Here is a 436,790-nt window from a genome sequence, read left to right on the forward strand (position 1 = left end):
GCATTCTACCGTCTCCGGCGGGCCTGTCAATCGCTTTCTCTTTCTACCCGACAAGAAAAAACCCAACAAAACCAACTGCTTGCACCTCTCTTCACCGCTACCAACGTATGCCCGTCGGCAGCAGCGGATGCGTACTTTACGGATTTCGAGGGTGTCACGCAAGAGCCCAAGAAAGAAAAATATAGACCAGCTATCACCATCCTGCCACACCCTTTACCACCTCTTCCCACCACACCTTGCGCAATAGCAACGCAAAAACCCTGTAGCCGATTCGGCACAAGGCATGAGACAGCGAAGAAAGGCAATGGCTCCCCGAGCAGGACTCGAACCTGCGACCCAATGATTAACAGTCATTTGCTCTACCAACTGAGCTATCGGGGAATGACGTGCGATGTGCGTATTACGAGGCTGACAGCGGCGGGATGGCTCCCCGAGCAGGACTCGAACCTGCGACCCAATGATTAACAGTCATTTGCTCTACCAACTGAGCTATCGGGGAATCGCTTGGCTGTCGTATTCCGGAGGGTTCAGGGCCGTGTGGCTCCCCGAGCAGGACTCGAACCTGCGACCCAATGATTAACAGTCATTTGCTCTACCAACTGAGCTATCGGGGAACATCCCGGAACACGCGACGTAGTATACGGATCAGATCGTTAAGGTCAAGCACCGGGGCCGTTTTCGGCTCTCGGACACATAACGCACGACGCCCGATACCAAGGGCATCGGGCGTCGTCGAAGTGTCTTGGTGGCTACGCCCTGATTCGAACAGGGGACCCCATCATTATGAGTGATGTGCTCTAACCAGCTGAGCTACGTAGCCACACTATTGCCCGCCTGCTACCAGGCGGGCAACGGGGGCGAATTATGCCTATGCCAGAGGCGCCTGGCAAGCCCCCAACGCGATGTTCACTCCTGGATGTCGAGCGCTGCGCGCACCGCCGCCAGGCCTTCTTCGCCGTCACGGGTCTCGACGCCGGCCAGCCACTCTTCGAGCACCGCAGGGTTGGCCTGCAGATGGGCGCGAGCCGCGTCTCGCGGATCCTCGCCGTCATCCATGATCGCCGCCATCAGCTGGTTTTCCATCTCCAGGGTGAAGGCAAGATTGTCCAGCAGCGTACCGACGTTGCCACACTCCTCGGCGTAGCCGCCTCGTGTATTGGTATAGACAGTCGCACCGCCCAGATCAGGACCGAAGTAGTCGTCGGCACCCGACAGATAAGCCATGTCGAAGTTGGTGTTCATCGGATGTGGCTCCCAGCCAAGAAACACCATCCACTCTTCATTACCAACCTTGGAGCGCAGCTCTGCCAGCATGCCCGCTTCACTGGAGTCGCGCAGCCGCCAATCGCCGAGACCGAATGCATCGTCGTCGATCATGTCCTGGATCAGCTCGTTGCCGTCGTTGCCGGCCTCGATGCCGTAGATGACGCTCTCGAACTGCTCGGCGTGGGCGTCGAGATCGGCCACCGAGGTCACGCCTGCGTCATGGACGTACTGCGGCACAGCCAGGGTGTACTTGGCGCCTTCGAGGTTGGCACTCAAGCGATCGACGTCCCCATCCTCGATGTAAGGGTCGCTGATCGAGGCCATCGACGGCATCCAATTACCCAGGAAGACATCGAAGTCACCGTTGCGCATACCGCTGTAGGCGATCGGTACCGATACGGTGTCGACCCGCGTCTCGTAGCCGAGCCCCTCGAGCAGCTCGCGTGTCACGGCGGTAGTTGCGGTGATATCGGTCCAGCCGACCTCGGCGAAACGCACCATGCTGCACGATTCGGGCTCATTGGCCTGGACCCCTCCAGCTGCCAGCACCCCCACTGCTAGCAGTGATCCCCCAAACAGCAGACGAGTTTGATTCGACATGAGGTTCTCCTTGCGTAGATGTGTCGCTTAACGAAGCGTGTGGCTTCTTTCGTTATGCCTTCTTTCAATATGCAAAGTGCTCGCCTATCTTTTATTGATTGAACGTTCAATAAAAAAGAGGCATACTTCCTACCATAATGGGTTGGCAGCGCTATGGCCAGCCCAGGAGGTCCGGCAGCGGGCCAGCCATTCACATCAAAACATAGCCAAAGGAGGCGACCGGTGCCCAAGGTAGGTATGGAACCCATCCGCCGCCGCCAGCTGATTCGCGCCACCATGGAAGCGATCGACGAGGCTGGCCTGGCCGATGCTACGGTGATCCGCATCGCGCGTCGTGCCGGTGTCTCGGCAGGCATCATCAGCCACTATTTCGGCGGCAAGGATGGCTTGCTCGAGGCCACCATGCGCCAGATCCTCAACGACCTGGGCGAAGCGGTTGCCGTGCGCCGTGCATCGCTGCCCGACGCCGACCCGCGTGCACACATCCGCGCGATCATCGACGGCAACTTCGACCGTAGCCAGGTCAGCCAGTCGGTGATGAAGACCTGGCTGGCATTCTGGGCCAGCAGCATGCATCGCCGCCCCTTGCAGCGCCTGCAGTACGTCAACGACCGGCGCCTCTACTCCAATCTTTGCCACCAGTTTCGACACTGCATGCCCAAGGCCGACGCACGCCGCGCCGCCGCCGGCCTTGCAGCGATGATCGATGGTTTGTGGCTGCGCGGCGCGCTGGCCCCTGAAGGCCTGGACGTCGACCGCGCACGCTCACTCGCCTACGACTACCTCGACGAACAGCTGGGGCGTAACGCCCCACAGTGACGGGAGACACTCGATGACTCAACTGACCACACAGCAACTCTATATAGATGGCCGCCACGTCGATGCCACGTCCGGCGAGACCTTCGAGGTCGTCAATCCCTTCGACGGCAGCGTTATCGCTCAGGTCCAGCAGGCCAGCGAGGCCGACGTCGACCGCGCCGTGGCCGCTGCCCGCAAAGGCCAGAAAACCTGGGCCTCGATGTCCGGCATGCAGCGCGGGCGCATCCTGCAGCGCGCCGTATCGCTGCTCAGAGAGCGTAACGACGAGCTCGCCGAACTCGAGACCCGCAATACCGGCAAGCCGATCAGCGAGACCGCTGCCGTGGATATCGTCACCGGCGCCGACGCCCTGGAATACTACGCCGGCCTTGCCGCCGCCATCGAGGGCAGCCAGATCCCGCTGCGCGACGACTCCTTCGTCTACACCCGTCGCGAGCCGCTGGGGGTAATCGGCTCCATCGGCGCCTGGAACTACCCGATCCAGATCGCCTGCTGGAAATCCGCCCCGGCACTGGCCGCCGGCAACGCCGTGGTCTTCAAGCCCAGCGAAGTCACCCCCTTGACCACCATGAAGCTGGCCGAGATCTTCACCGAGGCGGGGCTGCCCGACGGGGTATTCAACGTCGTCCACGGCGACGGCCGGGTTGGCCAGCTGCTCACCGGCCATGCCGGTATCGACAAGATCTCCTTCACCGGCGAAGTGGGTACCGGCAAGAAGGTGATGTCGGCCGCCGCCGGCTCGACCCTAAAGGACGTGACCATGGAACTCGGCGGCAAGTCGCCGCTGATCGTATTCGACGACGCCGACCTCGACCGTGCCGCGGATGCCGCCATGATGGCCAACTTCTACTCCAGCGGACAGATCTGCACCAACGGCACCCGAGTGTTCGTTCAGCGCAGCGTCAAGGAAGCCTTCGAAGCCAGGATCGAGGCGCGCGTGGCGCGCATCAAGGCCGGTGACCCGCTCGACCCGGCGGTCAACTTCGGTCCGCTGGTGAGCTTCGAGCATCAGGAAAAAGTGCTCTCCTACATCGCCCTCGGCAAGCAGGAAGGTGCCACCCTGCTGGCCGGCGGCGACGACTGGAACCAGGGCGACCGCGCCGGCATCGACTGGAAAAGCGGCGCCTGGGCCGCGCCAACGGTGTTCACCGACTGCAGCGACGAGATGCGCATCGTGCGTGAGGAGATCTTCGGCCCGGTGATGTCGATCCTCGCTTTCGACAGCGACGAGGAAGTGATCCGCCGCGCCAACGACACCCACTACGGCCTGGCCGCCGGTATCTTCACCGAGCGACTCAACCGCGCCCACCAGACCATCCACCAGCTGGAAGCCGGCATCTGCTGGATCAACACCTGGGGCGAGTCACCCTCGGAGATGCCGGTGGGCGGCTACAAGCAGTCCGGCGTGGGGCGCGAGAACGGCGTCGAGACCCTGGCGCACTACACCCAGACCAAATCGATCCAGATCGAGATGGGGCCGTTCGAGTCCGTTTTCTGAATCAAGGACTTAGCCTCCATGCGCCGTGAGTCGTATTGTGACCACCAAGACAAGCGGCGCCGGGGACAGGTCGTAGAGGGGGTTCTGCGCCATGGATGGCGCAGGTAGCGCCCAGGGAGGGGTTTACAGCGCCCCCTCGTAGACCTGTTCCCGGATCAGCCGCGGGCTAGGCCCCCCCAACGACACAAGCCACCTCCGTTTCCGTTTAGGGAGATCGCCATGCCCCAGCATCGCGAATTCGACTACATCATCATCGGCGCCGGCTCGGCGGGCAATGTCCTGGCCACGCGCCTCACCGAAGATCCCGACGTCAGGGTGCTGCTGCTCGAGGCCGGCGGCCCCGACTACCGCTTCGACTTCCGCACCCAGATGCCCGCGGCGCTGGCCTTCCCGCTGCAGGGCAAGCGCTACAACTGGGCCTTCGAGACCGATCCCGAGCCGCATATGAACGGCCGGCGCATGGAGTGCGGCCGCGGCAAGGGGCTCGGCGGCTCCTCGCTGATCAACGGCATGTGCTACATCCGCGGCAATGCCCTGGACTATGACAACTGGGCCAAGCAGCCCGGCCTCGAGGACTGGACCTACGCCGACTGCCTGCCCTACTTCAAGAAGTCGGAAACCCGCGATATCGGCCCCAACGATTATCACGGCGGCGACGGCCCGGTCAGCGTGACCACGCCCAAGGCGGGCAACAACCCGCTCTATCACGCCTTTATCGAGGCGGGGCAAGAGGCGGGCTACCCCAAGACCGAGGACGTCAACGGCTACCAGCAGGAGGGCTTCGGTCCCATGGACCGCTTCGTCACCCCCAGCGGGCGTCGGGCGTCCACCGCGCGCGGCTATCTGGACACCGCCAAGCAGCGTAGCAACCTGACCATCGTCACCCACGCGACCACCGACCGCATCCTGTTCGAGGACAAGCGTGCAGTGGGCGTGAGCTACCTGCACAAGAAGCAGCCGGTCGAAGCCCTCGCCCGCCGCGAAGTGCTGTTGTGCGGTGGTGCCATCGCCTCGCCGCAGATCCTGCAGCGCTCCGGCATCGGCAACCCCGAGCACCTCGCCGAGCTGGGCATTCCGCTGGTCCACGACCTCAAGGGCGTCGGCGAGAACCTGCAGGATCACCTGGAGATGTACATCCAGTACGAGTGCAAGCAGCCGATTTCGCTGTACCCGGCACTGAAGTGGTACAACCAGCCCAAGATCGGCGCCGAGTGGCTGCTGTTCGGCAAGGGAATTGGCGCCAGCAACCAATTCGAGGCGGCCGGCTTCATCCGCAGCCGCGACGGCGAGGAGTGGCCCAACCTGCAGTACCACTTCCTGCCGATTGCCATCAGCTACAACGGCAAGAGTGCGGTCCAGGCCCACGGTTTCCAGGCCCACGTTGGCTCGATGCGCTCCGAGAGCCGCGGCCGCATCCGCCTGACCTCCCGCGACCCGCGCCAGGCGCCGAGCATCCTGTTCAACTACATGAGCAAGGAGAAGGACTGGCAGGAGTTTCGTGACGCCATCCGCCTGACCCGCGAGATCATCCAGCAGCCGGCCATGGACGAATATCGCGGCCGCGAGATCTCGCCAGGGCCGGAAGTGCAGAGCGACGCCGAGCTGGACGCCTTCGTCAAGGCCCACGCCGAGACCGCCTACCACCCCTGCGGCAGCTGCCGCATGGGCGATGACGAGCTGGCGGTGACGGATGGCCAGGGCCGGGTCCACGGCGTGCATGGCCTGCGCGTGGTCGATGCCTCGCTGTTCCCGGTCATTCCCACCGGCAACCTCAATGCGCCGACCATCATGCTCGCCGAGAAGATCGCCGACCGCATCCGCGACCGCGAGCCGCTGGCCCAGAGCGACGCGCCCTACTATATCGCCGGCGATACGCCAGCCCGCGGCGCCCCTGCGCGCAGCTGATTTCTCCCCTCCCCCACCCGAGTGAACAAAACGCCCTGCTGAGACTCTCAGCGGGGTCGTTTGCGTGGTAAGCAAGACTGGCCAGGGCGCGACCAATGCACTAGTCTACAAGCATTCAAACGCTTGTTAGAATTTAGTCATCTCATTGATGACTGGCACTGGAGGAGATCCCGCATGTTGCAACTGCTGTTGATCATCGTGGCCGTGGTTGGCCTGCTGGTGGTGATGCGCCGCGAAGCCGGCGCGCTGCCAGCACTCGCGGTGCTTGCCGCCACCGGCATCGTTGGCATCCTGTTCGGCTCGCCTCTGCTCGGCGCGCTGCTGCTGATCGGCGCCGTGGCGGTGGCCGTATGCGGCCTCCCGGCGCTGCGCCGCCAGTGGCTGACGCCACGCATCTTCGCCACCTTCAAGAAGGTCGCCCCCAAGGTCTCCGACACCGAGCGCACCGCCCTGGAAGCCGGCAGCGTGGGCTGGGACGGCGAGCTGTTCAGCGGCAAGCCGAACTGGGAGGCACTGATGGCCTACGGTGACGACGGTCTTACCGATGAGGAGCGCGCCTTCGTCGATCATCAGTGCAGCGTTGCCTCGGGCATGACCAACGCCTGGGAGATCACCCGCGAGCGTGCCGACCTGCCCCCCGAACTGTGGGCGTACCTGAAGAAGGAAGGCTTCTTCGGCATGATCATTCCCAAGCAGTACGGCGGCCTGGGCTTCTCCGCCAAGGCGCAGTCGGCGGTACTGCAGAAGCTCGCCGTCAACGAGACGCTGATGGTCACCGTCGGCGTGCCCAACTCGCTGGGCCCGGGCGAGCTGCTGCTCAAGTACGGCACTCAGCAGCAGAAGGATCACTACCTGCCGCGCCTGGCCGACGGCCGCGAGATCCCCTGCTTCGGCCTCACCGGCCCGCGCGCCGGCTCCGACGCCACCTCGATCCCCGACACCGGCGTGGTCTGCAAGCAGATGGTCGACGGTGAGGAAGTGCTCGGCCTGCGCCTCAACTTCGAGAAGCGCTGGATCACCCTGGCGCCGATCGCCACCGTGGTCGGCCTGGCCTTCCGCATGTTCGACCCCGACGGCCTGCTCGGCGGCGAGAACGACCTGGGCATCACCTGTGCGCTGATTCCCCGCGACACCGACGGCATGGAGATCGGGCGTCGCCACCACCCCATCGGCAGCCCGTTCATGAACGGCCCGATCGTGGGCAAGGACGTGTTCGTACCGCTGGATACCATTATCGGCGGCCCGGAAATGGCCGGCCAGGGCTGGCGCATGCTGGTCGAGTGCCTGTCGGTGGGTCGCTGTATCACCCTGCCCTCCGGCGCTACCGGCACCTCGCGCTACGCGCTGGGCTGGAGCGGCGGCTTTGCCCGCATCCGTCGTCAGTTCAACCTGCCGGTGGCCGAGATGGAAGGCGTTCAGGAGCCGCTGGCGCGGATCGCTGCGCTCTCCTACATCTCCCAGGCCGCGGTGATGGAAACCGCCAACATGATCGACAAGGGCGATAAGCCCGCGGTGCCGTCGGCGATCCTCAAGAGCCAGCTGACCGAGTTCCAGCGCGATCTGCTCAGCCACGCCATGGACATCCACGGCGGCAAGGCCGTGACCCTGGGGCCGCGCAACTATATCGGCATCGGCTATAGCGCCAACCCGGTGGCCATCACCGTGGAAGGCGCCAACATCATGACCCGCAACCTGATGATCTTCGGCCAAGGGGCAATCCGCTGCCACCCCTACGTGCTCGAGGAACTGGCGGCCAAGGACGCCGATGATCTCAAGGCCTTCGACAAGGCCTTCTTCGGCCACGCCGGGCTGATCTTCGGTAACACCGCCCGCGCCTTCACCCAGGGCCTGGGGCTGGGCAAGGCCAGCACGCCCTTCGACGAGGTCGCCGCCCCCTACGCCCAGGAAGTGGCGCGCCTTTCCGCCGCCTTCGGGCTGTGCGCCGATGCCGCCATGGCCAGCCTCGGCTCGGCGCTGAAATCCCGCGAGATGGTCTCGGCGCGCCTCGGCGACGTGCTCTCCAACCTCTACCTGACCTCCATGGTGCTCAAGCAGTGGCGCGCCTCGGACAAGGTCGAGAGCGAGGCCGCGCTGATGCACTACAGCTGCACCCTGCTGCTGCATCGCGCCGAGCAGGCGCTGATCGAACTGTTCGACAACCTGCCCAACAGGGGCCTGGGCAAGCTGCTGTCGTGGCTGGTCATGCCGCTGGGTCGCCGCTGGACAACGCCCCACGATGACCTGACCCGCGAGATCGCTCAGAAAGTGTCGCGCCACAGCGCGCTGCGCAGCAAGCTGCTCGGCAATACCTGGGACCAGCAGGAAGAGGGCCAGCAGGACAACCCGCTGGCACGCTACAACGCCCTGCTGGTCGACTACGACCGCGCCGAGGCGCTGTATCGCACCGTCAACAAGGCCTACGCCAAGGGCGAGCTGCCGGTGGAAGCCCTGCATCCGGAGCAGCGCTTCGCGGCAGCACGCGAAGCCGAGTTGATCAGCGAGGAGGATGCCCGCTTCATGGCCGAGTACGAAACGGAAGTCCTGGCCATGCTAACCGTCGACGACTTCGCCTTCGACGCCTTCGCCCAGCAGCAGGAGAAAGTGGTCTGGCATAACGCCGCCTGATCCCTTGCTAACGCAGCGCGACACCCCGGCTTCTTGCCGGGGTGTCGCGTTTCAGACCAGCCAGGTCGCTCAGCCTTGGCACTCACCCCGTCCTATCCGTTATCATATTGATTCCGTTGCACTGTGCATGGCAGGTCCAACAGGGCCAGCCCACAACACCGCGGCAAACAGCGGAAGACATAACAATCGCCTGCTTACAGGATCGCTGCGGTGATCCACTCACATGCCGCACGCAGCCATTTCGCTACGCTGCCAGGCACCATTCGCAACCGTCAGAGTGACGCACTCCCCCGCCCGCCATGCGGTTCGGTCGGTGTTCGAACGTCTCGACGCTGCCGCGTCAGGCCCGCGCCACGAACTGGGGGACGACAACAGGCAATCCAATGAATGAAGAACGCAACGTCAAGATTCGCGTACGCAACCTAAGCAAGGTGTTCGGTTCGCAGCCGAAGAAAGCCCTGGAACTACGTGACCAGGGACTGAAGCGCCCGGAGATTCTCGAAAAGACGGGCCAGACGCTTGGCCTGTCCAATATCGACTTCGATGTCCATGAGGGGGAACTGCTGGTCATCATGGGTCTCTCGGGCTCCGGGAAATCGACCCTGATACGCTGCCTGAATCGCCTGATCGAGCCCACCGAAGGCGAGATCGTGATCGATGGCGAAGACATTCCTACCCTGGGCGAGAAAGCGCTACTCGAGTGCCGGCGCCGCCACTTCTCCATGGTGTTCCAGAACTTCGCCCTGTTTCCCCATCGCACCGTGCAGAAGAATGCCGAGTTCGGCCTCGAGATTCGCGGCATCGACCCTGCCGAGCGCCGCGAGATCGCCCGTACCGCGCTCAAGCAGGTCGGCCTGGATGGCTGGGAAGACGCCTACCCCAGCCAGCTCTCCGGCGGCATGCAGCAGCGCGTCGGCCTGGCCCGGGCACTGGCCAACGACGCCAGCGTACTGCTGATGGACGAGGCCTTCTCGGCCCTCGACCCGCTGATCCGCGGCGACATGCAGCAGGAGCTGCTGCAGCTCCAGAGCCGCATGAAGAAGACCACGGTGTTCATCACCCACGACCTGGATGAAGCGCTGACCATCGGCGACCGCATCGTGCTGCTCAAGGATGGTGAGATCGTACAGATCGGCACCCCCGAGGAGATCCTCACCAAGCCCGCCGACGACTATGTGCGGCGCTTCATCGAAGGCGTCGACAAGGCGCGCATCCTCACCGCCGAGAGCGCCATGCGCCGGGTTCGCTCCACGGTGCGCGACAGCGACGGCCCACGCACCGCGCTGCGCAAGATGCGCGAGCACGGCCTCGACTCCATCTACATCATCGACCGCGACCAACAGCTGATTGGCCTGATCGAGGCCGAGGCGGCAAGCCAGGCATTGGAACAGGGCAAGGAGCGCGTCACCGATGTCATGACCCAGGATTTCCGCCGGGTCACGCTCGAGGAGCCGATGCACCATCTGTTTGCCATGTTCAGTGAGCACAGCTTCCCGATCGCGGTCGTCGACGACCAGCAGCGCCTGCTCGGCGTGGTGGTAAAAGGCGCCGTACTCGACCAGTTGGCCCAGGCCGCCGAGCCCACGCAAATCGCTGAGCCCTCTACGACCACCACGGCAGGAGATGCATGATGGCTATCGAAATTCCCCGTATTCCCCTGGGTGGCTGGATCGAAGGTGCGCTGACCTGGCTGACCAGTGAGTACTCGATGGTCACCCGGGCCATTTCCCGTGCCACCCAGACCGGTATCAATGGCCTCAACGATGCGCTGATGTGGCTGCCGCCCTGGGCGCTGCTGCTGATCATCGTGGCAATCTGCTGGAAGGTGGCCAACGCCCGGCTCGCCATCGGCGGCGCCGCCGGCCTGGCGCTGATCTGGAACCTCGGCCTGTGGAACCCGATGATCGAGACGCTGACCCTGGTGGTGATCGCCACCCTGGTGGCAGTGATCATCGCCATTCCGGTAGGCATCACCGCAGCGCTCTCCGAGCGGCTCTATCGCACCATCATGCCGGTGCTCGACTTCATGCAGACCATGCCGGCCTTCGTCTACCTGATCCCGGCGATCCCGTTCTTCGGTATCGGCTCGGTCTCGGCGATCTTCGCCACGGTGATCTTCTCCATGCCACCGGCGATCCGCTTCACCACCCTAGGCATACGCCAGGTGCCCAAGGAGCTGATCGAAGCCGCCGACGCCTACGGCGCCACCCGCGGCCAGAAGCTGGTCAAGGTGCAGCTGCCGCTGTCGCTGCCGACGGTAATGGCAGGCATCAACCAGACCATCATGCTGGCGCTGTCGATGGTGGTCATCGCCGCCATGATCGGCGCCGACGGCCTGGGCAGCGAAGTGTGGCGCGCCATCCAGCGGCTGCGCCCCGGCGACGGCTTCGAAGCGGGCATCGCGGTGGTCATTCTGGCCATGCTGCTCGACCGCCTGACCCAGGCGCTGAGCAAGGAACGCAAGTCGTAAGACCAGGGTGGCCCCTTGAATCCATTCACCCGGACCACCATGGTGTAGTAGTGAACTACTCAGAGGGGAAGAATATGAAGAAGCAAGCGCTGAATCGCCATATCCGCACCACCAGCCTGGCGCTGGCCGCGGGCGTCGGCCTCACCGCCGCTGGCGCTGCCCAGGCCCAGGACACGGTCAACCTGGCCTACGTCGAATGGGCATCGGAAGTCGCTTCCACCAACGTAGTGCGCGCCGTGCTCGAACAGGCCGGCTATGAGGTCGACATGACCTCACTGTCTGCCGCCGCCATGTGGCAGGCACTCTCCACCGGCGATGCCGACGCCATCGTCGCGGCCTGGCTGCCCACCACCCACGCCGAATATCTCGAGCGGGTCGGCGATAACGTCGAAGACCTGGGCGTCAACCTGGACGGCACCAAGCTCGGCCTGGTGGTCCCCGAGTACACCGACGTCGACTCCATCGAGGACCTCAACGACAACGCCGATCTGTTCGACGGCGAGATCATCGGCATCGATCCCGGCGCCGGCCTGATGGGCCTGACCGAGGATGTGGTCGACGAGTATGGCCTCGACCTGCGCCTGCGCAGCGGCAGCGATGCCACCATGGTTGCCGCGCTGAGCAGCGCCATCAACAACGAGGAAGACATCGTCGTCACCAGCTGGACGCCGCACTGGATGTTCGCTCGCTGGGATCTCAAGTACCTCGACGATCCGCAGGAGATCTACGGCGGCGCCGAGCAGATCCACACCGTGGTACGCCAGGGCCTCGGCGATGACATGCCGGAAGTGTATGCCATCCTCGATGCCTTCGAGTGGACGCCCGAGCAGATGGGCGAAGTCATGCTGATGAACCAGGAAGACGGCGCCGACCCCTACGAGAGCGCTCAGCAGTGGGTCGCCGACAATCAGGACCTTGTCGAGGAGTGGCTCTCCGCCGCGGAATAAGGCAGCCACGTAGCGCTGCGACGCCGTTCGCAGCGTCGCAATAAAGGGGGGATGGCCAGGCGGCCATCCCCTTTTTCATGCCTTTACAGCGGCCATACCAGCATGATCATCGGAATCGACACCACCAGCACCACAAGCGACAGCGGCAGGCCGAGCTTCCAATAGTCGCTGAAGCGGTAGCCCCCCGGCCCCATGACCAGCGTATTCGACTGGTGGCCGATGGGTGTCAGGAAGGCGCAGGAAGCGCTTACCGCCACCACCATCAGGAACGGGTCGAGCGACAGGCCGAAGCCGCTCGCCAGGCTGGCGGCAATCGGCGCCATCAAAAGCGCCGCGGCGGCATTGTTGATCACGTTGGAGAGCAGCGTCGAGATCACGAACAGCGCCACCAGGGTCGCCACCGGCGGCCAGCCGCTGCCCAGCGCCAGCATCGCCTCGGCGATCAGCGCCGCGCCGCCGCTGGTATCCAGCGCCTCGCCCACGGGCAGCATTGCCGCCAGCAGCACGATCACCGGCCCGTCGATGGCCTGATAGCCGTCGCGCAGCGGCAATACCCCGACCAGCAGCGACACCAGCGCCGCCGTGGAGAGCGCCACCGCCGCCGGCAGCAGGTCGGTGAGCATGGCGATGATCGCCAGCAGGAAGATACCCAGCGACAGCAGCAGCATGCGCGGCTGGCCGATGGTCAGATTGCGATTGGCCAGCGGCAGGCAGCCCAGCGTCGCCAGGCTTTCGGACAGCCCGCCCTCGTCACCCTGCAGCAGCAGCACGTCACCGGGTTTGAAGCGGATCTCGCGCAGGCGCTGCTTGAGCCGCGCACCGTCGCGGGCCACCGCCACCAGATGCAGGCCGTGCTGGTTCTGCAGGCGCAGCTGCACCACGGTGCGGTTGACCATCATCGAGTCGTTGCGCACCACCGCCTCGACCAGCTGCAGGCCTTCGGTATCGACCCCGTTGCGCTTCTTCTTGCCCTGCTTGTCCTTCTTATCCCGGGTCTCCTCCTCTCGCCCCGCCTCCTTGACGGTATCGGCATCCTCCTCTTCGTCCTCGGCCTCCGCCCCCAGCGACAGTCCCGCCTTGTCCTCGAGCAGCTTCATCTCCTCGGGGCCGCCCTCCACCAGCAGGATATCGCCTTCGCGCAGGCTGCCGTGGAAGGCGTGGCCGGCGCGCCGCTTGTCATCACGCACCACCGCCAGCACCGGAATGGTCTCCTCCAGCGCCTCGTGCATCTCGCGCAGGGTCCAGCCGATGGCCTTGGACTCCTCCCCCACCTTGAGCTCGACCAGGTAGTTGTCGGTGTCGAACAGCTCCTCGGCGGATGACTGCCCCTCGCGGCGCGGGGTCAATCGCCAGCCCACCAGCACGATGAAGGCAAGCCCCACCGCCGCGACCACTACGCCGACGGGGAAAAAGGAGAACATGCCGAAGTTATCGCCGGTCTGGGCGCCGCGGTAGCTGGCAATGATGATATTGGGCGGGGTACCGATCAGCGTCATCAGGCCGCCCAGCAGCGAGCCGAAGGCCAGCGGCATCAGCAGTAGCGAGGGCGAGCTGTTGTGCTCGCGGGCCATGCGCATCGCCACCGGCAGCAGCAGTGCCAGCGCCCCGACGTTGTTCATTACCGCCGAGAGCACCGTGACGGTGCCGGTCAACACCAGCAGCTGCAGCACCAGCCGCTCGCCCACCTTGAGCGCCTGCTCGGCAATCACATCGACCAGCCCCGAGCGTTCGAAGCCCTTGCTCAGCACCAGCACAGCGGCCACGGTAATCACCGCCGGATGGCCGAAGCCCATGAACGCGTCGTCGGCCTCCACCAGCCCCAGCATCACCGACGCCAGCAGCGCAGTGAGTGCTACCAGGTCGTAGCGGAAACGCCCCCAGACGAAGGCCGCCAGGGTGAGTCCCAGAACGATGAACACCAGCGTACTGTCGGCCACGGCTTTCTCACCTCCCTGTTGAGTAGCACCGTCACCAGCACAACAGGACATTCCTGGTAACACCAGCATTTTTTGGGAGTGTTACCAAAAAGCCCTGCCGAAGCAGGGCCTTGACGCCATCCAGTGGATACCGATCGCGCGAGACTACCTGGCCATCTTCTCCAGCATGCGATTGACCGCGTCTAGATGCTCCGGCTCGTTATGGCAGATCCCCTGGAAGGTCGCGCACAGGTCGAGAAAGTCCTTGAGCTCCATGCGACTGCCCTGCTTCATCAGGCGCTTGGTGAGTCGCGTCGCCTTGGGCGGCTGGGCGGCAAACTGCGCCGCCAGCTCGCCTACCCGGCTCATCAGCGCATCGTGCTCGACCACCTCGAGCACGATGCCGTACTCACGGGCCTCCTCGGCGCCCACCACCCGCCCCGAGAGGGTCAGCTCGAAGGCGCGCTGATAGCCGATCAGGCGCTGCAGAAACCAGGCGCCGCCGTCGCCGGGGATGATCCCCAGGTTGAGGAAGGTCTCGCCGAACTTGGCCCTGTCAGAAGCGATGCGAACATCGGCCATATTGGCCAGGTCGAAGCCTGCGCCGATGGCCGGGCCGTTGACCGCGGCGATGATCGGCACCTCGACGCCCTGCAGCGCCAGCGGGATACGCTGGATACCGCGCCGGTAGCGCTCGGCGACCTCGGCCACGTCGCCGGCGAAGTCGCCGCCGCGCTGGGCCATGTCCTTGACGTTGCCGCCGGCGCTGAACGCCGAGCCGGCGCCGGTGATCACCAGCACCGAGACCTCGTCGCAGCGGTTGACCCACTCGGCCACGGCGACGATATCGTCTACCAGCCCGGTGCCGGTCAGGGCGTTGCGCACGTCGTGACGATCCAGGGTCAGGGTCGCCACGCGCGCCTCCAGGGTCAGCCTGGCGTCAGTCAGCGAAGGCAGCGGCACAGTGGTCATGACGAGGTCTCCTGGGTCGGGGAATCGAGGATGATGCGCGCATCGACCAGCGCATAGCCATCGGCGTTGGCAATCACCGGATTGAGGTCCAGCTCGGCGATCTCTGGATACGCCGAGACGATGCTCGAGACGCTCAGCAGCAGCGCCACCAGCGCCTCGCGGTCCACTGCCTGCTCGCCGCGCACGCCATCGAGAATCTTGCGCGCCTTGATCTGGTCGACCATCGAGCGCGCATCGAAGGGTGACAGCGGAATCGCCCGGAAGGCTACGTCCTCCAGCACTTCGACGAAGATACCACCAAGGCCGAACATCAGCACCGGACCGAAGATCGGGTCGCGGCTCACGCCGACGATCACCTCGACGCCCTTGGGCGCCATCGGTGCCACCAGCACCCCCTCGATCTCGGCGCCGGGATCGTAGGCGCGACACGACGCCAGGATCGCCTCCCGCGCCGCACTGAGTGCCGCTTCGCCAACCAGGTTGAGGCGCACCCCGCCGGCATCGGACTTGTGCAGAATGTCCTTGGAGACCACCTTCATCGCCAGCGGCACTCCGCCTAGCTCGGCGGCCACTGCGGCCAGTTGCTCGGGCCCCGTGACCAGCCGCTCCTCGAGCACCGGCACACCGTGGGCGCGCAGCAGCGCCTTGGCCTCGGGCTCGAGCAGGTCGCGGCCGGCAGACAGCGCAGCATTGATGGCTGTGGCGCTGTCGGGGTCGCGGGGCACCGCCGGCGGCAGACGATGGGCGCGGCTGGCATTCAGATAGTGGCCGCGCTCGCCGAGGGCCGCCAGCAGCCGCACGGCATGCTCGATGGAGGCATAGATCGGCAGCCCCGCCTCGTGCAGGCGGCGCAGCGCCGGCGGCTTGACCGGGGTATAGAGGCTGTAGATCACCAGCGGCTTGGTGATCGCCTTGGCCAGATCGACCATCGCCTCGGCGCCGCGCATCTCATCGCCCAGCAGCGACTCGGCGAAGCGGATGCTGTAGCCGCCGAACATGCCGACCAGAAACACGCTGTCGACGTTATCGTCGGCGGCAACGATCTCCATGCAGGTCGCCAGCAGCGAGGGATTGGCGTCGGTGGAGCCGGCCACGTCCACCGGATTGACGGTAGACGCCTGGGGGAACAGGATCGCGCGCAGCCGGTCACGGGTCGCCTTGCTGAGCTCGGCGAGCTCCAGGCCCGCCTCGGCCAGCCGGTCGGAGGCGATAGTGGCCTGGCCGCCGCCGTCGGAGATTACCGCCACGCGCTTGCCGCTGGCCTTCTGCAGCAGCCCAAGCCCCTCGGCCACCGGCAGGATCTCGTCGGAGTACTGCACCACGCTGACCCCGGCCTGCTTGAGCAGGTCCACGGTCATGGCGTAGCTGCCGGCCAGCGCACCGGTGTGCGAGCTGGCGGCCTTCTGGCCCTGCTCCGTGGAGCCCGACTTGTAGACCACCACCGGCTTCATGGCGGTAACCTCGCGGGCCACGTCGAGGAACTTGCGGCCGTCGCGGAAGCCTTCGACGTAGAGCGTCGCCACCCGGGTATGTTCATCCTCGCCCAGGTAGCGCAGGTAGTCGTTGAAGCCGATGTCGCTCTGGTTGCCAGGGCCAACGTAGGTCGAGAAACCCACCTGGCCGTTGTGCTGGGCCTCCAGCGCCAGCGACAGCAGCATGTTGCCCGACTGCGAGATGATGCCCACGTCGCCGGGGCGCACATTGTCCAGCGCCAGCAGGTTGATGCGATGGTGGAGATTGAAGATCCCCGAGGTGTTGGGGCCGATGATGCGCACGCCGTGGGCGCGCGCCTTGTCCATCATCGCCTGTTCCAGGGCCGCCCCTTCGCCGCCGATCTCGGCGAAGCCGCTGGCCAGTATCACCGCCCCCCTGATGCCGCGCCGGCCGCACTCGGCGATCAGCTCGGGCACGCTGGCCGCCGGCGTGCAGATCAGCGCCAGTTCGGGGCTGCCGGGGATCGCCGTCACCGACGGCCAGGCCTTGACCCCGAGGATCATGTCGGCCTTGGGATTGACCGGATAGATGTCACCGCGGTAGCCATCCTTGATCAGGCCGACCATGGCCTTGTAGCCACGCTTGGTGGGATCGGACGAGGCGCCGATCACGGCGATGCCGGTGGGCGCCAGAATATCGTGCAGCGGGCTGCGGCTGGGCAGGTGTCCTTCGATGGGATTCATGTTCACTGCCCCTTGAAGCGCGGCGTACGCTTCTCGGCAAAGGCATCGACGCCCTCCTGCCAGTCATCGGTGGTGGAACAGGTGAAGACCGCATCCAGCTCCTGCTGCAGCTGACTTTCCAGCCCGGTTTCGCTGGCCTGGTTGACCAGCCGCTTGAGCATCGCCATGGATACCGGCGCCTGCTTGGCCAGGGTCTGGGCCAGCCGCTCGGCCTCCTGGAGCAGCGACGCGGCCGGCCAGTGGTCGCTGGCCAGGCCAATGCGGGTGGCCTGCTCGCCGTCGATTCGCTTGCCGGTATAGAGCAGCTCGCGCGCCATGCCCAGGCCCACCAGCTGTGGCAGCAGCTTGGAAACGCCGCCGCCCACGCAGGTACCGATGCTGGTCTCGGGGAAGCCCAGCTGCGCTTCATCTGCCATCAGGATGAAATCGCAGGCCACCGCCATTTCGGCGCCGGCGCCCAGCGCATAGCCGTTGACCGCAGCGATCACCGGCTTGTCGAGGCGCAGGATCGCCTCGCATACGTCATTGCCCAACTGCAGGTACTGGCGACGCTGATAGAGGGTGCGCGACGCGCCACCGTGCTCCTTCATGTCCGCGCCGACGCAGAACGCCCGCCCCTCGCCGGTCAGGATCACCGCCCGCACCTTGGGGTCGCGCTCCGCCTCGGCCAGGGCCAGCAGCAGTTCACGGTAGAGCGTTTCGACGACGGCATTGAGACGCTGGGGGCGATTGAAACGAATGATCGTGATCGTATCGCGGGGCTCGACGATCAACGTCTCGTAGGTGGGGCGACGCATCGGTTCTCCTCGGCGGGTGCCTGACTCCATGATGGACGGGACATAAGTGCCGCAATGCCATTCATCGTGACACATATGTATTGACGGCAATGCTAAAGTCGCACGCCGAGGCATGTCAACACACTCGTGTTATGATATTTATCACTTTGATGCATTTGTGACACTCATCGGCACGCCAATGCGCTACAATGCCGCGCCAAACACCGACCCGGACTGCCATACAACACGAGGTCAGGATGACGCAGGACAACGCCACCGCTCCCCTCGACAGCGTCAATCAGGCGCTTGCAGAGAGCTATGCCGAACTTAGCCCGCAGCTAAAGCTGGCCGCACGCTACGTGCTCGACCATCCGATGGAGATCGCCTTTCAGTCGATCCGCAAGTCCGCGGCGGCCGCTGGGGTGACCTCCTCGACGCTGATGCGGCTGGCCAAGCGGCTCGGTTTCGACAGCTACGAGCAGTTCCGCGAGATCTTCCAGTCGGCGGTTCAGGCCGGCCCCATCGAACTGAGCGGACGCGCCTCGAGCCTCAAGGCGCTGGCCGGGAGCGACGACCAGGTATTCGTCGACGTTGGCGACACCGCCTTCGACAATATCGGCCGGCTGTTCACCGCCGACATGCAGCCCAAGGTTCGCGCTGCCGCGGAGCGCCTGCTGGCCGCCGGCAAGGTAGCCGTGGTGGGATTTCGCGACGCCTTTGCCTGCGCCTATCACTTCGCCTACGTGGGGCGTATCGCCATGCCCAACGTGCAGCTGATTCGCGGCCAGGAAGGTGGCCTGCTCACCGAGCTCGCCACCTTTGGCGAGGGCGACGTGGTGGTGGCCTTCGGCTTCGACCCCTACTGCGCCGAGACCGTGAGAGCCCTGGAGGTGACCCGCGCCAACGGCGTCGAGGCGATCGTGGTGACCGACACCCTGCGTTCGCCGCTGGTGCCGGGGGCCGCGCTGACCTTCAATATCGCCACCGCCACGCCGCACTTCTTTCCATCGATTCTGTCGGCGATCACCCTGATCGAAGCCATTCTCGCCGAGTGCGTCGCCTACGGGCCGGAAGCGCTGGTCGACAACGTCTCGCGCTTCGAGTCGCGGATGCGCGAGCTCGGCGCCTATATCGACCTGGAGTAACAACGACGGCGCCCGCCTGAACAGGCGGGCGCCGTGGGTGCCTGTGAGCGGGAGTCTCAGGGCAGCAGGATGGTCGAGCCGGTGGTCTGGCGGCTGGCCAGCGCCTGCTGGGCCTTGCCGGCCTCTTCCAGGGCGAAGCGCTGGGCGATGTCGATCTTGATCTTGCCGCTCTCGAGCATACCGAACAGATCGTTGCACATCGCCTCGAAGCGCTCGCGGGTATCGGCGTAGCCGTTGAGGCTGGGGCGGGTCACGAACAGCGAGCCCTTCTGGTTGAGGATGCCGATATTGACCCCCTCCACGGCGCCCGAGGCGTTGCCGAAGCTGACCATCAGCGCGCGCGGCTTGAGGCAGTCCAGCGAGGTCTCCCAGGTGTCCTTGCCCACCGAGTCGTAGACCACGTCACACATCTCGCCATTGGTCAGCTCCTTGACCCGCTCGACGACATCCTCCTTGGTATAGTCGATGGTTGCCCAGGCGCCATTCTGCTTGGCCAGCTCGGCCTTCTCCGGCGAGCTGACGGTGCCGATCAGCTTGACGCCCAGCGCGCGGGCCCACTGGCAGGCGATCGAGCCGACGCCGCCGGCCGCGGCGTGCCACAGGATGGTTTCGCCGCCCTTGAGCTCGTAGGTCTGGCGCATCAGGTACTGCACGGTCAGCCCCTTGAGCATGCTGGCCGCAGCGGTATCGCAGTCGATGCCGTCGGGCAGCACGGCGACCTTGGCGGCCGGCAGGGTATGCAGCTCGGCGTAGGCACCCAGCGGCCCCTGGGCGTAGCCGACGCGGTCGCCGACCTTGAGGTGGGTGACGCCCTCGCCGACTGACTCGACCACGCCGGCCCCCTCGGTGCCGAGGCCAGAGGGCATCGACGGCGCCGGATAGAGCCCGGTGCGGAAGTAGATATCGATAAAGTTGAGGCCCACCGCCTGATTGCGGACCTGGACCTCGCCGGCGCCGGGCGCCTTGGGCTCGACGTCGACTAGCTCGAGGACCTCGGGGCCACCGGTCTTGGCAAACTGAATACGCTTGGCCATGGATGCTTCCTTAGATTGCTAACGGGATGTCACGCTATCCAAACGCTGTTTCGTGCCCCGGTCAAGTCAGCGCGGCGGGGAAGGCCTCGAGCCCTTCAACGAAGTTGCGCTTTTCCGCCTCGAAGGCCTTGGCATCGTGCTTGAAACGCCGCAGCACCTGCTGCTCATCGATCTTGATCGTCGCTGCCAGCGCCGCCAGTTGGGTGGCCGGATGCCCTGCCGCCAGGCCAATGCGGGCGCCCTGCTCGCCGCCAAACCAGCGGCTGATACCGCACGACTGGTAGAAGGCTTCCTGCTCGGCATCGATAGCATCGACCCGCAGCGGTGCCTTGAGCGCCAGCTCGGCGACCAGGCGCCGCTTGGGCTCGTCGTCGTCGCCGAGACGGCACGCCAGGCGCAGCGTCATGCCCTCGCCGGCCTCGTCGAGCACCAGCAGCGCCAGCGCCTGGGGCGCGCCCTTGGCATCGACCAGCGCCAGTAGCCGCGCCGCCTCCTCGGCGAACAGTACCCGCCGGGTGCCGGCAAACACCACCAGCGGGGTCAACCCCGCCGACTGGCCATAGTACTCGGCGCACAGCCGCGCCAGACAGGCGTCGCGCTGGGCGACATCGGTGACATGCAAGACCTTCATTCGACCACCTCGATTCCACGTACGGCGTGCTTGCCGGCGCGCCCAAAACCGCGCAGCCTAGCATATCCTGGGGATGGGTGCCCGAGGCCAGGGCCGTACCGCTCGAACTGATCCGTCGACCGGCCTACAAGGCGGCGCTGTAAACCCATCCCTGGGCGCTACCTTGCGCCATCCATGGCGCAAACCGCCTTTTCGGCCGGTCCCCGGCGTTCTTCGCTTGGCTGCAACGGCAATCGTCCTCGGGCCAGACAGGTAAGTAATGTGGTTGTCATCATGCTGAGATAATCTCGGCCAAACACTCAGGAGGGCCTAGCGAATGTCATACGCCACTACCGCCGATGGGCTTCCCCGCACCATTGCTCACCGTGGGCTATCGGCGCACCTGCCGGAGAACACCCTGAGCGCGGTGCGCGCGGCCAAGCAGATCGGCTGCGACTGGGTGGAGATCGACGTGCAACTGCTCGGCGACGGCACCCCGGTGATCTGGCACGACAACGGCGTGCGACGCTGTTCCAACAGCCGCGGCAAGCTGGCCAAGCTCGACCTCGAACGCGCCAAGGCGCTGGATGTGGGCAGCTGGTTCAGCCGCCATTTTGCCGAAGAGCGCATGGCCACCCTCGACGAGATGCTGGCCCTGCTCAACGAGCTGGAGATGGGCGTCAACCTCGAGCTCAAGGTCAACCGCGGCCGCGACCCGCTGAGACTGGTAGAAGCGGTCATGCCCAAGGCTCTCGCCGCGCTGCCCGCCGAGCGACTGATCGTCTCCTCGTTCAACCGCACGGCGCTGGACGCCGCCCGTGACGCCCAGCCCGACCCCAAGCGGCTGCGAATTGGTCTGCTCTACGAGAAAGCACCGCGGGAGTGGCAACGCGACGCCAAGACGCTTAACGCCTTCAGCCTGCACGTTGATTGGCGCAAGCTGAAAGAAAAGCGCGCCCGTGAGATCAAGGATGCCGGCTACGCGCTGTTCTGCTACACGCCCAACGATCCCGTCGCCTTCGCCCCGCAGTGGGACTGGGGCGTCGACGGCGTAATCAGCGATGATCCGGCGCTGTTCAAGCACCACCTCCCCGAATCCGCCTCCCTAGCCGAGCGCCTGACCGAGACTTGACCCAGATCAAGGCCGGGGCAGCTAGCGTTCAAGGCCCCCGGCTGCCCTGCCGATAGTGCGAATAACCCCGTCGCGCACTTTCGGCAAGGAACCCTGCATGAATCCATCAACCATTATCGGCATCTTCGCCAGCATCCTGCTGCTGGCCAGTGTGTTGCTGTTCACCGCCGAGTCGCCGGCCAGCTTTATCAATCTGCCGGGGCTCGCCATCGTCCTCACCGGCACCCTCGCCGCCACCTTCATCAGCTACCCGCTGCGCGAAGTGGTCCGTGTCACACGCCTGGTCGGCATCGTCTTTCGCCGCGAGAACACCTACGCCCGCGACGACATCAAGGAGCTGGTAGACATGTCGCGGCTGTGGTTCCAAGGCAATGTCCAGGCCGTGGAGGAAGCACTGGAGACCACCCGCAACCCCTTCCTGCGTACCGGTATCCAGTTGGTAATCGCCAACACCAAGGAGCAGGAGATCATCGACCTGCTGCGCTGGCGCATCGCCCGGCTCAAGGCCCGCGAGCACGCTGAGGCGCAGATCTTTCGCACCATGGCCACCTATGCCCCGGCCTTCGGCATGATCGGCACCCTGGTCGGTCTGGTGAACATGCTGGAGGTGATGGAAGCCGGCGACGTCGGCGTGATCGGCCCGCGCATGGCGGTGGCACTGCTCACCACCTTCTACGGCATCCTGCTCGCCAACCTGGTGTTCAAGCCCATTGCCGTGAAGCTCGAGCGGCGCACCGAGGAGCGGCTGATCGCCATGAACATGGTGCTCGAGGGCATCTCACTGATCACCAAGCGGCGCCTGCCGTCGTTCATCGAGGAGACTCTCAACTCCTTTGTGGCCAATTTCCACGACGAGATCAACGACCCCAAAGTACCGCGGCGCGATGACGACGAGGCCGGCCAGCATGTCTAACGCGCACCACAGCCATCAGGACCTGCTGCCCGGCGGCGGAGAAGATGAAGGCGAGAGCTGGCTGATCAGCTACCTCGACGTGTTGACGCTGCTGATCACCCTGTTCGTGTTGCTGCTGTCGCTGGCCGGCAATGGGCTCGGTGAGCGCGGCCAGCAGTTCGCCGGCGAGTCGCCCACCCTCAGCGAATCGGCGATTGCCGCGGCGGCACACGCCGCCGGCTCGCGCAGTGCTGGCCTACAGCCGCGCCATAGCGGCCTGCTTCCCCAGCTCGAAGGGCTGATGCCGGAGGGCGTCTCGGTCACCCGCGGCAACGAAGGGGTGACCCTGCGCATCGACGACAACCTGCTGTTCGCCAGCGGCCAGGCCGACCTCACCGGCGACGGCCGCCAGGTGCTGGAAAGCCTGCTCGGCACGCTACTGGCCTTCGATGGGCGCATCTCGGTGGAGGGGCATACCGACGACGTACCGATCGCCACGCCGCGCTTCCCCTCCAACTGGGAGCTTTCCGGCGCCCGCGCCATCGCCGTGGTGCGCTACCTGCAGGAGCAGGACATCCCCGAGTCGCAGCTGCGCGCCATCGGCTACGCCGATACCCAGCCACTGGAGAGCAACGAGACCGCCGAGGGCCGTGCCGCCAATCGCCGGGTCGAGTTGGTGCTCCACGAGGGGCCGCGGCGTTGAGTCACGCTAGCAGGGCGTCGATATCCAGGTGCTGCTCAAGGGTATCGGCCAGGCGATCGAGTTCACGCTGGCGATGGGCGGCGTAGTCCACCGCCCCGCCATCGTGCAGCCCGCAGCGCGCCAGCAGCGCCTGGCACGCCTGGGGCTGGTCGAACAGCCCGTGCAGGTAGCTGCCCATGATCTGGCCATCGTCGCTGACGGCACCCTCGGGGCGGCCGTCAAGCTCGCATAGCGGGCGCGCCAGGGCCGGCCCTTCGCTGACACCGTTATGGATCTCGTAGCCGCCTATCGGCACGCCGTCGGGCAGCAGGCGCCCACTCACATTGCGCAGCTGCTTGCCGGCGACCATGCGCGTCTCGAACTCGAGCAGCCCGAGCCCCAGCGTCGAGCCGGCCGGCCCCTCCAGGCCATCCGGGTCGTGTATCGCCCGGCCCAGCATCTGCAAGCCGCCGCAGATGCCCAGCAGCTTGCCGCCATAGCGCAGATGGCGCCGGATCGCCGCCTCCCAGCCCTGGGCGCGCAGCCAGGCGAGATCGCTGCGGGTGCTCTTGCTGCCCGGCAGGATGATCAGGTCGGCGGCGGGGATCGCTTGCCCAGGCCCGACAAAGCTGAGCTCGACCTGCGGATGGAGGCGCAGCGGGTCGAAGTCGTTGTGATTGCTGATCCGCGGCAGCGCCGGCACCACCACGCGAAGCGCCGCGGCATCCGACGCCACACCGTGCAGCCCCACGCTGTCCTCGGCGTCGAGCAACAGCCCCTGCAGGTAGGGCAGCGTGCCAAACACCGGCTTGGCGGTTCGCTCGGTGAGCCAGTCGAGGCCCGGCTGCAGCAGCGCCATATCGCCGCGGAAGCGGTTGACGATGAAGCCGCGGGTACGTGAGCGTTCGCTCGCGCTGAGCAGCTCCAGGGTGCCGACCAGCTGGGCGAAGACTCCGCCGCGGTCGATATCGCCGACCAGCACCACCGGGCAATCCACCATCTCGGCGAAGCCCATGTTGGCGATATCGTTGGCGCGCAGGTTGATCTCCGCCGGGCTGCCGGCGCCCTCGGCAATGATCACGTCATACCGAGAAGAGAGCGCCTGCCAGGCCGCCAGCACGCTCTCCCGCGCAGTGCGCTTGTAGGCGTGATAGTCCAGCGCATCCATATGGCCGTGCACCCGTCCGCGCAGGATCACCTGGGCGCCGCGGTCGCTCTCGGGCTTGAGCAGCACCGGGTTCATGTCGCTGTGCGGCTCGACGCCTGCTGCCAGCGCCTGCAGCGCCGTGGAGCGGCCGATCTCGCCACCGTCCACCGTTACCGCGCTGTTGAGCGCCATGTTCTGCGGCTTGAACGGCGCCACCGACACCCCGCGCCGCGCCAGGGCCCGGCATAGCCCCGCCACGACAGTGCTCTTGCCGGCATCCGAGGTAGTGCCCTGGATCATCAGGGTGGGCATGGCTGCACGCTCCATTACCGTTTGTCGCGCCAAAAAAGTGGCACTATAGTATCACTCACCACCCATAGACGGTGAGCCGCATGAAAGTCGAACTGGTTACCAACCTGAAGCGCCAGGCCACCAACATCCTTGCCGAGCTGCATAGCTCCAAGGAGCCGGTGCTGATCACGGAGCATGGCAAGCCCTCCGCGTACCTTGTCGATGTGGAAGACTACGAGCTCATGCAGCGCCGCCTGGCGTTGCTGGATGGGCTCTCCCGCGGCGAGCGGGCCGCGCTCGAGGGGCGCACCTACGGCCAGGACGAGGCCAAGGAGAAGATGCGCAAATGGCTGAGGTGATCTGGGCAGAACCCGCCCTCACCGACCTGGACGCCATCGCCGAATACATCGCCCTCGACAATCCTGCCGCCGCCGGCCGTCTCGTCGAGGCCGTGTTCGACGCCACCGAGCGCTTGCACGCCTTTCCGCAGTCAGGCCGAACGCCACCGGAACTTCCCGGGAGCATCTATCGGGAAGTCATCGGGCCCCCCTGCCGTATCTTCTACCGCGCAAGCGAGGAAGGGGTACTCATTCTTCACGTCATGCGCGAGGAGCAGCAGCTTCGAACCTATCTGCTGGACGCCAGCCGCTCACGCTAGGCCGATTGGCTAGCGTTCTATGTCCTTGTGCCCCTCGCACAGCGCCTCTTGTAGCGCGTCATCCGCCAGCGGCTGCCCCCAGCCGTTGCCGTGCACCAGCTCCGCCAGGGGCAGGCGCTGCCGCCATCCGGAGCGAGCCAGCTCGGGCTGCTCCAGGAACTCGCTGACATAGCCCAGGCACAGGTAAGCCAGGGGGTAGACCTGCTCGGGTAGGCCCAGCACCTCGGCCAATTCGTGCTGATCGAGGATACTCACCCAGCCCACCCCGATGCCCTCGGCCCGCGCCGCCAGCCACAGGTTCTGCACCGCCAGGCAGGTGCTGAACAGGTCGGTCTCGACGATACTGTTGCGGCCCAGCACGTGCTCCCCGCCCCGGGTACGGTCGCAGGTAATGCAGAGGTTGAGCGGGCTATCCAGAATCCCCTCCAGCTTGAGGCGTCGATAGAGCTCGCCGCGCTCATTGGCGTAGTGCTCGGCGGCCTTGGCATTCTCGCGCTGGAACAGCCGATGCACCCGCTCGCGCACCGCCAGGCTGTCGATAACCAGGAAGTCCCAGGGCTGCATGAAGCCCACCGACGGCGCATGATGGGCAGCGTCCAGCAGCCGCGCCAGCACCTCCGGGGGAATCGGCTCCGGCAGGAACTGGGCACGCACGTCCCGACGCTCGTGGATGGCGCGATAGAGCCCCTCCCGCTGCGCCTCCGGGAAAGCGTGATCTGAGATCACAGTTCGATGCCCTTCTGCGCCTTGATACCCTGCTCCTTGAAGGCGTGCTTGACCACGCGCATCTCGGTCACGGTATCGGCCAGCTCGATCAGCGCCTCCGGGGCATGGCGGCCGGTGACCACCACATGCTGCATGGCGGGCCGCGCCTGCAGGTCGTCCAGTACCCGGTCGAGGTCCAGGTAGCCGTGGCGCAGGGCGATATTGAGCTCGTCGAGCAGCACCAGATCGACCGCGGGATCCCTGAGCATGCCGCGGGCCACCTCCCAGGCCGCCTCGGCGGCTTGCACGTCCTTGTCGCGGTCCTGGGTATCCCAGGTGTAGCCCTCGCCCATCACGTGGTAATCGACGCTTGGCTGCTGGCGAAAGAAGGCCTCCTCGCCGGTCTGGAACTTGCCCTTGATGAACTGCACCACCCCCGCCTTCATGCCATGGCCCAGGGCGCGTGCCAACATGCCGAAGCCGGAGCTGCTCTTGCCCTTGCCGGGGCCGGTTAGCACCAGCAGCACACCCTGCTCCTTGTCGGCGCGGGCGATGCGCTCGTTCATGATCTTCTGCTTGTGGGCCATGCGCTCGGCATGGCGCTGGGGGTCGACCGTTTTCATTCCACTCTCCGTCATTACATCCGCCGTAATAGATAGACATCCATGATCCAGCCGTGGCGCTCGCGCAGGGCGGCACGCTGCTCGATGATCGACGCGGCCACATCCTCCAGCCAGCCGTCGATCAGGCGCTGCTTGTCCATACCCAGGTAGGCGCCCCACCAGATATACAGGCCCTCCGGCGGCAGCGACGCGAACGCCCCGCCGCTGTCGAGCATCACCGCCACGCTTGCCGCATCATCAGGCCAACCGCGCTCGCGCAGGCGCCGCCCGGTGGTGATCTGCACCGGTTCGGCCAGCGCATTGAGGGGGATACGGTGCTCGGCGGTGAGAACCTGTAGGCTGGTGATACCGGGCTCCACGCGTATCTCGAGCGCCTGGCCCGCGTCGCGTAACCGACCGGCAATACGCAGGCTGCTGTCGTAGAGCGACGGATCGCCCCAGATCAGCATGCCGACCCGCCCGCCCTCGGGCAGGTGCGTCGCCATCAGCGCTGCCCACACCCCGGCAATCGCTTCATGCCAGTCGTCCACCGCGCCCAGGTAGTCGGCGCGGCCGTCCCGCTGCGGTAGATCGAACTCCACGACCCGGGTGCGTGACGACGCCTCAAGCAGATCGCGACACAGTAGCCGGCGCAGATCCACCAGGTCCGACTTGCCATCGCCCTTGCGCGGCAGCAGGATCAGCTCCGCGTCATTCAGCGCCCGCACCGCGGCCAGGGTGACATGCTCGGGGTTGCCGGTGCCGATGCCGATCAGCGAGAGCTGGATCATGCCTCGCCTCTCTCGTCAGCGAAGCCGGCGAAGGGCGAGTCCGCCGACTGGGGCCGAAAGCGCCGGTCGTAGCCCACTGAGTAGAGGCTACTCTCCTCGAAGTCCTCACTGCCCAGCACCGGGCCCACCAGGATCAGCGCCGTGCGCTGCAGGCTGCCATCGACCTGGGCGGCCAGGCTCGCAAGGCTCCCGCGGATCACCCGCTCATCGGGCCAGCTGGCGCGCCAGACGATGGCCGCCGGGCAATCCGCGCCGTAAAACGGCACCAGGTCTTCTACCACCTGATCGAGGTGATGGATGGAGAGATGAATCGCCAGGGTGGCCCCGCTCCTGGCGAAGTTGGCCAGGGTCTCGCCGTCCGGCATAGCGCTGGCGCGCCCCGGCGTGCGGGTCAGCACCACGGACTGCGCCACCCCCGGCAGCGTCAGCTCCTGGCCCAGGCTAGCGGCGGCCGCGGCGAAGGACGGCACACCCGGCGTAATGGCATAGGGAATGGCGAGCTGGCGCAGGCGGCGCAGCTGCTCGCCCATGGCGGACCATACCGACAGATCCCCGGAGTGCAGCCGCGCCACATCCAGGCCCGCGGCATGGGCGCTGCGCATCTCGGCGACGATCTCATCCAGGGAGAGCGGCGCGGTATTGACGATCCGCGCGCCTGGCGGGCAGTGCTCGAGCAGCTGCTCAGGCACCAGCGACCCCGCGTAGAGGCATACGGGAGAAGACGCGATAAGATCCCGGCCGCGCAGCGTCAGCAGGTCCGGGGCACCGGGGCCGGCGCCAATAAAGTGTATGGTCATGCTGAGTATCCTATCAGGGCACCTCTATAAAGCGTCGGGCGACCGCTACGGTGGCCATTCGGTCCGTCGAAATCAACCGCGGCCCAAGCAATGCCGCACCCGGCCCCGCCGCCAGCAGGGCCACCGCCTCCGCAACGCTGCCCGTGCCCCGGGCCTCCAGGCTCTGTTGGGAGTGAGTCAGGGTAACAGCGGTTGGCAGGGCGGCATCTTCCACGGCGATTACCGCCATGCCCCGCGCGCGTCCCAACGCCTGAACCAGCGGCAACATCGACTGCGCCGCGGCCAGCCGATCAACGGCGCCACACTCTGCCTCGATCCGTTCCAGCGCATCAAACAACGACGCCAGCTGTGCCCCGCGGCGAAAGCCGAAACCGGCCACTGTCATCGAATCGCCCACTGCGGTTCTTTCATCCCCAAAAGCCCCTACGAAATTCATAGCGGATCGATTGCAGGAGCGAAAAATATCATAGATCCCAGATAGGGGCTCGACACGCGGGGAGCAGCGGGATTTCCTGCAGCCTGAACGCCAACAGCACGCGCGGCTGCGGAATGAAGGCGAAGCAGCAATGTAGTAGACGTCGCCGTGACTGTTCTTGTTAGGCACTGGACTCATAACTACCATTCAAGCGAGCTCTGCTCTTTAAGGCTATTGGGAGTGTGAAAACGATCTACATATGGGCCAGACCTGATGTGATTCATCAAGCGCCAAAACCATTGTTTAGCAATCTCCTGAGTTATCCCATCTGGATAATCGAACCGATAGGACAGCCCATCATTTCCGGGTTTGTACGAAACTACGAACAAGGGCTCCAAGTATCTCTGAACCCCCCAGCGTACCTCGTTTAACAATTCCGCCATCCAGGTTGCATAATAGATGAAATAATTTTGTTCCAGGTGCTCCTGAAAATCTTCTAACGCAAGAGGAATCAACTCAACAGGAACGTCGTAGCCGTGATCAGAGAGAATCCTATGAATACCTTTGGAAACACCAGTTAATCTTGAAATATTATGCTTTGAACTGTTTCCGGAAATTTTTAAAAGCTCAATTCTTGGCACTTCTATTTCTGCATTCACATCCAGTGTGGGCAACCAAAGTTTCACAGGGGCCTTTTGATTTAACCAATATCTCAATTCTTTAACCGCACCTTCGAGTTTGCAACCGCTGCCATCAACACCAAGGTACTTATTGGTGCAAACCGTATCGAGAATATCAACACAAGATCCTGAAACGCCGGTTAATCGACTGTCTCCAGCTTCTTTGGCGAAATCAAGGAATCGAATAATGAACAACGACCGATGAACAATATCCTTGAAATAAACAAGCGCTTCGCCAGCGGAGCTCGAGCTTTTTCTGACGTCAAGCAAGGCATGATTAACTATCTCGTTAACCGCCTCTGTGCAGATGCATAAGCCTATGGCTTCTCGCTCGGTACTGGTCAGATTCATACTCAATTCCGTTGCCTAACGCCTCAAACACCGGCTTGGTGAAGTTGGCGACTTTTTTGCACAAGCGAATAAGGTGACAGCTTTACCAAGTCCGCATGCTTGACCTGTTAGGCGATACACCGCCCCCCCTAAATCAGACAACACTTTTTATACTTTTTCTGGCTACCGCAGGGGCATGGATCATTCCGACCTATTTTCTTTCCATTTCTCCTTATTGTGGAAAAGACCACTCGCCCACCATTCTTAAAACTCTGAGGTTTTGGAAGATATTTAGTTGCTTGATCCATTTCATCGGATTGCACCCAATCAAATTTCAACTCAAGCCCGAATTTGATTTTTCTGCTTACTGGATCTAGGCAAAGCCCAAACCAAGTATCGGCTTTTAGAGCGTATTTTCTTTTTTCGCAGTGATTCTTTAACCTAGGGCCAGCAACATTTGCCTTGTCACCATTAAAGTGGATGGTTAGTCCGGTTTTACCTTGATCTACACCCAAGGTTAAATCATGATGCTTTCCATCCGCTTTATGTAATTCACATAACTGATTAATCCCATCATTAATTTTTTCTATTGTCTCTCCACTCAATGAAAGGAGCATAAAACCAAGATCAATGGTCGCAGGATCGTCTAGGCGATCAATTTCAGCTATTAGTTGGCCATAAGTGGTATCTTTATATTTTGTCAATATGCCTTCTGGGGTTTCAATTCCCGGGGCACCATTTCTCCTAGTGAGCATGGCCAAATCTAGATCGGCACAAATATCATCTCCTAACTGGATCATAGAAATATCACTATCAATCCATAGATTCTGCTTTAAATGATAGGAAAGAATAGTTAACTCATGATTAGATAAAATCCTTTCCGCGTATTCGACCCTTCGGTTTACATAGCTCAGAAAGTGTAATGGAGACTGTAGCATCTCAGTCATAACATCCAGAAGAAACACATCCATAATAAATGGATTCTTGATCACTTTCGTCGCTTGGTATGTTAAAAACTGTCGCGCTTGAAAGCTTAGAGCAGGATAGTGATCTGAGACTACGCAAAATGGATATATACTTTCAAAGTTTCTATATATCTTTAACTCATTTCCAAAACAATCCACCAGCCGATAGCTTTCATCATTTAAATATTCGGCACATTGGTATGCTTGGTTATACGCATCTTGCACTGCTTTTTTAAAATCTTCTTGGAGACTATTGTCGTTTCCTTTTCTTGCGGCAATGGTTAACTTTTTTGACTTTGCCTGTAGAACAATTGCTCTATTAGCAAAAACAACAAGCACATCTATTTCTCCAACTCTCGTTTGCTTATCTTTATAAATATTAATATTGGTAAAAACTCTATCTTCACCAAATACAATCTTAAGCCGTTCCTCTGAAAACCTTTCGGTAAATAGACCTCTATTTTCCCTAGCTTTTACTTTGTAGGTATCGTCCGCATTGAACCAAAAAAAAGGCGTTTCGTATAGAGCCTCTAGCAATCCATAATTTTGAAACAAAATGAATTCACTTTCCCCTACCCGTATAATTGGGTAAGCATTCATAGGGTTAAAATCATCTAGGGCAGAGAACTGATTTCTGTCAATTTCTGGCGGACAAACAAACGAGCCAAGAAATGATTTAGTGGTCTCTATATCTACGCCTGATTTTTCTGATAATTCTTTGTCGGAAAAAACGAACGCGGGAAGCATTGTCCATTCTTCCGAAGATAGCGCCTTTAGTTGAGTAGGCATCAGATCACTAACTTTATCGTTTTGTAAAAGAAGCAAAGATGACACTATCTTTTCTGCATCTTCAATTGAATATCCTTTATTCCTCTGAAACCAATCGCTATCGTTTTTATACTTTATTAAAGCGAGATCTCGATATTGAAAGCTATAGGCGGCTTCTCCTCCATAGAAAATAGATTCTCTTAATGCCTTTCCTGTCCTGAAAGGGTTAAAAATCGGGTCTCCAAGTTTTCTTTTATCAAATATCTCTTCTAGAGGAGGCATCATAGTCTTATGCAAACTTTCTAATATAGATTCAGTCTTATCAATATATTCCTGAATGCATTTCGGCCCTGGGTGAGTTATATCAAGTTGTTCCTTACACGCCAAACCTATTAATGTAGAAATTTCAGTACGAACAAGCCTTTCAAATGAGAATTGCTGAATTACATCATCAACAACCATTTCACCATCTTTATACCGAATAGTGTTATCTCTAAAACAAAAGTAAGCTATGGCATGTAAGTATCCTGGAGATTTACATATCGCCTCAAGCTCATCAAACAATTCCTGCTCATTTTGTATGACGTCATTCATTGATATACACCGATTTTTAGCAGTCGCCTAACGCCCGCCTCACGCGCCGGTTTGGAGCCGCGAAGCGGCGGAAAATCGGTCGCCGTATAGCCGATTGTTAGGTGATTTTTTCAGGCACACCTTCAGGGTATGCCTTGCCTATCACCTCAAAGGCGCTTTCGCCTTCCGTGTGTACCCGAACCAACTTAGCAGTGCCGAGACAATTCGTGATTGCAAGATCGCAACCAGTCGGAACCGCGGGGGCTCCGAGCTTCTTGGCCCATGCCTCCAACACTGTGCTAGAAGCACTGAATGCGTTGAGGCCGTCAGAAAGTGCGGCCTCAATCTCGAGAATTCGTGACATTCCGAGATGTCTCAGCTTCGTAGCCAGCCCCTTATCGGAAAGCCAAAAATATGCAGACTCGCCGCCCCAGCTTCCAAGGAGAGGTGATACGCCTGTGTCGCAATAAGGCAGTGGCACGGTGACGGTCCACAACCTCCCTGACCTTATAACTTCTTGCGATTGAAAGGGGCTCTCTTGAAAGACTTTGTCGGCTTCTTCCTGTCTCAGAAGATCCATAGCAACAAGGTCATTGAGTCGTTTCTTTAAAAACTCGAATGACGAAGGAACTAGTCCTTGGCGCATGGCCGCCACTTCATGGTCCAACAACCTGGAGTAGTGCCAAGCTCGTATTCGAGACCCGGCCAATATCGGTGTCAGCTCATATTCTTGGAACGCCAAGAAATCTGCAGAAAACTTGTTCGGCTTTAAGCTCTGATACGGTGAGCTATTCAAGTGCTCATCCATCAATCTGTGGGCTTCAGAGTGATAGTCGAAAATTAGCTGTGATCCCGCTGAGAGCGTGCGCTCTAGCTCAGCGCTAAAAGTATCTGGGTTCCAGAGGTCTATCACGTTGCTTCTTATCCTTACCACCTAACAGCTGTATTAGATAGCGCGCTCGATATTTCACTTGAACGCACTCGCGCGTTTAACAATATTATACTGCGCGTTAGACTCTCTCATTCTATTGAAGTTTTTAGACATTAAGTATAATTCGTCAACATAACACCAGTCAACGCGCCTGCTACATAATACCGATAAGCGTGCCGGCTGTATTTCTCTGAGACGACTCTGACTGCGATCACTACCCAACCCCATCGCGACTAAAGTCGCTCCTACATGGGCTTGGGTGGTCCCACTGAAAGAGAGGCATTGAGCGGCAAGGGCAAGATGCCATCGGCTGGTATGCTGATTAGCGGCAGTGTTTGGCATATTCCCTACCCTCGCTGCGGCGGCTTGTATATTTGCACTGCCTTACACTGTAGTCGCTTATTCGCGACATCGCCTCTAAAAATGAAAAATATGAAGTCGCGGGATGAGAGTGGCGATGCTACGGCCAGAGATGCCGGTAGCGCTGCCACCACTGCAGTGCCAGCCGGCGATTGGCGGAGTTGGTCTCTTCACTCAGAACCGTGCCGAGGCGCAGGTAGTCACCGCCTGTCTCGGCCTGCAAGGCGGGGTCCTGGGAGGCCAGCATCATGGCGTAGAGCGCCAGCATCAGCTCGTAGTCGTCGTCACTATCGAGCCGTTCGACCAGCGCCGGGATGGCGGGCTTGCCTATTTCGCCGAGCGCTTCGGCAGCGGTGTACCAGGGCCGGGGATTGTCGGCATCGCCGTAGGTCTCTACGTAATCGCGATCCGGCAGTCTTGCGATGTAGTAGGCCACTGCCGCGGCCTGCTCGGTGGGCGGTTCAGCCCCATTCGATACAGGTCGCGGCTCGGTGGTGGAGCAGCCTGCCACCAGCCACGCCATCATCACAATGCAGATGCCCTTCGTTACGGGCGACATAGGCGGTACTCGGTCATTATCCACTCGATAGCGGCATCTAGGGTCTCGAATATGCCTGCGGCATGGGTGAAGTCATAACAATAGTGTCCGCACAAAACCATGATACGCCAGCCCTGAGCGATAGGTGTCTTACATGGATGTTGGGAATACTATCGCGCTATTAGCGTGTAACCCGCCACTGCACGATGGGGTAGCTGGCTTTCCAGCCTCGCCGGCTGCCGAGGGGCACGGCGGCGGCCAGCTCGAGGCGCAGCAGCTCGCCACCGGCCTGCTGCTGCCATTGGGCCAGCAGCGCTTCGGACTCCAGGGTTACCGCATTGGCCACCAGGCGAGCGCCGGCAGGCAGGCGCTGCCACAGCGCCTCCAGCAGGGGTTGCGATAGCCCACCGCCGATAAACACCGCATCGGGAGGCTGGCCACTCAGCGCCGGGTCATGGAGTACGTCGGGGGCGCTGCCTTCTACGACCTCGAGCCAGTCGACGCCGAGGTTGCCGGCATTGCGACGCGCCCGGGCCGCACGCCCGGCATCACGCTCGACGGCCACGGCGCGGTTGTCGGGGTGGGCCAGCAGCCACTCGATGGCCACCGAGCCCGAGCCGGTGCCGATATCCCACAGCCGCTCCCCCGCGCTAGGAGCCAGGGCCGCCAGGGTGATGGCGCGCACCGCTTGCTTGGTAATCTGGCCATCGTGTTCGAACAGCGCATCCGGCAGGCCCGGCGTTAGCGGCAGTGCCGGCCCGTCTCCGGCCACCTCCAATCCTACAGCGACCGGGTGAGCGATATCGCCTGGCATGGCATCGCCAGCTTGCACGCTGCGAATCCGCTCGCGGTCTCCGCCCAGCGCTTCGAGCAGATGCAAGCGGGACTCGGCGTAGCCAAAGCGCCCCAGCAGGCCCGCCAGTTCGGCCACTGCCCCTCCGTCGCGCAGCAGCACCAGCAGGCGCCGGCCGCGCTGCAGGTAGGGCCGGATCCGCGTCAGCGGTTGGGCATGCAGGCCCAGGCAGGTGCACTCCTGCAGCGGCCATCCCAGCCGCGACGCCGCCAGGCTGAAGGTGGAGGGCGCCGGCAGTGCCCGCCATTCATGGCGGTCGAGCCGGCGCGCCAGGATAGCGCCCGCGCCGAACCAGAAGGGGTCGCCGGAGACCAGCATCACCACCCGCCGGCCGCGCTCGGCCAGCAGCGCCGGGATGCCGTCGGCGAAGGGCACCGGCCACTCACGCACCTCGGCGGCCAGCGGCGGCAGCAAGCGCAGGTGGCGCCGCGCACCGAATACCAGTTCGGCGGCCTCCAGCGCCTGGCGGCTTGCCGCGGTTAGCCCTTCTGTGCCACCTTCCCCCCAGCCAAGTAGCGTCAGCCAGGGAGCGTGTTCCTCAGCCATCATCTGAGCCCTGCTAAAGGAGATGAGCTGTTCCGGCGACAAGCCCCGAAGTGTCGGACCATCACGAGGGCGCTGTAAACCCATCCCTGGGCGCTACCTACGCCATCCATGGCGTAGAACCCTCACTGCGGCTTGTCCCCGGCGCTCATCTTACCAACTGATTGAATGGGAACGGAGTTCAAGAAGCCCCAATGAACGTCCTGATTTTGGGCGGCACCACGGAAGCCAGTGCCCTGGCGGCTGCCCTGGCCGAGCGCGGGATCCCTGCCCTGTTCAGCTATGCCGGCCGGGTGGCGATCCCCAAGGCGCAGCCGCTGCCGACCCGGGTTGGCGGCTTCGGTGGCGTGGAGGGCCTGACGGCCTTTGTGGCAGATAACCGCATCACTCATCTGGTTGACGCCACCCATCCCTTCGCCGAGCAGATGAGCCGCAACGCCATCGCCGCGGCGCAGCGCAGCGGCATCCCTTGCCTCGCCCTGACTCGCCCGCCCTGGCAACCCCAGGCCGGCGACCGCTGGCAGCGGGTCACCGGCGTCGAGGCGGCGGTGGAGGCGCTGTCCGGCCCAGCCGAGCGTATCCTGCTGGCCATCGGCCGCCAGCAGCTCGCCGCCTTCGCCGCCCAGCCCCAGCACCACTATCTGCTGCGGCTGGTCGATGCTCCAGCGGTTCCGCCCCCCCTGCCCCGTCACCGGGTGATTCTTGAGCGTGGCCCCTTCACCCTGGACGGCGACCTGGCACTGCTGCGGGAACATGGCATCGAGCGGGTGGTGTGCAAGAACGCCGGCGGCGCCGGTGCCATCGCCAAGCTCACCGCGGCCCGCCAACTGGGGCTGCCGGTGGTGATGATCGAGCGGCCGGCGCTTCCCCAGCGTCAGGAAGTCCATACCGTCGAGAAGGTACTCGCCTGGCTCGCTTAGAGGACGTTTACAAATTACTGCGCTCGGCCATGCATCGTTGAAATCAGCCTTAAAATGCTCATTTAACACCCGTAAACTCCGCTTTTTCGGCTAATTTCGCCTTGCCTGACCGTCGCTCGTGACATTTGTAAACGCCCTCTTATGAACCCGTCCCTGACACCGAGCGCGGCGTATAGATCCAGGGCGCGCCCTCGGCGGTACGCTCGATCAGCCGCGTCTGGCTGGAGCCGACTATTACCAGGGTGCGCATATCGGCCATCGCCGGCTGGGCCTGGCCAAGGGTGGTTACGCTTAGCGACTCCTGCGGGGTGGAGACGGCCCGGGCGAACATGATCAGGCGCGCTGGGCCGCAGGCCTCGCGCAACACCTCGAGCGCACGCTCGAAGCCCTCCGGTCGCGCCTTGGAGCGGGGGTTGTAGAAGGCCATGGCGAAGTCGGCCTCGGCGGCCAGCCGCAGGCGCCGTTCGATCAGCGCCCAGGGCTTGAGGTTGTCGGAGAGGTTGATACAGCAGAAGTCATGCCCCAGCGGCGCCCCCAGCCGCGCACTGGCGGCCAGCATGGCGGAGATGCCCGGCAGCACCTGGATATCCAGCTCGCGCCAAGCCGGCTCACCCGCTTCCAGCGCTTCGAACAGCGCCGCGGCCATGGCGAACACCCCGGGATCGCCGGATGAGACCACCACCACCCGATGCCCGTCGGCGGCCAACTGCAGCGCCTGCTCGGCGCGGCGTATCTCTTCGCGGTTGTCCGAGCCGTGGCGCGTGAGCCCCAGCCGCGGCGGCACCCGCTCCACATAGGGCAGGTAGCCCACCGCATCGGTGGCCTCACTCAGCGCGGCAGAGACCTCGGGGGTGATCAGTGCCTCAGCCCCCGGCCCCAGGCCGACCACCTTTAGCCAACCGGCGTTGCGCTTGGCTGTCATGGCCGCCTCCCGTTGCCGTGGATCACCACGATCGAAAAATAGGGCACGCTCTCGTCGACCTCACGGAAGGGGCGTATGCGCTGCTGTGGCATAGCGGCGTACTCGATCAACCAGGCTTCGTCTTCGCGGCCGCTGCTGGCCAGCGCCCGGCGCAGCTTGTCCAGGTGGCGGCCGATCTTCATCACCACCAGGGCGTCGGTCTCGGCGATGCGCTCGCTCAGCGTCGCCTCCGGCAGGGTGCCCATCAGCACGGTGAGAATGTCGTCGCCCCAGGTCACCGGTTGCCCGGTGGCGGTCCAGGCGGCAGACATGCCGGTGATGCCGGGCACCACCGCCACCGGCACCCGCCCCTGCAGGCGGGTATAGAGGTGCATGAAGGAGCCGTAGAAGAACGGGTCGCCTTCGCACAGCACCACCACATCGCGGCCCGCCTCGGCGATCTCGCACAGCTGCGCGACGCTGCGCTCATAGAAGGCCGCGAGCAGTGCGTTGTAGCGGGGGTCGTCGAAGGGGATCTCGGTGGTGACCGGGTACTCCATGGGCAGCTCGATGGCATCGGACGCGAGCATGCCGTCGACGATGCGCCGGGCATGTCCGGTGCGGCCCTTCTTGCGGAAATAGGCGACGTGTGAGGCGCCGCGGATCAGCCGATCCGCGCGCACGCTCATCAGGTCCTGGCTGCCGGGCCCGAGGCCAACGCCGTGAATGGTGCCCGGTATGCTGCGCTCGTGGGTCATTCGCTGCGATCCGCCATGGCATTGAGGGCGGCCACCGTCACCGCGCTGCCGCCGAGTCGCCCGCGCACGATGCAGCAGGGCACCTCGCCACTCTCCCACAGCGCCTGCTTGGATTCCGCGGCGCCCACGAAGCCCACCGGGCAGCCGATGATCGCCGCCGGCCGCGGGCAGGCGGGGTCTTCCAGCATGTTGAGCAGATGGAACAGCGCGGTGGGTGCGTTGCCGATCGCCACCACCGCGCCCTCCAGGTGCGGTCGCCACAGCTCCAGCGCCGCCGCCGAGCGGGTGTTGCCCAGCTCGCGGGCAAGGTCGTGGACCCGCTCGTCGTGCAGGGTGCAGATCACCGGGTTGTCTGCCGGCAGGCGCTTGCGGGTAATGCCCTCGGAAACCATGCGTGCGTCGCACAGTACCGGCGCGCCGCCCTCCAGCGCCGCCCGGGCGCGGTTCACCGCATCGCCGCGAAAGTGAATATATGCGGCGAGCTCCACCAGCCCGGCGGCATGGATCATGCGCACGGCCACCGGCTCCTCTTCCGGCGCGAAGCGCGCCAACTCGGCCTCGCGCCGGATGATGGAAAAGGACTCCCGGTAGATAGCCGGGCCATCCGTTTCATAGACGTAAGGCATCGCTATTCTTCTCTAAGTGTTCGATAACATCGGCTTCAGTGAGGCCGCTGGCAATCGGCGCCGCGTCGGCGCGACCGCCTTTGATCAGATCATAGCGCCCGTTGCGCCCGGTCAGGCACAGGTCGGTCGGTTGCTGGCAGGCGCAGCCCTTGGCGCAGCCGGAGACATGCACGCTGCCCGCCACCCGGCCGCTGAGGCGCTCGGCCAGTGCCAGGGTCTCGACGCTGGCCTGTTCGCAGTGCGGGGCGCCCGGGCACGCCTGCATGGCCAGGCGCGGATCGCGCTCATCGTCCAGCAGGCCGGCGATTGGCGCGCCGCATACGCCCTCGCCCTCCACCAGCAGGCGCCGCCAGGGCGTGACCCTTACCGCGCTGACCGAATCTTGTTCAACGACGGCCCGCAGCGCCGCGGCGGACACCCGCCCGAACGGCAGGCCAACCACCCGGCCGCGTCGATGCTCGCCCAGGGCCAGCCGCGCACCAGGCTCGGCGGGTGCGGCCACTGGCGGCGCCCAAGCTGGCAGCGGCGCCCGGTGCCGGCGCATCCGCCCGGCCTCTCGCCCACCGCTCTCGACGAACCAGTGGGCCAGCCGAATCAGCGCTCCGACAGCGGCGGCGGGCGAATCCACCGGGGTGCCCAATGCCCGCCCGTCGGCACGGAGGAGCAAGTCCCCTTCCGCCGAACGCTCGATGCGCAAGTCGGCGGATACGTCGCCCAGCACCGGCGCATCCCCGGCATCGATGGCGATGCCCAGCTTGTCCGGCAGGGCCGGCAGCTCATCGATACGGGTCTCCAGCAGGCAGGCCGCCACGTGGCTGGCGTCGCCCGCCTGCCAGTCGGGGGCCAGCAGCCGTTGCGGGCGGCGCTCCCTCTCGCGGTCCGGGTCGGCCAGCCCCTGCTCGACGAGGGCCTCCATCAGCCCTGGCCAGGTGGCGTCCGATACGCCCCGCAGCTGCAGGTTGGCGCGGCTGGTGAGTTCGATCAGGCCGCTGCCGAAGGTCTCGGCCGCGGCGCACAGCGCCAGCAACTGGCCCCGGGTGAGCCGCCCCAGCCGCGGGCGCACTCGAACCAGCAGGCCATCTCCGGTGGCCATGGGTTTCCAGGCGCCGGGGCACCAGCCCCTGATGCGCGGCTTATCCGCCTTATCCATCATCAGGGCGCGAGCTCCCGGGTTTCGTCAAACTCGAGCAGCAAGTCCTGCAGGGCCGTTCCCTGTTCGCCGGGTTCCCGCCACAGGCCGCGCTGCACGGCTTCCAGCAGCCGCTCGGCCATCTCCTCCAGCGCCGCCGGGTTGTGCTGGCGCAGGAACGCCTGGTTGGCGTCATCCAGCACCAGCGCTTCGCTCACCTGGGCATACTGGTAGTCGGCCACCAGGTCGGTGGTGGCGTCATAGGCGAACAGGTAGTCCACCGTCGCCGCCATCTCCGAGGCGCCCTTGTAGCCGTGCTCGCGCATCGCGTCTATCCACTTGGGATTGAGCACCCGCGAGCGAATCACCCGCGCTAGCTCCTCCTCGAGGGTGCGCATCCGCGGCTGCGCCGGGTTGGCATGATCGGCGTGGTAGATGGTTGGCGCCTGCCCGGCCAGCGAGCGGCTGGCGTTGGCCATGCCGCCCTGGAATTCGTAGTAGCCGTTGGAGTCGAGGATATCGTGCTCGCGGTTGTCCTGGTTATGCATCACCGCGTCCAGGCCTTCGAGCTGGCGCTCGAAGGCTCCCCGGGCAGCGGTGCCGGACGCCGGGAACTGGCCGTAGGCGTAGGCGCCGGCCGCCAGGTAGGCCTCGGCCAGGTCGTCGGCGCTCTCCCAGGCGCGGCTGTCGATCATGCGGTTCAGGCCGGCGCCGTACTCGCCGGGCTTGCTGCCGAAGATCCGGTAGCCGGCTTCCCGGGCGGCAGCATCCGCGGCGAGCCCCTCGCCTTCGAGCTCCCGCTGGCGGGCCTGCACCGAGGTACGAATGGTATTGGCATCGCCGGGCTCGGCGTATTCGGCCACCGCCTGCACCGCGCGGTCGAACAGGCGGATGACATTGGGGAAGGCGTCGCGGAAGAAGCCGGAGACGCGCAGGGTGACGTCGACCCGCGGTCGCCCCAATAGCATGGCGGGAATCACCTCGATATCGATCACCCGCTGCGAGCCCAGCGACCAGCGCGGCCGCACGCCCATCAAGGCGAAGGCCTGGGCGATGTCGTCGCCACCGGTACGCATGGTGGCGGTGCCCCAGATCGACAGCCCCAGCCGCCGCGGGTAGTCGCCGTGATCCTGCAGGTAGCGCTCGATGAACGCCTGGGCCGACGCCTCGCCCAGCGTCCAGGCCGCGGGGGACGGAATCGCCCGGTTGTCGACGCTGAAGAAGTTGCGCCCGGTGGGCAGCACATCCAGGCGACCGCGGCTGGGCGCGCCGCTCGGCCCGGGGGGCACGAAGCGACCCTCGAGGCCGTCGAGCAGCGACTGGATCTCCATCTCGGCGCCCTGCTGCATGTCGCGCCACAGTCGCTCGCGGGCAAACTGGCACTGCTCGGCGGTGGCCGGGTAGTCCCGGGCCAGGGTGGCCAGGCAGCCCTCCTCCAGGATATGTGACTCCACCAGCCGCTGGGCGAGCAGCTCGAGGCGCTCGCGGGTATCGGCGGTGGTACGCCAGGGGGAAGCATCCCGCTCGGCCAGTGCCTGGGGCCGCGGTCCGTGCCACGGCGCGACCTCGGCCATCAGCGGATCGAAGTCACCGTGCGCACCGCACAGCCCGAGATCGTCCGCCAGGTTGTGCAGCAAGCCGCGCTGATCCGGCTTTTTCCCCCTCGGCAGCCGCAGGATGGCGACCAGGGTCGCGGCCAGCTTGTCCCGAGGCGGCAGGCTGCCCAGCACGTGCAGGCCGTGGCGAATCTGCGCCTCCTTGATATCGCACAGGAAGGTGTCGAGCTCATTGAGCAGGCGCTCGTCATCGCTGCCCTGCGCGGCGTCGCTGCCCTTGCCGCTCTGCGCCAGCTCGCGGTCGATGCCGGTGTCGCGCAGGTGGCCAAGGATCCGTTCGCGCAGCAGTGACTCGCGCCGCGGGTCCATGCCCAGGGCCTGATAGTACTCGTCGGTGAGCGCTTCCAACTCGGCCATGGCGCCGTAGAGCTCGGCGCGGGCCAGCGGCGGCATCAGGTGATCGATGATCACCGCCTGGCTACGCCGCTTGGCCTGGGCCCCTTCGCCGGGGTCGTTGACGATGAAGGGATAGAAGTGCGGCAGCGGCCCCAGGGCGATCTCCGGCCAGCACTCGGCGGAGAGCGCGGTGCTCTTGCCCGGCAGCCACTCGAGATTGCCGTGCTTGCCGACATGGATCACGGCATCCACCCGGTAGTGCTCGCGCAGCCAGAAATAAAACGCCAGGTAGCTGTGGGGCGGCACCAGGGCGGTGTCGTGGTAGCTCTGGGTGAGGTCGTCGACCTGCCCCGCTTCGACCAGGGCGCGCTCCGGCTGAATGCCGACGAAGGTCTCGCCCAGGCGGATCCCGGCGATCATCAGCCGGCCCTGGCGGCACTTGGGGTCCTGTTCGGGCGCCCCCCAGCGCGTCCACACCGCTTGCTGAAGCGGCGTAGGCAGGGTCCGAAACCAGGCCAGGTAGTCGTCGACGGCGATGCTCTGCCAGCAGCCACGCTGCGTCAGCCCCCGTCGCTCGTTGGTCACGCTCTGCTGCAGCTGGCGGATCAGCGCGTCGCCATCCTCCGGCAGCTGATCCACCGGGTAGCCCGCCGCGGCCAGCGCGCGCAGGATCGCCAGCGTCGAGGCCGGCGTATCCAGGCCGACGCCGTTGCCGATGCGACCGTCGCGATTGGGGTAGTTGGCCAGCACCAGCGCCAGGCGCTTGTCGGCGTTGGCGGTCAGGCGCAGATCGCAGTAGCGCCGCGCCAGCTCCGCGACGAAGGCGGCGCGCTCGGGATGCAGGGCGTGGCGGATCACCGCCAGTTGGCAGCGCTCGCTGTAGTGAGCCTCGCTCTTGAAGCCCACCGCCCGGGACATGATGCGCCCATCCATCTCCGGCAGTACCACCTGCATCGCCACGTCGCGGCTGGGCAGGCCGCCGGGCATCGCCTGCCAGTCCTCGGCGGTGCAGCTGGCCAGGATCGCCTGCAGGATCACCGGCCGCCCGACGAACAGCCCTTCGCATCGCCCGTGGGAGACCTCGTCGCCCAGGTGCTCCTGCTCATCCGGGTTGCGGTTGACCGAGAAACTGGTGGTATTGATCACCAACATGGCCCCGGTCTGCTCGATCAGGTGATTGACGAAGGCCACGCAGGTTTCGTCCTTGAGCGACGCTACCGCCACCGCCAGCGGCTCCAGCCCCTGGTCGCGCAGCGCCTCGATCATGCCGTCCAGCACCGCGGTGTTGGCGCCCTGCAGGTGGCTGCGGTAAAACAGCAGCAGGCAGACCGGGCGCTCGGGCCGACGATACGTCAACCACTCCCCAAGCGTGGCCTCCTGCCGTCCGGCGCTGCCTGGGTCGTAGAGCAGCGCCGCGGGCAGCGCCTTGGGCGCCTGCCAGGCCAGGTCCAGCCCCAGGCATTCGCTGCCGACGCAGCGCAGTAGCTGCTCGGCATTGTCCACGCCGCCCTCGCGCAGGTAGCGCCACACCCGGTGGGCCAGGGCAACGGGGACGCTCGAGGCCTCCAGCAGGTCGTCGTCCGGGGCATCGCAGCCCGGCACCAGGATCAGCTGGCGCCGCTGGTCGGCGGCGGCCCAGGCCAGCAGGCGATCGAAGCCGTAGCGCCAGTAGGCGCTGCCGCCCAGCAGCGAGACGATCACCAGGCGCGCCTGGTCCAGCACGCGGTCCTCGTAGAGGTCGTAGGCGGCGGGCTTGACCAGGTTCATCCAGTTGGCCAGCCGCAGCGTGGGATAGCCGCCGGCTGCGCTCGCGTCCAGCCGCTCGACCGCCTGGGCCAGCGCCGACAGGCTGCTGTCGGCGGCGGACAGGATGACGATCTCGGCGGGGCTCTGCTGCAGGTCGACGATGCCCTCATCGTCGACGAAGCCCCCCGGCTTGGCGGCGAACAGGTGCATCAGCGCGCCGTGGCAATCTCGGCGTCTGCCAGGGCGGCATGCAGGGCCGCGCTATCCAGCCCCTTGCCGATGATGACCAGCTGGGTTTGGCGCGCTTCGTCGGCTCGCCACAGGCGGTCGAAGTAGCCCTCCTGACGCTCCCCCACGGCCTGGATCACCCGCCGCATGGGCTTGCCCGGCAGCGCCGCGAAGCCCTTGGCGCGGTAGATCTCATGGCGCTGCAGCAGCGCCTGGAGCCGCGCGGTCAGGGCCTCGCCATCCACCTCACCGAGGCGGATTACGCAGGAGTCGAAGTTGTCGTGGGCGTGGTCGTGGTGCGCCCCCTCGGCATGATGGCGATCGTGGTGGTTGTCGATGGCGTCGATATGCGACTCGCTGGCCGCCCCTATACCCATCAGGGCCTCCAGCTGGGCCTTGTCGCCGGCCAGGCTCTGGTCGATGAAGAGCGTCTTGACCGACGCCGGGACCCGCGCCCGCACCAGCGCCTCCACCCGCTCGCGATCGCCTGGCGCGAGCAGATCGGTCTTGGTGACCAGCACCAGGTCGGCGGCGCTCAGCTGGTCGTCGAGCAGTTCGCGCAGGCTGGGGTCGTGGTCGAGGGAGTCGTCGGCGCGGCGCTGGGCCTCCACCTTGTCGATGTCGCTGGCGTAGCGGCCGGCGGCCACCGCCGGGCCGTCGACCACGGTGATGATGGCATCCACGGTGCAGTGCTGACGCACCTCCGGCCAGTTGAATGCCTGGACCAGCGGCTTGGGCAGCGCCAGGCCGCTGGTCTCGATGAGGATATGGTCGATATCGTCGCGGCGGGCCACCAGCTGTTTCATCACCGGCAGGAACTCCTCCTCCACGGTGCAGCAGATGCAGCCGTTGGCCAGCTCATAGATGCCGTCTTCGACCTCCACCGGGGAGTCGTCGCCGTCGTCACAGTCGAGGGCACAGCCGCGCAGCAGGCTGGAGTCGATGTCCTGCTCGCCGAACTCGTTGATGATCACGGCGATGCGCTTGCCGGTCACCTGGCGCAGCATGCCGGCCAGCAGCGTGGTCTTGCCGCTGCCCAGAAAGCCGGTCACCACCGTGGCGGGGATCTTGTTCAGGTTCATCCGTGGGTGTCCTCCAGGGAACGGGTATGAGTCGCGTTGCAAGGCGTGCCGGCCGGCGCAAACAGCCGGGCCACCGCGGCGGGATTGTCGGGGAAGAATAGATGCAGATAGGTCGCCGTCAGGCCGCCCTGGCGGTAGATCGCCTCGCCCGGGGCGGGATGGCGCTGACGCCGCCCGTGGGCGATCGGCGCCGGGGTATCGGTGGCCAGCGAGCGGTGATGGGCGTGGGCGCGCACCGCCCCCTCCGGCAGCTCGGCGGTCTGCATGCCCTGGCAGCCGCGCCGCCCGCGCATGGCGCCGTGGCCGGGCAGCAGGCCAAGCATGGCGTGGGTCTGCTCGTCGCCATCGGTGAGGGTCTCGAGGCAGTAGAGCAGGCCGCCACACTCGGCGAGGATCGGTTTGCCGCTGGCGAAGAAGGCCTGTATATCGTCACGCAGCGGGGCATTCGCCGCCAGCCGCGCGGCGTGAAGCTCCGGGTAGCCGCCGGGCAGCCACAGCGCATCGCAGCACGGCAGCTGGGTATCGCTCAGCGGCGAGAAGAAGCGCAGCGTCGCCCCCATTTCCGCCAGCAGGTCGAGGTTGGCCTGGTAGATAAAGCTGAAGGCAGCGTCCTGGGCCACGCCGATGGTCTGCCCCTGGAGTGCGGCCGGTATCGCCGCGGCGGTACCCGGCACCGCGGCGAAGCTGACCGGCGGCAGTGACAGCAGCGCCTCCGCCAGCCCCTCGGCGTCGAGCGCGGCGGCGCCGGCCTCGAAGCGGGCCTCGAGCTCGTCGCGGATCTCCGCCGCCTGGACCAGCCCCAGATGGCGTTCCGGCAGCGCCAGGGCGGGATCCCGCGCCACTGCGGCCAGCAGGGGAATCTCGGCAGGCAACGCTCCCTCGATCAACTCCCGGTGGCGCGCCGAGGCGCAGGCGTTGGCGATCAGGCCGGCGATGCGGATGTCGTCGCGGAAACCCGCCAGGCCGGCCACCAGCGCCGCCGCGGTCTGGGCCATCCCCTTGACGTCCATGACCACGACCAGCGGCAGATCGAACAGCGCCGCCAGGTCGGCACTCGAGGGTTCGCCATCGAACAGGCCCATGGCGCCCTCCACCAGGATCAGGTCGGCCTGCTGGGCGGCCTCGAACAGGCGCTGGCGGCAGTAGGCCTCGCCGGCCATCCACAGATCGAGCTGCTCCACCGGCTGGCCCGAGGCCTGGGCCAGGATCTGCGGGTCCAGGTAATCGGGACCGGTCTTGAACACCCGCACCACCTTGCCCCGCTTGCGCAGTAGCCGGGCCAGCGCCGCGGTCACCGTGGTCTTGCCCTGCCCGGAGGACGGGGCGGCGATAAACAGCGCGGGACAGGCGGCATGCGCCGCCGTAGTGGGCGCACTCATCGGCGTGGGCCTCCGGCCGCTGGCAAGGTCAGGTAGCGGGCGCCCAGCTGGCGGGCGATCTGCGCGCCCCGGCCGCGCTTGACCGCCGCCTGTTCGGCATCCACCACCAGGCACTCCCCAAGCGACGGCAGGCCGGCCAGGGGCTGGCGAGTACGGCCGTCGGTGATCAGATAGGTGCACACCTGCAGGCCCGCCTGCTGCTGCCGCCACTGGCGGATCAGCCGCGCCGCGCGCAGGAGCGCTTGGCGTATCGGCGTGCCGCCGCCACCGCCCACCGCATCGAGCCGTGCGAGTAGCGCCTTGGGAGCACGGCGACGCGGCAGGATCGGGGTGACGCCGTCGCTGCCAAAGCCCAGCACCGCCAGCTGCTCGCGGGCGGCATAGGCCTGGCGGGCGACCCGCTCGACCACGCCCTTGGCGCGACCCAGCCGCTGCTCGCCGAGAGTCGAGGCGGAGGTATCGAGCAGCACCAGATGCAGCACCGGCTGCCCGCTGCGCGCCTTGGCGTAGCACAGTTGCCGCCAGGGCCAGTGGCCGCGGTTGGCGGCCAGGGTGGCAAACCAGTCCGGGCGTGGCGCGTCGCGGTGCCCGCGACGCTGGCCCGGCTGCTGCCCGCGGCGCCTGGCCGAGGCGGCGTGGGACCTCGAAGCCAGCCTGGGCGCCTGGGCGTCGGCCGCCGGCAGCGTCATGGCCGGCACGCTGACGCTGGGCTGGGCAACTGGCGGCATGGCGCCCCACTGCCCCTGAGCCTGCGGGGGCTGACCGTCACCGGATGCCTGACCCGCAGCGCTGCCCGAGCCAGCGGCGGGTGGCGGCGCGCCTGCCGCCGCCGGTGGCGTCTCCGCCTCCTGGGTGCGGCGATGGGCCAGCACCCAGGGCGCGACGTTATCCAGATCCTGCTGCGCCACGCGAGTCGCGCCGCGCCAGGCGGCGTGGGCCTGGGCCGCACGATGCCAGGTCACATCGGCCCGCAGCCCCTCGACGCCGGCCTGCTGGCAGCCCTGGGCGATATGCTCGTAGACCCACTCCTCGCTGACGATCTCCCGCAGCGCCGACTGGGCGCGCCGGATACGCTGGGTCAGCGCGGCCTGAGCCTCGGCGTGGTGTGACAGATAGCCTTGGGGGTCGCGATCGAAGGCCTCGCGCTGCTGCACGATGGCGACCCGCTCCTGCACGCTCAGCGCCGCCTGCTGCTCGAGGCACAGGCCGAAGCGGTCGAGCAGCTGCGGGCGCAGCTCGCCCTCGTCGGGGTTCATGGTGCCGATCAGGCTGAAACGGGCGGGATGGGCGTGGCTGATGCCGTCGCGCTCGACGACATTGGTGCCGCTGGCAGACACGTCGAGCAGCAGGTCGACCAGCGGATCCGGCAGCAGGTTGACCTCGTCGACGTAGAGCACGCCGCCGTGCGCCTTGGCCAGCAGCCCCGGCTGAAAGGTCGCCTCGCGCTCGGTGAGTACCCGCTGCAGGTCCAGGCTGCCGGTCAGGCGCTCCTCGCTGGCACCCAGCGGCAGGGTAACGAACGGCGGCCGCTGCCCCTCGGCGTTGCCGGGCAGCAGCGCCGCCAGCGCCCGCGCCAGGGTCGACTTGGCGCTGCCCCGTGGGCCGCTGATCAGCACGCCCCCGATACGCGGATCGATGGCGTTGAGCAGCAAGGCGGTCTTGAGGGCCTGCTGGCCGACAACCGCGACGAAGGGAAAGTCACTCACAGCGGTGCTCGCCTAGCGCTCGCCAGGGAGGTTGGCCGCGCACCGGTCGAACCACCGCATACGCCGACGGATGACCCGCCGGCGATCAGGAAAGAGATCACACACGCTATCCCCGGTGCCCACCGCACCGTCACTGGATGAATGAAATAACAGGCCGGTCTCCGGGCTCGAGGAGGACGCGATTCACTGCATCACGACGTTGCCTGCACCTTCCCGGCCTTGGAGGCCAGTGGTCATCGCAGGCGACTCACTCATTACCGTTGCGGGGGCAGCGATGGGATTGGCCGGATGGCCTCACCATACTTCCCGATTATCCCCCATAGGGGGCACCTATCTTCAGTCGTGCCATCCTAAAGCAATTGCTGCAGCAGGCGCAATTTGGCCGCTCGAAGTCCCCTGCCGTGACGCCACGCACCGACTTTTCGTACAAAACCTGCCAGCGGCTGGCTAGATATCCCTTCATTTAAAGTTATGATATAACATATCATTTTAACCCAGCCCTGGCGGCGGCCAATCGAGGCTTCCAAATGGAAAATGCAGTGCTATGATCGCCGACCACCAAGGTCAGATTGGCCACCGCCCCCTGCCATTCGGAAATAACATGATGAAATACTCGCGCCCATTACTGGCATTTCTTGCGCTTTTCCCTACGTCATTTGCCGTGGCCAATAGCACGGAATACCCACTCGAGATAACCAACTGCGGTATGGAAATCCGTTTCGAATCGGCTCCTGATAGCACGGTAACGGCGGGACAATCGGCCACAGAAACGCTCTATGCACTGGGGCTATCCGACCGCGTTTCGGGCACATCAGTGTGGTTCAATCCAGTACTACCCGAGTTCAGCGAGGTCGATGCCAATATCGAGCGTCTCGCCGAAAACGACCCGAGCTTCGAGTCGGTGGTCAACAAGCGCCCCGAGCTGGTTGCCGCACAGTATGAGTGGCACGTTGGCCCCACCGGCAGCGTGGCGAGTCGCGACCAGTTCCATGAGCTGGGCATCGCCACCTACATCATGCCGGCCGACTGCGACACCAAGGACAACACTACCGGCGGTGACGGCACCCGTATCGACGCCTTTTCTCCCGAGCATGTCTACAAGGGCATCACCGAGCTGGCCGCCATCTTCGATGTGCAGGAGGCCGGGGAAGCGCTAGTGGCGGACCTGGCAGCCCGCGAAGCCAGCGCCATTGCCCAGGCCGAAGCCCTCGAGCTACCGCAGGACCTGTCGGCGGTGTTCTGGTTCTCTTCACCCGATCAGTCGGCCGACCCTTATGTCGCCGGCCGGCTCGGCGCACCGGGCTATATGATGGACGCATTGGGTATCGATAACGTGATCCAATCCGACGAAGAGTGGCCTAACGTTGGCTGGGAATCCATCGCCCGTGCCGATCCCGACATCATCGTCGTGGCGCATATGGACCGCCGCCGTTTTCCTGCCGACGACATCGAGAACAAGCTGGCGTTTCTGCACAATGATCCCGTTGCTCGCGAAATGTCGGCGGTGAGAGAGGGGCGCATCATCGAGATGGATGCCCACGCCATGAGTGCCACCCTACGCACGATATTCGGTCTCGAAGCGCTCTCCGAATCCCTGTCGACGCTCTCCTTCGCACCATGAGTCTCACCCTGGCATCAAACCCGCCTTTGCGCCTTCACTGGCACTGGGCATGGCTGACGCCGTTGGTCCTATTCATGGCAGTAATGGCGGGCACTTCCATCGGCGAAACCTCGATCCCGATGGATACCATTTTCAAGGTGCTGGCCAACCAGCTGTGGGGGGCGGGCTATGCCGTCGACCGGATCGATGCCGGGATCATCTGGAACTACCGCCTCAGCCGCGCGATTCTCGCCGGCTGCTGCGGCGCCGGACTGGCGCTGGCCGGGGTCGTGCTGCAGGCACTGCTGCGCAATCCACTCGCCGACCCCTTCCTGATGGGCATCTCCGCCGGCGCCTCCACCGGTGCCGTGGCGGTGACCATCGCCGGGCTCGGTGCCGGCGCGGTGACACTCTCGCTGGGCGCCTTCGCCGGGGCGGGGCTGGCCTTCGCCCTGGTGGTGCTGCTGGCGCATGCCGCCGGCAGCGGTACCGGCGGCGGCCGCGGTACCCAGGCCGCAGGCGCCATCATTCTGGCGGGGATCGCCGGCTCGCAGCTGTTCAATGCCCTGACCGCCTTTATCATCGCCAGGTCGGCGAGCGCCGAGCAGGCGCGGGGCATCATGTTCTGGCTGATGGGCAACCTCTCCGGGGTACGTTGGGACGATGTCAGGCTGGGGCTGCCTGCGGCCTTCGCCGGTTTGCTGGTCTGTCTTTGGCATCGCCGAGCGCTGGATGCCTTCACCTTCGGTGCCGACAGCGCCGCCTCGCTGGGGATTCCTGTACGCCGGGTACGCGGCATGCTGATTGCCAGCATGGCCCTGGTGACCGCAGTGATGGTCTCTATGGTCGGCGCCATCGGTTTCGTGGGGCTGGTGATTCCCCACGCCATGCGCTTTATCGTCGGTAGCCGCCACACCCGGCTGGTGCCCGCCTCGGCGCTGGCGGGTGCGGTGTTCCTGATCGGCGCGGACATCATCTCGAGGATCATCGTACCAGGGCAGGTGCTGCCGATCGGGGTGGTCACCGCGCTGGTCGGGGCACCGGCCTTCGCGGTAATTCTCATCCGGGGGAGCAGGGTACGATGAGGCTCTCGGCAGATCATATCGACTGGACAGTGCATGGCCATCGGCTGCTCGACGGCGTCAGCCTGGCGGTGGAACCCGGCGAGACCTTCGGCCTGATCGGCCCCAACGGCTCGGGCAAGACGACCCTGCTTAGGGTGCTGGCCGGGCTGCGCAAGCCGAAGCGCGGGCGCGTGCTGATCGACGACCAACCGATGTACGCCATGCCCCAGCGCGATATCGCGCGCACCATCGCCTTCGTCGAGCAGCAGGCCGAGACCCTCGATCGCATCGTGGTACGCGAGGCAGTAGCGCTCGGGCGCACGCCCTTCCTCACGGCGCTGCAGCCGTGGTCCGAGCATGACGACGCCATCGTCTCCCGGGCGCTGCATGACGTCGGCATGGCCCATCTGGCGGAGCGACTCTGGCATACGCTCTCAGGCGGTGAGCGCCAACGAGTGCATATCGCCCGCGCCCTGGCCCAGCAGCCCAGGATCCTACTGCTCGACGAGCCCACCAACCACCTCGACATTCGTCACCAGCTGTCGATCCTGCAGCTGGTCGAGCGGCTACCGGTCACGGTGGTGATCGCCCTGCACGACCTCAACCAGGCCATGGCCTGTGATCGCATCGGGGTGATGGAGGCCGGCCGCCTGGTGGATATCGGCCCGCCCGAGCGGGTCCTCACCGTCGACCGGCTGCGCCGCACCTTCGGCGTGCAGGCGGATTTTCTCGACGACCCCGGGGACCAGGGCCGAATCCTGCGTTTTCGCCACGCCCTGTGAGATCGCGAGCCAGGCACTTACTTCGGGTTCTTCGCCGTTTAGCGTGAAGCCACGACATGAACCGTAGCGGGATTCCCGGAGGCTCTAAACCTCGAGAGGATGGAGCCATGAGCGCATCGCAACGATACTCCCCCGAGGCGCGGCAGCAAAGCATGTGGATGGTCTTCGATTACGAAGCAGACTGTCGCTGCGGACCATATCAGCACCTGGAAAGCATGGAGTTCGCCACCCTGGAATGGATTGACTGGTTTAATCACCGGCGCTTGCTGGACCCGATCGACAACGTACCACCAGCGGAGCGAGGCGTACTGTATTATCAGGAACAGAGTCAAGCGTAGAAGGCAACCTGGCTCAAGCTAACAGATCTCCGAGAAAGCTGGGGCGGTTCAGCCACCAGGGTTCGACGGCCTCAGAGCAACAGGTTCGTCGAGCGACTGCACCGCACGCCGCTGAACGAGCACTTCCGCATCCAAGGGCGCACCAAGTAGTACGAGGCCTTGGAAGAGATGCAGCAGGACCTAGACGACCTAAACACGAAATGGCCGCATCAGGGGCGCAACATGAAGGGGAGGACGCCCAATGCCGTCTTCAAGAAAGGTCTCCCCAAAGCGACGAAGAGGGGGCCCGGGAAAACAGCAAACTATAGGGAGCCCACGGGGGAATGTGTCAGGCGAATACCATCACTGTACAGTCAGGTGAATCCTGTGTCTGCACACATGACGAATGCATTGTGATAAAAAACCTTTCCGAGCTATACCCCCCCTTGCTTACCCAGCAATGCTTTTATCGATGAAACAATATACCCAACATTATCATCATTCACCCCTGATAAATTTATCCGCCCAGAATCCAGCATATATATACAAAACTCCTCCCTTAGCACGTCTACATCTTCTCTGCCAACAGGAATCAATGAAAACAATCCCACACCATTACTAACATTCCTAAAAGCATCGTCACACCCTTGCTTACAAGCCTCTTTAATTAGCATACCCCTTGCAAACTTAACCCTGAGCGACATGCGACTTAATTCTTCCACCCACACCCTATTTAGTTCAGGAGACGACAGTATCTCACTAACAATCAATGCACCATGTATAGCTGGACTGGAAATACTTACTCTAGCCAACCTAGATAAATGAAGCTTGGCCTTTACACAGCTATCGCGGTTCTTACCTAGAACCACAAGAGCTCCAACCCTATCTCGATAAAGTCCAAAATTCTTGGAGCAAGAATACGCAACAAACATCTCATCCAGATGATCTGAGAACAGCTCTACGCAGTAAATGTCATCGCACAACCCATTTGCCAGACCATGATAGGCCATATCAATCACTGGAAACAGCCCTCTTTCCTTTACAACTTCCAGAACGGCATGCCATTGACATTTTGAAAGATCATAACCAGTAGGGTTATGCCCACAACCGTGCAAAATAATCACATCACCTTCTGGGATTTTTCTAATACTTTCCAGCATAATTGGAAAGTTTAAACCACCTCCACCACTTTGATAGGGATAGCAAGAAACCTTCATCCCTAAATGTAGAAAAATATCTATATGATTCCCCCATGTCGGGTCGCTAACCCAGACTCCCTTATCAGGGTCTATTTGTTTAAGAAACTCTGCCGCAAGCCTAACCGCTCCTGTTCCACCTATAGTTTGAATCGATAAAACCCTTCCATTTTCAATCAAACTACTCCTTTCCCTGAAAAGAAGCCAGGAAATAACATCACAAAACCCATCAAGACCACTTGAACCTTTATAGATTTTGTCCATAGCACTATCAACAACAAAACTTTCTGCTATCCTCACAGACTCCATTACAGGAGTATCCCCATATTTATCTTTATAAAGACCAATCCCCAGGTCAACCTTCCTAGGGTTAGTATCATTCATAAAGTGTTCGCTAAGTGTCAAGATTGGGTCAGGATGAGTCATCTCAAGGCTTTCAAACATAAAACACCTCCCAAAAGAACTAAAACAAAAGCCGTGTCTCGCACAACCGATCCACGGCTTAAGGAGAAGTTAACCACTCTGTTCCCTTATACAGCTCTTCTGGCCAGCTTACTTGCCTCCTCTAATATTATATCTTCTTGGCTAGCAACCAACTTTCTAGAAGCAAGCCTTTCACACAGCTCAAAGATATCAACACCGAAGTCAGACGAGACTTTCTGGACATATGTCCCGTAGCCAGTAAACAGCCCATGCATCCCTGTCATAATGTTTATTGCCTTTATATCAGGAACACTGCTTATTATGCTATTTTCAGCGTACAAGGATAGATTAACAAGGTCCTTGAACTTGACATTCATTTTGTACCCATATCTTTCAAACACAGCGACTACAGCCTCCAACTGCGTGTTTCCTGAACCCGCCCCAAAGCCTTTTATTGTGGCATCAACTATCTCTGCACCAGACTCTACTGCCGCAATTGAGTTTGCTACAGCAAGGCCAAGGTTATTATGAGCATGATAGGCAATAGTAATTCCTAGATTTTCATGCAAAACTGAGACTTTTTCACTGACAATATCAGGGGTCGAGTACCCAGCACTGTCCATGAGGACAATGCCATCCGCCCCTGCGGCTTTCATTCCTGAGGCTTCTTTTAGGAGTTTTTCGGCATCAGCCATGTGAGACATTATGAGAACGCCATACACCATCTTATCTTTCGCTTTAAGATACTGTATCGGCCTATAAGTTATATTACTTTCCGTGCAGTGGCTAGCAATTCGAAAAACATCCACACCAATTTCAATGGCCATATCCAAGTCAGAGTGCTTACCCACACCCGGAACAAAGTGGACACCCAGCTTGGATCTCGTACAATTTTCTCTAGCAACGGATAACATGGTTTCATCATCTACTTTGGCAACACCAAATGCACTGGATGACGCTCCAAGTCCATATCCGTGACCAACTTCGACGATATCTAACCCAGCTCGATCAGCCCCTTTACAGTAATTAGCTATCTGCTCGACACTAAGCTGGTGCTTAATCGCGTGATTACCATCTCTCAGAGAGCAATCACTAATAGATATGTGCTTATTTTTCATGCCAACCTCTCCTCAATGGCCACTGCTCTTGAACCAGCGCCACTCACCTTTGATTTAAACTTTGCAACGGCTATTGCAGCAGAGTTGATGATATCTAGATTCCCTGAGTACTCAGGAAGATAATCGCCACTGCCATACACCTGAACTGCTAAGGTTACACTACCGGAGTCAACTAATGGCTCGAGCACCAGATTATATCCTGGAACATACTCCTTAACTTTTTTCACCACACTGTTGACATTGCTTCTCAGCCTTTCAATATCAACCTTTTCACAGCGAGCATATAGAGTAGTTTGCATGCACACTTGAGGAACTGCTGGATTTATATTCAATATGGCTTTCGACGCCTCCGCATCGGTAAAACTTCTAAGTGCAAATTCTGTGGTTTCAACATACTCATTAAGATTTTCCCTAGTTGCAATCCCTGCACTGTCAGATGAAATGCTAGAGATCACCTCGACATACAAGACCTTTTCACAGGAATTCTTTAATGCGTATGCCAGTGGCAAGCTTGCTTGCCCACCACAAGTTATCAGATTTATATTCCTTGAATCTTTTAATGATTCCATATTTATAACGGGAACGCAGAGTTCCCCGAGCTTTGCTGGAGTAAGGTCAACAACAAACTTATTATGTTTACAGAAAACCCTATCATGCTCTGCGTGCGAACTTGCCGATGTCGCATCGAAAACGATATCAATTTTGTCGATATTATCTTCAAGGTAGGCAATTCCTTCGCTTGATGTCGCGACTCCCCTCAGCATTGCCTCTTTCATGCCTGGACTATCGCTTCTTCGCCCTACGACAAAGCGTAGATCCAACTCTTTAGAATTAATTGTTTTGTACATCAAATCAATCCCGATACTTCCGGTACCAATTATAGCCACTCTATTTGACATACCCTCACCCTATTAAGGAAGCTGTGGAAGAAAAACCATCTGCTGCTGGCAGATCAAGCATGCACCTTTTACATTAACCCCGCGTTTCACTATTGCTTCAGCAACGTTGTCAGCTCAACTTGAATGCCACCACCTCACCGCCGGGCCCTTTCATCAAGGTCGACTGTGTCGACCCTCCACCCTAACACGAAGGGCCGAAAGACTTTCCAACCACATGATTTTTCAACAAAAAATACGATAACAGATATTCTCACAGAACCACTCTGGCACATCATACCCATGAAAAACAAAACCCATTATTAGTGAAAAGAGCACTTCATAAACGTAAGATTAATGAAACAAAATCTTATTCATAACGACATGCCACCGTAATCTATTGCGTGCAAAATCTACGCCTCAAGATAGTAAAACCCTAAACCTTTATCATTGAGGCCAGCATGCTTAGCCCATATCGAAAGACAGCAACAACCAGCCTGATTGGACTCTTAGCTGCACTATCGCTTCAGGCTAACGCCGAACTCTCAGAACGTTATACTGATGCCGATGGAGACATGATTGCCGACATCCCACCCGATGAGAGCCAGTGGGTAGACCCTGACACACTGGTCTTCGCCTATACTCCTGTCGAAGATCCTGCTGTTTACGCTAATGTCTGGTCCGACTTTCTCGATCACCTGAGCCAGGTGACTGGTAAAGATATCCAGTTCTTCCCTGTCCAATCCAATGCCGCCCAGCAGGAGGCGCTACGCGCTGGCCGACTGCACGTGGCCGGATTCAACACTGGCGGTGTGCCTCTAGCGGTTAACTGCGGAGGGTTCCGCCCCTTTGCCATGATGGCAGGCGAGGACGGTAGCTTCGGCTACGAGATGGAGATCATCACCTACCCGGGAAGCGGCATCACCTCTGTAGAAGACCTAACCGGGAGAGAGCTCGCGTTTACTTCTCAGACATCGAATTCTGGATTTAGGGCTCCATCGGCAATCATCAAGTCTGAGTTCGGGATGGAAGCTGGCGTTGACTTCGACACTCCCTTCGCTGGCACTCATGAGAACTCGATCCTGGGGGTCATACATCAGGATTACGACGCCGCAGCAATCGCCAATTCCGTTATCACACGAATGAAAGCAAGGGGGGTGATTAGCGAGGATGATTACGAAGTCATTTATACCTCTGCCACTTTCCCCACAACTCCCTACGGCACCACTCACAACTTGCATCCTGAACTACAGGAAAAAGTCAAGGAAGCCTTCTTCAGCTACGACTGGGAAGGTACGCAGTTGCAAGCGGAATTTTCCAACAATGGAGAAAGCCAGTTTATTCCTATCGATTACGCCGATCGCTGGGAGATTATCCGCACCATCGCCGAGGCCAATGGCGTGACCTACGACTGCGATTAATCCGCGATCTAATTGTCAAGCCATTGATCCTGCACGGGCCAGGAGGACCTTCGCTCTCCAGGCCCGTGCGCATGCAAGGGAGACCCGACATGCTGACCCTGTCCCAGGTCACCAAGCGCTACCCCACCGGGGACCGCGCCCTGACCGATATCGACCTGACCCTGCCGCGGGGCCAGGTGATGGCACTGATCGGCCCCTCCGGGGCCGGCAAGAGCACCCTGATCCGCTGTGTCAATCGCCTGGTGGAACCCACCAACGGTAGCATTCGCCTGGAGGAGACCGAACTGACCCGCCTCTCGGGCAAGGCCCTGCGCCGGGCGCGCCGCACCATGGGCATGATCTTCCAGGAATACGCCCTGGTGGATCGCCTGACGGTAATGGAGAACGTGCTCTCCGGGCGGCTCGGCTACGTGGGCTTCTGGCGCAGCTTCCTGCGCCGCTACCCCGCCGACGATGTCGCCGAGGCTTTCCGGCTGCTGGGGCGTGTTGGCCTACCCCAGGCCATGGACAAGCGCGCCGATGCCCTTTCAGGCGGCCAGCGCCAGCGGGTCGGCATCGCCCGGGCGCTGATCCAGCGTCCGCGGCTGCTGCTGGTGGACGAGCCCACGGCAAGCCTCGATCCCAAGACCTCGCGGCAGATCATGCGCCTGATCCGCGAGCTGTGCGCGGAGCGTGACCTGGCCGCCATCATCAATATCCACGACGTGGCGCTGGCCCAGCAGTTCGCCGACCGCATCGTTGGCCTGCGCGCCGGCGAGATTGTCTTCGATGGCAAGCCCAGCGAGCTCGACGCCGAAACCCTCACCACCATCTACGGCGAGGAAGAGTGGGATACCCAGGCCCAGGGCGAAGAGACCCCGAGCACACCGGCTGCCGCAGCGGCGCCCTCTCCTCAGCTGACCATGGCTACCGGAGGCGCCTTATGAGCCGCCAGGCCCTGGCCCAGGCGGGCCGCTGGCGGCGCCGGCCGCTGATCGAGAATCCCAGGCTACGCTGGGGGCTGGTGGTGGGCCTGGCCGTCTACCTGGTGGTGGCCCTGGCCTCGGTGGAGGTCAACTGGGCACGAGTCGCCGAGGGCGCCAGCCGCGGGCTGAACTTCCTGGCCGCCTTCGCCCAGCCGGACTTCGTCTCGCGGCGCGTCGATATTCTCGACGGCATCCTCGAGAGCCTGACCATGACCTTCACCTCCACAGTGATCGGCGTGGCCCTGGCCATTCCGGTGGGACTCGGCGCGGCGCGCAACATCGCCCCCTGGCCCATCTACTACCTGTGCCGGGGCATCATCACGGTATCGCGCACCTTCCAGGAGGTCATCATCGCCATTCTCTTCGTGGTGATGTTCGGTTTCGGCCCCCTGGCCGGCATGATTACCCTGGCTTTCGCCACCATCGGCTTCATGGCCAAGCTGCTCGCCGAGGACATTGAGGACCTGGACTGGCGCCAGGTGGAGGCGGTGCGCGCCACCGGGGCAAGCTGGTGGCAGACCATGAACCACGCCGTGCAGCCCCAGGTGATGCCGCGGCTGATCGGCCTCTCCATGTACCGCCTGGACATCAACTTCCGCGAGTCGGCGGTGATCGGCATTGTCGGGGCGGGCGGCATCGGCGCTACCCTGAACACCGCCATCAGCCGCTACGAGTACGACACCGCGGCGGCAATCCTACTGATCATCATCGCCATCGTGTTGCTGTGCGAGTACTCCTCAAGCCATATCCGCCGCTGGACCCAGTGATGCAAAGGCAGCGCGCAGATCGCTCGCTCATTGCCTTTGCTTGAAAAGGAAAGCTCCATGCCCGTTTTTACGACTCCGCAGGGCACGCCCATCTGGCACCTGCGCACCACCCGCGCCCAGTGGCTGGGCTATCTGGCCTGGCTGGCCGGCGCCTGCCTCTTCCTGCTCTGCTGGAAGGTGATCTCCGACAACACCATGTGGGTGTTCGTGGAGGACGCCGGCCGCCAGGGCAGTGATCTCATCAGCCGCATGCTGCCACCCCAGTGGGAGGTGGCCCACCGGCTCTGGAAGCCCATGTGGGACACCCTCAACATCGCCACCCTGGGCACCCTGCTGGGCATCGCCATGGCCTTCCCGGTTGCCTTCCTGGCAGCCCGCAATACCACCCCCCATCCGCTGGTACGCAGCGTCGCCCTGGTGGTTATCGTCTCGTCGCGCTCCATCAACTCGCTGATCTGGGCGATGCTGCTGGTTACCATTCTAGGGCCCGGAGTACTAGCCGGCATCATCGCCATCGCCCTGCGCTCCATCGGCTTCGTCGGCAAGCTGCTCTATGAAGCCATCGAGGAGATCCACCCCACGCCGGTGGAAGCGATCAGCGCCACCGGTGCCGGCCGCCTGCAGGTGATGAGCTACGGCGTGCTGCCCCAGGTGATGCCCGCCTTCGCCGGTATCAGCGTCTACCGCTGGGACATCAACATCCGCGAGTCCACGGTGCTGGGGCTGGTCGGCGCCGGCGGTATTGGGCTGCAGCTTAACGCCGCCATCAACAGCCTCGCCTGGAACCAGGTCAGCGTGATCTTCGTGATGATCTTTGCCACCGTGCTGGTATCGGAGTGGATTTCAGCCCAGGTACGCCACGCCATCATATGATGAATAGTTTAGAAAGATTGGCTTCATGATTGGTAAGGCAGGAAGGGTACAGGCACTGGCTCTCTTGCTTCTACCGCGTGGTCCAAAGCGCCGCGGTTATTCTATGAATCTAGGGAATCCCGTTGGAAAAGTACTGCCGAGTAAAGCTTAGCGCCGTGGCAGCGGCCGAGCTGGGTGTCCAGGCCAGCAGCATCGCCAGGCTCGAGCATGTGGAAGTACATCGATTGGCGTCGCCAGTTACCTTACTTGCGACTCTCCCTCCCCCAGGTGTCATAGACATGCAACACCGTACCCTCAGGGTGGATTTTACGCGAAGCAAGTAGTACGCCACCCTCTTAGGAGCCCTAACATGACCAAATCGACCACTACTATCCTGATCGACACCCTGCAGCAGGCAGCCCGGGCGGCCGGTAAACTCCTCTACGAGGGTTACCAAGCCGTTGGAGCCATCGACTTCGAGTGCAAGGGCGCCTCGGATTTCGTGACCCACTATGACCAAGCAGCTGAACACGCCATCATTGAAACTATCCGACTTGCCCACCCCGAGGTGGGCTTTCTCGGCGAGGAAACCGGCGCCATCCCGGCCGGCGACAGCGACCTCACAGTAATCATCGACCCGCTCGACGGCACCAACAACTTCCTGCACCGTGTGCCTCACTTCTCGGTCTCTATTGCAGTGCGCCAGGGTGAGGCCCTCACCCACGGTGTGGTCTATCAGCCGCTCCTGGACGAGATGCTCTGGGCCATCCGTGGCCAAGGGGCTTATCAGGGATCGCAGCGGATGCCCGTTTTACCAGCACGTCCTCTCACTGAGATGCTGGTCGGCACCTGCCTGCCTTATCACAACAAGGGCGACTGCGCGACGAGCCAGCGACAACTCTCCGCGCTGATGCCCCGCGTGGCCGGGATTCGCAGCCCAGGCTCTGCCGCACTCGAGATTGCATATACTGGCCTTGGCCGGTTTGACGCTTTTTGGTCTCAGGGCGCGCGACTGGATCTATGGGACATTGCAGCAGGAATCGTCATTGCACGAGAGGCAGGATGCAAGGTCACCGACCTTTCTTGCAACCCAAATCCCGCTGAGTGGAACAGCTTGCTAGTAGCTAATCCAGAGCAGTATGATAAGCTTTTAAGCGTACTGGTCAAGTAAAAGGGAGGGGTGTCAAGGCGTATCATCAAAAAATCCTGTGCTTTTCGGATATAGACAGATGGCAGGATTAGTGTAGATGGTCGACAGGCTCCTGATTCTATCAGGCAAGCCGTCCTTCGAAGAGATATGTCGATCTAAGCGAAATCCCGACTGTCCACTGGTATATTGGTTTTCACCTGACTACAATTATCCCATCGATGATTCCAGCCGCGTGAAAGCCACTTTGGCTATACAAAGCCGCAATGGAATTATCTCGCTGACTTTATGGACAACATGGCCCTGACCTCACATAATCACCATATATAAAGAGCAATGCTGGGAGAGATTCTCACCAAAGTGATGGAAAACTTTCTACAACCTTCCCATATCAAGTGAAATGGGTAACAAGCCAAGCTTCCATAGTTCCGTCATCGCAACAATCTCCAAACTGAATGCATACGAATAACTGGTATTAACAACACTGACCCGAAACTGTAACAGAAACTCTGATACAATCGCACCCTTCTAATTGACCGATTGAAAGAAGTAATGATTTTTTATAACACGGGTGGAAACAATGAGTCTCGGCGTTTGGCTTACTTTTCTAATGGCTTCGTTTTTGGTGAGTGTATCTCCCGGTGCAGGAGCTATAAATACGATGAACAGCGGAATTAACAATGGTGTTAGATCCGCCTTCCCAACCATCTTGGGCTTACAACTTGGGTATGGCATCCAGATTCTAGCAGTTGCTATTGGGATTGGGACAGTCTTAGCATCTTCCACCACAACATTCTCATTTATTAAGTGGATGGGAGTTGCGTATCTAATTTGGCTAGGCGTTCAGAAGTGGAGATCACCTGGCTCCTTGGAAAACAGCAATAGTGAGGAGAATACAAAGAACAAGCAGTTCTGGCAATCTGCTTTCGTCAACCTAACCAACCCTAAAGCCACGGTATTTCTGGTCGCTCTTTTCCCCCAGTTCCTATCCAACAGCAGTACGTCATCTTATATGCCTCAGCTACTTCTCATGGGCGGAACACTCCTCGCTGTAGATATAATCGTCATGTTCTGCTATGCAGCATTGGCTAGCCAGCTAAAGCGATTTGTCAACTCCACATCAAGAATGAAACTTATGAATCGCGCATTTGGTTCATTTTTTATAATCGCTGCCATTATGCTTGCAGCTTATAAAAAGACTTGACTTCATGAGATCAGCACAAAAAGGAGGGTGCGCAGCTTTTCTTGCTGCCAAGATTCAAACTATTAAGCCTGGGGAAAAGTATTATGAGCTCTCCCCATCAGCCATCCAAGAACTCTTCAATGCTAGAATAAGTTGCAAAAGCCCTCCTTCCGTGCGGAAGGAGGGCTAGGTTTTGTACGAAAAGTCGGCGAGCGATGGCCAGACAAGGTAAAAATTGGCGAAAAGACGGAGTTTACGCGGTGTAAATGAGTACTTTGAGCCGATTTTTAACGCCGTATGGGCGAGCGCAGACAATTTTCGTACAGAGCCTAAGGTCATGCAACAAGCTGCCTGACCAAAGCCATCTCGACGGGATCACCATCCGTGTTGAGGGTATCTCGATGTGATCTCTCGCCCTCCACGCTAGGTTGAAAAGGCTTGTCGGGGTGCACCCAAGCGCTGGCTTGCCAAGATCGTCGGTCTGAGGGGTGCTCAGCCGATGGATTCCTTATCAGTGCTTGGTGGATGGGATGAAGCCATGCCTCCCACTGTTTGTACCCGAGCAGGGCCAGATGCGCGGCTCGTCCCTTCCCCCGACAAGCCTTCTAACTATTGCCCGCTCTGGGTCTCCTTCAACCCACCTTATTCACGAGGGCACCGACTCGCGCGTGTTGTCGAGGGCGTCACGCAGCAGCAGAGCGCCGCTGTCGCTGGTGGTACGGTCGGACAGAGCCGTTGCAGGAGGGTGTCCAGATGGATGGGCTTTCACCCATAGTGGATGGCTCTCTTGGATCAGGTTATTGGCGTAACACACTGTTTTTTCAAGAGAATGCCATCCGCTATCTTCGTTTTCAGGCTGGCCTCATGAATAAGCCGGGTTCAAACCTACAAGCTTGGCTGTGCCAACGGGCCGCCGCGCCCCACCATGGAATTCACGCTAACCTTTCAGGGGCACGAAGACCGGGGCGCCGTCGACCCAGGCGGTGGCGAGGCGCTGGCCATAGAGCCGTTCCAGGGCCGCGGGCTCCAGCATGGTGTCCGCCGGGCCCCAGCAGGCCTCGCCGTCCGGGTAGAGCAGCAGCAGGTGATCGCACCAGCGGGCGGCCAGGTTGAGGTCATGCAGGCACATCATCACCGCCCTGCCCTGCCGGGCCTCGTCGGCGAGCAGCGCCATCACTGCGGTTTGGTGGTGGAGATCGAGATGGTTGGTCGGCTCGTCGGCGAGCCAGATCTGCGGCGCCTGGGTCAGCACCGTGGCAATCGACAGGCGCTGGCGTTCGCCCCCCGAGAGCGTGCTGACCAGCCGCTCGGCGAGGTGCCCGACGTCGAGGCGTTCGAGCGCCGCCTCGGCCAGGCGCAGGTCCTCGCCGCCCTCCATCTGCCACGCCGAAAGCCACGGATGGCGACCGATCAGCGCGGTCTCACGCACCGTGGCCGGAAAGCCATCGTGGCGGTCCTGGAACACCAGGCCCAGGGTGCGTGCCACCTGGCGGCGCCCCAGCGCCGCCAGCGGGCGACCGTCGATCAGCACCTGGCCTGCCCGCGGCCCGCGCAGCCCGGCCAGGGTATGCAGCAGGGTGGTCTTGCCGGCGCCGTTGGGGCCGAGCACGCCCCACACCTGCCCCGGCTCGACGCTAAGCGTCAGCGCCCGGCCGTCGCGGCGGCCCGGCACGTCGATCACCAGCTCGTGAATCTCGAGGCGGTTCATCAGCGGCTCCGGTAGAGCAGGTAGAGGAAGGTGGGCACGCCGAGCAGCGCGGTGATCACGCCGACCGGCAGCTGCTCCGGGGCGATCATGGTGCGCGCGAAGGTATCAGCCAGCACCAGCAGGGTACCGCCGGCCAAGGCACAGGCCGGCAGAATCAAACGCTGGTCGTTGCCGAGCACCAGGCGCAGCATATGCGGCACTACCAGGCCGACGAAGCCGATGCTGCCGGCGGTGGTCACCGCCATGGCGGTGAGGGCGCTGGCGACAAGGTAGATCGTCCACTCCAGCGGGCGCACGTTGACGCCCAGCGCCGCCGCCTGCAGCGGGCCGCGGGCCATCACGTTGAGGCTGCGCCCCAGGGGCATCAGCAGCAGGCAGATGCCCAGCAGCAGCGTCAGCGGCGGCCAGGGGGAGCGCGAGTAGGAGAGATCGCCCATCAGCCAGTAGAGCATGCCGGGCAGACGATCCGCCGGGCTCAGCGCCAGCATCAGGGTGATCACCGCGCCCCACCCTGCGGCGACCACCACCCCGGTAAGCAGCAGGCGGGACGGCGTCCAGCTGCCGGTGCCGTGGGCCAGGCCGAACACCAGCAGCGTGGAGAGAAAGGCACCGGCAAACGCCGAGCCGCTGATCACCGCCCCGCCCAGCCCCGCCAGCATCGCCGCCAGTGCCCCCACCGCGGCACCGCCTGAGAGCCCCAGCACATAGGGGTCGGCCAGCGGGTTGCGCAGCAGCACCTGCATCAGGGCGCCGGCCACGGCAAGCAGCCCGCCCACCGCGAAGGCCGACAGCGCACGTGGCAGGCGCAGCTCGAGGACCAGCGTGCGCGACAGGGCGTCGCCCTCGCCGCGCAGTACTGCCCATAGCGCCTCCGGCGCCACGCTGGCACTGCCCACGGCAAGCGACATGCCCAGCGCAACAGCCCCGGCCAGCGCCAGCACTGCCAGCGGTAGCCACATGCCGCGGCTCGCCAGCATTGGCCGCGCACCCGGCTCAGCGGCGGCCACGCGCCACCTCGAGCTTTTCGCACAGGATACGACTGCCCTCGAGCAGGCGCGGCGTGGGGCGCTGAATCAGCGACGGCGGCACGAAGAACAGGTTGTCACGCGCCACCGAGGTAAGGCCGGGATACTGCTGCCAGTGGGTCAGCCAGTGGCGGTTCTCCTCGCCCATGCCGCCAGCGATGATCGCCTCCGGGTCGGCGGCCAGCACGGCTTCATCGTCGATGCGCGGCACCAGCCGCGAGAGCTCGCCGAACACATTGACGCCTCCGCACAGCTGGACCACTTCGCCGATCAGGTGCTCATCGTTGACGCTCATCAGCGGCTCATCCCAGACCTGATAAAAGGTCGCTACCGGCTCGGCGTCGGCGTACTCGGCGGCTAGCGCATGCATGCCGGTGCGAAACGCCGCGGCCACCTCATCGCCCTCGGCCTGGCTGCCTGCCAAACGCGCTAGGCGCTCGATGGTCGTGGCCACGCTTTCGATGCTGCGCGGCTCGATATAGAACACCGGCAGCCCGAGCTGCTCGATGGTCTCGAGCTGCTCGGGGGGATTGCCGGTGATCCAACCGATCACCAGGTCCGGCTCGAGGGAGACCAGGGTCTCCAGATCGACTCGGGTGTGGCTGCCCACCGAGGTCGCTTGCCGGGCCTCCGGGGGGTAGTCGCTATAGGCTACCACGGCGACCACCCGGTCGCCGGCGCCGGCGGCCCAGATCAGCTCGGTGGCACCGGGCGAGAGCGCGGCAATGCGGCTGGCAGGCGCCTCCAGGCACACCTCGCGGTCGCGGTCGTCGACCACGCAGACGGGCTCTGCGTGGGCGCTCCCCCACCATGGAAGGAGCCCCAACGCCAGTCCGGCCAACCGGCCGGGTATCGGTCTAGCGGCCAAAGTGCACACTGACGAACGCCGCACGTCCGGCGCTGAGGTAGTCATCGCCGTCGAAGAAGCGTGTCGTGACGTAGTCCTTATCAAGCGCATTCTCCACGGTCAGACGTGCCGACCACAGCGGGGCGAATTGCCAGCCGGCGCGCAGATTGACCAGTCCGTAGCCGCCAAGCCGTTCTTCATTCTCGGCATCGTTGTAGCGATGGTTCTGCACGATCCACGAGCCGCCCAGCGACCAGTCGCCCAGTTCGCGGTCGGCGTCGAGGCGCAGGCTCTGCGAGGCGCGCCGCTGGATGCGCTTACCGGTAGCGCGATTTTCGGGATCGCTATAGGTCAGCGCCGCCGCCAGCGTCCAGTCGTCGAGCTCGGCCCCGGCGGAAAGCTCGATGCCACGGATACGCGTGGTGGGAATATTCGTGGTCAGCTCGCCGCGCTGGCCGGCGATCAGGTTGTCGATATCGGTCTGATACAGCGCCGAGTCCCAGAACCAACGCGCATACTGACCGCGAACCCCGAGCTCGACCGTCTCGGATGTCTCTGCCTCCAGGTCGGGATTGCCGAAGCCCGGGAAGTAGAGGTCATTGAAACTCGGAGCCTTGAAGGCCGTGCCATAGCTTGCCCGCAGCGTATGCCGGTCATCGAGGTCGTAACCCAGCGCCAGACCGCCAGTGACTTCTTCGCCGTAGGCCTGGTTATCGTCGTAGCGTAGGCTGGCCTGTACCGCAAAGGGCGCGAAGTCCAGCAGCCCCTGGGCAAACACCGCAACGTTATCGCGGCTATCGACGGCATAGTCGTTGCTGCCCGACACCGCGTCTTCGCTGTACTCGGCCCCGGTGATCAGCTCATGCATGCCGAGATCGAGGGTATTCTGCCAGCGCAGCGTCTGAGTACGGGTATCGATGATGGAGTCGCCGAAATCGTCGAGGGAATCCAGCTCGTCACGCGCCTCGCTGAGTGTCAGCCGACTGGTCCACTGCGCGGTGATCGGCAACTCGGCGTAGACCCCGGCAACCTGCTGGACGAAATCGCTCTCGCCGCCGTCGAACTCGTTGCTGCCGCGGGCGCGCAGCGCCAGCACGCCGACCTCGCTACCGTCGCCGAAGGTATGCGACATCCGCGCCAGCGCCGTCGTATTGTCGTAGCCCTTGTCGTCACCGCCGCGGCGCACCGGCGTGCCATCGGTCGAGAAGTGGCTGCCGGCGAAGCTGTAACGGGTGCCGCCCTCACTGCCGGAGAAGCCGGCACTGTAGCGCTGGGTATTGAAGGAACCGCCGCCGGCAGAAATACGCGGGTGCGGACCGCCCGCCTCGGCGTCGTGGGTAAACAGCTGCACCACCCCGCCCACCGCGTCGGCACCGTACAGGCTGCCACGCGGGCCGCGCACGATCTCGGCACGCTGGAACATGCGCGGGTCGAGATAGTGCCAAGCCGCTCCCCCCGCGGTGGCCGAGCGCAAGCGAATGCCGTCGATCAGCAGCACGTTCTGATCGTTACCGGTGCCGCGCAGGTAGACACTGCTGTTCTTGCCGAAACTACCGTTGGTGGTGACATCGACGCCGGGCTGGCCACGCAGCAGATCGGTCACGCTGGTAGGGTCCTGGCGGCGCAGGGTGGCTTCGTCGAGCACGCTGACCGACGAGAGCGTTTCGTCGGCGGTGCGCGGCGCCAGGGCAGCGGTCACCACCACCGGGTTGAGCTGCTGAGCGTTGCTTGGGTCGTCGGCCGGTGATGCTGGCGAACTCTGGGCCTGGACGGCCAGCGGCAGCGCGGCCAGGGCGAAAGCCGCCAGGCCACGAGATGGGAGTGGAGCGTTCATGGAGAGTCCCTTGCTCGCCGTGCTCACCCGCACGGCGTCATGTTTATTGGCTTGCACGGTGCTCTCGGGCCGGTCTCCGGGCTGACGAGCGAAAGCCGCCATGGGCCTTCTCGAGCGTCGCCTTCCCATGCCCAAGCGGGCACAGTGGCATATCGACGGTCGTTGACTCGATCACCGTTGCGGGGGCAGCGTCGGAGTGGCGAAAAACGAGGGGTAGGACTCGCGCACCGACTTCCCGTTTACCTGGCGGCGAGCTCGCCGCCAGCACCTGAGAGTGGCGGTAAGCTAGCAATGCGCCTGGTAAAGGTCAATTCGTGACAGGTAGGCCAACGGTGAGTGAGGTCACCTTGTGAAGGGACGCCGGGGACAGGCCGAAGAGGAGGTTTGCGCCATGGGTGAGGAGGATTCCTCCGAACGGGCTGGCCATGGATGGCCAGCACCGGCCCTGCAAGCGAAGCAGGATGCGAGAGCGCAGCAGGGCGCAAGGTAGCGCCCAGGGATGGGTTCACAGCGCCTCCTCGTGGGCCTGTCGCCGGATCAGTCCCGAGCGGCACAACTACCTAACTGTGCTCCTGGTGTATCTAACCTCCGATAGAGCCCATGGCGCACATACCAGACCCGCTCGCAGCGCGCCGCGGCGTCCTGAGCCAGCCAGCCGTTGAGATCGCGCAGGCGGCGCCGCTCGGCGCCCATCGGCACGATGCCGCGGCCCATCTCCTCGACGATCAGTACCACCTGGGCGGCGCTCTCGGCCTCGGCGGCGCGCAGGGCGTCGAGACGCTCGATCAGCGCCAGGCGCAGGGCGTCGTCGTCATCTGCCCCACGCTCGACCGCCGCCTCGATCCAGGCCGCCCAGCCGCTCACCACCAGCGTTTCGCCGGGCGCAGGCAGGATCGCCTGGCGCACTGCATCTTCCTGCGCCTGCCAACGAGCATGGGGATACCAGCGCTGGACTAACCCGCGCTTGCCGGCGCAGGCACCGCCGACGACCAGCTGCATTGCCACTCTCCTTGCGACTTGTCGAAGCCGAAGCAGCGTCCTTCGGCCTGGGACACGCTGCCGTCCCAGAAGTCGATGGCCTCGAAGCGACGCCGCAGCTCGCGAATCACCCCGCCGTGGGTCACCACCAGCACCCGCTGCCAGGCGTGCGCCTCGGCGGAAGCGAGCAGCTCGGCAAACCAGGCATCGAGCCGCGCCCGCAGCGCCGCGGCCGACTCACCCTCAGGCGGGGCCTGTTCGCCCTGGCTGTCGATCCAGGCGCGATACTGCGGCAGGTCCTTAAGGTCGTCGTAGCACTTGCCCTCGTAGGCGCCGAAGTCCATCTCGCGCAGGCGCGGCTCGACGTGGAGCGCCGTATCGCCCTCGCGCCCTTCCAGGACATGCGCCAAGGTCTGCCGGCAACGGCCCAGGTCGCTGGAGTAGACGGCATCGAAAGGCCGCTCGCTCTGATAGGCGCGCAGGTAATCGCGCAGGCGGTCCAGCGCCGGCACGGCATCGGGCAGCAGCAGCGGTATATCGCGCTGGCCCTGGTAGCGCTGCTCGACATTCCAGGCCGTCAGCCCATGACGGACGATAGTGACCACCAGACCACCAGCAACAGCCATAACTCTCCTCCCTCGATGGCGGCACCGACGATATCGCCGTTGATGCCCTTGAAGGCACGTATGATCAACGCGCCATATGACAACAGAAAGACCAGCAGCGCCCCGAGCGACAGCAGCCAACCCGGCGCCAGCCACCACAGCAGCACCAGCGGCAGCAGTGCCAGCAGCAGGTCACGATGGCCGAGGTGCTGCTGCCAGGACCAGGCCAACCCCTCCTCGCGCGCCACGGGCGCCAGCACCAGCAGTGCCACGGCCCCCAGGCGCCCCAGCCCCAGCACCGCCACCAGCCACACCAGGCCAATGCCGGCCTCGAGCCAGGCCCACAGCAGCGCCCCCTTCCAGGCCAGCTGGAACAGCAGCGCGATGATCGCGAAACTGCCAACGTGGGGATCCTTCATGATCACCCAGCGCTGCTCCATCGGGCGGTTGCTGCCCAGGGCATCGGCCACGTCCATCAGCCCGTCCAGGTGCAGGCCACCCGATAGCGCTACCCACAGGCTCAGCAGCAGCAGCGCCAGCAGCGGCGTCGGCAAACTGCCGAACAGCTGCCCGGCCAGCGCCAGCAAGCCTCCCAGCAGCATGCCGACCAGCGGATAGCAGCGCACCGCCCAGCGGCTGGTCGCCGGGGTCCAGGGGCAGTTGAGCGGGATCGGCACGCGGGTGAGGAACTGCAGCGCCAGCAGCAGCCCATAGCCGGCGTTGCTCATGGCAGGCTCCCCTTCCATACCTGGGGCAAGCCGGCGACCACCTGCACCACGCAGTCGGCCTCCGCCGCCACCCGGCGGTGTGCGGCCTGCAGCAGGGCCAGATAGCGCCAACTGGCGTCATCCTCGGGTGGCATGCCCTCGTTGATATCGTTGGAGACGACCACCAGCGCAATGTCAGCGGCGCGGGCTCTGGCCAGGGCCCGCTCGAGCTGGGCCAGTGCCGCCGACGCCTCGAGGTCAAGCTCGAACAGCACCCGACTGGCCCACAGCGTCAGGCAGTCGAGCAGCAGTACGCTTGCCGGCTCGACCTCGGCCAGGGCAAGGTCCAGGGTCGCGGCCTCCAGGGTTCGCCAGGCATCGCCACGCTCGACGCGGTGCCGGGCGATACGCGCCGCCATCTCGGCGTCCCCGGGCGTGGCGGTGGCCAGGTAGTAGCGTGCACCGCCGCGCTGGCGCTGATACTCACGCACCAGGGACTCGGCGAAGGCGCTCTTGCCGGAGCGGGCGCCGCCGCTGACGAAGGCGATCATGAGCAACCCCAGGCAGCCAATGCCTCGAGCAGACGCCGATTGGTGTCGCGCTCGCTCAGCGCCACCCGCAGCCAGCCGCCGTCGAGGCCATGAAAGTTATGGGTGTGCCGGGCCAGCAGGCCATGGGAGAGCAGGTGGAGAAACAGCGGATCGGCGCTGCCAGGGCCGCGCGGATCGCGCAGCAGCAGGAAATTGGCCTGGGTCGGCGGCGTCTCGAAACCGAGCCGCGCCACCCCGCCCTGCAGATAGCCACGCTCGGCGTCGAGCCAGGCCCGCGTGTGCCGTAGATACTCATGGTCTGCCAGTAGCGGCGCTACCAGCTCGGCGGCCAGGGCATTGACGCTCCACGGCAGTTGGCAGGCGGCGGCGCGGGAGATCTGCTCGGCACTCCCCAGCAGCGCGCCCAGACGCAATCCCGGCAGGGTGAAGAACTTGGTGAGCGAACGCAGCAGCAGCAGGTTGGGATAGTCAGCGAGCAGCGGCGTCAGGCGCTGGTCATCGTCGCTGAAATCGACGAACGCCTCGTCCACCACCAGGGTCGTGGCGTGGCGCTGCCCCAGGGCGGCCAGGGCTTCGATCTCGGCCCGCGGCACTATGGTGCCGGTGGGGTTATTGGGCCGGCACAGCCACATCACGTCGGCCTCGGCCATGGCCGCACCGGCGGCTTGAAGGTCGAGACAGAAGTCCGGCCCCGGCAGCCCCAGTCGTTCGATGCCGACGCCATAGTGGCGGCAGGCCCGGGCATACTCACCGAAGGTCGGTTCGACGATCACGGCCCGCTTGCCGGCATGCAGCGCGGCGGCGAGGAAGATCGCCTCGGCGCCGCCGTTGGTGAGCAGCACCTGCTCGGGCACCAGCCCCTCGGCGTCGGCGATCGCACGCCGGGCCGTGGGATAGTCGGGATCGGGGTAGCGTGCCAGGGCCGGCAAGGTGTCGCGCAGCCGGCTCTCCAGCCAGGCCGGCGGCCCCAGCGGATTGAGATTGGCGCTGAGGTCGGTCAGCGGCCGCTCGCCGGGCCAGCCGTGGCGCTGGGCCAGCGCGGCAAAGGCGCTCGGCTGGCCGCCGTGGCTAGGCCAGCCCTGGAGAGCGTCGTCATCGGTCACGGCCATATGCCTCCCAGCAGTAACAGCAGCGCTACCATGGGTAGCAGGAACATTATCCAGCCGCCATGCATCAGTCGCACGGCGGCGCCGATATCCGCCGCACACAGCGGCCGGTGAGGAGTGCCCAGGGTTGCGCGATGCGATACCTCGCCGGCGTAATAATTCACACCGCCCAGCTGCACGCCGAGCAGGTTGGCCACCATCGCCTCCGGCCAGCCGGCGTTGGGACTGGGGTGGTGTGGCGCCTGGCGACGGGTGGCTGCCAGCGCCCCGCGCCGTTGCCACTCACCGGGCAGCCACCAGGACGAGAGCCAGATCGCCAGCGCCGTCAGCCGTGCCGCCGGCCAGTTGGCCAGGTCGTCGAGCCGCGCCGAGGCCCAGCCGAAGTCGCGATAGCGGGCGCTGCGGTGTCCCACCATGGAGTCGAGGGTATTGACCGCCTTGTAGGCCAGTGCCAGGGGCGCACCGCCGATCAGCGCCCAGAACAGCGGCGCGGTGATGCCATCCACCGTGTTCTCGGCCACCGTTTCCACCGCGCCGCGGGCAATCTCGCTCTCATCCAGCGTCTGGGTGTCGCGGCCGACGATCATGCCCAGTGCCCGGCGCGCTGCCGGCAGGTCGCCCTCGGCAAGCGGTGCTGCCACCGCCCGCCCGGCATCGGCCAGGCCCTTGATCGCCAGGCAGCTCCACAGCAACCATAGCTCGGCGGCCCAGCCAAGCCAGGGATGCAGCCACCCCAGCAGGGTGAGCAGCACCCAACCGGCGGCATAGGCGCCCCCCACCACCAGCGCGGTCATCAACGCCCCAAGGCGGCGGCGCGATGCGCCCGGGCCATGGTTCCAGCGCGCCTCCAGCCAGGCGATGGCACGCCCGATGCCCACCACCGGGTGCGGCAGGCGCCGCGGGTCCCCCGCGAGCAGGTCGAGGATGATCGCCGCCAGCAGCAGGCCCAGGCCGGCGAGAGTCAAAGCACCGGCGAGTGCGCCGGGCAGCAGCCATTGCGACATGCGCGAGCCTCTTACGCTGGGCCGGCGCTGATGCCGGCGGTCTCGAAGGTAGCCATCTCGCTTAGCATGCGACAGGCCGCCTCGAGCAGCGGAAACGCAAGCGCCGCGCCGCTGCCCTCGCCGAGGCGCAGCTCGAGGTCGAGCAGCGGGCTCGCCTCCAGGGCCGCCAGCGCCGCGGCGTGGCCCGCTTCATGCGAGCGATGGGCAAAAATCAGGTAGTCACGTAGCCCCGGGGCCAGGCGGCAGGCCACCAGTGCCGCCACGGTGGCGATAAAGCCATCCACCAGCAGCGGTACTCGCCGCGCCGCCCCCTCCAAAAAGGCCCCGGCCATGGCGGCGATCTCCAGGCCACCGAGGCTTGCCAGCACACCGAGGGGGTCGTCGGCATCCGGCGCCCGCGCAGCGATGGCCGCCTCGATGATGGCTCGCTTGCGCGCCAGGCCGGCGTCATCGATGCCGGTGCCACGCCCCACCAGTTCGGCGACCGGGCGCCCGGTTAGCACCGCCAGCAGCGCGCTGCTGGCGGTGGTGTTGGCGATGCCCATCTCGCCGACGATCAGGCAACGGCAGCCGGCTTCCACGGCGCGTGCGGCGGCGCGCTGCCCCACGCCGATGGCCTGCATCGCCTCGCCGCGGGTCATGGCATCCTCGACGGCGAAGTTGGCGGTGCCGGCACGAACCTTCTCGTCGACCACGCCCGCCCCCGACACGACGCTGGCAACCCCGACATCGACCACCTCGAGCCGCGCGCCGATCTGCCGCGCAAAGACGTTGATCGCCGCCCCGCCGGCGACGAAGTTGGCGACCATCTGTGCCGTAACGGACTGGGGAAAGGCCGAGACGCCCTCGGCGGCCACGCCATGATCGGCGGCGAACACCAGCACCCCGGGCGGGCTGACCCGCGGGAAAGATTCCCCGCGGATGCCGGCCAGCTGCACCGCCAGCGGCTCCAGCCGCCCCAGGCTGCCCGGCGGCTTGGTCAGGGTATCGAGGTGTGCCGCCGCCTGCGCGGCGCAGGCGGCATCGACATCGGGAAGGGAAGAAAAGGCGTCGCTCACGTGCCACTCCTGGCCGCAGGTCCTGGTAAGGCGCCAATGGTAGCAGAGTCGTCGCGGCAGTTACCTTGCAGGGTCGCGCCACACCCCTATACTGTATATCCATACACACATCATGCGAGGTGCCACCGATGCCCGCCTCACAGTCAGCCGCCTTTCGGGCCCCGCTCAAGGGCCGCGGCGCCACCTATGATCCTCACAATCGCTTCGCCCCCACCCACAGCGACGCGGTGGACGACGGCTGGTGGCAGGACGAGGCGCCGGCAACGCTGGCCACCGAGGTGCGCGAGGAGCATCCCAAGACGGCGCTGTCGTGGAATCGCTCGCCGGACCTCGGCTTCGACCGCTCGATCAACCCCTACCGCGGCTGCGAGCACGGCTGCGTCTACTGCTATGCGCGGCCCAGCCACGCCTACTGGGACCTGTCGCCGGGGCTCGACTTCGAGACCAAGCTGATCGCCAAGAGCGGCCTGGTGGAGCGCCTCGAGGAGGAGCTTTGCAAGCCGGGCTATGTGTGCCGACCGATCAACCTCTCCGGCAATACCGACTGCTACCAGCCCATCGAGGCCGAGTGGCAGACCACTCGCCGGGTGCTGGAACTGCTGCTGGCCTGCCGCCATCCGGTGACTCTGGTGACCAAGAGCGCGCTGATCCTGCGCGACAGCGAGCTGCTGGCCGAGATGGCCGAGCAGCGTCTGGTGCGGGTCTTCGTCAGCCTCACCAGCCTGGATGCCAACCTCAAGCGCAGCCTGGAGCCGCGCACCGCCTCGCCCCAGGCGCGGCTGCGGGTGATTCGCGAACTCAACACCGTGGGCGTGCCGGTGGGGGCACTGCTCTCGCCGATGATTCCCGGCCTCAACGACCATGAGTTAGAATCACTGCTCGAGGCCGCCAGCCGCGCCGGTGCGCGCACCGCCGGCTGGATGCTGCTGCGCCTGCCCCACGAGGTGGCGCCACTGTTCGAAGCTTGGCTCGAGGCCCACTACCCCGAGCGCGCGGCCAAGGTGATGAGCCTGATTCGCCAGTGCCGCGGCGGCAAGGACTACGACGGCCGCTTTGGGCATCGCTTCCGCGGCGAAGGCGTCTTCGCCGACCTGCTGGCCCAGCGCTTCCAGCACGCCAGGCGCCGCCTGGGCATGGCCGAGCGCATGGAAGAGGGGCTGGACTGCAGCGCCTTTCGCCCGCCACATGCCCAGGGTGAGCTGTTCCCTTGATGGGGCACCATCGCCACTCGCTAGGTGGCTCACCATATCCGAGTACCTCGGCATCGGGCTGGGCTACACCTGACAGCGGTGACCCAGCCATCAACACCTGACCGACGACGTCACTCTGACCGCTTGGCTACTGCGCGCCCGACACATTAATCTCATTGGGTCCACGAACTTGAACGATGCCGGGGCGAAGAGGAAGATGTCCCTTTCAAGGCCATTCAATCCAGTCGGTAGCTGTCGGACGAGACGGCACGACGATCACTTAGCGCGCCTGTGATGAAGAAGAAAGATTCCGCCTCTCCCAGAGCTGAACCCAAGAAGAAGAGGACGCGACTGGCGCCAGAGGTGCGCCGCCAGCAAATCCTTGATGCCGCGCTGGTTGAGTTCAATGCGTTGGGCTTCACCGCCGCCAGCATCTCCAAGATCGCCCGTAGGGCGGGCATCTCCAAGGCGAACATCTACGTTCATTTCGCCAACAAGGACGATATGTTCGAGACGCTCCTTGAGAACCTGATGCGACGCTCCCAGGGCAACTGGAGTCGAATGCAAGACGTGCAGACCGCAGAGGAGTTCGTCGATCGCCTCATCGACTCCGCTTACGATGGCCTGACCGACGACACGATCGCCATTGCCCGGCTTCTCATCACCGAAGGCCACCGAGTGCCACACTTGCTCGCCAAATGGAGTACCGCAAACATGCAGGCGCGCATCGATCGCCAGGCGCTCGTCGATCGGCTTGTCGCAGAAGGAAAGATACAGCCCAGCCCGTTGACCGAGCATTTCAGCTTAGCGATGGCGCCCGTCGTCTATTCAGCCGTTACGCAGATGGTCCTGGACAAGGAGAAGGCGGCAGGAGAAGTGCAGGCCGTAAAAGACGCGCATCGCAAGCTGCTGTCGATGCTTTTACGGCCCGCCTAGACCGCGAGCCGACTGGTGATTCGCGTCCCGGCAAGAGGGGATGGCTCTACTGGCCGATCGTTCAGTAGTAAGATATCATGCCTAATGATCGATCGTTCATTAAGGCTTTTCTGGTTCTCATCAATGCAGGTTCGATGGGACTTGGACGCTACCATGTCCGGTCGGGAGGCGATTTCCTGTGTTCTTCCTCGGATGATGGGACCCCATGACACCACACACCTCTCCGCTCCTGCGCAAGCGTATTCCCACTGCTCTGGCGATCCTTGCCGCCGGCACCTTATCGATGGCCTCTGCGTCGGCACAAACCACCGATGCCGCACCGGACCAGGGCACGGCCAGTGCCGAAAGCAGCGACTCACAGTGGGCCATCGGTCTGGCCGGTGGCATCAACTATCAGGTCTATCGTGATTTCGACGACAGCGTGCGCGGGCTGCCATTGATCACCTATGAGAACCAGTGGATCCACGTGTTCGGACCCGGTATGGATGTGAAGCTTCCATCACTGGGGCCGGTCTCGTTCCGGCTGCGCGGGCGATACATCGGTGAGGGCTACGAATCGGACGACTCACCGTATCTCGAGGGTATGAGCGACCGCGACAGCAGTGTTTGGGTGGGAGGCGTGGCCACTTGGCGTACCGACATCGTCAACTTGTCAGCCGAAGTCCTTGCTGACGTGATGGATAACAGCAAGGGAACACGCACCAAGCTACAGATCGACCGTCGTTTTGCAACGGGAGCCTTCGGCTTTACGCCGAGGCTGGCCGCCGAATGGGTGGACAGCAAATACGTGGATTACTACTACGGGGTGGCACCGGGAGAAGTGCGAACCTGGCGCACCGCCTACGAGGGAGACTCCACGGTCAACGCCGAGGCCGGCCTGCGCATCGACTGGCGGCCGGCGCCCAAGCACGCCGTGTTTCTCGATATGGGTGCTACACGCATGGGCAGCACGATCACGGATAGCCCTCTGGTCGACGAGGACACCCAATACGGCTTCGGCGTCGGTTACTTCTACCGGTTCTAGTCGCGATACTCCTTGGGTAACATAGTGCCGAGCCAGACACGGAAGCCGAGCCATGCCCCCTGCACTGAGCAAGACCAAATCCAGTTTCTATCGTCGTCTCTATGTCGCCCACCTGATCGAACGGGGTATCGCCAGCGTACCGGCCTTGATCGAGGCCACCGGCATGCCACGGCGCACTGCGCAAGACACCATTGCCTCGCTGAGCGAGTTGGATATCCTCTGCGAGTTCGAAAGAGACGACGGTGAACGCCACAATATCGGCCGCTATCGCATCCGCGACTGGGGTGCCATCGATCCACGCTGGGTGGCCAACCACTCCATGCACCTCAAGCGCGCGCTGGGCTACCCCTGATATCTGCTGCTGACACCTGATGATGACCGCGATGACGTTCTCTGGCTGGCTTTGGCTGATCATCCTGCTGGTCGTGCTGACCGGCTGCAGCAGCCGCGCCGCCCTGCAGGCGCCCGGACCAGGCGCCGAGCCACCGCGCCTGGAGGGCAGCCAGGTGACCGCCGAAGACGGCTACCGCCTGCCACTCTGGCACTGGGCCCCGCCAGATGACCCTGCTGAGGCCATCGTCCTCGCGGTTCACGGCTTCAACGACCACGGCGGCAGCTTCGACGTGCTCGCAGAAGCACTGACCGAGCAGAATATCGCGGTGTACGCCTTCGATCAGCGCGGCTTTGGCGTCACCCGCCAGCGCCGGCTATGGCCCGGCCACCAGCGGCTGGTCGACGACATCGACCTGCTCGCCCGGCTGCTGCGTGAGCGCCATCCAGAGACTCCGCTGTACCTGGTCGGCAAAAGCATGGGCGGCGCGCTGGTGCTGCTGACCATGAGCGGCGACGACCCACCGCCGGTGGACGGCAGCGTGCTGATTGCCCCGGCGGTGTGGGGCCAGGTGGCGATGCCCTGGTACCAGCGCGCGGGGCTGTGGCTGGGCGTGCGGCTGATTCCCGACCTGGCCTTTTCGGCACGCGCCGCCGAGCGGCTAGGCATCGAGCCCACCGACGACCCGGAGATCATCGCCAAGCTGGCCAAGGATCCCCGCATCCTGCGCCGCGCGCGGGTCGATACGCTCTACGGCCTGACCCGCACCATGGATCTGGCGCTGGAGGCAGCCGACCGGGTGTCGGGCCCCGCCCTGCTGCTCTACGGTGACAACGACCAGGTGATACCCCCCGAGGCGATGTGCGCCCTGCTCGAACGGCTGCCGACCGCCGTCACGGCGGACTGGCGCCTGGCGCTCTACCCGGACGGCTACCATATGCTGACCCGCTATACCCAGCGCCAGCGTACCGAGGCCGATATCGCCGCCTGGCTCAAGGCATCCTCGGCACCGCTGCCCTCCGGGGCAGAGGTATCCCCGCAGCAGGCCCGGCAGTCACTGTGCTGACCACGCCGCTGTGCAGCAGCATTGATCATACAGTACCGATTCAGTACTATTTAGCGACTAACAATGCGTCGAGCACGCAACCTCGAACGATCCGAGCAGGCGACTCAGCACACCATGACTGCCGACCAACGCGCCACCCGAGGTATTACGCTACTGGCCATCTGGGTCGATGGCCTAGTGGGTATCGTCAAGGTCATCGTTGGTGTGATAGTGGGTTCCACGGCGCTGATCGCCGACGGCATTCACTCCTTTTCCGACCTGGTTACCGACGGTTTCGTGCTGGCCGCTACCCACTACGGCCAGCAGGGGCCGGATCACGATCACCCCTACGGCCACGGCCGCATCGAAACCCTGGCCACGCTGTTCCTGGGCAGCATGCTGATCTTCGTTGCCGGCGCCATCGCCTGGTCGAGCTTCGAGCGGTTATTGTCGAGTGCGGCGATTCCACCACCCGGCTACTGGGCCATCGGTGTAGCGCTGCTCGCGTTGCTGGCCAAGGAAGCCCTCTACCAGGCCACCATGCGCGTAGCACGCCGTACCGGCTCGCGACTGCTCGAGGCCAACGCCTGGCACTCGCGGTCCGACGTGTTCTCCACCGGCGTGGTGATCGTGGCGATGCTCGGCACCCAGTGGGGCTACGGCTGGCTGGACACCCTCGCCGCGGTGATCGTCGGACTGCTGGTCGGCAAGGTCGGCTGGAACCTGCTGTGGGAAGCCGGCCGCGAACTGGTCGACACCGCCCTGCCGGTCAGCACTCAGGAGGCCATGCGCGACGTGGCGCTGAGCGTACCCGGCGTCACCGGCATTCACGACCTGCGCACCCGGCTTTCCGCCGGGCGCACCATGCTCGACCTGCACGTGGTGGTGTCGCCGCGGATCAGTGTCTCCGAAGGTCACGAGATCGGCAATGAGGTCAGCCGGCGGCTGCGCCGATCCTTCCCGGCGCTGACCGACCTCACCTTCCACATCGATCCGGAAGACGACGCCGGTGAGGGCGACCCGAGCCGCTTCCCCGGCCTGCCGCTGCGCCCCAACGTGGAAGCAACCCTGGCCGAGCGCTGGCAGCCGCTCGAGGTATGGCCCGAGATACGCGATATCGAACTGCACTACCTGGAGGGCACCGTCACCGTGGTGGTGTGTCTCGATGAGCAGGCGCCCTTCTCTAGCCCGGAAGTCATCCAGCAGCTCGATGCACGAGCGCAGGATATCGACTGGTTTGCCCGGGTCGAGGTCAAGCGCCTGGCCAGCGCCTAGGCTTGTCAGGCTTTCGATAGTCGGCCAGCACGCTGCCACACGCCTCCACCTCCTGTTCATGCTGTGGGTCGATCCACGGCTCGGCCAGGGCCTCGGCATACCACTGCTGCATGGAGGACAGCGCCAGCAGCCGCTCGACATAGGCCGCGGAGGCCTCGCCCAGCGGCAGCCCGAAGCTCTGCACCCGAAAGGCGACCGGGGCAAAGAAGGCGTCCACGGCGCTGAATGCGGTGCCAGCCAGGAAGGGCCCACCGAAGCGCGTCAGGCCCTGCTGCCATAGCTCATCCAAACGCGCCAGACTGCCGAGCAGGGCATCATCGAGGTGCGCCATGCGTACCCGCACGCCACAGCTCATCGGGCACTGACTGCGCAGCGCCGCGAAGCCAGCATGCATTTCGGCGCTGGCACAGCGCGCCCAGGCCCGCGCCGCGGTATCGGCCGGCCATACGCCTGGGTGACGCTCGGCAAGATATTCGACGATAGCCAACGACTCCCATACCACATGCTGCCCATCTACCAGGCAGGGCACCAGGCCGGTCGGCGAGAAGTCACGAAAACGCGTCCAGCTGGAGTCGGGCTCGAAGGGACTCAACTGCTCTTCGAAGGCAATACCCAGCTCGCGCATCAGCACCCAGGGGCGCAACGACCAGGAGGAGTAGTGCTTGTTGGCGATATGCAGGCGGTACATGGCAGTCCTTGCGAAGGGTAGAGGGGCCTTCAATATAGCCGCCAGGGCAAGCGTCGGGCCAGCTCATCGCTGGGCGCCGGGCCCGCCGCCGGCAGCAGCGTCTCGGGCAGCAGCATCAGCCATTCCTGCTCGCTGAACAATCGCTGCCGGCAGTGCCGGCAACGGCTGCAGGCGCAGCCATCATCAAGCGTCTCGTTCTCCAACGCCTCGAGCCCGCCGCTGACCTGCACCGCCTCGGCATCCAGCACCAGCCAGCCCTGCCCTTGTTCATCGCGGCCCTGCGCCAGTGGCTCCGCGGTGACGATCAGCGTCACCGCACCGCACTCGCAGTCGCCTTGGTAGTAGGGGCCATTACTCATCTTGCCTCCTTATTCGATTGCACTGGCAGTGTAGCGCCCTGCCCGGCACAGCGGTCATCTCCGTGTCGCCCAGCGTTCACCGTTCGGTCATCAATCGGTCATTCGGGATAGCTAATGTGACGGCCAGCGTGGCGCACCGGACGGATGAATACTGCTACCACGCACCGACATCATCCAAGGAGCCTGTCATGTCGCACTTTCCTCTCAAGGCACTGGCCATCGGCGCTGCTGCCGCCAGTCTTTCCTTGCCGGCTCAAGCCGCCACCGAAGTACGCTGGTGGCACGCCATGGGCGGTGAACTCGGCGAAATTCTCGAGGGCATCACCGACGACTTCAATGCCTCCCAGGACGACTATCGCGTACGGCCCAGCTATCGCGGCAACTATACCGAGACCATGACCGGGGCAATCGCCGCCTTCCGGGCTAATGAGCAACCACATATCGTTCAAGTGTTCGAGGTCGGCACCGGCACCATGATGGCCGCCGAAGGCGCCACTTACCCTATCTATCAGTTGATGGAAGATCACGGTCGCGCTTTCGACCGCGAGGCCTTCCTGCCCGCCGTGGTCGGCTATTACACCGACACCGACGGCAACATGCTGTCGTTTCCGTTCAACTCCTCGACGCCGATCATGTACTACAACCGCGACGTCTTCGAAGCCGCCGGACTCGACCCCGACACTCCACCGCAAACCTGGGAGGAGATCGCAGAATTCTCCGCTCAGATTCGTGAAGCCGATGCCGCGCGCTGTGGCTTCACCACCTCCTGGCCGAGTTGGGTGATGCTGGAAAACCTCTCGGCCATGCACGACTCACCACTGGGCACATTGGAGAATGGCTTCGCTGGTTTCGAGACCGAGCTCACGTTCAACAATGCGCTGGTGGCGCGTCACTGGGACAACCTCAAGGCCTGGGAAGACGAGGGCATCTTCCGCTGGGGCGGTCCGGGTCCCGGCGATGACGCTGCTCCGATGTTCTACGCTGGCGACTGCGCCATCTTCTTCGGCTCCTCCGCGGCACGCGCCGGGGTAATGGCCAACACCGACTTCGCCGTCGGCTACGGTATGCTGCCGTACTACTCAGACGTGGAAGGCGCTCCGCAGAACTCGATCATTGGCGGCGCCACTCTATGGACCCTGCGCGGCCACAGTGACGAAGAGTACGAAGCGGTAGCAGCCTTCTTCGAGTACCTCTCCAGCGCCGAGGTCCAGGCCGACTGGCACCAGCGCACCGGCTACCTGCCGATCACCCAGGCCGCCTGGGACCTGAGCGAGGAGCAGGGTTTCTACGCCGAGAACCCCGGTACCGATATCTCCATCGAACAGATGACCCTCAACGAGCCCACCGAGAACTCCAAGGGGTTGCGCTTCGGCAACTTCGTGCAGATCCGCGACATCATCTCCGAGGAGATGGAAGCGGTGATGTCGGGCAGCAAGGACGGCGAGCAGGCCGCCGATGAGGCGGTGCGTCGCGGCAACGCCCTGCTGCGTGATTTCGAAGCCGCCAACCAGTAAGCCTCTCATCAGTAAGCCTGCCGGGCACTGCCGCAGGCGGCAGTGCCCATCGCATTCACTGCGAGGACTCGATGCAGACCAAACGCATGACCTTTCCCGGGCGCTGGCTCCCCTACGCCCTGCTGGCCCCCCAGGTCGTCATCACGCTGATCTTCTTCATTTGGCCGGCGAGTCAGGCACTCTACCAGTCGCTGCTGCGCGAAGATGCTTTTGGCCTGCGCACGACCTTCGTGGGTCTTGAGAACTTCGTCCGACTGTTCGGCGATCCGCTGTATCTCAACTCGATGAAGGTCACGCTGATCTTTTCGCTCGGCACTACGCTGCTGTCGATGTCGCTGGCACTATTGCTGGCAGTCACCGTCAACCGCATGATCCGCTCGCGCAGCAGCTACACCACCCTGCTGGTGTGGCCCTACGCCATCGCCCCTGCAATCGCCGGGGTACTGTGGTGGTTTATTTTCAACCCATCGATCGGCATCGTGCCCTACCTGCTCGACATGCTCGGCTACCGCTGGAACCACCGCACCTCGGGTGGCGATGCCATGCTGCTGGTGATCATTGCTGCCGCCTGGAAGCAGATCTCCTACAACGTCCTGTTCTTCCTCGCTGGCCTGCAATCGATCCCCCAGTCGCTGATCGAAGCTGCTGCCATCGATGGCGCAAGTCCATTGAAACGCTTCTGGACCATTGTCTTTCCGCTGCTGTCGCCCACTACCTTCTTCTTGCTGGTAGTCAATGTGGTCTATGCCATGTTCGATACCTTCGGGGTGATCCATGCCACCACCAGTGGCGGACCGTCGCAAGCCACCAATATTCTCGTCTACAAGGTCTATGCCGATGGCTTCGTCGGCCTCAACCTCGGCTCGTCGGCAGCCCAGTCGGTGATCCTGATGGCAATCGTCATTGCACTGACGGTCGTGCAATTTCGTTTCATCGAACGACGTGTCAACTACTAGCACTCTGGTCAGGATATTCCCATGGTAGAGAACCGCCCCTGGTCGAACCTGTTCGCCCATCTCATCCTGATCGCCGGCGTGGCGCTGGTGCTTTTCCCCGTCTACGTCGCGATCATCGCCTCTACGCAGGGCCCCGGCCAGTTCCTGCGCGGCACCCTGCCACTGCTGCCTGGCGGGCATGCCATCGATAACTACCGTGCCATGCTCGATACCGGCCTGTCGCGAGCCGGAGCCCCACCCGTTGGGCTGATGCTGTGGAACAGCTTCATCATGGCCATGGCCATCACCATCGGCAAGCTGGCGATCTCGCTGCTCTCGGCGTTTGCCATCGTCTATTTCCGCTTTCCTTTTCGGGTGTTCTTCTTCTGGCTGATCTTCATCACCCTGATGCTGCCCGTCGAGGTACGCATCATTCCGACCTTCCAGGTCGTCGCCAATCTCGGCATGCTCAACAGCTTCGCCGGGCTGTCGATCCCGCTGATCGCCTCGGCGACAGCCACCTTTCTATTTCGCCAGTTCTTCATGACCGTCCCCGAAGAACTGTTGGAAGCCGCCCGGGTCGACGGTGCCGGACCGCTCAAGTTCTTCAAGGACATTCTGCTGCCGCTATCGATCACCAACATCGCCGCACTGTTCGTGATCATGTTCATCTACGGTTGGAATCAGTACCTGTGGCCGCTGCTGATCACCACCGATCCCGACTATTACACCGTGGTCATGGGCATTCAGCGCATGACAACCGCTGCCGACGGTGACCCGCTGTGGCACCTGGTGATGGCGGCAGTGGTTATGGCCGCCTTACCGCCGGTGCTGGTGATCCTGTTCATGCAACGACTGTTCGTAAAAGGCCTGACCGAAACGGAGAAATAAGATGGCAAGCATCACCCTGGAAGGCCTGAAGAAGAGCTATGACGGCAAGATTCAGGCGGTCAAGGGCATCGATCTGGAGGTCGCCGATGGCGAGTTCATCGTGCTGGTCGGGCCTTCAGGCTGCGGCAAGTCGACCCTGCTACGCATGGTGGCCGGCCTGGAAACTATCAGCCAAGGCGAACTGCGCATCGGCGAGCGACGAGTCAACGACCTGGAGCCCGCCGAGCGCGATATCGCCATGGTCTTCCAGAACTACGCGCTCTACCCACATATGACGGTGTTCGACAACCTCGCCTATGGCCTCAAGAATCGCGGCTTCAAGCGCCATGACATCGAGCGTCGCGTTGCCGATACGGCGCGGATGCTGGAAATCGAGACGTTCCTTACGCGCAAGCCGCGCCAGCTATCGGGAGGGCAGCGCCAACGAGTGGCCATGGGACGCGCACTGGTGCGCGAGCCGGCCGCTTTCCTGCTCGATGAACCGCTCTCCAACCTCGACGCCAAACTGCGCGTGCAGATGCGCGTGGAAATAAAGCAGCTCCAGCGCCGACTCAAGACCACCAGCCTGTATGTCACCCATGACCAGCTCGAGGCCATGACCCTTGGTGACAGGCTGGTGGTGCTCAACCAGGGGCAAATCGAGCAAGTAGGCACGCCCATGGAGATCTATACCAGACCGGCGACGATGTTCGTTGCCACCTTTATCGGCTCACCGGCCATGAACATGCTTCCCGTCGACTATCTCAAGGAGCGCGGTACCAACGGCGTGCTCGACAACCTTCCTCAAGGCACCGACATCGTTGGCGTGCGTCCCGACGATATGCGCATGCAGGCACCGGCGCAGCCGCACTTGGTCGTGGAGTCGACGCTCGAGTTGCTCGAGGCCGCCGGCGCCGAGAGCCATCTCTATGTACGTCTGGCCGGCAGCGAACAACCCACCGTCATCCGAACCTCTGGGCAACCACCTGTGGCGGAGGGCGAGACGCTTCGTTTCCACGTCATCCGCGACGCACTGCATCCCTTCAATCGTGACACAGGCCAGCGCACAGATTGTTAACACTACATTGTCACCACGACGTCACTGTTAGCGTTCAGGATGGCGCATATCAGCCGCCGTGCCGAGTCCTCGTCCATGAAGATACTGATGCTCTCCGACGTCTACTTCCCGCGCATCAACGGCGTCTCTACGTCTATCGCCAGCTTTCGCGATGCGCTGGAGCGACTCGGCCATTCGGTCACCTTGATCTGCCCTGACTACCCTGTAGGGCAGTTGGATGAACCGAACGTGCTGCGCGTCGTCTCCCGCGGCGTGGCGAACTCTCCCGAGGATCGCATGATGCACTACCGTAAGGTGCTGGCCTTGACGCCACGCCTCGCCGCGGAGGACTTCGACCTGGTGCATATTCACACCCCTTTCGTCGCGCACTATGCCGGCACGGCACTGGCGCGACGGCTGGGTTGCCCTGCCCTGGCGACCTATCACACCCTGTTCGAGGCGTATCTGCCCCTCTACGTACGCGGTATACCCAGCGGCTGGCTGCGCTTTATCGCCCGGCGCCTCTCGGTGCGCCAGTGCCGCCGGCTCGCGGCTCTGGTGGCACCCTCCCATGCCATGCGCGAGACGCTGGAAGGCTATGGCGTCAAGACGCCCATGGCGGTGATCCCCACCGGCCTGGCGCTGGAGCGCTTCCGCCACCCCGCCGAGGAAGAGGATTTTCGCGCCCGCTACGGACTGCCGGAGAACACCCGCCTGCTGCTGTTCGTCGGGCGCCTCGCCTTCGAGAAGAACATCGCGTTCCTGATCGACCTGCTACCACGGATACTCGCCGAGCACCCCGATACGCGCCTGATCATCACCGGCGAGGGGCCGGCCCGGGCCGAACTGGCTCGCCGGGCACGGCAGATCGGCATGGCCTACGCGGTGCGCTTCCTCGGCTACCTGGATCGCCATGGTCAGTTGCAAGCCGCCTATCGCGCCGCCGATCTGTTCGTCTTCGCCTCGCGCACCGAAACCCAAGGACTGGTAGTACTGGAAGCCCTGGCGCTGGGCACCCCGGTGGTATCCACCGCCATCATGGGTACAGGCGACGTGCTGGTGGATGGCGAGGGCTGCCTGATCGCCGAGGAGGATCTCGACGACTTCGCCGCCAAGGTAAATCGGCTGCTGGCAGACGAGGCACTGCGCAGTGAGCTGGCACGCCGTGCCGTAGATTATTCAGGAGGCTGGCACGAGGACACCAAGGGCGCCGAACTGGCCGCACTCTATGCGCAGCTGTGTGCCAAGCAGGCTCCTCAGCCGAATGCCGTTGAGGCAATGCCTAACGAATCGGCAGGAGCACCACCTTCAACGGCACCGGTAGCGCCGCTGACATCTCGAGTGGAAGGCTGAAGCAAATTATGGTGACTCTTAGGCAAGCACGCAGCGCCGATTACCGTCAGCTCTTTGAACTCTACGAGGAACTCAACCCCTTGGATCCCGCTCCTGACACAAGGGAGTGGCTCATCTTTGAGAAGATTCTCAACAATGACGATCTCATACTATTCGTCGCCGAGTCGACTAACCAACTACTGGCGACTTGCTATCTCAATATCATTCCTAACCTTACCCGAGGCGGCTACCCCTACGCACTAATCGAGAATGTCGTAACGCGTGCCTCACATCGTCATCAAGGCATCGGCAAACAGCTTTTGCTATATGCGCAGGCACATGCCTGGTCTCGCGATTGTTACAAAATCATGCTGTTGACAGGCTCGGAAGATGAATCGACCCATGCATTCTATCTTGCCTGCGGATTTTCTGGGGACATGAAGCATGGATACATAATCCGCCGCTAATGAAATACGGAGCTCATATGATCGACAAGCTTGAAACGCTAAGCGACACCCTGCAGCGCGCTGCCAGAGCGGCCGGCGATATCCTGCGTGAAGGCTACCACGCTGCCGGCACCATCGAGTTTGACCGCAAGGGGGCCTCGGACTTCGTCAGCCATTACGACCGGGCGGCGGAACAGGCGATCATCGACACGATACGCCTGGCTCATCCTGAAGTGGGTTTCCTTGGCGAAGAGAGCGGCATCACCCCCGCTGGCGACAGCGACCTCCGCGTGGTCATCGACCCTCTGGACGGTACCAACAATTTTCTTCACAAGGTGCCCCACTTTTCCGTCTCCATCGCCCTAGAGCGCGGTGAAGAGCTGCTGATGGGGGTGGTCTACCAGCCCCTGCTCGATGAAATGCTCTGGGCCGTTCACGGTCGGGGCGCATTCCTGGGTGATCAGCGCTTGCGCCTCCCCCCAGCCAGACCGCTCAACGAAATGCTGGTCGGTACCTGCCTGCCCTACCACGGCAAAGGGGAGTGCCAACTCAGTTGCCGCCAGCTAGCCCATATCATGCCGCAAGTGTCCGGGATCCGCAGTCCCGGCTCGGCTGCGCTAGAAGTCGCCTATGTAGCACTCGGACGTTTCGATGCCTTCTGGTCACAGGGCGCCAAACTGGAGTGGTGGGATATTGCCGCCGGCATCATCATCGCCCGCGAAGCGGGCTGTAAGGTCACCGACCTGAGTGGCAACTCGACGCCACGCGAGTGGCACAGCTTGCTGGTAGCCCACCCTGACCGGCATGGGCCTTTGGCTGAGTGTCTGACGCACTGAGCGCGGCGACTGGCATGCTGCCCCACTTCGGCAGATTACCAGTACACCGCACCCAGGCCCAAGATCGCAACTACCGCGACCAGTAGCCACCGCCTATTCACCGCTGTCCTCGGCCGCCAGGTCGACGATACGCCCTTGCGGCGCATGGCTTACCTCGTCGAGCTCGAGCAGATGGTCGCGCAGCATCTCCCAATCGGTGGTGCCGACGATGGTGCCGCGGCCGTCGTCATAGGCCGCTCCCAGCACGTGATGGCTGTCGCCACCGGCAGCGGTGAAATGGTTGGTGGCGATGGTATAGCGCTGGTCCGGCGCAATCGCATCCAGCGAGCCGTCGACCTCGACCTCCAGGGTCACGACCCGCTCGCCCGGCGCTTCGCGGCTGTCGTATACCAGCTGCGTGCCGTCGGAGACATGCAGGAAGCCACCATTCTCGCCTGGCGCATCGGCCAGGGCGATCTCGAAGGTTTCGATCAGCTCGGCGCCGCTTAGCTCGACCAGCGTCAGGCGGTTGCCGAAGGGCTGCACGGCGATGAGGTCGCCAACGGTAACCTCGCCTGCCGGCAGCGGCTGGCGAATGCCGCCGCCGTTCTGCAGCGCCATCAGCGTGTCGGTTTCCACCCGCCGGGCGGCGGCCAGCTGGCCATCGGCGATCAGGTTGCCCAGCGCCGTCTCGTTGGCGCGCACGCTCTGCTCATCGCCATCGCCGTGGCGCGGGTTGGCCAGGGTCTCCGCCAGCGCCACGCCTACCGTCTCGTCGCGCAGGGACTCGATGGCCGCCGTGTAGGGCGCCAGCATCTCCGCGGCTTGGGGGTCGGGGTCGCTGTTCTCCACCGCCAGCAGCTCGCCGCTGACATCCACCACCATGCCGTCGCCGTCGAAGATCACCTCCATCACGCCGAGATATTCACCGTACTCGCCGGCCTGACCGATGACCGTTGGTGCCATGGTCTCGCCGCGCTGGTTCTCGGTGACCAGGGTCGGCGGGTCGAGCCGGGTATGGCTATGCCCGCCGATGATGATATCGATACCTTCGACCTGCTGGGCCAGCAGCAGGTCATTGCCGACGCTGGGATCACTGTCATAGCCGAGGTGGGTCAAGGCGATGATCTTGTCGATGCCTTCGGCTTCGAAGCGCTCGACCATCGCCTCGGCGGCCTCACGGTAGTCGCTGAAGCTCACGTCACCGGGGCTCGAGATATTCGGCGTGTCTTGGGTATTGAGGCCGAAGATGCCGATGCGCTCACCTTGATGCTCGACCACGATGCCGTCATGGATCGTGCCGCCCTCGGGTGCCTCGGCCAGCGACTCGCCGAGCAGCGCCTCAAACTCGGGTGACGCGGAAAAGTCCATGTTGGCGGCGACGATCGGGAACTCGGCGGCCTCGAAGAAGGCCGCCAGCGCCAGATGCCCCTCCTCCGGGTCGCCAAGATCGAACTCATGGTTACCGGGCACGAAGGCGTCGTAGCCCATCAGGTTCATGAACTCGACGGCGTCCTGGCCGTGGAACTCGGTGAAGTAGAGCGTACCGGAGAAGATGTCGCCGGCATCGAGCAGCAGACCGTCGCCGTGGCGCTCGCGCGCCTTGGCGAGCGTGCTGACCAGCTGCGGATAGGCGTCGGTGCGGCCGTGCAGATCATTGGTATGGAACAGCGTGAGGGTATAGCGCTCATCGGCGGGATCGGCACTCACCAGCCCCGCAACAAGCAGGCCCGCAAGGCCGACCACCAGACACCCTTGTCCATTTCGCATCGTGACGACTCCTTTCGTTGATGAGGCAGGTTCCCCAGGCATGATGAGCTGTCTCCCATCCCTGCCTATATTAGCACTCACCCTCTGGGAGAGCCGACATCTCACTGTCATGTGGTGCTCTTAGGCTAAGCGGACAAGGTGAAGCTCAACGCGACCGCAGGAAGTGGATATGGCAAACAGCAAGCGCCCCCCTCTCAGCGACGAAGAGACCGAAAGTCTGGTGCAACTGGCCAACGGCAACGCCCTGTCCAGGCAGCGCCGCCGTGACCGCGAGGCCGCCCGGCGGCGCCAGCAGCGCCGTCTCGGACGCGACGAATAGCACGCCTCAGTCGAACAGTACGCTGTCCCGCTCGCTGTCAGCGGCGCTGACCACGAACCCCTGACGCACGCCGACGGCAACCTCGCTACCCTCCTCTAGCTCCTGGGCGCTATCGGTACGCACACGCACCAGGCAATCGCCGACCCGCACGTGATACTCCCAGGCGTCGCCGAGGTAGGCGCGGATCTTGATCGTGCCGCGGGCAAGTCCCGGTTGGGCAGCATCGTGCGATGCCGTCAGCTGCACGTGCTCGGGCCGCACGGCGAGGCTCGCGGGCCCCCGCTCGGGGGTATCGAGGTTGACCTCAAGCGTGGCAGTGGCCTCCCCCGCATCGCCCCAGCGAATCGCTACCGTATCACCTTCGCGGTTCAACACGTCGCAGGGCAGGTAGGAGACGGTGCCGATGAAGTCGAGCACGAAGCGGGTCGCCGGCCGGGTATAGACCTCGGTGGGCGTACCGATCTGATGCAGCACCCCGGCCGACATCACGCCAATACGGTCGGACATCGCCAGCGCTTCGTCCTGGTCGTGGGTCACGTAGAGAATCGGCAGGCCGGTATCGCGCTGGACCTGCTTGAGCTCGGCGCGCATCGACTCGCGCAGCTTGGCGTCGAGGTTGGAGAGCGGTTCGTCTAGCAGCAGCAGGCTAGGCTCGATGGCCAGCGCCCGTCCCAGCGCCACGCGCTGCTGCTGGCCGCCGGAGAGCTGGCTCGGCATGCGGGCACCAAGCTCGCCCATGCCGAGCATATCCAGCACCCGCTGGACGCGAGCCTTTATCGCGTCGCGCGGCAGACCGCGGACCTTGAGCGGGTAGCCAATATTTTCGTAAATGTTCATGTGCGGCCACACCGCATAGCTCTGGAAGACCATGCCGATGGGCCGCTTGTTGGGCGGCAGGTCGCGCCGTGTGGCTGCATCGAACACGGTACGGCCGGCCATCTGGATGGCGCCCTGCTGGGCACTCTCGAGCCCCGCCACGCTGCGCAGGGTGGTGGTCTTGCCGCAGCCGCTGGGCCCGATCAGCGAGAAGAACTCGTTGGCGTCGATGGACAGCGAGACGTTGTCCACCGCGGTGACCTGACCGTAGCGCTTGGTCAGGCCGTCGAGGGTCAGAATGGCAGTCATGCGTCAGGTTTCCCCGCGCGTCGCTCGCGGCGCCGCGCTTCGAGTTTGGTAAGCCACTGGGTAAATAGGTAGAGCAGCAGAATCACCGGCAGGGTCAGCACCGCCAGCGCCGCGGCGCGCCCGGTGAAGCCGGAATCCTGCATCAGGAAGATCCATACGCCGATGGTCTCCGCGCCGGTGGTCCAGATCAGCACCGAGACAGTCAGTTCGTTGAATGCCGAGATAAAGATCAGCACCCACCCGGCCAGCATCCCCGGGCGCAGCAGCGGCAGGGTGATGTCACGAATGGTGCGCAACCGGCTGGCGCCGGAGGTCCAGGCCGCCTCTTCCAGCGAATCGTGGATCTGCTGCAGGGTGCTGCGCGTGCTCTGCAGGCCGAAGGCCATGTAGCGCATGATGTAGCCCGCCAGCAGGATCCACAGCGTGCCGTAGAGCGTGGGGCCGAAGGCCGGGTTGCTCCAGGCCAGGATCATCGACACGCCGATCACCGAGCCCGGCAGCGCAAAGGGCACCGTGGCGATGCCGTCGAGCAGGCCGGCGCCGCGCTGGCGCGCCTTGACGTTGAGGTAGGCGATCATCGCCGAGACGATGACGATGATGGTCGCCGCCGCCGGCGCCAGGATCAGGCTGTTGACGATGCCGCGCCGCGCGCCGCTCTGATTGAGCACCGCAATGTAGTGGCGCAGGGTGAAGTTCTCGGCGCTGAGGTCGGCGCCCCAGAAGCGCAGCAGCGAGGTGAGCACCAGCGCGAACACCGGCATCAGCACGATTACCACCAGCGTCAGATAGAGCACCATTAGCACCCAGGGACGCGCCCGCCCCAGGCGAATGACGTTGGGCGTCACCGATTTGCCGGAGATCACTGCATACTGACCGCGACTCCCCTCCAGGCGCCGGAAGGCCACCAGGCAGACGATGGCGACCAGCACCAGCAGCACCGACATGGCCGTGGCCAGCGGCATGTTGGGAATGGTCAGCGCCTCGTAGATGCGCGTGGTCAGCACGTAGAACTGGGCGCGCATGCCCAGCACTGCGGGAATGCCGAAATTGTCGATGGACGACACGAAGGCCAGCAGCGCCCCGCCGAGGATCGCCGGGCGCACCAGCGGCAGGGTGATGTCCTTCATGATGCGCAGCGGCCCCACCCCCGAGGTGCGCGCCGCCTCCTCCAGGCTGCTGTCCATGCGCGCCAGCGCCCCGGCCACGGTGATGAACACGAACGGGTAGTTGGTCACCGCCAGAACAAAGATGATGCCGCCCGGCGAATAGATGTTCCACGGCGGCGGTGCGCCGAACAGCTCGCGCCACCACTGCGTAAACAGCCCCACCGGGCCGGCCAGCTGCACCCAGCCGATCGCCGAGAACAGCGGCGGAATCGCGAACGGCAGTACCAGCAGCACGCTGAGCAGCGCCTTGTGGGGCACATCGGTACGCTGCACCACGAAGGCCGCCAGGGTGCCGATCACCACCGCAAGGCCGGTGGCCGCGACCGAGACCCACAGCGTGTTCCACAGCGCCATGTAGTTGGAGGGGCGCAAAAACACCGCCGAGTAGTTAGCCAGTGACCACTCGCCGTCGACCATCAGGCTGCGCCAGAACACCTGGTAAAGGGGATAGACGATGGTGATGCCGACGAACAACACCAGCAGCATCAGCATCACCCGGCGATAGTCCAACCACCAGCGCAGCAGCGCCAGCGACTCGCTCACCTCATGCGGCGGGGTAACACGTTGCGACATGCACGAACACCATGACGCGGCGCCCGCTGAGGCGCCGCGCTGCGTGGAGGGGTGAAAGCGTCAATCAATACAGCTCGGAGAAGCGCTCGCGTAGCTCATCACCGTTCTCGGCCATCCAGTCGTAGTCGATCTCCAGCGCGACGATCTGGTCGGCAGTGGGCAGCCCCTCGGGCGGGTCGACGTCGGTGCGCACCGGCATGAAGAACTTGTCGACCAGTACCTGCTGGCCCTCCTCGGAAAGAATGAAGTCGAGGAAGGCGCGTGCTGCGACATCGTTTTCCGACTCGGCGGTCACCGCCAGCGGGCTGGGCAGCGCCAGCACGCCATCTTCGGGGAAGCTGAAGGCCACCGGCGCGCCCTCGGCGGCCTGACCGGCCATGATGTAGTCGATACCCTTGATCACCGCGAATTCGCCGCTGACCACGCCGCGGGTGACGTCACCGGTGCCGCGCACCACCTGCATGCCGGCCTCGCGGGCACGCTCGTACCACTCGAAGCCGAGCTCATCGTTCTGGGTGAAGGCGCCCAGCATATTGAAGTTGGTCCCGCTGTGCAGCGGGCTAGCCGAGGCCGCCTGGGGCCCCCACTCGAGGAACTCTTCCCAGGTGCGCGGCACCTCGTCTTCGCTGACCATATTGGTGTTGTAGCCGATGCCCATATGGTGGACGCGGCCGGCGAAGAACATATCGTCCTCGTCGCGCAGGTCCTCGGGGATGGCATGCTTGTGCTCGCTGTCGTGGGCAGCCAGCCAGCCCTGCTCCTTGAGATTGAGGAACAGCGCCGGGTTGGCGGCCCAGATCACGTCGGCGCGCAGCCGGCCGGCCTCGATCTCGGAGAAGATCCGCTGCTCGAGCTCCACGCTGCCGGAGTAGAGCAGGTCAATCTCGATCTCCGGGTGGCGCTCCTCGAAGGCCTCGATGATCGGTTCGACCACATCCAGCTGCATCGATGAGTAGAAGGTCACGGTGCCGGACGGCTCGGCCCAGGCGGTAGATGTGATGCCAGCGGCCAGTGCCGTGACAGCGGCAAGCGAGGTCAAGGTCTTCATGGAGGCGCTCCCGTATGCTTACGTATGTTGTTGTTTTACCCTAGAGGCCATAAATGACGGCTAGGTGACGAAGCAATGACGTTGTTGCCACAGCAGCATAGTCACACTTTTTGTAAGCCACCATGTTCCGCCTTGAACTCAACTTGCCCCCAGGTTACGCAGCATGAAATTCGCCACTCTCGGCCCCGCCGGCAACAACCACGAACTGGTGCTCGAGCGCTACCTCAAGCGCCGCGCCATTCAGGACGCAGCAATAGAGCTGCATGAAGACTTCGATAGCGCCTTTGCGGCGCTGTTGGATGGTGGGGTCGACTTTCTGCTGCAGTGCACCGCCCACCCCAGCCACGCCGAGTGGGTAGGCCGCAGCATGCATCGCGCCTTCCCGGTGGACAGCTTTATCGCACCGAGCAAGCCGCTGGCGATCCTCGCCCGTAGCGACGTAGCGCGCCCCCGGCAACTCGGCCTGCAGCCGGCCACCCGCTACTACGCCGACCTCTCCGACTACGCCGAGCTGGTCGAGGAGCCGACCACCGTCAGCGTCGCCGAGGGGCTGCTGGCGGGGCGCCTCGAGGCGGGCATCTGCGCCCTCGAATACCTCGAGCGCCACCCCGAACGGCTGCGCCTGGTGACCGATCTTGGCCCGGCGCTGGATACCTGGGTGGTGTTTGGCCGCCGGCCACTGGACGGCGACCTGATCCACTGCGCCCCGGTGCCGGCTAGATAGCGAAGATCACCACCGCCCCGGCCACGATCAGTGCCAGCCGCAGCCACCACGCCTTGCGCGCGATCACTCCGAACGAGATGCCGGTGAGGCCCACGGCAATCTTCAGCGCATCGACCAGCGCGCCGACGGGGTTGCTGTCGAGACGGATGATGTCGGGATTGCTGATCATCGCCAGCGGGATGATATACAGCCCGATGCCCAGCGCCATGGCCTTGAGCGCCACCTTGAGCCAGTTTTCGCCGACCATGCCCGCGGCGATGAACACCCCGCCGCACACCGGCGGCGTAATCGTCGAGAGCAGCGCGAACCAGAACACGAACAGGTGCGCCAGCAGCGGCTCCAGGCCCAGCGACGTCAAGGCCGGACCGGCCACCGAGACGCAGATCACATAGGCCGCGGTGGTCGGTACCTCCATGCCCAGGATCAAGCAGGCCAGCGCGGTGAGCAGCAGCGCCGGCCACAGCATGTCATTGGAGAGCGACAGGATCCCCGAGGTGATCTTGACCCCCAGCCCGGTCAGCGACAGCACGCCGATCACCAGCGAGGCGCAGATGATGATCGCGCCGATCACCGCCACCTGGCGCCCGGCAGTCACCGCCGCGTCGGCCAGGCGGGTCAAGAAACCGCGCAGCGAGAAGCTCAGCGTGACGTCAAAGAATAGCAGTGCCATGCCGGCGAAGATCGCGATGCTCGCCGCATACTGCGGGGTATAGCCGCCCAGGAAGATGCGCTCCAGCAGCAGCACGAACGGCACTGCGAAGAACAGCGAGGTGATCAGCACCTCCTTGGGGCTGGGCCGCTCGCTTTCCGCCACCGGCTTGAGGTCGTGGCGGGTGGCGTAGGCGTTGATACCCACCCACACCGTGACGAAGTAGAGAATCGCCGGCAGCAGCGCCGCGGCCATGATCTGGGTGTAGGGGGTGCCGGTCAGCTCGACCATCACAAAGGCGCCGGCGCCCATCAGCGGCGGCATGATCTGCCCGCCCGACGAGGCTACCGCCTCCACCGAGCCGGCCAGCGCCCGCGGGTAGCCCAGCCGCACCATGGAGGGAATGGTGATCGCCCCGGTGGAGGCCACGTTGGCCGAGGCCGAGCCGGAGATCGAGCCCATCAGCGCCGAGGAGATCACCGAGACCTTGGCCGCGCCGCCGGTCAGGCGGCCGGCGAAGGCACTGGCCAGATTCATGAAGCCCTGGCCCGCCTCACCGGCGTTGAGCACCGCGCCGAAGATCACGAAGATCGCCACCACCCCGACGCTGACCCCGGTCAGCGAGCCCCACAGCCCGCTCTCGGCGATGGTCAGGGTGCCCACGTAGCTGGCCATGGGCATGCCCGGGTGGCCGAACACCCCGGGCAGGTACTGCCCAAGGGCACCGTAGGCCAGTGCGGCGAGCGCCACCAGCGGCAGCGGCCAGCCGATGGCGCGCCGCGCCGCCTCCAGGGCCAGGAAGATCAGGAACACCCCGATGAGCATCTGCAGCTGGGTGTCGATAAAGCCGTACTGGTTGGCCAAGGCCCGTTCGTTGAGCGCGATATAGGCGCAGGCAGCAATACCCAAGCCGGTCAGCAACCAGCCGCTGATGCGCTGCCAGGGGGTGCTGGCCATGAAGATCAGCACCCAGGGCAGCGCCAGCGCCATATGCAGCGGCCGGCTGACCAGCGCCGGGGTCAGCCCGTAGAAGATCAGGCCGAGATGGAATACCACCGTGGCCGCGCCCAGCGCCACCCAGGCGGGATGCAGGGGTCGCCCGTCATCGGCATCAGAAGTGAGTAGTAGCGACATCAGGAGAGTTCTGTCAGAAAGTAGCGGCCGCCGCGGCCACCCCGGGGGGTAGCTGCGGCGCATGGATGGGAGGAATCAGCGTCAGAGATTTATTCGCGCAGTGAGTCGGGGACCTCGATATCGGCCTCGTCATAGTAGCGCAGCGCCCCCGGGTGCAGGGTACCGGCGATATTGCCCACCATGTCCGGCTCGATGCTGCCCCACCAGCCCGACTCTTCTTCCATCGCCTCGCGACGCTCCCAGAAGGTCTTGGTCAGTTGGTAGGCGGTCTCGTCATCCATGTTGCTGGTGGTGTAGGCGATTACCGGCAGCGAGGTGGTTTCGACGTCTGCATCGACGCCGGAGTAGGTGCCGGCGGGAATGGTCTGACGGGTCGAACCGGTCTGCTCGATCTCCTCATCACTCATCGACACCAGGCTGATCGACATACTCGCCGCGGTCTCGATCACGTTGGGCGTGGGGAAGGAGCTGGCGGTAACGAAGGCATCCACCTGGCCGTTCTGCAGCGCATCCGGCCCGCTGCCGATGGCAGCATCAGCCACCTCGACCCTGTCCAGCAGATCGAACATCTCCAGGTAACGCTCCGCCTCACGGGCGCCGAAGGTGCCCCGGCCGATCAAAATATGCTTGCCTTCCAGGTCCTGCATGGAGATCACGCCCTCATCGCCAGCGGCCACGAAGTGCATGGTGATGGCGGGGATCGGAAACAACCCGCGGATCTCCTGGAAGCGCGGGCTCTGGCGCTCGGCAAAGGGCCCCTCACCGGCCAATGCCTGCTCTACCAGCCCCGGCGGCGTAGTGAACACATAGTTGCCCTGGCGCGCCATCACCTCCATGACGTTCTGTACCGAGCCCTGGCTCTCTTCCAGGGTCAGCACGATCTCATCGTCGGTGCCGCGACGGATCGCCTCGGACAGCTCGACGCCCATCTGGTAGTAGGCAGTACCGGCCGAGGCCGACTTGTAGGTGACGCGGGTCTCGGCCTGGGCCTGGAAAGCCAGGGTGGTCATGGCGACCGCCGCGGCGGAGGCCAGCAGCGTGGGTGAGAAGTGGCGCATCGAAATCTCCCTAGGGGCGCGTCCAGCGGCAGCGCCCTCAATTCATTGATTATCGACGGTGCGCGGCGGCACCGCTTCGTTATTAGGCAACTACGTAATAGACCATCTCAGTTGCCGCGAGACAACTGCCACCACGCTACCAGGGCAGCGGCTCACCGTTGCTGTGCCAGAAACCGCCGCTGGTGGCGAGTGTCAGCGCCTCGATACGTGCGGCAATGCCAGCCGCCGCCTCATCCGGCGAGATCAGGCCGCCGAAGTTGACCATGCGCGTCTGCACATAACCGGGATGAAGCTGAGCCACGGCGATACCGCGGGGGGCGAGATCCACTGCCAGCGACTTGCCGAAGGCGTTGAGCGCCGCCTTCGAGGCACGGTAACCGTAGCGACCGCCGGAATCATTGTCGGCGATGGAGCCCATGCGACTGGTGATATTGGCCACCTTGCTGCCCTCCCCCAGGCACGTCAGCAGCGCCTCGGTGACACGCAGCGGCGCATAGGCGTTGACCTCCATCTGCTCGCGGATCGAGTCGAAGTCGATCTTGCCGAGCTGCTCGTCGCGCAGCAGGCCAGCGTTGTTGATCAGTAGGTCGAGCCGTGTGCCATGAAGCGCCTCTGCCAAGCCCGCCACATCGGCATCATTGGTTACATCGATACCTTCGATGACCCGTTCGGCGACGTCGGCGAGCTCAGCCGACGCCGACCGGCACACCCCGATCACCTGCCAGCCCTCGCGATGATAGTGCTGAGCCAGCGCCAGACCGACGCCGCGATTGGCGCCGGTGATCAATACCGTGGACGTCATCTCGCCTCCTGACATGGTTAGGGTTCAAACCAAGCCGGGAGGCAAGCGGATGAGGAAGCAAGGGGCTGCTACCCCTCCCACCGCATCTTCTCGCGCCTTGCGACTTCCGCCTGAGTTGGTGGGTCCATGCTGAAGTCGCCTGTTGCCACCTGACCCTCGCGCACATACTTCGCGATCACAATCCCGTTGGGCGATACGCGATGAGCCGCGAGCCGGTAAGCCGCGGCACTCGCAGCGTCGTCAAACAGCCGCTTGCCGTGGCCAAGCACCAGCGGAAAGGTGAAGGTATTGATCTCATCGACGAGGTCGCTGGCAAGCAGCGTCTTGACCAACCCAGAGCTGCCTTGCGTGAGTAGCGCTGGCCCCTCCTCCTGCTTCAGCCTGGCGACATCGGACGCCGCATCGCTCAAGGCCACCGAGCCCTCCCAGTTCAACGTCAGGCCCTTGCGAGTCGCCACGTACTTGTTGATCGAGTTGAAGGTTCTGGCGATAGCATCATCGGGTCCCTGCTCGACGTACGGCCAGTGCGCGGCGAAGATCTCATAGGTCTTGCGTCCCAGAAGCAGGTCGAACGGCTGGCTGAAGAGCTTATCGATCTCCTCGCCGAATACCTCGTCCGCCAGCGGTACGATCCAGCCACCGTAGCGGAATCCGCCGGTCGGGTCCTCCTGGGGCCCACCGGGGGCTTGCATCACGCCGTCGAGCGACAGCATGGCACCAACGATCACCTTGCGCATAAGTTCATCCCTCTGAGTTGCTGTTAGCAATCAGTACTCGAACGAGAGCTCACCGAATCGACAGCCTTGGGCGCTTCGGGTGAAGGCAGTTCAGCAGCCCCGCCTGAATGGCGGCGATCGATGAAGAGGGTGTTGCCTGAGCGACGTTTTGCCTGGGCCTTGAGCTCCGAGAGCTCGGCGGACAGTTGCGGCGGCGCCACCACTTCTCCTGCCGCCACTGGTCGGGCGGCCAGCGACAGGCTGACGAGTGGATGAAAGACCGTCTGCCCCTGGCGATTCTCACCTAACAAGCCGCCGGCGGCACGATGCTCAGGACGATAGAACTCGGGCACCAGGGCTGCAAAATCGGTTAGGATCCTCTCGCACGTTGCGCGCCAATCGTCGCCACTCAGCAGCAGCATGAAATCGTCGCCGCCGACATGGCCGAGAAAGTCATCGGCGCCGCTCAGGCGTGACAGTAGTAGTCGCGACAGCGCCAGGATCATGCGATCCCCCTCAGCGTAACCATAGCCATCATTGTAGGCCTTGAAGTTGTCCAGATCGGCAAACACCGCCACCAGCGAACGCCCCTGTCGCAGCCGCACGGTCAGGGTCTCCTGGATCAGGATATTCCCCGGAAGTCCGGTAAGCGGATTGGCGTTACGCGCCTGACGCACCTGGATGGAGGTGATCTCTCTGAGCAGGTCGACGATATTACCCATGCCCAGATAACAACCCTCTACATCGACGAACACGAAGTCCTCCTGCTGCAGGCCACGAGCATCGGTGATGCGCTGGCTCAGCGCTTCCAGTGGCGTTCCCTCGGGGACGCAGAGCAGCTGGCGGTCGGCAATCTTGGCGACGCAACTACGCGCATGCAGCGCATGGCTATAGGGGTTGGTGAACAGCGTCAGGAACTCGTGGCGGCGCACCACTGCTACCGGCATGCCTGCCTCCACCACCGGCACGCAGCGCAGCGTCGGTTGTGCCCGGAAGCGCTCGGCGAGTGCCAAGACCGGTAACTCCGGCGATACCGGCGCTACCGCTTTGATGATGGCACTGGCACTGCGACGTGGCGTTTGCAGTGACAAGCCGTGGCTAGGCAGTAGATGGGATACTTGGCGTGGCGGTTCGGCGCTGGGCCTAGCAAAATAGTACCCTTGCAGCAGTGCCAGGCTGCGGTCCAGCTCCCATAGGCAGCGATGCTCCTCAGCGGTTTCGATACCCTCGACGATCAATTGACAGCCAAGGTTGCGGGCCACATCCAACAGTGAGCGCAGGAACTCGCGTTTGTCCTGGGAGGTGTCGATACCGCTGACGAAATGGCGATCCAGCTTGACCATGTCGGGGCGCAGCTCGGCCCAGTGACGCAAGCTGGAGTGCCCCGCTCCCAAATCATCCAGGGCAACCAGAAACCCCATTTCCCGATAGTGGGCCATGGCGTGGCGCATCGCCTGGTAGTCGACGATAGGCAGGTGCTCAGTAAGCTCGATTACCACCCGCTCCGGCGACAACCCGGCCCGTTCGAGAATGGCCAGTGTCAGCCCCTCGCGAAAATCACGGTCCAGCAGCGTCGTAGGCATGACGTTCAGGAACAGCTTGCCCTCGAGCCCCAGTGCCACGAAACGCTGTATGGCCAGGCGTCGGCAGAGCAGATCCAGCTCCACCAGGCTGCCGGCCTGCATGGCGGTCTCGAAGAGCCGTTTAGGGGAGTGCAGCGGAGAGTGCTGAGGGCCACGAATCAGTGCCTCATAGCCATGAATGATGCGTTGCTCCATGTCTACGATCGGTTGGAAATAAGGCGTCAGCTGTTCATCAGCGATGATTATTTCCAGTAGATGGTGCTCGCTCAGTGTCATGACCACACTCGTCATCAATGAAAGCTTCAGAGAGTGCGGCAGATCAATGGCAATCGCATGACAGAGGCGTGGAAAGCCGGGATCACGCCATTACACCTCGCCCGCTCACTCACCCACTTCTTGACCACGCCACCACTCGGCATACGAGCTGTTGCGCGGGTGCTTGCCGGTCTCGTCCGTGGCGCCGTCGTCCCACCACACCGGGCCACGCTCGCCGAGGGCGATCTTCGCCGCATCCACCGCCTGGCGAGCTTCGCGCAGGGCATCGTCGTCCTCGGCCTGCTTGGCGTGCTTGACCGCACGGCGGGCCTGCATCAGCGCCTTGACCCGCGCCCGCCGGGTGGCATCGTCGAGGCGCGGATCGGTCTTGCGCCACAGCTTTTCCTTGGCAACGAAGTAGCGGCCATCCGGCGTCTCGGGGTAGTCGGCGCGGCGCTTGCTCATAGCGTTGCCAATACCTCGGCGGTGGTGCGCACCGTGCAGAACTCACCGTGCAGGCTCGCCAGGTTGACGTCGTGCATCTGCTCGGCGCTGTAGTGGGTGCCATCCGGTCCGGTGCGCTCGAAGGTGGCAGTGGCATCGCCAACCAGCGTCACGGAAAAGCCCAGGTTGCCGGCCATGCGAGTGGAGGTGGAGACGCAGTGGTCGGTGGTAAGGCCAACGATCACCAGTTCATCGAGGCCACGTTCGCGCAGATAGGCCTCGAGGGTGGTGCCGATAAAGGCACTGTTGACCGATTTGCAGAACTCCGGCTCGCCGTCGCGGGGCTGGGCCTCGGGCTTGTAGGCATTGCCGGGGGCCTCAGCGCGCAGTGGCGAGCCCGCCTCCAGCGAGCAGTGGCGCACGTGCATTACGGGGCGCTCGGCATTGCGCCACGCCCCCAGCAGCGCGGCGATATTAGCCTCCGCCTCGGGATTGTTGCGTGCGCCGTAAGCGGCATCGTCGAGACCCTGCTGTACATCGATAACCAGTAGTGCGGGCGCTTGCATTGATACCTCCTTGGCAATGTTGTGGTCGCCGCTTGCCTGACAAACCGCGCGTTACCCGGCACCATGATAGGCCACTCATCGCGCTGGAGGTGCCTTTAATGCATGTCGACGATGCCATTCTATCGCGACGCTCGGTACGTCGTTTCCTGCCCACACCGGTACCAAGGGAAACACTGCAGCATTTGCTGCGCGTGGCCAGCCAGGCCCCCAGCGGTAGCAATACCCAGCCGTGGCAGGTGCATGTGGTCAGTGGCACGCCGCTGGCGGCACTGAGTCGCGCGCTACAGGGCGCCTTCGACAACGAGCCGGAGCAGCATCAGGCCGAGTACGTTTACTACCCGCGCGAGTGGTTCGAGCCCTATATCGGTCGGCGCCGGCGCTGTGGCTATGGCCTCTATGCAACGCTCGGCATCCAGCGCGAGGAGCGCGACAAGCGCCAGGCCCAGGCGCGGCGCAACTACGCCTTCTTCGATGCCCCAGTGGCGATGATCCTGACCCTCGACCGGCGCCTGGATACCGGTAGCTTCATGGACTGCGGCATGTTCCTGCAGAGCCTGATGCTGGCCGCTCGTGGCCAGGGCCTGCACAGCTGCGCCCAGGCCGCCATCGCGCCCTACCACCGGGTGATTCGCGAGCAGCTTAGCCTCGATGACAGCGAACTGGTGCTGTGTGCGCTGGCCCTTGGCCATGCCGATCCCGCGGCGCCGGAAAACAGCTTCGTGCCCGAGCGTGATGCGCCCGAGGGCTTTGCACGCTTCTACGGCGACTGACCGCGTAGCTTAGCGAGTCACGATCACGGCAGCCGCAATCGTCACCGCGAACAGGATAACGCCGGCCAGGTTGCCAGCGTAGCGCACGTATTGGTGTAGCATCTTGGCTCTCCTTCATACGATGGCGAAACGGTCGGAGATGATCCGGGTAACCGGCACCCCGAGTTCGATCAGGGCACCCTCGGCGGCATTCATCATCGGTTCCGGCCCGCAGATAAAGTACTCGCGCTGGTCGTCGTCCTCGGGCAGACAGCGCTCCAGCAGTGCCTTGTCGATATAGCCGGTCTCACCCTGCCAGCCTTCGGGTGGGTCGCTGAGCACATGGATTACCTTGAGCGGCAGCTCGGCCTCGAGTTCGGCGAGCTCATCGCGATACGTCACTTCGTCCCAGCTGGGGTTGGCGTAGATCAGCCATAGCGGCAGGCTCACGCCCTGGTCGCGGAAGGTGCGCAGGATGCTCATGATCGGCGTGACGCCGATGCCGCCGGCCATCAGCACTGCCCCGGAGGCGCTACGCACATCGGGGATGAAGGCGCCGTAGGGTCCTTCGATAAAGGCACGGGTACCTGGCGTTATCTCCGGCAGGGTGGCGGTAAAGTCACCGAGGTTCTTGGCGGTGAAGGCGATCCGCCCCGGCCGACAGGCGCTCGTCACCAGCGAGAAGGGATGCTGCTGCAGCGAGAACGGCGAATCGCCGAGGGTGATCCAGAAGAACTGCCCGGCGTTGAAGTCGAGGCGATGCTCGCCCACCGCCTCCAGGGTCAGGGTGGTGGCATCGCCTAGCGCCGGCTGATTGTCGACCACCTGCCAGGGCTGCTTGCGCAGGCGCCAGGGCCGGAGCAGCCGGCTATCGGCCAGCAAGTAAACCGGCACCAATAGCGCGGCGATGAGCAGCCCAGCGGTAAGCCAGCCGGCGGTGTAGTGGCTGGCCATCAGCGCATGGCCGAGCCCGCCAACCACCACGAACAGCGCCAGGCCACCATGCAGCAGCCGCCACCACTCGTAGGAGAGCCCCAGTTGCACCCGCCACAGCGAGCTGACGATCAGCACCACGCTGGCCCCCAGCAGGCCGATCAGCGCCAGTGCGCGCAGGGTGTCCTCGCGGGGGTCGAGAAACTCGAGATAGCTGGGGTCGGCGACGAATATCAGCAGCGGGTGCAACACCACCAGCCACAGTGCCAGGAGCCCGGTCTGGCGGTGAAACTGCAGGATGTTGTCGAAGCCGATACTCTCGGCAAACCAGCGATGGCGCCCGGAAATGACGACCTGCATGCCGAACACACCTAACGCCAATAGGCCGAACATCACACCAATGGCGCCGAGCAGACCGCGGGGTTCTTCGGGGACGGAGAGCAGCGCGATGCCGAGCGGCAGCAGCGACAATAGCAGATACAGGCTGCCCCATAGCAGCCCACGGCGAGTGATGGGTCTCATCGGTCCTCCTTGGCTCGCATCCATGCTTGCCAAGCCAGTGTGGCCGAAGCACAGGTTATATCCAAGTCGAGCCAGCGCCTGCTAGGCTGTTGCCTCGCCACTTGCTCACTGCCATTAAGGAGGATGTCATGAGCCAAGACGCACCCCAGCAGGATCACACCCATCTGTTCGACGATGCCCGCTCGCGCCTTGAGGAGGTGTTCGAGGCGCTGGAGATTGCGCGGGACGCCCGCGAGCGCCTGATGCAGCCGGCGCTGTCGCTGCAGATCAGCGTACCGGTACGCATGGACGATGGCAGCCTCAAGGTGTTTCCCGGCTGGCGGGTGCAGTACGACACCAGCCTTGGCCCGGCCAAGGGCGGCATTCGCTTTCACCCTGCAGTCGACCAGCTCGAGGTCACCACCCTGAGTTTCTGGATGGCGGTGAAGTGCGCAGTGGTCAACCTGCCCTTCGGCGGCGGCAAGGGCGGCGTACAGGTCGACCCCAAGCAGCTCTCGCGGCTCGAGCTAGAGCGCCTGGCGCGCGGGTATATTCGCGGCATTGCCGACGTGATGGGTCCCAACCGCGATATTCCGGCGCCGGACGTCAACACCAACGCCACGGTCATGGGCTGGATGTCGGATGAGTATGATCACCTGGTGCGCGGTCAGACCCCGGCGGCCATCACCGGCAAGCCGCTGACCCTGGGGGGCTCCTTCGGCCGGGTGGCGGCCACCGGCCGCGGCGCGCTCAAGGTGCTGGACATCTGGGCCAAGCGTGAGGGGCGCAAGCCGCAGGACACCACGGTAGCGATACAGGGCTTTGGCAATGCCGCCTACCATTTTGCCAGCCTGGCCCACGCCCAGGGCTACAAGATCGTCGCGGTGTCGGACTCCGGCGGCGCCATCTACTCCGAGGAGGGGTTGGAGCCCGATCCGATCAAGGAGGAGAAGACCCGCCATCAGCAGCTCAAGGGCATGGTCTACTGCGACGACTCTGTGTGCCACGCCAAGGGGGTCGAATCGATCGACCAGGACGAACTGCTGGCACTCGACGTCGACGTGCTGGCCCTGGCGGCACTGGAGAACCAGATCCACGAGGACAATGTCGACGATATACGCGCCGGGCTGATACTCGAGATCGCCAATGGCCCAGTGACCTCAGCCGCAGACGAGGCCCTCGAGATCCGCGGCATCCCGGTACTGCCTGACGTGCTGGCCAACACCGGCGGGGTGATCGTCAGCTACTACGAGTGGGTACAGAACCGTAGCGGCGACCGCTGGACGGAGGAGACCATCAACCAGCGCCTGGATGCGGTGCTTGAACGTGAAGCGGCCACGGTGCTCGACCGCGCCGAAGCGGAGGAGATCTCCTACCGCAAGGCGGCCTATCGGCAGGGCATCGAGCGAATCGCCGAGGCGATCCGCGAACGCGGCAACAACCAGGACGGTGAGTAATGGCGCCGCGGGGGCCTAGTGGCTCCCGCGGCGCAGCGGTCTAGTCGCGGTCGACGCTGCTGGCGCTGTCGCTGCCCTGGCGGATGTAGACCTCGAGTTCGCGGCCGCTCTCATCGTCGCCCTCGATTTCGATCATGCCCTGCTTGTCGATCTGGATCTCCTCGAACTCGACCATGCCTTCGCTGGCGGCGATGTCGAAGACGCTACGCACATCCTCTTCGCTCATGCCCCAGGCACCGTTGACACGCCGCTCGCGCTCCTCCTGCAAGGTCTCGCCATCGCTAAGCGAAAAGCGCACGTCGACATACCACTCGTCGTCGATCCAGCCTTCGATCTCGACGCTATCGCCGCCCTTGGCCTCGATCTCTTCAAAGTGAGTAATACCGTAGTCGTCCGCCGCGGCGAGGATCTCGTCGAGGCGATCCATCGCCAGCCGGTCGGCGTGAGCGACACCCGCCGCCATCAGCAGTGCGGTGACCGGGACGCCTACTAGCGCTTTCAATGGGCTCATGACATTTCCTCCTTGGATTAGACGCAATATCGCGGACTGCAAATCCGTTTTAGCACGCCAATACTTGCCGTAAGCTGACAAGCGCGTTCATCTTGCATTCATCTGCAGACTGGCACCCTTGATGCCATGATCATCCACCGACTCTCGCTTGCCGGCCAGCGCATGGTTTGCGCAGCGCTCCTCGCCCTGGCGCTGGGGGGAGCGCCGTCGACCCCAGCCGACACCCACCAGCCGCTGCACGGCGAGGTTCGCCGCGGCGAGCTGGTACCACTGGAGCAAATTCTCGACTGGCTCGAGGCGCACTATCTGGGCGAGGTACTGGAGGTCGAGCTGGAGCGCGACGATGGTGCGGTGCTCTATGAGATCAAGATGATCGGCCCCCAGGGGCAGATCGTGGAATTCGAGTTCGATGCCCACAGCGGCCAACTGATGGCCATGGAAGGGGTAAACATCAACGCCATGCAGCGAGAGGGGCAATGAAGCTACTGCTGGTAGAGGACGACCAGGCGCTGGCCAGTGCGCTGAGCCAGGCACTGCGCGAGGCCGAGTGGGTGGTGGAGCACGCCGCCAGCGGCAAGGAAGCCGACTTCCTGCTGCGTACCGAGGCCTATGATGCGGTGATTCTCGACCTGGGGCTGCCCGATGGCGACGGTACCCGCTGGCTCAGTGAATGGCGCGAGGCCGCTATTGACCTGCCTGTGCTGATCCTCACTGCCCGCGAGCGCTGGGCCGACAAGGCCGCCGGTTTCTCGGCCGGTGCCGACGACTACGTCACCAAGCCATTCGAGACAGCCGAAGTGCTGTTTCGCCTGCGCGCCCTGGTTCGCCGCAGCCATGGCCATGCCCACCCGGTGTTGAAGGTCGGCGAGCTGGCCTACGACACCCACACCCATCATGTGACCCTGGCCGGGCGGCCGATCTCCCTTACCGCCCAGGAGTGTCGCCTGCTGGGCTACCTGATGCACGCCGCGCCGCGGGTGGTCAGCCGCAGCGAGCTCGCCGAGCACGTCTACGACCGCGACCATGAGCCGGACTCCAACGTCATCGATGTGCAGGTCAGCCGGCTACGCCGCAAGCTCGGCGCAACCCGTATCGTCACACTGCGCGGCCAGGGCTATCGACTGGTCGACGAGGCGGCGCCTTGAGACCGCTGGCACGAGCGTCGATCGCCACCCGGTTGCTGCTCGCCTCGCTGTTGCTGATCCTGATCGCGCTGCCCGTCGCGGGGATGGGGCTTGCCTACCATTTTCGCCACAGCGTCACCGAGGCCTTCGACGAGCGTCTCGACGCGCTGCTCAAGGTGGTGCTGGCCAGCGTCGAATACGATCCCATCGAACGCACACTGAAGTTCGACAGCTCCCTCGGCGATCCGCGCTTCGAGCAGGTGTTTTCCGGCTGGTATTGGCAGATCAGCGATGACCACAGCCAGGTGATCACCTCGCGTTCACTGTGGGACCAGCGGCTGCCGGTAACCAACCAGCGTCAGACCAGCGTGCGCGATGAGAGCGGTCCTCGCGACAGCCGCCTACGGATCATCGAGCGTGATATCCGCCTAGCCGGACTCGACGCGCCGCTACACGTCAGCGTGGCACTGGAGCGTAGCGAGCTGGATGCCGAAATTCGCCGCTTCCAGCAACTGCTGACAGTGGCACTGCTGGGCTTGGGCATGCTGCTGCTGTTGGCATTGGCAGCACAGATCCGCTGGGGGCTGGCACCGCTACGGCGCATGCGCAGCAACCTGCAGCAGGTCGAAGCAGGCCGCGCCGAGCGTCTCGATACGGCACTTCCCGCTGAGCTATCCCAGTTGGCCGGCGCCATGAACGGTGTGCTCGACCGCGACCGACGGTTGATCGAGCGCAGTCGCCATACCGCCGGTAACCTTGCCCATGCGCTGAAGACCCCGCTCAGCGTGATGCGGCTCAAGGTAGCAGGACTGCCCGAGGCGACCAGCGCACCGCTATTGGTCGAGTTGAGTCGCATCGACGCCGCCGTGCGTCATCACCTGGCGCGGGCCTCTGCCGCCGGTGACAGCGGCTGGCTGGGCACGGTCAATGTCGCCCACACCCTGGCGCCGCTGCTCGAGGGGCTGACCCGCCTGGCCGAACGCCGCGGCCTGCTGCTCGAAAGTGACATCCCTGCCTCGTTGGCACTGCCGATGGAGGCCCAGGACCTTCAAGAGCTGGTCGGCAACCTGCTCGATAACGCCCTGCGCTGGGCCGAACGGCGCGTCGTCCTGCGTATCGAAAGGCACGCCGACCAGTCTCGCCTGCAGGTGACCGACGATGGCCCCGGGATGAGTGCCGAACAGCGCAGCGAAGCGCTGACGCGCGGTAGTCGGCTCGACGAACAGCGCTCCGGCTCAGGGCTGGGCCTGTCCATCGTCGCCGACCTGGTGGCGCTGTATGGCGGCCAACTGACCCTGGAGCAGGCCCCTCCCCATGGACTCAGGGTCTCGGTAACGCTGCCCGCAGGGCCACATGGCGTGGGGGGGCCACAATGAATATGGCCATACTCCCCGACGTCCTGGCAGGGCCCCTGCTACGACGCCTAGCCCCCCAGCGCCTGCTGCTGTGGCTGGTGGGCACTCGCCCGCTCTCGTTGGAACTGGTGCTGGAGTCAAACGAAATGCACCCCGCCCAGCGACATGCGCTCGATAACAGTTGCCGAGTCCTACCCGTTGGCCGCAGCTGCTATCTGCACCTGATCGACCTGTCACTCGCCACGCCCCTGCCAACAGGGGTGCGTATCGACTACGACCTGCGCGTTGCTAGTCGAACAGGTCACTGGCAAGCCCTGCCCGAGTGGGCACCTCATCTGCGCCATGAGGACGCGACACTACCTGGCTTCGTGATTGCCGAGCGGCCCCATAGCGTGATGCACGGCTCCTGCCGCAAGCCGCATCACCCTGGGCGCGATGGGCTGGCATGTGCCGATGCCTGGCTGGCCAAGCACTACTCGGCCCCAGATGCCTGGCCTGCCTGGCTGCTGATGACAGGCGACCAGGTCTACGCAGATGATGTAGCGGGTCCGATGCTCGCCGCGATTCATGCCTTGATCGACCGACTCGGCCTGTTCGACGAGATCCTGGAGGGCGCCACGGTCGATGACAGCCAAGCGCTGTATGCCGCCCGCGACGGTTACTACCATCGTGAGGCACTACTGCCGGACGTGACCAGTAATGCAGCGTTGCGCGAGCGCTTTTTCGGGGGTGTGAAAAAGCCCGTCTTCACGTCTGCCAACGCTCATAACCACCTGATCGGTTTCGCCGAAGTGATGGCAATGTATCTGTTGGTGTGGTCGCCGGTGCCCTGGAAACTAATCGCACCGAGGCGCCCATCATTGGATGACGACGACCGTGATCACTTTCAGCGTGAACGGGCCATTATCGATGATTTCGCTGCCGACCTTCCCGCCGCGGCACGCCTGATGGCGCATCTACCAACGCTGATGATATTCGATGACCATGATATTACCGACGACTGGAACCTCACCGCCGACTGGGAGACCTGCGCCTACGGGCATCCCTTTTCGCGGCGCATCATCGGCAACGCGCTGATCGCTTACCTGCTGTGCCAGGCTTGGGGCAATGATCCCGATCGTGTGGCAATTCCCGTTGAGGCGGTGGGCCGCTGGCTCGATCAGGCCAGTGGGACCGGCTGGCTGGCGCCGTCTGAGCAGGATTCGATCATCGACCAGTTGCTGGCCTTCGAGGGCTGGGAGTTCCACGTCGAGGGGACGCCACGCCTCGTGGTCCTGGATACGCGCACACGGCGTTGGCGTAGCGAGCGAAGCCCCTTGCGACCGTCCGGGCTGATGGACTGGGAAGCACTGACCGAGTTCCAGCAGCAGCTGCTCGATGCGCCTTGTGCGATCATCGTATCCCCCGCTCCCATATTCGGCGTAAAGCTGATCGAGAGCGTGCAACGGCTTTTTACGCTGGTAGGCAAGCCACTCATGGTCGATGCCGAAAACTGGATGGCACATCCTGGTGCCGCCAACGTATTGCTCAACATCTTCCGGCACTCGCGTACGCCGGGCAACTATGTGGTGCTCTCGGGGGATGTTCACTACTCCTTCACCTATGATGTCGTGGTGCGCCATCGCGATGCCGGCCCACACCTATGGCAGATCACCTCCAGCGGTATCAAGAATGCCTTCCCGGCGACTCTGCTCGACTGGTTCGATCGCCTCAACCGTTGGTTGTTCGCGCCCTGGTCGCCACTAAACTGGTTCACCAAGCGCCGCCCGCTGACCATCTATCCCCGCACTCCCGACCGTGCCAGCGCTGGTGAACGACTCTGGAACGGCAGCGGTATCGGCCTGGTGCGACTCGACGATACGGGCCGCCCAATAGAGATTCGCCAGCTCGACGCGCGCGGTTTCGAGGTATTGTTCCCAGCCCCCGAGGCGCTATCCGCTCACTCGAAGACGATGCGCGGTAGATAGAAGCTCACCACCCAATTGGGCGCATCGACGATCTCGCTGATACGCAGGTCGCCACACACCGAGCACAGCATGTAGGCCTGCTCGGCGGGCAGGTTGCGCGTCTTGACCAGCCACTCGATGGCGCCCTCCAGCGCCTGGCGCGCACCGCTCATCAAGTCGGGGCCGATCCCGGTGAAGACCTCGTAGCCGGCGCCATCGAGATGTCGCGTCACCGGCCCGGGGGTCGAGAAGCGCGGCATGGCCAGCGGCGTATCCTTGATCAGCTCGAGGGTGACGCTGACGTCCATGGCGCTCTCGATGGCGGTGCCGCAAACCTCGCCGTCGCCCTGGGCGGCGTGGGTATCGCCGATCGAGAACAGCGCGCCCTCCACTTCCACCGGCAGATAGAGCACGCTGCCGGCACCCAGGTCGCGGATATCCAGGTTACCGCCGACCCGCCGCGGCGGCACGATGGAGTGGTTGCCAGGGTCAGCCGGGGCCAGCCCGATGGTGCCGGCAAACGGCTTGAGCGGTATCCGCGCATGCTGGCCGAAGACCGCCGGGCTAAGGGCATGGCGGTCGTAGTCCCATAGCGTCAGCGCCGGCTCGGGGAACTGGTCGGCGAGCAAACCGAAGCCGGGAATATTGGCGGTCCAGCCAAAGCCCGACGGCGTAAAGTCGTTGAGGGTGATCTTGAGCACGTCACCTGGCGCTGCGCCGTCGACGTGGATCGGCCCGGTCACCGGGTTGATGCGCTCGAAGGGCATGCTGGTCACCGCCTCGACCCCGGCGTCGCGGGTGAAGTGACCGCCCGCGGCATCGTGGCAGACCACATTCAGGGTAGTGCCCGGCGCCACCCGCTCTACCGCGGCGATGCTGTTGTCCCAGCCGTGGTGGCAGTGGTGGCCGTGAATGGTCTTGATCGGTAGCGCCTGGCTCATGCGGGCTCCTCCACTCTCATCAGGGTACGGGCAATCCGCAGCAGTCGCTGGTCCTGCCAGCGGTCGGCCACCAGCTGTACGCCCACCGGCATACCCGCCGTGCCGTGGCTGAGCGGCAGGTTGAGACACGGCACGCCTAGCAGCGTCCAGGCGCGGCAATAGAGCGGATCGCCGGTGACCTCGATGCCTTCTGGCGCCACCCCGGCGGCGCTGGCGGCGAGGATCACGTCGACCTGCTCATCGAACACGCGGCTCAGCGCCTGCTGCATAGCGTTGGTGGCACGCCTCGCCTCGAGGTAGCGGGCGTGGCTGATGGTCCTGCCCTCCTCAAGCAACTCGACCAGCTTGGGGCCCATCTGCTCGGCGAAGCGCGCGTACTCGCTGGCCAGGGTCTGGGCGGCCTCGTAGGCCATCACCACTTTCTGGTGCTCGATCAGCGCCTCATAGCGCGCATCGAGCTCCAGCGGCACCAGTTCAGCGCCAGCCCGCTCGAGCAATCCCTGGGCATGGCTCAGCGCCTGCTCGACATCGTCATCCGGCGCGACATCGCCCGGCAGGCTGCGCACGCCGACCCGCACCCCGGCGAGACTCTCCAGCGGTGTGATCCACGGCGCACGGGTCAGTGCCGAGTAGGTGGTGCAGATATCCTCGATATGCCGTGCGAACCAGCCCAAGGTATCCAGCGACGGCGCAAAGGACTTGACCCCCGCGGCGCTCACGCTGTCGAAGGTCGGCTTGAACCCGAACACCCCGCAGAAGCTGGCCGGGCGGATCATGCTGCCGGCGGTCTGGGTACCGAAGGCCAGCGGCACCATGCCATCCGCCACCGCCGCCGCCGAGCCGCTCGACGACCCGCCCGGGGTGCGAGTGAGATCGCGGGGGTTGTGGGTCTTGCCGGGCGTGAAGTAGGCGAACTCGGTGGAGACCGTCTTGCCCATGATCAGCGCGCCCTGCTCCTTGAGCAGCGTGACCAGGGCGGCATCGATCAGCGATGAGCGGGCCTCCAGATAACCGCGGGTGCCCCAACGAGTGGGAAAATCGACGGTGTCGATCAGATCCTTGAGCCCCACGGGCACCCCGTAGAGCGGCTGCTCGGCCAACCGCTCATCCAGCGCCGGCGGCCTGTCGGCCAGGGCCTCCCAGGCCTGCACCTCGGATTCGCGCTGGTCGATGCGCAAGGTGCAGGCATGCCACCAGTCGAGTGGCTTGGCGCGGCCCTCGGCCAGAGCGACCTGGTAGTCGTCGATAGTCATGTCTTTATTCACGAGGCGTCTCTCCTTGGGTGCAAGGGCCGGATAGCCCGCTCAGAGGATCAGGGTCAGGCCGACCAACAGCATCAACAGCGCAAACAGACGCTTCAGAAGCCGCGGCGGCAAGTGATGCGCGAGCCGTACGCCGAGCCTGGCACAAGGCACGCTGAATAGCGCAATACCGGCGAACGCCGGCCAGTAGAGATACCCTGTCGCGTATGTCGGCAGGCTAGCCTGGCCTTGGCCGGTGAGCATGAAGGTCGCCGCCCCCACCGCGGCAATCGGCAGGCCACAGGCCGCCGAGGTGCCGATGGCACGCGCCAGGCTGGCGCCGTTGCGTGCCAGCCAGGGAACGCTGAGCACCCCGCCGCCAACGCCGAACAGCGCCGAAAAGGTACCGATCAGGGTACTCACGGTGAACATCACCGGTAGGCCCGCAGCCCGTCGGCCAGCCTTGGGTGGTCCCGATAACAGCATGCGCAGTGCCAGCAGCAGCATGAATACGCCGAAGTAGCGCTCCAGCAGTTCGGCGCGCAGCTGGTCGGCAATCAGGCCTCCCAGTACCGCTCCGAGTACCAGGCCGGGCAGCATGCGCTTGAGCAGGTCGACCAACACTGCGCCCTTTCGCCAGTGCCCAAGCGCCGAGGAGGCACCGGTCACGGTGATGATCGCTAGCGAGGTACCGATGGCCAGATGAATCACTACAGAGGGGTCGACGCCCTGCTGATTGAGAGCGACGATCAGCGCCGGCACGATCACCACACCCCCACCAATACCGAACAACCCGGCGATCATGCCGGCGAAGGCGCCCACCAGGCAGAAGAACAGCAGCGCTGTCAGCATCCAGGCTCGCTCCAGAACAGTGATGGGTGTGCCTAATAGAATTCCATTCGAGGATACACGGTATTTCCCTCTGAGATGACGTGCGGGCCTGGCTGGCGTAGGCTTTGACCTCCTTCGTCCATCACCAGGAGCCACCATGAGCGACCGCCAGGCGCGCCATCAGACGTCGATGCAAAAACTCAAGAACCACGTCGATGACAAGGTGGCCCAGGCCACCGAGCAGCGCGGCCAGCTGCTGGTGTTCACCGGTAACGGCAAGGGCAAGACCACCGCTGCCTGGGGCACGGTGACCCGCGCGCTGGGCTATGGCTACAAGGTCGGCGTGGTGCAGTTCATCAAGGGGCTATGGGAGTGCGGCGAACGCCAGCGGCTGGAGGAGGATGCCAACCTCGAGGTGGCGATCATGGCCACCGGCTTCACCTGGGAGACCCAGAACCGCGAGCTGGATACCCAGGCATGCCAGGTGGTGTGGCGGGATGCGGAGCGCATGCTGGCCGACCCACAGGTGTATCTGGTGGTACTCGACGAGATCACCTATATGCTCAAGTTCGGCTACCTCGATATCGCCAGCGTTCGCGCGGCGCTGGAGAATCGCCCGCGGGAGCAGACGGTGATCGTCACCGGACGCAATGCGCATCGCGAGCTGCTAGCGATGGCCGATACCATCACCGAAATGCAGGAGACCCGGCACGCCTTCAATAGTGGGCTGCAGGCGCGCCGCGGCATCGACTACTGATCAATCGCGGAAGTTATCGTACTGCAGCGCCAGATCGGGTCCCTGCTCGCCCTTGAGCAGGGCGATGACCTGCTGAAGGTCATCGCGCTTCTTGCCGGTCACGCGCACCTTGTCGCCCTGGATCTGGGTCTGGACCTTGAGCTTGCTGTCCTTGATCTGTTTGATGATCGCCTTGCTGTCGGCCTGTTCGAGCCCCTGCTTGAGCTTGACGTCCTGGCGAGCCTTGACGCCGGACAGTACCGGGTCCTGCTCCTCCATGCAGCGCGCATCAATGCCACGGGCGATCAGCTTGTTGCGCAGCACGTCGAGCATCTGCTTGAGCTGGAAGTCGACATCGGCCTGCAGCGAGACCACTTCGCCGTTGAGCTCGAAGCTGGCGTCCACGCCCTTGAAGTCGAAGCGCGTCTGGATCTCGCGGTTGGCCTGGTCGACGGCGTTGCTGGCTTCGTGCTTGTCGAACTCGGAGACGATATCGAAAGAGGGCATTGGCGTGGGCTCCTTGGAAAACTGGCGACGATTCTATGCCAGGCCCGCGAGCATTGCACCCGCTGCCCAGTGCCTAGCGCAGATAGCCACACGGCTCGAGACGGATCGGCCGGCTCTACTCTACCCCGCCTCGCGTGCCTCGCTCTCGAGGCGCTTCTGCATCTGCCAGGCGGCGCAGCCGTCGACGTAGTAGTCGTCGAGCCAGCGCACCAGCTGAAAGCCGGCGCGGCGGTAGAGCCCTAGGGCGACGCGGTTGTCGGCGCGTACTTCCAAGGTTATGGCCGCCAGTTCGCGGTGGCGCGCCTCGGCCACCAGCGCATCGAGCAGGCGCCGCCCCAGGCCGCCGCCGCGGGCCTCGGGGCGTACGCAGAACGAATAGAGCCGCGCCTGGCGGCTGTTGCGCCGCAGCAGCAGGGTGCCGTAGCCGAGCAGCGCGCCGGTGTCGGCTACCGCCAGCAGGGTCACCGCGTTGGCGCCCTTGAGCAGGTGGGCCAGCTGACGTCGGCTGAAGCGGTCGCCGTCGAAGCAGTCGTGCTCCAGCTGGCAGAGGGCGTCGAGATCGGAGGGGTGCGCCGGGCGCAGTTGCGTGGTCATGGTCGCGTATCGTGGCGTTTGCGCGGATTGTCGCTGTACTGCCAACGCATGTCAGCGTCTGGCAAGATGAAATTATTTCACCATGATGCGCTATTGTTCCTGCGCCACCTTGGTCGCATGCTAGCGCCGAATCTCCCCTGCCCCGGAGCCCATGACATGTGTCCGCTGCGAATCGTCGTCGACCAGCCCGCCGACTGGCGCCCCTACTACCCCAGCGACGACCTGATCAGCGCTGCGGACTTTCTTGCCGATGAGCGGCTGTCGCCACAGCACGACGCCGCGACGCATGTCATCAACCTGTGCGCCGGGCTCGACTACCTCGACACCGGCTACTATGTGTCGCTGCTCGCCCAGGCCCGTGGCCAGCGCGTGCTGCCCAGCGTCGAGACCCTCAACCAGCTGTCGCGCAAGGCGCTGATCGACCTGCAGTTGGAGAGCCTCGCCCCGCTGCTCGGCGACCTGTCACGGCGTGGCGCCCTGAGCGGCGATGAACTGACCCTGCGGGTGATGTTCGGCGAGTGCCAGGAGGCAGCGCTGGCCAAGCTGGCCCGCCGACTGTTCGAGCGACTGCCCTGCCCGCTGCTCGAGGCGCGCTTCAGCCATCGCGGTGACGGCTGGCGGCTGAGCCGGCTCAAGCCGCTGCCGCTGACCTCGCTGGCCCCGGACGAGCAGGATCTGTTCGCCAGTGCACTCAACCGCCACTCGCGCAAGGTATGGCGCACGCCCAAGGCGCGGCGCCGCTATCGCTTCGACCTGGCGATCCTGGTCGACCCCCAGGAGGCGCTGCCGCCGAGCAACAAGAGCGCGCTGAAGCAGTTCATCCGCGCCGGTCGCCGGCTGGGTATCGATGTATCGCTGATCACCCGCCGCGATGCCGGTCGCCTGGCCGAGTTCGATGCGCTGTTCATACGCGAGACTACTGCGCTCGACCATCACACCTACCGCATGGCGCGCCGCGCCGAGCATGAGGGACTGGTGGTGATCGACGACCCGCGTTCGATCCTGCGCTGCACCAACAAGGTCTACCTGCATGCGCTGCTGCGCGCCAAGCACATCGCCTGCCCCGACGGCCTGCTGCTGCATCGCGACGACCTCACCGCGCTGCCCGGCAAGGTTGCCGACCTGACCTACCCCATGGTGCTCAAGGTGCCCGATGGCGCCTTCTCCCGCGGCATCGTCAAGATCGAGTCCCACGCACAGCTGGTCGAGGAGGCGCGCCGGCTGTTCGACAGCTCGGCGCTGCTGCTGCTGCAGGAGTGGCTGCCCACCGAGTACGACTGGCGCATCGGCGTGCTCGACGGCCAGGTGCTGTTTGCCAGCCGCTACTACATGGCGCGCGGCCACTGGCAGATCTACCAGCACGCCAACGGCAAGGTGAAGAGCGGCGGCTTCAGTACCCACCCACCCCACGAGGTGCCGCCGGCGGTGCTCAAGTCCGCCCTCAAGGCCACCCGGCTGATCGGCGATGGCCTGTACGGCGTCGACCTCAAGCAGATCGGCGAGCGGGTGGTGGTGATCGAGATCAACGACAACCCCAACGTCGACGCCGGCATCGAGGATGCGGTGATGGGCGCCCGACTCTACGAGCGCATCATGGCGGTGTTTCTGGAACGGATGGAGGCACGCCGCCGCTTGCAGCGCTGAGCCGCTCTACGTCAGGCCACGCGGACCTCGTAGCCGGTGAACTTGCGCAGGTTGATCACGCCCGTATCGAGCAGCAGGTACTGGCCCTTGAGGCCCAGCAGGGTACCGGCGACCTCGGGCTGCTTGTCGAAGTTGTGCGAGACGATCTTTTGCGGATGCTCGAGCACCGGATAGTCGAAGTGCAGCGCTGCGGCATCCAGCGGGCGCAGGCTATCGGCGCCGAAACGCTCGCGCAGGCCGGCCAGGCCGCTGTCGAGGCTGGCCATCAGGCGGTCGCGCTCGGCGATCAGGTCAAGCGGCTCGACCTCGCCCTTGAGCATCGCCCGCCAGTTGGTGCGGTCGGCGACCTGCTCCTTGAACAGCATCTCGACGAACCCCGACTGCTGGCGGGTGTCGACCTCCATGATCGGCAGCGCCTGGATCGCCCCCTGGTCGAGCCAGCGGGTCGGCATCTGGGTGGCGCGGGTAATGCCCACCTTGAGCCCCGAGGAGTTGGCCAGGTAGACCACATGCGGCTGGAAGCAGTGGCGTTCGGCCCACTCCGGCTCGCGGCAGGTGCCGGCATCGAAGTGGCAGGTCTCGGGCTTGACGATACAGGTATCGCACTGCGCCAGCTTCTTGAAGCACGGGTAGCAGTAGCCCTGGGCAAAACTCTTCTTGGTAGCCCGCCCGCAGTGGGTGCAGGCGATGGCACCGGTGTGCCGCAGCGCCAGCGACTGGCCGAGACGCGCATTGAGGTCGAGGCGCGCCTCGCCGGCGCGCAGCGTGTACTGGGCCGGCGCATCGCCACTGCCCGGGACGATCGCCATCTTGGTCAGACAGCCCTGCACGGCGGTGTCGATCAGTTCACCCACTTGATGCTGTCCTCGCCGTCGCTGCTGCAGCTGGTGCGTTCCAGGTAGCCAACGCGCTCCTCGGCGGGCACCTTGTGCTCGGCTTCGTACTTGATCACCGCCTCCAGGCACAGCTCGACCTGCTCGGCACTGAGCACCCGCCCATCGGGCCACTTGCGCAGCGCCACCGCCTGCTTGAGGCTTGCATAGATCGCCGGCGACATCTGCTCCACCATGCGATCGAAGGTCATCTCACTCATTGCTCTCTCCTGTTCGCGTCACGCGGCTCAGCGGCGCCGCGCACGCTCGCTATAGTACCAGCCCAGCACCAGACCCACCGCCAGTCCGCCGACGTGGGCCTCGTTGGCCACATTGCCGAAACCGACCATGCCGGCAAAGCCGGTCATGGTGAAGACCATCCAGCCGAGCATGAACACCACCAGCATCTGCGGCACGAAGAAACCGCTGTGTGGTGCACGCCGCGACATCAGCCAGACGTAGCCGAGCAGCGCATAGTCGACCCCCGACATGCCGCCGAACAGCACCGTGCCGGTAGCGTACTGGGCCAGGTTGGCGCCGATGCCGCTGACCAGCACCAGCATCAGTATCTGCCGTGAGCCCTGCAGCGCCTCGATCTGGCGGCCGAAATACCACAGCCACAGCATGTTGAAGATCAGGTGCATCCAGCCGAAGTGCAGAAACGCCGGCGACAGCAGCCGCCATACCTGCCCCGACGCCAGCGCTTCGCCCAGCGGCATCGCCACCAGGCTGCCGTTGGATACCCCCAGCGGTACGATCGCCAGCATCGCAATGACCATATCGCCGAACAGCGCCATCAGCCCGAACACCGCGAGGCTCAAGGCGACGCAGCCGGCGGTGATCGGCGCCAGGTAAAACGGGGTGACCAGCGAGGCGGTCCCGCCGCCGCTGGCGGCGCGGCGTTTGCCCTCGGGCATGAGCGCCTCGCCGTTGCGCCAGCGCTCGAGCAGTTGCATCAACGCCTCGCGCTGTTCGAGGTCGGCCAGCCACAGGGTGTAGCCGTGCTCGTTCTCGGTGAAGCGGTGGCCGATGCGATGCGCCCACAGCGCCTCGCGCAGCGGGCGGGTGTCGGTATCGCGGGGCAGTTCAAGCACCTTGTACATGGCGTCTTCCTTTCTCGACGGCGCCTATCGGCCAATCTCTGGCGCACATGATACCCGACGCACAGAAAAAATCCGGCGGAGGGGGCCGCCGGATCTAAAGCAAGGGATCATTCAAGGGAACACTTACTCTGATAGGCCCAGCGGCCATGAGTTCAGCCGCCGGCATAAAAAATTGTGTAACGATTTGTTTCATCCTAGTCGAAGTCGATTTCCCAAGGCTGCGGCCGTGCCTGCTCTTCACGGGGCACGCTGACCCACACGAAATGATTGGCATCCAGGCGCTGCTCGCCGCTCCAGCGATAGGCCACCAGTCGGCCGTATTTCACCGCGCTGTAGTCGAGGCAGGCGATGTTGGGTGCCGGCAGCGCCGGGATGCCCTCGCACCAGTAGTGACCGATGAACAGCGGCGGCTGCTCCGGGCCGTAGTAGCTGAGGCGCTGGCGCTCGGCGTCGCTCAGCGGGCGCAGTTCGAGATCGTCAGGCAGGTTGTCGGGCTGGAAGACCACGTCACCATAGAACTGCGGATCGCGCGCCCAGAAATGGGTGCGAAAGGTCTTGCGGGTAAAGCCGTCGCCGGAGTGAATCTCGGTGCCTTCGGGAAGCGGCAGGTGGCTGCCGCGGGTCAGCCTGTCGAGGGCACGAAAGGCCAGGGTGTCGGGATCCACCGAGGCCTCGAGCATGGCCCGGTCGAGGCGCGCGTCGGGACATTCGCGGCGCAGCGCGTCAATCAGCGCCTGATCCCAGCAGGCGTGCACCACGCGCAGCTCGCCGAGGTCGAGGAACAGCGGAATCTGCATGAACCAGGCCAGCACGTCGTCCCACTCGCCGGGGTGGTCGCGGTACTGCTCGAGGGTATTCATGATGATGCGATTGTGGCGTGGCGTATGCGGGCGCAGCCAACCGTGGTCGCCGAGGCGATGACAGTAGGCCAGGGCGTTGTACTCGTGATTGCCCATGACGATCTGCGCCTCGCCCTCCTCCACCATGCGCCGCGCGATATTGACCGCGAGGCGAATCCGCGGCCCGCGATCGATCAGGTCGCCGAGGAAGATGACCTTGCGCCGTGGATGGCGATAGACGCCACCACGCTGGTGGTAGCCGAGCTTCTCGAGCAGCGCGGCCAGGGTCGCCCCGCAGCCGTGCACGTCGCCGATCAGATCATAGCCTTCGATAGTGGACGCCAGGGTCACCTCAATCTCCCAACCGGCTGCTCCAGCCGAGCTTGCTGCGACATACTTCGTAGTAGTTGTAGCCGTGGGGATGCAGCAGCGTCAGGCGCTGCGGCTTGCGCCGCACGTGGAGAATGTCGTCCGGCTTGGAGACCACCTTGGTCTGGCCGTCGCAGCTGACGTGGGGATAGGCCTCGTTGGTCTCACCGATATGGATGCGGATCTCGGACGCCGCGTCGACCACGATCGGCCGGCTCGACAGGGTATGCGGGAACATCGGCACCAGGGTAATGGCGTCGAGCTTGGGATGCATGATCGGCCCGCCGCCGGACAGCGCATAGGCGGTGGAGCCGGTTGGGGTGGCGATAATCAGGCCGTCGCTGCGCTGGCTATAGACGAAGTGGCCGTCGATGAACAGCTCGAACTCGATCATCCGTACCGCCTTGCCGGGGTGCATGACCACGTCGTTGAGGGCATCGGCGGCGCCCACCAGCACCTCGCCACGATACACCTCGGCGTCGAGCAGGAAGCGCTCTTCGACCTCGTAGTGGCCAGCCAGCACTTCGCCGACGCGCTCCTCCAGCTCGTTGGGCGAAATATCGGTCAAGAACCCTAGCCGTCCACGATTGACGCCGAGCACCGGGGTACCGCTGCGGCACATCGCCCGGCCTGCGCCGAGCAGGCTGCCATCGCCACCCACCACGATCGCCAGGTCGCAGATCTCGCCGAGGGTCTCGCGGCTCGCCTCGCGGTGGCCGTGGTCGAGCAGCACCGTGGCAGTTCGATCCTCGATCACCAGCGCATAGCCGTGGCCGTCGAGAAAGCGGATCAGCCGCTTGAGGGTGTCCACCACCTTGGCGCTGCCCAGCCGGCCAATCAGGCCGATGGTCTTGAAAGTCGTCATGTTATCGCCCTTGTGCCGAGGCCGATCATTATGCGGCGTGCCCTCGGCCCGGGCAAACGCCCCCGTTGCTGCGAGTATGCTTCAGGCCTGGCGATAGGCGTGCAGCGCCTTGCGGCGCTTGACCCACCACTCGTTGATCAGCAACGCAGCGAGGATGATGCCGCCGCCCAGCGCCAGCCGAAGCAGGTCGGCATCGCGGTTCCAGATCACCAGATTGACCAGCAGACCAGCGGGGATCAGGGCGTTGTTCATGATCGCCAGCGCCCCGGCATCGACCAGCGTCGCGCCCTTGTTCCACAGGAAGTACCCCACTCCCGAGGCCGCCAGGCCCAGCCACAGCAGCACGCCCCACTGCAGCCCCGTGGTGGGCAGCATGCTGCGGTTGCCGAGCAGCAGATAGGCCACCGCCGCCAGGCACAGCGCACCCAGGTAGAACCAGCCGAACACGCCCAGCTGCGGCAACTCCGCGGGCAGTCGCGCGGCCAGATGGCGGTAGGCGACCTGGCCGAAGGCGAAGCACAGGTTGGCGCCCTGCACGACCAGGAAACCCTGCCAGAAGCCGCTGTCGATGCCGTCATAGCGAATCACCGCCGCGCCGAGCACGGCAAGCAGCGCGGTGAGCAGGTAGAATGGCGAGAAGCGGCGCGCCATGGCATCGTCGAGCAGGGTCACGTAGAGCGGCGTGAAGATGGTGAACAGCAGCACCTCGGGCACCGACAGCAGCAGGAAGGACTGGTAGAAGAACACGTACATCAGCCCCAGCTGTATCGCCCCGATGCCCATCAGCGCCAGCTTGTGGCGATGTGCCAGCAGCCGCGGCTTGAGAAACGGCACGAACAGCAGCGCCGCCAGGGCGATCCGGGTCAATACCGCGAAATAGCTGTCGACCTGGCCCGACAGGTAGACGCCGATCAGTGAGAACGAGAAGGCCCACAGCGCCGTGATGCCGATCAGATAACTCATTAGTGAACCCTTGAGAATTGGAAAGTTGACGGACATTATACGCGTCACTCAGCGACTGGCCAGCATCGCACGGGTCAGCTTCACTTCCTGTTCCGGCGAGCGCTCGCAGTGCGCCTGGAGCGGCAGCGGCCAGGGTAGCGTGAGGATCGCCCGCGACCCCGACGGCCTACGCTTCCACGAACAGGGCCGCTTCAGGCTCGACCGCGGCGACGCCGAGGTAGCCTTTCGCAACGTCTATCGCTGGGCGCTGCACGACGAGCATATCGGTCTCTATCACGAGCGCCGCGGCAAGGCGCATGCGGTATGGCTGTTCGATCTGGTGACCAGCGCCGAGGAGGGCGTCCTGGTCGCCCGCGATGCCCACCTGTGCGGCGACGATCGGTACAGCGCGCGGCTGACCCTGCGCGACGATGGCGTCGACCTCGACTGGCGGATCAGTGGCCCACGCAAGGACGAACGGCTCTACTACCGCTACCGCCAGGCATAAAAAAGCCCCGCCGGCGCTGAGCCGTGCGGGGCAATGGAGGCTAGTTGCCGATCAACGGGTACCGGCGGCCATCCACTCTTCCATCATCTGGTCGTAGGGGATCGTGGTGCCCTGCGGCATCTCGTCGTCGAGCTTGGGCTTGGGTGCACCATCCTGCTCGAACCAGTACTCCGCATCCTGCTCGTCATTGAGCACCGGCGCATAGGTCTCGAAGACGTTGGCCCGTGCCAGGCGCGCCATGATGTCGTCCATCGCCCCTGCCAGGTTGTCGAGACCTTCCTGGGGTGTGACTTCACCGCTCATCACCGGCGCCAGGTTCTGCCACCACAGCGGGGCCATGCGCGGATAGTCGGGCACGTTGGTGCCAGTCGGCGTCCAGTTGGACTCGTTGGGGCTGCGATAGAACTCCACCAGGCCGCCCAGCTTGGGCGCCAGCTCGGTCATCTGATCGGAGAAGATGTCCGACTCGCGGATCGGCGTCAGGCCGTGCATCAGCTTCTCAAGCGACACCGACTTGGAGACGGTGAACTGGCCGAACAGCCAGGCCGCCGTGCGGCGGTCCTCCGGGGTGGAGTCGAAGAAGGTCCAGGAGCCCACGTCCTGATAGCCGACCTTCATGCCCTCTTCCCAGTACGGCCCCACCGGAGACGGTGCCATGCGCCACTTGGGATTGCCCTCGTCGTCGGTGACCGGCACGCTGGGGTCGGTCATGTCGGCGGTGAAGGCGGTATACCAGAAGATCTGCTGGGCGATCTGGCCCTGGGCTGGCACCGGGCCGGCTTCACCGAAGGTCATGCCCTGGGCCTCTTCCGGGGCGTAGGCGTTGAGCCAGTCCACGGCTTTCTGCATGGCGAACACCGAGGCCGGCGCATTGGTGCCGCCGCCGCGGGTCACGCTGGCGCCCACCGGACGGCTCTCTTCGTCGACGCGAATGCCCCAGTCATCCACCGGGTTACCAAACGGCACCCCGGGACTGCCCATGCCGGCCATGGAGAGCCAGGAGTCGTGGAAACGCCAGCCCAGCGACGGGTCACGGCGACCGTAGTCCATGTGACCGTAGACGCGCTGGCCGTCAATTTCACCAACGTGCTCGGTGAAGAACTCGGCGATCTCCTCGTAGGCGGTCCAGTTGGTGGGCACGCCCAGGTCGTAGCCGTAGATGTCGCGGAACTGCTCCTGCAGGTCTTCGCGCTCGAACCAGTCATAGCGGAACCAGTAGAGGTTGGCGAACTGCTGGGCCGGCAGCTGGTAGATACTGCCGTCCGGACCGGTGGTGTACTGGATGCCAATGAAGTCGTCGAGATCCAGCGTTGGCGAGGTAAAGTCCGCCCACTCGTTCTCCATGGCCTCGGAAAGGTTGATGGTGGTGCCGTAACGGATATGCGTGCCGATGGCGTCGGAGTCGTTGATGAAGCCGTCGTAGATGCTGTTGCCCGACTGCATCTGGTTCTGCATGGTATCGACCAGATCACCCTCGTTGATGATGTTGTGGGTGACCTCGATACCGGTCAGCTCTGTGAAGGCCTCGGCCAGCACATCACGCTCGTACTCGTGCGTCGCAAGCCCCTCGGCGACGGTGCTGATCGACATGCCGCGGAACGGCTCCGCCGCCTCGGCAAACCACAGCAGCTCCTCGATCTGCTCCTCGCGGGACAGCGTCGAATTCTGGAAGTGTTCATCCACCAGCCTTTCGGCGATGGCCCTGGCATCGTGGTTGTCAGCGTGGAGCGCCGCCGAGGCGAGCATCAGGCTGCTGGCGAGCACCGTCAGTTTCATCCTGGTATGTTTCATGATGACCTCGTTATTGCTTATTGTTGTCTTCCTTGACGCGAAATCCATCCGTGTACTTCGTCTCACCCCCAGCGCATCAGTATCAGTAGCCAAACCACTGACACGGCCAGGGCGAACCAGATCGTGATGTCGGTAAAGCCCACCACGATCAGATGAATGTAGGCCGCGCTGAGCAGCCCGATGAACAAGCGATCACCGCGGGTGGTGGCAATCGGCAGAAAGCCCTTGCGCTCCACCGTGGGTGAGATCACCTCCCAGGCGGTCATGCCGGCGAGAATCGCGGCAATCGTCGAGAAGAACACCGCCGTGGGTAGGGTCCAGACCATCCAAGCCATCTGCGTATCCCCTCAGGTACGGCCCAGGGCAAAGCCCTTGGCGATATGATTGCGAACGAAATAGACCACCACGATACCGGGCAGAATGGTCAGCACCCCTGCCGCAGCCAGCGTGCCCCAGTCGATCCCCGAAGCGGTCGAGGTGCGGGTCATGATCATGCCTATCGGCTGGGCATTGGTGGCTGTCAGCGTCCTGGCCAACAGCAGCTCCACCCACGAGAACATGAACAGGAAGAACAGCGTCACGCCGATCCCCGAGCGGATCATCGGAATGAAGATCTTGACGAAGAAGCGCGGGAAGCTGTAGCCGTCGATATAGGCGGTCTCATCCACTTCCTTGGGCACGCTGCTCATGAACCCCTCGAGAATCCAGATCGCCAGCGGGATGTTGAACAGGCAGTGCGCCAGGGCCACGGCAATATGGGTATCGAAGAGTCCCACCGAGTAGTAGAGCTGGAAGTAGGGCAGCAGAAACACCGCCGGCGGCGCCATCAGGTTGGTCAACAGCCAGAAGAACAGGTGCTTGTCGCCGATGAAGCGAAAGCGACTGAAGGCGTAGGCCGCCGGCAAGGCCACCGAGATACTGATCAGCATGTTCATCAGCACGTAGCCGATGGAGTTGACGTAGCCCATGTACCAGGAGGAATCGGTGAAGATGCCCGTATAGTTGGCCGTGGTAAAGTTCTGCGGCCACAGCGAGAAGGAGCCAAGAATCTCGCTGTTGGTCTGGAAGGACATGTTCAGCAGCCAGTAGATCGGCAGCAGGATGAATATCAGGTAGAGCCCCAGCAGGGTCCGCGGGCGCAGCCGTGAGCGACCGCGCTTGCTCGCCTCGGCACGCTGGAATGTTTCACTTTCCGTCCCTTGCGAGGCGCTCGCCTGCTCGACGTGGGTGTCGATTCGCTGGTTCATATCAGACGCCTCCCCGTTCGGCCTTGTCTTTCTGCATGTTCATGATCGCGGTATAGAACACCCAGCAGACCAGCAGGATGATCAGGAAATAGATCAGCGAGAATGCCGCCGATGGCCCCAGGTCCTGCTGGCCGATGGCCATGGTGGTCAGCGACTGGCTGAGGAAGGTGGTACTGCTCCCCGGCCCGCCGCCGGTCAACACGAAGGGCTCGGCGTAGATCATGAAGGAGTGCATGAAGCGCAACAGCACGCCGATGACCAGCACGTTGGTCAGCTTGGGCAACTGGATATAGCGGAACACCGCCCACTTGGAGGCCCGATCGATGCGCGCCGCCTGATAGTAGGCCTCGGGGATCGAGCGCAGGCCGCTGTAGCAGAGCAGCGCAATCAGCGGCGTCCAGTGCCAGACGTCCATCAGGATGATCGTCGCCCAGGCATCCACCGGATCGCGGGTAATGTTGTAGCCGTAGCCCAGGCCGCGCAGCCCGGCCCCCATCAGGCCGATATCACCGCGGGTGAAGATCTGCCAGATGCTGCCGACCACGTTCCATGGAATCAGCAGCGGCAGGGTGATGAGGATCAGCACCGCCGAAGCCTGCCAGCCGCGCTTGGGCATCAACAGTGCAATCCCGATGCCCAGCGGCACCTGGATCGCCAGCACGGTGAACGAGAAGGCGAACTGACGCAGCAGCGCCGCCTGAAGGCCGGCGTTATTCAGAGTACGCTCGAACCACTCGACCCCCGTAAAGAAGCGGGTGTTGGCGTCGAACACGTCCTGCACCGAGTAGTTGACCACCGTCATCAGCGGAATGATCGCCGAGAACGCCACCAGCACCAGCATCGGCAGCACCAGCAGCCAGGCTCTATTGTTATATACCTTATTAACCATGCTCCATCTCCACTCGGTATTCGTCGGCGTAGAGCCCCAGCCAGCGCTCGGGGAAACGCAGATAGGCGACCTCGTGCGGCACCGGCTGATCTTCGTTCAAGCGCACCTTGAACAGCTCGTCTCCCAGGTAGCAGGACATGATGCGGTAGGTGCCCAGGTCCTGGACGTCCTTGACGCTGACCGCGAGCGCCTGGTCATCGGGCGCATCGGCCACCTCGATGAATTCGGGGCGAATCCCCAGCTTGAGGTTGTCGGTGCCACAGTCCCGCGCGCGGTCGACAAGATGCTGGCTCACCGGGATCGCGAGGTCGCCGTACATTAGCGAACCCGAGGTGGCGCTAACGGGAATGAAGTTCATGCCGGGGCTACCAATGAAGTAGCCGACGAAGGTGTGCGCGGGCGCTTCGAACAGCTCGGTAGGCGTACCGAACTGCACCACCTGCCCTTCGTACATCACCGCGATCTTGTCTGCGAAGGTCGAGGCCTCGAGCTGATCGTGGGTGACGTAGATCATGGTGATATTGAACTGCTCGTGGATCTCCTTGAGCTTGCGGCGCAGTTTCCACTTGAGCTGTGGATCGATCACCGTCAGCGGCTCATCGAACAGGATCGCCGAGACGTCGTCGCGCACCAGGCCGCGTCCCATGGAGACCTTCTGCTTCTCATCGGCGGTAAGGTTCTTGGCCTTGCGGGTGAGCTGCGCCGACAGGTCGAGGATATCGGCGATCTCCCTGACCCGCGGCTCGACCTTGCTTTCCGGGGTACCGATATTGCGTAGCGGAAACGCCAGGTTGTCGAATACAGTCATGGTGTCGTAGACCACCGGGAACTGGAACACCTGGGCGATGTTGCGCTCCTCTGGAGGGAGGTCGTTGACGATCTGCTTGTCAAAGACCACCTCACCCTCGGACGGCGTGAGCAGTCCAGAGATGATGTTGAGCAGCGTCGACTTGCCACAGCCAGACGGCCCCAGCAGCGCATAGGCGCCTCCCTGGTGCCAGGTATGGCTCATCTCGCGGATGGCATAGTCCTCGGGGCCGCTCGGGCTCGCCGAGTAGCTGTGGGCCAGCGACTTGAGAATGATCTCGGCCATGTCAGTGCCCTCCCCGGTGGCTTGGCACATGCACGATGGCGCCATGCTGGTCGAAGGCGTACATCTTGTGAGTAGGCAGGTAAATCTTGATGCGCTGGTCGGTGTCGAAGCGATGCACACCGCCCAGGTGCAGTACCAGAGAGAAGATATCGTTGCGCACGTGCAGGAAGGTTTCCGACCCGCTGATCTCAGCCAGCTCGACGCTCACCTCGACTTCCAGGTCGCTCGGGTGGTGGCGCGACAGGCTGATATGCGAGGCGCGCACGCCGAAGTGGTAGCTACCCGGGTCCAGCCGCGAGAACACCTCATCGGCGGAGAAATAGAGCGTCTCGTCGAAGGACACCTCACTACCGGAGACCAGCCCGGGCACCACGTTGATGGGCGGCTCGGAAAACATCTCGGCGGTGAGAATATCGCGCGGACGGTGGTAGACGTCCTCGGTACGCCCATACTGCAGCAGCCGCCCCTCATGCAGTACCGCGGTGTGGCCACCGAGCGCCAGCGCTTCGTTGGGTTCGGTGGTGGCATAGACGGCGATACAGTTCTTGGCCTTGAACAGTTCGCGCAGCTCGTCGCGAAACTCTTCACGCAGCTTGTAATCGAGGTTGACCAGCGGCTCGTCGAACAGGATCAGGTCGGCATCCTTGACCAGGGCCCGCCCCATCGCCGTGCGCTGCTGCTGCCCCCCGGAGAGCTCGAGCGGATAGCGGTCGAGGAGATGCTCGATGTGCAGCATCTCGGCGGTCTCGTGCACCCGGCGGCGGATCTCCTGCTTGTCGACCCGCGCCAGCTGCAGCGGCGAGGCGATATTGTCGAAGACATTGAGGGTGGGGTAGTTGATGAACTGCTGGTAGACCATCGATACATTGCGCTTACGCACCGGCACCCCGGTGACATCGCGACCATGCATCTTTACCTTGCCCCGGGTTGGCGCTTCGAGCCCCGCCATCAAGCGCATCAACGTAGTCTTGCCGGCCAAGGTGCGTCCCAGCAGTACGTTGAACGAACCGGGCGCCAGCTCCAGGCTGACGCCCTCGATGTGGGTGCTGGCGCCGACTACATGATCGATATTTTCTAATATCAAAGACATGCCGAACTCATCATGTTTGTTGTATGGGTGACGACGTCACTCGTGTTCTCGAACCCTAGTGCACTTTCGTTCGAACATACAATCATGAAATTCCGAACACCCTGCGAAGCGCCGCCCCTGCGCCGATCTTTACTCACAACCCTCTGTTATTATTGATTATTTTATCGCATTATACTTTTGACTAAGCCGCTATCGCTTGTGGCGATCGCTTCCATAGTGCCTTGCGGCGGCCTCAAAACCCATTTAACGCCTTGATAAGTATTATTTTTTTCCGAAACCACAAGCTCTGAAGAATACCTGTCAATCTCGCCAGAAATGCAAATTTTTACTTCAATATCAATGTTTTGACACCCTAACATGGATGATTCACGACCGCGCTTGATGTTCGTAAGAATTTATTCTATGTTCGTTTTCAAACACACAACTCCTGATCTGTCACCATGTGGCAACCCAGCGACGACACAGGTGGAATAGCGCCATGCCCTCACCTTCAGCGACACCGTGTATGGACCTCTTCGTGATTGGCGGGGGGATCAATGGCACCGGCATTGCCAACGATGCCGCAGGACGCGGCCTCTCGGTCGGCCTGTGCGAACAGGCCGACCTGGCCAGCGCCACCTCATCGGCAAGCAGTAAGTTGATACATGGTGGGCTGCGCTATCTGGAACACCGCGAGTTTCGTCTGGTCCGAGAGGCGCTCAAGGAGCGTGAAGTGCTGTTGCGAAAAGCGCCTCACATCGTCTGGCCGCTACGCTTCATCCTCCCTCACCAACCGCACCTGCGGCCGGCCTGGATGATCCGCGCTGGGCTATTCCTGTATGACCACCTCGGCAAGCGCGACAGCCTGCCCGGCTCGCGGCGGGTACGCTTCGATGCCGAGAGCCCGCTGCACCCCGACATCGTGCAGGGCTTCGAATATTCCGACTGCTGGGTCGATGATGCGCGCCTGGTGGTGCTCAACGCACTCCAGGCGCAGCACAACGGCGCCGAGATCATGGTGCGCACGCGCTGTATCGATGCGCGGGAGGAGCAGGGGCGCTGGGTCATCAGCCTGGAGAACACCCTGACCGGCGAGCGCCTGACACGCCACGCCAAGGTGCTGGTCAACGCCGCGGGGCCCTGGGTCGAGAGCTTCATTCGCCACAGCGCTCATCGCCAGTCACGCTACGGCATTCGCATGATCCAGGGCAGCCATCTGGTGGTACCGCGCCTCAACCATGATGACCGCGCCTATATCCTGCAGAACAAGGATGGTCGCATCGTCTTCGTGCTGCCCTACCACCAGGACTTCAGCCTGATCGGCACCACCGACCGGCGCTATGAGGGCGATCCATCGCGGGTATCGGTCAGCGACGAGGAGACCGACTATATCCTCGAGGTGGTCAACGCCCACTTCAAGCAGCAGTTGAGCCGCGACGATGTGCTGAGCAGCTTCTCTGGGGTAAGGCCGCTATGCGACGACGAGTCCACCGACCCTTCGGCGATGACCCGCGACTACACCCTCGATCTGGACAGTCACGGCGCGCCGATGTTGTCGATCTTCGGCGGCAAGATCACCACCTACCGCAAGCTATCCGAGGCGGCACTGCGTGAGGTCGAAGAGCTATTGCCGCAGATGGGCAGCAGCTGGACGGCCGATGCACTGCTGCCGGGTGGCGATATACGCTCGCAGAGCGAGTTCAGCGCACGTTTGATGCGTGACTACCCGTTCCTCGGCGAGGCCAGGGCAAGGCGCTTTGCCTCGAGCTACGGCAGCCTGTGCCTGGGCTTCCTGGCCGAGTGCACTCGCGAGGAGGATCTTGGCGAGCACTTTGGCGCCGGCCTCAGCCAGCGCGAGGTGGATTACTTGATAGGCCATGAATGGGCGCACTGCGTGGACGACATTCTATGGCGGCGCACCAAGCTCGGCTTGTTGATCGGCGCCGAGCAGCGACACAGCCTCGAGGCCTATCTTGCCTCCCGACTGATGGTGAACTCGGCCTGAGGCACTCTCAGTCGTCTTGCGGAGCGGGCCTGGGCTGCAATAGCGGCGAGCGCTGACGCTCCTCCGCCTCTTCTTTTTTCACGAAGTGAAGATGCGCCTGGGGATTGATCTTCTGCCCCAACTCATCGGCGCCGTCCGCCAGCGTATCGTGATAGCGCTCCCAATCCTCCCAGTCGTGCGGTGTACCGCTTTTCGGGCGATGCTGGCCAGCCTCGCGCGCCCTTGACCAGGCCAGTTCCTCCAGGGTGTTGGGCTTGTCGTCGTCCTTGTCGAGTATCACGCCCTTCTTGGCCAGGTACTGACGTGCATCCATGGTACTTCCCCTGCAACTATATAGGTGGGGGCAGCCCCATGATGGGCCTGCCGCTAGTTCTTCGAGTCGCAAGCCCCGGCCCGGGTTCCTCCCGAAAGCGTTGGTAAGGCGTGTTAATACCCGCCACCCTGCACCCTGGCGGACTCGGCTATGCTGTTAGCGCGAGACACGCTTGCCCTTGAGGCAGCTCGTACCGGCACAAGGAGGATCGCTCATGCCCAACAAGGCCCCTACTACCGTTCGCGAGATCATGTCACGTGACTGCTATCGGGTCAGCGCCACCACCTCGGTGAACACCCTGGTCGAAGGCTTGGCCCTGCACCGCTTGCCCGGGGTGCCGGTGGTCGATCAGCGCGATCATCTGATCGGCTTCATTTCCGAGCAGGACGTGCTCGGCAAGGTACTCGAGAGTGCCTACCTCAACGACGAGCCGCCGCTGGTCAACGAGCTGATGCGCCACGAGGTGCTCTCGGTGACGCCCAACAAGAGCATCACGGACCTCGCCCAGGAGATGCTCGGCACCAAGCCCAAGGTGTTTCCGGTGGTCGAGCAGGAGCGGCTGGTAGGCATCGTCACTCGCCGCGACGTGCTGATGGCCATCCTGCGCATGCGCAGAAAGCACTGACACGCCATCGCTGACGCCAGACGCCGCCACCAGGCGGTGTCTGCACTGGCTTGGGTCGTATCACACGCAAAGAAAAGCCGCCACGCGCGAACGTGGCGGCAAGATCGAAAGTAAGCATAAGCACGAGGTTCGCGACTGCTATCAACGAATTGTGCTCATACTACTGCGACCACCGCCCAGCGAAATGATTCACCCCGAAGAGAATTTTTTTGCAACCCGCCCCACGCCTTGCATGGCTAAGCACTTGGATTTACTATCCAAAGCGCCCTGCGGGTGTAGCTCAATGGTAGAGCAGAAGCTTCCCAAGCTTAAGACGAGGGTTCGATTCCCTTCACCCGCTCCAGGCAATTCCTTCCCCAAGCTCCCCATATCCCCCTGCGGTTCAGCGCCTGCTTCACAGTGTGAAGGCCCTCTGGCCAAGGTCTCTGACGTCACATCACACGGCTGTAATCGTCATCCAGCTACGTTTATTGCTTATGCTGGTTGATGGTCGCCGTTACCCGCGAAGTGGCAGCCATAAAATCGCACTATCGGACTGGTGTAAAAAAACAAATCCTACCTATCGAGGGGTTTGTTATACCTTGATATGCAGCGGCATCGAGAGCGTATGCCGGCGCCCCAGGCTACGACTTTGGTAGATGCGATAGTGACATGGGGCCAGGATTCAGGCGTACGCTGTGTGTACTCGGTGTCGAAAACTGACATCGCCAGCACGGGCATTTGCCCTGCTTTAGCACCGAATAGTGCCATCAACGCAGTACCATCAAAAACGATGTGGAGAGTGATATGGGCGGAAACGACAGCAACACCGCGGGCAAGTGCCCGGTCATGCACGGTGGCAACACCAGTGCCACTACCGGCACCACCAATACGGATTGGTGGCCGGAAGCCCTGAATCTGGACATCCTCCATCAACACGACAGCAAGTCCGACCCGATGGGTGAGGATTTCGATTACCGGGAAGAGGTCAAGAAGCTCGACCATGAGGCACTCGAGGCCGACATGCGCGCGCTGATGACCGACAGCCAGGATTGGTGGCCAGCCGACTGGGGGCACTATGGCGGCCTGATGATCCGCATGGCGTGGCACGCAGCGGGCACCTATCGTCTCGCCGATGGCCGTGGCGGCGGTGGCACCGGCAACCAGCGCTTCGCACCGCTGAACTCCTGGCCCGATAACGGCAACCTGGACAAGGCGCGTCGCTTGCTGTGGCCGATCAAGAAGAAGTATGGCAACAAGATCAGCTGGGCCGACCTTTTCATCCTGGCCGGCAACGTTGCCTATGAAACCATGGGCCTGAAGACCTTCGGTTTCTCCTATGGTCGTGCGGACATCTGGCACCCCGAGAAGGATATCTACTGGGGCGCCGAGAAGGAGTGGCTGGAGCCGTCCGATAGCCGCTACGAGGACGTCGAAAATCCCAGCACCATGGAGAACCCGCTGGCCGCGGTACAGATGGGTCTGATCTACGTGAATCCGGAAGGCGTCAACGGCCAGTCCGACCCTCTGAAAACTGCCGAGCAGGTGCGCGAGACCTTCGCCCGCATGGCGATGAACGACGAAGAGACCGCCGCCCTGACCGCCGGTGGCCACACCGTCGGCAAGACCCACGGCAACGGCGATGCCGAGGCGCTCGGGCCGGAGCCCGAAGCAGCCGACGTCGAGTCGCAGGGTTTTGGTTGGATGAACCCCAACCTGCAGGGCAAGGCCGCCAATGCGGTGACGTCCGGCCTGGAAGGTGCCTGGACCACCAATCCCACCCAATTCGACATGGGATACTTCGAGCTGCTGTTTGGCTACGAGTGGGAGCTGAAAAAGAGCCCCGCCGGTGCCAGCCAGTGGGAGCCCGTCGACATCAAGGAAGAGCACAAGCCGGTCGATGCCAGCGACCCGTCCGTGCGCCGCAATCCGATGATGACCGATGCCGACATGGCAATGAAGATGGACCCGAAATACCGGGCGATCTGCGAGAAGTTCATGGCAGACCCCGAGTACTTCAAGGACTGCTTCGCGCGCGCCTGGTTCAAGCTGACCCACCGCGATATGGGCCCCAAGTCACGCTACATCGGCCCGGAAGTGCCGGACGAAGATCTGATCTGGCAGGACCCGGTACCCCAGGGTGAGACCAACTACATCGAAGAGGTGGTCAAGGAGAAGATCGCCGCGAGTGGTTTGAGCCTCAACGAGCTTGTCTGCACCGCCTGGGACAGCGCACGCACCTACCGCAGCTCCGACATGCGCGGCGGTGCCAACGGCGCGCGTATCCGCCTGGCCCCGCAGAAGGACTGGGAAGGCAACGAGCCGGATCGTCTGGCCAAGGTGCTGAAGGTCTATGAGCAGATCTCAGCCGAGACCGGTGCCAGCATCGCCGACGTGATCGTACTGGGCGGCAACCTGGGCGTCGAACAGGCGGCAAAAGCCGCCGGCTACGAGGTTCGCGTACCGTTCCACAAGGGCCGCGGTGACGCCACCGACGAGATGACCGACGCCGAGTCCTTCGAGCCGCTGGAGCCGCTGGCCGATGGCTTCCGTAACTGGCAGAAGAAGGAGTACGTGGTCAAGCCGGAAGAGATGTTGCTGGACCGTGCCCAGCTGATGGGGCTGACCGCGCCTGAAATGACCGTCCTGCTGGGTGGCATGCGGGTGCTCGGCACCAACTACGGCGGCACTCAGCACGGTGTCTTCACACACCGCGTTGGCCAGCTGACCAACGACTTCTTCGTCAACCTGACCGACATGGGCAACCGCTGGGAGCCCAAGGGCAAGAACGCCTACGACATCGTGGATCGCAAGAGCGGCAGCACCAAGTTCACCGCGACCCGCGTCGATCTGGTGTTCGGCTCCAACTCCATCCTGCGCGCCTATGCCGAGCTGTACGCCCAGGACGACAACGACGAGAAGTTCGTCAAGGACTTCGTCGCCGCCTGGACCAAGGTGATGAACGCCGATCGCTTCGATCTGGCCTGATAGTCACGGCAAGTCCCTCGAACGCCCCCACATGGGGGCGTTCGTGTTTCTGCACGCTATTTCCCCGTCACACGCTGCCCTACAGCAGCGTGCCACGAGCATGTAAGATGTTGGGCAGGCAACACTAAGGAGCCGCCCATGGCCCTCTATCTGCTCGTCCTCGGCGTTTGCATCCTGATCTTCGGCAGCATGATCGGCATCCTGCTGATGTCGCGCACGCCGCGCTATCGCACCGAGCCCGAGCACCTGCTGGAGATATTCGACAAGACCCTCGACGGCAAGGCCAGCGAGACGGAGTGGAACGTCGTGGTCGGCTATCCGGTGCGCCATGACGACTATCTCGAGAGTGTCCGCCGCCGTGCCCAGCGATTGATGGACGAGCATGGACGGCCATGGCAGGCCGCCCGGGGCCAACCGCTGCTGTCCAAGGATGGCTGCGAGGAACTTGCCGCACTGCGTGAGCACCTGGCCTCACACACCGCGCTACGCGACAAGCAGCACTTCGACGCCTGATTGCCTGAAAATCCCCTTCGCGCGGGGTACAATGGGCGACGTGTGACGCGCAGTCCCCCACCCGGAGGTGACGCCATGCCCAGTGCCATCCGCTTGATGCCGCTAGACAACACCATCAGGCACCACGCCCACGACTACCACCAGATGGTGATTGGTCTATCGGGCCATGCCGAATTCGAGATCGAGGGCATGGGCGGCTCGATTGCCGCGCTTTCTGGCTGCATCGTCCCAGCCAACCATGTTCACTATTACGAAGGCGTCGGCCACAACCAGCAGCTGATTCTCGACCTGCCGCTGGATGCACCGTCGCTGAGTGGACCACATCGCGAACTGATGCGACTGTTCGACGTGCCGCGTTTCTTTGCCCTCGACGAGCCGCTGCGCCAATACCTGGCCTTTCTCACCCAGGAGCTCTCCCAGCCCTATCAGCGCCAGCAGCCTCAGGGCAGCCCCCAGGGCGACCTGCTGGCCGCCACCCTGCTGGGTTGTCTGCATGCCCGCCTACACCCTGAACTGCCGGGCCAGAAGCAGCCCCAGCGCATCGACATTCAACTCATCGACCGCTTCATCCAGCACCACCTCAGCGAGCGTCTCAGCGTTGCCGACATGGCCGCCGAAGCCTGCCTCAGCGAGGCGCACTTCAGTGCCTGCTTTCGCGAGCAGACCGGGCTGACCCCCTACCAGTATCTGCTTCGCCAGCGCCTGGGAGCGGCTCGCCAGCTGCTCACCTCGACCCGACTGCCTCTCTCGCATATCGCCGAGCGTACCGGCTTCGCCAATCAGAGCGCACTCTCCCATGCCTTCCGCCGCGCCTTCGGCCACCCCCCCAGCCAGCTGCGCCAGCGCGGCGCCGCCGAAGTCATCCACCGCGACACCCATACGACCAAGGTCTAAGCTCTTACACGCCTGTCGTCAGCTTCCCCGTTTTTGACAAATCCTGCCGGGAAATTGGCAAGACGCTGACCGCTGGCCCGCCCTACATTGACGACATACCGTTCACGTCGGGGTACACCCCTGGTCGAGACAGGCGGCCACGCCCGCCGGTACTCGTCGGTGCCAGGCCCTGCCCGACCACTAACCGCAGGGAGTTCGTCATGCTCAACGCCAACAATATGCTGGATGCCACGACCTGGCAGCAGGATCTCGAGGCGCTGTTCACGCGCATCAGTGACCACTATATCGTCGACGAAAATGCCTTCGTCGACGAGCTGGTCAAGCGCCTCAGCGCCGACAAGGACGACTTCCGCCGCATCGCCGAGAAGACCGCCGAGCTGGTCCGCGAAGTGCGCGAGATGGATACCGCCGTGGACTCCATCGACGAGCTGCTCCAGCAGTACAGCCTCGACACCCACGAAGGGCTGATGCTGATGTGCCTGGCCGAGGCGATGCTGCGCATTCCCGACAAGGCCACCGCCGATGCACTGATCGAAGACAAGCTGGGTCCCGCCGACTGGAAGTCACACCTCGGCCAGAGCGAGTCGTGGTTCGTCAATGCCTCGACCTGGGGCCTGCTGATGACCGGCCGGGTAATCAATCTCGACCATCCCCGCGACGGCCAGCCGGCCAACTTCATCAACAAGCTGGTCAATCGCATGGGCGAACCGGTGATCCGCAGCGCCATGTACCAGGCGATGAAGATCATGGGCAAGCAGTTCGTCCTGGGGCGTGATATCGACGAGGCACTCAAGCGCTCCAAGCCGCTGTTCGACAAGGGCTACACCTACTCTTACGATATGCTCGGCGAGGCCGCGCGCACGCGTCGCGATGCCGCCAAGTACTTCGACGATTACGCCCGCGCCATCAAGCAGGTCGGTAAAACCAGCAAGGCGCTGCCGAGCAAGACGCCGGCGCCATCAATCTCGATCAAGCTCTCGGCGCTGCATCCGCGCTACGAGTTCGGACGTCGCCAGCAGGTGCTCGAGGAGCTGGTCGGTAGCGTCCGCGAGCTCGCCGCCATGGCTCGCGAGCGCGACGTGGCGATCACCATCGACGCCGAGGAGGTCGACCGCCTGGAGCTGTCGCTGGAGGTGTTCCGCGCCGTGTTCGAGAGCGACACCTGCCGCGGCTGGGGGCACTTTGGGCTGGTGGTCCAAGCCTACTCCAAGCGCGCCCTGCCGACCCTGCACTACCTCAACCGTCTGGCCGACCGCCAGGGCGACGAGATCCCCATTCGCCTGGTCAAGGGCGCCTACTGGGATAGCGAGATCAAGGAGTCCCAGCAGCTCGGCGTCGATGGCTATCCGGTCTTCACCCGCAAGGCGTCCACCGACGTCGCCTACCTGGTATGCGCGCAGTTCCTGCTCTCCGACCATACCCGAGGGCGCATCTTCCCGCAGTTTGCCACCCACAATGCCCACACCATCAGCGCCATCCTCGAGCAGGCCAACGACGTCAATCGTGCCTTCGAATTCCAGCGCCTGCACGGCATGGGCGAGGCGCTCTACGACGCCGCCCTGAGCCGCGCCCCCAAGGGCACCTACTGCCGCATCTATGCCCCGGTGGGCGCCCACAAGGACCTGCTGCCCTACCTGGTGCGTCGGCTACTGGAGAACGGCGCCAACTCATCGTTCGTCCACCAGCTGGTCGACCCCAAGGTGCCGGTGGCGTCGCTGTGCGTGCACCCGGTGGAGACCCTCGAGCAGTACTCGAGCTACGCCAACCCCAGGATCGTGCTGCCACGGGATATCTTCGGCACCGGTCGCAAGAATTCGCAGGGAGTGAACTTGAACATCCGCAGTCAGTATCAGCCGCTCATGGACCAGATGGCCGGCTTCATGGACAAACGGCATGACGTCAAACCGCTGCTGGCGGTCGAGGTCGCCGACGACCCGGCCAACACCCATGCCGTCTACTCGCCCTACGACCGCCGCCAGACGGTCGGCAGCGTACAGTGGACCAGCGCCGAGCAGGCCCGCCAGGCCGTCGACGCCGCCTGGGCCGCCTTCCCGCGCTGGGACGCCACCCCGGTGGCCGAGCGCGCCGCGATCATTCGCCGCCTCGGCGATCTGATGGAAACTCATATGGCCGAGCTGATGACGCTGTGCTCGCGGGAGGGCGGCAAGCTGCTCACCGACGGCGTCGACGAGATCAAGGAGGCAGTGGATTTCTGTCGCTACTATGCGATGCGTGCCGAGCAGCTGTTTGCCGAGCCCACCGCCCTGCCCGGCCCCACCGGCGAGTCCAATCACCTGCAACTGGGCGGCAAGGGCGTGTTCGCCGCCATCAGCCCGTGGAACTTCCCGGTAGCAATCTTCTGCGGCCAGGTAGTGGCCGCCGCAGTGGCCGGCAACACCGTGCTGGCCAAGCCCGCCGAGCAGACCTCGATCGTCGCCCACCGCGTCATCGAGCTGCTGCACGAGGCCGGCATGCCCCGCGACGTGGTGCAGCTGCTACCCGGCGACGGCCCCACCGTGGGCAGCGTGCTGTCCAGCGATCCGCGCATCACCGGCGTGGTGTTCACCGGCGGCACCGACACCGCCCAGATCATCAACCGCGCCCTGGCAGCCCGCGAGGGCGCCCCGCTGCCCACCCTGATCGCCGAGACCGGCGGCATGAACGCCATGATCGTCGACTCTACCGCACTGCCCGAGCAGGTGGTCGCCGACGTGATCCAGTCGGCCTTCCAGAGCGCCGGCCAGCGCTGCAGCGCACTGCGCGTGCTTTACCTGCAGGACGACGTGGCCGACCGCGTGCTGGAGATCCTCGATGGCGCCATGGCCGAGCTACGCGTCGGCGACCCCCGCGACCTGGGCACCGACGTCGGCCCGGTGATCGACGAGGACGCGCGCCACGGGCTGAATGCGCATATCGAGCGTCTCAAGGGCGAGAAGCGCCTGCTCGCCGAGACGCCGCTGGAGCCCGCGCGCACCGCCGAAGGCACCTTCGTGGCCCCCATGGCATTCCAGATCGACGGCATCGAGGCGCTGGAGCGCGAGCAGTTCGGACCGATCCTGCACGTGGTGCGCTACAAGGCCAGCGAGCTGGACCGCGTTATCGCGTCGATCAACGGTCGCGGCTATGGCCTGACCTTCGGCGTACATAGCCGCAACGAATCCTTCGCCAACGCCATCGCGGAGAAAATTCGGGTTGGCAATGTGTACATCAACCGCAATATCATCGGCGCAGTGGTCGGCGTACAGCCGTTTGGCGGACAAGGCCTCTCCGGCACCGGCCCCAAGGCGGGTGGGCCTAACTACCTGCTGCGTTTCGCCACCGAGAAGACCGTCACGGTGAACACCGCCGCCCTGGGCGGCAATGCGTCACTGCTGGCACTCGGCGACGAGTAGTGCATCACAGCGTCCCCGGGTCACTCGGCCCGGGGACGCACATGCGTATATATCACCCCACAACATCAACAGGATACGCTCATGACTCCCGGTATCTTCTTTGGCCTGATCGGCCTCCCCGGCCTGCTGATTGCGGCCTCGATCGCCTGCTACGTAATCCAGGGCAAGCGCGACCAGCAGCGCAAGGCGTGACCCCCCTACCTCCAGCCAAATAACAACGCATGTAATGCAAGGATACTGACATGACGGCGGAACCCGTTACCCTAATCGTATTTGGCGCCTATCTGGTGTTCCTGGTCATCATCGGCCTGGCCAGCTCCAAGAAAAGCGCCGGCGGCCTCGAGGACTTCTTCCTCGCCGGACGCAATCTCAACAAGTGGACCGTGGCCTTGAGTGCTGTCAGCTCAGGGCGCAGCGGCTGGCTGATTCTCGGCGTCACCGGCATGGCCTTCATGTCCGGTTTCCAGGCCATCTGGGCGATCGCTGGCTATATCACAGCCGAAATCGTGATGTTCTTCTTCGTCGCCCGGCGCTTTCGCGAATACAGCCAAGCCACCGGCAGCCTGACCATCCCCGACCTGCTCGAGTCACGCTTCCCCGGCGGCAGCAAGGCGCTGCGCGTGGTCAGTTCCCTGATCGTGGTGTTCTTCATGATCGCCTACGTCGGCAGCCAGGTGGTGGCCGGTGGCACCGCCTTCTCCAGCACCATGGGGCTGTCGCAGAGCGGCGGCATGTGGCTGACGGCCGTCATACTGCTGTTCTACGTGATGATTGGCGGCTTCCACGCGGTCAGCAAGACCGATGTGCTGCAAGCCGGCTTCATGTTCGCCTCGCTGGTTATCCTGCCGATCATCGCGATCATCAATCTTGGTGGCTTCGGGCCGATCCTCGAGGCGATGCAGGCCCAGGGCGCCGGCTTCGTCGATCCCTTCGCCTTCTCCGCCGGGGCAATTCTCGGCCTGCTCGGCATCGGCTTCGGTAGCCCCGGCAACCCGCATATCCTGGTGCGCTACATGTCGCTGAAGAACGTCAGCGAGATGCGCCAGGCGGCACTGATCTCGTCACTCTGGAACGTGATCATGGGCTGGGGCGCGGTGATGATCGGCATCATCGGCCGCGTCTATTTTCCGGAAATCGACATGCTGCCCGACGGCAATCATGAGGCGGTGTTCACCAGCCTCGGCCAGGAGCTGCTCAGTCCGCTGCTGATGGGCGTTCTGCTGGTGGCGATCCTGGCGGCCATCATGTCCTCCGCCGACAGTCAGCTGCTGGTTGGCGCCAGCGCCTTGATTCGCGATATCTACGACAAGCTGCTGCATCGCGGTGAAGAGATCTCGCAGGCGCGCCTGGTGGCCTACAGCCGTCTGGCCACGGCCACGATCATGCTGCTCGCCGTATTGCTGGCATTCTCCGCCGAAACCTTCGTGTTCTGGCTGGTGCTGTTCGCCTGGGGCGGTCTTGGCGCCTGCTTTGGCCCGGTACTGCTGCTGACCCTGTACTGGAAGAAGCTGACCCGCCAGGGCAGCCTGTGGGGCATGCTCGCCGGCCTCATTGCGGTACTGATGGGCTCCCAGCAGCCGGCCTGGACCTACGCCTTCCTGCCGGATATCAACAATCTTTTCGCCACCATTCTGTTCGGTATCACCAATGCCGCGGTGCCCGGCTTCCTGATCTCGGCGCTTGTCGCGGTGGTGGTCAGTCAGCTGACCTACCGTGAAACAAGTGCTCAGGCCAGCACCGAGCGCTGAACCGCCAACGACGCCGCCGCGAGCGGCGTCGAGCAGCGAAATGACCCCGTATCAGGAGCGAGAGAGTTATGCACAAGACGATTGCTTTCATCGGCGCCGGCAACATGGCCAGCGCGATCTTCGGCGGCATGATCGACGGCGGCTACCCGGCCGATGCGATCATCGCCACTTCTCCCGATGACACCATGCTGGCGCCGCTGCGCGAGCGCTACGGCATCCGCACCCAGACCGACAACGCCACCGCGGTAAGCGACGCCGACGTGGTGGTGCTGGCGGTCAAGCCGCAGATCATGCGCCAGGTCTGCGAGCCGCTGCGTGACGCGGTCCAGGATCGCAAGCCGCTGATCGTGTCGGTCGCCGCCGGCCTCGAGGCCGCCACCCTGGAGGGCTGGCTGGGCGGCGAGCTGGCCGTGATCCGCTGCATGCCCAACACCCCGTCGCTGGTGGGTGCCGGCGCCTCGGGACTGTATGCCAACCCGCGGGTCAACGCCGAGCAGCGCGACCTGGCCGCCGAGCTGCTGAGCGCCGTTGGCCTGGTCGAGTGGGTCGACGACGAGCCCCTGCTGAATGCGGTCACCGCGGTATCGGGCAGCGGCCCGGCCTACTTCTTCCTGTTCTTCGAGGCCATGGAAGAGGCCGGCGTCAACCTCGGCCTGCCCCGCGAGACAGCCCGCCGCCTGGCGCTGCAGACCGGCTTTGGCGCGGCCAGCATGGCGCTCAAGAGCGAGCATGACCCCGCCCAGTTGAAACGCAACGTTATGTCGCCCCAGGGCGCCACGGAACGCGCCATCCAGCACTTCGAGGACGCCGAGCTGCGCCAGATCGTCGAGGGTGCCATGCAGGCCTGCGCCGCACGCGCCCAGGAGATGGCCAAGGATTTCGGTAAGTAAGCATTCACGGCGCGCCTCTGCGCGCCATTTCGCCCCAAGAGGACAACCCAGTGGTACAAAACAACATCACCATCGGTCTGACGTTCGGCGTCTATCTGCTGGTCATGCTCGGCATCGGCATCGTCGCCTATCGGCGCACCACCAACCTCTCCGACTACATTCTCGGCGGCCGCTCGCTGGGCCCCTGGACCTCGGCGATCTCCGCCGGCGCCTCGGACATGTCCGGCTGGCTGCTGCTGGGCCTGCCCGGCGCGGCCTACGTCAGCGGCATCTCGGCCAGCTGGATCGCCATCGGCCTGCTGATCGGCACCTGGCTCAACTGGCTGATCGTCGCGCGTCGCCTGCGTATCTATAGCTTCCGCGCCAGCGACTCGCTGACGCTACCCGACTTCTTCGCCAACCGTTTCAACGACAACACCCAGCTGCTACGGGTAATCTCGGCGATCTTCATCCTGGTGTTCTTCCTGTTCTACACCAGCTCCGGACTGGTCGCCGGTGGGCGGCTGTTCGAGACGGTGTTCGGCTTCGACTACACCATTGCCGTCACCGTCGGCACCCTGGCGATCATCTTCTATACCTTCTTCGGCGGCTTCCTGGCAGTGTCGTGGACCGACCTTATCCAGGGCCTGATGATGGCAGCGGCCCTGGCCATCGTGCCGATCATCGCCTTCAGCGACCTGGGCGGTGCCAGCGGTGCCGGCGCGGCGCTGGCTGCCGAGAGCGAGCACATGCTGGCGTGGTTCCGCGATGCCTCCACCGGCGAGGCGCTGACCGCCATGAGCATCATCAGCTCGCTGGCCTGGGGCCTGGGCTACTTCGGCCAGCCGCACATCCTGGCGCGCTTCGCCGCCATCCGCAGCGAAGACGACATCCCCACCGCGCGGCGCATCGCCGTCAGCTGGTCAGCGCTGTGCCTGGTAGCCGCCGTGGCCGTCGGCCTGCTCGGGGTCGGTTTCGTGTCGCGCGAGCTCGGCGACGGCGAGACGGTATTCATGGTCATGGTCAACCTGATCTTCCATCCGGTGATTGCCGGCATCCTGCTCGCCGCCATCCTGGCCGCGGTGATGTCCACCGCCGACTCCCAACTGCTGGTCTCCTCCTCGGCGCTCACCGACGACTTCTACAAGGCGCTGTTCCGCAAGGATGCCTCACAGTCGGAGCTGGTATGGGTCGGCCGCTTCGCGGTGATCGGCATCGCCGTCCTGGCCTATCTGCTGGCACTCAATCCCGACGCCACCGTGCTCGACCTGGTCTCCTACGCCTGGGCCGGCTTCGGTGCCGCCTTCGGCCCGGCACTGATCATGTCGCTGTTCTGGCGGCGCATGAACCAGTGGGGCGCGCTGGCCGGGATCATCGTCGGTGGCATCACCGTGGTGGTCTGGGCAGAGCTCTCCGGCGGCCTGTTCGACCTCTACGAGATCGTCCCCGGCGTGGTTTTCGCCTATCTCGCCATCGTCGCCGTCAGCCTGGCAACCGACGAGCCAGCTTCCAGCGTGACCGCCGAGTTCGACGCCATCGACCGCGGCTAATCGTCACACCCTGAACGCAAGGAGCCGCCGATGGGCGGCTCCTTGCGCTGTGGCTCGTGGCCGCCGGCGCGCAATTCAGCCACTGCCCCACAGCCCCCTCGCCACGACCACCAGCGAGAAGGCGCCCAGCAGCCACCAGCATAGCGGCGGCCCCAACAGCAGTCGCAGCAGACCCCGTTCGGGTACCAGTCCAGCGCCTAGGCTGAAGCCTGACCCCAGCGCCCAGATGCCCAGTACGATCAGCGGCAGCCGCCAGCCCATCGCCAGTGCGCTCAGCAGCTCCGGGCTCCACAGCAGCCACAGCGCCAGCAGCGTCGAAATACCCATCGCCACCAGCGGCGCCTGGGGCAGTCCGGCGAGACGTGTCGCGAAACTCGGCATGCATTTCTCCCAGCGATCCATTCCGCTTCAGTAAAGATGATAATTGCCGTCATGGCGAGGTCTCCAAGCGACGGAGCCGTGGCGATTGCGCAGCGCAGCCAAAGATAAACAAAAGTGATACATGAATTGTTTTGCGTATAACTTGGCCTCCGCTATACTCTGACTACGACCTCAGCAATACCTTGGTTTTATCGGCCCTATTGCGCTGATTGCAATTTTCAACCAGACTTAGGAAACAGCGTTTCTTATACTAGGTTGTCAAACACGGTTTGGAACGCCATTGCCATCCGGCAAGGCATTGATGTGACGAAGCAAGGCTTCAAGGAGAACACCCATGAAAACTACCAAACTGATTACCGCCGCCGCCATCGCTGGTTGCAGCCTGTTTGCCGCCCAGTCCGCCCTGGCCTACAGCGCCGGTGACTTCTTCGTGCGCGGTGGCGTGGCCAAGACCGACACCCGCTCCGACAACGGTAACGTTGGCGATGCCGACCTGGGCATCAGCAGCGCAGAGCGCGGCTTCTCCTACGGCCTCGGCTACCTGTTCCACGACAATATCGGCGTCGAGCTCTCCGGTACTGAAAAGTTCGAGCACGATCTGACGGTTGACGGCGCCGCAGCTGGCACCGTGGATCGCATGCCGATCAACCTGATGGTCAACTATTACCCGCTGGGCGGCCTCGACTCGCGCGTGCAGCCCTACGTTGGCGCTGGCCTCAACTACACTCGCTTCTCCGGTGAGTCACTTGAAGGTCTCGACGTGCGTCGCTCTTATGGCGCCATTGGCCAGGTGGGTATCGATCTGGCGGTCACCGACAACGTGATGCTCAACGGCTTCGCCAACTATGCCGATGTCGATAGTGATATCCGCATCGACGGCACCGAAGTGGGCACCGCCAAGGTCGATCCGCTGACCATCGGCGGTGGCGTGACCTTCCGCTTCTGATCGGTTGATGCGGCGGCATTGGTCGCCACATCGAAAACCAGACGCCGGGGCCATGGCCCCGGCGTTTTCGTATGCATGACTGTTTTGGCGTGCAGGGCTAGAGAGGCGCTCGCGCAAGCGTGCGCCAACCGGGCAGCATCAGCCTGCGGTGGTGGCATGCAGCCCCAGCACCGCCAGGGTCGCGGCATCCAATCCCTCCACCGCTTCCACCTCGCGCAGGCGAGCGTGATAGTCGGCGCTCAGGAAGGCCTCGCCGGCCAGCAGATGGGTGAGGTACTCCCGGGCCGGCTTGAGCGAACCGCGAGTCCGCTCGGGAACCGCGATATACACCCAGGCCTCGATCACGCCATGGTGGGTAATGATCTCGCGGCGCTGGCGCTGGTAATCGTGGGGCACGCCCTCGAAGGGGTCCATCAGCTCGATCTGCTGCGGCGTCATCAGCTCGAACAGCGCGCCTTCGACCCGCGCCCCGGGCTGGCTGGCGACGTTGGCGTGGGCGATCCCCGGGATTCGCGAGGCCTTGTCGAAACGCAGCGCGTGGTCGGCCAGTGTGCCCGGCAGCGCGCGCCGGGTAGCGCCGATGCGCGCCTCGACGCGTGCCGGGTTCATGTTGCTGCCGTAGGCAAAGTAGTACGCCATGCTCAGTTCTCCGTGACCACGAGATCGACGCGCTCTATCGCCTTGACCACCAGCAGCAGGTGGTGCGCCGGCACGCCCACCTGGCGTAGATAGACCTCGGCGGCCGGCGCCACGCTGCAGCTGGACGGCAGCGGTGCCTGGGCCTCGACCAGCGCATCAAGCCTGGCGACGAAGACATAGCGCAGCCACTGCGGCAGTTCCATACTGTCGACGCAGAACGGCTGTTGGCTGGCCAGCGCCTTGGCCGAGGGCTGCTCGACCCGCCACAGGTCGGCCGCCTTGAGGGTGGCTTCCAGTTCGCGCAGGGCCTGGTCGAGTCGTTGGTGCGGATTCATGATTTCTCCCTTGGACATGTCGCCATTATCCCGTGCCGATCCAGGCCTGGCCACCCCACTGCTGTGAGGGAATTCACAGATTCACTGCAAGAGCCTGTGGATAACCCTTTGACAACTGTCGTATGCCCACCCCTCATGGGCACTCGCGCAAACTGATCAATTTATGACCAGCGAGCCTGATGGCGTGCTTCGACCAAGCGTTGATGCTGCTGACAAGCAGCCCGGCCTCGCGGTACAGTGCGCGGCTCGACCCAGGGAAAGTGCCATGCAGCCGATTGCGACACTAAGCGACTTCTTCGACCGCAGTGGGGCCGAGGTGCGGCTCTATCATATGGGCCGTCGCGTTGCCCCCTGCCCGCCCGCCACCCTCGCCGAGTTCGAGCAGGGCACTCAGCCGTGGCCGGCGCACTGGCAGGGCGAGGCGCGCCTGGCCTGCGTGTTTCGCCTACGCCCCGAACAGGAGCCGATGATCTGGTTCCTGGCCCTGCCGCTGGACGAACAGGCCCGGCTCAGCGCCGCGCCGCGTGACGCTTTCATCCAGCGCCTGCTGGAGACCCTGGGGCGCAGCGCCGAGCACCTCGAGTCGCCGTCCCAAGCCAGCCACATCGACAATCTGATGAAGGACAACCCGTTGGCCTTCACACCGACGCTGCCGCTGCAGGCCATGCTCCACGCGCGCGCCAGTGCCGACCTCGACGCCCCCGCCAGCCAGCACCACGAACTCGCCGAGGAGTACCTCACCGGCGAACACCAGCACGAATGGCAGGCGCTGGGACTACAGGGCCTGGCCGACGTCGCGGTGCGCCACGACGCCGCCCAGGCTGAGCGCATCGCCGCCCGCTTCGACGCACTACCCGATCAAGTGCTGCAACCGCTGTGCTACTGCCTCGAGCACCTGCCGCTGGCGCCATGCCTGGCGGCGGCGCTACGCCGGCGCGGTGAGCGTGCCGCCGGCGAGGGCGACCTCGAGACCCTGTGCGCCTGCGTGCGTGGAGTGGGTGCCAGCGACTCGGTGGCCGCGGCCTGGTACAGCGAGCTGCTCGACGACCCGGCCGCCTGCGGCCCCGATCTACTCGCCGCCATGGCCGCACGCGGCTGGGAGCACCTCGAGGACGACGAGCGCCTGCCGCGCTTCCTGACCCGCCTGGCCGAGCATCCCCAGGCCGAGTTCAGCGCCCTGGCCCGCGACCTGGCGTTGATTCCCCGGCTGCGGCTGCCGGTGCTGATGACCCTGCGCCAGGCCGCCCCGGGCTCGGCCATCGGCCAGCGCCTGAGCGGCCTGACACCCACGCGTTGAGCGAGGTACACCCCATGAAGTCGCTGCCCTACCACGCCCAGGCGGTCATCGGTCGCCGTGAAATGGTTACCCTTCCCGAGCTCGGCCTGAGCCTGTGCGCCAAGGCCGATACCGGCGCGCGCACCTCGTCGCTGCACGCCGAGGATATCGAATCCTTCGAGGAGCACGGCCATGTCTGGGTGAGCTTCGTCACTCGTGCCGGCGGGCCAGGCAGCCCGGCTCATCCGTTCAAGCTGCACCTCCATGACCGCCGCCGAGTCACCAGCTCCAACGGCCACGCCGAGTGGCGCTACGTGATCCGCACGCGCCTCGAACTCGGCAGCTTGCATTTCGACACCGAACTGACCCTGGCCGACCGCAGCAACCTGCGCCACCCGATGCTGCTAGGCCGGCGCACCATGCGTCGATTGCTGATTGCGCCCGGGGAAGCCTTCCTGCACGGTGAGCCCTGAGACGCGGCTAGCATGCCGCCTATACCGATGACATTCGCTAAGGGATTGATCCATGCACATTGCCCTGCTGTCGCGTAACCGCAACCTCTATTCAACGCGTCGGCTGATCGAAGCCGCCGAGACGCGCGGCCACGGCGTACGCGTGGTCGACACCCTGCGCTGCTACATGAACATTGCATCCCACCGCCCCTCGATCCACTACAAGGGCGCGGAGATCGAGCATTTCGATGCGGTGGTCCCACGCATCGGCGCCTCGGTGACCTTCTACGGCTGTGCGGTATTGCGTCAGTTCGAGATGATGGGCACCTATGTGCTCAACGACTCGGTGTCCATCACCCGCTCCCGCGACAAGCTGCGCTCGCTGCAGCTGCTATCACGCAAGGGGCTGGGCTTGCCGATCACCGGCTTCGCTCACTCCCCGGATGACATCCCCGACCTGATCACCATGGTCAAGGGCGCCCCCTTGGTGATCAAGCTGCTCGAGGGTACCCAGGGCATCGGCGTGGTGCTGGCCGAGACCAATCAGGCCGCGGAGAGCGTGATCCAGGCGTTCATGGGCATGAAGGCCAACATCATGGTTCAGGAGTACATCAAGGAGGCCAAGGGCGCCGATATCCGCTGCTTCGTGATCGGCGACAAGGTGGTGGCGTCGATGAAGCGCCAGGCCGCAGAGGGTGAGTTTCGCTCCAACCTCCATCGTGGCGGCAGCGCCAGCGTGATTCGCATCACCCCGGAGGAGCGCTCCACGGCGATTCGTGCCGCCAAGGCCATGGGCCTGCGCGTGGCCGGCGTCGACCTGCTGCGCTCGAACCATGGCCCGGTGATCATGGAGGTCAACTCCTCCCCCGGCCTGCAGGGTATCGAGACCGCGACCGGCAAGGACATCGCCGGGCTGATCATCGAGCATATCGAGAAGCACGCCGCCCCCTCACACAAGGCGCCACCCAAGCCCAAGGGCTGACCACAGGCAAGCTAAGCCCCGAATAACGGATAAAAGTGTGCAAACGCGAAAATTATTCGCAACGGGGCTAGCAAAACACTGTTTCCACCCGCACAATTTGGGTCACCGGAGGAGGTGACCGCTCATGTTTCTTGACAATCGCCAGGTGGCGATGGATAGCCTGCTGGAAGCGCTGGCCGACAGTCTCGATTATTTTCAGGACAATCTCGAACGCCTGCGCCCTTCCCTGCGCGAAACGCTCAAGCCTCACTATGACGAGCGCGATGCGGCCATGCATGAGCTGCAGACGCTGGCCAAGAAGCATCTGCGCCTGTTGCCACGCGACGCCGACGTCGAGCGCGACGACTACCTGTGGCTGTGGAGTCGCCTCAAGAGCTTCGTCGGCAACGACAGCCAGGTACTGATCGGCGAGCTGCTGGAGCAGGAGCGCGTGCTGATGCAGGCGCTGGCCACGGTCCATACCCACCCCCTGCCGGATGCCATCGAGCCGGTCATCGAGCGCTGCTGGAAGAACTGCCGGGCACTGATCCGCGAGCTCTATCGCATCCAGAAGCAGCGCCGCTAAGCCCGAGGCGCGATCTCCAGCGGCTCCAATGGTCCCAGGAAATAGGGCCGCCGCTCCCACAGATAGAGATCGCCCAGGGTCGCCACCCGCGCCACCCACTCGCGCATCTGTAGCCGCCACACACCGGCCACCGGCTGTGCCGGCGCCGCACAGCCGGTGGCCTCGAGCCCCAGCGCATCGGCGATGAACAGTGCCCGCGGCAGGTGCCACGACTGAGTGACCAATAGCGCCCGCTCGACGCCGAACACATCGCGCGCCCGGGACAGGGTATCGAAGGTACTGAAGCCGGCGTAGTCGAGGGTCATGTCGACGTCGCGCACCTGGCGGGCGCGCAGGTCGCGCCACATGGTCACCGGCTCATTGTAGAACCGCGTGCGGTTGTCGCCGGAGAGCAGTAGATGCTGGACTCGACGCATGCGCATCAGCCGCGAGGCGGCGCTCATGCGCGCCTCGAAGTGAGGGTTGCGGCCGCCGGCGCGGGTCCAGTGGGAAGTACCGAAGACGATCGCCACCGGCTGCGCGCTGCAGATCGGCAGGTCGTGCTCGATGCGCGCCTGGGTCTTGGCCAGCACCCAGGCATTGGCGGCCACGAACAGCAGCACCGCCACCAGCAGCGCGGCGCCAAGCACCATCAGCACGGCCCTGAAAGGCTTCCACAGCGACATCATTATCGGCATCGAGCTCCCCGGTTGGCGGCAACCGCGCCCCATTGACGCGGCAAGCCGCGGCCGGGCGCCGGCTCAGAACATGCCCAGTTCCAGCTTGGCCTCGTCGCTCATCATCTCACGACTCCAGGGCGGATCGAAGACGATCTCGGTATGCACCTGGCTGATCTGCGGCGCACCGAGGATCTTGTTGCGCGCGTCGGCGGCAATCACGTCGCCCATGCCGCAGCCGGGTGCGGTCAGCGTCATGCGAATGGTGACGATGCGCTCACCGCTCAGCAAGCGCTCGATACGACAGCCGTAAACCAGCCCCAGCTCGACGATATCCACCGGAATCTCCGGGTCGAAGCAGGTACGCAGCTGATCCCACACGAACTGCTCGATCTCCTCGTCGCTGGCATCTTCTTGCAGCGTCGGACGCGGCAGCGCCTCCAGGCCCAGGGCGTCGAGATTGGCGCCCTCGACCAGGTAGAGGCGACCTTCGAAGGCGACGCTGACGCTGCTGCCCTTGGCCTGCATCACCGAGACGATGCTGTCCTCGGGCAGGGTAATAGTCTTGCCGAAGGGGATCGAGATCACCGCCACGTCGCGCTGCAGCGGCAGGCTCTGGCCCTTCTGGAGGCTGGCAATCTGCTCGATATCGCTCATTCGACTCCTTATCTCACCATGCCAATGACCCGCTCCAGGGCGGCGGCGAAGATCTCGACTTCCTCGAGGGTGTTATAGGCCGCAAAGGAGGCACGGCAGGTGGCATCGACACCGAACTGCGCCAGCAGCGGCTGGGCACAGTGGTGCCCGGTGCGAATCGCCACGCCGAGCTGGTCGATCAGCAGGCCGATATCCTGGGCATGCGCGCCGTCGACCACGAACGACAGCACGCTGGCCTTGCGCGGCGCGGTGCCGAGGATACGCAGGCCGTCGATACGCAGCACCCGCTGGGTGGCGACCTCCAGCAGTTGCGCTTCCCAGGCACCGATGGCCTCGACGCCAACGCCCTCGAGCCAGCGCAGCGCCTCGCCGAGGGCGATGACCTCGGCAATCGCCGGAGTGCCGGCCTCGAACTTGTGGGGAATCGCGGCGAAGGTGGTAGGCGCCTCGAACGACACCGTCTGGATCATCTCGCCGCCACCCTGCCACGGAGGCATGGCCTCGAGCAGCGCCGCCTTGCCGTACAGCACGCCGACCCCGGTGGGCCCGTAGACCTTGTGCCCCGAGAAGGCGTAGAAATCGGCATCGATATCGCGCACGTCCACCACCTGATGCGGCGCCGCCTGGGCGCCATCGATCAGGATCAGCGCGCCGTGGGCGTGGGCGATGCTCGCCATCTCCTTCACCGGGTTGACGGTACCGAAGGCGTTGGAGACGTGGTTAACCGCCACCAGCCGGGTGCGCTCACTGAACAGCCCGCGGTAGGCGTCGAGGTCGAGCACCCCGCGAGTGTCCACCGGAATCACCTTGACCACGATGCCCAGCTGGCTGGCCAGCAGCTGCCAGGGAACGATGTTGGAGTGGTGCTCGAGGCGCGACACCAGCACTTCGTCGCCGGGGCGAAGATTGTCGCGCCCCCAGGCGTTGGCGACCAGGTTGATCGCCTCGGTGGTGCCGCGGGTAAAGATGATCTCGCGGCTGTCGCCGGCATTGAGGAAGCCGCGCACCGTTTCACGAGTACCCTCGAAGGCCGCCGTGGCTTCATCGGCCAGGGTATGCAGCCCGCGATGGATATTGGCGTTGTAGCCCGCGTAGTAGTTGCTGAACGCTTCGATCACCCGCCGCGGCGTCTGGCTGGTGGCGGCGTTATCGAGGTAGACCAGCGGCTTGCCGTGCACCTCGCGGGCCAGGATCGGAAACTCCTCGCGCAGCGCGGCGACATCCAGCGCTGGCGTATCGAGTCGGGTGGCAAGTTCGGTCATGTCACTCTCCTGAGGGGCGCGCCGCTCATTGCTCATCCAGCGCCGCAGCGGCCTCGACCAGTCCGGCCAGGTTGAAGCGCTCGGGCAGCTTGCCGGCCACCGCCAGCTCGACGCGTTCGGCGATGGCGTCGAGTTTGACCTGATCGAGCACCTCGCCGGCGAAGGCCAGGGTCAGCAGGCCGCGCGCGGTCTGCTGGTCGATGCCGCGGGTGCGCAGGGCAAAGATCGCCTCTTCATCGAGTTGGCCGGTGGTGGTGCCGTGGGAGCACTTGACGTCATCGGCGTAGATCTCGAGCTCCGGCTTGGCGTCGATCTCGGCGCGATCCGAGAGCAGCAGGTTGGCGTTGCTCTGGAAGCCTTCGATCTTCTGGCTGTCGCGCTTGACCACCACACGGCCGTTGAACACGCCGCGGGCACGGTCGTCGAGAATGCCCTTGTAGTTCTCGTTGGAGAAGGTCAGCGGCGCATTGTGGTTGGCGACGGTGTGGTTATCGATGTGCTGGCGGCCCTGGCCGTAGAACAGCCCGTAGAAGTTGGCCACCGCGCCCTGACCGTTGAGGTCGCTGATCAGGTCGTTGCGCACCAGGCCGCCGCCCAGGTTCAGGTTATACGAGGTGTAGCGGCTGTCGCGGGCCTGTTCGGCGTGGATGCTGGCCACGTGCAGGTCGCCCAGCGGCGCTTCCTGCAGCTTGTAGTGATCGAGAATCGCCCCGCGCTCGAGGATCAGCTCGGCGACCAGGTTGGTGAAATTGGCCGCGTCCTCCTCGCCGATATGATGTTCGATCAGCGTCGCCTGGCTGCGCGCGCCGGCCTCGACCAGCAGCCGCGGATGGCACATTACCGGCTGGGCGCCGCTTCTGGAGAGAAACTGCACCACCAGCGGCTTGTCGACCACGCAACCCGGCGCCAGACGCAGCACCGCGCCCTCCTCCATGAAGGCGGTATTGAGTGCCGAGAACGGCGAGAACTCGACGCCGGTCAAGCGACCCAGCGGCCCGCCCACGGCCTCGTGATTGTCGGCCAGGGCCTGCGACAGCGGCACCAGCTGCACGCCCTGGGGCAAGCCTTCTAGCTGCGACAGCGCCGGGGCATAAACGCCGTCGACGAAGGTCAGCCGGTAGGCGTCGATGGGCAGCGTCAGGGTAGCAGCGACGGTCTGCGAGAAATCGGCGTCCTCGGCCAGCGCGAACTCACCGTTGGCGATAGCGCGTACATCGGTGTACTTCCAGGCTTCATCGCGGCGGGTCGGGAAACCCAGCGCCTCGAAGCGTGCCGCACCGGCCTGGCGGCGTGCGGCAATCCAGGACGGCTCGGGGCCGTGCCGGTCGCGCTTGGCGCTGCGCCGGGCGAGGCTGTCGAGAAAGGTCTGTTCGCTCATGCCGCCGTCTCCTCGACCACCCAGTCGTAGCCGCGCGATTCGAGCTGCTTGGCGAGCTCGGCATCACCGCTCTTGGCGATGCGTCCGTCGACCAGCACGTGGACCCGGTCCGGCACGATATAGTCGAGCAGGCGCTGGTAGTGGGTCACAAGCAGGATGCCGCGATCTTCGGCACGCAGACTATTGACGCCGTCGGCGACGACCTTCATGGCATCGATATCGAGCCCCGAGTCGATCTCGTCGAGCATCGCCAGCTTGGGCTGCAGCACCAGCATCTGCAGGATCTCGTTGCGCTTCTTCTCACCGCCGGAGAAGCCCTCATTGACCGCGCGCTGCAGGAAGCTGGCGTCCATCTTCATTTCGCCGAGCTTGTCCTTGACCAGCTTCATGAACTCCGGTGCCGGCACTTCTTCCTGGCCACGCGCAGCACGCTGGGCATTGAGGGCAGCCTTGAGCAGGTAGATGTTCTTGACCCCAGGGATCTCCACCGGGTACTGGAAGCCGAGCAGCAGGCCGGCTTGGGCACGCTCCTCGATCTCCATCTCGAGCACGTCCTGGCCCTGGAAGGTGATCGAGCCCTGGGTGACTTCGTAGCCGTCCTTGCCGGCGATCACCGCCGACAGCGTCGACTTGCCAGCCCCGTTGGGGCCCATGATAGCGTGGACTTCACCGGCCTTGATGGTCAGGCTGAGGCCCTTGAGGATGGTCTGGCCTTCCACCGTAACGTGCAGATCCTTGACTTCGAGCATTGCGATTACCTTTTTCGATTCTGACGAGCCGCCGCGGCGACCCGCAACATTAACAGTATTTCTAGACGCCCTAGGCGCGTCATGAGCGATGGTCAATCAAGGCGGAGGCCCGACGAGTGCAGCGGAGTTGACTGCTGCTCAATGAGCATGCCGAGGAGGGCCTCCAACACAGAGTGACCGAGCGCAATAGCGCCTAGCCTACGGCGCCTTCCAGGGTCACGCTCAACAGCGCCTCGGCCTCGACGGCGAACTCCATCGGCAGCTCCTGGAAGACGTCCTTGCAGAAGCCGTTGACGATCATGCTCACCGCGTCCTCCTCAGAGATGCCGCGGCTCTGGCAGTAGAACAGCTGGTCCTCACCGATCTTGGAGGTGGTCGCCTCGTGCTCGATGGTGGCGGTGCTGTTACCAATCTCCTGGTAGGGGAAGGTATGCGCGCCGCACTGGTCGCCGATCAGCAGCGAGTCGCACTGGGTGAAGTTGCGCGCTCCCTTGGCCCTAGGGCCGATCTTGACCAGCCCGCGGTAGGACTGGTTGCTGCGCCCGGCGGAGATGCCCTTGGAGACGATGTAGGAGCGGGTACCCTCGCCGATATGGATCATCTTGGTGCCGGTATCGGCCTGCTGGCGGCCGTTGGTCACCGCCACCGAGTAGAACTCGCCGATGCTGTCCTTGCCGCGCAGCACGCAGGAGGGATACTTCCAGGTGATCGCCGAGCCGGTCTCGACCTGGGTCCAGCTGATCCGCGAGCGGGCACCGCGGCAGTCGCCGCGCTTGGTGACGAAGTTGTAGATGCCGCCCTTGCCGTCCTCGTCGCCGGGATACCAGTTCTGCACCGTGGAGTACTTGATGTAGGCGTCGTCCAGCGCCACCAGCTCGACCACCGCGGCGTGCAGCTGGTTCTCGTCACGCTGCGGCGCGGTGCAGCCCTCCAGGTACGAGACCTGGGCGCGGCTCTCGCAGATGATCAGGGTGCGCTCGAACTGGCCGGTATTGGCGGCGTTGATGCGGAAGTAGGTGGAGAGCTCCATCGGGCAGGTCACGCCTTCCGGCACGAACACGAAGGAGCCGTCGGTGAACACCGCCGAGTTGAGCGCGGCGAAGTAGTTGTCGGCCACCGGCACCACCGTGCCCAGGTACTGCTTGATCAGCTCCGGGTAGTCGCGGATCGCCTCGGAGATCGAGCAGAAGATCACGCCCGCCTCGCCCAGCTTCTCCTTGAAGGTGGTGGTCACCGACACCGAGTCGAACACCGCATCCACCGCCACGCCGGCCAGCGCCGCGCGCTCGTGGAGCGGGATGCCCAGCTTCTCGTAGGTCTCGAGCAGCTTGGGGTCGACCTCATCGAGGCTCTGGGGGCGATCCTCGTCGCGCTTGGGGGCGCTGAAGTAGGAGATCGCCTGATAGTCGATGGGCGGATAGTCGAGATGCGCCCAGGAGGGCGGTGTCATCTTCAGCCACTGGCGGTAGGCGTCGAGACGCCAGTCGAGCATCCACTGCGGCTCGCCCTTCTTGTTGGAGATGAACGCAATGGTGCTCTCATCCAGGCCGGGCGGTATGGTGTCGCTCTCGATATCGGTCACGAAACCTTCTTTGTAGTCGCGACGAACGAGCTGTTCCATTTCCTCGGTTGCCATGTTCAATCCCCTCCCGGGCGTTACCGTCGAGCGCCGGGCTCGACATGTGCGTAATTGGGTTTAGCGGCTGGCACCGGCGGCCAGCGTGACGGTCTGGATCGGCAGCTGCACCGGCAGCTTGATCGGCGTGGTCTGGGCCAGGTGCGCCAGGGTCACGCTGTCGAGCAGGGTGCGCACGGCCAATGAAACGCGCTGCCAGTTGTCGGCCACCCCGCAGGTGGCGACCAGGTCGCAGTCACCGTCGGCATGGCTACATTCGGTCATCGCCACCGGACCTTCGATGGCCGCGATGATATCGCTGGCGGAGATCTCGCTCGCTTCCCTCGCCAGCCGGTAACCGCCCTGGGCGCCGCGCTGCGAAACCAGCAGTCCAGCGCGCACCAGCGACTTGAGCGTCTTGCTCACCGTGGGGTGCGGCAGGTGAACGGCATCGGCCAACTCTGCAGCCGCATGCGGCTGCTGCGGGTGACGCGCAATATGCGCCATCACCACGGCGGCATAGTCGGTCATGCGTGAGAGCTTGAGCATGCGGCACATCCTCGCGGGTCGTGGCCAGGTAGCGGCTCGTATTGGGGACCATTTTAGTCCTGTATAACCCCGATGTGAAGCGTGCACGGCATTTCTCGCTCTTCTGACGCAACATGCCGGCATGATCGCCACAGATGGCATCAATAATGACAATTATTCCCATTATCTATTGCTATCGTATCAGCCTCCCACGAGCCATCGCGACACTCGGGTGTCCCTACGTAGAGACAGCGCCAATCGGCTGTTTTAGGCGTTATTTTCCTACCCCAACCGGCTTGGCGTTGCCAGGCAACGACAGTCAGCGCCTGATCTGGCCAATGTAAGTACGCGCCAATGGCAACAGGAATTCCAATAAATTACTGTTATAAAAGAGATAAAAAAACACCTGGCACGATTTACGCAGGACCCTAGGGGTTTCGCACAGATCTCGGCAGTCTCGAACTCCCCATGGATGAGAGGGAGTGCGGCCGCCCAGATGGTTGTATCACTACGTCTTCCGCTCACAGCACGCACGCCATGGAAGCGTCACCAGCAAGGAGCGTCACTCATGCGGATCACCATTTTTGGCTCAGGTTACGTGGGCCTGGTCACCGGGGCCTGCCTGGCCGACGTTGGCCACGACGTCATCTGCGTCGATATCGACAGCGACAAGGTCGCCGCCCTCAATGACGGCCAGGTGCCGATTCACGAGCCGGGCCTGGAAATCATCATTCGTCATAATCTGGATGCCGGCCGACTGCGCTTCACCACCGACGCGGCCCGCGCAGTGGAGTTCGGCCTGCTGCAGTTCATCGCCGTGGGCACGCCCCCCGACGAAGACGGCAGCGCCGACCTGCAGTACGTGCTGCAGGTGGCCCGCACCATCGCCACCCATATGCGCGAATACAAGGTCATCGTCGACAAGTCGACGGTACCGGTGGGCACCGCCGAGAAGGTCAGCGCCTGCGTCGCCGAGACCCTTGCCGAGCGCGGTGCGACGCTGGCCTTCGATGTCTGCTCGAATCCGGAGTTTCTCAAGGAAGGCGCGGCCATCGAGGACTTCTCGCGCGGTGCGCGGATCGTCGTCGGCACCGACAGCGACCGCGTGCGCCAGGCCATGCGCGAATGCTACGCCCCCTACAGCCGGCTCCACGACAAGCTGATCTTCATGGACGTACGCAGCGCCGAGCTGACCAAGTACGCCGCCAATGCGATGCTCGCCACCAAGATCAGCTTCATCAACGAGATCGCCAACCTGGCCGAGAAGCTGGGGGCCGACATCGAGCATGTACGTCATGGCATCGGCAGCGATCCGCGCATCGGCCACCACTTCATCTATCCCGGCTGCGGCTACGGCGGTTCGTGTTTTCCCAAGGACGTCCAGGCGCTGGCGCGCACCGCCCATCAGGTCGGCCACCCGCCGCAACTCCTCGAGGCGGTGGAGTCGATCAACCTGCGCCAGAAGGATCAGCTGTTCGCCAAGCTGGAAGGCGCCTTTAACGGCGACCTGGCGGGCAAGACCATTGCCCTGTGGGGGCTGTCCTTCAAGCCCAATACCGACGACATGCGCGAAGCCCCGAGCCGCGCGCTGATGGAGTCGCTATGGGCCGCCGGCGCCCGGGTCCAGGCGTTCGATCCGGAGGCCCAGGACGAGTGCCGACGCATCTACGGCGAGCGTGCCGACCTGTCGCTGTGTAAGCGCCGCGACGAGGCATTGGAGGGTGCCGACGCGCTGGTCATCTGCACCGAGTGGAAGGCCTTCCGCAGCGTCGACTTCGCCATGCTCAAGCAGGCGCTGGCCAGCCCCATCGTCATCGATGGCCGCAACCTGTTCGAACCGGCCAGCGTCAAGCAGGCCGGCCTCGATTACTACGCCATCGGGCGCGGCGACTCACTGCAGGCCGTCCTAGCCTAGGAGTCGGTATGCAACCCTCTACCCCGCAACCCTCCTTCGCCAGCTGGGCGACGGAGGTCACCGTGCTGCTGTTCGGGCTGGCACTGCTGGTGGTGCTGATCAGCGAGCTGCCCCGCGACATCTTCTCGCCGGAGTCGCAGAGCTTCTTCTTCGTGATCGGTGCCATCGGCATGTGGCGCTACTCGTGGTGGTTCGTCCAGGCCGCGCGTTCGGTGTGGTACAACCGCCAGGTCTTTCCCCAGCTGCGCGCCGAGGCCGACGCCCTGGGCGACGCCGCCAAGCCCAGCGAGCTGTACGTGCTGTGCACCTCCTACCGCATCGAGCCGGAGGTCAACTTCGCGGTCTACGACGCGCTGATCGGCGAGGCCCGCGACTATGGCGTGCCGACGCTGGTCTTCGCGGCGATCTCCGACCGCAGCGATGTCGACGTGATCGAGCATGTGCTCGACGAGCACGGCTGGCCGGCCAATATCGAGGTGCGCTACATGTTCCAGAAGGGCGATGGCAAGCGCTCGGCGATGGCCGAGGTGCTGCGTGCCATCTCGCGCTGCTCGCCGGCGCCGGACGCCCTGCTGGTGTCGATGGACGGCGATATCCGCCTCGAGCCCGGCACCCTGTCACGCTCGCTGTCGTTCTTCGCCCTGCAGGACGACCTCGGCGCCTTGACCACCAACAACAACGCCATCGTCACCGGCGACGACGCCACCAAGGAGTGGTACGACCTGCGCTACGCCCAGCGCCATCTGGTGATGAGCTCGATGTCGCTATCCCAGCGCCTGCTGGTACTGACCGGCCGCTACAGTGCCTTTCGCGCCGAGCTGGCGACCCAGCCCAGCTTCATCGAGCTGGTCGAGAACGACCACGTCGAGCACTGGCGCTTCGGTAACTTCAAGTTCCTCTCCGGCGACGACAAGTCGACCTGGTACTGGCTGCTGCAGCGTGGCTGGAAGATGCGCTATCTGCCCGACGTCTACGTCTCGGGGTTCGAGGAACTGCCCGATCGCCGACGCTTCTTCGCCTCGACCCTCGACCTGATGCGTCGCTGGTACGGCAATATGCTGCGCACCAGCGACCGAGCCATCGCCCTGGGACCACGCCCGATGGGACTGTTTACCTGGTGGAGCCTGGTCGACCAGCGCTTGTCGATGTGGACCACCTTGGTGGGTCCCACGGTAGCCATCCTGGTCACCGCCTTCGTGCGTCCGTCGTTCATCTTCGCCTATCTGCTGTGGATCCTGTTCACGCGCAGCATCGCAGCGCTGATCCTGGCCTGGCAGCGCGGCCGCTTCAGCCTGCTGTGGGTGCCGCTGCTCTACTACAACCAGATCGGCGGGGCACTGCTCAAGACCTACGTCAGCTTCCGCTTCAATCGTCAGAAATGGTCACGCCAGGGCATCTCTGCCGGCGAGCCGACGAACCAGCGCGCGGTGCGCCGCCAGCGCCGCATGGGCCACTTCATGCACGGCGTCTACCTGGCCAGCCTGCTGTTCGTACTGGTGCTGGCCACCGGTGTGCTAGCCCCGCCGGATAGCGTGTCGCTGAACATCTTCCACGACAGCGGTGGCCTCAACGGCCGCTGATGTCTGCCCCGACTCGCGTTTGCAAGGAGCCTGTCACATGGACCCACGATATCCCGGTCGCCATGATCGAAGTGAACCCACCCTCGGCGCTCGACGTCGCTACCTGGACGACGGCCCGACCAGGCGCAATGGCTACCATGCCGCCGAGCATCACGCTCCGCCCCAGGAGACGCACGACTACCGCGAGGCGCCGCGCGCCGCGGACAGGCTGCGCCACGAGCGCCGCGACGAGCGCCAGCACGTGCGCATCTCGCCGCCGTTTCGCGTCGAGCTGGCCGACGGCCGGCGCCTCAACGGGCTGGACCTGTCGCTGGGCGGTTTCGCCGCCCATGCCGACACTGCCCTGGCCATCGACAGCCTGGTCGACGCCAGTCTGCTGGTCGAGGCCGGCGGCGCCGAGCTGATCATTCCGCTGCAGGCGCGCTGCCTGCGCTGCCACCCGTTCGAGGCTCACGGCGAGCATAAGCTGGCGTTCCAGATCACCGCCATCGACCCGCCCCACCTCGAGCTGCTGCGCCAGGTGGTGCGCGCCTACCTCAGCGGCCGGCATGCCAGCATCGAGCGGCTGGTCAGCGAGGAGGATCCACAAACGCCGCGCAAGCGCCAGCAGACCAGCGGCCCGACCCCGCCGGGGCGAACGCCCAAGCCGTGGGGACGCTACGCGCTGCTGTTTGCCGCCGCCGGGGTGCTGGTGGTGGCCGCGGCCGCCACCGCCTACCGCAACTTCATGCTCATCGAACCGAGCTTCGCGGCGGTCACCGCGCCGCGTATCGACATCCGCGCCCCCGGGGCGGGGATCCTCCGCGAGCACCAGTGGGAGGCCGGCGACCGCGTCGAGCGCGACGAGTACCTGACCGGGGTCAACAACAGCGACCTCGAGTCCGACCTGATCCTGGCCCAGGCCTCGCATCGCTACAACTCACAGCTGATCGACAATCTCCAGGCCAGCCTCGACGACCCCAATGCCCAGCAGGTCAGCCTGGTCAACTCGACCCAGCCGGCCAGCGGCGACACCGTCAACTACGAGACCGCCTCGCCGGAGATCGCCCAGGCCCGGGTCGAGCAGTTCGAGACCACCCGCGACTACGAGAGCTCGCGGATCAGCGCCCTGCAGTCGCGCATGTCGATGAACGAGATCACCAGCCCCTGCGACTGCCTAGTGGCCTGGGCGCTTTCCAGCGCCGACGGCACCTACATCAACGAGAGCGAGCGCATCATGACGCTGATTCGCACCGGCGAGGACGACGTGATGGTCGAGGCGCTGGTGCACATGAGCGATATCGCGCGCATCGAACCCGAGCAGGTCGCCTATGTCGCCCTGCCCCACGCCTCGGAGCCGATTCGCGCCCAGGTGCGCAGCGTGGCGCTGGACGTCGAGCGCCAGCCACGCGCCGGCTTCCCGGACTGGGTGCGCCAGCAGCAGAACGTGGCCAGCGTGCTGCTGGTGCCCGAGACCGACCTGCCGGCGGATGCCGTGGGCCAGCCGGTCGACGTGCGCTTCGCCGAGCAGCCGGTGCTGGCCGCCGGGGCCGAATGGGTCTGGCAGGGCGGCCGCGCCATGGCGCAGTTCGTCGAGCGCCTCTATCAGGCGGCCCAGGGCGGCGCCGACGATGCCCCCGAGCAAGCCCAGGAGAGCTGATGATGCCACTGCTTACGATTCATCCGATCCCCGCCGGCGCGGCGCTGACCGCGAGCGCGCTGCTCGCGGCGCTGCCACTGGCCGCCGACGACAGCGACGCCGCCCTGACCACCCCGGAGCCACAGGGCTGCTCGGCGCGCTACAGCGAGGTCGTCCATCACCGTCCGGCAAGCGATGCGGCGACCCCCAAGCAGGCGGTGCGTCGCGGCTTCGACACCCAGCGCGACTGGGGCACCGAGCACAACGTCGAAGTGCTGGCCGCACACGACGGCGGCCTCGACCAGCCGGTGCTGCGCGTGCACTACCCGGCCGGCACCTCCTCCCCCGGCGACGACGGCAACGGCCGCGGCCGGGGCGGCGCCGGCTTCTATACCCAAGACGCTGCCCTGGCCGGCGCCGACCGCGTCTGCCTGCGCTATCAGGTACGCTTCGCCGAGGATTTCGACTTCGTGCGCGGCGGCAAGCTGCCGGGACTCTACGGCGGCGAGGGGCCCAGCGGTGGCGAAGCCGCCGACGGCGACAACGGCTTCTCGATGCGCTTCATGTGGCGCGAACAGGGCCAGGGCGAGCTCTATGAGTACGTCGTCAACCAGGACGAGGACCACGGCGCCTCGGTGGGCCGCGGCCTGTGGCACTTCCCCACCGGCCACTGGATCAGCGTCGAGCAGGAGGTGGTGCTCAATCACCCCGACCGCGACGATGGCGTCGCCCGGGTATGGATCGACGGCGAGCCAGTGCTCGAACAGCATGGCATCGTCTATCGCACCAGCCAGGACGTCGACATCGAGGGGGTGATGTTCTCCACCTTCTTCGGCGGCCACGGCGAAGGCTGGCGCACGCCACGCGACCAGCATGCCGACTTCGGTGACTTCCGGCTCTACACCCCAGGATCATGATGCCCATGCCGTCGACACACGCCCTATCAACCTCCTGCCGGCGCCCGGCCCTGCTTGGGCCGGTTGCCGCGCTGCTGCTCGGCATCGCTTCCAGCGCCAGCGCCTTGACCACCGCCGAGCGCGAGGCGCTGGATCTATCCGACTACACCGTCACCGACCCTGACGCCGGCTACTTCGACGTCGAGGCGCGCATGGCGCTGCTCGATGGCACCTCCAACGCGCTGCTGCTGCAGGAGCTCGACGAACTCGCCACCGGTACCAGCTGCCGGCAGTTGCTGAGCATTCCGCCGATCACCACCCGGCTGCGGGTCCCGGGCTACTACCCCAACCCCGAGGAGTGGCAACTCGCCTCGGAGCCACTGTTCCAGTTCGAGGACAGCGTCTCGCTACTGGCCGGCAGCTTCGTCGCCACTGGCGACGACTACTACGCCGACTGTCTGGTGCGCTTCCTCGAGCGCTGGGCGGTCAACGATGCGCTGCTGGACTTCCACTACGAATCGATGGAACCCCAGGCGTGGTTCGCCACCGAGTCGATGATCTTCGCCGCGGCCATGGCCTACTCGGTGGTGCGCCCTTACATCAACGGCCGCGGGCAGGAGCAGGCCGATGTCGAGGAGTGGCTCAAGCGGCTCAGCGAGCGGCATATCAGCATCCCCGGCGAGGAGGGCAACAGCTGCTGTAACAACCACTTCTACCGCCGTGCGCTCTACGCGGCGATGGTCGGTGTGCTGCTGGAGGACGACGCGCTGTTCCAGATCGGCGTCAGCGCCGTCTACTCGGCGCTCCACGACCTCACCGAGGAGGGCGCGCTGCCGCTGGAAGTGGCCCGCGGTCGCCGCGCCACCCACTACCAGAACTACGCCCTGCTCTACCTGATTCCAATCATGGAGATCGTCGCCCGCCAGGGCTATGACATCCATGACCTCGAGATCGACGGCCGCAGTATCCACGACGCCGTGGACTTCGCCATGCAGGCCATCGCCGACCCGGCCAACCTCGGCGAGGACGTGCCCCTCGAGCAGTACGGCGGTTTTCTTCAGGATCCACAGTACTTCGCCTGGATGGAGCTCTACCAGACACGCTTCGATGACCCGCGCATCGCCGACTTCCTGCCCCGCCTGCGTCCCATCTACAACCGTAGTGCCGGCGGCTATATGACCCTCTACGTGATGCCGCCCGAGACGCAGCAGCAGGTCATCCTCGACGACGACGCACCAACCACCCAAGGCTTCGATGGCCTCGCGGCAAACTGAGCGTCGCGCACTCCCACGGGAAGAAAAGCACCATGCAACGACCACACCACCTACGCCCCCTCGTCACTTCCTGGCGCCAACTGCCCGCCTGTGCCGGGCTGGCCCTACTGGTCGGATGCGCCAGCTCCGGCGGCACACCGCCGGGGGAGAACCACGCCACCGCCCTGCCCGCACAGTACAGCCACTGGTTCGAAGGTAACGTCGAGGCCGACATGAGCGGCGACGACTGGAGCCGCGTCAACTACGCCCAGCAGCTCATCGAAGAGGGCGACTATACCCGCGCCCAGGATCAGCTGCGCCAGATGATCAACCTCGGCTTTCCGCCGGCGTCCTACCACATGGGGCGGATGTACGAGAACGGCCTCGGCGTCGAACGCGACCCCGCCGAGGCAGCACGCCACTACGCCGAGGCACTGGCGCTGCCGTCCTCCTCCCGCGGCCACGCCTCGCTCAACCTGGCCAAGCTCTATCTCGAGGGCGACGGAGTGGCGCGCAACGACGCCCTGGCCTACTACCTGCTGTGGCAGGCCATCGACGAAGAGGTCGAGCGCGATGCCGAGATCACCCTGGCGGAACTGATGGTCGAGGGCGGTGACGGCGTCCAGGCCGACCCGCGCCTGGCACACCGCCTCTATCGGCGCGCCGCCGAGCGCGGCGACTCACGCGCCCAACTGGCCCTGGCCGAGGCCTATCGCGCCGACGGTTGGCTGGTCGACGACCCCGAGCGCTCCCGGCAATACGCCGAGCAGGCCGCCGCCGGGCTGCAGGCCGAGGCCGAAGCCGGCGACACCGGCGCCATGCAGCGCCTGGCACGCCTCTACGGCGACGACGGCCTGCTCGATGGTGATTCGCAGCAGCGCCTCGACTGGCTGCTGGCGGCGGCGGAGTCCGGCGAACCCGGCGCCCAGACCCAGGCCGCACGCCTGCTGCTGGAAAGCGGCGATGAGGCCCAGGCCATCAGTCTGCTGGAGACCGCCGCCGGCCACGGTGACATCGACGCCATGGCGCTGCTTGGCGACCATCTGCTGCAGCGCTCTGCCCACGACGGCCAGGGCATCGCCTGGCTCGAGCGCGCCGCTGAGCGGGGCTCGGCCGACGCCGCGGTCAGCCTGGCCCGCGCCTACCTCGACGGCAACGGCATCGCCGGTGACCCGCAGCAGGCCATCGCTCTGCTCGAGCAGGCCGCCGAGCAGGACGACGGCTTCGCCCTGGCGCTGCTCGGCGAGCTCTACCTCAGCGACGAGCACCTGCCCTCGCAGCCGCTGCAGGCCGTCGACTACCTGCAGCGCGGCCACGAACTCGGCCACCCCTACGCCACCATGCAGCTCGGCGAGGTCTATCTCGAGGGCCGCGGCATGGCCGGCAACCCGCGTCAGGCCGAGACCTTGCTACGCGAGGCGGCACGCCAGGGCCAGGCCAGCGCCAAGCGCCTGCTCGGCGAGGCCTACCTGGAGGGCGAGACCCTCGACTATCACCCATCGCGCGGCGAGCGCCTGCTGCGCGAGGCAATCGAGGCCGGCGACACCACCGCCATGACGGTGCTCGGCGAAGCCTACCTGCAAGGCATTGAAGGCGAGCTGCAGCCCGAGTGGGGCATCGACCTGCTCGAGGACGCCGCCCGCCAGAGTGACGACTACGCCATGCTGGTGATGGGCCGCGCCTATCGTCACGGTGACGGCGTCGAGCGCGACCTGCAGCGCTCCGCCTACTGGTTACGCCAGGCCGAGGATGCCGGCCACGAGTCGGCCGGCGATGCGCTGATGTACACCCAGCGCGATCTCGGCGCGGCGGGAAATATCGAAGCGCTGGTCAGCGCCGCCGAAGATGGCCACCCCGGCGCCATGGCCGATCTGGGTCGCGCCTATCTCGAGGGCCAGGGGGTCGCCGCCAACGCCGACCAGGCCCGCGCCTGGCTGCAACGCGCCGACCGCGCCGGTCATCCCGGTGCCGCGGCGAGCCTCGGCCGCCTGCAGCTCGAGGCCGGCGACGAAGCCGCCGCCCGCGACTACCTGGAACGTGCCGTGGCCGGTGGCCATGGCGGTGCCCAGGCCGACCTCGGCGAGCTGCTGATCGACTCGGGCGACGATCCCGAGCGCGGCATGCAGCTGCTTACGCAAGCGGCCCACGCCGGCCATAGCGGCGCGCGCCTGCACCTTGGCCAGGCCTACCTGCACGGCGACGAGGGCCTGCCCCAGGACACCCAGCGCGGCCTCGACTACCTGCAGGAGGCGGTGGACAACGGCCACCCCGGCGCCCAGGCGGTGCTGGGCCGCGAGTACCTGCGCGGTGAGGTGCTGGAGTACGACGCCACGCGCGGCAGCGACCTGCTGTTGGCCGCCGCAGAGCAGGGCCATGCTAGCGCACGCCTGGCGCTGGCCGAGGCCTACCTGGCGGCCAACGGCCTGGAGAGCGCCAACAACGAGCAGGCGCTGATCTGGCTGGAGGGCGTGATCGAGGGCGACAGCCAGCTGGCCTCACAGACCCTGCGCCAGCTGCTCACCGAAGATAGCGCCCGCGACGCCATCGGCAGCCGCGATCTCTCGGCGGCACTGGAGTAACCAGGCCCCCAATAACAACAACGAGCCGCCCCTTGGGGCGGCTCGTTGCATTTCAGGCGACCCGCAGGCCGCGGCCATCAGCCGTCGAAGGGATTGCGCAGCACGATGGTCTCGTTGCGGTCCGGCCCGGTGGAGATGATATCGATGCTGGTGCCTACCTGCTCTTCGAGGAAGCTGATATAGGCACGGGCGTTGGCCGGCAGCTCCTCGACCCGCTTGACGCCCAGGGTCGATTCGCTCCAGCCCGGCAGGTCATGATACAGCGGCTCGATGGCTTCATAGCCTTCGGAATCCACCGGGGTATCGAGCACGTCACCGTCCTTGCTGCGATAGCCGATGCAGACACGGATGTTCTCCAGCCCGTCGAGCACATCGAGCTTGGTCAGGCAGATGCCCGACACCGAGTTGATCTGCACCGCGTGGCGCAGCGCCACGGCGTCGAACCAGCCACAGCGACGTGCGCGACCAGTGGTGGCGCCGAACTCATGGCCGCGCTCGGCCAGGTGGCGGCCGTGGGCATCGAACAGCTCGGTGGGGAACGGCCCCGAGCCGACCCGCGTAGTGTAGGCCTTGGTGATGCCCAGCACGTAATCGAGATATAGCGGCCCCACGCCGGAACCGGTGGCGGTGCCACCGGCGGTGGTGTTGGAGCTGGTGACGAACGGATAGGTGCCGTGGTCGATGTCGAGCAGCGAGCCCTGGGCACCCTCGAACAGGATGTTCTCGCCGGCCTTGCGCAGGTCGTGGACCAGACCCACGGTATCGCAGACCATCGGACGCAGCTCCTCGGCCATCTCCATGGCCTCGTCGAGCACCTGCTGGAAGTCCACCGCCGGCTCGCCGTGGTACTGGGTCAGCACGAAGTTGTGGTAGTCGAGCACCTCGCCGAGCTTGGAGGCGAACCGCTCACGGTGCAGCATGTCGCCCAGGCGCAGGCCGCGACGCGCCACCTTGTCTTCATAGGCAGGGCCGATGCCGCGTCCGGTGGTACCGATCTTGGCCACGCCGCGGGCCTTCTCACGCGCCTGGTCGAGGCGCACGTGGTAGGAGAGGATCAGCGGGCAGGCCGGCGACAGCCTCAGGCGCTTGCGTACCGGTACGCCCTTGGCCTCGAGCTCGCGGATCTCCTTGATCAGCGCCTCCGGCGACAGCACCACGCCATTGCCGATCACGCAGGTCTTGTCGTCGCGCAGCACGCCGGAGGGGATCAGGTGCAGGACGGTCTTCTCGCCGTCGATGACCAGCGTATGGCCGGCGTTGTGCCCGCCCTGGAAGCGCACCACGGCGCTCGCCGATTCGGTCAGCAGGTCGACGACCTTGCCCTTGCCTTCGTCACCCCACTGGGTGCCCAGTACGACTACATTCTTGCCCATTGCTTTGGTCTCTTGATCGAAGAATCCGCGCGATGCCGCCCCGGCCATCAGCCCAGGGGGGACACCTGCCAGTCGTCGCCGCTGCGGGTCAGCTGACGGTTGCAGCGATGCACCTCGGGGCCGGTGCGCTGCCCCGGCAGTGCCACCACCACCCGCTCGCCGGCGTCGCGCAGCGCAGCGATGGTCGCCGCCTGCTGCTCGGCGTCGTCGGCCGCTACCCAGATGCCATCACACGCCGGCGGCTGCAGCGCCAGCGAGGCCAGCAGCTTGAGGTCCATGGAGAACCCGGTGGCCGGCCGCGCACGCCCGAAGGCGCGCCCGGTATCATCGTAGCGTCCGCCCTTGGCCAGCGCCTGGCCGTAGCCCGGCACGTAGGCGGCAAACATCATGCCGGTGTGGTACTGATAGCCGCGCAGCTCGGCGAGGTCGAAGTATAGCTCGACCTCGGGATACTCGGCGCGTACCCCGGCGTTCAGCGCCAGCAGCTGATCGAGGGCCGCATTGACCGCGGCCGGCGCCTCGGCGAAGGCGCCGCGCGCCGCCTCGAGCACCTCGTCACCGCCGTGCAGCTCGGCCAGGGCCAGGAACATCTCGGCCAGGGTCGGATCGCTGACGTACTCCGCCACTCGTGCGGCGAGATCCCCCGGCGACTTGAGATCCAGCGCTTCATACAGCGCCCGCTCCTGGGTCGCATCGAGTTCGGCGGCCTGCACCAGACTACGGTAGATGCCGATATGCCCGAGTGCCAGGTGGATTTCACCGGCGCCGGCCACGGACAGGCTCGACAGCGCCAGGCGCAGGATTTCGAGATCGGCCTCCAGACCGGCATGGCCGAACAGCTCGACGCCGACCTGCACCGGGCTGCGACCGCCCTGATGCTGGTCGGCCTTGGCGCGCAGCACGTTGGTGCAGTAGCACAGCCGCACCGGCCCCTGGCGACGCAGCGAGTGGGCGTCCATGCGCGCCACCTGGGGGGTGACGTCGGCGCTGACGCCCATCATCCGCCCGGTCAGCTGGTCGGTGAGCTTGAAGGTCTGCAGGTCGAGATCGGTGCCGGTACCGGTCAGCAGCGAATCGAGAAACTCCACCGGCGGCGGCATCACCTGGTCGTACCCCCAGCGGTAATAGAGGTCGAGCAGCGCACGGCGCAGCTCTTCCATGCGCGCCGCCTGGGGCGGCAGCACCTCGTCCATGCCGTCGGGAAGCAGCCAGCGGTCAGCGATGGTCATGTGTCCTGTCCTGCCAGAAATGCACAAAAAAACCGGGCCACGCCCGGTTCGAGGATTCTACCACGTTTGGCCCCGGGGTGAACCCCGGGGCCGTGCCGCTTACTCCTCGTCGACGCCCATCGGATTGGGGCTGTTGAGGTAGCGGAAGAAGTCGCTGGTCGGTTCCAGCACCAGCATGTTGCCTTCACCCTCGAAGCTCTCGCGGTAGGCGTTGAGGCTGCGATAGAAGGTGAAGAACTCCATATCCTGCTCGTAGGCCTGGGAGAAGATCGCCGCGGCCTCGGCGTCACCCTCACCGCGCAGCGTCTCGGCGCGCTCGGTGGCCTGGGCCAGCAGTACCTGGCGGCGGCGGTCGGCGTTGGCGCGAATCCGCTCGGCCTCCTCCTGACCCTGGGCACGCCATTCGCGGGCCTCGCGCTCACGCTCGGAGCGCATGCGGTCGAAGACCGCGGCCGAGACGTCTTCGGGCAGGTCGATACGCTTGATGCGGATATCACGGATCGATACCCCCAGCTCTTCGCGCATCAGCGAGTCGAGGTCCTCGGCGGGACCGATCATCAGGTCATCGCGGCGCTCGGCGATGATCTCCTGCAGATCGAGACGACCGAACTCGTTACGCAGGCTCTCGTCGACCCGCGGCTGAATCAGGCGTACCGCCTGCATCTCGTCGCCGGACGTCGCCTCGTAGTAGCGGGTCGGATTGACCACCTGCCACTTGACGTAGGAGTCGACGATCACCGCCTTCTGCTCGAGGGTCAGGTAGCGGCTGGTATCGGTATCCAGCGTCAACACCCGGGTATCGAACTTGCGGATCGTTTGGGTGATGGGGATCTTGACGTGCAGACCCGGCTGGATGTTCTCTTCGATGACCTCACCGAAGCGCAGCTTGACCGCGCGCTCGGTCTCGTCGACCACGTAGAGGCTGTTGCTGGCCAGCCAGGCGGCGGCCGCCAGGCCACCCACGATGAGCAATGACTTGTTGTTGATCATTGGCGGCCCTCCCGACGGATACCACTGTTGCCGCTACCGCTGCCGCTCTGCTGCTGGCGGAGACGCTCGATGACCTGCGGGTCGACGTTATCGCCGCTCGACTCGCCGGAACGTTGGCCGCCCTGGCCACTGCCGCCTGAGCGCAGCTGGTCGAGCGGCAGGTACATCAGCGGACTGCTGTCGCTGACATCGATCAGCACCTTGTTGGTCTGGCCGAACACTTCGCTGATGGCATCCAGGTAGAGACGCTCACGCATGATCTGCGGCGAGGTCTGGTATTCGCCAAGCAGCGAGTTGAAGCGGTTGGCCTGACCCTGGGCCTCGGCCACCACCGACTCGCGATACCCCTGGCCCTGCTCGATCAGGCGCTGGGCCTGGCCCTGGGCGGCCGGGATGATGGCGTTGGCGTAGGCCATGCCTTCGTTGATCGTACGCTGACGATCCTCGCGGGCGCGGATCACGTCATCGAAGGCGTCGATGACCGGCTGCGGGGCCGAGGTCGACTCGATGTTGATGGTCTGCAGACTGATGCCGGTGCCGTAGCTGTCGAGATAGGACTGCAGACGACTGGACACCGAGCTACCGAGGATCTCACGACCCGAGGTCAGGATATCGATCATGTCGGTACCACCGACCACGTGACGCAGCGCCGAGTCCAGGGCGTTCTCGATGGACAGTTCCGGGCTGCGCACGTTGAGTACGAAGTCGCGCGGGCTGGCGACCTGGTACTGCGCCGATATCTCGACCTCGACGATGTTCTCGTCGCGGGTCAGCATCGACTGGGTCTGGGTCAGCGAGCGCACGCGGGTCACGTTGACCATGCGCACGTCGTCGATCAGCGGCGGGTTCCAGTGCAGGCCCGGCGTGACCACTTCCTGGTACTCGCCGAAGCGCAGCACCACGCCACGCTCGGACTGGTCGACCAGGTAGAACCCCGAGGCGGCCCAGATCGCCAGCGCCACCACTATCAGCAGGCCCGGCAGGGCGAAGGTGTTGCGCGGCTTGCCGCCACCCTTCTTGCCCCCACCGTCGCCGCCGCGCTTGCCGCGGCCACCGCCGAGCATGCCGTTGAGTTTATCCTGAAATTTCTTCAGCGCTTCATCGAGGTCGGGCGGCCCCTGATTATTGCCGCCACCGCCACCACCCCCGCCGCTGCCACCGCCGCCACCGCGTCGGCCACCGCCGCTCCAAGGGTCGTGCTGGTTGCCACCACCAGGCTCATTCCAAGCCATACGTCTTCTCCACTATGCGTTAATCACTCATGCGGCACCGGACACCACACCCGTCCGATACGGCAACAGCCTTGGTTGCGCGATCGTTTGCGTCGCCAATGCGACGCCTTGGCCCGTCGAAACAGCAGCCGTCAGGCCTCCCAGACCGGACGACTGCGCTCTTCGACGGGCAGGTAATCGTCGGCGCGCTCACCCAGCCGCGCCATCAGCTGCAGGAAGTCGCGGCGCGGCAGGCGCACCTCGAGCTGGCTACAGCCACCCTCGTCGAACTGCTCGTCGCGCACCGCCCCGAGCTCATGCAGCCCGGCACGCAGCTTGCCCTGCGCTGGCGTCAGCGTCAGGGCAATGTCGATCACGTCGTCGGCCAGGCACTCGGAGAGCGCCTCGGCCAGCAGTTCGAGCCCCAGGCCCTGCTGCGCCGACAGCCACACCGCCTCGGGACGGCCCTCGCCGTTGCGCTCGATGCGCGGCGCGCTGTCGAGCAGATCGATCTTGTTCATCACCAGCAGGCAGGGTACCTCATCGGCACCGATCTCCTGCAACACCCGCTGCACCTGCTCGACGTTGAGGTCGCGGTCAGGATCGGCGGCGTCGATCACGTGAACCAGCAGGCTGGCCTCGGCGGCCTCCTGCAGGGTGGCACGAAACGCCTCCACCAGCTTGTGCGGCAGGTGGCGGATGAAGCCTACCGTATCGGCCAGCACCACCGGCCCGACATCGGCGACCTCGAGGCGACGCAGGGTCGGATCGAGGGTCGCGAAGAGCTGATCCGCGGCGTACACCGAGGCCTCGGTCACGGCGTTGAACAGCGTCGATTTGCCGGCATTGGTATAGCCCACCAGCGACACGCTGGGAATCTCGGCACGTGCCCGGGCGCGGCGGTTCTGCTCGCGCTGGCTGCGCACCTTGTCGAGACGCTTGTGGATCGACTTGATGCGCCCGCGCAGCAGGCGGCGGTCGGTCTCGAGCTGGGTCTCCCCCGGGCCGCGCAGGCCGATACCGCCCTTCTGACGCTCGAGGTGGGTCCAACCGCGCACCAGGCGCGTCGACATGTATTCGAGCTGGGCCAGCTCGACCTGCAGCTTGCCCTCATGGGTCCGCGCCCGCTGGGCGAAGATATCCAGAATCAGGCCGGTGCGATCAAGCACGCGGCATTTTAGCGCCCGCTCCAGGTTGCGCTCCTGTGAGGGGCTCAGCGAGTGGTTAAAGATCACCAGCTCGGCTTGGTGAATCGGCATCAGCGCCTTGAGCTCGTCGAGCTTGCCGCTGCCGATAAAGGTTCGAGAATCGGGCCGATGCCGGCTACCCGTCAGCAGGGTAGCCGGTTCGGCGCCGGCGGAGCGCACCAGTTCCAGAAACTCGCCGGAATCTTCGCGCTCCTGTTCGTCCTGGAAATCAATATGGACGAGTATCGCCGTTTCACCGGCGTCGGGACGTTCAAAAAACAATCACTACCTCGCGATCAACTCTCTTGTGCCGCCGCAGGATCCTGGGCCGGCAGTCGCACGTTACGCGACGGGACGACCGTCGAGATAGCGTGCTTGTAAACCATCTGGCTAACGGTATTGCGTAGCAGGATCACGAACTGATCGAAGGACTCGATCTGGCCCTGCAGCTTGATGCCATTGACCAGGAAAATCGATACCGGAATGCGCTCCTTGCGCAGAATGTTCAGGTACGGGTCTTGGAGGGACTGCCCTTTGGACATTTTGCTCTCCCTAACTGTCTCTTTGAGTGATGTCGTTTTTCTATGACACCGGCGGTGACACGGCCGGCGCATGCTTCATCAACGGCGCCAAGCTGGCAGCCAATCGAAACACGTATCTTACGCTAACTGCTTAGGCGGCGCACGAGTTTCAGGACACGATCCAGACAATCCGGGGCCAGGCTATCGACCCACTCGAGCCCCTCCCAACTGCGCATCCAGGTCAGCTGGCGCTTGGCCAGCTGGCGCGTGGCGACCACGCCCTTGTGACGCAGCCAGTCATCGTCATGCCCCGCCTCCAGCGCCTCCCAGGCCTGCCGATAGCCGACGCTCTTGATCGACGGCAACCCCGGATGCAGGTCGCCGCGCTGCCGCAGCGTAGCCACCTCATCGACAAAACCGTCGGCCAACATGGCGTCGAAACGTACCTCGATCCGTTGATGCAGCACATCGCGCTCGGACGGTGCCAGTCCTATCGACAGCGTACGCCAGGGGAAGGTTTCCGTGGGCTGCGACTGCCAGTGCTCGGTGAGGGTGCGCCCGCTGAGCCGGAAGACTTCCAGCGCACGCATCAGTCGCTGGGGATCGTTGCGATGAATGCGCCGTGCCGCGGCCGGGTCGACCCTGGCCAGCTCGTCATGCAGGGTGCCGAGCCCTTGTTCATCGGCCTGCCGCCCCAGTTCGGCGCGCACCTTTGGATCTGCTGCCGGCAGCTCGGCGCCCCCGGCCAGCAGCCGCTTGTAGTACATCATGGTGCCGCCGACCAGCAGCGGGATACCGCCGACTGCGCTGATTTGTCGCATCTCGCGCAGGGCATCGTCGCGAAACTCCGCCGCCGAATAGGGCTCGGCGGGGTCGCGGATATCGATCAGGCGATGCGGGGCCCGGGCCAGCTCCTCGGCGGAGGGCTTGGCGGTGCCGATATCCATGCCGCGATAGACCATCGCCGAGTCGACGCTGATCAGCTCGCAGCCGAGGCGCTCGTGGAGCGCGATGGCGAGATCGGTCTTGCCGGCGGCGGTGGGGCCCACCAGGAGGATGGCGGGGGGGCGCATATCGGGCATGGGCGTGTTGGGTGCTCTCTTACAGCTCACTTGCAGCTTGGCGTGTAGAGAAGCTGATCCGGCGACAGGTCTTCGAGGAGGCGCTGTAAACCCATCCCTGGGCGCTACCTGCGCCATCCATGGCGCAGAACCTCCTCTTCGCCCTGCCCCCGGCGCTTCTCGCTACGCCGGTAAATGAATGACGAAGATAGGTGACTACTGACCGCGCAGGAACAGCTTGTCGAGATCGTGCATGCTCATCTCGGTCCAGGTCGGGCGGCCGTGGTTGCACTGGCCGCTGCGCTCGGTGCGTTCCATGTCGCGCAGCAGGGCGTTCATCTCGGCCACGCTGAGCTTGCGGTTGGCGCGCACGCTGCCGTGGCAGGCCATGGTCGAGAGCAGCTCGTTGATGCGCGCCTCGAGGCGGTCCGAACGACCGTAGCGCTCCAGGTCGGCGAGCATGTCGCGCACCAGCGGCTCGACGTCGGCATCTCCCAGCAGCGCCGGCACCTGCCGCACCAGCAGCGTCTCCGGCCCCGCCACATCGAGCTCGACGCCGAGCCGGGTGAAGGCCTCGCGCTCGGCTTCGGCGGTGGCCACCTCGGCGGGACTGGCGGCCAGCGATACCGGCACCAGCAGCGGCTGGGCGTCGAGCGCCCCGCCGTGGACCTGGGTCTTCATGCGCTCGTAGACGATGCGCTCGTGGGCGGCATGCATGTCGACCATCACCAGGCCGCGCTGCGACTGGGAGAGGATATAGACGCCGTGCAGCTGGGCGATGGCGTAGCCCAGCGGCGGCGCCTGGGTCGGGTCGTCCTCATCGAGCGGTGCGGCGGGCGCTGCGCTAGGCCCTACGCCAGGCGCGACGTGGCGCTCGGCCAGGGCGACCCCGGCGGCATTCCCGCCCGGCGGCGCCGGCTGCGGGGTCAGCAGGCTCTCCTCGTGCTCGGGATGCAGCGCTCGGTAGCCGGCCATGAACTGGCGCACGCGGTCGGCACCGGGCCGCGGCTCGGCAACGCCCTGGCGCAGCGCCATCGGCTGTTGCTGCCAGGCCGTCCCACCGTGTTCGGTTGCCGCCTGCGGCTGGGGTTCGTCGGCGCGCTCGGCGCTGTCGTTGGGCCGCGCCTCGCCCAACGCGCGGTGCAGGCTGGAGAACAGGAAGTCATGGACCAGGCGGCCGTCGCGGAAGCGCACCTCGTGCTTGGTGGGGTGCACGTTGACGTCGACCACACTAGGGTCGAGCTCGAGATACAGCACGAACACCGGGTGGCGGCCGTGGAACAGCACATCGCGGTAGGCCTGACGAATGGCGTGGGCCACCAGCCGGTCGCGCACCACCCGGCCGTTGACGAAGAAGTACTGCTGGTCGGCCTGGGCGCGGGCGTGGGTGGGTAACCCGACCCAGCCCCACAGCCGCAGCCCGCCGCTCTCGAGGTCGAGGTGCAGGGCATTGTCGATGAACTTGCTGCCGAGCAGCGCGGCGATGCGGCGCTCGCGGGCCGCGGCGTCGCTCACCGGGCGCAGCTGGTGCACGGTCTTGTGGTTGTGGCGCAGGGTCCAGCCGATGTCGTAGCGCGACAGCGCCAGGCGCCGGAAAGCCTCCTCGACATGGCCAAATTCGGTCTTCTCGGTGCGCAGGAACTTGCGCCGCGCCGGGGTATTGAAGAACAGGTCGCGGACGCCGACGCTGGTGCCGCGAGGGTGCGGAGCCGGGGTCACCCGCGGCTGCATCTCGCGGCCCTCGGCGACCACGCGCCAGCCGGACTGCGGGTCCTGTTCCGCGTTGGAGGTCAGCTCCAGCCGCGACACCGAGCTGATCGAGGCCAGGGCCTCACCGCGAAAGCCGAGGCTGGCCACTCCCTCGAGATCCTCGAGGCTGTCGATCTTGCTGGTGGCGTGGCGCGACAGCGCCAGCGGCAGGTCGTCCTCGGCGATGCCGCTGCCGTCATCGCGCACGCGGATCAGCTTGGTACCCCCACTCTCGAGCTCGACCTCGATGCGCCGACTGCCGGCGTCGATGGCGTTCTCGATCAGCTCCTTGACTACCGAGGCGGGACGCTCGACCACTTCTCCGGCGGCGATCTGGTTGGCCAGGCGCGGATTGAGTATCTGGATGCGGCGCGGCTGTGTCATATCACCTCGCAAGCGGCTCAGGAACGCGGGATCTGCAGCACCTGCCCGACCCGGATCACATCGCCGTTGATGTTATTGGCCTGCTTGAGCTGGCTTAGCGACACCTGGTGGCGCGAGGCGATCTCCGACAGGGTATCGCCGGGCTGGATACGGTACTCGTTGCTGCCGCCACCGCGGCCCTGGTCGCGCTGCCAGGCCAGCAGGCTGGCCGGCGGCGGGTTGCGCTGGAAGTGCTCCTCGAGCCCGCCCATGATCGCCTCGGCGAGCTTGCGCTGGTGACCCGGGTCGTTGAGGCGTCGCTCTTCGTCGGGGTTGGAGATAAACCCGGTCTCGATCAGCAGCGAGGGGATGTCAGGCGACGTCAGCACACGGAAGCCGGCCTGCTCGACCCGCGACTTGTGCAGGCGGTTGACCCGACCCAGCTGGTCGAGCACCTGGCCGCCGATGGAGAGCGAGTCGTTGAGCGTGGCCGTCATGGTCAAGTCGAGCAGCACGCCGCGCAGCACCTCGTCCTTGTCGCGCAGCGACAGGTTGCCGTCGACGCCGCCGATCAGGTCGGCGCGGTTCTCGCTCTCGGCCAGCCACTGGGCGGTCTCGGAGGTGGCGCCGCGCTGCGACAAGGCATACACCGAGCTGCCCTGGGGCCGTGCGCTGGTAAAGGCGTCAGCGTGGATCGAGACGAAGAAGTCGGCCTTCTGCTCGCGGGCGATCTGGGTGCGCTGGCGCAGGCCGACATAGTAGTCGCCGTCGCGGATCATCACCGCGCGGAAGCCTTCGCGGCCATCCACCAGCGACTGCAGCCGCCGACTGATGTCCATCACCACATCCTTCTCACGGGTTCCGCCGGGGCCGATGGCGCCGGGGTCTTCGCCGCCGTGCCCGGGGTCGATGGCGATGATGATGTCGCGCCGCGGATGCGGCTGCGCCTGCTGCAGCGCGGTGGCAGCATCGGCGGCCACCTCCGGTGATCCGCTACCACTATCGACGCTGGCCCTGCCGGCGGCGATCTCCTGCTCGCGGATCATCGCCTCGATGGGGTCGATGGGGTTCTCCACCGCGCTCTCGCCGGGATACTCCAGGTCTACCACCAGGCGGTGGCCGTACTGGTCGTTGGGTGGCAGCGTGAAGTGACGCGGCTCGACGCGGCGCTCCAGATCGAGGACCACCCGCAGGCCGCTGCCGTCGCGCACTCCGGTGCGCAGCGAGCTGATCGCGCTGCCGTCGAGATCGAGGCGCGAGGTATCCGCCTGCATGCGGCTATTGTCGAGATCGATCACCAACCGGTCGGGGTTATCGAGGATGAACACCGAGGCGTCGGCGGGATCGGACAGGTCAAACACCAGGCGCGAGTGGTCAGGCGCCGCCCATAGCCGGACATTGTCGATGTCGGCGGCCTGGCTGGGCGGCGCCAGCAGCAGCCCGAGGCACATGGCGAACAGTAGCGTCAGCGCCGCCCCCAGTCCTCCCGGACGGAAGGAAGAAGTAGCGGCCGGATTGTTCCCTGGCCACGGGGTCGTTCGGGTGTCACGGGGACTCATCGACGGGTCTCGGCTCCGATCCAGGAAAACGCTGTTCACTTTCATTCAGGCTGACTATCCGCCAGCCCAGCGCGAGTTTCAAGGCGCGCCAGCACCGCCTCGCCATAGGCGCTGCGCGCACTCAGCGTCACCCCGCGTCCGGCATCAAGCACCTCGAGCTCGAGCGCCAGGTCCGGCGCGGGCAGCCAGCCGGCACCGCGACTCGGCCACTCCACCAGGCTCAGGGTGTCGCCATCCAGCAGGTCGCGAGCGCCGATGAACTCGAGCTCCTCCGGGTCGCCGAGGCGATAGAGGTCGAAATGATTGACCTCGACCTCGCCCAGCCGGTAGGGCTCGACCAGGGTATAGGTCGGGCTCTTGACCGCGCCCTGATGGCCATAGGCGCGCAGGATACCGCGGGTAAGGGTGGTCTTGCCGGCCCCCAGTTCCCCTTCGAGATGCACCTGGCCGCGCCCCGCCAGCGCGCTTCCCAGCGCCGCACCAAAGGCGACCTGGGCGTCTTCATCGGGCAGTATCACGTACATCGCTCGTCCGCGGGTTAGCCAATCGTCGCGCATAGGATGCCAGATCGCCGGCCAGCAGACCACGCTCGCCGGCGTCCGCGGCGGCCAGATCGGCGGCGCGGGCGTGCAGCACTACCCCGCTACGGGCAATCTCACCCAGCACGCCGCCGCCGCCGCGGCCGAACTGCGCCACCAAGGCGCCGAGAATCCCGCTCAGCGCATCGCCCATGCCGCCGCTGGCCATGCCGGGGTTGCCGAACGGGCACACCGCCAGGGTCACCTCATCGCCAACCAGGGTGCCGGCGCCCTTGAGCACCCAGTGGCCACCGTAGCGGCGCGCCAGGGCGGCCACTGCGCCAGGCCGGTCGTGCTGTACCTCGCGACTCGAACAGCCGAGCAGCCGCGCCGCCTCGCCGGGATGCGGCGTGAGTATCCAGTCACCCCGCCGGGGTAGCGATGCCATCCCGGCCAGCAGATTGAGGGCATCGGCGTCGACCACCAGCGGCTTGCCCGCCGCAAGTGCCGACTGCCACATGCCCTGCCCCCAGGCGCCCTGGCCAAGCCCCGGACCCACCACTATCGCATCGGCGCCGTCGAGCAGCGATACAAGGTCGGCGGGGCCGCGCAGGCCGTGAACCATCACTTCCGGGCAGCGGACGAGGCTCGCCGTGACATGCTCCGGTGCGGTGGCCAGGCTGACCCGGCCGGCCCCCAGCCGCGCCGCCGCCTCGCTGGCCAGCAGCGCCGCACCGCCGAACCCCGGCGCCCCGCCGAGCACCAGCAGGTGGCCGTGGTCGCCCTTGTGGCTGTCGCGGCGCCTTGGCGCCAGCAGCGGATCCGGTGCGTCATCCAGCAGCCAGGCCGCCGCGGCAAGATCGCCGTGCTGCGCTGCGTCCACCCCCAGCGTCAGCAGGCGATGCTCGCCGACGTGGGCCACGGCCGCGCCGGTATGCAGGCCCAGCTTGTCGGCGATGAAGGTGGTGGTCAGGGTTGCCTCCACCGCACAGCCGAGCACCGCGCCGCTGTCGGCCGAGAGCCCCGAGGGGATGTCAACGGCCAGCACCGGCAGCTCGCTGGCGTTGATGGCCGCGATGGCCGCGGCGAATGGCTCACGCACCTCACCGCTCAGCCCCGTGCCCAGCAACGCATCCACCACTACCTCGCCCATGATGCTCATATCGGCAGACCAGGCCTGCGGCTTAAGGCCAACGCGGCGGGCCATGGCCACGGCGCGACCAGCATCACCCTCGAGGCTATCGGGATCGCGCAGGGCGATCAGCTGCACGTCGAAACCGTCGCACACTGCCAGCGCCGCCAGCACGTAGCCGTCACCGGCGTTATTGCCGGCGCCGCACAGCACGCTCAGCCGGCGCGCCTGCGGCCAGCGCTGGCGCAGGGCGTCGAAGGCGGCGCTGGCGGCCTGCTGCATCAGGCTGAAGCCGTCGATACCCGCAGCGATGGTGCGGCGGTCGAGTTCGCGCACCTGCTCGGCGCGGTACAGGGGGCGCAGCTGGGGCATAGGGACTCCTCAATGACGTGTTGTTGAGACTAGTATAAGGTGGTGCGCCCTTGGGCCCATCCACTCAGCCTTCATCGTCTTTCCATCATGTCCGAGACATCTATCGCGCTCACCGCCAGCGAGCTGCATGCGCTGGCCGCTGAGATCAAGACCTGGGGCCGTGAGCTGGGCTTTCAGCAGGTCGGCATCACCGATACCGATCTGGAACACCACGAACGCTATCTCGAGCGCTGGCTGGCAGAAGGCCACCACGGCGAGATGGGCTTCATGGCCAAGCACGGCACCAAGCGCACCCGCCCCGCCGAGCTGGTGCCCGGCACCCTGCGGGTGATCAGCGTGCGCATGGACTATCTGCCGCCGGAGGTGGAGACCACCAAGACGCTGGGACAACCGCAGGTCGCCTATGTCTCGCGCTACGCGCTGGGCCGCGACTACCACAAGCTGATCCGCAAGCGCCTGGCGCAGCTCGCCCAGCAGATCGAGCAGTGCGTCGGCGCCTTCGGCTACCGCGCCTTCGTCGACTCGGCGCCGGTGATGGAGCGTGCCCTGGCGCAGAAGGCGGGGCTCGGCTGGTTCGGCAAGAACTCGATGCTGCTCAACCCCCAGGCCGGCTCGCTGTTCTTCCTCGGCGAACTCTATACCGACCTGCCGCTGCCGGTGGACGAACCCTTCACCAGCGAACACTGCGGCAAGTGCGACGCCTGCCAGGTGGCCTGCCCCACCGGCGCCATCGTCGATGACAAGGTGGTCGACTCGCGGCGCTGCATCTCCTACCTGACCATCGAGCTGCACGGCGCGATCCCCGAGCAGTATCGCCGCGCCATGGGCAACCGGGTCTACGGCTGCGACGACTGCCAGCTGGTGTGCCCCTTCACGCGCTTTACGCGACTCAGCCCCGAGGCCGACTTCGCGCCGCGCCACGACCTAGACCGCGCCTCGCTGGTGCGACTGTTCGGCTGGAGCGAAGAGGAGTTCCTGAGCAGGACCGAGGGCAGCGCGATCCACCGCATCGGCTACCCGCGCTGGCTACGCAACCTGGCGGTGGGTCTGGGCAACGCCCCGCCCAGCGAGACGGTGCGCGCCGCGCTGCGCGCGCGGCTCGCCTATCCCTCCGACCTGGTCCGCGAGCACGTGCGCTGGGCGCTGGCCGAGCAGCGCGACAAGCAGGCCGCGCTGATCGCCAGCAGCTGAGAGGGTGCCTACAAAAGGGCTGTGCTCACTGCGGTAGCTTGATAAAGGTCTCGCGGTAGTGGGCCAGCTCGGCAATCGACTCCTTGATATCGTCCATCGCCAGGTGCACGTTGCGCTTCTCGAAGCCCTTGGTCGCCTGCGGATGCCAGCGCTTGGCCAGCTCCTTGAGGGTCGAGACGTCGAGGTTGCGGTAGTGGAAGAAGGCCAGCAGCTCGGGCATCTCGCGCTCCAGGAAGCGTCGATCCTGATGCACGCTGTTGCCACACATCGGCGAACTGCCGGGCTTGACGTAGCGGTGCAGGAACTCGAGCGTCTGGCGCTGGGCCTCGTCGGTGCCGATTCGGCTCTCCTGGACCCGCTTGACCAGCCCCGACTCGCCGTGGGTCTTCTGGTTCCAGGCGTCCATGCCCTCCAGCAGGCTGGCGTTCTGGTGCACCGCGATCACCGGGCCTTCGGCGATGACCTCGAGCCGGTTATCGGTGATCAGCGTCGCCACTTCGATGATACGTTCACGGGCCGGGTCGAGCCCGGTCATCTCCAGGTCGATCCACACCAACAGGTCGTCGCGGGGGGCCTGGCCTTGATCATCCGCCATCAGGGGTCTCTCCTTGAGGTACAATGCTCCCATTGTACCCGTCACAAGGCCGTCATGAGCAAACGTAAGCTGACCCGCCAGCAGCGCTGGCGCATCGAGAAGATCCAGGCCGAACGCGCCAAGCGCGCCGAGCGCGTCGACGCCCGCGATGGCGAACGCCTCGAGGCCGGCGAATTCGGCCCCGAGCGCCCCGGCCGGGTAACCGCTCACTTCGGCCGCAGCCTCGACGTCGAGGCCGTCGATGACAGCGGCGAGCGTCACCGCCATCGCTGTCACATGCGCGCCAACATGGATGGGCTGGTCACCGGTGACCGGGTGGTGTGGCGCCAGGCCAACGACGACAGCGGCGTGGTGGTAGCCCGCGGCGAGCGCGACAGCGTCCTGGAGCGACCCGACGCCCGCGGCCAGCTCAAGCCGGTAGCCGCCAATCTCGACCAGATCCTGATCGTGTTCGCCGCCGAACCCGAACCCCATGCCAACCTGATCGACCGCTACCTGGTCGCCGCCGAGGCCACCGGCATCGCCCCGGCGCTGGTGCTCAACAAGGTCGACCTGCTGCCGGAGCGCGGCGGCGAGCTGCGCGATCTGCTCGACCGCTATGAAGCGCTGGGCTACCCGGTGGTACTGGCCAGCGTCAAGCAGCAGGACGGCCTGGATGCCCTGCACCAGCGCCTGACCGGACGCACCTCGGTGTTCGTCGGCCAGAGCGGGGTCGGCAAGTCGTCGCTTATCGACCGCTTGCTACCCGACCACGCACTGCGCATCGGGGCACTCTCCGAGGACTCGCGCAAGGGCACCCATACCACCACCACGGCGATGCTCTACCACCTGCCCGCCGGCGGCGAGCTGATCGACTCGCCGGGCATCCGTGAGTTCGGCCTCACCCACCTCGACGCCGAGCAGGTCACCGCCGGCTTTATCGAGTTTCACGACTATCTCGGCCGCTGCCGCTTTCGCGACTGCCGCCACCGCGAGGAGCCGGGCTGCGCCCTGCTGGCCGCCGTGGAGCGCGGCGACATCCATCCACAGCGCTTCGCCAGCTACCGACGCATCCTCGCCTCGCTGGAGTCAGGCGGCGAGTGAGGCCGCTCGCCGCATCCGTGCGGAGTGTGCCATCATCGCCTCAACGCCATTGCAGACCGCAAGGAGTCACCGATGAGCTCTGAAGCCAATCTACTGCCGTTGATCGTCGAGCCGGACCAGCTGGCCGAGCATCTCGGCGCCTCCGAACTGCTGATCATCGACGTGCCGCTCAAGGCCGAAAGCTACGCCGAGGGCCATGTACCCGGCGCGCTGTTCCTCGACCACCGCCGGCTGGTGCGCGGCAGCGGCGAGGTGCCCAACGACGTGCCCGACGTCGAGGCGCTGTCGGCGCTGTTTTCGTCCCTGGGGCTGACCCGCGACACCCATGTGGTGGCCTACGATGACGAGGGCGGCGGCTGGGCCGGGCGGCTGCTGTGGACCCTGGAGCTGATTGGCCATAGCCGTTACTCCTACCTCAACGGCGGCATCCACGCCTGGCGCCAGGAGGGGCTCGACGTCTCGCAGCAGGCCACCGACCCGACGCCCAGCGACTACCAGGCAGAGATACTCAACCCCGAGGTCAATATCGACGTCGAGGGGATCAAGGAGCGCATCGGTGATCGCCAGTTCGCGGTGTGGGACGCCCGCTCCCCCGAGGAGTACGCCGGCGAGAAGGGCCAGAACAAGCACCTCGGCCATATTCCCGGCGCGGTGAACATGGAGTGGACTCGCGCCATGGACGCCGAGCGCGCCCTGCGCATCCGCGACTACGCCGAGCTGATCACCGAGCTCGAGGCACTCGGCCTGACGCCGGAGAAGGAGGTGATCACCCACTGCCAGGGCCACCACCGCAGTGGCCTGACCTGGCTGGTGGGCAAGGCGCTGGGCTTCGAGAAGATCCGCGCCTATGCCGGCTCCTGGAAGGAGTGGGGCAACCGCGACGATACGCCGATAGAGAAGTAAGCTGGAAGCGGCGCGCTGCCAGCGCCAGGCTCGCGGGCACTTAGCCCGCCCTAGCGATCATCTATTCAAAGACCCTGAAGAGACTTAACGTACGTGTCACCATCCAAGCTATTCGCCCTGATTCAGTACCCGCTGCCCCACCACCTTATCTCGCGGCTGGTTGGCCTGCTCGCCGAGACACGGATCGGCTGGCTCAAGAACCTGCTGATCAAGGCCTTTATCCGTCGCTTCAAGGTCGACATGAGCCAGGCCGCCGAGCATGACCCCACCGCCTACGCCTGCTTCAACGCCTTTTTTACCCGCGCCCTCAAGGCCGACGCCCGCCCGCTCGGTGAAGGGCTGCTGTGCCCCGCCGACGGTACCCTGTCGCAGTTCGGCGTGACCCGCCACGGCACCCTGGTGCAGGCCAAGGGCCAGGCCTACTCGGTCACCAGCCTGCTGGGTGGCGACATGCAGCGCGCCGAGCCCTTCCGTCAGGGCAGCTTCGCCACCGTCTACCTCTCCCCCCGCGACTACCACCGCGTGCACATGCCGCTGACCGGCACCCTGCGCGAGATGGTCTACGTGCCGGGGCGGATCTTTTCCGTCAACCAGGCCACCGCCGACCACGTGCCGGCGCTGTTTGCCCGCAACGAGCGGCTGGTATGCATCTTCGATACCGAGCACGGCCCCATGGCCATGGTGCTGGTGGGGGCGATGATCGTCGCCGGCATCGAGACGGTGTGGGCCGGTCAGGTCACGCCGCTGGGCAACGAGGTGCAGTCGATCCGCTTCGACACCCCCATCACCCTGGAGCGCGGCGCCGAGATGGGCCGCTTCAAGCTCGGCTCCACGGTGGTGATGTGCTTCTCGGAGGAGATGCCCTTCGATGAGGACGCCCTCGCGTTTGGCGATACGGTGCGCATGGGGCAGTCGCTGGGCGAGTTCCACAACCCATAGCGAAGGGCGCCGGGGATAGGTCGAAACGGGGGTCTTAAGTAGCGCCCAGGGAAGGGTTCACAGCGCCCCCGTGTAGGCCTGTCGACGGATCAGCCCTGAGCGGTGAAAACTGTCTTCCCCCCGGCACCCGAGGCGGCCTAGCAACGCGGCGTGGCGAAAGCCATCACCTCCGCCACACTCTGCTTGCCAAGCACCAGCTGCAGCAGCCGGTCGAGGCCCAGCGCCACGCCACATGACGGCGGCATGCCGGCCGCCAGCGCCGCCAGCAGCCGCTCGTCGACATCGACCTCGGGCCGGCCCAACGCGCGGCGTTGGGCATTATCGGCGTTAAAGCGGACGCGCTGCTCAGCGGCGTCGATGAGCTCGTCGTAGCCGTTGGCGAGCTCCAGCCCGGCCAGGTAGATCTCGAAGCGTGCTGCCACCCACTCACCGTCCTGCGGATCGCGATGCCGCCGCGCCAGCGCCGCCTGGCTTGCCGGGTAGTCGACCACCACGTCGACGCCATCGACGCCCAGGCTCGGCTCGATCACCAGGCTCATCAGCAGGTCGAGGCAGTCGTCGCGGGGGCTGCCGGCCATATCCAACCCGCCATGCTTGGAGGCGAGCCGCTGCAGTTCATCCAGCGCCACGCTAAACGGGTCGATCTCGAGTGCCTCGCGAAACAGCTCACGATAGCGGCGCTGGCGCAGCGGTCCGGGGTCCTGCGGCAGCAAGTGGCGGATCAGGGCATCGCACTCGCGGATCAGCTCGCCCAGAGAGAAGCCCGGGCGGTACCACTCGAGCATGGTGAACTCGATATTGTGGCGCCGCCCCACCTCGCCGTCGCGGAAGCTGCGCGCCAATTGGAAGATCGGCCCTGAGCCTGCGGCAAGCAACCGCTTCATGTGGAATTCCGGCGAAGTCTGCAGCCACAGCGTCTCGCGGCCGTCCGGAGTGGTCGCCTGGGTCGACAGCGAGGCCAGGTGCACGTCGCTGCTGCCGCCGTGGCCGAGTACCGGGGTCTCCACCTCGAGCACCTCGCGCTCGGCGAAGAACGCCCGCAGCGCGGCGATCAGCCGTGCCCGCTCGCGCAACGTGGCGATCTCTGCCGTGGGCTGCCAGTCGGTCGCCATGACGAACTCCTCAAGAAACGGCGAAGGCCACGCCGAGAAACAGCATGGCCTTCGTGTGGGGGCTATACCGCGGCTAGTCGGCGACAGAGCTACGCGGACACGCTGTGAACCCATCCCTGGGCGCTCACTTTTTCATCCCTGAAAAAGAGTTCCGCTACGCCCTGTCCCCTGCGCCGCTCGACCTTCCGATCCAGTATCTTTTTCGCCCTCTCCGAGCGATGGAAGCCACACCCGAGACCGCCTGTCCCGGGCGCCGCTCTCAGCCGTTATGCCCTGGAGACATACTCGCCGCTGCGCGTATCGATCTTCAGCACTTCGCCCTGGTTGATAAACAGCGGCACGCGCACCACCGCACCCGACGACAGCGTGGCCGGCTTGGAGCCGCCCTGGGCGGTGTCGCCCTTGAGGCCAGGATCAGTCTCGACGACCTCCAGCTCGATAAAGTTGGGCGGATTGACGTTGATGGCGTTGTCGTTCCACAGCGTCACAGTGTAGGGCACCTGCTCCTTGAGCCACTTCTCGGTGTCGCCCAGGGCACGCTTCTCCACCGCGTACTGCTCGAAGGAGCCGTCAGTCTTCATGAAGTGCCATAGCTCGCCGTCGTTGTAGAGATACTCCATCTCCAGCTCGAGGACGTCGGCACCTTCCAGCGATTCGCCGGACTTGAAGGTGCGCTCCCAGACCCGGCCGGTCATCAGGTTGCGTAGCTTGACGCGGCTGAAGGCCTGGCCCTTGCCCGGCTTGACGAATTCGTTCTCCACAATCGAGCAGGGGTCGCCATCGAGCATGACCTTCAGGCCGCCCTTGAATTCGCTGGTAGAATAGTTCGCCATAATGCCTCGCTGATGATGCTGGCGCCGTAACCCGGTGGCCCGGGTCACGCGCAGAGAATGTCGACGACGGGCCTCGCCCACCGCCTTGCCATGTTGAGTGTGCCGCATGATAACCCGAAGCCCCGCCAAAGTGCAGACCGCAACCCCGCTGCTGGCCACCGACGGCAGCTGGCAGCGCCAGCTCTCCCAGGCCATCCGCGACCCAGAGGCGCTATGCCAGCGACTGGGGCTCGACCCCGCCTGGCTGCCCGGCGCCGCGACCGGACATGCGCTGTTCGAGGTGTGCGTGCCCGAGGCGTATCTGGCCCGCATCGTCCCCGGCGATCCCCACGATCCGCTGCTGCGCCAGGTGCTGCCGCTGGACGCCGAAGCCGAGACCCCTGCGGGGTTCGTCAACGACCCGCTGGCCGAGGCGGCGCATACCCCGCGTCGCGGGCTGATCCACAAGTACGCCGGCCGGGTGCTGCTGATCGCCAGCCCGACCTGCGCCATCAACTGCCGCTACTGCTTCCGGCGTCACTTCCCCTACGACGCCAACGCGCCGTCGCGGGCGCAGTGGCAGGAGAGCCTCGACTACCTGCGCAACGACAGCAGCATTCACGAGGCGATCCTCTCCGGCGGCGACCCGCTGGCCGCCAGCGACCGCCAGCTTGCCTGGCTGGTCGGCGAACTCGAGGCGATCCCCCATCTCAGGCGGCTGCGCATCCACACCCGCCTGCCGGTGGTGATCCCCGAGCGCATCGATGCGGCCCTGCTCGACTGGCTGGCCGCCTCGCGGCTGCAGAAGGTGGTGGTGCTGCATATCAACCACGCCAACGAGATCGACGACGCGGTGGTGGCAGCCTGCGAGCGGCTGACGCGCGCCGGCGTCACCCTGCTCAATCAGAGCGTGCTGCTGCGTGGCGTCAACGACAGCGTCGATGCCCTGGCCGCGCTCTCCGAGCGGCTGTTCGAAGCCGGTGTGCTGCCCTACTACCTCCACGTGCTCGACCCGGTGGCGGGGGCTGCGCACTTCGACGTGTCCGATGCAGAGGCCCGTACGCTGGTCGCAGAGCTGCGCAAGGCGCTGCCGGGCTTTCTGATGCCGCGCCTGGTACGCGAGATACCCGGCGAGGCGAGCAAGACGCCGCTGTAGCTAATTCGCATGTCATTCAGCTCAGCCCGCGGCGCGTTCGGATAACGCCGAGTGCATGGCGCTGAACCCCGCGCGCAGGAGCGGCATCACAAGCCATAGCAGCGGCGCAAGAAGCCAACGATACGCCCAGCGCGCGATGACCAAGAGGGGCAAGAGCACAGCAAACCAGATCAGGAACTGCCCCAGCCAGGCCGGCCAGCCGAGCCAGCGTGCGAGATTGGCACCCAGCGCACTGACCAAGCTGGGGTGGCGAACGACCACATAGGCGGTGCCGGCCACCGCGGCCACCTTGGCCATGCGCGGCAGGGCCGCGAAGCGTCCGCCGGTGGCGACCATGCCTTGGCGTATCCCGTGCCTGGCACCCTGAGCCTCAATGCTGCCCACCCTCGCGCCACGCGCCGTGCGGCCGGCCTTCAGCAGCTTGACGGTACTGGCCATGACCAGCAAATCGACACCGGCCCAGCCCAGATCGCTTGCGGCTATTGCCTCGCCGCGCCGCCACTGGCTCTCCAGATCGCGCAGTCCACGGGTGAAGAAGTCTCCCACGCCCGCCACCATGCGTTCGCCCTGTAGCCACTCCACGCTACCCTCGTCGCTGACCACGAACTGGTTGAGCAGCCCGTGGCCGTGAGACGCCAGCAGCGCAACGCCCATCTGGCCACGCCGGTAGGGGGTTAATTCTGCCATCGCCGGCACCGCCTCATCGCTCCACCAGCCGCTGGCTTGCTGATAGCGCTCACCGATCCAGTGCCTTGCTCGCAGGGTGGCGATGTCATGATCGCGGAAGTAACTCACCGGCAGTACCGCATCCGAGCCGTAGCGCACCAGCAGATCCTGAAACTGCGGAGACAGCCCGTAATCGAGCAGCGTGCTGCGCGCGATATCGCCGTGGCGCATGATCGCCAAGGAAGCGCTCATCCACAGCGCCTGGTCCGAGGCGAAGCTGAGAAAGAGCGCGTTGATCTCCGGTGACTCTTCGCGCAGCGTCGGGGCGAGAGCGGGAAGCGTCTTGTCGACTTCCAAGCGAACCAACCTGGCCTCGAATGGCTCGTGAGAGGCCGCCGCGGATAGTATTCCAGCGACCAGCACGGCGACCAACGCCATTACCCGCCAAGGCCGCATGACCTCCCCTCCCCGCTTCACGAACTTGCTTATGCCAGGCTAGCGGCCGTCACGTTGGCCGCCGGCGCCTGGGTCGAGCGGTGGCGATTGACGGCGCTGATCACCGCCTTCATCGAGGCGCTGGTGATGCTTTCGTCGATGCCGACGCCAAACACCGCATCCTCGCCGAGACGCACCTCGACATAGGCCACCGCCTCGGCATCCGAGCCCTGGCCGCGGGAGTGCTCGTGGTAGTCGATGATCTCGGCATCCACGCCGTGGGCGGCCAGGGCCTTGATAAAGGCCGCCAGCGGCCCGTTGCCGGCACCGGCGATGGTGTGGCGCTGGCCGTCCTGGTCAATGGCGGCTTCCAGCGTCACCTTCGGGCTGTCCGCCTCGGAGGAGAGCCGATGGTTGATCAGCGCCAGCGGCGAGGTCTGCTCGAGGTACTCGTCGGAGAAGGCTTGGAAGATCATCTGCGAGGTGATCTCCTTGCCGGTGCGTTCGGCGACGTCCTGTACCACGTGGCTGAACTCGATGGAGAGCCGGCGCGGCAGCTCGATGCCGTGCTCCTCCTCGAGCAGGTAGGAGACCCCGCCCTTGCCCGACTGGCTGTTGACGCGGATAACCGCCTCGTAGCTGCGGCCCACGTCGAGCGGGTCGATGGGCAGGTAAGGCACGTCCCACACCGCCTCGGGGTGGTTGCGGCGCTCGGACATGCCCTTCTTGATGGCGTCCTGGTGGGAGCCGGAAAAGGCGGTGAATACCAGGTCGCCGACGTAGGGGTGGCGCGGGTGGACCGGCAGCTGGTTGCAGTACTCCACCTCGCGCATGATCGGCGTGATGTTGGAGAAATCGAGACCCGGGTGAACACCCTGGGTATACAGGTTCATGGCCAGGGTCACGATATCCACGTTGCCGGTGCGCTCGCCGTTGCCGAACAGCGTACCCTCGACGCGGTCGGCGCCGGCCATCACCGCCAGCTCGGCGGCGGCGACGCCGGTGCCGCGGTCGTTGTGCGGGTGGACGCTGACGATCAGCCGGTCGCGGTGATTGACGTTGCGGCAGAACCACTCGATCTGGTCGGCGTAGTTATTGGGTGTGGCAACCTCCACCGTGGCCGGCAGATTGACGATCATCGGCTTCTCGGCGGTAGCGCCATAGGTCGCCATCACCGCCTCGACGATCTCCACGGCGAAGTCCATCTCGGTGGAGGTGAACAGCTCCGGCGAGTACTGGAAGGTCCAGTGGGTCTCGGGGCGCGCCGCCATCAGGTCACGAATCTGGGCGGTGGCATCGGTGGCGATCTTGATGCACTCGGGCTTGTCGACGTTGAACACCACGCGGCGGAACATCGGGTCGGTGGCATTGTAGACGTGGACGATGGCGTTCTTGGCGCCCTGCAGCGCCTCGAAGGTGCGCTCGATGAGATGCGGCCGGGCCTGGGTCAGCACCTGGATGGTCACATCGTCGGGCACCAGGTCCTGCTCGATCAGCTCACGCACATAGTCGAAGTCGATCTGCGATGCCGACGGAAACCCGACCTCGATCTGCTTGAAGCCCAGCTCCACCAGCATCGAGAAGAAGCGCCGCTTGCGCTCCATGTCCATGGGGTCGATCAGCGCCTGGTTGCCGTCGCGCATGTCGACGCTGCACCAGATCGGCGGCGACTCGATGCGCTGGCTGGGCCACTGCCGGTCGGGCAGGTCGACGGCAACGAAGGGGCGGTACTTGACGGACGGGTCGGTGAGCATCATGGCGTGATCTCCAGGGCATGGGGGCGAGGCATCGAGAAACGAAAACGCCCCGAGCGCAGCGGGCGCGTCGGGGCGTAGACAGCAGGATCGCTGCAGCACTGGGTGGCGGCAGCGACATGACGACGAATGGCACGGCATTCGACGTATGCGGTAACGGTGGCTGCATCAGCAGTAAAGCGGTAGTGAGACATTTCAACCCTCGGCGTAGCGTGACTAGAAGATGCGATGCGCAGCATCGCCCGGCGCGATCAGCGGCCGGCTAGTAGTCGTAGGGCTAGGCGTAGGCGAAGAAATGTCGTGTTCATGCGCATAGCAAATCAGTCTGCTGCCGAGGTGTCAAGCCTGATCGCCACTGGCAGGCGATTTATCCCCGGTTCAGGGCTGATGGTCACGCCATAGACGCAGCAGTGCCTCGGGCATTAGCTGCTCATCGAGTGCCATGGCCCATTGGCACCGCCCTTCGGCATCTTCGATGGCGAGATGAAAACGGCGTTGATCGACGCCACCGCTGGGCACCGGCGTTGCTGCGCAGCGCGCGGCCTCCGCCAGCAGTTGCCACAGCCGCTCGCGCTGGGCCTCGCCGAGCCGATCGCAGCATACCAAGCGCGGCTGAGCCAACCCGGGAAAGTGTGCAATGCCTCCTTCGCGACGCAGGCTGAGGCGGCTGGAGATATCCAGTGGCGGTGGTTGGCACTCGGTACCGGCACTCATCGGGTATCGCCTCGCTATGTCTTCGCTACGCCACCGCCACACCGACATCCCGCCAGGCATCACGGGTCGCCGCCCACTCGCGACTGCCCTGGCCGTAGCGCCGCTCGGCGTTATCCAATGTCAACTCAGCGAAGGCCATGAAGTCACTCTCACGCCCGAGACGCTCATCCAGCAAGGTGGCATACCACAGCGGACCAGCGACATCCCAGGCATGGCCGCCCAGCGCCATGGCCAGGCGATGGAAGGCGCGATTGGGAATCCCGGAGTTGATATGCACGCCGCCGTTGTCATCCTCGGTCTCGACGTAATCACGCATATGCCCTGGCTGAGGGTCACGCCCCAGCAGCGGGTCATCATAGGCACTGCCGGGCTCGGCCATGGAGCGCAGGGCGCGCCCCGCCACGCGCTCGGTGAACAACCCAGCACCGATCAGCCAGTCGGCTTCCTCGGCACGCTGCCCCAACCGGTACTGCTTGACCAGGCTACCGAACACATCCGACAGCGACTCGTTGAGTGCGCCGGCCTGGTGGGCGTAGACCAGATTCGCCTCATGCTGGATCACGCCATGGGTCAGCTCGTGGGCGATGATGTCCAAGGCGATGGTGAAGCGATTGAACAGCTCACCGTCGCCATCACCAAAGACCATCTGGGTGCCGTCCCAGAAGGCGTTCTCGTAGTCGCGACCGAAATGTACCGTGGCCTGTAGCGCCATCCCTCGATCGTCGATGGAGTGGCGCTGGTGCTTCTCCCAGAAATAACGATAGGTCGCTCCGAGGCCGTGATAGGCCTCATCGATGGCCGCATCGCCACTGTCGGCTTCGTCACCCTCGCGCCTCACCAGCCGCCCCGGCAGCGCTTGCCGCTGCCCGGCCGAGTATATGTAGCGCACCGACTGGCCGCGCGCCGAACGCTCCTGCGGCAAGTGCGCCGCGCCCTCACGCGCCCGGAACTGCCTGTCGGCAAGCAACGTATGCCGGGCGCACTCGCGCAATCGCTGGCTACCACCGGAAGCAATGCGCTCAAGCAGATAGGGCGGCACGAATGGCCGCGAAACTTGCAGGCTGTCGGTCATACCTCACGTCCCAGTCGGTATATGACGGTGGCACATCGCTGAGTCAACCAGCGATGTCACATACCCATGAGGCTCGCATCCTCGACGAAGGTTCCGTCATCGATCCCGCTCCTGCAGCAGGGCTTCCATGCGCGTGAGTTGGTCACGCAGCTCGCGCACATCGCTGCGCAGGCCGTGGAGCTCGGCGGCCTCGCCCTCACCGCTCTCGAGCTCCATCAGGGTATTCTCCTTCTGCATCACGTCGAGCACGATGCCGATCATCATGTTGAGGAAGATGAAGGCGTTGAGGAAGATGAACGACAGGAAGTAGATCCAGCTATAGCCGTAGTGCTCCATGGTCGGATAGAGCACTGCCGTGGCCCAGCTCTCGAAGGTCGCCACCTGGAACAGCGTCAGCATCGCCAGCGAGATATTGCCCCACAGGCTCTCGTCGACGTCGTGGAACAGGAAACTGCCGATGGCGGCGTAGATGTAGAAGATGATGAACATCAACAGCGCCACATAGCCCATCCGCGGGATCGACTTGAACAGCGCCGAGACCAGCATGCGCAGCTCGGGGATCATCGACACCAGACGCAGCACGCGGAAGATCCGCAGTAGACGTGCCAGCAGCACCATCTCCGAATCCTCCAGCGGGATCATGCTGGCGGTGACGATCAGGAAGTCGAAGATGTTCCAGCCTTTCTTGAAGAAGTCGCGCAGGCGCTTCTCGGCGGCCATGCGGATCAGTATCTCGACCAGGAAAAAGGCGGTCACCGCCATGTCGAAGACACGCATCACCTGCTCGAAGCGGCTGGTTTCCTCGTAGGTCTTGGCCCCCACCAGCAGCGCCGAGATGATGATGATGGCGATGACGCAGGTCTCGAAAATCTTGTTGCTGCGCAGGCGCTCGAAGCGCGCCTGCCAGGTATCGAAGGGTTGATTCATGGGGTCACACCGGGGTCGCTCACTGACGCCGAAACGGCGCGCCATGGTAGCACATTCGCCGTTTCGCCACGCCAGCGAGCAGTCGCCCGGTCAGCCTCGGGTCACCTGGCTGGCCGGGCGTGCCACCACCAGCGCCTCGGGTTTGCCGAGCCTCGCCAACTGGGCGTCGCGCAGCACCTCACCGAGTTCGCTGCCGGGCTGCACCGGGCGCGGCGTGAGCTGCACCTGGCGCAGCGCGCCATGCCGGTCGAGACGCTGCACCCAGCCAAGTTCGCCGCTGGCAAAGCGCGCCAGGCTGCCCACCGGAGTGATTCCAAAACGGCGGATGTAGCGCTGCACCCACTCGCGGTCGAAGGCGCCAGGCTGGCCCAGCAAGTGGCGATAGATCTCGCTCGGGCTGCGCGCCGGGCGATCCGCCCTCGGCCGCCCCATGGCGTCGACCACATCAACCACTGCCGCCATGCGCGACAGCGACTCGAGCTGCTCGCCCCGGCGCCCGGCGGGATAGCCGCTGCCGTCGAGACGCTCATTGATGCCACTCACCACGGCGCTGCGAATTGCCGGCGACAGCCAGCGACAAGCGTCGAGACGCGACTCGAGCAGCGCGACGTGCTGGTGCATCTCGCTGCGCTGGGCATCGTCCAGGGCGGTCGCACGGCGCAATACGTGACGTAGGGGTGACGGCAGCAGTGCCTTGCCCAGGTCGTGGAGCATGGCGCTGGCCACCAGCGCCTTGCATACATCCCGAGGCAGCCCCTGGGCCACGGCCAGGTCGCCCAGCCTCACCGCCACGCCGATACCGTGCTGAATCAGCAGCGGATCGTCGACCAGGCACACACTGGCAAACAGAAGCGCCTCGCGATCCTCCTCGAGCAGGCCCAGCAACATATCGCTATGTCTAGAGAGCAGCCCGGCATCGACCTGCTGGCCCTCCATCAGCTGCAGCAGTTGGCCATCCAGATAAGCGGCGACCTTGGCCAGCCGCCGCGCCATGGGGGTGGCGTAGTCGGCGCCGTGGTTGCGGGCAGGCACGGACGCCGGCGTATTCTCATCAGCGGCGAACAGCGCCGAGGGCGACAGGTCACGATTGCCCTCCAACCCATTGCGCGCCCCTTCCCGCTCGATCTCACGCACGAAGTACCATAGCCGACGCTCGGTCTCGGCGTTAACATCGGCAAACTCGCAGCCCAGCCGTACCTGCTGCTCGCCGTCGGTTCGAATGTGTCGCACGAAAGCGCTGGTGGTAAGCTGCTGCCGGTTGGGAAAACGCAGCGTCAGTGCCTCGACGTGCTGCCCGGACCGCAGCCGCACCGCGGCGCTCATCGGGACTTCGAGCAGGCAGCCCCCCAGCGACAGGTTGCTCAGCTGTCCTGTCAGCTCCACATGGTCCTGACCATCGTCGAAGCCCAGCGTGGCGGCGACCGACATGCCCGGCCCCAGCTCGGCGCGAAATACCTCGCGGCGGTGCATGACCCACAGCTGCTCGGGGTAGTCGCAGCGGAACTGCAGCCGCCCGGGAGTCTCTACCCAGCCCTGAAACACCAGCGGCGGCGTGGTCAGCATCGCCCCACGGGCCTGCCCCATCAGCCGAAGCGGTTTGACACCGCCGATCTCATTGGCGATCTCGCGCACTGCGGTGATATCGATCAGCAGCGAGCCACCCTCTTCCACCGCCATCAGCAGCGCCGGAATGGGTTCCCCGGGCGGATCGCCAATGGCCAGCGAGGCACCGCCGGGCTCACTGAGGCCATCCAATAAAGCATTGATTTCACCAGTATTATCAACCACTACGTGGCTGTCGCTAGGCTCCATGCGGGCCCTCGTCTGTCATCCTGCGGATATCGCCAACGCTGCGGCGCCGACCCGATACAGGGGTATCGGCCGGCGCCGCAGTTACTTTAGGGTTACATGCGGTAACGGCTGTCAGCCCACCATGATCGGGCCATTGAGGATGGTCAGCAGATCCTGGGCGTGGTGGGCAGCATCGTGGCCCAGAGTGGTCAGATAGCCACCGTCCTCCTGGGTCACCAGCCCCTTCTCGTAGAGCCGCCGGGTGGCGGCGATGGCCTCGGCTTCTGCACTCGAGTGCACCTTGATGCCCTCTTGGGTGGTGGCCAGGTTGAACAGGCGTAGAATCTTCAGCTCTTCGAGCAGCTCGGCTGTGTAGGTCATGGCGGCCTCATATTGTGTTTGTCCTGCAGACGTGCGCTGGGCGTTAAACACCTAGGAGTGTCCGTCTTCCAGGTCGATCTGTCGATAGCCGATCAGGTAGAGCACCGCATCCAGCCCCAGGGTCGAGATCGACTGGCGCGCCTGGCGGCGCACCAGCGGCTTGGCGCGAAAGGCGATCCCAAGCCCGGCGGCAGCCAGCATCTTGAGATCGTTGGCCCCGTCACCGACGGCAATGGTCTGCTCCATGGCCAGCCCCTCGCGGGCAGCGATCTCGCGCAGCAGCTCGACCTTGCGATCGGCATCCAGGATCGGCTCGCGCACCTCGCCGGTGACCTTGCCGTCCTCGATCACCAGCTGGTTGGCATGTACCTCATCGAAGCCCAGGCGCTGCTGCAGATAGTCGGCAAAGTAGGTAAAGCCGCCGGAGAGGATCGCGGTGCGGTAGCCGAGGCGCTTGAGCTGGGCCATCAGGCGCTCGACGCCGTCCATCAGCGGCAGTTCGGCGGCGATCTCGGCCAGCACCGACTCGTCGAGCCCCTTGAGCTTGGCCATGCGCTGGCGAAAGCTCTGCTGGAAGTCGAGCTCACCACGCATGGCCCGCTCGGTGACCTCGGCAACCTCGTCGCCGACGCCGTGGCGACGGGCGAGTTCGTCGATCACCTCGGTCTGGATCAGCGTCGAGTCCATGTCGAAACACACCAGGCGACGGTGGCGGCGCCAGATAGAGTCCTCCTGTATGGCGATATCGACGCCGTGCATGGCGCCCAGCGCCAGCGCCTTTTCGCGCAGCGCGTCGAGGTCGACCTCTTCGCCGCGCAGCCAGCACTCCACGCAGGCGCCCTGGATGCTGTCACGCTCGCGGGGCACGCCGCCGTCCAGCGGCTCGCGCCCGGAGAGGCGGTGGATCAGCTCGACGGCCAAGCCGTGTTCCGCCGTCAGCGCGCCCACCTCGGCGAGAATCCCCGCCGGCAGGTGTGGCGCCAGCAGCGTCAGGATCAGCCGTGGCTGGCTGGCCTCGCTGCTCCAGCGCTGATAGTCCTCGGCCGATACCTGGATGGCCTGGACATCGAGACCCAGAGCCGCACCGCTCTCGGCCAGCAGCGCCTCGAGATCCTCGTCGCGCTCGATGCCGACCAGCGCCTCCAGCGACAGAATCCCGAAGGTCACGCTCTGGTTGATGTCGAGCAGTCGTGCGCCCCCCTTGGCCAGCGCCTTGCCGAGGCCGGCCAATTGGCCGGGACGCGCCGCGCCGGTGGCACGAATCAAGAGTCGTCGCGTCATGCCGACACCTCCAGTGCATCGACCTTCTGGAAGCCGCGCGGCAGCTTGCTGCCGCGCCGACCACGTTCACCACGATAGTAGGCCAGGTCGTCGAGCTTGAGGGTCAGCTTGCGCTTGCCGGCATGAATCACCAGCGCATCGCCTGCGCCGAGCACCACCAGGTCGCGCACGAACTCCTCGCGTCGCGCAGCGCGCGAGCCGGGAATATCGATCATCTTGTTGCCCTTGCCCTTGGCCATCTGCGGCAGGCTGTCGAGGTCGAACACCAGCAGCCGACCTTCGTTGGACACCGCTGCCACCAGGCAGCCCTCGGTGGCCGGCAGCAGCTGCGGCGGCAGCACGTTGCAGCCCTTGGGCAGGCTGAGCACCGCCTTGCCGGCCTTGTTCTTGCCGGTGAGGTCCTCCAGGCAGGCAATGAACCCGTAGCCGCCGTCGGAGGCCAGCAGGTAGCGCGTGTCGGGCGGCGCCAGCATCAGCCCTGCCATATGCGCCCCGGCCACCACGTTGACCCGGCCGGTGACCGGCTCACCCTGGCTGCGGGCGCTGGGCAGGTTGTGGGCGGCCAGGGTGTAGGCGCGGCCGGTGTCGTCAAGCAGCACCAGCGGCTGATTGGTCTTGCCGCGGGCGGCCAAGGCGAAGCGATCGCCGGACTTGTAGGAGAGTCCCTCGGGATCGATCTCATGCCCCTTGGCACTGCGGATCCAGCCCTTCTCGGAGAGCACCACGGTGATCGGGTCGGCGCCCAGCAGCTCGACTTCGGAGAGCGCCTTGGCGTCCTCGCGCTCGACCAGCGGCGCGCGCCGCGCATCGCCGTGCTCGCGCCCCGCCTCGCGGATCTCCTCCTCGATCAGGTCGGTCAGGGCGGCATCGTTGCCGAGCAGTTCCTGAAGACGCTCGCGCTCGGCCAACAGCTCGTCCTGCTCGCCGCGGATCTTGAACTCTTCGAGCTTGGCCAGGTGGCGCAGCCGCAGCTCGAGGATCGCTTCGGCCTGGCGATCGCTGAGCCCGAAGGCTTCCATCAGCGCCGGCTTGGGTGCGTCCTCCTCGCGAATGATGCGGATCACCTCGTCGATATTGAGGTAGGCGACGAGCAGGCCCTCGAGGAGGTGCAGGCGATCCTCTACCTTACCCAGGCGGTGCTCGAGGCGGCGACGCACCGTGCTACGCCGGAAGCGCAGCCACTCGCCAAGCAGCGCGGGCAGCGCCAGCACCCGCGGCCGGCCATCGAGGCCGATCACGTTCATGTTGACGCGAATGTTCTTCTCGAGGTCGGTGGTGGCAAACAGGTGCGCCATCAGCGATTCGATGTCGACCCGGTTGGAGCGCGGTTCGATCACCAGCCGGGTCGGCTCCTCGTGGGTCGATTCATCGCGCAGATCGGCTACCATCGGCAGCTTCTTGGCCTGCATCTGCGCGGCGATCTGCTCCAGCACCTTGGAACCGCTGACCTGGTAGGGCAGCGCGGTGATCACGATGCTGCTCTCTTCCATCGCGTAGCGGGCGCGCAGCTTGACCGAGCCGCGGCCGCTCTCGTAGAGCTTGGCCAGGTCGTCGCGGGGGGTGATGATCTCCGCCGCCGAGGGGAAGTCCGGCGCCGGCAGGTACTGCATCAGCTCGGCGGTGGAGGCCTCGGGGTGGCGCAGCAGATGGCAGGTGGCCTCGACCACCTCACTGACGTTGTGCGGCGGTATATCGGTGGCCATGCCTACCGCGATGCCGGTCCCGCCGTTGAGCAGCACATGGGGCAGGCGCGCGGGGAGCACCACCGGCTCGTTCATGGTGCCGTCGAAGTTGGGCGTCCAGTCGACGGTGCCCTGGCCGAGCTCGGCGAGCAGCACCTCGGCGAACTTCGACAGCCGCGCCTCGGTGTAGCGCATGGCGGCAAACGACTTGGGATCGTCGGGACTCCCCCAGTTGCCCTGGCCGTCGACCAGCGGATAGCGATAGCTGAACGACTGGGCCATCAGCACCATCGCTTCGTAGCAGGCGCTGTCGCCGTGGGGGTGGAACTTGCCGAGCACGTCGCCGACGGTACGCGCCGACTTCTTGTACTTGGCACTGGCGTTGAGCGAAAGCTCGCGCATGGCGTAGATGATGCGCCGCTGCACGGGTTTCATGCCGTCGCCGATATGCGGCAAGGCACGGTCGAGAATCACGTACATCGAGTAGTCGAGGTAGGCTTTCTCGGTGTATTCGCGCAGTGAGAGACGTTCGACGTCGCCCTCCGCCACGTGGATATCCATGGTCATTCGATAAGCCCCTGGTCAGGGTTCAAGAATCATCTTCTGCTCGACCCGCGGCTTACCGGCGACAGCTCGTCGAAGAGGCGCTGTAAACCCATCCCTGGGCGCTCCCTGCGCCATCCATGGCGCAGAACCTCCTCTTTGAGCTGTCCCCGGTGCCGCTAGCCTCGGTATCTTCCAGCTTACGGCCCCAGCAAGATCGGGGCAGATTACCCTTTGAGCTGTCCCCGGCGCCGCTAAGCTTGGCGCTTGTAGCTCGGCGCTACACCTCGATATCGGCCAGGTTGCCGTAATCTTCCAGCCAGTTCTTGCGGTCGCCGGCGCGCTTCTTGGCCAGCAGCATGTCCATCATCTCCATGGTGCCGTCGCCGACCTCGCGGGTGAGCTGCACCAGGCGCCGGGTATCGCGGGCCATGGTGGTTTCGCGCAGCTGCAATGGACTCATCTCGCCCAGGCCCTTGAAGCGCTGCACGTTGGGCGTGCCGCGCTTGCCCTCGAGACGCTTGAGGGTAGCGGTCTTCTCGCTCTCGTCGAGGGCGTAGAAGACCTCCTTGCCGAGATCGATGCGGTACAGCGGCGGCATGGCGACGAACACATGGCCGGCATCCACCAGCGCCGGGAAATGGCGCACGAACAGCGCACACAGCAGCGTGGCGATGTGCAGCCCGTCGGAGTCGGCGTCGGCGAGGATGCAGATCTTGTGATAGCGCAGCTTGGAAAGATCCTCGCTGACCGGATCGATGCCGATGGCCACGGCGATGTCGTGGACTTCCTGGGAGCCGTAGATGTCGTGGGACTCGACTTCCCAGGTATTGAGGATCTTGCCGCGCAGCGGCAGGATCGCCTGGGTCTCGCGGTCTCGGGCCTGCTTGGCGCTGCCGCCGGCGGAGTCGCCCTCGACCAGAAACAGCTCACTGGCCACCGGGTCCTGGCCGGAGCAGTCGGCCAGCTTGCCGGGCAGCGCCGGGCCCGAGGTGACCTTCTTGCGCGCCACCTTCTTGGCGCTCTTCTGGCGGCGCTGGGCGGCACTGATCACCAGTTCAGCCAGCGCTTCGGCCTGGTCGACGTGATGGTTGAGCCACAGCGAGAAGGCGTCCTTGACCACCCCGGCGACGAATGCCGCCACGGTGCGCGACGACAGCCGCTCCTTGGTCTGGCCGGCGAACTGCGGGTCGAGCATCTTGACCGAGAGCACGTAGGAGACCCGCTCCCAGAGGTCGTCGGCGGTCAGCTTGACACCGCGCGGCAGCAGGCTGCGGTAGTCGCAGAACTCGCGCAGCGCCTCGAGCAGCCCCGAGCGCAGGCCGTTGACGTGGGTGCCGCCGAGCGGCGTGGGAATCAGGTTGACGTAGCTCTCGGTGAGCGGCTCGCCGCCCTCGGGCAGCCACTGTATGGCCCAATCGACGCCCTGTTCGTCATCGCTGTAGTGACCCACGAAGGGCGAGCTCGGCAGCACCTCATAGCCATCGGTGGCCTGGGCCAGGTAGTCACGCAGGCCATCCTCGTACTGCCATTCGCTCTCGCTGCCGTCGGCTTCGACCAAGGTAACCTTGAGCCCCGGGCAGAGCACCGCCTTGGCGCGCAGCAAGTGCTGCAAGCGCGGCAGTGACAGCTTGGGGCTATCGAAATAGCTCACATCGGGCCAGAAGCGCACCAGGGTGCCGGTAAGGCGCTTGGCACAGCTGCCGACCACCTCGAGTTCGGCGACCTTGTCGCCATGCTCGAAGGCCATGAAGTAACGGTTGCCGTCGCGCATCACCTCGACCTCGAGGCGTGTCGACAGCGCATTGACCACCGACACCCCTACCCCGTGCAGCCCCCCGGAGAAGCGGTAGCTGGACGCTGAGAACTTGCCGCCGGAGTGCAGTTTGGTGAGGATCAGTTCGATGCCGGTGACGCCGTACTCCGGGTGCACGTCGATGGGCATGCCACGGCCGTCGTCGCTGACCTCGATACCGCCATCGTCGAGCAGCCGCACGCGGATCTCGCGGGCGTGCTCGGCGAGCGCCTCGTCGACGCTGTTGTCGATGACTTCCTGGGCCAGGTGGTTGGGCCGGCTGGTATCGGTATACATGCCGGGGCGCTTGCGCACCGGTTCGAGGCCAGAGAGTACCTCGATCGAACTTGCACTGTATTGCGTCATGCGTCGTCCAGGCTATGGGTGAAAGTCGTCGTCCAGGCGTGGTCGCGCCGTGGCCTCGGGCGCCAGGCGGTGGCCGCCGTGGGCAAACAGCGCCGGCAAAAATTCGCCCAGGGCGCTGAAGCCGTGATCGCCCCCCGGCTGCAGGATCATCGCCGCGCCTCGGTAGGCGGCGGCCGCATCGCGTGGGTCCAGGGTCTCGTCGGCCGTGCCCAGCAGCACCAGGTAGCGGCGCGGGTCGAGCCGTGCCGGGGTCAGCTCGGCCAGCTGGTCGCGATGCGCGCCCTCGATGGTAAAGCGCTCGCCGGTATACTCATTGACGAAGGCCTCGCCCAGCCAGCCCTCGACCAGGCCAGCCGGGCGCACCGCGGGGTTGATCACCACCGCACGCAGCTCATGCCGCTCGGCCAGGCAGCTGGCCAGGAAACCGCCCATCGAACTGCCCACCAGCAGCGGTTGCGGGCCAAGCGTCGCGAGCAGCGACTCGGCCAGCGCCAAGGCCTGGCTGGGGCGATGCGGCAACTGCGGCGTGGCACACGGCAGCGGCCCGGCGTCGAGCGCATCACAGCCACTCGCCACCAGTTTCGCCTTGGGCGAGCCGCTGCCGCTATTGAAGCCGTGCAGGTAGAGTACGCCTGTCGCCGCCGGTATGGCAGCGGCAGTCGTCAGCATAGCGCAACTCCTGTACAAATCAACAGCATCATGGCCCCGCCTTGCGCTCCGCCGCCCACAGCGCCTCGATCAGCCCGCGGCTGGAGTCATCCATGCGCTCGAGGCCCGCATGACTCGACAGGATCTGCTCGGTCTCGCCGGCAATCTGCTTGCCGAGTTCCACGCCCCACTGGTCGAAGGGATTGATACCCCAGATCGTCGCCTGGACGAAGACCTTGTGCTCGTAGAGGGCGATCAGCGCCCCCAGCGTCGCCGGCGACAGCCGCTCCAGCAGCAGGGTGGTCGACGGCTGGTTGCCGCGGTAGCGCTTGTGGCTGGGTCGCGGGCCGTCCTCGTCGATGGCGTCGTCGCCCAGCATCAGCAGCCGCGACTGGGCGAAGCAGTTGGCCAGGGTCAGGCGGTGCTGGGCCTTGAGGTGGGCACGGGTGGCGTCGTCCTCGACCCGATCGTAGCGGCGCATCGGTGCGATGAAGTCGCACTCCACCGGCTGGGTACCCTGGTGCAGCAGCTGGTAGAAGGCGTGCTGGGCGTTGGGCCCCAGCTGGCCCCACAGCACCGGGCAGGTGGAATAGGGCGTGACCTGGCCGTCGTTGGTCACCGACTTGCCATTGGACTCCATCTCCAGCTGCTCGAGATAGGCGGCGAAGTACTCCAGGCGGCCGTCGTAGGGCAGGATCGAGTGGGCGCGGATATCCAGGAAGTTGACGTTCCAGATGCCTGCCAGCCCCAGCAGCACCGGCAGGTTGTCCTCCAGCGGCGCCTCGCGGAAATGCCGATCCATGGCGTGGGCGCCATCCAGCAGTGCGCGGAAGTTGTCCATGCCCACCACCAGCGCGATGGGCAGGCCGATCGCCCCCCACAGCGAGTAGCGTCCCCCGACCCACTCCCAGAACTCCAGCTGGTTGGCCGCGGCGATGCCCCATTCGCTCATCTTGTCGGGGCTCGCCGAGACGCCGATGAAGTGCTGGCGCATCACCAGCGCGCGGTCGATCTCGGCCGCCGCGCCGTTGCCGGCATCACTGCGGCTGCATACCAGCCGGGCGTAGAGCCAGTCGCGGGCGGTGCGTGCGTTGGACAGCGTATCGATGGTGGTGAACGACTTGGACGACAGCACGAACAGCGTGGTCTCGGGGTTGAGCCGCGACAGATAGTCGGCCAACTGGGAGCCATCCATGGTCGAGGCGAAGTGCACCTGCACCTCGTGCACGCCCTCGGGGCGGTAGTCGGCCAGCGCGTGGGTGACCATCAGCGGCCCCAGATCCGAGCCCCCCACGCCGAGATTGACCACGTCGCTGATCGCCTTGCCGGTGGCGCCGCGCCACTGGCCGGCATGCAGCTTGTCGACCATGCGCTGCATCTGCTCCAGGGTGGCGTGCACCGCCGGCACCAGGTCTTCGCCCTCGACCTCGAGGCGCGCACTCTCCGGCAGGCGCAGCGCGGTGTGCAGCGCCGGGCGATCCTCGGAGCGGTTGACGCGCTCGCCGTCGAGCAGCCGGGTAATCGCTTGGGGCACCTCGGCCTCGCGGGCCAGTGCCAGCAGCAGCGCAAAGGTCTCGTCGCTCCAGCGCTGCTTGGAAAGATCCAGCATCAGCCCCGCGGCCTCGCGACTGAAGCGCGCAAAGCGCCCTTGAGTGGCAAACAGCTCGCGCAGATGTACGTCTCGCATCTGGCCGGCGTGGCGCTCCAGCGCCTGCCAGGCGCCGCTCTGATCGATGCGATCTTCCTGATTCATCCTCTCTCTCCCTGATCGGTGCCGCGCACGGCGCCGTGGATTCGTGCAGCCTGGCGTCGCGGCGCGTAAAATGCTCGAACCTTGGTCCGGACCTGCAGCAACGCCATGAGTGATGCATCTTACCGTGACGCCATCTTTTCGACACCCCTGGATCGGCTGGCGCGCTTCTCCTTCGATGAACGGGTGGTGGCCTGTTTTCCCGACATGATCCGCCGCTCGGTGCCGGGCTACGGCCAGATCCTCGGCATGCTGGGCGTGATCGCCGAGCGCCACCTGCGCCACGGCGCCCACGTCTACGACCTGGGCTGCTCGCTGGGCGCAGTGGGTCTGGCCCTGGCCGGCCGCCTACCCCCCGAGGCCTTCAGCCTGACCGGCGTCGACCTGTCGCCGGCCATGGTGGCCCGTGCCCGGGAGACGCTTGCCAGCGAGTCTCCCGAGCACTGCATCGAGGTCGTCGAGGGCGATATCCGCCACCTCGACTACCGGCCGTCGGGCATGGTGGTGCTCAACTTCACCCTGCAGTTCCTGCCCCCCACCGACCGCGATGCGGTGATCGCCGCGCTCTACGCGGCCCTCGAGCCCGGTGGTGTGCTGGTGCTATCCGAGAAGATCGTCGCCGAGGACGAGCAGGACAACGCCTGGCTGGTGGAGCGCTATCACGATTTCAAGCGTGCCAACGGCTACAGCGACCTGGAGATCAGCCAGAAGCGCAACGCCCTGGAGAACGTGCTGGTCCCCGACACCCTCGACGCTCACCAGGCACGCCTGGCCCGCGCCGGCTTCGCACGCAGCCAGGTGTGGTTCCAGTACCTCAACTTCGCCTCGCTGATCGCCTTCAAGCCGTGAGGAGCTGGCCATGAGAGGGATGTCATGAGTGCCTGGATCGGGCTGGCGGCTATCGCGCTGACGCTCTATGTGGCCACGGCCTGGTGGCACTCGCGCAAGCCGCTGCCCCCCGGCCTCGGCGTCGAGGCGCCATGGCGTGAACCGATCGCCCCACAGCTGCTGCTCGACGAGACTTTTGTCGACGCCAACGGCCAGCGCCACTGCCGCCAGCAGATCTTCGACGAGATGTTTCGCCTGATCGGCCAGGCCGAAAAGCTGGTGGTGCTGGATATATTCCAGTTCAACGACCCCGCCGACGACCGCCATGACTGCCATCGGCAGGTATCGGTGGCGCTGCGCGATGCCCTGCTGGCACGCAAACGGGCGTGTCCCGAGGTCGAGATGGTGGTCATCACCGACCCCATCAACGCCGTCTACGGCGGACGCGAGCTGAGCCATCACCGCCAGCTCGAAGCGGCCGGCATCCGCGTGGCGACGACCGATCTGACCATCGGCCGCGACCCCAACCCGAGTTGGACCGCGCTGTGGCGCCTAGGCCTGCGCTGGCTCGGCAACTCGTCCCGCGGCGGCTGGCTGCCCAACCCCTTGGGTCCCGGCAAGGTCGGCCTGCGCAGCTACCTGACGCTGCTCAACCTCAACGCCAACCACCGCAAGACGCTGGTGGTCGACGAAGGGGAGCGCTGGACCGCCATGGTCAGCTCCGCCAACGCCGACGACGGCAGCAGCGACTACCGTGACGTGGCGCTGCGCGTCTCCGGCGACGTGGCCCTCGACCTGCTCGCCTCAGAGCGCGAGATCGCCGCCCGCAGCGGCGTCACCATCGGCCACGCCCAGCCGAGGGTCAGCGACACCAACGCTAGTCGCCATACCCCGCGCCTGCGGCTGCTCAGCGAGGGCGCCATCAAGCGCACCCTGCTGGCGATCATCGATGATGCCCACGCCGGCGAGCGGCTCGATATCGAGGTGCTCTACCTCTCCCACCGCGGCGTGATTGCTGCGCTGGCCAGGGCCGTGGCGCGGGGCGTTGAGGTGCGGGTGCTGCTCGACCCCAACCACCACGCCTTCGGCGTCTCGGGCAGCGGCATGCCCAACCGCCAGGCGGCCAGCGATCTGGTGGCCGCCGGCATCCAGCTGCGCTGGAGCGATACCCACGGCGAGCAGGCGCATAGCAAGGTGCTGCTGCGCCACGCCAGCGAGCGCCCGGCGCGACTGCTGCTGGGCTCGGCCAACTACACCCGGCGCAGCCTCGACGACCTCAACTTCGAGGCCGATCTCGAGCTGGTCGCCAATGCCGACGATCCGATCATCGCAGCGGCCCGCGAGGCCTTCGAACGTCACTGGCACAACACCGCCGCCGAACACTTCAGTACCAACCCCGAGGCGTACCTTGATGCCTCGCGACGCCGCTACTGGCAGTATCGGCTGATGGAAGCCAGCGGCTGGTGCACCTTCTAGTCACGTGCAAGACAGCGAGAACCCCATGCCCCACCCCCACCGAGAGCTCTATCACGCCTTCGTCGACCAGGGCCTGGATACCTGGCTGGCGCGCCTGCCCGAGCAGCTGGCAAGCGGCCTCGACCGCCAGCGCTACGGCGACCTGCCGGCCTGGGACAAAGCCGTCGCCAAGCTGCCGGCGCTGCCCGAGACGCGCGAGGTGACGCTGGATGCCGATACCGTCAGCGTCGAGCTCGCCCTCAGCGACAGCCAGCGTCGCCAGTGCGAGAACCTGCTGCGCAAGCTGATGCCGTGGCGCAAGGGCCCCTATCGGCTGGCCGGCATTCATATCGATACCGAGTGGCGCTCGGACTGGAAGTGGCAGCGCCTCGTCCCGCACCTTGCCGACCTGCGCAGCCGACGCGTGCTCGACGTCGGCGGCGGCAGCGGCTATCACGCCTGGCGCATGGCCGGCGCCGGGGCAGCCTTCGTGCTGGTGATCGACCCCTCGCCGCGCTTCTTCTACCAGTTCCAGGCGGTGCGTCACTTCGTTGGCGACGCCGACGGTGGGCGCACCCACTTCCTGCCGGTCGGCATCGAGGAGGTACCCGAACGCCTGGCGTTCTTCGATACGGTGTTTTCGATGGGGGTGCTCTACCATCGCCCCGCCCCGCTGGAGCACTTGCAGCAGCTGAAGGATGCCCTGCGCCCCGGTGGCGAGCTGGTGCTGGAGACCCTGGTGGTGGAGGGCGACGCCACCACCGTACTGCTGCCCGGGGAGCGCTATGCGGCGATGCCCAACGTCTACTTCCTGCCCTCCTCCGCGGCACTCTGCCAGTGGCTCGAGCGCTGCGGCTTCAGTAACGTGCGCGTCGTCGACGAAGCGGTCACCAGCAGCGACGAGCAGCGCAGCACCGACTGGATGACCTTCCAATCGCTGGCCGACTTCCTCGACCCCGACGACCCCACCCGCACCCGCGAGGGCTACCCGGCGCCGCGCCGCGCGGTGGTGATCGCCAACCGGCCGCAGTAGAGAACAGCATCGCTCGAGGCTGATCCGCCGGCGCCCCTCGCTCAACGCAAGTACGGGAGCAAAGTGGGAGAGGGAAGGCTAGCGCCTAAGGATCACCAGCCATCTACCCAGATTGAGGATGCTGGCCAGTGAAGCCGCCACATAGGTGAAGGCGCAGGCGGTCAGCACGTGGCGGGCGGCAGGCATGTCGTAGGGTGGGATATACTGCTTGAGCAGCGGCAGCGCGCGCTGGAAGCTGGCGTCGAACTCCACCGGCAGCGTGATCAGATGCACCAGCGCCGCGGTACCGAAACTGATCAGCGCCGCCAGTACCACGATCAGCATGCCGCCGGGCAGTCGGGTGAGGATGAACAGGAAGGGCGCGGCCATCATCAGTACCGCGCCGAGCTTCTCGGCCTGCTGGGCAACCCCCACCAGCCGCGTGCGCGCCAGCAGCGGCGTGTAGCCGCGGGCGTGCTGGATGGCATGCCCCACCTCATGGGCAGCCACCGTCACCGCGGTCAGCGAGCGCCCCTCATAGTGTTCCGGCGACAGCCGCACCCGCCGCGCGGCAGGGTCGTAGTGATCGCCATACTCGGTGACCTCCACTTCCACCCCCTCGATGCCCAGCCGCTCGAGCAGATGCCTGGCCAGCTCACCGCCGCTGCCGGGATAATCGCTGCGCTGCCGAGCGTGGCGATTCAGCACCCATTTGGCCCAGTAGTTGGGCAGGATGAACACAGCCGCCACCAGTACCAGTGCAATGATCAGCATACCGCTATTACTCCTCTACCCTCGATCGACCGCTCGAGGCTCGCCGGCCCCAGGCTTGACGCGCGCCACAAAACAAACAATAATTATTCGCGTTTAAAAGCCAGCCACATACCGGGCCATGCTCATGACCTCACCGCCACCACACTCGCCAACCTCGGACGCCGATCCCAGGCGCAGCGCTATGCGCCAGGGTCGCATAGCCAGCGAGCAGTTGCTCGACCCACGCGGCGTGCTGATCATCGAGCATCGCGGCCGCGAGTACCAGCTGCGCGAGACGCGCAACGGCAAACTGATTCTGACCTCGTAATTCGACCATACAACCGATACCGCCAGCCAGGTAGCCACTCGCCACCCAGCCAGCCGCCTCTCCTGATACACGCAAGGGAATCTCAGGAACATGAAGCGAACACTGAGCTGCAGCGGCGCCCTGGCGCTACTCTGTTTGTCACCAATGGCCAGCAGCGTTGCCAACGACACTGGCCAGGACGAGCTGGCCCCGCTAGTGGTCACCGGCACCCGCACACCCAGCGACACCTTTCGTGCCCCGCTGATCATCGACACCCTCGATCGCCACGACCCGACGCTGTCGACCGCCGTGCGCCTCGAGGATGCACTGGGCAGCCAACCCGGGCTGAGCATCGCCGGACAGGGGCGACGCAACGGTCAAACCATTAGCATGCGCGGCTTCGATCGCAACGGCGTGCTGGTGCGCCTCGACGGCATACGCCAGGACATCGATACCGGCCACCTGGGTAATGTCTTCGTAGACCCGGGGCTGCTGCGCGAGGTTCAGATCGCCCGCGGCGCCCTCTCCAGCCTGTATGGCAGCAATGCCATGGGTGGCGTCATCAGCCTCGACACGGTAGACGCCGACGACCTGCTGCGTGCGGGGGAAACCCGCGGCGGGCGGCTGTCGCTGCGCGGCGCTACGGCAAGCGACGAGCTGGGCGCCAGCCTGAGCCTGTTCGGCAAGGCCGATACGGCCAACGGCGCGGTCGACGGCCTGCTGGCACTGGGGCGCAGCGAATCCGGCGACATTCGCCGGGCCGGCGGCCACACCGCGCCGGATGATGCCAACCTCAATAGCCTGCTGGCCAAGGGCGGCTGGCAGCTGGCTGACGACCATCGGCTGTTCGCCCAGTGGCAGAACTACCGCGAGGATGCGCGTCAGCCCGGCAATCCCCAGTCCCTCGAGCCCAACGACGGCAGTCTGCGCGACCGCACGACGACCAGCGACAACCTGCAGCTCGGCCATCGCTGGAGCCCGGCGGCGGCGACCCAGCTCGACAGCCGCCTTAGCCTGAGCCGACAGAACATCGACGAGCCTGACGCCGAGCGCACCCAGCAACGCCTGGACGTGCAGAGCGACGGCTACCACCGCCTCGATCACGGCTGGCTGAGCCAGACCCTGGCCTTTGGCGCCGAGGCCACCACCGCCACCCAGCGCCCGGGCAAGCAGGCCAGCGGCTTCCCGCGGGCCGATATCGATACCGCGGCACTCTATGTCGACGACAGCCTGGCAGTGGGCCGCTATCTCGACGACGGCGGTGCCGGACGCTTCGAGCTGGGCCTCGGCGCCCGCTACGACCACTATCGTGCCGAAGATGCCGAAGGGCGCGACAGCGATGAGGGCCGCCTTTCGCCGCGCCTGCGCCTCAGCTGGTCGCCCAGCGACGCCCTGATGTTCTACAGCGGCTACGCCGAGGCCTTCCGCGCACCGACGCTCTCCGAGCTCTACGCCGACCAGCGTCACTTCGCGGGCTTCTGCGCCGGGCCCTTCTTCTGCGCCCCCGACAACTACTGGGTACCCAACCCCGACCTCGGCCCCGAGACCAGCAGGACCTGGGAGAGCGGGCTCGCCTGGCGCGTCGGCGACTGGGGGCTGCGCGCCAGCTACTTCGACACCCGAGCCGATGACTTCATCGATACCGAGGTCGACATCATGGCCGGCACCACCCGCGCCACCAACGTCAACCGCGCCCACCTGTGGGGGTTCGATGCGCGCCTGCAGTACCGCCCCGACGACCTGCCCTTCCACGCCTTCGTCGCCCTCGCCGAGGTCAGCGGCCACGACCGCGACAGCGGTGAGGCGCTGGGCACGCTCACGCCGCTGGAGGCGCTGACCGGCGTCGACTACCAGCTCGCCGATGGCGACCTGACGCTGGGCTGGCGCGGCCGCTTCGCCCGCGCCTACGACAAGGGCGACGAGCCGCAGCCCGGCTACGGCCTCCACGACCTGCAGTTGGCCTGGCAGTTCACGCCCGCCGTGTCGACCTCGCTCAGCCTGCGCAACGTCGCCGACAAGACCTGGTACCGCCCCGACGGCAACCTCGGCGACGGGCGCAGCCTGCTCGCCAACCTGAGCCTGCAATGGTGAACCACAGGAGATGCCCATGAACACGCAACAGCATGCCATTCTCGAGGCCTTCGATGCCGCCCGCGCCGCTTCGCCACGGCTACCGGCGATCAGCATCGCCGAGCGCCTGGCAATCAGCGAGGGCGAGCTGCAGGCTGCCCGGATAGGGCGCGATGTCACCACCATTACCCTGGCACCGGCGGACCTCGCCGCCGAGTTCTGCCGGCTCGGTCTGGTCAAGGCACTGACCCGCTCTAGCGCCGCGGTGCTCGAGCAGCAGGGCTACTATCCACCGCTCACCAGCGCCGGCCTGCTGCTGGCCCCGGGCGGGCTCGATATGCGCCTGCACCTGCAGCGCTGGCACTGGGCCTGCCTGGTTCGCGACAGCCTGACCGATGCCAATGGCAGCACGTCGCTGCGCCACAGCCTGCAGGTCTTCGACGGCCACGGCCGGGCACTGCACAAGGCCTTTTCGCTGAAAACCACGCCGCCTGCTGCCTGGCAGCGGCTGGCGGCAAGCGGTAACGACAGCGAGCCGGTATTCACCCGCCTGGCGCTGCCGGTACCGCGGCCCCTGCCGCAGGCCCCAGGGCTCGAGGAGGACTGGTCGCGCATGCGCGATGTCCACCAGTTCTTCGCCCTGCTGCGCCGCCACGGCCTGCAGCGCCACGAAGCCAATACCCTGATGGAGGGACGCTTCACCCGACGCCTGGCCCCCGACAGCGTAGCGCGGGTACTGGAAGGTGCCGCCGAGAGCGCCCTGCCAGTGATGCTGTTCGTCGCCAATCCCGGCGGCGTGCAGATCCGCAGCGGCAGCATTCCTCAGCCCCAACGCCGAGGCAGCTGGCTCAACCTGTTCGGCGACGACTTCACCCTCCACCTCGATGATGCCCGCATCGCGCAGGTATGGCAGGTGCACAAACCCAACCGCGATGGCGGTGTCACCAGCCTTGAAGCCTTCTCCAGCGACGGCGAGCTACTGCTGCAGCTCTACGCCGAGCGCAGCGAAGGCAATGCCGAACGACCGGCATGGCGCACGTTGCTGGCCCGCCAGGCCGATCTGGAGGTGGCCGCATGAGGGCCCTCCTGCTGGTGCTGCTGATCGGCTGGTCGCTGGGCACCCAGGCCCAGAGCCCGCGCACGGTAGTGATCGGTGGCGACGTTGCCGAGATCATCGCTGCCCTGGACGCCGAGGAGAGCCTGGTAGGACGCGACGACACCAGCCAGTACCCGCCGCATCTGAGCGCACTGCCATCGGTGGGCTACCTGCGTCAGCTCGCCGCCGAGGGAGTATTGTCGCTGCGCCCCGAGCGGCTGGTGGTGAGCGCCCAGGCTCGGCCGCGCGAGACGCTTCGCCAGCTCGAGGCCAGCGGCGTCGAGGTGATCACCATCAGCGCCGAGCAGCGCCTCGAGGAGATACCGCAAAAGGTGACCCGCATCGGCGATAGCCTGGGCCGCGAGGCCGCCGCCGAGGCGCTCAATCGGTCGCTCGCCGCGCAGCTTGCCGAGGTGGCAGAGCTGCCGCGTCTCGACCAGGGGCCGGCGATGTTCCTGCTTAGCCACACCGGCACCTCGCCAATGGCCGCCGGGCACGGTACCGCCGCCAATACCGCCCTGGGCGCCGCCGGCGTCGACAACGCCTTCGCCGCGATGCCGGGCTACAAGGTGGTCAGCGCCGAGGGCCTGATCGCCGAGGCGCCCAGCAGTGTGGTCGTCACCCGCACCGGGCTCGACGCCCTGGGCGGCAGCGAGGCACTCTGGCGCCTGCCCGGCCTGGCCATGACACCGGCCGGCACCTCACGCCGGCTGGTGGTGTGCGACGACCAGGCGCTACTCGGCTTCGGGCCGCGTACGCCGGAGGCCATCCTGGCCCTGCATCGCGCGCTCGCCTCCCAGCACTCCACCGATGACGACGCGCTGTGCCGAGCCCACGTCTCATGAATCACAGCCTGCGTCTCCCCCTCCCACGCCGCACGGGACGGCCAGCGACAGCCAGGCGCACCCTCGGCCTGCTGGGTCTGGCCGTCGCTATCGCCCTACTGGCGAGTGCCATGAGCGGGCAGATCGGCCTCTCGCCGCGGGTGCTGCTGGGTACCTGGCCGACACCGCTGGAGTGGCAGATCTGGTGGCAGCTGCGACTGCCCCGGCTGCTGCTCGCCGCACTGGTCGGCGCCATGCTGGCGGGCAGCGGCGCGGCGATGCAGGGGATGTTCCGCAACCCGCTGGCCGATCCTACGCTGCTGGGCCTGGCCAGCGGTGCCGGCCTCGCCGTGGCGATCTGGATCGTGCTGTTCGACGCCGCCGGCCCCTGGGGACTCTACGGCCAGTTCGTCGCCGGCTTTCTCGGTGCGCTCGGCGTCTGCGTGCTGGTATTCGCGCTGGGCGAGCGCCAGCGCGGCGACAATATGCTGTTTACCCTGCTACTGGCCGGATTGGCCATCAACACCCTGGCCGGTGCGCTGGGCGGGGTGCTGGCCTTCGTCGCCAGCGACGAGCAGCTGCGCCAGCTCAGCCTGTGGGGCATGGGTAGCCTATCCCACGCGCTGTGGAGCGCGGCGCTGGGCGCGCTACTGGGGATCCCCCCGGCGCTGCTGTGGCTGCTGCGCAGCGCACGAGACCTCGACCTGCTGCAGCTCGGCGAGCTCACCGCCCACGCCGCCGGCCTCGATGCGCCGCGCCTCAAGCGCCGCGTGGTGCTGGCCACCGCCCTCGGCGTCGGGCTATGCGTGGCGCTGGCCGGCATCATCGGCTTCCTGGGCCTGCTGGTGCCGCACTGCCTGCGGCTGTGGCTGGGTCCCGCGCATCGCCTGCTGCTGCCAGCATCGATGCTGGGCGGTGCGCTGCTGCTGATCGTCGCCGATGCCCTGGCCCGCAGCCTGGCCAGCCCCGCCGAGATTCCGGTCGGCTTGCTGACCAGCCTGCTCGGCGGCCCCTACTTTCTGTGGTTACTACTCAAGCGCCCCTGAGGTACCAGCATGCTCGAACTTCGTCGCGCCGGTTTTACCTCCGTGCCTCGACTGACGCCTTTCAGCGACCGCCTGGCAGCCGGTGAGCTGCTGGCCATTGTCGGCCCCAACGGCGCCGGCAAGAGCACCCTGCTGAGCCTGCTTTCCGGATTTCGTCGTGCCGAGCGCGGCTGCGTGCGTCTCGACGGCCAGCCACTCGCCGACTGGTCGCCCGCCAGGTTGGCGCGACGCCGCGCGCTGGTGGCACAGGGCATCTCGCTGGGCTTCGACTGGCCGTTGCAGGATCTGGTCGCACTCGGCAGCGATGCCGACTCAGGCGCCGTACAGCGCGCCCTGGCAGCCCTCGACCTGCTGCCACTCGCCGAGCGCGGCGTGCTGTCACTCTCCGGCGGCGAGCGCCAGCGGGCGATGATCGCCCGCGCGCTCTGCCAGCTGGGAGGCCTCGAGCCGACGGCACAAGACGGTGGCGTGCTACTGCTCGACGAACCCACCAGCGCCCTCGACATAGGCCAGCAGCAGCGCCTGATGCGGCTGCTAAGAGGCCTCGCCGAGACCCGCCATATGGCGATCTGCTGTGTGCTTCACGATCTCAACCTGGCCGCACGTTTCGCCCACCGCGTCTGGCTGCTGCAGCATGGCGAGCGCATTGCCAGCGGCACGCCCGGCGAGGTACTGCGCGCGCGGCGGCTCGAGGCGGTATTCGATGCCCAGCTCGACCAGCTCCACAGCGCGCATTTCACCACTCCGGTCCTGGCGCTGCGGCTATAGCGCGGCGTCGCGGGAGGCTTCACGCACGGCCACCAGATCGGTCTGGGAGATCAGGCCATGCTGGTGGGCGTGGGCGGCGATGGTGGCACTGTCGGCGGCCAGCACCAGCTGGCAGTCGCTGTCGGCGATCTCGTCACGCAGCCGCTGGATGGCCCGCTCGCGGTCGGGTTTGCGGTCGACGCGGCGAATATAGATCGCCGTCACCCGGCCGGGGTGCTCCTTGACGATGCGCGTATAGACCTCGGGGTCGTGCTGGCCACTGTCGCCGATCAGTACGCAGGGCATGTCCTCCATCAGCGTCAGCATGCGGGTGATCATGTCGTGCTTGTGGTCCTCGGCACGACGCGGCCAGGGCCGCCGCCAGCTGATGCCCCACTCACGCAGGAACAGGATCGGCCCCACCGGAATGCGATTGAGCTGAAAGAACGCCTCGAGCATCTCGTAGATGCACCAGGGGCCGCGCGACACGTAGAGGATGGGCCGCTTGGCCTCGCCGCTAGCACCGTGGTGAAGTGCCTGGTAGAGGCTGGCAACGCCGGGGAAGGCGGTGCGCCGCTCGGCCTGCTGAACGAATAGCCGATGCAGCATGCGCAGCTTGTCGGCGACCCCGGTATACATCACGGTGTCGTCGATATCGCTGATCACCAGCAGGTCGGTATCCGGCGGCGGGATATAGACCCCGGTACGGCAGTGGACCTGCTCGCCGGCGTGACTGACGCTGAGGTCGGCCACATGCCACGACAACCCCTCGGGCAGCGGCGTCTTGAGGGAGAGGCGGACATCGAAGTAACCATCGCGGTCGGTGGTCACCGTCTGTTGATTGGCGCCCAGGCAGATCTCCACCTCGGCACCTGCCATGCCGCGGCGCTCGATGCGGCGGACGATATCGGCCAGATCACGCAGCATGCCGTGGTGGGGAATCATCCGGCTCAGCGCCGACTGGCGAAACACCCGCCCCATCAGGTAGGCCTCGCGCTGCGAGCCGTAGCCACGATAGGGGTTCACTACCACCCCGCCACGGCCGCGGTCGCGTTTCATCGGCTTGGCGAGGAGATGCAGCAGGCGGCGCACGAAGTGCGGCCGTGGCGGTGGTGACTGGCTCAGGAGACCTCCTTATCCCAGTAGGCAGGAGACCGCCAGGCAGCCCAGCTGCCCGGCGGAGAAGAGTCACCAGTGTGCGGCAACCAGTGCCGAGGTCAAGCGCCGATCAGCGGCCCAGCAGGTCGCGCACGTCCTTGGCTTCCCAGTGCGGGAAATGCTTGCGGATCAGCGCATTCAGCTCTACCTCGAAGGCCGGCCAGTCGACTTGGCCTGCTCCTTGCGCCCCGGCTTCAACGGCACCGCGGATCATTCCCGCCCCCACGGTGACGTTGTTCAGGCGGTCGATGACGATAAAGCTGCCGGTACCTGGGCTGTTACGGTAGTCGTCCACCGGTACCGCACTGGTCAGCTCCAACTGGCAGCGTGCGATGGCGTTGAGCTCGAGCCGCTCGGCGGCGCGGTGCTCGAGGGTGTTGACGTCGATCTGGTAGTCGATGGAGCTCACCGAGCCTGACAGGTCGCGGGTGGCGAGCTTGAGGTCGTAGAGCTTGCCTGGCGCAAGGGCGTCTTCGTGCATCCACACGATATCCGCCTCGAAGGCGTTGGAGCGCGGCACCTCGGCGTCCTCGGCAACGATCCAGTCGCCGCGAGAGATGTCGATTTCGTCTGCCAGGGTCACGGTGATCGCCTGGCCGGGATAGGCCGCCTCGAGATCGCCATCGAAGGTGACGATACGCTCGACCGCGCTGACCTTGCCCGAGGGCAGCGCCTTGACCCGCTGCCCGGGGCGCAGGATGCCGGCGGCCAGGGTGCCGCAGTAGCCGCGGAAGTCGAGGTTGGGGCGATTGACGTACTGCACCGGGAAGCGCAGGTCGCTGAGGTTCTGGTCGTGGGTGATCTCGACGCTCTCCAGCAGCTCGAGCATGGCCGGCCCCGCGTTGCCACTGGCATCGCGGTACCAGGGCATGCGCTCGCTGCGGTTGACGACATTGTCGCCCTCCAGCGCCGACATCGGCACGAAGCGAATGTCCGGCGCCTTCAGATTGGTGGCGAAGGCGCGATAGTCGGCGACGATCTCGTTGAAGCGCGCCTCGGAGAACTCGACCAGATCCATTTTGTTGACCGCGATCACCAGGTGCTGGATGCCCAGCAGGTCGGCGATGAAGCTGTGCCGGCGGGTCTGGGTCTGCACGCCGTAGCGGGCGTCGATCAGGATCACCGCCAGGCTCGCCGTGGAGGCGCCGGTGGCCATGTTGCGGGTGTACTGCTCGTGGCCCGGGGTGTCGGCGATGATGAACTTGCGCTTGTCGGTGGAGAAGAAGCGATAGGCGACATCGATGGTGATGCCCTGCTCGCGCTCCGACTGCAAGCCGTCGACCAGCAGCGCCAGATCGACGGCGTCGCCGGTGGTGCCGCTGATCTTGGAGGCCTGGGTGATCGCCGCCAGCTGGTCTTCGTAGATCATCTTGGAGTCGTGCAGCAGCCGCCCGATCAGGGTCGACTTGCCGTCGTCGACGCTGCCGCAGGTGATGAAGCGCAGCAGGTCCTTGTTCTCGTGTTCCTTGAGGTAGGACTCGATATCGTCGGCGATCAAGGGCGAAGAATGAGACATAATCAATCCTGAAGAAATGGATATAGGGAAGGTGACTCGAGCGGACTATCGCGGTTGAAACCGCTCCCACAACACCGGGTTATTTGCCCTGTAGGAGCGACTTCAGTCGCGATCAGCGGTGCCTACTAGAAATATCCCTCGCGCTTCTTCTTCTCCATGGAGCCGGCCTGGTCGTGGTCGATGGCCCGGCCGCTGCGCTCGCTGGTCTTGGTCAGCAGCATCTCCTGGATGATCTCGGGCAGGGTCGCGGCGTGCGACTCCACCGCGCCGGTGAGCGGGTAGCAGCCCAGGGTGCGAAAACGCACCCACTTCTCCTCGGGGACTTCACCGGGCGCCAGCGGCAGGCGCTCGTCGTCGACCATGATCTGCATGCCGTCGCGCTCGACGATCGGCCGCGGCGCGGCGTAGTAGAGCGGCACGATGGGGATCTGCTCGAGGTAGATGTACTGCCAGATGTCCAGCTCGGTCCAGTTGGAGAGCGGGAAGACGCGGATCGATTCGCCCTTGTTGACCTTGGCGTTGTAGATGCTCCACAGCTCGGGGCGCTGGTTCTTGGGATCCCAGCGGTGGTACTTGTCGCGAAACGAGTAGACCCGCTCCTTGGCGCGGCTGGCCTCTTCGTCGCGGCGCGCGCCGCCGAAGGCGGCATCGAAGCCGTGCTCGGTGAGCGCCTGCTTGAGCGCCTGGGTCTTCATCACGTCGGTGTACTTGGCGCTGCCGTGGTCGAAGGGGTTGATGTTGGCCGCGCGCCCCTCCTCGTTGGTATGCACGATCAGCTCCATGCCCGCCTCCGCCGCCATGCGGTTACGAAAGGCGATCATCTCCTTGAACTTCCAGGTGGTGTCGATATGCATCAAGGGAAACGGCGGCGTGCCCGGGTAGAAGGCCTTGCGCGCCAGGTGCAGCATCACCGAGGAGTCCTTGCCGATGGAGTACATCATCACCGGGTTGCGGAACTCGGCGGCCACCTCACGGATGATGTGGATCGATTCCGCCTCGAGCTGCTTGAGGTGGGTCTGGCGTTCAGGGGAGAGCATCGACTGGCAACCTCTTGGACCGGGGCGCCGCGCAATGGCGACACCGAAAAAACAGCGTGCCGCCGAGGCGGCAGGATGCGGCTAGGGTACCGAGGGGCCGATCATAACGTCAAAGAATCAAGAAATATCTTTTTATCGCCAAATGGAATAACGCATAGAGGAATATAAGCTCAGAGTGTCACCCGCTCCACCCAGGTCGACAGGTCGTCATGGTCGAGCTCGACGACACGATAGCCGGGCCGAGAGGCCTGATCGATGCTGAACGTCTCGGCACCGGGCAGGAACTGATCGGCCGTCGCCGGCGCACCGTAGACCGCCACCTCTCCGGCGTTCTCCGGCAGCTCATGACGCCCGGCAAAGGCCTGATGGATATGCCCGCAGAGGATCGCGCGAAGATGGGCGTGGGGCGTCACCGTCGTCCAGAAGGCGTCACGGTCATGCAGGCCGATGGCGTCCATCCAATCGGCCCCCACCGCCAGCGGCGGATGGTGCATCGCAATCAGGGTCGGCCGAGAATCCGCGGCCAGTTGCTCGTCCAACCACCGGCAGCGAGCCTCGCCCATCTCGCCATGGGGCTCCCCCACTACCTGGGTATTCAGCAGCAGCAGCCGCCAGTCGCCGAGATCGACCTGGTCGTGGAGCGCCCGGGCATCGGCCATGTCCGCCAGGTGGTCATGGTTGCCGGGCAGCCAGTACCACGGGCAGTCGAGTTCGGCGAACACCTCCAGCGCGTGGCGATAGGACGCCGGCGTGCCGTCCTGGCTGACATCGCCGCTGACCAATACGACATCGGGCCGCCGGCGCCGCGCGTGCTCTACCACCGCCTGCAGTTGGCGTAGCGGGAAGCCGGCACGGGAGGGCGCCAGCGGGTCGGCGAGGAGATGGCAATCGGTGATCTGGATCAGCCGCATCCGCAGCATTCCTTACTCTTGTAGTGGGTGGCTCAGCGGGCGATAGGCAGGTCGAGGGAGTGTCCGTGGGCCAGGCCATGCTCCAGCCATTCGCCGAGGAAGCGGTTGAGCTGCAGCTTCTCGTCGGGCTGATGCATGCGCGCATTGGGGTAGCGATAGCGGCCGCGGAAGTGGCGCTGGCGCTGAAAGTCGGTCACTTCGGCCATGCGCACGTCGTGATAGAGGTGTACCTGCATGCGCGGCGGATCGATGAAGGCATCCAGTACCCCGCTCTGGGAGACGCGCAGGATAGTCGTATAGGGCGCACATTCGAGCACCTCGAGCCACAGCGAACCGAACCGCGTATCGCGTCCGCGCAGGGCGATCTCGCGCACCTCGCCGGCGTCGAGTTCGCCCAGCAGCCGTGTCAGGCGCAGGTAGTTGGCTGTGCACTCCCCTTGCAGGGTCTTGAGATCGGTGACGTAGGCGGCTCTGGCCACAGGCTTACCTCCTTGCACGCAGTGAGGCCCGCTCGCGCGACAACCAGTGGAAGGCAATCAGGCACATGGCATTGTCGAGTCGGCCGGCCTCGAGGAGTTCCCAGGCCTTGAGAAACGGCAGCACGTGAACCTGGATATCCTCATGCTCCTCGTCCAGGCCGTGCACGCCGCCCACCCCGCGGCTGTCGACCAGTCCGCAGTATAGCGTGACCCGCTCGCTGCAGGCGCCGGGGCTGGGGTAGTAGGAGTGCAGCTCGATCAGCTCGTCGATCTCGCAGCCGGCCTCCTCGATGGCCTCGCGCCGCGCCACTTCGGCAGGGTCCTCGCCGGTCTCGATCAGGCCTGCTACCGGCTCCAGCTTCCAGGGGCTCAGCGGATCATCCAGCGCGCCGGCACGAATCTGCTCGACCAGTACCACCGTATCGCGGCCAGGGTCGTAGAGCAGCACCCCCACCGCGTCGCGACGCACGTGAACCTCGCGAACGACCGCGTCGCTCCAACCGCCCTGAAACAGGCGATGGCGCAGGGTGCGCCGCTCCAGGCGGAAGAAGCCCTGGAACAGGCACTCGTCTTGCTGGCGCTCGACGTCCGCGGCAGCGAAGCGCGGCGTGGTGACGCTTACGCGATCGGCGGCGCCATCGTGAGGCGCTGTGGGCGAATCTGACATCGTGCCTCCGGCTCGAGTGAATGAGCCATTATCACGACCTCGCCCCCCGCTGCCAACCGCCCGTGGCGCTGGCGCTTGTCAAGTCAGCCGCGACAGCAGCGTCCTGGCCTCGACTCTGAGCGCCTCGTCGGAGGCCTCGCGGTCGGGCCGCGCCTCGCCCTCGACGGCACGCTGGGCGTGTTCGCGGGCCTCGTCGAGGCGCCCCTCCTCGTGCAGGAAAGCGGCATAGTAGAAGTTCACATCGATACCGTCGGGGCGAATCTCCAGCGCACGCTGGAACATCTGCTCGGCGGTATTGCTGTTGCCGAAGCCCAGCGGCCGCCCCGGCGCGCGGTCGTAGAGCGCGCCCAGGGTCACGTAGGCCGAGCCGTTACCGCCCTGGGGGTCGAGCTCTACCGCCCGCTCCAGCGCATCGCGAGCGCTGCGCGCGCTGCCCAGCGCGCCGAGCCCGCTGCGCTCGCGGGCGTAGGAGGCCAGGATGATGCCCTGCCACACCAGCACCTCGGCCTGGTTGGCGTGACGCCCGGCCAGCGCCTCGGCCTGGTCGGCGAGGCGCGACAGCGCGTCGCGGCGCTCGCCGCCACGCAGCTCGGTGGTGACACTCTCCCACTCGCTCTTGAGCGACTCGACCTCGCTCTGATAGGCCAGCAGCGGCCCGCTCGACAGGGCCATCAAGCCCGCCAGCGCGGCAGCGGCCCACCACGGGGAACGACGAATCATGGCGAATACTCCTTGCACGTTGTTATTGAACTGGGTCACCCAAGCAATGTAACGAACGTTTGAATTAACGCCTAGGCAGACTTCCGTCGCATATCCGCCTCTAGAGCTTACTGAACAGGACTACAGGGAGATCGCAGTTTCCCCCTAAGCGAAGGACGCCGGGGATAGGCCGAAGAAGAGGTTTGCGCCATGGATGGCGCAAGGTAGCGCCCAGGGACGGGTTTACAGCGCCTCTTCGCAGGCCTGTCGACGGATCAGTCCGAGCGGTGCTGCTATCCGCGATAGCCCTGGACAGACCTACCGTTTGCTTGGCCGCTTGGGTCGGCTTGCGTATGGTAGCGACAAGCCGCAGGAGGAGAGCCGATGAAAGGCCGCAACATGACCCGCTGGCGCGATCCCGCCAAGGATCCGCGCCAGGAACCCAAGAGCAACCTGATCACCGCCGAAGGCTTCGCCCGGCTGAAGGGCATCCATGAGCACCTGTCGCGGGTCAAGCGGCCGCAGCTCTCGACCAAGGTCGGCGAGGCGGCGGCACTCGGCGACCGCAGCGAGAACGCCGACTACACCTACAACAAGAAGGAGCTCAACCGCGTCATTGCGCGCATCCGCTACCTCGGCAAGCGCCTCGATGAACTGCAGGTAGTCGATCGGCTGCCCGCCGATACCGGCCGGGTCTACTTCGGCGCCTTCGTTACCCTCGAAGACGAAGAGGGCGAGGAGCTCGGCATCCGCATCGTCGGCCACGACGAAACCGACACCGGCAAGCACTGGATCAGCGTCGATGCCCCGCTGGCCAAGGCACTGCTCGGCAAGGCGCTGGACGACGAGGTCACGGTAGCCGCGCCGGGCGGCGAGACGACCTATATCATCACCGACATCGGCTACCGCGACCCGAGCGCCGAGTCGCGATAGTGCCGCAGGCGTGGCGTCAGGGCTTGGCCATCAGGTCGCCGCGCCAGGCCCGCCAGAAGGTCACGCCCTGGAGCACCGCGAACAGCGCCTCGAACAGCGCCGGCAGCCATAGAAGACCGGTGGCGAACAGGAAGAACAGCGCGAAAAGGCCACGAAACAGGATCGACAGCAGCGCCACCAGTCGATTGTGCAGCGGTGCCAGGGCGGCCGGCAGGTAGAGCAGTCCAACCACGATCATGGCCAGGCCGGCGTAGCGCACCCAGGTCAGCGGGTACGGCAGGTCGGCGCCCATCACGCCCAGCAGGCTGACCGGCCAGAGCCACAGCCACAGGCCCAGCAGCACATTGAGGGCGATCCCCACCTGCATCACCCGCCGATAGGTCGCGAACACATCGTTTGAGGTCTGCATATCAGTGCTCCCGGGCCGGTTGTCTAAAAGGTCAGTAGGTAGTCGAGCAGATCCGAGCGCTCCTGCGCCGTCAGCTCGGTGCCGTAAGCATGCCCCTGGCGGCCGTTGCCGGGCTGGCTGGTGTCGAAGCAGAAGCCTTCCGGCAGGGGCTCGCCGGGCGTGCAGTCCGGCGCTACGAAACCGCCCTTCTCCTCATCCAGCATGTCCAGCCCGCGCACGAAGGCCTGCGGACGTTCTGCCGGCGGCAGCAGCAGGTCGTGCAGGGTCGGCACGGCGCCGTTGTGCAGGTAGGGCGCGCGCAGCCAGAGTCCGTCGAGGGGCAAGTTGGCGTAGCCGTCGGTCTTACGGAAGTGCCGGAAGCGGTAGCGCTCGTCGTCCTCGAACAGGGTCAGCTGATAGCGCTGCAGGGTCTCGGTGTAGCTGTCGAGCCGGGCCGGATCGACGCCGAGCAGATCGTTGGGCAGCACTTGGCCGAGGCGCTCGCCCTCGAAAACGTAGCGCTCGCCCTGCTGGTAGCCGTGGCAGTCGGCGCAGTGGCGCATGTAGAGCGGCTTGCCGGCGGCCACCGCGTCGGGATCGGGCCGATAGGGGCTGGGCGGCGGCTCGAGGTCCAGCAGCCAGTCGGCGACCCGCTCGATGCCGGCGTGGTCGACGCTCTCCTCGGTCACCCCGGCGCCGATGGCGGCGCTCAGGTTGCGCTCCTGCAGCGAGGCGTTATTGCCATCCCAGTGCAGATCCATGCCCTGCCGGGGGCGCTGGTGGAAGATCGCCGGGAAGTCGCTGGTGCCAATCCGCTCCGACGCATCCAACTCTGCCACGTCCATGCCGAACTGCAGCAGCTTGTAGGGGTTGAAGGTATCCACGCGCCCCGGTCCCCAGGGCGGCTGCTCTGCCAGCAGTGGCGCGAGCGTGGCGCGGTTCTCGAGCAGCCCCTCGCGTACCCGGGGCAGGACCGCATAGCGCCATACCTGCCGCTCGATCATGCCCAGCCGCTGGCCCTGGTCGTCCATGGCCGCCAGCACGCTGTCCGGCGCCAGCCGCGGGTCATCGGCGATCTCCAGCAAAAAGCCGATGAAGCCGTAAAGGTCCAGGTTGTTGGACGGCATGCCGGCGATCTGACGCGGTGCGGCATCCGACGACTCGCGAACCGTCCCCACGTGGCACAGCGCACAGTTGAACCAGGCGACATCCACCCCGCGCACCTCGCGGGTCCCGAGGCCGATGGGCAGGTCCCCACGGCGCGCCTCGTCGCCCGGCGCATAGAGGAAGCCAAACGCCTCATAGTGCTGGTCGTCGAAGGCGTCCGGGAACAGGTCCGGCAGCACCCGCCATAGTCGCACCGGCAGGCCGCTGACCTCGCTGCCGATGGAGCCATGCATGAAGTGGGTCTCCGGGTCGGCGTAGTGACGCACCGACTCGCCGCTGTAGCGCCACAGGGTCGGCACGCCGATCGCCAGGGCCAGCAGGCCGGCCAACACCACGGCCAGGGCGAGCAGGCTCAGCGGCAGACGCCGCCAGCACCGGCGGCGGGCTTCCTGTTGCACGGCGGTGACGGGTGGCTCCTGTGATCTCATGGCAGCCTCACGGATTCTGCGCTGGCGGCACCGGGGGCAGGCGCAGCTCGGGCCGGGTGTCGTAGATGCTCATCAGGGTCGCGATCATGCGCTCATGGTCGCCGTCGAAGCGCGACAGCTCATAGCAGCCCAGCGGGTTCTTGGGCGCATTGAGCAAACACTTGTTGCAGAAGGTACAGGGACGTGTCGGCGCGTCCTGCCCGGCCTGCCACTGCTTGGGCAGGTCGGGATTGGCGATCAGCGCGCGGGCGCTGGAGACCGCATCGCAGGCCCCGCTGGCGATGGCCTCGCGCACCAGGGAGGCGCGCTGATAGCCGCCGGTGCTGATCACCGGAACGCCCACCGCCTGGCGAACCGCGCGGGCCTCATCGAGGCTCACCCCCTCTACGGCGTGGCCGCGCTGGTGACGCGACCACAGCCAGCGAAATATCCAACGCAACGACGAATAGCGAAACAGCAGGTAGTTGCGGAAGGTGTTGGTGCCGGCGGAGAGCATGGCGTCGTAGGTGCTGGCGATGGTGTCGAAGGCGAAGTCCCCCGGCGGGTTCAGGGGGTGAGGAAAGAGGCTCCCGACCGACACGTGCAGTGCATCGGCCCCCGCCGTCTCGACCCAGCGACACACCTGCAGGCTCTCCGCCAGGGTATTGCCCTTGCGCTCCCAGGGCAGGATGTCGTTGTGGTCCACGGCACTGATCTTGACCTGCAGGTGGAAGTCCGGCCCCACCCGCTGGCGAATGGCGCGGATCACCTCCAGCAGAAAGCGTGCCCGGTTGGCCAGCGAGCCGCCGTAGCGGTCACGCCGGTCATTGATGGCGGAACTCAGGAACTGGGTGAACAGGTAGCCGTTGGCGGCGTGCAGCTCCACCCCGTCGAGCCCGGCCTCCCGGGCCCGCCAGGCCCCGTCGGCGAAGGCCTGGACGGTGCGCTCGATCTCATGCTCGCTCATGGCCCGGCACAGGAAGCCGTGCAGGGGCTCCTGGTGGTCGGTGGAGCTGAGCGACCGGCGATGCTGATTGTGAACCCCGGGGAGATCCATCTGCCGGCCGGAGTGGCTGAGCTGCAGGATGTACTTGCAGTCGAAGCGGTGCACCGCCTCGCCGAGGCGCTGCCATAGCGGGATGAAGTCGTCGCGATGGATGGTGGCATAGCCGGCGATGATGCGCCCCTCCATCTGCACCGGCACGAAGGAGGAGATGATCGCGCCGACGCCGCCCCGGGCAAACTGGCACTCCCAGTTGATGCGGGTCTGGGTCAAGCTGCCGTCCTCGTTGTCGAAGCGCCCGGAAATGTTCGAGCGGAACAGGCGGTTCTTGACCTGCAGGTTGCGCCACGCCAGCGGCGAGAAAATCACATCCTCGCTCATCGCCCACCCTCCCCTGAGCGGATTGCCACGGCCCGCGCCCAGGTATCGGCCAGCAGCGCCAGGATGAAACGTCGGGCCGGGCAGCGCGCCCAGCTATCGCCCATAAAGGCCAGCCCCGGGTCGCCGCTGCTGCGAACGCCCTCGGCGAGTCGCAGCAGTACCAGATCGCCGGGCACCAGGCGACGCGGGGAACACGGCGTCGACAGCGGCACCAGCACCTGGCGCAGCAGCGTCTCGGGCACGCTGAGACAGCGCCCCAGCACCGCCGCCTGGGGCAGCGACGCGGCGCCCGGGGTGCCAACCAGGGCGCGCATCGCCTCCAGCGCCCCCACCAGGTTATGCACCGCCACGCTGGTGGCATGCAGGGTCATGGCATCCCCCTGGGCTCGCTCGTGCAGCAGTTGGCGGTCGCGACGCAGTTGGCCACTAAGGCGCTGGCGCATCGCCGCGAGCGCATTGACGCGCGGATAGTCGTTGAGCCGACGGGCCGCGGCAAAGGTCGCCTCGTCGGCCCGGTAATCGTCCTGGAATCGCCGCCCCAGCAGCCCCTGGGCGGCGGGCCCCAGCGCCTCGATGTCGGCCTGGCCGGCGACCCCCTCCAGCAGGGTCTTGAAGGACGTATCCTGGCGCCAGCTCGCTGCCTCGGCGCCCTCGTCCAGGCGCCGCCCCAGCTCGGCGTGGTGCGACTCGCGCCCCTCGGCCTCACGGCCCAGCAGGGCCGGCAGCGGCTCACCATCGAAGACGAAAGCGCCGCGCAGGCGCGCCAAGCGCAGTCGATTGATTACGCCGCCGCTGGGAGCCAGAGAGCGGTCGAGGCGTGAGTCGCCGTCGAGCAGGCGAATCTCACCGGGGTCGGTGACCTCCAGAACGTTGATCAGCCCGGGGATGTGCAGGCGCCTGGCCATGCTGCCTCCCTGTCCGCTATCCGAGATCTATCTGCGCTAGCCGCGGTTCCAAGGGAAGAATGCATTACGCACGCCCTCCAGCCGCGGCGCCAGTTCGGGGAAGTGGCGTGCGATGACCGACGCCATATGGTTATTGTCGATCCACTCCATCCCCGCCCGGGTGTAGACCTCGGGGGTGTAGTCGTCGGTGAAGAAGCGGTCGCTTTTGAGGCGTCGCGAGGCCATCAGGATAAAGATCCGGAAGGCGGTATCGCTGAAGGCGAAGCCGGGCGGCGGGGTCTCGGCCAGGCAGCCGATCAGCAGGTCGACCTCCTCGATGTCGCCGTAGACCGCCTCCAGCTCGCGCTGCCACTCGGGGTTGTCGGTCAGCTCGGCGAAGCTCGCGGGGGCCGGCATGTCGATCAAGCGGCGGAAGCGGCAGTAGCGCGGCACCCCGCGCTCGCGGTCGCGCAGCACATCCACCGTGGCCAGGTCGATCATGCGGTGATGGGGCGCCTGCTTCTCGTGCTGCTGCAGGTGGCTCGGGAAATTGTGCAGCACCAGGGCGCCGGGGTGGCTGGTGCCCAGCGAGTAGAGCGCATCGCTCAGCGAGACTTCCGCATACAGCGCCTGGGTCAGTGAGCCGGCCACCTCGGTCAGGCCGCACTCCTTGATCAGGCTGTCGTCGTCCAGATGGCGGAAGCTGAAGTCGTCGGGAATCAGCGGATGCATGCGGTAGACGGCACTGAACTCTTCGGTAATGGCGTAGGGTGCGGCATGGTGATCCACCGGCGAGCCGACGATGCCGCTGAACAGTTCGCTGTCGCTGACACGCCCGCGGCTGCGGTAGAAGTGCTCGTCGAGCACGCCCCACCAGTTGGATCGCATGCCCAGGCGCAGCTCCGGGGTGTCGAGCAGCGCCGGGGTCCACTCCACGGTATGAATCTTGGCGATCAGCGCCGCATTCACCAGCCGGGCCTTCTGGAATAGCCACTCGCCGTCGCGATCGGGATGCTCGATGCGCAGCCGGTCGACGATGGCGTTATGCTCCATGGCGAACAGGGTGTGCATCAGCGACAGCCCTACCCACCAGTTGCCGTTGGTACCAGCCAGCTCGATGCCGTGCTCATCCAGCGGCAGGTGGCCATCGGGCTTGAGGTAGAGCTTGCCGTTGGGCAGCAGTTCGCCGCTGTCGGGGTCGGTGCGCACCAGGCGCTGGCGGCGCAGGCTGCTGCCGTAGATCTGCGAGGCATCCCACCACTGGGTCTCGGTATTCAGGAAGGTGTCGGGATGCCCCTCATCGGCGGCGGAGCGGGTGGTGTCGCGGCGGCTGCGCAGCACCGTCATGCTCTCCCAGGGCCAGTCATCGTCCTCGTCCAGGGGCACCTGGTAGCGCTCGGCCTCGGTGTCGTTGCTGCCGTGGCTGAACCAGTCGTGGACCATGAACTGCAGCCAGGCCGGCACCAGGACGTTGAGGGTGGTCGCCGGCACGAAGGGGTCGCGGGTCATCAGGCGCCGGCTGACCACGCGAGGACTGGGTGTCATCAGCCTCTCGCCGGTCTCGCCGAAGGTCTCGGCGGGCGGCACGTTGCGCCCGAAGCGGGTATACGCCTTGCCCATGGCGGGCGCCGCCAGATCGTTGTAGCTGCCGTCGGCGGTGCGGAATTGATGGACGTCGATCTCTTCCCGCTCGGGATCCTGCGGGCGCTCGCGCTCGGTGGAGTAGAGATTATGCCAGCGCAGGTTGCGGCGCAGGGCGACGAGATTGAGAACGGCGACGGGAAAAGGAAATCGATACCACTGGCGGCGGCGATTGAGGCGCCGGAACACCCGGCCGAGCAGACCACTACCCCCTTGATCGAACATGGACCCCCTCCCTGAACGATGCCGTCACCGCTAACCCAGACTCCTTGAAGATCAGAAGTTTTAATCTTTCAGGTTGAGCGTGACCCTATTGAACTTGACTACTAACCTCTAGCACAGGGTTTGATTTCCCACCAGCAAGGCACCGGGGACGCATCAGGCTCTTTTTTGCGCAGGGGGGCTTCGAGTGATGGGCAGCTACGCAGCGGGATTTCGCGCCATGGTACTGCTGGGGGTAGTGGCCAACCTCCTCTTTGCCCTGCCTGCGGTCTTCGCCCCCAACGCGGTCATCAGCCTGGTCGGGGGCGACCCGGTTGCCGAACCGGTGTGGCCCGCCTTCGCTGCCTGGCTGCTTATCCTGCTCAGCCTGTTCTACCTGCCGGCGGCATTCGATCCTTGTCACTACCGCTCCATCGCCATCCTGGCCGTTCTGGCGCGTTTCGCCGGGGTGGTGTTCTTCACCTTGCTGTATCCGCAATTTCCCCTCTTCGCCCTGATGGACCTGTTCTTCGGCGTGACCCAGGGCGCCCTGCTGTTGCTACTTCGCCGCGCCGAAAAAACGACATAACAAAGGAAGCGCTGAACACATCGCCGAGCGAGATGAAGCGGCTAGGTTCGTTCCCGACGAACCAACGCACTCCCCACATCCCTGTGGGTCGCAAAGCGCCCGGAGCACAGAGCCGAGCGAAGCGACAAACAGCCGTAGGCTGGCCCCGAAGGGGCGAGAAGCCGAAGGCTGCGAGTCAACCGGAGCCTATGGGGTATAGGTGAGGATCCGCCGGTCCGACGCTTCGGCACCGCGCAACGCAGCGATTCGCTCGCGTAGGCATTTGTGCAGTGTTTCCCAAACTCGAGGAGAGACAGCCATGGCATCCACACACCCAGGGAGTTCCAAATCTTCGCGGCGCTGGTGGGTATGGCTGCTCCTGCTGCTGATTGCCGGCGGAGCGATTGCCGTCGTTGGCTGGTACCAGCTGTTCCGCGAGGAGCCGCAGCGCTTCGATAGCGTCGAGGCTTATTATCTCTACGGCTCCATCGGCGCCGAGCAGGAAGAGGGCATTCCCTACTGGATCTGGCGCGTGCTGCCGGAGGTCTTCCCCCAGCACCTGCCTGGTGAAGAGGGCTATGCCAGTCTGGGCATGCTCTGGGAGGAGGGCGAGGCGACGCCGGCCGGCTTCTCCAAGAAGACCATCGGCTTCCCGCGCATCGCCATCAACTGTGCGGCCTGCCACACCGCCAGCTACCGCATCGCTGACGACGCCGAACGCCAGATCGTTCCCACTGGCCCCCACCAGACCTTCGATCCCCAGGCCTACCTGACCTTCCTGGGGAATGCCGCCAATGACCCGGACTTCACCGCCGCCACCCTGCTCTCGGCTATCGAGGAGGAAACCGACCTCTCCTTGCTCGACCGCCTGCTCTACCGCTTCCTGATCATTCCGCGAACCCGTGACGGGCTCCAGGAGCAGGCCGCCCGCTTCACCTGGACCGACGAGCGCCCGCGCTGGGGGCCGGGGCGCATCGACCCCTTCAATCCGGTCAAGTTTCACCCCGACCTGCTGGCACTCGACCCCGCCGAGGACGACACCATCGGCAACTCCGACATCATGCCGCTGTGGGCGATGGACGAGCAGGCGGGCTTCGCCCTGCACTGGGACGGCCTAAACGACTCCTTGACCGAGGTGGTACTGAGCGGCGCCATCGGCGACGGTGCCCGCCCCGACTCGCTGCCCGTGGATGACCTCGCCGACCTGGAAGCGTACCTGCTGACCAAGCGTCCGCCACCCTACCCCTTCCTCGACGATCTCGACGCCGAGCTGGCCGCCGAGGGCGAAGCGGTGTTCCAGCAGACCTGCGCCGGCTGCCACGGCCTGGAGGGCGCGCGCATCGGCACGGTGATCCCCCAACCGGAGGTCGGCACCGATCCCCACCGCCTGGCGATGTGGACCGCCGAGGCCGCCGAGCGCTACAACACCTACGCCGAGGAGTACCCCTGGGACTTCAACGCCTTCGTCAAGACAGACGGCTATGTGGCCAAGCCGCTCACCGGTATCTGGCTGCGCGCGCCCTACCTGCACAACGGCTCGGTGCCTACCCTGGAAGACCTGCTGCAGCCCGCCGAACAGCGTCCCGAGCGCTTCTACCGCGGCTACGACGTCTACCATCCCGAGCGCCTGGGTTTCATCCACGACGGCGAGGCCGCCGAGCGCCACGGCTTCCTGTATGACACCGCAGAACCAGGCAACAGCAACCAGGGGCACGACGGTGACGCCTTCGGCACCCAGCTCGACGACGATGACAAGGCGGCATTAATCGAGTATCTCAAGACGCTATAGGAGTGATGCCATGGCAGAGTACCTGAAGGTCGTCTTCCCCCTGCGCCGCGAGGTCTGGATCGACGGCGAGCCCGCCGCCTGGACCCAGTCGGTGTGCCAGGTCGATGCCGGCTGGTACACGCTGACGCTGGCCCCGCCGCAGGACTTCGCGCCCGAGTGCCAGCGAGTGGAGATCGTCGATACCCTGCCCTCGGCGCCGCTGATCGTCGAATTCACCCTCAAGGCGTCGGGTCGGTGAGCCCTCTCGACGGGCGCTTGATCGGCCTGCTGGTGTCGCTGACGCTGCTGGTGCTGGCCGGCTGCGCCTCCTTCCCCGAGGCCCAGCCACTGGAGCGTGTCGATACCGGCAGCGGCTACCGCTACGCCAACCTCGAGGGCGCGGAAAACAGCGAGGAGCTGTTCGTGATCCTCAGCTTCTCCGGCGGCGGCACGCGGGCCGCTGCCCTCGCCTACGGCGTGCTGGAGAAGCTGCGCGACAGCTGGGTCGAGATGGACGGGGAGTCGCGCAACCTGCTGGATGAGGTGGACGTCATCTCGTCGGTATCCGGTGGCAGCTTCACCGCGGCCTACTACGGGCTGCAACGTGACGCCATCTTCGAGGAGGGTGGCAGGTTCCAGCGCCAGTTTCTCTATCGCGACGTCGAGTCGGACCTCAAGCGCCGGCTGCTCAGCCCCTTCAACTGGGCGCGGCTGGCCTCGCCGACCTATGGTCGCATCGAACTCGCCGAGGAGGTCTACCAGCAGCTGCTGTTCGACCAGGCCAGCTTCGCCGACCTGGCGGAACAGGGCCGCAAGCCGTTCCTGCTGATCAACGCCACCGACATGGACAAGGGGTCCCAGTTCACCTTCATACAGTCGCAGCTGGACCCGATGTGCATCGATCTCGACAGCATCCCGCTGTCGCGTGCCGTGGCGGCCTCCTCCAACTTTCCCATCGCCTTCACGCCGCTGACCCTCAACAGCTACCCCGGACGCTGCGGCTACCAGGAGCCGCCCTGGGTGGCCAATGCCCTGGAGGGCCTGAATACCAACCCGCGCCGCTACTACCGTGCCCGCCACTGGCAGCGCTACCAGGAGCCCGAGCGCGACTACGTGCACCTGCTCGACGGCGGTGTCTCGGATAATATCGGCCTGCGCCCGGCCCTTGATGCCCTGCGCGCCCCTACCCTGCAGGAGGTGGAGTGGAGCGTGCTGAACAAGATGAACCGGGAAATCGTCGACAAGCTGGTGGTGATCGTGGTCGATGCCAAGTCGGAAGACCTCGCCGCAGACTTTGACACCTCGCCCCGTTCTCCCGGCCCCAAGCAGGTGATCAACACCATCTCCACCACGCCACTGGCCAACTACTCCTTCGATACGGTCGAGCTGCTCAGGGAGGCCATGCGCGACCGCGAGGACGCCCAGCGCCTCTCGATGGATGCCGGCACCGGGATGCACCAGATCGATCTCTACTACATTTATGTGGGCTTTGATCAGTTGCAGGACGCCACCCAGCGGGAGCGCTTCCAGCGCATCCCCACCCGCTTCCGCCTTCCCAATGAGGAAGTGGATGCGCTGCGTAAAATCGGCGCCGAGCTGCTGGAGCAGTCGCCCTGCTTCCAGCAGCTGGTAGGCCAGCGCGAGGTCTCGCGCGGACGCCTATGCAGCCATTGAGGCCCTCAACGGCGCGAGCTCCGCTCAGTCCTGCGGCGCGCTCAAGCGGAACACGTTGTCAGCCTGAGAGCGGTGCACGCAGATATCTATCAACAGGGTGCGATGCGGCTGGAACAGCGCCCTCAGCTGATCGACGTTCAGGCACAGGTCCTCGATATCCTCGTCGGCCAGGGTGCGAAATCCCACCGGCATGTAACGGGCATTTTGCTCGTCCTCATCCAGCATCGGCTCGGCGGTAATCGACATGCCAAGCCGAGTGTCGGCGCGCTCGACGGCATCACACAATCGCGTCGTGTCGATATACAGGCTACGCAGCGAGGCGTCGGCCTGGTAACAATGCACCTTGCGAATCGCTGACTCGTGAATGGTGCGTGCCAATCCGCCGCCGTCTGGACGGCGGGGGTCGTAGAACTCGATCAGGTAGTCTTCGACGGGCACATCGAACTGGTCGCGCACCCGCACCACGGTGTTCTGGAAGCCCGGTTTGCCGCGTCTCTCACCCGGCTGGCGGGTCAGCTTCTGATTAGCCGTATCGCACTCGTCACAGAAATCATCGAAGGCGTCATCGTCGATGGTCAGGGCGCGCTCGATCAGCGTCAAGGTCTCCCTCTGGCCACGGCTCATCCGGCTTTCGGCAGCGTCGAGCTTGATCGCCGAGTGGTCCAGTCCATCGAGGATGCGAAAGGCACAGCGTCCGCTCGACGGCTGGTAATCGACCACCTCGGGCACGGTAACCCGCCCGGTGTCGCGCTCCTTCTCGCGGAAGGCGATTTGCATATAGCCGCAGGTGAGGTTGGCAGTGGCGAGCCGAACGGTGCCGTCGCCACCCTCCTCGTTGGCCAGCGAGCGGATACCGCTGTAGCCGGTGTTACCGCACAGCACGCTGCACAGCACCCGCCCGGGGGCATACATGCTCTCGCCCGCGGCGAAACGATCGCGCATGGCCAACTCCCAACTGAAAGGGCTAGCCAGTTCCAGGCCGCGCAGGATATTGGCTCCGGTCTCCAATACTGCCTGCCCCGCCTGTCGGCTAAAGAAACCGTTGGTGATACGCCCCAGCATCGAGCGGCCCACGTGGGCCAGCGGCGAACCGAAGTTGGCCGGCGCGAGCATCACCAGATGCTTGACCGGCGCGGCATCGGGGGCGAAGTGACGCACCAGCCAGTCGCGAATCACCAGGCCGCCCGTGGAGTGTACGATGAGGTCGACGCTAGCGGCGTCGCGCGGCAGCCCCTGCAGCGTCCAGGCGCGATCCAGTGCCGCCTGCAGGTCATCGAAGCGCAAGGCGTCATCCTTTGAGAGGTAATCGCCGATGGAGATGCGCTGGACGCGCTCGGCACCCAGCCGCTTGCGCAAGTGCCCAACCAGACTTTCGAAGGAACTGCCTGCATCGTTCCAGCCATGCAGCATTACCAGGGGACGATTGCTCATATCACGGCCTCACGCTTGTTTTGTCGTTGTATCTCCCGGCAAGCAACATCACCGCCCGCACAGCGACGCGCTCTCCATGTCAGAGTAGCCGCCAATCCGTGCTTGAGCCCGGCATGCCAATCGCGTCCGGCGCTTTATCGAGGTGACGCCTCGAGATGCGCCAGTGACTACTCACCGCGTGGGTCGCCGGGTAGGTAGTGGCCGGTCACCAAACGGTAGGCGTCCGAGGTGCGATCGCCGGGGATGCCGTCGGCCTTGAGGAAGATGCCCGGGAAGCTGGTCAGCCAGCGCTGCAGGCGCTGGGCCTTCTCGGTCTCTACATCACGACGGCTGCGGCGCATGCGATGGCGCGACACCAGGGGGCGCTGACTGCCGTTATCGCCGGCGGGCTTGGCGGCCACCTGCGCATAGAACGTCGCCGCCGGCTGGTCGGCCAGGTCGGTCTCGCCGCGCTCGACCAGTCGCCGCAGCACCACCGCCGCACCGCACTGGCGCGACACGGCGCTGTCGGACCAGCGGCCATCGGCCACATAGCGGCCGCTGGTGTAGTGCGTCGAGAAGCTCCACAGGTAGGGCGAAAGCACATGCGGGTGGTACATCCGGTAGCCCCAGCCGTTATAGCGCTCCAGCTGGTAGAGGGTGCCGGCCAGGCTCCAGTCGGTATCGCCGTCCAGGCGCTTCAGCGCCATGGCATCGGCGGCGCTTACCTCCCAGTCGAAAGGCGGGTTACCGCGTTTCGGCCGGCCCGCGGGCACCTGGACGGTGCGCGCGCTGAGCGGATCGCCGTTGTGCAGATGGCAGCGGAAGCTGCTGCCAGATTCCATGCTGTGCACCAGCGCCACGAAGTGCCAGGGCACGCCGCGGCGCTCGGTCACCGCCCGGTAGCGGTCGCGATGGGCGAGCAGCCGCTCGACGCTCTGATCCACCGCAGCCTGGCGCTTGGCAAGGATCTCACAGCTCTCGAATAGCCGCTCGTACTCGCGGCGCAGGGAGTCGGTCAGTCGGATCGACATGGGAGCCTCCTGGGTTTCCTGATCAGCGTAGACCAGGAACACCAGCCGGGCTCCGACGTCCCTCGCTGAGCGTTTTCTAGCCCTTGCTGGCCCGATAAACCCGGAAGCGTCGATCATCGGCGAGGATCTCGAAACCGCCGAAGGCCCGCTCGAGGAGCGCCGGATAGGGCAGGAAGGCGTTGGCCACCAGCGTCAGGCTGCCGCCCGCCGTGAGGCGCGCCGGGGCCTCGCCGATCAGTCGCGCCGCCGGTCCGTAATCGATGTCACGCTCCTGGTGAAACGGCGGGTTGCTGACGATTGCATCGAAACAGACCTCTGCCGGCAGCGCCGCGTAGACGTCGCTGCCGATGACCTCACCGATCTGCTGGTTGGCGGCCAGGGTGCGCCGCGCGGCCTCCACAGCGAAGGCGCTGATATCCACCGCGCGCACCGCGGCGCCTCGGCTTGCCAGCCAGGCGCTGAGGATGCCGTCGCCACAGCCCACGTCGAGCACCCGCTGCCCGGCCCAATCCGGCTGCCGTTCGAGGACCTCGAGCAGCAGCCGGGTGCCGTCGTCGAGCTTGCCGTGGCCAAACACCCCGGGGTGGCTGACCAGGGTGAGCCCCGCCGCCTCGAAGCGCTGCCAGGCGAGCTCGGGGTCCAGCGAGACGGCCCCCAGGCGGGTCTCGAACAGGGTACAGCGCCGCGCGCTGTCGCGCTTGCGGCAGCCCAGGCCCAGCGCCGCCAGCACCTTGAGGGCACGCTTCACGCCGCCATTGTTCTCGCCCACCACCTGCAGCGGCGTGCCCGCCGGCAGCTGCTGGCACAGCGCCAGCAGCCACCACTCGCCCAGCGCGTGGCTCTTGGGCCAGAACAGCACTGCGCCCGGCGGCTCACCCCAGGCGTCGAAAGGGCCGCAGGCCGGTCGCCCCTGTGCTCGCCAGGCGGCCAGCACGCCGTGGTCGGCGGAGAGCAGCCGGCCGCTGCCGCTCTCCAGCCAGGCGTCACGCGGCGGTGCCACCCACAGCCAGTCGCGGTAGTCGTGATCCTGGCGTGCCAGCAGCTGGCAGACGGGGGTCTCGGCGGTCATGCAGTGGGCTCCTCGGGCTTGCGCAGGGTGTAGAGCAGATAGCGCCCCAGCCGCCAGTAGGCGTCATCACGGCAGTGGCGCAGCTCCAGGGCGGTGAGCTTGGCCAGCGTCTCGGGGTCGGGGTCGCGCTGGCGCAGATAGTCGTGGAAGACGCGAATTCCGGCGGTGCCTTCGACGTCGAGGCCGCACTCCCCCGCCCACTCGACCACCTCAGCGTGGGCGATGGGCGAGATCGGCGTCAGCCGCTGGCGCTGGCCGGTGCCGGCCAGGCGGTCGGCCAGCGCCTTGTCGAGATTGCCCTTGACGATATTCGACAGCCGCAGCGCGTCGCGGTTGAACACCATCAGGCTCAGTTGGCCGCCCGGCGCCAGCAGCCCACTCAATGTATGCAGCGCGCGCCGCGGGTCGCCCAGCCACTCGAGCACTGCGTGGCAGACGATCAACGGCCAGGGCCCCGGGGCCTGCTCGGGCAGCGCCTGCAGCGGCAGCGCCAAGAACTGCGGGGCCGGGGCGAGCGCTTCCCTGCCCAGCGCCCGGCGCGCCTCATCGAGCATCTCGACGGCGGGCTCGCTGAGCGTCACGGCATGGCCGCGGCGCGCAAACCAGGCGCCCATCTGGCCGAGGCCTGCGCCGACGTCGAGTACCGGCTGTCGATGCAGGTCGAGCAGCTCGGGCAGCAGGTGGTCGAGCAGCGTCAGGCGCAGCTCGCCGCGCGGGTGGCCGTAGAGGCTGGACGCGAACTTCTCGGCCAGGCCGTCGAAGTGACGGTCGCCGTGGGCGGAGAGCGGCGCAGGCGAGGCGCCGGTGGATCGAGGGGCCATCAGCAGTCCGGGCCGGGAAGTGGAAAGGCCATTCTAGCCGGCCGTCGGGGTTTGTTCATCCGCGCCCGGCGGCCAGGGCCGCGGTAGCCGTTCGCCCCAGCCCGCCTCGGCTTCGAGCTGGGCGGCCAGCTGCAGCAGGCGACGGTCGTCGCCCATCGCGCCAAGCACCTGCACGCCGATTGGCAAGCCTCCGGGGGTGACGTGTAGCGGCAACGACATCGCCGGCTGGCCGGTGAGGTTGGCCAGTTGGGTATAGGGCGTGTGGCGCAGGGCGTCGCGGGCCAGGCGCTTGAGCATGCCGAGCTCGAGCGCCAGCCGCGGCAACCCCGGCAGTGCCAGCAGCGACATCAGTCGCTCGCGGGCCGGGGTGGGATAGAGCTCGCCGAGGCGCGGCGCCGCACCCGCGGCCACCGGCATCAGCAGCATGTCGAAGCGCTGGTGAAAGGCCCCCATATCCCGAGCCACGCGGTTCCAGTGGCGCTTGCCGAGCACATAGTCGCGGGCCTTGAGCTGACGCCCCAGGCGGCCCACGGCGCGGGTCGCCGGCTCGATGTCGAGCCGGCTGACCGCCACGCCGGTCTCGGCGGCGATCCAGGCCAGGTCTGCCGCCAGGTGGCCGAGGTAGAGGGTCAGGTAGCTGTCGGCCAGCGCCTCGCCGTCCACCGGCGGATCGCACCACTCGACGTGATGCCCCAGCGCCTCGAGGCGCCGGGCGGCATCCTCGACGGCCAGCCTGGCCTGGGGATCGAGCTCAGTGCCCAGCGAGCGGCCCAGCGGCTCACCCAGCGACACGGCGATACGCAGGCGCCCCGGCGTTCGCAGGGTGGCGTCGAGAAAGCCGTCTTCATGGCCGAGCGGCAGCGGCGCGCCGCTGTCCATGCCGTTGATATGATCGAGCAGCGCGGCGCTGTCGCGCACGCTGCGGGTCACGGCGTGCTCGACCACCGCGCCCTCCCACACCTCGGCGTACATCGGCCCCAGCGGCACCCGCCCGCGCGACGGCTTGAAGCCGAACAGTCCGCAGTAGCTGGCCGGAATGCGGATCGAACCGCCGCCGTCGCCGGCCATGGCCAGCGGCACCACGCCGGCGGCCACCGCGGCGGCGGCCCCGCCGCTGGAGCCGCCCGGCGAGCGGCCGGGGTCCCAGGGGTTGCGCGGATGGGCGAAGGCCCTGGGCTCGGTGATGCCCATCAGGCCCAGCTCCGGGGTCGCGGTCTGGCCGAGAATGGTGAACCCCGCCTGGCGCAGCCGACCGACCAGGGTCGAGTCCTCGGTGGCGCGCCAATCGCGCAGCGCGGCGCTGCCGCAGGCCATGGGCTCGCCCTCGATGGCCATCAACAGATCCTTGGTGAGCAGCGGCACCCCGGCAAAGGGCGCCTCGACGGGGACTCGGGCGAGCTCTTCACGGGCCTTGTCGAAGCGCGTACGCACCACCGCAGCGAGACTGGGGTTGGCATCCTCTATCAGCGTGCAGGCGGCCGCCATCACCTCTTCACGGCTCACTTCGCCGCGGCGAATCAGCGCGCTCAGGCCGATGGCGTCGTGGCGTTGGTAGTCATCCTGCTGCATGGGCTCCCCCAGCTCTGTCGTAGTACTTCAGAATGGCATGAATCCTGTCCCGCTAGGCAATTCCTTCATCCGTCGACCGCAATGTTCTATCATGCCCGCCCTGGAAACATCATAATTACATTAGACACCACTATAATTACCTACGCTTGGATTAGGACACACCATTGGGCCATCCTGCCGCCTTGCCCGACTCGCTTGCCATCCTGCTCGATATCCCCGGGCTTGCCATCTCCATCGCCGACGGCGAGCAGAGCGAGTGCCCGCTGCTGTTCGTCAATCGCGAATTCGAGCGCCTGACCGGCTATCGCTCCGCGGAGGTCGTCGGCCGCTCGTGTCGCATGTTGCAAAGTCACAGCACCGACCCGGCGGCGGTTGACGCGATCCGCCGTGCGCTGGACGCGAACCAGCCGGTGACGGTAACCCTGGAGAACCGCCACCGGGACGGCACGCCGTTCTGGAACGAGCTCAGCCTGGCGCCGCTGTTCAGCCAGGCTGGGCACCGCTACCTGGTCGGCATCCAGCGCGACGTTACCCAGCGCGAGCACGCCCATCAGCGCATGAAGCTCGCCGATGCGGTATTTCGCAACACCCACGACGGCATCCTGGTGACCGATGCCAACAAGCGCATCATCGATACCAACCCCGCGTTCAGCGAGCTCACCGGCTACCGCCAGGACGAAGTGCTCGGCAAGAAGCCCAACCTGCTGTCGTCGGGCAAGCATGACTCAGGCTTTTATCAGAGCATGTTCGCCGCCGTGGCAGAGCGCGGCTACTGGACCGGCGATATCTGGAACACGCGCAAGGATGGCAGCCAGCTGATCGAGAACACCACGATTTCGGCGATCCGCAACGACAGCGGCGAGATCGTCAACTACATCGGGGTATTTCGCGACATCACCCAGCGGCGGCTGAATCAGGCTCGCCTCGAACGCATGGCCAGCTACGACCCGCTCACCGGCCTGTTCAACCGCGAGCACTTCAATACCCTGCTCGAGCGTCAGCTGGCCAGTCTGGAGTTTACCCAGAGCGGCCTCGCGGTGCTGTTTCTCGACCTCGACGATTTCAAGCCGATCAACGACAGCTTCGGTCACGCCAGCGGCGATGAGCTGCTCATCGAGATCAGCCGACGGCTCAAGCGGCTGATGCGCGCCAACGACCTCACCGCGCGTTTCGGCGGCGACGAGTTCGTGGTCGCGCTGTCGGGGCTCGGCACCCAGGCCAAGGCCGGCAAGGTTGCCGACAAGGTGCTTGCCGACCTCACCCAGCCGTTCGCTCTCGACAACGGCCAGCGGGTCGAGATCTCGGCCTCGATCGGCATCGCTTTCACCAGCGACCACCAGGTCAGCTGCAGCGCCCTGCTCGACGCCGCCGATGCTGCCATGTACGGCGCCAAGCAGCTGGGTAAGAACCGCATCGCCTTTGCCGACAGCGTCGGCGGCGCAGACGCCACCCAGGATGCCTTTTCACGGGTCAAGGTGGCCTTCGAAGACGCCGAGATCGCGCTCCACTTCCAGCCAATCCTCGACCTGCGGACCCATGAAATCGTTGGCTTCGAGGCCCTGGCACGCTGGCAGCATCCCATCAAGGGCGTGCTCGGCCCGGAGCACTTCATCGATGTGATCACCCAGTCGTCGCTGAGCCTGCCGTTCGGTCGCTGGCTGGTCGATCAGGCCGGCCGCGTGGCACGCCGCTTCCGCGATGCCGGTCACCGGGTGATGATCGCCATCAACCTGTCTCAGGACCAGATCGAGACCGGCGCTTTCATCGAGGCACTGTCGGCGACCCGCGCCAAGTACGCCCTCGACGAGCCGTTTCTGGTCGCCGAGGTGCTCGAAGCCACCCAGTTCCACGACCTGGAACTGGCCGCAAGCCTGCTGCAGGAGGCACGCGAGCTGGGCGCCAAGATCGCCCTCGACGACTTCGGCACCGGTATCTCGTCGATCACCTACGCCAGCCAGCTACCGCTGACCACCATCAAGATCGACCGCAGGGCAACCCGCCATGTGGAGGTACGCCACGACCGCCAGCAGTTCATCAGCGGCATCATACACATGGGCCACGCCATGCAGCGCAGCGTGCTGGCCGAGGGCATCGAGACGCAGACCCAGCTCGACACCCTTAGCGCCATGGGCTGCGACCTTGGCCAGGGCTTTCGTATCGGCAGACCGGTGGACGAGACGACCATGTTCCGGCGCTATCTCACCTATGACACCCCGCCCGAGTTTCCGCTGAAACGCTAAGGCTAATGGGTTTATCTTGTACCATCAGAGGCTTATAATGCCGTCCTCGCGCCCCCTTAGCTCAGCTGGATAGAGCGTCCCCCTCCTAAGGGGAAGGTCTCAGGTTCGAATCCTGAAGGGGGCGCCAGCCTGAACTGCCCGATGGCCTTGTGCAGTCGCTGAGCCGATTGCTGCTGCTGCTCTCCCAGCGCTTGGCAGCGCGCCAGCGCCGAGTTGCTCGCCGCCAAGGCACGCTGAATGGCATGAATGCTGCTGTCCAGCTCGTCTATTCCTTCGCGCTGCTGCTGAATACCGACATCCAGCTCGCCCATACGCGACACGACAGTCTGGAAAGACGCCACTACCCCGTTAATTACCTCGCTGGCGGAATTGGCTGCGCTACGCCCCTGGGCGACGCTGCTCTGCGCCGCCTCGACTCGCGCACGAATCTCGCTGGCCGTGGCATCGGTGCGTTGGGAGAGTTTGCGCACCTCGCTTGCCACCACGGCGAAGCCACGCCCCTCCTGGCCGGCGCGGGCGGCCTCTACCGAGGCATTCAGCGCCAGCAGATTGGTCTGGAAGGTGATGTCGTCGATATCCGCCAGCAGCGCGGCAATCCCCCTGGCCGCGCTGTCGATCTCGGCAATTGCCGACTCCAGCACGCCGATCTGCTCACGCCCGTCGACGACAGACGCAGAGGTCTCCCCGGCCAACTGGCGTGTGGCCTGGACCTCGGCGGCTCCCTGGCGTGTAGACGCCGAAAGCTCGGCGGCACTGGCAGCAATCCGCTCGACCTGCACCTCGTTGGCACGGGCCTGATCCTGCAACGCGGCCTGGGCATCGAACAGTGACTCACTCAAGGCTTCGACGCTGGCGCTGGTGTGCTGGGCCTCGCCGAGGGTGGCGACAAAGCGCGCCTGCATGCCCGCCACCGCATGGATCGCCGGACGACGCTGTTGCTCCGGCGAGAAGGTCTCATCGAGATGCCCCTGCTGGGCACGCTGGGCAAAACTGGCAATCAGCACCCCATCCTCCAGCATCTGACGCAGCACGTGGGCGAGATAGCCCAGCACTACCGCCTGCGCCACTACCGCACCGCCGTGCATGGTCAGGTAGCCCAGCAACTCGCCCGGTGCGTGCTGATGGCTGCCGGCCACTCCCTGATACAGCACGGCGATGCCGTGCTGCTGTAGATAGGTCAGCCCGGCATGATGCACAGCAATGATGCCCGCCCCGGCGACGATTACCCGCCAGTCGCTGTACAAGATCAGTACCGAGAGCATGATGAAGATGCTGAAGTGGGCCTCGACGAGACCGCCACTCTGTTCGATCAGCAGCGCAGACAGCCCCATGAACATCGCCGCCGTGCCAATCCCGCTGGTCAGGGTACCGGGCCGCAACCGGTGCAGCAGCGCCACCGGCAGCATGCAGACCACGGCAAAGGACACCGCCAGCGCCAGGCTGCCGGTCAGCATCCCAACCACAGCGCACAGCAGCCAGTGTGCCAGCGCTGGCACCCACATCAAGCGATCGACCCCACTGCGGTGATTACCGAGAGTGCTCGGCCCAGCACCGGCATGATGACGAGACATTGGCGATTCCCCTTTCAAGGCGCCAGCTTCGTCGGCGGCGCAGCGCATTATTTATTCAAGAATCATACAATCACATGATTAAAGTATAACTCTTGTTTTCAGCAATAGGGATATCGGCCCGCCAAAGGGTAACTTTAGGTATCAGTATGAAATATAAGGATACGTTAATGGTCAGTCTGATCGCTCGACAGCGTCGACGATTCGATTTCGACCAGCGGCCTTGGCGCGGTAGCTTGCCGCATCGGCTCGCGCCAGCACTGTCTCGATGTCCTCGTCACTCTCGAGCAGCCCCGTCAGGCCCATGCTCATCGTCACGTGGTAGGTGCTGTCTTCGTGCTCGACGTAGATCTCGCTGATCGCCTGGCGCAGCTTCTCGGCCAGCCGCTGCGCCTGGTTGAGGCTACAGCTGGGCAGCAGCACGGCGAACTCGTCGCCCCCCTGGCGCGCCACGTGATCGCTGTTACGCACTTCCCAGGCCAGTACCTGGGCGATGCGCCGCAGCATCTCGTCACCCAGGGCGTGGCCACCGCGGTCGTTGATCGGCTTGAAATGGTCGAGATCGAACATCAGCAGCGCCGAGGGCGTGCCGGCCTTCTTCCATTCGACCAGCGCCTCCTCGAGCCGGCGCTCGAAGCCGCGCCGGTTGAGCAGCCCGGTCAGCGGATCGTGCTCGGCTTCCCAGCGCTGCAGCGCCTCACGCTGGCGGCTGTCGGTAATGTCCTTGACGGTACCCACATAGCCCAGCGGCCTGCCGTCATCTGTCACCCGACTGACATTCAGCTCGAGCCATAGCAACTGGCCATTGGCGGCGTGGTAGCGCATCTGGCGCGAAAACGGCCGGCCGGTCTCCAGGGTATGCCGCCACAGGTCGCGCACATCGTTGATCTCGTCGACGTGCAGATGCTCGAATATCTCCCAGTCGCGGTAGTCCCCCAGATCGTAGCCGGTGAGGTTGTGCAGGGCTGGATTGAGGTAAACGATTTGACCGCGCAGGTTGCAGATGAACAGTCCGGTGGGCGACGAATCGAGCACTGCGTCGAGAAACGCCTGGCGGTCCTGTAGCAGCGACTTGGCCTGTTCGCGCTGCTGCTCGAGACTATTGAACGTATCGGCCACCTGCTGCAGCTCGCGCATCCCGGTACGCGGATCGACGCGTTTGGCCGCGCCGCGCGCCACCCTGGCGATATGGCGCTCGAGGCGGTGCAGCGGGCGCAGCAGCAGCTTCAAGCCCAGCCACAGCAGCGGCAGCATCAGCAGCACGGTGATCAACCCCACCCACTGCTGCTGACGCAGAAACGCCTTCACTGGCACCATCATCTGATTTCGCGGCAGGTAGACCCCGACCACCCAGTTGGCCGACCACACCTGGCGATAGGCCTGCAGCGCCGGCGTACCGTCGACCAGCCTCCCCTCGGACGCCCCCTCCCAGCCGGACAGCGCCAGGTCGAGTTCGGGGTGGGTCTCGGCCCCCGGCACCGGCCGCATGACCAACTCATGATTGGGGTGAGAGAGCACCAGCCCCGACGCCGTGGCCAGGCCCGCAAAGCCCGCATTGCCAATCCGGATCCGCCGCAGCCCGGCGAAAAAGCTGCCGTCCTCGACGCTGACCACACCGCCGAGCATGCCCCTGAACTCGCCCTCCGCGAGAATCGGCACGGCGACCATCACCAGCGGCGCATCGCTGGCGGCACCGGTAAAGGGTTCGGATACGTAGGGTCGTCGTACATGACGCATATAGCGAAAGTACTCGCGATCGCTGACGTCCAGGCCGCGGCGACCAACCAGTTCGGGGATATCGGCCAGCACCTCGCCGTCGGCGGAAATCACCACCAGCGCATCGAACAGCGCCATCAGCCCGACGTTTTCGTCGAGCAGCGCGGCGGTCTGCCCTGGTGATTGGACGGGGTCCTGCGGCACTCGCCCGGCGAGGCGCTGCAGGGCGTCGATGCGCACCGCCACCGCCTCCTCGATATGCCGGGCGATCAGTTCGGCTTCGTATTCCAGGTGGGCACGATTAGCCTGGCCGGCGAGTTGATCGCCGGAGCGCGACGCTACCAGGATGATCGCTGCGACCAGCACCAGCCAGCCAAGGCTGATGCCAATGACCAGGCGAGCATGCAGTGAGTGGGGCACCAAGGCGTGCAGCACTCGTGAAATGTTTAGTGACATCGAACTATTTTATCACGCAGCCTGGCGATCTCGGCACTCCAGCCTAAGCAGCTAACCCCCGAATATGTGCACTTATCCTAGCCTATAAGAGAAAATACATCAAAAATCGACTTCTAATAGAAAAAAATAATTTAAGGCGAAAGAACCGCTCCCCCTCCCTGCTCGGCGGCCGTGCGTCCCTGGAGTTTTTATCATGCGCTAACTCAGGATATTGACGATGGAAGGCTTAGCTACAATAGTTAACATTGACTACTAAAGTGGGCGGATCTCCGCATGCGGGACAACATGACCAGCGGCAGCCAGGAAGGCGTCACCACCCAGTGTGTGCAACTGCTTGCCAGTGAAGGTAGAACCTTCATCAATACATCAGGCACCGCTAGTTTAGCAAGCGCGGGATTCAAGCATAGCCGTGCCGGGCTGGTGGTCACCGATGCCCAGCACAGGGTTCTGCTCACCAACCCGGCGTTCGAGACCATCACTGGCTACCGCTGCGAACAGGTGCTGGGCTCGGACATTCACACTCTGCTGGCCGACCAGAGTCTCGATTACTTTCGAGCACTCGATCAACTCGGTCATACCGGATACTGGCATGGCGAGGTCTACTGTCGACGCCAGGATGGCGAGATTCATCCCGAGTTGCTGTCGGTCAACGCCATACGTGACGCGGATGGGCAGATCAAGGGCTATGTCCGCAGCTTCATCGAGATTTCAGACCTCAAGAGCAATGAAAGCCAGCTGCAGCTAATGGCCCACCACGATCCCCTGACCGGGCTCGCCAATCGCTCGCTGTTCGATGACCACCTGCAGCGCGCCCTCAATCATGCCGAACGCACCGGCGCCTCTTTCGCCATACTGTTTATCGACCTGGATCGCTTCAAGCCCGTCAACGATTCGCTCGGGCATGCCGCTGGCGATGAGATGCTCAACAAGATTGCCATCCGCCTCAGCCAAGCGCTGCGTAGTGAAGATGTCCTGGCTCGCTTTGGTGGAGACGAATTTCTCGTCCTGCTCGAGTACGGCTCGAGCCGTGAGACCGCCCAGGCCGTGGCACTGCGTATTCAGGAAGCCCTCGAGGCTCCAGTGAAGGTCTCGGGAAAGTACATCCCCATGTCGGCCAGTATCGGCATCGCGCTATACCCGGAAGATGGCCAGAACGCCAGAGAGCTGCTCAGCAGCGCCGATAGCGCCATGTATGCCGCCAAACACGCTGGCGGTAGCTCGCATAGCTTCGTCGACCCGGCCATCAGCTACCTGCTGCAAGAGCAACTGACCATCGAGATGGCGCTCAGCGAGGCCGTCAGGGAGCCCGAAAGTGCGTTCCGCATTGTCTACCAGCCGCAGTGCAACCTGGCCACAGGCCAGGTGGTTGGCCTGGAAGCCCTGCTACGCTGGAATGACGGTCGCTATTTCAACCACAAGCCCAGGGAGTGCATCGCTCTGGCGCGCAAGCTGGGACTGGCGATCCGCCTCGACAGGTGGGTCATCGGCGAAGTCGCCAAGCAGCGCCAAGCCTGGCAAACCGCGGGAAGCGGGCTTGGCAACCTGCCGATTTCGGTGAACATCGTTGACGACCACCTGCATCCCGGCAGGTCCAACAGGCTCCCCCTCGACCAGTACCTGCGGCAGATCGTCGACGACGCTTCCTGGCTGACGCTGGAAATCGCCTGCGACAGCCTGGTCAGCCAGCCTGAAAGTACCCAGCATCTCTTTCGCCGCCTGCAGCGACTTGGGGTCAACCTGGCCCTCGACGAACTGGGCGATGGCCATATCAATTTCGCTTACCTGTCGCGGCTGCCGATTCGACAGGCCAAAGTGAACGGCGTGCTGATCAACAATCTCGCCAATGATCCGCGCAGCCAGAAGCTACTGGGCGGCATTCATCGCCTGCTGGAGACGCTCGACATTCAGTGCATCGCCGTCGGCGTCGAGAATCAGCAGAGCATGGACGCCATGCGCCAGGAGGGACCCTACCTGGCCCAGGGCAATCATCTCGCCGTGCCCATGTTTGCCGAGCACCTCTGTGACTGGTACCGCAGCTACCACGCCTGACCGGCGGTAGAATGACTTACATTGCACCGGCCTTCTGGGCATTAGCCAGCTCACGGCGCCGCTTGAGCTCATAGGCCACCGCCAGCACCACCGTGATCAGAATCAGGATGAGCCCCAGCGCATTGACCGCCGGGGTCAACCCGGTGCGCACCTGAGAGGCGATATATACCGTCAGGGTGGTGTCATAGCCGGCCACGAACAGCGTGGTGTTGTAGTTCTCGAACGACTGCAGGAAGGCGATCACCGCCGCGGACAGTATCGCCGGCTTGAGGTAGGGCAGCAGGATGCGCCGAAACATCTGCCACTGGGTGGCCCCCAGATCCAGTGCGGCGCGCTCCATGGTGCGGTCGAAGCGCTGCAGCCGCGCCATCACCATCAGCATCACATAGGCGGCAATGAAGGTAGTCTGCCCCAGCACAGTGAGAAATATCCCGCCGCTGACCCCGAACTGACGCCAGAAGATCAGCGTCGAAATACCGATGATCACCCCCGGGGTCAGCAGCGGCGAGAGTATCAGCGCATAGATGAACGGCTTGGCGCGACTTGACACCGTGTTCAGGAACAGCGCACTGGAGATGCCGATCGGCACTGCCAACACCAGCACTCCCGCCGCCACCATCAGGCTATTGGAGAGTGCATGCCACATGCCGCCATCGCGCCACAGCTCGCCGAACCAGCGCAGCGTGGTGCCGCCCCAGGGCGTCACGGTGGGAAAGCGGCTGTCGTTGAAGGTCGCCAGCGACATGATGATCAGCGGCAGGAACAGATAGGCGAAGAACACCACGATATAGAACTTGAGGCCAAAGGCCAGCAATCGCTGGGAGGTCATTTGGCGATGTCCCCCAGGCCTACCTTGAAAAGTTTCATGACCAGCGACATGAAGCCGATGCACAGCACCAGCAGCAGGAAGGCGTAGGCCGCGCCCTGGTTCCAGTTGCCGCCCTCGAAGAACCAGTTGTAGATGATCTGGGTAAACCAACGGCTGCCCGGCGAGCCGAGCAGCGCCGGCACCGCATAGCTGCCCGCGGCGAGCATGAACACCATGATGCAGCCGGTAGCGATGCCCGGCTTGGCGTGGGGGATCACGATGCGCCGATGGGTACGCAGGGTGCCGGCGCCGAGGTCGCGAGCCGCCCGCACCTGATTGCCGTCGAGGCTCTCGATGGCGTTGTAGAGCGGGAATACCATGAATAGGATATAGGCGTAGACCATGCCCACCATGACCCCGGCATCGCCGCTGAGAAAGCGGATCGGGCGATCGATCAGGCCCAGTGCCAACAGCACCTCGTTGAGCGGCCCGCGAAACGCCAGCAGGATAAACCACGAATAGGTGCGCAGGATCTCGTTGATCCAGAACGGCACGATCAACAGCAGGATGCACAGCGCTGCCTGGCGCGGCGTGGCCACCTTGGCCAGATACCAGGCCAGCGGATAGCTCACCGCCAGAGTCAACAGCGTGACCAGCACGCTCGACCAGATCGTCTTGAGGAAGATCGCGCGGTGGATATCGTTGTTGAACAGCGTCACGTAGTTGGCCACGGTCAGGCGGTCGTCCGGACCGCCGAGCTGGGCCGGCAGCAGGTTGGGCCGCAGCGAGTACTCAATCATCTGCAACTGCGGCAGGGTGACCATGATGATCAGCCACATTCCCAGCAGGGTGACGATGGCCATTGCCACCGGCGAGCCGAAGCGCGCGCTAAGCTGCCGGAACATTGGCCGCCTCCTTGACCTCGCCGGTCTCCTCGTCGACCACCGGGCTGCCGTCGTTGGGCAGCACCACCGCTTCCGCCGGGTCAAAACCCAGCCTGACGCGCTCGCCACGGGTGAGACGACTGGCCGCGCCGCGCGCCTGCTCGCCGCTGAGCTGGACTCTCAAGCGCTCGGCGCTGGCTACGAGCCGCGTCTCGAGCATCAGCCAGGCGCCCTCGAAGTGAACCGCTTCGACCTCGGCCTCCAGTGCAGGGCCGCTGCTCCCCTCCCCCAGCAGCCGCAGTTGCTCTGGCCGCACGAAGAGTGCCGCACTATCACCCACCCTCAAGCCGTCACTGGCGCCCGGTACAGCCCTGCCCTGCAGGCGCCCTAGCAGGCCGCCATCCAGGGTCAAGCGCTCACCGTCGCGCTCGGCCACGCTGACCTCGAAGCGATTGTTCTCACCGACGAAGGCCGCCACGAAACCGGTCTGGGGTTCACGGTAGAGCGTCATCGGATCGGCGACCTGTTGGATACGTCCCGCCGACATCACCGCCACACGATCGGACATGGTCAGCGCCTCGCCCTGGTCGTGGGTAATATAGATAAAGGTGATGCCGGTCTTGCGCTGGATCGCCTTGAGCTCGGCGCGCATATGCTGGCGCAGCTTGAGGTCCAACGCCGAGAGCGGCTCGTCGAGCAGCAATACCCGCGGTTCCACCGCCAGGGCACGGGCAATGGCGATACGCTGCTTCTGGCCGCCGGAGAGCTCGGCGACCTGCTTGTCACCACTACCTTCCAGGGCTACCAGGCTAAGCAAACGTTCTGACACCTCGCGTCTCGCACGCCGGTTGACGCCACGCACCTCGAGACCAAACTCGATGTTCTCGTACACGCTCATCAGTGGGAACAGTGCCAGGTTCTGGAAGATCATCGCCGTGGGCCGGCGGTTGACGGGAACTCCCGCCATCGGCTCGCCGCCGATCAGGATCTGCCCTTCGCTGGGAGTGAGAAAGCCGCTGACCATGTTAAGCAGCGTGGTCTTGCCGCAGCCCGAGGGGCCGAGAAAGCTGAAGAACTCACCGGAGTGAATCTCCAGCGAAGAGCGTTCGATGGCGGTGAAGTCGCCGAAGCGCATCACTACCTGGTCGAGCGAAACGGAACCGTCCATTGGGACCTCAACAAAACAGGTAAAAGCATATGCTGGTGCCCCATCCAACAACAGCATCGCGACTGAAGTCGCTCCTACATTTGCCTTGGCGCCATACCCAGTGTAGGAGCGAATTCATTCTCGATTGCAGCGCGCAGCGCTGCCGGGCCAACCCCATCGCGGCTAAAGCCGCTCCCACTTTTGCCAGGGGCGCCATACCCAGTGTGGGAGCGAACTCATTCGCGATTGCAGCGCGTAGCGCTGCCGGGCTGATCCCCCCTACCCCATCGAGACTGAAGTCTCTCCCACACTTGCCTTAGCGCCATATCCAATCATGCAGAAAGATAACGATCCTGGTACTCGTTGCGCAGGGTCACGTACCACGGCTCCTGGATCGGCCACCACCACAGGTTCTCGAGGTCGGCGTCAGTATAGGAGTCGCGGAAGAACTGGCGGGTCTCCTCCGGCAGCAGATCAGCAGCGCCCACCGAGGTGGAGTTGTAGCCGGTGGCCTCGACGAACATGGCGCCGGCCTCCGGGGTGTAGTACCAGTTGATCAGCTCGTAGACGGCGTCTGGATTCTGGGCGTTCTTGGGAATCACGAAGCCCTCCATCCACGCCAGCGCGCCTTCACGAGGAGCGGCGTAGGCGATGTCCTCGCCCTCCTGCTTGAGGCGGAAGGCGGTGCTGTCCCAGGTCTGGCCGATGATGGCACCGTTGGTACGAAACGCCGCCTGGGCCTCGTTCTCGGTGTCCCAGAACTGCACCAGCAGGTTCTTGTGCTTGACCGCCTCCTCGAGAATCACATCGAAGTTGGCGCGCATCGCCTCCTCGCTGCGGTAGGACTCCAGCATCGGGAACGGCAGCCGGCCCTCACGCTCCAGCCACAGGCCGATACCCACCAGCGCCGAGTGGCCGCGTACCGTCACGCCCTGGCCGTTGTCCGGATTCCACAGGTCGGCATAGCTCAGGGTCTCGCGGTCGATATCGACGAAGCGGCGGTGATAGGCGATCGCCTCGGTGCCCCAATCGCTGGGCGCGAAGTAGCGACGCCCATCGACCACGCCACCCACCTCGGAGCCCTCGATGGCGCTTTGCAGGGCGCCGTCCCAGTTGATGCGCGACTCGTCCAGCGGCTGGATCAGGTCGTAGTCGAGGTAGCCCGGCACCCGATCCACGGTGGGCATGATCACGTCGAAGCCAGAGCCGTCAGTGGCACGCAGCGAGTTCATCAGCTCGTCGTTGGTGCCGTAGGGGGTAAAGGTGGCGCGGATGCCGGTCTTGTCGGTGAAATCGGCGAGCATCTCGTCGCTGAAGTAGCCGGCCCAGGCATAGATGCGCAGCGGCTCACCCTGAGCCAGCGCCTTGTTGATATAGAAGGATGGCGCAGCGGCCACCGCCCCGGCCGCAGCCGTTCCCTGCAGAAAACGACGACGCGAGATCGACATGGAGATTCTCCTGAACACAGTGGTTATTACGCGTGGTCCAACGACCGCCTACTCTCGGCGCCTTTTCACACAGCGCTTGTTGTGATTGTCTGCTCGACTCGATGACCGGGAGATGACAATTGAATGACGGTTCAACGAGCTGGGTTCAGCATAGCAGCGGCAAGCAGAAAGGCGAGAAGCGCGGAGGGTGAGGTTTCAACGCTATATGCGCGATAGAAGGAGTGCGGTGGGCCGAGTGCAGTGAGCAATCGCCAGGCACTAAAAAGCCGGCCCACAAGGGGCCGGCTTCTGGCGAGCCGCTAGGCGACTCAAGTGGGAAAGCTAGACTTAGAAGTCGTAGCGAACGCCCACGGTGTACTGCAGATCGTCGTTCAGATCGCTGATGGCATCGTCACGATCGAAATCGGCATCGAAGACTTCGGCGAAGACGTACATCGGCTGGCTGAAGCGATAGTTGGCGCCCAGCATCCACTGATTGGAAGAGCTGATGCTACCGGTCGCCTCGGTGTCGTCCCAGCTAACGCGGGCGTACTGGCCGTAGATCTCGCCCATGCCGTAGTCGAAGGTAGCACCGACGCTGACGATGTCACGGCCCAGATACTGGAACTGAGCATCACCAGTGGTTTCTTCCAGGCGCGAATCGTTGGAGCTGCTGGTCTCGTAACCCAGGCGACCACTAAAGGCCGGAGTGAACTGGTAAGAGGCAACAACACCCCACAGGGCCTCGTCGGAGTGACGACCAGCATTGGCTAGCTCATCGCCCACACCATCGCCACTTGCATGACCCGGGCCATCGACACGGTTGTAATCACGGTTCTGGTCGTAACCAGCAGCGATATACAGGTCCTGCCAAGTATAGCTTACCGCTGCCTGAGAGCTGGTGGTAGAGCTGTTGTCGCCAGCACCCTGCTCCTGATCATTACCAGAGTAGTGCTTGACCTGCAGGTGAGCCTGGAAGCCTTCCAGCACCGGGGTAGAGTAGGCCAGGGAGTTACCGTGGGAGCTGTTATCTACGCTGCCAAAAGTGGTCCAACCATCATTTTCCGGCACGTCGAACACGGAGCCAACGGCATTGTAGTAGATGCTGTTGAAGTTACCGACCCAGACGCGACCGAACTGCTGGCTCTGCACGCCAACAAAGCTCTGACGAGTATCAGTCAGGCCGCCGCTACGAGCTGCGCCGTTGAAACGGAACTCCATGTTGGCAAACACGGACATGTCGGAGTTCACTTCGTTACGGGCACGGAAACCCAGGCGAGAACCATTGTTCTCAATGCGAGAGCCTGATTCCTTAACTTCAGTACCTTCTTCACCGCCTGTAACAGCTTGGATAACGATACGACCATAGACGTCAACTTCAGTGCCGTCCTGGCTGTAAACGGTAGCTGCCTGAGCAGCAGCGGAGACGCCCAGGGCGCCGGCGATAGCAGTCGCTAACAGTGTCTTTTTCATCGCGATATGTCCTTAACTAGCTTACTGTTTCGATCGTTTCTGCATATGCAGTCGGCTTTCCCGGTGCGCCTGGCCAATCTGCCGAGGCATAATGGCCGAGACCGCCACCTGAGCGAAGCCTTGTTATATTCCAATGCTCGCAGGTCAAACCTTATACCGGGATTTCCGGGAACGCAACAAGAAAAAACACTGTTTCCAATCTCGATGCACGGAATCCATGGAACTTTTACCCTGCGTCAGCGTCACGCCACCACCTTGAAGCCCATGACGCCGGGCTGCCCAGCGAATCCTGGCCTTTCCGTCGAGCTCATCGCCATACCGACGGCGCTTGCTGATGGAGAATCCAGACACGCCTACAAAGTGCTTTACAGCGCCTGCGGCAACCAGCGCTGGCTATCTTCGCCGGGTCGCGGGCGACATGCAAGCCCCGCCTGCGGCGAGGCATCAACGCCTTGTCATGGGTCAAGCTGGTAGGCGCTGCAGATTCAGCGCTGCTCGTGCTTGGCCAGCAGCTGGCCGAGTTTCTGCTCGAGGCGGGTTTCCTTCTCGCGCTGGGCCTGGCGCTCGGCCTTCTGCGCCTTGCGGGTACGGTTCTGGGCGCGCAGCTCGTCGAGCTGGCGGCGGGCGTAACGCGCTTCGCCGTCGCTCACATCGCCAGCATTGGCGCCGTCGAGGTCGACCCGCTCGGCGCCGGTGCGCACCGCCTTTAAGTAGCGCGGCAAATGCACATAGCAGGCCAGCGCCCGGCGTACCAGCTTGTCGGGCCAGGGTTCGCGGGCTACCAGGTCTTCGTGAATACCGACCTTGAGCGGCCGGGTGTGGCCCTTGAAGAAGGTCTGCGGGTAGCGCTGGTACCACTCATCGAGCAATGCCTGAGGGGACGGCGCCTCGCCGATAGGCAGGCGGCTCTGGGGCTCGTCCTGGCGCTCTGCCACTGGCGTGGTCTCGGTGACAGGGGCGACGGGCTCAGGCGCCGTCGCGGCCTTCGGCTGCGGCGAGCGGGGGGTGGCCTGCGGCTGCGACTGTTGCGCCGGGGCCGGCGTGGCGGGATCGTGATGCCTGGCAGCAAACCGTGGGCGCCGCGACATCAGCGCGGCCAGGCCCTGGCTGCGCGGGCTGGCAGCGGGCTCGCGAGCCGCGACTTCCTGCTGCAGGCGCTGATTGTCGGCCTCGAGTTCGGCCAGCCGCCGCTCGAGCTCGGCAATGGTGGTGTGTGCCTCGCGCAGTGCAGCCAGGCCATACTCGGCGCGCTGCTCCAGGGCGCTGAGCAGTGCCGTGGTGTGATCGTCGTTCAAGGCGTCGCCCTCCATGCGCATCTCACGTGATCATAGCCTCAAGTGTGTGCCAGCTTTGGCATTCTGACAATGCGGCGAGCCAGGATGGCATTACACCGGCCAAGCCAATGCCTTGATACCGCTTTTGCCTGATACGCCGAGGCCTATACCCGCTCGGGGCTGATCCGTCGACAGGACTACGAGGAGGCGCTGTAAACCCATCCCTGGGCGCTATCTTGCGCCATCCATGGCGCAAACCTCCTCTTCGCCCTGTCCCCGGCGCCCCTCGCTAAAGCCGAAGGCACACGCCGCCGACGGATCAGTCCTGGACGGGGCTGGCATCCCGACGCCGATACTCGACGAAGGCATAGGCCGGCTGGCCTTCGCGCGGCGTGCCGGGCACACGCTGGCACTCCTGCCACTCGCCCGGGTCGAACTCGGGGAAGCGCGCATCGCCCTCCACCTCGAGGTCGACCTCGGTGAGATAGAGGCGCGCGGCGTAGGGCATGGCCTGGGCGTAGATCTGCCCGCCGCCCATCACCATGATCTCCTCCACGCCGTCGATGATCGCCTGCTGGTCGGCGAGGTCCAGGGCGCTCTCCAGGTCGTGGCAAACCCGCACCCCCGGATGCTCAAAGTCGCCGTCACGGGTTACCACGATATTGAGCCGCCCCGGCAGCGGCTTGCCGATGGAGGCGAAGGTCTTGCGCCCCATTACCAGCGGCTTGCCCTGGGTCATGGCCTTGAAGAACTTGAGGTCCTCCGGCAGGTACCAGGGCAGCCGGTTGTCGACGCCGATCACACGGTTGCGTGACATGGCGGCAATCATCGCCACCGGCACCATGGTCTCGAAACGCTGCTCTTTCATAATGCCACCTCGCTCATACCGCCACCTCGGCCTTGATATGCGGATGCGGGTCGTAGCCCTCGATGGCAATGTCCTCGAAGCGAAAGGTGAACAGATCCCGCACTTCAGGATTGAGCACCAGCCGCGGCGCCGAACGCGGGGTACGAGTGAGCTGCAGCTCGGCCTGCTCGAGGTGATTCGAATAGAGGTGGGCATCGCCCAGGGTATGCACGAACTCCCCCGGCTCGAGGCCGCAGACCTGCGCCACCATGCAGGTCAATAGCGCGTAGCTGGCGATATTGAACGGCACGCCGAGGAAAATATCGGCGCTGCGCTGGTAGAGCTGGCAGGAGAGCCGGCCTCCGGCGACGTAGAACTGGAACAGCGCGTGGCACGGCGGCAGCGCCATCTCATCGACCAGCGCCGGGTTCCAGGCCGAGACGATCAGCCGCCGCGAGTCCGGATTACGCTGGATCTGCTCGACCACCTGGCGGATCTGATCGACGTGGCCGCCATCCGGCCGCGGCCAGCTACGCCACTGGTAGCCGTAGACAGGCCCCAGGTCGCCGTTGGCATCGGCCCACTCGTCCCAGATGCGGACACCGTTCTCCTTGAGATAGCGGATGTTGGTGTCGCCGGACAGGAACCACAGCAGCTCGTGGATGATCGAGCGCAGGTGCAGCTTCTTGGTGGTGACCAGCGGAAAGCCGCGCGCCAGGTCGAAGCGCATCTGGTGGCCGAACACGCTGCGTGTGCCGACCCCGGTGCGATCGTGCTTGGTCACACCCTGGGCCAGCACCTGGCGCATCAGGTCGAGATAGGGTTGTTCGAGGGCAGGGGCAGTTGGCGCCGGCCGCTCGGAAACTGGGTGTTGAGGAGCTTGTGTCACGCGCTTGCCATCTTGGAAAGTGGGCCGGGCCACCCTCATCGTCAGGGCACCCGGCGTTGAAAGTGCTGACCGCTCGGCTCAGCCCGGCAGCCGCTGGTCGACCGGCTGGCGCCGCGACCAGGCGATCAGCGCCGCGCCGGCCAGTATCATCGGCAGGGTCAACAGCATGCCCATGGTCACCCAGCCGAAGGCGATAAAGCCGATATGCGCATCCGGCAGGCGCACGAACTCCACCGCGAAACGGAACACGCCATACAACAACAGGAACAGCCCGGAGATCAAGCCACGCTGGCGCGGGCGGGCCGATACGATCCACAGCACCACGAACAGCACCAGGCCCTCGAGAATCGCCTCATAAAGGGCCGACGGATGGCGCGACTCAGGCCCGAGGCCGGGAAACGGCATGCCCCAGGGTAGCTCGGTGACACGCCCCGGCAGTTCGCGGTTGATGAAGTTGCCAAGCCGCCCTGCCCCAAGACCGATCGGCACCAGCGGTGCGATGAAATCAGTCAGGGTGAAGAACGCCAGCTGCTTCTTGCGGGCGAAATAGAGTGCCGCCAGCAGCACGCCGATCAAGCCACCGTGGAAGCTCATGCCGCCGTCCCATACCTGGAACAGCCATAGCGGGTTGTCGATCAGCCGGCCCATGCCGTAGAACAGCGCATAGCCCAGGCGGCCACCTGCCACTACGCCGATGGCACAGTAGAACAGCAGGTCGCCGATGTCATCGCGGGTCAGCCCGAGTCGCGCAGCGCGTCGACACCCCAGCCACCAGGCGGCAACGAAGCCGATCACATACATCAGGCCATACCAGTGAATGCTCAGCGGTCCCAGCGAGATGGCGACTGGATCGATATCGGGATAATTCATCTAATTCCTGCTCGATAAGTTGGGCTGTATACGAAAATCGCTATCGCTCGCCGACTTTGCGTACATAGCCTGGGCGGTCAAGCATGTTTCGCCAACCAGCGACGCGCCATGTCGACCAAGGCTTGGGGACGATACGGCTTGGCGAGATAATCGTCCATGCCGGCGGCGAAGAAGCGCTGGCGGTCGCTGTCGCTGGCATTGGCGGTCAGCGCCACCAGGACGCTGCGATGCTGGCGCTCTGCCTCGCGCCAGCGACGACTTGTCTCGACCCCGTCCAGGCCGTGCATGTAGATATCCATGAACACCAGATCATAGCGAGACTGCTCGCGCAGGCGCAGTGCCTCTTCGCCGTCACGGGCACTGTCCACACACATGCCCTCGGCCTCCAGCACCTGCCGGGCCAGCATGGTATTGACCGGGCCGTCGTCGACGATCAGCACCCGCGGCGCCTGAGATGAGAGCGCCTCGTCGCGGCGGGCGGTCGGCGTCTCGCGCGGAACCGCGGTGCGCATCGCCCCCGCTGCGCCCAGGGCTTGCGGCTCCTCCACCAGGTTGGTGACCAGGGTTTCCAGATCGGCGAGCTGCTCCAGCAACCGCGGCGTCGGCTGCCCGGGCGCTTGCAGCGTATGCATCAGCTCGCCCAGCTCCTTCTGCAGCACTTGCAGGTAGCGGCTCTTGAGGCGCGACTCCTCGCGTGCGCGATCCCGCGACAGCGTCAGCTGCGCGAGCTGCTGTTGCTGGTCGACAATGTCCTCGAGCAGCCCCATGCGGTGGCCATGCCCATCATCCAGCGACATCAGGCGAAAGGTACGATACCCGCCCTGGCTGTCGTTGATGCGGACTACTTCGGCAATCTGGCTACCGAGTTCGGCACTGTTGTCGGCACGAATCAGATAGCCAAGCTCGAGACCGCGCAGCTCGGTAAGGCTACGCCCTACCAATTGTTCGAAACTACCGTTGGCTTCGACCAGTTGGCCATCCCGGGCAATGAAGGTCGGCACCGGCAGGCGATTCAGCATGGTGGCAAAACGCGGCCGCTCAGCGACACGCTCCATCAGGGTTTCGAGGGCATCGAGGAGTCGCTCCAGGCGATGCACCGGTCCATCAGCCGCATCCGCGAGGGGCAACACCCGCTCGGACTTGAGCCAAGAGGGTAAGTCGCCGTGAATGATGCCTAGTAGCCGCTCGAGACGCTCGTAGGGCACGCCCAGAGCACTCTCCCACTGCTGTAGGCGCTGGCGCAGCATCAGCAGAAACGTCGCCACGCTGAGGCTGGTGCCTACCGCCAGTGCCAGCAGCAGCCAGCTCAGGTTGTGCCAACCAGCACTGCTCTGGGCGTCCATTTGCCAGATCAATAACCAGGCCAGCAAACACAGCAGCATCACGCCGAACTGCGCCGCCAGCAGCGGCCACAACAGCGGCCAAATGACCCGCTGCCAGAGGCTATCGGTGACTTTATCGACTCGCATTCTCATCCCTGTGAATCGTCGAAGGAAGTTGAGTTTACGAAAATGCGCAGCGCCTGTCATGATGTGCTACTTCGCGCTTTGTAACACCTTGTCGGCGCGGTATGGTGATGCAATGTGCCTGATCGCTTTCGCCTTTTGCCCCGACGACCCAGTGCCGTTGCGACTCATTGCCAATCGTGATGAACGTTACGCCCGGCCTACCGCGCCGCTGGCTCGCTGGGGCGACACCCCCGCAATTCTCGGCGGGCGCGACCTGGTGGCCGGCGGCAGCTGGCTGGCCCTGCACCAGGGTGGCCGCATGGCTGCGGTCACCAATGTTCGCGACCCGCGTATTAGTGTTGCCGACAACACCCCCAGTCGTGGCGAGCTGGTGCGCCAGGCACTACTCAGCGATGACTTGTCGGGCTGGCTCGCACGGCTCGCCGAAGGCGACGCCTGGCAGTATGGAGGGTTCAATCTGCTGGCCGGCGATGCGCAACAGCTGTGGCATCTGCATCGCGGCTATGGTCGGTTGATGCTGCAGTCGCTCTCGCCAGGGCATTACGGGCTCTCCAATGCCGATCTCGAGACGCCCTGGCCCAAGCTGCAGTTGGCCAAGGCGGGGCTTACCGCCAGCCTCAACGGCGGCCGCTGGCCCGCAGACGCCCTCGCCGCCATGGCCGAGCACCACCCCATCAGTGACCCGGCACGCTTGCCGGACACTGGCGTCGGAGAGGCGCTGGAGCGATTCCTGTCGCCGCCCTTCATCATCGGCGAGGCGTATGGCACCCGAGCTACCAGCTGGTTGAGCTGGCACGCCGACGGGCATATCGACATCACCGAGCGGCGCTTCGGTCCCGGCGGCACGCCCGCCGGCGAAACCAGCGAATGTCTGCTCCTCGACATCTGACGCTAGGCGCTCAGCCTAATCGCGTGGCGGTAGCAGATGCGCCAACTGCCACTCGCCAAGCCGCATGGCGAGGTGCGCACGCACCTTGGCCGGCGACTCAAGAGCCAGCGTTTCGCTGACCAGCGACTGTGCTGCAGCCAGCGGCACGCGACGGATCGCCGCCCGCACTCGTGGTAGGCTCGGGGCGTTCATCGACAGCGCATCGAAGCCCATGCCCATCAGCAACAGCGCGCCGGCCGGATCGCCGGCCAGCTCACCGCACAGCGACACCGGCACCCGCAGCGCGGCCGACTCCTTGGCGAGGCGATCCAGCGCCGCAAGCACCGCCGGGTGACAGGCGTCGTACAGCTCGGCGACACGTGGATTGTTGCGATCCACGGCCAGCAGGTACTGGGTCAGGTCGTTGCTACCCACCGAGAAGAAATCGACCCGCCCTGCCAGCGCTGCGAGCTGATAAAGCGTGGCTGGTACTTCAAGCATCACCCCAACCTTGGGCCGCGGCACGCTGACGCCCTCCTCGGCGATCTCCTGCAGGGCGCGGTCTAGCAGACGCAACGCATCGTCGACCTCGTCGACGTTGGTGACCATCGGCAGCAGCACCTGCAGATTGTCGAGCCCCTCGGACGCCTTGAGCATGGCGCGCAGCTGCACCATCAGCACCTCGGGATGGTCGAGAGTCACGCGGATGCCGCGCCAGCCGAGGAAGGGGTTGGCTTCGTCGATGGGAAAGTACGGCAGGTCCTTGTCGCCGCCGATATCCAGGGTGCGCATTACCACCGGCAGCGGCGCGAAGCTCTCGAGCTGGTCGCGGTAGAGGCGAATCTGCTCCTGTTCGCCGGGGAAACGCTCGGTGATCATGAACGGCACTTCGGTGCGGTACAGCCCCACCCCGCTGATACGCGGCTTGAGTGACGCCACCGCGTCCACCGCCAGGCCGGTATTGACCATCAGCGGCATGCTGTAGCCGTCGGGGGTCTCACTGGGCAGGTCCTGCTCGTGCTCGAGCACCGCCGTCAGTGCGTCTTCCTCGGCGATCAGCGCGCGGTAGTGGCTCTCCAGCTCGGCGCCGGGGCGCACGAACAGGCGGCCGCGGTGGCCATCGAGCACCACCTTGGCGCCATTGAGGCGCGGCAGCGGCAGATCGACCATGCCCAGCACCGTGGGAATGCCCATGGCCCGGGCCAGGATCGCCACGTGGGAGGTGCTCGAGCCGCGCACCGAGACCAGCCCGGCGAGCTTGTCGCGGGGCACTTCGCCAAGCGTTGCCACGCTGATCTCGTCGCCGACCAGCACGGTGCGCTCGGCGAATGTATCAGGCGTCTGCGGCGACTCCTCCTGCAGATGCGCCAGCACCCGCCGCCCCAGGTCGCGGATATCCGCCGCGCGTTCGCGCAGGTAGTTGTCGTCGACCCGCTCGAGATACTGCACATGACGGCGCACCACATCGGCCAGGGCGCCGGGGGCCCACTGGCCCTCGCGGATGCGTTTCACGACCTCCTGGCCCAGCGCCGCCTCGCTGAGCATCTCCTGGTAGACCTCGAACAGCGCCAGCTCCTGGGCGCTGATGCGGCTGGCCAGGCGCTCGCCGGCCGCACGGATCTCGTCCCGCACCCGGTATATGGCGTCCTTGAGGCGCTTGATCTCGTAGTCGACGTCGGTGGGAATCAGGTCGGGCACGTTGTCGAGATCAGCCGGCGGCGAGATCACCAGCGCCTCGCCGATGACCATGCCCGGCGAGGCCGCAACCCCGGTAAACATCGCCTGGCCGTCGCCACGGCTGGCACGCGTCAGCCCGCCGGTAGCCAACGCATGGGCCAGCACGCCGGCCAGCTGCGCGGCCATGGTCACCAGGAAGGCTTCATCACCCTCGTCGAAGCGCCGCTTGTCCTGCTGCTGCACCACCAGCACGCCGAGCATGCGCCGCTGGTGGATGATCGGCACGCCGAGGAAGCTCGAGTAGCGCTCCTCGCCGGTCTCTTCGAAATAGCGGAACAGCGGGTGGCTGGGCGCATCCTCTAGGTTGAGCGGCTCTTCGCGCTGGCCGACCAGGCCCACCAGGCCCTCGCCGAGGCGCAGCGACACCTGGCCCACGGCGCGGCTGTGCAGGCCGATGGTATCGTTGAGCACCAGCCGCTGCTGGTCGGTGTCGAACAGGTAGAAGGAGCAGACATCGGTGCGCATCGCCTTGCGAATGCGGCGCACCATGGTCGACAGCGCAGCTTCCAGCGTGCGGGCGCTGTTGACCTCCTGGACAATGCGGCGAAGGACATCGAGCATAAGCGTTCTTCTTATGGGGCCCCGCGGGGCCTGAATGTCGTGCCGCTGGCGGGGTCAGTCTTCACCCAGCGCCAACCGCTGCGCGCGAGGAGCCAGCTCGCGCAGCGCGCGGCGATAGACCTCCCGCTTGAAGGGCACCACCTGGCCCAGTGGATACCAGTAGCTGACCCAGCGCCAGCCGTCGAATTCCGGTTTGGCGGTAGTATCCACGCAGATCTGACTATCCTGACAGCGAATCTGCAATAGAAACCACTTCTGTTTCTGGCCGATGCATACCGGCCGCGAATGCGTTCTTATCATGCGTCGTGGCAGACGATAGCGCAGCCACCCCCGGGTGCAGGCCAGCACGTCGACATCGGCAGCGGTCAAGCCGATCTCTTCTTCCAGCTCGCGATACAGCGCCTGCTGCGGTGTCTCTTCAGCCTTGATGCCTCCCTGGGGAAACTGCCACGCATTCTGTCCAACCCGACGCGCCCAAAGCAGCTGGCCCTCGCGGTTGGCAATGATGATGCCAACGTTGGGGCGGAAGCCGTCAGCGTCGATCACGGACGTCACCTTATGAATCCACTATTGACGCCATTCTTCCACAAAGCCGGAAACCCCATCAATACGCTTGCCGCGCTCGGCGTTGTTGCCGGGCCGCCAACTCTGCAATAATCGGCGGCTGTTTTGTCCCTCACCCTAGGAGCGCGCCTTGAGTCTGGCCATCTTCGATCTCGACAATACCTTGCTTGGCATCGACAGCGATCACGCCTGGGGCGAATTCCTGCTCGAGCAGGGCGCCGTGGATCCGGTGAGCTACCGCGAGGCCAACGAGCGCTTCATGCGCGACTATGATGCCGGCACCCTGGATATCCATGCCTTTCTCGAGGTCGCCCTGAAACCGCTGGCCGACAACACCCCGGAGCAGCTCGCCGCCTGGCATCAGCAGTTCATGGCCAGCAAGATAGAGCCGAACATTCTGAGCAAGGGCGAGGAACTGCTGGCGCGTCACCGCACTCGCGGCGACACCTTGCTGATCATTACCGCCACCAACCGCTTCATTACCGGGCCGATCGCCGAACGCCTCGGCGTCGACCACCTGATCGCCGTGGAGCCGGAAATCGTCGACGGCCGCTACACCGGACGTGTCTCGGGCACCCCCAGCTACCGCGAGGGCAAGGTCGAGCGCCTCGAGGCATGGCTCGCCCACACCGACCTGACGCTGGACGGTGCCTGGTTCTACAGCGATTCGCACAATGACCTGGCGCTGCTGGAGCAGGTCGACCACCCGGTGGCAGTGGACCCCGATGATATCCTGCGCGAGGTTGCCCAGGCACGAAACTGGCGGATCATGAGCCTGCGCTGAATAGAGCCGTACGCCACCGCCGAGACTACGACTAACGTATGATATTGCGCCGCACCATTTGCTTGGTGCGGCGCATTTCGTTGTAAGCCAATGATTTATCGGCCCATTTCGACCCAGCCCTGACCAAAGAGATACCTTATGGCCAATCGACTGAGCATAAAGTCGAGCTTTGGCATGGATTTAATTTGTCGACAAAGCGTCTATAATGCAGCCATCTGAATGACGTCGAGCCAGCGGTGATCGATCATCGCCGCCGGCCAGGGCCTTCGGTCACCACCGCCGAGGGATTCGTTCCGCACCAGGCAAGCGAGAGCCCCCATGTCCACACCGACCTATGATGTCCTGATCGTGGGAGGCGGCGTATCCGGCACCGCCCTTCTGTATGAACTGGCTCGCTACACCGACCTCAAGGCCATCGGCCTGGTCGAGAAGTACGATCACGTGGCGATCGTCAATTCACACGGCCGCAACAACAGCCAGACGATCCACTGTGGCGACATCGAGACCAACTACACCCTCGACAAGGCCAAGGTGACCAAGCGCACCGCGGGCATGGTGGTCAACTTCGCGACCAAGCTGGCGCCTGAGGTACGCGACAAGATCGTCTACAAGTATCCCAAGATGGTGCTCGGCGTCGGCGAGCACGAGTGCGACTTCCTGCGCAACCGCTTCACCAAGTTCAAGGAGCTGTTCCCGCAGATGCGCCTGCTGGAGCGTGACGATATCGCCGAGCTGGAGCCCAAGCTGGTCGAGGGGCGCCCCTCCGAACAGCCGATCGTGGCCATGGGTTCCACCGACGAGTACACCGCGGTGAACTACACCACCCTCTCCGAGGCGTTCGTCGAGGAAGGCCGCAAGAACGCCGATGCCAAGGGCATGGCCTACGACGTCCACCTCTCCACCGCAGTCGAGGACATCCAGCAGGACGGCGAGCTGTTCAAGGTCAAGACACCCAACAAGGGCACCCTCAAGGCGCGCTACGTGGTGGTCAGCGCCGGCGGCCACTCGCTGCTGTTCGCCCACAAGATGGGCTACGGCCTGGATAAGTCGTGCCTGCCCATGGCCGGCTCCTTCTACTTCACGCCCAAGGTGCTCAACGGCAAGGTCTACACCGTGCAGAACGAGAACCTGCCGTTCGCCGCGGTGCACGGCGACCCGGACGTGCTGGTCGAGGACAAGACCCGCTTCGGCCCCACTGCGCTGATGCTGCCGCTGCTGGAGCGCTATAACGGCAAGACCTTCTTCGAGTTCGTCAAGGTGCTGCGCCTCGACCGCAACGTGATCAAGGCGCTGTGGGACCTGATGAAGGTGCGCGACATCCGCCGCTACATCTTCAAGAACTTCCTGTTCGAGGTGCCGGTGCTGCGCGAGCGGCTGTTCCTCAAGGACGTGCAGAAGATCGTGCCCAGCCTCACCGTCAAGGAGGTCAGCTTTGCCAAGGGCTTCGGCGGGGTGCGCCCGCAGCTGATCGACAAGGAGCAGAAGAAGCTGGTGATGGGCGAGGCCAAGATCAACCCGGGCACCGGCATCGTGTTCAACATGACCCCGTCGCCGGGCGGCACCAGCTGCCTGGGCAACGCCGAGAAGGACATGTATCTGGCCCAGGAATTCCTCGGCTTCAACGTCGACAAGGAAGCCTTCGAGCGCGACCTGCTGAGCGGCGAGATCCCGCTCACCGACCTCGAACGCCCGGCAGCCAGCTCGCTGATGTAAGCCTGCCCCGCCCTGCGTCCCGTAATGCGTGCCCCGGCCTTCGGTCGGGGCACGTCGTTTGTTACGGCCAATTTGCGCTATGCTAGGCTGCGCTTGATTAGCGCTGCCTCTTTTCCCCGACTCACCAAGGAAGGCCCATGGTCGTGCGCCGCCCCTCTAACTCGTTCCTGCTGGCTCTGGCCTGCGGCCTGGCGCTGCTGGCATGGATGCTGTTTGGTGACCTGCAGCGCTTCAGCGCCGAGGCGCCGGATGCCGAACCGACCCGCGATGCAGCGCCGTACCGCGTCGAGGTGCAACGCAGTGAGGCGCAACCCTTTGCCCCACAGCTGACCACCCAGGGCCAGCTCGGCGCCTGGCGCGACATAGAGCTGCGAGCACGCCGCGAGGGCCAGGTCGAGGCGCTGCCGGTGGCTCAGGGCGAACGGGTCGAGGCCGGCCAGACGCTGCTCGAGCTCGACCCGGAGGACCTGCCCGCCCAGTTGGCCCGCGCCGAGGCCGACCTGGAACTGGCCCGCGCCGAGCTCGACGGCGCCGACCGGCTGCGCCAGCGCGACCTGGTGTCGCGCACCGAGCAGCTGCGCCTGGCCGGCGCCGTGGCCGGCGCCGTGGCCGAGGTCGAGCAGCTGCGCCAGATGCTCGAGCATACCCGCCCCACCGCGCCCTTCGCCGGCACCCTCGACCAGCTCGATATCGACCCCGGTGCGATGCTGCAGGTGGGTGAGGTCTACGCCCGCCTGGTCGACGATAGCCGACTCCGCGCCACCGCCCATATCGCCCAGCGCGACGCCCTCGACCTCGCGCCGGGCCTGCCGGTCAGCGTGCGCCTGCTCGACGGCAGCAGCCTCGATGGCGAACTCAGCCATGTGGCCAGCCGCGCCGACCAAGGCACCCGCAGCTTTGCCGTGGAAGCGCGCCTCGACAATCCGCAGCGCCGCCGCCTGGCTGGGGCCAGCGCCAGCCTGAGCATCACCCGCGCCGAGCGCCCCGCCCACCGCCTGTCCCCGGCGCTGCTGGTGCTCGACGCCGATGGCCAGCTGGGCGTCTACGCGGTGGACGACGACGACCGCGTGGTGATCCACCCGGTGCAGCTGCTGTCCGCGGACAGCCGCCAGGCCTGGGTCACCGGCCTTCCCGACAGCGTCACCCTGATCACCCTGGGTGGCGGCTTCGTCAGTGCCGGCGAGCGGGTCGAGCCGGTACCCGCCGAGGACGACGCCCTGCTCAGCGGCGACGATCTGCCGGAGGCGCCCGGCAGCGGCGGCGCGGTGCTCTGATATGCGAACTCTGATCGAGGCGGCCCTGCAGCGGTCGCGCACCACCCTGTTGTTGCTGGCGTTTCTACTGCTGGCCGGCAGTGCGGCCTACCAGGTGATTCCCAAGGAAGCCAACCCCGACGTCGCGATACCGATAATCTACGTCTCGCTGAGCCTCGAGGGTGTCAGCCCCGAGGACGGCGAGCGGCTGCTGGTGCGGCCCATGGAGCAGGAGCTGCGCTCGATCGTCGGGGTACGCAAGATGACCTCGCAGTCCAGCGAGGGCCACGCTTCGGTGACGCTTGAGTTCGACGCCGGCTTCGATGCCAACCAGGCCCTGGCCGACGTCCGTGAACGGGTCGATATCGCGCGCAGCTCGCTGCCCGACGAAGCCGACGAGCCGCGGGTGATGGAAGTCAACGTGGCGCTGTTCCCGGTGCTTTCGATCGGCCTCTCCGGCGCGCTGGAAGAGCCCCGGCGGCTGGCGGTGGCGCGTCAGCTCAAGCAGGAGATCGAGGGCATTCCCGAGGTCCTCGAAGTGGAAATCGGCGGCGAGCGCGAGGACCTGCTGGAGATCGTCGTCGACCCCCTGGTGCTCGACAGCTACGGCGTCGACTTCGACAGCCTGTTCAACATGGTCTCGCGCAACAACCGCCTGGTGGCCGCCGGCAGCCTGGATACCGGCGCCGGGCGCATGGCACTAAAGGTACCCGGGGTGATCGAGAGCCTCGAGGACGTGATGGGCATGCCGGTCAAGGTCGAGCAGGATCAGGTGGTCACCTTCGGCGACGTGGCGCACATCCGCCCCACCTTCAAGGACCCGGAGGGCTTCGCGCGCATCAACGACCAGCCGGCGCTGGTGCTGGAGATATCCAAGCGCGCCGGAGCCAACATCATGGCCACCGTGGGCTCGGTGCGCCAGCTGTTCGAGGAGGCCGGGCCGCTGCTGCCCGATGGTCTCGAGATCACCACCATCATGGATGAGTCAGAGACCGTCGGCGACATGCTCTCGGAACTGCTCAACAACGTGCTCACCGCGGTGGTACTGGTACTGATCGTGATCCTCGCGGTGATGGGACTGCGCGCCGCGTTGATGGTGGGGCTGACCATCCCCGGCGCCTTCCTCACCGGCATCCTGCTGATCTGGGCGGTGGGCTACACCCTCAATATCGTGGTGCTGTTCGCACTGATTCTGGTCGCCGGCATGCTGGTCGACGGCGCCATCGTGGTCAGTGAGCTTGCCGACCGCAACCTCAGCGCCGGCCAGTCGCCCTCGCAAGCCTGGGCCGGGGCGGCCTCGCGCATGGCCTGGCCGGTGATCGCCTCCACTGCCACCACCCTGGCGGTGTTCCTGCCGCTGCTGTTCTGGCCCGGGGTAGTCGGCGAATTCATGAAATACCTGCCGGCCACGGTAATCCTTTGCCTGCTGGCGTCGCTGGCCATGGCGCTGATCTTCCTGCCGACGCTGGGCAGCGTGGTCAGTCGCGGCCAGGCCCGCCCCGCCGACAGCAGCGAGCCGCGCATCAGCCGCGGCGGGCGTGCCTATCGGCGCACGCTGGGCTGGCTGCTGGCACGCCCCGGCATGACCCTGCTTGCCGCCCTGGGCATCATGGCGCTGGTGTATACCGGCTATGCGCGCTTCAACCACGGCGTCGAGTTCTTCCCCAGCGTCGAGCCCGACAGCGCCCAGGTGCTGGTACGCGCCCGCGGCGACCTCTCGGCGCTGGAAAGGGACGCCGTGGTGCGCCGCGTGGAGCGTCGCCTGGATGGCATGAGCGAAGTCCAGGCGCTCTACGCGCGCTCCTTCGCGGTACCCAACGAGCAGATGGGGCCCGACGTGATCGGCCAGCTCAGCTTTCAGTTTATCGACTGGCAGCAGCGACGTCCGGCCAGCCAGATACTCGCCGAGATGCGCGAGCGCACCGCGGATCTCCCCGGGGTAATTTTCGAGTTCCGCGAGCAGGAGCAGGGGCCCGCCGGTGGCAAGCCGATCGTGCTCGAGATCAGCGCCCAGGAGCCGGCCCTGACCGACCAGGCGGTTGATCAACTGCGCGCCGCCATGAACGACCTGGGCGGTTTCCGCGATATCGAAGACAACCGCAGCCTGCCCGGCGTGGAGTGGCGCATCGAGGTCGACCGCGAGGCAGCGGCGCGCTTCGGCGCCGATGTGGCCGCAGTGGGCAGCGCCGTGCAGCTGGTCACTACCGGCCTGCAGGTGGCCAGCTACCGCCCCGCCGAGGTCACCGACGAGGTGGACATCCGCGTGCGCCTGCCCGAAGCGCACCGCTCGCTGGGCCAGCTGCAGGCGATGACCATCAATACCGAGCGCGGCCAGGTGCCGATGAGCCACTTCGTCGAGCTGACGCCGGCGCCCAAGGTCGGCAGCCTGCAGCGCATCGACGGCCGCCGCGCCATCACCCTGGAAGCCGACGTGGAGCCCGGCGAGCAGCCCGCCGAGCGCCTGCAGGCCCTGGCCGACGCCATGCAGGCCCTGCCCGACGGCGTGATGGTCAATATCGCCGGCGAGCAAGAGGACCAGCAGGAGACCGCGCAGTTCCTGGTCAGCGCCTTCGGAGTCGCAATATTCCTGATGGCCTTGATCCTGGTGACCCAGTTCAACAGCCTCTACCAGGCGGCGCTGGTACTCTCGGCCATCGTCTTCTCCACCGCCGGGGTGCTGATCGGCCTGCTGGTCAACGGCCAGCCGTTCGGCATCGTCATGGTGGGGATGGGCATCATCGCCCTGGCGGGGATCGTGGTGAACAACAACATCGTGCTTATCGACACCTACAACCAGCTGCGCCGCGACGGCCTGAGCAGCCCAGAGGCAGCCCTGGAGGCCGGCGGCCTGCGCCTGCGGCCGGTGCTGCTGACGGCGATCACCACGGTGCTGGGACTGATGCCAATGGTGCTCGGCATCAACGTCAACCTGTTCGCACCGAGCCTCGGCATCGGCGCGCCCTCGACCCAGTGGTGGACGCAGCTATCCAGCGCCATCGCCGGTGGGCTGACATTCGCCACCGGCCTGACGCTGCTGCTGACGCCGTGCATGCTGGTGTTGGGAGGCAAGTTATCATCGCGGCGGTAGTAAGCACTGTATAAAGGCCTGCGCGAGCGAATCACTGCGTTGCGCGGTGCTCGGAATCCTCACATATACCCCATATGCTCCGGTTCCTGTGCTCCGTGCGCCTTGCGCTTCATCTCGCTCGGCAATTTTTACAGCGCTTACTAATATTTTACCGTTATATTAAGAGAAACTTAGGAGGTGGCGCGCAGGCTGGCTTGGGCGCCGGGCGGCGGCGAATGAGCCGCATGCAGGCGGCCGATGAGCTGGTCTTCGAGGGCGAAGCGCTCGGTCAACCCCTTGGCGAGACGATCAAGCCAGGCCGGCAACAGCCCCAGATTGTGCTGGCACTTTACCGGCGAGGCATAGTCGGCATCGAAGGAGAGCACCAGCTCGGTGGACATGTCGAGGCGCTCGAGCAGACGCTCGGCGATCATCAACGCCTCGTCGTCGTTGAAGGCCGTGGCCTCCTCGCGCAGCTGCGGGTAGATCTCGAAGTGACCGGCGCTGATGTAGTCCATCAGCAGTTCGCTGAAGGTGTCGACCTGAGCCTTGGTCACCGCCTCGAGTTCGACGTCGCAGGCTTCCTGCAGTTCGACGAAGCTAACCAGCAGTTCGCGGCGCTGGTCGAGCCAGCGGTCGATCAGACGGTGAACGCCACCCCAGCGTTCCAGGGCCGTCTTGCAATCTTCGAGCATGGGCGCCTCCCTTGCACATCCTGAGCCGCCAACAGGGCGGACTGACAGACTCGCGCGACTGGCGAGTCGTGTCAATCCTCCATCGGGTGGGATTTGCCTCAGCCGCGATCGACGCGGAACGACAGCGTGAACGACATGTTCTCGTTGGGGCAGAGCCGTGAGCTGCAGGCCTGGGGCTGGCGCATCTCCAGGTAGTAGGTACCGGCGTCGAGGCGCTCGGCGATGCGGAAGTTGAAGCGCTCGCCGCTGTCGCGATCCTCGGCGACCAGCTGGCCGTCGGCGTCCAGCAGGCGGCCGTTATAGCCACCCGGCAGGCTGCGCATGACCGGTGTAGTGGCGCTCAGGATGACGCTGGTGGGACGGTCCAGGGTAAAACGAAACATCCGAGCGCCAGAGGCCAGCTGGCCGTAGTAGGTCTGGCCAGGACGCAGCTCGGTGGCACGCTCCTGCTGCATGGCGGTGGTCGAACAGCCGGCCACCAGCAGCATCACGAACAGCATCAGGGGAAGAGTCAGAAGGCGCATACCAGGTTCCTTTTATCTGGGTTACCGAACGAGTGCATCTGGGTTACCGGAAAATGCATCAGGGTTGCCGAAAAACGCTCACCCGCGGGTGAGGTGTCGAAACGGTAGCATATTTCAGCTACCGCGCACCGCCCGAATCCCGCGTACCAGCATCGCCAGCGGCGCGACGGCCAGGATCACGAAACCGATCAGCGTCCAGCCGGGTAGCGAGATGCCGAGGAACAGGAAGTCGATCTCGGCGCACTCGCCGGAGCCGGACAGCACCCTGGCCAGCACATCACGCCACGGCAGGATGTCCATCATGTAGTCGAGCCCCGGGCCGCAGCTCGGCACCTGGTCCGCCGGCAGCGACTGCAGCCACAGGTGGCGCCAGGCCACGCCGATGCCGCCTAGTACCGCCACCAGCCCCAGTCCGCCATACACGATCATGCCGGCGCCGCGCGGGTTGTGCAGGGCTGCCACCAGCAGCACCGCCGCCGCTGCCAGCACCGCGACGCGCTGGAAGATGCACAGCGGGCAGGGCTCGAGCCCAACGCCGTGCTCGAGCAGCAGGGCCACGGCCATCATAAGGCCGCAGAAAACGAGCCCGGCAAGGCTCCATTGGCGCGCCGACAGCGTCTTGAAAGTTGAGGTCACGCGAGTTCCTCGAATGGTGTCCATGTGGCTCATTGAGAGGCTGGCAATCAGACGGCACGCGCCGCCCGGGGTTCACGTGCACGGGTGAAATAGCCGTTGAGGAAGGCGCTGAAGCTTTCGCTATCGGCGGCCTCGAGCTCGCCCTGCTGGCGATGCGACGTCTCGATCAGCTCATCGAGCAGCGCCCGGTGGGCGGCGTCCATCGGCTCGTCGCGGAACTGTTCGGCCTGCTCCCGGGCCAGCGCCAGCATCGCCTCGGCGAAGCTTTCCTGAGTCTCCTGGAGCCTGGCCATGACGCGCCCAGAGGGAGTCAGCGAGGGGTCATCGAGCAGCGCTGCCAGCCCGCGTACCGCAGCGCCGTGGGGGCTGCCCTCCTCACGCATGTCGAGCAGTTCGGCCACCGCCTCGAGCTCGGCGAATATCTCGGCCCCGCGGCCGGCCACCGAGCGCAGTTCGCCGTCGATGCTCAAGCGCATCGCCGGGTCGCGACCGCGCTCCACTACCAGCCGGCGGTTGTCGTCGAGATGGTCGCACTCGTCGTCGGGGATCCACGGGCTGTCCGCCAGCAGGCACCACATCAGAAAGGTGTCCAGGAAATACATCTGGGCGGCGTCCACGCCCAGCGGCAGAAACGGATTGAGATCCAGGCAGCGCACCTCGATGTACTCCACCCCGCGCGCCTCCAGCGCCTGGCTGGGCGTCTCGTCGTGGCGTGCCACGCGCTTGGGGCGAATGTCGCTGTAGTACTCGTTCTCGATCTGCAGGATATTGGCGTTGAGCTGCTGCCACTCGTTGCCCTGCCTCACGCCCAGCGACTGGTACGGCGCCCAGGGCGTGGAGATCGCATGGCGCAGGGTGCCGACATAGTTCGACAGCGAGTTGAAACAGATCTTGAGCTGTTCCTGGACCTTGTTCTGGTAGCCGAGCCCGGACATGCGCAGGGTAGTGGCATAGGGCGCCAGCAGGGTGTCGCGGCCGTGGGCTTCGAGCCACTCGGGCGCAGGCTTGTCGTCGAGGAAGCTGCGGTCGATGGCCGGCGACGAGCCGAACAGGTACATCAGCAGCCAGCTGTTGCGGCGGAAGTGGCGAATCAGCCCGAAATAGCGGCTAGAACGGTAGTCGGCGTCCGACGAGGCGGCGGCATCCGGCGCCTGGGGGTCCAGCTCGCGCAGCAGCGGCCACAGATTGTCGGGCAGCGACACATTGTAGTGAACCCCGGCGATGGCCTGCATGATCCGCCCGTAGCGCACGTCGAGCCCCTTGCGGTAGACGTGCTTCATGGTGCCGATATTGGAGCTGCCGTAGTCGGCGATCGGCACGCTGTCATTGCCGTCAAGCCGAGCCGGCATGCTGGCCGGCCAGATCAGCTCATTACCCAGGTAGTGGTAGCTGAAGCGGTGCAGGTCGCCGAGAAAGCCCAGCGCGTCGTCGGGCCTGCAGTACACCGGCGTGATGTACTCGAGCAGCGCCTCGGAGTAGTCGGTGGTGATATGCGGGTGGGTAAGTTTCGAGCCCAGCGCATGGGGGTGCGGGGTCTGGACGATGCGGCCGGTGGTATCGACGCGCAGCCCCTCTTTCTCGATGCCGCGGCGCAGGCGACCGATCTGGCCCTCGCGGGCCGGCGCCTTGAGCCGGGCGATAACGGAAGCGAGTTGCTCGGACAAGGTAAACACCCCATGGCATGGAAGGATGGGGCCCGGCCCCTCTTCGCTGATGAAACGGGACGAGCGTCGGGAAATCCACGACGCTCGCACAAGTGACACATTATGGTGCCTGGTCGAGACCTTTCAAGGCGCCAGGCGTGAAAGATGTTTTGCCGCCAGGCACTACTTGTCCTTACGCCGCGCCTGCAGCAGCGCGGCACCCAGCGCACCGACCTGGCCGCCGGCCTGGCCCTTGCCCTGCCCCGACGGGTTTGAATCGCGCTTGCGTGCGGGCTTGTCGGCACGTGCCTGACGCGCGCCACCACGGCTCTGCTGCTCCTCGGGCCGGTCGTCGAGGCGCATCGAGAGGCCAATCCGCGCGCGCTCCAGGTCGACGCTCATCACCTTGACCTTGACGATGTCCCCGGCCTTGACCACCGAGCGCGGGTCGTCGACGAACTTGTTCGACAGCGCCGAGATATGCACCAGGCCATCCTGATGCACGCCGACATCGACGAAGGCGCCGAAGTGGGTGACGTTGGTCACCGTGCCCTCGAGCAGCATGCCGACCTCGAGGTCCTTGAGCGTCTCGACCCCCTCGCGGAACTCGGCGGCCTTGAACTCGGGACGCGGGTCGCGGCCCGGCTTGTCGAGCTCCTTGAGGATATCGCTGACGGTGGGCACGCCGAAGCGCTCATCGGCGAAGTCCGCCGGCTTGAGCGACTTGAGCGTGGCGCTGTCGCCGATCAGGCCGGCCAGCGGCCGCCCGCTGCGCTCGGCAATGCGCTCGACCAGCGGGTAGGCCTCGGGGTGCACGGCGCTGGCATCCAGCGGGTTGTCGCCGTTCATGATGCGCAGGAAACCGGCGCACTGCTCGAAGGTCTTGGGGCCCAGCCGGCTGACCTCGAGCAGCGCGCGGCGGCTGCTGAAGGCACCCTCGGCGTTACGCCGCGCGACGATGTTCTCGGCCAGCCCCAGGTTGAGCCCCGAGACCCGCGACAGCAGCGCCACGGAGGCCATGTTGAGGTCGACGCCCACGGCGTTGACGCAGTCCTCGATCACCGCCTCCAGGCTTCGCGACAGCTGCACCTGGGAGACATCGTGCTGATACTGGCCGACGCCGATCGACTTGGGCTCGATCTTGACCAGCTCGCCGAGCGGGTCCTGCAGGCGCCGGGCAATAGAGACCGCGCCGCGGATGGTGACGTCGAGATCGGGGAACTCGCGGGCGGCGTACTCCGAGGCCGAATAGACCGAGGCCCCGGCCTCGCTGACCATGACCTTGGCCAGCTGGCGCGGCGCCAGGCGCTTGATCAGCTCGCCGGCCAGCTTGTCGGTCTCGCGGCTGGCGGTACCGTTGCCCACCGCGATCAGCGCCACGCCGTGGCGCTCGACCAGCTTGCCGAGCACCGCCAGCGACTCGTCCCAGCGCTTCTGCGGCGCGTGGGGGTAGATGGTGGCGTGCTCGAGGAACTGGCCGGTGGCGTCCACCACCGCCACCTTGCAGCCGGTGCGCAGGCCGGGGTCGATGGCCAGGGTCGCCTTGGGCCCGGCCGGCGCCGCCAGCAGCAGGTCCTTGAGGTTGGCGGCGAAGACTCCGATCGCCTCCTGCTCGGCGCGCTCGCGCAGGCGCCCCATCAGCTCGGTCTCGAGGTGGGTATAGAGCTTGACCCGCCAGGTCCAGCGCACCACCTCGGCCAGCCACTTGTCGGCGGCCCGCCCGCGGTCGCTGATGCCCACGTGCTGGGCGATGGCCACCTGGGCCGGATGCAGCGGCGCTTCATCCTCGCCGGGCAGCTTGATGGCCAGGCTCAGCACACCTTCGTTGCGGCCGCGGAACATCGCCAGGGCTCGGTGCGAGGGGGTCTTGGCCAGCGCTTCGTCGTGCTCGAAGTAGTCGGAGAACTTGGCGCCCTGCTGCTCGTGTCCGGCGATCACCCGCGCACTCAGCTGGCCCTCGGCCCATAGCCGCTCACGCAGCTTGCCGACCAGCTCGGCCTCTTCGGCGAAGCGCTCCATGAGAATCTGCTTGGCGCCGTCCAGCGCCGCCTTGGCGTCTTCGACCGCCGGCGTCTCGCCCTCGGCGGGACGCAGGTAGCGGCTGGCCTCGGCGTCTGGATCCAGGGTCGGGTCGGCGAGCAGCGCGTCGGCCAGCGGCTCGAGGCCAGCCTCGCGGGCTATCTGCGCCTTGGTGCGGCGCTTCTTCTTGTAGGGAAGATAGAGATCCTCGAGGCGCTGCTTGGTCTCGGCTGCCTGGATCTGGCGCTTCAGGTCGGCGTCGAGTTTGCCCTGCTCGTCAATGGCGGCGAGCACCGCGGCGCGGCGCTCCTCGAGCTCGCGCAGGTAAACCAGGCGCTCGTCAAGCTGACGCAGCTGGGTGTCGTCGAGGCCACCGGTGACCTCCTTGCGGTAGCGCGAGATGAAGGGCACGGTAGCCCCGCCGTCGAGCAGTTCTACCGTGGCCGAAACCTGCTGGGGGCGGACACCGAGTTCGTCGGCGAGGCGGGCAATGATAGCGGCGTATGCGTCCATGACATCCTTGATGTAGCAACGGCAAAAGATCGCGCCAAGGTACCATAAACGCCCCGCACTCGCCGCAGACAAGGTCAGCGCCGCCAGCCAATGTCGTCCCAATAGTGGCGACGGCTCTCGCGGTTTGCCTCGTGACGCGTCAGGCCAATATCCCGCAGCAGTGCATCGCTGAGCTCATGCAGCTGATTGCGCTCACGACGAAGCTGGGCGAGCCGGTCCATGCGGCGCGCCCAGTGCCACAGCCGTACGATAAACCGCAGCCGCTGACGCGCTGTGTGCTGGGCCGGATGATGGGCGCAGGCATTGCCTTGGGGAACCGAAGGGGAGATCGAGTCCATGGTCATGGCAACTTCCTCCTGAGGGGTGTGGAGGAAGTGTCGAGGAGCGGCTAAAATCAATCCAACGAATACTTCTTATGCATGGCATCAAATGAATTGATGCACGGGCGATAAGAGAGCGACGCGTCACCGATGAGGAAGCCATATGCTCCAGACCATCGATCACGAACTACTGCGCACCTTTGTCGCCATCGTCGACCACGGCGGCTTCACTCGCGCCGCACAGGCGGTGAACCGAACACAGTCGGCCGTGAGCATGCAGATCAAGCGACTAGAGGAGGACGTGATCCAGCGCCAGCTGTTCGAACGGCAAGGCCGTCAGATGCTGCTGACCAGCGAGGGGGCGACACTGCTCGGCTATGCGCGACGCATCCTCGACCTGCATGGCGAGGCACTCACCATGCTCCGTCAGCCGGATATGGTCGGCAAGGTGAGGCTCGGCGTCCCTGACGACTACGTGATGCGCTTTTTGCCAGGCATCCTGAAGTCTTTCTCCCACACCTGGCCACTAGTGGATGTTGAGGTACAGTGCGCGCCCTCCTCCGAGCTGATCAACCGCCACAAGGGCCAGCTCGACCTGAGTATCGTGACCCGTGAAGTGGGACACGAGATCGGCGAGATCCTGCTGCAGGATCAAACGGTATGGGTAGTGGCAGAGTCGCATGCGACACACCGCCACTCCCCCCTGCCGCTGGCGCTGTTCGAAGAGCCCTGCTTCTGTCGGCGCCACGCCTGCAACGCCCTGACCCGGGCCGGCCTGTCGTATCGCGTCGCCTACAGCAGCCCTAGCTTGGCCACACTTCAAGCAGTCGTCGGGGCAGGCCTTGCCGTCTCGGCGTGGATGAAGAGCCTGGTCACGCCGGGCATGCGCATCCTCGACGAGGCAGACGGCTTTCCTCCCCTGCCCGACGCCTCCATCGTGCTGCTGCGAGCACCAGACACTCACTCTCCCGTAGTGGAGGGCCTAGCGCAGCACATTGTCGAAGGCTTCAGGCTCTAGGCTGACTCGACTCGGATACTCCACACTGGCATCGCGCAGCATGACAACCTGCCGCCATCAATCTTCAGCGGCCAGCGCGGTTGCGCTCCAGGGCGTTGCGATACACCGCCAGCAAGCGATAGAAGCCGTGCACGAACTTGCCGTAGGGCATGGTGATGAACAGCGCCATGACGACCCCCAGATGCACCACCAGCATCACCCCCATGGCCGAGGTTTCACGCAGCAGCATGAGCGCCAAGCCGGTGAAACCGGTCAGCCACAGCAGCGCAATAAAGGCCACGTCCATGCCCATCTGGCGCACGTCGGCAGTGTCCGGGTCGCGCACCAGCTTGAGGTACAGCAGCCCCGCCGGGCCGATCAGCAGGCCGATGCCACCCAGGGTGCCAAACAGCTTGGGTAGGCTGATGAAGTCGTAGGGCGCCTGCCAGCCGAACACGTAGTGATAGATGGTGCCGGTGACGGTGGCAGCGAAACTGAGCATGAAGCCGTAGAAGGTGAAGTGGTGGAAACGCCGCCGCCAGTGAGAGTGGTAAGCGTCGGGATAGGTGCAGCCGACCTCGCCCTGGCCGTGCAGGTGCTTGAGCGAGAAGGTCTCCTTGAGCGCCTGTCGCCAGCTTTCGCCGTCGCGCAGCCCGGCCACGCCCTCGCCGCTCTCGCGCCAGAACCGCACCATCCCCATCACCAGCGCCAGCAGCACGAAGAGCGACACCGAGCCGAAGGTCACCACCATCACGTTATGTGGCATTAGCGCGTAGAAGTCGCCGCCATGCTGGGTAGTCACCAGCGCCGATAGCCCGCCGTTGAGGCCGATGGATATCAGCAGTAGCAGCGTCACCCCCACCGCCAGCGCCAGTGCGGCGAGCAAGCCGTTACGGTCGAACAGCTTCGCCAGAGGACCCGGCCAGGCGTAGTCGCGGTAAGACTCAGCGCGTAGCTTGGCCATCGACTGCGGTACGTTGACGGCGAACTCGTGGGGCGGTGCGTACTGACACGCGTAGTAGCACTCGCCGCAGTTATGGCAAAGATTGGCCAGGTACTTGAGATCCTCGGGGGTGAAGGCGCGACGCCGCTCCATGGCTGGGAACACCGGGCAGAACCCCTCGCAATACCGGCAGGCATTGCAGATCGTCATGTTGTTACGGGTTTCCTCGATCAGTGCCTCAATCTTTTGCATAGCTGCCTGCCTCTGTGCCTGCGATGCGGCCGAACACGGTGCCGATGGTCATGCCGAAGCCGGCGACGTAGCCCTGGCCGAGAATGTTGCCGGCCATGATCTCGCCGGCCAGGAAGACGTTGTCGGCCAGCTCACCGCTGTCCATGTACATGCGCGCCTTGTCGTCGACCTCGGCGCCCAGGTAAGTGAAGGTGATGCCGGTGCGCAGCGGGTAGCCATAGAACGGCGGTTCATCGATGCGCTGGGCCCAGTGGGTTTTCTCCGGGGTAACGCCCCGGGTATGACAGTCGTCGAGCACGCTGTGGTCGAAGTTGCCGGGCTGCACCGCGGCATTGAAGTCGTCGACGGTCTTACGCACGGCGTCGACAGGCAGCTCTAGCTTGGCGGCAAGCTCTTCGAGGGTGTCGGCCTGCTCGGGGGGAAACACCGAGGGCATGAAGCGCCCCTGGGCCTTGGCATCGGTGATCGAGTAGCCCACCTGCCCTGGCTGCTTGGCGATAAGACGCCCCCAGATGGCGTAGCGCTTGGGCCAGAAATCCTCACCCTCGTCGTAGAAGCGCTCGCCATCGCGGTTGACCACGATGCCCAGCGATACACAGTCGACGCGGGTGACGATGCCGCCATCGTACTTGGGCGCGCGGGCATCGATGGCCACCGCATGGCCCTGGGTCGGATCGCCGATGATCTTGGCGCCGTTGTCGATCAGCGCGCGCAGCATCTTGCCCTGGTTGAAGCGCGTCCCGCGGATCAGGAAGTTACGTGACACCTCCCCCCAGGCCTCCTCCAGCCACGCCTGGTTGGACTCGAAGCCCCCCGAGGCAATCACCACCGCCCTGGCGCTGACCTTGCGCGGCGAGCCATTGTAGGTCACCAGCGCATGATCGAAGCGCTTGCCGTCGAATACCAGCCGCTCGGCTTCGGCCTCATAGAGGATCGTCACCCCCAGGCGCTCGGCGGCCTGGAAGTAGGTATTGACGAGCGCCTTGCCGCCGCCCAGGAAGAAGGCGTTGGTGCGCCCCAGGTGCAGGGTGCCGCCCAGCGATGGCTGGAAGCGTACGCCGTAGCCCTTCATCCAGTCTGCGCAGGTTTCCGAGGCGCGAATCACGTGACGCGCCAGGCCCTCGTTAGTGATGCCACCGGTGACTCGCCACACATCGTCGAAAAACTCATCCTCGAGATAGGCGTCGCTCAGCACGTCGGTTGGCTCGCGGTGCATGCAGCGCAGGTTGCGGGTGTGAATGCTGTTACCGCCACGCCACTTGCGCGGCGCGCTCTCCAGCAACAGCACGCTGGCGCCCTGTTCGCGAGCCGACAGCGCGGCGCACAGCGCGGCATTACCGCCGCCGATTACCAGCACGTCGTGGCCGGTCAGGTCGGCTTCGCTGAGTCGCTCTCCGGTCGATGACAACATCGCACTTCCCTCGCCCAAATAAATACAAATGTATCCACTAGTGTTCAAAATGACAAGGCGTGTTCCCTGACATACCATGTTCCACCATCACCACCACCGTCATTCGAGGCCCGCATCCATGGCAGAGCGCAAGCCACGCAAGAGCGCCACTCCGGCGGCCAACCAGCGCGGCGAACCGCGCAGTGAACAGGCCTACCGCTTCATCATCGACGCCATCAAGGAGGGCAGCCTGCCGCCCGGCACGCGAATTCGCGAGGTCGAGCTCGCCGAGCGCACCGGCCTCAGCCGCACCCCGGTCCGCGAGGCGCTCAATCGCCTGCAGCTCGAGGGGCTGGTGGCCAACGACCCGGCACGTGGCACCATCATCACCGAGCTCGACCACGGCATGATCAGCGAGCTTTATGCCATGCGCGAAGTGCTGGAAGGCACCGCCGCAGGGCTGGCTGCGCAGCACGCCTCGGAGGTGGAGATCGCTTTTTTGCGCGAAATCAGCGAACGCGATGCGCGCCTTAGCGAGACCCGCGACCTGGTCAAGAACAACAAGCTGTTCCATAGCACCCTGTATCGCTGCGGCCACAACCGCTACCTGCTCAAGATGCTGCACTCGCTGCAGGAATCGATGATGCTGCTAGGTCGCAGCACCCTGGCCAAGCCGGGCCGCGCCGAGACCGCGCGCAGCGAGCACCGGGCGATCATCGATGCTCTCGAGGCCCGCGACCCGGAGGCCGCCGAGCGCCACGCCCGCAGTCATATCCGCGAAGCCTACAAGGTGCGACTCGAGGCCTTCTTCGAGAGCTACGACGACTAGCCGTCAGATCAGGTGCGGATCGCAAAGGGATCGCGGGCCTCGCTCGACAGATCGATCATCAGGTTCTTGATCTCGAGGTACTCGTCCAGCGCGTGCAGGCCGCGCTCGCGGCCGATACCGCTGGCCTTGACCCCGCCGAATGGCGCCTGGGCGGCACTGGTACGGTAGGTATTGACCCACACCCCGCCTACCTCGAGGCATCTGGCCACGCGGTGCGCCCGTGACAGGTTCTGGGTCCACAGCCCGGCGACCAGGCCGTAGGCGGTGCCGTTGGCTATGGCGATGGCCTGCTCCTCGGTGTCGAACGGGATGATCGCCAGCACCGGGCCGAATACCTCTTCCTGGGCCAGCTCGGCGTCCGATGCCACCTCGGTGAACACCGTGGGCTCAATAAAGTAACCACGCATATAGCTCTCGCCCTGCGGTACCCCTCCACCAACCGCCAAGGTTGCGCCCTGCTCGCGCGCCCGCTGGATAAAGGCCTGCACCCGCTGATGCTGGGCTTGGGTCGCGACTGGCCCCATCTCGGTGGATTCGTCTCGGGGGTCGCCGACGCGAATCGCCCGAGCCCGCGCGCATACCTGAGCCACCACCTGGTCGTAGATCTCGCGCTGCACCAGCAGCCGCGAGCCGGCTATGCAGGTCTGGCCGGCAGCGGCGAAGATCCCCGCCACTGCACCGGTCACCGCCTGATCGAGGTCGGCATCGGCGAACACGATATTGGCCGACTTGCCGCCCAGCTCCAGGGTCACCGGCGTCAGATGCTCGGCGGCTACCCGCGAGATCGCCTTGCCGGTGGCGGTGCCTCCGGTAAAGCTGATCAGGTCGATACCCGGATGACCGGTGAGCGCCGCACCGACGCTGCCGTCGCCGGTGACCACGTTGATCACCCCCGCTGGGAAACCGGCCCTTTCGCACAGTTCGGCGAAGGCCAGGGTAGTCACGCTGGCCATCTCTGAAGGCTTGATCACTACCGTGCAGCCCGCCGCCAGTGCTGGTGCCAGCTTGTTGGCGAGTATCGCCATCGGCGAATTCCAGGAGGTGATCAGAGCGGCAACGCCGCGCGGCTCTCGAGTGGTGAAGTCGACCAACTCGGGGCGGTCCAGCGGGATGCTCTCGCCGTGAAGCTTGTCGGCCCAGCCAGCAAAGTAGCGGTAGTTGCGCGCTGCGAAGCGCATCTGCACGCGGGTCTCGCGGATCACCTTGCCATTGTCGGTGGTCTCGAGCTGGGCCATGCGCTCGGCATCGGCTTCGAGCAGCTCGGCCAGGCGCTGCATCAGCGTGGCCCTGGTCAGGCCGTTGGTGTATTTCCAGCCGCCGTCGAAGGCTTCCCGCGCCGCTTTCACCGCGGCATCGACATCCTCGGCGGTGGCCTGTGGCAGCTGCGCCCAGGGTTGCTGGTCGACCGGATTGATGGCCGGGAAGGTGGCGCCGTTGGCGGCATCCCGCCAGGCGCCGCCGATATACAGTTGGTAGGTGGTTGGCACGGAAGATTCTCCAGGTAAACGGGTGATCAGAGGGAGGATGCTCTCAGCGGAACGGGTCGAAGAAGTAGCCCACCGGCCAGCGCATGTTGAAGGCCTCGCTCAGGCCGAATAGCGCCGCCATCAATAGCGCCACGCCAATCAGCGTGGCCAGCCAGCTCATCTTGCCGACCAGGCGGCAGAAGGCGACGGTGAAGATTGCCGCCGAGGCCATCAGCCCAATCAGGTAGATGCCCAGGTAGAGGGCGGCGAGCCAGGCCAGATAGGGTGCCGTACGTCGAAACTTGGCCCCCCACAGCGGCTCGTAGCCGGTATCGCCAATGTGTTCACCGCCAGCGGGTGACGCCTCCTTGGCGCGATAGGCCCGTGCGCGGCGTACTGTCAGTACCCCCTCGACACTGAGCAGCACCAGCATCGCGATCGCCACCACCTGGGGCATCAGTCGTGCGTTGAACGGATAGCCGGCGGCCATGTGCAGGGCCACGACCATCACCCCGGCCAGCACCGCGATGAGCAGCAGTTCTTCACGTAGTCGCCGTGTCATTAGCTCTCTCCCAAGCCCTTGCGTTTGGCACGTACCCCGGCCACTACCACGCCCACGGCCAGCACACCGATGATGATGACGATAGGGTCGCTGAGCCACGACCAGCCGTAACGCGAAGCCGAGATGGTCAAGTAGCGCTCGATGCTCGGTGCCAGTACGAAGCCGATCAGTACCGGCGCCCGCGGCCAGTCATAGGTCTTGAGCAGCCAGCCGAACATGCCAATGACGATGAAGGCGATCAGATCGCCCCACTGATTGGTGTTCTGATAAGCGCCCACCATCATCACGATTATCAGGAAGGGCGCGAACTTGGCAGCCGGGATGGTGCTCAAGCGAGCGATAGGCCGCGACAGCAAGAAGCAGGCGAAGGCGCCCACGACATTGGCCAGCGCCAAGGTCCAGACGATGGTCAGGGTGATCGATAGATCCGAGGTGAGCATCGACGGACCGGGCTGGATGCCCAACAGGATCAGGCCACCGAGCAGCACCGCGGTGGTACCGCTGCCGGGAATGCCGAACAGCATGGTGGGGATCAACGAGCCCCCCTCCTTGGCGTTGTTGGAGCTCTCGGGAGCGATCACTCCGCGCACGTCGCCCTTGCCGAAGCCACGCTTGTCCTTGGCGCTCTGCACTGCCTGGCCGTAGGAGAGCCAGTCGACCACCGAACCGCCAAGCCCGGGAATAGCACCCACCGCCACCCCAAGGGCCGCCGAGCGCAGCACCAGCCAGCGATTGCGAAAGGTATCGCGCACCCCATCCTTCCAGCCGCTGGAGACCTCCTTGACCTTGGAGACAGCGCGGTTGTCGGCCAGCAGATCGATGATCTCCGGCACCGCGAACAGGCCCATGGCCAGTATCGCCAGCGGTATGCCGTCCATCAGATAGATACTGTCGCCGACGAAGCGGAAGGTCACCGTCGAGGGTGCCGAGCCGAGCATGGCGATCATGATGCCGATCAGGGTGGCGAGGATGCCGCGGAAAGGATACTTGCCGGCCAACAGGCCGACCACGCATAGCCCCAGTACGGTGAGCATGAACAGATGCGGCGACTGGAAAGCTAGTACCAGCGGCCGGGCTACGGGCAGGATGGCGAACAGCACCAATGCACCGATCAGGCCGCCGACCAGCGAGGCGCTGAAGGCCGCGCTCAGGGCACGGCCGGCCTTACCCTGTTGGGCCATCGGATAGCCATCGAGAATGGTCGCCTGGGAACCCGCCGAGCCGGGCACCCCGATCAGAATACTGGGGAAGGTATCGGCAGTGGCAATCACCGCCGCCATACCGATCAGCATCGCCGTGGCGGCATGCGGGTCCATGCCGTAAACGAATGGCAACAACAGAGACATGCCCACGACGCCCCCCAAACCGGGGAGAATACCCACCACCAACCCGACGCTGATGCCCAATAGCATGAACACCAGACGGGAGGGATCGAGGACCAGCGCCAGGGCATCAAACGCGGCGGCTAACACGGCGTCGAGCTCCTATCTGCGAGTAAGGGGCTGGGCGCTGTCGCCTAACGCCGCGGCAGCGCCTGAAAAGAGGCCCGGGGAGGGCCAGGCCCTCCCCGGATGCCGACGTCCGCGCCTTAGAGGTCGGCGTCGTAGCGCTCCTTGAAGGTGTCGCGCAGGTAATCGAGCGCCTCGTCAGAGATATCCAGGGTGGCACTCATGGCAGTGTAGGCATCGTCGCCCACCAGCCACTCGTAGGGGCCGTTGGCCTCTTCGGAGTCGGCCAAGAAGTCTTCGTCCTGGCGCGCCTGTTCGAAGGCGTAGTGCAGGTCGTTGATCGAGTCCTCCGGGGCATCGGCCTTGGCCCATACCATCTTGATACTGCCCGCCGAGAGCACCGCACGGTAGGCGTCCCAGGCGACACCAGACGGCGCTTCGCCGTGACGCTCTTCGTAGACCTCTGCCACGGTGGGCATATCGGGGAAGGCCGGGTCACGCACCAGCTCACCGTCAGTATCGATGATACCCAGGCTGAACAGCGGCACCGCGGTACCCTCCTCGACCAGCGGCTGGACATTGGAGGTATAGGCACTGGTGGTCTGGAAGTCGAGGTTGGTCTCGCCCTGCTCCAACGCCAGGCGGGTCGGCCCGCGGCTCTCGTAGCCGAAGATGGCATCGTGGGGCAGGTCGAGCAGTGCGAAGGCAGCAAGTGCCATGGAGCCGATCGCCTGTGGCGAAACCTCGCCGTAGATCAACTCGTCGACGTCCCATAGCTCGAGGGGCTCCTCGATGCCCAGGTCGGCACTGGCATAGATCACGCCGCCCTGTGCCATGGCCACGATCGGCTCATAGTCGCGGAAATCATAGCGCACGGCACTGGAGCCATACATGAAGGGGAATACCTGGCCGGCGCTCTGCAGCATCACGGTCATACCGTCGCTTGCCGTACGCAGTTCGAACTCGTTGGTGCCCTGCACGCCGCCCGCGCCCGGACGGTTAACCACCTGTACGCCGACGTCGTCGCCGAGGAAAGGGCCAATGGTAGCAGCAATATAGCGAGCCCAAGTGTCTGCGCCGCCGCCGGGCGCCCAGGGGGTAAGGATCTCGAGGGTCTCGCCCTCGTAGAAGCCGGTCAACTCGGCGTGGCTATTGGCCACCACTCCGGCACTCAGACCAGCGGCGACCGCAAGCGTCAATGCGCGGCGGGTAAAACGTGAGGCGTGATATCTGGCGTTATTCATATTATTAACTCCCGGTGTGTGTTTCCCGACTAGGCAGATCGAGTCCACACCCATGGGGTTAGGCTAGGCTCGACTCCGCCACTTGCTGTTATTGTGTACCTGAGTATGCAATTGAGCTCATCGATATGCAATAGTCAGAAAAAGCGAGGTATGCTGACGACTGACCTCTGCCACGCTGTATTAAAGCGTAGACACTTGCATACGGTGACGTCGACGTCTGTTTGCGTCGGGCTCACCGGTGACCACGCCCACTCACAGGAGCACACCGAATGGATATGGCACTCACTAACAAGGTGGCGCTGGTGACCGGCGCCAGCCAGGGCATCGGCTTCGAGACGGCGCTACTGCTCGCCAAGGAGGGCGCCAAGGTGGCGCTGGTGGCACGCCGCGAGGCTCCCCTGCAGGAGGCCGTCGAGCGAATCGCTGCCCTTACCGGCCAGCGCCCGCTGGCCATCGTTGCCGATATTGCTAGCGCCGACGGCCCTGCCGGAGCAGTAGCACGCACCGTCGAGGCCTTCGGCGGCCTGGACATCCTGGTAAATAATGCTGGCAGCAGCGCTTCTGGCCCCTTCCTGGAATCTGATGACGACCTGTGGCAAGCCGATATCGAGTTAAAGCTGATGGGTGCGATACGCGGAATTCGTGCCGCTCTGCCGCACCTCACGGCCTCATCGACGGCGGCGATCATCAACGTCACCACGGTGTCGGGCAAGGCGCCGCCGGCCAACACCCTGCCCACCTCGGCGACCCGCGCAGCCGGTATCGCCCTAACCAAATCGCTAGCCAACGAACTCGGCGCGCAGGGCATTCGCGTCAATACCGTGTGCTTGGGCAGGGTGCGCTCGGCCCAGATCGAGCGCCGCTGGCAACACGAGGCGCCGGAGCTCAGCTGGGAGGACTACTCGGCGCGCCAAGGCCAGGCCATTCCGCTGGGCCGGCTAGGTGACGCCAGTGACGTTGCCAACGCCATCGTATTCCTGGCCTCACCCCGCGCCGGCTATGTCACCGGCGCCAGCCTCAATGTCGACGGTGGTCGCGGCGCCACCGTCTGATCTTCGCAATTCACTGTGAGCCAACAACCAACGCCCAATAACAACTGTATAGGAGCTTTGCCATGCCAAGTGTTGCCCAGACCCTGATCGACGGCCTGTGCCGCGAAGGCGTTACTCATGTGTTCGGTATACCCGGCACCCAGAACCTGGCGCTACTCGACGTGATCCGCGAGACCCCTGAGATACGTTTCATCCTCACTCGTCACGAGCAGGGGGCAGCCTTCATGGCCTACGGCTACGCCCGCGCCGGCCAGCGCCCGGCAGTGGTTACCGCCACCGAAGGGCCGGGCGTCACCAACATGGCCACGCCGTTCGGCGCCGCCTATCGCGGCAACGTGCCACTGATCGGCATCAACGGCCTGCAGGAGGAGTGGCTGCGCGAGAAGGACGCCAGCCAGGAGATGGACCAGATCACCTTCTTCAAGCCGATCACCAAGTGGGCCTACTCCATCACCGGACCAACCAAAGCCCAGGAAGCGCTACGCAAGGCGTTTCGCACGGCACTTGCCGAACCACCGGGACCGGTTCACCTGGAAGCCTCTACTGCCATCTACCGCGCCGAGGTCGAGGCCGAGACGCAGTCGCCGCAGCAGTACCGCGCCAGCGTGCTGCCTGAAGTTGCCGGGCAGTGCCTCGACCAGGCCGCAGCGCTGCTCGCCAAGGCCGAACGTCCGGTGATCCTGGCCGGCAGCGGCGTGCTTCGCGAGCGCGCCAGCGGCGCACTGATCGCCTTCGCCGAGCGCCACAACATTCCGGTCGCGCCGCTACAGTTCAGCCCCGACGCCTTCCCGACATCGCATCCCTTGGCGCTCGGCCCGCTGGGCCGTAACGGCTGGAACAGTGCTAACCGGGTGGTCAAGCAGGCCGATGTGGTTGTCGCAGTGGGCGCGCGCATGGACCTTTTCTCGACCACCTTCAAGCACGGTCTGATCGGCCCGGACGCCACCCTGATCCACCAGGCTGCAAGCGTAGACCCCATCGGCACGGTATTTCCGGTGGACGTTGCCGCAGTGGGCAGTACGCCGAGTTTTCTGGAAGGTCTGTCCGGCCGTCTCGACGGCCAGCACTGGGAGTGGGTCGATGTGGCCGCCGAGGTCGCACGTTGGGAAGAGGAGCGACAGGCGTTGATCGACCCTCATGCCGAGCCGATCCAGCCGCCGTTCGTCGCCGACATGCTCAGGCGCACCCTGCCCAAAGGCGGTATCATGGTGGTCGATGCCGGTAACGCCGGCAAGCACGTGCGCCAGCACTTCGTCAGCTACGCCCCGGACACCTACATGTTTATCGACAACTGGGCGGCGGTGGGTGCCGGCTTCCCCACCGCACTGGGTGCTGCGCTGGCCCGTCCCGATGTACCGGTGCTGGCGGTGCAGGGCGACATGGGCTTCATGTGCAATATCGGCGAACTTGAAACCGCGGTGCGCGAGAAGATCAAGCTGGTCGCCGTGGTGATCAACGACCAGGGGCTCGGCAACGAGCGAGCCTTCCAGGACGCCCACTACGCTGGCCGGCATTTCGCCGTCGACTACCAGAATCCCGACTTCGGCGTCCTGGCCCGCGCCTTCGGTGCTCACGGCGAGCAGGTCACCCGCCCCGGCGACCTGGAAGCCGCCATGCAGCGCGCCTTCGCCGCCGACGGCCCGGCGGTGGTTGACGTGATGATCGACAAGCAGCACCTGGCACCGGTGCTGTTCAAGGCCTGAGCCCCCGAGACAAGGAGCATCATGGACGATAGTGCGACCCGCACGACACCCGACCGCAGCGCGATACGCAACCTGGTGATGGTCTGCATCGGCCTGACCAGCGTATTCGTGTCCCAGACCATGCTGCTGCTGGCGGTGCCGCTGCGGGCACTGGAGCTGGGCGCCAGTCCGTCGCTGGTGGGGGTGATCCTCTCGGCGCCCTACCTGCTGCCGCTGGTATTGGCGATTCCGCTGGGCGGCATCGTTACCCGGGTCGGGCCGCAGAAGGTGTTCTTCATCGGCGCCATCGGCATGATGATCGGCCCCTGGCTGAGCCTGGCCGCCCCCACCTTCAGCGGGCTGGTGGCCACCCAGATCACCATCGGCCTGGCCCACGTGGTGATGGTGATCGCCGCCCAGTCGGTGGTCGCGGGCCTGGGCCGCGGGCGTGCCCTGGAACGCTACTTCGGCTGGTACACCATGTGCCTCTCGGGTGGCCAGTTGATCGGCCCGCTGCTCGCTGGCTACATGATCGACAGCCTTTCGATGGCCTGGGTGTTCGCCACCATCGGTGCCATCCCGGCGATCAGCCTGGTGAGCTCCTGCTTCTTCGTCGGCAACGCCCGGCGCGGCCACGCCACGCCGCGCTCACTGCTCGGCTACCGTGCCCAGGCCTCGCTGCTGCGCGACAATATCGGCGTGCAGATGTCGATCGCGGTGACCGTGGCGGTACTCTTCGCGCTCGGCGCACATGCCGCCTTCCTGCCGGTCTACCTCGAGGAGCTGACCTTCTCGGCGACACTGATCGGAGTGCTGGTCAGCATGCGGGCGCTGGCGGCGATGGTGATTCGCCCCGTCATGCCGCAGGTGATCCAGGCACTGGGAGGACGCGCCAGGACCATGATCGCCTCACTGGCGGCGGTGGCCATGGGGCTGATGTGGACCGGCATGACCGGCAGCGTGGCGGCACTGGCGCTGCTGGCGATCCTGGTCGGTCTGGGCTCGGGGATCTCCCAGCCGCTGTCGATGGTGATTCTCGCCGAGCACGTTCACCCCGAGCAGCGCTCCAGCGCGCTGGGCATGCGCCTGATGGGCAATCGCGGCGCCCAGGTGCTGGCACCGCTGGTGCTCGGGGTGATCGCCGAACTGGTCGGCTTCACCCTGACCTTCCTGCTGGCCGGGGCCGCCCTGCTGGCGGTACTGGTCATCGTGGTACGCCTGCGCCCGGCCTTCGAGCGCGCCGAAGCGGACAATGCCCGGCGTTGGTCCTGAGCGATTGTCCAGGGTCTGATCAGGCCGCTACGAAGCGCAGCGCCAGGCCGTTGTTGCACCAGCGCAGGCCGGTGGGATCGGGGCCGTCGTCGAACACATGGCCCTGGTGGCCCTTGCAGCGCGCGCAGTGGTACTCGGTACGCGGGAAGAACAGGAAGTAGTCGACCTGGGTCAGTAGATGCCCCTCGACGTGCTCGAAGAAGCTCGGCCAGCCGGTTTTGGAGTCGTACTTCATGTCGCTGGTGAAGAGCAGCAGATCGCAGCCCGCGCAGCGGTACTCGCCGTCGCCCCACTGCTTGTCCAGCGGGCTCGAGAAGGCCCGCTCGGTACCGTGATCACGCAGTATCTCGTACTGCTCGGGGGTCAGCCGCTCGCGCCACTCGTCGTCGCTGAGCTCCAGGGGTTCAAGCCCGGGCGCCGGCTCGAGATCGAGCTTGGGCCGCCCCAGTGCCACACCGGGCAGCAGCCCGGCCAGTCCGCCCACCCCCAGCAGACCCATGAACTGACGTCGTTTCATACGCTCCTCCCGTTTGGCCCACAAGCGTTGCCAGGCCAATGCCTAACGCAACGAGGGGAAGCGCTTGGCGCTTCCCCTCGTTCAGACCCTCGGCGTCGCGAGGGGTTCAGCTGCCGTCAGTCGAGACGCGGCCCGGCGGCGACGATGGCCGCATCGACGCCGGCGAACTTCTTGAAATTGTCGACGAACTTGGCCACCAGGTCCTGCATCTGGCGCTGGTAGGCAGCCTGGTCGGCCCAGGTCTGGCGCGGGTCGAGCAGGCTCGAGTCGACGCCGGGCACCGCTAACGGCACGGCGAGGTTGAGGCCGTCGATACTGCGGGTCTCGGCCTCGCGCAGCACGCCTGACTGGATCGCACTGATGATGGCACGGGTGGTGGGGATCGAGAAACGCGTGCCGCCCTGGCCGTAGGCGCCGCCGGTCCAGCCGGTATTGACCAGGTAGACCTGCGAATCATAGGACTCGACGCGCTTGATCAGCAGATCGGCGTACTCGCGGGCCGGCCGCGGGAAGAACGGCGCGCCGAAGCAGGTCGAGAAGGTTGCCTCCAGGCCTGCCGATGAGCCCATCTCGGTGGACCCCACCTTGGCGGTATAGCCCGACAGGAAGTGGTAGGCCGCCGCTTCCTTGGAGAGCACCGAGACCGGCGGCAGCACGCCGGACATGTCGCAGGTCAGGAAGATGATCGCATTGGGCTCGCCGGCACGATTCTCGGCGACGCGCTTGGCGACATGCTCCAGCGGGTAGGCGGCCCGCGAGTTCTGGGTCAAGCTGTCGTCGGCGTAGTTGGGCTCGCGGCGGTCGTCGAGCACCACGTTCTCGAGCACCGCGCCAAACTTGATGGCCTGCCAGATCACCGGCTCGTTCTTCTCCGAGAGATCGATGCACTTGGCGTAGCAGCCGCCCTCCATGTTGAACACCGTGCCCTCGCCCCAGCCGTGCTCGTCGTCGCCGATCAGGTAGCGGCCCGGGTCGGCAGACAGCGTGGTCTTGCCGGTGCCGGAGAGGCCGAAGAACAGCGTGGTCTCGCCATCTTCACCGACGTTGGCCGAACAGTGCATGGGCAGCACGTCGGAGTCCGGCAGCAGGAAGTTCTGCACCGAGAACATCGCCTTCTTCATTTCACCGGCGTAGCGCATGCCGGCGATCAGCACCCGGCGGCCGGCGAAGTCGATGATCACCGTGGACTCGGAGTGGGTGCCGTCACGGGCCGGATCGCAGACGAAGTCGGCGGCATTGAGAATCGTCCACTCGTCCTTGCGGGCCGGATTGTAGGCCGCTGGCCGCACGAACATGGTGCGCCCGAACAGGTTGTGCCAGGCGGTCTCGGTGACGGTGCGAATCGGCAGGTAGTGCTGGGGGTCGGCACCGACGTGCAGCTCGGAGACGAAGTGATCGCGCTCGGCGAGATAGGCATCGACGCGCAGCCACAGCGCGTCGAACGCCTCGGCGTTGAACGGCCGGTTGACACTGCCCCACTCGATCTGGGCGCGGGTGGAGGGCTCGTCGACGATGAAGCGATCGGCGGTGGAGCGCCCGGTGCGCTTGCCGGTGTTCACCACCAGGGCGCCGTTGGCGGCAAGCCGCCCTTCTCCGCGCTTGACCGCTCGCTCGATCAGCTCAGCGTGGCTGAGGTTGGTGAAGCAGGTCGGCGCGGCGGAGGCCTGGGGCGCAGCGGCGGGTGCGGCTTGGGTCGTGGTCATGTTGGTGTCCTGGGCCTTGCGGCCGATTCTCTCTCGTTAGCCGGGCGTCTGACGACGCACTAGTGCCTGATGACCCGCCGGTGAACGAGTGGGCTCGTCTCTGATGGTTGGCGGGCGATCGCGTCAAAGGGGCGGCCATTATGGCAAAAACAATTCTTGTAGCAAACGGCGCATTTCGCGGCATTTCTTGTAGTTTTACTACTACATGAGCGCGAGTTGGTGACGCTTAATGCAGCGTGGGCGGCGGCGCATCCGGCGACTCGATCAGCGCCTCGATCTCGGCGGCGCCAAAGTGGTAGCGGGTATTGCAGAAGTGGCACTGGGTGTCGATGGCCTGCTGCTCCTCGAGGATCTGGCGCAGCTCCCCGGCCCCCAGGCTGTAGAGCGCCTGGGCGATGCGCTCCCGCGAGCAGTTGCAGCCGAAGCGCAGCGGCTTGGGCGGAAACACACGCGCCTGCTCCTCATGGTAGAGGCGGAACAGCAGGGTCTCGGCGTCGAGCTCGAGCAGCTCGCTGTGCTGCAGGGTCGCGGCGAGGTGCACGCTGCGCTCCCAGGCATCCGGGTCGTGGTTGCTGGCGTCGTCGGGCAGCTGCTGGAGCAGCAGGCCGGCGGCCCGCGCCCCGTCGGCGGCCAGCCATAGCCGGGTCGGCAGCTGCTCCGACTGGCTGAAGTAGGCCTCGAGACAGCCGCCCAGGCTGTCGGCGGAGAGTTCGACGATACCCTGGTAGCGCTTGCCTTCGCGGGGGTCGAGGGTGATCACGATGCGCCCGGCGCCCAGCAGCTCCTTGAACGCGGCGTCGTCGGCAGGCAGCGGCTGGCCCTCGCCGAGGCGCGCAATGGCGCGCATTTCACCACCGGGGTTGGACTCGGCCATCAGCAGTTCGAGGGGGCCATCGCCGCGCACCTCGATGCTCAGGGTACCGTCGAGCTTGACGGTCTCGGTGAGCAACGCCACCGCGGCCAGCAGCTCGCCGAGCTGGCGGCTAACCGCCAGCGGATAGGCGTGGCGGTCGAGCACTTCGCGGTAGGCATGCTCGAGCTGCACGACCTCGCCACGCACATTGGTGCCATCGAAGAGAAAACGCTGAATCTGGTCGGTCATGGGTCTCTCGGGTAACGGGTAGAACGGTCAGTCATCGCCCTGACGGCGCTGAAAACGGGTGATCTCGCGGCGCTGCTTCTTGTCGGGGCGTTTGAGGGGATGCTGCATGGCCTGGTTGGTGAGCCGTCGCGCTTCGGCTTCGCGCTCGCGGCGCGCCACGCTGTCGGCGGTTTCGCGATACAGCTCGCGGGCCTCGGGGGCGCCGCGGCGCTGGCCGGAGAGCGCCACCACCTCGACCTCGAGGATGTCCCAGCCCTGGGGCACCCGCACCAGGGCGCCGGTCTCGACGTTCTTGCTGGTCTTGGCGCGGGCGCCGTTGTAGTGCACCTTGCCGCCCTCGATGGCCTTCTTGGCCAGCTGGCGGGTCTTGAAGAAACGCGCGGCCCACAGCCACTTGTCGAGTCGGACGTTATCCATGGCGCTCTCCATCCTTCAATGCGGCGGCCGCTCATCGGGCAGTATGGTGGCAAAGCGATCCAGGGCGATGAACTCCTCGAGGGCCTTCTCTGGCCGGCTGCTGTCGGGCTGCTTGATGCCCAGCAGGTGGCGAATGCCGTACTCGCGGGCGCTCTCCAGCACGTGGGGGTTGTCGTCGATGAACAGCGTGCGGGTGGGGTCGAAGGGCTCGACCTCCTGCAGCTCGAACCAGAACTCCTGGGCCTCCTTGGCCACCCCCAGGTCAGCCGAGGAGACGATTGCATCGAGGTACGTCTCGAGCCCGGTCAGCGGCAGCTTGAGCTCAAGGCTGGCACGGTCGGCGTTGGTCGCCAGCACCACCCGCGGATGGGAGCGCTTGAGCCACTTAAGAAAGTCCAGAGCGTCGCTGCGCAGCCCGATCAGGTGCTGCACCTCGCGCTTGAGGGCGACGATATCGACGTTCAGCTCGTCGCTCCAGTAGCTCAGGCTGTACCAGTTGAGGGTGCCCTGCTCGCCGATGATGCGCGCCTTGAGCGCATCCTGGGCAGCGGCGTCGAGGCGATGCAGCTCGGCATAGCGCCGCGGCAGGTGCTCGAGCCAGAAGTGGCTGTCGAAGTGCAAATCCAGCAGCGTACCGTCCATGTCCAGCAGCACGGTGTCGATGGCCCGCCAGTCGATCATGCTCAGGGCTCCGCAGTGGTGAATCGAGAGTGGTATTGTACGCGAACCGATGGGCCGAGACACGGCCCGCCACGCGGCCTGCCAGGAGTCACCATGCCAGCACCCTATCTGCAAAAGCCCCAGATCCTGTCGCGCCAGGAGGTCGCACGCAGCCGGCTGTTCAACGTCGAGCAGCTGGAGCTCAGATTCTCCAACGGTGAAGAGCGCATCTTCGAGCGGCTGATGGGCAGCGACCACGGCGCGGTGATGATCGTGGCCATGCCCGACCCGGAGCATGTGCTGCTGATTCGTGAATACGCCGCAGGCTTCGAGGACTATGTGCTGACCCTGCCCAAGGGGCTGGTCGACCCCGGCGAGGACATCGTCGGCGCCGCCAACCGCGAGCTGATGGAGGAGTGCGGCTTCGGCGCCAACAGCATTGAGCCGCTGGCCGAGCTGTCGCTGGCGCCCAACTACATGCGCCACCGCATGCAGGTGATGCTGGCCACCGACCTCTACCCCAAGCGCCTGCCCGGCGACGAGCCAGAGCCGCTGATCGTCGAGACCCACGCCATCGACGAGCTGCCGGCGCTGCTGGCACGCGACGACTTCCATGAAGCGCGCGCCATCGCCGCGCTATACATCGCCCGCGACCTGCTGCGCGAGCGACGCGAGGGGCTGGACCTGTGGTAGCCCCTCAGAGGCTGACCCAGCGGCCCTGGCGATGGCTGTCGAGCCCCGCCTCGAGCAGGCGCATGGAGCGCAGCGCATCCTCGACGCCGACCGGCATCTCGCCGCTGCCGCTCAAGGCCGCGACCACGCCGCGGTAGTAGGCCAGGTAGTCGCCGGGCAGCGTCGCATGAGACGCTTCGCGGACTTGCCCCTCGCTGCCTTCGGCGAGGCTGAGAGTGCCGTCACGAGGATCCACGCCCCATGCCGGTGCCGGCGTCTCGCCGGCCTTGAGCCGCGCTTCCTGGGGATCGAGGCCGTACTTGACGTAGCTGCCCTGGGTACCGTGGACGCGAAAGCGCGGCGTCTCGGCGGCGACCAGGGCGCTGGCGGCCAGGCTGACCCGACAGCCCGGGTAGTCGAGCAGGCACAGGAAGTCGTCCTCGACGCTGGCCTCGTCGCGCTGCCTGGCCAGGTTGAGCTGGATAGCCCGGGGCATGCCGAACAGCTCGCAGGCCTGGTCGAGCAGGTGTGGGCCCAGGTCGTACCAGATACCACCGCCGGGGCGCGGCTTCTCGCGCCAGCGGTCGCGCACCGCCGGGCGAAAGCGGTCGAAGCGCGACTCGAGGCTCACCACCCGGCCCAGCTCACCGCTGGCCAGCAGCGCCTTGAGGGTCATGAAATCGCTGTCCCAGCGGCGATTGTGGAATACCGACAGGCGCCGCCCGGCGTCGTCGGCCAGGCTCTTGAGCTGCTTGGCTTCGGCCAGGGTCACCGTGAACGGCTTGTCGAGCACCACGTGCTTGCCCGCCGCCAGGGCCGCCTTGGCCAGCGTGAAGTGGGTCTCGTTGGGGGTCGGAATCACCACCAGATCGACGTCGTCGCGGGCAAACAGCGCCTGGGGCGTGGCCGCCACGGCCACCTCGGGCAGCGCCGCGGCGACCTTGGCGGCATCGCTGGACGACACCGCCGTCAACTGCAGGCCGGGGGTAGCGAGAATCAGCGGCACATGGAAGGTCTGGCTGGCGAAACCGAAGCCGACCACGGCGACGTTGACATCGTGCGGCATGGGCACTCCTTGTCGGTGGCTTATGACGATATGGCGTGATGCATATCAAGAAACGGTCAAAGAAAGGTCATCTCGACCTTGGTATAGGGGTCCATACTCAGGGGGCTGTTTGCAACCCCGTCACCCACCCAAGGAGGCAAACGCATGTGCTGTTCAGAAGAGAGTCTAGCGCTACTGGAGACATGGTATGCGTTGGAATGCCAGCTGCAAGCGCTGGCCGAGCCACCGGTTAGGCTGAACGAAGCGGCGTGATGCGCCACTGCCGACAATTCGAGCCCCGCTTCCAGGCGGGGCTCGCTGTTTCCGCTTAGATAACCCCGGCTCTCCGGGCGATCTTCGTTGCCCCAGAGCGAAGGACGCCGGGGACAGGCCGAAGAGGAGGTTTGCGCCATGGGTGAGGAGCACTGCTCCAAACGGGCTGGCCATGGATGGCCAGCACCGGTCCTGCAAGCGAAGCAGGATGCGAGAGCGAAGCAGGGCGCAAGGTAGCGCCCAGGGACGGGTTTACAGCGCCTCCTCGCAGGCCTGTCGACGGATCAGTTCGAGCGGTGCTGGCTGATCTGCGATAGCCCTGCCGCTAACTCAATCCAACTTGGAAAGATCGCGCACCGCGCCCTTGTCCGCCGAGGTTGCCAGCAGCGCATACGCCTTGAGCGCCGCCGAGACCTTTCGGTCGCGCTGAATGCGCGGCTTCCAGGCGTCCTTGCCGCGGGCCTCCTCGGCCTCGCGGCGGGCCGCCAGCTCAGTATCGCTGAGCTTGACGTTGATCGCCCGCTTGGGGATATCGATATGGATGATATCGCCGCTCTCGATCAGGCCGATGGCGCCACCCGCGGCAGCTTCCGGCGAGACGTGGCCGATCGACAGGCCCGAGCTGCCGCCGGAGAAGCGGCCATCGGTCATCAGCGCACACACCTTGCCGAGCCCCTTGGACTTGAGGTACGAGGTCGGATAGAGCATCTCCTGCATGCCGGGGCCGCCGCGCGGCCCCTCGTAGCGCACCACCACCACCTCGCCGGGCTTCACCAGCCCGCCCAGCACGTGCTCCACCGCCTGGTCCTGGGACTCGACCACGTGGGCCGGGCCCTCGAACACCAGGATCGAGTCGTCGACGCCGGCGGTCTTTACCACGCAGCCGTCCACGGCGATATTGCCGAACAGCACCGCCAGGCCGCCTTCGTGGGAGAAGGCGTGCTCGAGATCGCGGATACAGCCGCTGACGCGGTCGCCGTCGAGGCTCGGCCAGCGCGCGGCCTGGGAGAAGGCGGTCTGGGTCGGCACACCACCGGGGCCGGCCTTGAAGAACTCCACCACCGCGGCGCTGGGGTTGCGCATGATGTCCCACTCGTCCAGCGCCGCCTTGAGCGTGTCGCCATACACGGTGGGCACGCGGGTATCCAGCACCCCGGCGCGATCCAGCTCGCCGAGGATCGCCATGATCCCGCCGGCGCGGTGGCAGTCCTCGATATGGTACTGCTGGGTGTTGGGCGCCAGCTTGCAGAGCTGCGGCACCTCCCGCGACAGGCGGTCGATGTCGGCCATGGTGAAGTCGACCTCGGCCTCCTGGGCGGCGGCCAGCAGGTGCAGGATGGTGTTGGTCGAGCCGCCCATGGCGATGTCCAGGGTCATGGCGTTCTTGAACGCCGCCTTGGAGGCGATGGCACGCGGCAGCAGGTGCGCCTCGTCACCCTCGTAGACGCGCTTGGCGAGTTCGACGATGCGGCTGCCCGCCTCCTCGAACAGCCGGCGACGGTCGGCATGGGTGGCCAGTACGGTGCCGTTGCCGGGCAGCGCCAGGCCCAGCGCCTCCATCAGGCAGTTCATCGAGTTGGCGGTGAACATGCCCGAGCAGCTGCCGCAGGTGGGGCAGGCGCTGCGCTCGATCTCGTCGATCTCCTCGTCGCTGTACTTGTCGTCGGCGGCGTAGATCATGGCGTCGATCAGGTCGATGCCGTGGTCGAGCAGCTTGGTCTTGCCGGCCTCCATGGGGCCGCCGGAGACGAAGATCACCGGAATGTTGAGACGCATCGCGGCGTTGAGCATCCCCGGAGTGATCTTGTCGCAGTTGGAGATGCACACCAGCGCATCGGCGCAGTGGGCGTTGACCATGTACTCGACGCTGTCGGCGATCAGGTCGCGGCTGGGCAGCGAATAGAGCATGCCGTCGTGGCCCATGGCGATGCCGTCGTCCACGGCGATGGTGTTGAACTCCTTGGCCACCCCACCGGCCTTCTCGATCTCGCGAGCCACCAGCTGGCCCATGTCCTTGAGGTGCACGTGGCCGGGTACGAACTGGGTAAAGGAGTTGGCCACGGCGATGATCGGCTTGTGGAAGTCATCATCCTTCATGCCGGTGGCGCGCCACAGGGCGCGGGCGCCGGCCATGTTGCGGCCGGCGGTGGTGGTACGCGAACGATACTCGGGCATGCTGTCCTCTAGCGTCGATGCCGCCTGCGGCCGCCCTCACTGTGCGGGCGACCGGCGGTCTTGATAGGAAGTCGTGCGGCAATTTTGTCATGCGCGCCGAGGGCGCGCCACTGCCGCTTAAACTCCCTAGCAGCCACGGCTATGATCTGAAACATCGGCGAGCGAAGGTCAGACAAGCCCGAGCCAGATCACATGTCGCGCCCCCTTCCCCGGCCTATGCGCCCGCACCTGATGCTCGCTGACGCTGAAGCCGACCCGCTTGAGGCGCTCGCTGAAACCGGCGTCGCGCCCCGCCGACCACACCGCCAGCACACCGTCCTGGCGCAGCGCGCGCTGGGCGCTCTCCAGGCCGCGCGGCGAGTAGACGAGGTCGTTGTCCTTGCGGGTCATGCCCTCGGGGCCGTTGTCGATATCCAGCATGATAGCGTCGAAGCCGCCGGGGGAGTCGCGCATCAGGGCCGCAACATCGCCGACGTGGACCCGGGTGCGCGGATCGTCCAGCGGCCGCCCCGCCGCCTGGCCAAGCGGGCCACGGTTCCAGTCGACCACCTCGGGCACCAGCTCGGCGACCACCACCTCGGCGTCACTGCCCAGCGTGGCCAGTGCCGCGGCGAGGGTAAAGCCCATGCCCAGGCCACCGACCAACACACGTGCGCCCGGTCGGGTGGCGACGTCTGCACAGGCCAGCTCGGCCAGCGCATCCTCGGAGCCGTGCAGGCGGCTGTTCATCAGGTCGCCGGGCTGGCCAACAATGCGAATCGAGAACTCGTCGTTACGCTGCAGCAGCCTGAGTTCCGTGCCCTGGCCGGGAATGGCGGCCCGGCCGATTTCTGCGAATTTTGCCATGTGATCTCGTCATGTCGTGGGGTGGGCACGGGGCCCCGGTCAGCCAAAGACTACCTTGGCCACGTCGCGATAGTGCTTGGCGAAGTGAACGGTCACTCCGGCCTTGAGGTAGTCGGGCAGCTCGTCGAAGTCGCGGCGGTTGGCGTCGGGCAGGATCACCTCGAAGATATCGCTGCGCCGGGCGGCAATGATCTTCTCGCGGATGCCGCCCACCGGCAGCACCTGGCCGGTCAGGGTCAGCTCACCGGTCATCGCCAGCGAGCGAGCGATGGCCTCGTGGCGCGCCAGCGACAGCAGCGCCGTGGTCATGCTGATCCCCGCCGAGGGGCCGTCCTTGGGCGTGGCGCCCTCCGGCACATGCAGGTGGATGAAGGCATCGTTGAAGAAGTCGCCGTCGGCGCCGTACTCGCCGAGGTGGCCCTGCACGTAGCTGTAGGCGATATTGGCCGACTCCTTCATCACGTCGCCGAGCTGGCCGGTGAGCTTGAAGCCGCGGTCCAGGGCGTGCACCTTGCCGGCTTCGATGGGCAGCGTGGCGCCGCCCATGGAGGTCCAGGCCAGCCCGGTGACCACCCCCTCGCCTTCGAGCACCTTCTCCTTGCGGAACAGCGGCGCGCCGAGGAACTCCTCGAGGTTGTTCACCGATACCTTGACCGACTGCTGGCCGTTCTCGAGCAGCTTGACCGCCGCCTTGCGCACGATGCGGTGCAGCTGCTTCTCGAGCTGGCGCACCCCCGCCTCGCGGGCATAGCCCTCGATCACCTGCTTGAGCGCCGCCTCGGTGAGGTTGATGCGCTTCTTGGCGATCTTGTCGCGCTTGAGCAGCTTGGGCCACAGGTGGTGTTTGGCGATGGCCAACTTCTCTTCGGCGATATAGCCGGACAGGCGAATCTGCTCCATGCGGTCGAGCAGCGCCGGCGGGATCGAGTCCAGCGTATTGGCGGTGCACACGAACAGTACCTTGGAGAGGTCCATGCGCACGTCGAGGTAGTGGTCGAGGAAGTCGACGTTCTGCTCCGGATCGAGCACCTCGAGCAGCGCCGAGGCGGGGTCGCCCTGGAACGACTGGCCCATCTTGTCGATCTCGTCGAGCATGATCACCGGGTTCTCGACCTCGACCTCCTTGATCGCCTGCACCAGCTTGCCGGGCATGGCACCGACGTAGGTGCGGCGATGGCCCTTGATCTCGGCCTCGTCGCGCATGCCGCCCACCGAGAAGCGGTAGAACTCGCGGCCCAGCGCCTCGGCGATGGAGCGGCCCACCGAGGTCTTGCCGACCCCGGGCGGGCCGACCAGCAGCAGGATCGAGCCGCCCACGTCGCCCTTGAAGGTGCCCTCGGCGAGGAACTCGACGATGCGCTCCTTGACGTCGGCCAGGCCATCGTGGTCGTGGTCGAGCACCTGCCGGGCGTGGCCCAGGTCGAGCTGGTCCTGGCTGGTGATGCCCCACGGCAGCGAGGTCAGCCAGTCGAGGTAGTTGCGGGTGGTGCCATACTCCGGCGAGCCGGTCTCGAGCACCGAGAGCTTGTCGAGCTCGTCGTCGATACGCGACTGCACCCGCTCTGGCACGTGCAGTTCGACCAGCCGCTTGCGGAAGGTGTCGACGTCGTTCTCGCGGTCGTCCTTGGAGATGCCCAGCTCGCGCTGGATCACCTTGAGCTGCTCGCGCAGGAAGAACTCGCGCTGGCGCTCCTGCATCTGGGCGTTGACCTGCTCACTGATCTCGCTCTGCAGCTGGGCGACCTCGATCTCCTTGTGCAGCAGCGGCAGTACCTTCTGCATGCGCGCCATCACCGGCAGCGTCTCGAGGATCTCCTGCAGCTCGTGCCCCTTGGCCGAGGTGATGGCCGCGGCGAAGTCCGACAGCGGCCCCGGCTCGTGGGGGCTGAAGCGGTTGAGGTAGTGCTTGAGCTCCTCGCCATACAGCGGGTTGATCGGCAGCAGGTCCTTGATGCCGTTGATCAGTGCCATGGCGTAGGCTCGCGCCTCATCCTCCTCGGCGTCGATCGGCTCCTTAGGGTAGCTGACCTCGACCAGGTACGGAGGTGTCTTCGACAGCCAGCGCTGGATCTTGAAGCGGCGCATGCCCTGGGCGATGAACTGAATCTGGTCATCTTCGCCCTGCACCTTGTGCATACGCACCGCGGTGCCGATCTCGGGAAAGTGCTCATGCCCCAGTTCATCGACGCCGGCATCACCGACGAAGGCAAGCCCCACGGAGTGGTGCGGGGTATTGCCGACGCGCTTGATGGTCTCCTCCCAGCGCGGGCGGTGAATCACCAGCGGCTGCACCTGGGCGGGAAAGAACGGCCGGTTGTGGATCGGCAGCAGATAGAGTCGCTCGGGCAGGGTATCGCGGGCCGGCACTACGGCCCCGTGGTGCTGTGGCTCGCCATCGCCAGACTCGTGGTCATCGTGGGAGGCGGCATCGAAGATTACGTCATGCAGATCGTCGCGTTCGCTCATCATGCATCCTGTTGGCAGCAGTGGGCATTTGCCCCGTTGCCAACAGGAATGCGGGCGCGATGGCCAAACTTCAAGCGTGATCGCTGCTTACGCTGCTGCCTCCGGTGCTACCAGAGCGGCGGCAGTGGCTCGCCGTTGAGCGTCAGCTCGCCAGCCTCGATGCGGATATCGAGGTCCTGAGTATCCAGCGGCAGCCCTAGCTGAAGTGCCACGAAACGCGGCAGATCACGCCATACGAAGTGGCCATCGAGCCGTGCCAGCCAGGGATTGTCGGCAGCAGCCACCTCGAGATCGGCCAGCGAAAGCGTATCGATCTGCTCACCGTCGAAGACCAACTCCCCCTCGACGAGCGCCTCGATGCCAAACATTGGACTCTCGACGCGCAGCGGCTCGAGAGTCAGCCGCGGCGAATCGATCAGAGTGGCCAGTATCTGGGGTTCCAGCGCCATGGCCAGCGCCTCGGCCTCGCGGTCGGTGAGCGGGTCCTGGCTATCTCGGGCAGCCAGCGCGATGCGCAGTTCGCGGCTCAGTTCGCGCACTGCCTCGGCGTTGAGGCGCGACACACCCAGCGCCAGCTCGCCGGACAGCGCCGGCTGCTCGGCCATGCTCATCTCACCGAGAGACAAACGGCCAGCCAACGTCAGCTCCTCCTCGCCGAGACGCACCTCACCGCGGTAACCCAGCGCCTGCAGGGCGATCTCGGGGCCGTTGGCCTGGGTCAGGCGCAGGTAAGCAAGCTGCAGCTCATCGCGCTGCAGGAACTCGGCCTCGCCATAGCGGTAGCGGCTGTCTAGCTGCAGCGGGCCGACCTCGAGCCGCTCGCCGTCGACGCTTAGCTGCCAAGGTGCCACGCTGCCGGACAGCGCCAGGTCACCATGCTCACCGCTGAGACGCAGCGCCAGCCCTTCGAAGTCGAACTCGCCCTGCTCGTCCGATACCTGGAAAGGCGCCATGTCGAGACGACCCTCGAAGGTCTGCGACAGGGTCTGGTATTCGCCGTGCCAGCGTGGTGGGCTGGCCGGCAGGCGCTCGCCGAACAGGGTGTCGTCGCCGTCGTCGAGCTGTAGCTGGAGCTCACCCTCGATGCGCGTAGTCAGCAGGCCGTGATGGGCGACATAGGGCAGCGATAGCTGCCAGTCGTCGAGTAGCGCGGTGAGCTGGATCTCGCCTTGCGACACGAACCAGCCGCGCTCGAGCTGGTCGCGCTGCACATGCAGGTCGCCGCGTGCCTCGAGATCCTCCAAGGTGCGTGACAGCTCACGTTCGAAGATAGCACTCGAATAGGCCTGGGCGGCCAGATAGCCAGCTCCCAGCACTACCACGGTGGCAACCAGTAGGCGTCCCTTGCGCATCATCGTCCTCGATATTGGTGTGCACCGAAACGGCGCCGCCGCAAGCCACGCCAGGCATCATCGCCTAGTGCAGCCACAGCCATAGATGGATGGTACTCCAAGCATAGATGCCGGCCAGTACGTCATCGATCATGATACCAAAACCGCCTGCCACGCGGCGGTCGGCCCAGCGAATCGGCCACGGTTTGAAGACGTCGAAGACGCGAAACACGATAAAGCCCCATAGCGCCGCCTCCCAGGAGAACGGCACCGCCGCCATGGTGATCCAGTAGCCGACGAACTCGTCCCAGACGATGCCTGAGTGGTCGTGAACGCCAAGGTCTCGAGAGGTCACCTCGCACAGCCACACACCGATGATGAAGGTGGCGAGGATAATCAGCATGTACCAGGAGAGTGGCAGCTCCGACATTAGCCAGTAGAAGGGAATCGCCGCCAGGGTACCGAAGGTACCTGGTGCCCAGGGCACGGTGCCGCTACCGAGGCCAAAGGCCAGGAAATGGGTGGGGCGTCGCCAGACGCTGGCCGGGGCACGGTTCATGGTTTACCTCCCGGGAAGTGCTGCCAGCCATCGACCGCAGCAACACCGCGCACCCCGGGCGTGGCGCTGCAGCTACCAACCGCCGTCAACGTCAGGCCCAGCGCGGCAAGCCGAGTACGAGCCACATCCCATGCCGACGAAGGCAGGCTGACCAGCAGCTCGTAGTCGTCGCCGCCGGCCAGTGCTGCCTGCCTGGCCCCCTCCTCGCCCAATGCCGCGACCAGGCCATCGGCAAGCGGCAGCGCCGCGGCATCCAGATCGGCACCGACCCCGGAGGCCTCGCACAGGTGGCCAAGATCGGGCAACAGGCCATCGGAAAGATCGATAGCCGCACTGGCCAGGCCACGCAGCGCCTGGCCGGCAGCAAGCCGAGGCTGAGGCAGTAGATAGCTTGCCAGCAGGGGCTGCGCCAGGTCGCGTTCGCCTGCCTGCCAGGCCTTGAGCCCGGCGCACGCCCCGCCGAGGGTGCCGGTTACCGCCAGCACCTCGTCGGGGCATGCCGCATGCCGGGTAAGCGCCGCCCCAACCGGCACCTCACCGTGCACGGTCACGCTGATCGCCAGCTGGCCACGGGTCACGTCACCGCCCACTAGCGCAACACCGCTCTGCTCGCATAGCGCATGAAAGCCGGAGGCAAACTCGCCGAGCCAACCATCGTCTACTGCGGGCAGCGTCAACGCCATCAGACACCAGCGCGGCGCGGCACCCATCGCGGCGAGATCGCTCAGCGCCACTGCCAGAGCACGATGACCGATGGCCGCTGGAGGGGCATCGGCGGGAAAATGCACCTCGGCCACTGAGGTATCGACGCTGACCACCAACTGGCAGCCGGCACGCGGTGTCAGCAGCGCACAATCATCGCCCACGCCAAGCGCCACGCCGTGGGACTCGCCCCACGGCGAGCGCGCGAAATGACGGGCGATGAGCTCGAATTCGCTAAGCATCTGGATGGGTGACTCAGCGACGCGCGCTGACCTCGGCATAGCGCAGGCGAGCGGCGAGCTTGTCGAGAATGCCGTTGACGTATTTGTGGCCGTCGGTGGCGCCGAACGACTTGGCCAGTTCGACGCCTTCGTTGATTACCGCGCGGTAGGGCACCTCCAGGCGCCGCGAGAGTTCATAGGTCCCCAGGCGCAGGATGGCGAGTTCGATTGGGTCGAGATCCTCCAGGCGGCGATCGAGCAGCGGCGAGATGGCAGCATCGAGGTCATCATGAAAGCGCACCACGTTGTGAAGCAGTTCATGGAACAGCGCCAGATCGGCGATCTCCATGACCTTGGCCCAGTTCTCGTGGTCCTCGAGATCGTCGTCGGCGAGCTGGCTACGAAACTCGGCCTCCACGGCGGTAATCGACTTGCCAGTCATCTGCCACTGGTAGAGCCCCTGCACGGCCAGCTCGCGAGCCGCATGGCGGGCCTGCTGCGCCGCAGAGGGAGCACGACGCGACTCCTTCATGCATCACCTCCGAAGTGCTTGAGCAGCGAGACCATCTCCATCGCCGCCATAGCCGCTTCGGCGCCCTTGTTGCCGGCCTTGGTGCCGGCACGCTCGATGGCCTGCTCAATGGAATTGACGGTCAACACACCGTTGGCCACCGGAGTATCGAACTCCAGTTGCAGGTTGCCAAGCGCGGTGTTGCAGCCACCGGCCACGTACTCGAAATGCGGTGTGCCGCCGCGAATCACCGCGCCCAGCGCGATGACCGCATCCGGCTTGACCACCTTGAGCGCGCGCTTGACCGCTAGCGGCAGCTCCCAGGCACCCGGCACATGGACAATATCGATATTCTCAGCGTCCACACCGTGGCGCACCAGGCTGTCGACGGCGCCCTCGACCAAGCTGTCCACCACATGGTGGTTGAAGCGTCCGACCACGATCACATAGCGGCCATCGACGTCGGTGAAATTGCCTTCGACTTGGGAGATCGGTTGCATGCTCTGATTCCTGCTATAAACGGTACTGCTGAAATTGAAACCCGCCGGGCCCTAGGGGTCCAGCCTCTCGACCACTTCCAGATCGAAACCCGACAGCGCTGAGAACTTCCACGGCGAGCTGAGCAGACGCATCTTGCCGACGCCGAGATGGCGCAGGATCTGCGAGCCGGTGCCGATGGTCAGGTAGTTACCGGCGCCGTCGGACTCGCTGCCGCGGGGCTGGCGACGACGCTCGAGAAACACCTCGAGATAGTCGAGGAAATCCTGGCGCGGCCGGCCATCATTGAGCAGCACGAAGACACCAGCCTCGGCGCGGGCGATTTCCGCGATGGCACCGCTGGCGCTCCAACTGGGGGTATCGCCCTTCTGCAGGCACAGCAGGTCGCGCATCACGTCGGCCAGGTGCACGCGCACCGTGGTCGGCACTTCCGGCGACGGCCGCCCCTTGACCAGCGCCAAGTGGTGGACACCCTGGATCCCGTCTCGGAACACGTGCAGATCGAACTCACCGAAACTGGTCTCGACTTGGGTCGACTCGACGTGGTCGATGGTCTGCTCGTTGTGGATGCGGTAGTGGATCAGGTCGGCGATGGTACCGATCTTGAGGCCATGCTCGGCGGCGAAGCGCTCGAGCTCGGGGCGCCGCGCCATGCTGCCATCGTCGTTCATGACTTCGCAGATCACGCCACTCGGGTCGAACCCCGCCATGGCCGCCAGGTCGCAGGCCGCCTCGGTGTGCCCGGCACGACGCAGTACGCCACCCGGTTCGGCCATCAGCGGGAAGATGTGCCCCGGCTGGACGATATCCTCGGCCTTGGCATCACGGGCCACCGCGGCCTGCACGGTACGTGCGCGGTCGGCGGCGGAAATGCCGGTGGAGACACCCTCGGCGGCCTCGATGGAGAGCGTGAACTTAGTGCCGAACCCGGAGCCGTTATCGCTAACCATCAGCGGCAGCTTGAGGCGCTGGCAGCGCTCGCGGGTCATCGGCAGGCAGATCAGGCCGCGCGCGTGGCGAGCCATGAAGTTGATGTGCTCGGCCTCGACTTTCTCGGCGGCCATGATCACATCGCCCTCGTTCTCGCGATCCTCATCGTCCATCAGGATCACCATCTTGCCCTGACGAATGTCGTCGATCAGCTCGGCGATCGAGGCCATGCCAGTCGCCTGGTCGGCGCTGGAATCCTGTGAAGCCTTAGCCATGCAAACTCCAAATCGCTATGCCCATGGGCGCCGCACGGCGGCGGCGGGTGAACGCTCGGACAGCAACGCCCATTTGAATCGGCGCTCAGGGTACCTTGGCGCGGCGTCGGGCGCCAGTAGAGAGCACCCTTGGCGCGGCGTCGGGCGCCAGTAGAGAGCAGCGCCCAAGGCCTCTGAGCGAGGACGCCGGGGGCAGGCCGCAGAGAGGGTTTGCGCCATGGATGGCGCAAGGTAGCGCCCAGGGAGGGGTTCACAGCGCCCTCTCGGAGGCCTGCCGCCGGGTCAGTTCCGAGCGGTGTTGCGTTAGGCCCGGCGCTGCGGGCGCGCGATGATCCGCCAGTCGCGGCCCACCGCGCGGATATCGAGGATATCCAGGGCCCGCTGCTGGGCCATGGTCTCGAGCCCCGGCAGACTGAACAGCGGGCGCGCCTCGCCGCCCAGCAGGGTCGGCGCCATGAATAGCTGAATCTCGTCGACCAGCTCGGCGTCGAGCATCGCCCCGGCCAGGGTCGCGCCGGTCTCCACCAGCACCTCGTTGGCCTGCTCCTCGCTGGCCAGATGCCGCAGCAGCGCCTCCAGATCGACGCGCCCGTGGATATCCGAGGCCAGCACCCGCACCTCGGCCCCCGCCGCCTCGAGACGCGCGCGGCGCTCGGCGTCATGGCTGCAGGTGGCGACCAAGGTGCGGCCCGGCTCGCGCAGGCAGGCCGCCGCCTGGGGCAGCCGCAGCCGCGAGTCGACGATGACCCGCAGCGGCTGGCGCGAGGCGATCGCCTCGGCGTCGTCGAGGTCGAGCTGCGAGGCGCGCACGGTGAGGCGCGAGTTATCGAAGATGATCGACTCGACGCCGCTGATCACCGCGCTGGAGCGCGCACGCAGTCGCTGCACCTCGGTGCGCGCCCGCGGCCCGGTGATCCACTGCGATTCGCCGGAGCGCATCGCCGTGCGCCCGTCGAGGCTGGTGGCCATCTTCAAGCGCACAAAGGGACGCTGCCGGGTCATGCGCAGAATAAAGCCGGGGTTGAGCGCCTGCGCCTGCTCCTCCATTAGCCCGCACGCCACCTCGATACCTGCCTCGCGCATGATCGCCAGGCCGCGCCCGGCGACCTGGGGGTTGGGATCCTGCATCGCCACCACCACGCGCTTGACGCCGGCCTCGACCAACGCCTCGGCGCAGGGGCCGGTGCGGCCGTGGTGGGAGCAGGGCTCCAGGGTGACGTAGGCGGTGGCCCCGCGGGCGGCGTCGCCGGCGGCGCGCAGCGCGTGCACCTCGGCATGCGGCTCACCGGCGCGGGCGTGAAAGCCCTCGCCGACGATGCGCCGCTGCTTGACCAGCACACAGCCAACGCGGGGATTGGGATCGGTGGTATAGAGGCCGCGCCGCGCCAGGGTCAGGGCGCGGGCCATCCAGGTTTCGGCAGTCGCTTTGGGCATGCGTCGTCCGTGTGCAATCAACTATCGTCGTTGGGCGAGAACGAGGGTTCCTGGGCCAGGCGGTCGATCTCGGCGCGAAACTCATCGAGGTCTTGAAAGCGGCGATACACCGATGCAAAGCGAATGTAGGCTACCTGGTCGAGACGCTTGAGCGCCTGCATCACCTCTTCACCGACATCCAGTGCCGCCACCTCGCGCTCGCCGCGGGCGCGCAGCCGCTGACGAATACGCTCCACCGCGGCCTCGATCGACTCGGCGCTGACCGGACGCTTCTCCAGCGCGCGCAGCATGCCGGCACGCAGCTTGCGCTCGTCGAAGGTCTCACGGGAGCCGTCGGCCTTGACCACCCGCGGCATTACCAACTCGGCGGTTTCGTAAGTCGTGAAACGCTCGCCGCACGCGGCGCACTGGCGGCGACGGCGCACCTGGTCGCCTTCGGCGACCAGCCGCGAGTCGGTCACCTTGGTGTCGTGCGTACCGCAGAAGGGACAATGCATGGGGTCAGTTCCGGCGTCGGTGTTGTTTTCAAACAGTTGCCGTAGTGTAAGCGCTTGGCACGCCTTCTGCATTAAGCTGAAGAGAGAAGCCTATCAAGGAGAGATGCCATGAGCTCGCCGACGCCCCCCACTGCGCTCGCCCCCCTCGATGCCGCGGCCTTCACGGCGCTGGCCAGCGCCCGGCTCGGCGAGGTCTACGGACCGCGCGCCGGCGAGGTGCTGCGCCGGCTGACCACCCTGCTGGCGCACCATCGTGAGGCATTGCGCGAGCGCCCCGGCGCCGGACGCCCACTGTGGAGCGAGCGCGACCAGTGGCTGATCAGCTACGGCGACACCCTGATCGACGGCGACCGCCCACCGCTGGAAGTGCTCGACGACTTTCTCGAACAGCGTCTCGGCGATACCTTCAGCGGCGTGCACGTGCTGCCGTTCTTTCCGTGGAGCAGCGACGACGGCTTTTCGGTGATCCACTATCGCGAGGTCAACCCGACGCTGGGCGACTGGTCGCACATTCAACGCCTGGCCGGTCACCGCGACCTGATGGTCGATCTGGTAATCAACCACGTCTCCCGCGAATCGCTGTGGTTCGTCGACTACCTGGCCGGCAGCCAGCCGGGACGCGACTATTTTATCGAGATGGACCCGGACACCGATCTCTCCCAGGTGGTGCGCCCGCGCAATTCGCCATTGCTGGTACCGGTGGCCACGCGCCGCGGTACCCGCCACCTGTGGGCGACCTTCTCCGAGGATCAGATCGATCTCAACTTCGCCAATCCCGATGTGCTGCTGGAGTTCATCGGCATCCTGCTGTTCTACGTCGAACAAGGCGCGCGGATCATCCGCCTCGACGCCATCGCCTTCCTGTGGAAGGAGGTCGGCACGCCGTGCATCCACCTGCCGCAGACCCACGCCATCGTGCGCCTGCTGCGCGGCATTCTCGACCATGTGGCCCCCGGCACCCTGCTGGTCACCGAAACCAACGTGCCGCACCGCGAGAACCTTAGCTACTTTGGGCTCGAGCGCCTCGAGGAGGGTGGGCTGGAACGCGGCGAGACGCCAGACGAAGCGCACCTGGTCTATCAGTTCACCCTGCCGCCGCTGCTGGTCCACACCCTGACCAGCGGCGACGCCAGCACCCTGGCCAGCTGGCTGCGTGGACTGCCCTCGCTGCCCGCCGGCTGCAGCTATCTCAACTTCACCGCTAGCCACGACGGCATCGGCGTACGCGCCCTGGAAGGCCTGCTGCCCGGGCATGAGGTGGAGGCGCTGCTGGAGCTGATGCACCGCTTCGGCGGTTTCGTCAGCATGAAGGCCAACGCCGACGGCGAGGACTCGCCCTACGAAATCAACATCACCTACTTCGAGGCACTCAAGGGCACCCGCCGCGGCCCTGATCCCTGGCAAATCGAGCGCTTCCTGTGCAGTCAGCACCTGATGCTGGCACTGCAGGGCATTCCCGCGCTCTACCTGCACTCCCTGACGGCCACCCTCAACGACCACGAAGGCATCGAGCGCAGCGGCAGGCTGCGCTCGATCAATCGCCGCCAGTGGGAGATGGAAGTGCTCGACGAGCTGCTCGACAGTCGCAATACGCCGACCCGCGAGGTGTTCCTGGCGCTCAAGCGGCGCCTCGACATTCGCCGCGGCGAGCCCTGCTTTCACCCCGACGCCGACCAGCAGGTGCTCGACACCCCCGCCAACCTGCTGGCCATCCAGCGCGGGCCGCTGGCCGACGGCCGACGCCTGCTGGCAATCTACAACGTCACCGACAAGCGCCAGCCGCTGGCGCTGCCGGCGCTTGCCGAGCATGACTGGCACGACCTGCTCGAGGACTGCGCCTGCGCCACGCCACCCAGCGAGCTTGGGCCCTATCGCAGCTTGTGGCTGGTCAGTCGCTGAGCCCCAGCCGGGCGGCGTTGGCGGTGACCGACAGCGAGCTTGCCGCCATCGCCAGCACCGCCACCAGCGGCGGGATCGCCATCCATACCACCAGCCCCAGCGCCACCAGGTTGTAGCCCGCCGAAAGCGCCAGGTTCTGGCGCATGATGCGCCGGGCCCGGCGAGCGATCTGCCAGGCGTCCACCACCCCGGCCACGCCCGGCTCAAGCAGCTGCACCGCAGCCCCATCGCGGGCCGGCTGGCTGGCGCCCAGCGGCGCGATGCCGACGTCCGCCGTGGCCAGGGCCAGTACGTCATTGACGCCGTCGCCGACGAACAGCGACGGCCGCGGCAGGCGCGCCACCAGCCGCGCCTTGGCCTCCGGCGACTGACCGGCGAAGCACTCACGTCCGGCGAATCCGGCCGCCTCGCCGACCGCCGCCACCTCGGCGGCGCGGTCGCCGCTGACCAGCGCCAGCGTCATGCCGGCACGCCGCAGCTCGGCCAGCGGCGCCAGCGCGCCGGGGTCAGGGCAGTCCTGCAGGGTCAGCTCGCCGAGCCATTCGCCGTCGCGGGCCACCGCCACCCGACTGCCGGCGCGCGACTCGTCGTCGCTATCGGCTGGGCGCGCGATGCCCAGCTCGGCGGCCAGCCACGCCGGGGCGCCGACCATGAGCTCGGCGCCCTCGGCCAGCCGTACATGCCGCCCGCCGCCGGCCACCTCGTCGCTCTCGCTGGGTGCCTCGCCCATCGCCAGGCCGCGCCGGTCGGCGGCGCGGCGCAGCGCCATCCCCAGCGGATGCTCGCTGCCCCACTCGGCCTGGGCGGCCAGCACCAGCAGCGTGTCCTCGGAGACCCCCGGCGCCGGACGGCACTCACTGAGTTCGGCCTCGCCGCGGGTCAGGGTGCCGGTCTTGTCGAAGGCAGCACTGCGCACCTGGCCCAGCGACTCGAAGGCGGCCAGGTCGCGGAACACCACCCCACGGCCCAGCGCCTGGCTGCCGGCGGCTAGATTGGCCAGCGGAATCGCCAGCCCCACCGCGCAGGGGCAGGCCACCACCAGCACCGAGAGCGCCCGCACCACGGCCTCTTCTACTGCCACGCCGCCCAGCAGCAGCGCCATCAGCGTCGCCAGTGCCAGCACCACCGCCAGCGGGCTCAGCCAGGCGGCGAAGCGGTCGGCCAGGCGCTGCAGCTCGCCCTTGCGCGCATGCAGCTCGAGCATCTGGCGATGCAGCCGGTCCAGGTAGCCCTCGCCGGCGCGGGCGGTGACCACCAGGGTGATCGCCTCGCCCAGATTGCGGCTGCCGGCCTGCAGCGCCGCGCCGCGCTGGCGGCTGACCGGGCGCGCCTCGCCGTTGAGCGGCGACAGGTCGAGCCAGGCACGCGCGCTCTCCAGTGCACCGTCCAGCGGCACCAGCGCGCCGGCCGCGACGCGCAGCCGCGCGCCGGGGACGACGTCGGCCAGCGCGCTCAGCCGCGGCCTGCCGGCGTCGAGCACCTCGACCTCATCCACCTGCGGATAGAGCCGCGACAGCGCCCGCAGGCCGCGATAGCGGCACAGCGTCTCCACCAGCCGCCCCACCAGCAGCAGCAGGATCAGCATCACCGCGGTATCGAAATAGACCTCCGCCGAGCCGCGCCACAGCAGCCACAGCGAGACCAGCACGGCGCCCAGCACCCCCAGGCTGATCAGCGCATCCATGCCCGGGCGGCCGGCGCGCAGGGTGCGCCAGCCGGCGCGATAGAAGGGCCAGCCGGCGTAGCCCACCACCGGCACAGCGAAGGCCCCCGAGACCAGCGCCAGCACGAACTCCAGGCGCGGCCCGGGCAGTGCCCCGGCGTAGATCAGCAGCGAGGCGAGCATGGTCCACATGCCGAAGCTGGCGCCCACCGCCAGGCGCAGGGTCAGGCGCCGGCTCTCGGCCTCGAGGCGGCTCTCGGCGTCCTGGGCCGCCTCGAGGGGCACCAGCCGATAGCCCAGGCGGCGCACCCGCGGCGCCAGCACCTCGAGGGCAATCGCCTCGGGGTCGCCGCTGAGGTGTACCGTGGCGGTGGCGTAGTTGACGCTGGCGCGCTGCACGCCGGCACGGCGCGCCAGCACGCTCTCCACCGCCTGGGCACAGCTGGTGCACCACATCCCGTGCAGCGAGTAGAGCGCGGTGGTGGCACTGGGTGTCGAATGGATGGAATCGGGCATGACCGTCCTTGGCAGCGGGTCGGAGACGATGCGTCAGCTTACCGCGCCTGAGGCGCTGGGCAGAATGTCCCGGGCGTGGCAGTCTGAGCGCACTGCCCCACGAGGATATCCCATGTCCCTGCACCGTTACCGCCTGCCTGCCGCCCTGCTTGTCGCCGGCCTGCTGCCCAGCGCCGCGCTGGCCAACGACTGGCCGGCGCCCATCGCCGCTCTGCAAGCGCAGGGCATGACCATCCATGGCGAGTTCGAGGCGCTGGGCGGCATGACCGGCTACGCCGGGAGCTATCAGGGCCACGAGCTGGCCGCCTACCTGCTGCCCGACGGCGAGCATGTGATCGTCGGCACCCTGCAGGACGCCGACGGCAACGACCTGAGCCGGCCGATGCTCGACGAGGTGATTCGCGGCGAGGAGGACAGCGAAAGCCTGGCGATGCTCGAACAGAGCGCCTGGATCGCCGAGGGCAACGGAGAGCGCATCGTCTATGTGTTCACCGACCCCTACTGCCCCTACTGCCAGCGGCTGTTCCACGAGGCGCGCCCCTGGGTCGAGGCCGGCGAGGTGCAGCTGCGCCACGTGATGGTCGGGCTGATGGATCGCGACAGCCCGCGCACGGCCATTTCCATGCTGGCCGCCGACGACCCAAGCGCGGCGCTGCTCGCTCATCTCCGCGGCGAAGAGACTCCGCGCCTGGAGAGCCTGCCCCGCGACCTGGAGGAGGCGCTGTTCGACAATCACCAGCTGATGGAGAGCTTCGGCCTGATGGCCACCCCGAGCATGGTCTACCAGGGCGAACGCGGCCTGCAGATGGCCCACGGCCTGCCGGAAGAGGACGAACTGGCGGCGATTTTTGGCGCGCCGCGTCCCTGACGACCTACCGGCCCTAGCTTTGCCTTGTTAGTCACCATGCAGGGTGCTGGCATGCTCTTAATCCTCACATAATCCCCTCCCGCTAGTCTGACCGCCTCTTCACCGACACTCGATGAGAGGCCATGATGACCCAGCCTTATTTCGCGGCCCTTGGTGGTAACAAGACCGCACGATGCCTGCGCCAGCTGCTGACAATGATCCTGCTGCTGGTCTCTCCCTTGTCCATGGCTCAATCCTTCTTTGCCGAGGAGAGTGGCTTCCTGGCACCGGATCAGGCCTTTACGCTATCGCTCTCCCGTGAAGGGGATAGCCTGATGGCGCACTGGGAGATCGCCGATGAGCACTACCTGTATCGGCATACCTTCGAGGCCGACATCGACGGACGCTCATACGCACTCTCTCCACCACGCGGTACATTGATCGAGGACGAGTTCTTTGGTGAATCCGAGGTATTCCACGACGCCGTGGAACTGACGCTTCCGGTCGCAGATGCCGACCATGTCACCTTGACCTGGCAAGGCTGCGCTGAAGCTGGCTTGTGCTACCCGCCGCAGCAGAAACGTATCGAACTCGCCACATTAGCGCCATCAGATGCCTCTCCAGGGGATACGCCCCTCGCGTCCTCCTCCCCTCAAGCCCCTCAGGCAGAGGATCAGCAACTCGCCTCTCGACTCGCCAACGCGCCTCCACTGTGGGTACTGGGCGCCTTCTTCGCCATGGGGCTGCTGCTGACCTTCACACCATGCGTACTACCGATGATCCCGATCCTCTCCAGCTTGATCATCGGCGATCAACGCACCGCCAAGCCCACTGCCTGGCGCGGACTGGGACTGTCGCTGGCTTTCGTGATTCCCATGGCGATGACATACGCCTCTCTCGGTGTAGCCGCCGCCTTGGCGGGCGCCAACCTGCAGATGCTGTTTCAGGCACCGCTCTTCATCGGCATCTTCGCGGCTGTCTTCGTGCTCCTGGCCATGGCCATGATGGGTGTCTTCGAATTGACGATTCCCCAAGGAGTGACTCAGCGCCTGGACGCAGCCTTATCACGGGTACGCGGCGGCCGTATTACGGGTGCCGCGGCCATGGGCGTGCTATCGGCGATTCTGGTCGGCCCTTGCATGACCGCGCCACTTGCCGGGGCACTGCTCTACATCGCCGAGACCGGCGATGCCTGGCACGGTGGACTCGCACTGCTGGCACTCGGTCTCGGCATGGGGGTGCCGCTGATCGCAGTGGGCACGCTGGGTCCCCGCCTACTACCCCGACCCGGTGCCTGGATGCTGCGTGTCCGCGTGGTATTCGGATTCGTGCTGTTGGGCATGGCCATCTGGTTCTCTACACGTATTCTGCCAGGACCACTCGGCCTGGCGCTCTGGGGAGCGCTGCTGGTCGGCATGGCGATCGCCAGCCTGCAGGTCGCCAGGGAACTGAAGGGCAAGCGTCTGGCAACCCCCTTTCTTCAGAGCCTGGCCTTCACGCTGGCGGCATGGGGGCTGATGGGGTTGGTAGGTGCAGGGCTGGGCGGTAGCGACATATCCCGCCCGTTGGCCCAACTGACGCCCTCGCCGACATCGGCAGGCAGCGGCGCCGCCCCAGCCGACACGCTGACGTTCGATACGCTAGCCAACCAGGCAGCCCTCGACGATCGACTACACGAGGCATCAAGCGAGGGCATGTGGACCATGCTCGAGTTCACTGCCGACTGGTGCATCACCTGCCAGATCATCGAGCGCGAGGTGTTCGGTGATAGCGAGGTGCAACGAGCGTTGAGCGACGTTGCGCGCTTGCAGGTGGATGTCACCGACTACACCGCCGACGACCGCGAGATCATGTCCGCGCTGGGCATCATCGGGCCACCCTCCATCCTGTTCTTCGGTCCGGACGGTGACGAGAGACGCCACGCTCGCATCATCGGCGACATCGATGCCGATGGCTTTCTGCGGCGTCTCACAGAAGCGGGTCACACCACTCCTACCAGCCAAGAGATGTACTGAATCATGCTGAATCATAGTATCGCCATTGGCCCACTGGGCTTCAGTATCGGTCAGCTCCTGTTGATGCTCAGCTTCGCCATCGCCCTGGCCGTCGGGGCCTGGGCGGGACGAGGGAGCCGTACAGGCGTCAGCGATACCCTCTTTACGCTGCTGCTGATCGCGTTACTCGGTGCCAGGCTGGTGTTCGTAGCTCGCTACTGGAGTAGCTACGACAGCCTCGCCGGCGTGCTGGACATTCGCGACCGCGGATTCGATCCGTTCGGCGCGCTTGGGGCAGGCGCCCTCTACATAGCCTGGCGCCTGTGGCAGGCACCCGCCCAGCGCCGGGCGCTGGCCGCCGCCCTATTCGGCGGTGCGCTGTCATGGAGCCTGCTTGCCGGTCCGTTGACGCTGATGGACGCCACCTCGCGTCCGTTACCGAGTGTCGAGCTGGTCACCCTGGAGGGCAGTAGCACCTCGTTGCCGGCACTGGCCAACGCCGAGGGACACCCGCTGGTGGTTAACCTGTGGGCCAGCTGGTGCCCTCCCTGTCGCAGGGAGATGCCGGTGTTCGAAGAGGCCCAACACGCTCACGACGACATCACCTTCGTCTTCGTCAACCAGGGTGAGTCCTTGGCACAGGTGCAGCAGTTCCTGGAAGAGGAGGCCCTACAACTCGACAACGTTCTGCTCGATGCTGCGCTCGACCTGGGAGAAGTCACTGGCGCCGTGGCGATGCCCACCACGCTGTACTATGACGCTGCGGGACAATTGGTGGATACCCACTTCGGAGAGCTATCGCGCGCCACCCTGCAGCGTGGACTGCAACGCCTGCGCTAATTCACACCACACGGAGACCGTCTACCATGCGACACCCCCTTGTACTGACCAGTACCCTGCTTGCTTGGTCACTGGCAACCCCGGCCCTGGCCGATGACCACTGGCCTGCACCGGTTCAGGCACTTGCCGAGCAGGGCTTGATGATCCATACCGAATTCGATGCTCCCGGCGGGCTGAGGGGCTTTGCGTCGAGCTATCCCACCGGCGAGGCCACCATCTACCTCATGCCGGACGGGGAGCACGCCATCGTCGGCACCCTGGTGGATGAACAGGGCAGCGACCTGTCCAGTCCGGCACTCGACAGGTACGTGCGTGCCGAGCAGTATGCCGAGGTGTGGCAAGACCTGGAGGCGAGCCACTGGATCGCCGACGGTGACCCGGAAGCAACGCGAATCGTCTATACCTTCACCGATCCCAACTGCCCCTTCTGCCGGCAGCTATGGCAAGCCACCCGACCGTGGGTCGATGCGGGGGAGGTTCAGTTGCGCCACGTGATGGTCGGTATCCTGCGCAGCGACAGCCCTGCCCAGGCCGCCGTACTCCTGGGCAGTGACGACCCGACGGCGGCCCTCGACGAGCATCAACGACAACAAACCGACCTCGCCATCGAAGCGCAACCGCGTGCCATCGAGGAGCAGGTCTATACCAATAATCAGCTTTTCGAAAGCCTGGGGTTCATGGCCACTCCCACCACACTCTTCCAGGCGGGTGACAGAATCGAGCGGATCGAGGGCATGCCCGACGCCGAACGGCTCGAGCAAGCAATGGGTGGGCCGGCGCCCTGATCGCTTGGCATCGAGTAACTTACCTAGCATGGCAAGGCAGGCTGACGTGCGCCTCGAACCCACTGTCGAGGGTCTGGAAGACGAGCCGTCCATCGACGTGGTCGAGGATGGCCTGAACGATCGCCAGCCCGAGGCCGACGCCCGATGAGTCGGCGCGATGCCAGAAACGCTGGGTCACCTTCTCAAGCGACTCGGCGGCGATGCCGTGGCCCTGATCGACAATCCGCACCGCGACCCGCTCGATGCCATCGCCGCCGGACGGTTCGGTTGCCGCCGAGAGGCTCACCTCGGCCTCTTCAGGCCCATGGACGAGCGCATTGTCGAGCAGGTTACGCACGACCAGGCTCAACATTTCACACGACAGTGCGACCGTCACCGCGGGGATCTCACCGGACACTCGCACACGCTGGTGACCGGCGCGCACTCGTGCCTCATCGACACAATGCACAAGCACCTCGCTCAAGCAGCAAGCGCCGCTCGATGCCCCCTCATCGCTGGTGTCGATGCGGGCCAGCGCCAGTAACTGTTCGAGGGTGCCCTCCAGTCGAGTGACGCCCTCGGTTGCCTGCAGCAGCGCGTGTCGAGATGCGCGCTCATCCACCCGCATTGCCACCTGCAGGTGGGTCTTGATGGCGGTCAGCGGGGTACGTAATTCATGGGCGGCATCCGCTGAGAACTGCTGCTCTCGGGAAATACTCCGGCGCATTCTCGACAACAGCCCATTCAGCGTCCGCGCCAAGGGGCCAAGCTCCTGTGGCAGTGCCCGACTGGTAACCGGCGATAAATCGTCGCGATCCCTTAGTTCGAGCTCCCGACACCAATGGTCGAGGGGTCTCAGCGAGCGCCAAACGCCCAGTGCAACCGCCACCAGGCTCCCCAAAAGCGCTATCACAAAAGGCACGACGGCCACCATGGCGATGTTACCGAGCAGCTGCCGACGCTCGTTAACCCGTTCGGCGGTAGTGATACGCACACCGTCATGGACGAGCGTATAGACTCGCCACGACACCTCACCTTCTTGCCGATAGGCGTACCCCGGCTCGGCATCATCGAGCACCCCGTCGAGCCCGGAATGTGTGCTGGCGAGCCGCTCTCCTTGGGCAGAGGAGACCCGGCATGCCATCCCTTCGAAAGGGACGCTCATCGATAGCTGTCTGTCGCTCGATAGGGAGGATGCATCAGGCAAGCGCACCACGAGATCTGCCACCATGCGTGCCGACTGCGCAAGGCGCCGGTCGAGCGTGCGTTCCACCTCTTCACGCAGATCCCACATCAACCAAGCCGCCGCCGCGCCCCAGGTCAGCAGCAGGGTGAGCCCCAACGTCCACGACAATCTGGCCCGCAGACTCATGTCTGCTGCCTACGTATCGACACCATGTCGTGCAGCGTTTGCGCGGTTCCCAGGCGATACCCTACGCCGCGTACGGTCTCGATCACCTCAGCCCCCAGCTTGCGTCGCAGATGGTGAAGATGGACGTTCAACGCATTGCTCTCCACGCTGTCATTGAAGCCATAGAGGCTGTCGTGCAGGCGCGCCGCACTCAGCACCTGGCCTGGCGCCTGCAAGAACGTTTCGAGCAGCGCCGTCTCGCGACGCGACAGTGACACATGGTGCCCTGCCATGGTCAAGCCTCGCGTACGCGGATCGAAGCGCAGGGGACCATGCACGATATCGGGGCTCGCACGACCCGCTGCACGTCTCAGCAAGGCATGCAAGCGTGCAATCAACTCATCCAGGTCGAATGGCTTGACCAGGTAATCATCGGCCCCTATAGATAGCCCTTCGATGCGATGCTCGATGGCATCTAGTGCGGTCAGCATCAGCACCGGCACCCCAATCTCCCGCGCACGCCAGCGGCGCAACAGGTCGATCCCGTCGCCATCCGCCAGACGGCGATCGAGCACCACGACATCACTTTGCAATACGCTCAGTGCGTGATCAGCAGCCGATAGCGACCCAACCACTTCCACCGACCAGCCAGCATGCTCTAGCCCTGCGCGAATGCCCGAGGCCACCAAGGCATCGTCCTCAACGATCAGCACATGCATCGCAACCACACCCATCGACGAACTCGGTCATGCGACCTTCCGGGCCAGGTACCAGCCAACTACCATCGCTATCAGCATCGCCGCCAAGGGTAGCGACAAGCCAGCGATGGAGGCCACCGCCGGCCCCGGGCAGTAGCCAGAGAGCCCCCAACCGATGCCGAACAGCGCCGCGCCGCCCAGCAGCCGGGCATCCAGGTCACGTCGGGTGGGCAACTGAAAGCTGGCCTCAAACAGCGGCTTGCCCCGCGCCCACGCCAGCCGATAGCCGATGAAGGTGGTCGCCACCGCGCCACCCAGCACGAACATCAGGGTCGGATCCCAGGCCCCGGCCAGGTCGAGAAAGCCCAGCACCCGCGCCGGATCGGTCATCCCGGAAATCGCCAGGCCGAGCCCGAACAGCAGCCCGGCAACGTAGCCCGCCAGGGCCTTGCTATCGAGTGCCTTCATGCCCCACCTCCGATCACATGACGAACCACATAGACGGTGACGATCGCCGCCGCCAGGAAGGTCAGGGTCGCCACCAGCGAGCGCGGCGAGAGCCGCGCCAGGCCGCAGACCCCGTGGCCGCTGGTGCAGCCACTGCCCAACCCGGTACCTACGCCGACCAGCAGACCGGCCAGCAGCATCAGCGCCACGCCGCCGGCGGGCGCACCGATCACCGCCCCCGTCGCGTCGACGGCGTCTCCGGAGACGTTACCGAGCCCGCCGCCCAGCGCCATCACTAGCAGCGGCCCACTGATCAGGCCGAGCAGGAAGGTCAGCCGCCAGGCACTGTCACCCTTGGGCCGCACCCAGAGCAGGCTCGACAGGATACCGCTGATGCCGGCGATACGGCCCATGGCGGCCATCAACCACACCGCCGAGAGGCCGATCAGCACGCCTCCCACCAGCCCCTGTAGACTTGCCATCAGATCCATTCGTCTCTCCTGTCGTGTCTTGTGTATTAGCGCTCGGTGAGCGGTGACGCCTCGTTGGCCGCCGGCTGACGCGTTACCGAGACGGCGTCTCCGTGCAGCGCCCGCCAGGCATCGAAGGTGCTGAGAAATACCTCGCCACTCAGCTCGCGGCAGAAGGCGGTGTGCTTGAGGCGGTCCATCACCGGCCCCTTGACCTCGGACAGGTGCAGAGTCACGCCGGCATCCTGCAACCGGGCATTGATCGCTTCGAGACTCTCCAGCGCCGAGGCATCGATCCCGTTGACCGCCTGACAGGCCAGCACCAGGTGCTCGAGTTCGGGTCGCCGCACGGCGAGCGCCATCACGGTGTCTTCCAGATAGCGGGCGTTGGCGAAGTAGAGGCTCTCGTCGACGCGCAGAATGGCCAGACGCGCGTCGGTCTCGACCCGATGGCGCTGCACGTTGCGAAAGTGCTCGGTGCCCGGCATGCGCCCCACCACGGCGCTATGCGGGCGGCTGCTGCGGTAGAGATGCAGCACCAGCGACAGCCCCACCCCGGCCAGAATGCCGCTCTCGACACCGTGGCCGAGGGTCACGGCGATGGTTGCCAGCATCGCCGTGGCATCGCTTCTCGAGTAGTCCCAGGTGCGCTTGATGGCCGCTACATCGACCAGCGTCAACACCGCCACGATAATCGTGGCCGCCAGGGTGGCGATGGGCAGGTAGGCGATCAGCGGGGTCAGCAGCAGTGCCGCCAGGCCAATGCCCAGCGCTGTGAAGGCGCCGGCCGCCGGGGTCTCGGCGCCGGCGTCGAAGTTGACCACCGAGCGGGCGAAGCCACCGGTGACCGGCATCCCACCCGTGAAGGATGCGGCGATATTGGAGGTACCCAACCCGATCAGCTCTTGGTCGGGGTCGATGCGCTGGCGGCGCTTGGCGGCCAGGGTCTGGCCCACCGACACCGACTCGACGAAGCCGACCACGCTGATCAACAGCGCGGCCACCATCAGTTGGCCCCATAGGTCGCTGTCGAAGCCCGGCAGCGTCAGTGGCGGCAAGCCCACCGGCACAGCGCCGACCACGGCGACCCCGCGTTGATCGAGGCCTAGCCCCCAGGTGGCCAACGTGGTCAGCGCCACGGCAAGCAGCGGTGCCGCCTTGGTCAGCATGTCGGCCGGTCGCGGCGCCATGCCGAGCGCCACCAGGGTCGGCCTGAGCCAGCGCCGCGCCGCGCACAGAAACACCAACACCGCGGCGCCAATCAGCAGGGTCGGAGGGTGCACTGAGCCAAGCTGACCGACCAGTCCAGCCAGTGCTTCCAGCAGATGCTGGCCGCCAGCGTCCACGCCGAGCAGGTGCTGCAGCTGTCCCGCGGCGATGATCAGCCCGGTGGCGGTGATAAAGCCGGAAATCACCGGATGGCTGAGGAAGTTGGCCAGAAAGCCCAGCCGCGCCAGCCCCATCAGGGTAAGGATCAGCCCCGACATAAGCGCCAGCACCAGCGCCGCAGCGAGGTATTCCGGCGAGCCCTGGGGAGCGACCTGGCTCACCGCTGCCGCGGTCATCAGAGAGACCACTGCCACCGGTCCCACCGCCAAGGTGCGGCTGGTGCCGAACAGCGCATAGACCAGCAGCGGCGCGATGCTGGCGTAGAGCCCAACCTGCGGCGGCAGCCCTGCCAGCATGGCGTAGGCCAGCGACTGCGGGATCAACATGATGGTGACGATCACCGCCGCCAGCAGGTCGCTGGCCAGAGTCACACGACCATAACCCGGCAACCACTGCAGGATCGGCAGGAAGCGTTTAGGGTTCACGGGCAAGGCCTCAGAAGGTATTGATCGGCACCTTGAGATAGACCTGGCCGTTACCCTCGGCCGGCGGCATCTCCCCGGCGCGCATATTGACCTGCACCGAGGGGATGATCAGCTTGGGCATGCCGAGGGTCGCGTCGCGCTCGGTGCGCATCTTGACGAACGCCTCTTCGCTGATGCCCTCATGTACATGGACGTTATGCGCCCGCTGCTCGGCGACGCTGGTCTGATGCTGGTACTCGTCTCGATCCGGCGCCTTGTAGTCGTGGCACAGAAACAGCCGGGTCTCCTCCGGCAGCGCCAGCACCTTGTGGATGGAGCGATACAGAGTGCCCGCGTCGCCCCCTGGGAAGTCACAGCGGGCGGTGCCGTAGTCGGGCATGAACAGGGTATCGCCAACGAAGGCGGCATCGCCAATCACATAGGTCAGGCAGGCCGGGGTGTGGCCCGGCGTGTGCAGGACCCGCCCTTCCAGCTCGCCAATGCGGAAAGTGTCGCCCTCCTCGAACAGGCGGTCGAACTGACTACCATCGCGGGCAAACTCGGTGCCGGCATTGAACGCCTTGCCGAACACCTCCTGCACCACGGTGATTCTGGCGCCAATGCCGGTCTTGCCGCCCAGCTGCTCATGCAGGTAGGGAGCCGCGGAGAGATGATCGGCATGCACGTGGGTCTCGAGGATCCACTCTACCGTGAGGTCGTTGTCACGAACGAAGGCAATGATTTCGTCAGCAGAGCGCACGTCGGTGCGGCCGGCGGCATAGTCAAAGTCGAGCACCGAGTCGAGGATGGCACAGGCACGGCTCGCGGGATCCTGGACCACATAGCTGAAGGTGTTGGTCGGCTCGTCGAAGAAGTGAGTCACGAGTGGCGTAGGTGCGTTCATCTTGGACATGGTGAGCGACCTCCATCGAAGTCGTGCTGGTGGATATAGCACTACTATAGAACACTGCTTGTTATAATGTTAGACCATATTTGAATATGCAGGCCTTGTTTCATGCCGGCCAACAGCCAGGCGCCCGTGACCTGGGGAGCACGGGCGCCATCGATCTGGGTGTCAGCAGCTCAGAAACTGAAGACCGGAATGCTCGGGTCGCGCATCATCTCGGCCATGGCGCCCGGGGTGGCCACCCCGACCCCGTCGCGCAGGTCATCCTCGCCGTACTCGCTGTTGGGCAGATAAATGGCGCAGACATCCACCTCGGCCCCCTCGTCCATCATCATCTGCATCAGGCCCTCGGGCTTCACGCCACGCGGCCCCAGCTCGGTCGCGCTCTGGTAGCCGTCGATGGCCAGCTCGCCTGCGGCATCGCATAGCAGGATGTGTGGGGTGGTGCCCTGCTCGCGCATGGCGTTGGCGAGGATCATCGCCATGCCCTGGGTCTGCAGGGAGTCGCTGGTCAGGATCACCAAGGCACGTTCCGCATAGGCGCCATCGCCGCTGGCATGCTCATCGGCCATGGCCAGCGGTGACAAGCAGAGCGCGGTCGCGGCAAGGACCGAGGCCATACATGCTGTTCCACTCATTTTCATAACATTTTCCTCTAACCTAATAATTTTAAGTAGAGCTGTCAGCCTAGCGTAGAGGAAGCGTCAAGACATGAGGTAAAACGCCGCAGCTTGATCTGGGTCAAGCGATTGGGCCAGGCAGCCGAACCTATAGGGTGATGCGCTCACCGTAGCGAGGTATCTCTGCCTGAATGCCGCTCTCGGCCAGCGCCGCCTGCAGCCGCTGCTGTGCTCCGGGCTCGCCGTGTACCAGATAGACGCGGGGGGTATTGCGAAAGGCGCCGATCCAGCCGATCAATTCGCGCTGTCCAGCGTGAGCGGAAAAGCCGCCCAGGGTATGAATCCGTGCCTTGACCATCAGCGCTTCGCCCAGCACCTTGACGCGCTCGGCACCGTCGACCAGGGCACGCCCCAGAGTGCCGGCGGCCTGAAAGCCGACGATCACTACCCGGGTACCGGGCTTGGCCAGGTTGTAGCGAAAGTGGTGGAGAATTCGTCCTCCGGTGCACATCCCGGCCCCGGCAATGATAATTGCCCCGCCGTGGATGCGATTGATGGCCATCGACTCCTCCACCGTACGGGTCAGTCGCAGTCCCGGCAGGTACTGGCTGGGATCGCCCTGGGCAGCAACGTTGAGCACCTTGAGGTCGTCGCGGTTGAGCGCTGCCTTCTTGCGCGCATAAAGCTCGGTGACGCGAATCGCCATGGGGCTGTCGAGGAAGATGCGCTGCTGCTTGAGACGCCCCTGATGGTAGAGCACGCTGAGATGGTAGAGCACTTCCTGGGTGCGCCCCACCGCAAAGGCCGGAATCAGCACGTTGCCGCCAGCGGCATGGGCCTGCTCGAGCACCTCGGCGAACTCCTCCAGGGTCTCCTCCAGCGGACGGTGATCGCGGTCACCGTAGGTGCTCTCCATCAGCACCACGTCGGCATCGCGCGGCTTCTCGGCAGGATGCATCAGCACCGAGTCCGGGTTGCCCAGATCGCCGGAGAACACCAAACGCCGCTGGCGCCCGCCGGCGGGTACGCCGAGTTCGACGATCGCCGAGCCGAGGATATGCCCCGCATCGCGAAACACCAGGCTGGCGTCACCGCCCAGTGACACCACCTGCCCATAGCCGTGGGGCACGCAACGTGCCAGAGTGCGCTCGACATCGTCGAGCTCGTAGAGCGGCTCGAGCAGCGGTTTGCCGGCCTTGCGCCGCCACTTGTTGTCCCACTCGATATCCTTGGCCATCACGAAGGCAGCATCGCGCAGCATGATGTCGAGCAGCTCGGCGGTATCGCGGGTGCAGTGAATGGGCCCGGCGAAACCTTCGCGCACCAGCTTGGGTAGCAGCCCGGCGTGGTCGAGATGGCCGTGGGATAGCACTACCCCATCGAGTTGGCCGGCCAACTGCCCAAACGGCTCGGCGTTGGCGCGATCGGCATCCGGCCCGCCTTGATGCAAACCGCACTCCAACAGCCAGCGGTGCTCGCGCCCGCCGTCGTGGTACTCGAGCAGATAGCGCGAGCCGGTAACCTCACCGACCGCCCCCAGGAACGTCAGACTGGCCATGTCGACTCCCGCCGTGAAGGGTGATACCTCCAGCATAAGCGAGATAAGGCGGCCCGGCGTTGATCCAGCGCAGCCGTTGAGCTGAGGCTATACCTTGCCCTGGTTGTCGAGCTCCACCGCCGCATGCATCCGCTCAAGCAGGTCCGGGATCGCCGCTTGGACGCGGTTCCAGCTGGGGATGAAGGGCTTGTCGCGGGGGTTGTCGAGGAACGCCGCACCGGCCTCCATGATATTGCTGGCGAACAGCTCCACCGCCTGCTCCTCGCTGTGCCGGTCGAGCTTCAGGCCGTTCATCATGGCATCGTTGTCGTAGGCCTCGATCAGGTCGAGGGCGATGCGATAGTAGGTGGCCTTGATGGTGCGGAAACTCTCGGCGTTGATCTGCACGCCGAGGGTGGCGAGCTTGCGATATAGCGCCTTGGCGATATCCAGGCTCATGCGATTGAGGCCCCCGGAAGGATCCTCCTGCGAGACCGGTTGATGCTTATGGTCGTAGATATCGGCGATATCCACCTGGCACAGCCGCTTGGTGGAGTAGTTGCGATGCACTTCGGAGAGCACGCCGATCTCCAGTCCCCAGTCGCTGGGAATACGGATACCGTCGAGCACATCGGCGCGCATCGAGAACTCGCCGGAGAGCGGATAGCGGTAGCTGTCCAGGTAGTCGAGATAGGGCAGCGGGCCATAGATCTTCTTCAGCGCACGGATCAAGGGCGTGACCATCAGCCTGGCCACGCGACCGTTGAGCTTGCCGTCGGCAATACGCGAGTAGTAGCCCTTGCAGAACTCGTAGTTGAACTGGGGATGGGCCACCGGATAGATCAACCTGGCCAGCAGGCTGCGATCGTAGGTGACGATGTCGCAGTCGTGCAGCGCCACCGCCTCGGCACGCCGCGAGGCCTGGATATAGCCGGAGCAGAACCATACGTTACGCCCCTTGCCCGGCTCCTGGGGCGAGATGTTCTCGGCGGCCAACTCCTCGTCGAGCGCCTTGAGCCGCGGACCGTCATTCCACAGAATGCGGTGGTGCTGCGGGAGCCGCGAGAAGAATTCACGGGCGTGCAAGAACTGCTCGCGGTCGGCGCGATCCAGGCCAATCACGATCTCGGAGAGATACGGCACCTTGGCCAGCTCGTCGACGATATGCGACAGCGCCGGCCCCTCCAGTTCGGAGTAGAGCGACGGCAGGATAAGTCCCATCGGCCGACGCATCGAGAAACGCACCAGGTCGGCCTCCAGCGCCTCCACCGGCCGCTGAGTCAGGTTATGAAAGTTGGTAATGATACCGTTCTGATAGAAATCGCTCATCGCTCGCGCTCCTTGCCATTGGCGCCGTCACCGACGGCCTCGGGAATCTCGTCGCTCCACCAGTGTTCGAGTCCTTCCATCCAGCCACTGGGACCATAGCCCGTGGCGCAGTAGAGCATCGGGTTGCTGACCTCGACGCGCTGGCCATGGTGGCCGGGGATCAGCACCGCGCGATCCACCGCGTCGAGCATGGGGATGTCATTGGGCCCGTCGCCCAGCCCCAAGGTAAGGGGCCGGCTACCGCGTAGCGACGTGAAACGCTCGATCAACCAGTCCACCGAGGCGCCCTTGTGCACTTCCCCCATCACGTGCCAGAAGCGTCCGCCGCGGGTCAGGCGCAGGCCATCGTCGGCCAGCGCCTGACGAAAGCGTTCCAGGGCCGCGTCATCGTCCTGCCAGATCAGTGGCTCGCTACCCTCACGTACCCGGGCCTGGCGAGCCGCCGGCTCCGACAAACCGGTATGGGCCATGATGTCCTCGAGGCGCATCGCGCCCATGCCCTGAAAACGCACGCCAAGCCGCTCACGAATCACCTCGAGGCGGGTGCGAATAAAGCCGATATCCAGCCCCGGCGTCTTGATCACCAACCCATGGGGATCGGTCGGGTCGCGATCCAGCCGCGCGTGCTGCCAGGCGGGCGGCAGGCCAATCACCGCGCCGTTCTCGGCGATGAATGGGCTCTTGGCCAAGCCCAGCTCGAGGCGCAGCGAAAGCAGCTCGGCGCGGGTCTTGCTGGTCACCGGGATTACCGCAATTCGTGCGGCGGCGAGGCGCGCCAGCCATGGCTTGGCCGGCGACCAATCATAGCTGTCGTGATCGAGCAGTGAGCCGTCGAGATCGGTGAAGACCAGGCGTGGCGGGGACACTGGAGCGTGATTCATACGGCACCTGCTGACGTGCAAGGAAGTGCGCGTTTTTGCGCATTACTGGTGACACTAGCACGTGGCGTGCCAGTTCGCTGCGAACGCCTGCGGACGCTCGCTCGGCGTGTCTCCGTCACGCTCCGAAAGCACTCACAGCCACTGCCATGCACCATTTCAGATCATGCAAAAACCCTATTTTGGTGCAGCCGGGAGTCGCGCTGACGTTCAGGCAGGCGCTTCTCCAAGCGTTGAAAACTTGCCCCGACGACGGTCGCCATGGGTAGCATGTCGGGCTTGGGTCAGGCGTGCCACTGCCAGATCTGCTGCCAGAGGACGTTGCTACCATGGCCACAGGGCTTTTTTTCTTTGCCAATCTGATGTTCTGCCTCGCCTACCTGGTGCGCGACATGGCCTACCTGCGCGCCATCACTATCCTCGCTGCACTGAGTACGCTGCCCTACTTCTACTTTCTCGACACCCCGCTCTACTCGGCGATCGGCTGGCAAATCGCCTTTATCGCCATCAACGCTTTCAACCTCACCGTACTACTGCTGGCACGGCGGCCGGTGGTACTCGATGACCACCAACGCTGGCTGCACCACCACACCTTTCGCATGCTCACGCCGCGAGAAATGCTCAAGGTGCTGCGCCCGACCCAGCGGCAGCACTGCCCGCCGGATGCGACTCTGATCGAGCAGGACCAACCGCTTGACCGGCTGATCCTGCTTCTCGACGGTGAGGCAGAGGTACACGCCGACGGGCAGCACCGCGCCACGCTGCGTCCGGGTGACTTCGCCGGCGAGATGAGTTTCGTCACCGGCAAGCCCGCCAGCGCTACGGTGGTGACCAAAGGCGCTGTCGATTACTTGAGCTGGCGACGCCGCGACCTCGAGGCACTTTACCAGCGCGACCCGCGCCTCAAGGATGCCATGCAGGGGGTGATCGGCGCCGATATGGCCAGAAAGCTGACTCGCTGAGCCGCCACTCTGTCTGCATGCTCCATTGCGCCGAACGCCCTCCGAGTCACGCCAACCCAGTGCCCAAAACAAGAAGCGCCCCGCCAAGGCGGAGCGCTTCTTGATGCTGTCGGCAATGAAGGCTAGCGATCAGTCGCGATACACCGGCAGGCGCGCGCAGACCGCTGCGACCTTGGCCTTGACCTCGGCCTCGATAGCGTCGGTGCTCTCGGCCTTGGCCATCACGTCGAGGATGTCGCAGATCCAGCCGGCGAGGTCGCTGCACTCGGCTTCGCCAAAGCCGCGGGTGGTCACCGCCGGGGTGCCGATGCGCAGCCCGGAGGTTACGAAGGGGCTCTGCGGGTCACCGGGCACGGCATTCTTGTTGACGGTGATATGCGCGCGGCCCAGGGCGGCGTCGGCGTCCTTGCCGGTCAGGCCCTGCTTGACCAGCGACAGCAGAAAGAGGTGATCCTCGGTACCGCCGGAGACCACGTCGAAGCCGCGCTCGATGAACACGCCGGCCATCGCCTGGGCATTCTTGACCACCTGCTGCTGATAGGCCTTGAAGCCAGGCTCCATGGCTTCCTTGAAGCAGATCGCCTTGGCGGCGATGACATGCTCGAGCGGGCCGCCCTGGCCACCCGGGAAGACCGCCGACTGCAGCTTCTTCTCGATCTCGGCGTCACCCTCGCTGGAGAGGATCAGGCCGCCGCGCGGGCCGCGCAGGGTCTTGTGGGTGGTGGTGGTGACCACGTGGGCGTGGGGCAGCGGCGTGGGGTAGACACCCGCAGCGACCAGGCCGGCGACGTGGGCCATGTCGACCAGCAGGTAGGCGCCCACCTCGTCGGCGATCTCGCGGAACTTCGCCCAGTCGATGATCTGCGAGTAGGCAGAGAAGCCGGCGATGATCATCTTCGGCTTGTGCTCGCGGGCAAGCGCAGCCACTTCGTCATAGTCGATCAGGCCGTCTTCGCCGAGGCCGTACTGCACGGCATCGTAGTGCTTGCCGGAGAAGTTGGGCTTGGCACCATGGGTCAGGTGGCCACCGGCGTCGAGGCTCATGCCGAGGATGGTATCGCCGGGCTTGACCAGCGCCTGGAAGACCGCGCCGTTGGCCTGGGAACCGGAGTGCGGCTGGACGTTGGCGTAGCTGGCCCCGAACAGCTGCTTGGCATAGTCGATGGCCAGCTGCTCGACGATGTCGACATACTCGCAGCCGCCGTAGTAGCGCTTGCCGGGGTAGCCTTCCGCATACTTGTTGGTCAGCTGGCTACCCTGGGCTTCCATCACCCGGGGGCTTGCATAGTTCTCGGAGGCGATCAGCTCGATGTGCGCTTCCTGGCGTGCGACTTCCTTGTTCATCGCATCCAGCAGGGCATCATCGAAACCGGCAATGGTCATATCACGGCTGAACATCGTCGTGGGTCCTCAATCGGGGGCGAACGATAGGCAAAATCGAAAGGCGCCATGATACCCCAGCCCATCCCCCCTTTCACATGAAAGGGGGTCATGGCTGCCCGAGTATTTCTCACCTTCGCTTTAGCCAGGCTAAACCCGCGCAAGCGGTCATGCTTCTCCGAGCAGCCCCAGGCTCTGCATCGGCGTCTGGCGGCGTACGCTGCGCGACAGCGCATGACCGATCACGCCAATCAGCAGCGCACCGCCCAGCGGCAGGGTCAGCCACAGGCCCCAGTGGATCCTGGGGGCGAGGTCGAACCAGGCGAGGTAGATGCCCGCCGCGGCGAGCTCGGCAAGCAGCGCGCCCATCAGGCCGCTGGCAAAGCCGAGAATCGCGAACTCGGCCCCCTGGACCCGCGAGATCAGGCGGTCGCCGGCGCCGAACACCCTCAGCAAGCCGCTTTCGTGAGCCCGCGTCGGGCGGCTGGCGGTGAGGGCGGCATACAGCACGCTGATGCCGGCCAGCAGCACGAAGCCGAGCACGAACTCCACCGCGCGGGTCACCTGGGTCAGCAGCTCACGCACCTGACCGAGGATCGCCTCGACGTTGAGCAGCGAGACGCCGGGGAACTCGCGCACCAGGGCGCGGCTGATGTCGTCACGCTCGCGGTCGAGGTGGAAGGCAGTGATATAGCTGTGGCCGTAGCGCTCCAGCACCTCGGGCGGGAAGATCACGAAGAAGTTGGGGCGGAAGCTGTCCCAGTCGAGATTGCGCAGGCTGGTGAGTTCGCCGACGATCTCGTCGCTGCCGATGGTGAAGGTCATGGTGTCGCCGAGGGAGAGGCCGAGCCGTTCGGCCAGGCCGTCCTCCACCGAGATCGGCACCCGGCCGTCGGCAAGCTCGGGACCGGCGTCGAACCACTGGCCGGCGACCAGACGATTGGCGTCGGGCAGCGTCTCGCGCCAGGTGAGGTTGAGCTCGCGGCGCAGCGAGCCGTCGCCGCGGGCATCGGCAGGCACCGCATCGCGCGGGGTCTGGCCGTTGATCGCGGAGATCCGCCCGCGCACCATCGGGTAGAGGGTGGTGCGTTCGTCCACGGCATCGTCGAGGGTGTCGATGAAGGCGTCGCGTTCACCGGGCTGGATATTGATGGCGAAGTAGTTGGGCGTATCCTCCGGCAGTTGATCCTGCCAGGTAGTCAACAGGTCGCCGCGCACCAGGGCGATCATCGCCATGGCGGCGAAGGTCACCGAGAACGCCAGCAGTTGGCCAAGGCTGGCGCCGCGCCGCCGCGCCAGCTGCTGGGCACCGAGACGCAGCGCCTGGCGCTTGCTGCCGCCCTGGGGCAGCCAGGCGGCGAGACGCACCACCCCACCCAGCAGCAGTGCCCCGAGGCCCCACAGCACCACCAGCATGACCAGGCCACCGGCCAGCAGGCCGAAGGCGAGCTGCGGGTCACCGGAGTAGAGCCACAGCAGGCCGCCGAACACCAGGCTCGCCACCGCCACCACCAGCCACGCCGAGGCCGGCAGTGGATCGAGCTCACGCCGCAGCACCTTGAGCGCGCTGACGCGCTTGAGGCGCAGCAGCGTGGGGCCGGCAAAACCGGCCAGCACGGCCAGCGCCGTGAGCACGCCGAGCAGCAGCGGCAGCGGCCCCGGGGGCGGTAGCTCGATGGGCAGGAAGGCGGTCAGCAACCACAGCAACCCGGCCTGGCCGACCAGCCCCAGCAAGGCACCGACCACCGATGCCGCCAGCGCCAACCACAGCAGCTGCAGAGCGAACAGCCGGGTCAACTGCCGTTGGGTAGCACCGAAGCAGCGCAGCAGCGCTGCGGTATCGAGATGGCGGTCGACGTAGCGGCGCGTGGCCATGGCCACCGCCACCCCCGCCAGCAGCACCGCGGCCAGGCCGGCCAGGCTCAGGTACTGCTCGGCGCGGGCCAGGGCGTTGCCGAGCTGGGGACGGTCACTGCGTACGTCGCGCACCTCGACGCCGTCGCGACGCAGCTCGGCAAGCGTGGCCTCGACCCTGGTCAGCGCCTCCGGCGGGCCGGCGGCAAGAATCTCGAACTCCACACGCGAGCCGGGTTGCACGAGGTTGGTGGCCTCGAGGTCGGCAAGATTCATCATCAGGCGCGGATTGAAGTTACCGAAGCCCCCCGACTGATCGGCTTCGCGTTCGATCACCCCGGCCACGCTCAGCTGCGTCTCGCCGACCTGCACCTGGTCGCCGATCTGCACTTCCAGCAGCTGCATCAGACGCGGCCCCAGCCAGGCCTCGCCTGCCGCCGGCCCCTGGGCCAGCTGTTCGATGCCGTCACCGAGATCGACGTGGGATACCCCGTAGTGCGGATAGACGTCGTCGACCACCTTGAGACTGGCGGGCTGGAAGCGGTCGGCATGACTGATCATCGACACCAGATCGACCTGATCGCTCAGTGTGAAACCGGCCTCGACCAGTTCCTGACGCAGGCCGTCGTCGAAGGGGCGGCCCTGTTCGAGCACCAGGTCGCCGCCGAGCAGCTGGCCGGCCTGGCGCTCGAGGCCACGCTCGAGGCGGTCGAGAAAGAAGCCGATCATGGTCGAGGCAGCCACCGCCAGCGCCAGCGCCACGAACAGCGCGCGCACGTCGGCGGCACGCAGGTCGCGCCGCATGCCGCGCAGCGACCAGCGCAGGGTACCCAGGCCGCGAGCCTGGCGAGACGTCGATCGTGATGTGTCGGCAATACTGCTCATGCCTCGACCTCATCCAGCACCAGCGGCTCGAGCCGCCCGTCGTCGAGGCGCAGGCAGCGGTCGCAGCGCCGTGCCAGGGCGTGATCGTGGGTGACCAGCACCAGGGTGGTGCCGGCCTCGCGGTTGAGGGTAAACAACAGGTCGATGATGCGCTTGCCGGTGGCCGGATCGAGATTGCCGGTGGGCTCGTCGGCAAACACCAGCTGCGGGTCGGTGACGAAGGCGCGCGCCACGGCCACGCGCTGCTGCTCGCCGCCAGAGAGCTGCTTGGGCAGATGGCTCAGGCGTTCACCGAGCCCGACCCGGGTCAGCCAGTCGCGACCACGCCGCTCACTGTCCGCGAGCGGCGATAGCTCCAGCGGCAGCAGCACGTTCTCCAGCGCCGTCAGGGTCGGCAGCAGCTGGAAGTTCTGAAACACGAACCCCACGCGGCCGGCGCGCAACTGAGCGCGACCGTCCTCGTCGAGGCTCGACAGCGCGTCGCCGAACAGCGTCAGCTCGCCGCTGGTGGGTTCGTCGAGCCCGGCCAGCAGCCCCAGCAGGGTCGATTTGCCGGCCCCGCTGGCGCCGAGGATCGCCAGGGTCTCGCCGGGGAACACATCGAGGGCCAGATCGCTCAAAATGGTCAGCGGCTTATCGCCGCTGGTGACCTGCTTGCCCAAGCCTCGGGCGTGTAGAATCGCGGAAGCATCCGTCTTCAAGGAGTCTGACATGACAAGCGGTTTCCCTGTGCTGGGGTTTGCTGGTATTCAAGGGCGACGCATGGCGCACATGCTCGCCGCCGGTGTGCTGAGCATTGCCGCCATCATCGCATGGCCGGCGGCCCATGCCGACACGCCGCCGACGCTGCTGGTACTGGGCGATAGTCTCAGCGCGGCGTATGGCATCGAGCAGGAGGAGAGTTGGGTGTACCTGCTCAATGAACGGCTCGACGGCGAGGTACGCGTCGTCAACGCCAGCATCAGCGGCGAGACCACCGCCGGCGGCGCCGAGCGCCTGCCCGACCTGTTGGGACAGCACGAACCGCAGTTGGTGCTGCTGGAACTGGGCGGCAATGACGGCCTGCGCGGGCTGCCCCCCCAGCAGATGCAGCAGAACCTGGCCGGCATGATCGAGGCCAGCCAGTCTGCCGATGCCGACGTGCTGTTACTCGGGATCGATATTCCGCCCAACTACGGCCAGGCCTACCGCGACGCCTTCACCGGTGTTTACCGCAGTCTCGCCGAGGAGTTCGACGTCCCCCTGGTGCCCTTCCTGCTAGAAGGCGTGGCGCTGGAAGAGGGCCTGATGCAGTCCGACGGCATCCACCCCACTGCCAGTGCCCAACCGGTGATCCTCGACAACGTTTGGCCGGAGTTGGAAGACTGGCTGGAGCAGTGGCAGGAGACCCCTCAGTAAGCAAGTGGCAACCGGTCTTTTGGTGGACTATATTTGGACCAACCGTCACTGATCAGGATGTCGTCAATGCGCACCGAGACCATTAGCTATCTAAAACAGAATGCGGCCACCCTCGATGTTCAGGAGCCGCTGGTGATAACTCAAAAAGGCAAGCCCACCTACGTTGTCGAATCTTTTGCAGCTCACGAGCGGCGCGAGCAGGCCATTGCCTTGCTCAAGCTGCTGAGCCTGGGCGAGAAGAGCCGCGCGGAGGGCAAGACCATGAGCGCCGAGGAGTTTATGGCGCGGCTAGAGAAAGATGAAAGAGCCGAGCTGGGTGGGGCGCTGTGACCCCACCCCTGCCTGTTACCCTTGAAGACACTGCCCTGCACTCGCTACGTAGTTGTCGTCATCTCTTGATCGATCATCTGGAGTGGCCCCCGGTAGAGGCACACACTTATTCAAGGCGGCTCGTCGGTACTGCGCTGGAACGCCTCTCTGAACGCCCTGGAGCATACCCGGTTTGCCGTCTGGCTCTGGAGCTCGGCATCAGCCACTATCGCGAGCTACTGATCGACGGCTATCGCATCATCTATCGCCACTGGCCCGAGCAGCAGCAGGTATCCATTTATTTGTTCGCCCATCAGCGCCAGGACTTCAAGCAGTTGCTGTTCGAGTATCAGCTGCTCTCCTGAACGTCGCCCCTGATCCTTTCGAGCCCGCCACAAATCAACCAGCACCAGTTAGAAGAGAAGCCCTCCCGGGAGTGGAATCCGAATCAACTGAACGAATAGAAAATACATGATTACTGCCGCCATGATAGGCAGCAGGATGGTGGTTTTCCAATGGCGCAGCGGCGCCTGAGTAAGCAGTGAGGAACCCGCCATCAGCGCCAAGGCGAGGGTAACCGTGAACCCCAAGCGGCCGGCCAGGAGGAACAGCAGCACACCGCCCGACACCATCACCACGGCCGTCATCAGCACGCTGACAATTTCCTCCTGCCTGGCGTCATATTTGCCAATGCAGGTATTGGCCGACACCAGGCCCCCCGCCATCATGATCGCAATATAAGCGACCTGTGGAAACGCCTGGGGCCCCATTGTCTGACCGGTTCGCCAGTTGCCGTAGGCGATATCCAACAGGCCAGCGGCGGCAATAGCTATCATCACCAGCCCCACATAGAAGTCCTGGTAGCGCAGCGGATTACGCAACATTGATGACATCATACCCTTCCCGGCTTACGCCTTGTTTCGCAGCAGCAACGTGAACAGCAAGATCAACCCCAGCGCAGTGACATAGAAGCCGATAGCGATCGGGCTCGAAAACAGATAAGACCACTCACCACCAATCAACAGTGACTGCCGCAGCGCCCGTTCGGCCCCCGGCCCGACGATGAACCCCAGGATTAGCGGCGCCAATGGGAAGCCATAAAGACGCAGCACCACCCCGAGCAGCCCGGCTCCCAGCAGCACCCACACGTCGACGAAAGAGTTGCCAGCCGCATAGGTGCCAAAGATCGCCAGACAGAAGACGATGGGTAGCAGGATGCGCGGCTGAACCATCGACATCTTGGAGTAGTATGGCAGCAGCACTTTGCCCATCAACAAGTTGACCATATTGGCATAGACAAGAATGATGAACAGGGCATAGATGACATCCGAATGATCACGCACCATGTTCGGCCCCGGCGTCATTCCCATTAGAATGAACGCGGCGCCGAACAGAGCTGCCGTGGCACTCCCCGGTATGCCGAAGGCGAATAGCGGGATAAGGGTTGAGCCTGAGGTAGCGCTGTTACCCGCTTCGGCACTAGCGACACCCTCCATGGACCCCTTACCGAATTCATCGCCACTGCGCGAGAAGCGCTGGGCCAGACCATAGCTGATGAACGCTGCCAACGAAGACCCTGCACCAGGCAATGCCCCAATCAAGGTACCGGTACCAGTGCCAATGGCGGTCGCCTTCCAGAGCTTGAGGAAGTCACGGAATGGCAGCTTGTCGGCGGCGGCATCGTAGTCGCTAAACATATTCGACTTCTCTTTAGCGTCCTCGACGATGGCGCGCGACTTGGCGGCCCACGCCTTGGAAACCTGCACGATCAACTCCGAGACCGCAAAGATGCCAACCAGTACCGGGATAAGACTGAGGCCACCCGCCAACTCAGGGATTCCAAAGGTCATGCGCAGTGAGCCACCGATAGGGTCACGACCGATCATGGAGAGCAGAATACCCAGTGCGCAGGCTGCCACTCCCTTGGCAAGCTGCCCTCGGGTCAGCGCAGAAATCAACAATAGGGAGAATGCATAAAGGGCAAAGAACTCCACGGGCCCAAATTTCAATGCAACGGCGGCTAAAGGCAACGCAATAAAGATCAGGATCAGGTCACTGGAGGTATCACCAGCGACTGACGAATACAATGCGGTATGCAGCGCACGATTGGGCTTGCCTTTAAGTTTCGCCTGATAACCGTCGATAGTGGTGGCAGCAGCTCCCGGGGTGCCGGGCACACCAAAGGTTATGCCAGAGATCGATCCCCCGAACATACCGCCCTTGTAGATCCCGACGAGCAACCCCAGCGCAGAGGCAGGTTCGAGGTAGAACACGGTAGGAAGTAACAGTGCGATAGCCATGTCACCGCTAAGGCCAGGTATGGCGCCCAGGGTGATACCCAGCAGGATTCCCAGCGCCACGAACAGCAGTACCGAGGGGTCCAGCGCCAATGACAAGGCATCCGTAAGCGCTTCAAGCATGCAAGACTCCGGCAAGTATTATTGAGAGAGATCATGTAGATGCACAAGGAGCGGCAGCTACTCACTGCCGCTCCTTGTCAATTTACTGGCATGCTTAATCGATCTCGCCAATCTCACGCAGAATACTGCCCACCATCTCTACCGTGTTGTGGTAGAGCTCGGCAGAATCTTCCATGCCACGCGGATCGATCCCCGCGTTTGTGCGATCACTCATCGATTCGGCAGTCGGCGTCGCCAGCGCTTCCATAAAGCAATCTTGTAGAAACTCCTTGGTCTCTTGCGGCACATCATTCTTGGCGAAAATCATTAGCCAAGCTGGCAGAGAGACGTCGTAACCTGCCTCCTTGAACGTCGGCACATCGGGCAAGACATCGGCGCGTTCGTCGGCAAAAGTACCCAGTGCCTTCAGCGTGCCATTTTCGACTTCCGCTGCAATGCTGGCAGGCAGCGTCATGCCCAAGTCGACATGCTCACCCATGACCATGCTACGGGTCTCACCACCGCCCGAGGTAGGAATATGGCGATTCTCGAGTCCCGTCTCCATCTCGAAGAGGATCAGCGGCAAATGGACGATACCAAGAGGTGCCGCATGAGCGAAGGTCACGGAATTCGGCTCCGCCTCAAGCTTATCGACCCAGTCCTCGATACTGTCAATTTCGTGATCCGCATGGGTATACACGGTGGGTAGCCATTCGGTGAACAGCATAACCGGATCCCAGTCATCATGAGACCACTCCACATCGTCGACGAAGCCAGAGGTCACAATGGGGCCATAGTCTGTCACCAGCAGAGTGTGACCATCCGATTCGGCATTCATGACGTGGTTGACCGCTTCGAGCCCCGCGGCCCCGCTCATGCTGACGACGTCGATTCGTGGACCGCAGAATTCTGGTGCAGTGGCCGTGAGCACACGGGCCGTCATATCGGAACCGCCGCCCGGGCCAAAGGGGATAACCAAACGAATGGGTCCATCACCCAGCGGTGAGTCGCCGTTCGTATCACTACCCATCGTAGGCCCTGCGGCAACACCCAGTACGGTGGTGGCCAATGCTGCAACCAACGTCTTTCGATGCATCTTCATTACATGTCTCCTTGTTTTTATTCCCACGCAAGCTGCGTGTCAGCCTGCGTGATCACCGTGCCATCAGATGTATTTATATAATATACAATCTACGAAAACGAAGCTAACCGAAACCCTGACGGCGTGCAAGCCTCTGTTTATGAATCTATCGCCTCCGCCTTACGTGCGTTGATCGAGTGAGGATGTGTCGCGCCAGCCCAAGGCCTCAGGTAAACCGTGACAACCGATAGGGCGACAGCGGCGGCAATCCGGGCGCCACCCCGTCCTGGTCGGACGACGCAAACTGACCGATCAGTCGTGCGGTTACGGCCGCCTGGGTCAACCCGAGATGATGATGCCCGAAGGCTAACCAAACCCGCCCCTCAGGGCCTGCCCGGTCGATGATTGGTAGCGAATCGGGTAGCGAAGGACGAAACCCCATCCAGGGAGTCGCTTCCGCCTCGTCGAGGGGCTCCGAGAACAGGCCATCGGCCAGTGCCCGAAGCCGCCAGGCACGCTCCATGAACGCTGGACGTTTAAGGCCGGCAAATTCCACGGTGCCAGCCAGTCGCAGCCCCCCTGCCAACGGGGTCATGATGAAGCGCCGCTCCAGCGAAGTGACTGCCATCGGCAGCCGGTCACCCTCACGAGGAAGCATCAAGTGATAGCCACGCTCGGTATCCAGTGGCACCCGTACGCCAGTCATCGAGGCCACCAAAGAAGCCGAGTGGGCACCGGCAGCGATGAGCACCCTTGGCACATCGAGCACGCCGCTGCTCGTCTGTAGACGAACCCCACCGTCACTTGCCTGCCCAGCCATCACCTCGGCGCGAGTGAAACGCACCCCTAGCGCCTCGGCGGCTTCCGCTAAATCCTTGACCACTTGATGAGGGTCGATCACGTGCCCTGTCTCGGGGAAAAACAGGCCGCCGCAGATGCGTTCGCTCAGCGAAGGTGCCAGCTGTCGCACACGCTCACCGTCGAGACTTTCACAGGCCACGCCTTGGCCAGTGAATCGCGCCATTGCCTGGGCAAGCTCACCGGCAGTCGCGTCGCTCTCGTGTACCAGCAGCGATCCCTCATGCTTTAGAAGCCAAGGCTTATCAATGCTCGTCAACAACCGCTTCCAGGCGGCGAGGCTCGCTTCGTTAAGCGCCCGAATACCCGCCACACTGGCCTGGTAGGGAGAAGCGCGCAGATTCCATAGCACCCTCATCAGCCAGGGGATGGACCTAGGCAAATAGCGCCAGTCCAGCCTTAGTGGCCCGGTAGGGTCCATCAGCATCCCCGGGATACGCATCAGCAGTGAGGTATCGGCGATGGGAAAGACCTGTTCCGTTGCCATATGGCCCGCATTGCCAAAGGAGGCCCCCATACCGGGCACATCGCGATCCACCACCCGAACCCGATACCCCTGACGGGCTAACTCGAGGGCACAAGCCGTGCCGATGACACCCGCGCCAACGACCGCGATGTCAGCATCGTCGACACCACTCCCCGATTGGGTGCGCGTCTGGATAGAAGTCGTCGCGTTGGGGTACGCCTGGGTCATGGTGGTTACTCGGTTGAAGTGTCGCCGGAGGATTGTATAAATTATATAATTAATCCTGGCAAGCACCTACGACCAACGTCTACATAGCTCGACACAGCGCATACTTTTCTGACTAAGGCTTCACAACGCGGCCCGTAGATTGTATAAAATATAAAACATGGGGCACACGCTCATGGATCGCGGGCCCTTCCCAGGCAATGAAGGAAAACGAAGAGGAGCAGCACATGAAACGCGTGCGTGCCATCGACTCTCATACGGGCGGCGAGCCAACGCGACTCATTATGGAAGGCTTCCCCGCCCTCGCTGGAACCACACTTCAGGAGAAACGGGATACGCTGCGCAACTCGCACGATGAGTGGCGGCAAGCCTGCATGTTGGAGCCGCGCGGTCATGACGTGCTCGTCGGCGCGCTCTACTGCGAGCCGGAGTCGGCGAACGCCACCTGTGGCGTGATCTTCTTCAATAACACCGGTTATTTGGGGATGTGCGGTCACGGCCTCATCGGCTTGGTGGTATCCCTCTACCATCTCGACCTGATAGAGCCTGGCACTCACACGATTGACACCCCCGTGGGGCCTGTCGAAGCGACGCTGCACGACGATGGTGCTGTCACCGTGCGCAACGTAGTGGCCTATCGGTATCGCCAACGGGTACCCGTTGAGGTGCCCGGATATGGCCTGGTCCACGGCGATATCGCCTGGGGCGGCAACTGGTTCTTCCTTGTCGAAGAGCACGACCACTCATTGAAACTGGAAAACGTCGAGGCGCTGACGGCCTTCACCTGGTCAATACGCCAGGCACTAGAAGCGCAGTCGATCAGCGGCGAAGACGGTGCGCTTATCGACCATATCGAGTTATTTGCCGAGGACACTGTGGCGGATAGCCGCAACTTCGTGCTGTGTCCCGGCAAGGCGTATGACCGGTCTCCCTGCGGTACGGGCACCAGCGCCAAGCTGGCCTGCTTGGCTGCTGATGGCAAGCTGGCACCCGACACCCCCTGGGTGCAGGCCAGTATTACCGGCAGCCTTTTCGAGGCGTACTACCAGCGGGAGGGGAATCGCATTCGCCCCTATATCAAGGGGCGAGCCTACCTGAGTGCCGACACCACGCTATTCATCGATAAGCAGGACCCCTTTGCCTGGGGTATTACACCGTCATGACTGCCGCGGTTTGACCCGCCTGCCGTGACTCCAGCATATCGCTACTGAGCAGCTGGCGGCTTTCACCTGGGCACCGACCAGCAGTAGAGACTGACTTGTACAACGACAAAGGAAACATGATGAGCACGAGTATTTTTACCGGCTGCATTCCCGCCCTGATGACTCCCTGCACCGAAGATCGCAAGCCCGACTTCGATGCACTCGTCGCCAAAGGCCGCGTGCTAATCGATACCGGCATGAGCGGTGTGGTGTACTGCGGCTCGATGGGTGACTGGCCGCTTTTAACCGAGGCCGAGCGCCAGGAAGGGGTGGCACGACTGGTCGAAGCGGGCATCCCCACGATCGTCGGTACCGGCGCCGTCAACTCCAGGGAGGCCGTATCTCACGCAACTCATGCTGCCAAGGTAGGCGCGCAGGGTTTGATGGTGATCCCACGCGTCCTGTCACGGGGCACCTCCGCTGCCGCCCAACGAGCTCACTTCTCCGCCATCTTGGGTGCAGCCTCTGAGCTCCCGGCAGTAATCTACAATAGCCCGTACTACGGTTTCGCTACCCGCGCCGACCTGTTCTTCGCGCTACGTCAGGAGCACCCGAACCTGATCGGTTTCAAGGAATTCGGTGGTGCCGACGACCTGCGCTACGCCGCAGAAAACATTACCTCCAGAGACGATGACATCACGCTGATGGTGGGTGTCGACACTACGGTGTTCCATGGCTTCGTCAACTGCGGCGCGACGGGCGCGATCACCGGTATTGGCAACGCGCTTCCTCGCGAAGTCTTGCACCTGGTGTCATTGAGCAAGAAAGCTGCACAAGGTGATGCTAAAGCACGCCTTCTGGCGCAGGAACTCGATGCCGCACTAGGCGTGTTGTCATCCTTCGATGAAGGCCCGGACCTGGTGCTCTATTACAAGCATCTCATGGTGCTTAACGGCGACCATGAGTACGCGCTTCACTTCAATGAAACCGATGCCTTGAGTGATGCCCAGCGCAACTATATCGAAGCGCAGTACGCGCTGTTCCGCAAGTGGTATGCGCAGTGGTCTTCCTCTCTCCAGGCCGCGTGAGGGATCTGCCGTGACGGGCGGCTATCGCAGCGAGGCCCTGGTGCAGCCTTAAAGACCGGGCCTCGAGAAGTAGCGCGTCGACTCGCGGCGCAGCATGATAATGAATGTTTGCCGCAGCTTGTATACAATGTGCAATAACATTCTTCGAGCGGATCAAGGCCATGCCAGCGTATAAGACACGAGCACAGTTCGTTGCAAACGACCTCCGCGGGCGCATTCTGGGAGGTGAGTTTCCAGGAGGGTCACAGCTACGCCAGGACGCCTTGGCTAAGGACTACGACGTCAGCAGGATCCCGGTGCGAGAAGCCCTGCTGACCCTGGAGTCGGAAGGGCTAGTAGAATTTCATGCGCATCGCGGGGCATTCACGACAGAGCTCTCGATCGCCAAGATTCGCGAGCTTTTCGAGCTGCGGGTGCTACTCGAGACATACATATTGAAACGCGCCATCCCCAACCTCACTGAAGAGCAGCTCGATGACGCCGAGGGCATATTGCGTAAGTACGATGCGGCACTCGACTCAAGAGGGCAGATCGATAATTGGAGCGAATACAACTTCGCATTTCATCAAACGCTATACGCTCCCGCCAACTTGCCGGAGACAATGGCGATCATCAGCCAGCTCAACACCAAGTCGGACCGCTATATACGCATGCAACTCCTCTATACCCAGGAGATCGAGAAGGCCGAGCGAGAACACCACACCTTGCTGGCCCTGTCCCGCGAAGGGCGAATAGAGCAAGCGTGCCAGCTGCTCGAGACCCATATCCTGGAGGCCTGCGAAGGGATCGTTTCAATACTCGAAGGGCGCGCCCAGGCCCAGCAACAGACCTTACCCGATACTCGCTGACGAATTTTCGAACAACATGAGCGCAAAAGAGTGCACGGAGTAGTGGCACCCAGTAGCGCTGCGGGAGGCAAGATGAACTCTGATCAGCAAGCTCTCCTGCTGGGGCTAGGGGCAGTGCTGCTGTGGTCGACGGTGGCAACGGCCTTCAAAGTCGCCTTAGGCTATCTCACACCGCTAGAGCTGGTATGGATTGCTGCTTGCGTCTCCTGGCTACTGATGACCGGACTGCTATGGCGGCAAGGTACGCTGCGCAAAGCGGCGACCACTCGATGGCGAACGGCCCTGTGGGCCGGCCTGATGAATCCTGTGGCTTACTACTTGATCCTGCTCATTGCCTATGACCGACTTGCCGGCCAGGAAGCCATGGCCCTGAACTACACCTGGGCGCTGACCATGGCCCTATTGGCCGTACCAATTCTTGGCCACCGCCTGACGCGTTACGATGCATTGGCTGGACTGATCGCCTACAGCGGGGTACTGGTGATTGCAACCCGTGGTGACCTGCTAGGCATGCGTTTCTCGGATGCACTAGGGGTTGGAATGGCGTTACTCTCGACCCTGCTCTGGGCCTTTTACTGGCTAATGAATACGCGCGACAAGCGTCCTGCCCTGTTAGCCCAGTGGCAGAATTTCAGCATTGCAGTACCAGTTCTGACGCTACTCGTATTGCTGCTTTCTGACTGGCGAAACCTCCCTTTTGCGGGGATATCAGCGGGGGTCTACGTGGGCCTTTTTGAAATGGGGCTTGCCTTCCTTCTTTGGCAAAGCGCCATGAACAAAACAACTCGCACGGCGAGAATATCCTGCTTGATTTTCTTGGCACCGCCTATCTCGTTGCTCATCCTTTTCCTGGTTTTGGGAGAAGCACTACTGCCCTCAACGCCAATCGGTCTCGCTCTGATCCTCGCCGGATTAGCGTTTCAGCAGTTTCAGCCCGGCTCGAGTCGAGCCCAGAGAGCATCCTAGGCATAGAGGAAAAGTGTCATGACTATCGGCATCTTGGGTACCGGCCACCTGGCGGAGTCCATCGTCCACGGCCTGCAACGCAGAGGAGACAGTGAGCGGATCGTGTTGTCTCCACGTAATGCCTCTCGCGCCGCCGCGTTGGCCGAGGCATATCCAGCTAACGTAGCGGTCGCATCGTCCAACCAGGCCGTGTTGGACACGGCCGACACGATACTCTTGACGATACGCCCGCAGATAGCCGATTCAGTCCTTTCTGGCCTGAGCTTTCGCCCCAATCACGCGGTTATCTCGATGATGGCGCTGCTGCCGCTGGCCCAGGTGATCTCGTGGGTTTCCCCCGCCACGATGGTTGCCCGCGCGGCCACCTTGCCTTACGTGGCCAAGGCAGCGGGACCGGTGCTGCTCTACCCAGGCCAACTGCAAGCCATCACGCTATTCGAGCAACTGGGGCCACTGGAGATTGCCACCGACGAATCCACACTGGATACGCTGTGGACGCTAACCGCCATGATGGCACCATACTTTGCTTCCATCGACACCATGGCGAACTGGGCCCAGCAACAAGGGGTTGCAGCGGATCAGGCCGGACGCTTCATCTCAGGCATGCTGACAGCACTGGGCAGCCTGTGTGAGGACTACCCCGATGGACACTTCGCGCAGCTCGTCGCCGCTAGCCAAACCCCCGGCGGCATCAATCAGCAGGCGCTGCAGCAACTGCAACGCTCCGGCTGCTGCGAAGCGCTCGAACAAGCCCTCGACGGCGTGCAGCAGCGTATCTCCCGCCACACCGGCAGAGCCCCCACCTGACCCGGCATCAGCGATCGACGTGGCCCAGATCGCGCTCAGGGTCCAGGCGGTCGCGTACCAGCCGCTTCAGCGCCTTGCTGTCGGGAAAGCCGTCGTTGCGCTTGCGCTCCCAGATCGATTCGCCGTCGTAGAAGATCTCGAAATGGCCGCCGTGACTGGGTACCAGGGCCACCTCATCTAGGGCTTCGCCGAAGGTCGAGAGCAGCTCCTGGGCCAGCCAGGCGCTGCGCAGCAGCCATTGGCACTGGGTGCAGTAGTGAATTCGGATGCGTGACATCGCGGCCCACCTGTCGCAACAATGAAAGGCGATGATAACAGCCAAGGAGCACGCATGGCCGCCCCCGAGATCAGTCAGAGCCGCCTCTTCGAGTGGCTGACCGGCGACGACGACAGCCGCATGTGCAAGGACATTCCCGAGGAGGCCTGCGATGAGCAACCGCGCAATTTCTTCCTCCACCTGCTGGCGGCGCTGGGCAACAAGCTGGCCGATGAACTCTCCAGCGCGCGACTGGTACTGCCCTGGCTGATGGGGGTGATCGGCGCGCCCGTGTGGATGGTCGGCCTGCTGGTACCGATCCGCGAATCCGGCTCGCTACTGCCACAGCTGTTCGTGGCCGGCGTCATTCGCCTCCAGCCGCAGCGCAAGTGGGCCTGGGTCTTGGGCGGCGCCCTGCAGGCCGCCTCCGCATTGCTGCTGGCACTGCTGGCGCTGTTCGGCAACGGCGGGCTGGGTGGCACCCTGGTGCTGGCCGTGCTGGTGGCACTGTCGTTGGCCCGGGGGCTATCGTCGATTGCTACCAAGGACGTGCTCGGCAAGACCATCAGCAAGCAGCGGCGCGGCACGCTGATGGGTTGGAGCGGCAGCGTGGCGGGCGCCGTGACTCTCGCCGCCGGGGCGGTGCTGATGCTGTTCGATGAGCGCCCCGGCGAGTTGGCACTGGCCGTGCTGCTGATCATCGCAGCGCTGGGCTGGGCGCTGAATGCGCTGTGTGCGGCGCGCATCGCCGAGTCACCCGGTGCCGTGGAAGGCGGTGAAAACGCCTGGGACAGCATCAAGCTCGGACTGCGGCTGATGCGCGACGATCACACCTTTCGTCACTTCAATGTGGCCCGTGCCCTGCTGCTCGCAAGCGCCCTTGCGCTGCCCTATATCGCCCTGCTCGGCCAGCAGCAGAGCGGTACCGAACTGGGTGGTCTAGGCATACTGATTGTCGTCTCGGGGCTTGCCGGCATGCTGGCAAGCCCGCTATGGGGCAAGCGTGCCGATGTCTCGAGCCGCCGGGTGATGCGCGATGCCGGCCTGGGGACTACGCTGTGCTGCCTGCTGGTCGCGGCCGCCGCCTGGCTACCCGGCGGCTGGAGCGAAACGGTCTGGCCCTATGCGCTGGGCTACGGGCTACTGGTCATGGTCCACGCCGGCGTGCGCCTGGGCCGCAAGACCTACCTGGTCGACATGGCCAACCAGGACCAACGGGCGCTTTACGTGGCGCTGTCGAATACCCTCACCGGTGCCCTGATGCTGCTTGTGGGCGGCGCTATCGGCGCGCTGGCGCAGTGGCTCGGCACTACCGCCCTGCTGGCGATACTGGCCGCCACCGCGCTATGTGCCGCCGTCAGTGCACAGCGATTACCCGAGGTAGAACAGTGAGCCGATTGCTCCGTAAAGTGGCAACACATTGAAATGCCAGCCACGTCTGGCCATTATGTAGCCAGATGATAGTTAACGAATCAGGGTACGACAGGAACGCGCGCGCATGAAAAGACCGCCAATGATCAGCCCAGCCCTGCTGGAACGCATCGTCGATGCCTCGGAAGACGGCATCGTGGTGGCCGAACAGGAGGGTGACGAGAACATCCTGATCTATGTCAATCAGGGCTTCGAGCGCCTGACCGGCTACAGCGCCGACGAGATCCTGTACCGCGACTGCCGTTTTTTGCAGAACGACGACCGCGACCAGCCGGGCCTCGACAACATTCGCCAGGCGCTGGCCGACGGCCGACCATGTCGCGAGGTGCTGCGCAACTACCGCAAGGATGGCACGCTGTTCTGGAACGAGCTGTCGATCACGCCGGTATACGATGACGCCGACCAGTTGACCTACTACATCGGCGTCCAGAAGGACGTCACCGAGCGCGTCGAGGCGCAGCTCGAGGTCGAGCGCTTGCGCGCCGAGCAGGGCCATTGACCGGCCCTGCACCTGGCCCGCGAAAAAAACTCGCCCCGCCCTCTTGTACTCACTCCCCGTCGAGGCTATAAGGCCATCAGGATGCCGCCGCATCCTGATGGCAGCCATGTTCTGCCGTTGACCGCTATCATCGACCACTGCGTCGAGATAGCCCTATCGATCTTTCGAACGGTCATGGGAGGCATCGCATGCGCCGAGATCATCTCACCAACACCCTCAGCGACGACGCAGACGGCTTCGACGCCGTCAACGATGATAGCTACTCACCCGAGCAGGAAACTCGCACCCGCAGCACGTCGCGTGCCGACACCCTGCGCGCGCGCCGCCAAGTTGAGAGTCTGCTCGAGGAGCGCCGTCTGAAGCGTGCCATCGAGGACGACTGGCGACTCGACGACGAAGAGGAGTAGCGCCAAGCGAGGCATCATCATGGGCGGTGCCACTGGGGTAAACTAGCCATTCGCCGCCCCGGCCACTATCATCGTGGCCACTGAAACCCCGCAACTTAGATGGAATCCCATGGCGCAATACGTCTACACCATGAACCGGGTGGGCAAGGTCGTGCCCCCCAAGAAACATATTCTCAAGGACATCTCGCTGTCCTTCTTTCCCGGCGCCAAGATCGGCGTGCTAGGCCTCAACGGCTCGGGCAAGTCGACACTGCTGCGCATCATGGCCGGTGTCGACACCGAAATCGAAGGTGAGGCCCGCCCCATGCCGGGCCTGAACGTCGGCTACCTGCCCCAGGAGCCTGAGCTCGACGACGACAAGAACGTCCGTGAATCCGTCGAAGAGGCGCTGGGCGAGATCAAGGCTGCCCAGGAGAAGCTCGACGCCGTCTACGCCGCCTACGCCGAGCCCGACGCTGACTTCGACGCCCTGGCCAGCGAGCAGGCACGCCTCGAGAACATCATCGAGGCGGCGGATGCCCATAACATCGAGCGCAAGCTCGAAGTCGCCGCTGAGGCGCTGCGCCTGCCGCCCTGGGATGCCAAGGTGGGCAACCTCTCCGGCGGCGAACGCCGCCGCGTAGCGCTGTGTCGCCTGCTGCTGTCGAGCCCCGACATGCTGCTGCTCGACGAGCCCACCAACCACCTCGACGCCGAGTCGGTGGCCTGGCTGGAGCGCTTTCTCCACGACTATTCAGGCACCGTGGTTGCCGTCACCCACGACCGCTACTTCCTCGACAACGTCGCCGGCTGGATTCTCGAACTCGACCGCGGCCAGGGCATTCCCTTCGAGGGCAACTACTCGCAGTGGCTCGAGGCCAAGGAGAGCCGCCTGGAGAAAGAGGCCAAGCAGGAAGCCTCGAAGAACAAGGCCATCAAGCAAGAGCTGGAGTGGGTGCGCAGCAACGCCAAGGGCCGTCAGGCCAAGAGCAAGGCGCGCCTCAACCGCTTCGAGGAGATGCAGTCCGGCGATTTCCAGAAGCGCAACGAGACCAACGAGATCTATATACCACCTGGCCCACGCCTGGGTGACAAGGTCATCGAGTTCCACGGCGTCAGCAAGGCTTTCGATGGCCAGCTGCTTTACGAAGACCTGTCGTTCAGCGTCCCCAAGGGCGCCATCGTCGGCATCGTCGGCGGCAACGGCGCGGGCAAGTCGACGCTGTTCAAGCTGATCGATGGCGTAGAGCAGCCAGACAGCGGCGAGGTGGTGCTCGGCGATACGGTCGAGATTGCCCACGTCGTGCAGTTGCGCGATGCCCTGGACAACAAGCAGACGGTCTGGGAATCGGTGTCGGATGGACAGGACATCCTCAACATCAACGGCTACGAAGTCTCGTCACGCGCCTACGTGGGACGCTTCAACTTCAAGGGCAACGACCAGCAGAAACGCCTGTCCGAGCTTTCCGGCGGCGAGCGCGGTCGCCTGCAGCTGGCCCAGACCCTCAAGCAGGGTGCCAACGTACTGCTGCTCGACGAACCCTCCAACGACCTAGACATCGAGACGTTGCGGGCGCTGGAAGAGGCGCTGCTGGCCTTCCCCGGCTGCGCCATGATCATCTCCCACGACCGCTGGTTCCTCGACCGCATCGCGACCCATATCCTGGCCTTCGAGGGCGACTCCCAGGTGGTGTTCTTCGAGGGCAACTATCAGGAGTACGAAGAGGACCACCGCAAGCGGGTCGGCAGCGATACCCCCAAGCGCATGAAGTACAAGCGTATCGACGCCTGATCGCTATTGGTGATCGGCATGACGCACAAGGCCCCGCCACTGGCGGGGCCTTGTGCTTATCGAGTCCATGGCCGGCAGGCCCTGGTTCGAGGGTCAGCGTCGTCCGCGAATCAGCGAGACCACGAACAGGATCAGAAACAGTACGAACAGCACCTGTGCAATGGTCGATGCCACCCCGGCAATACCGCTGAAGCCTAGAACGGCGGCGATCACGGCAATTATCAGAAACAGCATGGCGTTGCCAAGCATGGGAACTCCTTTCCTCGGTTATCAGTCCTCCGGATCCACAATGCAATCCGGCACTCCGTTCGACCGACCGCATAGTGTCGGCCATCGACTACTAGCCTTGTACGTATTGACCGACGCGTCAAGTCCATGTTGTTGGCCACCAAACTATCGCAGATAGCCAGAACGCTCGGATCTGATCCGTAGACAGGCGTCCTTCGCTTGGAGGCAACTGTGCTCGCTCTGACCAGAGGCAGGTTTATGAATACAGCGAGGGCTCACCTTCCGGGCGGGTCTTGAAGCGCCGATGCAGCCACAGGTACTGCTCGGGGTGCTTGCGTATCGCCGCCTCGATAAAGGCATTGATGCGCGCCGCGTCGGCGACCTCATCTCCGCTGGGGAAGTTCTCCAGCGGTGGCAGGTACTCGAGAGTGTAGGTGCGATTGTCCGGGTTGCGGTGGAACATCAGCGGCATGACCGGCGCGCCGGTCATGCGGGCGATCTTGGCGGTGAGCTTGATCGAGGCCGCCTCGACGCCGAAGAACGGCGCGAAGACACTGACGTCGCGGCCGAAGTCCTGATCCGGCGAGTACCAGACGTGATGGCCGGCCTTGATCCGTCGTACCACCCCGCGCAGGTCATGGCGATCGATGGCGGTGCCGAAGATGCGCTTGCGGGCGCGGGTCATGAAGCGTTCGAACAGCGCGTTATTGTGGGGGCGATAGACCACGTCGGCGGGAAAGAACAGCGAGTGTAGCGCTCCCCCAAGGTCCAGGGTGGAGAAGTGCACGCCGATGATCAGCGCCCCCTTGCCCTCTGCCTGTACCTTGGCCATGTGCTGCTGGCCCTTGAAGGTCACGCGATGGCGCAGATGCTCCGGATCCCGACACCAGCCGGTGGCGGTCTCGAGGATACCGATGCCGTTGGCCAGGAAGGTCTCGCGCACCAGCCGGCGCTGAGCGTCGGCGTCGAGCTCGGGAAAACACAGCGCAATATTGGTCTCGGTAATCCGCCGCCGGCGCTTGGCCAGGCGCCAGGCCAGCCAGCCGATGCAGCGCCCGACGGCCAGCTTGAGTCGCCACGGCAGCCAGGCACCAACGCGCATCAGGCCGATGGCGAGCGCGGCGCCCCAGTAGCGTGGATGAAGAAACGACGAGGTAGCATCCTTGGACATGGTGGTCTCGCGGCTGAAATCAGCCGCCATGATACCGTCTCGGGACCCTCGGCAGCACCCCGGTAAGCAGCGTATAACTGATCGTGGCACAGTGACGTGCCACCTCGTCCACCGACAGCAGCGCGCCGTTGCTGGCCCGCCCCCACAGCACCACCTCGCTGCCGATATCGGCGTCGGCAACGTCGGTCACATCCACCGTCAGCATGTCCATCGACACCTTGCCGGCGATGGCGCAGCGCCGTCCATTGACCAGCACCGGGGTACCGTCCTCGGCGTGACGGTCGTAGCCATCGCCGTAGCCGGCGGCCACCACGGCGATCCGTGAGCGCCGCGCTGCCTGCCAGCGACCGCCATAGCCCACCCGCTCCCCCGCCTCCAGCTCGCGCAGGGCGATGATCTCGGAGCGCAGCGTCATCACCGGGGCAAGCCGGCGACTGGCGTCACTGGCGGTCTCCAGCGGGTCGCTGCCGTAGAGCATCACGCCGGGCCGATTCCAGGCCCCGTGGGCTTCGGGCCGGGCCAGCGTGGCCGGCGAATTGGCCAGGCAAGTGGGCGCACCGAGCTCATCGGCAAGCGCCCTTACGATGCCCATCTGGTGCTGGAAGTAGCTGGGATCGACGCTGTCGGCGGTGGCGAAGTGGCTCATCAGGTGCAGGTCGCTGACCCGGTCATCGGCGGCGGCGAGCCGCGCCCACTGGGCAGCCAGCTGCTCGGGAGGAAAGCCCAGTCGGTGCATCCCCGAGTCGACCTTGACCCATACCGGCAGCGGCCGCGCCGGGCGGTAGGCGAGTAGCGCATCGACCTGCCAGGCACTGTGCACCGCGCTCCACAGTCCGAGCGCTTCGATGCGCTCGAGTTCGGCGGCCTCGAAGAAGCCCTCGAGCAGCATGATCGGCGTCTCGATACCCGCCGCCCGCAGCGCCTCGGCCTCCTCAATAGAGGCCACCGCCAGCGCTGGCGCCAGCTCCGCCAGCGCCTTGGCGCAGGGTACCAGGCCGTGGCCGTAGGCATCGGCCTTGAGCACCGCAATGGCACGACTGTGGGGCGCCAGGTCGCGGGCCAGGCAGTAGTTGTGACGCAGCGCGTCGAGGTCGATGTCGGCAATCAGCGGGCGGGCCATCGAGGACTCCAATGCATAAAAAGGGCGCCATGATTATTTGTCATTCATTCGCCAATTACACGGATAAAAACGCCATATCGAGGACAAGATATGGCGTTTTTATCTAAAGTAAGACCTATAACCGGCAAATATCCCTCAGGAAGGGGGCGTTGGCCGCGTGCCGATGTCGAGCGCCGGGTCACGACCACCTGCCTCGTCGGGCAGATCCAGGGAGATCCCCTGGCTGGCATCGAGCCACTGGTTGACGCCCTGGATCGCCTCGCCGTCGAGGGTCCCGGACTGCTGGCGCAGTTCGAGCAGGCCAAGTACGTAGTCGTAGCGCGCCTCGGCATGGTCGGCGATGGCATTGAACAGGTTCTGCTCGGCGTTGAGCACATCGACGATATTGCGCGTGCCGACCTCGTAGCCGGAGCGCGTCGCATCCAGCGCGCTCTGGTTGGAGGCGATCGCCTGACGCCGCGCCTCGACGGTCTCCACGTCGTTGCTGACCTGGGTATACAGCGAGCGCACCTGCTGCACGGTGTCGCGGCGCTGGGCCTCGAAATCGTACTGGCTGACCTCCAGGCCGAAGGTGTTCTGACGAATCTGTGCGCTGGTGGTCCCGCCGGTATAGAGCGGCACGCTGGCACGTACCCCCAGTTGACTGTCGGAGTTGTAACCCGACACGCCGCTGCGATCGGTATCCGAGTACTGGTAGTTGGCGAAGGCTTCAAGGGTCGGCAGTCGGCCGGCGCGGGCGATGTCGAGGTCGCTACGTGCCACCTCGATACCGGCTTCGGCCATCATCAGCATGGGGCTGTTGAGGAGCGCCATTTCGACCCAGGCATTGCGCTCGGCCGGTGTCGGTGGCTCTACCGGCAACTCGTCGGAGAGGCCGTCGATGCTGGCATAGCGCTGGTCGGTGAGGCGCTCGAGGGCCTCGAAGCTGATCTGCAGGGCGTTCTCGGCGGCGATCCGCTGGGCCCGCGCCAGGTCGAACGAGGCCTGCGCCTCGAACACATCGGTGATCGCCGTCAGGCCGACCTCGAAGCGCTCCTCGGCCTGCTCCAGCTGGCGGCTGATGGCGGTCTCCTGGGAGCGCCGCGCCTCGAGGATATCGGCGGCGCGCAGGATCTCGAAGTAGGCGCTGGCCACGTCGAACAGCAGCTGCTGCTCGGCGACCTCGAGCGACAGCGCCTGCTGGCCGGTGAGGCGCTCTGCGCGCTCAAGCTGAGCGAAACGGCTGGCATCATAGAGCGCCTGGCTGGCATCCAGGCTGACGCTCAACGAGTTGAAGTCCTGTTCGTCGTCGACCACCAGGCCATCGCCGACACCGCCGGGGTCCCCCACCTGACCACCACGTCCCTGGGACGAATAGGTGCGGTTGTGGCTCAGGCTCGAGCCGGCGCTGAGCTGCGGCAGCAGGCCGCCGCGCTCGACGTCGCGACCGGCGCCAACCCGCTCCAGCTCGGCCCGCGCCGAGGCCAGCCCGGCATCATTGAGCAATGCATCGCGAGCCACGCTGAGCAGATCGGTGGCCTGGGCCGGCGCTGCGGCCAGGCCAATGAGCAGCACCAGCCAGCGCCGTGCAGGGAACAGTGAAGTGCGATTGGATGTCATGGCGGTACTCATTCGCTCCTTGGCGGTATGCCCCCGCGTCGCTGCCTAGCTGCGCATGACGGGCATGAAAGGCGTCTCTCGGCAATCATCATCATCTGGCGAGGTGCAAATAACGTGCAACGCGGGCGGCCTTGGCCGCCCGCGCTATGAGCATCGCTTTCCATCACCGTCACTCGAAGATGGCGTCCAGCGACAACCCCTGCTTCTCGAGCATGCGCCGCAGCTTCTTGAGCGCCTCGACCTGGATCTGGCGCACTCGCTCGCGGGTCAGGCCAATCTCCTCGCCGACCTCCTCGAGGGTCGCTGCCTCATGGCCGCGCAGGCCAAAGCGGCGCACCACCACTTCCATCTGCTTGTCGGTGAGCTCGGCCAGCCACTCGTCGACGTGCTGCTTGACGTCGACGTCGACCAGCGACGACTCGGGCCCCAGGTCGTTGTCGTCGGTGAGCGTCTCGATCAGCGGCTTGTCGCTCTCGCCGCCCATCGGATAGTCCACCGAGGAGACCCGCTCGTTGAGACCCAGCATCTTCTTGACCGTGGCCACCGGCTTGTCGAGGAAATCGGCGATCTCCTCGGCGGTCGCTTCGTGGTCGAGCTTCTGGGTCAGCTCGCGAGCGGCACGCAGGTAGATGTTGAGTTCCTTGACCACATGGATCGGCAGGCGGATGGTGCGCGTCTGGTTCATCAGCGCCCGCTCGATGGTCTGGCGAATCCACCACGTGGCGTAGGTCGAGAAGCGGAAGCCGCGCTCGGGGTCGAACTTCTCTACCGCTCGGATCAGGCCAAGATTGCCCTCCTCGATCAGGTCGAGCAGCGACAGGCCGCGGTTGAGATAGCGCCTGGCGATCTTGACCACCAGCCGCAGGTTGGACTCGATCATGCGCGCCCGGCCGGCAGGGTCGCCGGCCTGCGCCAGGCGGCCGTAATGGACCTCTTCCTCGGGGGTCAGCAGCGGCGAAAAACCGATCTCGTTTAGGTAGATCTGGGTCGCATCGAGGCTGTGGTGATACGTGTTTTCCTCGCGATTAAGGGCTTTTTCGAACTCCTGCTCATCCTTGGCACCACTCTCTTCCTCGTCATCAATGACGTCTTCGACGATTTCGACCTCGGCGTTGTCGACGTCCTGAAGATCCTGTTCGATCATGCTCATATCACTACCCCGTTGTGCACTGCCCGGTCATGCTGGCGACTCATCGGGCACACGGACGTGAGCCGCCGCTGTCTGTTGTTGTTGTACCGCGGGCCATCGACATCAGCGCGATGGCAAGTAATCCAGGGGGTCCTGAGGCTGGCCGTTACGACGCACCTCGAAGTGCAGCTTGACGCTGTCGGCATCGGTATCGCCCATGGTGGCAATGACCTCACCGGCGTCGACTACGTCATTCTCGGCCACACGGAGCGTGTCGTTATGGGCATAGGCACTCAGATACTCGTCGTTGTGCTTGAGGAGAATCAGATTGCCGTAGCCCCGCACGCCGCTGCCCGCGTACACCACGATGCCTGGCCCTGCTGCCTTGACAGGTTGCCCCTTTTGTCCGCCGATATCAATGCCGGCGGTGATGCTGCCGCCCTCGCCGAAACGGCCGGTCAACTCGCCGTCTGCCGGCCACTGCCAGTCGACCTCGGCCACCGGTGTAAAGCTGCGCTGACTGCGCTCGCTGGCGCTGCTTTCGGCCTGGCCCGCCACGGCGGTACCGGCATCGGTGGCGGCGCTCTCCTGAGTATCACCGCTGGTCGATGACGGCTGTGTGTCACTCAGCTGCGGCTCTTGTTCCGGCTCGGCAACGACCCCGGCTTGCTCGCTGGCCGCTACCGCCGTGTCGCTGGGGGCGGCGTCACGCTCGGCCTGTTCACGCTGGGCTTGCTCGCGCGCCAGGGCTTCGCGCTCGGCCCGATCACGCTCGCTCAGACTACCGTCGGCCCCAGGGCTGGAGTAGTCGAACAGCGGGCCCGGGGCGTCGCTGGGCGCCTCGCCGCTGGCGGCCATTGCCGCCCCCTCCAGGGCCTCGGCGCTAGTGCCGGAATCCTCCAGCGGCTGGGCCGTAAGGCGGCGGTTACGCTCGATGGCTTGCTGGTCCGGCGCCAGCCAGCTCAGATCGCCGTCCTGCTGGTCGACAGCGCCGGTGACCTGGGCGCCGCGCTGGCGCTCGCCGTCGCTGCGCGAGGCCACCTGGGCGCCCTCGGCCAGGCGCAGTTCCTGGCCTGGCTGCAGCCGATAAGGAGGGCCAATATCGTTGAGCTGGGCCAGCTCACGAAAATCCATGTCGTGGCGCCAGGCAATGCCATAGAGGGTATCGCCGGCTTCCACGGTGTACTGACTGACCGGTGACTGCTCGCGACTCATGGTCAGGTCACGCACCTGCACGCGCTGGGTGTCCCCGCCCTGCTGCGCCGCACAGCCGGTCATCGCCAGGGTCACGGCGGATACCAAAAAAACCTTACGCATCGGAACCTTCCTCCTCATGCCGGCGCGCCGGGGCCTGGTTCCCTCGGCTGATCGCCAGCACCAATAACAGCCCTGCCAGCATCAAGGCCAGCGCGGGGATCAATTGTGCCGAACCACCGACGAGCACGGCATAGTCGCCGGGTAGCAGGTAGCGGTAATCCAGCGGAATCATCTGGTCGTCCGGCCCCAGCCGGTAGCTGACCAGCTCACGCCACGGCCACAGCAGCGGCAGCGAGCCGATAATGAAGCCGATCAGCAGCTGCAGGGTGGCGGTGTGATAGGCGTGCAACAGCCACGACAGCAGCCGTGAGAAGAAGAACAGGCCCAGCGCACAGCCGGCGCCGAACTGCAGGATCAGGGTCAGATCGAAGCCCCTGATGCCGGCCATCACCGGACCATAAAGCCCCATCGTCAGCAGCAGGAAACTGCCCGACACCCCGGGCAGCAACATCGCGCTGATGGCGATCGCCCCGCCCACCACCAGCATCAGATAGTCGGCGCCGAGCAGGTTGATCAGCGGCATCAACGCCGGTAGCCCCTTGGCAAGCAGCAACCCCGCCGCCAGCGGCAGGATATGCCATAGCCGCCAGTCCGGCAGGCTGCGGCTCACCACCCAGGCCGAGGCGGCCACCAGACCGAAGAAGAAGGCGTCCAGCAGTACTGGCTGGGCCTCCATCAGCCACACCACCAGGTGTGCAACGCTGACCAGGCTAGCGGCTATGCCCAGCACCAGCGGGATCACGAAGCCCAGGTTGAGATGGCAGGCGAGCTGCGCCAGGCCGCCACGCCGCCAGGCAACGAAGGCGCTGGGGCCGAACTGCTTGATCGAGTCAATCAGCTCCTCATAGATGCCGGTGACGAAGGCGATGGTGCCACCGGACACGCCGGGCACCGCATCGGCCGCCCCCATGCCGGCGCCCTTGAGAAAAATCGAGGTGTGACGCTTCAACGAATGACTCCTTCCAGCAGCGGCACGAAACGTACCCCTTCGAGCCGCTGGTAATCGAATCGTGCCCCGCGCCGGCGCACCCGGGTCAGCCATTGACGACCGTCGGGTGCCTCCAGCGGGGCAATAAGAGTGCCGCCATCGGCCAGTTGGGCCAGCAGCGCTTCGGGTAGCTCACTGGCGCAGGCGGTCAGCAGAATGGCGTCATAGGGGGCCGCCTCGGGCCAGCCGTGCCCGCCGTCGGCAAGCCGCAGACGCACGTTGCTGGCATTCAGCCAGCGCAGTCGCACCGCGGCGCGCTGGTGCAGGGCGCGAATGCGTTCCACCGACCACAGCAGCGGCACCAGCCGTGACAGGATCAACGTCTGATAGCCGGAGCCGGTGCCGATCTCGAGCACCCGCTGCGGCGCCTCGGCCACCACCAGCTCGGTCATGCGCGCCACCATCCACGGCTGCGACAGCGTCTGGCCGTGGCCGATGGGCAGCGCGGTATCCTCGTAGGCGCGATGCGACAGCGCCTCGTCGAGAAACAGGTGACGCGGCTCGCGGCCGATCACCTCGAGCACCTCGAGGTCGTCGATACCGGACGCCGCCAGGCGCGCCACCAGCCGGTCGCGGGTGCGCTGCGAGGTCATGCCAACGCCCAGCAGCCTGTCTCGGCTCAAATCAGGTGAGTGCATCCAGCCAGCCTTGAACGTCTTCACGTGCCGCATGCCGGGTCAGATCGGTGTGTAGCGGCGTAATCGACACATAGCCCGCCTCGACGGCGGCAAAGTCGGTATCCGGTCCATCATCGGCATTCTCGCCCGCCGCCGCAATCCAGTAGCGCACACGGCCGCGCGGATCCTCGACCTTCATTGGTCGCGCGGCGGGGCCGCGAAAGCCCATCCGGGTGACCTTGAAGCCGCGAATCTCCTCCCACGGCAGGTCCGGCACATTGACGTTGAGCAGGCTTCGCGGCGGCAGCGACAGCTGCTCGGCAGCGCCGATCAGGCTCGCCGCGACCCGCCCGGCGGTCTCGAAGTGGCGGGTACCGACCAGCGACATGGCGATTGCCGTCATGCCCAGGTTGCGGCCCTCCATGGCGGCCGCCACGGTGCCCGAGTAGAGCACGTCGTCGCCCAGGTTGCCGCCGTGGTTGATGCCCGACACCACCAGGTCGGGCTTGTCGTCCCACACCCCGTTGACGCCGAGGTAGACGCAGTCGGCAGGCGTGCCGTCGACGCTGTAGAAGCCATTATCCATGGCGTTGAGCGCCAGCGGCCGGCTCAGGGTCAGCGAATTGCTGGCACCGCTCTTGTCGCGGTCCGGGGCCACTACCCGCAGCCGGGCATGCTGGCTCAGCGCCTGATAGAGGGCATGCAGGCCTGGCGCATGCACCCCATCATCGTTGGACAGTAATAGTTTGCGCATTGCGCTCTCCCGCTGGCGATGGTGGTCGAATGTCATAGGCTGGGATGGTCGATCAGCTCGCGCAGCACCGCGGTGGCGAAGGCCCCCCGCGGCAGCGAGAACCCCAGCGTCAAGGTGCCCTCATCATACATCAGGCTCGGCTCATCGAGCCGCACACGCAGCGCCCGCCGCCCCATGCGCACCCCGGCGCGCACCAGCCCCTCGGCGAGCGCCGCCTCCTCAGCGATCACGGCCTGCTCATGGGCCAGCGCCGCGGCGCTGGTAGCCGCCTCTCCCGTACCCCACAGCACGCCGCTGGGATGCACGTCGAGACGCCGCGCACGCTCGAGTAGCGCAGCGTCGAGGCCGTCGCTGGCAAACTGGCTGGCGCTGCCGTCGAGCACCAGCAGCTCGCCGTCGAGCGGCGTGTCCCAGTCGCCGGCGGCAATACGCCGCGCCAGCAGCTGATTGAACAGGTAGCTGCGCGCCGCGGAGAGCAGCATGCCTTCGCGGTCATGGCGCTTGCGCCAGCCCTTGGCGAGTATCGCCCGCGCCTTGACCAGGTTACGGCCCCCGGGGCCGAAGCGCTGCGGGCCAAAATAGTTGGGCACGCCGGATTCGATCAGCCGCTGCCAGCGCGCCTCGAGCCGCGGGTCGTCGACCACCGCGCCGCTCAGGCGCAAGGTGAAGCGGTTGGCGCGATGCACCCCGCGCTTGAGCTTGCGCGGGTGGCGGCACTGCTCGAGCAGCGCCAGCGGCGCGTCGGCCAGCCGCTCGGCGAGGTCGGCGGGCGCCTCGCGCCCGGGCAGGTGGACCGAGAGCCACTGGCGGGTCACCGCCACGCGATCCTTCATCCCGGCATAGCCGATGTCGCGCGGCGTGACCTCGCAGGCCCGCGCCAGGCGACGAGCCAGCTCCAGTGTACTGAGGTCACGCTTCTCGACCCACAGCCAGAGGTGCTCACCCTGGCCTTCCGGGGCGAAGTCGAGGCACTCCTCGACCACGAAATCTTCGGGTGCTGCACGGTATTCGCCGGGCAGTGGCGCACCGAACTCTGCGTCGAGCACCCGCGGCCAGGACTCATCCATCGCCATTGTCACCCATCAATAGCACTACCGCCTCGGCGGCAATGCCCTCGCCCCGGCCGGTGAAGCCGAGTCGCTCGGTGGTGGTGGCCTTGACGTTGACTGCGCCTGGCGCGACGCCGAGGTCGGCGGCGATATTGGCGGCCATGGCGGCGACATGCGGGGCCATCTTGGGCGCCTGGGCCATCAGCGTGGCGTCGAGATTGCCGACCCGATAGCCGGCCTCACGCACCATGCCCATCACCTGGCGCAGCAGCTCGCGGCTGTCGGCGCCGGCGAAGGTCGGGTCGGTATCGGGGAAGTGGCGGCCGATGTCGCCCAGCGCGCAGGCGCCGAGCAGCGCGTCGCTGATCGCGTGCAGCAGTACGTCGCCGTCGGAGTGGGCGACAAAGCCGTGGTCGAAGGGAATCCGCACCCCGCCAATGATCAGGGAGTCGCCCTCGCCGAAGCGATGAACATCGAAGCCGTGGCCGATACGCAGGGTCATGTGAGTGCCTTGTGCTGCGCCGCCTGGGCGGCGAGGATCTGCTCGGCCAGCGCCAGGTCGTCGGGATGGGTGATCTTGAGATTGTCGCGGCGCCCCGCCACCAGGCGTGGCGCGCGGCCCAGGGCCTCGAGCGCCGAGGCCTCGTCGGTCGGCGCCACGCCGCGCGCTCGAGCCGCAGCGAGGGCATCGCAGAGCAGACCATAGCGCGCGCCCTGGGGTGTCAGCGCATGCCACAGCGCGTCGCGGGGCTCGGTACGCGCGACCCGGCCGTCCGCCGCGGCGCGCTTCATGGTATCGGCCACCGGCACGGCCAGCAGTGCGCCGTCGGGCTCATCGACCAGCGCCGCCTGCAAGTGAGTCAGGTCGTCGACGCTCACGCAGGGCCGGGCAGCGTCATGTACCAGCACCGCGTCGTCAGCGGCAGCCTCGGCGGCGATTGCCGTCAGCGCGGCGGCGACCGACTCGGCCCGCTCTGCGCCGCCGCCGATGCGGCGCCAATCGGCGAACGGCACCATGGCGGCATCGAAGTAGACATCGTCGCGGGCCAGGCACAGGCACAGCGTGGCCGTGGGGAAGGCGGCATGCAGCCGCGCCAGAGTCTGGGCCAGCACCGTGCTGCCGGCCAGCGGCAGATACTGCTTGGGGCAGTCGGCGGCCATGCGCCGCCCTACCCCGGCGGCCGGTACGATCAGCCACAGCCGGCTCATGGTGCGGCCTCTTCGCCGGCCTGGGTGGCTGACTGCAGGGCACGCTGCTCAACGATGGCGCTCTCGGCCACCACCCCCGGCACCCAGTAGAACTGCTCGTCGGCGCGTACCATGCCGATGTCGCTGCGCCCGCGCTCCTCGATGGCATCGAGGCCGGTCTGCAGGTCGATGACCTCCGCGGCGAGCCGCGCATTGCGCGCGCGCAGCGGCACGTTCTGCGCCTCCAACGCGTCGGCGCGCGCGCGAATATCGGCAAGCTCCCCCACGCCGCCGTCGCCGAACCACAGCTGGTACTGCAGCAGCGCAATCAGGCCGACCAGCACGATGGCGAGCCACTTGAGCATGGAGACATCCTGTCACGAAATAGTGGCCGGCATTATGCCACCAACGCCGCCGCTACCGCGAGCCGCGCGGGCCGTTCGGTTGAGCAATCGATTAGCCCTACTCAGTCGGGACTGACCCGTCGACAGGCCGATGAGGAGGCGCTGTAAACCATCCATGGGCGCTACCGATGCCCTGCTGCGCTCTCGCATCCTGCTCCGCTTGCAGGACCGGTGCTGGCCATCCATGGCCAGCCCGTTCGGAGGAATCCTCCTCACCCATGGCATCGAAACCTCCTCATAGGCCTGCCCCCGGCGTCCCTCGCTGGAGGCATCGGCAATTGGCATAACGGGCTCAGGGCAGCGCCTTGAACGGCAGCGACTGCGCAGCCTGAAGTCGGTAGGCCTCGACGTGACGCCGCTCGTCGTCGCAGAAGCGGGCCACCGCCTGGCGCAGCTGCAGGTCGGCGACATGGTGCAGCGAGCGCAGCGCCACCGGCGCGAAGCCGCGACTCAGCTTGTGCTCGCCCTGGGTGCCGGGATCGAAGCAGGTCAAGCCATGCTCCAGACAGTGCTCGATGCCCTGGTAGTAACAGGCCTCGAAGTGCAGGCAGTCGGCCACCACCTCGCTGCCCCAGTAGCGGCCATAGAGGGTACGCGCACCCTGCAGGCAAAGCGCAGCGGCCACCGGCTTGCCTGCGACCCGGGCCTGGATCAGCACCAGCGCCTCGGGCAGCGTCTCGCGCAACCGCTCGAAGAATGCGTGGGAGAGATAGGGCTGCTGGCCGCGCTCGAGGTAGGTGATGCAGTAGCAGCGATAGAAGTGCGCCAGCGCCGCGGCGTCGATCTCTCGACCGACCAACCGCCGCAGGGTTACGCCCTGCTCAGCGACCAGCCGGCGCTCGCGGCGGATCGCCTTGCGCCGCTTGGTGGTCATGGCGGCGAGGAAGCCGTCGAAGTCGCCGAAGCCACGATCCTGCCATTGGAACTGCACACCGTGGCGCGTCAGCAGCGACGGCCAGGCGGCCTGCCAGGCCTCGACCTGGGTGGGCTCGGCGAACAGCAGGTGCCAGCTGGAGCGCGCCTGGGGTTCGAGCACGGCGGCAAAGGCGCGCGCCGCCGATAGCGCGTTGACACCGCTGGCCAACGCCATGCGTGGCCCTGGCGCCGGGGTGAAGGGAATCGCCGACAGCCCCTTGGGGTAGTAGGCACCGCCGGCCCGCTCCCAGGCGTCCGCCCAGGCCCAGTCGAAGACGTACTCACCGCGGGAGTGGTACTTGTCGTAGTGTGGCAGCGCCCCCACCAGCGCATCGCCCTGCCACAGCGTAAGGTGGCGCGGCACCCAGCCGCTGCCCTCGGTCACCGCGCCGCTGGCTTCCAGCGCAGCGAGAAATTCATGGCGCAGGAAAGGGTGATCATCGTCGACCAGCGCGTTCCAGTCCGCCTGCGGCACGGCGCTCATCGCCGCCACTTCGCGCACGTGCAGCGTCGCTGCGGCGGGGGGAGGTTCGAGATGGGTCATGCGTGTCTCGCGTTGATGGCGTTCTCGCCCAGCATACTCCGCCGCCGCACAAACGCCACAGGGGCACCCGAAGGTGCCCCTGTGGCGAGCAGAAGTAGGACATCATGCCGGCGCCACCACGCGAGCGGAGCCGTGAGTGCGCGATGCAGCGGCGCCGGCATGATATCGCTACGCGGGGTGGATCAGCGCGCCGCCACCATGGCCAGCGCGGTATCCAGCATACGGTTGGAGAAGCCCCACTCGTTGTCGTACCAGGCCATCACCTTGACCAGCCGGCCATTGACGCGGGTGTGGTTGGCGTCGAAGGTCGAGGAATTGGGGTCGTGATTGAAGTCGATGGAGACCAGCGGCTGGGCGTTGACCGCCAGCACCTTGGACCCTTCCGCCGCCTTGGCGACGATGGCGTTGATCTCCTCCTTGCTGGTGTCGCGTCCGGCATTGAACACCAGGTCGACCAGCGACACATTGATGACCGGTACGCGCACCGCCAGGCCGTCGAACTTGCCGGCCAGCTCCGGCAGCACCAGGCCCACCGCGGCAGCGGCACCGGTCTTGGTGGGAATCATCGAATGGGTGGCACTGCGCGCCCGGTAGGGGTCGCTGTGGTAAACATCCGACAGGTTCTGGTCGTTGGTATAGGCGTGCACCGTGGTCATCAGGCCGTTCTCGATACCCACGGCATCGTTGAGCGCCTTGGCCACCGGCGCCAGGCAGTTGGTGGTGCAGGAGGCGTTGGAGACCACCTTGTGCTCGGCGGTCAGCACGTCCTCGTTGACGCCGAACACCACGGTGGCGTCGGCATCCGGACTCGGCGCCGAGATCAGCACCTGGCCGGCGCCGGCAGCGAGGTGCTTGGCGGCGGCATCACGCTTGGTGAACAGCCCGGTGCACTCCATCACCAGGTCGACCTCGAGGCGCTGCCACGGCAGCTGCGCCGGATCCCGCTCGGAGAGGATCTGGATGCGGTCACCGTCGATGCTCAGGCTCTCTTCGTCATGGTCGACGGCGAAAGGAAAATGTCCGTGAACGGTGTCATGCTTGAGCAGATGAGCGTTGAGCGACGGGTCACCCAGGTCGTTGATGGCAACCACCTGGACCTGCTGGCGAAAGCCGTTCTCGTAAAGCGCGCGAACCACGTTGCGGCCGATACGGCCGAACCCGTTGATGGCGATACGTAACGTCATGGCGGCATCCTCGTGCGTTCTGTCGGTAGCAGCTGTTATCCGCTGTCTGTTTGAGTGTAAAAACGTTTACTTGAAATTATCCTACGTCTAAAAGCTAATTTGGCCCAAAGAATGACGACATTCAAGGCATTTTTTTGCTAAATTTACCAACATTGCCACCACCCACCGTCTAGCGAGGTTGCTCATGGCACCTACAGCGCCGTCCCTCAATGCCACGGTCAGCCGTGTCACTACCCGAATTCGCGAGCGCTCAGCGGAGCGTCGCGCCCTCTACGAACAGCGCATGGCCTACCAGCATCGCCGCGGCGTGCATCGCGGCGAGCTGTCGTGCGGCAACCTGGCCCACGGCTTCGCGGCCTGCGGCGCCCAGGACAAGGATCAGCTCAAGCTGATGAACAGCGCCAACCTGGGCATCATCTCGTCCTACAACGATATGCTCTCGGCCCACCAGCCACTCGAAGTCTTCCCCGAGACCATTAAGGCGGCGGCGCGGGCCATGGGCTCCACCGCCCAGTTTGCTGGCGGCGTACCGGCGATGTGCGACGGCGTGACCCAGGGCCAGCCGGGCATGGAACTGTCGCTGTTCTCCCGCGACGTGATCGCCATGGCCACCGCCGTGGGGCTATCCCACAACATGTTCGACGCCGCGCTCTACCTCGGGGTATGTGACAAGATCGTGCCGGGCCTGTTCATCGGCGCGGCGCGCTTCGGCCACCTGCCGGCGATGTTCGTGCCTGCAGGTCCCATGCCCAGCGGCCTGCCCAACAAGGAGAAGGCGCGCGTGCGCCAGCTGTTCGCCGAGGGCAAGGTCGGCCGCGAGGAGCTGCTCGAGGCCGAGTCGGAGTCCTACCATAGCCCCGGCACCTGTACCTTCTATGGCACCGCCAACTCCAACCAGCTGATGATGGAGATGATGGGCCTGCACCTGCCGGGCACCTCCTTCGTCAATCCCGGCACCGAGATGCGCGAGGCGCTGACCCGCTTCGCCACCGAACAGGCGATCCGCAACAGCGAGCCCGGCGGCGAGTATCGGCCGTTCTACAAGCAGATCGACGAACGCGCCATCGTCAACGCCATCGTCGGCCTGCTGGCCTCCGGCGGCTCGACCAACCACACCCTGCACCTGGTGGCGATGGCCGCTGCCGCCGGCATCACCATCGACTGGAACGACTTCACCGAGCTCTCCGCCGTCACGCCGAGCCTGATGCAGGTCTATCCCAACGGCCAGGCCGATATCAATCACTTCCAGGCCGCTGGCGGCATGAGCCTGCTGTTCCGCGAGCTGCTCGGTGCCGGCCTGATCCATAGCGACATTCCCACGGTGTTCGGCACCGACCTCAGCGCCTACACCCAGGAGCCCTTCCTCGAGAACGGCAAGCTGATATGGCGCGAAGGCCCTGAGCAGAGCCTCGACAGCGGGGTGCTGGCCTCGGTGGCCAAGCCGTTCGCCGCCACCGGCGGGCTCACCGTGCTCGACGGCAACCTGGGCCGCGGCGTGATCAAGATCTCCGCGGTCAAGCCCGAGCATCGCCTGGTCGAGGCGCCGATCAAGATCTTCGAGGATCAGAACGACCTCAAGGGCGCCTTCGAGGCCGGCGAACTCGACCGCGACGTGATCGCCGTGGTGCGCTTCCAGGGCCCCAAGGCCAACGGCATGCCCGAGCTGCACAAGCTGACCCCCTACCTGGGCGTGCTGCAGGATCGCGGCTATAAAGTGGCACTGGTCACCGACGGGCGCATGTCGGGTGCCTCGGGCAAGGTGCCGGCGGCCATTCACATGAGCCCCGAGGCCCTCGATGGCGGCCCGCTGGCCAAGCTGCGCGACGGCGACATCGTGCGCCTGGATGCCGATGCCGGCACCCTCGAGGTCAAGCTTGCCGCCGGCGAGTGGGCCAACCGCGAACGCCGCATCGGTAACCTCGATCACTATCACGTGGGCCTCGGCCGCGAGCTGTTCGGCGGCTTCCGCCACCTGGCAATGCGCGCAGAAGAAGGCGCCGGCGTGTTCGGCGGCTTCGAGGCCGACGACCTGGCACGTCAGGTCGAGCAGATTCACGAAGAGGATGCCTGAGCCATGCCGCGACCCGCGCTGATCGGCGATATCGGCGGCACCAACGCCCGCTTCGCCCTGGTCACCCCCGGCGCCTTCGAGCCCCAGCATATCCTCAGCCTGCCCTGCGCCGACTATGCGGGGCTGACGGAGGCGGTGCGCGACTACCTGGCAAGGGTCGAGCACTCGGGCGAGCTGGCGCCCCGCGAGGCGTGCCTGGCATTCGCCTGCCCGGTGCACGGCGAGCGCATCAGCATGACCAACAACCACTGGGACTTCGCCAAGCAAGAGGTGCAGGCAGCGCTGGACCTGTCGCTGTTCAAGACGCTCAACGACTTCACCGCCCAGGCCCTCGGCGTGCCCCATGTCGGCGACGATGAGCTGATCAGCGTCACCCAAGGCCACGCCGATGCCAGGGCCACGCGACTGGTGATCGGCCCCGGCACCGGGCTTGGCGTGGCCGGTCTGGTGCCCGGGCGCCAGGCCTGGATTCCGCTGCCCGGAGAAGGCGGCCACGTGACCTTCGCCCCCAGCGACGAGCGCGAGCAGAACCTGCTGCGCTATTTCCGCAATCGCTACGGCCGCGTATCGGTGGAGCGCATCCTCAGCGGCCAGGGGCTGGCCGACCTCTACGCCGCGCACTGCTCGCTGAAGGGCGCCACGCCGCGCTACGGCACTGCCGCCGAGGTGACCGCGGCGGCCGACCAGGGCGACGCCGTGGCCGCGGATACCGTCAAGCGCTTCCTCAAGATCCTCGGCGACGTGTGCGGCGATGCCGCCCTGACCCTGGGCGCGCGAGGCGGCGTCTATCTGTGCGGTGGGATCATTCCACGCCTGCTCGACTGGCTGCCGCGCAGCCGCTTCGCCGAGGCCTTTGCCGACAAGGGCCGCATGAACCCCTACAATGCCGAGATTCCAGTGCGGGTCGTCACCGCACCGTGGACCGGCTTGTTGGGCGCCGCCGAAGCCCTGCACAATCAAGAAGTCGAGTAACTCGACAGAGGAGGTCGAATGATTCCCGAGTCGCTGCGCGCGCTGCTCGACGCTACCCGCGGCCAGCGCCGCACCGAATGGGCCGGTCGCGAGGTGTGGCTGGCCAACGAGTCCTGGGGCGAGCTTGCCGTCTCGTTACAGGGCGCCCAGGTGTTACATTTTCTACCGTCGCCCGACGCCGCGACAGCTGAAGGCTCTCGCCCCGCCGACGAAGGCGGCTGGCTATGGGTAACGCCCACGCCCCAGACGCTGCCCGGGGCGATTCGCGGTGGGATTCCGCTGTGCTGGCCGTGGTTTGCCGATGAGCACACCGCCGACGAGTCGCCGGACCACTCGGGGCCGATGCACGGCCCGGCACGCAAGGCCGACTGGACGCTGGAGGCCGTCGACGAGCACGACGGCGGCGTCGAGCTGCACCTGTCGCCGGCCATCCTGCTGCACAGCCAGCTGGTGCCGCGGGCGGTGATCCAGGCCAACGCCCAGCGCCTGCACGTCGAGCTGATCACCGAGCATCGCGGCGAGACGCCGATCAAGTTCAGCGCCGCCCTGCACAGCTACTTCGCCGTCGGCGAGGTTCACCAGTGCCGCGTCGAGGGACTGGCCGGCGCCCGCTACCTGGACAAGCTGGCCGGCTTTGCCGAGTGCGAGCAGCAGGGCGAGCTTGGCGTGCGCGGGCCACTCGACCGCATCTACCACTCCAACCGCGAGGTGCTGCTCGACGACGGCCGCCGCCGCCTGCGTATCGCCAAGCAGGGCAGCGACTCCACCGTGGTCTGGCATCCCGACGCCGCCCTGCCCGACGACACCCCCGCTGAGGCCGGCCGCCACTTCCTGTGCATAGAGGCCGCCTGCACGCGACTCGACCCGGTATGGCTGGTGCCCGGCGCCCAGCACCTGCTGGGCACCACCCTGAGCCTGGAGACGCAGTCATGAACGCCAGCGACGCGCCACAGATCGATGCCCCCTTCCTGCTCGGCATGATGCGCCTGCACGAGCGCGAGGAGCTGCATGCCCCCGAGCGGCTGGCCGACTGGATCGAGGCGCGCCTCGACCAGGGCCTGGACTGGTTCGACCATGCCGACATCTACGGCGACCGTCGCGCCGAGACGCTGTTCGGCGACGCGCTGCGCGCTCGCCCGAGCCTCGCCGCGCGGGTCAAGATAGTCACCAAGGCGAGTATCGTCACCCCCGGCCGCGACCCCTCCAGCTACGGCGTCAAGCACTACGACAGCTCGCCGGCCTACCTCAATGCCGCCATCGATGCCGCACTGACGCGGCTCGGCGTGGCGCGCCTCGACCACTTCCTGCTGCATCGGCCCGACCCGCTGATGGACGTCGAGGCTACCGCCGGCGCGCTGGATGACGCCATCGATGCCGGCAAGCTCGGCGCAGTGGGCGTCTCCAACTTCCTGCCCGAGCAGTGGCGCCGCCTGCAGGGCGCCATGCGCCATCGCCTGACCTGCCATCAGCTGCAGCTGTCGCTGGCCCACCCCGAGCCGCTGTTCGACGGCCTGTTCGACGCCCTGACCCGCGACGGCCTGCGTCCCCTGGCCTGGTCGCCGCTGGGCGGCGGCGTGGTGTTCGAGGACGTGCTCGGCGAGTGCCTGTCGCGGCTCTCGCCGCAGTTCGAGACCAGCGCCGCCGGCCTGGCCCTGGCCTGGCTGCGCGCCCTGCCCGGCTCACCGGTGCCGGTGATCGGCACCCTGCGCGGTGAACGCATCGAGGAGCTCAAGGACGGCGCCAAACTCACCCTGGAGCGCAGCACCTGGTACGCCCTGCTCGAGGAGGCGCGCAGCGAGCGAGTCGCCTAGGCGACTCGCAGAAAGAGCACCCATTGCCACGTCGACGATGACACGATTCACTTGACTCAATATGGCCAAGCCGCCGATGGCGCATCGAGGCCCCCTACAATAACAGGAGACACGCATGTTCCAACTGACCCGCAGTGTGACGTGGCAGGCGCTCGAACGGCTGCACCAGACAACCCGCGACGAGCGTATCCGCGACTACTTCCGCGCCGACCCGCAGCGCTTCGAGAAGATGAGCCTGCGGGTCGGCGGCCTGTTTCTCGACTACTCCAAGCACCAGGTCTCCGACCAGGTCCTCGCCAAGCTGCTCGAACTGGCCGACCACTCGGCGCTGGTCCAGCGCCGCGCGCAGATGTTCTCCGGTGATATCATCAACGTCACCGAAGACCGCCCGGTGCTGCACACCGCGCTGCGCCACCTCGGCGACACCCCGGTGTTCGTCGACGGCCAGGACGTGATGCCCGAGATCCAGCGTACCCGCGAGCAGATCAAGCGCTTCTCCGAGGAGGTGCGCAGCGGCGAATGGAAGGGCTATAACGGCAAGCGCATCAAGGACGTGGTCAATATCGGCATCGGCGGCTCGGATCTCGGCCCCAACATGGCTTGCCGGGCGCTGCTCAAGTATCGCCACCCGGAGCTCAGCTTCCACTTCGTCTCCAACGTCGACGGCACGCATATCCAGAAGGTGCTCAGCCGCCTCGACCCGGCCACCACCCTGTTCATCGTCTCGACCAAGACCTTCTCCACCCAGGAGACGCTGCTCAACGCCAAGAGCGCACGCCGCTGGTTCCTCGACAATGCCGGCGAAGACGCCGACGTCGGCGCCCACTTCATCGCCGCCTCCACCAACCGCCGCGCGGCCATGGCGTTCGGCATCCGCGAGGAGAATGTCTTCGAATTCTGGGCCTGGGTCGGCGGGCGCTACTCGATGTGGTCCTCCATCGGCCTGCCGATCGCGCTGTCGATCGGTTTCGAGGGTTTCATGGAGCTGCTCGAGGGCGCCCATGAGATGGACCGCCACTTCATCGAGGCGCCGTTTGCCGAGAACATGCCGGTGCTGATGGCGCTGATCGGCATCTGGTACATCAACTTCGTCGGTGCCGAGACCCAGGCCGTGGTGCCCTACGACCAGGCGCTGCATCAGCTGCCGTCGTTCCTGCAGCAGCTCGACATGGAGTCCAACGGCAAGTCGGTGGATATCTTCGGCCATCCGGTCAACTACAAGACCGGGCCGATCGTCTGGGGCCAGACCGGCTCCAACGGCCAGCACGCCTTCTTCCAGCTGCTCCACCAGGGCACCCGCTACGTGCCCATCGACTTCATCGCGTCGCTCAAGCCCGAGCCCGGCTTCGAGGATCACCACTTCGCGCTGCTGACCAATATGCTGGCCCAGGCCAATGCCTTCATGGAGGGCAGCCAAGGCGACAACCAGGAGCACGGCCAGCACGACCCCTACAGCTGTCCCGGCAACCGCCCGTCGAGCACCCTGCTGCTGGATGAGCTGACGCCCAAGAACCTCGGCGCGCTGATCGCGCTCTACGAGCACAAGGTGTTCGTCCAGGGCGTGATCTGGAACATCAACTCCTTCGATCAGTGGGGCGTGCAGCTCGGCAAGCGTATCGCCGGCGAGATCAGCGAACGCATCGACACCAACGCCAGCGACTTCGACGCCTCGACCCAGGGCCTGCTGCAGCTGGTGCGCGACCATTTCCCCCAACACGCCACCTCCGCCAACGACAAGGCCAAGGCCAAAACCAAAGGCAAGAGTGGCAAGCAGGAGACCTCCCCATGATGCCGGTCATCGCCTTCGGCGAAGCCCTCGTCGACATGCTCTCCAGCCGCCTCGGCGACGCCGGGGACGGCGCCGCCGAGACCTTCACCCCCTACGCCGGCGGCGCCCCGGCCAACGTCGCGGTCGCCTGCGCGCGGCTCGGCGTGCCCAGCCGCTTCCTGGGCATGCTCGGCGACGACTACTTCGGCGACTTCCTGGCCGCCGAGCTCGCCGCCCACGGCGTCGATACTCGCGGCGTGGTGCGTACCCGCGAGGCGCGCACGGCGCTGGCCTTTGTCTCCCGCGATGCGGCAGGAGAGCGCACCTTCGACTTCTATCGACCGCCCGCCGCCGACCTGCTCTACCGCCTCGAGCACCTGCCGGCGGGAATCTTCGCCGAGCCGGCCATCGTGCATGTCTGCACCAACAGCCTCACCGAGCCCGAGATCGCCGACACTACCCTGGCCATGGCCGAGATGGCGGCCAAGTCCGGTTCGCTGGTCAGCGTCGATGCCAATTTGCGTCACAATCTGTGGGATGCGGGCAGTGCCGACATCAGCCTGGTGACCGAGCTGCTCGACCGCGCCCAGTTGATCAAGCTGTCACGCGACGAGCTCGACTACCTGCGTGCCGACCACCCCGCCGTCGCCTGGATCAATGAGCGCCTGGCCCGCGGGGTCAGGCTGGCGGTGATCACCGATGGTCCTGGCAAGGTCGAGGCATTCGGCGCCGGTCAGCATCTCGAGGTAACCCCGCCCAGCGTTCAGGCAGTGGATACCACCGCCGGCGGCGACGCCTTCATCGGGGGCCTGCTGGCGATGCTCGCCGAGACTGCGGCCGACGACTGGTGGCACGACTCAGCGCGCCTTACCGGCTATCTGGAGGTAGCGTGCCGCTGCGGTGCCCATGCGGTGACGCGTCCAGGCGCCTATGCCGCGCTGCCCGACCGCCAGGACCTGGAACGCCTGAGACGCTGAGTAACGACGCCAGGCGATTGCCGGATACCTCGCGCAGCCGCGAGGACAGCAGCGCTCGTCGCTAGCGCGTGCGGGCGTCAGTGAAGGCTTGAACATATCGCGCGGCCGGCCCGCTTGGGCTCGAATACCGCGCGAATCTCCTCAGCCGGGCGACTGACCAGCTTCAGGCCACCTGCGAGGTAGGGTGCCAGGCAATGCGCTCGCCGCTATCGGCAGCGAAGAGATGAACCTTGGTGAGGTCCACCGCCAGGTGGATGGTCTCGCCCGGGTGCACGTCGTGCCGCTCGCGGAACACCACGGTGACGTTCTGATCACCGAGCCGGGCCACCACGTGGATCTCGGCACCGGTGGGCTCCACGGAGATCACCTCCACGGGGACGCCCTCATCGGCCAGGGTGATGTCCTCGGGGCGAATGCCGTAGATGGTTTCCCCCGGGTGCGTCGAGACATCCAGCTCGCCCAGCGGCATGTGACCGCCACCGCGCACCTCGAACTGGCCGTGGTCACGGGGCCAGCCGTGGATCAGGTTCATCCCCGGGCTACCCATGAAGCTCGCCACGAAGAGATTGGCAGGACGGTCGTAGAGTTCCAGCGGCGTGCCCATCTGCTGCACATAGCCCTGATGCAGGACCACGATACGGTCGGCCATAGTCATCGCTTCGATCTGGTCGTGGGTCACGTAGACGGTAGTGGTCTTGAGACGCTGGTGGAGCGCCTTGATCTCCGTGCGCATCGAGACGCGCAGCTTGGCGTCGAGGTTGGAGAGTGGCTCATCGAACAGGAAGACCTGGGGATCACGGACAATCGCGCGCCCCATGGCAACCCGCTGGCGCTGGCCACCGGAGAGTTCGCGCGGATAGCGTTTCAGCAACGGGCCGAGATTGAGAATATCGGCCGCCGCCTGCACCTTCTCCTCGATCTGAGCCTTGGGGATCTTGGACAGCTTGAGCGCAAAGCCCATGTTCTCGGCCACGGTCATATGCGGGTAGAGGGCATAGCTCTGGAAGACCATGGCGATATCGCGAGCCTTGGGCGGCATGTCGTTGACCACCGTGTCGCCGATCTGGACATCCCCGCCGCTGATCGATTCGAGTCCGGCAATCATGCGCAGCAGGGTCGACTTCCCACAACCAGAAGGACCGACGAGGATGACGAACTCCCCATCGTTGATCTCTATGTCCACGCCGTGAATGACCTCTTCATTACCGAAGCGCTTCTGGATATTGTGCAGCTTAATGTTAGCCATGATTGTTATATCCCACTTTAGTCTATTTAATGAATTTTTCTCGATCAGAAGGTCTCGACGCTGGCTTCATGACTAGACATTGGTCTAACACTTGACCGCCACCAGCTGTCTCTAGCCCCTCGTTGACCGGGCCCATTCAAGGCCTGATTTATTCTGAAAAAACCCTACCAACACACTGTTTTTAAATCTTTTTAATACTGAGACGCAGACTGCCTCCGACGCCCTTCCCTGTGCGCGCCTGCCTCCCTGTTACTCCTACCATAGCGTATTAATAACGCTTGATGACACGATTCTGCAAATCCACTATGTTTGTGAGTAAGCGCCTGGTTTAGTGACCGGCGCCAACGCCGTAGCGCTTCTGAATATCACACCTTTATTCGGACCGGACGCAAAACTCGACATGCTGTACAACAACAATCGTGATGGGGAAAGTTCCATGACAACAACACGACTGCTCACCGCCACAAGCCTCGGTTTGGCCATGGCAGCCACAGGCCTGACCGCAGCGGTGGCCGACGACATCACCATTCGCTGGGCACTGCACCCCGGCGAGGAGGCCGATGCCGTCATCGACCACTTCGCTCCCGAGTATGAACGCCAGACAGGAGTACGCATCGAAGGCGAGATCCTGCCGCCCGATCAGCTGCGTGACCGCATGTCGATCGAGGCCATCGGCGGTACCGGTCGCTGGGACATGGGCTATCACAGCCCCGGCTGGTTCGGCAGCTTCCGCGATCACGTCGTCGATCTGACACCCTATGTCGAGGAGTACGATTTCGACCTCGATGCCTATCCCGAGTTGATTCGCCGCTCGCACATGGAGAGCAGTGCGCGTCCCGGCGAGATCATCGCCCTGCCAACCACCCCGGCGGCGCCGATGCTGATTGCCCGGGAGGACTTCTTCGAGCATCCCGACGAGCAGGCCGCCTTCGAGGAGCAGTACGGCCGCGCGCTGGAAGTCCCCAACACCTGGCAAGAACTGTACGAGGTCGCTGAGTTCTTTACCCGCGAAGCCGGCGAAACCGTTGCCGGCGAGACGCTCGAGCAGGACCTCTATGGCTGGACTGACGCCCTCGGTTCGGGCAGCGGTGTGGCGCGCAGCTTTATCGTGATGCTCTACTCCACCGGCCTCGAGGGCTGGGACGAGGAGTATCAGACCGACCTCGACCACCCGATTTTGATCGAGGCTGCCGAGCTGTTCGTCGACCTGGCCAACGACGTGGCCCCGCCGGCCGCGCGCAACTGGGACTTCCTCGAAGGCCTCAGCTACTTCCGCGACGGCCGCCTGGCCATGGCCACCATGTGGCCCCAGGGACTCGGCACCGTAGAAGATGCCAGCGGCGTCGCTGCCGGCAACGTCCTGTATCAGCCGCACCCGGCCTTCGAAGGCAATCTCAAGGGCTATGAGCAGGGCGTGCCCTTCCTCGGCGGCGGCGGCGTGTTCATCTTCGATACGCCGAACTCGGAAGAGGCCTTCAAGTTCCTCAAGTGGATGCTGCAGGACAACGAGATCGAGTGGGGCGAGCGTACCCAGCAGTTCTCCCGCGAAGCGCACTTCTCCAGCGAGGAGCTGCGCGGTCTCGAGGACCACTACGAGCGCTTCCTGCCGGCCTACGAGCAGGTCCTCGAGCAGGTCTTCGTGCGCCAGGGGATTCCCGAGTACGGCACCGTCATGTGGCAGGGCACCGTGGACTTCGCCACCGATGTCCTGAGCGGTGACATGACCCCCGAGCAGGCCCAGGACCGTTGGGTCAGGAACATGGAACGCACCTTCCAGCGTGCCGGCTACCTCGAGAGATAAGAGGCCCAATGCCAGCCGGCGCTGCCCGGCTGGCCCATTGCCCGCAGATCCCGTGACCTTCCGAGGTATTTCCGATGCAAAACAGTAGCCTCAATCGCTACACGCGAGGCTGGTATTTCGTGCTGCCCGGCCTGATCGCGATGCTGCTGATCGTCGCCTTCCCGCTGGCGATCGCCTTTCGCTTCAGCCTCCACGACGTCTTCCTCTACGACTTCGGTAACCAGTGGTTCGTGGGCCTGGAGAACTACCTCTATGCCATCAACGATCCGCTGTTCATCAACTCGGTGCGCGTGACCGCCATCTTCACCGTGGCCAACACCCTGGGCTGCCTGGTGGTAGGGCTGCTGGTGGCCTTCCTGCTCAGCGGCAAGAAGATCCGCTTCAAGGCGGGCTGGATGGCGCTATTCCTGATGCCGTTCGTGATGACGCCGGTGATCGTCGGCATCACCTGGCGGCTGTTCATGTGGGAGCCCGACTTCGGGGTGATCAACCAGGTGCTGGGCTTCTTCGGCGTCGCTGGACCCTACTGGTTGACCGACCGTTCAACGGCGCTTTTTGCCACGGCCCTGACCAACGCCTGGCACCTCACGCCGATGGCGATTCTGGTGCTCTATGCCGCGCTGACCACCATTCCCGACGAGACCTATGAGGCCGCGCGGGTCGACGGTGCCGGCCCCTTCCAGACCCTGTGGCACGTGGTGTTGCCGATGATCCGCGCCCACATCCTGTTCGTGTCGATCATCATTATGACCAGCGCCTTCCGCGAATTTGACATGGTGTTCACCATGACCGGCGGCGGCCCTGGGCGCTCGACTACGGTGATGAGCATCCTCGCCTACAACCGCGGCATCGCCAACCAGGACATGGGCATGGCCAACACCATCGCGTTCACCATGTTCATGATCATGGCCGTGGTCGCCTGGCTCTACATCAAGGTCTACAAGGTCAACAAGGAGGCCAGCTCATGAACCACCGTCAGAAGGGCCGGCTATTGCTGGGTGGGCAGTACGCAGGCCTTACGCTATGGCTTATCGTCGCGCTGCTGCCGCCGGTGATCCTGCTGGCCGCGGCCTTCAACGAAACCGCCATGTTCCGTTCGCCGCTGGCATTGCTGACCCTGCGCGACTTCACCCTCGACAACTTCGCCACGGCCTTCAGTGCTGGCGACTTCTGGTTCTACTTCCGCAACAGCCTGATCATTTCGGTAGCCGCGGTGATCATCTCGGTGGTGGTCTGCGTGCCCATGGCCTATGGCCTCAACAAGCTGCGGCCGCGGGTGCGTGGCGCGCTCTCCTTCGCGGTGTTGGCCATGCGCTTCTTGCCGCATGTGGTGCTAGCGCTGCCGCTGTTCCTGATCTTCGTCGATATTGGCCTGAGCGGGTCTCGCGTTGGCCTGCTGCTGGCGCACCTGGCGATCCACATTCCCTTCGCGGTATGGATGATGGTGGGGTTCTTCGAGAACGTTCCCAAGGAGATGGAGGAAGCCGCCATCGTCGACGGCTGTGGCCCCTGGAAGCTGTTCTGGAGCATCTCGCTACCGGTAGTCCGCCCGGGCCTCAACGCCCTGGCGATCCTGGTATTCATCATGTCGTGGAACGAGTACCTGTTCGCGCTGTTCCTGGCCGGCAGCGATGCCCAGCCGCTGACCGTAGGGATCACGCGCTTCATGGGCGGCGTCGAGGCGGGTGCCCAGTACGGGGTGATTGCCGCCTACGCTAGCCTGATCGTACTGCCGGTGATCATCTTCGCCCTGCTCGCCAATCGCTATATCGTCTCCGGCATGACCGCCGGTGCGGTCAAGGGCTGAACGAGGCGCGTCTGGGGGATAAAGAATTACGGTAAACTGTCGATATATCTGATGACGCCGCATGATTCGGCGTCCGGCCGCCCGAGCCCGCCTCGGCCGGCCGGGAGAGTCGACAGGAGAGCCCATGCGCCCGCCCGAATATCCCGAAGACGAAGCGCTGCGGCTCGCTGCCCTGCACTCACTTGCGCTGCTCGACACCCCGGCAGACGAAGGATTCGACAGTCTCACCGACCTGGCACGCGACCTGTTCAACGTGCCGTTTGCGCTGGTTTCACTGGTCGATGAGCGGCGCCAGTGGTTCAAGTCGTGCACCGGGCTTGGCAGCCAGGAAACACCCCGCGACATCTCATTTTGCGGCCATGCGGTAGCGGCCAACGCGCCGCTGATCGTCGAAGACACCCTCGAGCATCCCGATTTCGCCGATAATCCGCTGGTCACCGGCGCCCCCTTCATTCGCTTCTATGCCGGCTTTCCGCTACGCCCCATCGACGGCCATGCAGTGGGCACCCTGTGCCTGATCGATACCCGGCCACGCGGCCTCGACATCGCCCAGCAGCGTCGCCTGGCACGCCTCGCCTCCCAGGCCGAAGAACTGCTGCGGCTCCACGCGCTGCGCCAACAGGAGCACGAGGAGCAGCGCCGCAGCCAGAAGCTCTCGGGGCTGCTGAGCTCGATCCTGCAGGGCAGTCGCGACCCCATCTATGCCCGCGACAGCGATGGACGCTACCTGATCGCCAACCAGGCCTGCTACCAGCTGCTGGGCATCACCGCCGACGACTACCTCTCACTGGTGGAGTCGATGACCCCCGAGCAGCGCGGCGATTTCGATATTGCCGACTACCTGCCAGCGGAGGTGGTGGACACCCTGCGCAGTGCCGATGCCAGGGTGCTGGCAGAGAACGCCACCCGGCGACTCGTCCTGCCACCGATCAATGGCCGCCGCTTCAGGGTCACCAAGTCACCGCTACAGGATGATCAGGGTCAACCCAGCGGGGTGGTAAGCGTCGCCCACGACATTACCGAGCCCCACCGTCAGGCCGCGCTGCTCAAGATTCTCCACCAGGGGATCACCGACTACCAGGCGCTGATCTCCGGCGATCGCCTGTGGACCTTCCTGATGGAGGCGCTGCGTGAGCTGACCGACAGCGACTATGCGCTGATCGGCGAGGTACTGCCGAAGCGTCAGGCACCGGCGCTGAGGATCCATGCCATCACCAACCTGTCGCAGAGCGACGAATCGCAGCTGTCGATGGAGAAGCTGCGCTCCGGCGACATGCTGCTGACCAACCCCGACAGCTTGCTCGGCCGCGTCTTCGCCCACGGCGAGACCGTGCTCACCAACGATCTGCCCCAGCACCCGCATCGCGGCGACTTCCCTCCCGGTCACCCGCCGCTATACAGATATCTCGGCGTGCCGATTTTCGAAGGTGACAAGGTAATCGGCATGTACGCGATTGCCAACGGACGCAACGATTACGACCAGCGCACCATGGAGTGGCTGCAGCCCTTTACCGCCACCTGCTCGCTGCTGATCAATCTCTACCGCCATACCCGCGAACTCTCCGAGGCACGCGATCAGGCCGAGCAAGCCAACCGCGCCAAGAGCGACTTCCTGTCGTCGATGAGCCATGAGCTGCGCACCCCGTTGAATGCCATCATCGGCTTCGCCCAGCTGCTCGCCAACGGCCGCAATTCGCCGCTCAGCGAGCGTCAGCTGCGCCAGGTCCAGCAGATCCAGAAGAGTGGCAACCACCTGCTCAGCCTGATCAACGAGGTCCTCGATCTGGCCAAGATCGAGGCTGGCCATCTGCACCTGTCGCTGGAAGAGATCCTGCTCGACGACGTTATCCAGGATGCCACCGAGACCCTCGACGCCTCCGCCGAGGCCGCCGGCATCACTCTCGGCAAGACCGCTGCAGGCAGCACCGCTGCGGTGCGCGCAGACTACACTCGCGTCAAGCAGGTGCTGCTCAACCTGCTATCCAACGCTATCAAATACAACCATCCGGGCGGCCGGGTCCACGTGCACAGTGAGCGGCACGGCGAGTGCCTCCGCGTGGTGGTCAGCGATACCGGGTTCGGCGTGGCTCCCGAGCGCCAGAACGAGCTGTTCGAACCCTTCAACCGCCTCGACGCGGAGGATTCCGTCATCGAGGGGACCGGTATCGGCCTCGCCTTGACCAAGGAGCTGGTCGAGCGCATGGCAGGAAGACTAGGCGTAGACAGCGAGCTTGGCCACGGCAGCCGCTTCTGGTTCGAGCTTCCGGTCAGCAGCGCGCATCAGGCCAGCGGCGCTGCCCGGGATGCTGCCCCTGTCATCGCTCCCGACCAGCCACGCCGACGGATTCTGCATATCGAGGACAACCCAACCAACCAGCGGCTGATGGCGGATGTCTTCCACGATCATCTCGATCTCGAATTGGTTACCGCGGCGTCTGCCGAGATCGGCCTCGAGATGACGCGCAGCCAGCCCCCCGCACTAATCCTGATGGATATCGACCTGCCGGGCATGAACGGCCTCGAGGCCTACCGGCTGCTGCAGCGCCATGCGTCGACCCGCGGCATCCCGGTGGTGGCGGTCTCGGCCAACGCCCAAGCCTCGGACATGCGCCGTGCCCTGCGCGCCGGGTTCGCCGCCTATTTGACCAAGCCCCTCGATCTCGAGCAGCTCAGCGGTGAAATCGCACGGCAGCTCGCCGCCAGAATGCATCAGGAATAGCCGAACAGTGAATGTAGAAAACAAGCGCCTGCTGGTCGTCGACGACAACCCCATCAACGTCGAAATGCTGCTCGACCTGCTCGACGACCACGGTTTCGACAACCTCGAGGGAATCAGCGACTCGCGCCAGGTAATGGCCAGCTGCGAGGCCTGCAAGCCCGACCTGATCCTGCTCGATATTCGCATGCCCTACCTCAATGGCCATACGCTGATCGAGCAGCTACACCAGGCCTACGGTGATCACGCCCCAGCGATCATCGTGCTGACCGCCCAGGTCGACCACGAAACACGCTACCGTGCGCTGAACCTCGGCGCCCGCGACTTCCTGACCAAGCCCTTCCAGCATGACGAGGTGCTGCAGAGGATCCGCAATATTCTCTCCGTGGAGCACCGTTTCGATGTGCGCGACAAGCAGGCCGAGGCCCTCGAACGGCTGGTCGCCAAGCGCACCCAGGCCATCGAGCTGCAGTCGCGCACCGACCCCATAACCCAGCTCCCCAACCGCCGCGGGCTGCTGCAGGTGCTGCGCGATAGCGCCATTGCCCGCCACTCGGTGGGGCTGCTGTTCATCAGCCTCGATGGGCTAGATGACATCATTCGCCTGCACGGCTACGCCAAGTCGGAGGCCTTCCTGCGTCAAGTGGGACGGCGCCTGAAGGCCCTGCTCGCCAGCCACCAGCATATCGGCCTGTGGGGTGGCAGCGAACTGCTGGTCATCGACCAGGCGCCATCCTCGGAAGCCGCACTGAATGACCTGGCCAGGCGCCTGCTGGCACTGCTCGATGCCGACCTTCCCCTCGACGAACTGCTGCTGAGGGTGGAGGCTCGTATCGGCATCAGCTACTCCCCTCAGCGAGTCACCGATCCCGAGCGTCTGGTGCACATGGCCGCACTGGCACTGCCCAATCCCCCCGGCCCGCGCGTACGCTGCCACAGTCCGGCGCTGGAGAGCTCCCAGCTGCAGCGCCTGCGCCTGCAGCAGGCGCTGAAAGGTGCCGCGCAGCGCGGCGAGCTGCAGCTGGTCTATCAACCCAAGATCGACCTCGCCAACGGCCGAACGGTCGGCGTCGAGGCGCTGCTGCGCTGGCAGCACCCCGAGCTGGGCCCGATCTCCCCGGCACAGTTCATTCCGCTGGCCGAGGCCAGCGGCGACATCCTCGCCATCGGCGACTGGGTGATCGACGAGGCCATGCGCCAGGCCGTGGCCTGGCAGCGCCTGCCCGGCTTCGAGGATGACTTCGAGATCGCCGTCAACATTGCCGCCCGCCAGCTCGGCCGACGCGACTTTGCCGACCGCCTGCTGTCGCGCTTCGAGCGTTTGGGGCTACCTACACGCCGGCTCAGCCTGGAAGTTACCGAGTCCGGCCTGATGGTCGACGTCGGCCTGGCCAGACGCCTGCTTATCCGGCTGGCCAGCGCCGGCGTCAAGGTCGCCATCGACGACTTCGGCACCGGCTATTCATCGCTTGCCTACCTCAAGACACTGCCGGTGGCCACGCTCAAGATCGACCGCGCCTTCGTCAATGATCTGGAAAATAGCGCCGAGGACCGCAACCTCGCGGCCACCGTTATCGCCATGGCCCACGGCTTCAACTGCAAGGTAGTGGCAGAGGGTGTCGAAAGCGGCGAGCAGGCCGCGATGCTCGCCAGGATGGGCTGCGAGGTCGCGCAGGGGTATTATTTCTCGAAGCCACTGCCCGCCAAGGAATTCGCTCACTGGTATTGTGGTCAACAAGATAACCAAGCGTTGCTGCAACGTTGACTGGGCTGCGTTGCCCGCAGCTAGCGCTTGGCTGAGCATCATTGGCCAATCAGCGACGGATACCGGTATGCAAGCTCTCGGGCCCAGAATAAAGCAACTACGACTCGAGGCCGGCCTGAACAAGGCCGCGCTGGCGAGACTGGTCGGCGTATCCGATGTCACCATCTCTTACTGGGAGTCGGGTGCCATCAAGCAGATCGGCCATGAGCGTCTGGTCGCCTTGGCCAACGCCTTCGGCTACCCACTGGACGAACTGCTCAGCGATCGCGCACCCGAAACGGCACGGATTTTCACGCTCACGGCCACCCCGCCAGCCCCCTGGGAGGCACATCCACGCCAGCACGTCAGCCTTCCCGCCAGCATGCTCGACGACACCCACCTGAGTGCAGAGTGCTACCTGGTCACAGCCGGCACTGGCGAGAAAATCGACTTCCTGGAGGTCGGCGATCTGGCCGCCATTGCCCCGCTGGCGACGTTTCAGCGCCCGGGCCTGTATCTTATCGAGCATCAGCAGCGGCTGATGATACGCCAGTTGCAACAGGGCCCCACCGGCGAGCTGCTGATGCTGCGCAGCGGCCAGGCCCTAGGTGAGGCGGCCACCGCCGACGCCAGCCTGCGCCTGTATGGCAAGGTCCAGGCGCGCTGGCGGCTAGGCGAAGCCTGAACCAAAGCGCCGGAGTAAGGCGCTGCCCGGCGACTAACTACCGTCGATATAGCGAATGCTACGCTGATCGCCCAGCTCGACCTGCGAGCGATAGCGCACCTCATTACCCAGGCCGTGATTGGCTTCCTGGACCAGCTCCCCCTCGAGATACTCGCCGCGCTCACCGATGCGCTCACGCACCGCCAAGGGCTGCACGTTGGCCGGCGGCATGGTGACCTCGATCAGATACATGCCGTCGGGAAGACCGCTGCCAGGGCCGAACGGACCGGCCTCGAAGTCACCCTCAGCGTCGACATTGACATTGGAGCGCCAGCGCACACGGCTCGACTCGCGCTCCACCACGACCTGAAGCTGAGCCCTCTCAGGGAGGTTGGTGGAACCACTGACCTGCATCTGGCGGCGGTTGTCGAGACGCGCATCGGTCTCGATCACCACCGTGATCGCCTCTAGCGGAGGGGCTTCCTCGCGCTCTTCCGCCCCGCTGGGGACCTCCACGCTTTGCTGCTCGTCGGCGGCAGGCTCGCCGTTCTCGGTATTGCTATCACTGCCACATCCCAGCAGTGCGAGCGCCATCACTACCACACCAGTTAACTGAACTGCCCGCTGCAGCGTCATGCGTATCCTCCCACTGTGCATCCTGTACAAACCCTACCACCTGTAGACCTTGGGGCACATCGCCTACGACTGATATCGATGACTTGGATGGCCTAGGGATGGACGGGGTTCAGCGCAGCTCATGCCGTGAACAAAAAAAAGCCCCCGGGGCAGGGGGCTAACAACGGACTTATCTGTCGAGAGATGCAAGCGGGAGCTTACATCGTGGAACGAACGGCCCCAGACGGGGAGAGTGAGCCGCTCGCACCACAAGGTGTGACCCATGTGTCACGCAGTTAAAATTATACTACCTATGTACAAACATCAATACATGTACATGATTTTTTTCCCCCACACCACTGCCCCTCAGGCGCAATCGAGTCAGCTAACATTGCCACTCAAGCGTCGCCTCTAGGTAACGGTCCTTCATCCCGCTTCGACAGCGCATGGCATGGGGCCGCATAGTCATCAGCCGCGAAGCGCAGATTGTGGGCTACGCGCCGCATCCAACCACGGCCGAACTCATCGAAGGTGCTAATGCGCGTGAAAAAGTCGATACGCTCGGCATTGAACAGTTTGAGCATATCGTCAATGCCGCGATCGCTGATCGCACGATGGGTGATCTCCCCCATATCGCCGTCATCAGACACCTTCGCTGCACGCTGCAGCATGCGTATCGCGTTGCCGGGACCGTGGTTGATGGCCGCATCGAACAACTGGTAGACCAGCGCTTCGTGCAACACGTCGCCGGCCACTCGCAGCCAAAAATCACGGTGGTAGACGTCCTTGGCCTGAGCAAGGGACAGGTTCTTGATGTCCAGCTCAGGATAACTCATAGCCGATACACCGAACTTGGTACCTTTATTCTCACCGTGGCCGACAATGCCGGTCGTCCAGTTGCCCCGATCCTTGGGATTATTCTGAAACTTTCCTTCGTGCCCAATGACTCGAGCGAATGCTGTGTGGTAGTCCATCAATTATCTCCCGAGGGTCGTTGCTGGAGGTAAATGTTCAGGAGCACATCGACTAGACGCGGTCCCATGTAACCAAATAACGCCCCGAGGCCGCCGGCGACCTCGGGGTGAAGCTCGTAATGAGTGGCCACTGCGCGGGCCAAGGCCACCATCATCACCAGTGCTGGAAAGTCGAGCCACAGCTGACTAGACCAGAATTTTCGGCGATCGCCTCTACGCACGTCGGTGGCAATCTTGGTGGCCACTCCCGCCGCTACGGGGAAGACGAGAACCGCCAGACCGAGAACGAACTGAAGCCAATCAGACAGCGTTTTCCAATCCACGAGGCTACCTCCTGGCGGAAGATGCGCGTTAATTCGCCATGCGAATATATTAAACCCCTTTCGCCACATCCTAGCGACGATGCTCATCAAATAGATTGACTTGTAGCTAACCCTGGCGCCTACCCAAGACCTCCTTGAAAGGCGGGAACAGTTCGTTAGTGAGGTCTTTACCGCATAGAGAGGACGCCCAACTGGCCAGTACCACCACCACGTTGGTGATCATCGTGCCTGTGAGCACAGAGATAGCGTCGCACTTCAGTACTGACATGGCCGTAATACCAATATTCATAGCATATTTCCCTGAGTGGTTGAGTTTAACGAGATAACCATAAAAAGGTTCCTCTCGTCGCATTTCTTGCGTCAATATAAAAATTCCCCGACTTCGATGATAGCCGGGGACTAGTGGACAACATGAGCTGGACTTCAATGTCCGCTACTTAACATTAATCACAACACGCGTGGCGCTCAATCCTTATTCATTTGAGGTCAACACCTTCGTGGCATTGACAAAAAAATCGCATTGCGAATGTTTTATGACGGGCGAAATCGCATCACAATTCCCTTCGTGGCATCCGTTTTATCCCCCACTCAACAAGTTGAGTTTCCATGTCGACATTGGAGGCGAAACGGATGCCTCCCTCTACGCCAATCATAGAATGAGCTAGCTCCGCATGCATTCGGTCATATCCAACCGCCACCTCTTGAGGGTCATCGGGCAAGTCACCAGTGAGTGCAGCGACAAAACTCGGCTTAACCTGCATATTGGCTACAGCGTACCGATACGCGCCCCCCCTCCAACGGAGACCTGAAAGGGTTTTAATATTCTCAGGAGTTCCCCCCAAGAGGAGTATCAAGTGATTAGCCTCTTCCAGGTAGCCTTCAGGTACAGCGATCAAAAGTTGCTTAGTATATTCACTCATAGCATTGTGTGCTCTTGCTTAGTGACGATCCAGTTGCTACCAGGACCGAGGATGCATTTCAGCGTGATGGGATGAGTGAGCCCACTCAGTACGATTGGATCACTCGAGCCGTTGATGGTGAATCCGGCAGTGGCTCTCACACTAAACGTACCTGTGTAATGGCCATTATCGCCGGCACCATAGAGCGTAAAATCAGTCGGGCGAACCCCTTTCAGCCGGCGGATATCCGAGGCGTCGGAGAGTACAAGCTCACTACTGCTGCGGAGAACCCTCGCATATTCCTGCTTATGTGGCCCAGCGTATGCAGATCTTACAGGATATGCTGAAGAATCATGGTTGGTGCTGCTAACGATTTGCCTATCTGCATCCGGCCACCAAAATTCTCCACGCCTGATCATCATAATCGGGAAATACACCCGATTGGTCGCCAGAGCTCCGTTAGGACGTAACGGCGACAGTGACTTCAAGGCATTAATATCCACTGCCGTTATTCCACCAAGCCACGTCCCGAAACCGGATGATTCTGTTTGGCCACAATGGACAACCTCAGCCACTTCTTCCATTTCAAAGTAAGTACTTTGCAGACTTGTTCCACTGAAGACGTTATCGGGATTATTACCCAGCGCCAATCCGACCCCGCTGAACTGGCTTGTCAGGCTGCGACCTGTTGGTGAGTCATAGCCAGTAAGCCAAAGACCCGTGCCACAGCGACTTGGAACACAGTCGAGGAATGTACCTTTTGCCGTGAAGCCCCCCGCATCCAAGCAGAGCAAACCGCCAATGATCAGTTCACACTGCCCAATGACCTGGTCGGCATCAGGAATTAGCGGGTACACGCGGAAGCTGTTATTGCTCCTATTGATGCTTATAATTTTATATGGTTCTCGATTTTCCGTTGTGAAGAAGGCCCTTAGCATTCTATGCGCCTGGGATGGAATAACAGAATCAGGCGATAGTTGAACTGTTGTATATTGGCGTATACTACTTATATCATTATTGGAATACCCTGTTACGTCAATATAGTGGTGACGCCCGCTGCGTCCATTCGCCCCCCAGTTGAGGCCCTCAATATTGCCCAGGGCCATCATGTTAGAATTGCCCGACCTATGGTATATACCCCAACCCGAGCCCCCTCGACAGTTAAAATCGCAAAACTTTGCGTTCCGGTTATTCTCTAGCGCGACACCGTTAATTGTATCATGCATGCTATAACCGCTAGTCCCGTAGCGGTGCCCCCATGCAGAAAACTTGCCCACCCATACTGCATTCGCACAATTTTTTATTAATACTATATCATCTACCGCTTGCATTGCGTCGATTCGGATATCATTGTAGATTGTCCGCGACCCACAGTTAATAATATTGACTGTTCGGTCTGTTTTATAATAACCCGAAGCCAGCAGCATGTAATTCCTGGCAACCCCACTAGGGGCCTCATCATTTCCCCCGCAAAAATTGTAGAATGCTTCCAGCTCATCAGCAGAGCTAATATTTTCTTGCGCTTTTGCACCAAACACCATAGGCGTTACACTCTGCCCCTCCCTGAAAACCCATCCGGGTATATGGGTCCCGTTATTATCTGCCTGACTATCCATTCGCCGAACGTAATCGCCACCACCACTATCCTTACCCGCATGGTGACCACGCACAATAACAACCTGATCATCGCGGACGAGGTCCGCCGGATAGTCCCTCAGCTCTTGGAGACTATCGACATGAAGCGGTCGATTCATCTGAGCCGCTTTTTTAGGTATTGGGAACGCTGTAAAGTTACTGGCCATATTAGTAATCCTCGCTCAGTGCATTGCCTTCATCATCAATTAGAACAGTCCCTTCTTCATTTACGGATACCGTAGACTGAGATTCTGCTTCATACTGATGACGACTCAGTAGCTCTGCGATTATAGATTCGCGCTCTTCTGTTGTAACAGCACGGTCAATAATGATCCTGGAGCCAATATCTCCCGACCAATGGAAGCTCGGGTTGGAGCTTGTCGCCGCCCCAAATAGTATATTCGCTGATTTTTCACTTTCTGTTTTCCCAGCATTCAGGACTTGCGGCTCTAGGCTGTCGTAACCCCCGATTGCCTGAGTACCGTCCCATTGCACCCAAATGACATGCGGTTCATTATCATTCACTGGCCAATCAAACCTTGTGTCTTGCCGGCGCAGAATAAAACGTACTTGACTGCTTCCAGACACACGGTCTAGCCGAAGGGTTGTGTCCGTAAAGCCTAATGCTGAGGACTTATCAACAATGACCCCGGAAACATCTTCTCCACCACGTATTACCACTGCCAGAAAGAATGACTCGTCTGGACCGACAAAGAGACCGGTGCCCCCAATACGCGGAACTCCCGTTGTCATGAAGTCGTCAGCACCATCATGAACCAACATACCGTAGCCAGACAGATATGTTGGCCTGCGCTCCGAGGTCATTTGGGTGGCCCCAATATCTTCTTCCCGCTCTCCCAGGACTCGGCCCACGGGGCTGCTACTTCCCGCTTCATTTTCCAGATCGGGGGTGAGGTACCTTCTCTTATTTGCACGAGTCAAGACCAGCGACCCTTCATCATCAGAGCCAAAATACGCCAGCAATGGCTCAGCCTTTGGCAAGCCAATGCCGTACTCACCCCACCACACCGCTACAAGATCGGTGGCAGTGGTTCCTGTAGCCAGGACCCGACGAACTTGGACAGGCACGGAGGCTCCAGCCTTGAGTGAAAAGGTAATAGGGACCTGACCACCAAGGGGTTCAACCCTCACATCGCCGGCCTGGCCGGCGTGGATCATAACGCCCTCCTCGTACTGCATGGTATCGCTCGGTGCCAGCACCTGGGCGTTAGCCGGGTGGCTAGTATGGTGGAGCGTTGTGGATGTTGCGTGCATAGGGCTCTCCTTAAAGGAATCATCGCCTTGCGTTTATTCGCACTGCGAATATGCCTGATCACGGTATCACCCCTTTTGGCCTTCGCATAGTCCTATTTGACGAAATCGATGATTACAACGTCAGTCTTTCGTCTATCACCGTCACGATATCGGTGCCGCCGTGGGCAGCAGCAGTGTGCTCTGGCTAAGCGCCCAATCGTGCAGGAGGGCGTCGCCAGCCTGCCTAACGTGAGCATCCGCAGCATGGTCCTGGGCAAGACCTGGCACCTCAAGGACCTTGAGCCGCCAATGCCGGAGAGTTGCACAAGCGTAGGTAATTTTCAGGGCACGGCACGCCGGGGCTGCACCCCATACGTTCACGGTGAAATTAATTCCTGCTAAATATTCGCATAGCTGATACAGTGAGATCATCGGCACAAAGGAGTTGATCTCGATGTTATGTCCCGGATATGGAGCTGACCAAGAGCTGGAGCGCTGCAGTGCCTATCGTGAAATCCTCAATTTACTTTGGCAGCGCATGCACCTCACATAGTGAGAATGATCGAATACAGCCATACCAGAATTCATGAGTTGCGCTCCCATCAGGACCAACCACGGCATCTACTCGGAAACCGGGGACAGCATGCAGAAGACGTGAGCTCTAATCGTCCGGCACGCGCCCACTGACATTTGGTATTTTTACGATGTGTTTTTTCAATTTTCCACTATTATTCAAGCATGATTTTTTCTTATACGACCCAATAGCCATACCATTACCTTTCTTACAGGCTTGTACTATAAAAATTTGAATACTAAAAAACTTATAAAAAACAATGGATAGAAAATCCAAAACCTTTGTAAACAAGAAAAAATCATTTATCACATTCAGGAAAAAGACGTATAACCTAGATTTATTTTATCATTTAACAGCCTGCACACATGAACAAAAAGCAGTTGATAGCGTCTAAGCCATATGCAGAAAAAAAGCTTTAAACCAGAAATCATTAATCGATATTTACGTCATTTTAACTTTGTTATTTTAAGAAGAATTAGCCGCAGCATTAGGTGATAATAAGCCACGAGAGACAACCCATGATTCTAGCAGAGGCATATAAAGCTAAAGCGCAGGCATAAGACGATTTATTCGCAATGCTATTGCTACGAAGACGGTAGCCGCTTATATTATGTGCTAAACCACTGCTCTAGGAACGGGACTATTTCATGCGCAAGATCACCCCGCAGGACAGAGAAAACGCCAAGCGGCTAAAGGGAATTTGGAACCGCAAGAAACCTGATCTCGGCCTAACCCAAGCCAAGGCCGCGCACGCACTCGGGTATGCAGGGCAAGGCGCGGTAGGTCAGTACCTGAACTGCCACATTGCACTGAACTACGAAGCTGTCATCGCCTTTGCCAAGCTACTGCGAGTAGAGCCGTGGGAGATCGACCCGAGCCTGGGCTCATTGCGCCAGTCGGAAGTCGAGGAAAGAGGAGGTGGCGAAATACCCATTGCTCGAACATTGACCAGGCATGGAACGCCCACCAACACCAGCATCACCACGAGGTACGACTATATGGAAGGGCAGTGCTACGGGGTAGAGATTGACAGCGATGAGTACAGGCCGTTCGCCAAACGCGGAACGACCGTGATCGCCAGCCGAGCCGAGGAGCCTCTACCAGGAGACGATGTGGTGATCGCCCAGAAGGATGGCACGCTTGTGCTCGGCGAATTCCACGGTGGTGACAACGCCTCGGTCACTATCACACGCCACTCAACACTCGAGAAAGAAACCATGAGACTAAGCAACATCCAGAGCATCGATCCAATCGTGGAGATATGCATGCCGCGTACGTCACGCCCGAGACGACTGCACTCCATCAGGTAGCCGGGGCATAAGAGGCGACATCCACTTCGCATAATATTCGCATAGCGCATGATTTGAAAAAGGAGTTTACCTGATGGCCTGCTACGCCATAAAAAGCCGCCTCTCTAGTTGTTGGAGCGACTCACCACAGAGCGGGATAGCCAGCTCGCCGTTCATCCCGCCTATTCTGCCTACACAAGGCCCCTTGCCAGTGGCCTTGCAGCAAGCGGGCATACCGCAGAGGGGCGCCGCACGCCATTCAGACACCGACGCGCACGTCCCACGGAGAATCGGATGAGCCGCCCGGCTTATGCCTCTGACCTAGCCTACAGCGGTCTCATGCCCCGGAGCAGAGCCTACGCATTGATATTAAATGCCTTGCTCTGGGAGAAATATCTCGTAGTCCGTACAATACTACGCCAATCCGCCCCTGCCCCGTGACCTCGCCTTGGTGTACCACCGTTATCGGCTGATCGAGCATGCCACGGCAATGGTTCAGCAACGGTGCATGCAGACGCTGATAGGTGGAGATACATGAGCGCTAATGCAGCGCGCGCAGCGATACGGAAGGAGGCTAGACACCTGATATGGTAGGAAAAAGCCCAGCAGATGCGGCTCGACGATTTTCTGTTGCCCCGATGATGGACTGGACCACCCGCGACTACCGCGCTTTCGCGCGGACGCTGACGCGCCACGCGCTGCTGTATACCGAGATGGTCACCACCGGGGCGCTGATTCACGGCAGCCCGCGGGAGCGCTTTCTCGGCTATGACGAGGTAGAACATCCGCTGGCGCTGCAGCTCGGCGGTAGCGACCCGGTTGAGCTGGCGGAGTGCGCGGCGATGGCCGAGGCGTGGGGCTACGACGAGGTCAATCTCAACGTCGGCTGCCCCAGTGACCGGGTCCAGAACAACCTGATCGGCGCCTGCCTGATGGGGCATCCGCACAAGGTGGCGGCGGCGATCAAGGCGATGCAGGCGGCGGTGTCGATCCCGGTCACCGTCAAGTGCCGAATCGGCATCGACGACCAGGACGAGGACGCCGATCTGGCGCGCTTCATTGACACGGTGGCGAATGCCGGCTGCGAAGTGTTCATCGTCCACGCACGCAAGGCGTGGCTTCAAGGTCTCTCACCCAAGCAGAACCGAGACGTGCCGCCGCTCAACTATCCGCGGGTGCAGCGTCTCAAGCAGCAGCACCCCGCGCTGCATATCGGTATCAACGGCGGCATCAAGACGCTGGATGAGTGCCGCGAGCACCTGGCGCGGGTCGACAGTGTGATGGTGGGTCGCGAGGCGTACCAGAATCCCTGGCTGCTGGCCGGCGTGGACGAGGCGCTCTACGGCGAGCCCGGGCCGGCCACCAGCCGCCACGCCGCCGCGCGGGCCTTCCGCCCCTATATCGCTCGGCGGCTGGAGGAGGGTGCCAAGCTCAACCACATCACCCGCCATCTGCTGGGGCTGTTTCAGGGGCAGCCGGGGGGGCGCCGCTTTCGCCGCCATCTCTCCGAACATGGCCACCTCGACGGTGCCTGCCTACGAGTGTTCGATGACGCCCTCAGCCTGGTACCCGAGCGAGCCCCACTCAGCGCCTGATCGCCGCCCCTCTCACTTGGCGAGATCCGGCTGCGGGTCATAATCCGACTGGAACGACTCCACCGCGCTTTCGGCTTCCTCGATGGCATCGAAACGCGCGATGTGGAACAGCGCCTCGCCCTCGTTGGCCAGCGGCAGGTTGCTCATGCCGATCACGATGCCGTCGGCCATCGCCACCACCTCGCCCTCGGCATTGCCGAAGGGGTCGGCTACCAGGCCCAGCACCTCGCCCCTGGCGACGCGTGCACCAAGCCGCACCCGTGGCCGCAGGATGCCGTCGATGGGCGCCCGCGCCCAGCTCGAGCCGTTGGCCACTTCAGCGGATGGCGGCGTGCGCCGGCGGTGCTCGCCGGTGAGCATGCCGATGCGCCGCATTACGCGCAGCACGCCGCGCACCCCGGGGCCGATGGCCCACTCGTCGAAGCGCAGCGCCTCGCCGGCCTCGTAGGTGAGTACCGGCACGCCGCGATTCTGGGCATAGTGGCGCAGGCTACCCTCGCGCAGCTCGGCGTTGAGGATCACCGGCGCGCCGAATGCCTCCGCCATGGTCTCGGTCTCGGGATGGGTCTTCAGCTGGGCGCGGATCTGCGGCAGATTGGTGCGATGAATCGCGCCAGTGTGCAAATCAATGATGTGGCTGGCATGGTCGACGATCTGCTCGCGGAACAGCGCCGCCACGCGTCCGCCCAAGGACCCCGACTCGCTGCCCGGAAAGCAGCGATTGAGGTCGCGGCGGTCAGGCAGGTAGCGGCTGTGCTGGACGAAGCCAAAGACATTGACGATGGGCGCGGCGATCAGCGTACCGCGCAGCCCTTGGAGCTGCTTGGAGCGCAGCAGGCGGCGCACGATCTCGACGCTGTTGATCTCGTCGCCGTGAATGCCGCCACACACCAGCAGCACCGGGCCGGCCTGGCGCCCATGCACTACCTCCACGGGGATATGCAGCGGGGCATGGGTGTAGAGCCTGGCCACCGGTACATCGATCTGTAGCCGGGTGCCGGGCGCGATACGGGTGCCGGCGAGTTCGAAGGGGGCACGAGCCATTCACATGTCCTTGTGCTGAGAAACGATGCGGCCTGTTATACCGTGCCGGGCCGTGCTTGGCGAGCCGGGCAGTCCAGGCTCGATAACTATACAGTCACGAATGTAAGTATGCCTGCATTGCGGTACAATGCCGCCATGACCGTAACCGCTGCGAGAACGCCACCCCATGGCCAGACGAACCAAAGCCGAGGCAGAAGCCACCCGTGAAGCCCTGCTGGACGCCGCCGAGGAGGTGTTCTTCGACAACGGCGTGGCGCGCACCTCGCTGGAGCAGATCGCCCGCCACGCCGGGATGACCCGCGGCGCCCTCTACTGGCACTTCAAGAACAAGGCCGACTTGTTCATGGCGCTGATCGAACGCGTGCGCATGCCGTTCGAAGAACTGGTCGATACCCTGCACCACCCACACCTGCTCGACGACCCGCTGGAGGCGCTGCGCGTGGCGTTCGACAATGGCTTCATAAGACTCGAGCAGCCCAGCAGTCACCGGGTCCACGCGATCCTACTGCATCGCTGCGAATTCTTCAGCGACATCAATCCGCTGGAGATGCAGGACCGTCTGGCCGAGGAGTGTCACGTCGAGATATGCCAACAGCTGCGACGCGCCCATGAGCTCGGCCAGCTGCGCGACGACCTCTCCCCTGAGACCGCCGCCCGGATGCTCCAAGCGACCCTCGGCGGACTCTTCCACGACTGGCTGCGCGGCCCCGAGCGCTATTCGATCCGCGAGCGCGGCGAGGAGTTGCTTGGCAGCCTGCTACATATGATGCGCCGCTGACGTTGCCCTCTTAAAAAAACAGCGGGCCGCCCCATGGGGCGGCCCGCTGCATTGTGGCACTGCGCGCGGCGTCAGACGTCGGCGGGCTGCTCGCCGGGCAGATCGCTCTCCCAGCCGCCGCCCAGCGCCTTGAACAGCGTCGCGGTGGCGGTCAAGCGGTCGCGCACCGCCTCGGCCAGCGCCAGCTCGGCGGAGAGCAGCGCGCGCTGGGCATCCAGCACCTCGATAAAGCCGACGAAGCCCTCGCGATAGCGCACCTCGGCCAGCTCCTGGGTACGGCGGATCGCCTCCACCTGCTGGCGGGTCGCCTCGACCCGATCACCGCTGGTCTCGTAGCTGACCAGCGCATCGCGCACCTCGTTGAAGGCCAGGTTCACGGTGGCCCGATACTGCGCTTCGGCCTGCTCGGACAGCGCCTCAGCGGTATCGATGCGCGAGCGCGAACGGCCAAAATCGAAGATCGGCCCCATTACCGTGGCCCCCAGCCCCCAGGTCTGAGCCGCCGAGGTGAACAGATCGCTGGCATCGCCGGCCGCGGTGCCGAGCAGTCCGCTGAGGTTGAGGCTCGGCAGACGACTAGCCTCGGCGATGCCGATTCCGGCATTGGCGGCGACCAGGCCGGCCTCGGCAGAGCGAATGTCCGGGCGCCGCTGGAGCAGTGTCGATGGCAGCATGGTCGGTACGCCGGAGGGCAGCGCGATGTCGTCGAGCTGGGTATCGCCGAAGTCGAGCTCGTCGAACAGCTCGGCCGGCGACAGTCCTACCAGCGCGGCCAACGCGCCCTCCAGCGAGCGCACGCGCTGCACCTGGGCCGGCAGCTGGGCGCGGGTGGTCTCGAGCTCCGACTGGGCCTGGCGCAGCGCCAACTCGTCGGTCTCGCCGGAATCGAAGCGGATCTGCTCGAGGCGGAAAGTCTCCTCCCGCGACTCCAGGGTACTCTCGGTGATACGCCGCTGCTGCTCGGCGCTCTTGAGGTCGAAGTAGGTCGCCACCACGTCGGTGATGACATTGAGGCGCACCGCATCGTGGGCGAATACGCTCTCCTCGAGCAGCGCCTCGGAGGCCTCGCGCTCACGTGCCAGCCGCCCCCACAGATCGATCTCATAGCTCAGCTGGCCGGCCACCGAGAAGGTATTGCCGGTGGATTCGACGCCGAACGGCGAGGTGGTGGCCGGGGTGCGGTCGCGAGACGCCTCGGCCTGGGCACCCACCGAGGGCAACTGCTCGGCCCGCGCCAGGCCCAGCTGTGCCCGCGCTTCCTGAATCCGCGCCAGCTGCAGGCGGATATCCAGGTTCTCGGCGGCGGCGCGCTCGACCAGCGCGTCGAGCCGCGGGTCCTCGAACTGGCGCCACCAGTGACGCCACTCGCTGCGCTCCTCCGCGGCCAGCAGCACGTGCTCCGGCCACTCGTCGGGCAGGGCGATATCCGGGGCCCGGTAATCGGGCCCCACGGCGCAGCCGGCCAGCAGCGCGGCCAGGATCAGCGGCGCGGCCAGGCGTGAGACGCCCGCTGCATTCGGCTTAGGCATGCTTCTGCTCTCTCTGCTCGAGACGACGGGCGCGGCGACGCGAGCCCAGATCGTCCATCAGTTTATAGAAGAGTGGCACGAACAGCAGCGCCAGGGTACTGGCGAAGATCATGCCGCCCACCACCACGGTGCCGATTTCCTGGCGGCTTGCCGCCCCCGCGCCGCTGGCGAACACCAGCGGCAGCGTGCCGATGATGAAGGTCAGCGCGGTCATGATGATGGCGCGGAAACGCTGCCGGGCAGCGGCCATGGCGGCGTCGAAGGAGGACATCCCGGCGCGCCGGTTCTGGGCGGCGAACTCGACGATCAGGATGGCATTCTTGGCCGCCAGGCCGATCAGTACCAGCAGGCCCACCTGGAAGTAGATGTCGTTGGGGAAGCCTCGCAGCATCGCCGCCAGCGACGCCCCCAGCACCCCGAACGGCACCGCCGAGGCGACCGCCAGCGGCAGGGTCCAGCGCTCGTACTGGGCGGCCAGGATCAGGAACACCATCACCAGCCCCAGGCCGAAGGCCAGGCCACCGGCCCCCGCCGCGGCGTCGAGCTGATAGGCTTCGCCGGTCCAGCCCAGCGAGGAGTTGCCGTCGGTCAGCACTTCGGCGGCCACCGCGTCCATCGCCTCCTTGGCCTGGCCGGTGGTATAGCCGGGTGCGGCATCGGCCAGGAACTTGGCGGCGCTGTTGACGTTGAAGCGGTTGATGATGTCCGGCCCCGGCGTGCGCTCCAGCGTCACCAGGGTCGACAGCGGCAGCATCTCGCCGCTGTCGGAACGCACGAAGACCTTGTTGAGGTCTTCCGGCTGGCCGCGGAACTCGGCCTCCGACTGCAGGTTCACCTGCCAGTTGCGCCCGGCCAGGGTGAAGTCGTTGACGTACAGCGAGCCGAAGGTGCTCTGCATGGTCTCGAAGATCTGGTTGATCGGCACGCCCATGGCGCGGGCCTTCTCGCGATCGACCTCGGCGTGATAGCGCGGGATGCTGGTGTCCAGGGTGGAGCGCGCATTGACCAGTTCGGGTCGCTCGTTGGCCGCCGCGGAGAGCCGCTGGGCCAGTTCGGCGATCTCGTCAGGCGTGCTGTCGCCGCGCACCTCGAGATACCCCTCGACCCCACCGGTCAGCGACAGCCCCTGGATCGGCGGCGGCGTGAAGGCCAGCACGTTGGCCTCGGGGATGCCCGCGCCCATGCCCATGATGCGGCCCGCCAGCGAGGCGGCATCCTGCCCTTCACCGGTACGCTCGCTCCAGTCGGCGAGGTTGGCAAAGCCAACCCCGGCGTTGCTGCGCAGCGAACCGGCAATGATGTCGAAGCCTGCGAAGCTGGTGAACTGGTCCACCTCGTCCATGTCGGTGAGCATCGCCGAGACCTGGTCGCGCACGCTCTCGGTGCGCGACAGCGCCGACACCGCCGGCAGCTGGTAGACCACCAGCGCCACGCCCTGGTCCTCCTGGGGCACCAGGCCCGGAGCCATGCGACTCATCGAGAAGACCGTCACCGCCAGCACGCCGATGAACAGCACGCAGCCGATCACGGCATGCCGCAACAGCTTGTGTACCACCCAGGCGAAGCCGTTGGTGAGCTTGTCGAAGCCGCGGTTGAACAGCTCGAAGGGCTTGGCCACCTTGTGCTTCTGGCCGTCCAGCAGCAGCGCACACATCGCCGGCGTCAAGGTCAGGGCCACCACCCCGGAGACCACCACCGAGATGGCGATGGTCACCGCGAACTGGCGGTAGAGCTCGCCGGTCAGGCCGCCGAGGAAGGTCACCGGGGCGAACACCGCCACCAGCACCAGGGTCGAGGAGAGCACCGCCCCGGCCACCTGCTGCATGGTCTTGATCGAGGCTTCGCGAGCCTCCATGCCCTTCTCGCGCATCAGCCGGTCGACGTTCTCGAGTACGATGATGGCGTTATCGACCACGATGCCGATCGCCAGCACCAGCCCGAACAGCGTCAACAGGTTGACCGAGAACCCCAGCGCCAACATGCCGGTGAAGGTGCCGATCAGCGATACCGGGATCGCCGCCACCGGAATCAGCGTGGCGCGCAGGTGCTGCAGGAACAGGAAAGTCACCAGCACCACCAGTGCCACTGCGACCAGCAGGGTGATGAACACCTCCTGGATCGAGATTTCGACGAACTCGGTAGTGTCGTAGGGGATGGTGTACTCGACGCCTTCGGGGAAGCGCGTGGCGATGTCATCCAGCGCATCACGCACCGCGTCGGCGGTTTCCAGGGCGTTGGCCCCAGGCTGCAGGTAGATGCCCATGGGCACCGCGTTCTGGCCGTTATAGGTGGCCGAGAAAGCGTAGTTCTGGGCCCCCAGCTCGGCCCGCGCCACGTCGCCCAGGCGCAGGCTGCCACCATCCTCGTCGGCGCGCAGGATGATGTTCTCGAACTCCTCCGGGTCGGAGAGCTGGCCGCGGGTGGTCACCGTGAAGGTGAACGCCTGGTCGTCCACCGAGGGCTCGGCGCCCAGCTGGCCGGCGGCGAACTGGGCGTTCTGCTCGCGGATCGCCGCGGCAACGTCGGACGGCGTCAGGTCGAACTGCGACAGCTTGTCCGGCGACAGCCACACCCGCATCGAGTAGTCCTGGGCACCGAACAGCGAGGCGTCGCCAACCCCGGGAATACGCACCAGCTCGTCGAGTACGTTGAGCAGCGCATAGTTGGAGATGAACAGCGGATCCTGGCTGCCGTCCGGCGAGTACATCACCGGCACCATCAGGATATTGGTGGAGCGCGCCTCGACCCGCACGCCCTGGTCGCGGACCTGCTGCGGCACCCGCGCCAGGCCAGCCTGCACGCGGTTGTTGACGTTGATCGCCGCCTGGTCAGGATCGGTCCCCATCTCGAACGAGACGGTGATCTGCAGGCTGCCGGCATCGGTGGCACTCGACTCCATGTAGATCATGTCGTCGACGCCGTTGATCTCCTGCTCGAGCGGCGCCGCCACCGCCTCGGACAGCACCTCGGCGCTGGCGCCGGGGTAGTTGGCCTGCACCACGATCTGCGGTGGCACCACGTCGGGGTACTGCTCCACCGGCAGTGCGCGCAGCGCGGCAAGCCCCGCCAGCACGATGACAATGGAGATGACCGAGGCGAAGATCGGCCGGTCAATGAAGAACCTGAGCATCACGCCTCCTCGTCATCGGGGACTTGCTGTTCAGCGTCGAACGCCGACTGCTCGGCCTCTTCGGCGGCCTCCTCGTCGTCCTCGATCTCCGACGCCGAGACATCCATGCCGTCCTGCAGTGCCACCTGGCCGTTGACCACCACCCGGTCGCCGCGCTCGAGGCCGCCAATGATGATCTGCTGGCCCTGCTGCACTGGCCCCAGCTGTACGCTGCGCGCCTGGGCCTTGTCGTCGTCGTCGACGACGAATACCTGAGGGCCCTCGGCGCCCTGGCCAACTGACTGGGGCGGAATCAGGAAGGCATCCTCGAGGGTCTGCACCACCACCCGCACACGCACGAACTGCCCCGGCACCACCTCGCCGTCGGCGTTGCGGAAGACTGCCCGCGCCGACACGCTGCCGGTGCGCGGGTCGATGGTGCTGTCGGTGAAGTCGACCTGGCCAGCCTGGTCATAGTCGCTGCCGTCAGGCAGGATCAGCGTCGCTTCGCGGGGCGACTCGGCACCGCTGGCGGCCATCGCCCGGCGCGCGGTGCGCTGCAGGGCGGCATCGTTCTCGGGCAGCGAGAAGCGCACGTGGATCGGATCCTGCTGGGTGACGCTGGTCAGCAGTTGGCCACGATCGATCAAGCTGCCCTCCGGGAAGCTCTCGAGCCCGGTTACCCCCGCCAGCGGCGCGGTGACCTCGGTGTAGTCGAGATTGAGCTGGGCGTCGGCGACGCCGGCATCGGCCAGGGCATAGCGCGCCTCGGCCAGCTCGCGTCCCGACAGGGCAGTATCACGCTCGCGCTCGCTGACCGCGTTCTGATCGAACAGCGACGAGATCCGCTGCCACTCGCGGCGCGCCTGGTTGAGATCGGCCTGGGCATTGGCCCGCTCGGCCTCGGCGCGGCGCAGCGCGATCTCGTAGGGCTCGCGGTCGATGCGAAACAGCGCTTCGCCCTCCTCGACCACCTGGCCCTCGGTATAGAGGCGCTCCTGCAGGATCCCCTCGACCCGGGCTCGCACCTCGACCTCACGCGAGCCGCGGGCGCGCCCGGCGTACTCCTGCACCACCTCGACGTCGCGCGGCTCGACGCTGATCACCGATACCGTGGTCGGCGGTGGCCCACCCGCCTCGCCGCCCGGAGGCCCCTCCTCATCCTCGCCGTTCTGACCACAGGCCGCCAAGCCTACGCTGATCAGCCCTGCCAACAGCAGGGTTCGAATCGGGGTCACGCCCGCTCGGGGTGCCAGTCGCATGAGGTGCCTCCAGGTGTGAAACGTATAAGTGGCTCCGTCCTCGAGCCACCGGGAAAGGTGCGCATTATAGTTACATTCATGTATGTATGCCAGGCTTGTACCAGGTCAATTTATGTGAACAGCCGGCACCCTAGCGGCTTAACCATACTTGAGGTCAAGCATCGCTCGCGGCGTCACGGCGGCGATAGTCACGCGGCTCGACGCCCCACTTGCGCAGCCGTGAGAACAGCGTGGTCGGCTTGAGGCCCAGCAGCTCGGCGGCGCCATCGCGGCCCGAGACCTTGCCCGCACAGCGCTGCAGCGCGGCGATGGCGTTGTCGCGCTGGCGGCGGCACAGTTCCTGCTCCGGCAGCGGCGCGCTGGCATCAGCTGCCGTGACCGCCGGCTCGGATGGCTCACGGCGCGGGCTCGGCGGCTCGCCGAGCAGCAGGTCGTCGAACATCAGGCGCCGATCCTGGGTAACGATCACCTGGCGTTCGATGACGTTCTCCAGTTCACGAATGTTACCCGGCCAGGGGTAGCGCTGCAGGATCTGCAGCTGGGCCGGCGGGATCCTCACCCCCGGCTTGTTGAACTTCTGGCAGGCGCGCTGCAGGAAGTGCCGGGCCAGCAGCGGCACATCCTCGATGCGGCTGCGCAACGGCACCGATTCGATCGGGAAGACATTGAGGCGGAAATAGAGGTCCTCGCGAAACTCGCCGGCCTCGATCATATCGCGCAGGTCGCGGTTGGTGGCGGCGATCACCCGCACATCCACCTCGCGGGTGCGATTGCCGCCAATCCGCTCGAACTGCTGATCCTGAAGCACCCGCAGCAGCTTGCTCTGCAGCGCCAGCGGAATTTCGCCCACCTCGTCGAGAAACAGGGTGCCGCCATCGGCCAGCTCGAAGCGCCCCGGCCGATCGTTGACGGCGCCGGTGAAGGCGCCCTTCACATGGCCGAAGAACTCGCTTTCGAACAGGTCGTGGGGAATCGCCGCGCAGTTGACGCGAATCAGCGGCCGGTCGCTGCGCTCGCTGCCGACGTGAATGGCGCGGGCGATCAGCTCCTTGCCGGTGCCCGACTCGCCGCTGATCAGGACATTGGCATCGGTGGGCGCGACCAGCGCGATCTGGCGGATCAGCTGCACCACCGCCGGGCTCTCGCCGACGATCTCGCGGTGGTTGAGCTCGGCCTTGATCTCCTCCTGCAGGTACTGGTTCTCGAGTTCGAGACGCTGCTTGAGCGACTCGACTTCGGCCAGGGCGTCGCGCAGTTGCTGCTCGGCGCGCTTGCGCTCGCGAATATCGCGGAACAGCACCACCGCCCCCACCAACCGCCCCATCTCGAAGATCGGCGTGCTGGTGTACTCCACCGGGATCGCCTCGCCGTTCTTGTGCCAGAACACTTCGTCGTCGACGCGATGCACCTGGCCGTCGCTGAACGAGGCGTGGATCGGGCACTGCTGCACCGGGAAATGGCTGCCGTCGGCGTGGGTGTGGTGAAACATCAGGTGGGCATCGTGACCGACCATGTCGTCGCTGCTCCAGCCCAGGATGCGCTCGGCGGCGGGATTGACGAAGGTGGTCTTGCCCTCGGCGTCGAGGCCGTAGATCCCCTCCCCGGCGGCGCCCAGGATCAGCTGATTCTGGCGCTCGATACGCTCGAAGACCTGCTCGACCCGCTCCCAGCCGACGTGGCCGCGGCGGTGCTGGCGACGCAGGTCGGCCTTGGCACGGCGCTGCTCTGCCTGGTCGCGGTCGGTCAGGGTCAACAGCAGCGTCTGGCCATCGTCGAGGCGCTGGCCGAATACCTCGACGTTGTGCGGCTGGCGGGCCAGGTCGAGCACCACCAGGTCATCCGACCAGCCCGGCGAGCGGGTCAGCACCTCATCGGTAAAGCTCACCCACAGCGGCAGCGATGCGCCCAGGAAATGGCTGACTGGCCGGCTTGCCAACGCCTCGGCGTCACCGCCCAGCAGGCGGCTGGCGGCGGGATTGGCCTCCAGCAGCTGATCGGCTAACGGATCGACCACCAGCATGGCCTGGGGCGATTGCAGGAAGACGCGCTGATGCAGGGGCGATACAGGGGGCATGGCGGGCTCCTCAATGGCACATGCCCAAGGTCATACAAAACCCGCGCCAGTGACGATATTTCGTATAAAAACCAACGAAATATCGTAGATGACGAAATTTCGTGATTACCGACCACTCCCTCCCGGACGCCATCCAGTACCGCCAACCCACTGTATGACAACGACTATCTGTTCCTTGGCGGTAACTGGCACGGGCCTGGCAATGGTTGTCCTAGCGTCGCCGTAACTCCCGCTACTGCACCACCGCGGCGCATCCCGACGTCCCACTGCTTCCATGAGGTGAACAACAACATGAGCGATCACAACGAACACAACAGCCTGGGCAACCCCTTCGATCATCGCCAGTCGTTGATTCATGGCCGCCACTGCGACTGCCACGACTGCCGCCACGACGCCGCGGCACGCCTCGCCTCCGATGGCACCAAGCGCGACGCTGCGCAGCCCGCCAACAGCGAGGAGATGATGGATCGCGTGGTCGAGAGCGCGCTGGTGCGCGGCATGTTCGGCCATAGCGATATGCATCGCCGCCAGTTCATGAAACTGGTCGGCGGCGGCACCGTGGCCGCCGCGCTGGCCAGCCTGTTCCCCATGGACGCCATCAAGGCGGCGGTCAAGGAGGATCTTGGCCCGCTGGAGAAGACCGAACTGGACGTCGGCTTCATTCCCATCACCTGTGCCACACCGATCATCATGGCCCACCCGATGGGTTTCTATGAGCGCTATGGCCTCGACGTCAACGTCATCAAGACCGCTGGCTGGGCGCTGATCCGCGACAACTCGCTCAACGATACCTTCGATGCCGCGCACATGCTGTCACCGATGCCGCTGGCGATGAGCCTCGGCGCCGGCTCCAGTCGCCGCTCCTTCATTACCCCGGCCATCGAGAACATCAACGGCCAGGCGATCGTGCTGCACCTCGACCACCAGGACAAGCGCGACCCGCAGCAGTGGAAGGGCTTCACCTTCGGCGTGCCCTTCGAGTACTCGATGCACAACTTCCTGCTGCGCTACTACGTCGCCGAGCACGGCCTCGACCCCGACCAGGACATCCAGATCCGCGTCATCCCGCCGCCCGAGATGGTCGCCAACCTGCGCGCCGGCAACATCGACGGCTTCCTGTCACCGGACCCGTTCAACCAGCGTGCGGTCTACGAGCGCATCGGCTTCATCCACCTGCTGACCCAGGAGATCTGGGACGGTCATCCGTGCTGCGCCTTCGCCACCAGCGCCACCTTCGCCCGCGAGAACCCCAATACCTACGGCGCGCTGCTGCGGGCGATCATCGACGCCACCCAGTACTCCTCGGACCCTGCCAACCGCTCCGAGATCGCCGAGGCCATTGCCCCCACCAACTACCTCAACCAGCCGGTCAACGTCATCGAGCAGGTCCTGACCGGGCGTTTCGCCGACGGCCTGGGCGAGGTGCGCGACGTCCCCGACCGCATCGATTTCGACCCCTTCCCCTGGCACTCCATGGCGGTGTGGATCCTGACCCAGATGAAGCGCTGGGGCTATATCGACGGCGATGTCGACTACCAGCAGGTGGCCCGCGATGTGTTCCTGGCCAGCGAAGCCGGCGAGGTGATGCGCGAGCTGGGCTACGAGGCCCCGCAAGAGACCTCGCGCAACTACCAGATCATGGGCAAGACCTTCGACTACACCGATCCCGAAGCCTATCTCGACAGCTTCGACATCCGCAGGAGCTAACTCATGGACCGCACGACCACCGAGTGGAACTTCAGCCTCAACGTCCGCGCCGGCATCCTTGCCGTACTGCTGCTGGCGCTGTTCGTCGGCCTTTGGGAGGGCCTCAACCGCGCGCCGATCCTGGGGGCTGGCGGCGGCGAACTCAGCGAGTACGAGCAGCTGATGGCCGGCGCCGACGAGACCGCCAGCGTACCGCCGCCCTCGGCGATCGTGGTGCGCGCCTGGGAGCAGCTGTCGGATCCCTTCTACGATGCCGGCCCCAACGACAAGGGCATCGGCATCCAGCTTGGCTACTCGCTGTTCCGGGTACTGACCGGCTATTTCGCCGCGGCGCTGATCGCGATCCCTATCGGCTTCCTGATCGGCATGTCACCGCTGGCCTACAAGGCGCTCAACCCCTTTATCCAGGTGCTGCGACCGATCTCGCCGCTGGCCTGGATGCCGCTGGCGCTGTTCATCATCCGCGACGCCCAGGCCTCGGCGATCTTCGTGATCTTCATCTGCTCGATCTGGCCAATGCTGCTGAATACCGCCTTCGGCGTAGCCGGGGTCAGGCAGGACTGGGTCAACGTCGCGCGCACCCATGAGCTGTCGCCGCTCAAGACCGCCTTCCAGGTGATCCTGCCCGCCGCGGCACCGACCATTCTCACCGGCATGCGCATCTCCATCGGCATCGCCTGGCTGGTGATCGTCGCCGCTGAGATGCTCGTCGGCGGCACCGGCATTGGCTACTACGTGTGGAACGAGTGGAACAACCTCGACCTGACCAGCGTGATCTTCTCGATCCTGCTGATCGGCGTGGTGGGCATGCTGCTCGACCTGGCCCTCGGTGCCGTCGCCAAGCTGGTCGCCTACCAGGAATAACCTTGAGGAGAGAGACATGAGTCACGCCTTCGTAGAAGTCCAGCAAGCCGCCAAGCGCTTCCCAGGCGCCAAGGGCGAGCCCGACCTGACGGTGTTCGAGAACGTCAGCTTCCAGCTCGAGAAAGGCGAGTTCGTCTGCATCATCGGCCACTCCGGCTGCGGCAAGTCGACGATCATGAACGCCCTGGCCGGCCTCGATCAGTTCAGCGACGGCGCCATGGTGATGGAGGGCAAGGAGATCGATGGCCCGGGCCTCGAGCGCGGCGTGGTGTTTCAGAACTACAGCCTGCTGCCGTGGCTGTCGGCGCTGGAGAACGTGCGTTTCGGCGTACGCGCCCGCTGGAAGGAGTGGAGCGACGCCAAGGTCACCGAGCATAGCCTCGCCTATCTCGAGATGGTCGGCCTCAAGGACGTGGTGGACCGCAAGCCAGCGCAGCTCTCCGGCGGCATGCGCCAGCGAGTGAGTATCGCCCGCGCCTTCGCCACCAAGCCCAAGCTGCTGCTGCTCGACGAACCGTTCGGGGCGCTGGACGCCCTGACCCGTGGCGTCATCCAGGACGAGCTGATCAAGATCTGGAGCCAGGATCAGCAGACGGTGTTCATGATCACCCACGACGTCGACGAGGCGATCCTGCTCGCCGATCGTATCTTCCTGATGACCAACGGCCCTGAGGCGCGTATCGCCGAGGCCGTCGAGATCGACCTGCCGCGGCCGCGCCAGCGCGGCGAGATCGTCAAGCATCCGCACTTCTACACCATCCGCAACTACCTGGTCGATTTCCTGGTGAACCGCTCCGGCGAGCTGCGCACCGCCGATCTCGACCAGCGCGGATTGCGCTACCCCGAATCGGTCAACCCGGTCGAGCACGCCTCGTCCGCGGCCGACAGCCCCTCGGCATCCGGCGGCCGCGCCGCGGATGCCGACAATACCCACGACACCCTGGTCAGCTTCACTCCCAAGGAGACGCATCATGGATAAGCTCGAAATGCGCCACACCCTGCTCGCCGCCAAGGCGCGCAAACAGCTCAGCTGGGACGCGATCGGCAGCGCCGTCGGCATGTCGCCGGTGTGGGTCGCCTCGGCCTGCTACGGCATGAACAGTGCCAGCCACGAGGTGGCCCACAAGCTGTGCGACGTGCTCGGCGTCGACAGCGAGGCGGCCGACGCGCTCAAGGCCTTCCCCACCAAGGCCTGGGACGAAGCGATCCCCCAGGATCCCTTCGTCTATCGCCTCTACGAAGTGGTGGGCGTCTACGGCGAAACGCTCAAGGACGTGGTCCAGGAGAAGTTCGGCGACGGCATCATGAGCGCCATCGACTTCACCATGGAGGTCGACAAGGTCGAGGATCCCAAGGGCGACCGGGTGCTGCTGACCCTGAGCGGCAAGTTCCTGCCATATAAATCTTGGTAAACAGCTAGTCCTGGTAGGACTCGACCCGCGCCACCGCCCGCTCGACCCCGCCGCGATAGCCACCACCGAACAGCAGCAGGTGGTTGAGCAGCGGATAGAGCTGGAACAGCGCCTCGCGCCTCGGCCAGTCGGCCGGGGCGTCGCCGTTCCAGTAGGCCTCGAAGAAGGCCTCCCCGGGAGCGCCGAACAGCGTCAGCATGGCCAGGTCGACCTCCGGGTAGTGGCGATACACCGCCGGATCGATCAGCGCCGGCCCGCGCGGGGTATACAGCACGTTGCCGCTCCACAGGTCGCCGTGCAGCAGGCTCGCCGGGGCATCCGGCAGCCAGCTCTCCAGGCCTTCGGCCAGGGTCTCGAGGCGCCGGCGCAGGCCGGCGTCCAGCAGGCCGCGCTCATGGCAGGCGGCGGCCAGCGGTAGCAGGCGCCGCTGGCGCTGAAACGCCCGCCCGTCGCTCAACGGCGCGTTGGGCTGAGGGGTCAGCCCGCAGGCGTTGTCCCGCGGCCAGCCGTGTTCGGCTGCGCTGTGCGCATGCAGTGCCCTCAGCCCCTGGCCAAGCACCAAGGCATCCCCCGCCTCACGCCGCGAGGCGTGCAGCGCCTCCATCACCAGCCACTCGCCCGCCTGACCCAGCACCTCGGGCACCACCAGGCCGCTATCGGCGGCGCGCAGCGCCTCGAGGCCATCGGCCTCGCCGGCCAGCCGCTGGCTATCGTCACGCTTGACCACCACCGCGCCCTGGTCGGTATCGAGCCAGTAGACGGCGGCGATGTCGCCCCCCGTCATGGCGCGAAGCTCGCCCCGCGGCGTCAGCGCCAGCGACGCCAGCAGCTCCCCAAGCGTTGCCTCCATGATGCCCTCCCCTGATGGTGTCGGCTGATCCCATCCTGCCATGACCGCCCCCCCGGCTGGCAAAGCGCCCACGGCTATGGCACAAGGGCGCAATACATCCGAGAGGAGCGATAGCATGTACAAACTGGCTTTCTTCGTCCCGCTGGACGCCGCCGAGACGGTCAAGGAGGCGGTGTTCGAGACCGGCGCCGGGCGCATCGGCGACTACGAGGCGTGCTGTTTCGAGACCCTCGGCCGCGGCCAGTTCAGGCCGTTGGACGGCGCCGACCCGCATATCGGCGCGGTCGGCGAGCTGGAGCATGTCGAGGAGCTCAAGGTCGAGCTGGTCTGCGAGGACGGCGTCATTCAGGCCGCCGTGGCCGCCCTCAAGCTGGCCCACCCCTACGAGGAGCCGGCCTACGATGTGTGGCGGCTGGAGGAGCTGTAACGCGTCAGCCCAGGCGCTCGTCGATCAGCGCCTCGAGGGCGGCCTGGTCGTCATGGAAGCGGCGAATCCCGTCGGCTAGCTTGTCGTTGGCCATGGCGTCCTGGTTGTGGCCCCAGCGGAACGCCGCCTCATCGAGAGGTGGCGTCGGTACGGCGTCAGCAGCGGCTTGCATGGCGATCTTGGGCGTCACCTCGCCGTCGCTCGCCGCCAGCTCTTCGAGCAGCGCCGGCGAGATGGTAAGCCGCGGGCAGCCGGCCAGCGCCAGCACCTGGCCGGTGGTGCGAAAGCTGGCGCCCATCACCACCGTCTCATAGCCGCCGGGATTGGCCCGCTCACATACGCCACGCACGAACTGCACGCCGGGATCCTCGTCGGGCGCATAGTCGCGGCCGGTCTCCTTCTTGTACCAGTCGGTGACACGCCCGACGAAGGGCGAGATCAGAAACACCCCGGCATCAAAACAGGCCTGGGCCTGGGCCTCGCTGAACAGCAGCGTCAGGTTGCACTGGATGCCCTCGCGCTCCAGCACTTCGGCGGCGCGAATGCCCTCCCAGGTCGAGGCCAGCTTGATCAGCACCCGCTCCGGCCCCACGCCGTGGCGGCCATATAGCTCGATCAGCTCATGCGCCTTGCGGATGCTGGCCTGGGTATCGAAGGAGAGGCGTGCCGCCACCTCGGTGGAGACGCGACCCGGCACCAGACGGCTGATCTCGCTGCCGATCGCCACCGCCAGCCGATCCACGGCGTGGGCCAGGCGCGTGTCGCGATCCACGCCCTCCGACTTGACCGCCGCCAGCTCGGCGTCGATCAGCTCCTGATAGCCGGGCAGCGCGAAGGCCTTGAGCAGCAGCGAGGGATTGGTGGTGGCATCCTGCGGCTGGTAGCGGCGGATCGCCTCGAGATCGCCGGTGTCGGCGACCACCAGCGAATGGCGCCTGAGCTGGTCGAGTTGGCTAGTGGACGTCATGTAATAGCGCTCCTGGTAAAATGAGTAACGAAGGTGACGGCGGGTCAAGGCGCCAGGGCGTGGCGCTCGGCCAGTGCCCGGTGGTAGCGGGCGTAGACCTCGCGATAGGCCGCCACCGCACCCGGCTCGGGCTCGGCCAGCGAGCCGGCATCGAGATGCACCAGCCGGGCGCACAGCGCCTCCAGCGTTACACCGTGGGCATGCTGATGACACCAGGCGGCCTGCAGTGCGGCACCCAGCGCCGCGGCATCGGTGACCTCGGGGCAGATGACCGGTGTCGCGGTAACGTCGGCGACCATCTGTCGCCATACCGGACTCTTGGCCCCGCCGCCGATCAGGCGAATCTGGCTGGCCCCCTCGGCCAGCGAGCCGAACAGGTCCAGGCCGTAGCGCAAGCCGAAGGTTGCCCCCTCCATCACCGCGCGGCACAGGTTGGCCTGGGTGACGTTGACACCGTTCAGGCCGAGAAAACTCGCCGTGGCCTCGGGCAGCATCGGCACCCGCTCGCCGTTGAAGAACGGCAGCACAGTCACGCCCTCGGCGCCTACCGGGGCGCTGGCGATACGCTCGCCGAAGGTGGCGAGGTCGAGGCCGAACAGCTCGCGCACCCGGGTGGTGGCCGAGGTTACGTTCATGGTGCAGATCAGCGGCAGCCAGCCGCCGGTGCTCGAACAGAAGTTGGCAACCATGGCACTGTCGGCGATCACCGGCGCCGGCGAGTAGGCGCACAGCGTACCCGAAGTTCCCAAGCTCATGGTCATCAGCCCCGGGGTGATATTACCGGTACCGATGGCGCCGAGCATATTGTCGCCGCCGCCGCTCGATACCAGCACCTCCGGCGATAAGCCGAGCTCGCGCGCCAGCGCCGGGCGCAGCGTGCCGGCCGGCTCGCTGGCCTCGATGATGCGCGGCAGCACCCGCGCGGGGTCGAGCTCGGGGGCAATGGCGGCGAACACATCCTCGCGCCAGGTGCGCGCCCGGGTGTCGAAGTAGCCGGTGCCCGAGGCATCGCCGGCCTCGGTGACGCGCTCGCCGGTGAGCCAGAAGTTGAGGTAGTCGTGGGGCAGCAGCAGGCTTTCGATGCGTCGATAGGCCTGCGGCTCGCGCTCGCGCAGCCAGGCCAGCTTGGAGGCGGTGTAGCCGGTCTGCAGCACCAGGCCGAGCTTGTCGAGGCAGCCGGCTTCGCCGCCCAGCTGTTCGACCAGGGCGGCATTGTGCGCGGCGGTCTCGGTATCGCACCACAGCTTGGCCGGATAGACCGGTTCGCCGCTGCCATCCAACGCCACCAGCCCGTGCTGCTGGCCGGAGACGCCAATGGCGCGTATCGCCAGCGGGTCGATGGCCGCCAGGCCCAGCGCCTCGCCGAGGGCGCCGCGCAGCGCCGTGACCCATTCGCCGGGGTCCTGCTCGCGGCGGCCGTGGTCGCCCTCGATCAGCGAATGGGGCCGGCTGGCCTCGGCGAGAATCGCTCCACGTTCGACGTCGACCACCACCACCTTGGTGCTCTGGGTTCCGCAATCCACCCCGATATACATCATGCCGTCCCTTTCGACTGAATCAGTGTCTCGAGGGTAGCGCGTGCGCCGCGTTCTTGCAGCGAGGCAAGCGTTGCCAGATACGCCTCACGGAAGCGCGGCTGCTCGGCGAGGTCGCCGAACAGCTCGGCATTCTCGATAAAGGCGGTCGGCTGCTCGCGGTTACGCTGCGCCAAGGCCATCAATGACTCCTTGAGGCGATCCACCACCTCGATCAGCTGGCCCTCTTCATCGACGCCCTCGGCGTAGCGCGCCCAGCTCGCCACCACCGCCGCGCTGAGGCGGATCTCGCCGCCGCGGGCGAGCTGTTCGCGGATCACCGGGACCAGCCACTTGGGAATCCGGTCGGAGCTCTCCGCGCACAGCCGCGCCAGGGTGTCCTTGATCTGCGGATTGGCGAAGCGCTCGATCAGCGTCAGGCGATACTGCTCGAGGTCGACGCCGGGCACGGCAGCCAGGGTCGGACTGCCCTCCTCGCGCATGTAGGTGAGCAGGAAATCGACGAACAGCGGATCCTGGCACACCTCGTGGGCGTAGCGGTAGCCGGCCAGGTAGCCGAAATAGCACAGCGCCTGGTGGCTGGCATTGAGCAGCCGCAGCTTCATCAGCTCGTAGGGCTCGACGTCCTCGACCACCTGCACCCCGGCCTTCTCGAAGGCCGGCCGCCCGGCGCCGAAGTGATCCTCCAGCACCCACTGGGTGAAAGGCTCGCAGACCACCGGCCAGGCATCGCTGACACCGAAGCGGGCGGCCAGCTCGTCGATGTCGGCCTGTGCGGTCACCGGAGTGATGCGGTCTACCATCGAGTTGGGGAACGCCACCTCGGCGGCCAGCCACTCGCCCAGTTCAGCGTCCCGAGCCCGGGCATAGGCGCTGAACATGTGCTTGGCGACATCGCCATTGGCCTGAATATTGTCGCAGGACATCACCGTGAACGGGGCGATGCCCCGGGCACGACGCCGCACCAGCGCTTCCACCACCAGGCCAAAGGTCGTGCTCGGCCGGCTCGGCTCGGCGAGGTCGGCACGCACCTGGGGGTTGTCGAGGTCGAACTCGCCGCTCACCGGGTGGAAGTTGTAGCCGCCCTCGGTGACGGTCAGCGAGACGATGCGGATCGCCGGGTCGGCCATGCGCTCGATCACCGCCTCGGGGTCGTCCGGCGCGAACAGGTAGTCGATCATGCTGCCGATGACCTGCGGCTCGTAGCGGCCGTTGGGATGCTTGACCACCAGGGTATAGAGGTAATCCTGGGCCGCCAGTGCCTGCTGCATGCGCTTGTCGCCAGGCATCACCCCGACCCCGACGATGCCCCAGTCGAAGGCCTCGCCCTGGTTCATCAGGACATCCAGGTACATGGCCTGGTGGGCGCGATGGAAGCCCCCCACGCCGATATGCACGATCCCCGCCGTGACGGCACCGCGGGCGTAGCACGGGCGAGCCACCTCGGCGGGCAGGCTGGGCAGCGTAGTGGTGTCGAGGGGTGTCATGGCGTGTCTCCAGTGCAAGAGTGTTCGGCCCGCCAGGGCCCGGCGTCAGCGCCAGACCAGGTCGGGGGTTCGCGAATGCCGCTTGACCAGCCGGGCATTCAGCATGTCCTTGTTGCGCGCCTTGTCGAGAGCGGCCTCAGGGTCCTGGCCCATGCCCCGCCAGCGCTCCACCAGGCGTCGTTCGAGCTCGTCGTCGTCGACCTCGAGCATCACACTGAGGTCGAACAGCGGCGCCAGATCGCACCACGGCGCCTGGTCGAGCAGCAGGTAGTTGCCCTCGACCAGGATGATGCGGTGCCCCAGCGCGACGATGCGCCCGCCGGCCCGGGCCAGGTCGAGGGGGCGGTCGAAGACCGGTACCGCGACCGCTGCGTCGGCGCGACGAATGCGCAGCAGGTCGGCATGCAGGCCAGCGACGTCGAAGGTGTGCGGCGCGCCCTTGAACGGGACCTGCTCGGCGCCCAGCACCGCGTTGTCGAAGTGGTAGCCATCCATCGGCACCACCACCACCTGGCCGGGCAGCTCGGCATCAATGGCCTGCCACAGCTGCTCCGACAGCGTCGACTTGCCGGCCCCCGGCGGGCCGGCCAGGGCGACCACGAAGCGCTCGGCATCCGCCGCGGCGGCGATGATGCGCTGGACAATGGCATGCAGTTCTTGGCTCACGTGGAGCTCTCCTTTGCGAATCAACGAAGGCCCATGATGCCGCGCCTAGATCGCCGTGTAACCGCCGTCGATACGCAGATCGGCGCCGTTGACCATGGCCGCCTCGCTCGCCGCCAGATACATCACGGCGGCGGCGATCTCCTCCGGTTGGGCGAAACGCCGGGTGGGGATCAGCGCCTTCATGCGCTCGCCCTTCTCTCCCGCCCAGCCGTAGCGGCCCAGCTCGGTCTCGACCACGGTGGGCGACACCGCGTTGACGGTGATCCCCCGCGGCCCCCACTCCAGCGCCAGGGTGCGGGTCAGGCCCAGCACCCCGGCCTTGCTGGTGCAGTAGGCCAGGTGGCCGTCGAGGCCGACACTGGCGGCCTGGGAGGCCAGGTTGACGATGCGTCCTGCGCCGCGCGCCAGCATGGCCTTGCCGACCTCGCGGCAGAACAGAAAGACACCGCGCAGATTGACCGCCTGGGTCTGGTCCCAGAGCTCGCTGGACATCGCCTCGGCGGCATCCAGCGGGCCGATACCGGCGTTGTTGACCAGCACGTCGATACCGCCGAAATGCCGGCAGGCCTCGGCCACGCTGGCCATGACGGCGGCTTCATCGGCCACGTCGTGCACTGCAACCAGCGCCTCGCCGGGCAGCGCGGCGGCCAGTTGATGCAGCGACTCACTGCGGTCCACCAGCACCAGCCGCGCGCCGCTGGCGGCGAAGCGTTCGGCAAGCGTCTTGCCGATGCCGTTGGCGGCACCGGTGATCAGCACCACCTGGCCCGCGAAATCGAACTGCAGATTGCCCATCGGTTCTCTCCTGAAAGGCGGGGTCAGCCGGCGGCACGCCAGTCGGGCGGCACACAGGCCTCGGCGTAGGCACCCAGGGTGCGGTCGATATGGTGGCGCACCAGCGCGCGGGCATCGGCGGCCAGCTCAGCGCGACGGATCGCCTGATACTGCTGCGGCAGGTACTGGCTGATCAGCGTCGGCGGTATCGCTGCCGCGTCGAGTGCGTCGAACAGCGCCTCGACCGCAGCGGCCACCTCGGGCTGCGCCCAGTAGTAGCGACTGCGGTCGCTGAGGCTGTAGCGACGGGCGAAGCGCTGCTCGTCGACACTCCCCTCGTAGTAGGCCTGCCAGTAGCGCGGCTCGACGCGCATGGCCACCTCCAGGGTTTCGCGCAGCGGCGTCTTCCACGCCACCGCCGGCGTTTCCAGGGCAATATGGTCGAGGGCGAACAGCGCCTCGCGCAGAGCGAAGGTCAGCGCCGGCCCCACCTTGAGGATCGCGAAGTGGCCCTTCACCAGCTCGCGGTAGGCCCGCGGCGTCTGGTAATCGGTGGAGTGGGCCTCGAACACCAGGTTGGGCCAGGCGTGGATGGCGGCGCTCAACTCAGCGGCGGCGGCCGGCACGAAGTCGATCACCTCGGTATGACCAAACTCCACCCCGGGCTGCACCACTACCCCACGCACGCGCTGCCAGGCCTCGCTCAGCCCATGGGCGGCAAACACCTGGCGATGGGTCTCGAGGGTTACCTGCAGCTCGGCGGTACCGGTCACGGCAAGGCTGTCGAGGTGTTCCTGGGCACCGCCGGGCACCGGCACTTCGGTGCCGATCACGTAGCGCAGCCGGTTGCGCTGCACCCCTGCGGCCTGTTCGGCGGCCTGGGCCAGGCGCGCGGCCCGGGCCGCCACCGTGGCATCGTCGAGCGCCGGCGGGTCATCGGCGCAGGGCATGCTGGCGTCGAGATGCAGCTTGGTAAAACCAGCCGCGGCGTAGGCCGCTACCATCGCTTCGGCCTTGGCCATGGCCGCCTCGGCGGACTCGGCCTGCCACGGCGACGGCCCCAAATGGTCCCCGCCGAGGATCATTTGCGCCTCGGGCAAGCCCCACCGTGCCGCCAGGGCCAGCACCCGGTCGCGAAAGTCGGCCGGCGTCATGCCGGTGTAGCCGCCCTGCTGATTGACCTGGTTGCAGGTCGCCTCGACCAGCAGCGGCGTGGCATCTGCCTGGGCTCGCTCGATGGCGGCCTCGAGCACCAGCGGGTGGGCCGAGCACACCGAGGGAATGCCGCACATCTCACCGCGCCGGTTGGCGGCCACGATCTCGTCGAGAGGATGAGTCATTGCGTCTCTCCCACAGCGGCGAGCCGCTGCTCCAGGGTGGCAAGGTCGCTGCAGCCCTCCATCGGCCCCAGCACCGTCACGGCATGGGCGCCGGCGGCATTGGCCAGTCGCAACGCCTGGTGAAGCTCGCAGCCGGCGGCCAGGGCGGCGATCAGCGCACCGCCGAAGCAGTCACCGGCGCCGGTGGGGTCGACCTCCTCCACGCTAAGGCCGGGCACCTCGATCACCTCGCTGGCGGTGTAGGCCCGGCAGCCCGCCGCGGCCCGCTTGAGCACCAGCAGCGACATGCGCTGCTCGCTCAGCAGCCGCTGCGCGGTTCGTTCGGCGTCCTCGCCCGCAGCGGCCAGCCATTCGAGGTCGGCATCGCTGGGCAGGAAGATATCGCAGCCGGCGACGAGCTCGAGCAGCGCCTCGCGTACGCCGGGACGCTCGATCAGCTCATCGCGCACATTGGGATCGAAGCTGATCTGCCCGCCGTTATCCCTGACCCGCGCCACCAGCCGTCGCACGATGGCGATGGCCGCCGGCGACGACAGCGACGAGCCCATCACGTGGCAGTAGCGGCACGCCGCCAGCCGCTCCAACTGATCCTCGTCGAGGGTCTGCTGGCCGGCAGCGCTGTGCGCCAGGTTGAAGATGAAGCGGCGGCTGCCGTCGGCCTGGTAGCTGACGAAGGCCGTGCCGGTGGGACGCTCGAGATCGCGCTGCACGGCGCCAACGTCGATGCCGTCATCACGCAATCGCGCCACGATCAGGTCACCAAAGCCGTCGTCACCCACGCGGCCAGCGTAGGCGACTCGAGCGCCCATGCGCGCCGCCTGGGAGGCGAAGATCGCCGGGGCGCCGCTGGCAAAGGGGCCATGGAAGCGGCCGGTGGTGTCGAAACGCTGGTCGCGGACCTCGGCCATGAACTCGGCGAGCAGCTCGCCGCTGGTGGTGATATCGAACATGGCTCAGCTCATCCAGTTGCCGCCGTCGACGTTCAAGGTCTGCGCTACCACGTACTCGCTGTCGTCGCAGGCCAGGAACAGCGCCGGACCGACGTAGTCCTCGGGGCGCCCCATGCGGCCATAGGGCACCGCCTCACCGACCAGGCGCTTCTTCTCGCCCAGCGGCCGCCCTTCATAGCGAGCGAACAGCGCATCGACCTCCCCCCACATCGGCGTGTCGACCACCCCGGGAGCGATGCCGTTGACGCGAATGCCGTGCTTGATCAGATCCAGCGCGCAGGACTGGGTGAGGCTGATCACCGCCGCCTTGGTGGCGCAATACATGCTCACCAAAGCCTCGCCGCGGCGCCCGGCCTGGGACGACATATTGATGATCGCCCCACCCTGGCCGCGGGCGACCATCGCCCTGGCCACCGCCTGCAGGGTGAAGAACAGGCCCTTGACGTTGACGTTGAACTGCTTGTCGTAGCTGGCTTCGGTCACCTCGAGTACCGGCTGCATGTCGAACAGCGCAGCGTTGTTGACCAGGATATCGATGCCGCCGAAGCGCTCGCTGACCTCCGCCACCATGGCCTCGATGGCCTGATGGTCGCAGACGTCGAGGCGCACCCCCATCAGACGTCCCGCGCTCTGGCCATCGGCATCGAGGGTCGTCAGTGCCGCATCGATGGCGGCCTGATCGATATCGGCGATGACCAGCTTGGCGCCCTGGGCCAGGTAGCCCTGGGCAATGGCCAGGCCGATGCCACGGGCGCCGCCGGTGATCACGGCCACCTTGTCATTGAGTTTCATCTCTTGCGTCTCCTTGAAGGAAGGCTCTGCGCGGCACCCCGCCAGTCGCTGACCAGCTCGGCCAGATGCTGCATATGGTCGATCACCCGCCAGGCGCCGGCGGCCTCAAGCCGCGCCGCCTGCCCCGCTTCGATATGACTGGCACCGATAAAGCCCACCACGGTCATACCGGCGGCGTGGGCCGCGGTGACGCCGGCGACGCTGTCCTCGATTACCAGGCACTGCTCGGCATCTGCCCCCAACCGCGCGGCGGCCAAGCGGTAGAGGGCCGGATCGGGCTTGGGATGCTCGACCTCATCGGCCGTGAAGATCGGCGCCTCGCCGAGCAGGGCATCCAGCCCGGTGCAGGCCAGCGAGGCCACTACCCGCTGGCGGCGGCTGTTGGAGACCACCGCCTTGGGCAGCGGGATGGCGCCGATGGCCGCCGCGACGCCGGGCATGGCCTGCAGCTCCTCGGCCAGCCGCGCCTCGATGATGCTATCGACCCGCTGGGTGGCATCGGTAGGCAGCCGGTGACGGCTGAGTGCCTCGAGATGGCGCAGGATATTGGCGGTGGTCATGCCCAGCGCCTGGCGCAGTTCGCTCTCGGCGTGCAGGTCGGGCAGCCACTCGCCGAGCAGCTCGATCAGTGTCGCCTCGGCGATCGCCTCGCTATCGACCAACACCCCGTCACAGTCGAAGATCAGGGTCGGCGTCGGCCTCATGGGCTGCCCTCGGGACGCTCACTGCTATTGTCAGACCGCTCGCGGCTGTCCTGGCGCACCAGCCCCGAGAGCGGATGACGCGCCAGGCTCGCCAGGGCCAGGCCCTGGGCGTCGAACAGGTGTGCCCGTGAGGGTTCGAAGCCGAAGTTCACCCGCTCGTTGACGCGATAGGTGACATCGCCGTCGGCAGTGATGGTAATGATGCCGTCGTCCATCTCGACGTAGAGCGAGGTTTGGCCGCCCAGCCGCTCGATGACCTTGATCTGCCCTGACAGCGGCCCCTGGTCGTCGAGCAGCAGATGCTCGGGACGAATGCCCAGCTCCAGGGCATCGCCCGCCTGGGCCTCCTCGCCGTTCACCGCCACCTCGCTGGTGCCGCCCCCGGGCAGCGCCACGCGCACCCCGCTGGCAGACACCGCCTGGGCCGTGACCGGCAGGAAATTCATCTTTGGCGAGCCGATGAACCCCGCCACGAAGCGGTTGCAGGGATGGTGATAGAGCTCCATCGGCGAACCGACCTGCTCCACCACGCCGCCCTGCAGCACCACGATCTTGTCGGCCATGGTCATGGCTTCGATCTGGTCGTGGGTGACGTAGATCATGGTGGCGTCGAGCTCTTCATGCAGGCGTGCCAGCTCGATGCGCATTTGTACCCGCAGCGCCGCGTCGAGGTTGGAGAGCGGCTCGTCAAACAGGAAGATGCTGGGGTTGCGCACGATGGCGCGGCCGATCGCCACCCGCTGGCGCTGGCCGCCGGAGAGCGCCTTAGGCTTGCGGTCGAGCAGCGGCTCGAGCTGCAGGATGCGCGCCGCTTCGAGCACCTTGTCGCGCCGCGCCTGCTTGCCGACCCCGGCCAGGCGCAGGCTGAAGCCCATGTTGTCCTCAACGGTCATGTGCGGATAGAGCGCATAGCTCTGGAACACCATCGCCAGGCCGCGATCCGCGGGCCCGACCTCGTTGATGCGTTCACCGTCGATGAGCAGATCGCCGGAGGTGGCACTCTCGAGTCCGGCGATGATCCGCAGCAGGGTCGACTTGCCGCAGCCCGAGGGGCCAACGAAGACCACGAATTCACGGTCGTTGACCTCCAGGTCGATGCCCTTGAGCACTTCGGTGTCGTCGAAACGCTTGACGACTTGCTTGATCTGTAAGGTAGCCATGCTAGGAGTCCTGTTACTTGACGGCGCCGAAGGTCAGGCCGCGTACCATCTGTTTCTGGGTGAGCCAGCCGAAGATCAGGATCGGCGCGACCGCCATGGTCGAGGCCGCCGACAGCTTGGCCCAGAACAGGCCTTCGGGACTGGAGAAGGAAGCGATATAGGCGGTCAGGGGAGCCGCTCGCGAACTGGTGAGATTGAGGCTCCAGAAGGCCTCGTTCCAGCTCAGGATCACCGACAGCAGACCGGTGGAGGCAATCCCCGGCAGGGTCAGCGGGATCAGCAGGTAGAGCATTTCCTGAGTGGTGTTGGCACCGTCCATGCGCCCCGCCTCGAGGATGTCCTTGGGCAGGTCCTTGAAGAAGGTGTAGAGCATCCAGATCACGATCGGCAGATTCATCAGGGTATAGATGACGGTCAGGCCGATACGCGTGTCGAGCATGCCCAGGTCGCGGAAGATCAGGTAGATCGGCACCAGCACGCCCACCGGCGGCAGCATCTTGGTGGAGAGCATCCATAGCATGGTGCCCTTGGTGCGCTTGGTGGGCAGGAAGGCCATCGAGTAGGCCGCCGGGATGCCGATAAGCAGCGCCAGCAGGGTCGAGCCGAAGGCGACGTAGACGCTGTTATAGGCGAAGTGGAAATAATCGGCACGGCTCTGCACGGCGGCGTAGCTATCCAGCGTCGGCGTGAAGAACAGGGTCGGGTCGGCGATCGCCTGGGCCTCGGTCTTGAAGCCGGTGAGGATCATCCACAGGATCGGGAAGAAGATCACGAAGGTGATGCTCCAGGCCAGCACGGCCAGGACAAAGCGCTGTAGTCGTGAGGTATTCATGAGGGCTCCTTCGGCTAGTCTTCGAGGTTCTTCGCGACCATGCGGATCAGGAAGATCGCCACGATATTGGCCAGGATGATGGCGATGACCCCGCCGGCGGAGGCACCCCCCACGTCGAATTCCAGCAGTGCGCGCATGTAGATCAGGTACGCCAGGTTGGTGGTGGCAAGGCCGGGTCCACCCGAGGTGGTGACGTAGATTTCGGCGAAGATGGTCAGCAGGAAGATCATCTGGATCATGATCACCACGCTGATGGCGCGCTTGAGATGCGGCAGAGTGATGAAGAAGAACACTGCCACCGGGCCGGCGCCGTCCATGCGTGCCGCCTCGACCTGATCGTCGTCCAGCGACTGCATCGCGGTGAGCAGGATCAGCAGCGCGAACGGCAGCCACTGCCAGGCGACGATGATGATGATCGACAGCAGCGGGAAGGAGGAGAACCAGTCTATCGCCGGTAGCCCAAATAGCCCGGCGAACCAGGCCAGTACGCCATTGACCGGGTGCATCATCATGTTCTGCCAGATCAGTGCACTGACCGTGGGCATGATGAAGAACGGCGAGATCGCCAGCACGCGTGCCACGCCGCGGCCCAAGAACTCCTGCTGGTAGAGCACCGCCAACAGGGTCCCACCGATCACCGAGATCGCCAGCACCGAACCGACCAGTACCAGGGTGGTACCCATGGCCCGCCATAGCGCCGGGTCGGTAAACAGATATTCATAGTTTTCCAGGCCGGCGAACTGCTCCATGCCCGGCATCATGAGGTTGTAGCGCTGGAAGGAGAACCACAGGGTCATGCCCAGTGGTATCAGCATCCAGATCAGCAGCAGGGTGACGGCGGGCGCCTGCAGCGACAGGCTACGCAGGCCGCCTACGGTACGCCCGGAAGCTCGAGTACGCATGGTGTTACCACTCGGGATTGAGATACGAAGGTCGGCCGGGGAGCCCCGGCCGACTCAGGACAGACGATCAGTCGTAGTAGCCTGCCTGACGCATGGCGCGCTCGGCGCTGCGCTGTGCCGACTCCAGGGCCTGCTCGACCGGCATCTGACCGGTGAGTGCCGCGGCGATCGACTGGCCGACCTGGGTACCGATGGCCTGGAACTCGGGAATGCCGACGAACTGGACCCCGGTGTAGGGTGACGGCTTGAGCGTCGAATCGGTGGGGTCGGCGTTCTGCATCGCCTCGAGCACGAAGCTGGCAAACGGCGCCGCCTCGATATAGCGCTCGTCCTCATAGGTCGAGGCACGGGTGCCTGGCGGTACACTGGTCCAGCCTTCGGTCTCGCCAACCAGCTCGATGTACTCCTGGGAGGTGGCCCAGGTCACGAACTGCTTGGCGGCATCCTGCTCTTCCGAAGAGGCCGGAATCGCCAGCGCCCAGGACCACAGCCAGTGCGAGCCCTTCGGCGTTTCAGCCACCGGCGCCTGAGAGAAGCCCAGCACCTCGGCGACGTCAGACTCGCGCGGATCATAGATACGGCCCGCCGCCGAGGTGGCGTCGATCCACATGCCGCAGCGACCGCTGGAGAACAACGCCTGGTTCTCATTGAAGCCGTTGGAACTGGCCCCCGGCGGACCATAGCTGTTCATCAGGTCGACGTAGAAGCTGATCGCTTCCTGCCACTCGGGGGAGTTGATCTCGGGGTTCCAGTCCTCGTCGAACCAGCGACCGCCGAAGGTGTTGACCAGGGTCGAGACGAAAGCCATGTTCTCGCCCCAGCCCGGCTTGCCGCGCAGACAGATGCCGTAGAGTCGATTGTCGGGATCGTGGATCTGTCCTGCCCACTCGTAGACCTCGTCCCAGCTCGGCTGGTCAGGCATCTCGATGCCATGCTCTTCGAACAGGTCGGTGCGGTAGTAGAGCATCGAGCTCTCGCCATAGAACGGCAGCGCATGCAGGGTGCCGTCGTGGCTCAAGCCGTCGCGCACCGGGCGCAGCAGATCGTCGACCTGATACTCCTCGGGCAGGTCATCGAGCGGCACCAGCCAGCCGCGCTCGGCCCAGATCGGAGCCTCGTAGGTGCCGATGGTCATGACGTCGAACTGGCCGCCGCCGGTGGCAATATCGGTGGTCAGGCGCTGGCGCAGCACGTTCTCCTCGAGCACCACCCAGTTAAGGGTGATGCCGGGATGCGCCTGCTCGAACTCGTCGGTCAGGCTCTGCATGATCACCATGTCATTGTTGTTGACCGTGGCGACGGTAATTTCCTGGGCGTGAGCCGCGGCCGAGACCGCCACCGCCAGAGTCGCCAACGGCAAGGCGTGGGAGAGTTTCATGGAGTGCTCCTTGGTAACGCTTGGCATTGTTGTTCTGCTCAAGTCATTTTGATCAAATTGATCATTGATCGATCAAATGATCGTCCACGCTCCCAAAAAAAGCAAAGCCGTGGGGCTTATACTTTAGGGTAAGTCGGCTAAGAGACGCCGGCCATGCGTCCCTGTCCACTGGGCTTGAGCGCTCGCTCATGCGCCTAGCGCGGCAATCGATATTAACCCGCCTCAACCCTCTTACTAGACATTGGTCTAGCCCTCATTGATTTGTCCTTAGCTGGGAGCTAGCCTTCAAAAATGTTGACGTTAACATTTCGAAGATGCCAGCAGCGACACACAGCCTCCGACATCTGAAGAAAACGTCGAATCGCTAAATCCCAGTCGTTATTTAAGGAGAACATGTTATGCCCAATGATTTAACAGGCAAGGTGGCAGCCGTCACCGGCGCAGCATCGGGGATCGGGCTGGCCACGGTAAAAGCAATGATCTCATCAGGCGCTCGCGTCGTACTTATAGACCGCGATGAGGCCGCTCTGAAATCGATCTGCGAGGAGCTTGGCGATGCGGCGATTCCCCTGGTCATCGACCTGCTCGACCCACGGGCCTGTGCAACACTTCTCTCACAAACCCTGGAAAAGGCAGGACAGCTCGATATTTTCCACGCCAATGCCGGAAGCTACATCGGTGGTGACCTGCTCGACGCCGATCCAGACGCCATCGACCGGATGGTAAGCCTGAACGTCAGCGTCGTGATGAAGAATGTCCATAACATCCTGCCGCACATGATCGAGCGCGGAACCGGCGACATCATTGTGACGAGCTCGGTGGCCGGACATTTCCCCGTCCCTTGGGAGCCTGTCTACGCCTCCTCCAAATGGGCCATGACCAGCTTCGTCCAGACAGTACGCCGCCAGGTATTTAAACATGGCATCCGCGTCGCGTCGGTCTCGCCCGGCCCGGTCAACAGCGCCTTGCTTGCCGACTGGCCAGAGGAAAACCTCCGCAAGGCTAAGGAGTCCGGCAGCATCATCGAACCTACGGACGTGTCCGATGCGATCATGTATATCCTGACTCGCCCTCGCAATGTCACGATTCGCGATATGGTCGTCCTGCCCAGCAATTTCGATATGTAAGTCGTCAGGAGAAGAAGGAACGCTGGCAAAGACAGAGAGAGTAACTAGACATTGGTCGCAGTTCTATTGATTTGTCACTCGGAGCCTTCTAGCCTTCAAAATGTTGACGTTAACATTAATGGCAATGTCAATATCAATCAACGCTAAAACCGGTAAGCGCTAAAGCCGGACAAGAACAAAGCCTGGAGCCAACCATGAAGATCAGCAACATCGCACCGCACGTTCGCCAAGCCGCTCTTATAACCGCCTGCGGGGCTGCCCTGGTTACTGGTACCGCAGCGGCCGACGAGCACACTCTGACCATCGGCATGTCCTTTCAGGAGCTCAACAACGAGTACTTCGTTACCATGCAGGAGGCGCTCGAGACCGCCGCCAGCAGCCTGGGCGCTGAAGTGATCGTCACCGATGCCCGCCACGATGTCTCCAAGCAGGTCAGCGACGTCGAGGACATGATTCAGCGAGGCATCGACATTCTGCTGCTCAACCCTGCCGACTCCGTCGGGGTCGAAACAGCGGTGTTGTCTGCCCAAGAGGCCGGCGTTACCACGGTGGCGATCGATGCCCAGGCCGAAGGGCCCGTAGATGGTTTCGTGGGTTCAAAAAACTATGATGCTGGCTACCTCGCCTGCGAGTACATGGCCGAACAACTCGGCGGTGAAGGTCAGATAGCCCTGCTGGATGGCATTCCGGTCGTGCCGATCCTGCAACGTATCGAAGGCTGCACCGACGCACTTAACCAGTACGATGGCATCGAGATCGTCACCACGCAGAATGGCCGTCAGGAGCGCACCCATGCGATGACGGTGACCGAGAACATCATCCAGGCCAACCCGGATCTCGATGGTCTCTTCAGCGTCAACGATATCGGCTCCCTGGGCGCCCTAATCGCCATCGAGGCCAGTGGCCAGGACATCAAGCTGGTCAGCGTCGACGGTCATCCCGAGGCCGTTGCGGAGATCCAGAAAGCCGATTCGCCGTTCATCGCCACCTCAGCGCAATACCCCGCTGACATGGTGCGCGTGGGGCTTGGCCTGGCGCTGGCCAAGCATTGGGGTGCCGAAACTGCCCCGGCGGAAATCCCCATCGACGTACAACTGATCGACCGCGACAGGGCAGCCGATTTCAGCTGGTAACCCCTCCCACAGACGATGACGACGTGCGCCGCCCATACGGGCGGCACACCAGGGTATCCCCATGACGCCATTACTTTCCCTGAAACATATCTCGAAATCGTTTCCCGGAGTGAGGGCCCTCAAGGATGTATCGCTCGATGTCCACGCGGGTGAAGTGCACGCGTTGCTCGGCGAAAACGGCGCCGGCAAGTCGACACTGATGAAGATCCTCTGCGGCATTTACCAACAGGACGAGGGTGAGATCCACATCAACGGCGAGGCACGCCATTTCCATGGTTACCAGGATGCTCTCGATGCGGGAATCGGCATCATCTTCCAGGAATTCAGCCTGATTCCCGATCTGGACGCCGTGGATAATATTTTCCTTGGCCGAGAATTGCGCAACAAGTTCGGCCTGCGTGACCGGCGCAGCATGATCGCCGAGGCACAGCACCTGTTCGACCGCCTCAAGGTCTCGATCCCACTGGATCGTCCCATCGTCGATTTAAGTGTCGCCGACCAGCAGTTCATCGAGATTGCCAAGGCCCTGTCGCTGAAGGCGCGCATTCTGGTCCTCGACGAGCCAACCGCAACCCTGACGCCAAGCGAAGCCGATCACCTGTTCACCATCATGCGCAAGCTGCGCGAGCAGCAGGTCGGCATGGTATTCATCTCCCACCACATGGAAGAGATATTCACCATCTGTGATCGTGTCAGCGTGATGCGTGACGGTGAGAAGGTCGACGACTGCGATGTCGCCTCGACCACCCCCGATGACCTGATCGAGAAAATGGTCGGGCGCCGCGTCGAGAACCTCTTCCCCGACCACCGTTGCGATGCCGATTACAACGATGTGGTACTGGACATTGAGGCCCTGCGCCTCGAGGCCAATGGCCCCGAGCACTCACTGAAGCTCCACCGCGGCGAAATCCTCGGTTTTGCCGGCCTGGTGGGGTCTGGTCGCACGGAACTGGCCATGGGGCTCATCGGTGCGACGCGCCCCGTGCATGCCAAGGTGAGTATGGAGGGCAAGCCGGCCAAGCTCCGCCACCCTGCTACCGCCCTGAAGCAGGGTATCGGCCTGTTGCCGGAAAGCCGCAAGGTCCAGGGGCTGATCCTGCCGTTCTCGTGTCGAGACAACATCTCACTGAACAACCTGGCGCAATTCCAGGGTGCCTTGCCGCTGATCAAGCGCCGCCAGGAGGCCAGTACTGCCGCCGGTTTGATGGGCTCGGTCCGGGTCAAGGCCCCCAGCCCCGAGACGCCTGTCGGCGACCTCAGCGGCGGCAACCAGCAGAAGGTTGTCATCGCCCGTTGGCTTGGCCACCAGTGCAAGGTGCTGATCTTCGATGAGCCCACCCGCGGCATTGACGTTGGCGCCAAGTCAGAGATCTACGCCCTGATGAAGGAGCTCACCGCCCGAGGCGTATCGATCATCATGATCTCGTCCGAACTCCCAGAAATCCTTGGCCTATGCGATCGCGCGGCGGTCTTTTACCAAGGCCGCATTGCCGCCGAACTGCAAGGCGACGAGCTCAATTCACAATCCATCATGCATCACGCCACGGGGGGACTCAGCTCATGAGCCAGCTCGACTCAACGCCAGGCATGAACCGTCAGTCCCTCAAGATGCGACTGGCCAGCTGGCGCCGTACCCCGATCTTCTACCCGTTGATCGGTTTCATCGTCGTCTTCATTGCCATGGCGGTCATCAACGACAACTTTTTGACCGCAAGCAACCAGGTCAATCTGGCACGCCAGACCTCGATCATCGCCATCATCGCAGTGGGGATGAGCCTGGCCATCCTCACCGGCGGCATCGACCTCTCGGTGGGCCCGGTCATGGCCCTGTCGGGTACCGTCATGGCGGGGCTGATGGTGGCCGGGGTCCCTCCATCGCTGGCCATCCTGCTAGGCGTGTTGGTAGGTGCCGGCTTCGGGGCCTTTAATGGCGTTTTCATCGCATTTGCCGGCATGCCACCCATCATCGTCACCCTGGCCACCATGGGCATCGCCCGCGGGCTCGGGCTGATATACACAGGTGGCTACCCGATTTCCGGCCTGCCCCCGGAGTTTGCCTTCTTCGGGCGCGGCAGCCTGGCCGGCATCGAAACGCCGATCCTGATCATGATCAGCGTCTACGCACTCGGCTTTGTGCTGCTTCACCATACGGCCACAGGCCGCTACCTGTATGCCATCGGCGGCAACGAGGAGGCGACCCGGCTGTCCGGCATCCGCGTCTCGCGCTATAAACTGCTGGTTTATACGCTTAGTGGTACGACTGCGGCCATTGCCGGGTTGATCCTGACCTCACGGTTGATGAGCGGCCAACCCAATGCAGGGGTCGGCTTCGAGCTCGATGCCATCGCCGCCGTGGTACTGGGCGGCGCCGCCATTACCGGTGGGCGCGGCATGATTCTCGGCACGCTGATTGGCGCCCTGTTGCTCGGCGTACTCAACAACGGCCTCAATCTGATGGGCGTATCGCCCTACCTCCAGAACGTCATCAAGGGCCTGATTATCCTGCTGGCGATCTATATCAGCCGCAAGCGCACCCCCTGAGCCCCGGCAAGCGCTTCGGCGCGGGTTAACCCAGCGCCGACAAGAGGAGAACCGTATGGAAACCGTCATCGGTATCGATATAGGCACCCAGAGTACCAAGGCCCTGGTGATCGATGCCCAGGGTCGGATCCTGGCCGAACATAGCCAGGGCTACCAGGTCGACACCCCGCGCCCCCTCTGGGCCGAGCAGTGGCCGGATGTGTGGTGGGACGCTGTACTCGGCTGCCTTAGCGCCTGCCTGGAAGCTCCTGGCATCGACCCCCAGGACGTCAAAGGAGTGTGCGTCAGTAGCCTCTACGGCGGCTCGGGCATACCAGTCGACGCCGAAATAACCCCCCTGCACCCTTGCCTGATCTGGATGGACCGTCGGGCCGAGGCTCAGGTCCAATGGGTGAAAGCGCATATCGACCTGGCTCGTCTGGGTGACATCACCGGCAACGGCGTGGACAGCTACTACGGCTTCACCAAGATGATGTGGCTCAAAGCTGAGCAGCCTGACGTCTGGGAACGCACCCGTTACTTGCTGCCACCCAATAGCTACATCAACTATCGCCTGAGCGGCGAGATCGCCATCGACCACTGCTCAGCGGGCAACATCGGCGGCATCTACGACCTGGCAGCACGCACCTGGTCGACAGACATGATCGACGCCCTGGGGCTCGACCATGACAAGCTCCCGGATCGGCTGGTGGACTCAGGGGCAGTCGTCGGCGGCCTGCTCCCGTCTGTGGCCGCGTCACTCGGCCTGCGCAGCGGTACGCCCGTGGTCGCCGGTGGCGTCGATGCCGCAATGGCCACGCTAGCAGCAGGGGCGACCCGTCCCGGCAATCACGTCGCCATGATCGGCACCAGCATGTGCTGGGGGGTCATCAACCAGCGCGTCGATGCCGGAAAGGGGTTGGTCAGCATGCCGCATGTGCTGAACAGCGACCGCGATCTTTATACCTTTGGCGGCGCCCTGACCGCGGGCGCCTCGGTCAGCTGGTATGTCGATACCTTCTGCGGCGAGGACAAAGCGGCCGCTGGCGAGCATGGCAGCGCTTTCGAACAGCTGGAACCGGCGGCCCGCGAACTGCCACCGGGGGCCGATGGCCTGCTTTTCCTGCCCTACCTGATGGGTGAGCGCAGCCCGGTATGGGACGCCAAAGCCAGCGCCAGCTTCATCGGCCTCAGCCTCTATCACCGTCGCCATCACCTGTATCGCGCCGTGCTGGAAGGCGTCACCTTCGCTCTCCGACACAACATGGAGGCGGGCACCCAACAGGGCGTGACACTGGACGACCATCTCATCGTGGTCGGCGGTGCCACCCAGTCAGATCTGTGGATGCAGATCATCGCCGACGTGACCCGGATGCCGGTCTACACCTACCGCGAGAACGTAGAGGCGGCTCTGGGGGCCGGCCTACTCGCCGGGCAGGCCGCCGGCCTTCTCGATCTAGCCCAGCCCCTGGCGCATGGCACCCTGATTGAGCGCTGCGTGCCGTCTGAAGACGCGGCACGACGTTACGACCAACGCTTCACCCTGTATTGCCAGCTATACCCGACGCTCAAGCCGATCATGCATCGGCTCAATGCCAACCATATACCGAGCGAGTGACGCCACATCATGAATTTCGAACTCCACAACCGACGCATCCTCGTCACGGGGGCGACCAGCGGCATCGGGCTCGATATCGCCCGGTCTCTCGCCGAACTCGGTGCCGAGCTGGTGCTGTTCGGCCGCAACCGCGACCAGCTCGCCGAACTCGAGCAAGAGCTGGAGGCGCGCACCCAGGCCGTCGACATCACCGATGAGGCCGCGGTTGTCGCGGCCTTCGTCGAGATGCCCGTCCTCGATGGCCTGGTCAATTGTGCCGGCATCTCGATCCTCGACGATGTCTTGGACATCCAGGCGAATGACCTCGAGAACATCATGGCCACCAACGTCACCGCCAGTGCCGTAGTGGCACGAGAAGCGGCCCGACACATGATCGCGCACGGCCGCCAGGGCAGCATCGTCAACGTCTCCAGCCAAGCAGCCATGGCCGCTCTACCCGGCCACCTCGGTTATTGCGCGTCCAAGGCGGCCATGGATGCCATGACGCGCGTGCTGTGCCTCGAGCTGGGCCCCAAGGGCATCCGCGTCAATAGCGTCAACCCGACGGTGACCCTGACTCCCATGGCTGAACGCGCCTGGGCGGATCCCGCCAAACGCGACCCGATGCTGGCCGCCATTCCCCTGGGACGCTTCGCCACCCCCCGGGAAGTCGCCCTGCCGGTGGCCTTCCTGCTGAGCCCAGCCGCATCGATGATCAGCGGCGCCTGCCTGCCGGTCGATGGGGGCTTCACCTGTCACTAGGCTCGATATGAAGACTGCCTGAGCTCGCAGGATTTTCGTACAAAGCCTCGCAGCCTGCGGGTTGTCCAGCAAGCTACTGCGACTAGTTTCCGGTAAGTTCGGGCAGTATAAAAAGAGCACGACCTTACGGTCATGCCCTTTCGACTCACTGGCGTTGTCTTGTTACCAACCGAATATCTACGCTCCGCAAGCAGAGTGTTCCCTCACATACCGACGAGAAGCAAAGCTTAGCGGGCACGCTTCTCCAGGAGTTGTTCTACATTATCGAGAGTGACAGGCGTCCAAGGCACATAGTAAAGTTCGCTCTGACCACCGTTCCACTCCAGTTCGGAGTACTCATCCCAAATAGATGACAAAGGCTGGTAGCTATCACCCTTTACCAATCGCAGCGCAACATCGAGGCCCCCCTGGGCCTGGGCATCAGCATCCTGAAGTATAGACTCCATATGGCCTTCCTTGACGGCAGTGAGGGCGTCGGTAATACCATCTGCCCCGGCAATGGCAAAGTCATTGACACTCAGCCCCGAAGCGATGATAGCTTCGATTGCCCCAATCGCCATCTCGTCATTCTGAGCAATGACCCCTTGAATTTGACCGCGGTGTGATGTGAGCCAATTCTCCATCAGTGCCATGGCTTCAGCGCGTGACCAGTTGGCAGTACGTCGCTCGAGTACACTGACCTCCGGGTGCTCTGATAGCACCTTATCGATGCCACGGCCACGATCTATCTGGCCGGTTTGTCCAATCGGACCTTCCAGAATTACAACATTGCCTTGATAGTCAAGCTGAGTGAGTACGCTGTTCGCCAGCATTTCCCCAGCCAACACATCGTCAGAACCGACGTAGGCAGCCAGCTGGTCGGTATTACATAAGGCATTGGAGCCAACCACTGGAATACCCGCACTAGCCGCCATGGCGACCGCAGATACGCAGGCATCGGCATCGATAGGAACGAAGAGAATCGCATCATATTGCCGAGAGATCATGCTTTCAAACTGATTGTTTTGTACAAGTGCATCGTAGCGTCCATCGAATACCGTAACTTCCACCTGTCCGCTCTCTACCGCTGGATGTCGCTGCAGGGCATTACTCCACAGCTGCATGAACTCACCCTGCAGTCCATACGTGGCGGCACCGACTCGTATTGGTTCATCCGCAGCCGCAAATGAACCGATCAGTAGGCTAGCAGTGATGCTGCCGACGGCGGCGATTTTTATATTTTTCATGAGACTGGCCTCTTGGCTGTTGGTATATAGATTTTATTGATCACCGATACTTCAATTGCTGGATAATCGTGACCTGTCTAACATGACGGCCAATACGATAATTCCCCCTTTAACGACCTGCTGGTAGAAAGATGAGACCCCTAGTAGATCAAGTCCGTTATTTAGTACTCCAATGATCAGGACACCAAATAGTGTTCCAACGATACGCCCACGCCCCCCTGCCAAACTGGTTCCCCCGATGACCACAGCGGCAATGGCATCAAGCTCATAAGCCACACCTGCCTGTGGGAGCGCTGCGCCAGTGCGGGCTGCAATCATCAAGCCTGCCAAGCCACACAGCACTCCAGATATGGCATAGACAGTAAAGGTGACGCGACGCACATTAATGCCAGATACCATCGCTGCCTGTGGGTTACCCCCCACGGCATAGACATAGCGACCAAAAGTGGTGTAACGCAGAGTGAACCAGGAGATCAGGAACACTCCAAGAAACAGCAGGACCGGAACCGGCATGCCTAGCACGACCCCCTGGCCGATGAATCGGAAGGTCGCATCCAAGTTCGAGATAGGCATGCCGTCGTTATAGATATACGTTAGCCCACGCGCCATGCTGAGCATACCTAGAGTCATAACGAAGGGCGGTATAGCAAAACGGGCGATCAACAACCCGTTTACCGCTCCAAGCGTTAAGCCAGTCATCAGGCCCATCATAATGGGCACCAGAATGAAGGAGGCTTCGCTGCCCGCCGCAAAACTGGCAGCAACAATGGAGGAACATGCCATCAGAGACCCCACCGACAGGTCTATTCCCCTCGTCAGAATGACAAATGTCATTCCGATAGCTAGCACACCATTGATGGATACTTGGCGTAGCACATTGAGCAAGTTGTTCGTGCTAAGAAAATAGGGGGAGACAACTGAAAGAACGGCACAGATGAATAAAAAAGCAATGATGATACCGTAGCTCACCATGAAGTCCGAGAACCGTCTCGAAGTCCCACCATTCTTAGCTGACTCTTCTGCGCCCTTATCTTTGGCTAGTGCCTGTTGAGACATAACATCACCTTAGGGTTCTTAATTTAGGTTATTATGAGGACAGCCTTGCCAAATTATCCTGGTTGAGATCACTGCCGGACAGTTCACCTGCAAGCCTCCCCTTTCTAAATACGATGACCCGATCACTCATCCCAAGGATTTCTGGAATTTCCGAGGAGGTCATAATAACGCCCTTCCCATTGCGTGAAAATTCAGACATAAAACGGTACATCTCCCGCTTGGCACCAACGTCTATACCGCGGGTAGGCTCATCAAGCATCAGAATATTGGGATCGGTTTGCAGCCACTTGGCCAGCACTACCTTTTGCTGATTCCCTCCACTCATATGGCGAACTTCCATCTCGATAGAGCTAGACTTTATCTGGTGATTCTCAACATGAAACCTAGCCACTCTCGCTTCTTTTCGACTTGAAACCAAGCCAAGCTTTGAGACCTTTCTTACCGAAGCCATGGAGATGTTGTGGCGAATAGAGGAACCTACCAGCAAACCACTGCCCTTACGGTCTTCAGTGACGTAAGCCATTCCAGCATCCATCGCATCTCGAGGACCTCTTGGCGTGAACGTGACTCCGTCGACCCACGCCTCACCATCGTGGGGAGCGTTGATACCGAAAAGGGTATTAAGGAATTCGCTGCGACCAGACCCCATCAAACCAAAGATACCAAGTATCTCGCCCTCCTTAAGCGATAAGCTAATGTCTTTAAATTCTCCACGTCGAGTGTAGTTCTCCACTCTCAAGATCTCTCGTTCTCCGGGCACATTGAATTTCGAGAATTCCTCCTGGAGCTCTTTACCGAGGATGGTGTCGATCAGATACTTACGATCTATATCCCCCATACTACCGGTACCGACGAAGGACCCATCACGCATGATGGTGTAGTCATCAGCGATTCTAAACAGCTCGTTCATACGGTGAGAAACATATATGATTCCAGCGCCGCGACTCTTAAGCTTGTGTACCGCTTCAAAGAGGAGCTCTGTTTCCCGCTCACCAATAGCCGAGGTCGGCTCATCCATGATGATGATTCTGGCATTTTGAGAGATTGCCTTTGCAATCTCTACCATCTGCATCTCGGCAATGCTGAGGCTAGCCAGTTTTACCGTGGGTGCTATCTGAATATTAAGCTCATCCAAGACACCCCTAGCTTGCTCGAACATGCGCCGATAGTCGACGATAAATCCAGCTTTTTTCGGCTCCCGCCCTAGAAAAATATTTTCAGCCACAGTCAACTCTGGAACCGGCTCCAACTCCTGACTAATCATGGAAATACCGATCTCTATAGCATCCTTAGGAGAGGAGAAGTGTACATCTTGCCCTGCGATCTTGATACTTCCACTATCCCTAGGCAGCACGCCCATCAAGATATTGAGAAGCGTCGACTTCCCCGCGCCATTGCCCCCACACAAGGCATGAACACTCCCGGACCTAAGCCGCAACACACCATTCTCAAGGACCGGAACCCCGGAAAAGCTCTTGGTTATATTAGAAGCCTCCAGGAGTAGATTGTTGTTCATTACGAGCCTCCCCCTTAAGCCTTGGAGTGACAACAACTGTCATCCACCTATAGTTAAATAGCATCAAACAGTCACCTTTTGCTCATGAGCAAAGTGTGACATGAAGTTTAATATCACCAGGCAAAGCTTTGGCAGCTCTCTCAAAGGCCTCAATGCTTTGGGAAAATGCAAGCGTATCGGTGATCAGTGGTGTCAGATCGACTTTACCGGATGCAACTAACGCAATGGCCCGATCATAAACGTTAGCGTAACGAAAGACCGTGTCGATACGCAGTTCCTTTGCTTGTGCCGAGACAATATCAAGATGGACGGGCTCTATCGGCATACCCACCAAGACTAACGTACCGGCAGGACGTGAGTAGGAAGTAATATCGTCATAGACGCGTGGTGCACCACTAGCTTCGAATACGACATCGGCTCCCCAGTCGCCCCCGCAACGTTGGTCGAGCGCTTCGCGCAGAGATTCGCGGAGAACGTTGACTGGCGTGAGGCCATCATACCGCTCGGCGATCGCCAGCTTTTCATCAACGATGTCCGAGATCAAGACTTCGCTGGCGCCATTGGCTAGGGCAGCCAAAGCCACCATCAGGCCAATAGGCCCAGCACCAGTCACCACACACAGGTCACCTGGACGCATATCTGCCTTGACCACAGCCTGCATGCCAATAGCAAAGGGTTCGATCATGGCTCCCTCGGCAAATGACACACTCTCCGGGAGAATATAGGTAAAGGCTGCGGGATGAATGATTTCCGGTGTCAGACAGCCATGTACCGGAGGCGTGGCCCAGAAGCGAACCTCGGGGTCGACATTATAGACACCCAGTTTGCTGGCCCGCGAAGCCAGGTTGGGGATACCCGGCTCCATGCAGACTCGGTCACCCACTTTCAGGTGGCGCACGCTGCTACCGACCTCTATTACCGTACCGGAAGCCTCGTGGCCAAGCACCATGGGTTCCTCGACCACGAATGGGCCAATACGGCCATGCTTATAATAGTGGACATCGCTACCACAAATACCCACCGTGTGAATGCGAATCTTGACATCATCTGGGCCAGGCCTGTCAGGTAGATCGATACTCCTCAGCGACAGCTCACGGCGCTGCTCCAGTACTAGTGCTTTCGCTTCCACGGTGCCCCCTGTCAGTATTACGATTGCCACAGTCAGTTGCCATTGATGGAAACGCTACGCCCAGTGGCAAAAACAGAGCTAGCCAGAAATTCCCAGTTAACTGATAGTTTTTTTCACAGCACGCCCTCATGCACGTAACCCAATGAATTAAAGAGGGAAAACAGTCCCCCCCTGTCCCCCTACTGACGATACTGCCGCAATAAATTTGACCAAAGTCTTACGGGAAAAAGGCGGAGGAATCACCCAAATTAGATAGGGTTAGGTGGGGTACGCAACATAGTGGCACAACAGCGCGCATGACGATTTGGTCGAAACCCGGCCGTCGAGCATGGCCATCCCCATATAGCGACACCCTGACCATAACGAAATGAGGATTCATTCATGAACACTTTCCAGTCGTGCGATATTGGCTTAGGAGAGCCCATATATGAGTCTATTTGCGTTGACCCTAAATGTAGTTTCTATTGGCACTGCCATGACTTTCCTCATGAAATAGCCAGGTGGAATTATCATCCTGAATACGAGCTTCACCTCATTAGAGAATCATGTGGAAATTACTTCGTTGGCGATTATATGGGACGCTTCCAAGCTGGAAACTTGGTACTGATAGGCCCCAACGTTCCCCATGCTTGGTATAGCGACATCGAGCATGACTGGGAGTTGATAGAAGGGCGTGACGTTGTTCTACAGTTCAGCGGTGGGTGGATTGAGAACATGGTAGCTTTATGTCCCGAACTTCGCTGCCTGATACCACTTCTGAAAGATGCCTCGCGTGGTGTCGAGTTCTGCGGACAAGAGAGCGAAGAATGTGCCCGTATGCTGATCGAAATGGAGGGATATGACGATTCAGCTAGGCTGCTGACCATGCTGACGATTCTACGCCGCCTGTCGCGAAGCCAGTACATATTATTAGCCAGCCCAGAGTATGATGCAACAGAACAAGGAGCGGCGACGGAAATGGTCGATGCGGCACTTTGCCACATACACAACCATTTCAATGAAGAGCTGAAGATGTCGAGTCTTGCCTCCTCTTTCGGCATGACGCCTTCATCTTTTTCGAGGTTCTTCAAGAACGCCACTGGCGATACCTTTGTGGCCTTTGTTCGACGCATTCGAATCATTCATGCCTGCCGACTTCTGGTAGAGAGCGATCACTCTATTGCAGAGATATGCTTTATGGTCGGATTCAATAATCTGTCTAATTTCAATCGGCATTTCCGTACACTCAAGGGGATGACACCTCGGGAGTATCAACATAGCGTTAGGGAGATAAAGTAATACTGGGAGAGCATAACCAAATGGCACGCCCTCGCGCTCGTGCCAGTTTATTTCATGCATCACCTTGGCGCCCGCTAAGGGGGCATATAAAATAGTTCCCGGCCATGACATGGCCACTGTTCTCAGGGCGGGGTGAAAGTCCCCACCGGCGGTGAAAGCGCTCCTTGTGAGAGCGGCTCAAGCCCGCGAGCGCCCGGTATCGGCGGCACACCGCCACTATCGGGGTCAGCAGATTCGGTGAGACTCCGAAGCCGACGGTGATAGTCCGGATGGAAGAGAACGGCACCTTAGACGGGATCGACGTGTACTCGCGGCCAGCGCCGCGTGCCTCGACGTCTCGGCATGGGTTCCGCATGCCCTGATTCTGGTAACTTTTTCGAGGAAGACCATGAATCAGCCCAAGATGAATCATTCCCCCCGTATTGCCTTTATCCAGGCCAGCTGGCATAGCGAGATCGTCGGTCAAGCCCGCGAAGCCTTCATTACCACTCTCGCCGAGCAGCATGGCATTGAGGCCGCTCGAGTCGACGTCTTCAGCGTCGCCGGCGCCTATGAGATCCCGCTACAGGCCAAGCTGCTGGCCAATAGTGGCCGCTATGCCGCCATCGTGGGTGCCGGCTTGGTGGTCGACGGCGGTATCTATCGTCACGACTTCGTCGCCCAGGCAGTGATCGACGGCATGATGCGGGTCCAGCTGGACACCGAAGTGCCAGTGCTCTCCGTGGTGCTGACTCCACACCACTTCCACGAACATGCCACGCATAGCGATTTCTTCCACAAGCACTTCGTGGAAAAAGGGCGCGAAGCAGCCAACGCCTGTGCCATGACCCTGGAGAACCACCGCGAGGTGCGCAAGTTGTACGCGGACTGATGCCGTTGCCATGGCGCTCCCCAGGAGCGCCATGATGTTCGACGCGTCAGGAGACGCTACGGCTGGGGCATCTCTTGCATCCTGGCCGTTGCTTGCCACACCGCCATACGCTCGACCATCCACGTTTCCAAGCGTCTGGCGTCATCATCACTCATTACCAGCCCAAGCTTGGTGCGCCGCTCGAGAATATCCTCGGCACAGCACGCCCACTCCCGTTCGATGATATACTCCACCTCGCAGGCGTAGAGGTCCGCCCCGAAATGCTCGCCTAGGCCCGCATAGTTCTGCGCATTACCCAATATCTGGCGAGTCAGGGTGCCATAGAGCCGTGCATAACGCCTGAGCGTTGCCTGTTCCAACCAGGGATAATTCCGCTCGAGGCCTAGCAGAAAGGCATCGAAATCCGCACCGGGGATATCGCCGCCGGGTAGCGGTACCGAGGTGTTCCATGAGCCGCCCATGTGGGGGAAATAGGACTTGAGCTTTTCCAGGCCATGTTCGGCCAGCTTGCGGTAGGTGGTGATCTTGCCGCCGAATACCGACAGCAAGGGCGTCTGGCCATTGTCGTCGGAGACATCGAAGACATAGTCCCGGGTCACCGCCGACGGGTTCTCCTGAGCATCATCGAACAACGGGCGAATGCCGGAAAAGCTCGTCAGGATGTCATCCTGGGTATAGGGAGTGACGAAATAGCGATTGACCACTCCTAACAGGTAGTCGATCTCACTTTGATCGACGGCGACGTCGTCCGGCGCTCCTTCATAGACGATATCGGTGGTGCCCACCAACAACTTGTCGTCCTCGTAAGGGTTGACGAAGATCACCCGCTTGTCGTCGTTCTGCAGCAGATAGGAGTTGGCCGTCGTGTAGCGCTTGGGCAGCACGATATGGCTGCCCTTGACCAGCTTGACCCTATCCTTGCTCTGTTGTTGAAAGGCTCCCGTGAGCACCTCCCCCACCCAAGGCCCGGCGGCATTGACGATCGCCCTGGCGCGCAGTCGGATGACCTCGTCGCCATCGCCGTGAGCGCTGCGACGCGTTAGCTCGACCTGCCAATGACCCCCGTGGCGCATCGCGGAGGTACACGCCGTGCGGGTATAGACCTTGGCGCCGAGGCGCTGGGCATCCAACGCATTGAGTATCACCAGACGGGCATCATCGACCCAACAGTCGGCATACTCGAAGCCCTTGGGAAATTCATCCTTGATCGCCTGCCCTTCCGGGCAGCGCAGCATGTCCAGGCTGCGACTGCCGGGCAGCAGGTCATCCTTGCCCCCCAAGTGGTCGTACAGGAACAATCCCGCACGGATCAGCCAGGCAGGACGCTGCTCAGGGCTGTGCGGCAGAACAAAACGCATCGGCCAGATGATATGCGGCGCCTTCTTCAACAGCACGCTGCGCTCGCGCAGTGCCTCGCGCACCAGGCGGAATTCGTAGTACTCCAGATAGCGCAACCCACCATGTACCAGCTTACCGCTGCGCGATGATGTGCCCTGAGCCAGATCGTCCTTTTCACATAGCGCCACGGACAGGCCACGGCCCGCCGCATCCTGAGCGAAGCCGGCACCATTGATACCGCCGCCGATCACCAACAGGTCATAGTGAGGTTCTTGCTCGCTCATCCACATATCTCCTTTCCGGGCACGCCGGGATCAGAATTCGGCTGTGACGCGCTCGAAGTGGCGCCAGAAGCCATCGGCATTGGCATAGGAGCGGCGATAGACACCGAACAACCGCTCGTAGAGGTTCTGCAGATCGGGATCGGGCATTACCCTCTCCTCGGCGAGGAAAGGCGTCACCCAGGTGCCACAAGCCTCGGCCAGATCACGCTGATGACCGAGGCACAGGCTGGCCACCATGGCCGCCCCAGCGGCTCCGGTCTCCTCCCGAGTCAGCGTACGTACCGGCACGCCCATGACCGACGCGAGGATGCTGCACATAGTGCGCGATCGAGCCGCACCGCCAGTCAGGCGCAGCTCTTCCGGATGGGCTTCCAGGGCGTGGTAACAATCCCGGGCAGCGAACGCGACGCCTTCATAGATGGCTCGCACCATATGCAGCTGGTGGGTATCGCTGCTGAGCCCGAGGAACTGGGCGCGGGCACGGGGGTTGAAGAAAGGGCCGCGCTCACCATTGGTACAGATGAAAGGGTGATAGATGACCCGTCCGGGCTCAGTCTTGGCCAGCGCCGTGTCCAGGCGTGGCAACAGGTCGTCCGGGTCGAGCGGCGCTTCCCCCAAGGTAGTAAGCAGCTGATTCAAACCCTTGAGGAACCACTCCAGATTGAGCGTCGCTGCCATGTTGGAGCACAGCTGCACCCAGGTACCCGGGGCCACGCAGGGCATGGTGTAGCAGGACTGATTACTGAGCACGATGTCGCGCACGTCTTCACGTGCACACAGATGGGCACCGGTAGTGCCGATGATACTGCAGGCCACCCGCTTGCCCGGCTCATAGACACCGGCCCCCAGGGCGGTGGCGAGCATGTCCACCGGCGCCAGCACCACTGGCGTTCCAGGCGCAATGCCGATGGCGCGCGCAACTTCGCCAGCGAGCGGCGCGTATTCACGGCTGCCGTCGACGATGGGCGGCAGTAGACCTCGATAACGGCCCAAACCAAAGTGCTCCAGCACCTCTTCCGAATAGTCGCCAGTGCGATAATCGCCATAGGTCCACAGCGCCTCGGCCGGATCCGTGGCTCGCTCACCGGTCAAGCGGAAATAGAGCCAATCCTTGCAGTGAAAGATCGTGGCCGCCCGGGCCAGGCGTTCCGGCTGATTGGCTTCTAGCCAGGCCAGCTGCCCGCTCTGAACTGACTGATTGAGCCCGGTGCCGGTACACCGGTATGTTTCGGGGCCAGTACGGGTGGCGCGCCAGTGGGAGACGATCTCGCTGGAGCGGTTATCGAGCCACAGCAGGGCATCGCCCACCGGATGGCCATCGGCGTCAATGATCCAGGTCCCATCCCCCTGACCGGTGACGGCAATCGCTGCGATCCGGGGTGCCAGTTCGGGGTATGCGGTGACCAGGCTCGTCAGCGTCGTTACGGCCGCGTCCCAGGTCTCCTCCAACCCCTGCTCGACACCGCCATCTGCACGCTGCCTCAAACGATTACCACAGTGGGTCTTGGCCAGCTCCCGGCCCTGGCGATCGAAGGCCACCGCCTTGATCACGGAAGTCCCGGCATCCAGGCCGATGATCACCTCACCGGCATCCTCCGATGGAGGGCTGGGGAACGGGGTCCCCGAAGCAGTTGTTGGCATTGGCGTTCTCCATGTTGTTTTTATCGTCTGGCGGAGCAGTACAGTGAGTTCAGTCTGCTGCCTCCAGAATCCGGCGAGCGACCACCTCATCGGTAATCAACCCCTTGAGCAGTCCCGCCTTGAGCACTGCGGTGATGGCCTCAGCCTTCTCTTCGCCACAGGCCACTGCCACGATGTGGTGGTTCCTCAACTGCGCAAGCGACAGCCCCAGGGCGCGCTCATTGGTGGGGCTCTCCACGAGCTCACCACGGGCATCGAGGAACTGGCCCAGAATCTCGGCCACGGCTCCAGCCTCACGCAGGCTTGCGGCATCGTGCTGGTCGATCTCGCCCAGCTCCATCAGCAGCGAATGGCCCATATCGGGTACTGCCCCCAATCCCACCATGGTCAGATCGGCCTCTACGGCGATGCCGATGACGTCCTGAACACTGCGCTGGGCCATCAATACATCGCGATGCTCGGCGGTGTCGGCGAAAAGCGGCACCGGCAGTAGATAGCCCTCGCCCCCGGTCTTATCGACCAGGCGATGAATGACGTCATAGGGATTGAGCGACATCTTGCGCACCACGCTGCCGAGTACCGGCACCATGCGTACCGAGGAGCAGTCCATCACCGGCAAGCAGTTGACCATTTCCGATAGACTGCGCCCCCACCCCAGCCCCAGCACCTCGACGTCTCCGGAGTCGAGCCGTGACTTGAGATAGTGAGCGGCGGCACGCCCCAGATTGGTCTGAGGGTTCTTGGCCTCGGCCGGCAGCGCCGGGACCACGATGCAGGTCTCGAGTCCTGACCTCTCCTTGAGCCCGTCTTCGAGGCGAAGCAAGTCCTCGGGCGAGCCTTCGATGAAGACGGTCACCGCCCCCATGTCGTGAGCCATGGCCACCAGCCGGTGAACCTTCATCCGCGATACCCCGAGGCGATTGGCAATATCCGCCTGGGTATAGCCACCGACGTAGGACAGCCAGGCGGCGCGCAGTGCCAGGTCGGCTTCGCTATGACTCTCAGGTCTCGGTTTCACGTTTTTGCGTCCTGTATTCTTTTGTCGCTTTGAAATTTTGTTCATTGACTGTTAAAAGTAACGTTAGTGAATCATAGATAGCGCGTCAACGCCATCAACGCCCATACAGGGCCCCTTATGGAGGCCGCCATGCTCAAGTTCGCCGCCAATCTCACCTTCATGTTCACCGAGGTGCGTTTTCTCGAACGCTTCGCCCTGGCTCGTGAAGCCGGGTTCCGCTATGTGGAGTTCCACAACCCTTACCCCTTCTGCGAAGACATCGATGCCGTGCGCGCAGCCGCTGACGCCGCAGGCGTGCGGATCGTCCACTTCAACCTGCCCGGCGGCGACTGGGACGCCGGCGAGCGCGGCATCGCCGTCCTGCCCGAGAGGCAGGACGAGTTTCGACGTGGCGTGGCGCAGACCATCGCGACCGCACAGCGCCTGGGCTGCCAGCAACTCAACTGCCCTCTCGGCTACCCCGACGCCAAGACGCCACCCGCCGTACAACACCAGACGCTAGTCGATAACCTGCGGCATGCCGCTCAGGCGACGCAGGACGCCGGCCTCCTATTGCTGGTCGAGCCGCTGAATCCCATTACCCACCCCGGCTACCCCGTGGTCAACACCTCCCAGGCACTCGACCTGCTCGATGCAGTCGCGCATCCCAACCTGATGATTCAGCACGACGTCTATCAAATGCAGCGCTCCGAAGGGGAACTGACCGAGACGCTGCGCCGACATCAGGATCGCATCGGTTTCATTCAACTGGCCGACAACCCTGGGCGTCACGAGCCAGGTAGCGGAGAGATCAACTACCGTCACCTGTTCGCCGAACTCCAGCGCCTGGGGTTCGACAAGCTGGTGTCACTGGAATACAGCCCCCGCAACTCGACCCTCGACTCCCTTGGGTGGATTGAGGAGTACGGCCTGACGCTCGGCCCATAAACACCGGAGACGACCAATGACAACGACACCCTTCTGGGTCGGCACCAGTTGGAAGATGAACAAGACGCTGGGTGACGCCGCTTCCTACTCCGCAGAACTGGTCCGGGCCAGGATTCTAGACGATCCACGCCTGCAAGGGTTCGTGATTCCCCCCTTCACGGCCCTGGCGCAAGTGAGCCGCGACCTGACCGCCACCTCGATCCGGGTCGGCGCCCAGAACATGCATTGGGCCGATAGCGGCGCCTTCACCGGGGAGGTATCACCGGCCATGGTCAGTGACTGCGGCGCCAGCATCGTCGAGCTGGGCCATAGCGAGCGGCGCACCTATTTCGCCGAAAACGACGCCGACCTCAACCGCAAGGTCCATGCCGCCTTGGCACATGGCTTGACGCCATTGCTATGCGTCGGCGAAACCGCCGAAGAAAAGACCCTGGGCGCCGCCGCCGAGACGGTGATTCGCCAATGTCGCATGGCCCTGGCCGGGGTCGCGGAAAGCGATCTTGACCGAGTATTGATCGCCTACGAACCGGTATGGGCCATTGGCGAGCAAGGCACCCCCGCCAGTGCCGAGTACGCCGCCTGGATGCATCGTCAAATCCACCAGGCCCTGCCGACCAACTCCCAGGGGGCGCCCCTGACCGTGCTCTACGGCGGTAGCGTCAATCCCGGCAACTGCGAGGAACTGGCCGCGATACCGGAAATCTGCGGCTTGTTCATCGGGCGCAGCGCTTGGCAACCCGAGGGGCTGATCGATATCGCCAGCCGCGTGCTCGCGACACGCTTCAAGGCAAGCGAACCCCCCATCTCCGTGGAGCAAACATCATGTTGACCTAATCCCTAGGCGCTGTCTGAAAAGTCGGCGAGCGAAGGCCAGACAAGGAAAAAATCTGCGAAAAGACGGAGTTTACGGGGTGTAAATGAGTACTTTGAGCCGATTTTTAACGCCGTATGGCCGAGCGCAGCCAGTTTTCGGACAGTGCCTAACACCCACTCGCTCAGACATATAACAACAGAGGTCAAAGCATCATGAGCACATACGCCAGTATCAGTCCGGCACCAGCAAAAAAACGCCGGTATATCGGAGTCGTCGTCGCCAGCGTGCTCATCGGCACCATGGCGTTGGATACCAAGATCATACCGATAGGCTCGCAAGAGGAGACAGGTTTCTCGGCAGAGCGCTACGGTGCCGAGCAGTTCCCGCTGGTTAGGGAAGACGTCGAGGCTCGCGCCATTGAGCCTGCCACCTTGATCGCCGAACTGGACACCGACCCACAGGCCGCCGGAGAGCGCTACGGCGTCGCCACCAGTATCGGCCCCATCCTACCGATCACCTTCAGTGGCGTCGTCGGCGAGGGCCGCAATGGCATCTATGAGATCCAGGTGGCGGAGCTGCCGGACTCACTGACGATCCGCCTTCAAACCGGCCCCGCCATCAACGGCACCGACCTGCGCGACGCCACCGGCACCATCGAATTCGGCCAGTTCACCAACCAGATCGAATATCAGGACGCCGGCGCCGCCATCAACGACGAGATGAAGAGACAGGTACTCGATGAGATAGACACCAGCGCCCTCTCCGGCGAGCGGGTGACCGCCACCGGTGTGTTCAAGCTGATCAACCCCGACAACTGGCTGGTGACCCCCGTCAGCTTACAGGTGCAATAAAGGAGAACCCCATGTCCACAGACCAATCACAAGGGGTCGCAACCCGATCTTGCACCGATGAAGGCCAGATCGGAGAGGCCATCCTCTCGGCACGCCAGATCGCCAAGTCCTTCGGCAATGTTCACGCCCTGAAAACGGTCAACTTCGATATCCATCGTGGCCAGGTCACCACGCTATTCGGAGAAAACGGCGCCGGCAAGTCGACCCTGATGAAGATCCTCTCCGGGGTGATCCAACCCAGCTCAGGGGAGATCCTGCTGGAGGGGGATCCGGTGCACTTCGCCTCGACCACGGAGGCCCAGCACCGTGGCATTTCCATCATCCACCAGGAACTCAGCCTGGCACCCAACCTGAATGTACGCGACAACATCTTCATGGGCCGCGAGTTGGTGGGTGCCATGGGGGTCGACTTCGCCGAGGAAGAGCGCCAGACCCGCCTGCTGATGGAGGATCTCGACGAGCCCATCGACCCACTGACCCCGGTGGAGGACTTGCGTCTGGGTCAGCAGCAGATCGTCGAGATCGCCCGGGCGCTATCCACCCAGTCGCGCATCCTGATCATGGACGAGCCGACCTCGGCCCTGAGCGCCTCGGAAGTGGAAGTGCTGTTTCGGGTGATCAACGATCTCAAGCGACGCGGCGTGTCCATCGTCTATATCTCTCACCACCTGGAAGAGGCCCTGCAGATCACCGATCACGCCGTGGTGCTACGTGACGGCAGCATGACGGCCTATGCCCCACGCCAGGACATCGACCTGGAGTGGATCGTGCGCCATATGGTCGGCGAGGGCTTCGACCTCGGCTCGCCCCCCGGGGGCTACGCCCTGGGTGAGGTGGCCCTGTCGCTACAGCAAGTATGCGTTCCCGACCCCACCATCGCCGAGCGCTACCTCGTCGACCATCTATCGCTGGAGGTGCGCGCCGGAGAGATCGTCTGCATCTATGGCCTGATGGGAGCCGGGCGCACCGAGCTGCTCGAATGCGCGGCGGGCCGCCTGCCCATCGATGGTGGTCAGATTTTCCTGGAGGGTCAGGAGGTCTCCCGCTCGAGCATCGCCCAGCGTATCGAGCAGGGCCTGGTGCTGGTCCCAGAAGACCGCCAGCGCGATGGCCTCGTCCAAACCATGCCGGTAGGCCAGAACCTGTCCCTGGCCAGCATCGGCGCCTTTACCCGCGGCTTGTTCACCTCCACGAGCCGGGAAGCGCAGGTCATCGAAGACTCCATTCGTAGCGTTCACATCAAGACCGATGGCGGCGATGCCGAGATCGGCTCCTTGTCCGGTGGCAACCAGCAGAAGGTCGTGATCGGCAAGATGATGGCCACCCACCCCAAGGTGGTGATGCTCGACGAACCCAGCCGCGGCATCGATATCGGTGCCAAAGCCGAGGTCTTCAAACTGCTGGCGGATAACGCCCAGCGCCACAGCCTCGCCGTGCTCTATTCCACCTCCGAGGTCGGCGAATGCCTGAGCATCGCCCACCGCGTCCTGGTGATGAGCCGCGGCCGCCTGGTGGCCGAATTCGGCGCCGACGTCACCAAGGAACAGATCATGGCCGCGTCCGGTGAAGCCGCGGCCGCCTGACCCCATTCAACGGAGTGCATGACCCATGTCCAACAACAACTCGACCGCACACCAGCCAAGCCAAGGACTCGATCTAGGGCGACTGCTCCTCGAAGGCCGTGCTTTCTTCGCCCTGATCGCCATCATCGTCATTTTTTCGCTGCTGTCGCCGGTCTACTTCACGACCAGCAACTTACTGACGATGTCTTCCCATGTGGCCATCTTCGGCCTGCTCTCCATCGGCATGTTGCTGGTCATCCTGACCGGCGGCATCGACCTCTCCGTGGGCTCGACCCTCGGGCTCGCCGGCGTATTCGCGGGCTTCCTCATGCAAGGGGTGTCCTTCGAAGTCTTCGGCGTAGTGGTCTATCCGCCAGTCTGGGTGGTCATCATCCTGACCTGCGCGCTTGGCGCCTTTATCGGTGCGGTCAACGGCGTGCTGGTCGCGTTCTTCAAGGTACCGGCCTTCGTCGCCACCCTTGGCATGCTCTATGTCGCCCGTGGCGTCGCCCTGCTGATGACCGACGGCCTCACCTACAACAACCTGGGCGGAGATCCTGCCCTGGGCAATACCGGCTTCGAGTGGCTGGGTTTCAATCGCCTGTTCGGCATTCCCATGGGCGTGCTGGTACTCGCCGCCGTGGCCATCCTGTGCATGCTGGCCCTCAATCGCACCCCCTTCGGGCGCTGGGTCTACTCCACCGGTGGCAATGACCGGGCCGCAGAGCTCTCCGGGGTGCCGGTCAAGCGAGTCAAGGTCGCGGTGTACGTGCTGTCCGGTGTCTGCGCTGCGCTCGCCGGACTGGTGCTCTCCTCTCAACTGACCTCCGCCGGTCCCACTGCCGGCACCACCTATGAGCTGACCGCCATTGCAGGCGTCGTCATCGGCGGCGCTGCCCTGACCGGCGGACGTGGCAACGTGCGCGGCACCCTGCTCGGCGCCTTCGTCATCGGCTTTCTCTCCGACGGCTTGGTGATCATTGGCGTCTCGGCCTACTGGCAGACCGTCTTCACCGGCACCGTCATCGTGCTCGCCGTGCTGCTCAACAGCATCCAATACAGCGGGCGCAAGACGAAACAAGCGCCCTCGCCTTCCGCTTCCCCTCAGGCGGTGACCAATCCCAGTTGAACGTCACCGTCCGGGATCACCCAGCCGGATCCACCGGTATCACAATCACAAACCAATAAGGTGTATCGCCATGTTCAATACAAGAAAACCTCTGCTCGCCGCCGCCTTCGCCATCGTCGCGCCCTTGATGGCAGGCAGCGCCACCGCCCAGGACGAGGGCCTGATATCGATCATCGTCAACGACGCCTCCAACCCCTACTGGTTCACCGAGGGCGAAGTGGCAAGGACCACCGCCGAGGAGCTGGGGTATAGGGCCAATGTCAGCTCCCATGTGGGCGACACCAACACCGAAAGCAACCAGGTCGACACCGCCATTACCAACCAGGCCAAGGCCATCATCCTCGACCCGGCCAATGCCGACGGCTCCATCGGCGCCGTCCGCAGGGCCGTGGATGCCGGCATCCCGGTGTTCATCGTCAACGCCGAGATCAACCAGCAAGGGCTGGCCAAGGCCCAGTTCGTCTCCAACAACGCCCAGGGCGCAGCCCTCGGTGCTCAGCAGTGGATCGAAAGCATCGGCGACGGCGCACGCTATGTGGAGCTCAAGGGCGCCCCGTCCGACAACAACGCCGCGACCCGGTCCAATGGCTATGAAACCGTGCTCAGCCAGTATCCTGACCTGACCAAGGTCGGAGAAGACGTAGCCAACTGGGACCGCACCCAGGGCTACAACAGGATGCAGAACATGCTTCAGGCCAACCCCGACATTCAGGGCGTGATCAGCGGTAACGATGAAATGGCCCTGGGCGCCATCGCCGCACTGAAGTCAGCGGATCGCTTGGATGATGTCGTGGTGGGTGGCTTCGACGGTTCGCCGGACGCAGTGGATGCCGTCAAGGCCGGCGACATGGCCTATACCGTGCTACAGCCCGTGGCGATCTTCGCCGAAGAAGCCGTACGGGTGGCCGACCGCTACATCACCACCGGTGAAACCGGCCTGGATAGCGAGAAGCAGCTGTTCGACCCTAGATTCATAGAATAACCGCAGCACTTTGGACCACCCGGTAGAAGCAGGAGGGCCAGCGCCGGTACCCTCCCTGCTTTACCGACCAAAG

General features: G+C 64.7%; 389 protein-coding genes, 6 tRNA genes, 3 pseudogenes and 3 riboswitches. Of the genes and pseudogenes, 157 read left to right on the plus strand and 241 right to left on the minus strand.

The genetic code is table 11. The annotated features are described in order from the left end of the window. Window positions 1–305: 305 nt before the first annotated feature. From QC821_RS02175 to QC821_RS02195, 5 genes are all read right to left on the minus strand, one after another. Window positions 306–381 (minus strand) — tRNA-Asn (locus tag QC821_RS02175). A 42-nt stretch (window positions 382–423) separates the two neighbouring features. Beyond that, window positions 424–499 (minus strand) — tRNA-Asn (locus tag QC821_RS02180). Window positions 500–538: 39 nt separating this feature from the next. Then, window positions 539–614: transfer RNA gene (locus QC821_RS02185), tRNA-Asn, on the minus strand. 129 nt (window positions 615–743) lie between these two features. Beyond that, window positions 744–820: transfer RNA gene (locus QC821_RS02190), tRNA-Met, on the minus strand. A gap of 86 nt (window positions 821–906) precedes the next feature. Further along, complete coding sequence (locus tag QC821_RS02195) at window positions 907–1,866, minus strand: choline ABC transporter substrate-binding protein (protein ID WP_309716391.1); 960 nt, start codon at window positions 1,864–1,866, stop codon at window positions 907–909. A 222-nt stretch (window positions 1,867–2,088) separates the two neighbouring features. Here QC821_RS02195 and betI point away from each other — a divergent pair, with 222 nt between their 5' ends. From betI to QC821_RS02230, 7 genes are all read left to right on the plus strand, one after another. After that, window positions 2,089–2,685, plus strand: coding sequence for a transcriptional regulator BetI (gene betI, locus QC821_RS02200; protein WP_309716393.1), 597 nt, complete (start codon window positions 2,089–2,091; stop codon window positions 2,683–2,685). 13 nt (window positions 2,686–2,698) lie between these two features. Further along, entirely contained in the window at window positions 2,699–4,183 is a 1,485-nt protein-coding gene (gene betB / locus QC821_RS02205; protein ID WP_309716396.1) for a betaine-aldehyde dehydrogenase, read from the plus strand. Between the two features lie 219 nt (window positions 4,184–4,402). Further along, complete coding sequence (betA, locus tag QC821_RS02210; protein ID WP_309716398.1) at window positions 4,403–6,088, plus strand: choline dehydrogenase; 1,686 nt, start codon at window positions 4,403–4,405, stop codon at window positions 6,086–6,088. A gap of 174 nt (window positions 6,089–6,262) precedes the next feature. Continuing rightward, window positions 6,263–8,713, plus strand: coding sequence for an acyl-CoA dehydrogenase (locus tag QC821_RS02215; protein WP_309716401.1), 2,451 nt, complete (start codon window positions 6,263–6,265; stop codon window positions 8,711–8,713). A gap of 383 nt (window positions 8,714–9,096) precedes the next feature. After that, window positions 9,097–10,344: a quaternary amine ABC transporter ATP-binding protein gene (locus QC821_RS02220; protein ID WP_309716403.1), complete on the plus strand. Its 1,248-nt coding sequence runs from the start codon at window positions 9,097–9,099 to the stop codon at window positions 10,342–10,344. A gap of 5 nt (window positions 10,345–10,349) precedes the next feature. Further along, complete coding sequence (locus QC821_RS02225) at window positions 10,350–11,183, plus strand: ABC transporter permease (RefSeq protein ID WP_309717379.1); 834 nt, start codon at window positions 10,350–10,352, stop codon at window positions 11,181–11,183. A 74-nt stretch (window positions 11,184–11,257) separates the two neighbouring features. After that, on the plus strand, window positions 11,258–12,130 hold the full coding sequence (locus QC821_RS02230; RefSeq protein WP_309716406.1) for a glycine betaine ABC transporter substrate-binding protein: 873 nt from the start codon (window positions 11,258–11,260) through the stop codon (window positions 12,128–12,130). Between the two features lie 83 nt (window positions 12,131–12,213). On the opposite strand, the gene QC821_RS02235 is transcribed toward QC821_RS02230, so the two are convergent. From QC821_RS02235 to QC821_RS02250, 4 genes are all read right to left on the minus strand, one after another. Beyond that, complete coding sequence (locus tag QC821_RS02235) at window positions 12,214–14,067, minus strand: SLC13 family permease (RefSeq protein WP_309716409.1); 1,854 nt, start codon at window positions 14,065–14,067, stop codon at window positions 12,214–12,216. Window positions 14,068–14,211: 144 nt separating this feature from the next. After that, window positions 14,212–15,018, minus strand: coding sequence for an enoyl-CoA hydratase-related protein (locus QC821_RS02240; RefSeq protein WP_309716411.1), 807 nt, complete (start codon window positions 15,016–15,018; stop codon window positions 14,212–14,214). After that, window positions 15,015–17,195, minus strand: a complete 2,181-nt coding sequence (locus QC821_RS02245; RefSeq protein ID WP_309716414.1) for an acetate--CoA ligase family protein — start codon at window positions 17,193–17,195, stop codon at window positions 15,015–15,017. The genes QC821_RS02240 and QC821_RS02245 overlap by 4 nt, the downstream gene beginning before the upstream one ends. 2 nt (window positions 17,196–17,197) lie before the next feature. After that, a complete protein-coding gene (locus QC821_RS02250) occupies window positions 17,198–17,992 on the minus strand; it encodes an enoyl-CoA hydratase/isomerase family protein (protein ID WP_309716416.1) in 795 nt (264 codons plus the stop codon). Between the two features lie 236 nt (window positions 17,993–18,228). Here QC821_RS02250 and QC821_RS02255 point away from each other — a divergent pair, with 236 nt between their 5' ends. Further along, complete coding sequence (locus QC821_RS02255; protein WP_309716418.1) at window positions 18,229–19,116, plus strand: MurR/RpiR family transcriptional regulator; 888 nt, start codon at window positions 18,229–18,231, stop codon at window positions 19,114–19,116. Between the two features lie 56 nt (window positions 19,117–19,172). On the opposite strand, the gene QC821_RS02260 is transcribed toward QC821_RS02255, so the two are convergent. Both QC821_RS02260 and QC821_RS02265 read right to left on the minus strand, forming a co-directional pair. Further along, a complete protein-coding gene (locus QC821_RS02260; protein WP_309716420.1) occupies window positions 19,173–20,150 on the minus strand; it encodes an NADPH:quinone reductase in 978 nt (325 codons plus the stop codon). A 61-nt stretch (window positions 20,151–20,211) separates the two neighbouring features. Next, window positions 20,212–20,781 (minus strand): hypothetical protein, encoded by a 570-nt coding sequence (locus QC821_RS02265; protein WP_309716423.1) that lies wholly within the window; start codon window positions 20,779–20,781, stop codon window positions 20,212–20,214. Window positions 20,782–21,097: 316 nt separating this feature from the next. On the opposite strand from QC821_RS02265, the gene QC821_RS02270 reads away from it, so the two are divergent. The 3 genes from QC821_RS02270 (at window position 21,098) to QC821_RS02280 (ending at window position 23,487) form a co-directional block, all read left to right on the plus strand. After that, the gene (locus QC821_RS02270; RefSeq protein WP_309716426.1) at window positions 21,098–21,892 is read left to right on the plus strand and encodes a glycerophosphoryl diester phosphodiesterase; all 795 of its coding nucleotides are present in this window, start codon (window positions 21,098–21,100) and stop codon (window positions 21,890–21,892) included. Window positions 21,893–21,989: 97 nt separating this feature from the next. Beyond that, window positions 21,990–22,805 carry a motility protein A gene (locus tag QC821_RS02275; RefSeq protein WP_309716428.1) on the plus strand — a complete coding sequence of 272 codons (816 nt, stop codon included), beginning with the start codon at window positions 21,990–21,992 and terminating at the stop codon, window positions 22,803–22,805. Further along, window positions 22,798–23,487 carry an OmpA/MotB family protein gene (locus QC821_RS02280; RefSeq protein WP_309716430.1) on the plus strand — a complete coding sequence of 230 codons (690 nt, stop codon included), beginning with the start codon at window positions 22,798–22,800 and terminating at the stop codon, window positions 23,485–23,487. Before QC821_RS02275 ends, QC821_RS02280 begins: the two co-directional genes overlap by 8 nt. 1 nt (window position 23,488) lies before the next feature. On the opposite strand, the gene QC821_RS02285 is transcribed toward QC821_RS02280, so the two are convergent. Then, window positions 23,489–24,925 carry a cobyric acid synthase gene (locus QC821_RS02285; protein WP_309716432.1) on the minus strand — a complete coding sequence of 479 codons (1,437 nt, stop codon included), beginning with the start codon at window positions 24,923–24,925 and terminating at the stop codon, window positions 23,489–23,491. Window positions 24,926–25,005: 80 nt separating this feature from the next. On the opposite strand from QC821_RS02285, the gene QC821_RS02290 reads away from it, so the two are divergent. Both QC821_RS02290 and QC821_RS02295 read left to right on the plus strand, forming a co-directional pair. Next, window positions 25,006–25,263: a type II toxin-antitoxin system Phd/YefM family antitoxin gene (locus QC821_RS02290; protein ID WP_309716435.1), complete on the plus strand. Its 258-nt coding sequence runs from the start codon at window positions 25,006–25,008 to the stop codon at window positions 25,261–25,263. Continuing rightward, entirely contained in the window at window positions 25,251–25,562 is a 312-nt protein-coding gene (locus QC821_RS02295; protein ID WP_309716437.1) for a type II toxin-antitoxin system RelE/ParE family toxin, read from the plus strand. The genes QC821_RS02290 and QC821_RS02295 overlap by 13 nt, the downstream gene beginning before the upstream one ends. A gap of 9 nt (window positions 25,563–25,571) precedes the next feature. On the opposite strand, the gene bluB is transcribed toward QC821_RS02295, so the two are convergent. From bluB to cbiE, 10 genes are all read right to left on the minus strand, one after another. After that, window positions 25,572–26,288 carry a 5,6-dimethylbenzimidazole synthase gene (gene bluB, locus QC821_RS02300; RefSeq protein WP_309716439.1) on the minus strand — a complete coding sequence of 239 codons (717 nt, stop codon included), beginning with the start codon at window positions 26,286–26,288 and terminating at the stop codon, window positions 25,572–25,574. Next, complete coding sequence (gene cobO, locus QC821_RS02305) at window positions 26,285–26,890, minus strand: cob(I)yrinic acid a,c-diamide adenosyltransferase (RefSeq protein ID WP_089660628.1); 606 nt, start codon at window positions 26,888–26,890, stop codon at window positions 26,285–26,287. The genes bluB and cobO (QC821_RS02305) overlap by 4 nt, the downstream gene beginning before the upstream one ends. A gap of 14 nt (window positions 26,891–26,904) precedes the next feature. After that, the gene (cobF, locus tag QC821_RS02310; RefSeq protein WP_309716444.1) at window positions 26,905–27,660 is read right to left on the minus strand and encodes a precorrin-6A synthase (deacetylating); all 756 of its coding nucleotides are present in this window, start codon (window positions 27,658–27,660) and stop codon (window positions 26,905–26,907) included. Beyond that, window positions 27,657–28,457, minus strand: coding sequence for a precorrin-4 C(11)-methyltransferase (gene cobM, locus QC821_RS02315; protein ID WP_309716447.1), 801 nt, complete (start codon window positions 28,455–28,457; stop codon window positions 27,657–27,659). The genes cobF and cobM overlap by 4 nt, the downstream gene beginning before the upstream one ends. A gap of 13 nt (window positions 28,458–28,470) precedes the next feature. Next, entirely contained in the window at window positions 28,471–28,842 is a 372-nt protein-coding gene (locus tag QC821_RS02320) for a cobalamin biosynthesis protein (protein ID WP_309716448.1), read from the minus strand. Window positions 28,843–29,072: 230 nt separating this feature from the next. Next, on the minus strand, window positions 29,073–29,903 hold the full coding sequence (locus QC821_RS02325; protein ID WP_309716451.1) for a hypothetical protein: 831 nt from the start codon (window positions 29,901–29,903) through the stop codon (window positions 29,073–29,075). A gap of 128 nt (window positions 29,904–30,031) precedes the next feature. Continuing rightward, window positions 30,032–32,209, minus strand: coding sequence for an SEC-C metal-binding domain-containing protein (locus QC821_RS02330; protein ID WP_309716453.1), 2,178 nt, complete (start codon window positions 32,207–32,209; stop codon window positions 30,032–30,034). Window positions 32,210–32,306: 97 nt separating this feature from the next. Continuing rightward, entirely contained in the window at window positions 32,307–33,101 is a 795-nt protein-coding gene (locus QC821_RS02335) for a hypothetical protein (protein ID WP_309716455.1), read from the minus strand. Window positions 33,102–33,579: 478 nt separating this feature from the next. Then, window positions 33,580–34,038, minus strand: a complete 459-nt coding sequence (locus QC821_RS02340; protein WP_309716457.1) for a HEAT repeat domain-containing protein — start codon at window positions 34,036–34,038, stop codon at window positions 33,580–33,582. 160 nt (window positions 34,039–34,198) lie between these two features. Then, window positions 34,199–35,416 carry a precorrin-6y C5,15-methyltransferase (decarboxylating) subunit CbiE gene (gene cbiE, locus QC821_RS02345; RefSeq protein WP_309717382.1) on the minus strand — a complete coding sequence of 406 codons (1,218 nt, stop codon included), beginning with the start codon at window positions 35,414–35,416 and terminating at the stop codon, window positions 34,199–34,201. 191 nt (window positions 35,417–35,607) lie between these two features. On the opposite strand from cbiE, the gene QC821_RS02350 reads away from it, so the two are divergent. Further along, entirely contained in the window at window positions 35,608–36,333 is a 726-nt protein-coding gene (locus tag QC821_RS02350; protein WP_309716459.1) for a cobalt-precorrin-6A reductase, read from the plus strand. Window positions 36,334–36,472: 139 nt separating this feature from the next. Here QC821_RS02350 and cobJ read toward each other — a convergent pair whose 3' ends face one another. The 8 genes from cobJ to QC821_RS02390 are packed head-to-tail and all read right to left on the minus strand — an operon-like array spanning window position 36,473 to window position 47,840. Further along, window positions 36,473–37,255, minus strand: a complete 783-nt coding sequence (gene cobJ, locus QC821_RS02355; protein ID WP_309716461.1) for a precorrin-3B C(17)-methyltransferase — start codon at window positions 37,253–37,255, stop codon at window positions 36,473–36,475. Then, window positions 37,252–37,992 carry a precorrin-2 C(20)-methyltransferase gene (locus QC821_RS02360; protein WP_309716463.1) on the minus strand — a complete coding sequence of 247 codons (741 nt, stop codon included), beginning with the start codon at window positions 37,990–37,992 and terminating at the stop codon, window positions 37,252–37,254. Before QC821_RS02360 ends, cobJ begins: the two co-directional genes overlap by 4 nt. After that, complete coding sequence (locus tag QC821_RS02365; protein ID WP_309716466.1) at window positions 37,989–38,618, minus strand: precorrin-8X methylmutase; 630 nt, start codon at window positions 38,616–38,618, stop codon at window positions 37,989–37,991. Before QC821_RS02365 ends, QC821_RS02360 begins: the two co-directional genes overlap by 4 nt. Further along, complete coding sequence (locus tag QC821_RS02370; protein WP_309716468.1) at window positions 38,602–39,771, minus strand: cobalamin biosynthesis protein CobG; 1,170 nt, start codon at window positions 39,769–39,771, stop codon at window positions 38,602–38,604. Before QC821_RS02370 ends, QC821_RS02365 begins: the two co-directional genes overlap by 17 nt. Then, window positions 39,771–43,655, minus strand: a complete 3,885-nt coding sequence (cobN, locus tag QC821_RS02375; RefSeq protein WP_309716471.1) for a cobaltochelatase subunit CobN — start codon at window positions 43,653–43,655, stop codon at window positions 39,771–39,773. The genes QC821_RS02370 and cobN overlap by 1 nt, the downstream gene beginning before the upstream one ends. After that, window positions 43,655–44,755, minus strand: coding sequence for a cobalamin biosynthesis protein CobW (gene cobW, locus QC821_RS02380; RefSeq protein ID WP_309716473.1), 1,101 nt, complete (start codon window positions 44,753–44,755; stop codon window positions 43,655–43,657). The genes cobN and cobW overlap by 1 nt, the downstream gene beginning before the upstream one ends. Continuing rightward, complete coding sequence (locus QC821_RS02385; protein ID WP_309716476.1) at window positions 44,752–46,134, minus strand: cobyrinic acid a,c-diamide synthase CobB; 1,383 nt, start codon at window positions 46,132–46,134, stop codon at window positions 44,752–44,754. The genes cobW and QC821_RS02385 overlap by 4 nt, the downstream gene beginning before the upstream one ends. Then, window positions 46,131–47,840, minus strand: a complete 1,710-nt coding sequence (locus tag QC821_RS02390; protein WP_309716478.1) for an AAA family ATPase — start codon at window positions 47,838–47,840, stop codon at window positions 46,131–46,133. Before QC821_RS02390 ends, QC821_RS02385 begins: the two co-directional genes overlap by 4 nt. 135 nt (window positions 47,841–47,975) lie before the next feature. Then, a riboswitch (cobalamin riboswitch) is annotated at window positions 47,976–48,187 on the minus strand. A gap of 257 nt (window positions 48,188–48,444) precedes the next feature. On the opposite strand from QC821_RS02390, the gene QC821_RS02395 reads away from it, so the two are divergent. The 5 genes and pseudogenes from QC821_RS02395 to QC821_RS02415 form a co-directional block, all read left to right on the plus strand. Further along, window positions 48,445–49,461 carry an ABC transporter substrate-binding protein gene (locus tag QC821_RS02395; RefSeq protein WP_309717385.1) on the plus strand — a complete coding sequence of 339 codons (1,017 nt, stop codon included), beginning with the start codon at window positions 48,445–48,447 and terminating at the stop codon, window positions 49,459–49,461. Next, window positions 49,458–50,525 carry a FecCD family ABC transporter permease gene (locus QC821_RS02400; RefSeq protein ID WP_309716483.1) on the plus strand — a complete coding sequence of 356 codons (1,068 nt, stop codon included), beginning with the start codon at window positions 49,458–49,460 and terminating at the stop codon, window positions 50,523–50,525. Before QC821_RS02395 ends, QC821_RS02400 begins: the two co-directional genes overlap by 4 nt. Then, window positions 50,522–51,286 (plus strand): ABC transporter ATP-binding protein, encoded by a 765-nt coding sequence (locus QC821_RS02405; RefSeq protein ID WP_309716486.1) that lies wholly within the window; start codon window positions 50,522–50,524, stop codon window positions 51,284–51,286. The genes QC821_RS02400 and QC821_RS02405 overlap by 4 nt, the downstream gene beginning before the upstream one ends. Before the next feature lie 185 nt (window positions 51,287–51,471). Then, a pseudogene (locus QC821_RS02410) lies at window positions 51,472–51,624 on the plus strand (IS3 family transposase); the annotation flags it as partial. Window positions 51,625–51,678: 54 nt separating this feature from the next. After that, window positions 51,679–51,909, plus strand: a pseudogene (locus tag QC821_RS02415) (IS481 family transposase); the annotation flags it as partial. A 128-nt stretch (window positions 51,910–52,037) separates the two neighbouring features. Here the strand turns inward: QC821_RS02415 and QC821_RS02420 are convergent. The 3 genes from QC821_RS02420 to QC821_RS02430 form a co-directional block, all read right to left on the minus strand. Continuing rightward, complete coding sequence (locus QC821_RS02420; protein ID WP_309716489.1) at window positions 52,038–53,243, minus strand: amino acid aminotransferase; 1,206 nt, start codon at window positions 53,241–53,243, stop codon at window positions 52,038–52,040. Between the two features lie 86 nt (window positions 53,244–53,329). Beyond that, window positions 53,330–54,340, minus strand: coding sequence for a 4-hydroxy-2-oxovalerate aldolase (gene dmpG / locus QC821_RS02425; protein ID WP_309716492.1), 1,011 nt, complete (start codon window positions 54,338–54,340; stop codon window positions 53,330–53,332). Then, window positions 54,337–55,239: an acetaldehyde dehydrogenase (acetylating) gene (locus tag QC821_RS02430; RefSeq protein WP_309716495.1), complete on the minus strand. Its 903-nt coding sequence runs from the start codon at window positions 55,237–55,239 to the stop codon at window positions 54,337–54,339. The genes dmpG and QC821_RS02430 overlap by 4 nt, the downstream gene beginning before the upstream one ends. Before the next feature lie 437 nt (window positions 55,240–55,676). On the opposite strand from QC821_RS02430, the gene phnD reads away from it, so the two are divergent. The 6 genes from phnD (at window position 55,677) to rhtB (ending at window position 61,571) form a co-directional block, all read left to right on the plus strand. Next, on the plus strand, window positions 55,677–56,636 hold the full coding sequence (phnD, locus tag QC821_RS02435) for a phosphate/phosphite/phosphonate ABC transporter substrate-binding protein (RefSeq protein ID WP_309716499.1): 960 nt from the start codon (window positions 55,677–55,679) through the stop codon (window positions 56,634–56,636). An 89-nt stretch (window positions 56,637–56,725) separates the two neighbouring features. Then, window positions 56,726–57,562 (plus strand): phosphonate ABC transporter ATP-binding protein, encoded by an 837-nt coding sequence (gene phnC / locus QC821_RS02440; protein ID WP_309716502.1) that lies wholly within the window; start codon window positions 56,726–56,728, stop codon window positions 57,560–57,562. Next, window positions 57,559–58,368: a phosphonate ABC transporter, permease protein PhnE gene (gene phnE / locus QC821_RS02445; RefSeq protein WP_309716504.1), complete on the plus strand. Its 810-nt coding sequence runs from the start codon at window positions 57,559–57,561 to the stop codon at window positions 58,366–58,368. The genes phnC and phnE (QC821_RS02445) overlap by 4 nt, the downstream gene beginning before the upstream one ends. A gap of 57 nt (window positions 58,369–58,425) precedes the next feature. Further along, window positions 58,426–59,241, plus strand: a complete 816-nt coding sequence (gene phnE / locus QC821_RS02450; protein WP_309716507.1) for a phosphonate ABC transporter, permease protein PhnE — start codon at window positions 58,426–58,428, stop codon at window positions 59,239–59,241. Window positions 59,242–59,590: 349 nt separating this feature from the next. After that, the gene (locus QC821_RS02455; RefSeq protein WP_309716510.1) at window positions 59,591–60,391 is read left to right on the plus strand and encodes an inositol monophosphatase family protein; all 801 of its coding nucleotides are present in this window, start codon (window positions 59,591–59,593) and stop codon (window positions 60,389–60,391) included. Between the two features lie 556 nt (window positions 60,392–60,947). Continuing rightward, entirely contained in the window at window positions 60,948–61,571 is a 624-nt protein-coding gene (rhtB, locus tag QC821_RS02460) for a homoserine/homoserine lactone efflux protein (protein ID WP_309716513.1), read from the plus strand. Between the two features lie 916 nt (window positions 61,572–62,487). Here rhtB and QC821_RS02465 read toward each other — a convergent pair. The 11 genes from QC821_RS02465 to cobT all read right to left on the minus strand — a co-directional run bounded on the left by QC821_RS02465 (window position 62,488) and on the right by cobT (window position 72,973). Next, a complete protein-coding gene (locus QC821_RS02465) occupies window positions 62,488–63,258 on the minus strand; it encodes an ABC transporter ATP-binding protein (protein ID WP_309716516.1) in 771 nt (256 codons plus the stop codon). Continuing rightward, a complete protein-coding gene (locus tag QC821_RS02470) occupies window positions 63,258–64,235 on the minus strand; it encodes a FecCD family ABC transporter permease (protein WP_309717388.1) in 978 nt (325 codons plus the stop codon). The genes QC821_RS02465 and QC821_RS02470 overlap by 1 nt, the downstream gene beginning before the upstream one ends. A gap of 16 nt (window positions 64,236–64,251) precedes the next feature. After that, window positions 64,252–65,196, minus strand: a complete 945-nt coding sequence (locus QC821_RS02475; protein ID WP_479691074.1) for a cobalamin-binding protein — start codon at window positions 65,194–65,196, stop codon at window positions 64,252–64,254. After that, complete coding sequence (locus tag QC821_RS02480) at window positions 65,141–66,964, minus strand: TonB-dependent receptor domain-containing protein (RefSeq protein ID WP_309716518.1); 1,824 nt, start codon at window positions 66,962–66,964, stop codon at window positions 65,141–65,143. The genes QC821_RS02475 and QC821_RS02480 overlap by 56 nt, the downstream gene beginning before the upstream one ends. A 50-nt stretch (window positions 66,965–67,014) precedes the next feature. Next, window positions 67,015–67,251: riboswitch (cobalamin riboswitch) on the minus strand. A 250-nt stretch (window positions 67,252–67,501) separates the two neighbouring features. Continuing rightward, a complete protein-coding gene (locus QC821_RS02485) occupies window positions 67,502–67,963 on the minus strand; it encodes a bifunctional adenosylcobinamide kinase/adenosylcobinamide-phosphate guanylyltransferase (protein ID WP_309716521.1) in 462 nt (153 codons plus the stop codon). After that, the gene (locus QC821_RS02490) at window positions 67,918–68,568 is read right to left on the minus strand and encodes a histidine phosphatase family protein (protein WP_309716524.1); all 651 of its coding nucleotides are present in this window, start codon (window positions 68,566–68,568) and stop codon (window positions 67,918–67,920) included. Before QC821_RS02490 ends, QC821_RS02485 begins: the two co-directional genes overlap by 46 nt. Further along, window positions 68,520–69,275: an adenosylcobinamide-GDP ribazoletransferase gene (locus tag QC821_RS02495; RefSeq protein WP_309716527.1), complete on the minus strand. Its 756-nt coding sequence runs from the start codon at window positions 69,273–69,275 to the stop codon at window positions 68,520–68,522. Before QC821_RS02495 ends, QC821_RS02490 begins: the two co-directional genes overlap by 49 nt. Beyond that, window positions 69,272–69,805, minus strand: a complete 534-nt coding sequence (locus QC821_RS02500) for a bifunctional adenosylcobinamide kinase/adenosylcobinamide-phosphate guanylyltransferase (RefSeq protein ID WP_309716530.1) — start codon at window positions 69,803–69,805, stop codon at window positions 69,272–69,274. Before QC821_RS02500 ends, QC821_RS02495 begins: the two co-directional genes overlap by 4 nt. Next, a complete protein-coding gene (cobD, locus tag QC821_RS02505) occupies window positions 69,802–70,914 on the minus strand; it encodes a threonine-phosphate decarboxylase CobD (RefSeq protein ID WP_309716533.1) in 1,113 nt (370 codons plus the stop codon). The genes QC821_RS02500 and cobD overlap by 4 nt, the downstream gene beginning before the upstream one ends. Continuing rightward, entirely contained in the window at window positions 70,905–71,915 is a 1,011-nt protein-coding gene (gene cbiB / locus QC821_RS02510; RefSeq protein WP_309716536.1) for an adenosylcobinamide-phosphate synthase CbiB, read from the minus strand. Before cbiB ends, cobD begins: the two co-directional genes overlap by 10 nt. An 11-nt stretch (window positions 71,916–71,926) precedes the next feature. After that, a complete protein-coding gene (gene cobT, locus QC821_RS02515; RefSeq protein ID WP_309716539.1) occupies window positions 71,927–72,973 on the minus strand; it encodes a nicotinate-nucleotide--dimethylbenzimidazole phosphoribosyltransferase in 1,047 nt (348 codons plus the stop codon). A 128-nt stretch (window positions 72,974–73,101) separates the two neighbouring features. Here cobT and QC821_RS02520 point away from each other — a divergent pair, with 128 nt between their 5' ends. The 6 genes from QC821_RS02520 to QC821_RS02545 all read left to right on the plus strand — a co-directional run bounded on the left by QC821_RS02520 (window position 73,102) and on the right by QC821_RS02545 (window position 78,774). Next, the gene (locus tag QC821_RS02520) at window positions 73,102–74,184 is read left to right on the plus strand and encodes a PA0069 family radical SAM protein (protein WP_309716542.1); all 1,083 of its coding nucleotides are present in this window, start codon (window positions 73,102–73,104) and stop codon (window positions 74,182–74,184) included. Window positions 74,185–74,457: 273 nt separating this feature from the next. Further along, window positions 74,458–75,099 carry a TetR/AcrR family transcriptional regulator gene (locus QC821_RS02525; RefSeq protein WP_163503747.1) on the plus strand — a complete coding sequence of 214 codons (642 nt, stop codon included), beginning with the start codon at window positions 74,458–74,460 and terminating at the stop codon, window positions 75,097–75,099. Window positions 75,100–75,304: 205 nt separating this feature from the next. After that, window positions 75,305–76,123 carry a MipA/OmpV family protein gene (locus QC821_RS02530; RefSeq protein WP_240457698.1) on the plus strand — a complete coding sequence of 273 codons (819 nt, stop codon included), beginning with the start codon at window positions 75,305–75,307 and terminating at the stop codon, window positions 76,121–76,123. A 52-nt stretch (window positions 76,124–76,175) separates the two neighbouring features. Further along, complete coding sequence (locus tag QC821_RS02535; protein WP_163503748.1) at window positions 76,176–76,475, plus strand: winged helix-turn-helix domain-containing protein; 300 nt, start codon at window positions 76,176–76,178, stop codon at window positions 76,473–76,475. Between the two features lie 31 nt (window positions 76,476–76,506). Beyond that, window positions 76,507–77,520: an alpha/beta hydrolase gene (locus tag QC821_RS02540; protein WP_240457699.1), complete on the plus strand. Its 1,014-nt coding sequence runs from the start codon at window positions 76,507–76,509 to the stop codon at window positions 77,518–77,520. A gap of 114 nt (window positions 77,521–77,634) precedes the next feature. Next, window positions 77,635–78,774: a cation diffusion facilitator family transporter gene (locus QC821_RS02545; protein WP_309716553.1), complete on the plus strand. Its 1,140-nt coding sequence runs from the start codon at window positions 77,635–77,637 to the stop codon at window positions 78,772–78,774. Here the strand turns inward: QC821_RS02545 and QC821_RS02550 are convergent. Further along, on the minus strand, window positions 78,752–79,462 hold the full coding sequence (locus tag QC821_RS02550) for a glutathione S-transferase family protein (RefSeq protein WP_163503750.1): 711 nt from the start codon (window positions 79,460–79,462) through the stop codon (window positions 78,752–78,754). The genes QC821_RS02545 and QC821_RS02550 overlap by 23 nt on opposite strands. A 29-nt stretch (window positions 79,463–79,491) precedes the next feature. After that, window positions 79,492–79,821: a hypothetical protein gene (locus QC821_RS02555; protein WP_163503751.1), complete on the minus strand. Its 330-nt coding sequence runs from the start codon at window positions 79,819–79,821 to the stop codon at window positions 79,492–79,494. 188 nt (window positions 79,822–80,009) lie between these two features. On the opposite strand from QC821_RS02555, the gene ugpB reads away from it, so the two are divergent. The 7 genes from ugpB (at window position 80,010) to QC821_RS02590 (ending at window position 86,811) form a co-directional block, all read left to right on the plus strand. Beyond that, the gene (ugpB, locus tag QC821_RS02560) at window positions 80,010–81,335 is read left to right on the plus strand and encodes a sn-glycerol-3-phosphate ABC transporter substrate-binding protein UgpB (protein ID WP_163503752.1); all 1,326 of its coding nucleotides are present in this window, start codon (window positions 80,010–80,012) and stop codon (window positions 81,333–81,335) included. 71 nt (window positions 81,336–81,406) lie between these two features. Beyond that, window positions 81,407–82,291 carry a sn-glycerol-3-phosphate ABC transporter permease UgpA gene (ugpA, locus tag QC821_RS02565; RefSeq protein WP_163503753.1) on the plus strand — a complete coding sequence of 295 codons (885 nt, stop codon included), beginning with the start codon at window positions 81,407–81,409 and terminating at the stop codon, window positions 82,289–82,291. 21 nt (window positions 82,292–82,312) lie between these two features. After that, window positions 82,313–83,161 (plus strand): sn-glycerol-3-phosphate ABC transporter permease UgpE, encoded by an 849-nt coding sequence (ugpE, locus tag QC821_RS02570; RefSeq protein ID WP_163503754.1) that lies wholly within the window; start codon window positions 82,313–82,315, stop codon window positions 83,159–83,161. A gap of 1 nt (window position 83,162) precedes the next feature. Beyond that, on the plus strand, window positions 83,163–84,218 hold the full coding sequence (locus tag QC821_RS02575; RefSeq protein ID WP_309716564.1) for a sn-glycerol-3-phosphate import ATP-binding protein UgpC: 1,056 nt from the start codon (window positions 83,163–83,165) through the stop codon (window positions 84,216–84,218). A 75-nt stretch (window positions 84,219–84,293) separates the two neighbouring features. Continuing rightward, window positions 84,294–85,550, plus strand: coding sequence for a glycosyltransferase (locus QC821_RS02580; protein WP_240457700.1), 1,257 nt, complete (start codon window positions 84,294–84,296; stop codon window positions 85,548–85,550). An 8-nt stretch (window positions 85,551–85,558) separates the two neighbouring features. Next, on the plus strand, window positions 85,559–85,996 hold the full coding sequence (locus QC821_RS02585) for a GNAT family N-acetyltransferase (RefSeq protein WP_163503757.1): 438 nt from the start codon (window positions 85,559–85,561) through the stop codon (window positions 85,994–85,996). A gap of 17 nt (window positions 85,997–86,013) precedes the next feature. Then, on the plus strand, window positions 86,014–86,811 hold the full coding sequence (locus QC821_RS02590) for an inositol monophosphatase family protein (protein WP_163503758.1): 798 nt from the start codon (window positions 86,014–86,016) through the stop codon (window positions 86,809–86,811). A 93-nt stretch (window positions 86,812–86,904) separates the two neighbouring features. On the opposite strand, the gene QC821_RS02595 is transcribed toward QC821_RS02590, so the two are convergent. After that, complete coding sequence (locus tag QC821_RS02595) at window positions 86,905–88,560, minus strand: bifunctional metallophosphatase/5'-nucleotidase (RefSeq protein ID WP_309716570.1); 1,656 nt, start codon at window positions 88,558–88,560, stop codon at window positions 86,905–86,907. A 169-nt stretch (window positions 88,561–88,729) separates the two neighbouring features. On the opposite strand from QC821_RS02595, the gene QC821_RS02600 reads away from it, so the two are divergent. Continuing rightward, complete coding sequence (locus QC821_RS02600) at window positions 88,730–88,879, plus strand: hypothetical protein (protein ID WP_309716573.1); 150 nt, start codon at window positions 88,730–88,732, stop codon at window positions 88,877–88,879. Between the two features lie 6 nt (window positions 88,880–88,885). Here QC821_RS02600 and QC821_RS02605 read toward each other — a convergent pair whose 3' ends face one another. The 3 genes from QC821_RS02605 to QC821_RS02615 form a co-directional block, all read right to left on the minus strand. Next, window positions 88,886–90,004 (minus strand): ABC transporter ATP-binding protein, encoded by a 1,119-nt coding sequence (locus tag QC821_RS02605; RefSeq protein ID WP_309716575.1) that lies wholly within the window; start codon window positions 90,002–90,004, stop codon window positions 88,886–88,888. Then, window positions 90,001–91,743, minus strand: coding sequence for an ABC transporter permease (locus tag QC821_RS02610; RefSeq protein ID WP_309716578.1), 1,743 nt, complete (start codon window positions 91,741–91,743; stop codon window positions 90,001–90,003). Before QC821_RS02610 ends, QC821_RS02605 begins: the two co-directional genes overlap by 4 nt. Window positions 91,744–91,807: 64 nt before the next feature. After that, on the minus strand, window positions 91,808–92,791 hold the full coding sequence (locus QC821_RS02615; RefSeq protein WP_309716581.1) for an extracellular solute-binding protein: 984 nt from the start codon (window positions 92,789–92,791) through the stop codon (window positions 91,808–91,810). Window positions 92,792–92,954: 163 nt separating this feature from the next. On the opposite strand from QC821_RS02615, the gene QC821_RS02620 reads away from it, so the two are divergent. Then, a complete protein-coding gene (locus tag QC821_RS02620) occupies window positions 92,955–93,515 on the plus strand; it encodes a hypothetical protein (protein ID WP_309716583.1) in 561 nt (186 codons plus the stop codon). Here QC821_RS02620 and QC821_RS02625 read toward each other — a convergent pair. The 7 genes from QC821_RS02625 to QC821_RS02655 form a co-directional block, all read right to left on the minus strand. Further along, window positions 93,508–95,298 (minus strand): TRAP transporter permease, encoded by a 1,791-nt coding sequence (locus tag QC821_RS02625; protein ID WP_309716586.1) that lies wholly within the window; start codon window positions 95,296–95,298, stop codon window positions 93,508–93,510. The genes QC821_RS02620 and QC821_RS02625 overlap by 8 nt on opposite strands. Before the next feature lie 89 nt (window positions 95,299–95,387). After that, the gene (locus tag QC821_RS02630) at window positions 95,388–96,356 is read right to left on the minus strand and encodes a TAXI family TRAP transporter solute-binding subunit (protein ID WP_309716589.1); all 969 of its coding nucleotides are present in this window, start codon (window positions 96,354–96,356) and stop codon (window positions 95,388–95,390) included. A 136-nt stretch (window positions 96,357–96,492) separates the two neighbouring features. After that, window positions 96,493–97,158, minus strand: coding sequence for an SDR family oxidoreductase (locus QC821_RS02635; RefSeq protein ID WP_309716592.1), 666 nt, complete (start codon window positions 97,156–97,158; stop codon window positions 96,493–96,495). A gap of 68 nt (window positions 97,159–97,226) precedes the next feature. After that, window positions 97,227–97,895, minus strand: coding sequence for a dihydrofolate reductase family protein (locus QC821_RS02640; protein WP_309716594.1), 669 nt, complete (start codon window positions 97,893–97,895; stop codon window positions 97,227–97,229). Window positions 97,896–97,918: 23 nt separating this feature from the next. Then, window positions 97,919–99,733, minus strand: a complete 1,815-nt coding sequence (locus tag QC821_RS02645) for a GGDEF domain-containing protein (RefSeq protein ID WP_309716596.1) — start codon at window positions 99,731–99,733, stop codon at window positions 97,919–97,921. 105 nt (window positions 99,734–99,838) lie between these two features. Next, window positions 99,839–100,177 (minus strand): hypothetical protein, encoded by a 339-nt coding sequence (locus tag QC821_RS02650; RefSeq protein ID WP_309716598.1) that lies wholly within the window; start codon window positions 100,175–100,177, stop codon window positions 99,839–99,841. Continuing rightward, entirely contained in the window at window positions 100,174–100,722 is a 549-nt protein-coding gene (locus QC821_RS02655; protein WP_309716600.1) for a cysteine hydrolase family protein, read from the minus strand. Before QC821_RS02655 ends, QC821_RS02650 begins: the two co-directional genes overlap by 4 nt. A 98-nt stretch (window positions 100,723–100,820) precedes the next feature. Between QC821_RS02655 and QC821_RS02660 the strand changes: the two genes are divergently transcribed. Next, complete coding sequence (locus tag QC821_RS02660) at window positions 100,821–101,492, plus strand: nitroreductase (protein WP_309716603.1); 672 nt, start codon at window positions 100,821–100,823, stop codon at window positions 101,490–101,492. 114 nt (window positions 101,493–101,606) lie between these two features. On the opposite strand, the gene QC821_RS02665 is transcribed toward QC821_RS02660, so the two are convergent. Continuing rightward, window positions 101,607–102,926, minus strand: a complete 1,320-nt coding sequence (locus QC821_RS02665; protein ID WP_309716606.1) for a ferredoxin reductase family protein — start codon at window positions 102,924–102,926, stop codon at window positions 101,607–101,609. Between the two features lie 128 nt (window positions 102,927–103,054). On the opposite strand from QC821_RS02665, the gene QC821_RS02670 reads away from it, so the two are divergent. Further along, on the plus strand, window positions 103,055–104,362 hold the full coding sequence (locus QC821_RS02670) for a Glu/Leu/Phe/Val family dehydrogenase (protein ID WP_309716608.1): 1,308 nt from the start codon (window positions 103,055–103,057) through the stop codon (window positions 104,360–104,362). A gap of 40 nt (window positions 104,363–104,402) precedes the next feature. Here QC821_RS02670 and QC821_RS02675 read toward each other — a convergent pair whose 3' ends face one another. Then, complete coding sequence (locus QC821_RS02675) at window positions 104,403–104,873, minus strand: PepSY domain-containing protein (protein WP_309716611.1); 471 nt, start codon at window positions 104,871–104,873, stop codon at window positions 104,403–104,405. A 126-nt stretch (window positions 104,874–104,999) separates the two neighbouring features. On the opposite strand from QC821_RS02675, the gene QC821_RS02680 reads away from it, so the two are divergent. Genes QC821_RS02680 through QC821_RS02695 form a run of 4 tightly spaced genes read left to right on the plus strand, consistent with a single transcriptional unit; the run spans window position 105,000 to window position 109,319 of the window. Then, on the plus strand, window positions 105,000–105,353 hold the full coding sequence (locus tag QC821_RS02680) for a PepSY domain-containing protein (RefSeq protein WP_309716613.1): 354 nt from the start codon (window positions 105,000–105,002) through the stop codon (window positions 105,351–105,353). Beyond that, window positions 105,350–106,018 (plus strand): response regulator transcription factor, encoded by a 669-nt coding sequence (locus QC821_RS02685; RefSeq protein ID WP_309716615.1) that lies wholly within the window; start codon window positions 105,350–105,352, stop codon window positions 106,016–106,018. Before QC821_RS02680 ends, QC821_RS02685 begins: the two co-directional genes overlap by 4 nt. Then, window positions 106,015–107,373 (plus strand): sensor histidine kinase, encoded by a 1,359-nt coding sequence (locus tag QC821_RS02690; protein ID WP_309716618.1) that lies wholly within the window; start codon window positions 106,015–106,017, stop codon window positions 107,371–107,373. Before QC821_RS02685 ends, QC821_RS02690 begins: the two co-directional genes overlap by 4 nt. After that, window positions 107,370–109,319 (plus strand): metallophosphoesterase family protein, encoded by a 1,950-nt coding sequence (locus QC821_RS02695; protein ID WP_309716621.1) that lies wholly within the window; start codon window positions 107,370–107,372, stop codon window positions 109,317–109,319. Before QC821_RS02690 ends, QC821_RS02695 begins: the two co-directional genes overlap by 4 nt. Here the strand turns inward: QC821_RS02695 and QC821_RS02700 are convergent. The 3 genes from QC821_RS02700 to QC821_RS02710 are packed head-to-tail and all read right to left on the minus strand — an operon-like array spanning window position 109,292 to window position 112,332. Continuing rightward, window positions 109,292–110,239: an acetamidase/formamidase family protein gene (locus QC821_RS02700; protein ID WP_309716626.1), complete on the minus strand. Its 948-nt coding sequence runs from the start codon at window positions 110,237–110,239 to the stop codon at window positions 109,292–109,294. The genes QC821_RS02695 and QC821_RS02700 overlap by 28 nt on opposite strands. After that, window positions 110,236–111,504: an amidase gene (locus QC821_RS02705; RefSeq protein WP_309716628.1), complete on the minus strand. Its 1,269-nt coding sequence runs from the start codon at window positions 111,502–111,504 to the stop codon at window positions 110,236–110,238. Before QC821_RS02705 ends, QC821_RS02700 begins: the two co-directional genes overlap by 4 nt. A gap of 39 nt (window positions 111,505–111,543) precedes the next feature. Continuing rightward, window positions 111,544–112,332: a sulfite exporter TauE/SafE family protein gene (locus QC821_RS02710; protein WP_309716630.1), complete on the minus strand. Its 789-nt coding sequence runs from the start codon at window positions 112,330–112,332 to the stop codon at window positions 111,544–111,546. A gap of 136 nt (window positions 112,333–112,468) precedes the next feature. Between QC821_RS02710 and cobO (QC821_RS02715) the strand changes: the two genes are divergently transcribed. Continuing rightward, a complete protein-coding gene (gene cobO, locus QC821_RS02715; RefSeq protein WP_309716633.1) occupies window positions 112,469–113,068 on the plus strand; it encodes a cob(I)yrinic acid a,c-diamide adenosyltransferase in 600 nt (199 codons plus the stop codon). Here cobO (QC821_RS02715) and QC821_RS02720 read toward each other — a convergent pair whose 3' ends face one another. Further along, complete coding sequence (locus QC821_RS02720; protein ID WP_309716636.1) at window positions 113,069–113,554, minus strand: YajQ family cyclic di-GMP-binding protein; 486 nt, start codon at window positions 113,552–113,554, stop codon at window positions 113,069–113,071. It abuts the gene before it with no gap. A gap of 120 nt (window positions 113,555–113,674) precedes the next feature. Continuing rightward, complete coding sequence (locus QC821_RS02725) at window positions 113,675–114,148, minus strand: GNAT family N-acetyltransferase (RefSeq protein WP_309716638.1); 474 nt, start codon at window positions 114,146–114,148, stop codon at window positions 113,675–113,677. 156 nt (window positions 114,149–114,304) lie between these two features. Between QC821_RS02725 and QC821_RS02730 the strand changes: the two genes are divergently transcribed. Further along, the gene (locus QC821_RS02730) at window positions 114,305–115,792 is read left to right on the plus strand and encodes a RimK family protein (RefSeq protein ID WP_309716641.1); all 1,488 of its coding nucleotides are present in this window, start codon (window positions 114,305–114,307) and stop codon (window positions 115,790–115,792) included. 11 nt (window positions 115,793–115,803) lie between these two features. Here the strand turns inward: QC821_RS02730 and QC821_RS02735 are convergent, their stop codons facing one another. The 6 genes from QC821_RS02735 to QC821_RS02760 form a co-directional block, all read right to left on the minus strand. Beyond that, window positions 115,804–116,601 carry a DUF2797 domain-containing protein gene (locus QC821_RS02735; protein WP_309717394.1) on the minus strand — a complete coding sequence of 266 codons (798 nt, stop codon included), beginning with the start codon at window positions 116,599–116,601 and terminating at the stop codon, window positions 115,804–115,806. A 32-nt stretch (window positions 116,602–116,633) separates the two neighbouring features. After that, on the minus strand, window positions 116,634–116,885 hold the full coding sequence (locus QC821_RS02740; protein WP_095620925.1) for a YeaC family protein: 252 nt from the start codon (window positions 116,883–116,885) through the stop codon (window positions 116,634–116,636). 27 nt (window positions 116,886–116,912) lie between these two features. Further along, window positions 116,913–117,767, minus strand: coding sequence for a rhomboid family intramembrane serine protease (locus tag QC821_RS02745; RefSeq protein ID WP_309716646.1), 855 nt, complete (start codon window positions 117,765–117,767; stop codon window positions 116,913–116,915). Between the two features lie 194 nt (window positions 117,768–117,961). Then, window positions 117,962–118,939: a metallophosphoesterase gene (locus QC821_RS02750; protein ID WP_309717396.1), complete on the minus strand. Its 978-nt coding sequence runs from the start codon at window positions 118,937–118,939 to the stop codon at window positions 117,962–117,964. 19 nt (window positions 118,940–118,958) lie between these two features. After that, window positions 118,959–119,840: an NAD(+) kinase gene (locus QC821_RS02755; RefSeq protein ID WP_309716648.1), complete on the minus strand. Its 882-nt coding sequence runs from the start codon at window positions 119,838–119,840 to the stop codon at window positions 118,959–118,961. 81 nt (window positions 119,841–119,921) lie between these two features. Next, window positions 119,922–120,803 (minus strand): carboxylate/amino acid/amine transporter, encoded by an 882-nt coding sequence (locus QC821_RS02760; RefSeq protein ID WP_309716649.1) that lies wholly within the window; start codon window positions 120,801–120,803, stop codon window positions 119,922–119,924. Between the two features lie 25 nt (window positions 120,804–120,828). Between QC821_RS02760 and QC821_RS02765 the strand changes: the two genes are divergently transcribed. Beyond that, window positions 120,829–121,290, plus strand: coding sequence for a DUF6314 family protein (locus QC821_RS02765; protein WP_309716652.1), 462 nt, complete (start codon window positions 120,829–120,831; stop codon window positions 121,288–121,290). A 51-nt stretch (window positions 121,291–121,341) separates the two neighbouring features. Here QC821_RS02765 and QC821_RS02770 read toward each other — a convergent pair whose 3' ends face one another. The 6 genes from QC821_RS02770 to QC821_RS02795 all read right to left on the minus strand — a co-directional run bounded on the left by QC821_RS02770 (window position 121,342) and on the right by QC821_RS02795 (window position 127,400). Beyond that, window positions 121,342–123,081: an ABC transporter substrate-binding protein gene (locus QC821_RS02770; protein ID WP_309716655.1), complete on the minus strand. Its 1,740-nt coding sequence runs from the start codon at window positions 123,079–123,081 to the stop codon at window positions 121,342–121,344. A 62-nt stretch (window positions 123,082–123,143) separates the two neighbouring features. Then, window positions 123,144–123,416, minus strand: a complete 273-nt coding sequence (locus QC821_RS02775) for a DUF2160 domain-containing protein (protein WP_076747192.1) — start codon at window positions 123,414–123,416, stop codon at window positions 123,144–123,146. A 12-nt stretch (window positions 123,417–123,428) separates the two neighbouring features. Further along, a complete protein-coding gene (locus QC821_RS02780) occupies window positions 123,429–124,328 on the minus strand; it encodes a carbohydrate ABC transporter permease (RefSeq protein ID WP_309716658.1) in 900 nt (299 codons plus the stop codon). 1 nt (window position 124,329) lies between these two features. Continuing rightward, window positions 124,330–125,217, minus strand: a complete 888-nt coding sequence (locus QC821_RS02785; RefSeq protein WP_309716660.1) for a carbohydrate ABC transporter permease — start codon at window positions 125,215–125,217, stop codon at window positions 124,330–124,332. Then, entirely contained in the window at window positions 125,210–126,310 is a 1,101-nt protein-coding gene (locus tag QC821_RS02790) for an ABC transporter ATP-binding protein (RefSeq protein WP_309716663.1), read from the minus strand. Before QC821_RS02790 ends, QC821_RS02785 begins: the two co-directional genes overlap by 8 nt. 1 nt (window position 126,311) lies before the next feature. Further along, window positions 126,312–127,400 carry an ABC transporter ATP-binding protein gene (locus tag QC821_RS02795; RefSeq protein ID WP_309716666.1) on the minus strand — a complete coding sequence of 363 codons (1,089 nt, stop codon included), beginning with the start codon at window positions 127,398–127,400 and terminating at the stop codon, window positions 126,312–126,314. A 505-nt stretch (window positions 127,401–127,905) separates the two neighbouring features. Between QC821_RS02795 and glpD the strand changes: the two genes are divergently transcribed. Beyond that, on the plus strand, window positions 127,906–129,384 hold the full coding sequence (glpD, locus tag QC821_RS02800) for a glycerol-3-phosphate dehydrogenase (protein ID WP_309716669.1): 1,479 nt from the start codon (window positions 127,906–127,908) through the stop codon (window positions 129,382–129,384). Window positions 129,385–129,391: 7 nt separating this feature from the next. On the opposite strand, the gene QC821_RS02805 is transcribed toward glpD, so the two are convergent. Continuing rightward, window positions 129,392–129,697, minus strand: a complete 306-nt coding sequence (locus QC821_RS02805; RefSeq protein WP_309716671.1) for a hypothetical protein — start codon at window positions 129,695–129,697, stop codon at window positions 129,392–129,394. 214 nt (window positions 129,698–129,911) lie between these two features. Between QC821_RS02805 and QC821_RS02810 the strand changes: the two genes are divergently transcribed. From QC821_RS02810 to putP, 9 genes are all read left to right on the plus strand, one after another. Further along, on the plus strand, window positions 129,912–130,322 hold the full coding sequence (locus tag QC821_RS02810; RefSeq protein ID WP_309716674.1) for a CBS domain-containing protein: 411 nt from the start codon (window positions 129,912–129,914) through the stop codon (window positions 130,320–130,322). Between the two features lie 269 nt (window positions 130,323–130,591). Then, window positions 130,592–130,665, plus strand: a tRNA-Gly gene (locus tag QC821_RS02815). Window positions 130,666–131,108: 443 nt separating this feature from the next. Further along, window positions 131,109–133,289, plus strand: coding sequence for a catalase/peroxidase HPI (katG, locus tag QC821_RS02820; protein ID WP_309716677.1), 2,181 nt, complete (start codon window positions 131,109–131,111; stop codon window positions 133,287–133,289). A 138-nt stretch (window positions 133,290–133,427) separates the two neighbouring features. Next, window positions 133,428–133,802, plus strand: coding sequence for a hypothetical protein (locus tag QC821_RS02825; RefSeq protein ID WP_309716679.1), 375 nt, complete (start codon window positions 133,428–133,430; stop codon window positions 133,800–133,802). Between the two features lie 75 nt (window positions 133,803–133,877). Then, complete coding sequence (locus tag QC821_RS02830; protein ID WP_309716682.1) at window positions 133,878–134,696, plus strand: AraC family transcriptional regulator; 819 nt, start codon at window positions 133,878–133,880, stop codon at window positions 134,694–134,696. A 200-nt stretch (window positions 134,697–134,896) separates the two neighbouring features. Then, the gene (putA, locus tag QC821_RS02835) at window positions 134,897–138,088 is read left to right on the plus strand and encodes a bifunctional proline dehydrogenase/L-glutamate gamma-semialdehyde dehydrogenase PutA (protein ID WP_309716684.1); all 3,192 of its coding nucleotides are present in this window, start codon (window positions 134,897–134,899) and stop codon (window positions 138,086–138,088) included. Window positions 138,089–138,330: 242 nt separating this feature from the next. Further along, window positions 138,331–139,836 (plus strand): sodium/proline symporter, encoded by a 1,506-nt coding sequence (locus QC821_RS02840; protein ID WP_309716687.1) that lies wholly within the window; start codon window positions 138,331–138,333, stop codon window positions 139,834–139,836. A gap of 68 nt (window positions 139,837–139,904) precedes the next feature. Continuing rightward, on the plus strand, window positions 139,905–140,726 hold the full coding sequence (gene proC / locus QC821_RS02845) for a pyrroline-5-carboxylate reductase (protein WP_309716690.1): 822 nt from the start codon (window positions 139,905–139,907) through the stop codon (window positions 140,724–140,726). A gap of 50 nt (window positions 140,727–140,776) precedes the next feature. Beyond that, window positions 140,777–142,255, plus strand: coding sequence for a sodium/proline symporter PutP (gene putP / locus QC821_RS02850; protein ID WP_309716693.1), 1,479 nt, complete (start codon window positions 140,777–140,779; stop codon window positions 142,253–142,255). A 75-nt stretch (window positions 142,256–142,330) separates the two neighbouring features. On the opposite strand, the gene QC821_RS02855 is transcribed toward putP, so the two are convergent. Further along, window positions 142,331–142,636: a cyd operon YbgE family protein gene (locus QC821_RS02855; RefSeq protein ID WP_309716696.1), complete on the minus strand. Its 306-nt coding sequence runs from the start codon at window positions 142,634–142,636 to the stop codon at window positions 142,331–142,333. A 334-nt stretch (window positions 142,637–142,970) separates the two neighbouring features. On the opposite strand from QC821_RS02855, the gene QC821_RS02860 reads away from it, so the two are divergent. Next, window positions 142,971–143,582, plus strand: a complete 612-nt coding sequence (locus QC821_RS02860; protein WP_309716699.1) for an OmpW/AlkL family protein — start codon at window positions 142,971–142,973, stop codon at window positions 143,580–143,582. 138 nt (window positions 143,583–143,720) lie between these two features. Here QC821_RS02860 and QC821_RS02865 read toward each other — a convergent pair whose 3' ends face one another. Next, on the minus strand, window positions 143,721–144,221 hold the full coding sequence (locus QC821_RS02865; RefSeq protein ID WP_309716702.1) for a gamma-glutamylcyclotransferase family protein: 501 nt from the start codon (window positions 144,219–144,221) through the stop codon (window positions 143,721–143,723). Window positions 144,222–144,223: 2 nt separating this feature from the next. After that, entirely contained in the window at window positions 144,224–144,556 is a 333-nt protein-coding gene (locus QC821_RS02870) for a YqcC family protein (RefSeq protein ID WP_309716704.1), read from the minus strand. 265 nt (window positions 144,557–144,821) lie between these two features. Between QC821_RS02870 and QC821_RS02875 the strand changes: the two genes are divergently transcribed. The 4 genes from QC821_RS02875 (at window position 144,822) to QC821_RS02890 (ending at window position 147,831) form a co-directional block, all read left to right on the plus strand. Beyond that, window positions 144,822–145,853 carry a DUF3549 family protein gene (locus QC821_RS02875; protein ID WP_309716707.1) on the plus strand — a complete coding sequence of 344 codons (1,032 nt, stop codon included), beginning with the start codon at window positions 144,822–144,824 and terminating at the stop codon, window positions 145,851–145,853. A 14-nt stretch (window positions 145,854–145,867) separates the two neighbouring features. After that, complete coding sequence (locus QC821_RS02880; RefSeq protein WP_309716709.1) at window positions 145,868–146,305, plus strand: ATP-dependent zinc protease family protein; 438 nt, start codon at window positions 145,868–145,870, stop codon at window positions 146,303–146,305. 52 nt (window positions 146,306–146,357) lie between these two features. Then, window positions 146,358–147,266: a 30S ribosomal protein S6--L-glutamate ligase gene (gene rimK, locus QC821_RS02885; protein ID WP_309716712.1), complete on the plus strand. Its 909-nt coding sequence runs from the start codon at window positions 146,358–146,360 to the stop codon at window positions 147,264–147,266. Window positions 147,267–147,390: 124 nt separating this feature from the next. Next, entirely contained in the window at window positions 147,391–147,831 is a 441-nt protein-coding gene (locus QC821_RS02890; RefSeq protein WP_095620957.1) for a hypothetical protein, read from the plus strand. On the opposite strand, the gene QC821_RS02895 is transcribed toward QC821_RS02890, so the two are convergent. The 7 genes from QC821_RS02895 to QC821_RS02925 form a co-directional block, all read right to left on the minus strand. Then, entirely contained in the window at window positions 147,828–148,508 is a 681-nt protein-coding gene (locus QC821_RS02895; RefSeq protein ID WP_309716717.1) for a SanA/YdcF family protein, read from the minus strand. The two genes, QC821_RS02890 and QC821_RS02895, sit on opposite strands and share 4 nt — an antisense overlap. 63 nt (window positions 148,509–148,571) lie before the next feature. Beyond that, window positions 148,572–149,144 (minus strand): putative Fe-S cluster assembly protein SufT, encoded by a 573-nt coding sequence (gene sufT, locus QC821_RS02900; protein WP_309716720.1) that lies wholly within the window; start codon window positions 149,142–149,144, stop codon window positions 148,572–148,574. An 8-nt stretch (window positions 149,145–149,152) separates the two neighbouring features. Beyond that, on the minus strand, window positions 149,153–150,406 hold the full coding sequence (locus tag QC821_RS02905; protein ID WP_309716723.1) for a SufS family cysteine desulfurase: 1,254 nt from the start codon (window positions 150,404–150,406) through the stop codon (window positions 149,153–149,155). A 25-nt stretch (window positions 150,407–150,431) separates the two neighbouring features. Next, window positions 150,432–151,784 (minus strand): Fe-S cluster assembly protein SufD, encoded by a 1,353-nt coding sequence (gene sufD / locus QC821_RS02910; RefSeq protein WP_309716726.1) that lies wholly within the window; start codon window positions 151,782–151,784, stop codon window positions 150,432–150,434. Further along, the gene (sufC, locus tag QC821_RS02915) at window positions 151,781–152,533 is read right to left on the minus strand and encodes a Fe-S cluster assembly ATPase SufC (RefSeq protein WP_309716729.1); all 753 of its coding nucleotides are present in this window, start codon (window positions 152,531–152,533) and stop codon (window positions 151,781–151,783) included. The genes sufD and sufC overlap by 4 nt, the downstream gene beginning before the upstream one ends. A 193-nt stretch (window positions 152,534–152,726) precedes the next feature. Continuing rightward, on the minus strand, window positions 152,727–154,169 hold the full coding sequence (gene sufB / locus QC821_RS02920; RefSeq protein WP_309716731.1) for a Fe-S cluster assembly protein SufB: 1,443 nt from the start codon (window positions 154,167–154,169) through the stop codon (window positions 152,727–152,729). A 60-nt stretch (window positions 154,170–154,229) separates the two neighbouring features. After that, window positions 154,230–154,697, minus strand: coding sequence for an SUF system Fe-S cluster assembly regulator (locus QC821_RS02925; protein WP_095620963.1), 468 nt, complete (start codon window positions 154,695–154,697; stop codon window positions 154,230–154,232). Between the two features lie 547 nt (window positions 154,698–155,244). Between QC821_RS02925 and QC821_RS02930 the strand changes: the two genes are divergently transcribed. From QC821_RS02930 to QC821_RS02955, 6 genes are read left to right on the plus strand one after another with little or no spacing between them, the layout of a single operon-like run. Then, window positions 155,245–156,591: a UDP-glucose dehydrogenase family protein gene (locus QC821_RS02930; RefSeq protein WP_309716736.1), complete on the plus strand. Its 1,347-nt coding sequence runs from the start codon at window positions 155,245–155,247 to the stop codon at window positions 156,589–156,591. 8 nt (window positions 156,592–156,599) lie between these two features. Then, complete coding sequence (locus QC821_RS02935) at window positions 156,600–158,171, plus strand: glycosyltransferase (RefSeq protein ID WP_309716739.1); 1,572 nt, start codon at window positions 156,600–156,602, stop codon at window positions 158,169–158,171. 37 nt (window positions 158,172–158,208) lie between these two features. Then, window positions 158,209–159,810: an HlyD family efflux transporter periplasmic adaptor subunit gene (locus tag QC821_RS02940; RefSeq protein WP_309716742.1), complete on the plus strand. Its 1,602-nt coding sequence runs from the start codon at window positions 158,209–158,211 to the stop codon at window positions 159,808–159,810. After that, complete coding sequence (locus QC821_RS02945; protein WP_309716745.1) at window positions 159,810–160,706, plus strand: polysaccharide lyase; 897 nt, start codon at window positions 159,810–159,812, stop codon at window positions 160,704–160,706. Before QC821_RS02940 ends, QC821_RS02945 begins: the two co-directional genes overlap by 1 nt. Window positions 160,707–160,711: 5 nt before the next feature. After that, complete coding sequence (locus tag QC821_RS02950) at window positions 160,712–161,959, plus strand: alginate lyase family protein (RefSeq protein WP_309716748.1); 1,248 nt, start codon at window positions 160,712–160,714, stop codon at window positions 161,957–161,959. Between the two features lie 32 nt (window positions 161,960–161,991). Beyond that, window positions 161,992–164,517, plus strand: coding sequence for a tetratricopeptide repeat protein (locus QC821_RS02955; protein ID WP_309716751.1), 2,526 nt, complete (start codon window positions 161,992–161,994; stop codon window positions 164,515–164,517). A 77-nt stretch (window positions 164,518–164,594) separates the two neighbouring features. Here QC821_RS02955 and QC821_RS02960 read toward each other — a convergent pair whose 3' ends face one another. From QC821_RS02960 to QC821_RS03010, 11 genes are all read right to left on the minus strand, one after another. Then, a complete protein-coding gene (locus tag QC821_RS02960; protein WP_309716754.1) occupies window positions 164,595–165,890 on the minus strand; it encodes an adenylosuccinate synthase in 1,296 nt (431 codons plus the stop codon). A 47-nt stretch (window positions 165,891–165,937) separates the two neighbouring features. Beyond that, the gene (locus QC821_RS02965; protein WP_309716757.1) at window positions 165,938–167,119 is read right to left on the minus strand and encodes an ATP phosphoribosyltransferase regulatory subunit; all 1,182 of its coding nucleotides are present in this window, start codon (window positions 167,117–167,119) and stop codon (window positions 165,938–165,940) included. Window positions 167,120–167,218: 99 nt separating this feature from the next. Next, window positions 167,219–168,109, minus strand: a complete 891-nt coding sequence (hflC, locus tag QC821_RS02970; protein WP_309716760.1) for a protease modulator HflC — start codon at window positions 168,107–168,109, stop codon at window positions 167,219–167,221. Then, window positions 168,106–169,341, minus strand: coding sequence for an FtsH protease activity modulator HflK (gene hflK, locus QC821_RS02975; RefSeq protein WP_309716763.1), 1,236 nt, complete (start codon window positions 169,339–169,341; stop codon window positions 168,106–168,108). The genes hflC and hflK overlap by 4 nt, the downstream gene beginning before the upstream one ends. Window positions 169,342–169,472: 131 nt before the next feature. Next, entirely contained in the window at window positions 169,473–170,789 is a 1,317-nt protein-coding gene (gene hflX, locus QC821_RS02980; protein WP_309716766.1) for a ribosome rescue GTPase HflX, read from the minus strand. Window positions 170,790–170,803: 14 nt separating this feature from the next. Continuing rightward, entirely contained in the window at window positions 170,804–171,049 is a 246-nt protein-coding gene (gene hfq / locus QC821_RS02985; protein WP_076747124.1) for an RNA chaperone Hfq, read from the minus strand. A gap of 122 nt (window positions 171,050–171,171) precedes the next feature. Then, the gene (gene miaA, locus QC821_RS02990; RefSeq protein ID WP_309716774.1) at window positions 171,172–172,110 is read right to left on the minus strand and encodes a tRNA (adenosine(37)-N6)-dimethylallyltransferase MiaA; all 939 of its coding nucleotides are present in this window, start codon (window positions 172,108–172,110) and stop codon (window positions 171,172–171,174) included. Window positions 172,111–172,305: 195 nt separating this feature from the next. Further along, window positions 172,306–174,222, minus strand: a complete 1,917-nt coding sequence (gene mutL, locus QC821_RS02995; RefSeq protein WP_309716777.1) for a DNA mismatch repair endonuclease MutL — start codon at window positions 174,220–174,222, stop codon at window positions 172,306–172,308. A 17-nt stretch (window positions 174,223–174,239) separates the two neighbouring features. After that, entirely contained in the window at window positions 174,240–175,652 is a 1,413-nt protein-coding gene (locus tag QC821_RS03000) for an N-acetylmuramoyl-L-alanine amidase (protein WP_309717399.1), read from the minus strand. 149 nt (window positions 175,653–175,801) lie between these two features. Then, a complete protein-coding gene (gene tsaE / locus QC821_RS03005; protein ID WP_309716780.1) occupies window positions 175,802–176,284 on the minus strand; it encodes a tRNA (adenosine(37)-N6)-threonylcarbamoyltransferase complex ATPase subunit type 1 TsaE in 483 nt (160 codons plus the stop codon). Then, window positions 176,262–177,782 (minus strand): NAD(P)H-hydrate dehydratase, encoded by a 1,521-nt coding sequence (locus QC821_RS03010; protein ID WP_309716783.1) that lies wholly within the window; start codon window positions 177,780–177,782, stop codon window positions 176,262–176,264. Before QC821_RS03010 ends, tsaE begins: the two co-directional genes overlap by 23 nt. Window positions 177,783–177,869: 87 nt before the next feature. Here QC821_RS03010 and queG point away from each other — a divergent pair, with 87 nt between their 5' ends. Then, window positions 177,870–178,973 carry a tRNA epoxyqueuosine(34) reductase QueG gene (queG, locus tag QC821_RS03015; protein WP_309716786.1) on the plus strand — a complete coding sequence of 368 codons (1,104 nt, stop codon included), beginning with the start codon at window positions 177,870–177,872 and terminating at the stop codon, window positions 178,971–178,973. A 25-nt stretch (window positions 178,974–178,998) separates the two neighbouring features. Here the strand turns inward: queG and orn are convergent, their stop codons facing one another. After that, complete coding sequence (gene orn / locus QC821_RS03020) at window positions 178,999–179,568, minus strand: oligoribonuclease (protein WP_309716789.1); 570 nt, start codon at window positions 179,566–179,568, stop codon at window positions 178,999–179,001. A gap of 54 nt (window positions 179,569–179,622) precedes the next feature. On the opposite strand from orn, the gene rsgA reads away from it, so the two are divergent. From rsgA to asd, 3 genes are all read left to right on the plus strand, one after another. After that, a complete protein-coding gene (gene rsgA / locus QC821_RS03025) occupies window positions 179,623–180,651 on the plus strand; it encodes a small ribosomal subunit biogenesis GTPase RsgA (RefSeq protein WP_309716794.1) in 1,029 nt (342 codons plus the stop codon). A 72-nt stretch (window positions 180,652–180,723) separates the two neighbouring features. Beyond that, on the plus strand, window positions 180,724–181,554 hold the full coding sequence (locus tag QC821_RS03030; protein WP_309716797.1) for a sulfurtransferase: 831 nt from the start codon (window positions 180,724–180,726) through the stop codon (window positions 181,552–181,554). A gap of 93 nt (window positions 181,555–181,647) precedes the next feature. Next, window positions 181,648–182,493, plus strand: a complete 846-nt coding sequence (gene asd / locus QC821_RS03035) for an archaetidylserine decarboxylase (protein ID WP_309716800.1) — start codon at window positions 181,648–181,650, stop codon at window positions 182,491–182,493. A 137-nt stretch (window positions 182,494–182,630) separates the two neighbouring features. On the opposite strand, the gene epmA is transcribed toward asd, so the two are convergent. Beyond that, complete coding sequence (gene epmA / locus QC821_RS03040) at window positions 182,631–183,605, minus strand: EF-P lysine aminoacylase EpmA (protein WP_309716803.1); 975 nt, start codon at window positions 183,603–183,605, stop codon at window positions 182,631–182,633. A gap of 266 nt (window positions 183,606–183,871) precedes the next feature. Then, on the minus strand, window positions 183,872–184,438 hold the full coding sequence (gene efp / locus QC821_RS03045) for an elongation factor P (protein ID WP_309716805.1): 567 nt from the start codon (window positions 184,436–184,438) through the stop codon (window positions 183,872–183,874). Window positions 184,439–184,544: 106 nt separating this feature from the next. Here efp and epmB point away from each other — a divergent pair, with 106 nt between their 5' ends. Then, entirely contained in the window at window positions 184,545–185,573 is a 1,029-nt protein-coding gene (gene epmB / locus QC821_RS03050) for an EF-P beta-lysylation protein EpmB (protein WP_309716808.1), read from the plus strand. A 21-nt stretch (window positions 185,574–185,594) separates the two neighbouring features. Here the strand turns inward: epmB and QC821_RS03055 are convergent, their stop codons facing one another. The 12 genes from QC821_RS03055 to pgi (QC821_RS03110) all read right to left on the minus strand — a co-directional run bounded on the left by QC821_RS03055 (window position 185,595) and on the right by pgi (QC821_RS03110) (window position 201,381). After that, window positions 185,595–186,596, minus strand: a complete 1,002-nt coding sequence (locus tag QC821_RS03055) for a hypothetical protein (protein ID WP_309716811.1) — start codon at window positions 186,594–186,596, stop codon at window positions 185,595–185,597. Window positions 186,597–186,724: 128 nt separating this feature from the next. Continuing rightward, window positions 186,725–188,431: a 2-isopropylmalate synthase gene (gene leuA, locus QC821_RS03060; protein ID WP_309716814.1), complete on the minus strand. Its 1,707-nt coding sequence runs from the start codon at window positions 188,429–188,431 to the stop codon at window positions 186,725–186,727. A gap of 375 nt (window positions 188,432–188,806) precedes the next feature. Further along, window positions 188,807–189,142, minus strand: a complete 336-nt coding sequence (locus QC821_RS03065) for a protealysin inhibitor emfourin (protein WP_309716816.1) — start codon at window positions 189,140–189,142, stop codon at window positions 188,807–188,809. 25 nt (window positions 189,143–189,167) lie between these two features. Beyond that, the gene (locus QC821_RS03070; protein ID WP_309716819.1) at window positions 189,168–190,214 is read right to left on the minus strand and encodes a M4 family metallopeptidase; all 1,047 of its coding nucleotides are present in this window, start codon (window positions 190,212–190,214) and stop codon (window positions 189,168–189,170) included. A gap of 96 nt (window positions 190,215–190,310) precedes the next feature. Then, the gene (locus tag QC821_RS03075; RefSeq protein ID WP_309716822.1) at window positions 190,311–191,141 is read right to left on the minus strand and encodes an ion transporter; all 831 of its coding nucleotides are present in this window, start codon (window positions 191,139–191,141) and stop codon (window positions 190,311–190,313) included. Window positions 191,142–191,231: 90 nt separating this feature from the next. Next, window positions 191,232–192,953: an HD domain-containing phosphohydrolase gene (locus QC821_RS03080; RefSeq protein WP_309716825.1), complete on the minus strand. Its 1,722-nt coding sequence runs from the start codon at window positions 192,951–192,953 to the stop codon at window positions 191,232–191,234. A 111-nt stretch (window positions 192,954–193,064) separates the two neighbouring features. Continuing rightward, window positions 193,065–193,313 (minus strand): TIGR02647 family protein, encoded by a 249-nt coding sequence (locus tag QC821_RS03085; protein ID WP_095620989.1) that lies wholly within the window; start codon window positions 193,311–193,313, stop codon window positions 193,065–193,067. A 51-nt stretch (window positions 193,314–193,364) separates the two neighbouring features. Then, the gene (serB, locus tag QC821_RS03090) at window positions 193,365–194,594 is read right to left on the minus strand and encodes a phosphoserine phosphatase SerB (protein WP_309716828.1); all 1,230 of its coding nucleotides are present in this window, start codon (window positions 194,592–194,594) and stop codon (window positions 193,365–193,367) included. Beyond that, window positions 194,591–196,843, minus strand: a complete 2,253-nt coding sequence (parC, locus tag QC821_RS03095) for a DNA topoisomerase IV subunit A (RefSeq protein WP_309716831.1) — start codon at window positions 196,841–196,843, stop codon at window positions 194,591–194,593. The genes serB and parC overlap by 4 nt, the downstream gene beginning before the upstream one ends. Window positions 196,844–197,099: 256 nt before the next feature. Further along, the gene (parE, locus tag QC821_RS03100; protein WP_309716833.1) at window positions 197,100–198,980 is read right to left on the minus strand and encodes a DNA topoisomerase IV subunit B; all 1,881 of its coding nucleotides are present in this window, start codon (window positions 198,978–198,980) and stop codon (window positions 197,100–197,102) included. A gap of 12 nt (window positions 198,981–198,992) precedes the next feature. Beyond that, complete coding sequence (locus tag QC821_RS03105; protein ID WP_309716836.1) at window positions 198,993–199,649, minus strand: YqiA/YcfP family alpha/beta fold hydrolase; 657 nt, start codon at window positions 199,647–199,649, stop codon at window positions 198,993–198,995. Between the two features lie 28 nt (window positions 199,650–199,677). Then, on the minus strand, window positions 199,678–201,381 hold the full coding sequence (pgi, locus tag QC821_RS03110; protein ID WP_309716839.1) for a glucose-6-phosphate isomerase: 1,704 nt from the start codon (window positions 201,379–201,381) through the stop codon (window positions 199,678–199,680). Between the two features lie 105 nt (window positions 201,382–201,486). On the opposite strand from pgi (QC821_RS03110), the gene cmoA reads away from it, so the two are divergent. The 3 genes from cmoA to cmoB are packed head-to-tail and all read left to right on the plus strand — an operon-like array spanning window position 201,487 to window position 204,694. Continuing rightward, the gene (gene cmoA, locus QC821_RS03115; RefSeq protein WP_309716842.1) at window positions 201,487–202,227 is read left to right on the plus strand and encodes a carboxy-S-adenosyl-L-methionine synthase CmoA; all 741 of its coding nucleotides are present in this window, start codon (window positions 201,487–201,489) and stop codon (window positions 202,225–202,227) included. Between the two features lie 24 nt (window positions 202,228–202,251). After that, window positions 202,252–203,682 carry a phospholipase D-like domain-containing protein gene (locus QC821_RS03120; protein ID WP_309716845.1) on the plus strand — a complete coding sequence of 477 codons (1,431 nt, stop codon included), beginning with the start codon at window positions 202,252–202,254 and terminating at the stop codon, window positions 203,680–203,682. 25 nt (window positions 203,683–203,707) lie between these two features. Beyond that, window positions 203,708–204,694, plus strand: coding sequence for a tRNA 5-methoxyuridine(34)/uridine 5-oxyacetic acid(34) synthase CmoB (cmoB, locus tag QC821_RS03125; RefSeq protein WP_309716847.1), 987 nt, complete (start codon window positions 203,708–203,710; stop codon window positions 204,692–204,694). A 78-nt stretch (window positions 204,695–204,772) separates the two neighbouring features. On the opposite strand, the gene QC821_RS03130 is transcribed toward cmoB, so the two are convergent. Next, the gene (locus tag QC821_RS03130) at window positions 204,773–205,447 is read right to left on the minus strand and encodes a zinc metallopeptidase (RefSeq protein ID WP_309716850.1); all 675 of its coding nucleotides are present in this window, start codon (window positions 205,445–205,447) and stop codon (window positions 204,773–204,775) included. Window positions 205,448–205,628: 181 nt separating this feature from the next. Here QC821_RS03130 and hemP point away from each other — a divergent pair, with 181 nt between their 5' ends. From hemP to QC821_RS03160, 6 genes are all read left to right on the plus strand, one after another. After that, window positions 205,629–205,754 carry a hemin uptake protein HemP gene (gene hemP, locus QC821_RS03135; RefSeq protein WP_309716852.1) on the plus strand — a complete coding sequence of 42 codons (126 nt, stop codon included), beginning with the start codon at window positions 205,629–205,631 and terminating at the stop codon, window positions 205,752–205,754. 90 nt (window positions 205,755–205,844) lie between these two features. Further along, window positions 205,845–207,824: a TonB-dependent receptor domain-containing protein gene (locus tag QC821_RS03140; protein ID WP_309716855.1), complete on the plus strand. Its 1,980-nt coding sequence runs from the start codon at window positions 205,845–205,847 to the stop codon at window positions 207,822–207,824. Window positions 207,825–207,840: 16 nt separating this feature from the next. Beyond that, the gene (locus QC821_RS03145) at window positions 207,841–208,881 is read left to right on the plus strand and encodes a ChuX/HutX family heme-like substrate-binding protein (protein ID WP_309716857.1); all 1,041 of its coding nucleotides are present in this window, start codon (window positions 207,841–207,843) and stop codon (window positions 208,879–208,881) included. Next, window positions 208,878–209,744, plus strand: coding sequence for a heme/hemin ABC transporter substrate-binding protein (locus QC821_RS03150; RefSeq protein ID WP_309716860.1), 867 nt, complete (start codon window positions 208,878–208,880; stop codon window positions 209,742–209,744). Before QC821_RS03145 ends, QC821_RS03150 begins: the two co-directional genes overlap by 4 nt. Next, window positions 209,741–210,769, plus strand: a complete 1,029-nt coding sequence (locus tag QC821_RS03155) for a FecCD family ABC transporter permease (RefSeq protein WP_309716862.1) — start codon at window positions 209,741–209,743, stop codon at window positions 210,767–210,769. Before QC821_RS03150 ends, QC821_RS03155 begins: the two co-directional genes overlap by 4 nt. A gap of 9 nt (window positions 210,770–210,778) precedes the next feature. Beyond that, entirely contained in the window at window positions 210,779–211,537 is a 759-nt protein-coding gene (locus QC821_RS03160) for an ATP-binding cassette domain-containing protein (RefSeq protein WP_309716865.1), read from the plus strand. On the opposite strand, the gene QC821_RS03165 is transcribed toward QC821_RS03160, so the two are convergent. From QC821_RS03165 to QC821_RS03195, 7 genes are all read right to left on the minus strand, one after another. Next, a complete protein-coding gene (locus tag QC821_RS03165) occupies window positions 211,532–212,575 on the minus strand; it encodes an App1 family protein (RefSeq protein WP_309717402.1) in 1,044 nt (347 codons plus the stop codon). The two genes, QC821_RS03160 and QC821_RS03165, sit on opposite strands and share 6 nt — an antisense overlap. Window positions 212,576–212,744: 169 nt before the next feature. Beyond that, window positions 212,745–214,190, minus strand: coding sequence for a sulfate adenylyltransferase subunit CysN (cysN, locus tag QC821_RS03170; protein ID WP_309716868.1), 1,446 nt, complete (start codon window positions 214,188–214,190; stop codon window positions 212,745–212,747). A 125-nt stretch (window positions 214,191–214,315) separates the two neighbouring features. Beyond that, complete coding sequence (gene cysD / locus QC821_RS03175) at window positions 214,316–215,227, minus strand: sulfate adenylyltransferase subunit CysD (protein WP_309716870.1); 912 nt, start codon at window positions 215,225–215,227, stop codon at window positions 214,316–214,318. A gap of 170 nt (window positions 215,228–215,397) precedes the next feature. Then, complete coding sequence (locus QC821_RS03180; RefSeq protein WP_422719762.1) at window positions 215,398–216,138, minus strand: phosphodiesterase; 741 nt, start codon at window positions 216,136–216,138, stop codon at window positions 215,398–215,400. 32 nt (window positions 216,139–216,170) lie between these two features. Then, window positions 216,171–216,617, minus strand: a complete 447-nt coding sequence (locus tag QC821_RS03185) for a DUF1249 domain-containing protein (RefSeq protein WP_095621008.1) — start codon at window positions 216,615–216,617, stop codon at window positions 216,171–216,173. Window positions 216,618–216,621: 4 nt separating this feature from the next. After that, the gene (locus tag QC821_RS03190; RefSeq protein ID WP_309716876.1) at window positions 216,622–217,284 is read right to left on the minus strand and encodes an NUDIX domain-containing protein; all 663 of its coding nucleotides are present in this window, start codon (window positions 217,282–217,284) and stop codon (window positions 216,622–216,624) included. A 78-nt stretch (window positions 217,285–217,362) separates the two neighbouring features. Beyond that, complete coding sequence (locus QC821_RS03195) at window positions 217,363–218,004, minus strand: TRAP transporter TatT component family protein (protein WP_309716878.1); 642 nt, start codon at window positions 218,002–218,004, stop codon at window positions 217,363–217,365. A gap of 363 nt (window positions 218,005–218,367) precedes the next feature. On the opposite strand from QC821_RS03195, the gene greB reads away from it, so the two are divergent. Further along, window positions 218,368–218,916: a transcription elongation factor GreB gene (gene greB, locus QC821_RS03200; protein ID WP_309716880.1), complete on the plus strand. Its 549-nt coding sequence runs from the start codon at window positions 218,368–218,370 to the stop codon at window positions 218,914–218,916. A gap of 16 nt (window positions 218,917–218,932) precedes the next feature. On the opposite strand, the gene QC821_RS03205 is transcribed toward greB, so the two are convergent. Genes QC821_RS03205 through QC821_RS03225 form a run of 5 tightly spaced genes read right to left on the minus strand, consistent with a single transcriptional unit; the run spans window position 218,933 to window position 225,012 of the window. After that, a complete protein-coding gene (locus tag QC821_RS03205; protein ID WP_309716882.1) occupies window positions 218,933–219,325 on the minus strand; it encodes a hypothetical protein in 393 nt (130 codons plus the stop codon). A gap of 23 nt (window positions 219,326–219,348) precedes the next feature. Further along, a complete protein-coding gene (locus tag QC821_RS03210; RefSeq protein ID WP_309716884.1) occupies window positions 219,349–220,899 on the minus strand; it encodes a c-type cytochrome in 1,551 nt (516 codons plus the stop codon). 7 nt (window positions 220,900–220,906) lie between these two features. Beyond that, entirely contained in the window at window positions 220,907–222,262 is a 1,356-nt protein-coding gene (locus QC821_RS03215; protein WP_309716886.1) for an NADH:flavin oxidoreductase, read from the minus strand. After that, window positions 222,259–223,167: a hypothetical protein gene (locus tag QC821_RS03220; protein WP_309716889.1), complete on the minus strand. Its 909-nt coding sequence runs from the start codon at window positions 223,165–223,167 to the stop codon at window positions 222,259–222,261. Before QC821_RS03220 ends, QC821_RS03215 begins: the two co-directional genes overlap by 4 nt. 36 nt (window positions 223,168–223,203) lie before the next feature. Further along, a complete protein-coding gene (locus QC821_RS03225; protein ID WP_309716890.1) occupies window positions 223,204–225,012 on the minus strand; it encodes a peroxidase family protein in 1,809 nt (602 codons plus the stop codon). Window positions 225,013–225,199: 187 nt separating this feature from the next. Here QC821_RS03225 and QC821_RS03230 point away from each other — a divergent pair, with 187 nt between their 5' ends. The 4 genes from QC821_RS03230 to QC821_RS03245 all read left to right on the plus strand — a co-directional run bounded on the left by QC821_RS03230 (window position 225,200) and on the right by QC821_RS03245 (window position 228,998). Next, window positions 225,200–225,577 carry a hypothetical protein gene (locus QC821_RS03230; RefSeq protein ID WP_309716893.1) on the plus strand — a complete coding sequence of 126 codons (378 nt, stop codon included), beginning with the start codon at window positions 225,200–225,202 and terminating at the stop codon, window positions 225,575–225,577. 298 nt (window positions 225,578–225,875) lie between these two features. Further along, window positions 225,876–227,345, plus strand: coding sequence for a c-type cytochrome (locus QC821_RS03235; RefSeq protein ID WP_309716895.1), 1,470 nt, complete (start codon window positions 225,876–225,878; stop codon window positions 227,343–227,345). A 10-nt stretch (window positions 227,346–227,355) separates the two neighbouring features. After that, window positions 227,356–227,583: a hypothetical protein gene (locus QC821_RS03240; RefSeq protein ID WP_309716898.1), complete on the plus strand. Its 228-nt coding sequence runs from the start codon at window positions 227,356–227,358 to the stop codon at window positions 227,581–227,583. Continuing rightward, entirely contained in the window at window positions 227,580–228,998 is a 1,419-nt protein-coding gene (locus tag QC821_RS03245; protein WP_309716903.1) for a patatin-like phospholipase family protein, read from the plus strand. The genes QC821_RS03240 and QC821_RS03245 overlap by 4 nt, the downstream gene beginning before the upstream one ends. Window positions 228,999–229,022: 24 nt before the next feature. Here the strand turns inward: QC821_RS03245 and QC821_RS03250 are convergent, their stop codons facing one another. The 5 genes from QC821_RS03250 to QC821_RS03270 form a co-directional block, all read right to left on the minus strand. Continuing rightward, a complete protein-coding gene (locus QC821_RS03250; protein WP_309716906.1) occupies window positions 229,023–230,429 on the minus strand; it encodes an esterase/lipase family protein in 1,407 nt (468 codons plus the stop codon). 167 nt (window positions 230,430–230,596) lie between these two features. Then, entirely contained in the window at window positions 230,597–231,442 is an 846-nt protein-coding gene (locus tag QC821_RS03255; RefSeq protein WP_309716909.1) for a hypothetical protein, read from the minus strand. A gap of 76 nt (window positions 231,443–231,518) precedes the next feature. Beyond that, window positions 231,519–232,511: a methyltransferase gene (locus tag QC821_RS03260; protein ID WP_309716912.1), complete on the minus strand. Its 993-nt coding sequence runs from the start codon at window positions 232,509–232,511 to the stop codon at window positions 231,519–231,521. After that, on the minus strand, window positions 232,508–233,332 hold the full coding sequence (locus tag QC821_RS03265; protein WP_309716915.1) for a methyltransferase: 825 nt from the start codon (window positions 233,330–233,332) through the stop codon (window positions 232,508–232,510). Before QC821_RS03265 ends, QC821_RS03260 begins: the two co-directional genes overlap by 4 nt. 33 nt (window positions 233,333–233,365) lie before the next feature. Continuing rightward, entirely contained in the window at window positions 233,366–234,901 is a 1,536-nt protein-coding gene (locus QC821_RS03270; RefSeq protein ID WP_309716918.1) for an amidase, read from the minus strand. Between the two features lie 164 nt (window positions 234,902–235,065). Between QC821_RS03270 and QC821_RS03275 the strand changes: the two genes are divergently transcribed. Together QC821_RS03275 and QC821_RS03280 are read left to right on the plus strand one after the other, a co-directional pair. Then, window positions 235,066–237,141, plus strand: coding sequence for a putative bifunctional diguanylate cyclase/phosphodiesterase (locus tag QC821_RS03275; RefSeq protein ID WP_309716921.1), 2,076 nt, complete (start codon window positions 235,066–235,068; stop codon window positions 237,139–237,141). A gap of 50 nt (window positions 237,142–237,191) precedes the next feature. After that, window positions 237,192–237,268, plus strand: a tRNA-Arg gene (locus QC821_RS03280). Between the two features lie 163 nt (window positions 237,269–237,431). Here QC821_RS03280 and QC821_RS21730 read toward each other — a convergent pair. Beyond that, window positions 237,432–238,043 (minus strand): annotated as a pseudogene (locus tag QC821_RS21730) (methyl-accepting chemotaxis protein); the annotation flags it as partial. Here QC821_RS21730 and QC821_RS03290 point away from each other — a divergent pair. Together QC821_RS03290 and QC821_RS03295 are read left to right on the plus strand one after the other, a co-directional pair. Continuing rightward, a complete protein-coding gene (locus QC821_RS03290; RefSeq protein ID WP_309716927.1) occupies window positions 238,002–238,313 on the plus strand; it encodes a hypothetical protein in 312 nt (103 codons plus the stop codon). The pseudogene QC821_RS21730 and the gene QC821_RS03290 overlap by 42 nt on opposite strands. A 15-nt stretch (window positions 238,314–238,328) precedes the next feature. After that, window positions 238,329–238,790, plus strand: coding sequence for a hypothetical protein (locus QC821_RS03295; RefSeq protein WP_309716930.1), 462 nt, complete (start codon window positions 238,329–238,331; stop codon window positions 238,788–238,790). 93 nt (window positions 238,791–238,883) lie between these two features. Here the strand turns inward: QC821_RS03295 and QC821_RS03300 are convergent, their stop codons facing one another. Continuing rightward, complete coding sequence (locus tag QC821_RS03300; RefSeq protein ID WP_309716933.1) at window positions 238,884–240,881, minus strand: sensor domain-containing diguanylate cyclase; 1,998 nt, start codon at window positions 240,879–240,881, stop codon at window positions 238,884–238,886. Window positions 240,882–241,154: 273 nt separating this feature from the next. On the opposite strand from QC821_RS03300, the gene QC821_RS03305 reads away from it, so the two are divergent. After that, window positions 241,155–242,930: a putative bifunctional diguanylate cyclase/phosphodiesterase gene (locus QC821_RS03305; RefSeq protein ID WP_309716936.1), complete on the plus strand. Its 1,776-nt coding sequence runs from the start codon at window positions 241,155–241,157 to the stop codon at window positions 242,928–242,930. Window positions 242,931–242,946: 16 nt separating this feature from the next. On the opposite strand, the gene QC821_RS03310 is transcribed toward QC821_RS03305, so the two are convergent. From QC821_RS03310 to QC821_RS03355, 10 genes are all read right to left on the minus strand, one after another. Next, entirely contained in the window at window positions 242,947–243,759 is an 813-nt protein-coding gene (locus tag QC821_RS03310; protein WP_309716939.1) for an ABC transporter permease, read from the minus strand. Next, entirely contained in the window at window positions 243,756–244,643 is an 888-nt protein-coding gene (locus QC821_RS03315) for an ABC transporter permease (RefSeq protein ID WP_309716942.1), read from the minus strand. Before QC821_RS03315 ends, QC821_RS03310 begins: the two co-directional genes overlap by 4 nt. After that, the gene (locus QC821_RS03320; RefSeq protein ID WP_309716945.1) at window positions 244,627–245,790 is read right to left on the minus strand and encodes an ABC transporter ATP-binding protein; all 1,164 of its coding nucleotides are present in this window, start codon (window positions 245,788–245,790) and stop codon (window positions 244,627–244,629) included. Before QC821_RS03320 ends, QC821_RS03315 begins: the two co-directional genes overlap by 17 nt. A 311-nt stretch (window positions 245,791–246,101) precedes the next feature. Continuing rightward, on the minus strand, window positions 246,102–247,217 hold the full coding sequence (locus QC821_RS03325; RefSeq protein ID WP_309716948.1) for an extracellular solute-binding protein: 1,116 nt from the start codon (window positions 247,215–247,217) through the stop codon (window positions 246,102–246,104). A 327-nt stretch (window positions 247,218–247,544) separates the two neighbouring features. After that, on the minus strand, window positions 247,545–248,669 hold the full coding sequence (locus tag QC821_RS03330) for a porin (protein ID WP_309716951.1): 1,125 nt from the start codon (window positions 248,667–248,669) through the stop codon (window positions 247,545–247,547). Window positions 248,670–249,154: 485 nt separating this feature from the next. Beyond that, a complete protein-coding gene (locus QC821_RS03335) occupies window positions 249,155–249,964 on the minus strand; it encodes a ProQ/FINO family protein (protein WP_309716954.1) in 810 nt (269 codons plus the stop codon). Window positions 249,965–250,262: 298 nt separating this feature from the next. Beyond that, complete coding sequence (locus tag QC821_RS03340; protein WP_309716957.1) at window positions 250,263–250,811, minus strand: dihydrofolate reductase; 549 nt, start codon at window positions 250,809–250,811, stop codon at window positions 250,263–250,265. Between the two features lie 13 nt (window positions 250,812–250,824). Further along, window positions 250,825–251,679 (minus strand): thymidylate synthase, encoded by an 855-nt coding sequence (locus tag QC821_RS03345; RefSeq protein WP_309716960.1) that lies wholly within the window; start codon window positions 251,677–251,679, stop codon window positions 250,825–250,827. Window positions 251,680–251,757: 78 nt separating this feature from the next. Beyond that, entirely contained in the window at window positions 251,758–252,549 is a 792-nt protein-coding gene (lgt, locus tag QC821_RS03350; RefSeq protein WP_309716963.1) for a prolipoprotein diacylglyceryl transferase, read from the minus strand. Between the two features lie 77 nt (window positions 252,550–252,626). Beyond that, window positions 252,627–254,018 (minus strand): response regulator, encoded by a 1,392-nt coding sequence (locus QC821_RS03355; RefSeq protein WP_309716966.1) that lies wholly within the window; start codon window positions 254,016–254,018, stop codon window positions 252,627–252,629. 112 nt (window positions 254,019–254,130) lie between these two features. Here QC821_RS03355 and QC821_RS03360 point away from each other — a divergent pair, with 112 nt between their 5' ends. Then, window positions 254,131–254,907: an NRDE family protein gene (locus QC821_RS03360; RefSeq protein ID WP_309716969.1), complete on the plus strand. Its 777-nt coding sequence runs from the start codon at window positions 254,131–254,133 to the stop codon at window positions 254,905–254,907. Window positions 254,908–254,922: 15 nt separating this feature from the next. Here the strand turns inward: QC821_RS03360 and ptsP are convergent, their stop codons facing one another. Together ptsP and QC821_RS03370 are read right to left on the minus strand one after the other, a co-directional pair. Further along, entirely contained in the window at window positions 254,923–257,184 is a 2,262-nt protein-coding gene (gene ptsP / locus QC821_RS03365) for a phosphoenolpyruvate--protein phosphotransferase (RefSeq protein ID WP_309716972.1), read from the minus strand. Between the two features lie 54 nt (window positions 257,185–257,238). After that, the gene (locus QC821_RS03370) at window positions 257,239–257,730 is read right to left on the minus strand and encodes an RNA pyrophosphohydrolase (protein ID WP_309716974.1); all 492 of its coding nucleotides are present in this window, start codon (window positions 257,728–257,730) and stop codon (window positions 257,239–257,241) included. A gap of 148 nt (window positions 257,731–257,878) precedes the next feature. On the opposite strand from QC821_RS03370, the gene QC821_RS03375 reads away from it, so the two are divergent. The 4 genes from QC821_RS03375 to QC821_RS03390 all read left to right on the plus strand — a co-directional run bounded on the left by QC821_RS03375 (window position 257,879) and on the right by QC821_RS03390 (window position 264,586). Next, entirely contained in the window at window positions 257,879–258,532 is a 654-nt protein-coding gene (locus QC821_RS03375) for a histidinol-phosphatase (protein ID WP_309716977.1), read from the plus strand. Window positions 258,533–258,850: 318 nt separating this feature from the next. After that, window positions 258,851–260,245, plus strand: a complete 1,395-nt coding sequence (locus tag QC821_RS03380; protein WP_309716980.1) for an FAD-dependent oxidoreductase — start codon at window positions 258,851–258,853, stop codon at window positions 260,243–260,245. Window positions 260,246–260,382: 137 nt separating this feature from the next. Then, window positions 260,383–261,519: an efflux RND transporter periplasmic adaptor subunit gene (locus QC821_RS03385; RefSeq protein WP_309716981.1), complete on the plus strand. Its 1,137-nt coding sequence runs from the start codon at window positions 260,383–260,385 to the stop codon at window positions 261,517–261,519. A 1-nt stretch (window position 261,520) separates the two neighbouring features. Continuing rightward, entirely contained in the window at window positions 261,521–264,586 is a 3,066-nt protein-coding gene (locus QC821_RS03390; RefSeq protein ID WP_309716984.1) for an efflux RND transporter permease subunit, read from the plus strand. Between the two features lie 170 nt (window positions 264,587–264,756). Here QC821_RS03390 and rsd read toward each other — a convergent pair whose 3' ends face one another. From rsd to QC821_RS03420, 6 genes are all read right to left on the minus strand, one after another. After that, entirely contained in the window at window positions 264,757–265,260 is a 504-nt protein-coding gene (gene rsd / locus QC821_RS03395; RefSeq protein WP_309716986.1) for a sigma D regulator, read from the minus strand. 98 nt (window positions 265,261–265,358) lie between these two features. After that, the gene (locus tag QC821_RS03400) at window positions 265,359–265,784 is read right to left on the minus strand and encodes a hypothetical protein (RefSeq protein ID WP_309716989.1); all 426 of its coding nucleotides are present in this window, start codon (window positions 265,782–265,784) and stop codon (window positions 265,359–265,361) included. 114 nt (window positions 265,785–265,898) lie between these two features. After that, complete coding sequence (locus QC821_RS03405; protein WP_309716992.1) at window positions 265,899–266,420, minus strand: disulfide bond formation protein B; 522 nt, start codon at window positions 266,418–266,420, stop codon at window positions 265,899–265,901. 47 nt (window positions 266,421–266,467) lie between these two features. Beyond that, on the minus strand, window positions 266,468–268,084 hold the full coding sequence (gene gshA, locus QC821_RS03410; protein WP_309716997.1) for a glutamate--cysteine ligase: 1,617 nt from the start codon (window positions 268,082–268,084) through the stop codon (window positions 266,468–266,470). Window positions 268,085–268,246: 162 nt separating this feature from the next. Beyond that, window positions 268,247–270,595: a Tex family protein gene (locus tag QC821_RS03415; RefSeq protein WP_309716999.1), complete on the minus strand. Its 2,349-nt coding sequence runs from the start codon at window positions 270,593–270,595 to the stop codon at window positions 268,247–268,249. Between the two features lie 74 nt (window positions 270,596–270,669). Then, a complete protein-coding gene (locus QC821_RS03420) occupies window positions 270,670–270,939 on the minus strand; it encodes a DUF1127 domain-containing protein (RefSeq protein ID WP_309717001.1) in 270 nt (89 codons plus the stop codon). Window positions 270,940–271,078: 139 nt separating this feature from the next. Here QC821_RS03420 and QC821_RS03425 point away from each other — a divergent pair, with 139 nt between their 5' ends. Continuing rightward, complete coding sequence (locus tag QC821_RS03425; RefSeq protein WP_309717004.1) at window positions 271,079–271,933, plus strand: LysR substrate-binding domain-containing protein; 855 nt, start codon at window positions 271,079–271,081, stop codon at window positions 271,931–271,933. Window positions 271,934–271,997: 64 nt separating this feature from the next. Here QC821_RS03425 and tcuB read toward each other — a convergent pair whose 3' ends face one another. Next, window positions 271,998–273,107 carry a tricarballylate utilization 4Fe-4S protein TcuB gene (gene tcuB / locus QC821_RS03430; RefSeq protein WP_309717007.1) on the minus strand — a complete coding sequence of 370 codons (1,110 nt, stop codon included), beginning with the start codon at window positions 273,105–273,107 and terminating at the stop codon, window positions 271,998–272,000. Further along, entirely contained in the window at window positions 273,094–274,518 is a 1,425-nt protein-coding gene (gene tcuA, locus QC821_RS03435; RefSeq protein ID WP_309717009.1) for an FAD-dependent tricarballylate dehydrogenase TcuA, read from the minus strand. The genes tcuB and tcuA overlap by 14 nt, the downstream gene beginning before the upstream one ends. A gap of 118 nt (window positions 274,519–274,636) precedes the next feature. Between tcuA and QC821_RS03440 the strand changes: the two genes are divergently transcribed. Beyond that, complete coding sequence (locus QC821_RS03440; protein ID WP_309717012.1) at window positions 274,637–275,326, plus strand: GntR family transcriptional regulator; 690 nt, start codon at window positions 274,637–274,639, stop codon at window positions 275,324–275,326. 8 nt (window positions 275,327–275,334) lie between these two features. On the opposite strand, the gene QC821_RS03445 is transcribed toward QC821_RS03440, so the two are convergent. The 4 genes from QC821_RS03445 to QC821_RS03460 form a co-directional block, all read right to left on the minus strand. Next, window positions 275,335–276,813, minus strand: coding sequence for an aldehyde dehydrogenase (locus QC821_RS03445; protein WP_309717015.1), 1,479 nt, complete (start codon window positions 276,811–276,813; stop codon window positions 275,335–275,337). Between the two features lie 43 nt (window positions 276,814–276,856). After that, on the minus strand, window positions 276,857–277,354 hold the full coding sequence (locus QC821_RS03450; RefSeq protein WP_309717017.1) for a hypothetical protein: 498 nt from the start codon (window positions 277,352–277,354) through the stop codon (window positions 276,857–276,859). Further along, entirely contained in the window at window positions 277,354–278,826 is a 1,473-nt protein-coding gene (locus QC821_RS03455; RefSeq protein ID WP_309717020.1) for a tripartite tricarboxylate transporter permease, read from the minus strand. The genes QC821_RS03450 and QC821_RS03455 overlap by 1 nt, the downstream gene beginning before the upstream one ends. 116 nt (window positions 278,827–278,942) lie before the next feature. Then, the gene (locus QC821_RS03460; RefSeq protein ID WP_309717023.1) at window positions 278,943–280,046 is read right to left on the minus strand and encodes a Bug family tripartite tricarboxylate transporter substrate binding protein; all 1,104 of its coding nucleotides are present in this window, start codon (window positions 280,044–280,046) and stop codon (window positions 278,943–278,945) included. A gap of 269 nt (window positions 280,047–280,315) precedes the next feature. Between QC821_RS03460 and QC821_RS03465 the strand changes: the two genes are divergently transcribed. From QC821_RS03465 to QC821_RS03475, 3 genes are all read left to right on the plus strand, one after another. After that, window positions 280,316–281,098 carry an SDR family NAD(P)-dependent oxidoreductase gene (locus QC821_RS03465; RefSeq protein ID WP_309717026.1) on the plus strand — a complete coding sequence of 261 codons (783 nt, stop codon included), beginning with the start codon at window positions 280,316–280,318 and terminating at the stop codon, window positions 281,096–281,098. A 62-nt stretch (window positions 281,099–281,160) separates the two neighbouring features. Continuing rightward, window positions 281,161–282,801 carry a thiamine pyrophosphate-binding protein gene (locus QC821_RS03470; protein ID WP_309717028.1) on the plus strand — a complete coding sequence of 547 codons (1,641 nt, stop codon included), beginning with the start codon at window positions 281,161–281,163 and terminating at the stop codon, window positions 282,799–282,801. Between the two features lie 21 nt (window positions 282,802–282,822). Then, complete coding sequence (locus QC821_RS03475) at window positions 282,823–284,052, plus strand: MFS transporter (protein ID WP_309717031.1); 1,230 nt, start codon at window positions 282,823–282,825, stop codon at window positions 284,050–284,052. A gap of 19 nt (window positions 284,053–284,071) precedes the next feature. Here QC821_RS03475 and msrB read toward each other — a convergent pair whose 3' ends face one another. The 5 genes from msrB to yrfG all read right to left on the minus strand — a co-directional run bounded on the left by msrB (window position 284,072) and on the right by yrfG (window position 288,472). Further along, on the minus strand, window positions 284,072–284,569 hold the full coding sequence (gene msrB / locus QC821_RS03480) for a peptide-methionine (R)-S-oxide reductase MsrB (protein WP_309717034.1): 498 nt from the start codon (window positions 284,567–284,569) through the stop codon (window positions 284,072–284,074). A gap of 116 nt (window positions 284,570–284,685) precedes the next feature. Beyond that, complete coding sequence (locus QC821_RS03485) at window positions 284,686–286,272, minus strand: phosphoenolpyruvate carboxykinase (RefSeq protein WP_309717037.1); 1,587 nt, start codon at window positions 286,270–286,272, stop codon at window positions 284,686–284,688. 226 nt (window positions 286,273–286,498) lie between these two features. Continuing rightward, window positions 286,499–287,374 carry an Hsp33 family molecular chaperone HslO gene (gene hslO / locus QC821_RS03490; RefSeq protein WP_309717040.1) on the minus strand — a complete coding sequence of 292 codons (876 nt, stop codon included), beginning with the start codon at window positions 287,372–287,374 and terminating at the stop codon, window positions 286,499–286,501. A gap of 27 nt (window positions 287,375–287,401) precedes the next feature. Next, the gene (gene hslR / locus QC821_RS03495) at window positions 287,402–287,791 is read right to left on the minus strand and encodes a ribosome-associated heat shock protein Hsp15 (RefSeq protein ID WP_076746989.1); all 390 of its coding nucleotides are present in this window, start codon (window positions 287,789–287,791) and stop codon (window positions 287,402–287,404) included. Between the two features lie 15 nt (window positions 287,792–287,806). Continuing rightward, complete coding sequence (gene yrfG, locus QC821_RS03500) at window positions 287,807–288,472, minus strand: GMP/IMP nucleotidase (RefSeq protein WP_309717045.1); 666 nt, start codon at window positions 288,470–288,472, stop codon at window positions 287,807–287,809. Between the two features lie 93 nt (window positions 288,473–288,565). Between yrfG and nudE the strand changes: the two genes are divergently transcribed. After that, entirely contained in the window at window positions 288,566–289,144 is a 579-nt protein-coding gene (gene nudE / locus QC821_RS03505) for an ADP compounds hydrolase NudE (RefSeq protein WP_309717048.1), read from the plus strand. A gap of 4 nt (window positions 289,145–289,148) precedes the next feature. Here the strand turns inward: nudE and QC821_RS03510 are convergent, their stop codons facing one another. From QC821_RS03510 to nrdR, 12 genes are all read right to left on the minus strand, one after another. Further along, on the minus strand, window positions 289,149–290,189 hold the full coding sequence (locus QC821_RS03510) for an oxidoreductase (RefSeq protein WP_309717050.1): 1,041 nt from the start codon (window positions 290,187–290,189) through the stop codon (window positions 289,149–289,151). A 582-nt stretch (window positions 290,190–290,771) separates the two neighbouring features. Further along, a complete protein-coding gene (ilvD, locus tag QC821_RS03515) occupies window positions 290,772–292,616 on the minus strand; it encodes a dihydroxy-acid dehydratase (RefSeq protein ID WP_309717053.1) in 1,845 nt (614 codons plus the stop codon). A gap of 168 nt (window positions 292,617–292,784) precedes the next feature. Then, window positions 292,785–293,462, minus strand: a complete 678-nt coding sequence (locus QC821_RS03520; protein WP_309717056.1) for a spermidine synthase — start codon at window positions 293,460–293,462, stop codon at window positions 292,785–292,787. Window positions 293,463–293,501: 39 nt separating this feature from the next. Then, window positions 293,502–295,928, minus strand: coding sequence for an endopeptidase La (gene lon, locus QC821_RS03525; protein WP_309717059.1), 2,427 nt, complete (start codon window positions 295,926–295,928; stop codon window positions 293,502–293,504). A 107-nt stretch (window positions 295,929–296,035) separates the two neighbouring features. Continuing rightward, entirely contained in the window at window positions 296,036–297,280 is a 1,245-nt protein-coding gene (locus tag QC821_RS03530) for a DUF945 family protein (RefSeq protein WP_309717060.1), read from the minus strand. A 64-nt stretch (window positions 297,281–297,344) separates the two neighbouring features. After that, a complete protein-coding gene (locus QC821_RS03535; protein WP_089657056.1) occupies window positions 297,345–297,818 on the minus strand; it encodes a phosphatidylglycerophosphatase A family protein in 474 nt (157 codons plus the stop codon). Further along, window positions 297,815–298,762 (minus strand): thiamine-phosphate kinase, encoded by a 948-nt coding sequence (gene thiL / locus QC821_RS03540; protein ID WP_309717065.1) that lies wholly within the window; start codon window positions 298,760–298,762, stop codon window positions 297,815–297,817. Before thiL ends, QC821_RS03535 begins: the two co-directional genes overlap by 4 nt. Window positions 298,763–298,775: 13 nt before the next feature. Beyond that, window positions 298,776–299,273, minus strand: coding sequence for a transcription antitermination factor NusB (nusB, locus tag QC821_RS03545; RefSeq protein ID WP_309717068.1), 498 nt, complete (start codon window positions 299,271–299,273; stop codon window positions 298,776–298,778). After that, window positions 299,270–299,752, minus strand: coding sequence for a 6,7-dimethyl-8-ribityllumazine synthase (ribH, locus tag QC821_RS03550; RefSeq protein WP_309717071.1), 483 nt, complete (start codon window positions 299,750–299,752; stop codon window positions 299,270–299,272). The genes nusB and ribH overlap by 4 nt, the downstream gene beginning before the upstream one ends. 51 nt (window positions 299,753–299,803) lie before the next feature. After that, on the minus strand, window positions 299,804–300,955 hold the full coding sequence (ribBA, locus tag QC821_RS03555; protein ID WP_309717074.1) for a bifunctional 3,4-dihydroxy-2-butanone-4-phosphate synthase/GTP cyclohydrolase II: 1,152 nt from the start codon (window positions 300,953–300,955) through the stop codon (window positions 299,804–299,806). A gap of 303 nt (window positions 300,956–301,258) precedes the next feature. After that, on the minus strand, window positions 301,259–302,389 hold the full coding sequence (gene ribD / locus QC821_RS03560; RefSeq protein WP_309717076.1) for a bifunctional diaminohydroxyphosphoribosylaminopyrimidine deaminase/5-amino-6-(5-phosphoribosylamino)uracil reductase RibD: 1,131 nt from the start codon (window positions 302,387–302,389) through the stop codon (window positions 301,259–301,261). Between the two features lie 17 nt (window positions 302,390–302,406). Next, window positions 302,407–302,886 carry a transcriptional regulator NrdR gene (gene nrdR / locus QC821_RS03565; protein WP_309717079.1) on the minus strand — a complete coding sequence of 160 codons (480 nt, stop codon included), beginning with the start codon at window positions 302,884–302,886 and terminating at the stop codon, window positions 302,407–302,409. Between the two features lie 108 nt (window positions 302,887–302,994). On the opposite strand from nrdR, the gene QC821_RS03570 reads away from it, so the two are divergent. Continuing rightward, a complete protein-coding gene (locus QC821_RS03570) occupies window positions 302,995–304,785 on the plus strand; it encodes a sugar phosphorylase (RefSeq protein ID WP_309717082.1) in 1,791 nt (596 codons plus the stop codon). Here the strand turns inward: QC821_RS03570 and QC821_RS03575 are convergent. Continuing rightward, window positions 304,775–306,964, minus strand: a complete 2,190-nt coding sequence (locus QC821_RS03575; RefSeq protein ID WP_309717085.1) for a heavy metal translocating P-type ATPase — start codon at window positions 306,962–306,964, stop codon at window positions 304,775–304,777. The genes QC821_RS03570 and QC821_RS03575 overlap by 11 nt on opposite strands. Window positions 306,965–307,076: 112 nt before the next feature. Here QC821_RS03575 and dsbG (QC821_RS03580) point away from each other — a divergent pair, with 112 nt between their 5' ends. The 4 genes from dsbG (QC821_RS03580) (at window position 307,077) to dsbG (QC821_RS03595) (ending at window position 311,430) form a co-directional block, all read left to right on the plus strand. Beyond that, window positions 307,077–307,832, plus strand: coding sequence for a thiol:disulfide interchange protein DsbG (gene dsbG / locus QC821_RS03580; RefSeq protein ID WP_309717087.1), 756 nt, complete (start codon window positions 307,077–307,079; stop codon window positions 307,830–307,832). A 122-nt stretch (window positions 307,833–307,954) separates the two neighbouring features. Beyond that, a complete protein-coding gene (dsbD, locus tag QC821_RS03585; RefSeq protein WP_309717090.1) occupies window positions 307,955–309,826 on the plus strand; it encodes a protein-disulfide reductase DsbD in 1,872 nt (623 codons plus the stop codon). Between the two features lie 3 nt (window positions 309,827–309,829). Next, window positions 309,830–310,645, plus strand: a complete 816-nt coding sequence (locus QC821_RS03590; protein WP_309717093.1) for a TlpA family protein disulfide reductase — start codon at window positions 309,830–309,832, stop codon at window positions 310,643–310,645. Between the two features lie 26 nt (window positions 310,646–310,671). Next, window positions 310,672–311,430, plus strand: a complete 759-nt coding sequence (dsbG, locus tag QC821_RS03595) for a thiol:disulfide interchange protein DsbG (protein WP_309717096.1) — start codon at window positions 310,672–310,674, stop codon at window positions 311,428–311,430. A gap of 19 nt (window positions 311,431–311,449) precedes the next feature. Here dsbG (QC821_RS03595) and QC821_RS03600 read toward each other — a convergent pair whose 3' ends face one another. The 10 genes from QC821_RS03600 to QC821_RS03645 form a co-directional block, all read right to left on the minus strand. Continuing rightward, window positions 311,450–312,781, minus strand: coding sequence for an ATP-binding protein (locus QC821_RS03600; protein WP_309717099.1), 1,332 nt, complete (start codon window positions 312,779–312,781; stop codon window positions 311,450–311,452). Continuing rightward, window positions 312,778–313,479 (minus strand): response regulator, encoded by a 702-nt coding sequence (locus tag QC821_RS03605; RefSeq protein ID WP_309717102.1) that lies wholly within the window; start codon window positions 313,477–313,479, stop codon window positions 312,778–312,780. The genes QC821_RS03600 and QC821_RS03605 overlap by 4 nt, the downstream gene beginning before the upstream one ends. 27 nt (window positions 313,480–313,506) lie before the next feature. Further along, a complete protein-coding gene (locus QC821_RS03610; protein ID WP_309717104.1) occupies window positions 313,507–313,926 on the minus strand; it encodes a DUF6691 family protein in 420 nt (139 codons plus the stop codon). After that, entirely contained in the window at window positions 313,923–314,396 is a 474-nt protein-coding gene (locus QC821_RS03615) for a YeeE/YedE family protein (RefSeq protein ID WP_309717107.1), read from the minus strand. The genes QC821_RS03610 and QC821_RS03615 overlap by 4 nt, the downstream gene beginning before the upstream one ends. 26 nt (window positions 314,397–314,422) lie before the next feature. Further along, window positions 314,423–316,189 carry a SulP family inorganic anion transporter gene (locus QC821_RS03620; RefSeq protein WP_309717109.1) on the minus strand — a complete coding sequence of 589 codons (1,767 nt, stop codon included), beginning with the start codon at window positions 316,187–316,189 and terminating at the stop codon, window positions 314,423–314,425. A gap of 10 nt (window positions 316,190–316,199) precedes the next feature. Further along, window positions 316,200–317,081, minus strand: a complete 882-nt coding sequence (locus tag QC821_RS03625; RefSeq protein WP_309717111.1) for an MBL fold metallo-hydrolase — start codon at window positions 317,079–317,081, stop codon at window positions 316,200–316,202. A gap of 170 nt (window positions 317,082–317,251) precedes the next feature. Then, entirely contained in the window at window positions 317,252–317,695 is a 444-nt protein-coding gene (locus tag QC821_RS03630) for a DsrE family protein (RefSeq protein WP_309717113.1), read from the minus strand. Between the two features lie 148 nt (window positions 317,696–317,843). Further along, window positions 317,844–319,253, minus strand: coding sequence for an MBL fold metallo-hydrolase (locus tag QC821_RS03635; protein ID WP_309717116.1), 1,410 nt, complete (start codon window positions 319,251–319,253; stop codon window positions 317,844–317,846). A gap of 87 nt (window positions 319,254–319,340) precedes the next feature. After that, window positions 319,341–320,561: a glycosyltransferase family protein gene (locus QC821_RS03640; RefSeq protein ID WP_163503931.1), complete on the minus strand. Its 1,221-nt coding sequence runs from the start codon at window positions 320,559–320,561 to the stop codon at window positions 319,341–319,343. Continuing rightward, window positions 320,558–321,442, minus strand: coding sequence for an HAD-IIB family hydrolase (locus QC821_RS03645; RefSeq protein WP_309717122.1), 885 nt, complete (start codon window positions 321,440–321,442; stop codon window positions 320,558–320,560). The genes QC821_RS03640 and QC821_RS03645 overlap by 4 nt, the downstream gene beginning before the upstream one ends. 326 nt (window positions 321,443–321,768) lie before the next feature. Here QC821_RS03645 and QC821_RS03650 point away from each other — a divergent pair, with 326 nt between their 5' ends. Then, window positions 321,769–322,401 carry a cyclic nucleotide-binding domain-containing protein gene (locus tag QC821_RS03650; protein ID WP_309717125.1) on the plus strand — a complete coding sequence of 211 codons (633 nt, stop codon included), beginning with the start codon at window positions 321,769–321,771 and terminating at the stop codon, window positions 322,399–322,401. Window positions 322,402–322,530: 129 nt separating this feature from the next. On the opposite strand, the gene glyA is transcribed toward QC821_RS03650, so the two are convergent. From glyA to QC821_RS03665, 3 genes are all read right to left on the minus strand, one after another. Then, window positions 322,531–323,799, minus strand: coding sequence for a serine hydroxymethyltransferase (gene glyA / locus QC821_RS03655; protein WP_309717128.1), 1,269 nt, complete (start codon window positions 323,797–323,799; stop codon window positions 322,531–322,533). Window positions 323,800–323,949: 150 nt separating this feature from the next. Continuing rightward, complete coding sequence (locus QC821_RS03660) at window positions 323,950–326,439, minus strand: ABC transporter permease (RefSeq protein ID WP_309717404.1); 2,490 nt, start codon at window positions 326,437–326,439, stop codon at window positions 323,950–323,952. A gap of 77 nt (window positions 326,440–326,516) precedes the next feature. Then, window positions 326,517–327,233, minus strand: coding sequence for an ABC transporter ATP-binding protein (locus QC821_RS03665; protein WP_309717131.1), 717 nt, complete (start codon window positions 327,231–327,233; stop codon window positions 326,517–326,519). Here QC821_RS03665 and QC821_RS03670 point away from each other — a divergent pair. The 3 genes from QC821_RS03670 (at window position 327,232) to QC821_RS03680 (ending at window position 328,592) form a co-directional block, all read left to right on the plus strand. Then, on the plus strand, window positions 327,232–327,918 hold the full coding sequence (locus QC821_RS03670; RefSeq protein WP_309717134.1) for an arylesterase: 687 nt from the start codon (window positions 327,232–327,234) through the stop codon (window positions 327,916–327,918). The two genes, QC821_RS03665 and QC821_RS03670, sit on opposite strands and share 2 nt — an antisense overlap. 66 nt (window positions 327,919–327,984) lie before the next feature. Continuing rightward, the gene (locus QC821_RS03675; RefSeq protein ID WP_095621099.1) at window positions 327,985–328,248 is read left to right on the plus strand and encodes a type II toxin-antitoxin system Phd/YefM family antitoxin; all 264 of its coding nucleotides are present in this window, start codon (window positions 327,985–327,987) and stop codon (window positions 328,246–328,248) included. Then, window positions 328,245–328,592, plus strand: coding sequence for a type II toxin-antitoxin system RelE/ParE family toxin (locus QC821_RS03680; RefSeq protein WP_309717138.1), 348 nt, complete (start codon window positions 328,245–328,247; stop codon window positions 328,590–328,592). The genes QC821_RS03675 and QC821_RS03680 overlap by 4 nt, the downstream gene beginning before the upstream one ends. Before the next feature lie 48 nt (window positions 328,593–328,640). On the opposite strand, the gene QC821_RS03685 is transcribed toward QC821_RS03680, so the two are convergent. The 4 genes from QC821_RS03685 to QC821_RS03700 all read right to left on the minus strand — a co-directional run bounded on the left by QC821_RS03685 (window position 328,641) and on the right by QC821_RS03700 (window position 333,259). Then, complete coding sequence (locus QC821_RS03685; protein ID WP_309717141.1) at window positions 328,641–329,120, minus strand: tripartite tricarboxylate transporter TctB family protein; 480 nt, start codon at window positions 329,118–329,120, stop codon at window positions 328,641–328,643. A gap of 15 nt (window positions 329,121–329,135) precedes the next feature. Further along, window positions 329,136–330,647 (minus strand): tripartite tricarboxylate transporter permease, encoded by a 1,512-nt coding sequence (locus tag QC821_RS03690; protein ID WP_309717143.1) that lies wholly within the window; start codon window positions 330,645–330,647, stop codon window positions 329,136–329,138. 94 nt (window positions 330,648–330,741) lie between these two features. After that, the gene (locus tag QC821_RS03695; RefSeq protein ID WP_309717146.1) at window positions 330,742–331,728 is read right to left on the minus strand and encodes a Bug family tripartite tricarboxylate transporter substrate binding protein; all 987 of its coding nucleotides are present in this window, start codon (window positions 331,726–331,728) and stop codon (window positions 330,742–330,744) included. A gap of 205 nt (window positions 331,729–331,933) precedes the next feature. Next, window positions 331,934–333,259, minus strand: a complete 1,326-nt coding sequence (locus QC821_RS03700) for an NAD(P)/FAD-dependent oxidoreductase (RefSeq protein ID WP_309717149.1) — start codon at window positions 333,257–333,259, stop codon at window positions 331,934–331,936. A 224-nt stretch (window positions 333,260–333,483) separates the two neighbouring features. Between QC821_RS03700 and QC821_RS03705 the strand changes: the two genes are divergently transcribed. The 5 genes from QC821_RS03705 (at window position 333,484) to QC821_RS03725 (ending at window position 338,107) form a co-directional block, all read left to right on the plus strand. Continuing rightward, window positions 333,484–334,419, plus strand: a complete 936-nt coding sequence (locus QC821_RS03705; RefSeq protein ID WP_309717150.1) for a 4-hydroxyproline epimerase — start codon at window positions 333,484–333,486, stop codon at window positions 334,417–334,419. A gap of 119 nt (window positions 334,420–334,538) precedes the next feature. Further along, on the plus strand, window positions 334,539–335,486 hold the full coding sequence (locus QC821_RS03710) for a dihydrodipicolinate synthase family protein (protein WP_309717408.1): 948 nt from the start codon (window positions 334,539–334,541) through the stop codon (window positions 335,484–335,486). 161 nt (window positions 335,487–335,647) lie between these two features. Then, window positions 335,648–336,334, plus strand: coding sequence for a GntR family transcriptional regulator (locus QC821_RS03715; protein WP_309717411.1), 687 nt, complete (start codon window positions 335,648–335,650; stop codon window positions 336,332–336,334). A 72-nt stretch (window positions 336,335–336,406) separates the two neighbouring features. Then, window positions 336,407–337,300 carry a DMT family transporter gene (locus tag QC821_RS03720; protein WP_309717152.1) on the plus strand — a complete coding sequence of 298 codons (894 nt, stop codon included), beginning with the start codon at window positions 336,407–336,409 and terminating at the stop codon, window positions 337,298–337,300. 18 nt (window positions 337,301–337,318) lie between these two features. Beyond that, a complete protein-coding gene (locus tag QC821_RS03725; RefSeq protein ID WP_309717155.1) occupies window positions 337,319–338,107 on the plus strand; it encodes an NAD(P)-binding domain-containing protein in 789 nt (262 codons plus the stop codon). 7 nt (window positions 338,108–338,114) lie between these two features. Here the strand turns inward: QC821_RS03725 and QC821_RS03730 are convergent, their stop codons facing one another. After that, window positions 338,115–338,384, minus strand: a complete 270-nt coding sequence (locus QC821_RS03730) for an Rdx family protein (RefSeq protein ID WP_309717157.1) — start codon at window positions 338,382–338,384, stop codon at window positions 338,115–338,117. Window positions 338,385–338,438: 54 nt separating this feature from the next. Here QC821_RS03730 and QC821_RS03735 point away from each other — a divergent pair, with 54 nt between their 5' ends. The 4 genes from QC821_RS03735 (at window position 338,439) to ettA (ending at window position 342,471) form a co-directional block, all read left to right on the plus strand. Continuing rightward, window positions 338,439–339,755 carry an MFS transporter gene (locus QC821_RS03735; RefSeq protein ID WP_309717160.1) on the plus strand — a complete coding sequence of 439 codons (1,317 nt, stop codon included), beginning with the start codon at window positions 338,439–338,441 and terminating at the stop codon, window positions 339,753–339,755. 106 nt (window positions 339,756–339,861) lie between these two features. Then, complete coding sequence (locus QC821_RS03740) at window positions 339,862–340,293, plus strand: PAS domain-containing protein (RefSeq protein ID WP_095621110.1); 432 nt, start codon at window positions 339,862–339,864, stop codon at window positions 340,291–340,293. A 188-nt stretch (window positions 340,294–340,481) separates the two neighbouring features. Continuing rightward, complete coding sequence (locus QC821_RS03745; protein WP_309717164.1) at window positions 340,482–340,700, plus strand: PA3496 family putative envelope integrity protein; 219 nt, start codon at window positions 340,482–340,484, stop codon at window positions 340,698–340,700. Window positions 340,701–340,809: 109 nt separating this feature from the next. Next, on the plus strand, window positions 340,810–342,471 hold the full coding sequence (gene ettA / locus QC821_RS03750; RefSeq protein WP_309717167.1) for an energy-dependent translational throttle protein EttA: 1,662 nt from the start codon (window positions 340,810–340,812) through the stop codon (window positions 342,469–342,471). A gap of 93 nt (window positions 342,472–342,564) precedes the next feature. Here the strand turns inward: ettA and QC821_RS03755 are convergent, their stop codons facing one another. The 15 genes from QC821_RS03755 to gap all read right to left on the minus strand — a co-directional run bounded on the left by QC821_RS03755 (window position 342,565) and on the right by gap (window position 356,678). Next, window positions 342,565–342,720, minus strand: a complete 156-nt coding sequence (locus QC821_RS03755; protein ID WP_163503943.1) for a DUF1328 domain-containing protein — start codon at window positions 342,718–342,720, stop codon at window positions 342,565–342,567. Window positions 342,721–342,955: 235 nt separating this feature from the next. Then, on the minus strand, window positions 342,956–343,870 hold the full coding sequence (gene lpxL / locus QC821_RS03760) for an LpxL/LpxP family Kdo(2)-lipid IV(A) lauroyl/palmitoleoyl acyltransferase (protein WP_309717414.1): 915 nt from the start codon (window positions 343,868–343,870) through the stop codon (window positions 342,956–342,958). Window positions 343,871–343,889: 19 nt separating this feature from the next. Then, the gene (alr, locus tag QC821_RS03765) at window positions 343,890–344,990 is read right to left on the minus strand and encodes an alanine racemase (RefSeq protein WP_309717171.1); all 1,101 of its coding nucleotides are present in this window, start codon (window positions 344,988–344,990) and stop codon (window positions 343,890–343,892) included. Between the two features lie 135 nt (window positions 344,991–345,125). Next, complete coding sequence (locus QC821_RS03770; RefSeq protein WP_309717172.1) at window positions 345,126–346,589, minus strand: TolC family outer membrane protein; 1,464 nt, start codon at window positions 346,587–346,589, stop codon at window positions 345,126–345,128. 169 nt (window positions 346,590–346,758) lie between these two features. Beyond that, window positions 346,759–347,739 (minus strand): RNA polymerase sigma factor RpoS, encoded by a 981-nt coding sequence (gene rpoS / locus QC821_RS03775; RefSeq protein ID WP_309717175.1) that lies wholly within the window; start codon window positions 347,737–347,739, stop codon window positions 346,759–346,761. Window positions 347,740–347,841: 102 nt separating this feature from the next. After that, window positions 347,842–349,035, minus strand: coding sequence for a peptidoglycan DD-metalloendopeptidase family protein (locus QC821_RS03780; protein ID WP_309717178.1), 1,194 nt, complete (start codon window positions 349,033–349,035; stop codon window positions 347,842–347,844). Next, window positions 349,028–349,984, minus strand: coding sequence for a DUF368 domain-containing protein (locus QC821_RS03785; protein ID WP_422719714.1), 957 nt, complete (start codon window positions 349,982–349,984; stop codon window positions 349,028–349,030). Before QC821_RS03785 ends, QC821_RS03780 begins: the two co-directional genes overlap by 8 nt. Then, on the minus strand, window positions 349,981–350,661 hold the full coding sequence (locus QC821_RS03790) for a protein-L-isoaspartate(D-aspartate) O-methyltransferase (RefSeq protein ID WP_309717181.1): 681 nt from the start codon (window positions 350,659–350,661) through the stop codon (window positions 349,981–349,983). The genes QC821_RS03785 and QC821_RS03790 overlap by 4 nt, the downstream gene beginning before the upstream one ends. Then, window positions 350,648–351,394: a 5'/3'-nucleotidase SurE gene (gene surE / locus QC821_RS03795; RefSeq protein WP_309717185.1), complete on the minus strand. Its 747-nt coding sequence runs from the start codon at window positions 351,392–351,394 to the stop codon at window positions 350,648–350,650. Before surE ends, QC821_RS03790 begins: the two co-directional genes overlap by 14 nt. A 32-nt stretch (window positions 351,395–351,426) precedes the next feature. Beyond that, on the minus strand, window positions 351,427–352,467 hold the full coding sequence (gene truD, locus QC821_RS03800; protein ID WP_422719716.1) for a tRNA pseudouridine(13) synthase TruD: 1,041 nt from the start codon (window positions 352,465–352,467) through the stop codon (window positions 351,427–351,429). Continuing rightward, window positions 352,454–352,939 carry a 2-C-methyl-D-erythritol 2,4-cyclodiphosphate synthase gene (gene ispF / locus QC821_RS03805; protein WP_309717419.1) on the minus strand — a complete coding sequence of 162 codons (486 nt, stop codon included), beginning with the start codon at window positions 352,937–352,939 and terminating at the stop codon, window positions 352,454–352,456. Before ispF ends, truD begins: the two co-directional genes overlap by 14 nt. 2 nt (window positions 352,940–352,941) lie before the next feature. After that, the gene (gene ispD / locus QC821_RS03810) at window positions 352,942–353,652 is read right to left on the minus strand and encodes a 2-C-methyl-D-erythritol 4-phosphate cytidylyltransferase (protein WP_309717190.1); all 711 of its coding nucleotides are present in this window, start codon (window positions 353,650–353,652) and stop codon (window positions 352,942–352,944) included. Then, window positions 353,649–353,996 (minus strand): septum formation initiator family protein, encoded by a 348-nt coding sequence (locus QC821_RS03815; protein ID WP_309717193.1) that lies wholly within the window; start codon window positions 353,994–353,996, stop codon window positions 353,649–353,651. The genes ispD and QC821_RS03815 overlap by 4 nt, the downstream gene beginning before the upstream one ends. A gap of 331 nt (window positions 353,997–354,327) precedes the next feature. Beyond that, window positions 354,328–355,494, minus strand: a complete 1,167-nt coding sequence (locus tag QC821_RS03820) for a GNAT family N-acetyltransferase (RefSeq protein ID WP_309717195.1) — start codon at window positions 355,492–355,494, stop codon at window positions 354,328–354,330. Between the two features lie 182 nt (window positions 355,495–355,676). Further along, the gene (gene gap, locus QC821_RS03825; protein WP_309717198.1) at window positions 355,677–356,678 is read right to left on the minus strand and encodes a type I glyceraldehyde-3-phosphate dehydrogenase; all 1,002 of its coding nucleotides are present in this window, start codon (window positions 356,676–356,678) and stop codon (window positions 355,677–355,679) included. 184 nt (window positions 356,679–356,862) lie between these two features. On the opposite strand from gap, the gene edd reads away from it, so the two are divergent. The 6 genes from edd (at window position 356,863) to QC821_RS03855 (ending at window position 364,277) form a co-directional block, all read left to right on the plus strand. Then, a complete protein-coding gene (edd, locus tag QC821_RS03830; RefSeq protein ID WP_309717201.1) occupies window positions 356,863–358,749 on the plus strand; it encodes a phosphogluconate dehydratase in 1,887 nt (628 codons plus the stop codon). Between the two features lie 3 nt (window positions 358,750–358,752). Then, a complete protein-coding gene (gene glk, locus QC821_RS03835; protein ID WP_309717203.1) occupies window positions 358,753–359,721 on the plus strand; it encodes a glucokinase in 969 nt (322 codons plus the stop codon). A gap of 18 nt (window positions 359,722–359,739) precedes the next feature. After that, window positions 359,740–360,654, plus strand: coding sequence for a D-hexose-6-phosphate mutarotase (locus QC821_RS03840; RefSeq protein WP_309717206.1), 915 nt, complete (start codon window positions 359,740–359,742; stop codon window positions 360,652–360,654). Then, window positions 360,651–361,532, plus strand: coding sequence for an aldo/keto reductase (locus tag QC821_RS03845; RefSeq protein WP_309717209.1), 882 nt, complete (start codon window positions 360,651–360,653; stop codon window positions 361,530–361,532). Before QC821_RS03840 ends, QC821_RS03845 begins: the two co-directional genes overlap by 4 nt. 115 nt (window positions 361,533–361,647) lie before the next feature. Further along, the gene (gene pgi, locus QC821_RS03850) at window positions 361,648–363,321 is read left to right on the plus strand and encodes a glucose-6-phosphate isomerase (RefSeq protein WP_309717212.1); all 1,674 of its coding nucleotides are present in this window, start codon (window positions 361,648–361,650) and stop codon (window positions 363,319–363,321) included. Then, the gene (locus tag QC821_RS03855) at window positions 363,318–364,277 is read left to right on the plus strand and encodes a carbohydrate kinase family protein (protein ID WP_309717215.1); all 960 of its coding nucleotides are present in this window, start codon (window positions 363,318–363,320) and stop codon (window positions 364,275–364,277) included. The genes pgi (QC821_RS03850) and QC821_RS03855 overlap by 4 nt, the downstream gene beginning before the upstream one ends. A 163-nt stretch (window positions 364,278–364,440) precedes the next feature. Here the strand turns inward: QC821_RS03855 and QC821_RS03860 are convergent, their stop codons facing one another. Beyond that, window positions 364,441–365,523 (minus strand): ABC transporter ATP-binding protein, encoded by a 1,083-nt coding sequence (locus QC821_RS03860; protein ID WP_309717217.1) that lies wholly within the window; start codon window positions 365,521–365,523, stop codon window positions 364,441–364,443. Window positions 365,524–365,959: 436 nt separating this feature from the next. On the opposite strand from QC821_RS03860, the gene QC821_RS03865 reads away from it, so the two are divergent. The 6 genes from QC821_RS03865 to QC821_RS03890 all read left to right on the plus strand — a co-directional run bounded on the left by QC821_RS03865 (window position 365,960) and on the right by QC821_RS03890 (window position 374,276). After that, the gene (locus QC821_RS03865; RefSeq protein WP_309717220.1) at window positions 365,960–367,324 is read left to right on the plus strand and encodes an ABC transporter substrate-binding protein; all 1,365 of its coding nucleotides are present in this window, start codon (window positions 365,960–365,962) and stop codon (window positions 367,322–367,324) included. A gap of 74 nt (window positions 367,325–367,398) precedes the next feature. Continuing rightward, window positions 367,399–368,292 carry a carbohydrate ABC transporter permease gene (locus tag QC821_RS03870; protein ID WP_309717223.1) on the plus strand — a complete coding sequence of 298 codons (894 nt, stop codon included), beginning with the start codon at window positions 367,399–367,401 and terminating at the stop codon, window positions 368,290–368,292. Next, window positions 368,289–369,131 (plus strand): carbohydrate ABC transporter permease, encoded by an 843-nt coding sequence (locus tag QC821_RS03875; RefSeq protein WP_309717226.1) that lies wholly within the window; start codon window positions 368,289–368,291, stop codon window positions 369,129–369,131. Before QC821_RS03870 ends, QC821_RS03875 begins: the two co-directional genes overlap by 4 nt. A 124-nt stretch (window positions 369,132–369,255) precedes the next feature. Next, a complete protein-coding gene (locus tag QC821_RS03880; RefSeq protein ID WP_309717231.1) occupies window positions 369,256–371,850 on the plus strand; it encodes a GAF domain-containing protein in 2,595 nt (864 codons plus the stop codon). A gap of 7 nt (window positions 371,851–371,857) precedes the next feature. Beyond that, window positions 371,858–373,612, plus strand: a complete 1,755-nt coding sequence (locus QC821_RS03885; RefSeq protein ID WP_309717233.1) for an EAL domain-containing response regulator — start codon at window positions 371,858–371,860, stop codon at window positions 373,610–373,612. 67 nt (window positions 373,613–373,679) lie between these two features. Continuing rightward, complete coding sequence (locus tag QC821_RS03890; protein ID WP_309717236.1) at window positions 373,680–374,276, plus strand: helix-turn-helix domain-containing protein; 597 nt, start codon at window positions 373,680–373,682, stop codon at window positions 374,274–374,276. A 33-nt stretch (window positions 374,277–374,309) separates the two neighbouring features. Here QC821_RS03890 and QC821_RS03895 read toward each other — a convergent pair whose 3' ends face one another. From QC821_RS03895 to QC821_RS03920, 6 genes are all read right to left on the minus strand, one after another. Further along, window positions 374,310–374,891, minus strand: coding sequence for a hypothetical protein (locus QC821_RS03895; RefSeq protein ID WP_309717239.1), 582 nt, complete (start codon window positions 374,889–374,891; stop codon window positions 374,310–374,312). 377 nt (window positions 374,892–375,268) lie between these two features. Next, window positions 375,269–375,844 carry a glycoside hydrolase family 108 protein gene (locus QC821_RS03900; RefSeq protein ID WP_309717242.1) on the minus strand — a complete coding sequence of 192 codons (576 nt, stop codon included), beginning with the start codon at window positions 375,842–375,844 and terminating at the stop codon, window positions 375,269–375,271. After that, window positions 375,844–376,167: a hypothetical protein gene (locus QC821_RS03905; protein WP_309717245.1), complete on the minus strand. Its 324-nt coding sequence runs from the start codon at window positions 376,165–376,167 to the stop codon at window positions 375,844–375,846. Before QC821_RS03905 ends, QC821_RS03900 begins: the two co-directional genes overlap by 1 nt. A 551-nt stretch (window positions 376,168–376,718) precedes the next feature. Further along, window positions 376,719–377,087: a hypothetical protein gene (locus QC821_RS03910; protein ID WP_309717248.1), complete on the minus strand. Its 369-nt coding sequence runs from the start codon at window positions 377,085–377,087 to the stop codon at window positions 376,719–376,721. Further along, window positions 377,084–378,868, minus strand: coding sequence for a hypothetical protein (locus QC821_RS03915; protein ID WP_309717251.1), 1,785 nt, complete (start codon window positions 378,866–378,868; stop codon window positions 377,084–377,086). Before QC821_RS03915 ends, QC821_RS03910 begins: the two co-directional genes overlap by 4 nt. 1 nt (window position 378,869) lies before the next feature. Continuing rightward, on the minus strand, window positions 378,870–379,976 hold the full coding sequence (locus QC821_RS03920; protein ID WP_422719729.1) for a spike base protein, RCAP_Rcc01079 family: 1,107 nt from the start codon (window positions 379,974–379,976) through the stop codon (window positions 378,870–378,872). Window positions 379,977–381,176: 1,200 nt separating this feature from the next. On the opposite strand from QC821_RS03920, the gene QC821_RS03925 reads away from it, so the two are divergent. Continuing rightward, on the plus strand, window positions 381,177–381,839 hold the full coding sequence (locus tag QC821_RS03925) for a hypothetical protein (RefSeq protein WP_309717256.1): 663 nt from the start codon (window positions 381,177–381,179) through the stop codon (window positions 381,837–381,839). A gap of 566 nt (window positions 381,840–382,405) precedes the next feature. Then, window positions 382,406–383,413 carry a tRNA dihydrouridine(20/20a) synthase DusA gene (gene dusA / locus QC821_RS03930; protein WP_309717259.1) on the plus strand — a complete coding sequence of 336 codons (1,008 nt, stop codon included), beginning with the start codon at window positions 382,406–382,408 and terminating at the stop codon, window positions 383,411–383,413. A 12-nt stretch (window positions 383,414–383,425) separates the two neighbouring features. Here the strand turns inward: dusA and QC821_RS03935 are convergent, their stop codons facing one another. After that, on the minus strand, window positions 383,426–384,457 hold the full coding sequence (locus QC821_RS03935; protein ID WP_309717261.1) for a succinylglutamate desuccinylase/aspartoacylase family protein: 1,032 nt from the start codon (window positions 384,455–384,457) through the stop codon (window positions 383,426–383,428). 166 nt (window positions 384,458–384,623) lie between these two features. On the opposite strand from QC821_RS03935, the gene QC821_RS03940 reads away from it, so the two are divergent. Next, window positions 384,624–385,235, plus strand: a complete 612-nt coding sequence (locus tag QC821_RS03940) for a TetR family transcriptional regulator (protein WP_076746894.1) — start codon at window positions 384,624–384,626, stop codon at window positions 385,233–385,235. 71 nt (window positions 385,236–385,306) lie between these two features. Here the strand turns inward: QC821_RS03940 and QC821_RS03945 are convergent, their stop codons facing one another. The 4 genes from QC821_RS03945 to QC821_RS03960 all read right to left on the minus strand — a co-directional run bounded on the left by QC821_RS03945 (window position 385,307) and on the right by QC821_RS03960 (window position 393,209). Continuing rightward, on the minus strand, window positions 385,307–386,764 hold the full coding sequence (locus QC821_RS03945) for an efflux transporter outer membrane subunit (RefSeq protein WP_309717266.1): 1,458 nt from the start codon (window positions 386,762–386,764) through the stop codon (window positions 385,307–385,309). After that, the gene (locus tag QC821_RS03950) at window positions 386,757–389,894 is read right to left on the minus strand and encodes an efflux RND transporter permease subunit (RefSeq protein ID WP_309717269.1); all 3,138 of its coding nucleotides are present in this window, start codon (window positions 389,892–389,894) and stop codon (window positions 386,757–386,759) included. Before QC821_RS03950 ends, QC821_RS03945 begins: the two co-directional genes overlap by 8 nt. Then, window positions 389,894–391,135: an efflux RND transporter periplasmic adaptor subunit gene (locus tag QC821_RS03955; RefSeq protein WP_309717271.1), complete on the minus strand. Its 1,242-nt coding sequence runs from the start codon at window positions 391,133–391,135 to the stop codon at window positions 389,894–389,896. Before QC821_RS03955 ends, QC821_RS03950 begins: the two co-directional genes overlap by 1 nt. Window positions 391,136–391,289: 154 nt before the next feature. Beyond that, window positions 391,290–393,209 carry a sigma 54-interacting transcriptional regulator gene (locus tag QC821_RS03960; RefSeq protein WP_309717273.1) on the minus strand — a complete coding sequence of 640 codons (1,920 nt, stop codon included), beginning with the start codon at window positions 393,207–393,209 and terminating at the stop codon, window positions 391,290–391,292. A 291-nt stretch (window positions 393,210–393,500) separates the two neighbouring features. Between QC821_RS03960 and QC821_RS03965 the strand changes: the two genes are divergently transcribed. The 4 genes from QC821_RS03965 to cynS are packed head-to-tail and all read left to right on the plus strand — an operon-like array spanning window position 393,501 to window position 397,192. Then, on the plus strand, window positions 393,501–394,916 hold the full coding sequence (locus QC821_RS03965; protein ID WP_309717276.1) for a CmpA/NrtA family ABC transporter substrate-binding protein: 1,416 nt from the start codon (window positions 393,501–393,503) through the stop codon (window positions 394,914–394,916). A gap of 3 nt (window positions 394,917–394,919) precedes the next feature. Continuing rightward, the gene (gene ntrB, locus QC821_RS03970; RefSeq protein WP_309717278.1) at window positions 394,920–395,780 is read left to right on the plus strand and encodes a nitrate ABC transporter permease; all 861 of its coding nucleotides are present in this window, start codon (window positions 394,920–394,922) and stop codon (window positions 395,778–395,780) included. A gap of 16 nt (window positions 395,781–395,796) precedes the next feature. Then, complete coding sequence (locus QC821_RS03975) at window positions 395,797–396,759, plus strand: ABC transporter ATP-binding protein (protein ID WP_309717281.1); 963 nt, start codon at window positions 395,797–395,799, stop codon at window positions 396,757–396,759. Next, window positions 396,752–397,192: a cyanase gene (gene cynS, locus QC821_RS03980; protein ID WP_309717284.1), complete on the plus strand. Its 441-nt coding sequence runs from the start codon at window positions 396,752–396,754 to the stop codon at window positions 397,190–397,192. Before QC821_RS03975 ends, cynS begins: the two co-directional genes overlap by 8 nt. A 4-nt stretch (window positions 397,193–397,196) precedes the next feature. Here cynS and QC821_RS03985 read toward each other — a convergent pair whose 3' ends face one another. After that, on the minus strand, window positions 397,197–398,042 hold the full coding sequence (locus QC821_RS03985; protein WP_309717286.1) for a fructosamine kinase family protein: 846 nt from the start codon (window positions 398,040–398,042) through the stop codon (window positions 397,197–397,199). Between the two features lie 115 nt (window positions 398,043–398,157). Between QC821_RS03985 and QC821_RS03990 the strand changes: the two genes are divergently transcribed. Then, complete coding sequence (locus QC821_RS03990; protein ID WP_309717289.1) at window positions 398,158–398,469, plus strand: YqfO family protein; 312 nt, start codon at window positions 398,158–398,160, stop codon at window positions 398,467–398,469. 4 nt (window positions 398,470–398,473) lie between these two features. On the opposite strand, the gene tal is transcribed toward QC821_RS03990, so the two are convergent. The 13 genes from tal to QC821_RS04055 all read right to left on the minus strand — a co-directional run bounded on the left by tal (window position 398,474) and on the right by QC821_RS04055 (window position 411,956). Then, on the minus strand, window positions 398,474–399,436 hold the full coding sequence (gene tal, locus QC821_RS03995; RefSeq protein ID WP_309717293.1) for a transaldolase: 963 nt from the start codon (window positions 399,434–399,436) through the stop codon (window positions 398,474–398,476). 44 nt (window positions 399,437–399,480) lie between these two features. Beyond that, window positions 399,481–400,971 carry a xylulokinase gene (xylB, locus tag QC821_RS04000; RefSeq protein WP_309717421.1) on the minus strand — a complete coding sequence of 497 codons (1,491 nt, stop codon included), beginning with the start codon at window positions 400,969–400,971 and terminating at the stop codon, window positions 399,481–399,483. After that, complete coding sequence (locus QC821_RS04005; RefSeq protein WP_309717296.1) at window positions 400,971–402,458, minus strand: mannitol dehydrogenase family protein; 1,488 nt, start codon at window positions 402,456–402,458, stop codon at window positions 400,971–400,973. The genes xylB and QC821_RS04005 overlap by 1 nt, the downstream gene beginning before the upstream one ends. A gap of 45 nt (window positions 402,459–402,503) precedes the next feature. Further along, a complete protein-coding gene (locus QC821_RS04010; RefSeq protein WP_309717299.1) occupies window positions 402,504–403,124 on the minus strand; it encodes a nucleoside/nucleotide kinase family protein in 621 nt (206 codons plus the stop codon). A gap of 45 nt (window positions 403,125–403,169) precedes the next feature. Beyond that, window positions 403,170–403,919 carry a GolD/DthD family dehydrogenase gene (locus QC821_RS04015; RefSeq protein WP_309717302.1) on the minus strand — a complete coding sequence of 250 codons (750 nt, stop codon included), beginning with the start codon at window positions 403,917–403,919 and terminating at the stop codon, window positions 403,170–403,172. A 23-nt stretch (window positions 403,920–403,942) separates the two neighbouring features. Next, a complete protein-coding gene (locus tag QC821_RS04020) occupies window positions 403,943–405,238 on the minus strand; it encodes a D-tagatose-bisphosphate aldolase, class II, non-catalytic subunit (protein WP_309717305.1) in 1,296 nt (431 codons plus the stop codon). After that, the gene (locus QC821_RS04025) at window positions 405,235–406,188 is read right to left on the minus strand and encodes a sugar kinase (protein WP_309717309.1); all 954 of its coding nucleotides are present in this window, start codon (window positions 406,186–406,188) and stop codon (window positions 405,235–405,237) included. Before QC821_RS04025 ends, QC821_RS04020 begins: the two co-directional genes overlap by 4 nt. 3 nt (window positions 406,189–406,191) lie before the next feature. Further along, the gene (locus QC821_RS04030) at window positions 406,192–406,980 is read right to left on the minus strand and encodes an L-iditol 2-dehydrogenase (RefSeq protein ID WP_309717312.1); all 789 of its coding nucleotides are present in this window, start codon (window positions 406,978–406,980) and stop codon (window positions 406,192–406,194) included. Then, the gene (locus QC821_RS04035; RefSeq protein WP_309717314.1) at window positions 406,977–407,684 is read right to left on the minus strand and encodes an HAD family hydrolase; all 708 of its coding nucleotides are present in this window, start codon (window positions 407,682–407,684) and stop codon (window positions 406,977–406,979) included. Before QC821_RS04035 ends, QC821_RS04030 begins: the two co-directional genes overlap by 4 nt. Beyond that, window positions 407,681–408,844, minus strand: a complete 1,164-nt coding sequence (locus QC821_RS04040) for an ABC transporter ATP-binding protein (RefSeq protein WP_309717317.1) — start codon at window positions 408,842–408,844, stop codon at window positions 407,681–407,683. Before QC821_RS04040 ends, QC821_RS04035 begins: the two co-directional genes overlap by 4 nt. 13 nt (window positions 408,845–408,857) lie before the next feature. Beyond that, window positions 408,858–409,676 carry a carbohydrate ABC transporter permease gene (locus QC821_RS04045; RefSeq protein ID WP_309717320.1) on the minus strand — a complete coding sequence of 273 codons (819 nt, stop codon included), beginning with the start codon at window positions 409,674–409,676 and terminating at the stop codon, window positions 408,858–408,860. A 14-nt stretch (window positions 409,677–409,690) separates the two neighbouring features. Continuing rightward, on the minus strand, window positions 409,691–410,578 hold the full coding sequence (locus QC821_RS04050; protein WP_309717322.1) for a carbohydrate ABC transporter permease: 888 nt from the start codon (window positions 410,576–410,578) through the stop codon (window positions 409,691–409,693). A 67-nt stretch (window positions 410,579–410,645) separates the two neighbouring features. Further along, window positions 410,646–411,956: an ABC transporter substrate-binding protein gene (locus QC821_RS04055; protein ID WP_309717325.1), complete on the minus strand. Its 1,311-nt coding sequence runs from the start codon at window positions 411,954–411,956 to the stop codon at window positions 410,646–410,648. Window positions 411,957–412,354: 398 nt separating this feature from the next. On the opposite strand from QC821_RS04055, the gene QC821_RS04060 reads away from it, so the two are divergent. From QC821_RS04060 to QC821_RS04085, 6 genes are all read left to right on the plus strand, one after another. Next, window positions 412,355–413,083 carry an SDR family oxidoreductase gene (locus QC821_RS04060; protein ID WP_095621181.1) on the plus strand — a complete coding sequence of 243 codons (729 nt, stop codon included), beginning with the start codon at window positions 412,355–412,357 and terminating at the stop codon, window positions 413,081–413,083. A 194-nt stretch (window positions 413,084–413,277) separates the two neighbouring features. Beyond that, complete coding sequence (locus tag QC821_RS04065; RefSeq protein ID WP_309717330.1) at window positions 413,278–414,216, plus strand: ABC transporter substrate-binding protein; 939 nt, start codon at window positions 413,278–413,280, stop codon at window positions 414,214–414,216. A 61-nt stretch (window positions 414,217–414,277) separates the two neighbouring features. Further along, the gene (locus QC821_RS04070; RefSeq protein WP_309717332.1) at window positions 414,278–415,780 is read left to right on the plus strand and encodes a sugar ABC transporter ATP-binding protein; all 1,503 of its coding nucleotides are present in this window, start codon (window positions 414,278–414,280) and stop codon (window positions 415,778–415,780) included. Further along, the gene (locus tag QC821_RS04075) at window positions 415,777–416,757 is read left to right on the plus strand and encodes an ABC transporter permease (RefSeq protein ID WP_309717336.1); all 981 of its coding nucleotides are present in this window, start codon (window positions 415,777–415,779) and stop codon (window positions 416,755–416,757) included. The genes QC821_RS04070 and QC821_RS04075 overlap by 4 nt, the downstream gene beginning before the upstream one ends. 55 nt (window positions 416,758–416,812) lie before the next feature. Then, window positions 416,813–418,354, plus strand: a complete 1,542-nt coding sequence (locus tag QC821_RS04080; RefSeq protein ID WP_309717339.1) for an FGGY-family carbohydrate kinase — start codon at window positions 416,813–416,815, stop codon at window positions 418,352–418,354. Between the two features lie 9 nt (window positions 418,355–418,363). Then, window positions 418,364–419,095 (plus strand): SDR family oxidoreductase, encoded by a 732-nt coding sequence (locus QC821_RS04085; protein ID WP_309717342.1) that lies wholly within the window; start codon window positions 418,364–418,366, stop codon window positions 419,093–419,095. A gap of 227 nt (window positions 419,096–419,322) precedes the next feature. On the opposite strand, the gene QC821_RS04090 is transcribed toward QC821_RS04085, so the two are convergent. The 4 genes from QC821_RS04090 to QC821_RS04105 form a co-directional block, all read right to left on the minus strand. After that, complete coding sequence (locus tag QC821_RS04090; RefSeq protein WP_309717344.1) at window positions 419,323–420,321, minus strand: substrate-binding domain-containing protein; 999 nt, start codon at window positions 420,319–420,321, stop codon at window positions 419,323–419,325. Between the two features lie 51 nt (window positions 420,322–420,372). Further along, window positions 420,373–421,377 carry an ABC transporter permease gene (locus QC821_RS04095; protein WP_309717347.1) on the minus strand — a complete coding sequence of 335 codons (1,005 nt, stop codon included), beginning with the start codon at window positions 421,375–421,377 and terminating at the stop codon, window positions 420,373–420,375. A gap of 31 nt (window positions 421,378–421,408) precedes the next feature. After that, window positions 421,409–422,893, minus strand: coding sequence for a sugar ABC transporter ATP-binding protein (locus QC821_RS04100; RefSeq protein WP_309717350.1), 1,485 nt, complete (start codon window positions 422,891–422,893; stop codon window positions 421,409–421,411). An 82-nt stretch (window positions 422,894–422,975) separates the two neighbouring features. After that, the gene (locus tag QC821_RS04105) at window positions 422,976–424,022 is read right to left on the minus strand and encodes an NAD(P)-dependent alcohol dehydrogenase (RefSeq protein ID WP_309717352.1); all 1,047 of its coding nucleotides are present in this window, start codon (window positions 424,020–424,022) and stop codon (window positions 422,976–422,978) included. Window positions 424,023–424,403: 381 nt separating this feature from the next. Here QC821_RS04105 and QC821_RS04110 point away from each other — a divergent pair, with 381 nt between their 5' ends. After that, window positions 424,404–425,300 carry an AraC family transcriptional regulator gene (locus QC821_RS04110; RefSeq protein ID WP_309717355.1) on the plus strand — a complete coding sequence of 299 codons (897 nt, stop codon included), beginning with the start codon at window positions 424,404–424,406 and terminating at the stop codon, window positions 425,298–425,300. 114 nt (window positions 425,301–425,414) lie between these two features. Continuing rightward, window positions 425,415–425,585: riboswitch (FMN riboswitch) on the plus strand. A gap of 103 nt (window positions 425,586–425,688) precedes the next feature. Continuing rightward, a complete protein-coding gene (locus tag QC821_RS04115) occupies window positions 425,689–426,171 on the plus strand; it encodes a 6,7-dimethyl-8-ribityllumazine synthase (RefSeq protein ID WP_309717358.1) in 483 nt (160 codons plus the stop codon). A 56-nt stretch (window positions 426,172–426,227) separates the two neighbouring features. On the opposite strand, the gene QC821_RS04120 is transcribed toward QC821_RS04115, so the two are convergent. The 3 genes from QC821_RS04120 to QC821_RS04130 are packed head-to-tail and all read right to left on the minus strand — an operon-like array spanning window position 426,228 to window position 430,452. Continuing rightward, on the minus strand, window positions 426,228–427,793 hold the full coding sequence (locus QC821_RS04120) for a glycerol-3-phosphate dehydrogenase (protein WP_309717361.1): 1,566 nt from the start codon (window positions 427,791–427,793) through the stop codon (window positions 426,228–426,230). Window positions 427,794–427,823: 30 nt separating this feature from the next. Beyond that, window positions 427,824–429,434, minus strand: coding sequence for an FGGY-family carbohydrate kinase (locus tag QC821_RS04125; protein WP_309717363.1), 1,611 nt, complete (start codon window positions 429,432–429,434; stop codon window positions 427,824–427,826). A gap of 49 nt (window positions 429,435–429,483) precedes the next feature. Then, window positions 429,484–430,452, minus strand: a complete 969-nt coding sequence (locus QC821_RS04130; RefSeq protein ID WP_309717364.1) for a sugar-binding transcriptional regulator — start codon at window positions 430,450–430,452, stop codon at window positions 429,484–429,486. 129 nt (window positions 430,453–430,581) lie between these two features. Here QC821_RS04130 and QC821_RS04135 point away from each other — a divergent pair, with 129 nt between their 5' ends. The 6 genes from QC821_RS04135 to QC821_RS04160 all read left to right on the plus strand — a co-directional run bounded on the left by QC821_RS04135 (window position 430,582) and on the right by QC821_RS04160 (window position 436,717). Continuing rightward, a complete protein-coding gene (locus QC821_RS04135; RefSeq protein ID WP_309717366.1) occupies window positions 430,582–431,379 on the plus strand; it encodes a hydroxypyruvate isomerase family protein in 798 nt (265 codons plus the stop codon). Between the two features lie 16 nt (window positions 431,380–431,395). After that, window positions 431,396–432,208 (plus strand): triose-phosphate isomerase, encoded by an 813-nt coding sequence (locus tag QC821_RS04140; RefSeq protein WP_309717368.1) that lies wholly within the window; start codon window positions 431,396–431,398, stop codon window positions 432,206–432,208. A gap of 197 nt (window positions 432,209–432,405) precedes the next feature. Next, window positions 432,406–433,044: a DUF2291 family protein gene (locus QC821_RS04145; RefSeq protein ID WP_309717370.1), complete on the plus strand. Its 639-nt coding sequence runs from the start codon at window positions 432,406–432,408 to the stop codon at window positions 433,042–433,044. Between the two features lie 11 nt (window positions 433,045–433,055). Beyond that, complete coding sequence (locus QC821_RS04150; RefSeq protein ID WP_309717372.1) at window positions 433,056–434,627, plus strand: sugar ABC transporter ATP-binding protein; 1,572 nt, start codon at window positions 433,056–433,058, stop codon at window positions 434,625–434,627. Window positions 434,628–434,652: 25 nt separating this feature from the next. Continuing rightward, a complete protein-coding gene (locus QC821_RS04155; protein ID WP_309717375.1) occupies window positions 434,653–435,735 on the plus strand; it encodes an ABC transporter permease in 1,083 nt (360 codons plus the stop codon). Between the two features lie 70 nt (window positions 435,736–435,805). Next, window positions 435,806–436,717 (plus strand): D-ribose ABC transporter substrate-binding protein, encoded by a 912-nt coding sequence (locus tag QC821_RS04160; RefSeq protein ID WP_309717377.1) that lies wholly within the window; start codon window positions 435,806–435,808, stop codon window positions 436,715–436,717. Window positions 436,718–436,790: the final 73 nt, after the last annotated feature.

The sequence above is a fragment of the Franzmannia qiaohouensis genome, from assembly GCF_031451695.1.
Taxonomy (GTDB): Bacteria; Pseudomonadota; Gammaproteobacteria; order Pseudomonadales; family Halomonadaceae; genus Franzmannia; species Franzmannia qiaohouensis.

Bases quoted from the DNA above. Each gene is read 5' to 3' on its own strand.
- QC821_RS04100 (WP_309717350.1), bottom strand. From the start codon at position 422,893: ATGAACAACAATCTACTCCTGGAGGCTTCTAATATAACCAAGAGCTTT.
- QC821_RS03570 (WP_309717082.1), top strand. From the start codon at position 302,995: ATGAGCTCGCCGACGCCCCCCACTGCGCTCGCCCCCCTCGATGCCGCG.
- QC821_RS02430 (WP_309716495.1), bottom strand. From the start codon at position 55,239: ATGTCAAATAGAGTGGCTATAATTGGTACCGGAAGTATCGGGATTGAT.
- QC821_RS03265 (WP_309716915.1), bottom strand. From the start codon at position 233,332: ATGGCCCCTCGATCCACCGGCGCCTCGCCTGCGCCGCTCTCCGCCCAC.
- QC821_RS03625 (WP_309717111.1), bottom strand. From the start codon at position 317,081: ATGTCCAAGATGAACGCACCTACGCCACTCGTGACTCACTTCTTCGAC.
- QC821_RS02520 (WP_309716542.1), top strand. From the start codon at position 73,102: ATGCCCGCCTCACAGTCAGCCGCCTTTCGGGCCCCGCTCAAGGGCCGC.
- QC821_RS03475 (WP_309717031.1), top strand. From the start codon at position 282,823: ATGGACGATAGTGCGACCCGCACGACACCCGACCGCAGCGCGATACGC.
- pgi (WP_309717212.1), top strand. From the start codon at position 361,648: ATGTTCCAACTGACCCGCAGTGTGACGTGGCAGGCGCTCGAACGGCTG.
- QC821_RS03535 (WP_089657056.1), bottom strand. From the start codon at position 297,818: ATGAACCGTGCCCCGGCCAGCGTCTGGCGACGCCCCACCCATTTCCTG.
- QC821_RS03295 (WP_309716930.1), top strand. From the start codon at position 238,329: ATGATGCACAGCAATGATGCCCGCCCCGGCGACGATTACCCGCCAGTC.
- QC821_RS03390 (WP_309716984.1), top strand. From the start codon at position 261,521: ATGCGAACTCTGATCGAGGCGGCCCTGCAGCGGTCGCGCACCACCCTG.
- QC821_RS03470 (WP_309717028.1), top strand. From the start codon at position 281,161: ATGCCAAGTGTTGCCCAGACCCTGATCGACGGCCTGTGCCGCGAAGGC.
- QC821_RS02895 (WP_309716717.1), bottom strand. From the start codon at position 148,508: ATGCCGATAATGATGTCGCTGTGGAAGCCTTTCAGGGCCGTGCTGATG.
- sufB (WP_309716731.1), bottom strand. From the start codon at position 154,169: ATGGCAACCGAGGAAATGGAACAGCTCGTTCGTCGCGACTACAAAGAA.
- QC821_RS03895 (WP_309717239.1), bottom strand. From the start codon at position 374,891: ATGACGCTGCAGCGGGCAGTTCAGTTAACTGGTGTGGTAGTGATGGCG.
- QC821_RS03380 (WP_309716980.1), top strand. From the start codon at position 258,851: ATGTCCACACCGACCTATGATGTCCTGATCGTGGGAGGCGGCGTATCC.
- QC821_RS03745 (WP_309717164.1), top strand. From the start codon at position 340,482: ATGCGCCGAGATCATCTCACCAACACCCTCAGCGACGACGCAGACGGC.
- ugpA (WP_163503753.1), top strand. From the start codon at position 81,407: ATGCAGACCAAACGCATGACCTTTCCCGGGCGCTGGCTCCCCTACGCC.
- QC821_RS03675 (WP_095621099.1), top strand. From the start codon at position 327,985: ATGCGCACCGAGACCATTAGCTATCTAAAACAGAATGCGGCCACCCTC.
- QC821_RS03735 (WP_309717160.1), top strand. From the start codon at position 338,439: ATGGCCGCCCCCGAGATCAGTCAGAGCCGCCTCTTCGAGTGGCTGACC.
- QC821_RS02875 (WP_309716707.1), top strand. From the start codon at position 144,822: ATGCAGCCGATTGCGACACTAAGCGACTTCTTCGACCGCAGTGGGGCC.
- cobD (WP_309716533.1), bottom strand. From the start codon at position 70,914: ATGGCCGTGACCGATGACGACGCTCTCCAGGGCTGGCCTAGCCACGGC.
- QC821_RS03990 (WP_309717289.1), top strand. From the start codon at position 398,158: ATGTACAAACTGGCTTTCTTCGTCCCGCTGGACGCCGCCGAGACGGTC.
- cysN (WP_309716868.1), bottom strand. From the start codon at position 214,190: ATGTCTCATTCTTCGCCCTTGATCGCCGACGATATCGAGTCCTACCTC.
- QC821_RS03960 (WP_309717273.1), bottom strand. From the start codon at position 393,209: ATGCCCCCTGTATCGCCCCTGCATCAGCGCGTCTTCCTGCAATCGCCC.
- QC821_RS02495 (WP_309716527.1), bottom strand. From the start codon at position 69,275: ATGAGCAACGCCGGCTATGGGCTGCTGCTGGCGCTGCAGTTCCTCACC.
- QC821_RS03610 (WP_309717104.1), bottom strand. From the start codon at position 313,926: ATGAAGGCACTCGATAGCAAGGCCCTGGCGGGCTACGTTGCCGGGCTG.
- QC821_RS03160 (WP_309716865.1), top strand. From the start codon at position 210,779: ATGCTCGAACTTCGTCGCGCCGGTTTTACCTCCGTGCCTCGACTGACG.
- QC821_RS02650 (WP_309716598.1), bottom strand. From the start codon at position 100,177: ATGAGCAAGCGCCGCGCCGACTACCCCGAGACGCCGGATGGCCGCTAC.
- QC821_RS02955 (WP_309716751.1), top strand. From the start codon at position 161,992: ATGCAACGACCACACCACCTACGCCCCCTCGTCACTTCCTGGCGCCAA.
- QC821_RS03910 (WP_309717248.1), bottom strand. From the start codon at position 377,087: ATGAGTGAATATACTAAGCAACTTTTGATCGCTGTACCTGAAGGCTAC.
- QC821_RS03010 (WP_309716783.1), bottom strand. From the start codon at position 177,782: ATGCCCCAGCTGCGCCCCCTGTACCGCGCCGAGCAGGTGCGCGAACTC.
- QC821_RS02665 (WP_309716606.1), bottom strand. From the start codon at position 102,926: ATGAGACCCATCACTCGCCGTGGGCTGCTATGGGGCAGCCTGTATCTG.
- QC821_RS04145 (WP_309717370.1), top strand. From the start codon at position 432,406: ATGAGCACATACGCCAGTATCAGTCCGGCACCAGCAAAAAAACGCCGG.
- QC821_RS02755 (WP_309716648.1), bottom strand. From the start codon at position 119,840: ATGACGACTTTCAAGACCATCGGCCTGATTGGCCGGCTGGGCAGCGCC.
- QC821_RS04160 (WP_309717377.1), top strand. From the start codon at position 435,806: ATGTTCAATACAAGAAAACCTCTGCTCGCCGCCGCCTTCGCCATCGTC.
- QC821_RS02625 (WP_309716586.1), bottom strand. From the start codon at position 95,298: ATGTCGCTACTACTCACTTCTGATGCCGATGACGGGCGACCCCTGCAT.
- QC821_RS03670 (WP_309717134.1), top strand. From the start codon at position 327,232: ATGACAAGCGGTTTCCCTGTGCTGGGGTTTGCTGGTATTCAAGGGCGA.
- glpD (WP_309716669.1), top strand. From the start codon at position 127,906: ATGGACCTCTTCGTGATTGGCGGGGGGATCAATGGCACCGGCATTGCC.
- QC821_RS03070 (WP_309716819.1), bottom strand. From the start codon at position 190,214: ATGACCGACAGCCTGCAAGTTTCGCGGCCATTCGTGCCGCCCTATCTG.
- QC821_RS02825 (WP_309716679.1), top strand. From the start codon at position 133,428: ATGGCCCTCTATCTGCTCGTCCTCGGCGTTTGCATCCTGATCTTCGGC.
- QC821_RS02590 (WP_163503758.1), top strand. From the start codon at position 86,014: ATGATCGACAAGCTTGAAACGCTAAGCGACACCCTGCAGCGCGCTGCC.
- QC821_RS02865 (WP_309716702.1), bottom strand. From the start codon at position 144,221: ATGGCGTACTACTTTGCCTACGGCAGCAACATGAACCCGGCACGCGTC.
- QC821_RS03225 (WP_309716890.1), bottom strand. From the start codon at position 225,012: ATGTTCGATCAAGGGGGTAGTGGTCTGCTCGGCCGGGTGTTCCGGCGC.
- lgt (WP_309716963.1), bottom strand. From the start codon at position 252,549: ATGAATTATCCCGATATCGATCCAGTCGCCATCTCGCTGGGACCGCTG.
- rpoS (WP_309717175.1), bottom strand. From the start codon at position 347,739: ATGAGCATGATCGAACAGGATCTTCAGGACGTCGACAACGCCGAGGTC.
- ntrB (WP_309717278.1), top strand. From the start codon at position 394,920: ATGGACCGCACGACCACCGAGTGGAACTTCAGCCTCAACGTCCGCGCC.
- lon (WP_309717059.1), bottom strand. From the start codon at position 295,928: ATGAGCGAACGCGACGATCTGCATGACGTAATCTTCGATGCCGCCTCC.
- QC821_RS02670 (WP_309716608.1), top strand. From the start codon at position 103,055: ATGAGCCAAGACGCACCCCAGCAGGATCACACCCATCTGTTCGACGAT.
- QC821_RS02255 (WP_309716418.1), top strand. From the start codon at position 18,229: ATGACGCAGGACAACGCCACCGCTCCCCTCGACAGCGTCAATCAGGCG.
- QC821_RS03240 (WP_309716898.1), top strand. From the start codon at position 227,356: ATGGCAGAGTACCTGAAGGTCGTCTTCCCCCTGCGCCGCGAGGTCTGG.
- QC821_RS02545 (WP_309716553.1), top strand. From the start codon at position 77,635: ATGACTGCCGACCAACGCGCCACCCGAGGTATTACGCTACTGGCCATC.
- QC821_RS02780 (WP_309716658.1), bottom strand. From the start codon at position 124,328: ATGAACCAGCGAATCGACACCCACGTCGAGCAGGCGAGCGCCTCGCAA.
- dusA (WP_309717259.1), top strand. From the start codon at position 382,406: ATGGTAGGAAAAAGCCCAGCAGATGCGGCTCGACGATTTTCTGTTGCC.
- QC821_RS02365 (WP_309716466.1), bottom strand. From the start codon at position 38,618: ATGCCTTACGTCTATGAAACGGATGGCCCGGCTATCTACCGGGAGTCC.
- dmpG (WP_309716492.1), bottom strand. From the start codon at position 54,340: ATGAAAAATAAGCACATATCTATTAGTGATTGCTCTCTGAGAGATGGT.
- rhtB (WP_309716513.1), top strand. From the start codon at position 60,948: ATGAGTCTCGGCGTTTGGCTTACTTTTCTAATGGCTTCGTTTTTGGTG.
- cobO (WP_309716633.1), top strand. From the start codon at position 112,469: ATGAGCGACCGCCAGGCGCGCCATCAGACGTCGATGCAAAAACTCAAG.
- QC821_RS03720 (WP_309717152.1), top strand. From the start codon at position 336,407: ATGAACTCTGATCAGCAAGCTCTCCTGCTGGGGCTAGGGGCAGTGCTG.
- QC821_RS03415 (WP_309716999.1), bottom strand. From the start codon at position 270,595: ATGGACGCATACGCCGCTATCATTGCCCGCCTCGCCGACGAACTCGGT.
- QC821_RS02475 (WP_479691074.1), bottom strand. From the start codon at position 65,196: ATGACTACCTCAGCGCCGGACGTGCGGCGTTCGTCAGTGTGCACTTTG.
- tal (WP_309717293.1), bottom strand. From the start codon at position 399,436: ATGACGTCCACTAGCCAACTCGACCAGCTCAGGCGCCATTCGCTGGTG.
- QC821_RS02220 (WP_309716403.1), top strand. From the start codon at position 9,097: ATGAATGAAGAACGCAACGTCAAGATTCGCGTACGCAACCTAAGCAAG.
- QC821_RS03965 (WP_309717276.1), top strand. From the start codon at position 393,501: ATGAGCGATCACAACGAACACAACAGCCTGGGCAACCCCTTCGATCAT.
- queG (WP_309716786.1), top strand. From the start codon at position 177,870: ATGTCCGAGACATCTATCGCGCTCACCGCCAGCGAGCTGCATGCGCTG.
- QC821_RS03325 (WP_309716948.1), bottom strand. From the start codon at position 247,217: ATGTCGATCTCGCGTCGTCGTTTTCTGCAGGGAACGGCTGCGGCCGGG.
- QC821_RS03665 (WP_309717131.1), bottom strand. From the start codon at position 327,233: ATGTCAGACTCCTTGAAGACGGATGCTTCCGCGATTCTACACGCCCGA.
- QC821_RS02950 (WP_309716748.1), top strand. From the start codon at position 160,712: ATGCCGTCGACACACGCCCTATCAACCTCCTGCCGGCGCCCGGCCCTG.
- phnE (WP_309716504.1), top strand. From the start codon at position 57,559: ATGAGCCGCCAGGCCCTGGCCCAGGCGGGCCGCTGGCGGCGCCGGCCG.
- QC821_RS03705 (WP_309717150.1), top strand. From the start codon at position 333,484: ATGAAACGCGTGCGTGCCATCGACTCTCATACGGGCGGCGAGCCAACG.
- QC821_RS02405 (WP_309716486.1), top strand. From the start codon at position 50,522: ATGAGGCTCTCGGCAGATCATATCGACTGGACAGTGCATGGCCATCGG.
- QC821_RS03725 (WP_309717155.1), top strand. From the start codon at position 337,319: ATGACTATCGGCATCTTGGGTACCGGCCACCTGGCGGAGTCCATCGTC.
- QC821_RS03710 (WP_309717408.1), top strand. From the start codon at position 334,539: ATGAGCACGAGTATTTTTACCGGCTGCATTCCCGCCCTGATGACTCCC.
- QC821_RS03130 (WP_309716850.1), bottom strand. From the start codon at position 205,447: ATGCTGATCATTGCACTGGTACTGGTGGCGGCTGTGTTCATCCTGCCC.
- QC821_RS03530 (WP_309717060.1), bottom strand. From the start codon at position 297,280: ATGCGCAAGGGACGCCTACTGGTTGCCACCGTGGTAGTGCTGGGAGCT.
- QC821_RS02595 (WP_309716570.1), bottom strand. From the start codon at position 88,560: ATGCGAAATGGACAAGGGTGTCTGGTGGTCGGCCTTGCGGGCCTGCTT.
- QC821_RS02700 (WP_309716626.1), bottom strand. From the start codon at position 110,239: ATGAGCCAGGCGCTACCGATCAAGACCATTCACGGCCACCACTGCCAC.
- QC821_RS02540 (WP_240457699.1), top strand. From the start codon at position 76,507: ATGACGTTCTCTGGCTGGCTTTGGCTGATCATCCTGCTGGTCGTGCTG.
- QC821_RS03255 (WP_309716909.1), bottom strand. From the start codon at position 231,442: ATGTCGATCCGACTGACCGACTCCCTGCGCCGCGAGTACGAGCGGCTA.
- cmoB (WP_309716847.1), top strand. From the start codon at position 203,708: ATGCCCCACCCCCACCGAGAGCTCTATCACGCCTTCGTCGACCAGGGC.
- orn (WP_309716789.1), bottom strand. From the start codon at position 179,568: ATGGCGGATGATCAAGGCCAGGCCCCCCGCGACGACCTGTTGGTGTGG.
- QC821_RS04035 (WP_309717314.1), bottom strand. From the start codon at position 407,684: ATGAGGCCGACGCCGACCCTGATCTTCGACTGTGACGGGGTGTTGGTC.
- QC821_RS02810 (WP_309716674.1), top strand. From the start codon at position 129,912: ATGCCCAACAAGGCCCCTACTACCGTTCGCGAGATCATGTCACGTGAC.
- QC821_RS04085 (WP_309717342.1), top strand. From the start codon at position 418,364: ATGAATTTCGAACTCCACAACCGACGCATCCTCGTCACGGGGGCGACC.
- katG (WP_309716677.1), top strand. From the start codon at position 131,109: ATGGGCGGAAACGACAGCAACACCGCGGGCAAGTGCCCGGTCATGCAC.
- putA (WP_309716684.1), top strand. From the start codon at position 134,897: ATGCTCAACGCCAACAATATGCTGGATGCCACGACCTGGCAGCAGGAT.
- QC821_RS02660 (WP_309716603.1), top strand. From the start codon at position 100,821: ATGCATGTCGACGATGCCATTCTATCGCGACGCTCGGTACGTCGTTTC.
- QC821_RS02535 (WP_163503748.1), top strand. From the start codon at position 76,176: ATGCCCCCTGCACTGAGCAAGACCAAATCCAGTTTCTATCGTCGTCTC.
- QC821_RS04065 (WP_309717330.1), top strand. From the start codon at position 413,278: ATGAAGATCAGCAACATCGCACCGCACGTTCGCCAAGCCGCTCTTATA.
- ilvD (WP_309717053.1), bottom strand. From the start codon at position 292,616: ATGCCCGAGTATCGTTCGCGTACCACCACCGCCGGCCGCAACATGGCC.
- QC821_RS02530 (WP_240457698.1), top strand. From the start codon at position 75,305: ATGACACCACACACCTCTCCGCTCCTGCGCAAGCGTATTCCCACTGCT.
- QC821_RS02720 (WP_309716636.1), bottom strand. From the start codon at position 113,554: ATGCCCTCTTTCGATATCGTCTCCGAGTTCGACAAGCACGAAGCCAGC.
- QC821_RS02725 (WP_309716638.1), bottom strand. From the start codon at position 114,148: ATGACCACGCAACTGCGCCCGGCGCACCCCTCCGATCTCGACGCCCTC.
- QC821_RS02400 (WP_309716483.1), top strand. From the start codon at position 49,458: ATGAGTCTCACCCTGGCATCAAACCCGCCTTTGCGCCTTCACTGGCAC.
- ugpB (WP_163503752.1), top strand. From the start codon at position 80,010: ATGTCGCACTTTCCTCTCAAGGCACTGGCCATCGGCGCTGCTGCCGCC.
- hflC (WP_309716760.1), bottom strand. From the start codon at position 168,109: ATGATCAACAACAAGTCATTGCTCATCGTGGGTGGCCTGGCGGCCGCC.
- nrdR (WP_309717079.1), bottom strand. From the start codon at position 302,886: ATGCATTGTCCCTTCTGCGGTACGCACGACACCAAGGTGACCGACTCG.
- QC821_RS02610 (WP_309716578.1), bottom strand. From the start codon at position 91,743: ATGTCGCAACGTGTTACCCCGCCGCATGAGGTGAGCGAGTCGCTGGCG.
- QC821_RS02620 (WP_309716583.1), top strand. From the start codon at position 92,955: ATGAAATTCGCCACTCTCGGCCCCGCCGGCAACAACCACGAACTGGTG.
- QC821_RS03740 (WP_095621110.1), top strand. From the start codon at position 339,862: ATGAAAAGACCGCCAATGATCAGCCCAGCCCTGCTGGAACGCATCGTC.
- dsbD (WP_309717090.1), top strand. From the start codon at position 307,955: ATGATGACCCAGCCTTATTTCGCGGCCCTTGGTGGTAACAAGACCGCA.
- QC821_RS02490 (WP_309716524.1), bottom strand. From the start codon at position 68,568: ATGGCTGTTGCTGGTGGTCTGGTGGTCACTATCGTCCGTCATGGGCTG.
- QC821_RS04080 (WP_309717339.1), top strand. From the start codon at position 416,813: ATGGAAACCGTCATCGGTATCGATATAGGCACCCAGAGTACCAAGGCC.
- xylB (WP_309717421.1), bottom strand. From the start codon at position 400,971: ATGTATATCGGGGTGGATTGCGGAACCCAGAGCACCAAGGTGGTGGTG.
- QC821_RS02770 (WP_309716655.1), bottom strand. From the start codon at position 123,081: ATGAAACATACCAGGATGAAACTGACGGTGCTCGCCAGCAGCCTGATG.
- QC821_RS02580 (WP_240457700.1), top strand. From the start codon at position 84,294: ATGAAGATACTGATGCTCTCCGACGTCTACTTCCCGCGCATCAACGGC.
- QC821_RS02740 (WP_095620925.1), bottom strand. From the start codon at position 116,885: ATGAGTGAGATGACCTTCGATCGCATGGTGGAGCAGATGTCGCCGGCG.
- proC (WP_309716690.1), top strand. From the start codon at position 139,905: ATGCACAAGACGATTGCTTTCATCGGCGCCGGCAACATGGCCAGCGCG.
- QC821_RS03935 (WP_309717261.1), bottom strand. From the start codon at position 384,457: ATGGCTCGTGCCCCCTTCGAACTCGCCGGCACCCGTATCGCGCCCGGC.
- QC821_RS03875 (WP_309717226.1), top strand. From the start codon at position 368,289: ATGAACCACCGTCAGAAGGGCCGGCTATTGCTGGGTGGGCAGTACGCA.
- hflK (WP_309716763.1), bottom strand. From the start codon at position 169,341: ATGGCTTGGAATGAGCCTGGTGGTGGCAACCAGCACGACCCTTGGAGC.
- ugpE (WP_163503754.1), top strand. From the start codon at position 82,313: ATGGTAGAGAACCGCCCCTGGTCGAACCTGTTCGCCCATCTCATCCTG.
- QC821_RS02195 (WP_309716391.1), bottom strand. From the start codon at position 1,866: ATGTCGAATCAAACTCGTCTGCTGTTTGGGGGATCACTGCTAGCAGTG.
- QC821_RS02930 (WP_309716736.1), top strand. From the start codon at position 155,245: ATGCGGATCACCATTTTTGGCTCAGGTTACGTGGGCCTGGTCACCGGG.
- ribBA (WP_309717074.1), bottom strand. From the start codon at position 300,955: ATGGCTAAGGCTTCACAGGATTCCAGCGCCGACCAGGCGACTGGCATG.
- rimK (WP_309716712.1), top strand. From the start codon at position 146,358: ATGCACATTGCCCTGCTGTCGCGTAACCGCAACCTCTATTCAACGCGT.
- edd (WP_309717201.1), top strand. From the start codon at position 356,863: ATGGCACCTACAGCGCCGTCCCTCAATGCCACGGTCAGCCGTGTCACT.
- parE (WP_309716833.1), bottom strand. From the start codon at position 198,980: ATGACGCAATACAGTGCAAGTTCGATCGAGGTACTCTCTGGCCTCGAA.
- QC821_RS03845 (WP_309717209.1), top strand. From the start codon at position 360,651: ATGAACGCCAGCGACGCGCCACAGATCGATGCCCCCTTCCTGCTCGGC.
- efp (WP_309716805.1), bottom strand. From the start codon at position 184,438: ATGGCGAACTATTCTACCAGCGAATTCAAGGGCGGCCTGAAGGTCATG.
- QC821_RS03780 (WP_309717178.1), bottom strand. From the start codon at position 349,035: ATGCGTAAGGTTTTTTTGGTATCCGCCGTGACCCTGGCGATGACCGGC.
- QC821_RS03700 (WP_309717149.1), bottom strand. From the start codon at position 333,259: ATGACCCAGGCGTACCCCAACGCGACGACTTCTATCCAGACGCGCACC.
- QC821_RS03425 (WP_309717004.1), top strand. From the start codon at position 271,079: ATGCTCCAGACCATCGATCACGAACTACTGCGCACCTTTGTCGCCATC.
- QC821_RS04020 (WP_309717305.1), bottom strand. From the start codon at position 405,238: ATGACTCATCCTCTCGACGAGATCGTGGCCGCCAACCGGCGCGGTGAG.
- QC821_RS02230 (WP_309716406.1), top strand. From the start codon at position 11,258: ATGAAGAAGCAAGCGCTGAATCGCCATATCCGCACCACCAGCCTGGCG.
- QC821_RS04045 (WP_309717320.1), bottom strand. From the start codon at position 409,676: ATGAATACCTCACGACTACAGCGCTTTGTCCTGGCCGTGCTGGCCTGG.
- ettA (WP_309717167.1), top strand. From the start codon at position 340,810: ATGGCGCAATACGTCTACACCATGAACCGGGTGGGCAAGGTCGTGCCC.
- QC821_RS02605 (WP_309716575.1), bottom strand. From the start codon at position 90,004: ATGACTGCCATTCTGACCCTCGACGGCCTGACCAAGCGCTACGGTCAG.
- QC821_RS04135 (WP_309717366.1), top strand. From the start codon at position 430,582: ATGCTCAAGTTCGCCGCCAATCTCACCTTCATGTTCACCGAGGTGCGT.
- epmA (WP_309716803.1), bottom strand. From the start codon at position 183,605: ATGGCGACCGACTGGCAGCCCACGGCAGAGATCGCCACGTTGCGCGAG.
- QC821_RS02960 (WP_309716754.1), bottom strand. From the start codon at position 165,890: ATGGGCAAGAATGTAGTCGTACTGGGCACCCAGTGGGGTGACGAAGGC.
- QC821_RS02245 (WP_309716414.1), bottom strand. From the start codon at position 17,195: ATGAATCCCATCGAAGGACACCTGCCCAGCCGCAGCCCGCTGCACGAT.
- QC821_RS04060 (WP_095621181.1), top strand. From the start codon at position 412,355: ATGCCCAATGATTTAACAGGCAAGGTGGCAGCCGTCACCGGCGCAGCA.
- QC821_RS03145 (WP_309716857.1), top strand. From the start codon at position 207,841: ATGAACACGCAACAGCATGCCATTCTCGAGGCCTTCGATGCCGCCCGC.
- QC821_RS02925 (WP_095620963.1), bottom strand. From the start codon at position 154,697: ATGCTCAAGCTCTCACGCATGACCGACTATGCCGCCGTGGTGATGGCG.
- QC821_RS04115 (WP_309717358.1), top strand. From the start codon at position 425,689: ATGAATCAGCCCAAGATGAATCATTCCCCCCGTATTGCCTTTATCCAG.
- QC821_RS03165 (WP_309717402.1), bottom strand. From the start codon at position 212,575: ATGAAACGCGACCGCGGCCGTGGCGGGGTGGTAGTGAACCCCTATCGT.
- QC821_RS03105 (WP_309716836.1), bottom strand. From the start codon at position 199,649: ATGCTGACGACTGCCGCTGCCATACCGGCGGCGACAGGCGTACTCTAC.
- QC821_RS03155 (WP_309716862.1), top strand. From the start codon at position 209,741: ATGAATCACAGCCTGCGTCTCCCCCTCCCACGCCGCACGGGACGGCCA.
- dsbG (WP_309717096.1), top strand. From the start codon at position 310,672: ATGCGACACCCCCTTGTACTGACCAGTACCCTGCTTGCTTGGTCACTG.
- pgi (WP_309716839.1), bottom strand. From the start codon at position 201,381: ATGAATCAGGAAGATCGCATCGATCAGAGCGGCGCCTGGCAGGCGCTG.
- QC821_RS04070 (WP_309717332.1), top strand. From the start codon at position 414,278: ATGACGCCATTACTTTCCCTGAAACATATCTCGAAATCGTTTCCCGGA.
- thiL (WP_309717065.1), bottom strand. From the start codon at position 298,762: ATGCTTAGCGAATTCGAGCTCATCGCCCGTCATTTCGCGCGCTCGCCG.
- QC821_RS03340 (WP_309716957.1), bottom strand. From the start codon at position 250,811: ATGAAAGAGCAGCGTTTCGAGACCATGGTGCCGGTGGCGATGATTGCC.
- QC821_RS03000 (WP_309717399.1), bottom strand. From the start codon at position 175,652: ATGTGCCTCGGGCTGCTGCTGGCGCCGCCCAGCCAGGCCGCCGACATC.
- QC821_RS02905 (WP_309716723.1), bottom strand. From the start codon at position 150,406: ATGACCGAACTTGCCACCCGACTCGATACGCCAGCGCTGGATGTCGCC.
- QC821_RS02575 (WP_309716564.1), top strand. From the start codon at position 83,163: ATGGCAAGCATCACCCTGGAAGGCCTGAAGAAGAGCTATGACGGCAAG.
- cobF (WP_309716444.1), bottom strand. From the start codon at position 27,660: ATGATCCAGCTCTCGCTGATCGGCATCGGCACCGGCAACCCCGAGCAT.
- QC821_RS04075 (WP_309717336.1), top strand. From the start codon at position 415,777: ATGAGCCAGCTCGACTCAACGCCAGGCATGAACCGTCAGTCCCTCAAG.
- QC821_RS02860 (WP_309716699.1), top strand. From the start codon at position 142,971: ATGAAAACTACCAAACTGATTACCGCCGCCGCCATCGCTGGTTGCAGC.
- QC821_RS03650 (WP_309717125.1), top strand. From the start codon at position 321,769: ATGGCCACAGGGCTTTTTTTCTTTGCCAATCTGATGTTCTGCCTCGCC.
- ribD (WP_309717076.1), bottom strand. From the start codon at position 302,389: ATGCCCAAAGCGACTGCCGAAACCTGGATGGCCCGCGCCCTGACCCTG.
- sufC (WP_309716729.1), bottom strand. From the start codon at position 152,533: ATGCTCGAAGTCAAGGATCTGCACGTTACGGTGGAAGGCCAGACCATC.
- QC821_RS02795 (WP_309716666.1), bottom strand. From the start codon at position 127,400: ATGTCTTTGATATTAGAAAATATCGATCATGTAGTCGGCGCCAGCACC.
- QC821_RS03330 (WP_309716951.1), bottom strand. From the start codon at position 248,669: ATGAAAAAGACACTGTTAGCGACTGCTATCGCCGGCGCCCTGGGCGTC.
- QC821_RS03360 (WP_309716969.1), top strand. From the start codon at position 254,131: ATGTGCCTGATCGCTTTCGCCTTTTGCCCCGACGACCCAGTGCCGTTG.
- QC821_RS04030 (WP_309717312.1), bottom strand. From the start codon at position 406,980: ATGAAACTCAATGACAAGGTGGCCGTGATCACCGGCGGCGCCCGTGGC.
- QC821_RS02830 (WP_309716682.1), top strand. From the start codon at position 133,878: ATGCCCAGTGCCATCCGCTTGATGCCGCTAGACAACACCATCAGGCAC.
- QC821_RS02480 (WP_309716518.1), bottom strand. From the start codon at position 66,964: ATGAACGCTCCACTCCCATCTCGTGGCCTGGCGGCTTTCGCCCTGGCC.
- QC821_RS03420 (WP_309717001.1), bottom strand. From the start codon at position 270,939: ATGACCATGGACTCGATCTCCCCTTCGGTTCCCCAAGGCAATGCCTGC.
- QC821_RS03195 (WP_309716878.1), bottom strand. From the start codon at position 218,004: ATGATTCGTCGTTCCCCGTGGTGGGCCGCTGCCGCGCTGGCGGGCTTG.
- QC821_RS02785 (WP_309716660.1), bottom strand. From the start codon at position 125,217: ATGGTTAATAAGGTATATAACAATAGAGCCTGGCTGCTGGTGCTGCCG.
- QC821_RS03465 (WP_309717026.1), top strand. From the start codon at position 280,316: ATGGATATGGCACTCACTAACAAGGTGGCGCTGGTGACCGGCGCCAGC.
- QC821_RS03310 (WP_309716939.1), bottom strand. From the start codon at position 243,759: ATGACCTCCCAGCGATTGCTGGCCTTTGGCCTCAAGTTCTATATCGTG.
- QC821_RS02350 (WP_309716459.1), top strand. From the start codon at position 35,608: ATGAACGTCCTGATTTTGGGCGGCACCACGGAAGCCAGTGCCCTGGCG.
- QC821_RS02285 (WP_309716432.1), bottom strand. From the start codon at position 24,925: ATGCCCACCCTGATGATCCAGGGCACTACCTCGGATGCCGGCAAGAGC.
- QC821_RS03950 (WP_309717269.1), bottom strand. From the start codon at position 389,894: ATGCTCAGGTTCTTCATTGACCGGCCGATCTTCGCCTCGGTCATCTCC.
- QC821_RS02640 (WP_309716594.1), bottom strand. From the start codon at position 97,895: ATGCGCAAGGTGATCGTTGGTGCCATGCTGTCGCTCGACGGCGTGATG.
- parC (WP_309716831.1), bottom strand. From the start codon at position 196,843: ATGACCATGGATATCCACGTGGCGGAGGGCGACGTCGAACGTCTCTCA.
- QC821_RS03300 (WP_309716933.1), bottom strand. From the start codon at position 240,881: ATGTCACTAAACATTTCACGAGTGCTGCACGCCTTGGTGCCCCACTCA.
- betA (WP_309716398.1), top strand. From the start codon at position 4,403: ATGCCCCAGCATCGCGAATTCGACTACATCATCATCGGCGCCGGCTCG.
- QC821_RS03400 (WP_309716989.1), bottom strand. From the start codon at position 265,784: ATGCGCCTTCTGACTCTTCCCCTGATGCTGTTCGTGATGCTGCTGGTG.
- QC821_RS03180 (WP_422719762.1), bottom strand. From the start codon at position 216,138: ATGCGGCTGATCCAGATCACCGATTGCCATCTCCTCGCCGACCCGCTG.
- QC821_RS03915 (WP_309717251.1), bottom strand. From the start codon at position 378,868: ATGGCCAGTAACTTTACAGCGTTCCCAATACCTAAAAAAGCGGCTCAG.
- QC821_RS02270 (WP_309716426.1), top strand. From the start codon at position 21,098: ATGTCATACGCCACTACCGCCGATGGGCTTCCCCGCACCATTGCTCAC.
- QC821_RS04025 (WP_309717309.1), bottom strand. From the start codon at position 406,188: ATGTTCGATATCACCACCAGCGGCGAGCTGCTCGCCGAGTTCATGGCC.
- QC821_RS03315 (WP_309716942.1), bottom strand. From the start codon at position 244,643: ATGTTCCGGCAGCTTAGCGCGCGCTTCGGCTCGCCGGTGGCAATGGCC.
- QC821_RS02685 (WP_309716615.1), top strand. From the start codon at position 105,350: ATGAAGCTACTGCTGGTAGAGGACGACCAGGCGCTGGCCAGTGCGCTG.
- QC821_RS03075 (WP_309716822.1), bottom strand. From the start codon at position 191,141: ATGAATCAACCCTTCGATACCTGGCAGGCGCGCTTCGAGCGCCTGCGC.
- sufD (WP_309716726.1), bottom strand. From the start codon at position 151,784: ATGAGCGAACAGACCTTTCTCGACAGCCTCGCCCGGCGCAGCGCCAAG.
- QC821_RS02655 (WP_309716600.1), bottom strand. From the start codon at position 100,722: ATGCAAGCGCCCGCACTACTGGTTATCGATGTACAGCAGGGTCTCGAC.
- QC821_RS02890 (WP_095620957.1), top strand. From the start codon at position 147,391: ATGTTTCTTGACAATCGCCAGGTGGCGATGGATAGCCTGCTGGAAGCG.
- tsaE (WP_309716780.1), bottom strand. From the start codon at position 176,284: ATGTACGTGATACTGCCCGATGAAGACGCCCAGGTCGCCTTTGGTGCG.
- ptsP (WP_309716972.1), bottom strand. From the start codon at position 257,184: ATGCTCGATGTCCTTCGCCGCATTGTCCAGGAGGTCAACAGCGCCCGC.
- QC821_RS02420 (WP_309716489.1), bottom strand. From the start codon at position 53,243: ATGTTTGAAAGCCTTGAGATGACTCATCCTGACCCAATCTTGACACTT.
- QC821_RS02710 (WP_309716630.1), bottom strand. From the start codon at position 112,332: ATGCTGACAGCGCTGCTGTTCTTCTGCCTGGTGGGCGCCTTCGCCGGC.
- QC821_RS03945 (WP_309717266.1), bottom strand. From the start codon at position 386,764: ATGCCTAAGCCGAATGCAGCGGGCGTCTCACGCCTGGCCGCGCCGCTG.
- QC821_RS03120 (WP_309716845.1), top strand. From the start codon at position 202,252: ATGAGTGCCTGGATCGGGCTGGCGGCTATCGCGCTGACGCTCTATGTG.
- ribH (WP_309717071.1), bottom strand. From the start codon at position 299,752: ATGCAACCGATCTCCCAAGTCGAAGGCAATTTCACCGACGTCGATGGC.
- cobJ (WP_309716461.1), bottom strand. From the start codon at position 37,255: ATGACAGCCAAGCGCAACGCCGGTTGGCTAAAGGTGGTCGGCCTGGGG.
- QC821_RS03855 (WP_309717215.1), top strand. From the start codon at position 363,318: ATGATGCCGGTCATCGCCTTCGGCGAAGCCCTCGTCGACATGCTCTCC.
- QC821_RS03150 (WP_309716860.1), top strand. From the start codon at position 208,878: ATGAGGGCCCTCCTGCTGGTGCTGCTGATCGGCTGGTCGCTGGGCACC.
- QC821_RS02790 (WP_309716663.1), bottom strand. From the start codon at position 126,310: ATGGCCGAGATCATTCTCAAGTCGCTGGCCCACAGCTACTCGGCGAGC.
- QC821_RS03615 (WP_309717107.1), bottom strand. From the start codon at position 314,396: ATGGATCTGATGGCAAGTCTACAGGGGCTGGTGGGAGGCGTGCTGATC.
- QC821_RS03925 (WP_309717256.1), top strand. From the start codon at position 381,177: ATGCGCAAGATCACCCCGCAGGACAGAGAAAACGCCAAGCGGCTAAAG.
- QC821_RS03870 (WP_309717223.1), top strand. From the start codon at position 367,399: ATGCAAAACAGTAGCCTCAATCGCTACACGCGAGGCTGGTATTTCGTG.
- cmoA (WP_309716842.1), top strand. From the start codon at position 201,487: ATGAGTGATGCATCTTACCGTGACGCCATCTTTTCGACACCCCTGGAT.
- QC821_RS03260 (WP_309716912.1), bottom strand. From the start codon at position 232,511: ATGACCGCCGAGACCCCCGTCTGCCAGCTGCTGGCACGCCAGGATCAC.
- hslR (WP_076746989.1), bottom strand. From the start codon at position 287,791: ATGGATAACGTCCGACTCGACAAGTGGCTGTGGGCCGCGCGTTTCTTC.
- QC821_RS02485 (WP_309716521.1), bottom strand. From the start codon at position 67,963: ATGCAGCTGGTCGTCGGCGGTGCCTGCGCCGGCAAGCGCGGGTTAGTC.
- QC821_RS03630 (WP_309717113.1), bottom strand. From the start codon at position 317,695: ATGGCCTCGGTCCTTGCCGCGACCGCGCTCTGCTTGTCACCGCTGGCC.
- QC821_RS02360 (WP_309716463.1), bottom strand. From the start codon at position 37,992: ATGACCCACGAGCGCAGCATACCGGGCACCATTCACGGCGTTGGCCTC.
- QC821_RS02290 (WP_309716435.1), top strand. From the start codon at position 25,006: ATGAAAGTCGAACTGGTTACCAACCTGAAGCGCCAGGCCACCAACATC.
- QC821_RS04055 (WP_309717325.1), bottom strand. From the start codon at position 411,956: ATGAAACTCTCCCACGCCTTGCCGTTGGCGACTCTGGCGGTGGCGGTC.
- QC821_RS03140 (WP_309716855.1), top strand. From the start codon at position 205,845: ATGAAGCGAACACTGAGCTGCAGCGGCGCCCTGGCGCTACTCTGTTTG.
- QC821_RS03030 (WP_309716797.1), top strand. From the start codon at position 180,724: ATGAGCTCTGAAGCCAATCTACTGCCGTTGATCGTCGAGCCGGACCAG.
- hfq (WP_076747124.1), bottom strand. From the start codon at position 171,049: ATGTCCAAAGGGCAGTCCCTCCAAGACCCGTACCTGAACATTCTGCGC.
- cbiE (WP_309717382.1), bottom strand. From the start codon at position 35,416: ATGGCTGAGGAACACGCTCCCTGGCTGACGCTACTTGGCTGGGGGGAA.
- QC821_RS02760 (WP_309716649.1), bottom strand. From the start codon at position 120,803: ATGAGTTATCTGATCGGCATCACGGCGCTGTGGGCCTTCTCGTTCTCA.
- QC821_RS02855 (WP_309716696.1), bottom strand. From the start codon at position 142,636: ATGCCGAGTTTCGCGACACGTCTCGCCGGACTGCCCCAGGCGCCGCTG.
- QC821_RS03085 (WP_095620989.1), bottom strand. From the start codon at position 193,313: ATGACCTACACAGCCGAGCTGCTCGAAGAGCTGAAGATTCTACGCCTG.
- QC821_RS03715 (WP_309717411.1), top strand. From the start codon at position 335,648: ATGCCAGCGTATAAGACACGAGCACAGTTCGTTGCAAACGACCTCCGC.
- QC821_RS03695 (WP_309717146.1), bottom strand. From the start codon at position 331,728: ATGAAGATGCATCGAAAGACGTTGGTTGCAGCATTGGCCACCACCGTA.
- QC821_RS02735 (WP_309717394.1), bottom strand. From the start codon at position 116,601: ATGGCGATCGTCCCGGGCAGTGGCGATGCGCCGGCCCAGTACACGCTG.
- rsgA (WP_309716794.1), top strand. From the start codon at position 179,623: ATGAGCAAACGTAAGCTGACCCGCCAGCAGCGCTGGCGCATCGAGAAG.
- dsbG (WP_309717087.1), top strand. From the start codon at position 307,077: ATGTCCCTGCACCGTTACCGCCTGCCTGCCGCCCTGCTTGTCGCCGGC.
- QC821_RS03355 (WP_309716966.1), bottom strand. From the start codon at position 254,018: ATGCGAGTCGATAAAGTCACCGATAGCCTCTGGCAGCGGGTCATTTGG.
- QC821_RS02550 (WP_163503750.1), bottom strand. From the start codon at position 79,462: ATGTACCGCCTGCATATCGCCAACAAGCACTACTCCTCCTGGTCGTTG.
- QC821_RS03635 (WP_309717116.1), bottom strand. From the start codon at position 319,253: ATGGCCAGTCTGACGTTCCTGGGGGCGGTCGGTGAGGTTACCGGCTCG.
- cobM (WP_309716447.1), bottom strand. From the start codon at position 28,457: ATGACCATACACTTTATTGGCGCCGGCCCCGGTGCCCCGGACCTGCTG.
- QC821_RS02265 (WP_309716423.1), bottom strand. From the start codon at position 20,781: ATGAAGGTCTTGCATGTCACCGATGTCGCCCAGCGCGACGCCTGTCTG.
- QC821_RS02240 (WP_309716411.1), bottom strand. From the start codon at position 15,018: ATGACCACTGTGCCGCTGCCTTCGCTGACTGACGCCAGGCTGACCCTG.
- QC821_RS03190 (WP_309716876.1), bottom strand. From the start codon at position 217,284: ATGTCAGATTCGCCCACAGCGCCTCACGATGGCGCCGCCGATCGCGTA.
- glk (WP_309717203.1), top strand. From the start codon at position 358,753: ATGCCGCGACCCGCGCTGATCGGCGATATCGGCGGCACCAACGCCCGC.
- surE (WP_309717185.1), bottom strand. From the start codon at position 351,394: ATGCGCAAACTATTACTGTCCAACGATGATGGGGTGCATGCGCCAGGC.
- hemP (WP_309716852.1), top strand. From the start codon at position 205,629: ATGCGCCAGGGTCGCATAGCCAGCGAGCAGTTGCTCGACCCACGCGGC.
- QC821_RS03975 (WP_309717281.1), top strand. From the start codon at position 395,797: ATGAGTCACGCCTTCGTAGAAGTCCAGCAAGCCGCCAAGCGCTTCCCA.
- QC821_RS03770 (WP_309717172.1), bottom strand. From the start codon at position 346,589: ATGACATCCAATCGCACTTCACTGTTCCCTGCACGGCGCTGGCTGGTG.
- tcuA (WP_309717009.1), bottom strand. From the start codon at position 274,518: ATGTTGTCATCGACCGGAGAGCGACTCAGCGAAGCCGACCTGACCGGC.
- QC821_RS02260 (WP_309716420.1), bottom strand. From the start codon at position 20,150: ATGGCCAAGCGTATTCAGTTTGCCAAGACCGGTGGCCCCGAGGTCCTC.
- cynS (WP_309717284.1), top strand. From the start codon at position 396,752: ATGGATAAGCTCGAAATGCGCCACACCCTGCTCGCCGCCAAGGCGCGC.
- phnE (WP_309716507.1), top strand. From the start codon at position 58,426: ATGCCCGTTTTTACGACTCCGCAGGGCACGCCCATCTGGCACCTGCGC.
- QC821_RS02325 (WP_309716451.1), bottom strand. From the start codon at position 29,903: ATGAATCTGACCAGTACCGAGCGAGAAGCCATAGGCTTATGCATCTGC.
- QC821_RS02935 (WP_309716739.1), top strand. From the start codon at position 156,600: ATGCAACCCTCTACCCCGCAACCCTCCTTCGCCAGCTGGGCGACGGAG.
- QC821_RS02465 (WP_309716516.1), bottom strand. From the start codon at position 63,258: ATGAACCGCCTCGAGATTCACGAGCTGGTGATCGACGTGCCGGGCCGC.
- QC821_RS03485 (WP_309717037.1), bottom strand. From the start codon at position 286,272: ATGACCACGACCCAAGCCGCACCCGCCGCTGCGCCCCAGGCCTCCGCC.
- QC821_RS03220 (WP_309716889.1), bottom strand. From the start codon at position 223,167: ATGGCCAGGCGCCTGCACATCCCCGGGCTGATCAACGTTCTGGAGGTC.
- QC821_RS04040 (WP_309717317.1), bottom strand. From the start codon at position 408,844: ATGGCTACCTTACAGATCAAGCAAGTCGTCAAGCGTTTCGACGACACC.
- QC821_RS02215 (WP_309716401.1), top strand. From the start codon at position 6,263: ATGTTGCAACTGCTGTTGATCATCGTGGCCGTGGTTGGCCTGCTGGTG.
- QC821_RS04110 (WP_309717355.1), top strand. From the start codon at position 424,404: ATGAACACTTTCCAGTCGTGCGATATTGGCTTAGGAGAGCCCATATAT.
- QC821_RS03440 (WP_309717012.1), top strand. From the start codon at position 274,637: ATGGCAGAGCGCAAGCCACGCAAGAGCGCCACTCCGGCGGCCAACCAG.
- QC821_RS02805 (WP_309716671.1), bottom strand. From the start codon at position 129,697: ATGGATGCACGTCAGTACCTGGCCAAGAAGGGCGTGATACTCGACAAG.
- QC821_RS03205 (WP_309716882.1), bottom strand. From the start codon at position 219,325: ATGCAGACCTCAAACGATGTGTTCGCGACCTATCGGCGGGTGATGCAG.
- QC821_RS02295 (WP_309716437.1), top strand. From the start codon at position 25,251: ATGGCTGAGGTGATCTGGGCAGAACCCGCCCTCACCGACCTGGACGCC.
- QC821_RS02965 (WP_309716757.1), bottom strand. From the start codon at position 167,119: ATGACCATCGCTGACCGCTGGCTGCTTCCCGACGGCATGGACGAGGTG.
- QC821_RS04150 (WP_309717372.1), top strand. From the start codon at position 433,056: ATGTCCACAGACCAATCACAAGGGGTCGCAACCCGATCTTGCACCGAT.
- QC821_RS03685 (WP_309717141.1), bottom strand. From the start codon at position 329,120: ATGTCATCAATGTTGCGTAATCCGCTGCGCTACCAGGACTTCTATGTG.
- QC821_RS02555 (WP_163503751.1), bottom strand. From the start codon at position 79,821: ATGAGTAATGGCCCCTACTACCAAGGCGACTGCGAGTGCGGTGCGGTG.
- QC821_RS03320 (WP_309716945.1), bottom strand. From the start codon at position 245,790: ATGGACGGTTCCGTTTCGCTCGACCAGGTAGTGATGCGCTTCGGCGAC.
- QC821_RS03640 (WP_163503931.1), bottom strand. From the start codon at position 320,561: ATGAGCGATTTCTATCAGAACGGTATCATTACCAACTTTCATAACCTG.
- QC821_RS03065 (WP_309716816.1), bottom strand. From the start codon at position 189,142: ATGAGTGCCGGTACCGAGTGCCAACCACCGCCACTGGATATCTCCAGC.
- QC821_RS02880 (WP_309716709.1), top strand. From the start codon at position 145,868: ATGAAGTCGCTGCCCTACCACGCCCAGGCGGTCATCGGTCGCCGTGAA.
- miaA (WP_309716774.1), bottom strand. From the start codon at position 172,110: ATGCCCGATATGCGCCCCCCCGCCATCCTCCTGGTGGGCCCCACCGCC.
- QC821_RS02730 (WP_309716641.1), top strand. From the start codon at position 114,305: ATGTGTCCGCTGCGAATCGTCGTCGACCAGCCCGCCGACTGGCGCCCC.
- QC821_RS03955 (WP_309717271.1), bottom strand. From the start codon at position 391,135: ATGCGACTGGCACCCCGAGCGGGCGTGACCCCGATTCGAACCCTGCTG.
- QC821_RS03920 (WP_422719729.1), bottom strand. From the start codon at position 379,976: ATGCACGCAACATCCACAACGCTCCACCATACTAGCCACCCGGCTAAC.
- QC821_RS02940 (WP_309716742.1), top strand. From the start codon at position 158,209: ATGGACCCACGATATCCCGGTCGCCATGATCGAAGTGAACCCACCCTC.
- QC821_RS02630 (WP_309716589.1), bottom strand. From the start codon at position 96,356: ATGCGCCACTTCTCACCCACGCTGCTGGCCTCCGCCGCGGCGGTCGCC.
- QC821_RS03600 (WP_309717099.1), bottom strand. From the start codon at position 312,781: ATGAGTCTGCGGGCCAGATTGTCGTGGACGTTGGGGCTCACCCTGCTG.
- QC821_RS02320 (WP_309716448.1), bottom strand. From the start codon at position 28,842: ATGACAGTGGCCGGTTTCGGCTTTCGCCGCGGGGCACAGCTGGCGTCG.
- QC821_RS03890 (WP_309717236.1), top strand. From the start codon at position 373,680: ATGCAAGCTCTCGGGCCCAGAATAAAGCAACTACGACTCGAGGCCGGC.
- QC821_RS02775 (WP_076747192.1), bottom strand. From the start codon at position 123,416: ATGGCTTGGATGGTCTGGACCCTACCCACGGCGGTGTTCTTCTCGACG.
- QC821_RS03690 (WP_309717143.1), bottom strand. From the start codon at position 330,647: ATGCTTGAAGCGCTTACGGATGCCTTGTCATTGGCGCTGGACCCCTCG.
- cysD (WP_309716870.1), bottom strand. From the start codon at position 215,227: ATGCTCTCCCCTGAACGCCAGACCCACCTCAAGCAGCTCGAGGCGGAA.
- QC821_RS02615 (WP_309716581.1), bottom strand. From the start codon at position 92,791: ATGAAGACCTTGACCTCGCTTGCCGCTGTCACGGCACTGGCCGCTGGC.
- QC821_RS03250 (WP_309716906.1), bottom strand. From the start codon at position 230,429: ATGAGCAATCGTCCCCTGGTAATGCTGCATGGCTGGAACGATGCAGGC.
- QC821_RS02500 (WP_309716530.1), bottom strand. From the start codon at position 69,805: ATGATCGCCTTCGTCAGCGGCGGCGCCCGCTCCGGCAAGAGCGCCTTC.
- QC821_RS02745 (WP_309716646.1), bottom strand. From the start codon at position 117,767: ATGTACAAGGTGCTTGAACTGCCCCGCGATACCGACACCCGCCCGCTG.
- QC821_RS03270 (WP_309716918.1), bottom strand. From the start codon at position 234,901: ATGCAGCAGGATGACTACCAACGCCACGACGCCATCGGCCTGAGCGCG.
- QC821_RS03900 (WP_309717242.1), bottom strand. From the start codon at position 375,844: ATGGACTACCACACAGCATTCGCTCGAGTCATTGGGCACGAAGGAAAG.
- epmB (WP_309716808.1), top strand. From the start codon at position 184,545: ATGATAACCCGAAGCCCCGCCAAAGTGCAGACCGCAACCCCGCTGCTG.
- QC821_RS02945 (WP_309716745.1), top strand. From the start codon at position 159,810: ATGATGCCACTGCTTACGATTCATCCGATCCCCGCCGGCGCGGCGCTG.
- msrB (WP_309717034.1), bottom strand. From the start codon at position 284,569: ATGAAACGACGTCAGTTCATGGGTCTGCTGGGGGTGGGCGGACTGGCC.
- QC821_RS02635 (WP_309716592.1), bottom strand. From the start codon at position 97,158: ATGACGTCCACGGTATTGATCACCGGCGCCAATCGCGGCGTCGGTCTG.
- sufT (WP_309716720.1), bottom strand. From the start codon at position 149,144: ATGAGCGATATCGAGCAGATTGCCAGCCTCCAGAAGGGCCAGAGCCTG.
- glyA (WP_309717128.1), bottom strand. From the start codon at position 323,799: ATGTTCAGCCGTGATATGACCATTGCCGGTTTCGATGATGCCCTGCTG.
- nudE (WP_309717048.1), top strand. From the start codon at position 288,566: ATGCCAGCACCCTATCTGCAAAAGCCCCAGATCCTGTCGCGCCAGGAG.
- yrfG (WP_309717045.1), bottom strand. From the start codon at position 288,472: ATGATCGACTGGCGGGCCATCGACACCGTGCTGCTGGACATGGACGGT.
- QC821_RS02695 (WP_309716621.1), top strand. From the start codon at position 107,370: ATGAATATGGCCATACTCCCCGACGTCCTGGCAGGGCCCCTGCTACGA.
- QC821_RS03450 (WP_309717017.1), bottom strand. From the start codon at position 277,354: ATGACACGGCGACTACGTGAAGAACTGCTGCTCATCGCGGTGCTGGCC.
- QC821_RS03660 (WP_309717404.1), bottom strand. From the start codon at position 326,439: ATGCGGCGCGACCTGCGTGCCGCCGACGTGCGCGCGCTGTTCGTGGCG.
- QC821_RS02675 (WP_309716611.1), bottom strand. From the start codon at position 104,873: ATGAGCCCATTGAAAGCGCTAGTAGGCGTCCCGGTCACCGCACTGCTG.
- QC821_RS02395 (WP_309717385.1), top strand. From the start codon at position 48,445: ATGAAATACTCGCGCCCATTACTGGCATTTCTTGCGCTTTTCCCTACG.
- QC821_RS04090 (WP_309717344.1), bottom strand. From the start codon at position 420,321: ATGAAAAATATAAAAATCGCCGCCGTCGGCAGCATCACTGCTAGCCTA.
- QC821_RS02680 (WP_309716613.1), top strand. From the start codon at position 105,000: ATGATCATCCACCGACTCTCGCTTGCCGGCCAGCGCATGGTTTGCGCA.
- QC821_RS03460 (WP_309717023.1), bottom strand. From the start codon at position 280,046: ATGAATAACGCCAGATATCACGCCTCACGTTTTACCCGCCGCGCATTG.
- QC821_RS02370 (WP_309716468.1), bottom strand. From the start codon at position 39,771: ATGATGGATAAGGCGGATAAGCCGCGCATCAGGGGCTGGTGCCCCGGC.
- QC821_RS02645 (WP_309716596.1), bottom strand. From the start codon at position 99,733: ATGACACTGAGCGAGCACCATCTACTGGAAATAATCATCGCTGATGAA.
- gap (WP_309717198.1), bottom strand. From the start codon at position 356,678: ATGACGTTACGTATCGCCATCAACGGGTTCGGCCGTATCGGCCGCAAC.
- cbiB (WP_309716536.1), bottom strand. From the start codon at position 71,915: ATGTCGCAATGGCTGCTGCCCGGCGCACTCGCCGGTGCTTTGACTCTC.
- ispD (WP_309717190.1), bottom strand. From the start codon at position 353,652: ATGAGCCGGCTGTGGCTGATCGTACCGGCCGCCGGGGTAGGGCGGCGC.
- phnD (WP_309716499.1), top strand. From the start codon at position 55,677: ATGCTTAGCCCATATCGAAAGACAGCAACAACCAGCCTGATTGGACTC.
- QC821_RS03590 (WP_309717093.1), top strand. From the start codon at position 309,830: ATGCTGAATCATAGTATCGCCATTGGCCCACTGGGCTTCAGTATCGGT.
- rsd (WP_309716986.1), bottom strand. From the start codon at position 265,260: ATGCTCGAAGATTGCAAGACGGCCCTGGAACGCTGGGGTGGCGTTCAC.
- QC821_RS03605 (WP_309717102.1), bottom strand. From the start codon at position 313,479: ATGCATGTGCTGATCGTTGAGGACGATGCCTTGGTGGCCTCGGGCATT.
- greB (WP_309716880.1), top strand. From the start codon at position 218,368: ATGAAAGGCCGCAACATGACCCGCTGGCGCGATCCCGCCAAGGATCCG.
- QC821_RS02455 (WP_309716510.1), top strand. From the start codon at position 59,591: ATGACCAAATCGACCACTACTATCCTGATCGACACCCTGCAGCAGGCA.
- QC821_RS02470 (WP_309717388.1), bottom strand. From the start codon at position 64,235: ATGCTGGCGAGCCGCGGCATGTGGCTACCGCTGGCAGTGCTGGCGCTG.
- cobN (WP_309716471.1), bottom strand. From the start codon at position 43,655: ATGCACCTGTTCGCCGCCAAGCCGGGGGGCTTCGTCGACGATGAGGGC.
- mutL (WP_309716777.1), bottom strand. From the start codon at position 174,222: ATGACACAGCCGCGCCGCATCCAGATACTCAATCCGCGCCTGGCCAAC.
- QC821_RS03575 (WP_309717085.1), bottom strand. From the start codon at position 306,964: ATGCCCGATTCCATCCATTCGACACCCAGTGCCACCACCGCGCTCTAC.
- QC821_RS02340 (WP_309716457.1), bottom strand. From the start codon at position 34,038: ATGTCGCCCGTAACGAAGGGCATCTGCATTGTGATGATGGCGTGGCTG.
- QC821_RS02585 (WP_163503757.1), top strand. From the start codon at position 85,559: ATGGTGACTCTTAGGCAAGCACGCAGCGCCGATTACCGTCAGCTCTTT.
- QC821_RS04155 (WP_309717375.1), top strand. From the start codon at position 434,653: ATGTCCAACAACAACTCGACCGCACACCAGCCAAGCCAAGGACTCGAT.
- serB (WP_309716828.1), bottom strand. From the start codon at position 194,594: ATGACGCGACGACTCTTGATTCGTGCCACCGGCGCGGCGCGTCCCGGC.
- QC821_RS03730 (WP_309717157.1), bottom strand. From the start codon at position 338,384: ATGTCACGCATCCGAATTCACTACTGCACCCAGTGCCAATGGCTGCTG.
- QC821_RS03235 (WP_309716895.1), top strand. From the start codon at position 225,876: ATGGCATCCACACACCCAGGGAGTTCCAAATCTTCGCGGCGCTGGTGG.
- QC821_RS02275 (WP_309716428.1), top strand. From the start codon at position 21,990: ATGAATCCATCAACCATTATCGGCATCTTCGCCAGCATCCTGCTGCTG.
- QC821_RS03215 (WP_309716886.1), bottom strand. From the start codon at position 222,262: ATGAGCGAGGATGTGATTTTCTCGCCGCTGGCGTGGCGCAACCTGCAG.
- QC821_RS02330 (WP_309716453.1), bottom strand. From the start codon at position 32,209: ATGAATGACGTCATACAAAATGAGCAGGAATTGTTTGATGAGCTTGAG.
- QC821_RS03080 (WP_309716825.1), bottom strand. From the start codon at position 192,953: ATGGAGCCTAGCGACAGCCACGTAGTGGTTGATAATACTGGTGAAATC.
- QC821_RS04015 (WP_309717302.1), bottom strand. From the start codon at position 403,919: ATGGGCAATCTGCAGTTCGATTTCGCGGGCCAGGTGGTGCTGATCACC.
- QC821_RS04095 (WP_309717347.1), bottom strand. From the start codon at position 421,377: ATGTCTCAACAGGCACTAGCCAAAGATAAGGGCGCAGAAGAGTCAGCT.
- QC821_RS04005 (WP_309717296.1), bottom strand. From the start codon at position 402,458: ATGACACCCCTCGACACCACTACGCTGCCCAGCCTGCCCGCCGAGGTG.
- QC821_RS03985 (WP_309717286.1), bottom strand. From the start codon at position 398,042: ATGGAGGCAACGCTTGGGGAGCTGCTGGCGTCGCTGGCGCTGACGCCG.
- QC821_RS03645 (WP_309717122.1), bottom strand. From the start codon at position 321,442: ATGAATCACGCTCCAGTGTCCCCGCCACGCCTGGTCTTCACCGATCTC.
- QC821_RS03820 (WP_309717195.1), bottom strand. From the start codon at position 355,494: ATGACCCATCTCGAACCTCCCCCCGCCGCAGCGACGCTGCACGTGCGC.
- QC821_RS02280 (WP_309716430.1), top strand. From the start codon at position 22,798: ATGTCTAACGCGCACCACAGCCATCAGGACCTGCTGCCCGGCGGCGGA.
- phnC (WP_309716502.1), top strand. From the start codon at position 56,726: ATGCTGACCCTGTCCCAGGTCACCAAGCGCTACCCCACCGGGGACCGC.
- QC821_RS04120 (WP_309717361.1), bottom strand. From the start codon at position 427,793: ATGAGCGAGCAAGAACCTCACTATGACCTGTTGGTGATCGGCGGCGGT.
- QC821_RS04050 (WP_309717322.1), bottom strand. From the start codon at position 410,578: ATGCGTACTCGAGCTTCCGGGCGTACCGTAGGCGGCCTGCGTAGCCTG.
- QC821_RS02840 (WP_309716687.1), top strand. From the start codon at position 138,331: ATGACGGCGGAACCCGTTACCCTAATCGTATTTGGCGCCTATCTGGTG.
- QC821_RS02250 (WP_309716416.1), bottom strand. From the start codon at position 17,992: ATGCGTCGCCCCACCTACGAGACGTTGATCGTCGAGCCCCGCGATACG.
- betB (WP_309716396.1), top strand. From the start codon at position 2,699: ATGACTCAACTGACCACACAGCAACTCTATATAGATGGCCGCCACGTC.
- lpxL (WP_309717414.1), bottom strand. From the start codon at position 343,870: ATGTCCAAGGATGCTACCTCGTCGTTTCTTCATCCACGCTACTGGGGC.
- QC821_RS04140 (WP_309717368.1), top strand. From the start codon at position 431,396: ATGACAACGACACCCTTCTGGGTCGGCACCAGTTGGAAGATGAACAAG.
- QC821_RS03880 (WP_309717231.1), top strand. From the start codon at position 369,256: ATGCGCCCGCCCGAATATCCCGAAGACGAAGCGCTGCGGCTCGCTGCC.
- hslO (WP_309717040.1), bottom strand. From the start codon at position 287,374: ATGACCGACCAGATTCAGCGTTTTCTCTTCGATGGCACCAATGTGCGT.
- tcuB (WP_309717007.1), bottom strand. From the start codon at position 273,107: ATGCAAAAGATTGAGGCACTGATCGAGGAAACCCGTAACAACATGACG.
- QC821_RS02870 (WP_309716704.1), bottom strand. From the start codon at position 144,556: ATGAATCCGCACCAACGACTCGACCAGGCCCTGCGCGAACTGGAAGCC.
- QC821_RS03860 (WP_309717217.1), bottom strand. From the start codon at position 365,523: ATGGCTAACATTAAGCTGCACAATATCCAGAAGCGCTTCGGTAATGAA.
- QC821_RS03510 (WP_309717050.1), bottom strand. From the start codon at position 290,189: ATGCCGCACGATGTCAACGTCGCCGTGGTCGGCTTCGGTTTCGCCAGC.
- truD (WP_422719716.1), bottom strand. From the start codon at position 352,467: ATGGCGATGGATGAGTCCTGGCCGCGGGTGCTCGACGCAGAGTTCGGT.
- QC821_RS03840 (WP_309717206.1), top strand. From the start codon at position 359,740: ATGATTCCCGAGTCGCTGCGCGCGCTGCTCGACGCTACCCGCGGCCAG.
- QC821_RS03790 (WP_309717181.1), bottom strand. From the start codon at position 350,661: ATGCACTCACCTGATTTGAGCCGAGACAGGCTGCTGGGCGTTGGCATG.
- cobW (WP_309716473.1), bottom strand. From the start codon at position 44,755: ATGAACCTGAACAAGATCCCCGCCACGGTGGTGACCGGCTTTCTGGGC.
- QC821_RS03230 (WP_309716893.1), top strand. From the start codon at position 225,200: ATGGGCAGCTACGCAGCGGGATTTCGCGCCATGGTACTGCTGGGGGTA.
- QC821_RS02525 (WP_163503747.1), top strand. From the start codon at position 74,458: ATGAAGAAGAAAGATTCCGCCTCTCCCAGAGCTGAACCCAAGAAGAAG.
- cobO (WP_089660628.1), bottom strand. From the start codon at position 26,890: ATGAAAACGGTCGACCCCCAGCGCCATGCCGAGCGCATGGCCCACAAG.
- QC821_RS03210 (WP_309716884.1), bottom strand. From the start codon at position 220,899: ATGAGATCACAGGAGCCACCCGTCACCGCCGTGCAACAGGAAGCCCGC.
- QC821_RS03305 (WP_309716936.1), top strand. From the start codon at position 241,155: ATGCGGGACAACATGACCAGCGGCAGCCAGGAAGGCGTCACCACCCAG.
- QC821_RS03940 (WP_076746894.1), top strand. From the start codon at position 384,624: ATGGCCAGACGAACCAAAGCCGAGGCAGAAGCCACCCGTGAAGCCCTG.
- QC821_RS03520 (WP_309717056.1), bottom strand. From the start codon at position 293,462: ATGGCAAAATTCGCAGAAATCGGCCGGGCCGCCATTCCCGGCCAGGGC.
- nusB (WP_309717068.1), bottom strand. From the start codon at position 299,273: ATGAAGGAGTCGCGTCGTGCTCCCTCTGCGGCGCAGCAGGCCCGCCAT.
- leuA (WP_309716814.1), bottom strand. From the start codon at position 188,431: ATGATGCTCACCGACCCGTCCGTCAAGTACCGCCCCTTCGTTGCCGTC.
- QC821_RS03755 (WP_163503943.1), bottom strand. From the start codon at position 342,720: ATGCTTGGCAACGCCATGCTGTTTCTGATAATTGCCGTGATCGCCGCC.
- QC821_RS02385 (WP_309716476.1), bottom strand. From the start codon at position 46,134: ATGAGTGCGCCCACTACGGCGGCGCATGCCGCCTGTCCCGCGCTGTTT.
- QC821_RS04125 (WP_309717363.1), bottom strand. From the start codon at position 429,434: ATGCCAACAACTGCTTCGGGGACCCCGTTCCCCAGCCCTCCATCGGAG.
- QC821_RS03865 (WP_309717220.1), top strand. From the start codon at position 365,960: ATGACAACAACACGACTGCTCACCGCCACAAGCCTCGGTTTGGCCATG.
- QC821_RS03385 (WP_309716981.1), top strand. From the start codon at position 260,383: ATGGTCGTGCGCCGCCCCTCTAACTCGTTCCTGCTGGCTCTGGCCTGC.
- alr (WP_309717171.1), bottom strand. From the start codon at position 344,990: ATGGCCCGCCCGCTGATTGCCGACATCGACCTCGACGCGCTGCGTCAC.
- QC821_RS02600 (WP_309716573.1), top strand. From the start codon at position 88,730: ATGGCAAACAGCAAGCGCCCCCCTCTCAGCGACGAAGAGACCGAAAGT.
- QC821_RS03815 (WP_309717193.1), bottom strand. From the start codon at position 353,996: ATGCTCAAGTGGCTCGCCATCGTGCTGGTCGGCCTGATTGCGCTGCTG.